Here is a 458,303-nt window from a genome sequence, read left to right on the forward strand (position 1 = left end):
CCTGCCATCGCAACCGCGCCGCCCGGCACCCGCGCACGCTGGGCACAGCGCGCCGCGCCATGCAGCCTAGCGTTTCTTGACGAATTCCGCCCGCAGGACGAGGCCCTTGATGCCCGGATATTTGCAATCGATCTCCTGCGCGTCGCCGGTCAGGCGGATGCTCTTGATCACCGTGCCCTGCTTCAGCGTCTGGCCCGCGCCCTTGACGTCCAGATCCTTGATCAGCGTGACCTGGTCCCCGTCGCTCAGCAGATTGCCGACCGCATCGCGCACCGGCGTCGTCGCATCGGCCGCCTGTTTGGCCGCCAGTTCGGAGGCCGGCATCCACTCGCCGCTGTCCTCATCATAGACATAGTCTTCATCGGCCATCGTGTGCTGTCCATTGCGCCTTATGGGAAAGTCCACGCCATGGCAGACGCAGGCGGCGGCGTGAAGGCGCTCCATTCAGCATTCCCTCCATGCTCGCGCCCGATCGCCAGAGGCGCGTCACACAAATGCTAATCTCGTTTCGGGCAGTGAACCTTTCCGTTCATCCGTGGTTACAGAACGTCAAAACCAAAAACGTGCCGTCAGTGCCCCGTGCCGTTTTGATATGGAATGCATCGGACAGGGAACATATCGATGGAAGATCTAGTAACGAACCTACCCAATCTCGTCAGCCTGACGGATGGGCAATGGACCATGGGATCGCTGATCCTGATGGTCAGCTACGGCGCGCATTTCGCCTTCATCATCTATTTTATCATGACCAGTCTGCAGCTGGCACCGCGGTACCGGGTGGTGGCGGTTCTTTCCGCCGTCGTCATGGCATCGGCGGGCATGAGCCTGTTGCGCGAATGGTCCATGTGGTCGGACACGTTTGAATTCGTCGCGGCAACCGGCCTCTGGGAGCCGGCAACGGGCGGACAGACCTTCTCCAACGCCTATCGCTATGGCAACTGGACGATCACCGTACCGCTTCTGCTGATCCAGCTTCCGATCGCGCTGGGACTGGCCCGTGGACAGCTGCACAAGCGCAGCCTGCGCATGATCGTACCGGCCTTGCTGATGATCTGGACCGGCCTGTACGGCCAGTTTGGCGAAGCCAATGATTTCGCGCAGCTCAATATCTGGGGCGTGATTTCCTCGCTGTTCTTCTTCTGGCTGATTTTCGAAGTGTGGGGCGTGGTCAAGCTCGGCAAGACCGAAACGCCGGCAGATCTGAAGCCCTGGGCAGGCAACCTGTTCTGGTACTTCCTGGTGACCTGGGGCATCTACCCCATCGCCTATGCGCTGCCCCAGCTCGGTCAGGACGGCAATGTGGTGGTTGCGCAGCAGCTGCTCTTCTCCATCGCCGATATCTCGACCAAGCTGATCTACGGCGTGATCCTGAGCCGCTTCTGCCTGCGTCGTTCCGCCATTGAAGGCTATGAGCCTGCGGTGCTGGCGCTGGATACGACGGGCGCCGGTTCGTCCATGGCCAGCCGGGTCGAGTAAGGACCGGAATGCAGATCGGCTTGCCCATGTCGATTGCGCGCGCCGTGCCCGGTGCACGGCGCGCGTCCTCTTTCCGGGGCGTTGTGCGGCTGGATATCCTGGTCGCCGGCGGGCTGGCCGTCCTGGCCTTGCTTGTTACCCATCTGGCGCCGACGGCCGTCTGGCCGCTCACCGCACTGTTGTTTCTGCTCGGTGCACCACATGGCGGCGTCATGCTGAAAAACGGCGTGGCGAGATTGCCCAGCGCCGGTTTCATTGTCTTGTATCTTGCGGTCGCCGCCATCGTGCTGGGGCTGTTTGTCGCTAGCCCTCTAGCCGGTCTGGCAGCCTTTTTCCTGCTGTCGGCCTGGCATTTTTCCCGCGCGGAGGCTGTCGCCGGGCTCGGTATTTTCGCGACTTTTGCAGCCTTCCTGCTGTCCCCCCCGCAGACCCATGCCCTGATCGTGGATATCGCAGGCGCTGGGCGGGCGACCGACCTGATGCTGCTGGCGGGCGAACTGGGTGCCGTCGCGGGATTCATCGCGGTGGCCCGGGCCCTGTGGACAAAGCCGGATGGCGATCTCCTGTTGCGGTTCGCGGCGGTGGTGATCCTGTTTGCGTTGTTGCCGCCGCTGCTGGCGATGGCGATCTATTTCTTCGCGCTGCACAGCCTGGCCGAATATCGCGCGCATGCCGGGCCGAAGCCTGAGCGCGCGGCGCTGCTGTTTCTGCCGGTCGGCGTGCCGGTGGTGATCGGCGGGGCAGCGCTGTATCTGGCGACGCTCATCGGCCTTGTGTCCGTGCCGCTGATGGCCGGGCTCGCGCTCGCGCTGGCTATCCCGCACATGCTGGATGAGGCGCTGAGGCCGCAACCGCAGGCCTGAAGGCGGTTCGCCGCCGCCATTCCTGCGCCGCGTTTTTTGACCGGCAATAAAAAACGCCGGGTGTCTCCACCCGGCCTCTTCATCATCGTAATTTGTGCGCTCAGGCGCCGGGTACGTCGGCCAAATCGACCTTCACGCCGGGGCCCATGCTGCTGCTGAGCGATACCTTACGCACATATTTGCCCTTGGCACCGGTCGGCTTGGCCTTGGCGATGGCATCCGTGAACGCATCGAAATTCTTGCGGATTTCAGCCTCGGGGAAGCTGGACTTGCCCAGCGAACCGTGGATGATACCGGCCTTTTCGACGCGGAACTGCACCTGTCCGGCCTTGGCCGCCTTGACGGCGCCCTCGACATCGGGGGTGACGGTGCCCAGCTTCGGGTTCGGCATCAGGCCCTTGGGGCCCAGCACCTTACCGAGACGTCCGACAACGCCCATCATGTCCGGCGTGGCGATCACGCGGTCATAATCGAGATTGCCGTTCTGCATGTCTTCCATCAGATCTTCGGCACCAACCTTGTCGGCACCGGCGGCGGTGGCGGCTTCGGCCTTGTCGCCACGTGCGAACACGGCAACCTTCATCTCCTTGCCGGTACCGGCGGGGAGGGACACCATGCCGCGGACCATCTGGTCTGCGTGACGCGGGTCCACGCCCAGGTTCATCGCGACTTCGATCGACTCGTCGAACTTGGCCGTGGCCAGTTCCTTCACGAGCGTGATCGCCTCATCGATGCCATAGAGCTTCTCATGGTCGATCTTGCCCTCGAGGGCCTTCTGCTTCTTGGTCTGCTTTGCCATGATCTCAGCCTTCCACCACTTCGAGGCCCATCGACGTGGCCGAGCCCGCGATGATCTTCGTTGCTGCGTCGATGTCGTTCGCGTTCAGATCCTTCATCTTCGCTTCGGCGATTTCCGCCAGCTGCGACATCTTGATCTTGCCGATGAAGCCCTTGCCCGTCGTGCCGGAACCCTTTTTCAGGTTCGCGGCCTTCTTGATCAGATAGCTGGCCGGCGGCGTCTTGGTGATGAAGGTGAAGCTGCGATCCGCATAGACCGTGATCTTGGTCGGGATCGGCATGCCCTTCTCGAGCTCCTGCGTGGCGGCGTTGAACGCCTTGCAGAATTCCATGATGTTCACGCCGCGCTGACCCAGCGCAGGGCCGATCGGCGGGGAGGGATTGGCGGCGCCCGCGGGCACCTGCAGGTTGATATAACCTGTTACTTTCTTGGCCATGATGGCCTCCTTTCATTCTACCGGGCGCGGCTGCAGAGCCTTGCCCGATCAATTAAGCGGTCCAGCAGCCGTCCGAAAACAGCCTCCCGCGCGGACCCTCCGGAGGGGAGGGGTATCGTTCCGCGCCCGAAAGCGCGGAAGAATGCTTATTTCGCCAGTTCGACCTGTTCGAAGTCCAGCTCGACCGGCGTGGCGCGGCCGAAGATGGAGACCGACACCTTGACGCGGTTCTTCTCGAAATCGAGCTCTTCCACGGTGCCGTTGAAGCTGGCGAAGGGGCCGTCGAGCACCTTGACCTGATCGCCGATCTCGTAATCGACCGAGACCTGCTTCTTGGGCGCGTTGGCGGCTTCTTCCTTGGTGTTCAGGATGCGCGCGGCCTCGGCCTCGCTGATGGGCTGCGGCTTGGTCGCGCCCAGAAATCCGGTCACCTTGGGGGTGTTCTTGACGACGTGATAGACATCGTCGGTCATCTGCAGCTTGGCCAGCACATAGCCGGGGAAGAATTTGCGCTCCGACTGGATCTTCTTGCCGCGGCGCACTTCGGTCACGGTTTCGGTGGGCACTTCCACCGATTCGACCAGCTGCGACAGGCCAAGGCGCTCGGCCTCGGCAATGATGGCGTCACGCACCTTGTTCTCGAAACCGGAATAGGCGTGGATGATGTACCAGCGTTGCATGGGGTAGGGCGTTCCTTCTGGATCAGCTTGCGAGCGAGAGCAGGAAGCCGACGATGCCGTTGAAGATGGCATCGACGCTGGTGAAGAAGATCGCCAGGATGCTGGTCATGATCAGCACCATGATGGCGGTCTGCACCGTTTCCTGACGCGTGGGCCAGACGACCTTCGCCACCTCGGTACGCACCTGGCGGAAGAATTCTCCGGGATTGGTCTTGGCCATCGTATCACTTGCCTCTCGCGGCCCCGCTCGGAGCCTCAAAAAATCGTCGCGTCTTCCGGGTAAGCGGGATGGCTCCGGGACGCTGGGTCCGGGAGCGATATAGGCCCGCATGTCGGAAGAGCCAGTCCTTTAGCGTGCAGGACAGGTCATGGCAAGAGGGCCGGCGTGGGGATTCCTGCCATATCGCAGGATCGACGCAGAAGGGGGCGATGGCAGGAGTGGAGGGACTCGAACCCACGGCATTCGGTTTTGGAGACCGACGCTCTACCAGCTGAGCTACACTCCTATAAGGCACTCATCGCTTGAACGCGCGGCTTTAGCGGCGGTGTTGCACAAGAGCAAGAGCATGCATGCACTGGCGCGCAATCGGGCGGGCGCTATATAGGCGGCCATGCCGCTCGACCTCGATCTTCTCGTCATGGCTTATGCCAATGGCGTGTTCCCCATGTCCGACGCGCGCGACGATCCGGAGACCTTCTGGATCGAGCCGGAGCGGCGCGCGATCCTGCCGCTGGAGGGGCTGCGCCTGTCCAAGTCGCTGCGCAAGACGATCCGGCAGGACCGCTTCACGGTGACCAGCGACCGCGCGTTCGCGCAGGTGATCGCCACCTGCGCCGCGGCGGCGGACGACCGGCGCGATACCTGGATCAATGACGATATCGAGCAGGCGTTCGCCGCGCTGCACCGGCGCGGCCAGGCGCATAGCGTGGAATGCTGGCTGGATGGGGAGCTGGTCGGCGGGCTGTACGGCATGGCGCTGGGCCAGGCCTTTTTCGGCGAGAGCATGTTCAGCCGCGCGAGCGATGCCTCCAAGGTGGCGCTGGCCTGGCTGGTGGCACGATTGCGCGTGGGCGGCTTCGCGCTGCTCGATTGCCAGTTCATGACCGATCATCTGGCCAGCCTGGGCGCGGTGGAGATCAGCCAGGCGGCCTATCTGTCGCTGCTGATGCGCGCGGTGCCCGGCGGGGGCAGGCCGCGCGGCGATCAGATGGTGGCCGCGTCGTCATCGGCGGGGGCCACCTCGTCTGCGGGCGCTTCCTCCACCGTCGGGGACTGGTCCGCGCTGGACCGGCTGTTGGCGCCTGCGGGCGATTCGGTGCTCACGCCGTCCAGCGCTTCCTCCTCGCCCGGGAAGCTCATCCTGCAATCCTTGATCCAGACGTCGTAAAGACCGCTTTCGACCACATTGGCCGCCGGATGGTTCTGGAACAGCCAGCCGGAAAAAATCCGCTGGAACTGGTCCGGGCCGCTCTGGCCGCTGCGCTTGGCGTTGACGAACAATTGCACGAAGGCACCGGCATCGGCGTAGGTTTCCCACGGCGCGGTCTTCTCGCAGGCGCGTAAACGGACGACCGCCTGATTGCCGATGCGCACCGATTCGCCGGGTTTCAGTTCATAATCCTGGCTCTTGCCGTTGCGCTTGTTGAGAAAGCCGAGCACCGCGACCCGTTCGGCCATCGGCGTGCCGATGCCTTCGGTCACCGGAGTCACGGCATCGTCGTCCCGCGTGGCGGTGGTCTTGCCGGTCGGCTGGGCCTCGGGCATGTCGTCGCTGCCGCTGCAACCCCCCAGCAGCGTTGCGGCGCCCAGGGTCAGGCCAAGCGCCATGGCAAATGGCCGCATCATGCGTCGCCGGGCGTCCACGCCTCATAATCGCCGGTCGCACGGGCGCGGTGGCCGCCCTTTTCCAGCGCACCGGCCGGGCGATAGGCCCCGGCGGTTCCGGTGAGATTGCCGGTCGGCTCCTTTTCCCAGATGCGCGCGGGCGGCAGATAGCTCTCCGGCTCATCATCGAACGTGCCGTGCAGCCAGCCATGCCATTCGGGCGGCACCCGGCTGGCATCATTGGCACCGTTATAGATCACCCAGCGGCGTTCGGCCCGGTCTCGCTTGCCGGGCTCGCGAAAATAGACATTGCCCTGATGGTCCTCGCCAACGCGCGTGCCATGCCGTGCATTGTAGATTGCGGTGCCGATGGTGGCGCCGTTCCACCAGGTGAAGATCTTGCCGAGAATAGACATGGCAGCCCGATTAAGCCGCAGGCGCACTGTGCGCAATGGGCAATGCCGCAAACACCGGCGTCGCGGCAAGAAATGCCGGCGCCGTCCTGCCGGCAGCGCATCGATCGGCCAGCAGCCTATCCACCGGAACGTCAGCCGTCATTGGCCGCCCAGCGCACGTTGTCGCCGGGTATGATCCCTTTTTCCGCCGCCAGCCCGCCGCGCAGTTCCAGCACGGCGATCACCGGTTCGCCGGAGGCCAGCGGCGATTCGTCATAGGGAATGGCGTTGGCGGCAATGCTCTCGATCGTGCCGTCGCGCCGGATGAACAGCAGATCGAGCGGGATGACCGTGTTCTTCATCCAGAAGCTGGCAACGCGCTCGCGCGGGAAGGGAAACAGCATGCCGCGGTCATCGTCCAGCTCGGTCCGGAACATCAGGCCGCGGGCCTGCTCTTCGGGCGTTTCGGCCAGTTCGATCGTGAAGGGCAGCGTGCCGTCTGCGGTCTCGATGCACAGGCGGGTCTGCCGTAGCCCGGCATCGGAGGAATCCAGCACGCCCCCCGCGCGGCAGGCGGCACGGCCGGCCGAGCCGGTCTCGGCAGCCGGTTGCGACGAGCAGCCCGCAAGCGCCAGCGCTGCGGCGGCAAACAGACGGTAAGCGCGGCGCATCAGTCGAGCTGCCGGTGATCCTGCCTGACGGTGATGGCCATGGGGCCTTTCTTGCCCTCGCCAATCTGGATCATCATCCGATCCTCTGGCTCGACCGGGCCGAAGCCCGCATCGCGCAATGTTTCCATATGCACGAAGACGTCATCGTCCACCGCGGGCGATTCGAGGAAGCCATAGCCGCGCACCCGGCTGAACCATTTCACCGTGGCGGGGACGAATTCCTGATCGCTGTCGATGGCATGCAGATGGCGCGGCTGCGCGCGCGCCGGGGCCTGCACCAGCTCCTCGCAATTCTCGTCGAACTGCAGCAGCGTGACGACATGGCGGCCCTTTGCGCCATCGCGATATTCGCAGGTGACCGCGCAGCCTTCGGGAAGATCGCGGCGGCCCAGCGGCTCGATGGTGGAGCAGTGGATCAGGATATCCTCGCTGCCATCTTCCGGCAGCACAAAGCCAAAGCCACGGCGCCGGTCGAACCATTTGATTTCGCCGGCAATACGACGGTTGCCAGGAGCCGAGGCCTGGAAGCCATTATCATCTTCAGGCTGCATATCCATCGATCGCTGTCCTAGCGTCATGTCGCTCAGGCTCCCTTACCCTTCACCATATGGACCCGGATCCGTTCCAAAGCATATCGGCACCCGGGGTCATAGCCCTCCATGCAACGGATTTATATAACAAAGGATAACTATCACAGATTAATCATTTCGATCAATCAATATTGGAAAATTGAAACATAATAAGGGTTTGCCGGGATTTTTGCCGCAAAGGCGGCCATACAATCCATGTCTGCCCGCATACGCTTAGCGTCATCGGGAGGGCGTGGGCCGGAACACCAGGCGAGGAAGGCCGTAAAAAGGGGCTCCGGGCCAGGCGCGCATAGTTCGGTCGGGGCGGGTCCTAATGGTCTTCCTTTTCGGGTATCTCGCCCGGCGCTGCGTCTACAAAGGCGCGTGCCAGCGCAAAATCATGGCCCGCGCGCAGGAACGCCGCCAGTTGTTTGCGGCGCATGTCGGGATCGGCCTCAACGACCGCGAACGGGCCGACACGGCGTTTCCTGGCAAATTTGCCGGCGCTTTCAAAGGCGGCGTCGCGGGCCTGCGCCTCCGCATCGGCCCGGTCCGGTTCCTCGATCCCGGCGGCATAGAGCGCCTGGCCTACGCGGCGTGCGCCATAGCCGCGTGCCGTGAGCGCGCGCGATTTTGCTTCGGCAAAGGCCTGATCGTCGACATAGCCCAGGGCATCGAAGTGTGCGACCAGGGCTTCGATCTCGGGCGATCCCTCGCCATCCCAGCCGCGCTCGCGCAATTTGCGGCCCAGATACCGCGTCAGCTTGGCGCGCGTGGTGGCGTATCGGCCCACATAATGCACCGCAAGATCCCGCAGCCGCTCCTCGTCGAGCGGTTTGGGCACGCGCCGGGGCTTGTCAGACGGATGCAAATTGTTACGCACGCCACCTTCCTGCCATATGCGGGCCGGATTTTGAACTTGTAACGCCCTCATGGTGCGGTGCATGGAAGACTTTTACACCCGCGAATGGCCGCTAGACGAGCGTGGAGGGGATGGCCGAAGCGCTTCAGGCGCAGGCCGATCAAAGGTTGAGACTTATATGAACGACTTGATTGCAACCCCGACGCGGGACGATCTGGAGCGGCGCTTTTCGGATTTCGGCACTTTGGGGGAAGCGCTCGATTATGCCGCATCCGGCCAGCGCGGCCTGAATTTTCACGATATGCGCGGCCAGCTGGCGCGCGCCTATCCCTATCGCGCCTTGCGGCAGGATGCGCTGGAAGCCGCCGGACGCATGATCCAGGCTGGCATCGGCCCCAGGGACCGTGTGGCCTTGATTGCGGAAACGGGCGCGGATTTCGCCGCGCTGTTTTTCGGCGCCATCTATGTCGGCGCCTGGCCCGTTCCCCTGCCGCTGCCCACCAGCTTCGGCGGGCGCGATCATTATGTCGATCAACTGTCGGTCCAGCTGAAAAGCTGCGATGCGAAAATCCTGCTGCATCCGGCAGAGCTGGGCGACATGGCTGGCGCTGCGGCAGAGCAATGCGGCGTGCCGGCGTCCAGCTGGGAAGATTTCTCCGCGCAGCCGAAGAGCGAAAAGCCGCTGCCGCAGGCCGATCCGGACGATATCGCCTATCTGCAATATTCCAGTGGCTCGACCAGGTTTCCGCACGGCGTGGCGGTTTCCCACCGGGCGGTGCTCAGCAATCTGGCGGCGCATAGCCATGGCATGAACGTGCAGCCGGGTGACCGCTGCGTGTCCTGGCTGCCCTGGTATCATGACATGGGGCTGGTGGGCTGCCTGCTGTCGCCAGTCGCCAATCAGGTGTCTACCGATTATCTGAAGACGGAAGATTTCGCCCGCCGCCCCCTGGCCTGGCTGGACATGATTTCGGCGGCAGACGGCACGGTGCTGAGCTATTCGCCCACCTTTGGCTATGACATCTGCGCGCGCCGGATCGGCAGCCAGTCCAAGGTGTCCGAACGGTTCGATCTGTCCGGCTGGCGCGTGGCGGGCAATGGCGCGGACATGATCCGCCCCGATGTGATGCAGGCGTTCACGGACGCGTTCGCCCCGGCGGGCTTCGACGCCAAATCCTTCCTGCCCAGCTATGGCCTGGCCGAGGCCACGCTGGCCGTATCGATCATGCCGCCGGGCGAAGGCATCGTCGTCGAGATGGTCGAGGAAACCGAACTGAGCGGTCAGGACGATGGCGGGGACCGGCCCAAGCGCTATCGCAGCATCGTCAATTGCGGCAAACCGGTGCGCGACATGACGGTGGAAATTCGCTGCGACAGCGATGAAGTGCTGCCCGAGCGCGCGATCGGCAAGGTCTGGTGCAAGGGACCGTCGGTCATGGAAGGCTATTTCCGCGATACCGAAGCAACCGAGGCCTGCATGCGGGACGGTTGGCTGGACACCGGCGACATGGGATATCTGTCTGCCGGCTATGTCTATATCGTCGGGCGCGCCAAGGACATGATCATCATCAACGGCAAGAACCACTGGCCGCAGGATATCGAATGGGCGGTGGAGCAGTTGGCCGGATTCAAGGCCGGGGACATTGCCGCCTTCGCCATCACCACGCCCGGCGGTGAGGAAACGCCCGCCGTGCTGGTGCAGTGCCGCACATCGGACGATGCCGAACGCAGCAAGCTGCGCGATGCCATCCGTGAAAAGGTGCGCGCGGTGACGGGCATGAACTGCGTGGTCGAGCTGGTGCCGCCGCGCACCTTGCCGCGCACCAGCTCGGGCAAGCTCAGCCGGGCCAAGGCGCGCAATCTCTACCTTTCCGGAGAGATTCAGCCCTATTCCATAGCCGCCTGAGTGGCAGGGCCGGGCGGAAACGTCGGCCCCTTGCTGGCAACGGCCCAGCTTTCGTTTGGCCGTTCTTGCTGCGCCGCGAAGTGGCGGCTGGTGGTATCCTTACCGAACAGTAACGAATGCTGCGGTAGATCGCAGCGGTGAGCGATCTTTCTTCCTTATCGAGCCAGCCCGACCGGGCTCCGCTACGCGTATTACTCGGGCTTTTCTCGCTCGATAATATCGACTGGGGGCATGTCCACGCCATCCAGATGCGCAGCATGCGCGCCAGTGCGTTCATCCGTCTGGTCACGGCCTTGCTGGCCGTCCTGGCCATCGATCTGCTGTTTTTCCGGACGCTGAATCCGCTTCTGCTCGCCGGCTGGTCGATCCTGCTGGCGCTGAGCCTGTCCTATTCGCACCGGAGCGTTCTGCGCGGCGACTTTATCGAGCGCAAAACCGTGAGCGTGACGGAGCTGCGGCGGATGCAGCTGCATGCCCTGCCGTCTGCGCTGCTTTGGTCGGCCGCGCTGATCTACCTGTCGCAGACCGCCGCGCTCGACGACCTTATCCTGTTTTATTCGGTGGTGCTGCTATTGCTGGTGAGCTGTGCCACGCTGGTAGCGGCGGTGCCGCTGGCCTCCATCATTCTGGTGGGCACGATCAGCATAGCGGCGACGATCGCGTTCATCCTGCAGGGTTCGGTCGCCATGGCGGCCTGCAGTGCCGGCATCGGTCTGCTGCTGACCTTTGCTGCGCTGCAATCGGCCCGGCATTATGTCAGCGCGCATCTGGCGCAGATCCATCTGAACGAGAAGAGCGAGACGGTCAGCCTGCTGCTGCGCGAATTCGAGGATAGCGGCGCGGACTGGCTTTGGCAGATCGATACCGCGCGGCGGGTCACCCGCGTGTCGCCCCGCTTTGCCTTCGCGCTTGGCAAGGACGCGTCCGACATCGACGGCATGCCGCTGCTCCAGCTGGTGTCCGGCGATGCCTGGCAAAGCGGAAACTTTCCTCCGGCGCTGCACGAACTGGCGGAAAAACTGAACCGGCGTGAGGCGTTCAGCAACATGCTGGTGCCCGTGCGCATCGGGGATCGCCAATTATGGTGGGAGCTATCCGCCTCGCCGCGTATCGGGGAGGATGGCAGTTTCATGGGTTTCCGCGGTGTCGGCTCCGATGTCACGACCGAACAGGAGAGCCAGGAGAAGATATCCCATCTGGCCCGGTTCGATACGCTTACCGGGCTGCCCAACCGTCTTCAGCTCACCGAAGCGCTGGGCCAGGCCATGGCCGAATCGGACAAATGGCGCTCGCGCTGCTGTTTTCTGATGATCGATCTGGACCGGTTCAAGGCGGTCAACGATACGCTGGGGCATCCGATGGGCGACCGGCTGCTCAGCCAGGTTTCCAAGCGGCTGCGCGGCATCATGAGCGACAATGAGCTGTGCGGGCGGCTGGGGGGCGACGAATTTGCCGTGGTGGTGAAGGATGGCAGCGACAGCGCCTATGTCGCGCAGCTGGCAGACCGGATCATCGACGCGCTGTCCCGTCCCTATGAGGTGGACCAGCACACGCTGTTCATCGGTGCCAGCGTGGGCACCGCCATCGGCCCGCGCGACGGCCACACGGTCGAGATGCTCATGCGCAGCGCGGATCTGGCGCTGTACCGGTCCAAGGATGCCGGGGGCGGGGCCCACACCTGGTATAAGCCCAGCCTGCATGCCGATGCCGAAGAACGGCGCGTCATGGAGATGGAATTGCGCAAGGCGCTGGAGCGCGGCGAGCTGCACCTGCAATATCAGCCGGTGGTCGATGCCGTCGATTATACCGTGACCGGATTCGAAGCGCTGCTGCGCTGGACGAGCGCGAAATTCGGCCCCGTCTCCCCGGGCAAATTCATTCCGCTGGCCGAGGATGCCCGGCTGATCGGGCCCATCGGCGAGTGGGTGCTGCAGCAGGCATGCCGGGATGCCGTCCAGTTTCCCGATATGGTCAAGATGGCCGTCAACGTGTCCGTCGATCAGCTGACCATGCCCAATTATCTCGACACGGTGCGCAGTGCCCTGTCGATCAGCGGGCTGCCGACCAGGCGTCTGGAACTGGAGGTTACCGAGAGCATCTTCGTGCGCGGCGGGATGGCCGAAAAGATGCTGTCCGAGATTTTGGACCTCGGCGTGAAATTGTCGCTCGATGATTTCGGCACCGGCTATTCCTCGCTCGGCTATCTGCGCAAGAGCCGCTTCGACACGATCAAGGTGGACCGCAGCTTCGTGCAGGGCGCGGCCAAGGACGTGCCGGAAAGCATCGCCATCATCCGCGCGGTGGTGGCGCTGGCCGACAGTCTGGGCATGGCCACCACCGCAGAAGGCGTGGAGACCGAGGATGAGCTGCGCATGGTGCAACGGCTCGGCTGCAAGAAAATCCAGGGATTCTACTTCGGCCGGCCGATGGATTTTGCCGATGCCAAGGCGCTCTTCAGCAGCGGCGGCAGCGGCCTGATCGACGCCGCCTGAGCGTTCCGGCCCGCCCGATCGGACATCGCGGGCCGGGCTATCGCGTTTAGAGAGCGGACCGCCGGTTCAAAGAAGCGCGTGAACCTTGTCCTGCGGCCGGCACAGGGCGGCGCCCTTGTCGGTCCGCACCAGCGGCCGCTCGACCAGCATGGGATGGGCCACCATGGCATCGAGCAGCGCGTCATCGCCGACCGCCGCGTCGGTCAACCCCAGTTCTTCCGCAGGCGAACCGCGCACGCGCAGCGCCTCACGCGGGGTCAGGCCGGCATCCTTCAGGAGCTGCTCCAGCTGATCGCGCTGCCAGCCCTCATCCAGATAGCGGACCACGCGCACGTCCACGTCCGGCCTTTCCTCCAGAATGGCGAGCGTCTTGCGCGATGTGCCGCATTTCGGATTGTGCCAGATCGTTGCGTTCATCGCGGCGCTCCCATGGAAATCGGTTGATAAAGGCGCGCGCTCAGTCCTGCAGCGCGGCCCGGTGCCTTTTGCCGTTCTCGACATAATGGGCAACGCCCAACTGCATGCCGGCCTTGGCCGCATCGGTCAGGTCCCGCACTTTCTTGGCCGGCCGGCCGACCCATAATTCGCCCGCGGCGATATGCTTGCCTTCGGGCAGCAGTGCGCCCGCACCCAGCATGGCATCGCTTTCGATCACGCAGCCATCCATCACGATGGCGCCCAGGCCGACAAACGCCCGGTCATGCAGCACGCAGCCATGCACCATGGCCATATGGCCGATCAGCACATCTTCCCCGATGATGGTGGGAAATCCGTCCGGATGCCCCGGCATCGGGCCGTCGCAATGCACCACGCTGCCGTCCTGCACATTGCTGCGCGCGCCGATGGCGATATGGCTGACATCGGCGCGCAGCACGCAATTATACCAGATGCTCGCCTCCGGCCCGATTCGGACATCGCCGATGATGCGCGTGCCGGGCGCAATGAAGGCGCTGTCGTGGATATCGGGCGTTTTGCCGTTGATCGGGATGATGGTGACGTGCGGGCGCTGCATCAGGGCCTCCATAATTGCATGAGGGGCAGGACCGAGGCGAAATCGTCGGTCCAGCGGGTGAAATCCTTGCGGCGCGCAACCGGCGACCAGTCCGGGCTGACAAAGGCCAGGGGATCGCCGTCGTTGAGCGGCCCGGTCAGCTCCGCCAGCTTGTCCGCGCTGGGGCTCATCGCGATCCAGTGGGAGGCGCGCAAGCCCTCCGCATCGGCGGCATCGTCCGGATAGTCGCTGCGTTTGGCAATCGCCCAGCCGCGGGCCTGCGCTTCGGCGGCGAGCACCGGTTCCAGATCGATAAACCGGTTGGAGATGTGGATCAGCAGCATGCCGTTCGCCGATAGCGCAGCGGCATAGGTATCGAAGGCCTGCCTGGTCAGCAGATGCACCGGAATGGCATCGGACGAAAAGGCGTCGATCGCCAGCATGTCCATGCTCGCCGGCGGCGCGTCCGCAATGGTCAGCCGCGCATCGCCGATCTTGATCGGCACGTCTGGCGCGCAGCGGTCCAGATAGCTGAAATAACCGCCGTCTCTGGACAGGCCGATCACCGTCGGGTCGATCTCGAAAAAGCGCCAGTCCTGGCCCTCCCGGCGATAGCAGCTGAGTGTACCGGTGCCGAGACCGACCACCCCGATCGAGGCATCGGCGCCATACAGCGTCGAAGCACGGTCGAACGCCAGGCCGACACCGGAAGTGGCACCATAATAGCTGATCGGGCGGGTGGGATCGTCCATCAGCTGCATGCCGTGCATGGTGGTGCCGTGGGAAAGCCAGCGCAGCCGCCCATCCTGCCCGGCATTGACGCTGTAGACGCCGAAATAGCTGCGCGTGCGCAGGTCCGCCCAGCTCAGCTGCGCATTATAGATGCCGCCATTGGCGGTCAGCAGCGCCAGAACGACCAGCAGATAGCCGATGCGCTGACCGATCACGAGCGCGCCGAGCGCGATGATGATGCCGAGCAGCAGGATGCGCTGGGTGTCCATCTCCAATTCCAGCGTGAAGCCGATATAAAGGCCCAGGGCCAGCGCGGCAAAGCCGATGGCGGTGGCGACATGGCGTAGGCCGGCTTCACCGAAGATTTCCTCCTCGCCGATGGAAAACAGCCGCCGCTGCGGAATCAGCGCCGCCGCCGCCAGGATCAGGATGGGATGCTCCCAGGTCCAGTCGAACAGCAGCGGGGCCAACAGCGCGCAGAACACGCCGCCCAGCGCGCCGCCGATCGACATCATCAGATAGAAATTGGTGAGATGCTCCGGCGCGGGGCGCAGGCGGTACATGTCGCCATGCAGCGCCACCGCGACGGTGAACAGCAGGATCAGGCTGGCGCCCAGCTGCAGCAGCACCGAATTGCCGGGTGTCATGAACGCCAGGGCCCCGCACAGCAGCAGCGCGGGCGGGGTGAGGAAGCCGATGATCCTGGCCGGACCCTGCCGGGTGGCAAAGGCCATAGTGAAGCTGAGCAGATACAGGCCGAGCGGGATGGCCCAGATCAACGGCATCGCCACCAGATCGGTGGTGAGATGCGTGGTAGTGCTCAGCATCAGGCCCGAAGGCACCGATGCCAGCACGATCCAGTGGAGCTTGCGCCGCCATGTGGGGGCGGGCGTTAGGCTGATGCCCTGCGCGTTTGCGTCAGGGGTGTGCGGCACCGTGCGGACCAGTGCCCAGCCGCAGGCCGCCGCCAGCAGCAGCAAGGCAACATATAAGGCGGACCAGAAGGTGCTCTGCGCCTGCAAGGTCAGCGCCGGTTCCACCAGCAGCGGATAGGCCAGCAACCCGGCAAAACTGCCGACATTGGATGCGGCATAGAGCGCATAGGGTTCGCCCTTTTGGCCCGACAGCGCATACCAGCGCTGCATCAGCGGGGCCTGCGCGGACACCATGAAGAACAGCGGCCCGATCGATGCAAACAGCAGCCAGGGGACCCAGATGGCGGTGCTGCCGTCGCCAGGCGGCGTAAAACCGGCCAGACCGACCGGGAGCCACAGCAGCGCCAGCGCAAACAGGCCGATATGCAGGCCGGCCTGGGTGCGTCGGCGCAGGTTGGCGATGCGGTGGGCATAGGCATAACCGGCCAGCAGCAGCGCCTGATAGACCAGCATGGCGCTGTTCCAGACGGCCGGTGCGCCGCCCAGGCGCGGCAGCGCCATGCGCGCGAGCATCGGCTGCACCAGAAACAGCAGGAAACTGCCCGTCAGAATGGTGATGATGAACAGCCAGCGCTGGCCGGTCAGCGTGGCGGGGGCGGCGGCCCCGTCGGTCATGGTGCTGGCCATCGATCAGAACGTTTCCGTATCCGCCGGGCGCAGCCGAGGCAGCGCATGCTTCACCCCATCAGCCGCGCGGCGATTGGCGCATGATAGCTCAGCACGCCGCTGGCGCCCGCCCGTTTAAAGCCGGTCAGGATTTCCATCAGCAGCGTATCGCGGTCGCCCGCGCCGCTGGCGGCCATGGCCTCGATCATCGCATATTCGCCCGACACCATATAGGCATAGACCGGCAGGTCGAACCGGTCGGCGGCCATACGCACGATATCCAGATAGGGCAGGCCGGGCTTCACCATCACGCTGTCCGCGCCCTCGGCAATATCCAGCGCGATCTCGCGCATCGCCTCGCCGCCATTGGCCGGGTCCATCTGATAGCTTTTCTTGTCGCCTTTCAGCAGGCCGGTGGAGCCCACCGCATCGCGAAACGGACCGTAGAAAGCGGAGGCATATTTGGCGGCATAGGCCATGATCTGGACATTGGCGTGGCCGTCCTGCTCCAGCGCCTCGCGGATCGCGCCGATGCGCCCGTCCATCATGTCCGACGGGGCGACGATGTCCGATCCCGCCGCCGCCTGATTGAGCGCCTGTTGCACCAGCGCATCGACGGTCGCGTCGTTTTCGACATAGCCCGCCGCATCCAGCAAGCCGTCCTGGCCGTGGCTGGTATAGGGATCGAGCGCGACATCGGTCAGCACGCCGATGGCATCGGCCACCGCATCCTTGATGGCGCGGATGCCGCTGCACATCAGATTGTCCGGATTGGCGGCTTCTTCCCCGTCGTCGCTGCGTCTGTCCGCCGGGGTGTTGGGGAACAGCGCCAGACAGGGGATGCCCAGATCGATCGCTTCCTTCGCCTTGTCGGCCAGGCCCGAGAGCGGGATGCGCGAGACGCCGGGCAGGCTGGCGACGGGCTCTTCCACGTCTCCGTTGGCGATGAACAGCGGCCAGATCAGGTCGCTGGGATGCAGGCGGTGTTCGCGCACCATCTCACGGCTCCAGCCGGTGGCGCGGCTGCGGCGCAGGCGTGTGGCGGGGTAGGAAATGGCCATGGATGCTCCCAAAGGGCAGCCGGGCTTGTCTGGCTGCACCGGCTAATGATCGATCGATTGGGACCGGCTGTAAACCGCGTTGTCTGCGCCCTCAACCCGTGACGGGATCGGCGATGGAGCGGATCAGGCGGCGCCCTGATGCTCCAGCCGGTCGATCTCGCGCATCGGTTTGTCCTCCTGGCGCGCGGTCTTCATCTGGCCGAGCGCGGCGCCGGGCTTGACCGATTTCAGGCTGCGCAGCTGCGCCTTGAAGGACGCCAGATCGCGGCCCGAAAGCTGCGCGCGCTCGGTAAACTTCACCGACAGCGGATTGATCGCGCGGCCACCGCGATACAGCTCGTAATGCAAATGCGGACCGGTCGACAGGCCCGTGGAGCCGACATAGCCGATGATCTGGCCGCGCCGCACCGTCTGACCGCTGCGCGCGGCAATGCGGCTCATATGCGCATAGCCGGACTCCAGCCCGCCGCTGTGGCGCAGCTTGACGTAATTGCCATGGCCGCCATGACGACCGGAGAAGGTCACCCGGCCATCGGCGGCGGCATAGATCGGCTCGCCATAACGGGCGCGCATGTCCAGGCCGCTATGCATGCGGGCATAGCCGAGCACGGGATGGCGGCGGCGGCCGAAGCCGGATGTGATGGCGCCATTGACCGGGCGCAGCAGCGCGCCGCGCGTCTCGCCCACACCGGACGCCTCATACCATTGGGTGCGCCCGCCGCTGGTCCAGCGCAGCATCTGCACCTTGTCCTTGCCGTCGCGCGTAATGCCGGCATAGCGCAGATCGCCTACCTCCACCTCTCCGGTTTCGGCCCGGCGATAGTCGAGGATCAGGTCGAACTCGTCCGAGGCGCGGATGGCGCCGACGCGCATCTGCTGGTCGATTACCTTCAGGAATGTCTGCACCGCTTCGGCCGGCGCGCCAGCCGCGCGGGCCGCGCGATAGAGCGATCCACCGACCGTGCCGCGCACGCGCAGCGGGGTATCGTCCACCTTGATCGGATCGCGCTTCAGCGTCAGCGCGCCGTCGATACGCTCGACCGCCAGATTGAGATCGAACCGCGCGCGAAAGGCTAGGCTTTCCAGCGGGCGCGGCTGGGTTCTGGAGGTGCGGCGGCCCAGCACCATGTCGATGCGCGTGCCGGGCTGGATGGCATCGCTGTCCATGGCGAAGCCCACCAGTTCCTCCACGCGCGCCGCATCGTCGCCGCCAACCCCGGCGCGCTTCAGGACGCGCGCGAAGCTGTCGCCGCGGCCGAGCGTGGCGGTCATCTCGATCTGCGGGCGATCCGGGCTGGCCTTGAGCGGCACCACGGCATCGGTGGCGGCCATGCGCCGCCCGGTATCGCTGCCATAGGCCAGCGGCATGATCATATAGGCGCGCGATTCCTGGAAGGCGTCGCCGCTCAGCGTTTCGGGCTGCGTGCCGTAGATCGGCTGAAAATCGGGCAGCAGCGAAAGGCTGCCGGCGATCATGGCGAGCATCGTGACAAGGCCCCGCCACCAGCGCCGCGATCCGATATCCTCGCCCAGATCGACCGCAAGATCGAACAGCGGCGGGCGGACGGTCCGTTCGCGAAACTTGTTGGCCTGGGCAGCCTGCGGCGTATCGGATGCCGCAAAGGGCAGGGCATCGCTGAGCGAGAGCGCCGCTGCACCCCCTCCGCCGACCGCAAAATCTTCGCGTTCCTTGAACAACCCCGAACCCTTTCGTGCCCCAACCCTTGAACGGCGCCATGCGCCCCGATGCCTGCACTGTTGCCGCGATTGTGCCGAGACAGGGTTAAAGTCAATTTAAGAGGCGGCGAACCGCCACGATCTTGCGCCAGGCCGTTGTGCGCAAGCGCCGGAAAGCGGGAACCTTCGCGGGCGTGGTCGATACGGCCCTGCGTTCGGCTCCGCTTGCAATTGCGCGCCGATCCGCCGATCTTGCGCGACAGCACCATGGCCGACCTTTCCTCGATCACCGCCGTCCTTGGCCCCACCAACACCGGCAAGACCCATCTGGCGGTCGAGCGGCTGACCGCGCATTCGTCCGGCATGATCGGCTTTCCGCTGCGTCTGCTGGCGCGCGAGGTGTATGACCGGGTCTGCGCGATGAAGGGCGCGAACCGGGTGGCGCTGATCACCGGCGAGGAGAAGATCGAACCGCCCGATGCGCGCTGGTATCTGTGCACCGCGGAATCCATGCCGCTCGACAAGGAGCTGGGCTTCGTGGCGCTGGATGAGGCGCAGCTGGGCGCCGATCCCGAGCGCGGGCATGTGTTTACCGATCGTCTGCTGCGCGCGCGTGGCCGCGAGGAAACGATGATCCTGGGATCGGACATGTTGCGCCCGATGATCCGGCAGCTGCTGCCGGAAGCCGAGATCGTCACCCGCCCGCGTTTTTCCACGCTGAGCTATGCCGGTGCGAAGAAGCTGTCCCGCCTGCCGCGTCGCAGCGCCATCGTCGCCTTCTCGGTGGAAGAGGTCTATGCCGTGGCCGAAATGTTGCGGCGCTTCGCGGGCGGCGCGGCGGTGGTGATGGGCGCGCTGTCCCCGTCCACCCGAAATGCGCAGGTGCGCATGTTTCAGGAAGGCGAGGTCGATTATCTGGTGGCGACGGACGCCATCGGCATGGGGCTGAATCTGGATGTGCGCCATGTCGCCTTTGCCTCGCTGCACAAATTCGACGGGCACCGGCGGCGGCGGCTGACGGTGCCGGAAATGGCGCAGATCGCCGGGCGCGCCGGGCGCCACCAGACCGACGGCACCTTCGGCGTGCTGACCGGGCAGGGCGGGGAGTTCACGCCAGAAGAGATCGAGGCGATCGAGGAGCATCGCTTCAAGCCGCTGCAGCATATGTACTGGCGCGAGAGCGAGCCGCGCTTCACCGATGTTGGCACGCTGATCGGCGATCTGGAATCGCGGCCCGCCGATCCGGTGCTGAAGCCGGCGCCGGAGGCGATCGACCTGGCGGTGCTCAAACGGCTGACCGACAGCGGCGAGGTGATGGCCCATGTCCATGGTGCCAAGGGCTTGCGGCGTCTGTGGGCTGCGGCCTCGCTGCCCGATTTCCGTCAGGTCGGGCCCGATCATCATGCCCGTTTCATCACGCGTTTGTGGCGCCATCTGGGCACCGGACGCCTGCCGCGCGCGCTGGTGGCGCAGGAAATTGCCCGGCTCGACGATATGCGCGGCGATGTCGAGGCGCTGGCGCAGAAGATCGCGGCGACGCGCACCTGGTCCTACATCGCGCATCGCCCGGACTGGGTGGAGGACCGCGCGGACATGGCCGATCGCACGCGCGCGCTGGAACAGAAACTGTCCGACGCGCTGCACGATCGGCTGCGCCAGCGTTTCGTCGACCGGCGGACCTCGGTCTTGCTCAGAAAGATGGGCAAGGATGCCTCGCTTCTGCCCGTTTCGCTTGACGAGAGTGGCAAGGTGCTGGTTGATGGCGAGGAGATCGGCACGCTCGACGGTTTCCGGTTCAAGCCGGTGGCCGACGCGCGAGCCAGCGAAAGCCGCCTGCTGTTGGCGGCCGCAGAACGACATCTCGGAGGATTGATGACGCAAAAAGCGGGCGAACTGGCCGCATCGGAAGACGCGGATTTCACGCTGGAGGCAAATGCCGCCGGCCGGCCCGCGATCATGTGGCGCGGCGGTGAGCTGGGGCTGCTGGAGCCGGGCAAGACGTTGCTGCAGCCGGTGTTCAAACCGGCCAAGGCGCTCAATGGGCTGGAAGGCGCGGATCTTTCCGCCGTCGTGGCGCGCGCCGAAAGCTGGCTCGAATCGCGGATCGAAAAGCATCTGGGCGGCGTGACCGCGCTGCTGGCGCTTTCGCAAAGCGTCCATGCGCCGCCGACGGTGCGCGCGCTGGCGATCCAGCTGGCCGAGCAGGGCGGCGTGGCCGCCCGCGCCGACGTTGCCGATGCGGTGCATGCGCTCGACAAAGATCAGCGGGCCGCCGCACGCAAGGCGGGCATCGTGTTCGGGGCGCTCGATATCTATCATCATCTGGCGCTGAAGCCCGGCGCGGCGCGCTGGCGCAGCGCGCTCGACGCGGTGATGACGGGCAAGCCCATGCCCGATCTGCCGCCCGAAAGCGCCGTGCACCTGACCGACTGGCGCTTTGCCAATGTGCGCGATTGCCGCAATGCCGGCTATCGCCGCTTCGGCACCGAACATCTGCGCATCGATCTGGTCGAGCGGCTGGCCAGAAAGGCGCATGAAGCGCGCGGACAGGCACGCGATTTCGATATCGATCTGGCGCTGCCGACATCGCTCGGGCTCAGCGAGCAGGGCTTCGACATGCTGATGCGCGACGCCGGTTTCCGCCGGATGCCCCCGGCCAAGCCCGCCGAAACCGAGACGCAGCCTGATGCTGCGCAGGAACATGCCGCGTCCGCGCCCGAGGCTCCGGCGCCCGATGCTCCAGCGCCGGAAGCGCAAGAGGAGGCGCCGGCAGCAGCCATGCCGGGTGCCGACACGCCCGAAGCAATGGCTGCCACTGCGCCGGAGGGAGCCCCTGCAAGCGAGGCGCCCACCACCGGCGAAGCCGCCGCCGCAGATGCGCCAACGGATGCGCCGGCATCAGCCGATCCCGCGCCGCAGACCGCCGCCGTCTATCCGGTGCTGCGTTATCGCTGGGTCGGCCTGCCCAAGCCCGGCCGCGATCAGCAGACGCGCAAAAGCCGCGGTGGGCCGAAGCGGTCCGACAAGGATCGCGGCCCGCGCCATGACGGCCCCAAGGGCCCGCCGCCCGCGCCCAAGCAAAAACCCGTGCAGAGCGCCCTGGCCGAACAATTGGCGGCGCTCACCGGCCGCTCCTGAATGCAGGCAGGGCAGCGGACGGATATCCGGCCCGATATCCGGATCGACAAGCTTCTCTGGTATCTGCGGCTCACCAAAAGCCGGGCCCGCGCGCGGGCCATATTGGGCCAAGGCCATGTCCGCCTCAACGGCCGCCATGTCGACCGCGTGAGTGCCTGCGTGCGGGCGGGGGATGTCATCACCTTGCCGCTGGGCGAGGCGGCGCGGGTGTTTCGCGTGCTAGCCCTGCCATCCCGGCGTGGCCCTCCGGCAGAGGCGGCAAGCTGTTATGAAGAGCTTTGACCTGTCTCAATATCCGCATTTTCCTGCCCGCGCGGATTGACTTAGAAGGCATGCGCGCCATAGCAGGCTGGAGAATCCACTGAACTGCCGGAGCCGCCGTCCATGACCTATGTCGTCACCGAAGCCTGCATCAAATGCAAATATATGGATTGCGTCGAGGTCTGCCCCGTCGACTGCTTCTATGAGGGCGAGAATATGCTGGTGATCAATCCCAGCGAATGCATCGATTGCGGCGTGTGCGAGCCGGAATGCCCCGCCGAAGCGATCCTGCCGGATACCGAGGACGGTCTGGAAAAGATGCTCGAGGTGAACACCAAGTTCAGCGCGGAATGGCCGAACATCACGGTGAGCCGCGCCGCGCCGGACGATGCCGACGCATTCAAGGGCGAAGACGACAAATATGACAAATATTTCTCGCCCGAGCCTGGCGAAGGCGACTGATCCTTCGCCCTGCTCAGGCTTTCAGGGCCGGGCAGGGCCGGTGCCCCTTGTTCAGATAGAACAGGGGCTGGAAATAATCTGTCGAAGCTGTTACATTGCGATGTGAAACGAAAGGTGCTGTCATGCGTCTATTCGTCTTGGGTCCCCGTATCACCGGGTTAGGTTCCTCCATCGAGAGCCCGTGACGCCGCCAAGGCCCGGCGCGCGCCGGGCTTTTTCCTTCCGGAAAGGTCAATGTTTATGGCGTCCAATGCGTTTCTCTTCGATGTCGGCGATTATGTGGTTTACCCCAAACATGGTGTGGGCCGGGTAATCGAACTGCAGAATGACGAGATCGCGGGCATGCAGCTGGAGCTGTACGTGCTGCGCTTTGAAAAAGAGAAGATGACGCTTCGCGTTCCGACCAACAAGGCGGAAAGCGTCGGCATGCGCAAGCTGTCGAGCGACAAGACCCTAAAGCAGGCCATGGACACGCTGACCGGCAAGCCCAAGGTGAAGCGCACCATGTGGTCGCGCCGTGCCCAGGAATATGAAGCCAAGATCAACAGCGGCGATCTGGTTTCGATCGCAGAGGTGACACGCGACTTGTTCCGCCCGGACGATCAGCCAGAGCAGAGCTATTCCGAGCGCCAGATTTTCGAAGCGGCGTCGAGCCGTCTTGCCCGCGAGCTGGCGGCCATGGAAAAGACCGACGAGCCGACCGCGCTGCAGAAGATTCTCGGCATTCTGAACGAGGCCGCGCCGCAATATTACGAACAGCCCGACGAAGCCTGAACAGGTCTGACGGAAAGATGAGGGGCGCCTGCGGGCGCCCTTTTTCGTTTCGGCAAGCGGCATGGCTGGATCGACCAGCGTATTTGCGATGCCGGGCCGATCATTGTATTGTCCGGATAACACAGCAAAAGGATGTCTCCATGCGGTATTCGGCACGGTTTTCGGTTTTGACGGTTCCTCTGGCCGCCGGTCTTCTAACGCTTTCGGGCTGCGGCTATTCGGTGTTCGACGCGGCGGAGGACGTGTCCAGCTTCACCGCCGACGGGTTGAAGAACGGACAGCCGATCGGCGAGACGCCGGTTGCGTTATCGGCGTTCGACGAGCTGGCGGTGATCGGCCCTGATGCCGTGATATTCACCACGGACGGCACGCCCAGCATCCGTGCCGCCGGGTCGCCCGATCTGCTGTCCCATCTTCGCTACAGCATGGAAGACGGCACATTGCTGATCGGCCGCGACCGGAATTTTTCCGGCGATAGCGGCAGCGCGACCATCTATGTCACCGGCGCGTCGCTCAAGGCGGTTAGCGCAGCCGGGTCCGGCGCGGTAACGGTCGACCGGATGGCAGGGCCGAGCGTCGATCTGTCGATGGCCGGCTCCGGCGGGCTCAAGGTCATGGACATGCAAACCGATCGGCTGGACGCGAGCATGGCCGGCTCCGGCAATATGCAACTGGCGGGACGCGCGGCCGCGAGCGATATTTCCATCGCCGGATCGGGCGACATCGACGGGCGGCAGCTGACCACCGACGTGGCGGATGTCTCGATTGCCGGATCGGGCGGCGTCAAGCTGCGATCGGACGGTAGGGTCGAGGCGAGCATCATGGGATCGGGCGATGTCGACGTGACGGGCTCGGCCACCTGCGAAACGAGCGCGATGGGATCGGGCAAGGCGCGCTGCGGACGTTAAACACGCGGCGGTACACGGCATGCATGGGAAAACTTTGCCCGTCACGCCAAACTGGGTCATGATGGCGGCTCGTGCCGCGGCACCAGATAGATAGGCTGTCATGACCCGTATTGTTCTGATTATTCTTTGGGCCCTCGTCGCTGCTGCACCTGCTTCGGCCAAGGAGCGCAGCTTCATTCTGGGCGGGTTCGAGCGGATTGTGGTGGAAGGCGATATCGTGGTGCATATCACCACGGGCGTATCGCCCTCCGCCGCAGCCGAAGGCACGCTGGATCAGCTGGACCGGGTGCGGCTGGTGCGCAACGGCAATATGGTAACCGCCAAGCTGCTGTCCCCGGTACGCACCAGCGGCAATGAACGCAGCGACAGCGGGCCCTTGGTCGTCAACCTCTCCACCCGCCGCCTTGCGGAGATTACGACGCGCGGCAATGGCGTGGTGACGGCAGACGCGATGGAGGATCGGACGGTCCGAATCTTCCAGAATGGCAGCGGACAGATCACCGTGGGCCGCGTCGACGCGGACATGCTGTATCTCAATCTGGTCGGCGCAGGCTCCTTGACGATCAGGGGCGGCATAGCGCGCGAAGGGCAGGCGCAACTGACCGGCGCGGTCAGATGGCGCGCGCCGGACCTGATGCTGGACCGGCTGGACCTGACCCATAGCGGGCCGGCCACAAGCGCGGTGATGGTGGACGAATTCGCCCGCATTACGAACAACGGCACCGGACAGATCGATATCGGCGGCACCGCGGACTGCGATATTCGCTCCACTGGATCGGCGCGGATCATCTGCGGCAATGGCGAGAATTTCCGCCAGCGCTGACTGTCCGGTAATTCCGGGCACTGCGCGCGATCAGTCTCCGTAGACGCGATCGGCCTGGGCGACAGCGTCGGATGCGCGGGTGGCCGAGACGATCCGCATCAAATGCTGCAGATCATGCACCTCCAAGTCGATCTCGAACGTCTGGAATGGCCCGTCCCGGCCCACCAGGCGGATATTCAGGATATTGGCCTTGTGCAGCCCGAAGATGCCGGCGACTTCGGCCATGGAGCCGGGCCGGTGCTGCAGCGTGATCCGGAGGCGCGCCGCCGCGCCTTCGCTGTCCGGCCCCCAGCGCAGATCGATCCAGTCGGCATCGGTGCCATCGGCCAGCCGCGCGCAATCGATGGCATGCACCACCACGGTCTCGCCCTTGCGGCGCAGGCCGACGATCCGGTCTCCCGGCACCGGCAGGCAACAATCGGCCAGTTCATAGGCGACGCCCGGCGTCAGTCCGCGGATCGAGATGGCCCGGTCCTGCCCCGGATAATCGCGGTCCTTCCAGTCTGCGGAATGGCCGGGGATCAGCGCCTCGGTCACGTCGCGATCGGACAGGCGGCGCATGCCGATGGCGTGCATGAGATCGTCCTCGCTGCCGATATCGAGGCGTTCCACGGCGGCCGCCAGCGCCTTTTTACCGATCTTGGTCGGCAGCCGATCTACAATCTCCTCATACATCATCTGACCGAGCTGGATCAGCTCGCTGCGTTCCTGATGGCGCACATAGCGGCGGATGGCGGCGCGGGCCTTGCCGGTGGTGACATAGCTCAGCCAGCTTGGCTGCGGCGCCTGATTGGCCGATTTCAGGATCTCCACCATGTCGCCATTGTCGATCGGCGTGCGCAGCGGGACATGGCGGCCATTGATCTTGGCGCCGACGGTGCGGTCCCCCAGATCGGTGTGGACGGCATAGGCAAAATCGATCGGCGTGGCGCCTTTGGGCAGCTGGTGCAGCGCGCCCTTGGGCGTGAACGCGAAAATGCGGTCCTGGTACATCGCCATGCGGGTATGCTCGAGCAGCTCCTCGGCATCCTGGCTCGTCTCCAGAATTTCCACCAGATCGCGGATCCAGCTGGCCTGTCCATCCGGCCGTTCGGACTGCTTGTAGCCCCAATGCGCCGCCAGACCGACTTCGCTGTCCCGGTGCATGTCCTTGCTGCGGATCTGCACTTCGACCCGCCGGTTGCGATCGAACATCAGCGTGGTGTGGATGGATTTATAGCCATTGCGCTTGGGGGTGGAGATATAATCCTTGAAGCGACCGGGCACCATCTTCCAGCGGCCATGCATCACGCCCAGCGCCTTGTAGCAATCCGCCACATTCGGCGTGACGATGCGAAAGGCGATGATGTCGGTCAGCTGCTCGAAGCTGACATGGCGCTCCTGCATCTTCTTCCAGATCGAATAGGGATGTTTCTCGCGGCCCTCCACCTCGGCCTCGATGCCCTTTTCCTCCAGCGCGAAAGCGATGGCATTGGCCACCGCGATCAGCTGGTCCCCGCCTTCTTCGCGGATTGCGGCCAGCCGGCCGGTGATGGTCTTGTAGGCGTCGGGTTCCAGCTGTTCGAAGGCGAGCAGCTGCATCTCGCGCATATATTCATACATGCCCACGCGCTCGGCCAGAGGGGCGTAGATATCCATGGTCTCGCGCGCGATGCGGCGGCGTTTGTCTTCCGAACGGATATAGTGGAGCGTGCGCATATTGTGCAGCCGGTCGGCCAGCTTGACCAGCAGCACGCGCAGATCGTCCGATATGGCGAGCAGGAACTTGCGCAGATTTTCCGCCGCCCGCTCGTCCTCGGTCTGCGCTTCGATCTTCGATAATTTGGTCACGCCATCGACCAGGCGGGCGACATCCTCGCCGAACTTCGCGCCGATTTCCTCCACCGTCGTCAGCGTGTCTTCCACCGTGTCGTGGAGCAGCGCGGTGATGATGGTGTCTTCGTCCAGTTTCAGATCGGTCATCAGACCGGCCACCTCGATCGGGTGGCTGAAATAAGGGTCGCCGCTGGCACGTTTCTGGCTGCCATGTTTGGCAACCGAAAAGACATAGGCGCGGTTCAGCCGGTCTTCGTCGACCGACGGGTGATAAGCGCGCACGCGCTCGACGAGTTCATATTGGCGCAACATCACCTACCTAGATGCGCGCGCGTCGCCGCGATGCAACAAAAAAGCGCGCGGGAGGCGGCCCCCCACGCGCTCCTTTATTCATGACCGTCGATCAGGCGCGCTTGTTGCACTTTGCCAGATCGTCCGCATCCAGCGCGTCGCCCTGCGCGGTGAACACGGTGACCGCGCCGAATTCGCGAACGAAGCTGGCGCAGACGATGGATGCGCGGCTGTTGGTCTTGGTGCCGACGCAGGACGTGCCATCGCAGCTGAACAGGGCGCCGCGCAGGATTTCCTGACGCGTTTCGACCGGCGTCGCCAGCTCGGCCGTGTAGAAGGGGCCTTGCGCTGCGGCATGAGCCTGCGGCGCTGCGATCAGGAGGAGCGAGGAGAGGCTTGCGGCGCCGAGAAGGATGGCGGCCCGACCGGTAAGCTTGGAGAGGATGTTTTGCACAGGATGGTCCTTTGCTTTGGGAGAGGATGCACCTTTTTAGGTTGCGAATCAGTACCTACCTAACTTAGTTGCAATGAGCAACCTTAATCGAGTTTTGTTTGCATTCACGCCCGGCCCCCCGTCTACTGACGGTCCATCAATGGAGCGAATATGGGAAAATTGCGCGAACCTCTTCGTGATATCGCGGAATGTGGACTGCCTGCTGCGCTGGAGGCGGTCGGTGAACGCTGGTCGTTCATGATCCTGCGCGCCTCGTTCAATGGGCTGCATCACTTCGAGGAATTTCTCACCGAGCTGGGCATTGCCCGCAACATCCTGTCCGGCAGGCTGGTCAAGCTGGTGGAGGTGGGCATCCTGCAGCGCACGCCGAGTCCGGACGACCGGCGCAAGGTCATCTATCAGCTGACCGACAAGGGGCTGGACCTGTTGCCGGCCATGATCGCCCTGCGCCAATGGGGCGAGCGCTGGGAAACCGGCGTGCCGTCCAACCCGGTGCTGTGCGACGAGCGCGACCGGCGACCGATCAATCCGATCAGTATCCGGGCGCATGACGACCGGGAGATCGACCATCACGGCCTGTGCTGGATCGACGAGGGCGAACTTAATGCGGATCGCGACCAGGATAACGAGCAGCCTGTGAAGAATCTCGGCGCTATGTGATTGAGCGGGCAGGACATTCCAACGATTAAAAGGGCGTTTTTACTCGAAACATCAGCCGGTTGCTCTGGATCCCTGGAGCAATCTCAATCGCCTCTGCCTCGACGGCCCCGCGCGCGCCGCCTGGCAATCCGAATTCCGCCTTGCCATCCTCTTCAAAGCGAAGATCTAGTGTCTGGTTAACTCGATATTTCGCCTGGTCTGCACGTACGATGATGATATCCTCGTCTTCAGGCGGGGGGCTGCTGTGAAGGTTCGTAAGATCGAAGCTCTCCATTTGCGCCAATTCCGACCGCTCCGCTGGCGGCGCCGCCGGTATATTCGCTGAAGCTGTTTGCAGCAGGAGCACCAGCGGCAAGATCACGCGGCGCGCCGTCCGCAGACATCGCCCAGCGACCGGCGCAAACATGATGGCGGCAATGGCTCCATGCGTAATCTCTCCGCCAGTCAGTGATATATAACAGCTTGGAGAACGGCCGCGCTAAATAATTTGGGGCCGCCACGGCTTGGCGCTATGGATTGCCGGGATGGCGATTGTCGAACTGTCTATCGAACCGTTCTTTTCGAACAAGAACAGGGCATTCTGGAACTTGCACAGCGCGGGCTGGGCCGGGGCGCTGATCTTTCGCGCGGGTACGGCGATTGCCAATCAGGTGTCGCTCGACAAGCTGGTGCCGCTGCTGATCTCCACCATCACCGGCTATTCGATCTCGCTGATCCTGTCGGTGGTCTATCGCATCGTGTTCGATCGGCGGCCGCTGGTCATCTGGAGCGGCGTGCTGGCCAGCCTGACGGTGGCCATCATGGTCTATGCCTTCATGGATGCCTGGGTCTTTCAGCTCACGGCGGTGACGGAACGCGGCTTTACCAGCATCCTTGCCGGATCGCTGCTGTTGCCCGGCATGACGCTCTCGGCATGGTCGGCCTTGTACTTTGCCATCAACTTCTATGTCCGCGCCGAAGAGCAGGCCGATCAGCTGTTTCGGCTGGAGGCGCAGGCCACCAGCGCTCAGCTGACCATGCTGCGCTACCAGCTCAACCCGCATTTCCTGTTCAACACGCTGAATTCGATTTCCACGCTGGTGCTTCTGAAGCAGACGGAGCCGGCCAATGCCATGCTGTCCCGCCTTTCTTCTTTCCTGCGCTTCACGCTGGTCAACGAGGCCTCCGCGCGCGTGACGGTGGCCAAGGAAATCGAAACGCTGAAACTGTATCTGGATATCGAGAAGATGCGGTTCGAGGAGCGGCTGCGTCCGGACTTCGATATCGAAGATGCCGCCTGCGATGCGCTGATCCCCTCGCTGCTGTTGCAGCCGCTTGTCGAGAACGCGATCAAATACGCCGTGACGCCCAAGGAGGAAGGGGCGGACATCCATGTGCGGGCACAGCGCATCGGGGACCATGTACGCATATCCGTGATCGATACCGGCCCTGGCCTGCAGATGGCCAAGCCGGACAAGGCGATGACATCCACCGGCGTCGGCATGGCGAACACGCGCGAGCGCCTGATGCAGGCCTATGGAACCAACCATCGTTTCGACATTTCCTCTCCGCCGGGCGGCGGATTTGAGGTGATCGTCGAGATACCCTATGAACTTCCTGTCGCGCCGGGGAGCGAGACTGGATTGACTGCCGGGGGCACACCCGAAAGCAGAGGAATGATAAACGCATGACCATCCGCACCATCGTCGTCGACGACGAGAAGCTGGCCGTACAGGGTCTCGAACTGCGGCTCGAAAAGATCGAGGATGTGGAGGTCGTGGCGACCTGCAACAATGGCCGCGAGGCTATTCGCAAGATCAAGACGCTGAAGCCCGATTTGGTGTTTCTGGACATCCAGATGCCGGGCTTCGACGGTTTTTCCGTGGTGCAGGGCGTCATGGATATCGATCCGCCCATGTTCGTGTTCGTGACGGCCTATTCGGACCATGCCGTGCGCGCTTTCGAGGCCAACGCCATCGATTATCTGATGAAGCCGGTGGAGGAAGACCGGCTGGCCGATACGATGGTGCGCATTCGCGATCGCATGAGCCAGCGCAAGCAGTCCGAGGAGGTTGAGCGGCTGCGCGAGGTGATCAACGAGGTCGCGCCGGAGGCGGCCGACAATATCGCCAATGACGAGGAGCTGCAGGCCGGGCGCTATGAGCAGCTCATCAATGTCAAAGACCGGGGACAGATCTTCCGCGTGGATGTCGACACGATCGAGCGGATCGATGCGGCGGGCGACTATATGTGCATCTATACCGCGGACAATTCCCTGATCCTGCGCGAGACCATGAAGGACCTGGAAAAGCGCCTGGACCCCCGCGTTTTCCAGCGGGTCCACCGGTCCACGATCGTCAATCTCAATCAGGTGCGGCAGGTGAAGCCGCATACCAATGGCGAATGTTTTCTGGTGCTGGGATCAGGCGCGCAGGTAAAGGTCAGCCGCAGCTATCGCGAAGTGGTGGCCCGGTTCGTCCACTGATCCGGTTGTTTCCAACGAAAGTCCGATCGTCATCGCCGTGACTGGAAGAACTGCCTGAGCAGGTCTGCGGCTTCCTCTTCGCCGATGCCGCCATAGACCTCCGGCTGGTGGTGTACGGTCGGCTGATCGAACAGCCTTGGCCCGTGCGCGACCGCGCCGCCCTTGGGGTCGGGCGCACCATAATAGAGGCGCCGGATGCGGGCATGGGCAATGGCGCCGGCGCACATCGCACAAGGCTCCAGCGTGACATACAGATCGCAACCCGTCAGCCGATCGTCGCCCGATAGCGCGGCGGCCTGCCGCAGGGCTAGGATTTCGGCATGGGCTGTTGGGTCGTGATCGCGGCGGGGGGCATTGGCACCGCGCCCGATGATGCGATCTCCACGCACGACAAGTGCGCCGACCGGAACTTCGTCCCGGTCGCGCGCTTCACAGGCGAGCACCAATGCCTCGCGCATCCAGTGGCTCGCCCTTTTCAGTGGCATCGGTCTATTCGGTCAGGACCACATAGACGGCATAGATCTGGCCAGGCAGATACAACAGGATCGTCAAGATCAGGTCGATCCAGAAGGGCTTGGAAACACCCTTGTGCACCAGCACCGCAATAGGCGGCAGCAGGATCGCCAGTATGATCAGCAGGATTTTTGCTACGGTCATCAGTTGGCTGGTTCGACGTCTACGGTGGGCACCTCAACGGTCTCTTCCGTCGTATTCACGTCCACGTCCGGCACATCCACCGTCTGCGTTTCGGTGCCGACATTCACATCGGGGGTGTCGACATCATATTCGGGAAGCTCGCCTGCGTCGGCATCGACATCCATGGTCGGCGCTTCGCCATCTTCGGTCTTGTCCACGCTGCAGGCGGCCATGGTAAGGCCAAGGGACAGGGCGGACGCCACGGTCAAGATCTTGCGCATGATGATATTCTCCATTCGTTTCGGGTTCGATCTAATCCTTCAACGGGCGCATCGGGTGCCGGTTCCTTCGCCGATGTCCTTGTCCGCTCTGCGCTATCCGATCTGGGGCGGAGAAACCGGCCCCCTGGGCCCGCTCTCAAGCTGCTGCCCGGTCGCTAAATGCATCACCAGTTGCTCATTGGACAGAGGGGCGCGATAAGCGGCAATGGTCAAAACAACATCAACCGATACCGCGCCGATCACCCGTATCCAGCAAAATGTCCTCGCGCGAAGTGAGCGGCGGCTGCTCAACTGGATCTGCCCCCGGCTGCCCATGTGGGTGACACCGGATGTCCTGACATCGATCGGCCTGGTGGGCGCGGTGATGATCTTCGCCGGTTATGCCGCCAGTCTGGACGGGCCGGAATGGCTGCTGCTCGCCATTGCCGGCTACGGCGTGCAGTGGTTCGGCGATTCGCTGGACGGCAGCATTGCGCGCTGGCGCAAGATCGAGCGACCGCGATTCGGGTATTTTATCGATCATAGCTGCGACGGCATCACCACGCTGCTGATCCTCGCAGGCATCGGGGCCAGCCCCTATGTCCGGCTGGACATCGCCTTCACGGCCATGATCGGTTACCTGCTATTGTCCATCCATGCCTATCTCTCGGTGCATGTCATGGGCGAGATGAAGCTTTCCTATCTGGCGGCCGGGCCAACCGAGCTGCGCTTCGTGCTGATTGCCATGACCATCCTCATGATGTTGCTTGGCCCGGGGGAAAACTGGCAGGGTCTGCTGTCCGGCTTCGACATGTTCGTGGGCGCTGTCGGCGCGCTGTTCATCATCCTGTTCCTCATTCAGACGGCCCGGGTGGGACGGCAGCTGGCCCATCAGGCCAATCCCTAGAATCCGCCCCGATGGGCCTTTTCATAGCGGCCATGATCATGCAGCGCCGTTGACGCGTCGCTCTACCAGCGCTAAGGCCCATCGCTTTCCACCCATAGATGATAATCGGGAACGAACGATGTCGCGCATTTGCGAATTGACTGGCAAGGGCCGCATGGTCGGCAACAATGTCAGCCACGCCAACAACAAGACCAAGCGGGTATTCCTGCCCAACCTGCATGACGTGACGCTGCTGTCCGATGCGCTGGACCGGGGCATCAAGTTCCGCGTGTCCACCGCCGGCCTGCGCTCCGTCGAGCATAATGGCGGGCTGGACAACTGGCTGATGAAGACGTCCGACAGCAAGCTGAGCGACAATGCGCGCAAGGTGAAGAAGGACATCGCGAAGAAGCTTTCCGCCGCCGCCTGATCGGGCGCGCCAACCGCTTTTTCCATCGCGACCTGTCGAAACCCCCGTTGCCTGCTGGCGCCGGGGGTTTTGTCGTGTCCGCCGTCTGGGTGGCCAGCGCGCAACGAACTGACGCAACGTTGCCCGCGCAACGAACTGGCGCAAAGTTGACAAAGTGAACACGGATCGATTGCCGGCGCGCGACCGAATATTTCCTACAGGATCAAAGAGCGCTAACGCCCGATAGGGTCAGCAAATTTCCTACATTGCAAGCCTGCACGGCGGCGCTGGCTGGCGCCGTTATCCGCCGCTCTCGCCATCCCCAAAACACGCAGCACCGGCGGCGTGCGTCAGTCTGACAGGCTCTCGAACCCCGGCGCGCCGCCGCGATCGGCACGGAGGCCGGGCAGCGCGAACTTCATCAGCAGCGTGCGCTGGAAGGCGTTGAAATTGTCATCGGAGATGATCCAGACGATATCGCGCCCATCCTCCTGCGTCACCGCCAGCCCTTCCATATTGTCCACGGCCAGGGGCGATTCGAGCCGCGCGAGTTCGGTCGCCTGCCAGACCTTGCCGGGGCGGATGTCCGCCGGATCGGCGATACCGATGGAGGCGCTGAGCCCGCTGGGAAAGGCGAGGCGGCGGTGCAGGATGACCACGCGGCCATCGGGCAACACGTCCGCGTCCGTGGCCTTGAAGCCGTCAGGCGGACGATAGCCGAAGCGAATCGGGCGCATGCCCGGTTCCGGTGCGCGCGGATAGAGCAGCGCATCATAGCTGCCGTCCGGGCCCTTGCCGCCTTCGCTCAATATCAGGAACCGGCCATCGTTCAGCCGGGCAAGCGATTCGGCACCGCTGTTCGTGGGCCAGGCTTTCATCGCCTTGGGCCGCAGGGTCAGTTCCTCCTTGGTGAAATCGGCCGAATATCGCCGCAAGGATGGGTGATTTTCGAAACTGACCCAGAATTTGCCGGTTCGCGGATCGCGCAGCGCGGCTTCCGAATCGCGCTCTTCGAATTCCGGCTCTTCCTCCTGATTGCCGCGCCAGGGCAAAGGGCGGATGAACGGGTCCACGATGCGCGCGTCCCGGCCAAGCCCGAAGCCGATCACGGTGCCCGCATCCCCGATGGCGATGAAATGCTTGTCCGGCAAAGCGATCAGGCCACTGATGCCGCCAAAGCGGTCATTCTCGCTGGTCAGCGCCCATGCGCCCAGAAAGCGCAATTGGCCTAGCTCGGTGCGTGCGGGGCTGCGCGGATCGAGCGGAAGGGCTTCGGCGGCGATCGCCTGATCGTTGTTCGGGCGATGTTGCCGTTCGCCACCGGTGGCAAAGGTGCTGAGCAGGATCAGCAGCGCGATGGCCAGCAGGGTCCAGCGGCGTTTGAATGTCAATCTGTTCATGTTCAAGGCCCTCAACATGAACCAATGATAAAAGCGCCATTCAGCGCCCGCTCAACGCCGCCCGTCCATACCAAGCTCATCGACGGGGCAAAGCAACTTCGCGTTTCGAAGCCAGCCTGCCTTGTCGCTTTCTCTATGCCGTTCGCCGCGTTTCGGCGGATGGCTGGAGGGGGAAACCCCCGCGTTGCGTAACCGGGGGTGGGGGTCGGCACGTCGAGACGTCGGCCCCCATTTCCCCGCCCGGCTGCACGCCGTTCGACTTCCCGCTTCGCCAATCTGTTGTTCCGCTTCTGCCGGATGCCGGGCGATGGCCTTGGCAAAAAGCTGATATAGGTTGGCCAAGTCTCTGCTTTCCTTGCACGACCCCCCGCCATCATGCGATTGGGAGCCTATCGGACGTTCGAACCATTCTATCGGCATTCCTTACACGTCCAGGACTATGGAGTTTCATGATCACGAGTGACGACCTGCGCGGCGAGCTGCGCGACCTTCATCGCAAAGCCGAGCCTGAAGTGCTCGCTCCCCTCGTCATGCAGGCCAAGACAGGGCCGGACGAACGGGCGCTGATCCTATCCAAGGCGCAGCGTCTGCTGGTCGATCTGCGGGCGGGCCAGTCCAAGGGCTGGGTCAATCAGTTCCTGCAGGAATATCGCCTCGGCACGGAAGAAGGCACGGCGCTGCTGTCGCTGGCCGAAGCGTTTTTGCGCGTGCCCGATGCCTATACGTCGGATCGCCTGATATCGGACAAGATGGGCGGCGCGGATTGGGGCGCACATGCCGGTGCGTCCGCCAACAAGATGGTCAACAGCGCCACCTGGGGTTTGGTGCTCGGCAAGGCCGTGGTCGGCGCATCGCCGGAGGCCAATGTGCTGCGCCGACTGGTGGCGCGCAGCGGGGAGCCGTTCGTCCGCCGCGCCGTCAGTCAGGCGATGAAGCTGATGGGCGAAGTGTTCGTCATGGGCCGCAATATCGAAGAAGCCATCGGGCGCATGAACAAGCGCGAGAATCGCGGCTTCGTCGCCAGCTTCGACATGTTGGGCGAGGCGGCGCGCACGATGGACGATGCCTATCGCTATTTCGAATCCTATCGCCACGCCGCCGATGTGGCGGGCGCTGCGGGCAATGGACACAGCATCTCGGTCAAGCTCTCCGCGCTGCATCCACGCTATGAGCCTGCACGCGCGGGCATCTGCATCCCGATCATTTCCGAGATGGTGCTCGATCTGGCGCTGCGGTGCCGCGAATCCGGCGTGGCGCTGACCGTCGATGCCGAGGAATCCGAGCGGCTGATGATCAGCCTGGACATCATTCGCGATGTCGCGCGCCATCCCTCGCTGGAAGGTTGGGACGGCTTCGGCATGGCGATTCAGGCCTATTCCAAGCGCGGCCTCGCGGTCGTGAAATGGGCCGATGCGCTCGGCGCGGAAACGGGCAGCAAGATCAACACGCGGCTGGTCAAAGGCGCCTATTGGGACACCGAGATCAAGCATACGCAGGAAATGGGCCTCAGCGATTTCCCGCTGTTCACCCGCAAGATCGCCACCGATGTCAGCTATCTGGCCTGCGCGCGCGAGATGATCCGCAGCCGCCATCTGGTGCCCGCTTTCGCCACTCATAATGCACTCACCATCGCCACGCTGCTGCACTGGACGTCCGAAGCCGGTCTGCCCAAGGACGGGTACGAATTCCAGCGCCTGCACGGCATGGGCGAGGGACTGTATGAGCGCATGGCGCGCGACGAGGGCTATCGCGTGCGCACCTATGCGCCGGTCGGCGGTCATGCCGATCTGCTGGCCTATCTCGTCCGGCGACTGCTGGAAAATGGCGCCAATACGAGCTTTGTGCATCAGTTCACCTCCAGCGACGTGAACGAGGATGAACTGCTGGCGGACCCGGTGGACAAGGTCGAGGCCGTGGGCGGCACGCGCCACCCCGGCATCGCGCTGCCGCAGGACCTGTTCATGCCCGAGCGCAAGAACAGCATCGGGCTGGATCTGGAGGACCGCGAAAATCTGCAAGGCTTGGCCGAGCGTTTGCGCAAGCCGGTCACCGTGGCGCTGCGCGGCGAGAAGGATGTCGATGAATGTATCGACACGTGCCACCGGGCGTTCCGCGACTGGTCGATGACCTCGATCGACAAGCGTGCCGCCTGTCTGGAAAAATTCGCCGATCTGATGGAGGAGCGCCGCGAAGAGCTGATGGCGGTGCTCGTCCAGGAGGCGAATAAAAACATTCCCGACGCGCTGGGCGATGTGCGCGAGGCAGTGGATTTCTGCCGCTATTATGCCGCGCAGGCGCGCGAAAAGCTGAAGCCGATCGAACTGCCGGGGCCGACGGGGGAGCAGAATATCCTGCGCATGGAGGGCCGGGGGGTATGGGCCTGCATTGCGCCGTGGAACTTCCCGCTGGCGATTTTCGTGGGGCAGGTGGCCGCCGCGCTGGTGACGGGCAACACGGTGGTGGCCAAGCCCGCCCCGCAGACGCCGCAGATCGCTGCGCTGGCCGTTCGCCTTGCCCGTGAGGCCGGTGTGCCGCGCGGCGCGCTGCAGCTGGCCGTCGGCGGCGCGGAGACCGGCGCGGCGCTGACCTATGACCGGCGCATCGCGGGCATCGCCTTCACCGGCAGCAACGCGACGTCCAAGGTCATCGCGCGCAGCCTTGTGGCCGAGGACGACCGCCCGCTGATCCCGCTGATCGCGGAAACCGGCGGCATCAACACCATGATCGTCGATTCCACCGCGCTGACCGAGCAGGTTGTGCGCGACGTGATCATTTCCGGTTTCCAATCCGCTGGCCAGCGCTGTTCGGCCATGCGGCTGCTGCTGATTCAGGAAGAGGTCTATGATCGCACGATCGAGATGCTGAAGGGCGCGATGGATGCGCTGGTGATCGGCGATCCGCATGAGCCCGATACCGATATCGGCCCGGTGATCGACGAGCCGAGCTATTACAAGCTCAACGCCTATCGCGAAGCGTGGCACAAGAATGTGATCCACAGCTGCGCGGTGCCGGGCAAGGACAAGGGGCTGTTCGTGCCGCCCACGCTGATCCATCTCGATTCGATGGACGATCTGGACAAGGAATGGTTCGGCCCGATCATCCATGTCGCCACCTGGAAGGGCGGCGAGCTGGACCGCACGGTCGATCGTGTGAACGCCAAGGGATACGGCCTGACCATGGGGATCCACAGCCGCATCCTGCGCGCCGCCGATCAGGTGGAAAAACGCGCCGAGGTCGGCAATCTCTACATCAACCGTTCGATGATCGGCGCCATCGTCGGTTCGCAACCCTTTGGCGGGGAAGGGCTTTCGGGCACCGGGCCAAAGGCTGGCGGGCCGCATTATCTCTATCGCTTCTGCGCCGAACGCACCACGAGCACGGACATGACCAGCGCGGGCGGCAACGCCACCCTGCTGAGCATGGGCGACGGCATTTGAGCGCGGCGGCATCGATCACGCTATGGGGGCGGGCCAATTCCATCAATGTCCAGAAGGTCATCTGGACGCTGGAGGAACTGGGCTGCACCTATGAACGGATCGATGCCGGCGGTGCCTTTGGCGGCACCGACACGGCCGATTTTCGCAGCATGAACCCCGGCGGGCTGGTGCCCGCCCTGCGCGATGGCGATTTCAGCCTGTTCGAATCGAACAGCATCTGCCGCTATCTGTGCGATGCCAAAGGCGGCGCGGCGTTGTTTCCCGCATCGCTGGAGGCGCGTTATGTCTGCGAAAGCTGGATGGACTGGCAGGCCAGCCTGTTCTGGCCCGCCATGCGCAGCGCGTTCATGCAGACCGTGCGCACGGCTGCGGCCGACCGGGACGAGCGTGCGATCGCAGCATCGGTTGCGCAGAGCGAGACGCTGCTGGCGGCGATGGAACGGCGGCTCAGCGACAACGCCTATCTGGGCGGCGCGGCATTCACGCTGGCGGATATTCCCGCCGCGCTGACGCTCAACCGCTGGTATCAGCTGGATATCGCCACCCGGCGGTTCGCGCAGGTGGAGGCCTATTTCGAACGGCTGCAGCAGCGCGCACCGTTCGCCAGCATCATCGCCGCGCCGCTGAGCTGACGATCGGCGCCGCGCGGGCGGCAGAGCCGGGTTGGCCCCCCTCCGTTACTCCTCAGTAGCCGCGGTCCAGATCGACCACATTCTGCATCGGCTCACCGGCCAGATATCGCTTCAGATTTTCCAGAAACAGGGCGCCGGCCCGCTGGAACATCTTCTGCGTCGATCGGCCCGACAGATGCATGCTGTGCAGCGTGTTCGGCGCGTCCCACAGCGGATGATCGGCGGGCAGCGGCTCCGGGTCGGTCACGTCGAGATAGGCCCCGGCCAGCCGCCCGCCCTTCAGCGCCGCGATCAGCGCGTCCTGATCCAAGATGTCGCCGCGCGCGATGTTGCACAGGAGCGCGCCCGTCTTCATCGCGTCGAATTCTTGCTGGCGGATCAGCTGCTCGGTTTCGCTGGTCGATGGCAGGGCGATCACCAGCCAGTCGAACTCTCCCAGCCGCGCGCGCCAGTCATCCTGACCGATCACGCCCTGATCCGGGCGCGGGCTTCGCGCAACGCCGGTCACCTCCACGCCAAAGGCGCGCAGCCGGTCGCCGATGGCCGCGCCGATCGCGCCATAACCCAGGATCAGCGCCTTGCTTTCATACAGCTCGCGATTGCCGGGGGGGCTGTCGGTCCACGCATGCCGGTCGGCCAGCCGCACCACCTCATCATAGCGCTTGGCCAGTGCGAGCATGCCGAGCACCGCATATTCGGCCACCGAAATCGTGTTGATGCCCACGCCATTGGTCAGCATCACGCCCTCCCGGATCAGTTTCTCGATCGGGAAATGATCGAGCCCGGCATAGATGGTGGAGAGCCATTTCAGATGCGCCGCGCCGTCCAGCGCGGCGCGCATCGCGGTTTTGTCGTTCATGTCCAGCCACCCGATTTCGGCGTCCTTCGCCCCGGCAACGGCCTCCTCGCGGCTGGCAAACCAGTGCACGTCCAGCCCGGCGGGCAGATGCGGTTCGATCAGCGGGCGGGCCATGGCGGGCAGGACGGCTTTGGTGATGGCGGTTTTCCTTTTTCGGCTATGCGCGGGGTCTGCGCTATGTTCGGCTACGCGAAGATTACAGGCTGAGTTTCCATTCCCACCCGAGCGGGTCGCCATCCATCAACTCGATGCCGGCATCGGTCAGTTCGTCGCGAATCCGGTCGGAGCGTTCGAAATCGCGTTCATCGCGCGCCGCCTGCCGCTCCATCATGCGCGCAAGGACCTCTTCCTCGGTCAGCTGCGCGTCTGCCGGGCGGATCCGCAGATCTTCACGGTCCAGATGCAGCAGATCGAGGCCCAGCACCTCGTCCATCTGCATCACCAGGCGATAGCGATCACCGTCGCACACGCGCTTCATGGCGATGACCTGTTCCACCGTGATCAGCGCCTTGGGCGTGTTCAGATCGTCCGACATGGCGGCCTCGAAGTCCGCTTTGGCCTGCAGGATCAGCGGATGCGATATATCGCGTTCATCCTCATGCTCCTTGAGCTTTTGTGCGCCGAGCACCAGCCGCTTCAGGCGGGTCAGCGCCGCCGCCAGATTGTCCCAGCTGAACTCCAGCTCGCTGCGATAATGCGCCTGCAGGCACATCAGCCGATAGGCGAGGGGGTGCACGCCTTTCTCGATCAGCAGCGGCAGACGCAGGAATTCTCCGCTCGATTTGCTCATCTTGCCGGTGCGGTCGATCAGGAAATTATTGTGCATCCAGATATTCGCGCCGCTGCCGCAGGCATGCCCCCCCGCCCCGCAAAACGCCTGATTCTGGGCGATCTCGTTGGGGTGGTGGATTTCGCGATGGTCGATGCCGCCGGTGTGGATATCGAAGGGCAGGCCGAGCAGCTTCTCGCTCATGACCGAGCATTCCAGATGCCAGCCCGGCGCGCCCTTGCCCCAGGGGCTGTCCCATTCCATCTGCCGTTTCTCGCCGGGCGGAGTCTTGCGCCAGATGGCGAAATCCTGCGGCTGGCGCTTGCCGTCCACGCTGTCGATCCGGCCTTCCAGATCATCGGTCTTGTGGCGGGCAAGGCTGCCATATTGATCGATGGAGGAGACATCAAAATAAAGCCCGCTGTCCAGCTCGTAACAATGCTGCGCAGCAATCGTCTCGGCAAATTCAATCATCTGCGGCACATAGTCCGTGGCGATCGACCAGTGCGCAGGCTCGCGGATATTCAGCGCGGCGATGTCCGCCCAATAGGCCTCAGTATAATGTTTCGCGATGTCCCAGATCGATTGCGTGCTGGCGGCGGCGGCCTTTTCCAGCTTGTCCTCACCGGCATCGGCATCGTCCGTCAGATGGCCGACATCGGTGATGTTGATCACATGGGTGAGGGCATAGCCCTTCAGGCTGAGCGTGCGGCCCAGCGTATCGGCAAACACATAGGCGCGCATATTGCCGATATGCGGGTAATTATACACTGTCGGCCCGCAGCTATAGACCTTGGCCTGGCCCTTGTGGACGGGATGGAAGACCTCGGTCTTGCGGGTCAGGCTGTTATAGAGCTTGAGCGGTGTGGTGTGCGGCATGGCGCCACCATTAGCCGCCAAATCCGCGCCATTCCACCGTCTCGTCCAGCGAGGCGCGCGAAACATCGAACCTGTTCACGGCATGCGCCGGATCGCGGTGGCCGATGGCCATGCCGCAAAAGAAGATATGCGCGTCGTCGATGCCGAGCAGTTCCTTCACATCCAGCCCCCATTGGGCCCAGATTTCCTGCGGGCAGCTGTCCAGCCCGGCCTCGCGCAGCAGCAGCATGATGGTCTGCAGCCACATGCCCATGTCGCTCCACTGCGGGGGCCCCATATATTTGCGCGTATAGGTAAACAGCTGCACCGGCGCGCCAAAACTGTCGAAATTGCGCATCATCTGGCCGATGCGCGCCGCCTTGTCCTCACGCGCGATCTCCAGCGCGCCGTACATGGATTCGCCCACGCCGACCCGCTCGCGCTCATGCCGGCCTTCCAGTCCCTCGGGATAGATATCATATTCGGTCTCGCCGCCCTTGGGCGCGGCGGCGACGCGGCGCTTCATCTCGGCGGTAAAATCGGCCAGCGGCTGGCCTGTGAGGACGATGGCGTTCCACGGCTGCGTATTGCCGCCCGACGGCGAGCGCCGCGCGGTTTCGAGCACCTGCTTCAGCACCGCGGGATCGACCGGCTTGTCGAGGAAATGGCGGATCGAGCGGCGGCTGGTGACGGCTTGCGTGACGTCCATCGGCTTATTCCTCCTCAAACAGCTCGGCCAGCTGCTCGATCATCGTGCCGCCCAGCTGCTCGGCATCCATGATGGTCACGGCGCGCTTGTAATAGCGGGTCACATCATGGCCGATGCCGATGGCGACGAGCTGCACAGGACTGCGCGTCTCGATCCAGTCGATCACCTTGCGCAGATGCTGTTCCAGATAGGCACCATGATTGACCGACAGTGTGCTGTCATCCACCGGCGCGCCGTCCGATATCACCATCATGATGCGGCGTTCCTCGGGCCGCGCGATCATGCGGCTGTGCGCCCAGAGCAGCGCCTCGCCGTCGATATTTTCCTTCAGCAGCCCTTCGCGCATCATCAGGCCGAGATTGCGCTTGGCCCGGCGCCACGGCTCGTCGGCTTTCTTGTAGATGATATGGCGCAGATCGTTGAGGCGGCCGGGCGAGGCCGGGCGATCGGCGTTGAGCCAATCCTCGCGCGACTGGCCGCCCTTCCAGGCGCGGGTGGTGAAGCCGAGAATCTCGGTCTTCACACCGCACCGTTCCAGCGTACGCGCCAGGATCTCGGCGCTGACGGCGGCGATGCCGATGGGTCGCCCGCGCATGGAGCCGGAATTGTCGATCAGCAGGGTGACGATGGTGTCGCGAAACTCGGTCTCGCGCTCGCTCTTGTAACTGAGCGAATGGCCGGGGCTCACGACCACGCGGGCCAGCCGCGCGGCATCCAGCAGGCCCTCTTCCTGATCGAAATCCCAGCTGCGGTTCTGCTGCGCCATCAGGCGGCGCTGCAGGCGATGGGCCAATTTGGTGACGGTGCCCTGCAGATTGGCGAGCTGCTGATCGAGGAACTGGCGCAGGCGGGTGAGCTCTTCCTCATCAACCAGATCGGCGGCCTCCACGATCTCGTCGAACCGGTCGGTCCAGACGTCATAGCCGAGATCGGGCGACTGGTCCCAGTTGGGGCGGTTGGGGCGGACGGGCTGCATGCCCTCATCGCCCATATCGCCTTCCATCATCTCGCCATCGTCGTTCATCTCGCCGTCGGTCTGCTCTTCGCTGTCCCCTTCGGCATTGTCGTCGGATTCGGCGCGCATTTCGGTCTGGCCGCTGTCGCCCTGCTGCTCGTCCTCGTCTTCCTGTTGGTCTTCGGACAGGTCGTCTTCGTCCTCGTCGCCGCCATCCTCGCCCTGATCGGGTTCGATGTCGCCCTGAGTCAGATCAAGATGTTCCAGCATGGACTGGGTGAGCGCGGCAAAAGCGCGCTGATCGTCCAGCGCCATGCCCAGCGAATCCAGATCGTCCCCGGCGCGCTCCTCGATCCAGTCCCGCACCATATCCAGCCCGGCCTGCGCCGCCTTGGGGGCAGGCTGCCCGGTCAGCCGCTCGCGCACGATCAATTGCAGCGCGGTCGACAGCGGCACATCGTCGCGCGATTTCGCGCGCGTGATGGCATCGGAGCGCAGCCGCTGCTCCAGCGCAGCGGCCAGATTGTTGCCGACGCCTTCCATGCCGCGCGATCCCAGCGCGTCGATACGGGCATTCTCCACCGCATCGAACGCTGCCGACGCCACCGCTTCGGGCGGGCGGGCGGCGGCGTGGGCGGAGGCATCGTGATGGCGCATGCGCAGCGCGAACTGATCGGCATAGCCGCGCGCCTCGGCAATCTGCTCGGGCGGCAGATCGCGCGCGGGCATGGGCAGCTTCATATGGCCGCGCGATGCAGATGGCGCATCGGCGGTCCACGCCACGTCCAGCTCGGCATCATGGGCCATGGCGCGTGCGCAGCCGGCCAGCGCGGACTTCAGATCGTCAAGGCGGGTACGGTCGGTGATAAGGCGCGCTCGCTTACTGGCCTGCCGCCACGCTTTCGGGCAGATCCTTGCCGAAGACGCGCTGATAATATTCGGCGACCAGCTGACGCTCGGCCTCATCGCATTTGTTGAGGAAGCTGAGGCGGAAGGCGAAGCCGACATCGTTGAAGATGGTGGTGTTCTGCGCCCAGCTGATCACGGTGCGCGGGCTCATCACGGTGGAGATATCGCCATTGACGAAGCCCTGCCGCGACAGGTCGGCGACCTTGATCATCTTCTGCACGGTGTCTTCCGGCGTATCGCTCACCTTGCTCAGCACCACCTTGGCTTCGGTCGCGGCGGGCAGATAGTTGAGCGTGATCACGATGTTCCAGCGGTCCATCTGGCCCTGGTTGATCTGCTGCGTGCCGTGATACAGCCCGCTGGTATCGCCCAGACCCACGGTGTTGGCGGTGGCGAACATGCGGAAATATTTGTTCGGGCGGATGACGCGGTTCTGATCCAGCAGGGTCAGCTTGCCCTCGGTCTCTAGCACGCGCTGGATCACGAACATCACGTCCGGGCGGCCGGCGTCATATTCGTCGAACACCAGCGCGGTGGGGGTCTGCAGCGCCCAGGGCAGCAAGCCTTCGCGAAATTCGGTGACCTGCTGGCCGTCCTTCAGCACAATGGCATCGCGCCCCACCAGATCGATGCGGCTGATATGCGCATCCAGATTGATGCGGATGCACGGCCAGTTGAGGCGCGCGGCCACCTGTTCGATATGGGTCGATTTGCCCGTGCCGTGATAGCCCTGCACCATCACGCGGCGGTTATAGGCAAAGCCCGCCAGGATCGCCGCGGTGGTATCCGGATCGAACACATAGCTCGGGTCCAGATCGGGCACGCGCTCGTCCGCCTCGCTGAAGGCGGGCACCTGCATGTCGAACGGAATGCCGAACAGCTCTTTCGCATCGACCATCTTGTCGGGCGCATCCATCACCGTATCGGCGCGGCTGTCGGGCTGGGAGTTTGGCAAGTCGGTCATGGAAATTCCTGGCGCGGGGGAGAGTCGAAAGAAGGAGGTAAAGGTTGAGGTTTCAGGTTGCAACGCATCAGGGCGCTGCAATGTCCGTCGCCGTTCAAAAGTCGCTGCTTGCTGCGCCGAAACAGTCGGCAAAACGCATGGCGAAATCGAGATCGCCCTCCACGCTGAGCTGGTCGGCAGCGGCCAGCATGGCCTCTTCGCCTTCCCCGAACAGCCATCCGGCCAGCACGTCCGGCGCGCCGGCGATGGAGACGCGCCACCGGTCCGGCGTGCCGCGCGCGAGGCGGATGTCCTCACCATCCTTGGTCCACGAAAAATCCTCGCCATCCAGCGTCAGGCGGATGGTGCCCTCCAGCGGCGCGGCCGCCGCGCCGTCGATCATGCTGCGCAGCGTCAGCAGCAGGGCGGTGGCGCTGAGCGGGCGGCGGTGATCATGGCCGGGCGAGCGTGCACCCCATTGGCCCATCGCGTCGAACAGCGGCAGCGCGGCGTGGCCCCAGCGTGTCAGTTCATAGACCGGCACGGAGGCGGGCGGCGGCAAGGTGGCGCGGCGCAGAACGCCCCCCGCCTCCAGCGACCCCAGCCGCTGGGTCAGCAGATTGGCGCTGATGCCGTTGATGCTGTTCTTGAGATCGCCGAAGCGGCGCGGCCCCAGCATCAGCTCGCGCATCACCGGCAGGGCCCAGCGCTGGCCGATGATATCCATCGCATGCGTGGCGGCGCAGCCTTCATCATAGCGGCGGCTGGCCGGTTTGCGGGGGGCGGTGGTTAGCTTTTCTGATGTCATGCTTAGCGGAATAGAACCGCTGCCATGCCGGCGGCAAGCCATCCGGTCCATCTTTCCGGCGTTGCACGTGCCGCGGCAGGGGCGCATGACGGGGGCGGCAGAGGAGCGGCCAATCGCTCCCGCCGTGACAGGAGAGATGCCCGATGATCCAGCTTTATGGCCACCGCTTCGCCGCCTTTGTATGGAAACCGCTGATTGCGCTGTACGAGCGATCCGTCCCGTTCGATTTTCGCATGGTCGATGCCGGCCATCCGGACAACAGCGCAGCGGTGATGGACATGGCCCCCGCCGGGCAGTTTCCGATCCTGGTCGATGGGGACCGCACCGTGCTCGAAAGCTCGTCCATCGTGGAATATCTGGATGCCGCGCAGGGGTCTGCCGGGCCGATGATCCCTGCCGATGCGCTGAAAGCCGTGGAAGCGCGGCAGATGGACGGGTTGTTCGACGATTATATTGCCGCGCCGATGCAGATCATCACCGGCGATGCCGCGCGGGACGCGGCGCAGCGCGATGCCCATGGCGTGGCGCAGGCACGGGCCAAGCTGGACAAGGCCTATCGGTGGTTCGACCAGTGGATGGCAGAGCGCGACTGGGCCGCCGCCGGGCGCTTCACCCTGGCCGATTGCGCCGCCGCGCCCGCGCTTTTCTATGCCGACTGGGCGCATCCGATAGCGGACGATTGCACCGCCTTGCGCGATTATCGCGCGCGCTTGCTGGCGCGGCCATCGGTGGCCCGCGTGGTGGATGAGGCGCGGCCCTTCCGGCATCTTTTTCCGCTCGGCGCGCCGGACCGGGACTGAGGCAGCGCAACAGCGGCGGCTCAGCTGAAGGCGGGGCTTTTCTTCAGCCGCTCATAGGCCTTGATCGCCGTCTGCAGCTTGTCCTCATGGCTGCGGTCCCCGCCATTGCGATCGGGGTGATAGCGGCGCACCAGCTCCGAATAGCGGCGGCGGATGGTCTTGCGGTCCGCGTCATGGGCAAGGCCCAGCGTCTTGAGCGCGCGCGCATCGGCATCGCTGAGCGGTGTGCCTTCCGGCGTGGCGCGCGACATGGTGCGGCGGAAGCGCGCGCCGATGGCGTCCAGCGGATCATCGAAATCCTGCCAGCGCGGCGGCGGCGATGCGCCCGCGCCCCAGGACCGCGTGCTGTAATAGCCGCCCATGGGGGACTGGGCGTGATAGATCTCGTCCGCGCCCATGCCGTCGAAAAAATCATAGCCCGCATTGAACGCGCGGACATGGTCCAGGCACAGCCAGCGCCACTGGCCCGGCCCATCGCCGCCATGGCCGCCGGGCGGCGGCGCGCGAAACTCGCCCGCCTCGTCGCAGGCCGGGTGGTCGCACAGGCGCTGGCCGTCGCCCACTCGTCCATGGAAGCGATCGCGGCGGGTACGATGGGAATTGGAAGACATGAGGTAGAGAAGCGCGGCCTTTGGGAATGCTGGGAAGCGGGCTATATAGGCAGGCATGACACAGGATTCAAAAGGGCCGGTACAGGCCGAGATCGAAACCCGCCTGAGCGCGGCCCTATCGCCCACCCATCTGGCCGTCAGCAATGACAGCGCGCAGCATCGCGGCCATGCCGGGGACGACGGATCGGGCGAAAGCCATTTTTCGGTGGTGGTGGAAAGCGCCGCATTCGAAGGCAAGACCCGCGTGGAACGGCAGCGCATGGTCAACCGCGCGCTGGGCGATCTGATGGACGAGAGGGTGCACGCCATGCAGATCAAGGCCCGCGCGCCGGGCGAATAGCCGGAACGCCCGCCGCGCCCGCCCATTCTCCTTGCATTCCCCAAGCAAAGGAGCGCGCAGCTTATGTCTTACGATCTGTGGTATTGGCCCAGCATTCAGGGGCGCGGCGAATTCGTCCGGCTCGCGCTGGAGGCTGCCGAGATTGCCTATACCGACCGTGCGCGGGAGGACGGTGCCGAGGCGCTGCTGGACGATATGGACGCGCGCACCGGCATCAAGCCCTATGCGCCGCCCTATCTGGTCGATGGCGATCTGTGCATTGCGCAGACCGCGCATATCCTCAGCTGGCTGGGCGCGAAACATGGCTTCTGCGGAGCGGACGAGCGCGAGACGCTGGGGCTGATCCAGCTGCAACTGGTCGTCACCGATATCGTGGCCGAGGCGCATGACACGCACCATCCCGTCGCGACCGGCGATTATTATGACGAGCAGAAGGATGAGGCAAAGCGCGCCGCCAAGGGCTTTCGCGATGAGCGCATGCCCAAATATTTCGATCATTTCGAAAGCGCGCTGAGCGCCAGCACCGGCCCCTTCGTCACCGGCGCATCGTGGAGCCATGTCGATACCTCGCTGTTCCAGCTTGTGCGCGGGCTGCAATATGCCTTTCCCAGGCGCATGGCCGCGCTGCTGCCCGATTATCCCAAACTTGCCGCCTGCGCCGACGCGGTCGAGGCGCTGCCCGGCATCCGCGCCTATCTCGACAGGGACCGGCGGATAGCCTTCAACGAAGACGGCATCTTCCGGCATTATCCGGAGCTTGATGAAGCATGAGCGACATGACCCTGCAGACGATCACACCGACCACCCATGATCTGGGTGACTTCAAGGTCAGGCGCACCTTGCCATCGCGGGCGCGCACCATGGTGGGGCCGTTCATTTTCGTCGATCAGTTCGGTCCCGCGCAATTCGATCTGGGCGGCGGGATGGACGTGCGGCCGCATCCGCATATCAACCTGTCGACCGTGACCTATCTGTTCGAAGGCGCGATCGATCATCGCGATTCGATCGGCACCTTTGCCACCATCCGCCCCGGCGCGGTGAACCTCATGACGGCGGGCAGCGGCATCGCGCATTCGGAGCGCTCGCCGGATGCCGAGCGGCAGCGCGCCGACGGCAGCGGAATGGGCCGCATTTCCGGCATGCAGACATGGCTCGCGCTGCCCGATGGAAAGGAAGAGCTGCCGCCCGCCTTCCAGCATGTCGGCGCGGACGATCTGCCGATGCTTCGCGATACCGGCGTGGAGGCGCGCATCATCATGGGATCGCTGTGGGGCCAGAGCGCGCCGACCACGCAGCATGCCGAGACGATCTACGCCGATATCCTGCTCGATGCCGGAGCCTGCGTACCGATCGAGGCGGCGGCAGACGAGCGCGCGGTGCTGGTGGCGCTGGGTGATGCCACGCTGGACGGCGATGCGCTGGAGCGGCACACGCTCTATGTGCTGGCGCCCGGTCAGGCCATGACGCTGAAGGCCGCCAGCGATGCGCGGGTCATGCTGCTGGGGGGCGAGGCGTTCACCACGCCGCGCCACGTCTGGTGGAATTTCGTCAGCAGCTCGCGCGATCGCATTCGGCAGGCCGGCGAGGATTGGAAATCGGGCGCATTCGATGCGGTGCCCGGCGACACCGAAGAACATATCCCGCTTCCGGATGGACAGCCCAAAACAGTCAGCTATCCTTGAGCCCAAATAGACCGACAGGAGAGTTTGATGCCCGTTAGCGTGCCCGAATATGAACTGACCCGCCACAGGCTGGCCACCGGCGTGGAGATCGACACCGTCGACGTGGGGCCGAAGGATGCGCCGGTGCTGATCTTCCTGCACGGTTTTCCCGAAAGCCACCGGACCTGGCGGCATGAGATCGAACATTTCAGGGACCGTTTCCGCTGCATCGCGCCGGATCAGCGCGGCTATTGCGGATCGTCCAAGCCGCAGGACGTGGCGAGCTATTCCGCGGACAAGCTGATCGGGGATATCTTTGCGCTGGCCGATGCCTGCGGCGTGGAGACGTTCACCGTGGTCGGCCATGATTGGGGCGGCGCGATCGCCTGGGGCGTGGCGCTGACCGGGCAGGGCAATGGCCGGGTGGAGCGGCTGGTGATCGCCAATGCGCCGCACCCCTGGCTCTATCAGCGCGCGCTGATCAACAGCCCGCAGCAACGCGAAAGCGCGCAATATATCCGCGCTTTCCGCGACACCGACAATGACGAACTGGTGCGCGAACACGGGCTGGTTGGCCTGCTCGCCAAGGCGGTGAAGTGGCAGCGCAGCGATGCCATGCCCGATGAGGAACGCGACCGGATGCTGGCCGACTGGAAGGACCGGGATGCCGCCTTCGGCATGCTCAACTGGTATCGCGCCTCGCAGATGTTCGTGCCCGCGATGGACGAGGATGCGACCATGCCCGATTTCGCCACGCGGGCGTTTCCGAAGATCACGATTCCCACGCTGGTGGTCTGGGCGCTCGACGATCTGGCGCTGCCGCCGGTCAACACCGATGGCATGGACGATCTGGTGACGGACCTGACGCTGGTGAAAATTCCCGGCAGCGGCCATTTCGTGCCGTGGGAAGCACCGGACAAGGTGATCGACGCGATGGACGGATTTCTGGGATAGCATGCCTTTCCCGGCGGGGGAGGGCGCTATCTGTCAGCCCCGCCACTCCATCCAGGCACCATAAGCGTGCGCTGTCGCCAGCAGCCTGGGGTCTTCGCCGCCGGGCCAGTAACGCGCGGTCAGCGCGTGGCCCAGCAGGCTGCGATCCGCCTCCAGCGACAGCCATGCGAGCGGACCGTCCGCCCTGCCGCTGCGCCGCTGGATTCCATCGCGCAACGGCAGGGCGTCCGCCAGTGCCGGTCCCTGCCAATCGAGAACATGTCGTCCGGTCTCGGTCGATCGGTCCAGCGCCGCCGCCAGCGCGCCCACGACAGCCGCGGTGATCGGCGCGTCGTTCGCCCGGCAATAGCTCACCTGATTGGCGAAAGCGGCCTGCGGGGTGTCTGCAGCCATCATTTCCGGGTCCTGCTTCATTGTGCTTTGATATCCCATTCTCTACATCGCGGCCATCATGGACCGTCCAATCATCTTCGCCATCCCCAAGGGCCGCATTCTCGATGAGGCGCTGCCCGTCATGAAAGCCGCCGGCATCGAGCCGGAGCCGGGCTTTTTCGACAAATCCAACCGCGCGCTGGAATTTGCCACCAATCGCGACGATGTGCGGCTGATCCGCGTGCGGGCCTTCGATGTGGCGACTTTCGTGGCGCATGGCGCGGCGCAGATCGGCATCGTCGGATCGGACGTGATCGAGGAGTTCGGCTATTCCGAGCTTTATGCGCCCGTCGATCTGGGCATCGGCCAGTGCCGACTGTCGGTGGCCGAGCCAAAGGATGCCGACCCCGCCGAGGCGCTGAGTGCACTCAGCCATGTGCGCGTCGCCACCAAATATCCGGCGCTGGCCCGCCGCTGGTTCGCCGCCAAGGGTGTGCAGGCCGAGCTGGTGAAGCTGAATGGCGCGATGGAACTGGCCCCGGCGCTCGGCCTGTCGCGGCGCATCGTCGATCTGGTGTCGACCGGCAAGACGTTGAAGGAAAACGGGCTGGTCGAAACCGAGACCATCATGGATATCTCCGCCCGCCTCATCGTCAATCGTGCGGCGTTCAAGATGATGTCCGGCACGCTGCCCGCATTGGTCGAGCGGTTCCGCGAGATTGCAGGAGCGTCCCGTGAAGCGGCTTGATGCAGGCGACCCAGGGTTCGCCGGGGCGTTTCAGTCCATCGTCACCGCGCGGCGGGAAAGCGACCCGGATGTGGCGCGCGATGTGGCCGGTTTCCTTGCGCAGGTCCGCAGCGATGGCGATGAGGCCGTGGCCGCGCTGACCCGGCGTTTCGACAAGCATGATCTGAACCAAACCGGCTGGCGGATCGACCGCGACCTATGCGACGCCGCCCTGCGCGATCTGGACCCGGACCTGCGCGGCGCGCTCGAACTCGCGGCCACGCGCATCCGCGCCTATCATGCGGCGCAGCGGCCCAAGGATAGCGAGAGCGTGGACGATGCCGGGGTGCGCCTTGGCGCGCGCTGGCTGCCGGTGGATGCTGCGGGCGTCTATGTGCCCGGTGGCCGCGCGGCCTATCCCAGCTCGGTGCTGATGAACGCCATTCCTGCCAAAGTGGCGGGTGTCGAGCGTATCGTGATGGTAACCCCCACGCCGGGGGGCGAGGTTAACCAGCTGGTGCTGGCCGCCGCCGCGCTGGCCGGCGTGGACGAGGTCTGGCGCATCGGCGGCGCGCAGGCGATTGCGGCGCTGGCCTATGGCACCGAGACGATCGCGCCAGTGGATGTCGTCACCGGGCCGGGCAATGCCTGGGTGGCCGAGGCGAAGCGGCAGCTTTACGGCGTTGTCGGCATCGATATGGTCGCCGGCCCCAGCGAAATTCTGGTTATCGCGGATGGCCAGAACGATCCGGCGATCGTCGCCGCCGATCTGCTGAGCCAGGCGGAGCATGATCCCACCAGCCAGTCGATCCTGATCACCGACAGCCCGGCCCTTGCGAGCAAGGTAGAGGATGCGGTGGAGGTGCAGGCGGCGGCGCTGGCCACGCGTACATCCGCCGAGGCAAGCTGGCGCGATCATGGCGTCATCATCACCTTGGCCGCGCTGGACGACGCGATCCCGCTCGCCAACCGGCTGGCGGCCGAACATCTGCAACTGTCCGTGGCCGATCCCGAACGCCTGTTCGCGGGCATCCGCCATGCCGGATCGGTGTTTCTTGGCCGCCATACGCCCGAAGCGGTGGGCGATTATGTCGCCGGGCCAAATCACGTCCTGCCCACCGGGCGGCGCGCGCGCTTCTCCTCGGGGCTTTCGGTGCTCGATTTCATGAAGCGCACCAGTTTCATCCAGCTGGATGAGGCCGCGCTTGGTGCCATTGGCCCGGCCGCAGTGACGCTGGCCGATGCCGAAGGTTTGCCCGCCCATGCCGAAAGCGTGCGGCGGCGGCTGGAAAAATAAGCTAAACAGCACCGCAGACCTTCGCTTTCGGTTACTTTTGAATTGGTAGAATCCATGTCCAACACCCGCTCCCAACCCCGTTCCGCCGCCCGGCTGGCCGCCGTGCAGGCCCTGTATCAGAAGGATATGGAAGGCCTCGGCATCGCGCGGCTGCTGCGGGAATTTCACGAGCACCGTCTGGGCGAAGCGATCGAGGAAGAGCCGATTGCCGAGGCCGAGCCCGATTTCTTCGACGATGTGGTGACCGGCGTCGATGCGCGGCGGGACGAGATCGACATATTGATCGGCGTGCGGCTGGCCGATGGCTGGAAGCTGGAACGGCTCGACAAGACCATGCTGCAGGTGCTGCGCTGCGGCACGTACGAGCTGCTGGCGCGGGCCGACGTGCCGACCGGGGCGATCGTGAACGAATATGTCGATGTTGCGCATGCCTTTTTCGACGAGAAGGACGCCAAGTTCGTGAACGGGCTGCTCGATGCCATCTCGAAGGATGTGCGCAAGGGCGAGTAGGCCGGTAGGCCGGGCGCGCACAATATCGCGCGCAGCGGGACTTTTTCGACAAGCCGGCTCTCAACGGTCTAAGACAGGCGCCATGTCTGCCGAAACCACCTATATCGACCTGCTCCGTTCGCTGGCGACGCATCCGGGCGCGCGCGCCTTTGCCGACGACGCGGCGCTGCTGCCCGTGGGCGGCGAAACGCTGATCCTTACGCATGATTCCATCGCGGAGGGGGTGCATGTCCGCCATGGCACCGATCCCGCCGATGTCGCGTGGAAGCTGATCGCCACCAATCTGTCCGATCTTGCCGCCAAGGGGGCGGAGCCGCTGGGCGTGCTGACCAGCCATGCGCTGGGCGCGGCGGACTGGGATGCGGGCTTTGTGGAGGGCCTGCGCGCCGTGCTCCACCGCTATGACGTGCCGTTGCTGGGCGGCGACACGATCCGCTTGCCCGCCGATGCGCCGCGCGTGTTCGGCTGCACCGCCATCGGGCGCGCGACATGCGATCCGGTGCCCGCACGGTCCGGCGCGCAGCCGGGCGATGGTTTATGGCTGATCGGCGCGATCGGCGATGCCTTTGCGGGGTTCACGCTGTTGGAAGCGGGGGACGTGCCGCATCGCAGCCTTGCCGATGCCTATCTGCGCCCCAGGCCTTTGCTGGATGAGGGCCGCGCGCTGGCGCCGCTCGTCAACGCCATGATGGACGTGAGCGACGGGGTGCTGGTCGATGCCGCCCGCATGGCCAGGGCCAGCGGCCTTTCGCTCGATATCCGGCGGGACGCGATCCCCCTGTCGCAGGCCGCCCGCGCCGCCGTCCCGGACCGGCTGGAGGAGGCGATCCGCTGGGGGGACGATTATGCGCTGCTGGCCGCCGCGCCGCCAGAGGCCAGGTTGCCGGTGCCCGCCACCTGCATTGGACGCTTCGGCGCGCCGTCAAGTAGAGGCGTGGCATTGGATGGACAGCGATTGGACGAGGCGGCAACGGGCGGGTATCTGCACTAGACCATGTCTGGCGTTTACGCCTTGTCAATTGGCCCGCTTCGGTTACTCCTATGGTCAAGTTGCCCGAAAATGAGGCGACAGTTCAGGGATTCACGAGAGGAGGTCTGAAGCCATGTCCATCACGACCATTGCGATCATTTGCGGCATTATCGCCGTACTTTACGGGTTCATTACCAGCAGGCAGGTGCTCGCCGCCCATGCCGGTAATGAGAAAATGCAGGAAATCGCCGCTGCCATCCAGACCGGGGCGCAGGCCTATCTTGGCCGTCAATACCGCACCATCGCCCTGGTTGGCGTGGTGGTTGCGATCCTGGTCTTCGTTTTTCTCGGGCTGACATCGGCCATCGGCTTTGCCATCGGTGCGATTCTGTCCGGGGTGGCAGGCTATATCGGCATGAACATTTCGGTGCGCGCCAATGTGCGCACCGCGCAGGCGGCATCGACCAGCCTGCAGAGCGGCCTGACGGTGGCTTTTCGGGCGGGCGCTGTCACTGGCATGCTGGTGGCGGGGCTGGCGCTGCTCGCGATCTCGGTGTTCTTCTGGTACCTCACCGGCCCCGCCGGTCTGCGGCCGGACAACCGCACGGTGATCGACGCGCTGGTGGCGCTGGCCTTTGGCGCCTCGCTCATTTCAATCTTCGCACGGCTGGGCGGCGGCATCTTCACCAAGGCGGCGGATGTCGGCGCGGATCTGGTCGGCAAGGTGGAGGCGGGCATTCCCGAGGATGATCCACGCAATCCCGCGACCATCGCCGACAATGTGGGCGACAATGTGGGCGATTGCGCTGGCATGGCCGCCGATCTGTTCGAGACTTACGTGGTGACCGTGGGCGCGACGATGGTGCTGTCTGCGCTGCTGGTCGACGTCGGCAATGCGGCGCTCCTCAACCTGATGAGCCTGCCGTTGCTGATCGGCGGCGTGTGTATCATCACCTCCATCATCGGCACCTATTTCGTCCGGCTCGGCACATCGCAGAACATCATGGGCGCGCTGTACAAGGGGTTTCTGGTCACCACCATTTTGTCGATCCCGGCCATCTATCTGGCGACGCAGTTCGTGTTCGGTGACATGAACACGCCGATCGGCGGCGACATGGCGACCGATGGTTTCACCACCGAAGTCAGCGCGGCCACCGTGGCGACCTTCACCGGCATGGATCTCTTCTTTTCCATGATGGTGGGACTGGCCGTCACCGGGCTGATCATCTGGATCACCGAATATTATACCGGCACGGCCTATCGCCCCGTCCGCTCGATCGCCAAGGCGTCCGAAACCGGGCATGGCACCAATGTGATCCAGGGGCTGGCGATATCGCTGGAATCGACCGCCTTGCCCACGCTGGTGATCGTGGTGGGCATCGTGATGGCCTATCAGCTGGCCGGCCTCATGGGCATCGCCTTTGCCGCCACTGCCATGCTGGCGCTGGCGGGCATGGTCGTGGCGCTGGACGCTTATGGTCCGGTGACCGACAATGCCGGCGGCATCGCCGAGATGGCCGGTCTGGAGGAGAGCGTGCGCGAGAAGACCGACGCGCTGGATGCCGTCGGCAACACCACCAAGGCGGTGACCAAGGGCTATGCCATCGGCTCGGCCGGGCTGGCCGCACTGGTGCTGTTCGGCGCGTACACCACCGATCTGGACGAGTTCTTCCCCGATCTCGACGTCGATTTTTCGCTGAGCAACCCTTATGTCATCGTCGGCCTGCTGCTGGGCGCCTTGCTGCCCTATCTGTTCGGCGCGATGGGGATGACCGCGGTGGGCAGAGCCGCCGGGGCCGTGGTCGAAGAAGTGCGCGGGCAGTTTCGTGACAATCCCGGCATCATGGCGGGAACGTCCAAACCGGATTACGGCCGCACGGTCGATCTGGTGACCAAGGCGGCGATCAAGGAGATGATCATCCCGTCGCTGCTGCCGGTGCTGGCGCCGATCGTCGTCTATTTCGTCATCACCTGGGTGGCCGGGCAGGCCAATGGCTTTGCCGCACTCGGGGCGTTGCTCCTCGGCGTGATCGTGTCCGGCCTGTTCGTCGCACTGTCGATGACGGCGGGCGGCGGCGCCTGGGACAATGCCAAGAAATATATCGAGGACGGCAACCATGGCGGCAAAGGTTCCGAGGCGCACAAGGCCGCGGTAACCGGCGACACCGTTGGCGATCCGTACAAGGACACCGCCGGGCCGGCGGTCAATCCGATGATCAAGATCACCAATATTGTCGCGCTGCTGTTGCTTGCGGCGCTCGCTGCGGGATAAGGGGGGCAAGGGCCGCCGGTTTGCGCCGGTGGCCTTAGCCAAATCTTTCCAATTATGGCCTAGGCGGCTTGCATGGAGCGCGCCGCTTGAACATGATCACCCAACCTATCGTGCCGGATGGAGCCCATAAAGCGTTCAGCGCTCAGGCTGATGCGCCGCAGGCCGAGTGCATTGGCGCATCCGCTATCGCCGAGGCATTGCTGCTGGGCTGGCAGTCGCTCGAGCAGCGTCTGCGCGAACCGAATATCTTCTGCGAAAGCCGGTTTCTGCCAGCCGCGCTCTCCCATTGCGATCCGGAGGGTCGGGCCAGACTTTTCGTGCTGTGGGCGGGTGCCCCCCGGTGCAGCCCGCTGCTCGGCCTCATGCCACTCTCGCTCGAGCGTCTCTACGGTAGCCGGCGGCTGCCGAACTGGCAGAACTGGCAGCATCCCAACGCCTTTCTGGGAAATCCACTGATCGCGCCGGGGCATGAACGGGCTTTCTGGCGCGCGCTGCTCGACATGCTCGACCGATCGGCCGGCATGGGGCTGTTCTTTCACATCGACAATCTGGCGCTGGACGGTGCCGGCGCTGAGGCCCTGCAGGCGCTGTGCCGTGAAGAGGGACGGCGCTGCGATCTCGTGCGGCGGCATGAGCGGGCCTTTCTGCGGTCCGATCTTGGCGGCGAGGCCTATTTCGAACAGGCGGTGCGCGGCAAGAAACGCAAGGAACTGCGGCGTCAGAAACGGCGGCTGGAGGATATGGGCACGCTGCGTTTCCTGCGCAGCGATGGGCGGCAGGATCTTGACGGCTGGATCGACGCCTTCCTGACATTGGAGGCATCCGGCTGGAAGGGGCAGGAACAGAGCGCGCTGGGCAGCCAGGACCGCACGCGGGCGCTGTTTTGCGACATGCTTGGCGCGATGGCCCAGGCGGGCAAGCTGGAGCTGTTGTCGCTGGAATTCGAGGGCGCGCCGATTGCCATGCTGGTGAACCTGCAATCGGGGGACGGCATCTTCAGCTTCAAGACGACGTTCGACGAGTCCTTTGCGCGCTTCTCACCCGGCGTGCTGCTGCAGATCGAAAATTATGCCATGCTGGACCGGCCGGATATCCATTGGGCCGATAGCTGTGCGGCGCCGGACCATCCGATGATCGACAGCCTCTGGACCGAACGCCGTGCGATCGGCCGCCTGTCGATCGCGATTGGCGGCCCACTGCGCCGCAAGGCGTTCGACGCGCTGCGCTGGATGGAGGATCATATGGCCAAACGGCAGGGGAGCAAGGGATGACGAAGGTTTTCGATGACGCGACGATTGCGCGCTTTGCGAATCACTATCCCGAAACCCCGCATCGGCTGGACCATCATTTGCCCGCGCACGCGCTGCTGACGCTGGAGGCGATTGCGCGCCTGGGCGAGAGCTTGCCCGCTGCCAGCGTGGAATATAATCCCGGTGACCTGCCCGTCGGCATCGATGCCGAAGCGGTGCCCGCCAATGGCCTGTCCATCGGCGAAACCATCCGCACCATCGATGTCTGCAAGAGCTGGGCCGTGCTCAAGAATATCGAACAGATGCCCGAATATCGGGCGCTGCTGCTGCAGCTTCTGGCCGAACTGCAACCGTCGATCGAGGCCAAGACCGGGCGGATGTTGCGCCCGCAGGGGTTCATTTTCGTATCCTCGCCCGGATCGATGACGCCCTATCATTTCGATCCGGAGCACAATATCCTGCTGCAATTGCGCGGCAGCAAGACGATGACGCAGTTTCCGGCGGGCGACGCGCGTTTTGCCGATCCCACCGCGCATGAAGCCTATCATTCGGGCCATCAGCGCAATCTGGCCTGGCATGATGACTTTGCCGGGGACGGACTCGCCATCGATCTGGCACCGGGGCAGGCGGTGTTCGTACCCGTGATGGCCCCGCATTTCGTGCGCAACGGGCCGGAGCCGTCGATCTCACTCTCGATCACCTGGCGCAGCGACTGGAGCTTTGCCGAGGCCGACGCCCATGGCCTGAACCGTTTGCTGCGGCGGGCCGGCCTCAAGCCCAAAGCCCCCGGCCGCTTTCCGCAAAGCAACAGCGCCAAAGCCTATGCCTTTCGCGCGCTGCGCAAGATCGGACTGGCCGGGTAGCAGGCCTGCCGTTCAACCCGCCAGCAGTCGCGGCTCCTCCACAGTCTGAGCCGCCGCCTCTTCTTCCGGCGCATCGCTGCCGCCTTTCCAGCGGGCGATCATGGTCAGCGCGATCAGCTCGATGGTCAGCAGCGCGGCGGGAAGGGCGGCGCTGCGGGCTTCCTGCATCAGCACGCTGGTGAAGATGGCGATGGTGGTGATGATGGCGGCGGCAAAGCGCTGGGCCGTGCCGACGCGGGCCCAGTCGCATTCCAGCAGAAACCAGGCGGTGATCAGCGGGCGGGCCGACAGGATCAGGAACAGCACCGTCAGCGTCTGCATGGAGAAGCGGTTGCCGTCGTTCACGCCGCCGGGCATCCATGCGGGCGCGGCATGCGGCTGCAGGCCGAAGAGGTGGACGAAAGGATAGCCGGCAAGCGCGCCGGAAAACAGAATGAGGGCGCTTGGCAGCAGGATGAAGGCCGCCACGGCATAGCGGGACAGGGTCTCGCGCCCCTCGGCATGGCGCGGCATCTCCCGCAGCGCCCTCAGGAGGCAGCGAAAGGCAAAAGCGAGCGGGTGGCCCGCCTCATCGGCCTCGCGGAAGCCTGCCAGCATGTCACGCGCCCAATCCTGCCGACTGTTGCCGAGGCAGGCGATGGCAATCACCATGAGGATCTTGGCCAGCGTATTGCTCATGCGGTGCCGCCGGCAGGGCAGGCGCGAGCGGTGCGGTGATCGGCGGGCTGCCGGCAAGCCGATGGAAAGCCTGCCGGTGTGATATGGAAACTGACCATGCGGCCATAGTGGCAGAGCCGCCGGGGCTCCGCAATCGGATCATGCGGCGGCAAGCCTCAGAACCGTTTGCGGAAATCGATCTCGATATAGCGGCCCACCGGATCGACGAATCCCGGCTGATAGCGCAGCGGCGTCACCCCGCTATCGTCGCGCACATCCTGGATCGCGCCGAACAGATTGTCGACGCGCAGGGACACACGGGTCCCCTTGAAGAAGCCGTTGTCCTTTTTCAGGACCTGTTCCAGATTGGCGAACAGGCGCAGATCGAAGGTGGCGATATCGCCGAAGAACAGATCGCTGCTGCCGGTCAGCGGATCACCGTTCACGCGCGTGGCGGACCGATAATTGCCCGCCAGACGGACCCCCATGCCCTTGTAGAACAGGCCGCTTTCCAGTTCGATCTGGTGTCGGGCCGTGCCACCGGATGCCCCCACGGCGTCGCCATCCAGCAAGTCCAGCACGGGCACGCCGGGACGGATCAGAATGTCATCCTTCAGCGTGTAGGTGTGATAGAGCGAGACGCGCCAGCGTCCCTTGCCGTCATCGCCGCCAAATGGATTGCCACCGCGGCGCCCGCGGCGGGGCTGCGGCTCGGCGGCAGGTTCGGGCGCTGCCGCCGCCTGCCCGCCATCGGAACTGTCCTGCTTCGCGGGCGCGCCGTCGCCCGGGGGCGTGGCCGCCGCCGTGCCATCGCCAGCCGGTGCGCTGCCCGTGGTCCGCCCTTCGGCGGCATCGGGACGACCGCGGTGGCGCGTATCGCCGCCGTCTGCAGCGCCATTGGCTGCGCCGCGCTCTCCGGCACCGGACGGCGCATCATTGCCGCCAAACTCGCCGCTATAGTTGATGCCCCAGCGGATGCGGTCGCTATTCACCTCGCTGAACGTCACCGGGCGCGCATCGAGTGCGATCAGACGCCCATCGGGCCCGCGCGTCACACGGTCGGCAAAGGCGGCTTCGATCGCGGGTGTGAGAAGCGGAAAGCTGTTGGTCACATCGCGCGACCGGTTGCGGTTATATTCCGCCTCGATCCGGAAATCCTCCAGGAAACCCGGCTCCCAGCCGATGTTGAATTTGATATCGCCCCGGCTCTCGGCAATCAGCGCGGGATTGCCGCCGCTGGTCCGGTCGATCAGCACCGATTGCCCGGTGGTGAAATCGAAAATCGGCACATTGGGCGTTATGATGATCGGCGATCCCAGATTGGAGATCGAGGGGGCCGCTTCCTCGCCGATATAACTGAACAGCAAACGCAGCGTCTCGGTCGGCTGCCAGGTGAAACCGCCGCCATAGCTGGTGATACCGCCGAAATCGGTGAGGTCTTTATAGCCGGCATTGGCGTTCAGCGTCAGATCGCCGATCGCGTCCAGCACCCCGTCGCGGCGGCTGGAAATGGGCAGCGAGATATTGCCGCCGATGCTGCCGGTCCCCCGGCCAAGATCGGTGGCGGTGGCGATGCCCGATCGCACGGCCAGGCCGGTGATATCCTGCCGGTTATAGCCGCCATTGACGCTGAGCCGCGCTTCACCGGCGGGCAGTGCAAAGAGTGCGCCCGATGTTTCGGCGGTCAGATCGGCGGTGCTCACAAGGCTGTCGGTCAGGTCCGGCTGAACGAAGCGCAAGTCCGCGCCGATATCGGCGGCAAAAGGATCGGCCAGGCCAGCGGCGACCAGCGCCTGCAACGCGGCGCCGTCCAGCGACCGGTCCGTCAGGACATGGCTGTCCACCTCGGAATAATTGGCGTTCACGGACCAGCGCCAGTCGTCCAGAGTGCCATTCAGTCCGGCGCTGGCCGATCCGGTCTGGGTGGTGGTCCTGCCCCGGAGCGGCTGGGGATCGGTGAACAGCCGCGTGACCGTGTCGCCCGTACCGGGAATGGTCAGGCCGAGCGACGGCAGGCCGTTCAGCGAAACACTGTCCTGCAGTTCATAGGCTCCGTTCAGCGACAGTGTGGTCTGTTCGCTCAAATTGCGGCTGTAGCTGGCGTTCAGCTTCCACTCGTCGCTCTGGCCGAGGAGGGTGCGGAACTGGCCCAGATCGGTCACCCCGGCGGGCAGCACCACATTGGCACCGACGGCAGGCTGAATGATACCGCGTTCGGCCTCCAGCAACGGGCTCTGGTGGGAATATTCCGCATCCAGGTTGAAACGGAAATCATCGCCGATGCGGGTGAGGCCCACTTCCGCTTCCTGCTTGGACCGTCCGCCGGCCCATGGCTGACCATATTCCACCTCGCCGATCACCGACGCGAAATTGTCCACCAGGATGAAGTTGAGCACGCGCTGGTCCGGCCGATAGCCATATTGCAGCGCCAGCTCTTCCGGAAAGATCTGCACACGGGCGATGGCTTCCGGCGGCAAATCGCGCAGTTCGCGGAAGCTGGAAATGCGGCGGCCGTTCAGGAGAATCACCGGTCGGCCGCCCCCACGACCACGCGCCGAACCGGCCTTGGGGCCCAGCAGATCGACCAGCTCGGTGATGGAAGACGCGCCATAGCCCGCAATCTCCTCCGGACTGATTTCTTCCAGCACGGGAATATCGGTGTCGATCTCGCCCTTCAGCCGGGTGGCGCGCACCACGATCTCGTCGCCATCATAGGCCTGTGGATCCACCGTTTCGCTGGGATCATTGTCGGCGGCGGTATCCGGAACGGCCAGATCCTGCGCCTGCGCGGCGGACCCGGCGATCAACGCCAGCGGCGCGGCCGAGGCGGCCAGCAGCGATCTGGCCAGGATGGATTTCGAATAGGAAAGGGGGAGGGTCATGATAGGAAGGCACTCTTGTTTTTCTGCGATTGCGGACATTTCCGCTTTTTGCCCCGCATGGCGTCGATCTAGCCCCTTCCAGACGCGCACGTAATGGCAATTCCTGTAACCAATTGTCGCCTGTCGGTTCTCAACCCATATTCATCGAACAGCAGTCCATCTTTCCTTTTGCTTGCAAGCGGTCTAGGGGGCGAACAATCTGTGGGGGCCACGGGTTTGAATCCCAATGCCCCGAAACCCAAGTTTGGATGAGAATGGCGAAAGAAGAACTATTGGAAATGCGCGGCCATGTCCGCGAACTCCTGCCCAACGCGATGTTCCGTGTGGAGCTGGAAAACGGTCATGAAATCCTTGGCCATACTGCAGGCAAGATGCGCAAGAACCGTATCCGCGTGCTGGTGGGCGATGAGGTGTTGGTGGAGCTGACCCCTTATGATCTCACCAAGGGCCGGATCACCTATCGCTTCAAATGAGGCTGGCATGAGTGCACCCGGCGCTGGCCCGGCGCTGGTCCTTGCCTCGTCCAGCCCGCGCCGCCGGGAATTGCTGGCACGGATCGACGTTGCGCCGGCGCGTGTGGCGTCCCCCGATATCGACGAGACACCCTTGCCGGGCGAGCTTCCGCGCGACTATGCGCTGCGGCTGGCCGAGCAGAAGGCGCGCGCGATTGTACGCGGCGAGGGCGAGTTGGTCCTTGCCGGGGATACCTGCGTGGCCCCGGGGCGGCGCATCCTGCAGCAGGCCAGCGATGCGGACATGAACCGGCGCTTCCTGGAGCTGCTTTCCGGCCGGCGGCACCGCGTCTACAGCGCGGTCAGCCTGATCGATGCCGATGGCGTGCAGCGCAGCAAATGCTCCGAAAACATCGTGAAATTCAAACCGCTGCATGCCGACGAGATTGCGGCCTATGTTGCCAGCGGAGAAGGCCTGGGCAAGGCGGGCGGCTATGCCATTCAGGGACGCGCCGAGGCGCTGATCCTGTGGATGTCCGGCAGCCATTCGGCGATCATGGGTCTGCCGCTCTATGAGACCCGGCTGCTCCTGAAACAGGCGGGCTATCCCATTGGATGAGTGGCTGTACGAGGACGGCATCGGCGAGGCGCGCGCGCTCCAGCTGGTGAACGGCGCGGTTGCGGCCATCCGGATCGAGCGGCAGGGCTGGCCGCGTGCGGGCACCGTGATCGGCACGGCGCGCCTGCGCAAGAAGCTCGGCCACCGCGCGCTGGTGGATATCGGCCATGACCGCGAAGCGCTGCTTTCTCCTATCCCGCCGGGCGCGACCGAAGGCGCCGATCTCACCGTTGAAATCACGCGCGAGGCGATGCGCGAGCGTGGACGGCCCAAGCTGCCGCTCGCCAGACCGAGCGCTGCGCCCGCATCCGCCGGGCAGGACCTGCGCGCGCGGATTGGCGAGGAAGGTGCGGTGCGGGATCTGCGCGCCGATGGGGCCGAATCGCTTGGCGATCATGGCTGGGACGATCTTCTGGAACAGGCGCGGCAAGGCCTGATTCCGTTCGACGGCGGCAGCCTGCGGATCGAGCATACGGCCGCCTTTACCTGTATCGATGTGGACGGCGATCTGCCGCCGCGTGCCCTGGCCCTCGCCGCAGCGCCGGAGGTGGCCCGCGCGATTGCGCTGTTCGATCTGCAGGGCAATATCGTGGTCGACTTCCCGACCTTGGCGGACAAGGCGGATCGCGCGGCACTGGCGGCGCTGTTCGATGACCGCTGCGGCTTTGCCTGTGAGCGGACGGCGGTCAACGGTTTCGGGCTATTGCAGATCGTGCGCCGCCGTGTACGCGCGTCGGTCAGCGAGACATTGCAGGGCCACGCCCCGGCCAGCACCGCCATCGCGCTGCTACGCCGGGGAGAACGGTCCGGCGGCCGCGGACAGCTGACGCTGCGCGCGCATCCGGCGGTCATCACATGGCTGGAACGCCATTTCCCGCTGGTCGAGGAGTTGGCGCGGCGTGTCGGCCGACCGGTGGTGATGGACCGTGAGCCAGACTTTCCCGTGCACGGGGCCGAAACGATCAACGAGGTGGAAGCATGAACGCCCCCAAGTGCCCGGCCTGTGGCAAGCCGGTGAGCAAGGATGCCGCGCCCTTCTGCAGCGCCGGCTGCAAGGACCGCGATCTGCTGAAATGGCTGGGCGACGGATATCGTATCCCCGGCCCGCCCGTGCCGCCCGAGAGCATCGGGCAGGAGTATGACGAGGATTGAGCGCGCAAAAAACTTTGCGCCCATGTTGAGGGCGAAAGGGGGCTGGACAAGCCTGCCCGCCCCCGACTATAGGCCCATCTTCCGCAGGCGGCGGAGCGTAGAGCTTCCCGCATAAGCGATGTGCCCGAGTAGCTCAGTTGGTAGAGCATACGACTGAAAATCGTAGTGTCGGTGGTTCAATTCCTCCCTCGGGCACCATTTTCTGAAAAGACAGAAAACGGCCACGCTAGGCGTCTCCTTGGGATGAGGTCTGCTGCGGTCAGTTGACCGGGCGTTTTTCCAGCTTCCGCGCCAGGGTGCGCCGGTGCATGCCCAGGCGGCGGGCGGTTTCGGATATGTTGAAATCGGTTTCGGCCAGAACCTCGTTGATCCGTTCCCACTCCATCGTCTTGATCGACGTGGGCCGCCCTTCAATCGGTGCGGCGGCATCGCCGGTCTGTTGACCGAAGGCGGCCTCGATCTCATCGGTATTGGCCGGTTTGGCGAGATAGGAGGTCGCGCCGAGCTTGATCGACTGTACAGCGGTGGCGATGCTGGCATAGCCCGTCAGCACGATGATGATCATGTCCGGGTCATACGCATGCAGCGTTTCCACGCAGCTGAGCCCGGATGCCTGCGCCAGTTTCAGATCGACGACGGCATAGCGCGGCGTGCGATCCGCCAGCACCTGGTCCACGTCCGCCGGGCTTGCGGCCAGAACGGCCTCATAGCCACGCCGTTCGAACGAGCGTTGCAATGTGCGCGCGAAAACCGCGTCATCCTCGACGATCAGCAGCAGTGGTTGGTCCGGCATCCTGTTCTCCCAAGCGAAGGGCGTCGAGCGGCAGGCGCAGCTGAACTTCGGCGCCGGCGCCGTCCGGCAAGTTGCGCGCGGCAAAGCTGCCCCCAAGCTTGCGCGCCACATTGCCTACCAGAAAAAGGCCCAGCCCGCGGCCCGGTTCCGCCTTTGCGCTATTATAGGGCTTGCCCAGACTGCTCAGCTGCGCGGCGGGAAAGCCGGGGCCATGGTCGCGCACGCGCAGGATCAGCCCGTCCTCGGCGCGCGACAGCGCCACATCGATCCGCGCGGGCGAAACCTCGGCGGCATTGTCGAGCAGATTGAAGACCGCCTGCTGCAGCACCAGATCGGACGCGATGGGCATATCCGGCCCGAAACTGTCCACATAGTGCAGATTGGCGAAGCTACGCGCCTTTGCCCAGTCCGCGACGATGCGATCGAACAGCACACGCACGGTCGTGGCGGCGGACTGCTCGCCCCGTGCATCGCCGGATGACAGGAGAATGCCGGTCACGATGCCTTTGCAGCGCTGCACTTCGGCCTGCATGTCCTCGACATCGCGCAGCAGCTCCGGATCGCTGCGGATCGCGTCGATATGCCGCCAGTCGCCCAGAATGACGGACAGCGAGGACAGCGGCGTGCCCAGCTCGTGCGCCGCGCCGGACGCCAGCATGCCGATGCGCACGATATGGTCTTCCTCGATCGCCTGCCGCCGGATGGCGTCCAGAGACGCATCCTGCGCGCGCAGATTGCTGTTGATGCGGGTGACGAACATCACCAGCAGCACAGCGACCAGCGCGAAGCACACCCAGCTGCCCTGAATATACAGGGTGAACAGATCGGTCTGGAGCTGCGGGGGCAGGGCGATCGGGTGATGAAAGACGGTCAGAAGAGCAAAGGCGAGGGTGGTTGCGCATACCAACGCCCAGCTCGACCAGCGATCGAGCAGCACCGAGCCGAGCACGACCTGCAGGAGGAACAGGGAGACGAACGGATTGGTCGCGCCGCCGCTCCAGTAAAGCTGGGCAGACAGCGCCGCGACATCGAGCAGCAGGGCGCCGAACAGCGCGCCATTGCGGATCGCACTGCCGCGGCGCACGAGCGGCAGGCTGACCAGATTGAGCAAGACTAGCCCGATGAGGACGCCCAGCATCGGTGCGAGTGGCAACAGGATACCGAAGGCGAAATGGGTCAGCAGGATGGTGGCCAGCTGCCCGGCCACCGCCAGCCAGCGCAGCTGGATCAGCTGCAGCAGGTTCTTGCGTCCGGCGCTGTCCGGCGCGTCATCGTCCAGCGACTGGAGAAGCGCCGTGCTCATGCTGCGCCACCGCCTGTCGGGCGGCGGCGGTTGCGGGTCAGATAGATGAGGGCAGCGGCGGCCATGGCGGCCAGAATATACCATGTGATGGCATAGACGAGATGATTGTTGGCAAAGTGTATTATGGTGAGCCCGCCGATCGGCTGTCCCGGCACAGGCGCGCCCGCTTCCGCATCGATGAAATAGGGCGCGATATCGCTCAGCCCGCGTTTGGCGGCGATGGCGGGCACATCGCGCGAATACCAGCGATCGGCAGCGGGATCGTTATCGCGCAGGAAGCCGCCGTCCGGTTCGCTGAGCCGCAGCAGGCCGGTCACCCGTTGCTCGCCCGTCGGTACGGGCGGGACGCGGCGCTCATTCACGAAACCGCGGTTGATGAGGATCGTCTGCCCGCTATCGGCAATCAGCGGAGAGAGCACCCAATAGCCCGAGCCGCGCGCGGTCGCGGCCTGCGTCAGGCTGGAGGCATCGGGAAGATAGCGCCCGCGGACGGTGACGCGGGTATAGGCATCGTCAGCGGAAATGGTGGCGGGCGGGGCGACCGGATCGGCATGAACCCGCGCATCGACCTGCGCGATAAGGGCTTCCTTCCAGGCCAGCCGCTGCACCTGCCAGGTGCCCAGCGCCAGCAGCGCTGCGATGACGAGCAGGCCCGCGATCAGCGCGAGCGCCGGGCCTGCACGCTTCATCACATATCGCTCATCGCCTGCATCGGCATCATGTTGGCGTTCATATGGTACGTGACCCAGAGCGATCCGCTCAGGGCGATGATGACGATCACCACCGTAAAGATCAGCGCCATGATCGACCAGCCGCCCTCGGCGCGCCGGTTCATGTGCAGAAAGAAGATCATGTGTACCACCATCTGCACGGCGGCAAACAGCATGATGATCAGCGCGGTGGCCTGGGTTGTCAGCGGGCGTGTCATCACCAGCCAGAAGGGGATGGCGGTAAGGACCACGGACAGGCCGAAGCCGATCATATAGCCCTTGCGCGATCCATGGCTTTCTTCATGCGCCAGCGCGTGATCAAGATCGTGATCGTGATCGTGCGCGCCATGGGCGGCATGTTCGGCCGGCCCGGCTTCGTGCGTGGTCGTGCTCATCGCAGCATCCCCATCAGATAGACAAAGGTGAAGACGCCAATCCAGATGACGTCGAGAAAGTGCCAGAACAGGCTGAGGCACATCAGCCGGCGCTGATTGGCGGCAATCAGGCCCTTTTGCTGCACCTGTACCATCAGCGTCACCAGCCAGATGATGCCGAAGGTGACGTGCAGGCCATGGGTGCCGACCAAAATGAAGAAGGACGACAGAAACGCGCTGCGTTGCGGCCCAGCGCCTTCCATGATCAGATGCGCGAATTCGTACATCTCGATGCCCAGAAAGGCCAAACCGAACAGGCCGGTGATGGCCAGCCAGCCCTGCGTCGCGCCCTTCTTGCCATCGGTCATCGCCAGCATGGCAAAGCCATAGGTGATCGAGGAGAACAGCAGCATCGCTGTGTTTAGCGCGACCAGCGGCAGCTCGAACAGCTCCTTCGGCCCCGGTCCGCCGGCATAGCTGGTGCCCAGCACGCCATAGGTCGCAAACAGCATAGCGAAGATCAGGCAATCGCTCATCAGGTAGAGCCAGAAGCCGAGCATGGTGCTCGATCCCTCGGGATGATGCGGCTCTTCCGGCAGCTGGAAGGTGTCGCGGTCGAAATCGACAGGTAGCTCGTTCATGCCACGGCCTCCGAGAGCAGGCGCGTTCGCCCTTCTTCCTGCGCCACGACTTCCTCCTTGGGGATGTAGAAATCCCGCTTGTAATTGAACGTATGCGCGATCGAGACGGCGATGATGCCCAGGAAGCTGAGCCCCGCAAGCCACCACAGATACCAGATCATGCCGACGCCAAAGGCCACGCTGAGCCCGGCCAGAATGATCCCGGCGGCGGTGTTGGACGGCATGTGGATGGCCGCAAAACCGTGCTCCGGACGCTTGTAGCCGCGCGCCTTCATGTCCCACCAGGCATCGCTGTCATGCACCACGGGGGTGAAGGCGAAGTTATAGTCCGGCGGGGGCGAGGAGGTGGCCCATTCCAGCGTGCGTCCATTCCATGGATCGCCCGTGGTATCGACCAGCTGCTTGCGGTCCCGCACACTGACAAAGAACTGCATCAGCATGGCCGCGATACCCAGCGCCACCAGGAAGGCACCGAAACCGGCAATCAGGAACCAGATCTGCAGGCTCGGATCGTCGAAGGTGCGCAGGCGGCGGGTGACGCCCATCAGGCCGAGCACATAGAGCGGCATGAACGCGAAGTAGAAACCCACGACCCACAGCCAGAAGGAGCGCTTGCCCCATTTGGTGTCCAGCTTGAAGCCGAACGCCTTGGGCCACCAGTAATTGATCGCCGCGAAGGCACCGAACAGCACGCCGCCGATGATGACATTGTGGAAATGCGCCACCAGGAACAGCGAGTTGTGCAGCACGAAGTCGGCTGGCGGCACGGCGAGCAGCACACCGGTCATCCCGCCCAGCGTGAAGGTGATCATGAAGGCGATCGCCCACATCATCGGCAGCTCGAAGCGCACGCGGCCGCGATACATGGTGAACAGCCAGTTGAAGATCTTGGCCCCCGTCGGGATCGAGATGATCATGGTGGTAATGCCGAAGAAGCTGTTCACGCTGGCGCCGGAGCCCATGGTGAAGAAATGGTGCAGCCAGACCAGATAGGCCAGGATGGTGATCACCAGCGTGGCGTAAACCATCGAGGTATAACCGAACAGACGCTTGCCGGAGAAGGTGGACACCACCTCGCTGAATACGCCGAACATCGGCAGGATCAGGATATAGACCTCCGGATGGCCCCAGATCCAGATGAGGTTGACGTACATCATCGGGTTGCCGCCAAGCGTGTTGGTGAAGAAGGCCGTGCCGACATAGCGATCAAGGCTGAGCAGAGCGAGCACGGCGGTCAGCACGGGGAAGGCCGCCACGATCAGAATGTTGGTGCACAGGGCGGTCCAGCAGAAGATCGGCATCTTCATCATGCGCATGCCCGGCGCGCGCATCTTGACGATGGTCGCGATCAGGTTGACGCCGGATAACAGCGTGCCGACGCCCGCTATCTGCAAGGCCCAGATATAATAGTCCACGCCGACGCCGGGACTGTAGCTGATGCCGGACAGGGGCGGCATGGCCAGCCAGCCGGTCTGTGAGAATTCCCCTACGAACAGGCTCATCATGACGATGGCCGCGCCAGCGGCGGTCATCCAGAAGCTGAAATTGTTGAGGAAGGGGAAGGACACGTCCCGCGCGCCAATCTGCAGCGGCACGACATAGTTCATCAGGCCGGTGACGATGGGCATCGCCACGAAGAAGATCATGATCACGCCATGGGCGGTAAAGATCTGGTCGTAATGATGGGCGTTCAGATAGCCTTCGGACCCGCCAAAGGCCATGGCCTGCTGCAGGCGCATCATGATGGCATCGGCAAAACCGCGCAGCAGCATGATGATGCCCAGGATCATGTACATGATGCCGATCTTCTTGTGATCGACCGTGGTGAACCATTCTTTCCAGAGATAGCCCCAGAGCTTGAAATAGGTCAGCGCCGCGATCAGCGCCGCGCCGCCCAGCGCCACGACGGCAAAGGTCGTGACCACGATCGGTTCGTGCAGCGGCAGGGCGTCCAGCGTGAACCGTCCGAAGATGGGGCTGACATTGAGCGGGGAGAGTGAGTCTGGTTGGGCCATGTTACTTGTTCCGCGTGGAAGGAATAGCGAGCGCGCCGGGGGACGGGCGGCTCCGGTTGTCGGCGTCGGCAGGGCTGCGCGGCGGTCCCTCGCCGGCATCGGCGCCGTTGAGCGGTTCTTCCGGCCTGCGCCCCATCGGCATGGACATGCCGCTTTCGTCATCCATCGATGATGGGTCGCCCCTGTCCATTTTCATCATGTCGCTCATGCAGACATCGCCCGGTTTGACACAGTGATTGACCACCAGGTCGAACAGGTTCGGTGCCACCTCGCCAAAGCGCATGACGGGCACATTCTCGGTCGGTTTTTCCAGCTTCAGATAGCTGGCACGGGTCAGCGCGCCATCGGCGGTCTGATTGCGCGCCACCCACTGATCGAACCCGGCCTGATCCATGCCGTAAAAGCGAAAACGCATGCCGGAAAAGCCGGCGCCGCTGTAATTGGAGGAGAAGCCGGCATAGTCGCCGGGCTCGTTGATCACCGCATGCAGCTGCGTTTCCATCGACGGCATGGTGTAGATCATGCCGACCAGCGTGGGGACGTAGAAGGCGTTCATCACCGAGGAGGAGGTGAGGCGGAACTTGATCGGCCGGTCCACCGGCGCGGCCAGTTCATTCACCGTGGCAAAGCCATATTCGGGATAGATGAACAGCCATTTCCAGTCGAGCGCGACCACCTGCACTTCGAGCGGCTTGACGTCGGCAGCCACCGGTTCACCCTTCGAAATCCGTTCGATCGGCCGATAGGGATCGAGCAGATGGGTGCCCGTCCAGGTCGCCGCGCCCAGGCAGATGACGATCAGCAGCGGGGCCGACCAGATCACCAGTTCCAGCATCGTGGAATGATCCCAGTCCGGATCATAAGCGGCATCCTTGTTGTCCGCGCGATATTTCCAGGCAAAGATGCCGATCAGCGCGATCACCGGGATGACGATGAGCAGCATCAGCGCCAGCGCGAACACCAGCAGATTGCGCTGCTGCTGCGCCACATCGCCCATGGGGTTGAGCACCACCATGTCGCAGCCGGACAGAAGAGCCGCCAGGCCGATGACGGGGACGAAGCGAAGCGCCGGCCGCAGCTGACGCAGGAGAGGGAAGGGTCTTGCCATGGGGCTTATCTAGCAAATTATATTGCAGTGCCACATTGGACATTTTGTCCAATGTCCAACATTTGCCGGATCGGCCATAAGGCATCCATGGACCAATGGATTCTCTTGATCGCAGGACAGGAAGAGCATGACAGCTGAGACCGGCACGGCCGTTCCGAACGATCGCCCCCTCAACGCTTCGCAGCGTGCCGAGCGGGATGCCCGCGCCATCAACACGCGTGACAGCCATGTCGCGCCAAGCGAGATCGCCATCGGCGTGATCATTGGCCGGACGTCGGAATTTTTCGATTTCTTCGTCTATGCCATCGCGTCGGTGCTGGTCTTCCCCTCGTTGATCTTCCCCTATGTCGATCCGCTGACGGGCACCTTTTATTCCTTCGCGATTTTCGCGCTGGCGTTCATCGCACGGCCCATCGGATCGCTGATCTTCCTGCGAGTCGATGAGGTTCTGGGACGTGGCACGAAATTGACCATCGCGCTGTTTCTGCTGGGCGGATCGACCGCTGCCGTGGCGTTTCTGCCGGGCTATGAAACCATCGGCGCATGGTCGGCGATCCTGCTGGCCATTTTCCGCATCGGGCAGGGCATTGCGCTGGGCGGCGCGTGGGACGGGCTGGCATCCCTGCTGGCGCTGAACGCGCCGGAAAAGAAGCGCGGCTGGTACGCGATGATCCCGCAATTGGGCGCGCCGCTGGGCCTGATCGTGGCGAGCGGGCTGTTCGCCTTCTTCCTCGTATCGCTGTCGACCGAGGATTTCCTCTCCTTCGGCTGGCGCTATCCTTTCTTCGTGGCCTTTGCGATCAACGTGGTGGCGCTGTTCGCGCGGCTGCGCATGGTGTCCACGCCCGATTATACCGCGCTGTTCGAAAGCAAGGATCTGCAGCCCTCGCGCGTTATCGATACATTGCGGAGCGACTGGCGCAGCATCGTGATCGGCGCGTTCGCCCCGCTTGCCAGCTTCGCCCTGTTCCACATGGTCACCGTGTTCCCGCTATCCTGGGTCGCGCTGTTCACGCCGGAAAAGCCGGCGCAGTTTCTGGTGATCGAGATTGTCGGCGGTATCGTCGGCCTCGTGGCCATCGTGCTGTCGGGCATGGCGGCCGATCGGTTCGGGCGCCGCTATGTCCTTGGCGTGTCGGCGGCGGGTATCGCAGCTTTCAGCGGCTTCGCACCGCAACTGCTCGATGGCGGCAATGCCGGCGAGCTGACCTTCATGATCCTGGGCTTTGCGCTACTCGGCTTCGCCTTCGGCCAGTCGTCCGGCACCGTGGCTTCCAATTTCGGCACGGCACGGCGCTACACCGCATCGGCGTTGACGTCCGATCTGGCCTGGCTGGTCGGTGCCGGTTTCGCGCCGCTGGTAGCGCTGGTGCTCGCCAGCCAGTTCGGCCTGATCGCGGCGGGCGGCTATCTGCTCTCCGGCGCACTGGCCACGCTGATCGCGCTGGGCATCAACAAGGAACTCGGTCGGCGGATGAGCTGAGGGCCGGCTCGGCGACAGCCCGGCACCTGGCGACCATCACATGATAGACGCTTGATCGGCGCGGGGCGGACCATGGGTCTGCCCCGCGCTATTTTCTATTGCAGGTGCCGCGTCTGACGGAAGCGGGCGTAGCGTTTCAGGATATCGTTGATGACCTGTTCGCTGGAAAAGCCGGTCACATCGTGCGGCTGATCGCCATCGGTGGACCGTGCGATGGCCCGGTGGTGACGGCGTGTCTTGCCGGCCGCCTGCCGTGTTTCGGCCCAGGCGAAGCTGGGCGCGCTGAAACTGCGGTTGCGAACCGTGTAGCGGAACTGATCGCCGCCCTGATGGGCGACGCTAAGGCTGATCTCGCCGTCCGAGCGCACCACCTCTGGCGATATGCCGCTTGGCGTCATCTGTTCGGCCACGGCGTCCAGCGCATCGGCGGCGGTGCCGGCGATATAAGCCTCGATCTCATCTGCCTGATAATGGCGCGTGATCGTGGCCAGCCGCTTCTGCCAGCCTGCCTTGGCATCTGCGAAGATGGAGGCGCCGGGATCGGACAGGTCCATCGGTGCGGTGATGCCTTCAGTCTGCAAGGCGCGCAGCAGGCCATAGCAAATGAAGATCAGGACCACGGCAAAGGGCAGGGCGCTGGCGATGGCGGCGGTCTGCAGCGCCTGCAGCCCTCCGGCAACCAGCAGCACGGCGGCCACGGCACCGGCGCTCACCGCCCAGAACACCCGCTGCCACACGGGCGGGTCCTGCGCCGCGCCCGAGGTGATCATGTCGATCACCAGCGCGCCGGAATCGGCGGAGGTCACGAAGAAGGTGATGATCAGCAGCGTCGCCAGCGATGAGGCGATGATCGACAGCGGGAGCTGGTCCAGCATCTCGAACAGCGCCACCGGCAGATTGTCGGACACCGTTTCCGCCAGGGGTACGGCGCCGCTCAGATCCATGTTGATCGCCGTGTTGCCGAACACCGTCATCCACAGGAAGGTGAACAGGGTGGGCACCAGCAGCACGCCGCCGACGAATTCACGGATCGTGCGACCACGGGAAATGCGGGCGATGAACATGCCGACAAAGGGTGACCAGGCGATCCACCAGCCCCAGTAGAACAGCGTCCAGTTGCCAAGCCATGGATTGGGTTCATAGGCGTACATGCGGAACGTGCGCTGCACCACGGAGCCGAGATAGGTGCCGATATTCTGCACAAAGGCCTGCAACAGGAAAATGGTGGAGCCGGACACCAGCACGAACAGCAGCAGCAGCGCTGCCAGGATGATGTTGAGCTCCGAAAGCCGCTTCACGCCCTTGTCCAGGCCCAGCACGACCGACATGGTCGCCAGCCCGGTGATGCCCGCGATCAGCAGGATCTGCACGGTCGTGTTGGAGGGCAGGTCGACCAGATAGTTCAGGCCCGCATTCACTTGCAGCACGCCCAGGCCGAGCGACGTGGCGACGCCGAACATAGTGCCGAGCACGGCAAAGATATCGATCGCATGCCCGATCGGCCCGTAAATTCGGTTACCGATCAGTGGGAAAAGGGCGGAGCGCACGGTGAGCGGCAGGCCCCGGCGGAAGGCAAAATAGGCCAGCGCCAGACCAACGATGATGTAGATGGCCCAGGCATGCAGGCCCCAATGAAAGAAGGTGAGCGTCATCGCCTCGCGCGCCGCTTCGATCGTGCGGCCATCGCCCACGGGGGGCAGCGCATAATGCTGCATCGGCTCGGCCACGCCGAAGAAGATCAGGCCGATGCCCATGCCCGCGCTGAATAGCATCGCGAACCATGACAGATAGCTGTAATCCGGTTCGCTATCATCCGGCCCCAGGCGTACATCGCCATATCGGCTGAACATCAGAAACAGCGCAAAGATCAGGAACCCGGCGACCGATGCGATATAGAACCAGCCAAAGTCGAAAATGATGAGCGCCTGCACCGCGTTGAACACCCGCTCGGCCTGCTCTGCAAACAGCGCGCCATAGAGCGCGAACGCCAGAATAAGACCGGCAGAAATGTAAAAGACGGGCGGATTGACCGACATCCGCCGCCAGCTGGGAACGGGTGTGGCTTCAGGTAGTGCGTTTTTCATGGCGCACGCCCTACCAGTTTGCCCGCAAGATCACAGGGTTTTTCCCGCAACGCTCCCCGCCCCCGCATGATTCCAGGCCCTGTTGGCAGATGATGTGGTCCGGAGGCGTGCGGCTGCGATATCTATGAAGCGCATAGCTTGCCGAGATTTTGTCCTATCGCGCCGCAATGCTGCGTGGGCATTTGAGCTTGGCAAAGCAGCGCTCGATGCAGCTTCGAAAGGCGCAGGTGACGGTGTCGAGCGGGATCGCCGCCTTTTGCGCCTGCTACCGCGATGATAGGCGTTCCGCCGTTCGGCGATCAGCGCCGCCAGCATGCCATTCTCGTTCCCAAGCGACTTCAACCGCCTGGCCTCGGGAGCCGAAGGCGTGCGCAGCACACACTTCCGGCCCGCCATAGTCAGAGTTCCAGTTGTAAAGTGGCGCCTCCGAGACACTGTACCGCCGGGCAAGGTTGGCTGTCTTCGCTCCCGCCTCGGATTTCTTCAGTGCGCCGATGATCTGCTCTTCCGTAAAGGTTGCTCTCTTCATCCTGTAAGTCCTTCCACAAGGGGCGGGCTCTAATCGAACTTGTAAGAAACTCAGGGGGGCAACGCACCGGCGTTGATGGCGGCCCATCCCAGGCTTTTGGGGCTACCGTAATATGCCGGGCGGAGACGGCGGGGGTGGAACGTAGCCTTCAGGCATGGGCGGTGGTGGCGTTGGGTTGAGGATGCTTTCCTCTGATCGGAACTCGATCTGACGACCTTTTTCGCCCGGTCCATCAAAGAGCACGGGTCGTTTGGAGAAAATCCAGATTGAACCGCGCCGCTTGCGACCCTAGACGACCGTGCGTTGGCGGTTTTTCTGTCGCCGACATTCGCATCGGTAACGGGAACACAGTGCGAGCATGTGCTGCTCTAATCTGAGGCTGTCCCTGCAACTGTAAGCGGTGAGCGAGAAGCATCCGCGGCCTTCACAAGGGGCCGCAGCCACTGGGCAATTCCGTCTGGAACGGAAAGCCTGGGAAGGTGTGCCTCCAGCGTCGACCCGTGAGCCAGGAGACCGACCGATGCGGGTCGCTCTTGCCTGGCTCATGGGATTGGCCGGGCGCGAACCCTTTCGTCTGAGCGACGATTAGCGGCTGGGGCCGCATCGGGATTGGCCCGGCTGGCGCCCCTGCGTCCGCTTGCCAGCCATCCCGGCCGTTCTCGCGGACGCCCCGGCCTTGTTGCTCGACGCCTGGGATAAAAACTGATGACCATTGTCTTGCGTAGCTTTTTGCTCGCCACCACCGCCGTACCTGGCGTCCTTTCCGCTCAAATAGCCCCCGACATCGAAACGGATTCCGATCCTGCCGATGCCCGAACCTTCGTGGTTACGGGTACCCGCTCTGCCGATCCCTTGCCCGCCGATCGCATTGGAAGTTCTGTTACGGTGCTTGATGAGACCATTCTTGAACGCCGGCAGGTGCGGCAAGTCTCGGATGTGCTGCGCGATGTGCCCGGCATCGCAGTCAGCCATGTGCCCGGCCAGACGCAGATCCGCATCAGAGGCGCGGAAGCCAACCACACGCTGGTGCTGATCGATGGGATCGAGGTGTCCGACCCCTTTGTCGGTGAGTTCGATTTCAGCGGATTGATTGCTGATGAGGCGGCGCGCATCGAAGTGCTGCGCGGGCAACAAAGCGCGATCTACGGCTCAGACGCGATCGGCGGGGTGATCCAGTACATCACGTTGACGGGCCGCGAAGCGCCCGGCATCAGCGGCCGGATCGAAGCGGGGTCCTTCGGCACGGTCAATGCCGCTGCGCGATTGGCAGGCGTGGCAGGAACCGTCGACTATGCGTTGTCGGCCACGCTCAACAGCACCGATGGAACGCCCGATGCCCGCAATGGCACACGGGATCTTGCAAACGATACCGGAGCGCTTTCGTTAAAGTCCACCTGGAGCCCGAGCGAGGCTTTCCGGCTGACGGGCGTGGCGCGCTATTCTCGCGGCGAGGTGGAGACCAACGACAGCGATAATGATCCTTCCAGCCCGACATTCGGCTATCAGATCGACACGCCCGGCAGTGAAGTCGAAAGCGAGGCCTTTTACGGTCTGCTGCGCGCAGAGCTCGGCTTGCTCGATGGTCGCTGGACCCATGCCCTGACCGGGCAGTTCGTCGATACTTCGCGCAATGGGTTCGACGCCGGCATGCGGGATTTCGGCAACAAGGGGCAGCGCCTCAAAGGCTCGTACGAAACGACCTTTCGCTTCGATACTTCAGGCCTGCAGCATCGCCTGACCGGCGCGCTCGATGTGAAACGTGACCGGTTCCGCAATACCGACCCGTCCGGGTTCGCATTTTCAGGCGAGCGCGGCATCGATAATCTTGGTTTGGTCGCACAATATGACGCATTGATTGGCGACAATGCCAGTTTCGGTGCATCCATCCGGCGGGACGACAACGACCGCTTCGCCGACACCACCACCTACCGCCTGCAAGCGAGCTACCGTTTCGACACGGGCACAAGGCTGCGCGCGGCGGCAGGGTCCGGCGTGAAAAACCCCACCTTTTACGAACTGTTCGGATATTCCGACGGGCGCTATATCGGCAATCCCGACCTGAAGCCCGAGCGGTCGGAAGGCTGGGAAGTCGGCGTGGAGCAAGACGTCGCCGACGGGGCTGCGACGCTGGGTGTGACCTATTTCGAAAGCGATCTGGAAAGCGAGATTTTCACCACTTACCCCGCGCCCACCTTCATCGCCACCTCCGCCAATCGAGACACTATGTCGACGCAGAACGGGGTCGAAGCTTTTGCGCAAATGAGGGGCGGGAAGGCCTGGAGCGTGAATGCGTCCTACACCTATCTGAATGCGCGCGAGGACGGAGTTCGGGAAATCCGCCGGCCGGAGCACATGGGCAGCGTCGCGGTCGACTGGCGTGCGCCGGCCGAGGCAGGCGGGGTGACATTGGTCGCGCGCTATAATGGCGAGACAGGCGATAATGCCTTTACCGATCCATCTTTTATCCCCGTGCGCGTGCGGTTGGATGACTATGTGCTCGTCAATCTGAATGCCGACGTGCGGCTGAATGATCATGTCGATCTGTTCGGTCGGATCGAAAATCTGGCAAATGAGGATTATGAGGACGTCTTTAGCTTCGAAACGCCCGGCCGTTCCGTCTTCATCGGTGCCCGCGCGCGGTTCTGACGGATCAGAGGCAATCCGGTTTCGGCGGGGATGGCGACCACGTTATGCGTGTGTGAAATTCTCCATTCTCGCCGAACGGATCGACATGAGCGGGCAAGCGTGCTTGCAGCTTTGCATCGAACACATCGCCAACAGCGATCTGCGACAGATCGGGGGCGACCGCGCTGACGATGCTGGTGGCGCCCGACGCATGCAGATCCGTCAGCAGCATGTCGTAATCCGCATTCCATAGCGGGAAGACCAAATCCAGATCCGCTGTGCGCGGATGGTGGGCGAACGCCTGTTCGCGCCATGCGCGAATATGCGCCAGATGGAGATCGCCGAAGCAAAGGCGTTGGCAATCGGGCACCAGATCGAGCGCGGCGGCGATTTGCTCCACATAATCGGCTCCCGGATGAAGCGGTACGCCGATCAGCGGCACATCGAGATGCGCGGCCTGTTCTACCACCACGTCGATCGCAAATTCCTGATGCGCGATGGTTCGGCTGTGCGCATCGAAGGTGGTCAGCAGAACGATATTGGCATGACCCTCACGTTGCAGGGCGCGCAAGGCCAGATAGCTGTCCTTTCCCCCGCTCCAGAACAGCAGCGTCACCGCAGCATCCGTCCGCTCGGGCGCATCCGTCAGCCATGCGGCTTGCTGTATCTTTTGGGCACGCGCCGCAAGTTTCACAGCATCATGATCGAACGGGCAATGGCGGCAACCGGCACCGCAGCACCGTTCGCGCTGTAAAAGCCCAAGGCGGGTAAACACGACATAGCCGGTATCGGGATCATTATAGGTGAAGTCCCCGCGCGCGCAGGCCGCTTCATGCAATTCCCAACAGCTCGGCTCAGGCAAGTTCAAGGAATTCCGCCACCGCATCCGACAGCATGGCCATGCTGGGCAGCAAGGCCGGGCTGGGGCGGCTGAAATGCATATGTCCGTCCAGAAACAGAACCGGGCAATCGAGCGGGACGGCATCTGCCTTTGCTCGATCTTCGTCCATGCCGCAGCAGGCGACGATGACGATGTCCGGCGCGGCCTTCGCGATCCGATCCCATTCCACCTTGAAGGATGGTTCGCCGCTTTTGCCCAGAAGGCAGGTCATGCCCAAAGCTTCGATCATGTCCGGCATCCAGTGACCGGCGACGAACGGCGGATCGAGCCAGTCGAGAAACACCACGCGAAGTTTGCTGCCCGAATGGCGGCCCCGATAGTCGGCCAGCGTTGCATCCCATTTCTCGTGAAGCTCGGCAGCAGCGTGCTCCCTTCCGATGGCATTGCCCACCTGGTCGAAACACAGCGGCACATCGGCCAAACTGTGGGGCGACAGATCGACCAGACGCGGGCTGCTCGGCAGCGACAGCACGGCTTCCTGCACATCGCCGGCGGGCACCGCACATACATCGCAAAGCGACTGGCTCACCACGACATCGGGCGCCAGCCGTTCCAGCGTGGCGATATCCAGCTCGTACAGCGGCCGGGTCGCGGTGCTGACCTGGCGGTCGATCTCTGCTGCCGATGCCTTGGTGTCGATCCAGGTGCTGGTCAGCTTGGGCAGGTGGTCCCATTCGCCCGAACAGCTGTGACTGACCCCGACAAGATCGTCTGCCGCGCCCAGCGCGACGACGATGTCAGTGGCGCTGGGCAGTAGAGAAACGATCCGCATCGAATGCTCCCGTCAACGCAATCACGCCGAATGCGGCGCCACCATATATGGCATTGGCGACTATGCCCTTCAGCAGAAATGGCAGGCCTGCGACATAGCAGGCTATCCAGCCTTCCAAAGTGTTCGGAAAGAACCCCATGGCCATCGTAGTGAGGTTGGAGATCAGGTAGAAAACGACAGCACTACCGATCGCCGCCAAGCCGACCGAAGACACGCCGATCTTGCCCAGCACAGGGCGAACCGACACCGCCGCGAGCAGGTGCCCGACATAGACGAAGCTCATCGCCAGAAGGCTGTAAAACCCGTTGACTGCATCGATGAAGAAGATGGTCGCCAATACCGGGGCGAGCATCAATTTGCGCGGCAGGAAAGCCGCCGCAACCATGCCGATCGCTCCGACGGTCGATAGGCCCATAGGGTGCGGCAGAGCATGGGATAATATGCCCGCAAGCGCGAGCATTGCGGCCAGAAGGCCGTTCTTCAAGTGGTGGTTCATGGCACCAGTTCCATAAGCCGCCAGTCCCCGGACGGTGATTGTATCAGGTTCGAGTGGCCGGTCTCCGGACTTCACGAGTTTCGATCGGCAACGCCTTCCCATCCCTGAGGACAGTGACATATTGCTGCAGATCACTCGATTACCGTTGCGAGGTCAGTACCGGATTTGCACCGGTTTCCCGTTCACCAAGCTCGATTGCGCGATTATTCGCGAATACATCATAACGCGTTCGCGGCTCGCGCCAAGAGGAATTTCTCGCTGGGCGTCGCGCTAGAGACAAGGCGACGCTGCAGCGCAATCGTGTGGTTCGTCAATATTATGTGTTCGCGCTGGAACTGGCTGTAATGGTTCCGCAAGCCTTTTTGTACGCACTTGGGCCGAACGGATATAGTCCGCCGTCGCTTGTCAGATCGCATCAAGCGGCCTGTGGGGCAGCACGGCGCGAAGCTGCCAGCGGGACGAACTTGGGCGATCGCGAGGAAAGCGATGGCTCTGCCCTGCATTGAAGAACTCGCAAAAGTAAGGTCGGATCAAAGAGCGAAGCCAGGTCCTCTTTCTCCAAGGAGTGGTCCAATTGCACTGATGCATATCGCCGCTGCGCTCTCTTTTTCGGCACCTACCGCCTCTCCGTCTTTTCCGGTCTTATGCTGTTTTTTGGACCGATCGCAGAACGACACTGTGCACGTTCGCGTTAGCGCAAGACTTCCTTTGGTTCGGAGCGTGGAATGTCAGGAACGCGAATTCTGGTCCCCGCTGCGGGATCGGCGACTTTGTTGGGTTGCACCACTGCCTCCGCCAAGCAGGCTGGAACGATTGAGGACGCCAATATCGCCGGCGATTTTTCGCAGTCGCGAGGCACATTGTCGCGCATGGAGGGGTTCGATACATCGGGCAGCGGCGATCCAGAGCCGGATCTGCGCGAGCATGAGATCGCTTTCTCAACCGATCAGGGTTTTTGGTCCGACATCATGCGTATCGGCATCGGTTTGGGCGATGAAAAATGTGCCCTGCAAGCCCACATCTGCGGCTTGTCCGATGCGGCATGGATGTTCGATGTGGCGACACTGACCAGTTCGCCAGTTTTTCACATTACGCCCGAAGGGCTGATCGTGGACGATTCCATCATGGTGGCTGGGACAGGTCTCGCGCCGTCGCCCGTTCACATAGCCGAATAATCGCGCCCGGTTCTTCGCGACCACAACAGGGCTTTAAGTGAACACCGCAGCGTCTTGCGAACGATAGAGATAAACGAAGAGGCATTTATATGAACAGGCGCAACCTAATTAAAACCGGGATCGCAGCAGCTGGTGCAGGACTGGCCTTTTCGGCGGGCGGTTTGCGAATGGCCTTCGCAAGTGCCGCTAGCCCATCCTCTGACTGGTGGAGAGGACGGGCAATCCGCTGGTTGCAAACCAATCTGCGAGAAACTGACGCAGCGATAGATCCCGTCATATTTGTCGATGAGATCGAGGCGCTTCATGTCAACACAGCGCTAGTGAATGCTGGTGGCATCACGGCCTATTATCCAACCGATATCGAGTTCGCACATGTCAGCGAGTACCTTCCGGAAGGTCGCGATCTCTTCGGCGAAATACTCACCGAAGCGCACGCGCGCGGTATTCGCGTGGTCAGTCGCTGGGACTTCAGCAAGGCTCGCCGCGAAGTTTACCAGGCTCATCCGGAATGGTTTTTCAAGATGGCGGATGGCGGACCGGCGATCCACAACGGCCTGTACCAAGTCTGCATAAACGGCGGCTGGATACAGGAGAAAGCCGTAGAGATACTTGGCGAAGGTCTCGACCGTTACGATGTGGACGGGTGTTTCTTCAACAACTTCCTCAATCCGTCGCGCGACTATGCGGGCCGGGATCTGGGTATCTGCCAGTGCGAAAACTGCCAGACCTTGTATCGTAAAGAATACGGCACGCCGGTACCGATGGAGCGGACCCCGGAATATCAGGGGTTCATGCAGGATTGCGGCCGGAGAACGTCGGAAAAGATCATCTCCCTGCTGCGCAAGAAGCGTCCCTCGGCGGCCCTTATCGGCGGCACGCCTTCACTCACCGATATTGTCTATGGAGAGTCGAGCACCGCTGTCGACAATCCCCTCCCGCTCTGGCCCTATATGGCTAGCGACAATGTGAACAAATGGCGGAATTCCTATCCGCAGGCCGAGGTGATGTGCCAGTCGATGCAATTCCTCGATTTTCCGTGGCGCTTCTCGTCCGTTCCGAGGCAGGAAATCGCGAGCCGTATCTGGCAAAGCGTGTCGCATGGCGGTTTTGCCGCGATGAGCCTGAACGGTACGATAGGCGATCTCAAGAACCGGTCAGCCGTCGAGGTGGGCGAGCCGATCTACGCGTGGCTCAAGGACCATGAAGAGCATTACCACAGTCAAGTGAACGAAGCGCGCGTCATGCTGCTCACGCCATCGCAGGGCGGGCAATCAGGCGCTGGTTTCGCTGGATCGACGGAATCCTACAGGGGCATGTTCCGGCTGCTTTCGGAGCAGCATATTCCGTTTGCCGGAATGACGCATCTGGACTGGCTTGGAACGCGGCCTTGCGACCTCATCATCACAACCGGTCCGGTGCCGCTTGCGCTGCAGGATTTCATCAGGAAAGGCGGCAATGTCATAGCCACCGGTACGATGGAACCCGAGTTCGAGATTGCACCCGTCGTGCAACGCCACGATGATCTGGACGGCGCTTATGTCACTATCCGCGACAAGGACCTGTTCGCCTCGCTGGAAGACCTCGACGTCGCAATGCTGGACGGGGAGTTCCTTGAGCTTTCCGCGACAGGCCAGGACGCCCTGACCTTCGTTCCGCCCGCGTTTTACGCGCCGCCGGAGTTTGTCGGCGCAGGCTGGGAAGATACCGGCAAGCCCGCAATGGTGATCAAACGGATCGGTCGAGGGACGATTGCATGGATCCCATGGGATATATCGGGCCTCTATCATCGCTATAGCCTGGAGAGCCACCGGGGTATCCTCCGCGATCTGATCGATCGCATGCTGCCGGGCGGAAGAGATCTGCGCACCAACGCGCACTCCATGGTGCAAATGTCTCTCATGCGGCAAAACAATCGGCACCACCTGCACATGATCAACATGTCCGGTCATTCCGGCACAGCCTATCATGAACCGCTGCCCGTCGCCGGCTTCGAAGTCGAAGTGAAAGGCAATTTCTCCAGCGCCCGAGCCTTGCGCTCCAACCAATCAATGCCTGTCTCGCGGCGCGGCGAATTTATCGTGCTCAATATACCCCGCGTTGAAGACTATGAAATCATCGAACTTACGTGACTTCGCGTCCTTTCGGAGCCATCTTGGCTCACCGATGATCGCGAGAAACGTTTGTGGCCGATAGGCTGCAGGGCTGTGCTTGGCGAACGCAGCTAAGAGTGTCCTCGCCCGATATGTCGAGGTCTAGGATCCGCCAGCATTTGCGGAACCGATGGCAGTTCTTAGGAAGATAGTACCGTAGGCGAGCGACCGGAACGGAGAGTCCAATTCCCATTCCAGCGACCCTGGACGAATGGCAGCGTACAGGTCACGCTATGCAGCCTCGAGTGATTACAATTGGGGCGCTCAGCGGACCGGCCGGAACTGGGCCGACAGTGGACTGGCGGCTCGTAGCTTTTCGATTAGTCAAAGCGGTCGAAATTTAAGTGCTAATTTTTGTGCATCGGTCGCGTTCAGATGATGGGCCTGGTTTAAGTTTGTTTCGCATGCCCCAGAGTGCCGATAGCGTGATAGTCAGGCCAAGGCCGACCCAGAAGATCGCGATAAATGGAGCGTCATTGCCAAGCGTGATGCGGGCAAAGGCCGTGGCGAGCAGCATGGCTGGGCACCCCCACACCACGCCGTGCCATGCGGCGTGCAGGGCCGGCTCCACATGGCCTTTGCGGCGGCGTTTCGCGAGCCAAATAAACATGCCCGTCGCACACACGACACTCAGCGCGGCTCCGAATACCAGATAAGCGATCTTAACGGGTAAGCCGCCGAAATTGCCGAAATGCAGTTTATAGTTGGAGGCGGCAGCCTGACGTCCGATGTCACCATCGGCGAGGCCGGCTGTGCCGCGGAAATTGCCCTCGGCATCAAATTCATAATATTCCCCGAAAATAAGGCGTCGGGAATGTTCTGCGACGACCTGGACGTGCTGGCCCGGCTGCAGCGGATCGTGCAGAATGGCATAGGTCGGAAGCACATCCGGGTAGTTCGATTGCATCTGTGACAGTGGCCCAGCCACGTCCGGCATGCCCGTGAAGCTTTTGCGGCCCGCGCGCTCTTCCCCGAAAATCGAGCTGAATACTGCCTGCGTGTCTCCATCATAATCGACCTTCGCGATGGTCCAGGCCCCGATCGAGCCGAGACCAATGGCAGCACCCGTAAAGCCGAGCGCCAGTGCAAATGGCAGCGTCCAGGTGCTCAGGCGATTGTGCCAATCGGCCAGCGCTACGCCGCTGCCACTGCGCGCCTTTAATCTGAACGCGTCACGGAAAATGCGCGGCAACGCAACCACCCCGGTCATCGCCAGCGCTATCAGCATGACGCCCAGCACACCGACCAAAGTTAGCCCCCAGATGCTCGGCAGGCTTAGCGTATAATGGAGTGCGATGAGGAAATCAGACCAGGCAATTTGCTCGGGCATGGCGATCGATCCGTCGCGATCGATGTGGACGGCGCCGCTATCCGTCGTGATTGTGGTGCGTGGTAGATCTTCGGCGGGAAGGTGGACGTAGAGATGCGTCGTTGGCGCTACGCCGGCAGCGCGTTCCTGCGTTAGCACGTTCTCGACCGCTTTTTGCACCATGCCTGGGGCAATCGACGTCATTTCAGGGGCGTTCGGCTGTTCCAACCGTTGCAGTTCGGGATACAACACAGAAACCGCGCCGGTGACGCAGACGATGTATAGCAAGGCGCTGACCACCAGTCCGATAGCCGAATGGGCGGAAAGCACCTTCTTTACCGCTGCCAAGGATGATGACGCTGCAGTTTCGCTCATGATAATCCCTATCCTAGCGCTGGAATGACACAAGCAAGGCAAGCGGCGAGAACACCGAACTGCTGCTTGCGTGACGTCAGAATGAGCAGCACAAATGTTAGGATCGCCCAGAGAACTGGCAGCAGCAACAACATCGCCGCATTGGCGTCAGCATCGCTATTGCCCGCCGTTTGAAAGAGCAATCGGACGCCGAGAGCCAAAGCTAGGGAAGCCGCCAAGGCACCAATCGTCAGGATAAGAAAGGTGGTGAGGCGTCGGCTGATATCGCGCTGCTCTACCGGCGGTGCTGTGCTGCGTGCAGCACGATATCTGACAGAAGCAGATCGGGGTGACCGCCATGCGGCAACCGCTAACAGACCAAGCGCCGTCCCGATCGGCCAAAGGCTCGTAACAGTGACGCCCCATGCTCCCGCGCTATTCGCGGCGCCGACCATGGCCAACGAGAGGGCGGCCCAACCAGCTGCGACTGGCCATTTCGGCCGGCGTCTCCATGCGCTGCGTAAGAGTAATATAGCGATGACCGCTAGGGCTGCGAAAAGTGATAGAGGCTGCGATGGCAACATCAGAAGCCCTGGGTCAGCGTAATGAACACATTGCGCACGGCGCCAAGAAAGCAGTCGCCCCGTGCCAGACAGGCAGCAGGGTAGCGCTCGTCAGTCAGGTTGGTGGCATTGACTGCAATGCTAGTTTTCTGAAAGGCAATTCTAGCAAAAGCATCGAAGGTCGTCACGTCAGGCGTGCGGACAATGTTGACCGCGCTGCGGGAGAAGTTCTCGCCAGCATAGCGCGCACCGCCGCCAAGTTCGAGCGACCAATCATTTATCGGGATCAGTTTGGAGAGCCACAGTGAGGCATTGTGTTTGGGCACATTTTCCAGCTGCTCGCCGATCTGAAAGGCAGCGCTTGCCTGCGTCAATTCTGCTTCATTGTAACTGTAGTTGGCCAGCATGGTGAAGTTGCCAGGCAGGATACGCCGTGCTTCGAACTCTACGCCGCGCGATTGCAGCTCACCTGCCTGGATCCGGTTCGTCGGATCGGCCGGGTCGTTGATCAGCCGGTTCTGTTCGGTGATGTCATAACCCGTCACGGTAACCAGCGTATAAGAGTCAGGCCGCCATTTGGCACCGATCTCAAACTGCTTGCCACGCTGCGGACGGAAGCCATTACCATCGCGGCCGAACCCGGCGACTGGCAGGAAGCTCTCGGTGTAGCTGAAGAACGGGTGGACGTTGAAAGCCAGCTCACCGATGATGCCGGCCCGCCAAGTGAAAGCATCCGTCTCCTGCTCGACACCGGTGGTGCCTAGATCATCGACCCAATCCTTTCGGCCACCAATCACGATATGCACGCGATCGCCAATGGAAATCTGATCCTGTGCGTAGATCCCGAGCTGCTCCTGGGAGGAGACACTGGCATCTCCGAGCGCCGGCGCCGGAAAACCGTTGCTGATGGTATCGGCATAAAGATCGATGGTATCGACGGCAAAACCGCTGCGCCTGGTGGTTTCATTCCATAGATAATCAACGCCTACCAACAGCTCATGGCGAATGGCTGCGCCAGTGTTGAAGTTCAAACCTAGGCCGGTATCGGCTGAAAAGACGTTGATACCACCCTGATCCGCCGCGCTGTAGCGACCAATGATACGCTGATCCGCATCTAAAAACGGATTGAACGGATTGCTGTAGTTATTGGGGTAGCGAACAACGGAATTGATGTCGCTGTCGATATATCGAACGCGCGACCGCAATGCGGCAACATCGTTGAAACGATGTTCGAGCAATGCGGTGCCTGACAGGATACGCCCGTCATAGGGATCGCCAGGCTCGCCAATGAATGTGGAGAAAGGCAGGCGGCCATTCGGGTTGGGATCGATATCCTGCGCGCTGCCCGGTTCATTATCGGAGATGACGGTATTGAGCGGCAGGAACTGTTGCACCGATCCGCCGTCATCTTCCTGGTAATTGCCAATAAGCGTGATGCTGGTATCCATCGTTGGCTGCCAGGTGATCGATGGTGCAATCAACAAACGATCATCGGTTACGAAATCAGTCTGTGTATTGGAATCGCGTAACCGACCGGTCAGGCGAACCGCAACCGTATCGCTGACGGGCCCGGTGATATCAGCCAGCACTTCCTTGCGATCGAACGATCCATAGCGCACCGACACCTCACCACCGAATGCGAATTCCGGCTTCTTCGATACCAGATTGATCAGCCCTCCGATGCTGCCCTGACCGAAAAGCACAGAGGCCGGGCCGCGCACGACTTCCACGCGGGAAAAGGCATAAGGGTCAGCAGGAATGCTGTTATAAAATCCAAATAGCTCACGCATGCCATCGCGATACTGCACCGGATTGATGGCACGAATGAACTGTGAATCCACACGGCTGTCCAGTCCATAAGCCGAGCTTTGCACCCCAGAGACATAGCGCAGGGTCTCCGCAATATTCAGCGAACCTTGGTCTAGAAAGATATCGTCCGGAATGACGCTGACAGGCTGTGGAACCTCGATCAATGGTGTGTCTGTTTTTGTGCCAGCTGTGACCGTCTCGAAATAGCCACTGACAACAATTTCATTATCGTCACGTGCGGGTGGATCGGCTTGCTCAATCTGGGCGTGCGCGATGCCGGCAGGCGCAATCATGGCAAGCGCGAGGGCAATTTTGGAAGAGGCAGACATTCGAATATCCCTGTTAGGCGTCATTATGCGAGCCCCCTTAGAGATATTGGGAAGCATTCGCAATAAGCACGTTACCTTCTTTTGCTATCATTGACCGAGTCCAGCCTAAGCCATCGTTTAGCTGCCACTTCCGCGATTTTGAACGAACGGCAGCTTTCTGGAAACCGCCGGGCCGTCTCGAATGACCAAATTATGGGGCGCAAAGCTGACATTTGCGCGCTCAATCGCCGCGCGGCTCCCTCACCGCTGAGGTTTTCCAGATTGGCGCAACCGAAGGATCTGCAGACAATCGGCAAACTAAACGCAATTCGAAATCTGGCGAGCACACCCTACCCCGAGAACTCGGGACTTAAGTCATTATAAGTTATGACGAAATCAAGTTTGGGCGAAATCAATTCGTCTACGGGTAGAGCGGGTTTGCGCCGAGCCGTAGACAACTCATCGCGGGACAAGGTTCTGAAATGGCGATTGAATTTTGCCAATCTCCACGAGTTGTCTGTGAACCATAAAGTCCGGCCTCCTCAAGCAGGCATTCGCCATTGCTCAAGCTCTAACTTCTAACTGAACCTGATGCCTGAATGCAGGTCAGGCGCGCAAAAAGCGGCTTGCTTGCGCTTCATGCTAGCGCATCCGGAAGGTAGGACCCGCGAAAATCTGGACTGCCAGCCGCTCGAGTTCTGCTGGCCTATAGTAAGGGCCCCGATGCTGCGCATCGGACCCAGCAAAGGGGGACACAACCCACGCACGCATGAATAACGGGATTCTGCCACTTTTGGGGCACGCCATTAGCATTTCCCTATAAGAGTTCATTCAGGAATGGGGGAATTCTAACGATTTTCGAGCATGCTATTGGCATCCCCGGACTCAAGGCCTTCGCGATTATCGATTGCTGGATGGCAGGAAAACGGCGGCTGCTCAGGCCCCCTATTTTCCATACTCATTCCATAAGGAACAAACTGCGCAGGCTTAAGTCATTGAAAACGTGGTGCACCCGACAGGATTCGAACCTGTGGCCTCTGCCTTCGGAGGGCAGCGCTCTATCCAGCTGAGCTACGGGTGCCTGATGGGAGCGCTTAGCAGCGTGTGGGCGGCTCGCCAAGCGGGCAATCGCTTGTGGGGTTCGCGCCGCCTATTTTGCATGGCCGGTTTGGGCGGTTATGTTTTTGCAGGGGCGGGGTTTCGCGGGAACCGGCTTTCTGTCATCCGGTTGAACAGACAGATGACATCCCAGATGAACAGGATTGCCCATGAAGACCCGCGCCGCCGTCGCCTTTGAAGCCAAGCAACCGCTCGAGATCGTCGAGCTGGATCTGGAGGGCCCGCGCGAGGGCGAGGTGCTGGTGGAGCTGATGGCCACCGGGCTGTGCCATACCGATGCCTATACGCTGTCCGGCGCCGATCCGGAGGGCAAGTTCCCCGCCGTGCTGGGTCATGAAGGCGCCGGTATCGTGCGCGAAGTGGGCGCGGGTGTGACCAGCGTGGCCAAGGACGATCACGTCATCCCGCTCTACACGCCGGAATGCCGGACCTGCGAATATTGCCTCAACCCCAAGACCAATCTGTGCCAGCGTATCCGGTCCACCCAAGGTGAGGGGCTGATGCCGGACGGCACGTCGCGGTTCAGCTACAAGGGCGAGACAATCTACCATTATATGGGCACCTCGACCTTTTCGAACTTCACGGTGCTGCCGGAAATCGCGGTGGCCAAGATCCGCGACGATGCGCCGTTCGACACCAGTTGCTATGTCGGCTGCGGCGTGACCACGGGCGTCGGCGCGGTGGTGAACACGGCCAAGGTGGAGCCGGGCAGCCGTGTGGTGGTGTTCGGTCTTGGCGGCATCGGCCTCAACGTGATCCAGGGCGCACGGATGGCCGGCGCCAAGCAGATCGTGGGCATCGACATCAATGCGGACCGCGCCGAATGGGGCGAGAAATTCGGCATGACCGATTTCCTCAACCCCAAGGACGGCGGCGATATCGTGGAGCGGATCGTGAAGCTGACCGAAGGCGGCGCGGATTACAGTTTCGAATGCATCGGCAAGACCGATGTCATGCGCCAGGCGCTGGAATGCTGCCACAAGGGCTGGGGCGAAAGCATCATTATCGGCGTGGCCGAGGCGGGCGCGGAAATCAGCACGCGGCCGTTCCAGCTGGTCACCGGGCGCAACTGGCGGGGATCGGCCTTTGGCGGCGCGCGCGGGCGCACCGATGTGCCCAAGATCGTGGACTGGTACATGAACGGGCAGATCGAGATCGACCCGATGATCACGCACAAATTCTCGCTGGACGAGATCAACAAGGGTTTCGACATGATGCACAAAGGGGAGAGCATCCGCGGCGTGGTCGTGTATTGATCCCCCATCAAGGATAAAAAGGAGCGCCGCTGACCGGCGTAATCAAGGAAGGATGATCTACTTATGTTCAGTCATGTGATGCTCGGCGCCGATGATATCGACGCCTCCAAGAAATTTTATGACGCGGTCATCGGCGCCCTGGGCGGCAAGCCCGGCATGGTCGATCCGAAGGGGCGCGTCGTCTATATGCATGGCGGCTCGATCTTCCTGCTGACCAAGCCGATCGACGGCCAGCCCGCCAGTTGCGGCAATGGCAGCACGATCGGTTTTGCCGCCGACGGCCCGGAACAGGCCGATGCGTGGCACAAGGCAGGACTGGAAGCAGGCGGCACCGCGATCGAAGATCCGCCGGGCATCCGTGAGGGCGCGGGCATGAAGCTGTATCTGGCCTATCTGCGCGATCCGGCCGGCAACAAGGTCTGCGCGATGCATCGCCTCGCCAGCTGATGATCGGCTGTCCATGAGCGACGAATGGATCCTCACCCTCAGCTGCGCTGACCGGGTGGGGATCGTTGCCGGTGTCAGCCGTTTTCTGGCGGATCATGACGGGTTCATCGTCGACAGCCAGCAATATGCCGATCTGGAGACGGACCGTTTTTTCATGCGGGTACGGTTCGTGCCGCGCGGAGAGCGGTTTCCGCCACCAGGGCGGATGCACGCGGCCTTTGCGCCCGTGGCAGCTGCGCTGGCGCTGGACTGGACGCTGACGCAGGCCCGCGACAAGCCGCGCGCTGTGGTGGCGGTTTCGCGCGGATCGCATTGTCTCGCCGATCTGCTCCACCGGCAGGCGAGCGGCGCGCTGGCGATGGATATGGCGGCGGTGGTCTCCAATCATGACAATCTGCGCGCAATGACCGAATGGCATGGGCTGCCTTTCCATCATCTGCCGGTGGATGATGCCAGCAGGCCTGCACAGGAAGCGGCGATCCTGTCTATCATGGAGGAGAGCGGCGCCGATTATCTGATATTGGCGCGCTATATGCAGGTTCTTTCGTCCGATCTGGTCGAGCGGCTGGCCGGGCGCTGCATCAATATCCATCACAGTTTTCTGCCGGGTTTCAAAGGCGCGCGGCCTTATCATCGGGCGCATGCGCGCGGCGTGAAGCTGATTGGTGCGACGGCGCATTTCGTGACGTCGGAGCTGGACGAAGGCCCGATCGTCGAACAGGCGGTGGAGCGGGTCGATCACCGGGATTCGGTGGACGACATGATCCGCATCGGGCGTGACATAGAAAGCCGGGTGCTGTCGCGCGCCGTCGATGCGGTCGGCGCGCGCCGTGTATTTTTGAATGATGGAAAGACGGTGATTTTTCGATGAGCAAGGACGGCGGCAGCATGGATACCAGTGCAATCAACAAGGCCAATGGCGGGCAGCAGGGCGTCTACAAACATGCGAGTGAAAGCACCGGTACGGACATGGTCTTCTCGGTCTTCGTGCCGCCGCATGAGGAAGGCGCGAAGCTCCCCGTGCTCTGGTACCTTTCCGGGCTCACCTGCACGCATGCGAATGTGACCGAGAAGGGCGAATATCGCGCCGCCTGCGCGGAGCAGGGCATCATCTTTATCGCGCCCGACACCAGCCCGCGCGGTGAGGATGTGCCAGATGAGGATGTCTACGACTTCGGCAAGGGCGCGGGCTTTTATGTCGATGCGACCGAGGAGCCCTGGGCCAAACATTTTCGTATGCGCAGTTATATTGAGGACGAGCTGCCCGCGCTGATTGCCAAGAATTTCCCGATGGCGGATATGCAGCGCCAATCGATCACCGGGCATTCGATGGGCGGCCATGGCGCGCTGACCATCGGTCTGCGCGGCGGCGAGCGGTTTCGCTCCGTCTCCGCCTTTTCGCCTGTCGTATCGCCGATCAACTGCCCCTGGGGTGAAAAGGCGCTGGGCAAATATCTCGGCGATGACCGTGCCGCCTGGCGCTTGCACGATGCCTGCGCGATGATTGCCGATGGCGCCCGCGTCCCGGAGCTGCTGGTGGAGCAGGGCACGGCGGATCAGTTTCTGGAAGAACAGCTGAAACCGCAATTGCTGCAGGAAGCCTGCCACAAGGCCGGGATCGACCTCACCCTCAACATGCGCGAGGGTTATGACCATAGCTATTATTTCATCTCTACCTTTTTGGGCGATCATGTCCGCTGGCATGCCGAGCGGCTGAAGAAATAAACCGCACAGGGGCTGCAATCTTGTTCGGGCACGAAGTCGTGCTTTCTAGAGCGAACGCCTAGGCGCTTCGCACGTTATACGTATAATCGACGACATTCTCAGGAGACATCCATGCGCATTATCGACCATTTCATTGCCGGCGAAAGCAGTGGCGGGGGATCACGCACATCGGATGTGTTCAATCCCAATGACGGCAGCGTGCAGGCCAAGGTCCCGTTGGGCGATGCTGCGCTGCTCGACAAAGCGGTGGCGGCGGCGCGGGCGGCGCAGCCCGAATGGGCGGCGACCAATCCGCAGCGCCGTGCGCGCGTGTTTTTCAAGTTCAAGCAACTGGTCGAGGCGGACATGGAAAACCTCGCCGAAATGCTCAGTTCCGAGCATGGCAAGGTGATCGCGGATTCGCGCGGCGATGTGCAGCGCGGGCTCGACGTGATCGAATTCTGCTGCGGCATTCCGCATGTGCTGAAGGGGGAATATACCCAAGGTGCCGGCCCCGGTATCGATGTCTATTCGATGCGCCAGCCGCTCGGCATCGGCGCGGGCATCACGCCGTTCAACTTCCCCGCGATGATCCCGATGTGGATGTTCGGCCCAGCCATCGCAGCGGGCAATGCCTTTATCCTGAAGCCCAGCGAGCGCGACCCCAGCGTGCCGCGCCGTCTGGCCGAACTGTTCCTCGAAGCCGGTGCGCCGGAAGGAATTTTGCAGGTGGTGCAGGGCGACAAGGAGATGGTCGACGCCATCCTCGATCATCCGGCGATCGGCGGGGTCAGCTTCGTCGGCAGTTCGGACATCGCGCATTATGTCTATCAGCGCGGCGTCGCGGCGGGCAAGCGCGTGCAGGCCATGGGCGGCGCGAAGAACCACGGTATCGTAATGCCGGATGCCGATCTCGATCAGGTGGTCAGCGATCTCAGCGGTGCGGCCTATGGGTCGGCCGGGGAGCGCTGCATGGCGCTGCCCGTGGTCGTGCCCGTGGGCGAGGATACCGCCGAGCGGCTCAAGGAAAAGCTGCTCCCCGCCATCGAGGCGCTGCGCGTCGGTGTCTCCACCGATGCCGAGGCGCATTACGGCCCGGTCGTGAATGCCGCGCACAAGAAGCGCGTGGAAGACTGGATCCAGAAGGGCGTGGATGAGGGCGCGGAGCTGGTCGTCGATGGGCGCGGGTTCAAGCTGCAGGGCCATGAAGAAGGCTTTTTCATCGGCCCCAGTCTGTTCGATCATGTCACGCCCGAAATGGAAAGCTACAGGGAAGAAATCTTTGGCCCCGTGTTGCAGATCGTGCGGGCCAAGAGCTTTGACGAGGCCGTCGCGCTGCCCTCCAAGCATCAGTATGGCAATGGCGTCGCTATCTTCACGCGTAACGGCCATGCCGCTCGCGAATTCGCGGCCCGCGTGAATGTCGGCATGGTCGGCATCAACGTGCCGATCCCGGTGCCGGTGGCCTATCACAGCTTCGGCGGTTGGAAGCGCTCGGCCTTTGGCGATACCAACCAGCATGGCATGGAAGGCGTGAAGTTCTGGACCAAGGTGAAAACCATCACCCAGCGTTGGCCGGATGGCACGGCAGACGCGGACAGCAAGGACGCCTTCGTCATTCCGACGATGGGCTAACCATCAGCAAAGGACAGCCAAGATGCAGATTTTTAGAACAGCCTCGATAGGTTTGGCGGGTCTTCTGCTTCTGTCCGCGTGCTCGCAGGCGGACGAGAATGCGACGGCCACGTCCGACGCCGAATCGGCCGGCGAACAGGACGGCATGAATTATGATGCTGCGTCACAGGAAAATGCTGCGGCAGCCGATGCACCGGTGGAGCAGCAGGTGCAAGATGGCGCCGTTCCCGGCGTCGCGCCAACGGCGACAGACGCAGATACCGGGGCGGGCACAGGCTCTTGATGCGTTGCGACAAGGCTGGCGGCGGTCCTGCGCGTCATGGGTGACGATGATGACGCCCCGGCGGACCGGCGCCGCCAGCGTGCGGTGCCGAGCGGTCGGCTGTCCCGGCTCGGCTCGTTCGGCAAGCTGGCAGGCGGTGTAGCCGGCGGGATGATCGGCGAAGGCGCGCGCAGACTTGCCGCTGGCGAGCGTCCTCGGATGAGCGATATGCTGCTGACCCCCGGCAATGCCAAAAAGGTGGCCGATCAGCTTGCCCATCTGCGCGGCGCGGCGATGAAGCTGGGTCAGATGATTTCCATGGACGCAGGCGACATGCTGCCGCCCGAGCTGGCCATGATCATGGCGCGGCTGCGGGATCAGGCGCAGCATATGCCGCCGGGGCAGCTCAAGACGGTGCTCGCAGACGCTTGGGGCCCGGACTGGCGGCAGCGCTTCACGCGATTCGGCCCAACGCCGGTGGCCGCCGCCTCCATCGGGCAGGTGCACCGCGCAACGACGAAAGACGGGCGCGATCTGGCGATCAAGGTGCAATATCCCGGTGTCGCCCGAAGCATCGACAGCGATGTTGACAATGTGGCGACCCTGCTGCGCGTCAGTGGCCTTGTGCCCAAATCGCTCGATCTTTCGCCGCTCCTTTCGGAAGCCAAGACGCAATTGCGCGAGGAGGCCGATTATGAGCGAGAGGGGCAGGAGCTGGAACGCTTTGCCGCGCTGCTGGCCGATGATCCGCGCTATATCGTCCCCCGGCTGGATCCCGAATTCACCACGACTGACATTCTTGCCATGACCTTTGTCGAAGGCGCGCCGATCGAGAGTATCGAAGCCGAGCCGCAGGCGGTGCGCGATACGGTGATCGGCAACCTGATCGAGCTGGTCCTGCGCGAGCTGTTCGATTTCGGCCATATGCAGACCGATCCGAACTTCGCCAATTATCGCTATCAGGCGGACGAGGGGCGGCTGGTCCTGCTCGACTTCGGGGCGTCGCGGGCCATCGAGCCGCGCGTATCGGCGGCGTATCGCACATTGCTCTCCGCCGTATTCAAAGGCGACCGGGACAAGGTGCGCGAGGCGGCGATCGATGCGGGTTTCCTCGGCCCGGCAGCGGCGGCCAAGCACCGCGCGCTGGTCGACCGGATGATCGACATCATCCTGGTCGAGATCGGCCGGCCCGACCGCTTCGACTTCGGCGACCGTGCGTTCGTATCCGTGCTGGCCGAAATGGGGCAGGACATGGCCGAGGACCGCGCCACCTGGCATCTGCCGCCCGCAGACCTGATCTTTGCCCAGCGCAAGATCAGCGGCACGGCGCTGCTCGCCGCGCGGTTGAAGGCGAAGGTCGACATCCGCGCGCTGGCGGCACCCTATCTCACCGGTTGAGGTCCGCGCCCGCCGAGGCCCAGCTTTGTTGCATTGCCGCGCGGTGCGGATTACCTGACGGTGGCTTGCCTCTTGGCCTCCAACCGAAAGCGTCATCTTGTCCAAATCCACGCCCTATCCCGTGATCGATCCCTCTCCAGACGTGCCGCGCATGGAGGCAGACGTGCTGGAGTTCTGGAAAAACGAGAAGATTTTCGAGCGGTCGGTGGACGAGCGTCCGGCCGAGATTGATGGCGAAACCAACCAGTTCGTCTTTTACGACGGCCCGCCCTTTGCCAATGGTCTGCCGCATTATGGGCATATGGCGACGGGCTATGTGAAGGATCTGGTGCCGCGTTTCCGCACGATGCAGGGGCGGCGGGTCGAGCGGCGTTTCGGCTGGGATACGCACGGGCTGCCTGCCGAGATGGCGGCGGAGAAGGAACTCGGCATTTCCGGGCGTATCGCCATCCTCGATTACGGGATGGACAAGTTCAACGATTATTGCCGCGAGTCCGTGCTGCGCTACACCAATGACTGGCAATATTATGTCGAGCGGATGGGCCGCTGGGTCGATTTCGAGAATGATTACAAGACCATGGACCCGACGTTCATGGAATCCGTGCTGTGGGCGTTCAAGACGCTCTACGACAAGGGGCTGGTCTATCGCGGCAGCCGCGTGGTGCCCTATAGCTGGGCAATGCAGACGCCGCTGTCCAATTTCGAGACGCGGCTGGATAACAGCTACCGGGAGCGGCAGGACCCGGCGCTCACCGTGCTGTTCAAGCTGAAGGAGCCGCTCAAGGATGGCAAGCCCGCGCATCTCGCCGCCTGGACCACCACGCCGTGGACATTGCCGTCCAACCTCGCGCTCGCGGTCGGCCCCAGCTTCGATTATGCGATCCTGGAGAAGGACGGCGAGCATGTCGTCGTCGCCGAGGCGCTGGTCGAGGCCTATGCCACCGAGCTGGAAGCCTATGAACAGGTCGGTAGCATCACCGGTGCGGAGCTGGCGGGCCGTTTCTACGAGCCGCTATTCCCCTTCTTTGCCGATGCCCAGAATGCGTTTCAGGTCTTCGCCGCCGATTATGTCACGCTGGAAAGCGGCACCGGCATCGTCCACACCGCGCCCGCCTTCGGTGAGGACGATATGGAGCTGGGCCGCGCCAACGGCCTGCCGCTGATCGCGCCGGTCGACGATCAGGGCAATTTCACATCCGAAGTGCCGCCCTATCAGGGCATGAACATCTTCGATGCGAACAAGGACATCATCAAGGATCTGAAGGCGGATGGCGTTGTGCTGCGGCACGAAACCTATCTGCATAATTATCCGCACTGCTGGCGCACGGACACGCCGCTGATCTACAAGGCGATCGACGCCTGGTATGTCGAGGTGACGGCGTTCAAGGACCGGATGGTCGAGCTCAACCAGGGTATCGACTGGATTCCGGGGCATGTGAAGGACGGTCTGTTCGGTAACTGGCTGGAGAATGCGCGCGACTGGAATATCAGCCGCAACCGCTTCTGGGGTTGCCCCATCCCGGTGTGGATGAGCGACGATCCGCAATATCCGCGCATCGACGTCTATGGTTCGCTGGACCAGATCGAGGCCGATTTCGGCCGTCGCCCTGCCGATCTGCACCGCCCGCATATCGACGAGTTCACCCGCCCCAATCCGGACGACCCCACCGGCAAATCCACCATGCGCCGCGTGACCGAGGTGCTGGATGTCTGGTTCGACAGCGGATCGATGCCGTTCGCGCAGCTGCATTACCCGTTCGAGAATAAGGAGCAGTTCGAGGCGAACTTCCCGGCCGATTTCATCGTGGAATATATGGCTCAGACCCGCGGCTGGTTCTACACGCTGATGGTGCTGTCCACCGCGCTGTTCGACAAGGCGCCGTTCAAGAGCGTGATCTGCCACGGCGTGGTGCTGGGCGAGGACAAGCAGAAGCTGTCCAAGCGGCTGCAGAATTATCCCGACCCGGTGGAAGTGCTGTCCGAATATGGCTCCGATGCGCTGCGCGTCTATATGCTCAGCAGCTCACTTCTTTCGGGCGGCGATCTGATCATCCATTCGGATTCGCGCGGCGTGCAGGATGCGCTGCGCCGCACGATCCTGCCGCTGTGGAACGCCACCTATTTCTTCACGCTCTACGCCAATGCCGATGGCTACAAGGCTGCGCTGCGTGCCGACAGCAAGGACGAGCATGACCGCTATATCCTGGCCAAGACGCGCGAGCTAGTGGAGACGCTGACGGCGCGGCTGGAGGCGAACGATATTCCCGGTGCATATGCGCTGATCGGGCCGTTTCTCGAGGTGTCCAACAACTGGCACATCCGCCGCAACCGCGCGCGCTTCTGGGGCGCGGAAGTCACCGACGACAAGCGCGATGCCTTCGACACGCTCTACACCATGCTGGTGACGGTGAGCCAGGCGCTCGCGCCGCTGATGCCGTTCGTGACGGAAACCATTTATCGTGGGCTGACCGGCGAGACATCGGTGCATCTGGCCAGCTGGCCAGATGTGTCCGCCTTCCCGCAGGAGGTGGATCTGATCCGCGACATGGATCTGGCGCGCGATGTGTGCGGGGCCGGGCTGTCCACGCGCGTGCGCCAGCAGATCCGCCTGCGCCAGCCGCTGCGGCAGATGACCATCGCCCATCCCGAGGTCGATCGCCTGCGGCCGTTCGCGGATACCATCGCGGACGAGCTCAATATCAAGACGCTCGCCTTCGAGACGGACCCGACATCGGTTGGCGATCTGGTGCTCAAGATCGATCCGCGCCGCATCGGCAAGCAGCTGGGGCCGAAGATGAAGGACGTCATCACCGCCTCCAAGAAGGGCGAATGGACACGGCGCGACGATGGCATCGTGGAGATTGCCGGCGTGGAAATTGGCGAGGAGGATTATGATCTGCGCGTCACGACCTCCAACGAGCAGCAGGATGCGCAGATGTTCGACGGTGGGCGCGGCACCGTAGTGCTCGATCTGGAATTGGACGACGATCTGCGGGACGAGGCGCGGGCGCGCGATTTCGTGCGCCATGTGCAGGACAGCCGAAAGGCCGCCGGGCTGGACGTGTCGGACCGTATCGTGATCCGCGCCGAGGCGGAGGGCGATCTCGCCCGCGCGCTGGAAACCCACCGCGACTATGTGCTGGGTGAGACGCTGGGCAACGCGCTCAACATCGGCGATCCGGGGGTTAGCGCCGAAGCGTTCCAGATTGACGGTGAGACCACCAGGATCAGCGTGGAGCGTGCCAGCTGACCGGCATGGGTGAAACGTCGATAACAGCCTAAAAACAAGGCCTTAAACGGGTGTCCGCCGCTGCCAAGCGGCTGGGCTTAACCTATGCTGCATTGCAACCAAAAGCGTCTGTCATGCATTGTTAGGGCACCTGGTCTGGAACGCGCATAGGCGCGAAACGGGCCGGGCCCTTCACATAGGAACGGGCCTGACATGATCGACGCGCAAGCTCCCATCAAGCCTCGGATCGGGCATATCGCCCTGATCGGCAATGCTTTGCCCCGCCGCTGCGGCCTGGCGACCTTCACCAGCGACACCGCCAATGCGGTCCGCAGCGCCTTTCCGGACATAAGGCTCGATCATTATGCGATGGATGACGGCACCGGCATCGCCTATGCGGACGACGTGCATGCCATCCCGATGCATGCGCGCGCCGCCTATGGCGAGGCCGGGCGCGCGATTGGCCGGTCTGGCGCGGACATGCTTTGGATCCAGCATGAATATGGCATCTATGGCGGGGCGGCTGGCGACTATCTGCTGGACCTGATCGATGCGGTGTCGATCCCCATCGTCACCACCTTGCACACCCTTCTGGAAAATCCGTCCGCCGACGAACGGCGCGTGCTGAACAGGCTGATCGCGCGCTCGTCCAAGCTGATCGTGATGGCCGACAAGGGGCGTACCATTTTGAAGGACATCTTCGATGTGCCGGCTGGCATGATTGAGGTGATCCCGCATGGCGTGCCGGACCGCGCCTTCGTCGACCCGGAAGAGATGAAGCCGCGTTTTGATCTTGCCGGTCGCAAGGTCATCCTCACCTTCGGTCTGCTGGCGCCGGACAAGGGCATTGAGACGATGATCTCGGCCATGCCCGCCATCGTCGCGGACCATCCCGATGCGCTCTATATCGTGCTGGGCGCGACCCACCCCAATCTGAAACGCCATGAGGGCGAAGCCTATCGCGAAAAACTGGTCGCGCTCGGGGCGTCGCTGGGCGTCTCCGCGCAGCTGCGCTTCATCGACGCCTTTGTCGATACGCCCGATCTGCTCGACTGGCTGCAGGCCGCCGATGTGTATGTGACGCCCTATCTGAAAGAGGGTCAGATCACGTCCGGCACGTTGAGCTATGCCGTCAGCATGGGCAAGCCGGTGGTCTCCACGCCCTATGTCCATGCGCGCGAGATCCTGGCCGGAGAGCATGGCCTGTTGGTGGATTTTGGCGACAGCAAGGGACTGGCGAGCGAAGTCTCGCGCCTGCTGGGCGATGAGGAGGCCAGGTTGCGCCTGGCCCATCGCGCCTATTCGCTGGGCCGGACGATGGTCTGGGAGCGGATGGCTCACCGGGCCATCGGCTTCTTCGAAGAGATTGCGCGGGCCAAACGCATCCGGCTCGTCACGCCGATGACTGCCGATTATCTTGCGCCAGACCCCGCTGCGGTTCTGCGCATGAGCGATGCCACCGGCATGCTGCAGCACGGGCTCTATTCCGTGCCGGACCGTGACCATGGCTATTGTCTGGACGACAATGCGCGCGCGCTGATCCTGATGTGCCGCCTGCCCGAAATGGATCCCGATGACCGGGCGCACTGGACCAATGTCTACGCCGCCTTTCTGCAGCATGCCTGGAATGGCGATGCCAAGCTGTTTCGCAACTTCATGGGGTTTGACCGGCGCTGGCTGGAACGCGAAGGTTCCGAAGACAGCAGCGGGCGGGGCGTCTGGGCGCTGGGCGTGGCGGCGCTGGAAGCGGCTGAACCGCGTCACCGCGAATGGGCGGCCTGGCTGTACGATCAGGCTGCGCCCTCGCTTGGCCATGTCGGCTCTCCGCGGGCGATGGCGTTCGTCATGCTGGGCGCGGCGGCCATGGCGCAGGTCAAGCGGGGGCATGATATCTCCACCGACCTGCTGAACCGCTTCGGTGACGAGCTGCTGCGGTTGCTGGAGGCTACGCGCCGGCCGGACTGGCCCTGGTTCGAAGCGATGCTGGCTTATGACAATGCGCGCCTGCCAGAGGCCCTGATCCGCGCGGGCATGGTGCTGGGGCGGCAGGATTATGTCGATTGCGGGCTGGAGACGCTGGACTGGATCCTGGCGCAGCAACATGCGCCCGAGGGCCATTTCCGCGCCATTGGTTCGGATAGCTTCGGCCGCCAGTTCCAGGCCCCGCAACGCTTCGACCAGCAACCGCTGGAAGCGCAGGCGGTGATCGACGCCTGTCTCGCCGCGCATGATGCAACCGGCCAGACGCGCTGGGCAGAGGCGGCGCATCGCGCTTATCGCTGGTTTCTGGGGGACAATGATCTGGGCCTGATGGTGGCCAGTCCGGGCGATCAGAGCTGTCATGACGGTCTGATGCCGACGGGGCTGAACCGCAACCAGGGCGCGGAATCCATTCTGGCGCTGCAGCTGTCCAGCTGCGCCATTGCGCGCCTGCCATCGGTCTCCAGCCAGCCGGAAAATGCGCAGGTGGCGTAATAGTCATTGAGATTGCGGCGCGCAGTCTCCAAGCGGGGGCCATGTTGGACACCCATAATCATCCGCTGCGCCTCTATGCCGATCCGTCGCGCGTGGTGGTCCGTCCCTTCCACCTCGCCTGGCAGGCCAAGGGCCTGTCGATGAGCCGATCCGAACGGCTGGTGTCCGAAGTGCTGGAGATGGACGAGCGCGAGGCGCAGAAGCAGCTGGCCGCCGTATTGAAGGATTTCGAGCCGCGCCATTGGCAGACGCGCCGCGTGTTCATGTCCCGCTTTGAGGAGATTGACGCCCAGATGGAAGCGCCGATGGGCGATATCGGCGACACCAAGCGGCAGCTGATCGGTGCCTATTTCTGCCACGAATACAGCTATGCCGCCGCCGCCATCATGAACCCCAGCGTGGTGCCGCATTTTGACCAGACCGGCATGCCCAAAGGGTCCATCCGGTTCATCATGTCGCTGCGCACGGTGGGCGAGGGGCATATCAGCTCCGTCGCTTTTCGCGAGGGCATCGCCACCGACGATGGCAAGCTGAAGCTTGCGCCCGAACCGCCGTTCGCCACCGCCGCCGATACGGCAACGGGCGAAGAGGAAATTCCCGAAGGTCCCGTCACCGTGCTGCGCCACCGCGACAGCACCCTGTCCGGCACCGTGATCTTTCCCATCACCGATGCGCAGCGCAATGGGCTGGAAGATCTGCGGCTGGTGCAGTTCACCCATGATGATGGCAGCATGGAGTGGTTGGGCACCTATACCGCCTATTCGGGGCGCGAGATCCAGTCCGAGCTTCTACGCACGCATGACTGGCGCGAATTTCATCTGCGCCCGATCGCCGGCGCGGCCTCGCGCAATAAAGGCATTGCCCTGTTCCCGCGCAAGATCGGCAACCGCTATATGGCAATCGGCCGGCAGGACGGGGAAAATCTGTTCCTGCTGCAATCGGACTCGCTGGAACATTGGGATGGCGGCGAAAAGCTGCTGGCCCCCAAATACCCATGGGAGTTCGTGCAGATCGGCAATTGCGGATCGCCGATCGAGCTGGACGAAGGCTGGCTGCTGCTTACCCATGGCGTGGGTGCGATGCGCAAATATTCAATCGGTGCTGTGCTGCTGGACAAGGATGATCCATCCAAGGTCATCGCACGGTCCAGCGAACCCATCCTGGCCGCAGCGGATGCGGACCGGGAGGGGTATGTGCCCAATGTGGTCTATACCTGCGGCGCAATGCGGATCGGCGATCTGCTATTCCTGCCCTATGGCATTGCCGACAGTTCGGTCGCCTTCGCCTTCGTGCCGATCACCGAGCTGCTGGCCCGCCTGAAATAGCACCCCGCGCCCGCCAATGCCTGCTTGCGGTGATACAGGCCTGCGCTACGGTGCGGGCCAAATATCACAGGGAGAGTTGTTTTGAACTATGCGCTGACCGGCGTTCTCGCCGCGCTTCTCGTTACCCCCGCCTTTGCCCAGGAATATGGGCCGACCCCGCCACTCGAACAGACCGAGGCGCCGGAAGACGAGATCATCTCCAGCGAGAACAATGATGAGGATGCCGGGCAGCTGCCGCAATCCGGCGAGACGCCTGCACCGGTCGCCACGCAGGGCGTATCGAGTGACACTGCCGCCAGCGATGATTGGGATATTTCCAGCCCGCCGGGCTTTCAGTTCAGCCAGGCCGCCATCAATGTGGACGAGGGCAGCTGGATCGATGTCGATGTGAGCCCGGATGGCGGCACCATCGCCTTTTCGCTGCTGGGCGATATCTACACCATGCCGATGGGCGGCGGCACGCCGACGCGCATATCCGAAGGCCTGGCCTGGGAAGTGCAGCCGCGCTTCTCCCCCGACGGCAGCCGCATCGCCTTTACCTCGGATAGGGGCGGTGGGGACAATATCTGGATCATGAACGCCAATGGCGCGGACAAGCGGCAGGTGACGGACGAGGATTTCCGTCTGCTCAACCAGCCCAGCTGGTCGCCCGATGGGCAATATATCGTCGCCAAGAAGCATTTCACCACGGGCCGCTCGCTCGGCACCGGTGAGATATGGCTCTATCATGTTTCGGGCGGCGGCGGCGTGCAGCTGGTCGAGCGGCCCAGCGAGCAATGGCAGAAGGAACTGGGCGAGCCGGTGTACGCGCCGGACGGCGATGCCATTTACTATACCAAGAACGTCACGTCCGGCCCGATCTTCGAATATGCGCAGGATTCGAACACCGATCTGTTCGATATCTTGCGCTACGATCTGGAAAGCGGGGAGACGACCACCGCGATCGGTGGGCTGGGCGGCTCGGTCCGTCCGCAGCCCTCGCCCGATGGCCAGCGCATCGCCTTCGTGCGGCGGGAGGATGGCAAGTCCAAGCTCTGGGTCAAGGACCTGACCTCCGGCGCGGTGCGCGAGATTTACGGCGATCTCGACCGCGACGTTCAGGAAACCTGGGCGGTGACCGGCGTCTATCCCAATATGGCCTGGACGCCCGATAGCCGTTCGATCGTCTTCTGGGCGGGCGGCAAAATCCGGCGGATCGATGCCGATGGCGGCAATGCGGCGGTGATCCCGTTCCGCGTGAACGACAGCCGCAGCGTGGCCAAGGCGCCGCATCCGGTCATCCCGGTCGGGCCGGACAGCTTCACCGCCAAGATGCCGCGTTTCGCCGAAGTCTCGCCGGATGGCCGACGCGTGGTGTTCGAGAGCCTCGGCAAGCTCTACGTCAAGGACATGGGCAGCGGTGCGCCGCGCCGCCTGACCAACGCAGACGATGCCAGCCGGGAGCTGTTCCCGAGCTGGAGCCGCGACGGATCGCGTATCGCCTATGTACGCTGGACCGACAGCGATCTCGGCACCATCCGTACTATCGCATCGGGTGGCGGCGGCGACCGCGCGGTAACCAGCCAGCCGGGTCATTATGCCCGCCCGCATTTCTCGCCGGATGGCGATATGATCGTGTTCGAAAAGCATGAAGGCGGCTATCTGACCGCGCCGGAATGGTCAGAAAATCCCGGCGTCTACACCGTCGCCACCTCGGGCGGGACGCCCAGGCTGATCAACCGGGACAGCGCGCGCGGTCAGTTCGGCACGCGCAGTGATCGCATCTTCATGATCGATCGTTCGGCGGACAAGACCGAGCTGCTGAGCACCGATCTGAACGGACAGGACAAACGCGTCCACGCCAGCGGTGATCTGATCAATGATTTCGCCGTGGCGCCGAATGGCCAATATTTGGCCTTCCGCCAGAATTACGAAGCCTTTGTCGCGCCGATCCTGCCGGGCGGGCAGAATGTTTCGCTATCGCCCGATACCAAGGCGTTGCCGGTGATCAAGGTGAGCGAAGGCGGCGCGGACTATATCCATTTCGAGGGCAATGGCGCGCGCGTCCACTGGTCCATGGGGCCGATGCTATACAGCGCGGACATGCGCAGCATCTTCCCCACCGCGCCGCTGGCGGAGGGGCAGAAGCGGCCGCCTTTCATTGCGCCCAGCAGCGGCGTGTCGCTGGCGCGCAACGTGCAGGCGGACAAGCATCAGGGCCGCGTCGCACTGGTCGGCGCGCGGATCGTGACGATGGCCGGTGACGGCGGCGGGGTGATCGAGAACGGCACCGTGCTGATCGAGGGCGATCGGATCGCCGCGATCGGACCGGCCGGCGCCGTACAGGTGCCGGCTGGCACGACGACGGTGGATGTGACGGGCAAGGTTATCGTTCCCGGTTATGTCGATGCGCATGCCCATGGTCCACAGGGCACGGACGAGCTGGTGCCGCAGCAGAACTGGTCTGCCATCCAGAATCTGGCGCTCGGCACCACCACGATCCACGACCCGTCCAGCACGGCGAGCGAGATCTTCGTGGCATCGGAAATGCAGCAGGCCGGCCAGCTGCTCGCCCCGCGCATCTTCTCGACCGGGGAGGTGGTTTACGGGGCCAAGGCCTATGGGGTTTATGCCGATATCCAGAATTACGACGATGCCCTGGCGCATGTCCGCCGCCTGAAGGCGCAAGGCGGACATTCGGTGAAGAACTACAACCAGCCCCGCCGCGAACAGCGCCAGATGGTTGTTGCCGCCAGCCGCGCGGAAAACATGCTCGTGGTGGCCGAGGGTGGCTCGCTGTTCGGCATGGACATGAACCTGGTGGCCGACGGCAACAGCACGCTGGAGCATAACATCCCGCTGGAGACCTATTATGAGGACGTGCTCCAGATGTTCAGCCAGAGCGACACCAACAATACGCCCACCCTGGTGGTGACCTATGGCGGTCTGGCCGGCGATCCCTATTGGCGGCAGGCGATGAATATCTACGAGCATCCGCTGCTCAAGGCACACACCCCGCCCGCCGAGCTGGCGGCGGCCGGCAAGCGCGTGGTCAAGGCACCGGAAGAGGCCTTTGTCGACGATGAGAGCGCACGGGAGACGAAGAAGCTGGCCGATCGCGGCGTGAAGATCGCCATCGGCGCGCATGGTCAACAGGCGGGTATCGGCACGCACTGGGAGCTGTGGAGCTTCGTGCGCGGCGGCATGACGCCGCTGGAAGCGCTGGGCGCGGGCACGATCGTCGCCGCGCAGTCGCTGGGAATGGAGCGGGACATCGGCTCGCTCGAGGTCGGCAAGCTGGCAGACCTTGTCGTGCTGCGCGCCGATCCCACCGTCGACATCCGCAATTCGGATGATATCGATTATGTCATGCTCGGCGGGCGGATGTACGATGCCGGCAGCATGAATGAAGTGGAAACGGGGCAGACAAAGCGTCTGCCCTATTATTGGGAGTAGGCGCGCCTACCCCTTTTTGGTGATCCGCAAAGACGGTGAACAGGGTGCACGTTAGAACTCTGTTTACCGTTTTTTCGTATGCCTAACGTCGTGAAATGTCTTCCAAAATACATGACCCTGCTATGCGGTGGGCAGCTGGCGCTGATCCTGTTTGGCCTGCTGGCACTCGCTTTCTGGCCCCCGCAAGAAGGCCGGCTGATCGTCGTTCCTTTGACGCGCGCCGCTGCGAGTGAGCTTCTGCCGCGCGCGCTGACCGGCCAGTCGCGTTTGATCGGTTCCGGGCCGCTGGGCGGGTCCTATATCCTATGGGGGCGCCGCGGCGCGGTGCAGGATGCGCTGCGCGGCCAGGCTTCGCTAGTGTTTGCCGCGCCGCGTTCGGGATGCGGCGCTATCCAGGCCATCGTCACATGAGCGAACTTGCCCTCCTGCGGAAGCGCGGCCTGGCCATTCTGGCGGTCATGAGCTGGCTCAGCACGGCATGGCTGCTGCTCATGGGCTGGCAGCTGCAGTCCGATAATCTGGGCATTGTGCTGTTTCTCGCCATCGGCGTGAACATCGGTCCGACGCTGATGGCGCTGACCGGGCAGCATCGCACGGCTGCGCGTCTCATATCCAGCACCCTGGCCGTGATGCATCCTGCGCTGGGCGTCTATCTGCTGATGGGCCATGGCTGGATGATCGATGCCCATATGTATTTTTTCGTCGCCCTCGCGGCGCTGACGGTCCTGTGCGACTGGCGGCCGATCGCGCTGGCGTCGGTCATGATCGCAGTGCATCATCTGCTGCTGGATTTCTATGTTCCCGAATGGGTGTTTGCCGGGTCGGGCTCTTTCATGCGGGTGATGGTCCATGTGGTGGCCGTGGTGCTGCAATTTTCGGTGCTGGGCTATGTGACGGAGCGTTTGCGCCGGCTGACCGTGCGGCAGGCGCAATCGAAGGCGCACAGCGACGAGCTCGCGCAGCAGGCGGTCGATCGGCAGGGCGAACTGCAAATGGCGATGGAGGAGCTGCGTGCCGCCCAGCAGCGCGAGCTTAACGAGCGCGCGCGGCGGTTGCGGCTGGAGCAGGATAGCGAACAGCAGCGGCAGACCGAGCGTGCCGAATTGGCCGACCGCTTTCGCGAATCCATCTCTGCCGTCGTCGATATGGTCGATCGTTCAGCGCAGGACATGCGGGCCGATGCGCTGTCATTGCGTACTGCGGCGCAACAGGCCGCCTCGCGATCCCACGAAACCTCTTCGCGCGCAGATCGCGCATCGGGCGCATCGCGCGAACTGGCCGATCGCATGAGTGAATTGTCCACCTCCATTTCCACCATAGCGACGGCGGTCGAGCAGCAGGCCTTGTTGAGCGAATCGGCCACCGATACGGCCGGAACGGCGCACGGTACGGTCCGGTGCATGCGCGACCGCGCCGAGCATATTCAGGAACTGGCCGATGTGATCGGCGGCATTGCCTCGCACACCAATCTGCTGGCGCTGAACGCCACCATCGAGGCCTCGCGCGCCGGGGAAGCCGGGCGTGGATTTGCGGTCGTGGCGGGCGAGGTAAAATTGCTGGCACGACAAGTGAAGGACGCCACCGGTTCCATCCTCGGCCTGGTCCAGTCGACAAGCGAAGGCGCCATGGCGGCAGACCGGTCGCTTTGCGATATCCGCAACGCCGTCGATGAATTGTCGAGCGCAGCCATTTCCATCAGAACCGAAGTGAGCCGGCAACGCCAGACCGGTCAGGCGATCGAGCAACATGCCAAAAGCACGGCCGACGATGCAGCGACTGTGATGGCGGACATCGCCGAGATTTTCTCGGTCGCGCGGGATACCGAGGCCTTGTCCGATCGGGTGTTCGATGCGGCTGGCAGTCTCGGCGAAACGGCACGTCAGCTTCGCGCGGCGACGGACGGCTTTATCGGCAAGCTGAAAGCTGCCTGAGCCGTCCGCCGTTGAACCGGCTGCTTAATCGGGCCGGGTCTGTCCTTCGCCCAATACCAGCGTCTTGTAGGTGGTCAGGCCTTCCAGCGCGACCGGCCCGCGGGCGTGAAGCCGCCCGGTTGCAATGCCGATTTCCGCGCCAAACCCGAATTCGCCGCCATCGGCAAACTGGGTGGAAGCGTTATGCATCACAATGGCGCTATCCACCGTCTGCAGGAATTTCTCGGCGATCACCTTGTCTTCGGTGATGATCGAATCGGTATGATGGCTGCCATGGGCCGCGATATGCGCGGTGGCACCGTCGACGCCGCCGACAAGCTTGGCGGACACGATAGGCTCCAGATATTCGGTGTCCCAATCTTCTGCCGTGGCAGCTTTCACACGGTCATCCATCTGCTCGATCTTGGCATCGCCGCGTACTTCGCAGCCCGCGTCGAGCAGGCCCTTGATCACATCCGGTGCAAAGCTCTGCGCCGCTTCATCGATCAGCAGCGTCTCCATGGAACCGCAGATACCGGTACGGCGCATCTTGGCGTTCACCGCGATGTCACGCGCCTTGTCGGGATCGGCTGCGCCGTCGACATAGACATGGCAGATGCCGTCCAGATGCGCGAGCACGGGCACGCGGGCTTCGTTCTGCACGCGAGCGACCAGGCTCTTGCCCCCGCGCGGGATGATGATGTCGATCAGGCCGGCAGCCTTCAGCATCGCGCCCACGGCGCCGCGGTCCTGCGTCGGCATCAGTTGCACCGCATCGGCGGGCAGCCCGACGCTTTCCAGACCCTCCACGATGGCGGCATGCAGCGCCTTGTTGCTGTGCACTGCTTCGGATCCACCGCGCAGGATGGCGGCATTGCCGGCCATCAGGCAGAGCAGCCCGGCATCCGCCGTCACATTCGGGCGGCTTTCATAGATGATGCCGACCACACCGAGGGGAACCCGGCGACGCTCGAACTTCAGGCCGTTGGGCTGTTCCCACTGCTTGATGATTTCGCCCACCGGATCTGGCAGGCCGGCCACGCTGTCGGCAGCGTCGGAAATCCCGGCCAGCCGGTCCGCGTTCAGCTTCAGCCGGTCGAGCATGGCGGCGGGCAGATCGCTCGCCTTTTCCATGTCCTTGGCATTGGCCGCCAATATGGCGGCGCTGTTGTCACGCATCGCCTGCGCCGCCGCGCGCACGGCTGCGGCCTTTTCCTCCGTGGTGGCGAGCGCCAGCCGGGAAGCGGCCTTGCGGGCACGTGCGCCCATGTCCTGGATCAGGTCGTCGAAATTGTCGGTCATATCAGAAGCACCAGATTGTTTTTGTCGATCAGCGCGCTGCGCGGTGCGTAGCCCAGAATAGCTTCCTGCTCTTCGGCCTGCTTGCCAGCGATCGCTTTTGCGTCATTGTCATCATAACTAATGAGCCCGCGCGCCAGAAGTTGCCCGTCCTCATCATGAATATCCACCGAGTCTCCGCGCGAGAACTCGCCTTCGACATGGGTCACGCCCTTGGTCAGCAGATTGTCCCCGCTCAGCAGATGCTTCTTGGCGCCGGCATTGACGGTGAGCGTGCCCTGCACGTCGATCTTTCCGGCAATCCACGCCTTGCGCTTGTCGACGCCGCCCTCTGCGGTGAACACGGTGCCATCGCCGGTATCGCGAAAGCGGATGACGGGATTGGGCTTCTGCCCATCGGCAATGGCGAGCTGAATGCCGCTGGCCACGGCGATGCGCGCGGCCTCCACCTTGGATCCCATGCCGCCGGTGCCGGGGCCTGTCGGTGGGCCAAGGTCCACGTCCAGATCGGCCACGCTATTCACGGTCTTAAGGAACACGGCGTCCGGATCCTTGCCCGGATCGGCCGAGAACAGCCCGGTAACGTTGCTCAGCAGCAGCACCATGTCCGCATGCGCCGCCTGCGCAACGCGGGCAGCAAGCCGGTCATTGTCACCGAAACGGATTTCGCGGGTGGTGACGCTGTCATTCTCGTTGATGATCGGCGTGACGTCGAGCGACAGCAGCCGCTCGATCGTGTCCGATGCGTTGAGATAGCGGCGGCGATCCTGCAGGTCTTCCAGCGTGACGAGGATCTGCGCGGCACGGCGACGATGGGACCGCAAAAGCTCGGAAAACAGGCCGGACAGTTCGATCTGGCCGGTCGCTGCGGAGGCCTGGCCATCGTCCAGGCTGCTTTTGCCGCCGGCAGGAAGGTCCAGAATGCGCGCACCCAAGGCCACCGCACCGGATGCCACGATGATCGATTCGATGCCATTTTCACGCCGCAGCGTTTCCAGATCGTCGATCAGGCTGGCAAGCCAGTAACGCTCGACCTCGCCTTCAGGCGATACGAGCAGCGCTGAGCCGATCTTGACGACGAGGCGTTTCACGCCTTCGAAAGGGGAGGCCATGATGTGTCCTTCTTATCGTTCGGTCTATTCTGGCACGCCCATCAGTCGATCGGCGGCCCATGCGGCAGACACATAGGGTGCGATGCCCCCGAGGTCGAGGCTAGCGACCCAGATTTTGTGCGGTGCGGCATAAGCCGCGCATATTGCGGGCGAAAAGCCTTGCCCGGCTTGACAGATGCCGGGTCCGCTGGTGGAGCCTGTCGCCATGGCGCGGCTCATCATGTTCAACAAGCCGTTCGCGGTACTGTCCCAGTTCACTGACCGGGGCAGCGAGACGAAACGACAGACCTTGTCGGACTTTGTCGATGCGCCCGGCGTCTATCCCGCAGGACGACTAGACCGGGACAGCGAAGGACTGCTGCTGCTGTGCGACGACGGGAAACTGCAGGCCCGGATTGCGGATCCGCGCTTCAAGCTGCCCAAAAGTTATCTCGTGCAGGTGGAAGGCGTGCCGGATGCGGCAGCGCTGGCCCGGTTGCGGCAGGGCGTGTCCCTCAAGGACGGCATGACGCGGCCCGCCGAGGTTGCGCAGATCGACGAACCGGCGCTGTGGCCGCGCGATCCGCCGATCCGCGTGCGCCAGAGCGTGCCGGACAGCTGGATCAGGCTGACCATCCGCGAGGGCAGGAACCGTCAGGTGCGGCGCATGACGGCGGCCGTCGGCTTTCCTACGCTGCGGCTGGTCCGCTGGTCGATCGGAGCATGGACGCTGGACGGCGTCGCCCCCGGGCAATGGATCGACGGCGATCCGAACCTCTTGCCAAAATAGACCGGTCGTCAGCCTCGCCAAGTCATCAATCTTGTAAGAGACGTGCGCCGATCAGTTTTCCTCGTCGAGCGCCAGGCATCCGGCATTGAGCAATTGCTGGATAAGCGCGACGCACTCCGCCGTGCCATGGCTGCCCGCGGACAAGGCCACGGCGCCATGCGCACAAAGCTGACGGGCCAGACTGGCGCTATCGCCGGCGCAGACGTTGGCTTCTCCGTCCACGAACAGCGTCACCATATCCGAAACCCCTTCGATGAAGGCAAATCGGCTGGCAGGGTTGCGCAGCAGCGTTCCGTGCTCGGTCACCAGGCGGCGCACCATGGCCGCGTCGACCGGCTGTTCCGGTTTCCAGTCGATGTCACTGGGCTTGGGGCTGGTGTTGAACCGGCCGAACCAGTTCGCGAAGCCCGGCTTGTCCAGCAGCGCCTGTGCCATCATCGCCTGCAGCCGATCGAGCGCGTCTGCGGTGATTTCCCCCGGATTGTCCTGCATGCGTAATGCCGGATCGGTGTAGCGGTCATCCTCCTCCAGCCGGTCGAGCAGCTCCTCGCTCCAGTCGGCAATCAGATCGGCGCGCGACGGGGCGCGAAAGCCGATGGAATAGGTCATGCAGTCATCGCTGACCGCCACACCGTCATGGGCAATCCCCGGCGGCACATAGAGCATGTCGCCAGGTGCCAGCACCCATTCCTCGGATGGTGAGAACTCGGCCAGCAGGCGCAAGTCGTCATGCGGCTCGAGCGGTGTCTGCTCATCGCATCGTCCACCGATCCGCCAGCGGCGCTGGCCCAGCCCTTGGATCAGGAACACGTCATAATGATCGAAATGCGGCCCGACGCCGCCACCGTTCACGGCGTAGCTGACCATCACATCATCGACCCGCCAGTTGGGAATGAACCGGAACGGATCGAGCAACGCGGCAACATCGGCCACATGATGATCGACGGACTGCACCAGCAGCGTCCACGGATCGGCGCCCAGTGTTGCGAACCGGTCCTCCGGCAGTGGCCCATGTTCCAGCGTCCGCTGCCCGGCGCTCTCGGACACCAGCCGCGATTCGATGACCGGTTCACAGGCGAGTCCGGCCAATTCGTCCGGTTCCAGCGGATTGCGCCACTGCGTCCACGGATTGCGGATCAGCAGCGGGCGTTTCTGCCAATAGTCGCGCAAGAAAGCTGCTCGATCGAAATTCCGGAAGGTGAACGCGCTCATGCCGGGCCTGCGGCGTCGAACAGGTCAATGAAATTGCGTGCCGCCTCGCGGTCCGCCTCCTCCTCGAACGCAATGTCGAGCGCCGGGGCCGATCCCAGCAGATATAGCAGCGACCAAAGCGCGAAGCGCTTGGCCCGGTCCTGTTCCAGGCCGAAATCCACCAGCAGCCGCTCGGTGCCTGCCGCCAAAAGATTGGGGGTAATATCCTCCATCCGGTCGGTGGCGAAATAGCGGCGAATCAGATCATCAAGGTCCATCCAACGTCGCTAGACGCAAGCGCCGCGCACGCAAACCTATGATGGAGAAGGATGGAACGGTTGCCGGACAGGCGGGCAAACCATGGTGACCCCTACGAGAATCGAACTCGTGTTTCAGCCGTGAGAGGGCCGCGTCCTAACCGCTAGACGAAGGGGCCATCGATATGGCTCATCCCGGTGGTGACTGGCCCGAGATACATCCCGCGCCGGAAAACCAACGATTTTCGGATCGCGCTGACGCTCGACCCAGAATTTCACACACGTTCAGTACGTGCATGCAGGCCGATTAATGCGGCCCGATGGCTGGGTCAAGCTCTACTGGAACGTATCAGCATCTTAGCATTTGGCCCCTGAAGTCGCGGCGACAGAACTGAGGACAGGAGAGACGAAATAGGTTCTTCTGACGATGCGAACCATAGGCATCTGATTGCAGGTATTTCACCGTTATATCTGTGCGTTTGCGAAGTAATTCAGGAGATTGGTGCGCCCTGCAGGATTCGAACCTGCGGCCTCAAGATTAGAAGTCTCGTGCTCTATCCAACTGAGCTAAGGGCGCCTGCCGCAGCGGGGACTAACCGCTTTGCGCGGGCTTTGAAAGAGCGGTAAGGGGGTTTGATGCACGACAGAGAGCCGCAAGCTGCGCCGCAGCGCTTGGATGCCGGAGCGCTGGGCCAGCGGCCCTTGCGCTATTTCGATTTCGTGATGGCTGGGTTTGTCACGATCCTGCTGTTGTCCAACGTCATCGGCGCGGCCAAGCCGACTTATGTCACCCTGTTTGGCGAGCAGATCGTCTATGGTGCCGGCATCCTGTTCTTCCCGATCGGCTATGTGATCGGCGACGTGCTGACCGAGGTCTATGGCTATGCCCGTGCGCGCCGGGTGATCTGGGCGGGGTTTGCGGCGGTGCTGTTCATGGCGTTGATGAGCTGGGTGGTGGTGTCCTTGCCACCGGCGCCCGGCTGGGATGGGCAAGAGGCCTATGAGAGGGTGTTCGGGCAGGTGCCGCGGATCGTGCTCGCCTCCGTCTGCGCGTTCTGGGCGGGGGAATTCGTCAACAGCTTCGTGATGGCCAAGATGAAGCTGTGGACCGACGGTCGGTGGCTGTGGACGCGCACCATCGGCTCCACCATTGCGGGGCAGGGGGTCGATAGCCTGATCTTTTACCCGCTCGCGTTTCTGGGGGTGTGGGAAACGCCCGTGATAATTACCGTGATGCTGTCGAACTGGCTTTTGAAGGTGGTCTGGGAGGCCTTGCTGACGCCGGCGACCTATGTCGTGATCAGCTGGCTGAAGCGCCGCGAGGGGCTGGACCTCTTTGACGAGCATACCGATTTCACGCCGTTCAGCGCGCGGGTCTGATAGCGGGAGCACGGTCAGGGCCATTTGGCGGGACCGATATTTTGCCGATTTGATATCCGTCAAAGCATTGCCGGGCGCGTCCCGGCACAACGTTTCCATCAGATCGAAGGAGACGAACGATGAGCAGATATCAACCGATCGCGGACATCGCCCGGCAGAGCGCAAGGGTCGTGCCGAACCAGCAGGAAGCGGTTGCCGCGCCACAGGCCACGCCGCAGCGCGGGCAACGCGCCTGGGAACTGCACCCCGCCATTCACATCATGTTCGCCAGCAGCTTTGGCCTGTTTCTGCTTCTCCTGGCCTCGGCGGCGGCCGATCCGGGGCTGGTGCTGCCCATGGCCATTTGCGCGGTCACGATCGGCATGTTCTTCGCGGTGCCAGCCTTCATCGGCCAGACGATCGCAAAGCCCGAGGGGCGTTTGCAAAGCTGGAAGGAATTTCTGCGCGAGCCATTCGATACGCTGACCGGTCCGCTGGGCGGCAAGGCCGTCATGGCACAAATTCTGACGCTGCCGGCGGTGATCGTGGCCTGGGCCCTGTTCGTGAATCTCTACTGGCATCTTCTCGGCCAGTGATAGCGCATGCGCTATTATAACCCCAGCATCGCCGGATCGGTAATCCTGATCCGGCGATTGCCTTCGCGCCGGATGGTGCCCTCGTCTTCCAGAGCGCCGAACTGGCGGCTGAGCGTTTCAATGGTGGTGCCGAGAAGCGCGGCCAGATCGCGCCTGTCCAGCGGCAAATCCAGCACCGGTTCCTCATCGGCGGGCGCGGCGCATTGTCCGTGCAGCGAGAGCGCGATGAAGCCGCAGAGCCGGTCCTTCACCGAACGGCGGCCGATCAGCTCCACCAATGCGCGGCTTTCTTCGAGCGCCTGCATGGTCCGTGACAGGATCTGACGCATGAGATGCGGACGGTCCGCCAGCACCTGCTCGAAAGCGGCGCGCGGAAAAACGCACAGGCGAGCGGGTGTAAGCGCCGTGGCGGTCACATCCGTCTCGGCCGAGAACAGGCGGCCGAGAAAGCCGGATGGATGGACGATCGCGAACAGCCGCTCGGTCCCGTCTTCATCGAGGCGCGAAAGCTTCAGACTGCCTTCGATCAGCGTGGCACAGGCCAGCGCGTCTTCCCCGGCATCGAACAGAGTCTGCCCGGATTGCAGCGAGACAGTGCGTCCGATGCCGGAAAGCGCGAGCCGTTCTTCAGCGGAGAGCACCGCGCACACCGCGCTGTCGCGAACGGGGCAATCGGCACAGCCCAGCGCATTGGCCGCCGCCGCGGCCCCATTCCGATCGGTGGAGTCCGGCGTCAAGCCAGGGTGCGGGCCAGGCATGCGAACAGCGCGCGCCCGTCCGTGCCGCCATGAAGTGGAACGATGGCGCGTTCCGGATGCGGCATCATGCCGAGCACATTGCCGCCTTCATTGACGATGCCGGCGATTCCGCGGACCGAGCCATTGACATTGTCGGTGTAGCGGAAGGCCACGCGCCCTTCGCCTTCCAGCCGGTCGAGCGTATCGTCATCGGCAAAATAATTGCCGTCATGATGGGCGACGGGAATGGTGATGCGGTCCCCGGCCGCATAGCCGCGCGTAAACGGCGTATCGGCATTCTCCACCGTCAGCAGCGCGTCGCGGCAGATGAAATCGATGCCGCTGTTGCGCATCAGTGCGCCGGGCAGCAGGCCAGCCTCGGTCAGGATCTGGAAGCCGTTGCACACACCGAGCACGGGCACGCCGCGTGCGGCCGCCTTGACCACCGCCTGCATGACCGGGGATCGGGCCGCCATGGCGCCCGAGCGAAGATAGTCCCCATAGGAAAAACCGCCGGGAATCGCGATCAGGTCCAGGCCGCCGGGCAGATCGGTATCGCCATGCCAGACGAACTGCGTGTCTGCCCCGCAGGCGTCGCGAACCGCCACGAACATGTCCCGATCACAATTGGATCCGGGAAACTGGACGACGGCCGCCTTCATACGGCTTCAATCCGGTAATTTTCGATCACCGTATTGGCGAGCAGCTTGCGGCACATCGCATCGATGTCGTCATCGCTGGTGCCATCGGCCAGTTCCAGCTCGATCATGCGGCCGGCGCGCACATCGTCCACGCCTTCGAAGCCGAGGCCGGTGAGCGCATGATGGATCGCCTTGCCCTGCGGATCCAGCACGCCGGGTTTCAGGGTGACGAACACGCGTGCTTTCATGGAGACGGCCTTTGGCAATGTGGGACTCAATGCTTCCCCTACAGAGGGCGGGGCCGGGGTGGCAAGAGGCGAGGGCGCTCCCGGCGATCCTTCACCCGGCTGGCGTGGGCACATGGAGCCCCGCCAGCGGGCACCAGCGCGGAAAGACAGCCGCGCCCCTCCATTTTTTCATTTGGGGAGGCGCGGCTGACCTTATTCGCTCGCCGCCGGAGCAGCGCCTTCACTGGCCAGCTTGTCGCTGACGATCCGGATTGGAAGCATCTTGGCGGGCTGCAGATAGGTCGTCACGAACGTCTGAATGTCCGCAGGCGTGACCGCTTCCACCGCGGCCAGTTGTTCGCGCACGCGGTCCAGCCGGTCGGCTTCGCTCTGGGCCTGCGCGGCCACGCCCAGCCAGAAGCCGTTTTCGCGGCGGGACTTGGCGATATTCTCGATCACCGGGGCCCGCGCCCGCAACAGCAGGTCATCGTCGATCGGTGCAGCGCGCAATTTGGCGAGCACGTCTCCGATCGCGGTCTGCGCCTCGTCCAGCCGGTCGGGCGCCAGCGTGGCGGAGACGCTGAACGTACCGTAATCGTCGAACGTGGACGACATGCTGGAGCTGACATTGGCACCGTAGGTGGCGCCCAGTTCCTCGCGCAATTTGTCGCGCATCAGGATGTCGACCGCGCGGGCGGTGACGTTGCCGATCACTTCCTGGGCGTAATCGCTATCGTCGCGCGTTTTCCAGAAATCCAGCAACATCGCCTGATCCGCCGGGCCATTGTGCATCAGCGTGCGCGGCGTCAAATCCGTTGCAAAACTCACCTGCCGCGCGGCGCTGTAATCCGGTTCGCTGCTGGCACGCTCGGGCAAGGCGCCGAAGCTGTCCGCCACCGCCTTGATGGCAGCGTCCGCATCGACATCGCCCACGATGGCGATCTCGATCGGCGCGCTGTCCACCAGCGGCTGGATCACCGCTTTGGCTTCGGAGAGGTTGCGGCTCAGCAAGGTGGCCTGATCGGGCAGGCCGAAGCGCGGATCGTCATTGGCCACGATGCGCGGCACGATCAGCCCGGCCACGCCCTGCGGCTGCCCCATGATCTGGGCCAGGAAGACCGGCACGATATTGGTCCACTGCGTATCCGCCTCGGCGCGGTAGCCGGCCTTGGTGAAATAGGCGGCGGCCAGTTTCATCTGCAGGTCCAGATCGTCTGCCGTGGTGGCGCCGCTGGATACCAGCGCATCCTCTCCAACCTGCATGCCGAGGCCGACATTTTTGCCAGCCAGGATTTCCTGCAGATCCGGCTGGCTGTGCGCTTCTAGACCGGCCGTGGTCCAGATGGTGGAAATGAACGTGTCCAGCCCGGCTTCGTCCCGCGGAAAGGCAAGGCCGCCGCCATCGACGCGCACATTATAGCGCACGCGGCCTTTCTCGAAATCCGTGGTCTTGATGTTCAGGCGCACATTGTTGGCGAAGGTCACTTCGCGAATGCCCAGATCGTCGATCATGGTGTCGGACACCACCGTGCCCGCCGTGCCCCAATCTTCATAGGCAAAGGCTGCCGCCGCGCTCTGGTCCGGCGGGCTGACCTTGGCCTGTTTGGCGGCGGTGTAGACATCCAGCACGGCCTGCTGATCGCCCGTCAGCGGCTGCTTGCTCGTGACGCGGACCAGCGGCGCGCTGCCGTCCCACAGCGCATTGAAGCGGGCGTTGACCGCCTCCAGCGTCAGGGCCGGCTTGGCGGCTTCGAACAGGCTGAGGCGATAGGCCGGGGTGGTGACGAAGCTGTCATCGTCCAGGGTGGAAAGAATGGCGTTGGCCAGGCCGGGGCTGCGGCGGGTATCGGCCTGCTGCGCGGCTGTCCTGAAATTGGTTTCCATATTGGCAAGCTGCACGTCGAGCTCCGCCTGCGTGAAGCCATATTGCCGGGCGCGGCGCAGTTCCTGTTCGGCCGTGGTCAGCGCAGGTGCCCACTCGCCATCCTTGGCGGTCAGTGCGATGCTGGTGCCCAAAGCGGCGTCGCGCAAATCATTGGCGCTCATGCCGCCGCCCACGATCACGCTGTCCGGCGCGCTGGCGATGCGCTCTATACGGCGGTTGAATGCGCCGACTGCCAGCGAATCCATCAGGCTTTTGACGCGCTCCGACGTGGTATCCGCCGGGTTGTCCCATGGGCGGAATGTGCTGATCGTCGCGGTATAGGGCACTTCCGGATCAACGAACACTTCCACCGCGGCCGCGCGGTTCAGATCGACCGTGCCGAAGTTCAGCGGCGCGCCCGCTTCGCCCACAGCCTGCCAGTCGCTGAAGCGCTGCGCGATCTCCTTCTGCATTGCGGCGACGTCAAAATCGCCGACCACCACCAGGGTGGTGTTTTCGGGGCGGTAATAGCGCTGGTACAAGCCTTTGAGCGTGGCAGCGGGGGCATTGGTGAGCACCTCTGTCGTGCCGATCGGAAGGCGGCTGGCATAGGGCGCATCGGGAGCGATGAAGCCGAGCGAATCCTTGGCATTGCGCAAGCCCACGCTGTCGCGGGCGCGCATTTCACCCATGATGACACCGCGTTCGCGGTCCACCGCGGCGGGATCGAACAGCAGATTGCCTGCCGTCTCGCGCATCAGCATCATCGCGGTGTCGATGGTTTTTTCATCGGTCTTGGGTAGATCGAGCTGATAGATGGTTTGTTCGAACCCGGTCGAGGCGTTGGTGTCGGCGCCGAAGGACAGACCGTTGCGCTCCAGAATCTGCACCATCTCGCCCTCGGGCACGTTCTTGGAACCGTTGAACGCCATATGCTCGATGAAATGAGCCAGCCCCTGCTCGGCGTCGCTTTCGGCGATCGATCCGAAATCGATATGCATGCGGATGGACGCGCTGTCTTTGGGCGTTTCATTATGCTGGATGGCGTATTTCATGCCATTGGGCAGGATGCCGTAGGTTATCGACGGATCGGGCACGATGTCGGTCTGCGCCACGCCCCAGCCGGTGGTCTGCGATGCGGTGCTGCTCTGCGCGGCAGCCGCTTGCGGTGCAGGCGCGGCGGTCTGCGCTGCCAGCGGTGCGGCGAGAAGTAGCGGCAGCAGTGCGCCGGTGCGCAGCAGGCGGGCTTTCAATGTGAATGCGTTGGTCATGTCGTGAACCTCCCCGGAAATATGATCGGGCAGGGCTATACAGCGCATCAGCTGCTTTCAAGCTGAACGCGGGACCATTCGACCAAGGGAGAACCGCAGACGACCAACTTGCTGCGCCTCTTTCGCGCGGCGCAGCAAGTCGGAAATTCCGACCGTCAGTTTTGCGTTTTCTTGCGGTGCTTTTCCATGTCGAGCACGGTGTTGCCGCCATCTTCCGGGAGCAGACCGAGACGGCGCGCGACTTCCTGATAGGCTTCCACCTCGCCGCCCAGGTCGCGGCGGAAACGGTCCTTGTCCAGCTTCTCGCCGGTCTCGATATCCCACAGGCGGCAGCCGTCCGGGCTGATCTCGTCGGCCAGGATGATGCGGCTGAAATCGCCGTCCCACAGACGCCCGAATTCCAGCTTGAAATCGACCAGCTTGATGCCGATCCCGGCGAACATGCCGCTCATGAAATCGTTCACGCGGATGGCGAGGCCGGAAATGTCACGCATTTCCTCGTCGCTCGCCCAATTGAAGCAGGCGATATGTTCCTCGGCGATCAGCGGATCGCCCAGCGCATCGTCCTTGTAGCAATATTCCAGCAAGGTGTGCGGCAACGGGGTGCCTTCCTCGATCCCGAGGCGCTTGGACAGCGATCCGGCGGCCACATTGCGCACGATCACTTCGATCGGCACGATTTCCACCTGGCGCACCAGCTGTTCGCGCATGTTGAGGCGGCGGATGAAATGGGTGGGGATGCCGATATTGCCCAGCTGCGTCATCACATGCTCGGACACGCGATTGTTGATCACGCCCTTGCCGTTGATGGTGCCCTTTTTCTGCGCATTGAACGCGGTCGCATCGTCCTTGAAATACTGGATGATCGTGCCCGGCTCCGGGCCTTCATACAGGATCTTGGCCTTGCCTTCGTAAATCTTGCGGCGACGGGACATGCACAGGGCTCCGGGTATAACGAACTGCGCCCCGGTGGCACGGCATTCGAATCCGTGCGCGGCCGAGGCGATGAGGGCGATCATAGCGCCGTTCCAACATGCACGCAATTCACCATCTCAGGCGGGCATTTCGGCGCTTGGCACTTGCGCGCAGGCGGCAATACCGTATCGGCTATAAGCTGTCCGAAGCATCTGATATAAAAACGACTTCGGCATACCGGAGAGATGAAAGTCATGAAGAGTATCAAGAAGGCGCTGCTGTCTGCCAGCGCCGCCGCCGGCCTGGCCGCTATTGCAATGCCCGCCGCCGCCCAATCGACCAGCACCACCAGCGCCAGCGAAGACAGCACCGCCGTCGATCGCGTTATCGTGTTCGGTGACAGCCTGTCCGACGGTGGATTTTTCGCGGCGACCGGCGCGCTGCCGCCCGGTGCCGGCAGCTTCACCACCAATCCCGATCCCGTCGCGCCCGAAGTGTTCGCCAGCCAGTTCGGCCTGACGCTGGACCCGGTCTATGGCAAGGGCGGCACCAACTATGCCATCGGCGGCGCGCGCGTGACGCAGCCCAATGGCATCACCATCCCCATTGCCAACCAGGTGGGTAATTTCCTGGCCACCGACAGCTTTCGCGCCGGTGACGTCGTCTACATTCAGGGCGGCGGCAATGACTATTTCGCGTTTCTGGCCGGGGGCGGCGTCAATCCGGCGATCCTGACCAGTTCGGCCGATGCGCTGGCGGCGCAGGTGGCCCGGCTGGAAGCCGCCGGCGCGCCGACCATCGTAACCATGGCCGTGCAATCGGGCGGCGCAGCCCCGCTCCAGGCCTATAATGCCCGCTTCGAATCGCAGCTTGCGGCGCAGGGCAGCAATGTGCTCTATTTCGATACGGACATGCTGTTCAACGAACTGGTCAGCCAGGCCGCATCCTTCGGGATCACCAATGTGACGGGCGTGGCCTGTACCGTACCGAGCTCGGTCGCATGTACCCGCGACACCCTGGTCAGCCCCAATGCCAACAACACCTATATTCTGGCCGATTCCGTGCATCCCGCCGGGATTTCGCAGCGCGTGCAAGGCCAGGCGATTGCCAGCCTGTTGAAGGCGCCGGAGCAGATCGGCATTCTTGCCCTGTCCCAGCAGGCCACGCTGCGCCGTCAGCGCGCATCGTTCGAGAATGAGCAGCGCAACGGCCTGGGTCAGCAGGGCATCGCCCTGTTCGGCGGCATCGGCTATGGCTATTTCGATCGTGATGGCAGCGCATCACGCATCGGCGGTAGCGAGCGGGCGATCACCGGCACGCTGGGGGCGGATATCGCCTTGGGCGATCAGCTTGGGCTCGGTATCGTCGGCGGTTATTCGGACGGCGATGGCCGGTTCGACGCGGGCCGTGGAACGTTCGATAGCGAAAGCTGGAGCGCCAGCGGCTATGCCCGTGCGGCGGTCGGTCCGGCCAAGCTGATTGCGGATGTGACCTATGGCGAAGGCGATATCGATACTGTTCGCAATGTCACGCTGGGCCCGGCGCTGCGCAGCCAGGCGGGCGCCACCGACAGCAAGATGTTCGCGGTCAGCGGCGCGGTTCGGCTGGATCTGATCAATGGTCCGCTGGTTCAGATCGGCCCGGAGGCCGGCATCGCCTATGAAGACACCGACATCGACGGCTTTACCGAAGGCAATATGTTGAGCACCCAGGCCACCTTCGGCGATCAGGAGCTGAACAGCCTGACCGGCCGCTTCGGCCTTGTTGCATCGGGCAGCATGCTTGGCGGCACGGGGTTCTTTGCCCGTGCATCCTATGTGCATGAATTCGACGATGATCCGCGCAGCTTCTCGATCACGCCTGCTGGCGCACCGGTCAGCTATTCGGGCAATCTCGGCGGTCTGGAACGCGATTACGCGTCGGTCGCCATGGGCGTGAATGGGCGTGTTGGGCCGGTAGGCTTGCGTGCCAGCGCCGGCGGTGAATTCGGCCGGGGCGATCTTGACGCGCTCAGCGCATCGGCAGGCTTATATCTGCCGTTCTAACCCTATCATGTGACGCGGCCCCGCTGTGAAAAGCGTGGGTCGTGCCACAACTCACTGTCCAGGATTTTGGCCATCGCCACGACGGCACGCACAATATCCTCATGGCTCAGATATAGCGGCGTCAGGCCGAAGCGGATGATGTCCGGTGCGCGGAAATCCCCGATGACCCCGCGGTCGATCAGTGCCTGACACAGTTCGAACGCATGGTCGAAACGGAAGCTGATATGGCTGCCGCGCGCGGCCGGCTCCAGGGGCGATACGCATGTCAGCGCTGGGCAATATTTCGCCACCAGCCGGTGGAACAGATCGAACAGCGTGACCGATTTTGCCCAGACGCTGTCCATATCGATCCCGTCGAAACTCTCCACGCCGCTTTCCAGCGCGTCCATGGAGAGCATGGGCGGCGTGCCCGCCTGCCAGCGCGCGATGCCGGGGGCAGGCTCATAGCTATCTTCGAACGCGAAGGGCCGCGCATGGCCGAACCAGCCGCGCAACGGGCTGACCAGCCGCTCCTGCAGATGCTCGGCCACGTAAAGGAAAGCGGGCGCGCCGGGGCCGCCGTTCAGATATTTATAGCCGCAACCGACGGCCAGCTCCGCGCCCGCCTGGTTCAGATGCAGCGGAACGGCGCCGACCGAATGGCTGAGATCCCAGACGATCCGCGCGCCTGCATCGGTGGCGCGCGCGGTGACGGCGGCCATGTCGAACCTTTCGGCTGTCTTGTAATGGACATGCGTCAGCAGCGCGGTGTTGGTCTCCGGCCCGAACGCGTCCAGCAGATCGGCGCGCTCCAGGACATCCAGCCTCAGATTGGGCATCACCTCCGCCGCGCCGCTCGCGATATGCAGATCGGTATGGAAATTACCGGCTTCCGACAGGATTTGCGGTCGTTTTGGAGACAGCTGTGCGGACGCGACGACCAGCTTGAAGATGTTGACCGAGACCGAGTCGGTGACCAGCACCTCATGCGGTTTCGCGCCGATCAGGCGGGCGATCTTGCGGCCGATGCGCGCCGGTGCGTCGATCCAGTCGGCATCGTTCCAGCTGCGGATCAGCCCTTCACCCCACTGGCGGGCGACCATGTCTTTCTGGCGCGCCACGGTGGCGATGGGGAGCGGCCCGAGCGAATTGCCATCGAGATAGATCAGCTTTTCCGGCAGATGAAAACGCGCCCGCATCGGTGCCAGCGGATCCTTGATGTCCAGATCGCGGGCATGGGTAAGATCTGTGGTCATTTGCGTCCCAACGCTTTTTCGATTTCTTCCACTGCCGCGGCCCAGGCGGCCGTTTCCGGCGCGATCAGCTCGACATGCCCGCTATCCGGAATGAAGCGCACATGCACATCGTCGCCTTTGGCGTGCATATCCGCCTCATATTGCGTGGCGTAATCGGTCGGGATAATCCGGTCGTTCCGCCCGTTCACCAGCAGCTGCGGCACGCCCAGCGGCGCGAGGCGTGGCACGGAGGTGTCGGCATAATGGCCGCCGCCCGAAATGGTGTCGATCACTTCGGTCCCGCAGCCGGAGCCGGGCGGCGTGGCCGCCAGTTCCAGATCGGGCAGGCCGCCCTGGCTGATGACGAGATCGGGGATGACCGGATCGGCAAGCCGCAGCGGCGAATCCACTGGCAGCTTGTCCTGCGCAGCCAGCCACAGCGCCAGATGCCCGCCCGCCGAATGGCCGATAGCAATCAGTGGCTCGATATCCAAATTCAACCTTGCGGCATGGTCGCGCAGCGATTGGGCCGCCCTGGCGACGTCCAGATACGTGCCGGGATAGCCGCCGCCGTCCCGGTCCACCCCGCGATAGTCGATATTCCAGACGGCGATGCCGCGACGGCGCAAATCGCCCGCGATCCAGTCCATCAGCGTGCGGTCTGCGATCCCGGTCTGCCAGCAACCGCCATGAATCATCAAGACGGTGGGGAAGGGGCCATCGCCTTGAGGGCGCCAGAGATCGGACAGTTGATAGATGTCCGGGCCATATCGGATCACTTGATCCGGCTGCGGATGCTCGCGCTCCGTCAGGTCGGGCCATGTCAGAAGCTCGGATGCGGCAACAGCCTGCTGCGCCGCAACGGGACATGGCACGGTGAGGCCCAATGCAGCGGCAGTGAAAAGAGGGAGGATGCGCATGCGTGCAGGTTCTAGCGGACGCGGCGGCGATGTCGATGCCGCGCAAGCTCACTCCTCGTCGCTGAGCTCCAATAGCTTGTCTTCCGCGCTTTCCACATCCTGTGCCTGCATCAGCTTGTTCACATAGGTCTCGCGCCACCAGACCACATCGGTCTCGCCAATTTCGTCCATCATGATCTTCCAGCGGCGCTTGCGCTCGTCCAGCGGCATGGTCAGCGCCTGATGGATGGCGTCAGCCATTTCCTCGTCGCTATAAGGATTGATCAGCAGCGCCTCGGTCAGCTGTTGTGCAGCTCCGGCGAAGCGGCTGAGGATCAGCACGCCGGGATCCTGCGGGTCTTGCGCCGCGACATATTCCTTGGCGACCAGATTCATGCCGTCGCGCAATGGCGTCACCAGCCCGACCTTGGCCGCGCGGTAGATGCCGCCCAGCTGATCGCGCGGATAGCCCTTGTTGACGTAGCGGATAGGCGTCCAGTCGACATGCGCGAAGCGGCCATTGATGCGCCCGGATTCGGCTTCCAGCGAGGCGCGGATTTCCTGATAGCTCTTCACCTCGCCGCGCGAGGGCGGGGCGACCTGCACCAGCACGACATGGGTGTGCATCTCCGGATGATCGGTGAGATATTTCTCGAACCCCTGAAAGCGTTCTTCCAGTCCCTTGGAATAATCCAGACGATCCACGCCGACGATCATCGCGCGGTCCTGCAGGCTGGCGCGCATCTTGGTCAGCGCCGCCTTGGCATTTTCTGAATTCACGGCATCCAGAAATTCGTCATAATCGATGCCGATGGGGCAAGCGAAGGCCTTGATCGTGCGGCTGCCGACGGTGATGTCATCGCCATCGATGGTGCCGCCCATTTCCTTTTCGCAATAATGGCGGAAGCTCTCCAGCCATTCCTCGGTCTGGAAACCCAGCACATCGTAGGCGAACAGGGATTGCACGAGCCGCTGATGATGCGGCAGCGCCACCAGCAGGCGCGTGGGCGGCCAGGGCGTGTGCAGGAAAAAGCCCATGCGGTTCTTCACGCCCTGACGGCGCAAGTCCCAGGCTAGCGGGATCAGGTGATAGTCATGCACCCAGACGGCATCGTCGCTCTCGATCAGCGGCTGCAGCGTCTCGGCGAAGCGTTTGTTGACCCGCTCATATCCGCTGCCAAAGCTGCGTACATATTCGGCCAGATCCATGCGATAATGGAACAGGGGCCACAGCGTGCGGTTGGCATAGCCATTATAATATTCGTCGACGTCCTGCTCTTCCAGATCGACCGTGGCGGTGCGCACGCCGTCATATTCGTCCAGCCCGATATGGCCGGTGAATTTGCTTGCCGTCTCGCCCGACCAGCCGAACCAGATTCCCTTATGCTCGCGCAGTGCCGCAGACAGCGCGACGGCCAACCCGCCCTGCGCGCCATCGGGGCCGGGTTTCTGCACGCGGTTGGATACGATAATCAGGCGGCTCATCTATAGTCGCTCCAGGGTTTGCTGAGCAGGACGGCGCAGTTGATGATCCCAACAAGGGAATAGGTCTGCGGATAATTGCCCCACAGCTCACCGGACACCGGGTCGATATCTTCCGATAGCAGACCGGCGGGCGTCCGGCGACCCAACATGTCTGAAAACAAGCGCTTAGCTTCTTCTTCGCGCCCGGATTTGGCCAGCGCCTCGATCAGCCAGAAGGTGCAGACGGTGAACGCAGTTTCCGGCGTGCCGAAGTCGTCCTCGCTGTCGTAACGCAACATGTGGTCGCCGCGGCGCAGCGCCTTTTCCAGCGCGCCGAGCGTGCCCTGAAAGCGCGCATCGTCTCCGGTGACGAAGCGCAGATCGACCATCTGCAGCAGGCTGGCATCGCGCATGTCGCCATCGAACGTGGCGGAAAAGGCCTGCGTGTCTTCACGCCATGCCGCGTCCTCGATGCGCTTCTTCATGGCCTCCGCGCGCGTGCGCCAATGGCTTGCGCGGTCCGGCAGGCCGAGCTCGCGCGCGGCACTGGCCAGGCGGTCGCAGGCGGCCCAGCACATCATCGCGCTATAGGTGTGCACATGTGATTTGGTGCGCAATTCCCACAGCCCGGCGTCGGGCTGGTCGTACAGCTCGAACGCACGATCGCCGACCTTTTCGAGCGATTCGAAATCCTCCACGCCGGACATGCGCATCAGCCGGTGGTCGATAAAGGCCTGCACCGAGCTGAGCACGATCTGGCCATAGGCGTCATGCTGTTTCTGGCTGTAGGCGGCGTTGCCCACGCGCACCGGGCCCATGCCGCGATAGCCGCCAAGCGCATGCGCTTCGCCCTCTTCCAGCCGCGCATTGCCGCGCACATCGTAGAGCGGCTGGACATCGCCGGTCTTGCTGCTGTCGACGATGTTGCGCAGATATTCCAGATAGCTTTCCAGCACATCAAGCGCGCCGATCCGGTTCAGCGCCTCGACCGTATAATAGGCATCGCGCACCCAGCAGTAGCGATAGTCCCAGTTGCGCCCACTATCCGCATGTTCGGGGATCGAGGTGGTCAGCGCTGCCACGATCGCGCCGGTATCCTCATGCTGGCATAGCTTGAGCGTGATCGCCGCGCGGATTACCGCTTCCTGATATTCCGGCGGGGTGGCCAGCCCGCGCACCCAGCCGCGCCATTCGCCCAGCGTATCGTCCAGCATCTTTTCCAAAGCAGGCTCGATCGCTTCGGAAAAGCTCTCATCCGGGCCCAGAAAGAAATACATGTCGCGTTCCACGCGAAAGGCATTCTCTTGCGATACCAGCCCGATCGGGGCGTTGGTGGACAGGCGCATCGGCATCGCATCGATAGCGTAGCAGATATGGTTGGAGCCATAGCTGCGGTCCACCTTGTCGATGTTCCAGCCGGATGCGGGACGCAGGCGCACGCGGATGCGCGGGCTTCCGGAGACGGCGCGCACGATCCGCACAAAGGCATTGGGCCGGTAAATCCGCCCCTTGCCGCGATAGCGCGGCGCGAAGTCGATAATGTCGATCGCGCTGCCATGATCGTCCGTCTTGCGCGTGATCAGCACCGGTGAATTGCGCAGGTAGCGCTGCGACACGCTGGTGCAGCCCTCCAGCTCTATGGCCCAGAAGCCCCCGGCCTTTTCCTCGTCATCGAACGGCGTATCGTCGATCAGCGCAGGGAACAGCGGATCGCCGTCCACGCGCGGCAGGCAGGCCCAGACAAAACGCGCCTGATCGTCCACCAGCGCGCTGGCCTGACAATTGCCGATCGGCCAGAGGTTGAGATTGCGATCCGATGCTTGGGTCATGAAGACACTCCCTGTTCCAGCCAGTGATGGACCGCAGCCACATCCTCCAGCCTGTATATGGCCGCGGTCTCGCGCTGCGGCCCGACCAGAATGCCATGTCCGCCCAGCGCGGCGACCGCTTCGAAGCCATCCTCGTCGGTCACGTCGTCGCCAAGAAAAACGGGCGTGCCACGGTCGAACGGCGGACGATCCATCAGGCCGCGGATGGCCGATCCCTTGTCATCCTGGCCCGCGCGCAGTTCGGCCATCATCTTGCCGTCCTGCAGAAACAGACCATGCTCCTGCGCCAGTGCAGCGGCGAAAGCCTTGCATTCCGCCTCCCGCGCCGGCGCACGCCGATAATGCAGGCACACGCCGAGCGGCTTGCGCTCGACCAGCAGGCCGTCATCGCGGGACGCAAAATCGTCGAGCGCGGCCCCAGCCGAGATCAACGCGTCCGGCGCGTCCGGCCGGTCGATGGTGCCGGGCTGCAAGCTGATCTCGCTGCCATGGCTGCCGGCAATCGGCGCATGGATGAGCCCGAACTGGCCGCGCAGCGTATCGACATCGCGACCGCTCACAATCGCCAGCCGCCCATCCAGCTGTTCCGTCAGCCGGTCCAGCAAGGCATGAAGCGTGCCGGCCACCTCCACCGCTTCGGGCCGGTCCGCCAGCGTGACGAGCGTGCCGTCGAAATCGAGAAACAGGCTCGCGCCGACCAGAAGGTCGCGCGGCGGGGCGGGCAGGGCAGAAGAGCTAGGCACGCCGCGCACCTTATGGCTTTTGCTGCACTGCGCAAGAGAGGTGCGCCGCCCTTTCCGTCTTTTGACCGAACCAGCGGACGGGCGCCGCGCTGCGCAGGCCATGCTGCCAGAGAGAGTCATTCGCAGCATCATAATCGCTAGTGATTATCAATAGTAAGTTGTTGATTCCATTGACTTTTTATTAGCGCGTCTGTATAAGGGTCGCATCATATGAGATGAACAGACATAAAGGATCGCGCTAATGCATTGCCAGAACTGCAAGTTTTTCCAGACGAATCAGACCGAGTGCCGCCGCTATGCACCGTCGCCGGCAGAGGGTGACAAGAAGGCGCATTGGCCCACCGTGTCGTCCGACGACTGGTGCGGCGAGTTTGTTGCAGCCGAGGGTGAGCGCAAAGCCGCCTGAGCACATCAGCAGCGGATGGCTTCAGCCAGCGATCCGCATAGGTGAGAAAAAAGGGCGGTTCCGGCCGCCCTTTTTCATGCCCGCACGAATATTTATGGCAAAATGGCTTGACCCAGTCTCTTTTGCTTATCATTCTCAATAGCACGCAAGCTGTTGAGGTTTCCATGATCGAACATTTTCGCGCCCATTGGTTTGACCGGATTGCACAAGGCAGCACGCTCGCCGATCGTTCGGCGGCCGAACTGGCGGTCAGCCCTGGCCGTGCCGAAGGCCGCATTGCGCATTGGTCGCTCTGCCGGGCGGTGGCTGCCCTGCAGCGGGGGGCCCGTCGCCCGCTCCACATCGGTGCCATCGGCGCGCCGACCACGACGCCAAGCGAGCGCGCCTTTCTCTCGGTGCTGGATGCCATGGCCAATGGAGATCAGGCGCTGGCGCAGCGCCACGCCGAATGGCTCGTCCACAAATCGGCGCTGCCAGGCCTGCTCGGTGCCATAAGCCCGTTGGCCGATATCTATCCCAAACTCGCCCGCGCCGCCTGAAGGGGTTTTGAAAGCGCTGCGGGATCAGCCGCCTCCGCTTCGCGCCAAGCTGGATCGACCAGCCATGAGGTAGTGGTGCAATTGATCGGCACGATCTCGGCCAGCCTAGAATCGAGCCGCTGCGCCGCCTCCATCCCGCCGAACCCGGCCCCCACGATCACGACCCGCTGTTTCGCCCGACCCATCGCAACCGTCCAATCCATAGCCGCCGATGCGCGAGCATATCGGTTTTTCGCAAAACCAACGATTGCACAAGCGCGCCGGAATACGTGTGAGCTACGTATGCAACGCAACCTTCATCCCCCTCGGCATTATGTAGGAAACGCGCCAAGCGCGGGTGCCCGCCGGCGCAGTTCGGTTTCAGGACTCGCGTTATGAGCGGGCTTGGGACAAGGTTAGTGTATGATTGCAGCCAAACGAATAGGGTCGTTTTTAGTAACTGGCATTCTGTGGCTTTTTCTAGGAGCGCGGCTTGTAGCGGACGGCATTGGCTACGCGACACTGCCAGACGATGCGAAAGTAGCATCGAAGGTGGGTCATCAGGTAATTTTATACGTTCTTGCAACGCCTTGGTGGGCTGCTTTTGGCGCAGCGCTTATCGCTACCATCTATCTGATTCACACGTCATGGCCTCGTACATCTTCTGGAAAATCACCTCGGAAATCAGATAGGTACTACGGATTGGGTCTGGAAGGCCTTCGTTTTGCTCGCCGAGTGGACGTTTACTTTTCAGGAAACCATTCAAGCCATGGAGAAAATGCTCGTGACCTCTTAGCCGCTGGCTATTCGCTCCGTATTTCCTACGAAAAATCGAAAATTACCACGCCTCGGTTTGGCGACGAAACTGATGTTGATACTATGCTGAATGACATGTGCTTGTTTTACGCCGCTACCGGTACGCTTCTAAAAGACGGGCACTTCAAAGAAGCAGTAGCCCATGCGCGTCACATAATTAAAGCAAAAGGTTTGTCGCCCCAATAGCCTCTAAGCATTGGATTAAAAACACCGGTGGAAAATTCACCCCGGCTGATCTTCTTCCTGACATTTGGCTCAGAGTTCATAACTCCCACGTCTGCTAGCTTCCCAACAAGCTGGGCATAGGTGATCCCCCGGCGGGATAGGTCGGCCTTCAAAAGCGCCTCGGCCTGATTGCCAGTATGTTCGGCAATTCCGCGCCTGACCCAATAACAAAGGGCTGTCCTACACGCCCCTGTTTGCGTCATAAGATCACCCGCTCTTTCACACTGTCGGTCTTCCGTTTCGCCCCGGGTGAACCGCGCATTTCACGAAGCTCACTTTCCGCTCCTGGACAGTGTGACCCGTGTGACCTTCAAGTCATCCGCGCTGCTTTCCACAGTTTTTGCTGGGCCCTGTCTGTTCCTTGAGCCAAGCGGCTGCTATCCGGTGCAGTCATGAGCGATGACACCACCCTGGATACCCCGGAGACGCCCAAGGACGAGTTCGACCAGATCGTCGATGCGCCGTTCGATGCGGCGCTGTCCGAGCGCTATCTGGTCTATGCCATGTCCACCATCACGGCGCGGTCGCTGCCCGATCTGCGTGACGGGCTGAAGCCAGTGCATCGGCGGCTGCTCTGGGCGATGCGGCTGCTGCGGCTGGACCCGAGCCAGGGTTACAAGAAATGCGCCCGCGTGGTGGGCGATGTCATCGGCAAATATCATCCGCATGGCGATCAGTCGGTCTATGACGCGATGGTGCGGCTCGCGCAGACATTCTCGCTGCGCTATCCGCTGGTCGACGGACAGGGCAATTTCGGCAATATCGATGGCGATAATGCCGCGGCCTATCGGTATACCGAGGCCAAGCTGACCAAGACGGCGATGCAGCTGATGGCCGGGCTGAACGAGAACGGCACCGATCTGCGCCCGACCTATAATGGTGAGGATGAAGAGCCCGAGGTGATGCCCGGGCTGTTCCCGAACCTGCTGGCCAATGGCGCGGCGGGAATCGCGGTCGGCATGGCCACCTCCATCCCGTCGCACAATGTCCATGAAATCCTGGATGCCGCGACGCTGCTGATCGATCAGCCCAACGCCTCGCATGACCAGCTGATGGAGATCGTGAAGGGGCCGGATTTTGCCACCGGCGGTCTTCTGGTCGATGCGCCGGCCAGCATATCGCATGCCTACAAGACGGGGCGCGGCTCCTTCCGGGTGCGCGCGCGCTACACGATCGAAAAGCTGGAACGCGGTGCCTGGCAGGCGGTGATTACCGAGATTCCCTATCAGGTGCAGAAGGGCAAGCTGATCGAGCAGATCGCGAACCTGATCGCCGACCGCAAGCTGCCGATCCTGACCGATGTGCGCGACGAGAGCGATGCGGAGATCCGCATCGTGCTGGAGCCCAAGAACCGCACGGTGGACCCCGAGCAGCTGATGAACGCGCTGTTCCGCCTGAGCGATCTGGAGAGCCGTTTCTCGCTCAACATGAACGTGCTGGACGCCGCGCACACCCCCATGGTGATGGGGCTGGGCGAGGTGCTGGAGCATTGGCTGAAGCACCAGATCGTCGTGCTGCAGCGCCGTTCGCAGCACCGGCTGGACGCCATCGATGCGCGGCTGGAACTGCTCGAAGGCTATATCATCGCCTATCTCAATCTCGACCGGGTGATCGCCATCATCCGCGCCGAGGATGAGCCAAAGCCGGTGCTGATGGAGGAATTTCAACTCACCGACAGGCAGGCCGAGGCGATCCTCAACATGCGGCTGCGCTCCCTGCGCAAGCTGGAGGAGATGGAGCTGAAGCGCGAGCGCGACAAGCTGGCTGCCGAGCGTGAGGGGCTGGTGAAGCTGCTCGAAAGCCCTGCCCGGCAGCGCACGCGGCTGAAGAAGGACATTGCCGAGCTGCGCAAGGACTATGCCGAGGATACGGCGCTCGGCGCGCGGCGCACCGGGCTGGAGGAAGCTGACGCAACCATCGAGGTGCCGCTGGAGGCCATGATCGAGCGCGAGCCGCTGACCGTGATCGTCTCCAAGCGCGGCTGGATCCGGGCGATGAAGGGCCATGGCAACGATATTTCCGGCGTAAAATACAAGGAAGGCGACGAGCTTTCGCAGAGCTTCGAGACGCAGACGACCGACAAGCTGCTGGTCGCCACGGCCAGCGGGCGTTTCTACACGCTGGGCGCGGACAAGCTGCCCGGCGCGCGCGGCTTTGGCGAGCCGATCGGATCCATGGTGGATATCGATGGCGGCAATGCGATCATCTCCGTCATGGCCGCGCGCAAGGGGGGCCGGCTGCTGCTTGCGGCGTCCGGGGGGCGCGGTTTCGTGGCGCAGATGGATGAGCTGATTGCCGAAACCCGCAAAGGCCGCCAGGTGGTCAACCCCAAAGGCAGCGCCGTCCTCAAGGTGGTGCGCGAGATCGCGGCAGAAGACGATCATGTCGCCGCCGTCGGGGACAATCGCAAGCTGGTGGTGTTCGCGCTGGCCGATATGCCCGAGATGACGCGCGGGCAGGGCGTGATGTTGCAGCGTTACAAGGATGGCGGGCTGAGCGACGCGATCACGTTCAGGCTGGAGGACGGCCTCAGCTGGACGATGGGCGGCGAGACCGGGCGCACGCGGACCGAGACGGATTTGCTGCCATGGCGTGTGGCGCGCGGCGCGGCGGGTCGGCTGCCGCCCAATGGCTTCCCGAAGGACAATCGCTTCGACTGATCATGGGCCTTGAGGGGCAGGGGCGCACCGCTCGCCTTAGAGCTGCTCCGCGACAAGAGCATCCAGCCGATCGGCCACCGGAAAATTCTCCGCCATCCAGCGGGCTTCGATCGCATGGAGTTTCCGGCCAAGTTCCGGTCCCGGTTGCAGTCCGCGGGCGATGAGGTCTGCGCCCTTCAGCGGGAAACGCGGCGGCGTCCAGTCCATCAGGGCGTCAAGCGCAGCCTCGCACCCGGCATCATCGGCATAGAGCAGCGCGGCATCGCGCGCCGCGTCCCACCCATGGGCATAGGCGGCGTGGCGCGGGATGGAGTTGTCGCGGCACAGAATGCGATCGCGCATGGCTTCCCGCTGCTTGCGGGACAATTTCAGCCGCGCGCCGATATCGGTGGCCGTTTCCACGCTGGCCGGCAGCAGCGCGAGCAGGCGGCGCAGCGCAGCGGGGTCCACGGCGTGCGCTTGTTCCCGCTCGATCAGCCGATCGAGCAGCGCCATGTCCGTTATCTCCGGCAGCACCGGCGCGAAGATACCGCCGCCGAGCATCGCGCGTACGGCGAAACGCGGATCGTCCAGCCCTAGCAGTTTGAGCAGTTCGTCGGCAATGCGTTCGCGCGACAGGCCTTTCAGGCTGCTGGCCGCCGCGTGGCAGGCGGCATAGGCTTCCCCGTCCACTTCGCTGCGCCCGAACCGCGCGAGGAAACGAAAATAGCGCAGGATGCGCAGATGATCCTCGGCAATGCGCTGCGTGGCATCGCCAATGAAACGCAGACGCTGTGCCTCCAGATCGGCCAGACCGCCGAAATAGTCGGAAATCTCGCCCGTCTGTGGATCCGCATAGAGCGCATTGATCGTGAAATCGCGCCGCGCCGCATCTTCCCGCCAGTCGTCCGAAAAGGCCACAGTGGCGCGGCGGCCGTCGGTGGAAACGTCGCGCCGCAAGGTCGTGACCTCAAACGTGCGCCCATCGGCGACGGCAGTGACCGTGCCGTGATCGATGCCGGTGGGCACCGCTTTGAGGCCCGCCGCCTTGAGCCGCCGCATCACCTCTTCGGGCCGTAACGGCGTGGCCAGATCGATATCGTGCACGGCGCGCCCCAGCAGGCTGTCGCGCACCGCGCCGCCGACGATCCTGGGCTGCATTTCGCCATCGCTCAATGCGGCAACCACGGCGATCAGGGCCGGATCGCTGCGCCACGCGGCATCGGGCAGTTTCATGCCGCTTCCCGCAGGCGCCGTGACAGATTGGCGATGATCCCGGCGGTCACGCCCCAGATGCGGCGGCCCTGCCAGTCCATATCATAATAGACGCGGCGGCTGCCTTGCCAGATGCCGCTCTTCTGTTCGACATTGCGATGATCCAGCAGCCAGGCGAGCGGCACCTCGAACCAGTCTGCCACCTCATCGGGGCAGGGAACAATGGCAAGGTCTGGCGGCACCAGCCCAATCACCGGCACGATGCGAAATCCACTCCCGGAAAGATAGGGAGAGGATGCGCCGATCACGTCCACCTGGTCGGGCGGAATGGCGAGTTCCTCCTGCGCCTCGCGCAGGGCGGCAGCGATGGAATCCTTGTCTTCCGGTTCCAGCTTGCCGCCAGGAAAGGCGACCTGCGAGGGATGGTTGCGCAACCAGTCGGGACGCTGGGTCAAAATCACGCCCGGCTCATCGCGCCTGGTGATGGGGATGAGGACGGCCGCCTCGCGATAGCCGCCGGGCGGCGGACCGAAGCTGGCCTCATCTTCATGCATCGCATCCATGGCGAGCGCGCGGGTCAGCCGGGCGGCAAGGCTCATGCCGATGGCTCCACAGTGAAAAAGCTGCCGCCGCTCCAGATGCCGGGATGATCGGGATCGGTCGCCAGCGCAAGTTCCACCAGCTCATAATAGACCGCGCGGGTCAGCCGTGCCTCCAGCCCATGCCGCACATGCAGATAGAGACGCGGCGCATCGGGGTCGCTGCCGGGCCGCAGCGCGTGGCCTGGCCCAGCCACCACGATATCGTCGGTATTCAGCCTGAAGCTGATCGACGTTTCCTCGCCGCTGCCTTCCACCCGCATCTCGACCGCCTGGAACGGCGCATCTTCCACCGCGATCCATTGTTTCTCATAGGGAACGACCAAGGCGAAACGGCCATCCTCCTCCAGTCGCAGCAGGCGCGAAAAGGCGCGGACCATCGCCGGGCGATTGATCGGCCCGCCATCATGGTACCAGCGGCCTTCCGCATCGATCCGCATCAGGCTGTCCGAAGCGGCCTGCGGGTCCCAGTCCTGCACGGGAGGAAAACCACCGCCCGCGCCCAGGCGCAGGATGTCTTCGGCGGTCAGGCTGGCAAGGTCGGGCGCGTCATAGGGCATCGCTATCAGATAGAGTGCCCGTTCCAGCTTGCCAATGCGCCGTGGTTGGATGACAAGCACAGGTGCAACCGCCTGCGTGCCATGCACGTTTAGGCCAGAACAGAATTCATCAGAGGGGCAGCGCATCATGGACGTCAATCAAACAGAGCCGGTCGGCGGGACGCAGGACGCGGCTGCCAATCCGTCCAGCGGAAAGCCCGCGTTGATCAAGCGTGATCCTTTCGGGCTTCTGGTGCTGATCCTCGGTGCCGGTGCCGGCCTGTGGGGCCTTTTGGCCTCGTTCGGTTCCGGCTGGGGGTTCTGGGATTATACGGTCGGCCTCACCTGGCTGCGTTATGCCTTTTTCCTGGCGCTCTTCACGCTGGCGCTGGGGATTGGCGTGTTCGTCTGGCGTCGTCGCAAGGGTATGCGCACCAAGATGCCGCGGCTTCTGGTCGGCATGCTGTCCGCCGCCATCTTTGCCGGATATATCGGCTATCAGGTAAGCGTCGCCAAATCGCTTCCCGCCATCCATGACATCTCGACCGATCTGGCTGATCCCCCGCAGTTCGTGGCCTTGCAACTGCGCGCCGACAATTGGGACGCCATTCCCGGCGCCGATGATGGGGACATGCAGGGGTTGTCCCCGCGCCAGCGCTGGGCCTTGCTGCATCAGGAAGCGTATCCCGATATCCGCTCCGTGCGGGTGAACATGCCCGTGGCCGATGTGATTGCCGCCGCCGACCGGCTGGCGCAGGACCGCGACTGGGATGTAGTCGCCGCCGTTCAGGCGCGCGGACGGCTGGAAGCGACCGACACGGTCAGCGCTTTCCGGTTCAAGGATGATGTCGTGCTGCGCGTGCGTCCGGCTGCCGGCGGCGAAGGGTCGATCATCGACATGCGTTCGGTCAGCCGCGTCGGGCAGAGCGATATCGGCGTGAATGCCGAACGGGTGCGCAGCTTCCTGTCTGACCTGAGCGGCACCACCACCACGGCGGCGAACCGCTAATTCCACGATGCTGCGGACTGTCAAAGGTGTCGTTCGCAGCATCGTCCTGCTCCTGCTGATCGGAGGCATAGGGCTGATCGGCTACGTCGTGGTGCGCGATCGGCCGCAGGACGTTCCCTGGACCGAGCTTGATCTGACGCAGCCGGTGGGAATGTTTACGGGCCGCAAGATTGCGGCGCTGGGGTCGGATCCTGCTAAATGCCGGGCGCTGCTGGATCGGGCGGGCGTGGAATATGCGGTGCGTTCGCCGCGTGGGGAGGGGCAGTGTCTGGCCGATGACAGCCTGATCCCCGAAGCCGGCGGCGCAACGGCCATCCGCTTCCGCCCGGCTTCCCTGGCCACCAGTTGCCCTGTCGTCACCGGTCTGGCGCTATGGGAATGGCAGGTGCTGCAGCCAGCCGCGCGCAAGCATTTCGGCGAATCCGTCGCCAGCATCGGCCATTTCGGATCCTATAGCTGCCGCCGCATGTATGGCGGATCGGACGGTCCTTGGAGCGAGCATGCCACGGCCGATGCCATCGATATTGCCAGCTTCACGCTGGAAGGCGGCAAGAAAATCAGCGTGCTCGACGACTGGAATGACGGCAATGCGCAAGAGCAGGCATTTCTGCGCGAGGTGCGCGATGGCGCCTGCGATCTGTTCGCCACGGTGCTCTCTCCGGACTATAACGCGGCCCACGCCAATCATTTTCATCTGGATCAAGCCGATCGCGGCACCACAGGATTTCGGGTCTGCCGTTAGACCGTCAGGCCTGGCGGCTGTCGCCAATCCGCTTGTCAGCCGCCCGCGCTCAAGCTAATGGAGCGCGCATGCGGGCGTGATGTAGTGGTAGCCTGTCAGCTTCCCATGCTGATCGTGCGGGTTCGATTCCCGCCGCCCGCTCCAGCCTTTTCATGAGCGATAGCGGCGGCATGCAGGCTGGTCTTTCGATCAGCTCGTCGATTTGGGCGTTAGACGCATGACCCGGCCCTGTGCGCTCTTCCCGCCATCTTCCAGCAGCCACACCGATCCGTCGGGGGCCTGTTCGACCTCGCGGATGCGCGTACCCATATCGAACCACGTCTCCTGCCGCGCTTCCTGATCGTTCACATTGATCAGCGCCAGCGACTTGCTGGAGAGGCCGCCCATCAGGATCGATCCCTGCCATTCCGGAAACAGGCTGCCGGTGTAGAAGATCATGCCCGCGGGCGAGATGACCGGGGTCCAATAGACCTTCGGCTTGGTAAAGCCGTCGTCCGCGCTGTGATCGGGGATCGGCTTGCCGTCATAATTGTCGCCATAGGATCGCACCGGCCAGCCATAATTGGCGCCGCGCTTTATCAGATTGACCTCATCTCCACCCTTGGGGCCCATTTCATGGTTCCAGAGTTGCCCATTGGGGGAAAAGGCGAGGCCCAGCGTATTGCGGTGGCCATAGGACCAAATTTGCGCGGTGGTGCCGCCTTCATCATAAAAAGGATTGTCTTCCGGCACGCTGCCATCGGGATAGAGGCGCACGATACTGCCCAGATTGTTGCTGCGGTCCTGCGCCGGGTCCTGCTTCTGCCGTTCGCCGGAGCTGATGAACATATATTTGCCGTCGGGCGAAAAGGCGATGCGATGCGAGAAATGGCCGCGCCCGGTCACCTTGGGGGCCTGCCGCCAAACGATCTGAAGATTATCCAGGCTAGGCGCCGCGCCCGTACGGTTCAGCTTGGCGCGGCCCACCACCGCCCCGCGCGTATCGCCATCGCCCGCTTCCACCCAGCTGAGATAGACCATGCCGCTCTGCGCAAAGTCGGGCGCCAGAACGACATCGCCCAGGCCGCCCTGACCGCCATAATCGACCTTAGGCGTTCCGGAAACTTGCTGCGTGCCGCCATTTTGCGTCCAGTGCAGGAGGCGTCCGTCCTTTTCGGTAATCAGCGCTTCGCCTGCGCCTAGGAAGGTCATCGCCCATGGCTCGTCCAGATCGGCCACGGTCTCCACGTCGAACGGCAGCTTGGCCACCTTGCTCATCTGCGCGGCGTTCTGCGGACCGCTGCTGCTGCTGCTACCTGCCTGCGGCGTGCCGATCGCGCTGTCCGGGTTTTCGGCGGCCATCGACTTGTCGGTGCTGCCATTGCACCCGGCGGCGAGGAGGGGCAGGGCGGCAAGGGCAAGAAGATGACGCATGGGGGGGAATCCTTGTTCGATGGACCAGTTTTTCGTCGGCTGGTGAGACGTTTACACAAATAAAGCGGTCGATCACACATTCCGTTCCCCGCCGCCGCCAGGGCTAATCCGCCGCGCCCACTGCGGAGCCGGCGGAGGAATGGACTTGCCAGCAACCGCCCCGGCATCTATATCCTCGCTCGTTCCCGACATTGCAGAGACGATCGCGGGGCCGCCTCCGAAAGGGCGCGGCGACGACCGGCTTTGCTTAGCGCCGCGGAACGACAAAATTTTTTGGAGGCCCATGCCCGATCTCGAAGCCCTGACCGCATTGATTGCCAGCGAAGCCGAAGCGCTTGGCTTCGATCTGGTGCGCGTTGCCTGGCTCGGCGGAGATGAGCGCACGCTTCAGATCATGGCTGAGCGGCCCGATACCCGCCAGCTGGGGATCGATGATTGCGCCAAGCTGTCGCGCCGTCTGTCGAACAAGTTCGACGAGATGGAAGAGGCCGGCAAGGACCCGATCGACGGCGCGTACCGGCTGGAAGTCAGCTCGCCCGGCATCGACCGTCCGCTCACCCGGCTGAAGGATTTTTCCGATTGGGCCGGTCATGAGGTGCGGGTGAATCTGACCGCCGGTGTCGATGGCCGCAAACAACTGCGCGGCGATCTGATCGGCGTGGAAGACGGCATGATCGCTATCGACGATCGCAAGTCCGGCAAGATGCTGTTCGATCCGGCCACGCTGCATTCGGCCAAGCTGATGCTGACCGATCGGTTGATCGCCGCGACGGCGCCGATGGATGCGCAGGGCGCCGATGAGGTGGAAGAAATTGCCGGGGACGACGACGCCGAGGATGGCGACGAGAATTAGGCGCTCCGGCGCACCCGCTATATAGATAGATGCAACGAAAGAAGTAGAGATACATGGCCAGCCCGATTTCCGCCAACAAGGCAGAACTGCTCGCAATCGCCAATGCGGTGGCGCAGGAGAAGATGATCGACAAGGCGATCGTCGTCGAAGCGCTCGAAGAAGCGATCCAGCGCGCTGCGCGCTCGCGCTATGGCGCCGAGAACGACATTCGTGCGAAGCTCGACATGCAGACCGGCGATCTGCAGCTGTGGCGCGTGGTCGAGGTGGTCGAGGTGGTCGAAGAGGTCGAGGATCATTTCAAGCAGGTCGATCTGAAGCAGGGTCAGAAGCTGCAGAAGGACGCCGGCGTCGGCGATTTCATCGTCGATCCGCTGCCCCCGGTCGATCTGGGACGGATCGACGCGCAGTCGGCCAAACAGGTGATCTTCCAGAAGGTCCGCGATGCCGAGCGTGAGCGTCAGTTCGAGGAATTTAAGGACCGTGCGGGTGAGATCATCACCGGCGTCGTCAAGTCCGTCGAGTTCGGCCATATCGTGGTCGATCTGGGCCGCGCCGAGGGCGTGATCCGCCGCGACCAGCAAATCCCACGCGAAATGGTGCGCACCGGCGATCGCATCCGCTCGCTGATCCTGAAGGTGCAACGCGAAAATCGCGGGCCGCAGATCCTGCTCAGCCGCGCGCATCCCGATTTCATGAAAAAGCTGTTCGCGCAGGAAGTGCCCGAAATTTACGATGGCATTATCGAGATCAAGGCCGCAGCCCGCGATCCGGGCAGCCGCGCCAAGATCGGCGTCATCAGCTATGACGGGTCGATCGATCCGGTCGGTGCCTGCGTCGGCATGAAGGGCAGCCGCGTACAGGCCGTCGTGCAGGAAATGCAGGGCGAGAAGATCGACATCATTCCCTGGAGCGAAGATACCGCCACCTTCGTGGTGAACGCGTTGCAGCCGGCTACGGTGAGCCGCGTGGTGATCGACGAGGAAGAGACCCGCATCGAAGTGGTGGTGCCGGACGATCAGCTGTCGCTCGCCATCGGTCGCCGCGGCCAGAATGTCCGCCTCGCCAGTCAGCTGACCGGCCATGGCATCGACATCATGACCGAGGAGGAAAGCTCCGAGAAGCGGCAGAAGGAATTCGCCGAGCGGACCGAACTTTTCCAGGAAGAGCTGGACGTCGACGAGACGCTGTCTCAGCTGCTGGTGGCCGAAGGCTTCAGCGAGCTGGAAGAGGTAGCCTATGTCGCGCTGGATGAAATTTCCGGCATCGAGGGCTTTGATGAAGAGCTGGCCGAAGAGCTGCAGAACCGCGCGATGGAAGCGCTGGAACGTCGCGAGGAAGCCTCCCGCACCGAACGCCGTGAATTGGGCGTGGAAGATGCGCTGGCGGAACTGCCGATCCTGACCGAGGGCATGCTGGTGACGCTGGGCAAGGCGGGCATCAAGACGCTCGACGATCTGGCCGATCTTGCCACCGATGAGCTGATTTTCAAGCCGCGCCAGGAACCGCGCCGCTCCAACAGCGACCGTCGCCGCACCGAGGTGAAGCCGGGCGTGCTGGCCTCGTACAGCCTCTCGGAAGAGCAGGGCAACGAGATCATCATGGCAGCGCGCGCACACTGGTTCGACGATGAGGACAAGGCACCGGCGGAAACGCCCGCAGCCGCAGAAGAAGGGGAGGCCGCCAATGCGGAAGCTTCCCAATGATACGCCGGATACGGATCTAGGGTCCGCATCGCAGGATCAGATCGCGTCCGGCCAGGTTGCGCCGGGCGAGACTGCCTCGGGCGATAAGAACATGATCTTGCCAGACGAGGGTGCGCCTTCGTCCGGCTCCCATGGCCATAAGGATCGCAGCAGCCCCGTGCGCCGCTGCATCCTGTCGGGGGACCGTGCACCGCAGGACATGCTGGTGCGCCTTGCGGTGTCTCCCGATGGTATGCTGGCGCCGGACGTCAATGCCAAGGCTCCGGGCCGTGGTGCCTGGATCGGCGTATCGCGCAGCGAACTGGAAGCGGCGATCGAGAAAGGCCGCATGAAGGGCGCCATTGCGCGCGCCTTCAAGACGGGCGGCGTGACCATGCCGGACAATCTGCCGGAGTGGATCGAGACGCAGCTGCGTCAGGCCACGCTGGACCGGCTCGGGCTGGAGGCGCGGGCATCCAATCTGCTGACGGGCTCTGAAAAGATTGCTGAACGGGCGCGTGGCGGCCGAGTCAATCTGCTGCTCCATACACTCGATTCGCGCCCCGACGGTCGGCGCAAGCTGGATCAGGCGCTGCGAGTCGGCACCGAGCGGGAGGGTTCGGGTGATACCGGCCTCGTCTTGCCGGTGGACCGGGACGCCCTATCTATGGCATTGGGGCGCGACAATGCGGTCCACGCCGCGATATTGGGGGAGAAGGCGGCAGCCCGCGTGCTGCACCATCTCCGCCGCTGGCTAAATTACACCGGATGCAGTAACGGTGCCGCCCCCGCTGACGGGGACGGTCAAGCTGCGACACATGAAGACGACCTTAGGAAGACTGCTGTTCGATGAGTGATGATACACAAGACAAACCAAAACTGACCCGCAAGCCGCTGACCCTCAAGAGGTCGGTCGATGCGGGGCAGGTCGAGCAGCGCTTCAGCCACGGCCGGACCCACAAGGTTGAGGTTGAGGTCAAGCGCAAGAAGCTGGTCGGCAAGCCCGGCCAGGCTGCCGTTGCGGACAAGGCCAAGGAAGAGGCACTGGCCCCACCGCCGCCGCCCGCACCTGCTCCTGCACCCGCGCCCAAGCCCGCACCGGTTGCCAAGGCACCGCCGCCGGCTCCTGCGCCGCGCGCCAGGGCGCCGATGGACAATCTTACGCGCCAGGAAATGCAGGCCAAGCTGCTGAGGGAGGCCGAAGAGGCCCGCCTGAATCAGGCCGAGGAAAGCCGCCGCCGCGAGGAAGAGGCCAAGGCCAAGGCGCTTGAGGAAGAGCGCCGCCGCGCCGAGGAAAATCGCGCGGCCGAAGAGCGTGCTGCCAATGCGCCTGCCGAGCCTGCCCCTGCGGCGGAGCCTGAAGAAGCTGCGCAGCCAGACACCGCCGCTGCGGATCAAGCCCCGGCTGCCGATGCCGGTGCGGATGCAGAGCCCGTGGCCGTTGCGCCGACTAGCGCGATGCCGCCGCCACGGCGCTTCACCCCGGTCGAGCGTCCCGAGCGCGCGCCCAAGGTGGAGAAGGAAAAGAAGCCTGCGCGCAACGCCAAGACCACGCCGCAGGACGATCGCCGTCGTTCCGGCAAACTGTCGGTCAAGACTGCGCTGAACGAAGACGATGGCGCACGTGCCCGCTCGCTCGCCGCGCTGAAGCGTGCGCGTGACAAGGAAAAGCGTGCCCAGATGTCTGGCCGCAAGCGCGAGGCGCAGCCCAAGCAGAGCCGCGAAGTCGTGGTGCCGGATGCCATCACCGTGCAGGAACTGGCCAACCGTATGGCCGAAAAGGGCGCGGATCTGGTGAAGGTCCTGTTCAACATGGACATGGCCGTCACGGTCAACCAGACGATCGATCAGGATACCGCAGAGCTGCTGGTCGAAGAGTTCGGCCACAAGATCAAGCGCGTGTCCGAAGCCGATATCGAGATCAACACCACCACGGATGTCGATCCCGAAGAGACGCAGAAGCCGCGTTCCGCCGTCGTTACGGTCATGGGCCATGTCGATCACGGCAAGACCAGCCTGCTCGACGCGATCCGCGGCACCAGTGTCACCTCCGGTGAAGCCGGCGGTATCACGCAGCATATCGGCGCCTATCAGGTGAAGACGAAGAATGGCGATCTGATCACCTTCCTCGACACGCCGGGCCATGAGGCGTTTACCGAAATGCGTGCGCGCGGCGCGAACGTTACCGATATCGTGATCCTGGTGGTCGCGGCGGATGACGGGCTGATGCCGCAGACGATCGAGGCGATCAACCACGCCAAGTCTGCCGGTGTGCCGATGATCGTGGCGATCAACAAGATCGACAAGGAAGGCGCCAAGCCGCAGAAGGTGCGCGAACGCCTGCTGGAACATGAAGTCATCGTCGAGGATATGGGCGGCGACGTGCAGGACGTGGAAGTGTCCGCACTGAAGAAGACCGGTCTGGACGAACTGCTCGAAAAGCTGGCGCTGCAGGCCGAACTCATGGAGCTGAAGGCGCGGCCGGACCGCGATGCCGAGGGTATCGTGATCGAGGCCAAGCTGGACAAGGGCCGCGGTGCGGTTGCCACCGTGCTCGTCAATCGCGGCACGCTTAAGCGCGGCGATATCTTCGTCGTCGGCGGGGAGAGCGGCAAGGTCCGCGCGCTGATCGACGATACGGGCAAGCAGGTGAAAACTGCCGGACCATCGGTGCCGGTGGAAGTCCTTGGCCTGTCCGGTGTGCCGAATGCCGGTGACATGCTCACCGTGGTCGAGAATGAGCAGCGTGCGCGCGAAGTCGCCACCTATCGTTCGGAACAGGCACGCAAGCAGCGCACCACACAGGCCCCGACATCGCTGGAGAACATGTTCTCAGCCATGGGGACCGAGGCCGCCATCGAATATCCGGTGGTGATCAAGGCCGATGTGCAGGGTACCGCCCAGGCCATCGTCCAGGCGCTCAACAAGATCTCGACCGACGATATCAAGGTGCGCGTGCTGCATCAGGGCGTCGGCGGTATCACCGAGAGCGATGTGACGCTGGCGGCGGCTTCCGGCGCGCCGATCATCGGCTTCCATGTGCGTCCGAATGCCAAGGCCCGCCAGATCGCCGAGCGCGAGAAGGTGCGGTTCAAATATTTCGACGTGATCTACGATCTGACGGACGATATCCGCAAGGAAATGGCTGGCGAGCTTGGGCCGGAAATCATCGAGACGGTGGTTGGTCGTGCCGAGGTCAAGGACGTGTTCCCTGCCGGCAAGCGCGACAAGGCGGCGGGTCTTCTCGTCACCGACGGCTTCCTCAAAAAGGGTCTGCTGTCGCGTCTTACGCGTCAGGACGTCATCGTGTCGAAAACCGTCATCGCCTCGCTGCGCCGGTTCAAGGACGATGTGGCAGAGGTTCGTGCCGGTCTGGAATGCGGCGTGTTGCTGCAGGACACCAACGACATCAAGGCGGGCGATACGCTCGAGGTGTTCGAGGTCGAGGAACGCGAGCGCACGCTATAAGGCATGCGCTACGTCGCGTTCCTCGGCAGCATCAATGTCGGCGGTAATCGGCTGAAGATGGTCGATCTGCGCGACGCGATCGAGCATGAAGGTTTCGAGGATATCGAGACCGTGGTGGCCAGCGGCAATCTGTTGTTCACGCATGATGAGCGCCCATCCGACGGCATAGCCGAAAAGATGGCGTTCATCCTGCATGACCGCTTTGGCATTCGCAGCTTTGCCGCGATCCGCAATCGCGCCGAGCTCGCGGCGGCCATTGCCGAAAATCCCTTTGGCGATGATGGCGATCCGAAAAAGGTGCACACGCTGTTTGCGAGCGAACGCTACGATCCGGAGCAGTTCGCCGCCTTCGCCGCGGATTATCCAGGGCCGGAGCGCGTGGCCGCCGGTACGCGCGCCTATCATGTCGATTTTGTGGACGGTGTCGGGGTATCGAGGCTCGCCACGCTGGTCGATCAGCGCTTCGACTTTCGCGCCACGGCTCGCAACATGAATTCAATGAGACGTATTTTGGAAAAGATGGACTGATGGCGCGCTTCAACGATTCCGGGCCCGAAGGCCGCTCCATCCGCACCTTGCGGGTGGGCGAGCAGGTGCGTCATATCCTGAGCGAGCTGTTGCAGCGCGGCGACGTGCACGACCCGCGTCTGGCGGGCCTGCCGATCTCCGTCACCGAAGTTCGCATGTCGCCAGATCTGCGCCACGCCACCGTCTTCTTCAAACCGCTGCTCGGTCAGAAAGAGGCCGAAATCGGCGCGGCGCTGAAGGAGAATGCCGGCTATCTGAAGGGCGAAGTGGCCAAGCGCGTGCGCATGAAATATGCGGCTGAACTGAAATTCCTGCCCGATGAGAGCTTCGACGAAGGCGCGCATATCGATGCGCTGCTGCGTGATCCCAAGGTGGCGCAGGATCTTGGCGAAGAACCGGACGACGCGCCGGACGTCTGATCGCCGGTTTCGCGTGCACCGCCAGCCTGCTTAGGGGGCATCGATGGCCAAGCTGTATTTCTATTATGCCAGCATGAATGCGGGCAAAAGCTCTACGCTGCTGCAGACCGCGTTCAACTATGGTGAGCGCGGCATGCGCGTGATGCTGTGGACGGCGGCGATCGACGATCGGCCCGGTTTCGGCGCGATCAGCAGTCGGATCGGCCTGTCCAGTGATGCGCACCGGTTCCTGCCCGGCACCAATCTGCATGATGCGGTTCTGCGCCAGCACGACGACGCGCCGCTCGCCTGCGTGCTGATAGACGAGGCACAGTTTTTGATCCGCGATCAGGTCTTCCAGTGCGCACGATTGGCCGACGAGCAGGATATTCCCGTGCTCTGTTACGGCCTGCGCACCGATTTTCAGGCAAAGCTGTTCCCCGGTGCCGCGGCGCTGCTCGGCATTGCCGACGCGCTGATCGAGCTGAAAGCCGTGTGCGAATGCGGGCGCAAGGCGACGATGAACCTGCGCGTCGACGCGGCGGGCAAAGCGGTGCGCGAAGGCGCGCAGACCGAAATCGGCGGCGAGGACCGCTATGTCGCATTATGCCGCCGCCATTTCATGGCGCGGCTGAACGCGGACGCATCATGACCGAACGCAAACCGCTCAATGGCTGGCTGATCCTCGACAAGCCGCTGGGGCTTGGCTCCACGCAGGGTGTGAGCGCGGTGAAACGTGCGCTGCGCGCTGGCGGCTATCCCAAATGCAAGGTTGGCCATGGCGGAACGCTCGATCCACTGGCGACCGGTGTGTTGCCGATCGCGCTGGGCGAGGCGACCAAGCTGGCCGGGCATATGCTGGACGCCAGCAAGGTCTATGATTTCACTATCGGCTTTGGCGTGGAGACCGATACGCTGGACGCAGAAGGGGTGGCGGCGGAAAGCAGCGATGCCCGGCCCACCTTGGCGGATGTGCTCGCCGTGCTGCCCCGGTTCACCGGGCCGATCGAGCAGATACCGCCCAAATATTCCGCGCTGAAGATCGATGGCAAGCGTGCCTATGATCTGGCGCGCGCCGGCGTGGCCGTGGAGATGACCATGCGCGGCGTGACCGTACACGGTCTTTCGCCTTTGCTCAGCTCCGTTTGCGAAGGGGAAGGCGCGCTGCAGGAGATCACCCTGCAGGCCCATGTCTCCAAGGGTACCTATATCCGCTCTTTGGCGAGAGACATCGCGCGGGCGCTTGATTGTTACGGCCACGTCACCATGTTAAGGAGGCTGCGCGCAGGCTCCTTTGCGCTGGATTCCGCGATTTCGCTGGACAGGCTGGCCGATCTCGGCCAAGGGGCCGCGCTTGAGGAAGTACTCTTGCCAATCGAGGCGGGGCTGGACGACATCCCGGCTCTTCCCCTCACCCCCGGAGAGGCAAAAGCGGTCCGACAGGGCCGTCTTCTATCCGGGATTGCCGCAGATGACGGTATGAAGCTGGCGCGCGACGAGAACCATGTTCTGGTCGCTCTGGTAGACATAACCGGCGGAAATCTCCGCATCATCCGTGGTTTCAACCTATGATGTTCGAAGGAAAAAATTTATGTCGATCACTGCAGAACGCAAGCAGGAAGTCATCAGCGATAATGCCCGCCAGAAGGGCGATACCGGTTCGCCGGAAGTGCAGGTCGCTATCCTGACCGATCGCATCAACAACCTGACCGACCATTTCAAGAACAACCACAAAGACAATCACTCGCGCCGCGGTCTGCTGGCGATGGTGAACAAGCGCCGCAGTCTGCTGGATTATCTCCGCAAGAAGGACGAGCAGCGTTACGCCGATCTGATCAAGAAGCTCGGTCTGCGTAAGTAAGACGACAAGACGGCTCCGCTTTGCGGGGCCGTTTTCTTTTATTCCCATCATATATCCAAGATAGGGATAGCGGCTCCCCGCAATGAGGCGGGCGGCTGCACCGGGCACATGAAAGCCCACATCCGATCCGTACCGGACCCGTACGGAAACATGAGGCCCCTTCGCGCAATCTGGCGGAAGGGTTCAGAAGGAAAATATATGTTCGATACGCAAAAAGTAGAGCTGGAATGGGGCGGCAAGACCCTCACTCTGGAAACCGGCCGCATCGCCCGTCAGGCTGATGGCGCCGTGCTCGCAACCTATGGCGATACCGTGGTGCTGTGCGCCGTGACCGCCGCAAAGAGCGTGCGCGAAGGGCAGGATTTCTTCCCGCTCACCGTTCACTATCAGGAAAAATTCTCGGCCGCCGGGCGCATTCCGGGTGGCTTCTTCAAGCGCGAAGGCCGCGCCACGGAAAAGGAGACGCTGACCAGCCGTCTCATCGACCGTCCGGTGCGCCCGCTGTTCCCCGAAGGTTTCTACAACGAAATCAACGTGATCTGCCAGGTCCTGTCCTATGATGGCGAGACCGAGCCGGATATTCTTGCGATGATCGCGGCATCGGCTGCGCTCACCATTTCCGGTCTGCCCTTCATGGGCCCGATCGGCGGCGCGCGCGTCGGCTATCAGGACGGCGAATATATCCTGAACCCCAGCCTGTCCGACATCAAGGAATCGGGCGAGCTCGACCTGGTCATCGCCGCCACCGGCGACGCCGTGATGATGGTGGAGTCCGAAGCCAAGGAACTGGACGAGGACGTCATGCTGGGCGCGGTCATGTTCGCGCACAACCACATCAAGCCGGTGATCAACGCGATCATCGATCTGGCCGAAAAGGCCGCCAAGGAGCCTTGGGAAGTCAAGAGCTCCGAGGGTAACGACGCGATCAAGGAAGAGCTGCGCGGCATCGTCGGCAATGACATTGCGGCAGCCTACAAGCTGACCGACAAGTCCGAGCGTTCGAACGCCCTCAACAATGCGCGCGACAAGGCGAAGGCGCATTTCGCCGAGGCCGATGGCCAGAAGCAGATGACCGCCGGCAAGATGGTCAAGAAGCTGGAAGCCGACATTGTGCGCGGTGCCATCCTGAAGGACGGCAGCCGTATCGATGGCCGCAAGACCACCGAGATCCGCCCGATCGAGGCGATGGTGCATTTCCTGCCCCGCGCCCACGGGTCTGCCCTGTTCACGCGCGGTGAGACGCAGGCCATCTGCACCACCACGCTGGGCACCAAGGATGCCGAGCAGATGATCGACGGTCTGGAAGGGCTCTCTTACGAGCGCTTCATGCTGCACTATAACTTCCCGCCCTATTCGGTCGGCGAAGTGGGCCGTTTCGGCTTCACCAGCCGCCGCGAGACCGGCCATGGCAAGCTGGCATGGCGTGCGCTGCACCCCGTGCTGCCCAGCATGGACGAGTTCCCTTACACCATCCGCGTCCTGTCCGACATCACGGAGAGCAATGGCTCTTCCTCGATGGCGACGGTGTGCGGTGGCTCGCTGGCCATGATGGACGCAGGCGTTCCGCTGAAGCGCCCCGTGTCCGGCATTGCCATGGGCCTCATTCTCGAGGGCGACGACTTCACCGTTCTGTCCGATATTCTGGGTGACGAGGATCACCTCGGTGACATGGACTTCAAGGTGGCCGGTACCGAGCAGGGCATCACCTCGCTCCAGATGGACATCAAGGTCGCCGGGATCACCGAAGAGATCATGAAGACCGCCCTGGCACAGGCCAAGGAAGGTCGTGCGCACATTCTGGGCAAGATGAACGAAGCGCTTGGCGGCACCCGCCAGGAACTGTCGGACTTCGCACCCCGGATCGAGACGATGCAGATCGATAAGACCAAGATCCGCGACATCATCGGCACGGGCGGCAAGGTCATCCGTGAGATCGTTGCGGAAACCGGCGCCAAGGTCGATATCGACGATGACGGCGTGATCAAGATCTCCTCCTCCGACGTGTCGCAGATCGAAGCAGCCAAGCGCTGGATCGAGGGCATCGTGGAAGAGGCCGAAGTGGGCAAGGTCTACAACGGCAAGGTCGTCAATCTGGTCGATTTCGGTGCGTTCGTGAACTTTATGGGCGGCAAGGACGGTCTGGTCCATGTGTCCGAGATCAAGAACGAGCGCGTGGAAAAGGTCTCCGACGAGCTGTCCGAAGGGCAGGAAGTCAAGGTCAAGGTGCTCGAGATCGATCAGCGCGGCAAGGTGCGCCTGTCGATGCGCGTCGTCGATCAGGAAACCGGTGAAGAGCTGGAGGACACCCGTCCGCCGCGTGAAGGCCGCAGCGAAGGTCGCGGCGATCGTGGCGATCGCAAACCGCGCGGTGACCGCGACGGTGGTGGACGTGGCGACGGCGGTGGCCGTGGTCGCGGGCGTCGCCCGCGTGGCGGCGGTGGCCGTGACGGTGACAGCGATGGTGCGAAGGGTGATGCTGCCGGCCTGCCCGATTTCATCACCAACGACTGATCCGTCTGCACAAGCAGAAATGAAAAGGGGGTGCCGGCCAGTCCGGTGCCCCTTTTTTCATGGCCGTGGCCTAAACCCGCCGGGCGAACCTGGCCCATCTTCATCGGCGATACAGGCGGCCATGCTTACGGCTTGGCGCAACGCGCTCCGCAGGCTAGGGAATGCCCATGACACGCTTCATCTTTCGTACCGGCGCCATCGCGCTTTCGGCCGTCCTGTTGGCCGGCTGTTCCACGCTCGGCATTGGCGGCGGCGGCAAGTCCGGCGCGGACACGGCCTATGTCGCACGCGATGTCGGCACGCTCTACAATGCCGCCAAGGACCGGCTGGACCGGCGGCAGTACAAGGTGGCCGCCGCGCTGTTCGATGAGGTGGAGCGCCAGCATCCCTATTCCCCCTGGGCGCGCCGTGCGCAGCTGATGAGCGCGTTCAGCTATTATATGAGCGCGGATTATCCCAAAGCGATCGAATCCTCGCAGCGCTTCCTGTCGATCCACCCCGGCAACAAGGATGCGCCCTACGCTTATTACCTCATCGGCATCAGCTATTATGAGCAGATTGCCGATGTGCGCCGCGACCAGAGCACGACCGAGCAGGCGCTGGCCGCGCTGGGTGAAGTGCAGCGCCGCTATCCGGAAACGCGCTACGCCGCCGATGCCGCGCTGAAGATCGATCTGGTGAACGACCATCTGGCCGGCAAGGAAATGGAAATCGGCCGCTTTTACGAGCGCCGCAATCAGTGGCTGGCCGCCACGCTGCGTTTCCGCGAAGTGGTCGATAAATATGAGACCACGACCCATGCGCCAGAAGCGCTGTATCGGCTGGTGGAATCCTATCTCTCGCTCGGCATCCCGCTGGAAGCCAAGAAGGCCGCCGCCGTGCTGGGGACCAATTATCCCGGCAGCAAATGGTATGAACGCGCCTATGATCTGATGCAGGACAAGGCTCCCAGCTACGTTTGATGCGGCGGCGTTCCTGGGCGCGATCTGTTCACGCTCTATTCCCCTGTGCCGCGTGAGCGGGTAGGGGAGCCTTATGCTTACCGCGTTGTCCATCCGCGATGTCGTTCTGATCGAGGCGCTCGATCTGGAGTTCGATGACGGGCTAAGTGTGCTCACTGGGGAGACCGGGGCGGGCAAGTCCATCCTGCTCGATTCGCTGGGCCTTGCTCTGGGCGCCCGCGCGGACAGCGGTCTGGTGCGACAGGGCGCGGACCGGGCCAAGGTCACCGCCAGTTTCGCCGCGCCGCCGGAGGGATCGCCGCTGGCCCGCCTGCTGCTAGACAATGAAATCGAGCATGAACCGGGCGAACCGCTGGTCATCCGCCGCACGGTGAAGGCCGATGGCGGCAGCCGCGCGCATCTGGCCGATCAGCCCTGCAGCGCGGCGCTGCTGCGCGAAGTGGGACGGCATCTCGTCGAGATCCATGGCCAGCATGACGATCGCGGCCTTCTGAACCCCGGCGGACATCGCGCGCTGCTCGATACCTTCGGGCGCTGCGACACCGCGCCGGTCGCCGCCGCGCACAAGGCCTGGGCCGCGGCCCGTACGCAGCTGGAAACCGCGCGTGACGAGCGCGACGAGGCCGAGCGGGACCGTGAATGGCTGGACCATGCCGTGGGTGAGCTGGAAGCGCTTTCGCCGGAGGCCGGCGAAGAACAGGCACTGGCCGAGGAGCGCGCCGGAATGCAGGCGGGCGAACGGATCGCCGAGGATCTGGACGCCATCCGTGCCGTGTTCGAAGGATCGGACGGCGGCCTGGCCCAATTGCGCGGCGCGGCGCGGCGCCTGGACCGCGTGGCCGAAGGGCATGAGATGCTGGCCCAGGCGCTCGAAGCGCTGGACCGCGCGGTGATCGAGGCAAGTGAAGCCGAAGAGAAGCTCAACGTCGCCGCGGAGGCGCTGTCGTTCGAGCCTGCCCGGCTGGATGCGGTGGAAACCCGGCTGTTCGAGCTGCGCGCCATCGCCCGCAAGCATCAGGTGGAGCCCGATGCGCTGCCCGAACTGCTGGAAAAGCTGGCCGCCAAGCTGGATGCGCTGGAAGGCGGCGCGGCCAGTATCGCCAAGCTGGAAGCGGCCGAGGCCAAGGCGGCGGCGCACTATGCAGAGGCGGCGGACGCGCTCACCCAGGCCCGTATGGCGTGCGGCGGGCGTCTGGACAAGTCGGTCGCCGGGGAGCTTGCGCCGCTGAAGCTGGACGCGGCGCGCTTCCAGACGATGGTGGGAGAATTGCCGCCCGAACAATGGGGGCCGCGCGGCAAGGACCATGTGGAGTTTCTGATTTCCACCAATCCAGGCGCGCCCTTTGCGCCGCTGGCCAAAATTGCATCGGGCGGTGAATTGTCGCGCTTCATTCTGGCGCTCAAGGTGGCGCTGGCCGAAGAGGGCGGGGCGGAAACCATCATATTCGACGAGATCGATCGCGGTGTGGGCGGCGCCGTCGCCAGTGCGATTGGCGAGCGCCTGTCCCGCCTGTCCCGCCGCCGCCAGCTGCTGGCCGTCACCCACAGCCCGCAGGTGGCCGCGACCGGCGCGAATCATTTCTTCATCGCCAAGTCCAGCGACGGCACCGTGACCCGCACCGGCGTGCACGAACTGGGCGCCGACGAGCGCCGTCAGGAAATCGCCCGCATGCTCTCCGGCGCGGAAGTGACCGACGAGGCAAGAGCACAGGCGGACCGTTTGCTGGAAAAGGTGTAAACCGCTTTCCGAAGCGGGTTTTCCCTGTCCTACGTCAGGCCTGATCGGCTATCCTGTGCCGATGCAGACGCACCATACCATCGCTCGCCGAACTTTACATAATGTCTTTGGACGGACCGTATTCCAAGGGGGACGTATCGCGACTGATGCGAACTTCCGCGCAATATCGTTGCGTCGGCAAAGGGAATGTCTGTGAGCGATCTGCCGGAAACCGAAGCCGATGCCGCCAATGCGCTGATGAAGCTCGCCAAGGAAATCGCGAAGCATAACCGGCTCTATCATGCCGAGGATGCGCCGGCGATTTCCGACGCCGAGTACGATCAGCTGATCGCGCGCAACAACGCCATCGAGGCGGCCTATCCGCATCTGATGCGCGACGACAGCCCGAACCGTTCGGTCGGCGCAGCGGTGGCGTCGTCTCCCTTGGCCAAGGTGCGGCATGAGCAACGGCTTTACTCGCTCGACAATGGCTTTTCCGACGAAGACATTGCGGAATTCGTCGCGCGCGTGCGCCGGTTTCTCAGCCTGTCTGAGGATGAAGCGCTTTGCCTGACCGCCGAAGACAAGATTGACGGCCTATCGCTATCGATCCGCTATGAGGATCGTAAGCTGGTTCGTGCCGCGACGCGCGGGGATGGGCAGGTGGGCGAGGATGTGACGCCCAATGCGCGCACCATTGCGGACATTCCACAGATGCTTCCCGCAGATGCGCCCGATCTGTTCGAGGTGCGCGGCGAGGTCTATATGTCCAAAGCTGCCTTTGCCGATCTGAACGCCAAACAGGAAGCGGCGGATGAGAAGATATTCGCCAATCCGCGCAACGCCGCAGCGGGATCGCTACGGCAGAAGGATGCCAGCGTAACCGAGGCGCGGCCGCTCCGCTTTCTGGCCCATGGTTGGGGAGACAACAGCGCCGTGCCGGGCGAGACGCAGACCGATGTGATGCAGGCTATCGAAAGCTGGGGCTTTCCGCTGTCCGAGCATCTGAAACGCTTCGACACGCTCGATACGCTACTGGCGCATTACCGCGCCATCGAGGCGCAACGTGCCGACATGCCTTATGATATCGACGGCGTGGTCTACAAGATCGACCGGCTGGACTGGCAGGCGCGGCTTGGCTTCGTGGCCAAGGCGCCGCGCTGGGCGATTGCGCATAAATTTCCGGCGGAAAAGGCGGAGACCACGCTGGAAGCCATCGACATTCAGGTGGGCCGCACCGGCAAGCTGACGCCGGTGGGGCGGCTGACGCCGGTGACCGTCGGCGGGGTCGTCGTGTCCAACGTGACGCTGCATAATCGCGATGAGATTGAACGACTGGGCGTGCGGCCCGGCGACCGGGTGCGCATCCAGCGAGCGGGCGACGTGATCCCCCAGGTGGTAGACAATCTGACGCGCGAGGAACCGCGCCCCGCCTTCCACTTCCCGGAAACATGCCCCGAATGCGGCTCCGAGGCGGTGGCGGAAGAAGGCGAGGTCGACGTGCGCTGCACCGGCGGGCTGATCTGCCCGGCGCAGCGTTTTCAGCGACTGGTCCATTTCGTGTCGCGGGGCGCGCTGGATATCGACGGGTTGGGCGAGAAAAGCATCGCAGAATTTCTGGAGGCCGGGCTGATCCACAGTCCCGCCGATATTTTCCGCCTGCGCAAGAAGCGTAGCGAGATTCTGGGCCGCGAAGGCTGGCAGGACAAGTCTGTGGATAACCTGTTGGCGGCGATCGAGGCCAAGCGCCGACCCGATGCCGCGCGGCTGCTGTTCGGCCTTGGCATCCGCCATGTCGGCAGCGTCACGGCGCGCGACCTGATGAAGGGATTGGGCACGCTCGAACGGCTGCCGGGAAAGGCCAAGGACGTGCAGGATTATCGCGACAGCCATCCCCGGAGTGAGGGCGAAAGCGACGGCAAGTTCCGCACAAGGATGGACGAGGCCATCAAGCGCATTTTGGAAGTGCAGACCGATGGCATCGGCGTGGCCGTGGGCTTTGCGCTCGCCGATTTCTTCCATGAGAAACACAACCGCACCGCCTGGGACGATCTGATGTCCGAAGTCGATCCCGAGCCGTTCGTGGTCGAAACGGTCGAGAGCGAAGTGGCGGGCCAGACGGTGGTGTTCACCGGAAAACTGGAAACCATGAGCAGGGATGAGGCCAAAGCGCAGGCCGAGCGGCTGGGCGCCAAGGCAGCAGGGTCGATCAGCGCCAAGACCGACCTGCTGGTGGCCGGGCCGGGCGCAGGATCGAAGCTGAAAAAGGCCGAGGAACTGGGCGTGCGCGTGGTCGACGAAGCAGGCTGGGCGGCGATCGTCGCGAAAGCGGGTTAGGCTTAGCGCTGGGTGCGCACCGCCGGAAACCAGCGCATGACGCCATCGGCCATCGGGGTCCAGACCCCCATGGTCACACCCGCCTTGCGCAGCATGCGGCCGGTCCAGCTGTTGCAGGTGTTGAATACGCTGTAGCTGCCGTGCGCGGCGTAGAATGCATCGGCGGGGCCATATCCGAAGCTGGATTGCGCGCGTCCGTCCGGGCCGATGCTGAACTGCGCGCGGATGGCTGCGGCGAGTCGGCTATATTGCTGCGGGGTGACCATGACGCGTCGGCGGTAGGGCTCCGGGCCAGGTCGGTAGAGGAAGTCGACATGCATCAGCACTTCATCCGATCCGGTTGCCGCGTTCCAGGCGATCGCAGGCGTCAGGTCGGCCCATGTCTCCGTTTCACGGTAGAAGCGCGCCTCGCCCCAGGCGATCAGCACATGCGTGCTGTAATAGCGCGGATCGCGAAGGTCCTCCGGACGCAGCAGGTCGCGCCAGTCGGCCTGCGCGTTGGCGATCGGCATGACAATGCCGGTATGTACGCCGTTGGTTTCGACCCAAATCTCGACGCCGGTGTCGGGCTGCCGCCAGCCGGCGTTGGCGGCGATCAGCGATCCCGCCAGCGCCGCGCCGAAATACAGCCCGATCGCAAGGATCAGCCATGCCATCGCCGATCGTGCGATGCGCCAGAAAGTCGATCGGCGCTCTCTTTCGTTCCCGCCACTCATCATGCTATGATCGGCGCATGAACGCAGAAAGTCACGTCTTCGAAACGCCCCCGGAGGGCGCCGCGCCCGATTGGACCATCCCGCAGGGGTGGGACGCCTATACCGCTCAGGAGCATGCCACCTGGGACAAGCTGTTCGCGCGCCAACGCGCTATGCTGCCGGGCCGCGCTTCGCAGGAGTTTCTGAAGGGGCTGGACGTCTTACAGCTGTCCAAGCCAGGTATTCCGGACTTCGCCGAACTCAACGAACGGCTGATGGCGGCGACGGGCTGGCAAGTCGTGGCGGTGCCGGGGCTGGTACCGGACGATGTGTTCTTCGATCATTTGGCCAATCGGCGTTTCGTGTCCGGCAATTTCATCCGTCGCCCGGACCAGCTCGATTATCTGCAGGAGCCGGATATCTTTCACGATGTGTTCGGCCATGTGCCGATGCTCGCGGACAAGACGTTCGGCGATTATATGGCGGCCTATGGGCGTGGCGGCAAACGGGCGCTGAAGCTTGGCGCGCTCGAAAAGCTGGCGCGGCTCTACTGGTACACGGTTGAATTCGGGCTGGTGCAGGAGGCCGAGGGCCTGCGCATCTATGGCGCGGGAATCGTCTCCAGCTATGGCGAAAGCGAATTCGCGCTGGACAGCGACAGCCCCAATCGTATCGGCTTCGATCTGGAGCGGGTGATGCGGACCAAATACCGGATCGACGATTATCAGCAGAATTATTTCGTGATCGACAGTTTCGAAGGCCTGCTCAACATCACCGAGCAAACCGATTTTGCGCCGATTTACGAACGTTTGGCGGACAAACCGGATATCGAGGTGGCCGAGTTGATCGACGGTGACGATGTTCTGAACCGCGGCACGCAGAGTTATGTGCTGGCAAAGGAAGCCGAAACGGCCAAAGACGCCTGATCTACCATTCCCCTGTACCAACGGGGGCTGGCAGGCTGCGGCGCAATTTGCGGCGGTGCCCATGGCGGACGCGCTTGCGCAACACCAAAGTGGGCCAGTTCTCCCGGTCCCGCCGTTCGACCAGGCGATAGCCTTCGCGGCGATAGGCGGCGGCCACGCCAGCGGCCTGTTGGCGCATCAGGCCAGCCAGGATCAGCGTGCCGCCATCCTTCTGGATGGCCGCCAGATCGGGCGCCAGCGCAATCAGCGGGCCGGCCAGAATATTGGCCACCAGCAGATCATATGGCGCGCGCCGGCGGATGAGCGGATGGTCCGTGCCGGGCGCGGTTACCAACGCCAGCGCGCACGACGTTCGACCGGTCGCGATGCCGTTCATGGCGGCAAATTCCCCGGCCAGTTCGACGGCGACGGGATCGATGTCGCTCGCCACCAGACCCGCTTTCGGCCATAGGCGCTGCGCGGCAAAAGACAGCAGGCCGGTGCCGGTGCCGATATCGGCGATGTTCGAGAACCGGTTTCCGGCGGACTTCAGCGCGTCGAGCGCGGACAGGCATCCATAGGTCGTGGGATGATGGCCAGTGCCGAAGGCGCGGCTCGCATCCACCTGCAAATCGATCAAATTCTGATTTTCAGACGGTCGTTCTCCGCTGAGCCGGATATAGAAACGCCCAACGGTAAAGGGGTCGAGGCCGGACTGGCTGGCGGTGACCCAGTCTTCGTCATCCAGTTGTTCGATGATGGCTTCGCTGTGCGCCGCGCTGGGCACCAGAACGCGCAGGGCGTCGGCCGTCCCGGCATCGGGCCGCTCTTCGAAATAAGCCTCGATCAGCCAGGTGCCGCTGTCTTCGCCTTCTTCTCGCGCGACGAGTGCGGGCATAGGGTCCAGCTCCACAAAAGCGGAGATATCGCCTTCCAGTCGGTCGGCCTCGGCACGGGTGCAGGGCAGGGTGAGTTTGAAACTGGGCATCTGCGTCAGCGCACGAAGCTGGCGCCGTTCGCGTCGATGACAGCGCCGGTCATCGAAGGCGGCGCGTCGAGCGCACAGAATTTGACGATGTCGGCAATTTCGCTGGTCTCGGCCACGCGGCCAAGCGGGATGTCTTTCAACAGTTCCGGCCCACCGCGGCTGGCCAGATAGTCGTCCGCCATGCCGGTCATCGTAAAGCCGGGGCAGACCGCGAAAGCCAAAATACCGTCGCTGCCATAGCCGCGGGCGATCGATTTTGTCATGGCGACCATGCCGGCCTTGGACGCAGCATAGTGCCAATGGGCCGGGCTGTCGCCGCGATAGGCGGCGCGGCTGGCAACATTGACAATGCGTCCGGGCCGCCCGGTTTCCTGCCAGTGGCGCACTGCCAGTCGGCAGAGTTCTGCGGAAGCGGTAAGATTGATCCGCATCGTCTCTTCCCAGGAGTCCAGCCAGGCAATGTCCGAACCGTCCAGCGGATTGGCCTGAAAGATGCCGGCATTGTTGACGAGCACATCTACCCGGCCGTCGAGCCTTTCCATCGCCTGTGCCCAAAGATCCGAAGCGGCCCCTGGCATGGCGAAATCTGCGCCTACCAGATTGCCTTTTGCGCGACTGGCGTGCCCGATGACACGGCCGGCGCCCGCTTCAAGCGCTTCATGAATGGATTTGCCGATGCCGCGACTGGCACCGGTCAAGAGGATATGGGGCTGATTCGTCATGGCCCCGGTCTTAGGACCAGGATCCCCAGCTCGAAAGGGGGCAGGGGGTAAATTGTGCCGCGATTACGCGGGATGCTTGCCTCAGCCGACGGCGAAGCGACCGGCAAATCCTTCGGCTGCCTGGCCAAGTTCGGACAATTGACTGTCCATTTCGCTGAACACACTGGTTACCCGGTCGAGTTCACTGCTCACATTCTCGCTGTCATGCCGAATGGCGGCAACCGTGTTCGACATGGAGTCGGCTGCCAGAGCCGTTTCATCGACCGCGCTGGTAATCATGGTGACGGTCTGGGCCTGCGATTGCATGGCTAGGCGAATGCGCTCCGCAGTGGTGCGGACCTCATCCACGGTCGACCGGATGGAACCGTTCATCTCCACGGTGCGGCTTGTGGCCGTCTGAATCGCGGTAATCTTCTGGTCGATTTCATCGGTTGCCTTGGCGGTCTGGTTGGCCAGGCTTTTCACTTCCTGCGCCACCACCGCGAAACCGCGACCAGCCTCACCGGCCCGTGCGGCCTCGATCGTTGCGTTAAGCGCCAACAGATTGGTTTGCCCGGCGATGTCGCGAATAAGGCCCAGAATGGATTCGATCGACCGCGTATGCTCGGACAGGGCCTCGCTTACTTTGACCGCTTCGGCGGATTGTTCTGAGGCGCGGCGGGTCACCACGACGGACGTTTCCACTTCCACGCGGGCTTCCTCGATCGCGCGAATCAGGCCTGCGGCGGTCTGTGCAGCCTCACGCATGGCGATCGCGCTCTGTTCGGACGCGGCGGCAACCTCCGACGATTTGCTCAGCATTCCATGGGCAGACTGTTTGGCGATTTTGGCCGTGTCCACCATGGTCTTGCTGCGTTCGTTGGCGCGCATGACCACGGTTTCAATCTGCTCGCGAAACTGCGCCAGATCATGGGCGCGTTTCTTGGAATTTTTCGTTTCGGCAGCTTCCTGAATAAAGGCCAGCGTGAATTCGAGCTCCAACGTGCTCATGCGCTGCAAGGTCCCGGCTGCGGCTGCGAAGCGCGCTATATCGTCGCTGCAATTCTCTCTAAAGAGGCTGAGAACCCGGTTATGCGCTTCGGCTAGGCCGGACACCAGCCGCGTCGCTGCAATACCACTCTCTACAGTTTCGCAAGCGCTGCTGCGGACATAGGATACCCAGTCACCGGAGAAAGGCCGAGCATATTTCAGCCGGACATGTTCGAGAGAACGAGAAAATAGTTTGTCGCGGTGACCTTGGCTCAGGGCCTGAAAAATGGGGTTGTCGCGCCCATATTCTAGCCAGAATGCCGAGGCGATTTCGCGCTCCTGGCCCTCCAAGGCTTCGGCTATGTCTCTGGACGTTTCGACGGTTTCCGCGTTCAGGCTCAACCGCTTAAGCCGTTCGTGCATCTCCAGCTCGAGGTCACCCATCCTGCTGCTGCCAAGTCCGTCGTTCATCGGACGCTTCCCCTAAAGTGATTCCGCCGCAGTGCGCGTGGTTTCGCTTTGCCGCTCATAGCCGGGAATTGGTAAACGCTTCGTTAGCACAACCTGCGCCCAGCCTTGTTGCATCGGCGCGCGGTTCGGCTAGAAGACATACCAAATCCACTGTTTCTCCCGAAGGACCCATTATGGCCGGAGCCGATCGTCCGCTCTCTCCGCATCTGCAGATCTGGAAATGGGGGCCGGCCATGGCCGCTTCCATTGCCCACCGCGCTACCGGCACGATCCTGGCGCTGGTCGGCATTCCCGTGTTGGTCTGGTGGCTGCTGGCCGCCGCAGCAGGCGCAGAATCCTATGGCACGTTCCGCACATGGGTGATCGATGCGGGCGAAGCTGGCGGCCTCGCCGTGCTAACCACCATCCTGTTCAAACTTGCGGCCATCGTGGTCGCGTGGTCCTTTTTTCAGCATATGCTGTCAGGCCTTCGCCATCTGGTGCTGGATATGGGCGCTGGCTATGAACTCAAAGCGAATCGCACGGTCGCACTGTTGACCTTTGTCGGATCGATCATTTTGACCCTGCTGCTCGTGGCCTTTGTCGCGATGCGCGGGCTGGGGAGCTAAGGCCATGGGTAACGGAACACAGATCGGCCGCGTTCGCGGCCTCGGCTCGGCCAAGGAAGGTGCGCATCACTGGATCGCCCAGCGCCTGACCGCCATCGGCAATCTGCTGCTGATGCTCTGGTTCATCGGATCGCTGCTGGTGATGCCGGATTTGAGCTATGCCAGTGTCAGCCAGTGGCTGTCTTCGCCGCTGGCAGCGGTGCCCATGATCCTGCTGCTGGTAAGCACTTGCTGGCACCTTCGCCTAGGCCTGCAGGTATTTATTGAGGATTATGTTCACGAGGCGAGTGGAAAATTGCCTTTGCTCATCCTACTTAATTTCTACGCGATCGGCGCTGCCGCTCTTGGCACGTTCGCCGTTCTGAAACTCGCCTTTACCGGAGCTGCTGCATAATGGCCCCCCCTTCCGCCAGCAAGACCAACGGATCGACCCAACCTGCCTATCAAATCATAGACCACATGTACGATGCCGTGGTGGTCGGCGCAGGCGGGTCTGGCCTGCGTGCCACCATGGGCAGTGCCGAAGCCGGCCTGCGCACGGCGTGCATCAGCAAGGTTTTCCCCACGCGCTCGCACACGGTGGCGGCGCAAGGCGGTATTGCTGCCAGCCTGGGCAATATGGGTCCGGATCACTGGACCTGGCATATGTACGATACCGTAAAGGGATCGGACTGGCTGGGCGATCAGGACGCGATCGAATATCTGGCGCGCGAAGCGCCTGCCGCCGTGTACGAGCTGGAACATGCCGGCGTGCCGTTCAGCCGTACGGAAGAGGGCAAGATCTATCAGCGCCCGTTCGGCGGCCATATGCAGAATATGGGTGCCGGACCGCCGGTGCAGCGCACGTGCGCCGCGGCTGACCGTACTGGTCACGCGATGCTGCATGCGCTCTATCAGCAGTCGCTGAAATATGACGCAGACTTCTTCATCGAATATTTCGCGATCGATCTGATCATGGAAGATGGCGAATGCCGCGGCGTTATCGCGCTGTGCATGGAGGACGGATCGATTCATCGTTTCCGCAGCCATGCCGTTGTGCTGGCGACGGGCGGCTGCGGGCGCGTGTTCCACAGCGCCACGAGCGCCCATACCTGCACCGGCGACGGTGGCGGCATGGTGATGCGCGCCGGCCTGCCATTGCAGGACATGGAATTCGTGCAGTTCCACCCCACCGGCATTTACGGCGCGGGCGTGCTGATCACCGAAGGCGCACGCGGTGAGGGCGGTTACCTCACCAATTCCGAGGGCGAGCGTTTCATGGAGCGCTATGCGCCCAGCGCCAAGGATCTGGCATCGCGCGACGTGGTGTCCCGGTCCATGGCGGCGGAAATCCGCGAAGGCCGCGGCGTGGGCAAGGAAGGCGATCATTGCTTTTTGCATCTGGACCATATCGATCCCGCCATCTTGGCCGAACGCCTGCCCGGAATTACCGAAACCGGCAAGATTTTCGCCGGTGTCGATCTGACCAAGCAGCCGCTGCCGGTGGTGCCGACGGTCCATTACAATATGGGCGGCATCCCGACCAATTATCATGGCGAGGTCATCAACCCGACTGCAGACAATCCGGACGCGATCGTGCCCGGCCTCTATGCGGCGGGCGAAGCGGGCTGCGTGTCCGTGCACGGTGCGAACCGTCTCGGCTCCAACAGCCTGATCGATCTGGTGGTGTTCGGCCGCGCAATCGGCAAACGGCTCGCGGCGACGATCGAGTTGGGCAAGGCGCACAAGCCGTTGCCCAAGGGCTCGGAAGAGTTCTCGCTGGAACGGCTGGACCATTTCCGTCACGCCAAGGGCGGCTCGCCGACGGCTGACATCCGGTTGAACATGCAGAAGACGATGCAGAAGCATTGCGCCGTGTTCCGCGATACCGCGACCTTGGCCGAAGGTCTCGACCAGATGCAGACGGTCAATGCGCGCATGCAGGACATTCATGTGTCCGATCGCTCGCTCATCTGGAACACCGACCTTGTCGAGACCATGGAGCTCGACAATCTGATGGCGCAGGCGATGGTGACGATTTCCAGCGCGGTCAATCGCAAGGAAAGCCGTGGCGCGCACAGCCATGAGGATTTCCCTGATCGCAACGACGCCGAGTGGATGAAGCACACGGTCAGCTGGTATGACGGTTGGGGCGGCAAGCCCTCTACCGGTACCACCAATGACTCGATCAAGCTGGACTATCGTCCGGTACATCAGTTCACGTTGACCGATGAGATCGACTATATCGAACCAAAGAAGCGGGTGTACTGATCGCCCGCATTACAATGCAAAAGGGCTGCCGATCTGGCAGCCCTTTTTGTTTATAGGCCGTTCATTCGCCGAACGCCGCCGCTGATGGCAGATCCAGCGTGAACGCAAGACGTCAGGCGGCCATCATCTCTTCGGAAGTGAACGCATCCGCAGCAATGGTCAGGCTGCGTTTGCGGGCATCGTGGTCGAAGATCGAGCTGGTCAGGATCAATTCGTCGGCATTGGTGCGCTTTACGAAGGCCCGCATTTTCTCGCCAACCTGATCACGCGTGCCGATGGCAGTGGCGGACAGCACGCCGTCCAGCATCTGCCGCGCCTGCGGCGGCAAACTGTCACGATAGCTTGGGACTGGCGGCGGCAATGGTCCCGGATTGCCGGTGCGCAGCGCGACGAAGCTTTGCTGCATCGAGCTGGCGAGCAGTTCCGCCTCCTCTTCGCTATCCGCAGCAAAGACATTATAGGCGCACATCGCATAAGGCTCCGCCAGCACGGCGGACGGCTCGAACCGCTCTCGGTAGATCGCCAGCGCGTCGTCCAAAGCGGCGGGCGCGAAATGGCTCGCAAAGGCATAAGGCAGGCCGAGCATTGCGGCGAGCTGCGCGCCGAACAGGCTGGAGCCGAGAATATAGAGCGGCACGTTCGCGCCTGCGCCCGGCGTGGCGCGGATACCGGTCCGGCTGTCATCGGCAAAATAGCTTTGCAGCTCCACCACATCGCGTGGGAAGGCATTGGGATCGCTGTCCAGATTGCGGCGCATCGCGGCGGCCACGCGCTGGTCGGAGCCCGGCGCGCGGCCCAGCCCCAGATCAATTCGGCCGGGAAACAGCGCATCGAGCGTGCCGAATTGTTCGGCGATCACGATCGGCGCATGATTGGGCAGCATGATGCCGCCAGCACCGACGCGAATCGTGCTGGTGGCCCCGGCCACATGGGCCAGCACGATGCTGGTCGCCGCGCTGGCAATGCCTTCCATACCGTGATGTTCGGCGGTCCAGTATCGGTAAAAGCCCAGGCTTTCGGCATGCCGTGCCAGATCGGCTGCATTGGCCAGCGATTGGGATACGGAGCCGCCCTGGGTGACGGGGACGAGATCGAGCAGGGATAATTTGGTCATGGATGGAATGTGTGGGCGGGCGGGATCGAATGCAAATGGTCGCCACACGGAAATCTAATGACAGCGGCCGCGGAACCGCCCCTTTGGCGCGCCGTTGCGCCTGCCATGACCGATGCCCATCATTATCCCTTACTCGCCAATCCCCATGTCCGTCTGACCGGCAGTGTCGACCAGAACATGTACAGCCAATTCCGCTCCGCCCTGGAAAATGCACCGCGCGATGGAAGTATCGTGATTGCGCTGACGACTTTGGGCGGCGATCCCGAGGTTGCACGCACCATGGGCGACGATGTGCGCATGCTGCGCGAATATGACGGGCGTGAATTATTGTTCCTCGGTCGGCAGGCGGTCTATTCCGCAGGCGCAACCTTCATGAGCTATTTCCCGCGCGAACATCGCTTCCTGACACGCCAGACCCGCCTGATGATCCACGAGCGACAGATGAACGCCAGCGTCAACCTGAGCGGCCCGCTGCGCATGTGCATTGCGCAGCTCAAGGCGAAGCTGCACGAGATCGAACATAGCATCGAGATCGAGGAAGAGGGGTTCCGCGCCTTGGCCGAGCAATCACGCGTGTCTTTCGAGGATATCCGCGAAAAGGCGCCAGAGAACTGGTATATCGAAGCGCAGGAAGCCAAGAAACTGGGCCTTGTTCTCGATATCGTCTGACAGAGAAGCTCCTGCGGTTCGTCGACGGTGGTGCACAGTTCACCGCTAATTCATGTTGATGCAGCGACGAACCGTTCTCCTGCATCGATGAATTGAAGGAGAGTGCTCATGACGACCATCCGATCGCCAGGCCGCAAGCTTGGGATTACCATTCTGGTCGCGGTCCTGCTCGCGATCCCTCTGCTGGCAATCTACGCGTTGGTCTATGACCGGCAGGACCAGTCTGAAACTGCCCGCGCATCCGTCGCGCAGGGATGGGGCGGAAAGCAGCTGCTGGCCGGTCCTGTGCTGGTCATCCCCTTTACCGAGGCCTCCACCGAAACGGTGACCGAGAACGGCCAGCCGCGCACGCGGACGATCGAGTCCCGTCAGCTGCTGTATCTTTCGCCGACCAGGCAGACGTTGAAGACCGCGATCGACCCGGAGCGGCGGCAGATTTCCATCTATGAATCGGTGGTCTATCGCGCGGTCAATCAGGGTACGGCAAGATTTGCCATTCCGGAGGATCTGAACCGTTACGGCGTGGATCGCACGAAGCTGGATTTCAGCCGCGCCGAACTGCGTTTCGGCGTCAGCGATGCCCGCGGGCTGCAGCCGGATGCGCGCATCAGCGCCAACGGTCAGAAACTGGCGGCGGAGCCGGGCAAGGGTCTGCTCGCTACCGGCGGCTCGGGCTTCTTCGCCTTCGTCGATTGGCAGGGGGAGGGCGCACTGGACGTCTCCTATAGCTATTCGCTCAACGGCAGCGGCGGCCTGTCTTTCGTGCCGCGCGGCGGGGAGAGTGAGTGGAGCATCACCTCACCCTGGCCGCATCCCAGTTTCGCGGGCAATTTTCTGCCCGCCACCCATGATATAAATGCCGATGGCTTTACCGCCCGCTATGCCATCAGCAATCTGGCGCTGGGCCAGGCGATGGCCGGACGCGACGATTTCGGCGCGCCCGATACCGCCAGTGGCGCGCGCAGGGGCGGTGCGGGGATGTCCGGCACGCCGGTGGCCGCCGGTGTGACGCAGACAGCCAGCATCAATCTGGTCGAGCCGGTAGACTTGTACAGTCAGGTCAACCGCGCGGTGAAATATGGCTTCCTCTTTATCGGCTTCACCTTTCTGGCATTTCTGATGTTCGATCTGGTGGGCGGTGCCGCAGTGGCGGCGGCGGAGTATCTGCTGGTCGGTTCCGGTCTGATTTTGTTCTTCGTGCTGCTGCTGGCTTTTGCCGAAGTGGTTGGGTTCGCGCTGGCCTACCTCGTGGCGGGCGGGGCCATCACCGGGCTGCTGACGGCTTATTCCGCCGCTGTGCTCGGCAGCTGGAAACGCGCACAGATGATCGCAGCTCTGCTCGCCGGGCTCTATGCCGTGCTGTATGTGCTGCTCAGCCTCGAGGCGCTGTCCTTGCTGATCGGATCGGTGCTGCTGTTCGTGGCGCTCGCCGCGGTCATGTGGGCGACCCGCCGGATCGACTGGTCCGGTTTGCGCACGCAGCAGGAATCCGTCGCGGAGTAGATACACGACAGCCCCTCCTCTTCGCAGGAGGGGCTTGTCTAGTCGGGCCGTCGCCAGCGCAGTTGATCGCGCCCCAGATCGGTCACGGATGTCACGCCCATCAGGCGCATGTCCCGCTCGATCTCGTCATGCAGTTTGCCGAGAATCCGCTCGACGCCGGGCTGGCCCGCCGCAGCGAGTGCATAGAGATAGAGCCGGCCGCCGGAGCAGGCATTCGCGCCCGCGGCGATGGCTTTCAGCGCATGGGTGCCGCGCTTCACGCCGCCATCGCAGATAATCTCTATCTGCCCGCCGACGGCATCGGCAATCTCGGCAATCTGATCGAACGGGGCGCGGCTGCCGTCCAGCTGCCGTCCACCATGGTTGGAAATCATGATGGCGTCCGCGCCGATGGCCACCGCCCGTTTGGCGTCTTCCACCGACATGATGCCCTTCAGGCAGAAGGTGCCGCCCCATTCGGCCCGGATGCGTTCGGCCGTGGTCCAGTCCATCGACCGGTCCAGCATGGTGTTGAAATAATCGGCGACCGAAACCGCAACATTGCTGCCCGCATCGACATGCGTGTCCAGGTTGGGCAGATGGAATTTCTCGCGGAACAGATAGTTCAGCGTCCAGCCCGGATGGGCGGCAAAGCTGACAGCGCTAGCCGGCGTCAGCCGGGGCGGGCTGGTGAAGCCGGTGCGCAGGCACCGCTCCCGGTTGCCGCCGACAATGGTATCCACCGTCAGCGCCAGCGCATCGAACCTGGCCGCCTTGCAGCGTTCGATCATGGATCGGTTCAGTCCGTGATCCTTGTGGATATAGAGTTGAAACAGCTTGGGTGTGGAGACCAGCGCGCCGACCTCCTCGATGCTGACAGTGGCCAGCGAGCTGATACCGAACCAGGTACCGAACTTTTCTGCGGCCCGCGCCACCGCCCGCTCGCCCTGCCAGTGGAACAGGCGCTGCAAGGCGGTGGGAGACAGGAACAGCGGCATCGCGATCTTGCGGCCCATCAGGGTGATGGACATGTCGATATCTTCCACCCCTCCCAGCACATTGGGGATCAAATCGGCATCCTGGAAAGCCTGCGTGTTGCGGCCCTTGGTCGTCTCATCATCCGCCGCGCCATCGATATAATGGAAGACGGGGGCGGGGAGGCGGCGCCTGGCGAGCGCGCGGAAATCCTCGACATTATGGCAATCGGTCAGCTTCATGGCTGCCGCGATAGCAGGAGCGGCGCATCTGTCACAACAGCCCGGCGCTCAGAGCGATTGCGCCGCGAATGTGTCGCACTGCTTGGGATCGCCGCTCTGCATGCCGCGCTGCAGCCAGCGCATGCGCTGCTCGCTGGTGCCATGGGTAAACATGCTTTCGACCGGGCGTTTGCCGGCCTCGCGCATCAGCGTATCGTCGCCAATGGCGTGGGCGGCGGTCATGCCCTCTTCCACATCGCCAGGCTCCAGACGGTCTCGATTCTGACCGGCCCAGACGCCGGCATAGCAATCGGCCTGCAGCTCCATGCGCACCTGTAGCTGATTGCCCTCTTCCTGGCTCACGCGTGCCTGACGCTGGCGCACGTCATCGGCAATTCCGGTAAGCTTCTGGATGTGGTGGCCGACTTCGTGCGCGATGACATAGGCCTGCGCAAAATCGCCGCCGGCACCCATCTGCTGCTCCATCTGATTGAAGAAGCTGGTGTCCAGATAAATGCCCTGGTCCGTCGGGCAATAGAAGGGGCCCATGGCCGCCTGCGCCGCGCCGCACCCGGATTGATTGTTTTGATCGTAGAAATACAGCTTGGCCGGTTTGTAACCGGGCAATAGCTGGGCCCATGTCTGCTCGGTCGATGCCAGCACCCGGCCAGAAAACAGTTCTGCCTGCGTATCATAGGTCTCTGCCGAACCACCCGTGGCGGGCCGGCCCGGTCCATCGCCGCCAGACAGGCCGAGGCCGCCGCCGCCGGAAAAAATAAAGAAGCCAATGATGGCGATGATGACAATCGTGCCGCAGCCGAGCTTGCGCCCCATCAGCAGCGGCAACAGTCCGAGCAGCCCTCCAAGGCCGCCTCCGCCTCCGCCGCCCCCACGGCCAAGATCCTGGGCGTTGCTGCTGGGGTCCAAATCATCGAGACGCATGACATTTTCCTGAACACAAGGGGGAGGTGCGGACGCTAGCAGATTGTTTCGCGATGGGAACCATCGCCGGTTGCCACCGGTTCCTGCGATAGAGCATATAAAGGCAAATCATGGCAGATATAGAAGCAGAACCCCAGCGCGGCCCAAGCGGCTCCGGGCCACGCGACGGCTTGCCCTTGCCCGATCAGGTGGTGCTGTTGCTGCAAGGCGGCGGTGCGCTTGGCAGCTATCAGGCCGGCGTGTTTGAAGCGATCAACGATCATGCGATACCGCTGACCTGCATCGCGGGCATCTCCATCGGCGCCGTCAATGCCGCGCTGATCGCGGGCAACCCTCCCGAGAAACGGATCGAGGCATTGCGCACCTTCTGGGAAATGGTGTCTGGCGGCATGCCTGCATTTATTTTGCCGGACGAGAACCGGCTGCGCGAAGGCGCCCATCTGGCTGCTGCAGCGACGGTGGCGAGTTTTGGCGTGCCGGGCTTCTTCGTTCCGCACTGGACTATGCCGAATTGGGCGCCCGCAGGCAGTGAGGCCGCCATCAGCTATTATGACAGCGCGCCATTGGCCAAAACGCTCAACGAGCTGGTCGACTGGGATTTGCTGAACGACGGTCCGATGCGGGTTGCGGTTGGCGCGGTGGATATCGAAACGGGCAATTTCCAATATTTCGATACGCGCAGCGCCATCAATCCCACCCGCATCGACGCGCGCCATATCATGGCCTCCGGCGCGCTGCCGCCAGGCCTGCCGCCGGTCGAGATCGACGGGCGTCATTATTGGGACGGCGGTCTCGTGTCTAACACGCCGCTGGGCTATATTCTCGATACGCAAGGGGAAGGGGATACCCTCATCTTCCAGATCGATCTGTTTCCGGCGCGTGGGAAATTGCCGCGCCGCATGACGGATGTGTGGAGCCGCGAGAAAGATATTCGCTTCTCCAGTCGCACCCGCTCCGTCACCGACCAGTATTTGCGGCTGCGCAAGGACCATGAGGCGATGCGCACGCTGATCGACCGCCTGCCCAGCGATATGCGCGACGAACCGGAGATAAAGGCCCTGCGTGAGCGGGTGGCCGAAAGCGCGGTGAACGTGGTGCAACTGGTCTATCGCACCCGCGCCTGGGAAACTGGCGCCAAGGATTTCGAATTTTCCCGCTCGACGATGCTGGACCATTGGCATCAAGGCAATGAGGCGCTGTGCCGCACCATCGACGAGGGCGACATTCTTGCGCGCAACATCGCCGATGGAAAAACCGCCGCGTTCGATGTGGCGGTGGATGCCAACGGCAACGGCAACGGCAACGGCAACGGTGCCGCCGAATAACAGGCCTGACCAATCACTTCAGAAGAAAGGATATCTCCCATGTTCCTCCAAGGCAAAACTGCTCTCATCACCGGTTCCACCAGCGGCATCGGCTTGGCCTATGCCAAGGCCATGGCTGCCGAAGGAGCGAACATCGTCATCAACGGCTTTGGTGATGCCGATGAGATCGAGGCGGAACGCAAGGCGCTGGAAGTCCTGAACGGCGCCAGGGCGGTCTATTCCGATGCGGATTTGACCAAGCCGAAAAAGATCGAGGACATGATGAAGATGGCTGCCGATGAATTTGGCGGGATCGACATTCTGGTCAACAATGCCGGTACGCAGCATGTCGATCCGGTCGAAGATTTTCCGCCGGAGAAATGGGACCTTATTCTGGCGTTGAACCTCACATCGTCCTTTCACACGGTGCGGCATGCGGTGCCTTATATGAAAGAAAAGAAATGGGGCCGCATCATCGGCACGGCCTCGGCCCATTCCAAGGCGGCTTCGCCATTCAAGACGGCCTATGTAACCGCCAAGCATGGGCTGGCCGGCTTTACCAAGACCATCGCACTGGAACTGGCCGAGCATGGCATCACCGCCAATTGCATCAGCCCCGGCTATGTCTGGACGCCGTTGGTGGAAAACCAGATCCCCGACACCATGAAGGCGCGCAACATGTCGCGCGAGGATGTGATCAACAAGGTGATGCTGGATGGCCAGCCGACCAAGGAATTCGTCACGCCCGAACAGGTGGCTGCGATCGGCGTCTTCCTGTGCCGCGATGAGGCTGCACAGGTGACCGGCGCCAACTGGTCCGTCGACGGCGGCTGGACGGCAGAGTGATCTCACGCTTTCCCAGGCAAGACCTTCCAACTTTCTAAACGAGATCAAACATGATATAGAGCAGTTATCATACAGTAATCTTGGGGGGTGTAATGAAACTGCTTAAAGTGGGAGTCGTCGGACTGGGGTCCTTGGCTTTGTGTAGTTGCAGCTTTTCAAATGCCATTTATGGCCCGCCACGGGTTGTAATGGGAGGAAAATTTACCAGTTCACAATGCACTGATCCAACTAACTCCAGGGAAATCCTTGCAAGTCAGCAGAAAACTATGCGGGGGCCTCATGATAATGTTAATATTTCTAGATCAAATTCTTATTTACCCCAGTACGACTATGCGGATCTCACGGCGGAATTCAAAAAGCAAGCGTGCCTGTCGATGAGTCACCCAAGGGATCGTGATCTATCAGACGCAATGCTAGAATCAGGTTTTACGCTAGTAAAAAGTCGATGCATGGACTTTTTTGCAGAGAAAAGCGGATCTCAAAATGCTACCGGTATTTCACGCTCACTTATTGCACCAATTATAACGATTCTGACCGGTTTGGTTGCGCTACGTGATTTCCAATCATCAAGCAAGCAGCAGGACTTTCTAGAGATAATATCTCTTGGAGGAACTGCGACCATAGCTGGATTAGATATTTATGAGGAGCATTTTTTATTTGGTGCCGATAATATCAATTCCGTAAGATTATTGGTAAATAGCACATTGAGTGCGCATAGAAATGACGTACGGGCGCGTGAGCCAAGTAACTTTTACGAGGCAACGCGTCATTTAATGGATCATCAAATGTACTGCACCCCAGCGTCTATTTTGCAACTTACGCAGGATGCTATTGCAAGCAGCACCATCAAGCCGACCAACCCAGCCATAATCAATCCGAAGAACTTGGTGGCTAGAGCTCAATTGCTTGGTGCTACGAGCAGCGAAAAGCTGGATGATGGAGACGTTGCCGCCTTGTATTGGCTGGCGAAGTATGATCCGTCACCGAAGGCTCTATCCGTTATTGATGCTGTTTCTCCTTATGTATCTGGGAAGTATATCAAAAACTCAGAAGACGGTTTTGTAGAAATTATGAGTCCTGATCATCGCGACAAACTTAACGCGATATTTGATCGATTTGAGCCCTTCACTGTTCAATCACTGGATAAGGACATCAAAAAAGCCGATGCAGCAATTGAACAGAATAGCGCTAACGTCGGTGATATTGACGAAAACGGAAAACCGTTGTTAGATATACCTGTATTTAAGATTAAATCGCAAAACAGCCAGTCTGATGAAACTAGTTTGCTAGAAGTGAATGGTGCTTTTTAGATTTGTGCGTGGCAGATTAAAAAACATCTATTGGTTGCTACCAAGATTTATGGCGCTTTGTGTATATGCTGCGACTTAACCCTGCCTTATTCATTCCATTCAACCAATCGAATTTATCACTCGGTCTGACTGAATTTTATCGCTTCGCTCGATTAAAGCGCCGCGATATGTTACTATAAGGAAGACGTGATAGACTTAGGAGAAGCGCGATGGACATGAAGACTGGTGAAATGAGTGGCGGTTGCCCCATGGGTGGCGACGGCGGCGTGCGCGGCCTGCTTGGGCGGCAGAGCCGGGACTGGTGGCCGGACGCGCTTCCCCTCGACATTCTGACGCAGGGGGGCATGACATCCGATCCGATGGGAGAGGATTTCGATTATGTCGAAGCCTTCAAGAAGCTCGACTATCAGGCACTCAAGCAGGATCTTACTGCGCTAATGACCGACAGCCAGCCCTGGTGGCCGGCCGATTATGGTCACTATGGCCCATTCTTCATCCGCATGGCATGGCACGCCGCTGGCACCTATCGCACGGCCGATGGCCGCGGTGGGTCCAACAGCGGTCAGCAGCGTTTTGCGCCGCTCAATAGCTGGCCGGACAATGCCAATCTGGACAAGGCCCGTCGCCTGCTTTGGCCGATCAAGCAGAAATACGGCAAGCATATCAGCTGGGCCGATCTGCTGATCCTGACGGGTAATGTGGCTATTGAATCCATGGGTGGCCCGGTGTTCGGCTTTGGTGGCGGCCGCGCCGACGTGTTCGAGCCCGAGCGCGACGTCTACTGGGGCACCGAAGAAAATTGGGTGGAAGGCGAGGAAACCCGCATCCAGCCCGATCAGGAAATGGCGCTGGAAAACCCGCTTGCGGCGATTCAGATGGGCCTTATCTACGTCAATCCGGAAGGCCCCGGTGGCAATCCCGATCCATTGCAGTCCGCCCGCGACATGCGTGAGACGTTCAGCCGCATGGCCATGAATGACGAGGAAACTGTTGCACTGACAGCCGGTGGCCATACCTTTGGCAAGTGCCATGGCGCTGGCGATGCCAGCCTGATCGGTGCGGAGCCGGAAGGCGCGGACATCGCGTTCCAGGGTCTTGGCTGGACCAGCGGCTATGAGAGCGGCGTTGGCGAACATGCCATTACGTCAGGTCTCGAAGGCAGCTGGACCAACACGCCGAAGACCTGGTCGGAGAACTATTTCCGCCTGCTGCTGGATTATGATTACGAAATCGTGACCAGCCCGGCGGGTGCCAAGCAGTGGCAGCCGATCGACCAGAAGGAAGAAGACATGGCGCCAGCCGCGCATGACGCTTCCAAAAAGGTGCCGACCATGATGACCACGCCGGACATGGCGCTGAAAATGGACCCGGCCTATCTGGAAATTTCCAAGCGTTTCCGCGACGATCATGAAGCGTTCAAGGATGCCTTTGCCCGCGCATGGTTCAAGCTTACGCACCGCGATATGGGTCCCAAAGCCCGTTATTATGGACCGGAAATTCCAGGCGAAGACCTGATCTGGCAGGATCCCATTCCGGCTGGCAACATGCCTTCCGACAGCGATGTGTCCAGCTTCAAGTCGGCCATATTGGATAGCGGCCTGTCCGTGTCCGATCTGGTGAAGGCGGCATGGGCTTCGGCATCCACCTATCGCAAATCTGACCATCGCGGCGGTGCCAATGGTGCGCGTGTGCGTCTGGCTCCGCAAAAGGACTGGGCGGTCAACGACCCGCAGGATTTGTCCAGCACGCTGTCGAAGATCGATGAACTGCGCGGCAGTCTTTCGATGGCCGATGCCATCGTGCTGGCCGGTACGGCGGCGGTTGAGAAGGCGGCGAAGGATGCCGGCTTCAACATTTCGGTACCGTTCACCGGGGGCCGCGGCGATGCGACCGACGAGATGACCGATGCCGAAAGCTTTGAGCCACTGGAGCCCAAGGCCGATGGTTTCCGCAATTATCTGTCGACCAAGCATTCGGTGAAGACCGAGGAAATGCTGGTGGATCGTGCGCAGCTTCTCGGTCTTTCCATTCCGGAAATGACGGTTCTGGTTGGCGGTCTGCGTGTTCTGGGTGCCAATCAGGGTAACAGCAAGCATGGCGTGCTGACCGACAAGGTTGGCCAGTTGACCAACGACTATTTCCTGAACCTGCTGGACAACCGTCTGGCTTGGAAGGTGGTAGACGAGAGCGGCGATGAGGAATTCATCGGAACCGACCGCAACAGTGACGAGCAGCTCTGGACGGCCACCCGGACCGATCTTATCTTCGGCTCCAACTCGCAGCTTCGCGCCGTGGCCGAAGTCTATGCCGAGAAGGGGAATGAAGAGAAGTTCGTGAAGGATTTCGTGAAGGCATGGACCAAGGTGATGAATGCCGATCGTTTCGATCTCGATCGCGGCACCGACTGAGCGACTGTCGTTCTGACAATGTGAAAAGCCCGCCAGAGCGATCTGGCGGGTTTTTTTTATGCGCAAAGTCCGCTGTCCTAATTGGATCTGATTGGGGAAATGCGCCCCCATGCGTCGGAACCGCCCGATTGATGCCTGCTGTCACCTCGTCGAATGCGACCCATGCCGGAGGCGGATGTGACGCGCGCCGTATCGCGACCTTTGCGACTTTCCACGAGCTGCCTATGCTTGCCAGGCAAAAACGGGAGAATCAGATCATGCGCCTCAAAACCCTCGCCCTGCTCGGTGCCGCCATTGCGACCTTGGCCCCAATGTCTGCATCCGCCGATCCGCTGCACGATTCCATTCAGGCCGAAATGCCCAAGCTGATGGCGCTGTATCGCGATCTGCATGCCCATCCTGAACTGAGCGGCTACGAAACCGAAACGGCAGCCAAGCTTGCCAGGATGGCGCGCGATCTGGGCTATGATGTGACCGAGGGAGTGGGCAAGACCGGTGTGGTGGCCGTGATGGAGAACGGCCCGGGTCCCGTGCTGCTGATCCGTGCCGATATGGACGGCCTGCCGGTGGAGGAACAGACCGGGCTGTCCTTCGCCTCCGATGTTGTCGCCACCACCGATGACGGCATCACCAGTCCGGTGATGCATGCCTGCGGCCATGATACGCACATGGCAGGATGGGTTGGCGCGGCAACGGCGCTGGCCGGCATGAAAGACCAATGGTCCGGCACGCTGGTGACGATCTTGCAGCCGGCGGAAGAGCGCGGCATGGGCGCAAAATGGATGCTGGAAGATGGGCTGTACGATCGCTTTCCCAAGCCCACCCACGCCATCGCCTTTCATGACACCGCCAGCGCGCCGGCGGGTGTGGTTGGCTATACGCCGGGGTTCGCGCTTGCCAATGTGGACAGCGTGGATGTGGTGGTGAAGGGCGTGGGTGGCCATGGCGCTTATCCGCACACCACCAAGGATCCGATCGTGCTGGCGTCCAAGATCGTCACATCGTTGCAGACACTCGTCAGCCGGGAGCTGGATCCGCAGACGCCGGCGGTGGTGACCGTCGGCAGCTTTCGCGCCGGTGCCAAGCACAATATCATTCCCAATGAGGCAACGCTGCTGCTGACGGTGCGCAGTTACTCCGACGAAACCCGTGCGAAGCTTCTGGACGGGATCAAGCGCGTGGCGGAAGGCGAGGCGATGGCGAGCGGTTTTCCGCAGGATCATATGCCGGTGGTTACCGTGAAAGATGAATTCACGCCCTCGGTCTACAACACGCCAGAATTCACCAGCCAAATGGCGGCGTTGTTCACGGAGCGATTTGGCGAGAAGCGTGTGATCGAGGCGACACCGGTGATGGGCGGCGAGGATTTCAGCCGTTACTGGCGTGCGGACAAGGACATCGAAAGCATGATCTTCTGGGTCGGCGGCGTACCGACCGAGGATTGGGCGGCGGCGCAGGCTGGGGACAAGGACCTGCCCTCTCTGCACAGCCCGTTCTGGGCACCGGACGCCGAGGCGGTGGTCGGCACCGGGGCCGAGGCGCTGAGCGCGGCGGCGCTCTCTATCCTGGCCAAATAGGCCGGTCGTTTAACGCAGGACGCGCTGATCGACCGGCGGCCCGATGTCGGACGGGCGGCCTTGCGATGGCGGCGGTATGCGATAGCGCGGCGCGGTCGGCTGCGGCGGCGGCGGAGTGTAGCTGGGCTGTGAAGCCGGAGGCGGCATGACCGGCTGCGGCATCACCCCCGCCTGGGCCATCGGGCCTGATTGAGGCATGGGGACATCGAAACCGGTCGGGGCGCCGGTTATACCGGTCGGCGCGGTAAGATTGCCGCTGGATGGCATGGTAAAATCCGTCGGCATGGTGGCGGTCATCGCGACAACCGGCATCGTGTCGGCAGGCGGCGTCTCCGGAGCGGCTGCGATCTCCGGAGCCGGCGGCGTGCCGGGCGCAGCGGCTTCGCCCAGAGAAGGCAGGACAAATGCAAGGAACATGGCGATGCCAAGTACAGTGAGCATGAGCTTCAGATTGCGATCCATATCCACGCGGGATTAAGGCGGGACTGCGAAAAATCGGTTAATTTCCTGACGTTAATCGGTTGATGAAGACAGCATGGAACGTTTCACATGCGGAACTTTTTAGCAATCCGCGTGTTCCGTTGCCGAATTAGGCAAAAAGGGTATTGATGATGACAACCGAAGAGCGCCGCACAGAAAACTTTGCCGACGGATCCACCCATACCACCACCATCATTGAGCGCGACGTGCCCGAACGGCGCAGCGGCGGCGGTAGTGGCATATTGATTGGCGCTCTGCTGCTCATCGCGCTGATCGTCGGCGGTTATTTCGTTATGCAGGCTGTGAACAGCAACAATGCCAAGAATGACGCGATCGGCGCTGCTGCACAGGATGTTGGCGATGCGGCCAAGGACGTTGGCGATGCGGCGCAGGATGCTGCGAATAAGCTGGGTAACTGAGCCAATATCGGGCGGGGCAGGGTGCCCCGCATCGCCGCCTAGCCGCCAAGTGTAAAGTTAACCGACATTTTACGCGGATATGCTATAGGCTGCCGACCATCAGAAAGGTCGGCCTCCGCCAGTGATCAGGCTCTTCAAACATTATGTGCCGCACGCGGTGCTGTTTCTCGGGATCATCGATTTCGTGCTGCTCATGGTGGCCGCCGAAATCGGCTGGGTTCTGCGCGCGCAGCAGATCGACATGGAGCTGGGCTTCATTGGCGAGCGTATGCCATCGCTGCTCACTTTCGCCCTGGCCCTGGAAACCGCAGCGGTGGCCGTTGGAGCTTATAGCCCGCAGGCGTTGCAATCTGTTCGTTTTGCCACCGCACGCTGGCTGGTGGCGGTATCGCTTGGCATCATCCTTCTGGCGATATTGGCCTTTGCCCTTCCCGGCGTGACCTTGTGGCGATCGATCTCGCTCTATGCGATGATCATTTCCTTCATCCTGATATTTGCCGATCGGGTGCTCCTGAGCAGTCTGATCGGCGGCGAAGCCTTCAAGCGCCGGTTGATCGTGCTGGGCGCCGGCAAGCGGGCGGACAGAATTCGGGTGATCGAAGAACGTCCGGGCAGCGGTTTCACCGTCGTCAGCTTCATCGCGATGAGTGAGGGCGAGCAGATGGTGGAAGAAGCCATCGCGCGCGGGGCGATCAACAATTTGAAGAAGTTCGTTATCCGGATGAACGCCAGCGAAGTCGTGCTCGCGCTTGAAGAACGGCGCAATGCCCTGCCGCTGGAAGATCTGCTGCGGATCAAGACGACGGGTGTCCATGTCAATGACATGTCGACTTTCCTGGAACGCGAAACCGGGCGGGTCGACCTCGATAGCGTCAATCCCAGCTGGCTGATATTCTCAGACGGTTTTTCGTCCGGCCGCCGCTTGTCGACCATCGCCAAGCGCATATTCGATGTGATCGTAAGCCTGCTCCTGCTGGTGCTGACGGGGCCGATCATTCTTCTATTTGCCGGGATCATCAAGCTGGAAAGCAAGGGCCCTGCCTTTTTCCGCCAAACCCGTGTCGGCCTGTTTGGCGAGCCTTTCGAGATTTTGAAACTACGCTCGATGCGCACCGATGCCGAGGCCGGTGGCAAGGCGATCTGGGCGAGCGAGAACGATCCGCGGATCACACGGGTAGGCCGTCTAATCCGCAAGATCCGGGTCGATGAGCTTCCACAAACTTGGAGCGTCCTGAAGGGCGAGATGAGCTTTGTCGGCCCACGTCCGGAACGGCCCGAGTTTGTGGCCGAGCTGGAACAGGAAATGCCCTATTACGCGGAGCGGCACATGGTCAAACCGGGCATAACCGGCTGGGCGCAGATCAATTATCCATATGGCGCCAGCGTGGAAGACGCCCGGCAGAAGCTGGAATATGATCTCTATTATGCCAAGAATTACACCCCCTTCCTGGATCTGCTGATTCTGCTCCAGACCCTGCGCGTCGTGCTGTGGCCGGCGGGGGCGCGTTGACTGGGCTGGCCTTCTGGGGCGGGGTCATTGCCGCATGCGCGTTCATTTCGCTGGCCGTCTGGCAACTGAGCCGCAGCAAATTGCGCCGCCTGCCGGATCGGGCGATGGTGGGCGCGCTCATCCTGACGGCGCTCTGGTGCATGGCCACGGCACTGGCCGCGCCCGGCACGGCAATGACAGCGCTGACCGAGACGCTTCGCAACGCCGGCTGGCTCTATTTTCTCTACGCCATCATGCGCCGCACAGGCGGCGGACCCGTTACCATGGGCGCACTGATGGGGGTGCTGCTCTACGTTCTGATCGGCACGCTGGCGGCTGCCTATTTCTCGGGCGGGAACGACATGCTGCTGATCGCGTCTCTGCGGATGCTGTTCGCTGCCGGAGCTTTGGTGCTGGTCCAAAATATCTATCATCTATCGCAGGCCAGGAGCCAGGGCAGCATGGCGCTCGCGCTCACCACGCTGGCGGCCATCTGGACCTATGATCTTGGTCTGTATCTTCTCGCCATACTTCCGGACGTCAGCACTGACATGCTGTGGGACAGTCGCGCGCTGATCATCGCGCTGCTTGTTCCGGCCATGGGGATCGCGTTGCTGGATAGTGCGCGCTGGCGATTCGCGCTGTCCCATCAGGCGGCGTTCCAGTTCACAGCTTTCGGCGTGCTCGCGCTATATGTGGGGGCCGTGGTACTGCTGGGATCGATGGCGCATCGCGGAGCGGCTCCGCTGGCACTCGGCTTTGTTGCCCTGTCCTCTGTGGCCGCATTTCTCGTCATTCCGTCGCATCGGTTGCGCGCGAGGCTGAAGCGATTTGTTGCGCAGCATTTCTTTCAGCATCGCTATGATTATCGCACGGAGTGGATGCGCTTTGCCGACACGGTGGGGCTGCCCGATGGCGGGCAGGACAATCATGGCAGGGGCGAGCTGGACATTGGTGCGCGGATCGTTCGGGCAATCGCAAACATCGTCGATGCGCCGGAGGCCGTGCTGTTACAACGGGGCGCGGGCGATCAGTTTCGACCGACGGCGGAATGGAATTGGGGCGATATCGGTTCGCTGTCGCTGCCGGGCGATCTGCTGCGGCAATTGGAAGAAGCGCAATCCATTCTGGATGGAGATGCCTTCCGCACAGAGGCTGCGGGGCAGGATTTCCAGTCGGCCCAGGGGGCTCTGCCCTTATCGCGCATGTTCGCCGCGGTGCCACTGGTCCACGGCGGGCACCTGATTGCCATCGTGCTGCTGGGCCATCCCGCCGTGGCACGGCCGCTGGACTGGGAGGATATCGACATCCTTCGCGCGGCAGGGCGCCAGGCGGCAAGCTATCTGGCCGCGGCAGAAAGCCAGCAACGCCTGACCGAAGCCCGTCAGTTTGACGAATTCAACCGGCGCTTTGCCTTTGCCCTGCACGATATCAAGAATGTGGCGAGCCAATTGTCGCTGCTGGCCCACAATGCCGAACGACATGCCGACAATGCGCATTTCCGCAAGGACATGATCGCCACGCTTCAGGGGGCCACGGCCAAGATGCAGGCACTTCTAGCGCGGCTCGATGGGCGTGAACTGGCCGAACCGGGGCCGCCGCGTCCGGTCCTCTTGCGCGATGTGGTGACAAAGCTGGTGGCAGCGGTCGCTTTGGGTGATCGGCTGAAACTGGCGGACCTGCCGTCGGATTTGGCGGTCGCGGCTGATCCGGAGACGCTCCACACCATCCTGTCCCATCTTTTGCAGAACGCCGTGGAGGCGAGTGCGGCGGATGCGCCAATTCATCTGCGCGCCATGGCGCAGGGCGGACGGGCCGTCATTGCGATGGAAGACGAAGGATGCGGGATGGACGCCGAATTCGTGCGCAGCGCCTTGTTTCGCCCATTTCAGTCCACCAAGCCAAACGGTCTCGGCATCGGCGTGTATGAGGCACGCATATTGGCCCGCGCGATGGGCGGGGACGTCAGGGCGGACAGCTTGGTAGGCAGCGGTTCCGTTTTCACCATCGAGCTGCCACTTGCCGCGCAGCTGGCCGACGCGGCGTTCCGCGATGGACCCGACGCTGAACGGGCCGCGGCATGATGCGTGCGACCAAGCCCAAATTGCTGGTTATCGAGGATGATGAAGGCTTGCAGCGCCAGCTGAAATGGGCGTTCGAGGAATGGGAGGTGCTGTGCGCCGGTAATCGGTCCGAAGCCGTTGCGCTTTTGCGTTCGGATGAGCCGCAGGTCGCAACGCTGGACCTGGGCCTGCCGCCTGATCCCGATGGCGTGAGCGAAGGCTTGGCGACGCTCTCCGAAATGCTGCACCTGAAACCCGATCTGAAAGTGATCGTGGCATCCGGTCATGGCGAGCGATCGAGCGCGCAGCGCGCCATCGCCGGCGGTGCATGGGATTTTTATCAGAAGCCGATCGATATTGACGAGTTGCAGCTCATCGTGCGGCGCGCCTTCCATGTTCGCAATCTCGAGGATGAAAACCGGCGGCTGAATGCGGCTGGAACGCAGCGCGCGGGTCCGTTCGCCGGATTGATCAGCAGTGCGCCGGAAATGGGCAAGACGCTCCAGATGCTGGAGCGTGTGGCCCCCACGCAAATTTCGGTCATGCTGCGCGGCGCCAGTGGCACGGGCAAGGAGCTGCTCGCCAAAGGGCTTCATGCGGCGAGCGACCGGGCCAATGGACCGTTCATTGCCATCAACTGTGCCGCCATTCCCGAAACGCTGCTGGAAGCAGAGCTGTTCGGGCATGAGAAAGGGGCTTTCACCGGCGCGATCCGCACGGTGGAAGGCAAGATCGAGCTGGCCGCCGGCGGCACGCTGTTCCTCGATGAGGTAGGCGATATCCCCCTGCCGCTTCAGGTCAAATTGCTGCGGTTCGTGCAGGAACGTGTGATCGAGCGGGTCGGCGGGCGTAAGCCGATCCCGGTGGATGTCCGGATCGTCACAGCCACGCACCGCGATCTGAAAGCGATGATTGCAGAGGAAAGCTTCCGCGAGGATCTATATTACCGGCTCGCGGAAATCGAAGTGCCAATCCCGCCGCTGGCCGAGCGAACAGGCGATGCCGCGCTGCTGGCCAGACATTTTCTGGCACGCTTTTCCAGCGAGCTTAACAGCCGTGTTTCGGCATTGGGCCCTGATGCACTTGCGGCGCTGGAAACCCATGACTGGCCCGGCAATGTGCGGGAGCTGGAAAACCGCATGAAGCGCGCCGTCATCATGGCCAACGGCAAGCATATCCTTGCCAGCGATCTGGATCTGGAGGGCCCCGAGCAGGGGTGCGAGGATCAGCCGATCAATTTGCGCACCGTTCGCGAACTGGCCGACCGCAAGGCCATTCGCCGCGCCATCGCGCAGACGGGGGGCAATATTTCCAGCGCCTCCAAATTGCTCGGGATCAGCCGGCCCACGCTTTACGATCTGTTGAAGCAATATGATCTTGGCAGCTGAGTGCACCGCGCGGACACGCGGAATCAGGAGGGCTGCGCCGCTTGTATTCTTCGCACTGCTGTTGCTGGTGCTGGGCGGCCTGCCGCTGGGCGCGCAGAGCCGCCAATCGCCGGCGCTGCCAGCGTTTGAACGGGCTGAAGCGTTCGCGTTCGACCAGGATCATCGTGCCGCACGGGTGGAGCTTCTGAACGCCATTGCGAACGATCCGAACTGGGCGCCGGCACATATTGCGCTGGCGATCACCAGTTTACGGCTGTTTGATTCGCTCACCGCCGAAGAAGAGTTGCGCAAGGCGGTCCAGTTGGGAGCGGCGCCCTCTCAGGTCCGGCATCTTCTGGGAGAATCTCTCTGGCTGCAAGGGCGCTACGATGAGGCGCTGGCGCAGCTGAAATCGGACGATATCGTGCCGGAACATCGTGCCTATGCCGCGCGCATCGCGGCGCGCGTCTATCTCGATCAGGGAGATTTTTCGGCCGCTGGCGCCGCATTCGACCGGGCTATTGCCGCGGGTGGTGATGACGCGCCGCTATGGACGGATATCGGGCGGTTCCGGCTGGTGGCCGGCAATCTGGCCGGCGCGGTTCAGGCCGCAGACCGTGCGATCGCTATCGATCCCGGCGATGTGCGCGCGCTGGAATTCCGCGGTCGGCTGATCCGCACCCAATTCGGGCTTCGCGCAGCATTGCCATGGTTCGAGCTGGCTCTGGCCCAATCTGGGGACGATGTTCCGCTGCTGATCGAATATGGATCGACGCTCGGTGATTTGGGCAGGCACAGCGACATGCTGAAGGTGGCCAGAAAGATCGTGGCGTTGGAGCCTGGCAATCCGCGCGGCTATTTCATGCAGGCGGTGATCGCTGCGCGCGCGCATCGCTTTGCACTTGCCAAGCGCTTCATCATTTTGACCGACGCCAAGATGCAGGATGTGCCCGCGATGATGCTGCTGAGCGGCGCCGTGGAGTTCGGGCTGGGGAATGACCGGACGTCCGCAGGCCACTGGGCGCGGCTGGCGGAGCGGCAACCGATGAATGCGCAGGCCGCGATGCTGGCTGCGCGGGCGCTGTACCGGGCCGGGGACCCCGGTGCTGCAGCCGATGCCATGGCCCGGCACGGTATCGATCCGTCGAACAGCTACGCCAATATGGTCATGGCGCGGGCATTGGAAGCGCAGGGGGAGCAGGGGCAGGCCGCGCAATATCTGAACCGCGCGCAGACACCCGGTCAGGACACACTCGCGCCAGTCTACGCTGGCGGAGATGGTCCGGCGGGATCGGTACGCAAGATGCTGGCAGGCGGCGATTTGGATAGAGCATTGGCCACGGCCCGATCGCTGCAGGGCGCCAATGGCGGGGTGCCCGATGCGTCCCTTCTGCTCGGCGACGTGCTGGCGCAAGCCGGCGACCGCGCCGCTGCCCTGAAGGCCTATCGACAAGCGGGCGCGCTGGATTCCTCGCCCGAGCTTGTGGCGCGACTGGCTGCGCAATATCGGGCATTAGGGGATGCGGAGGGGGAGCGTGCGCTGTTGGAGCGCTTCCTGCGGTCCAATCCGTCCGATCTGCAGGCGCGCCGGTTTTTGGCCGACCTAGACGCCGCCAACGGCCGCCCGCAGGCTGCGGCGAACCTGTATCGCGATCTGCTGGCGGTACTGGGGCCGAATGACGCCAGTTTGCAGATCGCCTATGCCCAAGCGTTGTTGGCGCTGGACCGACCGGACGATGCGCTGGGCCATGCGCGGATGGCCTATCACGTGCAGCCCGGCAATCCGCTGGTGGTCAATATCTATGGATATATCGCGCTGGAAGCAGGTGCGACGGAGGAAGCCCGCCAGATCTTGGAAAAAGCGGTCGCGCTGCTACCGGGCAACGCGCTTGCAAAACAAAATCTGCTGAAAGCCAGGAAGGCGCTGCGCGATCAGGGCTGATCGGGTTCAGGCCTTTTCCCGTTCCAGCAGGTCCGGCAAACGGATATCGAGCAGGGCCATCTGCTCACGCACCGGCGGCCAGGTTTCCCGCATGAACCGCGCTCGCTCCAGCTGACGCAGCTTGGCGGATGCGCCTTTGGCGACGAACAGTCCAATGCCGCGCTTCACCTCGATCAGATCCTGGTCCTGAAAGGTCTGGTAGGCTTTGGCCACCGTCAGCGGGTTCGCGCCTTGATCCGCAGCAAAGCTGCGTACCGAGGGCAGGGCGTCGCCGTCCGCATAGCTTCCATCGAGGATGGCCGCAGCGATGATGTCACGTAAGCGGAGATAGACGGGTTTTTGCGGTTCTGCCATATGTGCATGGGTGCCATAATACAGTGGGGCAGGTCAAGTAATCCAATCCGGAAAGTGAGGCCTAACCGTCCCAGCGCTGGATGATGCGATCGAAGTCCGGCCGTTCCCGTTCTTCCATGGCGCCGGCATGTGATCCGATAAACATGAGGCCGGCAATTCGTCCACTGGCAGAACAGAAGGTGCGTCGGACAGTGGGATCGGTGCTTGCCCATCCGGTGATCCATCCGCTGACATAGCCGGAAGCATTGGCGGCATGGCACAGATTCATGCCCGCTGCGCCGCAGCTCAGCTCCTGCTCCCAAAGGGGAATTTTTGGACTGTCTACCGGCTCGAAGCTGATGATGATCATGGCAGCGTCATAATCTGCCATCTGGCAGGCCGCATCGACTGATGCCGTCCGCGCGTCTGGATTTGCGGTGAGAAACGCGCGCTCCAACAACGCCTTGAACGCCGCACGGCGGTCATCCGGAATGATGGTAAAGCGCCACGGTGCCAGTTTCCCGTGGTCGGGCGATCGTGCCGCAATTCGTGCAAAGCCGCGCAATTCGTCGGCACCCGGCCTGGTACCACCCATTTCGCGTGGCTTGGCCGAGCGGCGGGTCTCCAGATAGCGGAGCGGCGAGGAGAGATCGTTAAAGGTCATGGAGCCAAGGTGACGACACGATCCGACTTCGGCAACAATCTTCTTCACAGCCGCAATTTTTACGTTAGGTTGCCCGCCCATAGGACCCGCCAGAAGCGCGGGCGGAAATGACTTTTCAGAGGGGTGTAGCGTGGGCTTTAAAGCTGTTGGTCTATGGAATGAAGGCGATTGGATCGCTGCGTGCGGCTCGGTCGCGCTGATCTTCTTCCTCGTATTGGGGGCCTATGCCGTCACCCAGCCGAAGAAGGAATTCGCCGGCCATCCCAAGGGCCTCTACATCCTTTTCTTCGCCGAAATGTGGGAGCGTTTTTCCTATTACGGCATGCGCGCGCTGCTGACGCTCTATCTCGTCAAGCACTGGCTTTATTCCGATGGGGACGCGAACTTCATCTATGGTGCCTACACCTCGCTGGTATATATTACGCCGGTGCTCGGCGGCTGGCTGGCGGACCGGTATCTCGGTCAGCGCAAGGCGGTGCTGTTCGGCGCGGTTTTGCTCACTATCGGCCATTTCTGTATGGCTTTCGAGGGTGATGGCACGGGTTATGCCAATGACCCTGCGCTCAACATCTTCTGGCTGGCGCTGGCGTTCATCATCGTCGGCTCGGGTTTCCTGAAGGCCAATATCTCGGTCATCGTGGGGCAGCTTTATCCCCGCACGGATATCCGCCGCGATGGCGCCTACACCATCTTCTACATGGGCATTAACGTTGGCGCGGCGGTCGGCACGATCATTGCCGGCTATCTCGGTGAGACGCTGGGCTGGGCCTATGGCTTCGGCGCGGCGGGTATCGGCATGCTGCTGGGCCTGGTCGTCTTCGTGATCGGCAAGCCGCTGCTGCTCGGCCAGGGCGAACCGCCGGTGCCGGCCAAGCTGAAAAGCTCGGTCATGGGCATGAAGCTGGAATGGTTTCTCTACATCCTCGGTTTCGTCGGCGTGGCGATCATATGGGCGCTGATCCAGTATCAGTCCGTGGTCGGCTGGCTGATGCTGGTCTCCGGTGCGCTGCTGCTTCTCTACGTGCTCAAAGAAGCGTTCAAGCTGGACAAGGATGCGCGCGACCGTGTGTTCGCCATGATCTTCCTCATCCTGCTGCAACCGGTCTTCTGGGGCCTGTTCGAGCAGGCTGGTGGATCGATCAATCTGTTCACCGATCGCTTTGTCGACCGGGCTGGCGTGCCGACATCACTGTTCCAGTCGATCAACCCGATTTACATCATCCTGATGGGGCCAATCTTCGGCGCGCTCTGGCCGTTCCTGGCGAAGAAGGGCTGGGAGCCGTCCACGCCTGCCAAAATGGGTCTGGGCATCGTGCAGATGGGCTTTGCTTTCGTGGTGCTGGTCTGGGGCGCGAACTCGATCAGCGCGGCGGCGATGGTGCCGGTGCTGTTCATCTTCCTGTTCTACTTCTTCTCGACCACCGGTGAGCTTTGCCTCAGCCCGGTCGGCCTGTCGGCGATGAACCGTCTGTCGGTGAGCCATATGGCGAGCCTGATGATGGCCGGCTGGTTCTTCGGCACGGCGGGCGGCAATTTCGTCGCCGGTCTGCTCGGCTCGATCATGGGCGAGGGCGGTGAAGGTGGTGCGATGACGCGTGAAGGCGCGCTCGGCGTGTACTGGTCGATCGGCCTGCTCGCGATCGGCATCGGCGTGTTCGTCATGCTTGTCTCGCCGCTGGTCAAGAAACTGATGCATCTCGATACGCTGCGCGACGATGACGTCGGCGACGATCTGGAAGGGCAGCGCGAGGCGGGCGAACCGCAGGCTGCCGGCATCCACCCCACCACGCGCGGTTGAGGACGATATGAAAAGCACCACGGGAATAGCGGCAGCTCTGCTGATCGCGCTGGGCGGATGCGCCAATACGGGCGGATCGACGGCCAGCGCATCCAGCAAGGCGGACAAGCAACCGACGGCACTGGCCGCCGGGGAGGCGCCCTTTGCCTCCACCTACCGCGCCTATCCCTCGACACCCACCGTCGTGCGCAATGTCGTGATCTATGATGGCGAAGGCGCGCGGATCGACAATGGCTCGGTGGTGATGAGCGGCGGCGAGATTTTGGCGGTGGGAGACGGCAATCTGGCAGCGCCCGCGGGCGCTATCGAGATTGACGGTACCGGCAAGTTCGTGACGCCCGGCATTATCGATGTGCACAGCCATCTGGGCGTCTATCCCAGCCCCGGCGTGCAGGCGCACTCGGACGGCAATGAAGCGACCGACCCAACGACGCCGGATGTATGGGCCGAACATAGCGTCTGGCCGCAGGACCCCGGCTTCAGCCGCGCCATGGCCAATGGCGGCATCACATCGCTTCAGATCCTGCCCGGGTCGGCCAATCTGATGGGCGGGCGTTCGGTGACGCTGAAAAATGTCTATTCGCGCACCGTACAGGGCATGAAATTCCCCGGCGCGCCTTATGGCTTCAAGATGGCCTGCGGCGAGAATCCCAAGCGCGTCTATGGCGGGCGCGGGCGCAAACCCTCCACCCGCATGGGCAATTTTGCCGTCAACCGGCAGACCTGGGCCGATGCGCGCGCCTATCGCGACAACAAGGACCATAAATATGATCTGGGCAATGAGACGCTGTCCGGCGTGCTCGACGGCAAGATCCTGGTTCACAATCACTGTTACCGCGCCGACGAAATGGCGCAGGTGATCGATATGGCCAAGGAGGCCGGATACAAGATCACTGCCTTCCACCACGCTGTGGAAAGTTACAAGATCGGCGATCTGCTGCGGGAGAATGATATCTGCTCGGCGATCTGGGCAGACTGGTGGGGCTTCAAGATGGAAGCCTATGACGCGATCCCGGAAAATGCGGCGATCCTGCAGAATACGGGCGCTTGCGTCATCATTCATTCCGATGACGAGAACGGCATCCAGCGGCTCAACCAGGAAGCGGCCAAGGCCCTGGCCGATGGACGGCGCATGGGCATTCAGATCAGCGATGCACAAGCCATCCGCTGGCTGACCTACAACGCCGCCAAGGCGCTGGGTATTGAAGACAAGACCGGCAGCCTGAAGCCCGGCAAGATGGCGGATGTCGTGTTGTGGAACGGCGATCCGCTCAGCGTCTATTCGCGCCCCGAAAAGGTGTGGGTGGACGGCGCTCTGCTATACGATGCCGACGATCCGGCGCGCCGGGCGGTGAGCGATTTCGAACTGGGCCAGCCCGGTGCGGGAGATGTGAAATGAGTGCTCCGACGACATCTCTGCGCGCAGCGCTGCTTGCCGGTCTCGCGATCGCGGCCGCTCCGCTGGCTGCGCAGACCTATGCTATCACCGGCGCGAAACTGATTACCGGAGACGGTAGCGCACCTATCGAAAATGGCACCATCGTCATTCAGAACGGCAAGGTGGTTGCCGCTGGCTCCAGCGTCGCCGTGCCTGCCGGCGCGGAACGGATCGATGCAGGCGGCAAATATGTGACGCCTGGCATTTTCGCCGGTTTCAGCCGTGTCGGCCTGGTCGAAGTCGATGCCGTTTCGGGCACGAACGACACGCAGGCCAATAGCTCGCCGTTCAACGCGTCGATCGACGTGGCGCCTGCCATCAATCCGACAGACACCGCCTTTTCCGTCAGCCGGGCCGCTGGCGTCACCCGCGCCGTGGTGTCGCCCGATGCGGCAACGAGCATTTTTGCCGGACAGGGCGCCTTGGTCGATCTGGGCGAGGATTTCGATGCGGTCACCATCCCGCGCGCGTTCCAGTTTGCCGAAATGGGCGAGCGCGGTGCGCGGGAAGCGGGCGGCAGCCGCGCTGCGGCACATACGCTGTTCCGCAATGCGCTGCGCGAAGCCCGCGATTTTGGTAACCGCGCCAATGTGCGCGGCGGCGGCGCAGCCCAAAGCGAAGGACAGCGTCTGAGCGACGTCTCGCCCGATCTGCGGATGCTGGAAAGCAATGCTGATCGTCCGCAGGATGTGCTGCTGACCCGTTTCGACGCGGCGGCGCTGGTGCCCGTCGTTCAGGGGCAACAGCGGCTGTTGGTGCATGTGGAAAGCGCCAACGACATTCTACGCACGCTCGATCTCAAGAAGGAATTTCCGAATCTGCGCCTCGTGCTCGTCGGCGCGAGTGAAGGCTGGCGCGTGGCGAACCGTATTGCCGCTTCCGGCGTGCCGGTCATCGCATCGGCACTCAATGATCTCCCGGCCTCGTTCGAGCAGCTGGCGGCCACGCAATCCAACATCGGGCGCATGCGCGATGCGGGCGTAAAGGTCGCCATCGGCATGATCGATGACAATGATGCGCATCAGCTGCGCTATGCATCGCAATATGCCGGCAATCTGGTGGGCTTGCAAAAGGTGCCGGGTGCCACGGGTCTGACCTGGGACGAGGCGTTTGCCGCCATCAGCGGCGATGTCGCCGATATCATGGGCGTGGGCGATCGCTACGGCCATTTGCGGGTCGGCGCGGCGGGTGATGTCGTGCTCTGGTCCGGCGATCCGCTGGAACTCAGCAGCACGCCCGAGCGCGTGTGGATCGACGGCGTCGAGCAGTCGCTCGACAACCGGCAGGCGCGGCTGCGCGAGCGTTATCGCACCCCGCAAGAAGGCGTGCTGCCCAAGGCCTACGAACGCTAGCGTGCGGCAAGCGGCGAGACAGGAGAGCAGGCCCGCATGACCATGCTCCTGATTGCCGCCATCGCCTTCGTCGGAAGCCATTTTCTGATGAGCCACCCGCTGCGCGCATCCATGGTGCGTCTTTTTGGCGAAGGCGGTTTCATGTCCGTCTATTCGGCCATATCCGCCGCGACCCTTTTCTGGATGATCACGGCCTATAAAGCCGTTCCTTATGCGATAGGGGCGTGGGATCCAGGCGATGGCCTATGGGCGCTGGCCACGGTGCTGATGTGGCTCGCATCGGTGCTGTTTGCCGGGTCGCTGATCGGCAACCCCGCCTTGCCTGGCATGCAGGCGACCAAGGCCAGCGACCGGCCCGCACGCGGCGTTTTCGCCATCACGCGGCATCCGATGATGTGGGGCTTTGCGCTTTGGGGCGTGGTCCATATTCTGATAGCGCCACGGCCCGCCAATTTTGCTTTATGCGGCGCGATCATCATTCTCGCGCTGGTGGGTGCGGCCTTGCAGGACCGCAAGAAGAAGCGCCTGATGGGCGCAGACTGGAAACGCTGGGTTTCTCGCACAAGCTATTGGCCCTTCGCACGCGGCTTTGCGATGCCGGGCGCGGTTGCCCTGACGGGCGGCACGGCGCTTTGGATCATCGCCATGTATGGCCACCGCTGGTTCGGCGTGCTGGGCGCGGGTGTATTCCGGTGGATAGGGTAAACATTCGGAACGGATGTATGTTTGTACAAATTAGACATATTTCGCTGCGATCACCTCCACGACGATGCCACGAGTAGCCTTGGCGCGAAGATTTACCGCCTGACCATGCTCATCGCCCGGTCGCCATAGCGCGGGCCAGCCGTACCACCGACCGGGGCCGCGTCGTCGAGTTGCTGCAGATCTTCGCCAGTCAATGCAAGGTCCGCTGCCGCCATGGAGTCTTCCAATGTGGCGCGGCGTTTGCTGCCGGGGATGGGGACGATGAAATCGCCCTGATGCAGTAGCCAGGCCAGCGCCACCTGCGCGGCGGAGCGCTTGTGGCGCGCGGCCACCGCTTCCACCACGCTGACCAGCTCCAGATTCTTCGCAAAATTGGCCCCCTGATAGCGCGGATCATTCCGGCGATAATCGCCTTCCGGCAGATCGTCGAAGCTCTTGATCTGGCCGGTCAGAAAACCGCGGCCCAGCGGGCTGTAGGGCACGAAACCGATGCCCAGATCCTGCACCAGCGGCAAAATCTCTTCCTCGATCGTGCGTTCCCACAGTGAATATTCGCTCTGCAGGGCCGTAATCGGATGGGTGGCGTGGGCACGGCGAATGCTGTCCGCGCTCGCCTCCGAAAGGCCAAGAAAGCGAACTTTGCCTTCCTCGACCAGCCGCGCCATGGCACCGACCGTGTCCTCGATCGGCACATCCGGATCGACGCGATGCTGATAATAAAGATCGATCACGTCGATACCGAGACGTTTCAGGCAACCCTCTGCCGCGGCGCGGACATTCTCCGGCCGACTGTCGGTGCCTTTCGCCTCACCATCCTGAATGGCGAAACCGAATTTGGTGGCGATCACCAGCCGGTCGCGCCGTCCGCGAATGGCCTCGCCCAGCAGTTCTTCGTTCTTATAGGGACCATAGACCTCGGCGGTGTCGAAAAAGGTCACGCCAAGTTCGATCGCGCGGTCAATGGTCGCGAAGCTCTCTTTGCGGTCGGCGGTGCCATACATCGCGCTGCCAATGCCCGCCATCGGCATGCAGCCGAGGCCGAGTGTCGATACCGTGAGGGTGTTTCCGAGCGTACGCGTCTTCATGCCAAATCTTCTTTCCTGCGGGCGAGATATCCGGAAATCTCTCGCTTTATTTCCGGTGCGAACAGGTACAACGCAAGAATGTTGGGAAGGGCCATCAGAATGAAGGCACTATCGACCAGCTTGACCACTTGCCCAAGGTCCAGCACCGCGCCGACCGGCAAGCCGAGTATATAGACGGCCTTATAGATGCGCCGTGCCAGATCGCTCGGCCCGAAGAGATAGGCCCAGGCCTGCTCGCCATAGAAGCCCCAGGCACATAGCGTGGAATAGCCGAACAGAAAGACGGCCACCGCCAACATATAGACGGCCCATGGGGAGACCGTGCGGAAGGCGGCCACGGTCACTTCGATTCCCTCCAGATTTCCGGCATAGGTTCCGGCCACGACCATGGCAAGGGCCCCCAGTGAACAGATCACGACGGTATCGATAAACGGTTCGATCAGCGCCACGAGCCCTTCGGACGCCGGTTCCTTCGTGCGCGCCTGGCTGTGGGCTATCACCGCGCTGCCAATGCCGGCTTCGGACGAATAGACCGCGCGGCGCATGCCGATCACGAATGCACCGATCGCGCCGCCAGCCGCTGCCTCGCCGGTAAAGGCATCGCGCACGATGAGGGCCAGCGCTTCTGGAATGCGATCATAGCCGATCGCCAGAATGGCAAATATGCCCAGCAGATAGACCGCGCCCATGGCCGGCACCACGAAGGAGGTGACGCGGCTGAGCCAGCCCACCCCGCCGATGACCACGAGCCCGACGATGACCGACATGGCGATGCCGTAAGTCCAGGCGTTCTGGTCAGTCTGCGCGAAACCGAACACATCGGCCACGGCAACGTAGCTCTGGTTGACCTGGATCAGCGGCAATGCACCAAGCAGCGCGCAAGCGGCATAGACCCCGCCCATGATCAGACCGGTCTTGGCCCAGCCGCGGCCTTTCAAGCCGTTCTTCATCGAATACATCGGCCCGCCGCGAACGGTGCCGTCGGCATCCACTTCACGGTAGCGCAAACCCAATGTCACTTCCGCGCATTTCAGCGTCATTGCAAACCAGCCGATGCAGAACATCCAGAATACCGCGCCAGGCCCGCCAACCGTCAGCGCGATGGCGACACCGGCGATATTGCCAAGCCCCACGGTTGCCGAGAGGGCGGTGGTCAGCGCGGAAAACTGGCTGATCTGGCCAGGCTCGTCCGACTGGGACAAACGGGAGCGTATAATCGAAAATCCGGTGCCGAGATGCCGGACATTCACGAAACCGAGATAGGCCGTGAAGAAGATCATCGGGACGGCCAGCCACAGAACGACCACCTCGATCGCGATGCCGAACAGGCTGATCTGGGTAAAAACGAGAGTGGAAAGCCCGTCGATAAGATTGTTGACGAAGGCGAGCATAGATCATTTTCCCAACTGGATAGCTCGCCCTAGAGGCGCTAGGAGATTTGGCCAAGCCTGCACATTTCACGACCATTGCGAGGAAAGTATCGATGTCCATCAGCTATTTCGGGACGGACGGGATCCGCGGACGATCGAACAGCGCGCCGATGACACCGGAAATCGCGATGAAGGTGGGGCAGGCGGCCGGCAAGCATTTCCTGCGCGGTGATCACAAGCACCGCGTCGTCATCGGCAAGGACACACGCCTGTCCGGTTATATGATGGAAAATGCGCTGGTCGCAGGATTTACCAGCGTGGGAATGGACGTGATACAGTTCGGCCCGATCCCTACACCGGCAGTGGCCATGCTGACCTCTTCCATGCGCGCGGACCTTGGGGTCATGATTTCCGCCAGCCACAATCCTTATGAAGACAATGGTATCAAGCTGTTCGGCCCCGACGGCTTCAAACTTTCCGACCGGGACGAAAAGGCGATCGAAGCCCTGCTGACCGGTGGCAATATCGATCTGGCCGATGCGCCCGATATCGGGCGCGCGCGGCGTGTGGAAGATGCGCGTGGCCGCTATATCCACGCGGTCAAGGGATCGCTGCCCGAAGATGTCCGGCTCGACGGCCTGCATATCGTGATCGATTGCGCCAATGGTGCGGCCTATCAGGTGGCGCCATCCGCATTCTGGGAGCTTGGTGCCAAGGTTACCACCATTGGCGTGGAGCCCAACGGGCGCAACATCAACGAGGCGTGCGGATCGACGCATATCGAAGCGTTGCAGGACACGGTTGTCGCCTGCGGGGCGGACATCGGCATTGCGTTGGACGGCGATGCGGACCGATTGATTGTGGTCGATGAAAAGGGACGGCAGGTCGATGGCGACCAGATCATGGCACTGATCGGGCGCAGCTGGAGCCGCAGCGGCCTGCTGCGCGGCGACGGCATCGTCGCCACGGTGATGAGCAATCTGGGGCTCGAACGCTTTTTGAAAAGCGAAGGGTTGGATCTGTTGCGCGCCAAGGTGGGCGACCGCCACGTGCTGGAACTGATGCGACAGCGCGGCATGAATGTGGGTGGTGAGCAGTCGGGCCATATGATCATGCTGGATCATGCCACGACGGGAGACGGCACCATCGCCGCGCTGCAGGTTCTGGCGGAGCTGGTGGCGCATCAGAAGCCCGCCAGCGAGCTGCTGCATCTGTTCGAGCCCGTACCGCAGCTTCTGAAAAATGTGCGCTATGTCGGCGGCTCGCCGCTGGAGGACGCGAACGTGAAGGCCTGTATTGCCGATGCGGAAGGTGAGTTGAATGGCCAGGGGCGGCTCGTCATCCGCAAATCCGGCACCGAGCCGTTGATCCGCGTGATGGCGGAAGGCGATGATGAGGGGCAGGTGAAAGCCGTGGTCGATCGCATTTGCGACGCGGTGCAGGCGGCGGCGTGAGCCAAAACGCGCGCATTCTGATTATCGCCGGATCGGACAGTTCCGGCGGCGCGGGCATTCAGGCCGATATCAAGACGGTGACCGTGCTTGGCGGGCACGCCATGACCGCGATCACGGCGGTAACCGCGCAGAATTCCGGCGGCGTCTCCGCGATCCACCCCATTCCCACGCAGATGGTGCTCGATCAGGTTTCGGCCTGCGTCAACGATATCGGTGTGGATGCAGTCAAGATCGGCATGATCGGCAGCGCGGATACGGCGCATGCGCTGGCCGAGTATCTTGGCGCAAACATATCCGTACCGATCGTGCTCGATCCGGTTATGGTCGCCACAAGCGGTGCCGTGCTGGCCGATGACGATGTGGTTGCCGCTTTCGCAAGGCTGATGGATGTGGCCACGCTCACCACGCCGAACATTCCCGAACTGGACGCGCTGGGCGGTGAAGAGGCGGTTCTGCGGCACGCCACGGCTTTGCTGGTCAAGGGCGGGCATGCCGCCGGACCAACCATAACGGACCGTTTGCTGTCACAAGATGGCGAGACGATCTGGACCGACGATCGCATCGATACCCGCCACGCCCATGGCACGGGCTGTACGCTGGGCAGTGCCATCGCGCTGGGTCTGGGGGAGGGCATGGCGATGGAGCAGGCCATCACGCGCGCGCGCATGTTCGTGCGCATCGCGCTGCACGCGGCGCCGGACTATGTGGCCCGGAACGGACCCATGGGATTCCAGGATGTCCGTCTCGACGCTCCTGCTTTGGGGCCGGCACTCAATCAGATCACACTCGGTTGCACGGACTATGCGCGCTCCTGCGCATTCTACCGCCAGTTGGGATTGCGGCAGATTGTCGATGCGCCGCCACGCTATGCCCGGTTCGAGACGGCGGGCGGCGCGACCTTTTCCCTGCACCAGACCGATCGGGTGCAGGCAGCCGATACGATGGTATATTTCGAATGCCTCGATCTCGATGCTCTGATCCAGCCTCTGTGCGATGCTGGCGTCCTGTTCGATGAACCGGCAACCGATCGCAGCTGGGGCTGGCGTGAGGCGCGCCTGCGCGATCCCGATGGGCATCGCTTGTGCCTGTATTTTGCAGGGGAGATGCGGCGCTATCCGCCCTGGCGCATGGCATCATGATCGCGGGGGTGGATGAGGCCGGGCGCGGGCCGCTGGCCGGGCCGGTGGTTGCCGCTGCCGTAGTGCTGCGCGGCAAGGATATTCGCGGCCTGACCGATAGCAAAGTGCTGAAGGCCGCGCGGCGTGCGGTGCTGGCCCGGCGTATCCGGGAACGGTGCCATTGGGGTATTGGCCTGGCCTCGCCGGAGGAAATCGACGCGCTCAATATTTTCCAGGCCACGATGCTGGCCATGGCGCGCGCGGTGCAAGCGTTGTGCGACGATTTTGACTGCGATCCGTCAGAAGTGCTGATCGACGGCAATCTCACGCCTGTAGGGCGCCGTCCGGAATGGCGCTGGCCAGCCCGCGCGATCGTGAAAGGTGATTTGAAGGAACGCTGCATCTCTGCGGCGTCCATCATCGCAAAGGAGCATCGCGACGCCCTGATGCAAGAGGCGGCGCGCGATTATCCGCATTATGCCTGGGAGCGGAACAAGGGCTATGGCACGGCCGATCATCTGGCCGCCCTGCGCGAATATGGGCCGTGCCCGTTGCATCGGCGCAGCTTTGCCCCGGTCGCGCAGCTGACGCTGATCTGATCGGGCGTTAACCAAAGTCGTTTATTTTTGTGCTCGAGTCCTTTGCGCCACACCCCAAAATATGGCGACTCGACTTATCCACAGGCCCCACATGTCGTGGGGGACTCGCTTCGTTCTCGATGCGTTAACCATCGTTTAGCGCTTCCAGTGCAGGATCAAGCCGCTTGACCTGCAGGCCGGGTGGACTCACCCTGATGGCCGATCTCGAAAGGGGAAGGGAGACTTATGGGGGCCATCGAGGCACTGACGACCATTGCGCCGCGCGTGCGTGAGAAGACTGCGCCGCGGGCCAAGGCAAAGGCGCCGGTTTCGCCGCCTGCGGATCTGCCGCTAAGCCAGATTTTGCGGCAGGACTGTATCACGGCCATGCGCGCATTGCCCGATGCCTGCATAGACATGATCTTTGCCGATCCGCCCTATAATCTCCAGCTGGGCGGCGATCTCCACCGGCCTGACGGCAGCCATGTCGATGCCGTGACGGACGATTGGGACAAGTTCGATACCTTTGCCGCCTATGATGCCTTTACCCGCGCCTGGCTGGCCGAGGCGCGGCGCATCCTGAAGCCGTCGGGATCGCTCTGGGTGATCGGAAGCTATCACAATATCTTCCGCGTGGGCGCGGCGGTGCAGGATCTGGGCTACTGGATCCTGAACGACATCGTGTGGCGCAAATCCAATCCCATGCCCAATTTCCGTGGCACGCGGTTTACCAATGCGCACGAAACGCTCATTTGGGCCGCGCATTCGGAGAAGGCCAAATATACCTTCAACTATCGCGCCATGAAGACCCTGAACGATGAGCTGCAGATGCGGTCCGACTGGACGTTCCCGATCTGCGGCGGGCAGGAGCGACTGAAGAAGGATGGCCACAAGGCGCATCCCACGCAAAAGCCTGAGGCGCTGCTCTATCGCCTGCTGCTGGCCACCACCAATCCCGGCGACATCGTGCTCGATCCCTTTTTCGGCACCGGCACTACGGGCGCCGTCGCCAAGCGGCTGGGGCGGCAGTGGATCGGTATCGAGCGGGAGGATGGCTATTGCGAGGTGGCGCAGGAGCGGATCGATGCCGCGCTGCCGCTCGATGAAAGCGCGCTGAAAACCATGCAGAGCCCGCGCAACCAGCCCAAGGTGCCGTTCGGCACGCTGGTGGAAACCGGCTATCTGAAGGCCGGGGTGCGGCTCTGGTGCAAGAAACGCAAATTGACTGCCACCGTTCGCGCGGATGGGTCGCTGGAAAGCGGCGGCGCGACCGCGAGCCTGCACAAAATGGGCGCGACACTGCAAAATGCGCCGAGTTGCAATGGCTGGACTTTTTGGCATTTCGAAGGGGATGATGGCGCTTTGCAGCCGGTCGATGCGCTACGGCAGACATATCTTCTGGCGACGGAGGCATAACGTCGCTCGCCTGCAACAAGCGAAGGAGGCGGAACACGCATGACCCTTTATATCCGCCCCGTTTCCTTCGTTGAAAGTCCGCAGCGCCATGACGGCCGGACCGAGCGGTTGGCGGGCACCATGCTGTGGTTCGCGCAGGTTGAGTGGATCCAGGATGGGACCCGCCGCCTGATCGACACGGCGGCGGTGCCGGCGGCCATCGACGCGCTGACTGCAGACGAGAAAAACCGCGCCGCCGCGATCTGGCGGAATCTAACCAGGCCGCGCGCCGCGCTGACTTTGGGCGAGCGTGTGCTACGCCTCGACCAGCCGCACATCATGGGCATCCTTAACATCACGCCGGACAGCTTCTCGGATGGGGGGCGGTTCGTCGATGATGCCGAAGCGGCAGCCGCTGCGGGTGTGGACATGGCGCGCGATGGCGTTTCCCTTGTGGACGTTGGCGGCGAATCCACGCGGCCCGGCGCACCGGTGGTCTGGGAAGGCGATGAGATTGCGCGCATCCAGCCGGTCATCGAGCGCCTGGCCCGGTCGGGCACACCGGTATCGATCGATAGCCGCAAAGCCGCCGTGATGGAGGCTGCGCTGGCCGCTGGCGCGCATATGATCAACGATATTTCCGCGTTGCTGCACGATCCGAACGCGCTGGAAGTCGCCAGGGCGCATGACGTGCCGATCTGCATCATGCATGCGCCCAGCCAAGGGGCCGATCCGCATGAAGGCGGGGCCTATGGCGATGCCGCGCTGGAGGTGTATGACTGGCTGGAGGCGCGCGTGGAGACGCTGATCAAGGCCGGTATCGAGCGGAGCCGCCTGATCATCGATCCCGGCCTTGGCTTTGGCAAGTCGGTGGCGGAAAATGCCGCCATTCTCAACAATCTTACGCTCTACCACGGTCTGGGCTGCCCGATCCTTGTCGGGGCGAGCCGCAAACGCATGATTGGTGCTCTGTCCAATGAAGCGCCTGCGGACAAACGCCTTGGCGGATCACTCTATCTGGCGGTGAAGGCGATAGAGGCGGGCGCGCAGATCGTGCGCGTTCATGATGTGCCGGAAACGGTGCAGGCCGCGCGCATATGGCGCGGCCTGCGCGATGCCGCGCTTACTGCGCGGGCGTAGCCACAAAGGCGGCGACAATATCCAGATCGACCTTGTCGCTGACCATCGGGATGGCATAGCCAATGCCAAATTCGCTCCGCAGGATGGAGCCGGTGGCGTGGAAGCCGATCTGCTTCTTGCCGCCCATGGTCTCAGGCATCGTCCCGGCACCGTAAAAGCTCACATCGAGCGCGACGGGCTTGGTGATGCCGTTCAGGGTCAGATTGCCGAGTACGACCGCATCTTTTCCATCGGGCACCACGGAGGTGGACACGAACCGCGCACTGGAAGGGTCCGCGCCGAAGAAATCGGGGTCACCACCATCCTTGCCAGGACGAAGCAGATGATCGGTCAGTCCGGCGCTGGCCGTGGTGACCTTTGAAACAGGGATGGTCATGTCGACGGAGGCATTGGCAAGATCGGCAGGGTCTAGCGTCAACGTGCCGCTGACATCGCCAAACAGGCCGGAATAGGGCGTGATCCCGAAATGATCGACGGTCCATGCGACCAGCGTATGGGCAGGATCGGCTTCATAAGTGCCGCCAGTCACTTTGGACATGTCGGCTGTGCCGGGCGGGGTGGTGGGCGCCTGCGCCGCGACGGCGACGGTGGAGAACAGGGCGAGGGCGGCGGCGTGGACGATTTTCATGGGTTTATGGCTCCGGGTGAATGTATCGGCGGCTCTGCCATAGAAGGGCTGGTGCGCCCAGCGGTTCCGGATGGACGCCGAGTTGCACCCGGACAGCCCACGCGCCAGGTCAACCCGACCGGTTGCCATAATCGATGCGGATACGGACCCAGGTGCCATATTTATTCTCGCCGCCCAGCCGGGGCGGGCGCACGCGGAACTGCCAGGCCGCGGCCAGCACCGCCCGGTTGATGTTGGAGCCCGGCGTCTCGTCGAGCGCGACACAGCTGTCCACCCGGAATTCCGCCACCGTGCGGCACGCGACCAAGCCCCAGCCGGGGCCTTGCGCGGTGGACAGATAGCCGCGCATCTCCTGCTCGGTCGGCTCGCGATACCAGGCCGCGGCATAAAGCGGTTCGCCATTGGGCGCCGTCCCGACGCGCGCGGTATCGCTGGACCGTGCCGATCCCACCGGCCCCATCATCGGCTTGCCCGCGGCAGGCTTGGCCGGGCGGGCGGGCATCTTGCTGAGATCCGCCGCTGCCATCTGGTTCGGCGTCATCGGAATGAGCGCGGGCGGCTTGGTCACCTGCACATCCGGCGGCGGGACGCGGTCTGGGCGCGGCGTATCCGGCTTTTGCGCCTGAACCGGCTCCGGGTCGCTCGGCACTGGATCGGGTGGGGTGGGGGCCGTCTCTCCCGGCGCCTCCGCCGCAAATTCCGGCGGCGCTTCGGCTGGCTGCGGGGCGGGCGGCGCGTCGATGTTGAGAACGGTCGTGGTTTCCGCCACGCGCTTGGGTTCGATGATGCGCGGGCCAAAGGTCAGCAGGACAAGGACGAGCAGTGCTTCAAGCGCGAGAGTGAGCGCAATGCCCGCCGCACGATGACCCAGCGCACCGCGCAGACGTTCCCGCAGCGTCAGCGCAGGCTCCGGCGCGGATAATCCTGAAAAAGTTTGAATCTGCGGCAAAAAATCTCGGTCTCGGACAACTGCCCCGTTGGTGCACCGATAAGGCCGCGCGCCCCGCTAGACAAGCGGCGAGCGCATATCCCGCCTAACTTGTCGTTCAGGCAGCGTTGTCGATGCCAAGGTCGTTCAGCTTGCGATACAGCGTGGACCGGCCGATGCCCAGGCGCCGCGCCACTTCCGTCATGCGGCCACTATAATGACCGATCGCCAGCCGGATCACGTCCGCCTCGATGGCTTCCAGCGGGCGCAAATTGCCGTCGGGTTCATACAAGGTCACGCCAATGCCATCGGCGTGCTGACGGATGACTTCGGTCGAAGGCCCGGCCTGATGCACCGCCTCTGCTATGCGCGGGAATTCGGCTGCGGTGAGCGCATCGCCATCGCACAGCACGGCCGCCCGGAAGAGCACGTCCTGCAGCTGGCGCACATTGCCCGGCCAGTCATAGACCCGCAGCAGCGCCAGCGCTTCATCGGTGATGCCCAGGCTGCGCAAACCGGGTTGCGCGGCCAGGCGGGTCAGCAGATGGCGGGCCAGGGCGCTGATATCGCCGGTGCGTTCCCGCAGCGGCGGTATCGAGAGCTGGACGATGTTGATGCGGTAAAACAGGTCTTCGCGAAAGGCACCACTGGTGAGCTTGGGGGCCAGCGGTTCGTCGGCGGCGGTAATCAGCCGCACGTCCAGCTTGAAGCTGTTGGGGCTGCCGAGCGGCTGAATTTCGCCATCGGTCACCAGCCGGGCCAGGCGCACCTGTGTGGAGCTGGGCATCTGGTCGATTTCGTCGATGAAGATGGTGCCGCCGTCGGCCTGCTGCAAAAGCCCCACGCGGCGATCGAACGCCCCCGTAAAGGCGTTTTTCTCATGCCCGAAGAGGATCGAATCCAGCAGATTTTCCGCCATGGATCCACAGGCGATCTTGAGCAGCGGCTGCCGTGCGCGGGGCGACGCGGCATGGATGGCATCGGCCAGCGTTTCCTTGCCGACGCCGCCCTCGCCCTCGATGAACACCGGCACCTTGCTACGCGCAGCCTTGGCCGCAATGGCCAGAGCCGTGCGGAAGGCCGGGGCCGCGCCGATAATTTCCTCGAACGCCAGTTCCTGGCCCAGTTTTTCGGTCAGCGGTTGCAGCTCGCCGATATTGTTGGTGAGATCGACCGCCTGATCCAGCGCGGTCATCAAACGTTCGGGCGTGACGGGTTTGCTGAGATAATCGGTTGCCCCGGCGCGCATGGCGGACACGGCGCCGTCGGTCGATCCGAAACTGGTGAGCAGCAGGATCGGCAGAGCGGGGCGGCGGGATTTCAGCTCGGCAATCAGGTCTGCGCTGTCCGATCCGGGTGCCCATTGATCGATCAGCACGGCATCCAGCATCATGCCGTCCTGCGTGCCAAGCGTGGCAATCGCCATTTCCGAATCTCGGGCGTAAATGGTGCGCCATCCGGCGCGCGAAGCAATGGCGGAGACCAGACGGCACTGCGCCGGCTCGTCATCCACCAGCATCAGCAGGCGAATGCGCTGCTCAGCCACCATGGCTTCGGTAATCTGTTGTTCCACGCCCATAAGATGCGTTGGTAAGCCCAATCGGTAAAAGGGCGATTAAGCACATGAGCTCTATATCGCCGCGCGTGACGCTTGAGCGAAAGCCAAGTTGCCGATACGGAGTATGAAACAACCCGTAGATCGAGGATCACTATGGCAGGCGGTAGCGAACATCCCACCCCGGATATCAACAAGGCATCGGAAACATATTCGCGTTTTCTGGGCATGACGAAGGTGACGATGATCATCGTCGCCATTGTGGTGGCCGTCGTCGTCGTGCTGATCAGTTAGAGCGCGATCATGGCCTTTACCATTTCCGTGCTGAAGGAAACTGCGGCGGGCGAGCATCGCGTCGCGGCGGTTCCTGAAACCGTCAAGAAGTTCGCCGCGCTGGGCGCGCAGGTTATGGTGGAGCGCGGTGCAGGCGCGCATGCGCTGGTCAGCGATGAGGCGTATCGCGATGCGGGCGCCGAAATCGTCGATCGCGAAGCGGCCATCGCCAAGGCCGATCTTCTGCTGGCCATCCAGGGGCCGGACGCGGGCGATCTTGCCGGTGCACGCGATGGTGCCATGTTGGCCGCATCGCTGGATCCGTTCGGCAAGCGGGATCGGATCGATGGCTATGCCGCTGCCGGAATCGATGCGCTGGCGATGGAGTTCATGCCGCGGATCACTCGCGCGCAATCGATGGATATCCTGTCCTCGCAGTCCAATCTGAATGGCTACAAGGCGGTGCTGGACGCGGCACATCATTATGGACGGGCGTTTCCGATGATGATGACGGCGGCGGGCACGGTGTCTGCAGCGCGCGTCTTTGTTATGGGCGTGGGCGTTGCCGGATTGCAGGCCATCGCCACGGCCAAACGCCTTGGCGCGCAGGTGAGTGCCACGGACGTGCGGTCGGCCACCAAGGAGCAGATCAAGTCCCTCGGTGCCAAGCCGATCTTCGTCGAGACCGTGGAAGGTATCGAGGGCGAAGGTTCGGGCGGTTATGCAACCGAAATGTCCGAAGACTATAAGAAGGCGCAGGCCGATCTGGTATCGGACCATATCGCCAAGCAGGATATCGTGATCACCACCGCGCTGATACCGGGCCGCGCCGCGCCGCGTCTGATCAGTGATGCGCAGATCGCCAGCATGCGTCCGGGCAGCGTCATCGTCGATCTGGCGGCAGAGCAGGGCGGCAATGTCGAAGGTGCAGTGGCTGGAGAAGCGGTCGAAAAGCACCAGGTGACTATATTGGGCGCCAAGGACATGGCGTCATCGATGGCCGCGGACAGTTCGGCCTTGTTCTCCCGCAACCTGTATAATTTCGTCAACGCTTTCTGGACCGACGGAAGCGATACGCCGATCTTTCCGGATGATGATGAAATCGTGCAAGGGGTGCGCGTCACCAAGGATGGCAAAGTTGTGAGTGAGCGATTGCTCGCGTCCTGACATAAAATATAATGACAGTGATAAATGCTGATCGCTGAGCCACCGGACGGTGGCCCGCAAGCGCAAAGCAATACTGAGTCCTTTTTAGTCTACGTATCGCACTGATGATCGATCCGCTTCCGAAATTATATATTTCGAGCGAAGCCGATTGCTCCTGATAGCCGTATCCTTTTGTGAGGTTGGGGCAAAAAAAGTTCAGGAGAACTAAGATGACGAACAAGATTTTATTGGCAGCAGCCGCTGTTTCCGCACTCGCGCTTGGCGGTTGCCAGAATATGGGCTTGGATGATGGCATGGCGAATACAGCGTCTGCCGGTGCCAGCTCCACGGTCATGGTTGGCGGCGCGGCGATGTATCCGACGCGCAACATCATCGAAAACGCCGTGAACAGCAATGTGCACACCACGCTTGTGGCTGCCGTGAAGGCCGCTGGCCTTGTCGATACGCTGTCCGGCCCAGGTCCGTTCACCGTGTTTGCGCCAACCAACAGCGCCTTCGACGCGCTGCCGGCTGGTACCGTCGACACATTGCTGATGCCCGCCAACAAGGCGAAGCTGCAGAAGGTGCTCACCTATCATGTTGTGCCCGGTCGCATCACGGCGGCCGATATCATGAGCAAGATCCGTGCGGGCGGCGGCGTGGCGACCTATACCACGGTTGCCGGTGAGCCACTGACGTTCCGTATGCAGGGCAATGCCGTCGTGGCAACCGGGGCAGGCGGCGGCACCGCCACGGTAACGCAGGCGGATGTGATGCAGTCCAACGGCGTCATTCATGTCGTGAACGGGGTCGTCCTGCCCGGCATGTAATAAACGCAAAATAACGCCCATGGCGTGACCAATGAAATGAAAAGCACCCGGATCGTGAGGTTCGGGTGTTTTTCGTGCCTCGACAGAACGGCCCGGCTTTGCAACAAGGCAGCACAGTTAAAGGCATCAGCGGGGCAGGCCATGGATTTTATCTCAATCCTATCGATATTCATCATGGCGTGTTTCGTCGGATATTATGTTGTCTGGTCGGTCACGCCGGCGCTGCACACACCGCTGATGGCGGTCACCAATGCCATCTCCTCGGTCATCATCGTGGGCGCGCTGATCGCCAGTGCGGCAGCTGCCGTCCCCGGCGCCAAATGGCTGGGCCTGGCCGCAGTGGTTCTGGCCAGCATCAATATCTTCGGCGGCTTCGCGGTGACCGAGCGCATGCTCGCCATGTACAAGAAGAAGGAGCGTAAATAATGCTCCAGCTTCTTACCGCTTCCGCTGCTGCCCACGGCCCGGTGAACCCCTGGGTGGCCTTGGCCTATCTCGTGGCCGGCGTATTTTTCATCCTCGCATTGCGTGGCCTGAGCTCTCCGGTCAGCGCGCGGGCGGGCAACCGCTATGGCATGGCCGGCATGGCCATCGCCGTGATCACCACCCTGGTCACCCATCTCAATGCCGACATATGGGAAATCGCCATCGCCATCGCGATCGGTGCGGTCATCGGGCTCGTCACGGCCCGCCGTATCGCCATGACCGCCATGCCGCAGCTGGTGGCCGCCTTCCACAGCCTGGTGGGCCTCGCCGCCGTTCTGGTGGCGGGCGCTGCGTTCCTCAATCCGGATAGCTTCGGTATTTTGGGCGCGGACGGCACGATCCTTGGTGTCAGCCGGATCGAAATGGCGCTGGGCGCGGCGATCGGCGCGATCACCTTCTCCGGATCGGTCATCGCCTTCCTGAAGTTGAACGGCAACATGTCGGGGTCTCCGATCCTGCTGCCCGGTCGTCACATCATCAATCTCGGCGTGCTGATCTCCATTTTGGTGCTGGCCGGGCTCTACACCGCAGCGCCTGGCATGGGCGCCGGCGACGGCTATTATTTCCCGGTCATCGTGCTTCTGGCCTTTGCCATCGGGTTCCTGCTGATCGTGCCGATCGGCGGCGCGGACATGCCCGTCGTGGTTTCGATGCTCAACAGCTATTCCGGCTGGGCCGCCGCCGCCATGGGCTTCACCCTTGGCAATACGGCCATGATCATCACGGGCGCGCTCGTCGGCAGTTCCGGCGCAATCCTGAGCTATATCATGTGCCGCGCCATGAACCGCAGCTTCATCAGCGTGATCGCCGGTGGCTTCGGGGCGGAGAGCGGTGGAGACAGCGGCGGCGGTGAGAAGATCGATCGCCCCTGGAAGCGCGGGAGCGCCGACGATGCGGCGTTCCTCATGAAGCAGGCGGAAACGGTTATCATCGTGCCGGGCTATGGCATGGCGGTGGCGCAGGCCCAGCATGCCCTGCGTGAAATGACGGACATCCTGAAGGAAGAAGGCGTCTCGGTAAAATTCGCGATCCATCCGGTGGCGGGTCGCATGCCCGGGCATATGAACGTGCTGCTGGCCGAAGCGAATGTGCCCTATGACGATGTGTTCGAACTGGAGGACATCAACAGCGAATTCTCCCAGGCCGATGTCGCTTTCGTCATCGGTGCCAACGATGTGACCAACCCGGCGGCCAAGACGGACAAGAGCTCGCCGATCTACGGCATGCCGATTCTGGACGTGGAAAATGCCAAGACGGTGTTGTTCATCAAGCGCTCGATGGGCGGCGTGGGCTATGCGGGGGTGGACAATGAGGTATTCTACCGCGACAACACGATGATGTTGCTCTCCGACGCAAAGAAAATGTGCGAGGAGATCGTCAAGGCGCTCGGCTGAATGGCCGAGTGCCCCGAGGGTTAGGAATACATGCGTAAAATCGGTCTCATCGGTGGGATGAGCTGGGTTTCGACCGAGCTCTATTATCGCCGAATCAATAGCAAGGTACAGGCGGCACAGGGGCATAATTTTTCTGCGCCGCTCGCCATCGAGAGCCTTGATTTCAATGGCCTCATCCGCACCAGCGACATGGCTGACTGGCGCGAGGCTGCGGATATTCTGAGCGATGCCGCCAAACGGCTGGAGCAGAGCGGCGCAACGGCAATCATGATTTGCGCCAACAGCATGCACAAGGTGTATGACGAGGTGGTGGCGGCCGTATCGGTTCCGGTTATCCACATTGCCGATGCCGTGGGCCGCAAGATGAAGGCAGAAGGCGTGTCCAGCGCCGCGCTGATCGGCACGCGCAATGTCATGACCGAGCCATGGTATCGTCAGCGCCTGATCGAACATGGCGTGTCGCTACTCCCGCCGGATATGGACCGGGTCGATGAGATCGACCGGATAATCTATGAAGAGCTGATGAAAGGCATGGTGCGCCGGGATGCCGAGCGAACCCTGAAGACGTTCATCACCAATATCGACAAGACGGGCGTAAAGGCCGTGGTGTTGGGCTGTACCGAGCTGAATCTGGTCGTGGACGTGAAAGCCAACATCCTGCCTATTTTCGACAGCACCATGATCCATGCGGATGCGGGCGTCGACTGGATATTGGGGTCGTAAAAAGCCCGCACGCACAAAAAACCGCCCCGGCCAGTGTGGCGCGGGGCGGTCTTGAACGGCTTAAGCTGACCTGATCAGCCAGCCTTGGTCCATATCTGTGTCTTGCAGAACGGACCGATGCACCCTTTCACTTCCATGACGCCCGACGACTTGCGCTGAAGAAGCGAACGGTACGTTTTGCCAGCCTTGGGATCGTAAATCTCTCCACGCCACTCATCGCCATCTTCCTTGAAGCTGGTGAGAACGGGAAGGCCCATAAGTTTCCGGCTGCGCTTGGACTTATCGGGATTCTTGGTGTCTTTCTGATCCACGCCCTGCGACGGCGTCTTCAGAAATTTGACGATCTTGCCGCACAGGCTCTGCCCGCAGGGCGCGATCTCGACCACTGCGGCCTTGTCTTCCGTGATCCAGCGGCCCGTGACGGGCTGGGCGGCGAATGCCGGGGCTGCAGTCGCAACCAGCGCCGCCGCAGCGACAATCTTCGTCATCTTCATTATGGTACTCCAGGCTGTTTCACCGATTGATAGCGGCTTGTCGATGACCTGCAACTGAACATTGGCGCAAAGCGACCTGTGCGGAGGGAACGTGGCCGGAATAATTGGCGGCTACATGTTGAAGGCGTCGGAGATCGAACAGGCGGCCGGACCTAGAATAACGATGAACAGAACCGGCAGAATGAACAGGATCAGCGGCACCGTCATGATAGCGGGTAGACGCGCTGCCTTTTCCTCTGCCCGCATCATCCGCTCATTGCGAAATTCGGCAGAGAGCACGCGCAGGGCGGAGGCCAACGGCGTACCATATTTCTCGGTCTGGATCATCGTGGTCACCACGCCTTTCAGCGCGTCCAGCTCCACCCGCTTTGCCAGATTCTCGAACGCCTGACGGCGCTCGTTGAGAAAGCCCAGTTCGATGGCGGTCAACGCGAATTCGTCGCCAAGTTCCGGATAGCCGCGGCCAAGCTCGCGGGCGACACGGCCAAAGGCTGCATCGACGGTAAGGCCGGCCTCCGCGCAGATGACCAGCAGGTCGAGCGCATCCGGCAAACCCTTGCGAATGGCGTCAGAGCGTTTTGTGATCGCATTTTTCAGATAGATATCGGGCGCTTTGTAACTGCCCAGCAGCGCAAAGGCAAACACGCCAAAACGCTTGAACGCGCTCCAGTCTCCCAGCCAGCCAAATCCATAGATCGCCAGCGCTGCGCCGCCGCCTATGACAATCGGCAGAACCATTCTGGCGAAAATCACCGCGACTGCCAGTTCCTTGGACCGGAACCCGGCCTTCACCAGCTTGACCTGTGCTTCCTTGAGCTGGCTGTCCTGCAGCACCTGAAGCCGCGACAGAATGACCCGCATCCGATCGGTGGTATCGCTCGTTTTCACCAAGGACGCGCGTTTCTTGGCGGTCGATGCGGTGATGCCGGCCTTCAGCTGTTCGCGGCGATCGTTGAGCGCTTTGACGCGCTTGGCCATCGGGTCGCTGACGGTCACGGCGGCATAGATGGCGAGGCACACCGCCAAAACGGCAACGGCTGCCAATATGGTTGCGACGTTGAAGACATCGAAGCCAAGAAGTGTGGGGCCAGTGCTTTGCATGATCAGGCGTTCCTTAAATCTCGAAGCTGACCATTTTGGACATGATGAACGCGCCGATCGACATCCAAACAAGGCCCACCAGGCCGGCCACGATCAGCCGATCCTCGTAGAAAAACCCGCTCAGGTAATCGGGGTTCATCCAGTACACCAAGGTGAACACGAAGAATGGCAGCGATCCGACAATATAGGCCGATGCTTTGGATTCGGAGCTCATGGCACGGATCTTCAGCTTCATCTGCGCACGTTTGCGCAGCACATCTGCCAAATTGCCGAGCGTTTCCGCCAGATTGCCACCGGTCTCGCGCTGGATCGACAGGGTAATCACGAAGAACTGAAATTCCGCCGTACCGAGCCTGTTCGCAACTTCCTGCAGCGCGTCTTCCATATTGTGGCCGATACGCATCTTCTCGGTCACCAGCTTAAATTCCTCGCCCACCGGGCCCGGGATTTCCTTGGCAATGACGGTAAGCGTTTCCCCGATGGGCAGTCCGGATTTCAGACCACGCACCAACAGTTCCAGCGCCTCTGGAAACCGGGCGACGAACTTGGCGAGGCGGCGCTTGATCATCTGACCGATAATGAAATGGGGCAGGCCCAGACCGACGAAGGCAGCGACCAAAAGGCTGAGCATTAGCGGCGTGCCACGCGTTGCCAAAATCAGAAATGTTCCCAGCCCAAGGCCGCCGCAGATCAGCAGATAGCGTTTGAGCGGGATGTTCTTGCCGGTCTGTTGCAGGCGCAAGATGAGTTTGTCGATCCGTCCGCCGGCACGGCCGGATCTCGGCCTGTATTGCGATGCCACCGCCTTGCGCATCTGCTTTTCCATCTGCGCTTCGGTGGAATCGCTATGGCGCAGCTTCACCGCCGACAGGCGACGCGACGAAGCTTTGGAAAGGTTCGGCCCCGCAAATGCGGCAACGATCATGCCCGACATGAGCACGATCATTGCGATCAGCATCAACATTTGCGTCGTCATAAATCAGCAGCCTTTTGCGCGTGCGAAAAGTCTCAGGCCTTCTGCTTGCTTGGCAACAGCGAGGAGAAGGAGAAGCCCGACTTGGATTTGGCAGGGGCAGCCCCGTCGGCGCCATCGCCGGTCATCACTTCCTCCGCCTGATCGAGAACAAGGTTTGCGATGTCCTTAATGGCGGATGACACCTTGCTGGACCGCACCGCCTCGACAATCGGCTTGCCGAGCTTCGAAGCCTGCGCCGCTGCCTTGGGATCGGCCGGCACCACCACGTCGATCTTGCCTTCCACCGACGCTTCGAAATCCTTTTTGCTGATTTCCAGGCCGGACCCGTGAACCCTGTTGGCGACAAGAAGAATGCGGCTTTGCGGTGCATTGGACTTGATCCAGGCGAGCAACCTGATGGTATCGCGCGCCGCCGCGAGGGTCAGTTCCGTCACGATGACGACGACCTGGATGTCATGGATGAGCCCGGGATAGTTGATCAGCATGTTGCGCGGCAGATCGATCACGGTGGCTTCGAACGCGTTGCGGAACTCTTCCTGCAACTGATAAAAGGCCGTGCCATCGGTCATGAGCGGGTTGCTGATCGGGGCTTCTGCGGAGAGCAGAGACAGCTTTTCATTCGCCTTGATCATGGCCCGCTCGAGGAAGAGTCCGTCGATGCGGCTGGGATTGTCGATCGCGTCGGTCAAGCCGCGGCCGGGCTCGAGGTCGAGCGACAGCGCCCCGGTGCCGAAGTGCACGTCAAGGTCGAGCATGGCGGTCAGGCGGCCGATCCGGTCGCTCAATATCCAGGCAATCGACGTGGCGATGGTGGTTGCGCCCACGCCGCCGCGCGTGCCGATAACGGCGGTGGACACGTGGCTTTGCGTGCCGCCGGCTTCATCGGCTTTCGGCGTGTTCATCATGGCCTGCGCCTGGGCGATCGAATCGCGCAGGGCATCCGGTCCGAATGGTTTGAGCAGATAATCGTGCAAACCGCTCAGCATCAGATCGCGGTACAGGCGCACATCATTGATCTGACCAATGGCGATCACCATGGTTCCTGGCTCGCAGACTTCCGCGAGAGCGTTGATATCGTTGAGCGGATCGCCGGACTCCGACAGGTCCACCAGCAGGATATTGGGGCTGGCGGATACAGAGAGCGACTGGATCGCGTTGCGAAGCCCGCCGCGACTGACCTTTTCCGGGGCCCATCCCATCGTTTCGCAGACCGAGCGGGCGACATCGAAAGTATTGTCGTCACAGACAAAAGCGCTGAACGGATCGCGTCCGCTGGCGCCGCCTTTCCAGGGTGCGTTCATTGATTGTCTCCACCGTTGCGCCATGCTTCGACCGGGCGCACCGCTCTGCGGCTGTCGCCGCCATGATCGTCCTGACCGCGCACGAGATCTTCCGGATCTGCGATCATGGCCGCCAAGTTGCTGTTGGTCGCGCAACCATAATTGGTGTGATTGCCGCCCGTGTAGTTGGCTTCGCTTTTCTTGCTCCAGTCCGGGCAGGACGGCACGCTGGCGCTCGATCGGCTCAGCACGACGCGAACCGTACCTGGAATCACCGGGTTTGCGGTGACCGGCGCGGTATCGACGACCTGCGCGTCGTAATTCTGGACGACGCTGGAGACGGAAGCGCGCGTGGACGCATCGGCATAGCCCGGTCCGAAGTCGATCGATACGCGGTCCCCATATCCGGCATCGAGCGCCGCCATCCATTCGGAAAGGCGCTGCCGCTCGGTTGCCGGAACGCCGCCGCCACTGGTGTCGAGATCGATCGCATAATTTGTGCGTGTCACCACCGGCTGATGCACGGAATACATCGTGCGGTTGACGTGGGATCCAGTGCATCCGGCCAGCGAAAGACCCATGGCTGCGATCAGAAATTTTGCGGAGATATGCATGTTGAAAACGCCTTTCTGCCTGTCCCGGATCATTCGAAGCTGAAGCCGGGGCCGGACGCGCCGCCGTCGGAACGGGCAGGCGCGGTTGGGCCGGATTGGTCAGCTGCCGGTGAAGACGGTGCAATGGTGGGCTTGGGCCGCGTTCCGCCGCTCACGCCATCGCTCTGCTGATTGAGCAGCAGGCGCTGCGCATCATTGGGGCTCTGATAGCCATCCGTCGGCAAAACGATCTCATGATCGGACACCGGCTCGACGAGATAGGGCGTGACGATAATCATCAGCTCGGTTTCGTTGCGACGCCAGCCATTGGATTTGAACAGATTGCCCAGAATGGGAATGTCCGCCGCTCCCGGAAATTTATCAACCGAGCTGGAGGAGCTATTGCTCAGCAGGCCAGCAATCATGAAACTCTGACCAGATCCCAGTTCCACGGTGGTTTCCGCACGCCGGGTGGTGATGGCCGGAATTTCCGTACCGCCGATGCGCACGGCGCCTTGGGTGGAAATATCCGACACTTCCGGTCGCACGCGAAGCGAGATGCGGCCGTTCGCCAGCACCGTGGGCGTATATTGCAGTTGCACACCGTAATTGCGGAATTCGATGGTGGTTGCCCCAAGGCCGTTGGCAATGGGTATGGGAAATTCGCCGCCGGCCAGAAATTCTGCGGTCTCACCGGACACGGTTGTTAAATTCGGTTCTGCCAGGGTGGAGATGAGGCCAGCGGATTCCGAAAGATCCAGGGCGGCGGCAACGTCCAGACCGAAAAGCCGTCCGGCTGCCTGCAACACATTTGTTCCGCTGGGAATATTGAAGTCGAAGCTGCTGCCGCCAGTGATGAACTGGCCCGTTGCCGGGTTGAATGGCAAGCTGATGCTGCCTGCGGGCAATCCGAACAGGGAAGAGGCATCGAGCTTTGGCAGGCTGCTCGTCTGGATCGTATTTCCGATCGAAACGAAATCGTTATTGCGCGATACGCCGAACTGAAATCCGCCGCTTGTGTCCCGCGTGGCCAGATTGCCGTTGATTTCCTTCGCCAGCGAGCGGCTGACCTCGGCAATGCGCACACGCAGATTGACCTGCAGAGGTGTTTTCGTGCGGATGCGGCTGACCACCTGATTGCCTTCTCCGACGAAAGCCTGAAGCAGCCGCTCGGCCTCGGCAGCGTCTTCCGGATTGGCGACGGTGCCGGTCAACAAGGTGACGCCGTTCAGGCTGTTGGTCTGAAGATCCGCTTCCGGCATGGCCAGCTGCAGCATTTGATCGATCGTCTCGATATTACGGCCGGTACGAATGACGGCGCTGTATACCGTTTTGCCCGCCGCATTGGTGGCATAGAATGTCGTTTCGCCCGGACCCTTGGCATAGACGTAGATCTGGCGGGGGGAGGTGACCTGCACATCGGCTATCGCGGGATCGGCCACAAACACGTCCGTGATGGACGAGGGCAGATTGATCTGTTCTCCGCGACCGATGGAAATGGTGACCATGCGGCTTGGCCGGTCGGACTGCTGCGCGGCCGCTGGAGCAGGACTGACGACGGCCGGTATGGCAATCGCTGAAGCGACGAGCGCCATCATGGCTGCGCCGGGCGGCATTCGAAAAAGCGTCTTCATCTGCTTATCTCCCACCGAATGACACGGTCGTGGAATTGTTGCCGCGTGCGACGTTGACGACGGGGCCCTTGGCCGCTTCTTCGGCCTTCTGCTCCATCTGCGTCTTTTCCGGCGCGGTCTGCGGTGGAATGCTGCGGCGTTGGAAGCGGGAGACGTCTCCGCCCGTCGAAAAGCTGGATTTCCCGTCGGTCGGACGCTGGGCCATGCTGCGCAGGATCCGCTCTTCCTCTTCCGGATCGGCATTGGCTGGCACCTTGATGGCGCCGGATGCAATGGCTTCTTCCAGATCGGACGAACTGTCCGAAAGCGAGCGCAGGGACAGGCTGATGGTGCCAATGGTCTGCGCCACCGTGATCTTCTCGGCAATGCGCGGCGTGGTCTCCAGCGTGACCAGCTGATAGCCGGTCGCCACGGTGTTGCCGGCCTCGTCAACGGCGGGGGTCGTCCGCTGGTCGGTCGCCAGAACGCGCAGGTTGCGGATGATGGTTTCGGAAACCTTGAGCGGCCGGTTGGTCGAATTCTCGATGGCGACGCCCTGAACATCCTGGGTCAGCACCAGATCCACCCGGTCACCTGGGAACACGAAGCCGGCAACACCGGTCAGGCCGGAGACGGGGATGGTGACGGCACGCATGCCAGGCCCCAAAGCGGCGGCCAGAAAGCCGCGATCGCCCGGCGCAACGAGCGAGCCCTGCGTGATCGGTTCGCCAGCGGTGATCGCATGGCGCACAACGGTGCCGGGCAACTTCGTGATATCGATACCGCCCGCTGCGCCTTCGACCAGATAGGCGTCCGAAATCATCTCGGCGGGCCAGGGCTGGTAGCGAAAGGAATCTGCGGTGACGATAGTGCCCACCGGCATGGCGCGCGTGGCCACGAGCACTTTCGGCCCGACAGGCTGAGCCGCCGCTTGCGTTTCCGGCGCGGGCGACCCGACCAGAAGGCTACGCGCCATAAATGCCGCGATGGCTGCGACGAATAACGCGCCGAAGAGCAAAATCAGTTTTCTTCTGTCCATGACGCCGACAATCTCCCTGAGGCCCCCCGTGGTCAGCCTTCACTCATCTAGCAAAGTGGTTAAAATATCGTTCACCGCATATGATCAGACCGGAGACGGCGATGGCTACACCATAGGGAACACGCACTTTTCCGGGCCGGCGGCGCTGACGGTGCTCGAACCAGAATATGCCGGTAACGGCCACGCCGATCAGCGTGGCGTAGAGCAGCATGCGCGTCGTGGTGACCCAATCGAACCAGAGGGCGAGCGCCGTGAACAGCTTCACGTCCCCGCCGCCCATCACCCGCATGTAGAAAAACAGCGAGAACAGCAGGAAGACGAAGGCCGCAGCGATCAGATGTACCACCATGTCCGGCCAGAGCGGCTCGCCCGTGGCAATCCACCAGAGCGGTGCCCCCAGCGCAATCGGCAGGACGATCTTGTTATAGATCTTCCGGTCGCGAATATCGGTAACGATGGTCACCAGCAGCGCGATTGCCAATGCGGCGAGCAGCCCGTAAGCGAAATAGTCTCCTGTCATCCTCGTCGGATTAACCAGAACTGCTTGCCAAATGGTAACCATAGACCGCCGAACCATTCCCGAGGCCGCGACCGAAAGCCGCTGGCAGACCGCTGACGGAACGCGCGTTCGCCGCATTGACTGGCATGCCGAACCCTATCGCGGCTCGATGCTGTTCATGCCGGGGCGGGGCGATATCTACGAAAAATATCTCGAGACGCTGCACGGCTTCTGGAATGACGGCTGGAACGTCACCGCCTGCGATTGGCGCGGTCAGGGCGGATCGGGGCGGTTCAGCGATCAGCCCAATGTGGGGCATGTCGATGATTTTGGCACATGGATTGCCGATCTGGCCTTCTTCTGGAGTCAGTGGAAAGCGCGCACGCCTGGCCCGCATGTTCTGATCGGCCACAGCATGGGCGGGCATCTTGTGCTGCGCGCACTGGCGGAAAAGGGGGTCGATCCCGATGCCGTTATTCTGAGCGCGCCGATGCTGGGCATCCGGGCAGGCGGCGTTCCGGCCTGGCTAGGCCATGCCTATGCCAGGCTGATGATCTGGCTGGGCGATCCGGCACGCCCGGCATGGAAGGTGAGCGAGAAACCGGGGGCGGCAGAGGCCACGCGCCATCTTTTGCTGACGCACGACAGGGCGCGTTACGAGGATGAGCCGGGCTGGTGGGACTTGCGGCCTGAATTGAAAATGGGCCCGGCCAGCTGGGGCTGGGTAGAGCGGGCCGTGGATTCGACGCGGCGGCTGGAAAAGCCGGGCGTATTGGAAGCCATCGACACGCCGCTGCTGATCCTAGCCACGACGGCGGATCAGCTGGTCGATACCAAACGCATCCAGCGTGATGCAAAACGCCTTCCCGATGCCGAGCTTGTGCTGTTCGGCGAGGAAGCGGCCCATGAGCTGCTGCGTGAAGCCGATCCTGTGCGCGACCAAGTGCTTGCGGCGATGGAGGACTTCCTGGAGCGGCGGCTGGTGTGAGCTGCTTCGACGTCGCGATTATTGGCGCCGGGATGGCGGGTGCGAGCCTGGCCGCCGCGCTTGCCCCGCATCGCAGCGTGCTGCTGCTGGAGGCCGAAGATCGGCCCGGCTACCACAGCACCGGACGGTCCGCCGCCTTCTGGACGGAAAGCTATGGCGGGCCGGGCGTGCAGCCGCTCACCAGCGCGTCCTACGATCGACTGTCCGATGGCGGATATCTGACACCCCGGGGCGCCCTGCATCTGGCGGAAGGTGCGGACACGGCGCTGGCCGACAGGTTTCTGCAGACATTTGCCGAAAGCGGCATCGCACTGGATCGCATCGGACGGCAAGGGATCGAGGCGCTGGTGCCGCGAATCCGTGATGGCTGGACGGATGGGGTCTGGGAGGCGAGCTGTCAGGATATCGATGTTGCTGCCTTGCATGCGGACTATCTCTCGACCGCGCGTGCCAATAATGTGGCGCTGCGTTGCCGCGCCGGTTTGCAGCGCGCGCATTTTCGCGCCGGCTGCTGGACGATAGAGACGAAGGCCGGATCGTTCGAGGCCGCGCTTCTGGTGAATGCCGCCGGGGCCTGGGCAGACAGGGTTGCCGAAGCCTGCCAGGTCCGCCCGCTCGCCATCCAGCCGCTCCGTCGCACAATCGCGCAATTGCGCATCGACCCGCCCACCACCGCCGCCCTTCCGCTCATCCTTGGCCTCGATGGCAGTTTTTATTGCAAGCCGGATGCGGGGGGACGGCTCTGGCTCAGCCCGCACGATGAGACGCCGACCGTGCCCGGCGACGCCGCGCCGGAGGAAGTGGATGTGGCGCGGGCGATCGCACGGTTGCAGGATGTGGTCGATTGGCGGGTCGAGGTGGTGGAGCATCGCTGGGCCGGGCTCCGCAGTTTCGCCCCGGATCGGCTGCCGGTGATTGGCCCGGCCAGCGATCATGATCGGTTCTTCTGGTTTGCCGGGCAGGGCGGCTTCGGCATCCAGACGGCTCCGGCGGCTGCCGATCTGGCGGCGCGGTATATTCTGGGGGAGGCCGGGCCGGAGCTTGGCAGACAGATCGAGCCTGCGGCCTATGCGCCTGCCCGGTTCGACTGAGGTAGCCGTTCAGTCGATAGCGTCATAGTCTGGCTTGGGGGGGCCTGCCGCTTCATCGGCAGCATCGCTGGCCAGACGGTCGGCGCGTTCATTCTCCGCATGCCCGGCATGGCCTTTAACCCATACCCACTCCACCTGATGCCGATTGCAGGCATCGAGCAGCGCGCGCCATAGATCCTCGTTCCGCACCGGTTTCTTCTGGCTGTTTTTCCAGCCGTTTTTTTGCCAGCCGATCACCCAGCGCGTGATGCCGTCCAGCACATATTTGCTGTCGGTGGTCACAACGACGTTGCACGGCTCCACCAGCACATTCAGCGCCTCGATCGCCGCGGTCAATTCCATGCGGTTGTTCGTGGTGTCCGCTTCTCCGCCGGACAGTTCTTTTTCATTGCCCTTGAAGCGCAGCACAGCGCCCCATCCGCCGGGGCCGGGATTGCCCTTGCAGGCGCCGTCGGTGAATATCTCAACCGTTTTCATGGCGAAGGCCCTTTACTCTATGAAACCGCAAAAACGTTCTCATATGCGCCGTCCATGATCATCCGGTAAAAGTCCAGCCGTCGCAAGAAGGCCATGGGGTCCTTGCGCGTCACCATCGCATCGGCTGGCGTGGCGATCCAGTCATAGGCGCGGGTCAACAGAAAGCGCAGACATGCGCCGCGCGCCAGCATCGGCAGGGCAGCGATTTCGGCATCCGACAGCCCAAAGGATTCGCGATAGCCGCAGATGAGAGCGCGCGAAACTTCGGCATCGAAGCCTGTGCCATCGGGCGCAAAGCACCAGGCGGCATGGGTCACGGCCAGATCATAGGCGCGGATATCATGGCAGGCAAAATAGAAGTCGATGATGCCGGTGACCGCGCCGTCCAGCATCAGCACATTGTCCGGAAACAAATCGGCGTGGATCGGGGCGTGCGGAAGCGTTTCGGGCCACTGCGCATCCGCCAGCGCCAGTTCCTCGTCGATCCGCACCGCCAAGCCATCGTTAATCGCTTCGAGATCGGCCCTGTCGCACCGTTCCGCCAGAGCCCGCCATCCGGCGCGGTCCAGGCTGTTCGCGCGCGTGCCTTTGAAACTGGCCCAGGCCGCATGCATATGTCCCAGTGCGGTGCCCACGGCATGGGCCTGCTGCGCGGTGGGCCTGTCTGGCGAGATGCCGTTGAGAAATGCGATGAGGCAGGCGGGGCGCCCGGCGACCGTCTGCACGGTCTGGCCACTCGTATCCGCGATGAAGGCGGGGACCGGCAGACCGGCATTGGCAAGATGCCCGACAAGATCGATGAAGAAGGGCAGGTCGCTCACATCGACCCGGTTTTCGTACAGCGTGAGAATGAATTGGCCACGACTGGTCTCGACCAGGAAATTGCTGTTTTCCACGCCCTCGGCAATGCCCTTGCAGGCGCGCGGCGTGCCGACATCATAGCGCGCAAGCAGCGCCGAGAGGTCGGCTGGCGAAACCTGCGTGTAGACCGCCATGTGTTCAGACCGCTTCGAGACTGCGCGGCAGCTTGAAGATCATCCGTTCCTTGGCGCTTTCGATGATCTCCTCATGAACATCGAACCAGTCGGACAGCTTGTTGACCACCTCACGCACCAAGAGCTCTGGCGCGGAGGCCCCCGCTGTAAGCCCCAAGGTGCCGACGCCCTCGAACCAGGCGAGCTCCACATCGCTGCCACGTTGCACCAGCTTGGCATTGGTGCCTTCCCGTTCCGACACTTCCACCAGTCGCAAGGAATTGGAGCTGTTGGGCGCGCCGATCACCAGCATCAGATCACATGACGCCGCGATCGATTTGACCGCCGCCTGACGGTTCGACGTCGCGTAGCAGATGTCTTCGCCCCGTGGCCCCACGATGTCTGGGAAACGGCGTTCCAGAACGGTAATGATCGCCTTGGTATCGTCCACCGAAAGGGTGGTCTGCGTCAGAAAGGCCAGATTGCCGGGATCGTCCACGGTCAGCGCTTCGGCATCCGCCTCGGTTTCCACCAGGGTCATGGTGCCTTCGGGAACCTGGCCGAACGTGCCGATCACTTCAGGATGCCCGCGATGGCCAATGAAAATGATGTGCCGGCCGGCCTCCACCTGCCGTTCGGCCTGACGATGGACCTTGGACACCAGCGGGCAGGTCGCATCGATATAATCGAGCCCGCGTTCGGCGGCCTTGTGCGGAACCGCCTTGGGCACGCCATGCGCGGAAAAGACCACCGGCACGCCGTTCGGCACGTCGTCCACGGTTTCCACGAAGATCGCGCCTTTGTCTTTCAGCGCATCGACGACATATTTGTTGTGCACGATTTCATGCCGGACATAGACCGGTGCCCCATAGATTTCGAGCGCGCGCTCGACGATGGTGATAGCGCGGTCCACGCCGGCGCAGAAGCCGCGCGGCGCCGCGACAAGCACCTGAAGAGGGCGGCGGTCCGTGGTTGAAGGCATGGCTGGCGTCCTCGTTCATTCGTGAAGTGCTAGCGGCAATCGGCCAGCACGGTTGCACCCCATATATTGGCGAGATAAGGGATCGTGAACCCCGGAACGGCGCGAATCCTTGTACGCGCCGCCATGAAAGGATCGATCCTTGAAGAAATCCCTGCTTGCCGCCGCCGGTTTTGCCCTTGCGCTGACCGGCTGCTCGTCCGAGGGCGAACTCGATCTTTCCAGCGGCGTAGGCGTGAATGTTGTTCGTTCTGGCTGCCCGATTGTGGGCGTGCCGGAAGGGCTGGGCGATATCACCACCTTCCGCAGCGCCGCCTCGCAGAATTTTTCGGATCTGGACGTCGTTGCCGATATTACCAATGTGCGCGGCAGCTGCAATGAGAGCGGTGCGCAGATCTACAGTCAGGTCGAATATGACGTGCAGGCCCGCCGTTATGATACGCGCGCAGCCCGGCAGGTCACCTTGCCGACCTTTTCGGTCGTGACGCAGGGGGGCAGCGCGGTGGTCGCCAAGCGCGTCGGCCAGATCACGATCAACTTCGCGGCAGGGCAGGAACGCGCTTCCACCCGCGCGACCGCGACGGCCTATGTCGATGCGGCGGCGGCCACCATTCCGGACGATATCCGGGAGCGGATCACTCGCACGCGCAAGGCAGGCGATGCCGACGCCGCGCTCGATCCGCTGGCGCAGCCCGATGTGCGCGCTGCCATAGCCCGCGCCACCTTCGAGCATCTGGTGGGTTTTCAGCTGACCGAAGATCAGCTGCGCTACAACGTTACGCGCTGACGGCGTTCGGCACTGTTGAGGCTTGGGCATGAAAGTCTGGTCAACCGGCGGGCGTAGCGCGCTGCTGCTGTTTGCGCTTGTCTGGTTCAGCTGCGCCTATTTCGGCTCCTGGGCGCTAAACCCGAACAACGCGACCCGCATGTTCGCCGCGATCTCGCTGGTCGAAGAAGGCGATGCCACGATCGACCAGTTTCAGGATCTGTCGATCGATCAGGCGCGGTTCGGCGACCATTTCTATACCGACAAGGCGCCCGGCATGACCATCATGGCGATGCCCGCCATTTGGATTGCCAACCAGCTGACCGGCGAACAATCGATCTATTTCGCCCCCACGCTGCAAGACCGTGGCTTTGTGCACTATATGACCGCGCGGACCTGGCTCGCTGCGGCGATGTCGTCTGCGCTGCTGGTGGCGCTGGGGGCTGTGGCGCTGTTCTGGATCGGTCTGTCGCTGACGGGCAAATCGGGCGCAGCCATGTTCGGGGCGCTGGCCTATGTGTTCGCTACCCCCAATTGGGGCTGGGCGACTACGGTCATCGGGCATGCGGCGGTCGGCGCGCTCCTGATGATCGCGCTGGCGGGGCTGCGCTATATTGCCGTGTCGGGCGAGCGGCAGGATCGCCGGTCGCTGTTCGTTGCGGCGGCGCTGTCCGCCTTCGCGCTGGGCTGGGCGCTGGTCGTGGAGCATCAGGCGGTGTTCGGGGTGTTGGCGCTGCTTCTGTACGGGCTGTGCGTCACGCGGACCTTGTCCACGGCGCTGCGGCTGCGTCTGCTGGCCATCGGTGTGGTTGCGGGCGTCATCGCGCTCGCGCCGCTGGTCATCTACAATCAGATAGCCTTCGGCACGGTGTTCCGCGTCGGGTATGAAGGCGTCGTCGGGTTCGAGGGCATGGAGCAGGGTTTCATGGGCCTGACCTATCCCAAATCTGCCGTGCTGTGGGAAATCATCTTCGGCGAGCGGCGCGGAATTCTGTGGCTTTCGCCCTTGCTGGTGCTCGCCCCGGTCGGCTTTTTCTGGATGGTGCGCCGGGCCGACATGAAGGCGATGGGCTGGCTCTGCGTGGCCGGTACGCTGGTCTTTTTCCTGCTCAACGCGGCCTATGTCTACTGGACGGGCGGCAACAGCACCGGTCCGCGCCATGCCATGCCAGCGGTCGGCTTTCTCGGTATCGGCCTGGCCGGTTTCTGGGCCGTGGCGCGGGCGTGGTACTGGAAGCTGGCTGCCGCGGTCCTGTTCGCGCTGAGCGCCGTCATCGGGCTGATGACCGCTTCTGCAAATATCTTCGCATATGAGGGCGAAACCCATACGCTGCGGACCGAGATTCTCGGCGCATTTCTGGAAGGCCGCGTCCGTGCGCTGCCGATGGAATGGCTGGGCTGGTCCTGGCAGGCCGCCATCCTGCTCTATCTTGCCATCGCCAGCATGTTTGCCGCGCTGATCTGGCTTTCGCTGCGCGGGGATGCCAAGGCGGGTAGCTGATTTTATGATTGAGATGACCCGATGACGATCTACCAGACCTATGCCAGCCATGTGAACGCCGCGCTCGATACGCTGGTGGCGGACGGCGTGCTGCCGCCCGATCTCCCGCGCGACAAGGTGGCGGTCGAACCGCCGCGCGATACGACGCATGGCGATCTGGCCTGCAACGCGGCCATGGTGCTGGCCAAGCCTGCTGGTGTGAAGCCCCGCGATCTGGCGGAGAAGATTGCCGAGCGGCTGCGCGCCGTCGACAGCATCGACACCGTCGACATCGCCGGCCCGGGCTTCCTCAATCTGCGGCTGGATGACGGCGTGTGGCGGGAGGAACTGCGCGAGATTGCCGCGCAGGGCGCCGATTACGGCCGCTCGGACAGCGGAAAGGGCGTGTCGGTCAATATTGAATATGTCTCCGCCAACCCCACAGGGCCGATGCATATGGGCCATTGCCGCGGCGCGGTGGTGGGCGATGCGCTGGCCAATGTGCTGCAATTCGCCGGGCATGAGGTGACCCGCGAATATTATATCAACGATGCGGGCGGGCAGGTCGATACCCTCGCCCGGTCGGTGCATCTGCGCTACCGCGAAGCGCTTGGCGAAGATGTCGGGACGATCCCCGAGGGGCTGTATCCCGGCGATTATCTGCTGGCCACCGGCGCGCGGCTGGCTGAGGAATTAGGCGATCGCTATGTCAGGGCGCCGGAAAGCGAATGGCTGGTGCTGTTCCGTGAGGAGGCCGTGGCCGACATGATGGCCATGATCCGCGCCGACCTCGCTTTGCTTGGCATCCATCACGACGTTTTCTCGTCTGAAGCCGCGCTGCACAAGGGCGGGAAGGCCGAAGCCGCCGAGGCCGATCTGCGCGCGCGCGATCTGGTCTATGACGGCGTGCTCGAACAGCCCAAGGGCAAGACCATCGAGGACTGGGAGCCGGTTGAGCTGCCGCTGTTCCGCTCGACCCAGTTCGGGGACGACCAGGACCGTCCGATCAAGAAATCAAATGGCAGCTGGACCTATTTCGGAGCAGACCTGGCCTATCATTACCAGAAAGCCCAGGGGTCCGACGCACTGATCGATATCTGGGGCGCGGACCATGCCGGCACGGTCAAGCGCATCAAGGCCGCGGTCGCGGCACTTACCGAGGGCAAGACCGCGTTCGACGTGAAGCTGGTGCAGATGGTCAAGCTGCTGCGCGGCGGCGAGCCGGTGAAGATGTCCAAACGCTCGGGCAGCTTCGTGACGCTGGCCGAGGTGGTGGAAGAGGTCGGCAAGGATGTCGTGCGTTTCACCATGCTCACCCGCAAGGCCGATGCGCAGATGGAGTTCGACTTCGTCCAGGTGGTCGAGGCGTCCAAGGACAATCCGGTCTTCTACGTGCAATATGCCCATGCCCGCATCCAGTCGACGCTCCGCAAGGCGCTGGCCGAGATGGAGGTGTCGCCGTCCGATGCGCGGCTCGATCTGCTGGGCGCGGAAGAGAATGAGCTGATCCGCATGGCCGCGCAGTTCCCGCGCATTGTGGAATCGGCGGCGTCCGCGCGTGAGCCGCATCGTATCGCCTTCTATCTTGGCGATCTGGCGGCGGCCTTCCATGCCTTCTGGAATCTTGGCAATGACCGGCCGGACAAGCGCATCATTATGACACAGGATGCCGAGACGACGGCGGCGAGGCTTTATCTTGCCGCACAAATCGGGCAAATTATTCGCAATGGACTGGCATTGATGGGTGTGGACGCCGCCGACAGCATGTGACGGGCCGCCACGCCCACAGAACGGGGCCCATATAAGGGGGATAGATGCGATGAGCGACGAAGCACGGCAGGATCTGGACCTGGGCGAAGACGATAGCCTTCCATGGCTGGAAACCGCCGACGATTATGAACAGTCCGACGGTCCGGCCGCCGGAAAAGTGATCGGCCTGGTCGTGGCTGCACTGGTGCTGCTGGCGCTAGTGGTGGGCGGCATCTACCTGTTCCAGAACCGCCAGGGTGAAGCGGGCGGCAATGGCGAGCTGATCGCCGCGCAAGAAGGCGATTACAAGGTCGCTCCCGAAGACCCGCAGGGCAAGCAGTTCGAAGGCGAAGGCGATGCTGCTTTCGCCGCGAGCGAAGGCAAGTCGCGTGAAAGCAACGCGGTGCCCGGCAAGGCTAAGAGCGAGGCGGCGGCGTCCAGCGACAAGGCCAAGGCGGCGTCGTCCGCGCAGGTCGGCGGCGCTGACAAGGCTGCGGCCACCAGCGGGGTATCGGTGCAGCTTGCTGCGTTGGGCAGCGAAGCGGCGGCCGAGCAGCAGTGGAGCAGGCTTGCGGCGCAGTTCGAATATCTGAAAGACATGCGGCATCGTATCGTCGCGGCGCAGGTCGAGGGGCGCAGCGTCTATCGTCTGAGTGCGATCTCCTCCAACCGGGCCGCGGCCGACGCCTTGTGCAGTCGGATTAAGAGTGATGGGGGGAACTGCCTCATCACCGGCTGACGTTCGATCGCGGGGATCTGGCTTGCCCAGCCTTATGGCCAAATGCCATCAGCGGTTCGACCATTATTCCCGTTTTACCGCGACCCGTTTCAGCCGCTTGTAACTGCCGGTTTCGTACTTCCAAAAATGTTGCCGGATGGGTTCGCTTCCATAATGTTCGAACGTATACAGTTCGGATCGCGGGCGCAGCCATGCTTTTTGCGACCAATCTTCTTGATCCGGACTGAAAATGACGGAACGGTTATCGGCGCCGGGCAGTTGGCCCTGTTTGCAAAAATTCCAAGGAGCTTGCGATGGAAGGCATGGCATCATGTCTGGCCGCGATAATGTTTATCGCCACACCCGTATCCGCCGCCGCGCAGGAACTCGAGGCCCCGGCGGGTGACGCCCGTCCGCCCGAGGTGACGCTGATCGAACAGCCCGCCCCCGCAACCGACCGTGTCGTCGTGAGCGCGGGGATCACCGGGGTTGGCCAATATATATCGCGCGGCGTGGTGTTTTCGACCGCGCCGAGCGTGCAGCCCTATGTTTCGCTGAGGATCAAATTGCCCGAACTGACCGGCGGTGTTGTGACCGACGCCAGCGTCTTCGTGGGCACGTGGAACAGCATTCAGAACGGCGCGCCGGGGCTGAACCAGCGCAATGACGGGCCGATTCCGGGATGGTACGAATCCGACGTTTATGCCGGTGCGGCGGTGGAGCTGGACAATCGGTGGACCGTTTCGGCCGCCTATTACCGCTATATTTCCCCCGCCAATTCCTTCGCCGGCTATAATGACTTCGAGATAATCGTCGGTTTCGACGACAGCGACCTGTGGGACGATGTCCTTCCGCTCGCCAATTTTACGCTGTCTCCGGCGCTGCGCGTGGTGCAGGAAGCCGGGCAGCCGCTGCGCGACGACGCGCTCTATATCCAGCCGTCGATAACGCCCAGTTTCAATATCGGGCGGGACCAGTCCGTGCTTGTCGCCATCCCGATCTCTGCGGGATTTTCCGACAGCTTCTACCGCGGCGTGCGCGGCGGAACGAAGGATTTCGGGTTCCTGCGGACAGGCCTCAGCTTGTCGACCAAGCCGATCGAGGGAGCGGACTGGTTATCGATCAATGGCGGGTTCGACCTGTGGCTGTTGAACGACCGGGTGGCGAACGGGTTGGACAGCACGGAGGTCGTTGGCAGACTTGGGTTGAGCGTAAGCCTGTAGAGATGCCGCATGCGCAGGGGGCGGCACAGTCTGGTGGCTGCGCGCGATTGGCGCAGCTTTTTCCCCAATAGTCCACAGGGTTTTCCACCACCGGCTTGTCCGCGACTCGACAGCGGTCTAAGCTTTTGGCTTCTTTGAAGCGCGTTTGGACCGACCCACGATGATTGCTGCCATTTTCGGACTGTCCGGGCTGGACATCTCGGCTGAAGAGCGCGATTTCTTTCGCGAGGCGGAGCCTGCCGGCTATATTCTGTTTGGGCGCAACCTCGCCGACAAGGCGCAGGTCCGGACGTTGACTGACAGCCTCCGCGCGCTGCATGGTCGTGATGATCTGCCGATCATGATCGATCAGGAGGGCGGGCGCGTGCAGCGGATGAAGCCGCCGGTGTGGCCGGCCTTTCCCGCCGGCCAGCGCTTTGCCGATCTTTACGCCATCTCGCCGATCTCCGCGATGCAGGCCGCGCGGCTCAACGCTGCGGCGCTGGGCGTTTCACTGGCCGAGGCCGGTATTTCCATCGACTGTCTGCCGCTGCTCGATGTGCGCCAGCCCGGCGCCCATGACGTGATCGGGGATCGCGCGCTGGGCGCGGAGCCGATGCAGGTGGCCGCGCTGGGCCGTGCGGTGCTGGACGGTCTGGGAGACGCCGGGGTCGGCGGTATCGTGAAGCATATTCCAGGTCATGGCCGCGCGTCGGTGGACAGTCACAAATCGCTGCCCGTGGTAGATGCTGGCTTGGAGGAGCTGGAGCAGGATATCGCGCCTTTCCGAGCACTGGCCCACGCCCCGATGGCCATGACGGCACACATCGTCTTCACCGCCTGGGATGCCGAGCGACCGGCCACATTGTCGCCCATTGTGATCGAGGACGTCATTCGTGGTCAGATCGGGTTCGATGGTCTGCTGTTCAGCGACGATCTGGACATGGAAGCATTGGACGGCAGCGTGCCGGATCGGGCCGAGGCGGCGATCAAGGCGGGGTGCGATATCGCGCTCAACTGCTGGGCGAAGATGGACGATATGCAAGGCATTGCGCAGCGGCTCGGGCCGATCGGCCCGGACGCACGCCGCCGCCTAGAAGGTGCCTCTGCCACGCTTACCATGGCAGCCGGCTGCGCCCCTCTGGAAGAGCTGATCGCCCGGCGGGATGCGCTTCTGGCCCTGGCGTGACGGGGGCTGGTGCCCACGGCTTTGATGGCCCGCCACCGCGGGAGCGTGAACCCGAGCAGCTGACCCTGGACCTCGATGGCTGGGAAGGGCCGCTTGATCTTCTATTGTCGCTGGCAAGGGGGCAGAAGGTCGATCTGCGGCAGATTTCGATTCTCGATCTGGCGAAGCAATATCTGGATTATGTCGACAGCGCGCGTTCGCTCAAGCTGGAACTGGCGGCGGATTATCTGGTGATGGCCGCCTGGCTCGCCTTCCTGAAATCGGCGCTGCTGCTGCCCAAGGAAGAACAGGCCGATCCGTCGCCGGAGGAACTGGCGCTGCGGCTGCAATTGCGGCTGGAGCGGTTGAACGCGATGCGCGATGCTGGTGCACGGTTGATGGCGCGTGACCGGGATGGGCGCGATGTCTTTGCGCGCGGCGATCCCGAAGGGCTGCGCGTGGTGGCCGACCGGCAGTGGGATTGTGATTATTTCACGCTGATCAATGCCTATGGGCAACTGCGCGCGCGCACCACGCCCCGTCTGCATGTGGTCAAGCGGCGCGCGGTCGTTACGCTGGAGGAGGCGATCGACCGGCTGTCGCGCATGATCGCGCAGGCGGTGGACTGGACGCGGATCGAGCATTTTCTGGCGAAGTCCGAGCTGCCTGAGCTGCGCAAATCGTCGCTGGCATCCGGTTTCGTCGCCGCGTTGGAATTGGCACGGCAGGGGCATGTGCTGTTGGAGCAGGAAGATATCTATGCACCGCTGATGCTGAAAGCCCGGCGATGAGCGACGCCGTGCCCCATGCTGCCGATGGTAACCCGGTGGACGACAGTGTCCGTGCCGTCGAAGCAACACTCTTCGCAGCAGAAGAGGCGATGACGGCGGATCAGATTCGTGCGCATGTGGGGGAGGCGGTGGATGTCGCCGGCGCCTTGGCTGCGCTGGAGACGCATTATGCCGGACGCGGGATCGAGCTGGTTCGGCGCGGGCGGCACTGGCGATTTCAGACCGCGCCGGACCTGGGGCGCCTATTGCGGCGGGAGCGCACCCAGCTGCGGCGGCTCAGCCGCGCCGGCGTGGAGACGCTGGCGATCATCGCCTATCATGAGCCGGTCAGCCGCGCAGAGATCGAGGCCATTCGCGGGGTTCAGATCAGCAAGGGCACGCTGGATGTGCTGATGGAGGCCGGCTGGGTGCGCCCCGCCGGGCGGCGCGAGGTGCCCGGACGTCCGCTGATTTACGCCACCACGCCCGATTTCCTGGTGCATTTCGGCCTGCAGAGCCGCCGCGACCTGCCGGGGATCGCGGAGCTGAAAGCCGCCGGTCTGCTCGACCCGGTCGACGACGCCTTCGATGCGCTGGATCCCGACGAGGACGAGGATGCGGACGATGTGCCCGATGCGCACAATTCGGGCGCGGGCAGCCATGATCTGCTGGAAAGCGACAACGAGAGCGGCTAGATGGGTGGGATACACCCAACCGGAGTACCCCTTCATGCAACCGAGTATCTGGCAGCTTCTCATTGTCGCCGCACTGGTGCTGATCCTGTTCGGCCGTGGCCGCATTTCCGAAATGATGGGTGATGTCGGCAAGGGCATCAAGAGCTTCAAAAAGGGCATTACCGACGAAGATCATGATCGTGCGCGGGACAAGGAAACACCCGCCGAACCGCCTCGCCGGATCGAAGGAACGCCCCCGCCGGTCGATGCGACGCGCGAGAGCGAACGCGACCGGGATCATCTCGCCAACTGATCGGCCGGACCGGCAGGCATTCCATGTTCGACCTCGGCATATCCGAGATGGCGGTGATCGCCGTGATTGCGGTGGTGGCCATTGGCCCCAAGCAGTTGCCGGAAGCGATGATGACCGCCGGGCGCTGGGTCGCGCGCATTCGCGGCGTGATGCGGCAGGTGCGTGAAGGCTTTGACGATATGGTGCGCGAAGCCGAACTGAAAGACATGGAAAAGAAATGGGCCGATGAGAATGCCCGGATCATGCGCGAACATCCGGAAGGCGCGCTGACCAGCGACGATCTTGCCGCGGCCGAAGCGCAGATGCGGCCACTGCCGCCGCCGCCGGCTGCCGCTGCCGATCCAGCGGACCGGGACCCCCCACCAGCCGATCATGCGGCCGCCGCTCCGGCCGATCATGGCCTGGCGGACGACACCAAAGATGCCCCCACGCCGTGACGAATGATATCGACGACAGCAAGGCGCCCCTGCTCGATCACCTCATCGAGCTGCGCGGACGGCTGATCAAATGCCTGCTGGCGCTGGTTGTGGCCTTTTGCATCGGCGCCTATTTTGCCGATGATATTTTCGGGATGCTGGTGCGGCCGCTCACCGATGCGTTTCCGCCGGGGCAGGGGCGGCTGATCTATACCAAGCTGTACGAAGCCTTTTTCGTCGAGATCAAGGTGGCGGTCTTCACCGCGTTTCTGCTCGCCTTTCCCGTGATCGCGACGCAGCTGTGGCGTTTTGTCGCGCCCGGCCTGTATAACAATGAAAAGCAGGCGTTTCTGCCGTTCCTGTTCGCGTCCCCCATCTTGTTTGCGGCAGGCGCGTCGCTCGCTTATTTCCTGGTGATGCCGCTCGCTTTCACCTTTTTCCTTGGATATTCCGGGATGACGGGCGGGCTGGATGTGGAAGCCTTGCCGGCCGTCGGCGAGTATCTGGATCTCGTCATGCGCTTTGTGCTGGCCTTTGGCGTGGCATTTCAGCTGCCAATCCTGCTGCTTCTGCTGCACCGCGCCGGGATCGTGACGCGCGAACAGCTGGTCGGTTTCCGGCGCTATATGCTGGTCATCGCCTTTCTGGTGGCGGCCATATTAACGCCGCCGGACATCATTTCGCAGTTCATGCTCGGCGTGCCGCTGGTGCTGCTTTATGAAAGCTCGCTCATTCTCATGGCGTTGACGGACCGGAAAAAGGCAAAGCAAAAGGCGACCGAATAGATTCGATCGCCTCCCTGAATGCGCCGACAAATCGGCGCCTATATTTGGATGCTGCGCTGCGATCAGTTGATCGCGTCTTCGCCCGCACGGCCAACGGATTCAATGTCTTCACCGGCACCCTTAACGGTGTTGCAGGCAGACATCAGGAAGGTGGCGGCGACAAGCCCGGCCAATACTACTTTGCGCATGGTAATCCTCCAGAATGCAGATAAAAATGAGGCCCGGATGGCTGGGTTGGGAGGAGCACATCCGGGCCTTAACTCAGAACAGCGGCAAAGGGGGGGAGGGAGTTCCGCTGCTCTGCCATGAAGAACGGGCCTTTGAAAAAAGGGTTCCTCGACGCCGGTTTTTTTCGAAAAAAAATTATAAATCACTGAAAATAAAGGTGGAATATTGGGTCTGATGTCCAAAGGCATTCGCCCGCCACGCGATCAATGCCGGTTGTCGCCGCCCCGGCCAGTTCCTAATATGGCTGGATGACCAACACTCCACCCTCGCTTGCGCTTATCGGCAACACTCCTCTTGTGAAACTGGAGGGTCCAAGCCGTGAGGCGGGTTGCGACATTTTCGGCAAATGCGAATTCACCAATCCCGGCGCATCGGTCAAGGATCGCGCGGCGCTCTATATCGTGCGCGATGCCGAGGAGCGCGGCGTGCTCAAGCCCGGCGGCACCATTGTCGAAGGCACGGCGGGCAACACCGGTATAGGCCTGGCGCTGGTCGCCAATGCGCTTGGCTATCGCACGGTGATCGTGATGCCGGAAACGCAGAGCAAGGAGAAGATGGACACCTTGCTCGCGCTGGGTGCAGAATTGATCACCGTGCCGGCTGCGCCCTTTTCCAATCCCGCCCACTTCGTCCACACCTCCCGCCGGATCGCCGAGGAAACCGAAAATGCGGTGTGGGCGAACCAGTTCGATAATATCGCCAATCGCCGCGCGCATATCGAAACCACAGCGGAGGAAATCTGGACGCAGATGGATGGCCGTGTGGACGGTTTCACCTGCGCGGCGGGCACCGGTGGCACCATCGCCGGCGTCGGCATGGGGCTGAAGGAAAAGAGCGAGGATGTGGTTATCGCGCTCACCGATCCGCATGGCGCGGCGCTATATGAGTATTTTGCGCATGGCGAATTGCGCTCGGAAGGCAATTCCATTGCGGAAGGAATCGGGCAGGGGCGGATCACGGCCAATCTGGAAGGCGCGCCCATCGACACGCAGTTTCGCATTTCCGATGAGGAAGGCCTGGAGTGGGTCCGCCGGCTGCTGGCGGAAGAAGGCCTCTGCCTTGGCTTGTCCGCCGGCATCAATGTCGCGGGCGCGGTGGCGCTGGGCAAGCAGCTTGGCCCCGGCAAGCGCATTGCGACCATCCTGTGCGACACCGGATTTCGCTATCTTTCCACCTTGTATAATCCGGACTGGATGCGCGCCAAAAATCTGCCGCCGATGCCTTGGCAGGACCGGAAGGGTGACAGCGCATGACCTTGCGCCGCGAAAATATGCAGCGACTGCAGATCGGCGGTTTTGGCCTGATCGCGGTGATGCTGCTCGTCGGGCTGGCCAGCATCGCCAATGACCGGGCCAGCAACGAAGTGCCGGTAACGCAGGAAATTGCCGACCCCGGCATCGTTGCGTCGCAGGAAGAGGGGGCAGCCGAAACGGCCAAGGAGCCGCTTGCAGAACTTGGGGCGGTGCCAGCGCCTGAAGAGACGCCGATCGCAAAGACGCAATAACAGCATGATGCTCTCCGGCTTTGCCCGCTCGCTTGCCATGGCGACGCTGCTGTGGTGGCCATTAAGCGGATGCAGCAGCGATGGGGCGGCGGAGAAACCGGCGCTTCTGCTGATGACCAGCCTGCCGCTGCAATATGGCGAAGCCAGCCTGGAAGAGCGGCTGGACGGGCAGGGCGGCGCGCCCTTGCCGGCCTTTGAGCGCCTGGCGGATCGGTACAATATCCGTTCGCTCGATACGCTCAATGAGCTGGACGACGCAAAGCGCGGCGTCCTGTTGCTTGCGCAGCCGCGCGCCTTGTCTCCGCCGGAACTGGTCGCGCTGGACGAATGGCTGCGGGCAGGCGGAAAGGCGTTGATCCTGGCCGATCCGGCGCTGACCTGGCCAAGCGACTATCCGCTGGGCGATGCGCGCCGCCCGCTGTTCACTTCCCTGCTTTCCCCGCTGTTCACCCATTGGGGCATCGAGCTTGTCCTGCCGATGGATGAGGCAAGGGAAACCGTGGAACGGACCGTCGATGGGCTGACCCTGGAGACGTCCACGCCGGGCGCATTCCTGTCCTTGCCGGATGGCGGCACGCCGGCCGCCGATTGCGATGTCGGGCCGCAGCCGTCTTTCATGGCGATCTGCACGGTCGGCCAGGGACAGGCGATGCTTCTTGCGGATGCGGACCTGTTGCAGGCACGGTGGTGGCAAGGCGGCGCGCCGTTGAACCTGACCGGGGATCGCCGCGAGAATATGATGCTCATCGAACGGCTCATCGATCGCCTGTCGGCGTAAAACGCGTCCGCTGGCGGTGGCGCGCATCGCCCGCGATTCTGCGTCATCCGATGGCAGGCCTGGCCCGGCAAACGCCATCACCAAGAACAAAGAAAGAACTTAAGATGTATCAGCTATTTAGAGGCTTTGGCTAAGGCAGCGGAAAGCCTCGAATTTCTGGTTGAGCCCCACGCTTTTCCTAAAAATCCCTTGTTGACCCATGAAATCCCATGCTAAGCCCATGGTCAATCGGGGTGTCAGCTTTGCCATCGCAAAGACCGACGCTGGAGCCGTGCGGTTCCGGCGCGGGACGCGTTTGCCCTGAGAGGGAAGGGGTTCGAAAAGTCGGTGGATGGGGGCTTCGTATATGGCGGTTCTGGCCTGTCGACGATCGACGGGAAGGGCCGCTGCACGATTCCGTCCGATCTGCGATCGACGGTCGAGGCGTCCAGCAACGGCAATGTTGTGTGCCTTGCGCGCCACCCTGATCTGCCCTGCCTGATGGGCTTTGGCACTACCGAGCGAGACGCCCTGGTCACCGATTTGAAGAAGCAGTGGGAATATGCCCAGCAACGTGGAGAGAATTTCGATCGTCAGGCGGCCGGTGGGCCGCTTGCGTCGTCGCTCACCGTCATCGGGTTCGAAGCCAGTGGCCGGTTCGTGGTCCCGCCGATGCTGCGGTTCTTCGGCAAGCTGGAAGAGCAGGCCTTTTTCCACGGCAACATCACCAATTTTTACATCTGGAACCCGTCCATCCTGCTGGCGCAGGAAACGGGCTTTGAAATGCAGAAGGAAATCGCGGAATATTTTCTCGCCGAGGCCGAAAGGAAGCGCAAATGAGCGTTGACCAGCCTCCGCATATTCCCGTCCTTCTCGAAGAGGTCGTCCACGCCGCCGCCATCACCCCTGGTGCGCATATCGTGGACGGCACTTTCGGCGCCGGCGGCTATTCATCCGCCTTCCTGGCCCAGGGGGCGAACGTCTATGCGTTCGATCGCGACCCCTCGGCAATCGCGCAGGGCGCCGGACTCGCGGGCGGGAGCAAGGGGCGTCTACGCCTCTTCCCCGCCCGCTTCTCAGACATGGCATCGGTGCTGGAAGCCGACGGCATAGCGGCGGTCGACGCCGTTGTGCTCGATATCGGCGTCAGCTCGATGCAGCTCGATGAAGCCGCGCGCGGTTTCTCCTTCCGCAGTGACGGGCCGCTGGACATGCGCATGGGCCAGGACGGCCCCAGCGCCGCCGACTTTCTGAACGAGGCCGATGAGGAAGAGATCGCCAACGTCATCTATCTCTATGGGGAAGAGCGCAAATCGCGCCGCATCGCGCGCGCCATCGTCGCGGCCCGTCCGCTGACCCGCACTGGGGAGCTGGCACAGGTCGTGCGCAAGGCGCTGGGCCATCGTGACGGGGCACCCAAGGATCCGGCCACGCGCACCTTTCAGGCGATCCGCATCCATATCAATGCCGAGCTGGACGAACTGCGCGATGGGCTGGCCGCGGCCGAGCGCCTGCTGCGTCCCGGCGGCCGGCTGGTGGTGGTCAGCTTCCACAGTCTGGAAGACCGCATCGTGAAGCAGTTCCTGCGCACCCGCAGCGGGCAGGGCGCATCGGGATCGCGCCATTTGCCGATGCAGGAAGATGTCACGCGGCCGAGTTTCGCCAAGCCGTCCAAGGCCATTCGCGCAGGCGAGGTCGAGCTGGCGCGCAACCCGCGCGCGCGCTCCGCCGTGCTGCGCTGGGCCGAGCGCACGGATGCTGCGCCATGGCAGGAGCAGGCGGCATGAGCATGGGCTTCAAACGACTGCAGGGACTGGGCTGGGTCGCGCTGGTGTTCCTGGTCGCGATCTCGCTCTATCCGCTGTCGCTCAATGTCGGCGCGATGCACGCCCGGTTGGTCAAGGTCGACCGGCAGATCGTGCAGACGCGCAAGGAAATCAGCTATCTGCAAGCCGAAATCCGTGCCCGCGCCAGTCTCGATCAGCTCGAGAAATGGAACGATCTGCTGTATGGATATGACGCACCGCAAGCCGCGCAATATCTGAGCGGTGAGCGTGCGCTGGCCGATCTGCACGGGGGCGAGCTTGGTCCGCAGACGCCGGTTCTGGTCTCGGCAGCCTATGGATTGAACGCGATGCCGATCGGGACGATCGGCAATGGCGGGCGCGTCGCCGGCGCCGCGGATACCGGCCCGGCGGCTGCCCGTCCGGAAGCTGCCGCCACGGCAACGCCCGCCAAAGCCAAAGCGGAGACCAGGACAGCAAGCGCCGCGCCGTCGCCGGAGCCGATTGCGCCCGTCGCCGTGCGCGAACAGCGCGTGGCGCAGCTGGAATCCAGCCTCCTCGGCGCGTCCACCCTGCGCGATATCCAGGCGCGCGCCAATGCCGAGCGCGCCAAGCAATGAACACCATCGCCGCCATGCCCGGCCGCAGGCCGATCACCGCCTATAGCGGCAGCGTGGGCACGGCCACCTATCAGCGCCTGATGATCCTGGCGCTGATCTTCGTGGCGGCGGTCCTGCTGATCATCCTGCGCCTCACCAGTTTTGCGCTGTTCGAGGAGCAGAAGAGCTTTCGCAGCCTGTCGACCACCTATGTGCCCGAACGCGGCGACATCGTGGACCGGCGCGGCGTGCCGCTCGCGCGCACCATTGCCGCCTATGCCATATGGATGAAGCCGGACGATATTCGCGGCGACAGAAAGCAGTTGGCCGCCGATCTGGAGCGAATTTTCCCCGATGAACCGGCGGGTGTCTTTTACGCCAAGCTTACCGCCGGAAAGCCGACCTATCTGCGCCGCCGCGCCTTGCCACGCGAGGTGAGCGAAGTGCATGCGCTGGGAGAAATCGGCATCGAATTCCCGCGCGAGCCGGAACGGCTTTATCCGGAATATGATCTGGCTGCGCATGTCATCGGCTTTACCGATATGGGCGGCACCGGCCGCATGGGCATGGAGCGCGTGCTGGAATCGCGCCTGACCGATCCGGCCAAGCGTGCGCAGCCCGTTGCGCTGTCGATCGACAGCCGCGTGCAGGGCGCGCTGCGCAATGAACTGTCCAAGGCCATGGCGTCCACCCACGCCATCGGCGCGGCGGGCGTGGTGCTGGACGCCAATACGGGCGAGATCGTTGCGCTCAGCTCTCTGCCCAGCTTCAACCCCAACAAGCTGGATGCCGAAGGCGTGCGCAATCAGGCCAATGGCGTGACGCAGAGCGTGTACGAGCTGGGTTCCACCTTCAAGCCGATCACCGTGGCCGCCGCGCTAGATGCAGGAACGGTGCGCGATTTGTCGCGCCGGTACGATGCCACCGCGCCGCTGAAGATCGCGGGCTTCCGCATCCATGACGATCATCCCATGGGCCGCTGGATCAATGTGCCCGAGGCACTGGTCAACAGCTCCAATATCGTCACCGCTCGCATCGCCGACGATCTGGGGCAGGAGCGGATGGAAAAGATGCTGCGCACGCTGCGCTTCGATCAGCGTCCCGAAATCGAGATTGCCGAAAAAGGACTGCCGATCTGGCCGCGCGACTGGGGCCGGCTGACCACCATGACCGTTGGCTATGGCCATGGCATCGCCGTGACGCCCTTGCATCTGGCGACCGCATATGCGGCGCTCGTCAATGGTGGCATCTATCGGCCCAGCACGCTGCTCAAGGTGCAGCCGGATCAGGCCCCCGCCGGCCGCCGCGTATTCAGCGCAGCCACCAGCGCACGCATGCGCCAGCTGCTGCGCATGATCGTGCTGGACGGCACCGGGCGGAATGCCGATGCCGAGGGTTACCGGATCGGCGGCAAGACCGGATCGGCGGAAAAGCCTTCGGCGGGCGGATATTCCAAAAGTTCGCTCGTCTCCACCTTCGCCGCCGCCTTCCCGATGGACAATCCGAAATATGTCGTCGTGGTCACGCTGGACGAACCGCAGGGCACAGCGGCCACGTCGTTTCAGCGTACCGCCGGCTGGGTCGCCGCGCCGATCGTGAAGCGCCTGGTGCCGCGCATCGGGCCGATGCTCGGTGTGCTGCCGGATACGCGCCGCGATGTCGATGTGAGCGAGCTCATGCCGCTGCTGTGGCGTTCTGGCGGAGGTCATTGATGCGGCTGGGCGATGTCCTGCCCGATCTGGCCGAGGAAGCGGCCCGGCAGCCGATCACGGGCTTTGCCATCGACCATCGCAAGGTGGCCCCGGGCAATGTCTTCGGCGCCTTTCAGGGCGCGACGTTCAACGCCGAGGATGTCATTCCCCAGGCCGTGGCGGCGGGGGCCATCGCCATTGTCGCGCGGCCTTCGGTCACCGTCGACGGCGCGCCACTGATTGCGGACGCCGCCCCGCGCCGCCGCTTTGCCCGGATAGCGGCACAATATTACCGGCCTTTCCCCGGCAACACGGTGGCGGTGACGGGCACCAATGGCAAAACCTCCACGGTGGAACTGACGCGGCAATTATGGCGCATGGCCGGGCATAGCGCAGCCTCCATCGGTACGCTGGGCATTACGACCGGATCGGAGAACAGCCGCACCGGCCTGACCACGCCCGATATCGTGACCTTTCTGTCCAATATGGCGGGGCTGGCGCGCGAGGGCGTGAGCCATGCCGCGTTCGAGGCCTCCAGCCATGGGCTGGACCAGTATCGCAGTGAAGGCCTGCCAATCCGCGCCGCCGCCTTCACCAATCTCAGCCGCGATCATCTTGACTATCACGGCACGATGGATGCCTATTTCGATACCAAGATGCGGCTGTTCGACGAGGTGTTGGACGAAAACGGCACCGCCGTCATCTGGGCGGACGATGCGTGGTCGGACAAGGTGTTCGATCGCGTGGCGCACCGCTCGCTGCGCCGCATCACCGTCGGTCGGCGCGGCGAAGGGCTAAGGCTGATCAGCCAGACGCCGACCCAGCTCGGCCAGATGCTGGAAGTGGAGGTGCAGGGCCGCCAAAGCCGCATCAATCTTCCGTTGATCGGGGCTTATCAGGCCAATAATGCGCTCACCGCTGCTGCGCTGGTGATCGCCACGGGCGGGCGATGGCCGGATGTGGCCGGGCATATGGCGCGGCTTCAGCCGGTGCGCGGGCGGCTCGAACGCGCGGTCATCAGCCGCTCCGGTGCGCCGGTCTATGTCGATTATGCGCACACGCCCGATGGTCTGAAAGCCGCCTGCGATGCGCTGCGCGATCATGCGCGCGGCCGTCTCATCACGCTGTTCGGCGCAGGCGGGGATCGCGATACGGGCAAGCGCGCGGCCATGGGCACGGTCGCCACCGATCTGTCCGATGTGGTGATCGTGACCGACGACAATCCGCGCAGCGAAGATCCCGCGGCGATCCGGCGCGCGGTGCTGGAAGGCGCGCCGGGCGCCACCGAAATAGCGGACCGGGCCGAAGCGATTGCCGCCGCCATTGCCATGGCCAGGCCGGACGATATCGTGCTGCTGGCAGGCAAGGGGCATGAGCAGGGACAGATTGTGGGCGATCAGACATTGCCGTTCGACGATGTGGATGTAGCGCGAAAGGCGGCGGCCTGATGGCACTATGGACAGGGCAGGACATTGCCGCAGCGACCGGCGGCACATTGCACGGATCGTTCGACGCTGACGGCGTTGCGTTCGATTCGCGCGAAGTTGGGCCCGGCGATCTGTTCGTCGCCCTGTCCGGCGAAACCACCGATGGGCATCGCTTTATCGATGGCGCGGTAGCGCAGGGCGCGGCCGGCATATTGACCGAACGCCCGGTCGACCATCCCCATGTGCAGGTGCCGGATACCGCCGAGGCGCTGCGCGCGCTGGCGCGGGCATCGCGTGCGCGCAGCAGCGCCAGAATTATCGGCGTGACCGGATCGGCCGGCAAGACCGGCACCAAGGAAATGCTGTTCGAGGCGCTGGACCGCTCTTCAATGGGCGGCGCGCATCGCTCGCTCAAAAGTTACAACAACCATGTCGGCGTCCCGCTCAGCCTTGCCAGGATGCCGCGCGAGACCAAGTTCGGCATATTCGAAATGGGCATGAACCATGCCGGCGAACTGGCCGATCTGACGCAGCTGGTGCGGCCCGATGTCGCCATCGTCACCACCATCGCGCCCGCCCATGTCGAATTCTTCCCCGATGAAGCGGCCATCGCCCGCGCCAAGGCGGAAATTTTCGAAGGACTGGTGGATGGCGGCACCGCCGTTATTCCGCGCGACAGCCCGCATTATGATCTGCTGCGCGATGCGGCGTCGAAGAGTGGGGCGCGGATCGTCAGCTTCGGATTTCACGAAGACGCGGATGTGCAGGCTGTGGAGATGATCGATCGGCCGCCGGGATCGCAAGTGACCGCCGAACTTGGCGAAATCACCCTGAGTTACCGGATCGCGCAGCCGGGACGGCACATCGTGGCCAATTCGCTCGCTGTTCTGGCCGCGGTCGATGCGGTGGGCGGCGATCTGGCGGCGGCGGGTCTCGCGCTGGCGGAGCTGCCCGGTCTGCCGGGGCGCGGCCAGCGCCATGTGCTGCCGCATGCCGGCGGCGAGCTGCTGCTGATCGATGAAAGCTATAACGCCAATCCCGCCTCGATGCGTGCCGCGATCGCCGGGCTGGCCGATCTGCGCAGCCGGCGCACGATTGCCGTGCTCGGGGCCATGAAAGAGCTGGGCGAGAAATCGGCCGGCTATCATGCCGATATCGCGCCGCTTCTGGCGCAGGCGGATGTGGATGAGACCATATTTGTCGGCCCCGAATTTGAAAATCTGGTGGAAAAGCTGGCCGGTGGACTTGAGGGACCGGCGCGCTTCGCCCATTGCGGAACGGCTTCGGAAGCGATCACGCTTCTACGCGCACGGATCAAGGGCGGCGAAGCGGTGCTGGTGAAGGGCTCCAATTCCGTGGGACTGTCCAGGCTGGTGAGCGCTTTCGTCGACGGAGACAGCTGAATGTTATATCTGCTCGCCGAATGGTTTAATTTCGAAGGACCGTTCAATCTTTTGCGCTATCAGAGCGTGCGCTCCGGTGCCGCTGTGGCCACGGCGCTGTTTCTGGGGCTGTTGATCGGCCCGCGCTTCATCCTGATGCTGCGCATGAAGCAGGGCAAGGGCCAGCCGATCCGGCTGGACGGCCCACAGACGCATCTTGCCAAGGTGGGCACGCCGACGATGGGCGGCCTTCTGATCCTGATTTCGCTGGCCGTGGCCGTGCTGTTGTGGATGGACCTGCGCAATATCTATGTCTGGGCCTGTCTGTTCGTCACCTTCGGCTTTGCCATCATCGGTTTCCTGGACGATTACGACAAGGTCACCAAGTCCAGCCACAAGGGCGTGCCCGGCCGGGTCCGCCTGATCGCCGAATTCGCCGTGGCCGGCGTGGCGGCATGGCTGATCACCGATCAGAACGGCACGCAGCTCTATCTGCCGTTCCTGAGCGGCGTGTCGATAGATCTCGGCTGGTTCTACATCCTGTTCGCCATGTTCGTGATCGTCGGCGCCGGCAATGCGGTGAACCTCACCGACGGTCTGGACGGCTTGGCGACGATGCCGGTGGTGATCGCGTCGGTAACCTTTTTCATCATCGTCTATCTGGTCGGCAACGCGATCTATGCCAATTATCTCGGCATTCCGCATGTCAGCGGCGCGGGCGAGCTGACCATATTGTGCGGCGCGATGATCGGCGCGGGCCTAGCGTTTCTCTGGTACAATGCGCCGCCTGCCGCGGTGTTCATGGGGGATACCGGCAGCCTGGCGCTTGGCGGCGCGCTCGGTGCCATTGCGGTCTCGACCCATCATGAGCTGGTGCTCGGCGTGGTCGGCGGCCTGTTCGTGATCGAGGCGCTGTCGGTCATCATCCAGGTGTTCTTTTTCAAGCGCACGGGCAAGCGCGTCTTCAAAATGGCCCCAATCCATCATCATTTCGAGCAGCTGGGCTGGTCTGAGCCGACGGTGGTGATCCGCTTCTGGATCATCAGCCTCGTGCTCGCTCTGGCCGGCCTGTCCACGCTGAAGCTCAGATGATCATCAGCCCTGCCTTTGCCGACAAGCATTATGCGCTGCTGGGGCTGGCGCGGTCCGGCCTGGCTGCGCTCGATGCGCTGGTCGCCAGCGGCGCGAAGGTCACCGCCTGGGACGGCCAGCCCGACCAGCGGGCGCTGGCGCAGGACAAGGCCGTGATCGCCGACCTGCTGGAGGCGGACATGACCGCGTTCGATGCCATTGTGGTGTCGCCCGGCGTGCCGCTCAACAGTAACCCGATCGCCGCGCGGGCACGGGCGGCGGGTGTGCCGGTGATCGGTGATATCGAGCTGTTTGCGCAGGCCCGTGCCAGCCTGCCGCCGCACAAGCTGGTCGGCATCACCGGCACCAATGGCAAATCGACCACGACGGCGCTGATCGACCATATCCTGCGCACCGCAGGGCGGGCCAGCCTGATGGGCGGCAATATCGGCCTGCCGATCATGTCCCGCACGCCGCTGGAACCCAATGATCTGGGCCCGGCGGTCTATGTGCTGGAACTGTCGAGCTATCAGATCGATCTGACGCAGAGCCTGGACTGCGATGTCGCGGTGCTGCTCAACATCACGCCGGACCATCTCGATCGCTATGACGGATTCGAGGCCTATGCCGCGTCCAAGGGGCGGCTCTTTTCGATGCAGAGCAAGCAGCATGAGGCCGTGATCGGGATCGCCGATACGCCAAGTGCGCTGATCGCCCGCCAACTCGACCGGCCCTCGCGTCACATCACCAAGATCGCCCCGGGCGTGTGCATGGACCAGTCCCGCTGGCCATCGCTGCAGGGGCCGCATAATGCACAGAACGCGCTGGCGGCCATCGCCGCGTGCGAGGCGCTGGGCGTGCCGAACGAGGCGATCGACCGGGGGCTGGAAAGCTTTGGCGGCCTGCCGCACCGGATGGAACGGCTCGGCCAATTCGGCGGCGTGCACTTCGTCAATGACAGCAAGGCCACCAATCCCGCCTCGACCGCTCCGGCATTGGCCGCGTTCGACCGGATCCGCTGGATCGTCGGCGGCCTGCCAAAGGACGATAATCTGGACGAATGCGCACCCAATTTCGCCAATGTGGTGAAGGCCTATACCATCGGCGATGCCGGGCCGGCCTTCGCCCGCCTGCTGGCAGGCCATATGGAGGTGGATGAAAGCGAGATGCTGGCCACCGCCGTGCGCCGCGCCGTGCGCGATGCCCAGCCGGGCGATACCGTGCTGCTCTCGCCCGCCTGCGCCAGCTTCGACCAGTTCCGCGATTTCGAGGCGCGGGGCGCGTGCTTCCGGGAGGCGGTTTCGATCTATGCGGGGGGCGATCATGGCTGAGCATGGACCCAAGCAACTGGCCGGAGTCATCGCGGCGCGGGGGCGTGCGACCATGGAAAGCCGCCTCGGGCGCGCCGATCGCTCGCCCATCGGCGTGTGGTTCTGGGAGCTGGACCGGGTGCTGCTCGGCCTGATCGTGGCGCTCATCGCCATCGGTTTGCTCGCCGTCGCCGCTGCCTCGCCGGCCACCGCGCAGCGTTTGTCGACCAGTTCGCAGACGCTCGATCCGCTCTATTTCTTCTATCGTCAGCTGATGTGGGTGGCGGTGTCCGTGCCGTGCATGCTGCTGGTATCGATGCTGCCCAAGGATGAGGCGCGCCGCTTTGCCATCCTCGCCTTCGGTCTGTTTCTGGCGCTGCTGATCCTGGTGCCGGTGTTCGGATCTGAAGTGAACGGTGCCCGGCGCTGGATCGGGCCGGGCTTTGCCAATGTGCAGCCGAGCGAGTTTCTGAAGCCATTTTTCGCCGTCACCATGGCCTGGATCCTCAGCTGGAAATCGCGCGAGCACAGCATTCCGGTGATACCGCTGACGCTGGGGATCACCGGTTTCATCGCGCTGCTGCTGATGAACCAGCCCGATCTGGGCCAGACGATCATCTTCTGTGGCATCTGGTTCACGCTGATGCTGGTCGGCGGCATGTCGGTGCGCCTGCTGGCAGCGCTGGTAATCGGCGGCATCGTGCTGCTGGTGGCGGCCTATGCCTTTTATCCGGTGGCGACCCAGCGGATCGACACCTGGCTGTTCGGCGGTGAGACGAACGATCAGATCATGCTGGCCTATCGCACCATCACCTCTGGCGGTCTGGTCGGCGTGGGGCCGGGTCTCGGCACCGAGAAATTCCATCTGCCCGAGGCGCATACCGATTATATCTTCTCGGTGATTGGCGAAGAGTTCGGCATTCTGCCGTGCATCGTCATCGCGCTTACCTTTCTGGCGGTGATCATCCGCGTGCTGGTGCGCCTGCTGGACGAGGAAGACCGGTTCGTGATCCTGGCCGCAACTGGGCTGGTGGCGCAGTTCGGCGGGCAGGCGCTGGTCAACATGGCGGTGAACCTGCAGCTCTTCCCGTCCAAGGGCATGACGCTGCCGTTTATCAGCTATGGCGGATCGTCCCTGATCGCCATCGGCGTGGGCATGGGGCTGCTGCTGGCTTTCACGAAGCGAAACCCGTATCTTGACCGCTCCCGCTATATGATGAAGGGCGCAAGCGGATGAGCGTACAGAAACATTTCGTCCTGGCGGCCGGTGGCACCGGCGGTCACATGGTCCCGGCCCATGCTTTGGCGCGCGAGCTGGAACAGCGCGGGCACCGCGTTGCGCTGATCACCGATGCACGCGGCGCCAAGATTCCCGGCATTTTCGATGGTGCCGAGGTTCATGTGCTGCCCGCAGGCCGGCTGACCAAAAACCCGATGAGCTGGCCCGGCGCGCTGAAGGCGATCTGGAAGGGCCGCGCCATGGCCCGCCAGCTCTATTCCACCTTCCGCCCGACCAGCGTGGTCGGCTTCGGCGGCTATCCTGCATTCCCCGCATTATTGGGCGCCTTTGCGAACGATATCCCAACGGTCATTCATGAACAGAATGCCGTGCTCGGCCGCGTCAACCGGCTCGTCGCGCGCAAGGTGAACGCCATCGCCACCAGCTATCCGGATATCAAACGGCTTGCCGATAGCCGCAAGGACAAGGTGGAACTGGTTGGCAATCCGGTGCGCGAGCAGGTGCTGGCCATCCGCGAAGAGCCCTATCCGCCACTGTTCGAGGACGGCATTTTCCGCGTGCTGGTGACGGGCGGCAGCCAGGGCGCCACCATATTGTCCGATGTCGTTCCGCAGGCGCTGGCCATGCTGCCGCCCACGCTGCGCCGCCGGCTGCAGGTAACGCAGCAGTGCCGCGTGGAGGATATCGATCAGGTGCGCGCGATCTATGCCGAGAATGATATTCCGGCGGAGCTCGCCACCTATTTGCCCGATCTGCCGGAGCGGCTGGGTTGGGCGCATCTGGTGATCGGCCGTGCCGGTGCATCGACCATTGCCGAGCTGACGGCGGCCGGACGGCCCGCCATTCTGGTGCCGCTGCCGATCGCGACCGACGATCATCAAAGCTATAATGTGCGCGAAATGGTGGAGGCGGGCGGCGCGCGCTCCATCCCGCAGCCGCGTTTCACGCCCAAGGAAGTGGCCAAGCAGATCCAGAAGATGGCGCTGAAACCCGGCAGCCTGGAAAATGCCGCCAGGGCTGCACGCAGCTGCGGCCGGCCCAAGGCGGTGCAGGAACTGGCCAATCTGGTGGAAAGCTTTGGCGGCGCTCCATTGGTGGAGCCGATGAAGGTGCAGCAACCCGCACCGGCGCGCGGACAGGTCGCTGGCCCCGCTTTTGCACGGAATGTGAGCTGATGCGCGAAGTCCCCAAGGATATCGGCACGGTCCACTTCGTCGGCATCGGCGGCATCGGGATGTCCGGCATTGCCGAGGTGATGTTCGATCTGGGCTACAAGGTGCAAGGATCGGACATAGCCGAGGGCGGCACGGTCAAGCGGCTGCGCTCGCTGGGTATCGAGATCGCCATCGGGCATGCGCCGGAAAATGTTGCCGAGGCTTCGGTCGTGGTCACGTCCACCGCGGTCAAGCGCGACAATCCGGAGGTTCGCGCCGCGCTGGACGCGCGTATCCCGGTCGTCCGCCGCGCGGAGATGCTGGCCGAGCTGATGCGCCTGAAATATTGCGTCGCAGTGGCCGGCACGCATGGCAAGACCACCACGACCTCGCTGGTCGCCTGCCTGCTCGATGCAGGCGGGGTCGATCCCACGGTAATCAATGGCGGCATCATCAATCGCTATGGCTCCAACGCGCGTATCGGTTCGGGCGACTGGATGGTGGTGGAGGCCGATGAGAGCGACGGCAGTTTCCTGCGGCTCGACGGCACCTATTCTATCGTCACCAATATCGATCCCGAGCATCTGGATCATTATGGCGATTTCGACACCATCAAGGCCGCTTTCGTAGAATTTATCGAGAACGTCCCCTTTTATGGCGCGGCGATCCTGTGCGTGGACCATGACGAGGTGCAGGCGCTTTTGCCCAAAATCCGCGATCGGCGCACGGTGACCTACGGATTCAGCGCGCAGGCCGATATTCGCGGTGAGAATGTGCGGCCCTATCCCGGCGGCAATCTGTTCGATGTGGCGGTACACGGCCGCGACGGGAGCGTTCGCACGATCGCCGATATCGATTTGCCCATGGCCGGGCGGCACAATGTGCAGAACGCGCTGGCCGCCATTGCCGTCGCCATCCAGATGGAGCTGCCGGACGGCGCCATCGCCAGCGGGTTCGAGCAGTTCGGCGGCGTGCGGCGGCGGTTCACCAAGGTCGGCACCATCGAAATGGACGGCGGCGATGCGATCGTGATCGACGATTACGGCCATCATCCGGTGGAAATCCGCGCCGTGCTGAATGCCGCGCGTGAAGGCGCGCAGGGGCGGGTCATCGCGGTCATGCAGCCGCACCGCTACACCCGGTTGCGCGATCATATGGAAGCGTTTCAGAGCAGCTTCAACGATGCCGATGCCGTCCTGATCACGCCGGTCTATGCGGCCAATGAAAGCCCGATCGACGGTATCGACAGCGCCGCGCTGGTCGCTGGCGCGCGCGATCGCGGGCATCGCGACGTGCAGCTGGTGGAGGATGAAACGCAGCTCGCCGCCAGGCTGGTGACCATGGTGCAGCCGGGCGACATGATCGTCTGTCTCGGTGCGGGCGATATCACCATATGGGCATCCGAACTGGCCGCCGCGATCACCGATCGGCTGGGGCGTGACCATGTTTGAGATGCTGGAATGGGGCGCAGAGATGCAGAAGGCGATCCGTCAGGCCCAGCTTGACCAGATGGAAGCTGCGGGCGACGCTATCGAGGCGTTGCAACAGCAGGCTGCCGAGCGCGCCAAGGCGCAGCGCGGCCTTTGGCGCAGCTGGATGCAGTTCTGGGGCGGCAAGCCATGAGTGCTGCCCCCATGCCTGCCCTGAAAGGGTCGCTGACCGAAAAGGGCAGTCTGGCCGATTTTATCTGGTTCCGCACCGGCGGACCGGCCGACTGGCTGGCGCGGCCCGCCAGCGTGGACGACCTGTCGGGCTTTCTGGCCGATCTGGACCCGGCTGTGCCGGTGATGCCGGTGGGCGTCGGTTCCAACCTTATCGTGCGCGATGGCGGCGTGCCCGGCGTGGTCGTGCGGTTGCCCAAGGCGATGGGCAAGGTGACGATCGAAGGCGAGCGGCGCGTACGCGCCGGCGCGGCGGCCATGGGCATCACCGTGGCGAGCGCCGCGCGCGATGCGGGCATTGCGGGCCTCGAATTTCTGCGCGGCATTCCAGGCACGGCGGGCGGCGCGGTGCGCATGAATGCGGGCGCCTATGGCCGCGAATGTGCCGATGTTCTGATCGAGGCGACGGTCGTGCTGCGCGATGGCACGGTGGAAACATGGTCCGCCGAGCGCTTTGAATTTACCTATCGCCACAGCGCGCTGCCCGCGGGTGCGATCGTGGTGGAGGCGCTGTTCGAGGGCATGCCAGGCGATCCCGCCACTATCGGTGCGGAAATGGACCGGATTGCCGACGAGCGTGAGGCATCGCAGCCGCTGCGCAGCCGCACCGGAGGCTCCACCTTCAAGAACCCGCCGGGTGAAAAGGCCTGGGCGCTGGTCGACAAGGCAGGGTGCCGCGGCCTCATGATCGGTGATGCGCAGGTGAGCGAGAAGCACACCAATTTCCTGCTCAACATCGGCAATGCGACCAGCGCCGACATCGAAGCGCTTGGCGAAGAGGTCCGCCGCCGCGTGCAGACCGACAGCGGGATCGCGCTGGAATGGGAAATCCAGCGCGTGGGGAGAAAAGCGTGACCGATATACTTCACGTTGCGGTGCTGATGGGCGGCTGGTCCGCCGAGCGCGAGGTGTCGCTCATGTCCGGCACGGGCGTGGCCGATGCGCTGGAATCGCGCGGGCACAAGGTGACGCGGATCGACATGGACCGCAATGTCGCCGCCGTGATTGCGGGTGTGCGGCCCGATGTCGTGTTCAACGCGCTGCACGGCACGCCGGGCGAGGACGGGCGCGTGCAGGGCATGCTCGATCTGATGCAAATTCCGTATACGCATAGCGGCATGACGACGTCGGTCATCGCTATCGACAAGCAACTGACCAAGAACGAACTGCTGCCGCACGGCATTCCCATGCCCGAAGGCCGGATTGTCGAGAGCGAAAGCTTGTACGACGCCGATCCCCTGCCGCGCCCCTATGTGCTGAAACCCGTGAACGAGGGCAGCTCGGTCGGCGTGGCGATCGTGCGGGAGGACGGCAATTACGGCCAGCCCATCGGGCGCGATGTGGCGGGGCCGTGGCAGGAATTCGACTCCCTGCTCGCCGAGCCTTTCATCAAAGGCCGCGAATTGACGACGGCGGTGGTCGGCGGGGAGGCGCTGATGGTGACCGAACTGGTCATCGCCACGGGCTTCTACGATTATGACGCCAAATATACCGACGGCGTGACACAGCATATCTGCCCGGCGGACATTCCGGCCGGGATCGCGGACTATTGCAAGGAACTGGCGCTGCGCGCGCATCACGCGCTGGGCTGCAAGGGGCCGTCCCGTTCCGATTTTCGCTGGGACGACGAGCTTGGCCGGGACGGACTGTTCCTGCTTGAGGTGAACACCCAGCCCGGCATGACGCCGCTCAGCCTGGTGCCCGAACAGGCGAAAGCGGCGGGCATGGACTATGCCGAGCTGGTGGAGCGCATCGTGCGCGAGGCGCTGGCATGAGCAGGGGCGCGCCCACCACCAGCATCAAGCGCGGGGCCAAGCCGGTCAAGGCGCGCAAGCGGCAGACCGGTGCGCGCAAGGTGAAGCAGGTGTCCGTTCTCGACAGGCTCCTGAAAGCCCTGCCGTTCACCGAAGCGCAGATGCAACGCGCGCTCACCTACGCCATCGTCGCTGTGGCCGGCGTTGGCCTGATCGTGACGGCGAACCTGACCGGCGTGACCGCCGAGGCGCATGCCCAATATGCGCATCTGGCCGCCAAGGCCGGGTTCGAGGTCAAGAATGTGGAAGTCAGCGGCATCAAGCGCGTGGACGAGTTCAAGGTCTATGATCTCGTTCTGGCGCAGAAGGACCGGGCAATGCCACTGGTCGATGTCGGGCAGATCCGGCAGGATCTGCTGCAATATGGCTGGATCAAGGAGGCGCGGGTGTCGCGCCGCCTGCCCGATACCCTGGTTGTGGACATTACGGAGCGGCAACCGGCGGCGGTGTGGCAGCAGGGGGACCAGCTCGCGCTGATCGATGCGGACGGGCATGTGCTGGAACAGATCAGCGCCGAACATCGGCCCAATCTGCCGCTGCTGGTGGGGCCGGATGCGAATTTGAAAGCAGTGGCGCTGGCCAGCCTGCTGTCCGCGGCGCCGGCCTTGAAACCGCGCGTGGCCGGGGCGGAATGGATCGGCAACCGGCGCTGGAACCTGCAGTTCAAGACCGGCGAGACCCTGGCGCTGCCCGAAGGGCGCGAGGTGTCCGCCGAGGCGCTGGTAAAGTTCGCGAAGATGGACGGGGTCAACCATCTGCTGGGCCACCGCTATATCTATTTCGATTTCCGCGATCCGACCAAGGGCTATCTGCGCCCGCGTCCGGAAGCCGTGCCGTCCGCCGAGAGCGCGAGCAACGATGCCGGCTCCGGCGTTGCGCCAGGAGAGGAAGGCTGATGGCCGCGCCCAAAGTGGAGCGGCTGATTACCGCGCTGGATATCGGATCTTCCAAGATATCCGCTCTGATCGCGGGTGTGACCGAGGACGGTAAGCTGACCGTCCTGGGGACCGGACAGCGCGAAAGCCGCGGCGTGAAGCGCGGCTATGTTACAGATGTGCAGGCCGCCGAACTGGCCGTGCGCACCGCCGTTGAGCAGGCCGAGCGCATGGCCGGCCTCAACATCGACCGGGTGCATGTCGCCTTCAGCGCGGGCGGGCTGACCAGCCGCGTGACCACGATGGAAGTCGATCTGTCCGGCCACCGGGTGGGGCAGGAGCATATCGATTATCTGCTGGACAGCGGGCGGCAGGGCATCGATCCGGAGGGCAAGCTGATCCTGCACGCGCAGCCCGCCTTATATACACTGGACGGGGTAGAGGGCATCCGCAATCCCAAGGGGCTGCACGCCGATCAGCTGAGTGTGGATATCCATGTTTTGCTGGGCGATCCGGCGCCGGTGCGCAACATCGACATGACCGTGCGCGCTGCGCATCTCGAGGTGGACGCCGTCGTCGCCGCGCCGATTGCAGCGGGCATGGCCTGCCTGACCGAGGAAGAACGCGAGCTGGGCGTAGCGCTGGTGGAATTCGGCGCATCGGTGACCAATGTTGCGCTGTTCGCGGGCGGCATGCTGGTCGATCTGTGCACCATTCCCTTCGGCGCTGCGGACATCACCGACGATATCGCCAGTGCGTTTGGTATCCGCCGCATGCAGGCCGAGCGGATGAAATGCTTCCACGGCTCCGCGCTGACCAATCCGCGTGACAATCACGACGTGATCGAGGTGGAGCGCGGCGCGGTGTCTTCCGAGGAGGAAGGGGCCGAGGGCGGGCGCATCACCCGCGCTGCCCTCAACAGCGTGATCCGTCAGCGGCTCGACCATATTATCGGCGAAATTCGCAGCGCGCTGAAGGAGCTTGGTTTTTCCGGGCCCGTGGGCCGACAGGTGGTGCTGACGGGCGGCGGCGCGGAGATGAAGGGGCTGGCCGCTTATGCGCAGTCCGCGCTTGGCCGCACGGTGCGGATCGGCAAGCCGGCCGGGCTGGCAGGCCTGCCGGAAGCGCATGCCGGCCCGGCGTTCGGCACGCTTGCGGGGCTGGTGCTCTATGCCAAGGATGAGCCGCTGGACCTGCGCTCGCTCAGCGTGGTGGCGCAGGATACGCATCGCTATGCCGCGCCCGGCCTGGTCAAACGCTTCATGCATGCCTTCCGCACCAATTTTTAGTCTTGGGATGGGCGCGGTGCGTCAATAAAGGGATGCGACAAGGCTGCATTTGTGCCAAGTGGGGACAATATCAGCACGCACTACCAGTACAAGGCCGGGATGGCCTAGGGGAACATAGCGATGAGTATCAATATCGGACCGCCCTCTGTGGATGAATTGAAGCCAAAGATTGCCGTCATCGGCGTCGGCGGGGCGGGCGGCAACGCCATTGCCAATATGATCGCGGCCAATGTCGAGGGCGTGGATTTCATCGTCGCCAATACCGATGCGCAGTCGCTCAACAGCTCGGTGGCCGAACATCGCATCCAGCTTGGCCCCGATATCACCCAGGGTCTGGGTGCCGGATCGCGCCCCGAAGTGGGCCGTGCGGCGGCGGAAGAAACGCTCGATCAGGTCAAGGCGGCGCTGGAAGGCGCGCATATGTGCTTCATCGCGGCGGGCATGGGCGGTGGCACCGGCACCGGCGCTGCGCCCGTGATCGCGCAGGCCGCGCGGGAAATGAACATCCTGACCGTGGGCGTGGTGACCAAGCCCTTCACGTTCGAAGGCACGCGCCGCATGCGCTCCGCCGATTCCGGCATCGATGAGCTGCAGAAGAATGTCGATACGCTGATCGTGATTCCGAACCAGAACCTGTTCCTGGTCGCCAATCCCAACACCACCTTCAAGGAAGCCTTCCTGCTGGCCGACGAAGTGCTGCAGCAGGGCGTGCGCGGCATCACCGATCTGATGGTGATGCCCGGCCTGATCAATCTCGATTTCGCCGATGTCCGCTCCGTCATGCATGAAATGGGCAAGGCGATGATGGGCACGGGCGAGGCCGAAGGCGACGGTCGCGCGCTCGAGGCGGCCGAAAAGGCCATTGCCAACCCGCTGCTGGACGGTGTGTCGATGAAGGGGGCCAAGGGCGTCATCGTGTCGATCACCGGTGGTGAAGACATGCGCCTGATGGAAGTGGACGAGGCCGCCAATCATATCCGCGAGCTGGTCGATCCCGATGCGAACATCATCTGGGGTTCGGCCTTCAACGAAAATCTCGACGGCAAGATTCGTGTGTCCGTGGTCGCCACCGGCATCGATACCGATGGCACATCGGAAGACAGCGCGCCGCCGAGTCGCAGCTTTGCCTTCCCCGGTTCGCGCCCGGCCGCCAAGGCCGAGCCCGAACAGGCACCGGAGCCGGAGATGCCAGAAACGCCGCGCGCATCTGCACCGGCTGTGTCCGACGAGCAGGATGAGCCGGAGGCGCCCAAGAGCGCGCCAGCCGCGCCGGCACGGCCCGCCCCGGCAGCGCCCGAGCGGGAAGAGGCATCTGCGCCCCGCGTCCCGCGTTTCGGCCAGAAGGAAGCCCCGGCTGCATCCGCCACGGCGGATGAGGACGACACGCTGGAACTCAGCGGCGGCATCAGGCCCGAAGCGCAGGAGAAGGCGGCAGAAGAGAAGCCGTTTCTGAAGCCGGGCAGCGCAAAAGCGTCCGACGCGCCTTCCAAGCCGGCCCCGCGCATCGCCAGCGGCGGCGGTACCTTGTTCGAGCGTATGTCCAATCTGTCGCGTGGGCTCGGCAAGGATGAGGCCGATACGGCGGCGGACGAGGATGATGGCGATCCGCTCAACATCCCGCGTTTTCTGGGTCGTCAGAACAACCAGCGCTGATCGATCCGCATGGCAAATCTCTGGGGGGACCGATTCACCCGGTCCTCCTGTCGTTTTACCGCCTGCGACCGGCCTCATGAATTGCCAGCGGCCTGCAAACGCGCGATATAGCATATCATGAAATACTGGATCTCCGCTGCGCTCCTGATTGCCGCCTTGCCGGTTCCCGCCATGGCGCAGGACTATGGCAGCGACCAGGCGGCGGCCACCGAACTGCGAAACGCGATCCAGCGGCTGGCACGCCGCCCCACCGACAGCGATGCCCTGCTGGATGCCGGCAATGCGGCGCTGATGCTGCGCGATTATGATAGCGCGCTGGGTTTCTTCACCCGCGCCGAGGCGCTGCAGCCATCCAGTGGACGCGTGAAAGCGGGCCTGGCCAGTGCGCAATTGTACAGTGAAAACCCGGTCGAGGCGCTGCGCCTGTTCGATGAGGCGGTACGGCTGGGCATCAGCGAGCGATCCATCGCCGCAGACCGGGGGCTGGCCTATGATCTGGTCGGCAATAATTTTCTGGCGCAGGCACAATATGCGCTGGGTTCGTCCGCCGTTTCGACGGAGGAGTTGATTATTCGCCAGGCCGTCTCCTTCGGGCTTGCCGGCGATCAGAAACGCGCGGATGCCTTGCTGAACCCGCTCCTGACGCAGAACAAGCCCGGCGCGTGGCGCGCGCGGGCGTTCATTCTGGCCGGCAATGGCGATGTGGCGGAGGCGGTGCGCATCGTGCGCGGCTTCCTCGATGCGCGTTCCACATCGGCCATGCAGTCCTATCTCGAACGGATGAGCGCCTTGACCAAGGCGCAGCAGGCCGCCGTAATCCATTATGGCCATTTCCCAGCCGAGCAGCAGGTCGGGCGTGATAGCGACGCGGTGCGCGCCATCGCATCGCGCGGCCCGACACCGAGGGCAGGCACCCGTGGGCAGGATCGCGGGCTTATTCCATCCGGTGAGCCGCTTGGCCGCCGGACGCGTGCGAGCGCGGATCGCAGTGCGGGCGGGGCAAGCCGCGCGGCGAGCGAGCGGCAGACCCGGGCGTCGCGGCGTGCCGAAGCCAAGGCCCGCGCCGCAGCGCGCAACCAGCCAGCCGCGTCCGTTGCGCAGGGGCCCCAACCAAGTGCGGCTGCGCCAACCCCAACCCCAACGCCGACGGCATCGGCGCCGGTGCAGGTGGCGCAGGCGGAATTGCCCGCTGTCTCTGCTCCGGTGGCGCAAACCATGGTGGCGGGCACGGGCCTGCCGGATGACGCGGCGGTCGCATCCGTGCCGAATAGCGCAGCGAAGCGGATCGCCGCGGCGGATCCGGCACGGCCCGGCTTTGAGACGCTCGCACCATCGTCCGCTTCGGCGGCTCCAGAATCTCGGACAGCCGGGCTGCAGAATGAGGATCGACCGGCAGCAGACGCCGCCGTTCGGCCCACCGTCGTGGCCTCGATAGCCGACAGCGTCAGCAGCGCGCCGATGGTCGGACCCTCGGCCGATCTGGCCGCCACATCCGCTGCTGGCACCGATGGCGCTGCTGGCACCGCAGCCGCCGGGATGTCCAACGAGCCGGTGCCCAGCCTGGGTGCGATCGTGCGGTCGATCGATATTCCGCCGCAGGAGCAACAGGCCAATGTCTTCGCCGTCGATCTCGAGCGGCTAGAGCAGTATAAGAACGCCAAGCCGCTGGGCCCGGTCTCCGGCAAGGCTGCCGCATCGCCCTTTGCGCAAAAGCCGATGCCGAGCGGGGCGAAGCCACTGGGCGATGATGCGGTGAAGGCCGCTCCGGCCACGAAAAAGGCCGTGAAACCGGCGGCAAAACCGGACGCCAAACCCGCCGCCGATCCGCAGCCTGCGCGCAATTGGGTGCAGATCGCCACCGGCGGCAGCGATCTGATGAAGAATGAATATCGCCGCCTGTCTCGCGGCAAGACGGAGCTGTTCAAGGGCCGGAAGGGCTGGACGTCGCCGTTCAAGTCCAGCGCCCGTCTGCTGGTGGGGCCGTTCGACAGCATCGCGGCGGCGCGCGACTGGCTGGGCGATTTCGAAGAAGCGGGCGGGCAGGGGTTCGCCTGGAACAGCGACGACGGCACGGTCGTCACGCCGCTGCCCTGATCGCATGAGCCATGCCCCATTTGCCAGTGATCCGGCGCACAGCCGGGGGCGGCTGCATGCCGAGGAGGGCGGGCTCATGCGCGGCCCGCGCGATGTATTCCAGCGGGACCGGGACCGGATCATCCACTCCATCGCGTTCCGCCGTCTGCGCCACAAGACGCAGGTGTTCATCTCGCCCGATGGCGATCATTATCGCGTCCGCCTGACCCATAGCCTCGAAGTCGCCCAGATCGGCCGCACGATCGCGCGGGCGCTGGGGCTGAACGAGGATCTGACCGAAGCGCTGTGCTTGGCGCACGATATCGGCCATCCGCCCTTCGGCCATGCCGGGGAGGACGCGTTGGAGGAGGCGCTGTGCGCCCATGGCGGGTTCGATCATAATGCCCACACCATTCGCGTGCTGGCCGTCCTTGAATCGCCCTATCCGCGCTGGAACGGCCTCAATCTCAGCTGGGAATTGCTGGAAGGGCTGGCCAAGCATAACGGGCCGGTGGCCGATCCGCCCTGGGCCCTGGCGCAGATCAATGCCCGCTTCGATCTCGAACTGCCCCGCTGGGCATCGCTGGAAGCGCAGGTGGCCGCGATTGCCGACGACATCGCTTATGACAATCATGATATCGACGATGGGCTGCGCGCCGGCATCCTCACGATGGACCAGCTGCTCACGCTGCCGTTCATCGCCGAGCGCTGGGAGAATATTCGTAGCGAATTTTCCGATGTCGCGCCGGATCGGCTGGTGGCCGAACTGGTACGCCAGCAGATCGGCGCCATGGTGAACGACGTGATCGATCAGACGCGGGCCAATATCGCCGCTAGCGCAATTGCTGGCATCGCCGATGTGCGCGGCGCAGATCGGGCCATGGTCGCCTTTTCGCCGGAGATGCGGGAGCGGGAGCGCATGCTGAAGCGCTTCATGTACGCCAATGTCTATCATCATCCGGTACAGGTCGATGCGGCAGACGGCGCGCGGGTGATCGTGGCCGATCTGTTTGCGGCCTATCGCGATCGTCCAGCGCTGATGACCGGCGCCTGGCGCGCGGCGCTGCCGGACGAGGAGCCGGCACGCAGCCGGCACATTGCGGACTATCTGGCGGGCATGACCGATCGCTTTGCCGAAACGCAGCATGCGCAGATTTTTGGAGGCAAGGCGGCGGCGCGCGATTGACTCTGGCTCCGGCCTGCGTCAATTCAGTCGGCGCTGCCGCTTAAAGCGGGCGTCGATACGGGAGAGCATCGGGCTACCGCCCGGTCACCGAAGGAGCAACCGCCCCGGAATCTCTCAGGTCAGTCGGACCGTATCGAGGCATCAGGCACTCTGGAAAGCGGATGGCGCGTTTTGGCGCGCGATCCCACCGAAGGGGTAAGCGGGATGGGCCGAATGGCTGACCGCGAAAGCTCTCAGGTTCCCTGACAGAGGGGGCAGGCGATGAAACGGGAGCCTTTCCGTTGCGTCTGCAATTGACCCCCTGCCCATGAAGGAGCCGATGCGATGAGCGAAGATATGCCGGACCAGGACGAAGCGCAGCCAATCGAAACGCAGACGCTGCCGCTCGATGCGTGGCATCGCGCGCATGGTGGCCGGATGGTGCCTTTCGCGGGGTATCATATGCCGGTGCAGTTTGAAGGCATCATGGCCGAGCATCTGTGGACGCGTGAGCGCGCCGGCCTGTTCGACGTCAGCCATATGGGGCAGGTGCTGCTCACCGGCGCGGATGTGGCTGGGCCGCTGGAACAGCTGTTGCCGGGCGATCTGCACGGATTGAAGACCGATCGCATGCGCTATTCGTTGCTGCTGGCGGAAGATGGCGGCATTCTGGACGATCTGATGATCACGCGGCTGGCATCCACCGCGCCCTTCGGCATGGAAGATGAGGGGGGCGAGGCCTTTTACATGGTCGTCAACGGTGCCGTGAAATATGAGGATATTTCCTTCCTTCGCGAACATTTGCCGGACGAAGTGACGATCAACCATCTGGAAGATCATGCGCTGCTCGCCTTGCAGGGGCCGGGCGCGGGCGATGCGCTCGCGCAGCTGCTGAGCGGCACCGATGCGCTCTATTTCATGCAGGCCGGTGGTTTCGATTGGGACGGCGTGCCGCTGTGGATCAGCCGGTCCGGCTATACCGGTGAGGATGGTTTCGAGATCAGCCTGCCCGCGGCCGATGCCGAGCGTTTTGCAACCGCGCTGGTGGCGCTGGACGCGGTGAAGCCGGTGGGGCTTGGGGCGCGCGATTCGCTGCGGCTCGAGGCCGGGTTGCCGCTTTACGGGCATGACCTGACCGAACAGACCACGCCGATGGCAGGCGGTCTGGGCTTTGCCCTGTCCAAGCGGCGGCGCGAGGAAGGCGGCTTTCACGGTCATGAGCGCGTGCTCGGCGAACATCGCGATGGCCCGGTGACCCAGCGGGTCGGCCTGTTGATCGATGGACGCCAGCCCGTGCGCGAAGGCGCCGAGGTGGTGGACGAAGGCGGCCAGGCGATCGGCCGGATCACCAGCGGCGGCCATGCGCCCAGCCTGGGCCAGCCCATCGCGATGGCGACCGTGCCGGCGGCCTTCGCGGCCATCGGCCATCGCATCCACATCAGACAGCGCGGCAAAGATTTTACCGGCACCGTTGCGGCAATGCCATTTGTCCAGCAACGCTATCGCCGAGCATCGAAAGGGAGCTGAAATGAAACGCTATTTTACCGAAGACCATGAATGGATCGCCGTCGAAGGCGATGAAGGCACCGTCGGCATCACCGATTATGCGCAGGAACAGCTGGGCGATGTGGTGTTCGTGGAAGTGCCGGACAGCGGCGCGATGCTGAAAAAAGGCAATGATGCCGCCGTGGTCGAATCGGTAAAGGCCGCGTCCGACGTATATGCGCCGGTCAGCTGCGAAGTGCTGGAAGGCAATGACGCGCTGGGCGACGAGCCGGGCTTGGTCAATTCCGATCCCGAAGGCGAGGGCTGGTTTTTCAAGCTGCGGCTGGAAGACAAGGACGAGCTGGCCGAGCTGATGGATGAGGCCGCGTACAAGGAATATGTCGCAAGCCTTTGAACTTTAATCGCCTCCCGTGACGGGGCGGCAGGAGCAATACCCCCATGCGTTATCTCCCACAGACCGACGACAGCCGGCAGGCCATGCTGGAACGGATCGGCGTATCCTCGATCGACGATCTGTTCGTGGACGTGCCGGAGGAGGCACGGCTGGACGGGCCGATCCATGATCTGCCGATGCATGCCAGCGAGATGGCGGTGGAGCGGCATATGTCGCGCCTCGCCGCGCAGAACATGGCGGCGGGCGGCGTGCCCTTCTTTCTTGGGGCAGGCGCCTATCGCCATCATGTGCCCGCCAGCGTGGATCATCTGATCCAGCGCGGCGAGTTTCTGACGGCCTATACGCCCTATCAGCCGGAAATCGCGCAGGGCACGCTGCAGGTGTTGTTCGAGTTCCAGACCCAGGTTGCCCGGCTGCTGGGCACCGATGTCGCCAATGCCAGCATGTATGACGGATCGACCGCCTGCTGGGAGGCGATCACCATGGCGCGGCGCGTGACCAAGCGGGCCAAGGCGCTGATCAGCAGCGGCGTGCATCCGCACTACGTCTCGGTCTGCAAGACCATGGCGCGCTTCACCAAGGACGTGATCGATTATACCGCGCCCGAACTGACCGATGGCACCGACTGGGCCGCGCTGGCGGACAAGGTGGACGGCGATACCAACTGCGTGATCGTGCAATATCCCGATATTCTGGGCCGCATCGACGACATGACGGCGCTGGCCAAAAAATGCGCCGAGCACAAGGCGTTGCTGATCGCGGTGGTGACCGAGCCGGTGGCGATGGGCGCGGTGCGCTCTCCCGGCCAGATGGGCGCGGACATCGTGGTGGGCGAGGGGCAGTCGCTAGGCGTCGGCCTGCAGTTTGGCGGGCCCTATGTCGGGCTGTTCGGCTGCAAGCAGAAATATGTGCGCCAGATGCCGGGGCGTCTGTGCGGCGAGACGGTGGACGCGGACGGCAAGCGCGGGTTCGTGCTCACCCTTTCCACGCGCGAACAGCATATCCGCCGCGAAAAGGCGACGAGCAACATCTGCACCAATAGCGGTCTGTGCGCTCTGGCCTTTTCGATCCACATGACGCTGCTGGGCGAAAAGGGCATCCGCCAGATTGCTGCGATCAATCATGAGAAGGCGGTGATCTGCGCCAACCGTTTGGCCAAAATCGACGGTGTGCGAGTGGTGAACGACCTGTTTTTCAACGAGTTCACCATCGAACTTCCGGTCGATTCGCGCGATCTTGTGCGCGATCTGGCGGAGCAGAACATTCTCGCCGGCGTGTCGCTCAGCCGCCTGTACGCCGACGAGCCGGGCCTCTCCAAAGGCCTGCTGATCGCCGTCACCGAGATGGTGGAGCATGAGGATATCGAGGCGCTGGCGACCGCGCTTGAAGGAGCATTGGCATGAGCATGAACAAGCAGGGCCGCCAGACCCAGCCGCATGAAGGCGGCGCAAGCGATCCCCACCCCACCACCACCGGCAACCGCGCGCTGATGCTGGAAGAACCGCTGATCTTCGAGATCGGTGACAGCGAGCGTACCGGGGTGGACTGGCCCGCCGATTGCTGGGGCGAATCGCGCCTGGGCGATCTGGCGCGGCTGGAGCGGATCGATCTGCCCGGCCTGTCGGAGCCGGAAACCATCCGCCATTATACCCGGCTCAGCCGCCAGAATTACGGGATCGACCTGGGGCTGTTCCCGCTCGGCAGCTGCACCATGAAGCATAATCCACGGCTGAACGAGAAGATGGCGCGGCTGCCCGGCTTTGCCGATATCCACCCGCTGCAGCCGGTCGCCAGCGTGCAAGGCGCGCTCGGCGTGATTCATGAGCTGGCCCACTGGCTCAAGACGCTGACCGGCATGCCCGCCGTGGCCATGAGCCCCAAGGCCGGGGCGCATGGCGAGCTGTGCGGCATCCTGGCGATCCGCGCGGCGCTGGAAAAGCGCGGCGATGCGCGGCAGGTGGTGCTGGTGCCCGAAAGCGCGCACGGCACCAACCCCGCCACCGCCGCCTTTGCCGGCTATGCGGTCGAGGATATTCCGGCGACCAGCGAAGGTCGCGTCGATTTCGACGCGCTGCAGAAGCGGCTCGGCCCCGATGTGGCGGGCGTGATGATCACCAATCCCAACACCTGCGGCCTGTTCGAGCGGGACATGAAACGCATTTCCGATGCGGTGCATGAAGCAGGTGGTTTCGTCTATTGCGACGGCGCGAATTTCAACGCCATTGTCGGGCGCGTGCGGCCGGGCGATCTGGGCATCGATGCGATGCACCTCAATCTGCACAAGACCTTTTCCACGCCCCATGGCGGCGGCGGTCCCGGCTCCGGCCCGGTGGTGTTTTCCGAAGCGCTGGCCCCGTTCGCGCCGCTACCCTTCGTGGAAAAGACCGGCGAGGGCAGCTTCCGGCTGGTCGAGGAAGAAACCGCCGAGGACCATCATGGCGACAGCTTCGGCCGGATGACCGCGTTTCATGGGCAGATGGGCATGTTCACCCGTGCGCTCACCTATATCATGAGCCACGGCGCGGACGGGCTGCGGCAGGTGAGCGAGGATGCCGTGCTCAACGCCAATTATATCCTGCGCTCGATGGAAGATTTGCTCGAAGCGCCCTTCGCGCCCAGCGGCCCGTGCATGCATGAGGCGCTGTTCAGCGACAAGGGCGTGGCCGACGGCTTTTCCACCGTCGACATTGCCAAGGGCCTGATCGACGAGGGTTTCCACCCGATGACCATGTATTTCCCGCTGGTGGTGCATGGCGCGATGCTGGTCGAGCCGACCGAGACCGAGAGCAAGGCGGATATAGACCAGTTCATCGCCGCGTTCCGATCGGTGGTGGAGCGGGCCAAGGCGGGTGACGAAAGTCTGCACGGCGCGCCCTATCATGCGCCCCGCAGCCGGCTGGACGAGACCGCGGCCGCGCGCAAACCCATGCTGGTCTATCAGGAACCGGCGCAGGCCGAGGCGGCGGAATAAGGCCGATGGGCTGGGATACGGTTTTTTCGATCACCAATATCCTGGCCCTGGGCGGCTGGTTGCTGCTGATATTCGCGCCGCGAAAGCCGCTCGTTTTTTCGGCCATCACCTATGTCGGCGTCGGCCTATTGTGCCTGATCTATGTGATCGGCTTTGCCGGGCTACTGGCAGGGTTCATCGATGGTGGTGGTCCATCGCCGCCGCTGACCGACTATAGCGTTGCGGGCCTGCAGGCCGCCATGTTCGCCAATCCCGGCGGCACGGTGATTGGCTGGACGCATTATCTTGCCTTCGATCTGTTCATCGGCATGTGGATTGCGCGCGATGCGGACGCCAAGGGCTTTTCGCGCATCTGGCAGGCACCCGTCCTGTTTCTGACTTTCATGGCAGGTCCGCTTGGTCTGCTGATCTGGCTGACGCTGCGCGAGCCCGCCGCCCGCCGCGCCCAGCCGCGCAGCAAGGCATGAGCGACGGCCCCGCGCCATGGACGCCGGAGGCCATTTCGCCGGATGGAACGCCGCCGGAACCGGGCGAGGCACAAGCCAAGCTCCACGCGCCGGCCACGCTGCGCAATCGTGCCGCCATCGCCGATATATTGCGGCTATGGTTGCCCGATCGCGGCACGGTGCTGGAAGTCGCCAGCGGATCGGGCGAGCATATCGTCTATTTCGCCAGCAGCTTTCCGGCGCTGCGCTGGCAGCCGAGCGATGCCGATAGCGATGCCCAGCGCTCGATTGCGGCGTGGACCGGGGAGGCCCATCTGTCCAATGTCGAGCCGCCCGTCGCGCTCGATGCAGCAGCGCCCGATTGGGATGTGGTGCTGGCCGATGCGGTGCTTTGCATCAACATGGTGCATATCAGCCCCTGGGCGGCGACCGAGGGGCTGTTCGCCGGTGCCGCTGGCCTGTTGCCGTCTGGCGCGCCGCTGATCCTCTACGGGCCGTTCATCGACCCCGCTGTGCCGACAAGCCAAAGCAATCTGGCGTTCGATGCGTCGCTGAAGGGCCGGAACCGGGATTGGGGGCTGCGCAGCCTGACAGACATGGCCCAGCTGGCCGATCGGAACGGCTTTCACATGGCCGATCGGCAGGTGATGCCTGCCAACAATCTGATGCTGCGTTTCGTGCGCGGTGATGCCGCGCGCTAACGGCAAGGGGGCGGGCAGGGGGCCTGTCCTACACCGATCCTTGGCCATATGGTCCACGCATGGTTCGGTGGCATATCTGGCAGACCCGCCCGCTCATTTCATCGCTGATACAAAACGGTTCGACCGAATTGCGCGCAAACGGGGTGTGCCGAGTGCGAACTTCCAGCCCGGCCTTGGCGCGCTTAACGGACCGGTGGACGAATCGCCGCGGCGCGTCTGGACAGGCGGTGCTCGCGGAAAACGATATACAGCCCGCTGGCGATAATCACCGGCGCGCCGACATAAGTCGCCGTCGCGGGCAGATCGCCGAACAGCCAGAAGCCGTAGAGCGCGGACCAGATGAGCGAGCTATAGTCCATCGGCAGCACCACGGCGACGGGGGCCAGCCGCAGCGCGCCCGTCAGGCAGAACTGCCCGATCGCGCCCAGCAGACCGATCGCTGCGATGATGCCCCATGTCGCCGGATCGTGCATCTGCCCGACAAAGGCCATGGCAATGGCGAGCGGCAGCATGGAAGTGAGGCTGAACCAGAAGACGATGGTGAGCGTCGCCTCGGACTTGCCCAGTTCGCGCACCTGGATGGTGACCGCCGCCGTCATCAGCGCGCCGATCACGCCCACGATCACGCCCATGGTCGGCAAATCGCCGCCACCCGGCTGCACCACGATCAGGACGCCGATGAAGCCGACGATCACCGCGCCCCAGCGATGCCAGCCGGTCGGTTCTTTCAAGATCAGCGCGGCGAGCACCGTGGTCAGGATCGGCACCGCGAAGAAGATCGTCGTGGCCTCGGCCAGCGGCAGCAGTGTCATGGTCCAGAAGTTCAGCGTCATCGCGCTGATACCCAGCAGCATGCGCAGCCCATGACCAAAGGGCCGGTAACTTTTGAGGCTGCTCCATTTGCCGCTGCGTGCCAGCAGCAGGGCGATGACGGGCAGGGCGGCCAGTTGCCGGTAGAACACGCTCTCGAGAATATGGACGCCGCGCGTCTGCGCCAGCTTTACCAGCGCCAGCATGAGCGAGATCGCGGCCATCGACAGCAGGCGCAGCAGCGCGCCGGGCAGCGCGCGCTGCTCCAGACCGCCGCTGGATGCGGGCGCGATAGTGGGGGCGGCAGGATCCATCATGCGGCCCTAGCTGCACCTAGCGCGCGATCAAGCCTTGAAACCGCACGTGGTTGCCGCATCTGCATAAGCCATGGATGTATTGCTATGGAATCCCTGGGTCCCGGTGGCCATAGGCGCGCTGGCCGTGCTGCTGGTCTCCGTCATCGGCGATCATCGCCAGCGCAAGCGGCGCAACCTGGATCGGCCAGGCTTCATGCCATGGCCATTTCTCACCGTCATGGGCGGCATCATTTTTCTGTTCTCGACCGCGCTGGCCATCCAGCTGGGCTGAGGCAAGGCTTAGAGGCAGGCTTCCAGATAGGGCTGGTCAAACCCGAACTGCTTGGCCTTTTCAAGCGTGTAGGGCCGCAGGCCGGAGCTGGCATATTCGCCCATGATGTTGCCGTCGGTGTCCTCGTCCAGATAGTTGAACTTGAACAGATCCTGGGTCACGATGACATCGCCCTCCATGCCGATCACTTCCGTGATCTGTGTGGTCCGGCGCGAGCCGTCACGCAGGCGTTTGACCTGGACCACCAGATCGATCGATTCGGCGATCTGACGGCTGATGGCTTCCTTGGGTATCTTGATGTCGCCCATCAGGATCATGTTTTCCATGCGGGCCAGGCATTCGCGCGGGCTGTTGGCGTGGAGCGTACACATGGACCCGTCATGGCCGGTGTTCATCGCGGCCAGCAGATCGAAACATTCCGCGCCACGGATTTCGCCCAGGATGATCCTGTCGGGCCGCATGCGCAGGGCGTTCTTCACCAGATCGCCGATGGTGATCGCGCCATCGCCTTCCAAATTGGGTGGGCGGGTTTCCAGCGGCAGCCAGTGCGGTTGCTGCAGGCGAAGCTCGGCAGCATCCTCGATCGTCAGAACGCGCTCGCCAGGATCGATCATCTTGGACATGGCGTTGAGCATGGTTGTCTTACCGGAACCGGTACCGCCCGAGATGATGACATTCATCCGGCTTGCGCCGGCGATTTTGAGCGCCGTGCACATCTTCTCGTTCATCGAGCCAAAGCCCTTGAGCATGTCGAGCGTGATCGGCTTTTCGGAGAATTTACGGATGGACATCGCCGTGCCGCGCAGGCTCAGCGGCGGCACGATCACATTGACACGCGATCCGTCCTTCAATCGGGCATCGGCCAGCGGTGTGGTCTGGTCGACGCGCCGGCCAACCTGGTTCACGATGCGCTGCGCGATCTGGAACAGATGCTCTTCGTCGCGAAACTGGGTCGGGGCGAGCATCAGCTTGCCCTTTTTTTCGATATAGGTCTGGTAGGGCCCGTTCACCATGATGTCCGAGACGTCCGGATCGGCCAGCAGCTCTTCCAGCGGGCCGAAGCCCAGCAGCTCGTCGACGAGCACCTTTTCCAGCGCGAACTGCTCCCGCCGGTTGAGCGTGAGTTTCAGTTCGGCGAGCACCTCCATGATGATCGGCCGGAATTCCTCCGTCAGCTCTTCCTTGTTGAGCGTGGAGGCCGCTTCCGGATCGACACGCTCCAGCAGGCGCGGGAGCACCTGCTCCTTGATCTTGTGTACGGAGGCCTCGAACCCCTCGCTACGGACGCCGGTTTCGTTGACGCTATTGGCCCGCTCGCTGAGCCGGTTCATGGCATCGCTGGGTGCAGAGGGCGGCGCATTCGGTACGTCCAGCGTGTCGATCGGCGGGAACTGTTCCCCGCCGGGCGGCGGCGGATTGGCCGTTTTCGCGTCATGTTTGACTGGCGACGTGCCGCCCGTCATCGGGCGTGCCACGCCAAAGCTTGGCCGACCGCCGCCGGAATTGTTTCGTTTGCCGAAAGCGCTCATCGATCAAGACCCGGTTGGTGCATCATGAGTGGCAGGGGCTATCGCAAAAGGGTGAACAAATCGGAAAGCATGATGGCTGCAATGGTTCGGCGCGGGTAGGGACGCTGCATGGCTCCATCATCTTCATCGCTGCTGCCGGACGACCATCGCAAGGGCATGCTTCTGGCGCTTTGTGGCTTTGCCATGCTCTCCGCAGGGGATGGCATCATCAAGTCCATCGCCGGGGAGTGGCCGGGTACTGCCGTGGCGGCGCTGCGCTACAGTTTCGGCGCTGTCGGGCTGGCGACCTTTCTGCTGCTCAAGGAAGGCCCGGCGGGGTTCCGCCTTCCGATGTGGCGAACGCAGCTGGCGCGCGGCTTTTTCGTTGCGCTCGCCACGCTATGTTTCTTTTCGGCCATTTTTCTGATGCCGCTGGCGGAAGCCACCGCCATTCAGTTCACCAGCCCGATGCTGACCGGAATCCTGTCGGCGATCCTCCTCAAGGAACGGGCGTCGCGACGGATATGGATTGCCACGCTACTGGCCTTTGCGGGCGTGCTGGTGGTGCTTCGCCCGAATGTCGCGCTGCTCGGCTGGGCGGCCCTCCTCCCGCTTGCCGCCGCCCTTGGCATGGCCTTTCTGATGATATTCAATCGCGCGGTCTCCGACGCAGGATCCGGCCTCCTGATGCAGGTCCTTGTCGCCAGCATCGCCGCGCCTATTCTCATTATTGCCGCAGCCATCGGTCATCTCAGCGGGTTCGAACCTCTGCACATCGACTGGCCACATTGGAGCGTCATCGCACGATGTGCCTTAGTGGCCATCACCGCCAGCAGCGCCCACTGGGTCGTCTACACCGCCACCACCCGCGCCTCGGCCGCCACGATAGCGCCGATGGTCTATGTGCAACTGATCGTGGCCCTGTCGATCGGCATGTTCTTCTACGGGGATTTTCCGGATCTCGTATCGATTGGCGGGTCAGTGCTGATCGTGGCCGCCGGCTTGTGGTTGTGGCGGCAGCGGCAAGTAGACCCCGGAAACAAGGTAATCGATGTCAAGGGTGCGCCCGATTAGCTAGCTACTTTCTTACCAATTGAATAATTAGTAGGGGACTTAGCAAGGTCACGGCGTACATTGATTCTATATCGTCGGTCAGGGCGCCCATGTTCGCCAACGATGACGTAATCGCGAGCAATTGCGTCATCGAGAAGCTTTCGGTTAGTTTTGTCAACCAGAGGCGTGAAGGCGGCACTGGCTGTCAGAACAACTCCCGGCCTGGCCGCTATGAGACGACGCATTTCCGCATGGGTATCTACACCTACCGCATTCCGTTCTGTTGCGTCAGTCAGATGGAAAGGAAACATCATACGCCAGGGTGCGTGGGCACCTGTCTCTAGATACAGTATCATTGGGGCATCATCAATATACAGGGTCGCGCCCGAGTTTGTATACAGCTCAACCTGGTCCGCCATTTGGCGAACCATCGCGCGGTTCTCCACCTTCGGCATGATTCTGAGATGCGCCACAAAAAGTGCCCAACCAATTAACGCCACGAATATGACAGGCCCGGTATATTTGCGATCGAACAGTTTGGGTAGGATAATGCAGATCGGCACGAGTAGGGGAAGTGCGTAATGATCAAAAAAATTACCGATCATAGCGAAACCGACGAGTGCTGAAACCAGCCAGCCGGTCAAAAAGTCTTTGAAGTTTTTACTCTCGTTTGATTTGGTCATAAAAAGCAGAGCGACCGGGAGTACCACGAGTAGCGGGATGCAGATAAAAGAAAGAGTGCGAAGATTTGCTTGAACAGCGACGTCTGGTTGAGATAACCGGTCAAATATGGATATAAAGTTGGCATACACAAATATGTCGAAGCCACCAATCGCAGCGAAGTAAGCGAGGGCTAGGACGGTTGGCATTAGTGCTATCCCTACCATGAGGCTGGCGCGCAGCGTAAGCATTCGAAAGCTCGTACCTAATTTGCGTTCATGCCATAACAGTAGCAGGCCGAAGAATATGCCCTCGGCAACCGACGTGTATTTGAGTTGCAAGATAATTCCGCAAATAGTCATTGAACCGACACCCCAACGGTGCCGAAGTCTTGCAGATGGACTTTCGAGCGATTTCAACACCATGAGGCCAGCGATTGCAGTCAGGCAGTTATAGAAAACCGGTGATTGCCCGCCAGCACCGCCCAACGCTGACAGCCAAGCAGCATACACGACTGCAGCTGCTAAAGCCGCTAAATCATGCGAATATCGACGACTTATTAAAAATATAGACCAGCAGGTTGCGAGCACGAAGCATGCAGCAACAATCTGATATTCGGTATAGCCAGTGCCGCCGAGCAGCCGAATTCCAGCAAAGAGCAAGAACAAGCCGATGGGTTTGCGATCCCAGATGTCTATATAGGGAAGCTGTCCGTGAAGCATACGATCGCCAACCAGCAAATAAAACTGCTCGTCGACATGAATTTCAGGGTAGCCGATATAGGGCGCCCTGAGAAGAATGACGAAGCCCGTCAATGCCAAGGCCAGTTTAATGTCGGTCGACAGGACTGACCTGCCAAACGTTACTGTCGACATCGTGCGGGCACGCGTTAGATCCATACTTGGATCGCGCCTATGGTGCCGTAGCGCGGGAATATGACGAGCATAGCAATGCGTCTCCGAAGTTTGGAGAGTGTAATGACCGGCTATGCTTAAATTTGGGTTAGGATTGTGCGAGCCATGAATGCCCCACGAATGGCGGTGACTATCTTACTCGCCAGCCTTCTCCGCCAGCACCGTCAGGCCCTTGTCGTTGACCTCGGCAAAGCCGCCTTCGATGCGGATGGTTTCCGGCGCGGCGCCATCGGCTTTGTAGATCGAGAGGTTGCCGTCGCGTACGGTCGACATGAAGGGTGCGTGGCCTTCCAATACGCCGAAGTCGCCCTCTGCGCCGGGGACGACGACCATGTGCACCTCTTCGGACCGCACGAGCTTCTCTGGGGTGACGAGTTCGAAGTGGAGCTTGCTTGCCATGTCATATGTCCGAATTTGCGGGGCTGGTTGGTGGGCTGATATCGTCATGGCCACCACCGTCCAAGTGAAAAAGCAGGATCGTGCAGATCATCCCGCCTATAAAAAATCCGCCCATCCAGAGCACATCCGACCAGAGATCGCGATATCGAACGGTCTGATTGGCGGCAAACTGCATTAGAGCGATCGCAGCAATCGACACGGCGAACGGGGGAAGAAGACCGCGCTTGCCGCGAAGCATCAGGACGTGGCAGCTAAAGTTTACTACCACAAAGGGAAGGGCGATCGCATAAAGCCACCATCCGGTGCTGGGCTGATCGAAGACGGCTGCACCGAGATCGGTAAAAGCCGCGTCGAACAAGCGCCACTGGTCGACCCGATAATGATGAATTTCGATCGCCGAGATCAGGAGAAAATCGGCAATCCCGATCCATAACAGGCGCCTGAGCCATAGCGCGGCGCGCGCATCGTGATGAGATGAGCGCGCCGCCATGGATCCTTACGCTTCTTCAGCGAGCTTCTTGCCCTTTTCGATCGCCTCGTCGATCCCGCCAACCATGTAGAAGGCGCTTTCGGGAAGGTGATCATATTCGCCTTCGACCACCGCCTTGAAGCTCTTGATGGTGTCTTCCAGCTGCACGAACTTGCCGGGGATGTTGGTGAACACCTCGGCCACGTGGAATGGCTGCGACAGGAAGCGCTGGATCTTGCGGGCACGCGCCACGGTCAGCTTATCTTCCTCGGAAAGCTCGTCCATGCCGAGAATGGCGATGATGTCCTGCAGCGACTTGTACTTCTGCAGAGTCTCCTGAACCGCACGCGCCGTGTCATAATGTTCCTGACCGACCACGCGGGGCTCCAGAACGCGGCTGGTCGAATCCAGCGGATCGACCGCGGGATAAATGCCAAGCTCGGAAATCGCGCGGTTGAGGTTGGTGGTCGCGTCCAGATGGGCAAAGGACGTTGCCGGCGCAGGGTCCGTCAAATCGTCGGCAGGCACGTAGACGGCCTGGATCGATGTGATCGAGCCCTTGTTGGTCGACGTGATACGCTCCTGCAGCTGGCCCATGTCCGTCGCGAGTGTCGGCTGATAGCCCACAGCCGAGGGGATACGGCCGAGAAGTGCGGATACTTCTGCACCGGCCTGCGTGAAGCGGAAGATGTTGTCCACGAAGAAGAGGACGTCCTGATTCTCCTGATCGCGGAAATATTCGGCGATCGTCAGGCCGGACAGTGCCACACGGGCGCGGGCGCCCGGCGGTTCGTTCATCTGGCCATAAACCAGCGCCACTTTCGAGCCCTCGGAAATGGCCTCGCCAGCTTCGTTCTTGGCAATAACGCCCGCATCCAGGAACTCGTGATAAAGATCGTTGCCTTCACGGGTACGCTCACCCACGCCCGCGAACACCGAGGTGCCGCCATGGCCCTTGGCGATGTTGTTGATCAGCTCCTGGATCAGCACGGTCTTGCCGACGCCTGCGCCGCCGAACAGGCCGATCTTGCCGCCCTTCGCGTACGGCGCGAGCAGATCGATCACCTTGATGCCGGTGACGAGAATTTCCGATTCCGTCGACTGGTCGACGAACAGCGGAGCTTCGGCGTGAATGGGGTTCGTCTGGGTTGCGCCGATCGGGCCGCGCTCGTCGATCGGTTCGCCGATGACGTTCATGATACGGCCGAGCGTTGCGGGACCTACCGGCATACGGATCTGCGCGCCGGTGTCGGTGACGTTCTGACCGCGGGTCAGGCCGTCGGTGCCGTCCATGGCGATGCAGCGCACGGTGTTCTCACCGAGATGCTGCGCCACTTCGAGCACGAGGCGCTTGCCGTTATTGTCGGTTTCCAGCGCGTTCAGGATGGACGGCAGCGCACTGTCGAACTGTACGTCGACAACGGCGCCGATAACCTGGCTGATGCGACCGACATTGTTGGTCGTGGCGGGTTTTTCCTGGATCTGGGTAGCCATGATCTGTCCTATCTACCTGGCGTTACAGCGCTTCTGCGCCGGAGATGATTTCAACGAGTTCGGTGGTGATCGCGGCCTGACGGCTGCGGTTATACTGGACGGTGAGATCGCCGATAAGCTCACCGGCATTGCGCGTGGCATTGTCCATCGCGGTCATCGATGCGCCCTGTTCCGACGCCATATTTTCCAGCAAGGCGCCGAAAATCTGCGTGGTCAGGTTGCGCGGCAGCAAGTCTTCCAGGATCCCGGCCTCATCGGGTTCATATTCCACCGAAGCCGGCGGTGCGTCACCGGCGGCAGCCGTGGAAAGAGAGGCGGTCTGGTCGATCTTCACCGGGATGATCTGCTGACGGGTCGGTTCCTGCGTCAGCGCGGATTTGAACGTGGAATAGAACAGATGCGCGACATCGAACTTGCCGGCTTCCAGCATGTCGGTGAGGTCATGCGCGATGGCGCGTGCCTCATCGAAACCGGGGGACTTGATGTCGGTCGTGTCGAAATATTTCTCGGTCTGACCGGGGTGGAAGCGATTGATAATGCTCCGCCCCTTGCGCCCGGCCAGATAGAACAGGACGGTCTTGCCCTCGCTCTCCAGCTGGCGGGCAAAGCTGCGCGCTTCCTTCACGATATTGGCGTTGAACGCGCCGGCCAGGCCGCGGTCCGATGTCAGGACCACCAGCATCTGGACCTGATCCTTGCCGGTGCCGGCAAGCAGCTTGGGTGACTTGTCGGTGCGCGTGACCCGCGACGCAAGCGAGGACACCACGGCTTCCATGCGCTGCGCATAGGGCCGGGCCGCTTCGGCAGCGGCCTGCGCCTTGCGCAGCTTTGCCGCGGCGACCATTTGCTTGGCCTTGGTGATCTTCTGGGTCGATTTGACCGAGGAGATCCGCCCTTTCAGTTCTTTAAGAGTGGCCATTACGTCCTACCATTCCGTGCGCGGCTGCCGGGGGCTTCGATGACGGAACCGGTTGTCCGACATCGAGGCCCCATGTCGATCTTCTTAGGAGAAGGACTTGCCGAAAGCTTCCAGCGCGTCCTTCAGCTTCGCCTTCGTCGCATCGCCAAGATCCTTGGTCGAGCGGATTTCGTCCAGCACGTCCTGATGCTCGGCGCGCATGAAGCGCAGCATGGAGTTCTCATAATAGGATACCTGATCCACGGCCACGCTATCGATATAGCCATTAGTGCCCGCAAAGATCACGGCGGTCTGCTCTTCGAACGGCAGCGGGCTGAACTGCGGCTGCTTGAGCAGCTGCGTCAGGCGTGCACCGCGATTGAGCAATTTCTGCGTCGAGGCATCGAGGTCCGAGCCGAACTGCGCAAAGGCTTCCATTTCGCGATACTGGGCAAGCTCCAGCTTGATCGAGCCGGACACCTTCTTCATCGCCTTGGTCTGCGCAGCGCCGCCGACGCGGCTCACCGACAGGCCGACATTGATGGCCGGACGGATGCCCTGATAGAATAGTTCGGTTTCCAGGAAGATCTGGCCGTCGGTGATCGAGATCACGTTGGTCGGGATATAGGCGGACACGTCGCCAGCCTGAGTCTCGATGATCGGCAGGGCGGTCAGCGAACCGGAGCCATTGTCCTCGTTCATCTTGGCCGCACGCTCGAGCAAACGAGAGTGAAGATAGAACACATCGCCCGGATAGGCTTCACGGCCCGGAGGGCGACGAAGGAGCAGCGACATCTGGCGATAGGCCACGGCCTGCTTGGACAGATCGTCATAGACGATCACGGCATGCATGCCATTGTCGCGGAAATATTCGCCCATCGTCACACCGGTATAGGGCGCGAGATACTGCAGCGGCGCGGGCTCGGAAGCGGTCGCGGCGACGACGATGGAATATTCCATCGCGCCATTTTCCTCGAGGCTCTTGACGATCTGCGCGACCGTCGAGCGCTTCTGACCGATGGCGACATAGATGCAGTAGAGCTTCTTGCTCTCGTCATCACCGGCGTTGTTGGTCTTCTGATTGATGAAGGTATCGATCGCCACGGCGGATTTGCCGGTCTGACGATCGCCGATGATCAGCTCGCGCTGGCCACGGCCAACGGGGACGAGCGCGTCAATGGCCTTCAGGCCGGTCTGCACAGGCTCATGCACGGACTTGCGCGGGATGATGCCCGGCGCCTTCTGCTCCACGCGCATGCGCTTTTCGGCCACGATCGGGCCCTTGCCGTCGATCGGATTGCCGAGGCCGTCCACAACGCGGCCGAGCAGGCCCTTGCCGACCGGCACGTCCACGATGGTACCGGTCCGCTTGACCTGATCGCCTTCCTTGATGTTCGTGTCGGCCCCGAAGATCACGACGCCCACATTGTCGGCTTCAAGGTTCAGGGCCATGCCCTGGATGCCGCCCGGAAATTCCACCATTTCGCCGGCCTGCACCTGGTCGAGACCATGTACGCGGGCGATGCCGTCACCGACCGACAGCACGGTGCCGACTTCGGTGACTTCGGCTTCATTGCCAAAATTGGCGATCTGGTCCTTGATGACCTTCGAGATTTCTGCGGCGCGGATGTCCATGAGTTTAGCCTTCAGCCTTTCATCGCACTGGCGAGCGTGTTGAGACGGGTACGGATGCTGTTGTCGATCAGACGGCTGCCGATCTTGACGACCAGCCCGCCGAGAATCGACGGATCGATACGGGATTGAATATTGACGTCACGGCCGACGCGGGTGCGCAGCTGCTTGCGCAGGGCCTCCATCTGCTCGTCCGAGAGGCTGTGCGCACTGACAACCTCGGCGGTTACTTCACCGCGATGGGCGGCGGTCAGCTTGTCGAAATCGCGCGCAACGGCCCCGATCTGGGACAGCCGGCGATTTTCGGAAAGAACGCCGAGGAAATTGCGCGTCAGCGGATCGACACCCAGATGGTCCGCCACGGCGAGCACGGTGCGCTCCGCCTGATGGCGCGACAGCTCGGGGCTGGTCGTGACGGTCTTGAATTCCGGCACCTCGATAAGGGCCTGGCGCAATTTGGCGAGCGACTGCTCCACTGCCTCAAGCTGGCTGCGATCACGCGCCAGCTCGAACAATGCGGTCGCATAGCGTCCGGCAAGGCTGGCCGAAATGCCGCTGGATGTCTCCACGCGAGAATTTTCCTTCCGTTGCAAGAATTTCCGTGGAGGCCCACACAGGCCACCAGGGATCGGGCCAGGGAGCCGACCTTGGCAATCTAGCCGGGCGGTTAGCACCCGATTTTGCCCATTGCAAGGGCAGGGAGGCATATCACGGGGTGACGCAGGGGCATGGACGCGTTCGCCCGGTTCGGTCGCAAGTTTCGGGATGCGCCGGGCGCTGCCCGCCGGCACATTGGCCAGCATGACGCGAGATGATTCGATCCTTGACGACGAAGCCGCATGGGAAGCGGTGCAACGGCGTGACCCGGAGTTCGATGGGCGTTTCGTGACCGGCGTGCACTCGACCGGCATTTATTGCCGGCCGAGCTGCGGCGCTAAGACGCCCGCGCGCAAGAATGTGCGGTTCTATCGAGATGGTGCAGCGGCGCGCGAAGCCGGCCTGCGCCCGTGCAAGCGCTGCACGCCGGACGATGTGGCGCGCGACAGGCAAGCCGTGGCGCTGGTGCTACCCCGGCTGAAGGCGGCGGGAGCGCCGATTGCTCTGGCGGATCTGGCCAGCGGGGTTGGCTATTCGCCCGGCCATTTTCAGCGGATATTCAAACGGCAGGTCGGGCTGTCTCCAGCAGCCTATGGCCGGGCGCTGCGCATGCAGCGTGTCGATGGCGCGCTCGACGGGACGGATAGCGTGACCGGCGCGCTTTATGCGGCGGGGTTCCAGTCCTCTTCGCGCTTTTACGAACAGGCGGAAGGAAGAATGGGCATGGCACCATCGGTATGGAATGACGGCGGCAAGGGCGCGACCTTATATTGGGCGGTGGTGGGGACCAGTCTGGGCGATATGCTGGTCGCCGCGAGTGAGAAGGGCGTTTGCCGCCTCTCCTTCGACGAAGGGGTGGAAGATTTGCGGCGGCGCTTTCCCAAGGCGGACCTCGTCGAGGGCGGCGCGCCGTTCAACTGTTTGCTGCAGCAGGTCATCGATGCGGTCGAGATGCCCGGCGCGGCCTATGCGCATATCCCGCTGGATGTGCGTGGAACGGCGTTTCAGGAGGCCTGCTGGAAAGCCTTGCGCGCCATTCCGCCAGGCGAAACCCGCAGCTATGCAGATATCGCCACGGCGGCGGGCAATGCCAAGGCGGTGCGCGCGGCCGGCGCGGCCAACGCGCGCAATCATGTGGCCGTGCTTATCCCGTGTCACCGCGTCATCCGCAGCGACGGCAGCCTTGGCGGCTATGCCTATGGGCTGGAGATCAAGCGCAGGTTGCTGAAAAAAGAGCGCGGCTAGCTGTCCGGGCGCGCATCCTCCTTGCTGCAATCATAGACCAGCAATTCGTTCGGCTGCGCGGGCAGAACGGCATCGATGGCGCTTTGCATCGCCGCGAGCCTTTGCTGCGCGTCCGGCCCGGCATCGCAGCTCGGCACGTCGAACTGTTGCCGGACAGAGCGCGCCCGCTCCATCGCATCCATCCCCAAAAGATAGCGGGCGACACGATATTCGCCTGCGGCCGGATCGTAACTGTTGCGGGAAACCGTGCTGTCCTGGTTGGGCACGAAGATGCGCGTATAGGCGCTGCCATCGCGGCCATATTGCGTGCGCCCGTTGACGCAGCCGCCCTCCTCATAGCGAAAAGGGATTTCGCTCTCGCCGGACACCGTCACGCGGCTGCGCGCGGCATCGAGGCGGCAGACGAGTGGCCCCGTCAGCTTGGCGGCTTGCCCACTGTCTTGCGGTGCGCTGATCTTGGGCAGCTCTACCCGATCGTCGATATCCGCCATCGAAGGCCGGGCGAAATATACCAGCACAGCGCCCAGTAGCAGCCCTGCGCCTGCCACGCCGCCTGCGATGGCCGGATATTTCTGCCCGCGGGTGAAGAACAGCCCCGCTGCGCCTGCGCCGATCACCGACAGGGCCAGCAAAAGCCCGGCGAGCGCCATGCCATCTTCACGATCGGCGATCACGCCCAGCTCCGCCTTGCGACGCGCCGCCGCCTCGGCCGATGCGCGCATGGCCGCGGCCTGACGTTCTTCCTGGTCGATCCGCGCCCGGGCCTCGGACTGCCGTTGTTGTTCGGCAGCGGTCAGATCGGCGACCGATCGGCACGGCGCGGCGCTGGTGCGAAGTTTGACGCCCGCCTTGCGCAGAAAACCGGTGATCTCGCGGGCCGATACGGCGAAGAAGAATTCCGCATCATTGCCGTCGGAAATCGAGCCAAAGCTGTTGAGACCGATCACCCGCCCGCAGGCATCCACCAGCGGTCCGCCGCTATTGCCCGCTCCGAGCGGGGCGGTGTGCAATATGGTGTCGAACTGCCGGGCCGAGCGCCCACCGGAAATCGATCCGCGCGTTTTAACGGGGGATTGTGGCCGGATAATATCCTCGACCTGCAGACCCTGCGCCCGGTCCACGGTGCTGGGATAGCCGATCGCCACCACATCCATGCCGTCGCTGGCGGGGCCGGTATAGATGGTGTCCGGCGTCACCCGTGCGCCATCGGCAAGCCGGAGCAAGGCAAGATCGTTGGACGGGCTGTACGCGATGATCTGCGCGCCGTAGCTCTTGGCGCCTTCGGATGGGACCACACCGATCATGATCGAGCGATCGCCGCGCGCCGGTTCCACCACATGGGCATTGGTCAGGATGACATCGGGGGCGATCGCCACGCCCGATCCATGGCCGACATAGAAGACCTGGCTGCCGTCCTGCGCCACCAGTACGACGCGCACGACCCCGCGGCTGGCTGCCGCGATATCGCCCGGATCGGCGCTGGCCGCCGATGGCAGGGTCAGCGCGCCGCATAGAAGCGAAAGCAAAACCAACAGATATCGCGTCAATTCAAGGCTCCTTATCGATGTCCTGCCAGTCGTGGCTCGCTGTAGGCAGCTGCCCGCTCCGGCTCAAGCGCAGCAGCGCCTACATGAAGCTGTAGGGATCGACATCCACGGTCACGCGCACGCCGCGCGGCCAGTCGAGCTTGCCGAGCCAGCCACGCAGCGCATCCTGCAGGGGGGCGGACCGGCGGGCATGGACGAGCAGGCGCTGGCGATAGCGACCGCGCAGCATGGCGAGCGGGGCCGGGGCGGGGCCATAGACGATGGCGTCCGCCATTTCCGGCGCGCTGGCCTTGATGATGCGGGCAGTCTCCGCGGCTTCGCTCTGGTCTTCGGACGATATGATGATGGCCGCCAGCCTTCCGAAGGGAGGGGCGCCCGCATGGCGGCGCGCCTCCGTTTCAGCATCGTAGAAAGCATCGCGTTCGCCTGCGACCAGTGCCTCGATTACCGCGTGGCCGGGGCTGCGTGTCTGAACGATGACCTGCCCCGGTTTTTCCGCCCGGCCGGCGCGGCCCGCGACCTGGGCGATCTGCTGGAAGGTGCGTTCGGCGGCGCGCAGGTCCCCGCCTTCCAGTCCAAGATCGGCGTCGATGACGCCGACCAGCGTCAGATTGGGGAAATGATAGCCCTTGGTCACCAGCTGCGTGCCGACGATGATGTCTATCGCGCCGGCTTCCACGCGGGAGACGAACTCGGCGGCATGGGCCGGGTTGGAGATGGTATCCGATGTGGCGACCACGCTGCGTGCCTCGGGGAAGAGCGCCTGCACCTCTTCGCAGATCCGCTCCACGCCGGGGCCACAGGCCACGAGGCTGTCCGCCTCTCCGCATTCGGGGCATTTTTCCGGCAGTTTTTCCAGATGCCCGCAATGGTGGCAGGCCAAACGCCGGGTCAGGCGATGTTCCACCATCCAGCTGGTGCAATTGGGGCATTGAATCCGGTGCCCGCAATGACGGCACAGCGTGAGCGGGGCATAGCCGCGTCGGTTGAGAAACAGCAGCGATTGCTCGCCCCGTTCCAGCCGTTCCTCGATCGCACGCACCAATGTCGGCGCGATCCAGCGGCCGCGTTCCGGCGGGTCCTGCAACAGATCGAGCGACTGGATGTCGGGCATCTGGGCCTTGCCGAAGCGCGAGGGGATGACGAGCTGCTCATAGCGCCCGATCTCCGCCATGTGGCGCGATTCCAGCGCGGGTGTGGCCGATGCCAGAATGACCGGCAGGCTTTCCATCAGGCCGCGCATCACCGCCACATCGCGGGCATGATAGCGCACGCCATCCTCCTGCTTGAAACTGGTCTCATGCGCTTCATCCACGATGATGCAGCCCAGATTGGCATAGGGCAGGAAGAGCGCGGACCGCGCACCGACCACGACTTGCGCGCTGCCATCGGCCACGCCGCGCCAGGTCCGGCGGCGCTGGGTGGAGCGCATGGAACTGTGCCACAAGGCAGGCTCCATCCCGAACCGCGCCTTGAACCGCTTGAGGAAGGCCTGGGTGAGGGCGATTTCCGGTAGCAATACCAGCACCTGCCGGCCGCGCCGCAACGCTTCGGCCACCGCCTCGAAATACACCTCGGTCTTGCCGGACCCGGTGACGCCGTCGAGCAGAATGGGCGAAAAGGCTTCGGCCTCGACAGCCGCGCGCAGGCGTGTGGCGGCTGTGGCCTGCTCTGCGGTCAGATCGACCGGTTGATGCTCCGGATCGAGCGGGATGAACGGCGCGTCTCCGCTCACTTCCACCGCTTCGAACGATCCGGCCTTGATCAGGCCGCGGATCACCGCGTCGGTCACACCGGCCTTGGCCGCCAGTTCGCGCACGAGACCCTGCTCCCCGTCCAGCTTTTCCAGCGCCAGTTCGCGCTGGGCGGTCATGCGGGGCGGGGCGGTGCCGGTATGGCGATATTCGATGATGGTTCCGCCGGGCCCGAGCGCGGACGAACTGGGCAATATCATGCGCATCACGGCGGCCAGCGGGGCCAGATAATAGTCCGCGGTCCATTCCGCCAGGCGGCGCAGTTCCGGGCGGATCGGAGGCGTGTCGACCACGGCCAGGATATTGCGCAGGCGGTTGTCGCCCACCTCCTCGACCTGGAACTTCTCTTCTTCCCAGACCACGCCCATCAGCTTGCGCGGACCCAGCGGCACTTCGACGATCGAGCCATGCTGAGCGGTCATGCCGTGGGGCACGCGGTAATCGAGCGGACCGACGGCGGCGGTGCGCAGCAGAACGCGGGCGCGGTTCATGCGCGCGATTTCCGGCGCGCTGCGGGTGCGCTCAAGCCGGCGAGCTGCGCCGGAAGTTCGCAAGAGTCGCTATACGGTCCCGATAGATTTCGGCCTTCAAAAGAAAGGCGGTCAATCGATGCGGAGAATGGGTGGTGTGATGGGTGATAGGCCACGCGCTGCATATAGGCCGCGCGGCCCGCATAGGACAGGGCTGTCCCGAAAATTCGTTACGGAACCGTACGGCAAGCGGGGTGTTTCAGGCCTGTTACGCAATTACAGACCGACCGGAGTAATCTGATGATCACCATGAAAAAAGCTCTTCTTCCCGCTGCTGTGCTGATGGCCATGCCGCTTGCTGGCTGCGCCGATAATTACCTTGCCGAAGGCGCGGGCGCCGGTGGCCTGCTGGGCGCAGGCGTTGCCGCCGCCACGGGCGGCGATCTTGCCACAGGTGCCGCCGTTGGTGCCGCTGCCGGCGCTGCTGCCGGCTATTTCATCGATAAGAATGATGGCTGCGATGGCTATGACAGCCGTGGTCGTCTGGACGATGATTGCTATGGCACGCGCGGCTATCCGGCGCGTCGCCCCTACTGATCGGGCGATCATTTGATCGAAAAGAAGGGCGTGCCGTGCGATCGGCGCGCCCTTCTTTTTTGGGTAGTTCAGCGAAGCCGGGAGGGCCGCGGCGTTATTGAGGCCGAAACGGCAACACCCCGTCATATTGCGCTAGCGGTGGCGCGCCGGGCACCTTGGCGCCTGCGCGCAGCAGAAAGATATGCCGCACGATCTCAGCCTGCTGCTCCAGCCCGTACTGCTCCAGCCGCCAGCCCGGCTTCAGGCTATAATCATAACGGCAAAAGGGGTGGCGCTTCAGCGGCAGGAAGATGCCCTTCTGATACTGCCAGACATGCGTCATTTCATGGATGAACAGGCCCTGCCGGTGCAGCGGGCTTTCACAGAAATCGCCGCAGAACAGATCGTCCTTCGGATGGAACCAGAGATGCCCATCGGGCGCCATGGTGACCCGTTTCGGCTGAAACGGAAACCATTTGCGGTGGTGCACGCGCACCCGTGCATAGTCGATCGCATGGCCGAAGATGCCGGCGCACATGGCTTGCTCCCCCGATGTCAGGGGGCGGCCGGATGGATGGGCACCGAACAAGATGTCAGTCGGTCTGTGCCGGCGCGTCGGACGGCATGGCCGTGGTCGGTACGGAGCTGGGGGCCGGCGTTCCGATCAGCGCCGCCCTGTTCGCGTTGCCCATTTTCATATTCCCCATATCGCCATCATCGGCAGCGCCGCCCATCGGCTGGATCGGCGCGGTGACAGCAATTCGCTCGCCATTGCCGAAAACAAAAACGAGGTCGATCTCGTTCAGTCGGCGTGCGGGCAGGTTGATCCCATACAGCATCACATGCTTGCCGCCGGGGCCGAAGCTGACATCTTCCTTCGCCGGCACCGCCACGCGCAGAAGCGGCTCCATGCGGCTGACATTCGTCTGCGGATCGCGCACGGTTTCATGCATCGCCACGCGCACGGCGGACGGGCTCAGCACATCTTCCAGCGTGGTCGGTTCCGGCCCGCCCTGAATGGTGAAGTAGAGCGCGGAGGGATTGCTCTCCACCGGATTGAGTTTCACCACCGCCTCGTTCACCGCCAGCACCGGGCCCTGACCGCAGGAAGCCAGGCCGATCGCGGCGGCCAAAGGCAGCAACGGAGCGAAAAAATATCGAGAGGTCATGGAATTCCCTTAGGGTTTGCAAGCTTTTCCGCGGGCGACGGTGGAACTGCAGCCTAATCCTCCGCCCGTCTTGTGCCAAGCAAATTGGCACCTATATCGCGTTCCAGAGCAGATTGGTTCGATGCCGTAACGGGTCGGGCCAGCTTCCTACCACTGTCGAATATTTCGAGGGACAAAGATGGCAAAAGTAATCGGTATTGATCTGGGCACGACGAATAGCTGCGTTGCTGTTATGGACGGCGGCAAGCCCAAGGTTATCGAAAACGCGGAAGGCGCGCGGACCACGCCGTCGATCGTGGCGTTCGCAAAGGACAATGAGCGCCTTGTCGGCCAGCCGGCCAAGCGCCAGGCGGTCACCAATCCGGACAAGACCCTGTTCGCAATCAAGCGGCTCATCGGCCGCCGGTTCGACGATCCGACCACGAAGAAGGACATCGAGCTCGTTCCTTATAACATCGTCAAGGGCCAGAATGGCGACGCATGGGTTGAAGCGAGCGGCGAAAAATACAGCCCTTCCCAGATTTCCGCCTTCATCCTGCAGAAGATGAAGGAAACCGCCGAGAGCTATCTTGGCGAAACCGTGACGCAGGCCGTGATCACCGTGCCGGCCTATTTCAACGATGCCCAGCGTCAGGCAACCAAGGACGCCGGCAAGATCGCGGGTCTGGAAGTGCTGCGCATCATCAACGAGCCGACGGCGGCTGCGCTGGCCTATGGCCTCGACAAGGAAGAGAACAAGACCATTGCGGTCTATGACCTTGGTGGCGGTACGTTCGATATCTCCATCCTGGAAGTCGGCGATGGCGTGTTCGAGGTGAAATCCACCAATGGCGACACCTTCCTCGGCGGTGAGGATTTCGACTCCAAGGTGGTCGAATATCTCGCGGACGAGTTCAAAAAGGCCGAAGGCATCGATCTGAAGGGCGACAAGCTGGCCCTGCAGCGTCTGAAGGAAGCCGCTGAAAAGGCGAAGATCGAGCTGTCCAGCGCGCAGACCACGGAAGTGAATCTGCCCTTCATCACCGCAGACCAGAACGGTCCGAAGCATCTGGTGAAGACGATCACCCGCGCCGATCTGGAAAAGATGGTCGATGCGCTGATCCAGCGCACGCTGGAGCCTTGCAAGAAGGCGCTCAAGGATGCCGGCCTCGACAAGGGCGGGATCGATGAGATCGTGATGGTCGGCGGCATGACGCGCATGCCCAAGGTGCGCAAGGTGGTCGAGGATTTCTTCGGTAAGGAAAGCCACACCGGCGTGAACCCCGATGAAGTCGTTGCCATGGGCGCGGCCATTCAGGCAGGCGTTCTGCAGGGCGACGTCAAGGACGTGCTGCTGCTGGATGTGACGCCGCTGAGCCTCGGCATCGAGACGCTGGGCGGGGTGTTCACTCGCATGATCGATCGCAACACGACGATCCCGACCAAGAAGAGCCAAGTCTATTCCACCGCCGATGACAATCAGAACGCGGTCACGATCCGGGTCTTCCAGGGCGAGCGTGAGATGGCCGCCGACAACAAGATGCTCGGCAATTTCGATCTGGTCGGCATCCCGCCGGCCCCGCGCGGCGTGCCGCAGATCGAGGTGACGTTCGATATCGATGCCAACGGCATCGTGAACGTGTCGGCCAAGGACAAGGGCACCGGCAAGGAGCAGCAGATCAAGATCCAGGCATCGGGTGGTCTGTCCGATGCGGATATCGATCAGATGGTGCAGGACGCCGAGAAGTTTGCCGAGGAAGACAAGGAACGCCGTGCCGGCGCCGAGGCGAAGAACAACGCCGAGAGCCTTGTGCACTCGACCGAACAACAGCTCAGCGAGCATGGCGACAAGATCGACGCCGGTCTGAAGACCGAAATCGAGACCGCTCTGGCCGAGACCAAGACGGCGATCGAAGGCGGCGATGCGGAAGCGATGAAGACCAAGTCCGAAGCGCTGGCGCAGGTTGCGATGAAGATGGGTCAGGCGATCTACGAGAAGCAGCAGGCCGAGGGCGGTGACGCCGATGCGGGCGCTGCGACCGGCGATGCGGCTGGCGGAGACGACGATGTGGTCGACGCCGAGTTCTCCGAGGTCGATGAAGACACCAAGGGCTGAGCCCACATCGCATGACGACACATCGTAGCTCCGGGCCTTTCTGGGTAGGGATCTCCTCTGCGGGACCTGCCCAGGCGGGGTCGGAGCTACGACATTTTGAATATACGAGAAGGGTTGGGGCCGCTTTATGACCACCGCCGTCAATTATTACGAACAGCTCGGCGTCTCGAAGACCGCCGACGGCGCGACCATCAAGTCCGCCTATCGCAAGCTTGCCATGCAGCATCATCCGGATCGCAATCCCGGCGATGCCTCGGCCGAAGCACGGTTCAAGGCCTGCGGCGAAGCCTATGAATGCCTGAAAGACCCGCAGAAGCGCGCGGCTTACGACCAATATGGTCATGAGGCCTATACCAATGCCGCGCAGGGCGGCGGTGGCCGCGGCGGGGCCGGTGCGCAGGGCTTCGGCGATTTTGCCGATATCTTCGAAAGCATGTTCGGTGATGCCTTTGGCGGCGGCGGCAGCGCCCGCCGGCGCGGGCCGAGCCGCGGCGCGGATTTGCGCTACGATATCGAGATTACGCTGGAAGATGCCTATCATGGCAAGGACAGCGAGATCGAAATCGAGGTGTCCGAACATTGCGACGATTGCTCCGGCACCGGCGCGCAGCCGGGAACCGAGATGCGCGGCTGCCAGATGTGCAACGGGCACGGCAAGGTGCGCGCGCAGCAGGGTTTCTTCGTGGTCGAGCGGACCTGCCCGACCTGTCAGGGCCGGGGTCAGGTGATCGAAACGCCGTGCCGCAGCTGCCGTGGTGAGGGCCGGGTGGACAAGGCCAAGACGCTCGATGTCAGCATTCCGCCGGGTGTCGACAATGGCACGCGCATTCGCCTGTCCGGCAAGGGCGAGGCGGGGCCGAATGGCGCGGCGCATGGCGATCTATATATTTTCGTGCATGTGCGTGAACATGCGCTGTTCCAGCGTGAGGGCACCACCCTGTTTGCCCGCGTGCCGGTGAGCTTCACTACCGCGGCGCTGGGCGGGTCCATCGACCTACCGGGGCTGGATGGCGAAGAGCACAGCATTCGCATCCCCGATGGCATCCAGTCCGGCAAGCAACTGCGCAAGCGCGGCGCCGGCATGCCCGTGCTGCAGGGGCGCGGGCATGGCGATCTGGTGGTGGAGATCGCCGTCGAGACGCCGACCAAGCTGTCTTCCCGGCAGAAAGAAATCTTGCGCGAATTCCGCGAGACCGAGACCGGTGACGAATGCCCTGAAGCCCAGGGTTTCTTTGGCAAGATCAAGACGATGTTCGCAGAATAGGGCAGAGCGCATATTTGCCCCGGTAGGGGGCGGGCATGGGCTCAGCCGATCGCGGCGACTTCTTCTCTAAGGGTACGGATGAGCGGCTGGACGCGTTTCAGCCGCTCTTCTTCCTCATCCAGCACGGCGGTAAAGGCGCGCTTCTTGAACGCCACGATGTCCTCCGGCGGCGGCTGTTGGCCTGACGGCAGGGAAGAGAGCATGATGTCGATCATCCGCTCGGCACTGTCCAGCCGCCCCCACAGATAGTCATTCTCGCGATAGGCGCGGCTGAAAAATGCCCCGAACAGATTGAATTCGATGCCTTTCAGCTTGGCGACCGTGCCGCCCGTGCGCAGCGTGCGCGCATCGTCCGGGGCGATCCGGTCCACCTTGATCGGGTCGAACTCGCCCACACCCTCGCCCTCCAGCAAGGGCAGCGTGGCGATATCGAGCAGCGGAAAGCCGAGATAGGCGAGCAGCATGCTGCGCTGCGCCTCGGGCGGCAGTTTCTCGAACCCGCGGATCAGCAGAGTCTCGGCCTCGCCGTCCACCGCCATCAGGCCGCGCCGCTTGGCCATCTCGTCGAGCAGCTTGCCCGGTTCCTCCACCGCCAGCTGCGCGACTTGGGCAAAATCATCCCCGAGAAAATCGCCGGTTTCACGCTCCAGGTATAGCGCCAGGGCATCGAAGATGGCCGTTTCCATCGCGTCCAGTGCATCGCGGCCGGCCAGATCACGCATCTCCAGCTCATCGCTGAAATGTCGCGCCAGATAGCGGATGCGGCGGATGCGGAAGCGCAGATCATGCGCGCGGAAAAAGGCGATCGCCGCCGGATTGGCGTTGAGCTTTTTGGCATCTGCCATCTGCCCGAGGCCCTGGCCGTCAAGATAGCGGCTGAGCGTGCGCCGCACTTCGGAGAAGAAGTTCAGCTCCATGTCCGGACAGGCGCGCCGCAGCGTGGCGACAATATCATCGATAATGCCGTTGAGTTTCAGATAGCCATAGGCCGCATAGCTATAGCCGGCGGCATCGGCGGCCTGCTGCTGCGCGCGGTCCCGCCAGCTGGCCAGGCGGCGGGGCGTGGGGCGCGACAGGAAAAAGGTGCGCTCGAACATCGCCTGCACGGTGCGTTCGGTATCGGCGCGCAGGCTGCGGGTGATTTCGCGCATCCGTTCGATGCGTTCGGACCGGCGCTCGATCGCTTCCAGACTGTCGCGGATCGGCTGTTCGCGCGGGATGCTGGAGCTGGCACCGAGGATGGTGGTGAACCAGCCGGGCACGCCGATGCGCTGGGCCTCCTTCTCCTCGTTTCGCACTTCGCCATTCAGATACACATCGGGGATCGGATCGATATAGACGAAGCGACGGTCCACCTCGCGCCGTGCCGGGCGGTTGCGCAATGCGCTCGCCGCCTGCGAAAAAGGGGCGTTGGCCAGCACCGATCCGTCGATCAGCGGCGTATCCTCCGCCCGGCCCGCCGCGAACTGTTTGGGCAGGATGCGCTCCAGAAACGCGTCACGCCGATCCCACTCGATCCCACGTTCGGCCAGCACATCGTCCAGCTCGCGGACGGTGAACGGCGGGAAGGCACCGGGGAAACTGGCCGTGGCCCGCGCGGCGAAAATCAGTTCTGCCGATGGCCCCAGCGAGTGCTCCCGGTCCTTGCGCGTGTCGAAGGAGATGGTCAGACGATGCTCGGTCTCCGTCACCTGATCGGGACTGTTGATCTTCAGTCTTTCACGATGCCCGTAGAAATCGGTCATCGTGACAAACAGATCGAGCGGTTGGCGTGCCGGCAGCAGCCGCGGACCCACGGGGCCCGCATTCATCGCCTCGCACGCATCGAACAGCAGCCGGGTGAACTCATGGCCACCAAAAGGCGGCGCAAACCAGCGTGCGCGCACGAAGCGGGACAGTTTGCCCGATATCTCCTCGCGCGCTTCGGCAGACACCGTCTTCTCGATCGCCACCGCTTTTTTGCGCAGCAGCGCCCAGGCGACGGGTTCCGCCCAGATCTTGCTGAACCGGTTTACGGGCCGTGCATCCTCGGACAACAGCTTGTCGACATCCGCCACTTCCAGCCACATGTCGGTCAGCGGGTCGAGCGAGCGCCCGGTGACGATGGCCTCGGCAAAGAAGATGCCGTTGATGCCGCCCGCGCTGGAGCCGGCCACGATATCGCTGACCACCCGCAGCCGCAGCTCAGCCTTGTCTTCTATCCAGTGCAGCAGATCGAGATACACCTGCTCGGTGCCCGGGGCCTCCTTCTCGCCATCGGCATGGGCGCGGCTGGCGCGCAGCAACCGCCAGACCTCTTTCAATGTGCCATGCATGTAGATCGCCAGGCTGACTCCGCCATAGCAGATCATGGCCAGCCGAAGTTCCTTTTCCCGCATGGGTTAAGGCTTAGGCAAAGGCGGCGGGAGGGGCAAGCGTGCGGGGGCGGTATGCGCATCGCACGAAGTTGAAGGGAGACGCTATCCTATGTGCCGTGCTCCCCAAAAGGACTGGCGTTCTCTATCCGTTCTCGCTATCTCAAAGCGATGGCCAAACCGAAAAAACGCTATGTCTGCCAGGCCTGTGGGTCGGTATCCCCGCGCTGGCAGGGGCAATGCGGCGATTGCAAGGAATGGAACAGCCTGGTCGAGGATGCGGGCGAAACCGTGTTCGCGCAAAAGCATGATCTGCAGCGCGGGGGCCGCTCGATCGATCTGTCTCCACTCGATAGCGAAGTGCCATTGCCGCCGCGCCGGTCCACCGGCATTGCCGAGTTCGATCTGGCGCTGGGCGGCGGGATCGTGGCGGGATCGGCCATCCTTCTGGGCGGCGATCCGGGCATCGGCAAGTCCACGCTGCTGCTGCAGGCGGCGGCCAAGCTGGCGCATGAGGGGCTGTCGGTCGTCTATATTTCGGGTGAGGAAGCGTCCGATCAGGTGCGGCTGAGGGCGCGCAGGCTGGGGCTCGGCAAGGCGCCGGTGCAGCTCGCGTCGGCCACATCCGTGCGCGATATTCTGACGACCTTGGGGGAGGGCGAGCCCCCCGCGCTGCTCATCATCGATTCGATCCAGACCATGCATTCGGATCTGATCGAAGGCGCGCCGGGCACCGTCAGCCAGGTCCGCGCCAGCGCGCAGGAGCTGATCCGCTTTGCCAAATTGCGCGGTACGGCGATGTTTCTGGTCGGCCATGTCACGAAGGACGGCAATATCGCCGGGCCGCGCGTGCTCGAGCATATGGTCGATTGCGTGCTGAGCTTCGAGGGCGAGCGCAGCCATCAATATCGCATCCTACGCGCGATCAAGAACCGCTTCGGCGGCACCGACGAGATCGGTGTGTTCGCGATGGAAGAGGAAGGGTTGAGCGAGGTCAGTAATCCGTCTGCGCTGTTTCTGACGGACCGCAGCGAGGCGCTGACCGGGGCCACGGTATTTCCGGCGCTGGAGGGCACGCGGCCCGTTCTGGTGGAGATCCAGGCGCTGACGGTGCGGCTGTCCAGCGGGGCCACGCCGCGCCGCTCGGTCGTCGGCTGGGACAGTGGGCGGCTGGCGATGATCCTGGCGGTGCTGGAGGCGCGCTGCGGCCTGAGTTTCTCCACGGCGGAAGTCTATCTGAACATTGCGGGCGGCTATCGCATTTCCGATCCGGCGGCCGATCTGGCGGTGGCGGCGGCGCTGGTTTCGGCGCTGTCCGAGCGGCCTTTGCCGGGCGGTGCGGTGCTGTTCGGCGAAGTATCGCTGTCCGGCGAAATCCGCCCCGTCGCGCATGGTGCGCTGCGGCTGCGCGAGGCCAAGAAGCTGGGCTTCGATGAAGCGATGGTGCCGTCTTCTCTCAAGGAGAAGGGCGACGGGCTGAAGCTCACCAGCTTCGCCACGCTCGGCAAGCTGGTGGAGCATATGCTGGGCGGGGCGGACTGACGCGCTTTGAAATTTGCGCGCGCATTGTCGCGCGCCCGCTTCCCCCACAGGCAAAACTCCCCTAATCGGCTGCGCATGACGGCCTTCGATATCATTGTTCTGGCGCTGCTCGGCGGCGGCGCGGTCATGGGCTTCATGCGCGGCTTCGTGCAGGAGGTGCTGTCGCTGATCGCTTGGGTGCTGATCGTCTTTGCCGTGCGCTTTGGCCATGCGCCGTTGACCGAATTTCTGATCGAGCCGATCGGCACGCGGGCGGGGGCCGCCACGCTGGCCTTTGTGGCGATTGTGATCGTGATCTATGCGGGCGGGAAGGCGATATCCCGGTCCATCGGATCGCGGATGCGCAAATCGGTTCTGGGCCCGGTGGACCGTGTGTTGGGCTTCGGCTTCGGCGCGGTGAAGGGCCTGATTCTCGCCGCGCTGCTGTTCCTTTTCCTGCTGTTCCTGTTCGAGACCATGATGGGCGAGGGCGCGGCGCGGCCGGAATGGCTGACCGATTCGCGCACCTATCCGCTGATGAACGCAACCGGCGAGGCTCTCAGCGAATTTCTGCCAAGGCCCGATGAATCCGCCGATGCCGAGGAGTCTGCCGCATGAGCGCGGCCACGCTGTACAACCGCGATATTCTGCGGCTCGCGGCCTCGCTGGAGCATGGCGCCGCCTTGCCGCCGCCCGCCGGGTATGCGGAGCGGCGGTCCGCCACCTGCGGCAGCCGGGTAACCCTGTGGGTGCGCCGGGCCGGGGACGCACGGATCGCCGATATCAGTGCAGACATTGCCTCCTGCGCTCTGGGCCAGGCATCCGCCGCCATCCTGCTGCGCGAAGCCGTGGGATTGTCAGAAGAAACTGTTGGCGCGGCGCGCGATCGCATGACGGACTATCTGCGAGGTATCGATAACGTGCCTCCGTTCGACGATGCCGCGTTATTCGGTCCGGCACGGGAATATCCCGCGCGGTATCCCGCTATTCTGCTGCCTTATGATACGCTGCTTGCCGCGCTGGCAGACGAGCGCGCATCTGTATCCTCCGGTGAAAGGACCGCCCCGTGAACGAGGTGCATGTCGCAGCCGATGCCATGCTCAACGGCGTCTTCCTGCTGGGCGCGGCCTTGATCTTTGTGCTGCTGTTCCGGCGTCTCGGGCTAGGCGCGGTGCTGGGCTATCTGGTCGGCGGCATGTTGATCGGCCCGCAGATGCTGGGCCTGGTGGGCGATGCGGATCTGATCCTGAGCTTTGCCGAAATCGGCATCATCCTGCTGCTGTTCCTCGTCGGGCTGGAGCTGTCGCCCAGCCGTCTGTGGCGGATGCGGCGCGATATCTTTGCACTTGGATCGGCGCAGGTCATCATGTGCGGCCTGTCGCTGTTTGCACTGATCCTATGGATCATGGGGTTCACCTGGCAGGCGGCGCTGGTCATCGGTCTGCCGCTGGGCCTCAGTTCCACCGCGCAGGTGCTGCCGCTGCTGCAATCCAAGGGCCGCCTGAAGACCGAATTCGGGCAAAAGAGCTTTTCCATCCTGCTGTTTCAGGATTTATCGATCGTGCCGCTGCTGACCATCGTGGCGGCCCTGTCGCGTGCACCAGTCGAAGCTGGCACACCGCAGGGGTTTCAGCTGGTTATCAATGCGGTCATCGGCATCGCCATCCTGATCGCGGCGGGCAAATTCGTGCTGAACCCGGTGCTCGCGCTGGTCGGGCGCGTGTCGGAGCGTGAGCTGTTCGTGGTCGCGGGGCTGTTCGCGGTCTGCGCCAGCGCCGCGCTGATGGAATATCTGGGCCTTTCGCCCGCGCTCGGTGCGTTCATCGCCGGCGTCATGCTGGCCGAATCGCCTTATCGGCATGAGCTGGAGGCCGATGTGGATCCGTTCCGCTCGATCCTTCTGGGGCTGTTCTTTCTGGCGGTGGGCATGATGCTGGACCTGTCCGTGGTGGCGGCCAATCCGTTGCTGATCATCGGCCTGGCGGCGCTGCTGGTCACGGTGAAGGCGGGCATCATCTACATTCTTGCGCGCCTGTTCGGGCTTGGCAATTCGCCGGCGTTCATCATGGCGCTGCTGCTGAGCCAGGGCGGCGAATTCGGCTTCGTGCTGTTCAGCGAGGCCGAACGCGCCTTGCTGATCGAACCGGCCGCATCCAGTCTGTTCGGCGCGGTGATCACGCTGTCGATGGCAACCACGCCGTTCCTGATGATCCTGGCGGGCAAGGTCGCGACCAAGCGCACCCGCAGCGAGGCTGAATTGGATGATCCAGAAGCCTCGCCCGTAACCTCGGTCATCGTCGTGGGCCATGGCCGTTTTGGCCAGACCGCCGCGCAGATCATCCAGGCATCCGGGCGCGATGTGACGATCATCGATATCAAGCCGGATCAGATCGATTTGTCCGGCGAGTTCGGACGTAAAATTTTCTATGGGGATGGCACGCGGGTGGATCTGTTGCGCCGGGCCGGCGCGGCGGAGGCCAGCGCCATCCTGTTCTGCATGGATGACCGGGCACTGGACGCCGATGCGCTGGTGCCGATCCAGGAAACCTTCCCCAAGACCAAGCTGTTCGTGCGTGCCTATGACCGGCGCCAGTCGCTGGCGCTGCAGCCGGCCCGCGGGGTCAAGATCCGGCGCGAGGTGCTGGAAAGCTCGATCTGCCTGGCGCGCGATGCGCTGGAATCGCTGGACTGCGATGCGGACAAGATCGACCGTGTGGTGGAGGAATATCGACGGCGGGATCTGGAGCGAATGCGCATGCAACGCGAATCCGGCGATCTTCATGCCGGATCGCATATGAGCTTTGGCGGCGAGGATTCAGCCCATTTCGATCCGCGAAAGGTGCAGGGCTAGGCCAGGGTCACGCACAGGCCGAACGAGGCCGCGTTCAGCGCGCCCGCTCTGCGTCCAGAAACCGGGCTACATCGTTCAGGTCGACATTCTTGGCGAGCCATGTCTGCCCGATGCCGCGTGCCAGCAGGAAGGGCAGGGTGCCGCCAGCCATCTTCTTGTCGTGGCGCATATGGTCGACCAGCGTCGCACCATCGGTGTCGCTGTCCGCCTCCAGCAGCGTGACCGGCAGCGCGCTGGCGGACAGCAGCGCGGCGGCGCGCTGCGCATCCTCTGCCGGGCACTCCCCACGGTGGACCGAATAGCGAAAAGCCAGCGCCATGCCGGCGGCGACTGCTTCTCCGTGCAGCAGCCGTTTGGAAAAACCGGTCTCGGCTTCCAGGGCGTGCCCGAATGTATGCCCGAGGTTCAATAACGCCCGCACGCCGGTCGTCTCGCGCTCGTCCTCGGCCACGATCCGGGCCTTGGCGCGCACGGCTTTCTCGATGGCTGTCTGACGAATGGCGAGATCGCCGGCAAAGAAAGCGGCGCGGTTGTCCTCGCACCAGGCAAAGAAGTCTGCATCGTCGATCAGGCCATATTTGACGACTTCCGCCCAGCCGGCGCGCAGTTCTCGCGCAGGGAGGGTGGCCAGTACCTTGGGGTCGATTAGCACGAAGGCGGGCTGGTGGAATGCGCCGACCAGATTCTTGCCCGCACCGGTGTTGATCGCAGTCTTGCCGCCCACGCTGCTATCGACCTGCGCCAGCAAGCTGGTGGGGAGCTGCACGAAATTGCAGCCGCGCTTGGCGATGGCGGCGGCAAATCCGGTCAGATCGCCGACCACGCCGCCGCCCAGCGCCAGAATATGATCGCCGCGCTCCACGCCGCGATCGAGCAGCCAGTCGAGCAGCCGTTCCAGCCAGGTCCAACTCTTGGCGCCTTCGCCCTGCGGCACGGTAAACAGATCGAGCGTGATATCGCAGGCGGCCAGACCCTGTTTCAGCGGTTCCAGCCAATGCGCGGCCACGCCCTCATCGGTCACGCCGATCAGTCGGCCAGCGCGGGCATAGCCTGCCAGATGCGTGCCGATATCATCGAATGCGCCGGGCGCGATCAGGATGTCATAGGGCGCGCCCGCCAGATCGACCGAGACCCGGGTCATGCCGCGATCGCCTGCAAAACGGCGCCGACCGTGCGGTCATGGGGCGCGTTTTCGCTCTGCACATGATGATCGGCCTGCGCATAGAAATCGCGCCTTTTTGCCATGAGCTCGGTCAGCACCTGCGCAGGATCCCGCCCCTGCAGCAAGGGCCGGGTGCCACGGCGGCCGACCCGCTCCACCAGAGTCTCGATGGGGGCATCGAGCCAGATCGAGACGCCCCGCGCCAGGATGAGCGCGCGGGTCTCATCATCGCAAAAGGCCCCGCCGCCGGTGGCAATGACGATCCGGTCGCGCTCCATCAGCCGTGCGATCACGCGCCGTTCCCCATCGCGAAAATAGGGCTCGCCATAGCTTTCGAAAATTTCCGTCACGCTCATATTGGCTGCCAGTTCTATTTCCTCGTCCGCATCCGCGAAATCATAATGCAGCCGCGTGGCCAGCCGCCGCCCAATCGTGGATTTGCCCACGCCCATCATGCCGACGAGCACGATGGGCTGATGGGGGCGCGGCACCGGTCTTGCGGTTGCAGGGGCATCATTCGAAAGCATTGCAGCCCCGGCTATAGATCGGCTAGGCGCTGGGCAAAGCTTTTTGGGATGATCATGCAATATAGAAGCAGACGTGAGCGCGCCGCAGGCCGCATGAAACTGGTCGCCATTCTGGCCGTGGCCGCCGTAATCGGGCTTCTGGCCTGGTTCTGGTCCATGGGCGGCGAACAGCCGGTGACGATGATGAACGAGCCTGTCACCACCGCGCAGCAAGACGGCTGACGATGCGCAGGGCGGCAAAATGGACGGCGCTGGCCGCTGCGACCAGTCTTGGTGCCGTTGCGCTATCGACCATGCCGGCCCTGGGGCAGCAGCAAGAGGGCCCGGAATCGCTGCTTCCGCCCGGTTTCGGCAGCCCTCCGCCGCCACCCGCACCGGCCCCGCCGCCGCCGCCTTCCGGCGCATCGACCCCGCGCGCCAATCCCGGCTCCGCGCCCGCCGCGACCACACCGTTGACGCCGCCGCCCCCGCCATCATCGACGCCATCGGCGGCGCCCCCGGCACCGTCTCCGGCCCCGCCGCCGGAAGAGGACGTGCTGGATCCCGACGATTTCCAGATCAAATACGACATTCCGCCGGAACAGCGCCGGTCGCTCGATCAGATCGGCTTTCTGAGTGAGCGGGAAGGTGGATTGCCCGTGGATGCCTATGGCCGCACGGGCGGCGCATTTCTGAACGGTCTGGTGCGGCGCACGCGCGGGCCGCTCATATCGCGCTGGGGCACGATCATGGCCCGGCGCGCGCTGGTCAGCCGAACGCTGACGCCGGAGAATGTGAACGGTGCAGACTGGGCCGCAGCCCGTGCCTGGCTGCTGCTGCGAATGGGGGAGACGGTTGGCGCGCGCACGCTGGTGCAGCAGATCGATGCCGCCGACTATACCAACCGACTATATGAAGTGGCCATGCCGGTGTTCATGGCGTCCGCCGATCCGGCCGGACTATGTTCGGTGGCCGATGCAGCCACGCAGGCGCTGAAGAGCAATGAGTGGCGCACCGCCCGTGCGATCTGCGCGGGTCTATCCGGGGAACAGGGCCGGGCAAGCGCGCTGCTGACCGAGACGCGGCGGCGCGGTTGGGCCAGCGGGGTGGATTATCTGCTCGCCCAGAAAATCATCGGCGCCGGCTTCAACGGTCGCCGCGCCGTGACCATCGAATGGGATGACGTGCAGGGGCTCAACGCCTGGCGCTATGGACTGGCCGTGGCCACGGGCGTGGAGCCGCCCAGCAACCTGTACAATGGCTATGGGCGGCAGGTGAGCGGCTGGCGCGTGCTGTCTGCCGCGCTGCCTGTGCCATCGCGCATTCAGGCCGCCGACGGGGCTGCCGCGCTCGGCACGATCAGCAACGCGGCGATGGTCGATCTCTATGCGCAGGCTTATGGCGATGATGATGTCGGGGACGATATCGCGGCGCGTGTATCGCTTCTGGAAACCGCCTATGCCGGGCGCAACCAGTCGCGCCGAATGGGCGCCCTGCGCGACATCTGGGCGCGCGGAGACGATGACGCCGCCTATTCCATGCTGGTGCTCACCGCGCGCGCCGCCGCGCTGATCCGCCCCGCCGAAGACCTGAACGACGATGCGAGCAATCTGATTGCCGCGATGCTGACCGCCGGGCTCGATACGCAGGCCGATAGCTGGGGGACGATCGTTGACGAAGGAAGCCTCGGCTGGGCGCTGCTGGCCGTTGGTTCTCCGCGAAGCCGGTCATTCGATGCCGGCACGATCGAGGGATTTGCGGACGCGTCCGGGCGGCAGAAGGGCCGTCTGCTGGCTGCCGGTCTGGCCGGGCTGCAGCGGCTGTCTGCCGATGAGCGCAGCGATATCGAAGAACGGCTGGGTTTCAGCCTGAGCCCGCAAAATGTCTGGACGCGCGCCATCGATGGCGCGGCGCGGCGCGGTGAGCAGGGGACGGTATCCTTGCTGGCGGCGGCTGGATTGCAGGGTTCCGGCTGGTCCGCCATGCCCGCGGCGCAGCTCTTTCATATCGTGAGCGCATTGCGGCAGGTGGGCATGGAGGCCGAGGCGCGCATGATTGCCGCCGAAGCCGTCACGCGTGGCTGAAGCACCGGTCAGCGAAGTTACCGAACAGCGCGATCGCGCGGCGATCGATGCCTTTTTGTCGATGTGCGCTGCCGAACGCGGCCTCGCCGCCAACAGCATCGCCGCCTATCGCACCGATCTGATGCAGGCATCCGAGCTGTTGGCTGGCAGGCTGACGGTGGCCGACAGCGAATTGCTGGGCACGCTGGCGGCAGAATGGCGCGCATTGGCCGCATCGAGCGTTGCGCGCAAATGTTCGGCCCTGCGCCATTTCTACGGCTTCCTGCTGGACGAGAATCTGCGGGAGGATGATCCCTCGCCCGCCTTGCCCAAGCCCGGCCTGCAGCGGCCTTTGCCCAAAATACTCGAAAAGCAGGACGTCGACCGGCTGTTCACGCAGGCCGAGCAGGCCACTGAAATGGAGGGCGCGCCGCCCACAGCCCTGCGCGATCTGGCGCTGCTCGAATTGCTGTACGGCTCCGGTATGCGCGCCACCGAACTGGTTTCGCTGCCGCGCAATGCGCTTCGCAGCGACCAGCCCTTTCTGATCTTGAAGGGCAAGGGTGGCAAGGAGCGGCTGGTGCCTTTGTCCGATCGTGCACGGCTGGTGGCGGCGCGGTGGCGCAATCTGGTCGATAGCGATCAGCCCTGGCTGTTCCCGTCGCGCACGGGCCATATCTCGCGCATTCGCCTTTTCCAGATCGTGCGCGCGCTGGCCGGAAAGGCGGGGATCGATCCGGCGCGCGTAAGCCCGCATGTGCTGCGCCATGCCTTTGCCACGCATTTGCTCGCGGGCGGCGCGGACCTGAGGGCCCTGCAAACCATGCTGGGGCATGCGGATATCGCGACGACGCAGATCTACACCCATGTCGAATCCAGCCATCTCGTGGCGCTGGTGAACGAACGCCACCCCTTGGCACGGCGCGCGGGACAGACTAACCGCCAGCCATGACGAGCTATCTTGAATTCGAAAAACCCATTGCGGAACTGGAATCGCGCATCGCCGATTTGCGAGAGACGGCGAATGGTGAAATCAATATCGATGCCGAAGTCGCCAAGCTTCAGGACAAGGTCGATAGGCAAATCCGCGCGGTCTATGGCAAGCTGACCCCGTGGCAGAAGACGATGGTCGCGCGTCATCCAGAGCGCCCCCATTTCAAGCATTATGTCGCCGGACTGTTCGATGAGTTCGTGCCGTTGGCCGGTGACCGGGCCTTTGGCGACGATCAGGCGATCCTGGGCGGATTTGCCCGCAAGGGCGATACGCGGCTGATGGTGATCGGGCATGAAAAAGGGGACGATACCCAGTCCCGCCTGAAGCATAATTTCGGCATGGGTAAACCGGAAGGGTATCGCAAGGCGATCCGCCTGATGGACCTGGCCGATCGATTCGGCCTGCCGGTGGTGACCCTGATCGATACCGCGGGCGCTTTCCCGGGCATTCAGGCCGAGGAACGGGGCCAGGCGGAAGCGATTGCACGGTCGACCGAACATTGCCTCGCGCTCGGCGTGCCACTGGTGGCCATGGTGCTGGGCGAAGGCGGATCGGGCGGCGCGGTGGCGCTCGCTGCGGCGGACAGGGTGTTGATGATGGAGCATGCCGTCTATTCAGTCATCTCGCCGGAAGGCTGCGCCTCGATCCTGTGGCGGACGGGCGACAAGGCGGACGAAGCGGCTGCGGCGATGCGGATCACCGCGTCCGATCTGAAATCGCTGGGTGTGGTCGATCAGGTGATCGAGGAGCCGCTGGGCGGCGCGCACCGCGATCATGCCGGCACTATCGCCAATATCGGCGAGGCACTGTTCTCGTCACTCGGCGCGTTGGACGGGATTGCGCCAGCCGATCTGCGTACCCGGCGGCAGGACAAATATCTGCGTATCGGCGTGGTCTGACCATATCCCGCCACGCTTCCGGCCTTGCCAGAGCGATAGAAGAGTCGAGCGAGCTGGTCTGCTACGACAGGCGCAACCTGTTACGGTTAGGGAACGTTTTTGCGTGCCATGCCGTTTCCTCCTCATAAAATCAGAGGAGGAATAACGATGCGTTTCTATCGTGGAATTTTGGCGAGCGGCGTGGCCGCGCTTTCCCTTACGGCTTGCACCAGCACCGGCTATAGCGATCCGATCACGGCTGGCGATCCGGTCTCGGTCCAGCCGGTGACCCCGCAGGCGCGGCAGCAAGGGCAGCAGGCATATAGCGAAATCGTCCCGCAATTTGGCGGTTTGTATACCCAGGGCAATGAAGCTGGCTATGTCACCAATGTCGGCCGCAAGATTGCCGTGCAGTCTGGCCTTGCCGGCAGCGAAAGCGCGTTCACGATCTCGCTGCTCAATTCGCCGGTCAACAACGCCTTCGCCACCCCGGGTGGTTATGTGTACATCACGCGGCAACTTGTGGCGCTTGCCAATGACGAGGCCGAAATGGCTGGCGTGCTTGGCCATGAAGTAGGCCATGTCGCTGCCGATCATGCCGGCGATCGTCAAAAGGCTTCCTCCCGCGCCGGTCTGGCCGGAATCCTGGGCCAGGTCGTCGGCGGCCTGTTGGGCGATAGTGGCCTGCTCGGCTCCCTTGGTGGTGCGATCCAGAATTACGCGCCGGCTGTGGCGCAGCTTTATACATTGAGCTATTCGCGCGGGCAGGAGGAACAGGCGGACGATCTTGGCATCCGTTACCTCTCGCAGGCTGGCTATGATCCCACGGCGCTGTCCGACATGCTGGGGTCTCTGGCTGCGCAGACGGTGATTGATCAGCGTGCAGCGGGGCAAGATGCCCGCTCGGTACCGGAATGGGCCAGCACCCACCCCGATCCGGCACGCCGCGTCGTGCGCGCGCAGCAGATCGCGCAGACCTATGCACCGGGCGGTCTGCGCAACCGGGCGCAGCATCTCGCGACCATCGACGGTCTGCTATACGGGGACGATCCGAAACAGGGTGTGATCGAGGGGCAAAACTTCCTGCACCCTGATCTGCGGCTGCAGTTCTCGGTGCCGCAGGGCTATGGCATGAGCAACAGTGCCAGCGCGGTATCGATCCAGGGCCAGAACGGTCAGGCGCAGTTCACGACCGCTCCATTCAGTGGCGATCTGTCCAATTATATCACCAGCGCACTGCAGAAGATCGCCGGGAATACGCAGCTGCAGGCCGGTCAGGTGCAACGCACCACGGTAAACGGTATTCCCGCCGCTTATCAGGTGGCGCGTGCCAATACGCAAAATGGGCAGGTGGATGTAACCGTGTTCGCGTACCAGTTCTCGGGCACGCAGGCGTATCATTTCGTCACGATCACGCCGGTCGGCAGCAATGCCTTTGCGCCGATGTTCCAGAGCATGTCACGCCTCAGCGCGCAGGATGCCGCCAGGATCACGCCGCGTCGTATCGACATCGTGACGGCGCAGAGCGGCGATACTGTAACCAGCCTCGCACGGCGCATGGCCTATAGCAATTTGCAGGCGGAACGCTTCATGGCCCTGAACGGCATGACCGGAAACACGGCGCTCCAGGCGGGGCAGCAGTATAAGATTGTAGTCAGGTAACTGCACAGCGCGCAAAAAAGGCGGCGGCACATCGTGCCGCCGCCTCTTCACGCAAACTAACGTCGCGACTATTACGTCGTAGGCGCCTTCGCCGTGAGCGAGTTGTTCACGGTGTTGAACGTGTTGTTCAGGTTGGTGCCCAGCGACGTCATCGCGGTGATGGCTGCTACGGCGATGAGCGCTGCGATCAGGCCATATTCAATGGCCGTCGCGCCCTCTTCATTCTTGATAAGCTTCTTGAAATTCTTCACGTCTGATCTCCTTGCGTCTGCTCTGAAAGCTCCCCGTCAAACCGGATATGCATGTGGTCCAACGCTTCTAATGTTGGCAGAAAAGCGATAATTTTTTCTTAAGAGGGCTGGGCCTTTCCGGTGGCGGCCACAATGTCCGTGGAAACGCCGTTCCAAATGCCGATGGTGGTATCGCTCATGGCCGCCATACTGGCGATCATGGCGATGACGACCAGAGACGCAATCAACCCATATTCGACGGCGGTCGCACCGTCCTCTTCACGGGTCAGTCGATCGATCAGCGTTTTCATGAACGTTTCTGCCTGGCCAGGAGTTTTGAACGCCCAAAGCCTCGCAAATTAACATGAAGAAGGAATTAAATCTGACTGCGGAACAGAGCAAAAAAACCGTCGCACTGTTGGTGGTCGCCGGCGCGCTGATTGACGCCGACGGAAACATCCTGCTGCAACAACGCCCGGCTGGCAGCGACCATGCCGGGCTGTGGGAATTCCCCGGCGGAAAGGTTGAGGCAGGCGAAACGGCAGCACAGGCCCTAGGCCGCGAACTTTGCGAGGAGATCGGCATAAAAATAGACCCGGCTGCCATATCGGAGCTGGGATTCGCCGACGAACCGCTTGGTCCGCGCAATCTGATTTTGCTTCTCTACGCATGCCGTCGGTGGGCGGGAACGCCCGCGCCGCTACAGGCCGGAGCGCAACTGAGCTGGTGTGCGCCGAAATCATTGTTGGATCTGCCGATGCCGCCGGCAGATCGCAAATTGCGCGGCGTGCTACTCCGCTTTCTTGCCACCACCGCCTAGCGCGTCGGCCAGCGAGACCGTAGCGCTTCCGCGCCGTGCCGGTTTCGCTTGATCGGGACTTGGCGCCCAACCGCTCAGCGCAATAATGTCCAGTTGTTCGGACGCCTTGCCGTCCGGTTCGCAGGCGGCGTTCCAATAATCCAGAAGCCGCGCGATCCCCGCCTTTCCTGGCACAGTCCGCGGGCCGGACAGCGCATTTCCAATACCCGCCTCCCGGATGTCCTGGACCAACCGCATGGGGTCGGCATAGCGCAAGGTAAGGCGATCGCCGTCTGCCACGGGCATGGTAAATCCTGCCCGGGCCAGCAGATCGCCAGCAGACCGCACGTCGATCTGCGGATGAATATGCGCGCCCGTCCGCGCTCCATCGGCGGCAATCATGCACCTTTTCAGCAAAGAAAGGCTGCCCGCACCGAACATCGAGCCAAGAAAAAGGCCGTCCGGACGTAATATGCGACGGAACTGGATAAAGGCCCCGGGCAGGTCGTTCACGCTGTCCAGGGTGCCAGCCGAAATAATCAGATCGAACGAGCCCGGTTCGAACGGGAGCCGATCTTCTTCGCACAAAATATCGCCCGGTTCCGCCTCCCGCTCGCTCAGCGCGGCGACCGTTATTGTCGCCTCTGCCGCAAGCGATAGCAGCGCGCGATAGCGCGCGACCGGCCCGATGAGCAGGATGTCCGTAAAGCCCCGCGACACCGCCGAAAGACGATCCCCCAGATCCTCCGCCATCCAACGCAGAAAGAACGAATCCTGCCCAGCCGATCTGGCACGCAGAGCGCGGCGACGCGCGCGGTCAAAGGGCTGCGGAACATCGGCCATGGCGTCTCTTGCCGGATCGCGGCGCGTGGGACAAGGTGCGGTTCATGGCAAGCTGGAACCCAGTGCTGCGATATGCGGTCGATTTCGCCTTGCCACCGCGCTGCCCGGGATGCGGCTGCGTGCAGGATCGGTCGGACGCTTTTTGCCTGTCCTGCTGGCATCAGATGCGCTTTCTGTCGGCGCCCTGGTGCCATTGTTGCGGCCTGCCGTTCGAACATGAGGTTCCTGGAGAGCCTTTATGCGGTGCCTGTCTGGCCGCGCCCCCACGGTTCGACCTGCTGCGCAGCGCGGTGGCCTATGGCGGTCTCTCCACCGAACTCGTGCTGAAACTGAAATATTCGCGCGCGCTCGGCACGGCCCGCATGATGGCGGGGCATATGGCGCGCCTGCTACCGGACATGCCGGACGATGCGCTTCTGACCCCGGTTCCGCTTCACTGGACCCGGCTGTTTGGCCGTACCTACAATCAGTCAGTTCTGATCGGTCAGGCGCTGGCCAGCCGACTGGACAGGCCGTTCCATCCCGCGCTTCTTACGCGCTGCAAGCGCACGCCGCCGCTGCGTGCCATGGGGGCCAAGGCGCGTGCCCGCGCAGTACAGGGCGCTTTCGCCATGACCGATCGGCAGAAAGCTCTGGCAGCGGGCAGGGCAATCATTCTGGTCGATGACGTGCATACCAGCGGCGCAACCACGAGTGCATGCGCGTCATTGTTGAAACGTAACGGCGCGCGGTGGGTTGGTGTGGTGACCTGGGCAAGAGTGCTATAGACAGCACGCATTATCAGCCCAAAACGCCACAATCAGATGCAGGAAATCGTCCATGAAAAAAGTTGAAATCTACACAAAATTCACCTGCGGTTTCTGCCACCGCGCCAAGTCGCTCTTGAGCGGCAAGGGCGTGACCTTTGACGAATATGACATCACCATGGGCGGCCCCAAGCGCGAGGAGATGCTGGAAAGGTCCGGCGGTGGCAGCACGGTGCCGCAGATTTTCATCGGCGGGGAGCATATCGGCGGGAGCGACGATCTCGCTGCGCTCGAGCGTGCCGGTAAGCTGGACGCCATGCTGGCCGACTGATGCGCCTAGCCCTGTTTCAGATGACCAGCGGCATCTGCGCCGCCGATAATGCTGCAGCCATTGCCGATGCGATGCAGGAAGCGAAAGATGGGGGCGCCCATGCTCTTCTGACCCCGGAGATGGCGTTGGTGCTCGATCGTGACCGCGCGCGCGCGGACGTGCGGCGAGAACAGGAGTATCCAGAAGTCGCCATGTTGCAGGAACAGGCGAAGAAAACCGGCTTGTGGCTGCACCTCGGACTGCCCGTTGCCCATGGAGACAAGCGGCGCAACCGCACGCTGGTGATCAATCCCGAAGGAACGGTGGTTGCTCGCTATGACAAGATTCATCTGTTTGACGTCGATCTCGCCAGCGGTGAAAGCTGGCGCGAATCCAATGTCTATGAGGGCGGCAGCGAGACGATCGTCGTTGCGATGGACGACCTTCAGGCCGGCCTCTCGATCTGCTATGATATACGGTTTCCGGCGCTCTACCGTGCCTTGGCAGAAGGCGGCGCCGATGTGCTGACGATCCCGGCTGCGTTCACCGTCCCCACCGGCCGCGCCCATTGGCACATTCTGGCCCGCGCCCGCGCTATCGAGACCGGTTGTTTCGTGGCCGCCTGCGCGCAATTCGGCGAGCATGAAGACGGGCGAGAAACCTATGGCCACAGTTTGGTGGTCGATCCATGGGGTCATATACTGCTCGATATGCAAGGGCAGGGCGGTGTCGGCTTTGCCGATATCGACCCGAAAGCCATTGATCGCGCCCGCGGCCAGGTGCCGGCACTGCATAATGCCAGACCCATTGCGGCCGCCAAGGCATGCCACGCACCGCACGCCAATTGACCCCCCGCCACCCCGCCCGTAAAAGCACCACGGCGCGCCCGTAGCTCAGTCGGATAGAGCATCAGATTCCTAATCTGGGGGCCACAGGTTCGAATCCTGTCGGGCGCACCATTCCCATTCGATGCTGGGCATGAGTTTCGATGGCTTGCTGTCCGCACGCCCGACCGCGCGTTCCAATGAGTTTGTGGAGCCGCTGATCCGGATGAGGTCTTTGCCAGCATCGGCGGTTGCAGCACCGCAAGATAGCCGCCTTATATCAACCAACCAGACGAGGCCGTTGCTCCGCTGATCTACGAAGTCATCCGTGCCAAATGGCCTGACTACGGCCAGCAACGCTTGGTTCATCAGCGCTCCAATGGATTGAACCTTGTCGGGTGACAGCAGCGCGCGACTTTTGCAGTGGTAAGGAGAGGACGACGGATTCCAAGCAACAGGGGACGTCGGAATTGGCAAACCTACCAGATTTACATGTACACGATCTTCCTGTTGCATCGCAGCATAGTGTTGGTTAGTCTCCTTACCAATCGGATTCGCCCAATGTGGGGCGAAAACCTGATCCGATAAACACCGAAATTTGTAGGCAACGATGCCGCTCGACCGATCCACTTTGGATCATACGTCGTAGCGGTTTTTTTGCGTGCGCTTCGCCTATGCGATCGGAGATTGGCAATGCAATCCAAGAGGCACAGTTCAGCGATGTCGGAAACCCCCGCAATGGGGCTGGCATAGTGGGCACGGAGATTATGATCCTGCCGGGCACGGTCTGGCTCGTGGGCGCTGGGCCGGGCGATCCGGACTTGTTAACCCGAAAGGCCGCGGGGCTCATCGCGGCTGCAGATATCGTCTTCCACGATGCGCTGGTCGGACGCGCGGTGCTCGAACTGATTTCAGCGGATGCCGATCGCGTTTCGGTTGGGAAGCGTTCGGGCCGCCATTCACAGGACCAGCGGACGATCGGCCGACTGGTCACGGACGCCGCCCGCGCCGGCAAGCGCGTGGTGAGACTCAAAGGAGGCGATCCTTCGATTTTCGGACGCGCGAGCGAAGAGATCGATGCGTGCCATTCCGCCGGTATTCCGGTGCGGATCTGCCCCGGTGTCACCGCTGCCAGCGCGGCCGCGGCCGATTTGGGGGTTTCGCTGACCCTGCGCGGTCTGGCGCGGCGCCTGACCTTCGTTACGGCGCATGTCAAAAGCGGCAGCGTGCCCGAAGTCGACTGGGCGGGGCTGGCAGATCCGCAGGCAACCCTTGCTGTCTACATGGGTAAAGCGGCGGCGCCCCATGTCTCGGCCGGACTGATCGCCGCGGGCCTGTCGCCCGATACGCCTGTCGCCCTGGTCGAGAATGCCAGCCTTCCCGGCAGGCTCGGTCTAATCACCCGCCTGGACTTGCTGCCATTGGCGGCAAAATCGGCCTTTCGCGCCGGACCGGCGGTCATCTTGATTGGCGAAGCCTTGCGCAAGGCCGCCTCAACCCATGCAGTCATGCCGTGCGAGATGTCTTATGCAGGAGAGTAACCAAGCCATCGCTGATGATCGATCGTTCATTCGCGCTGCCGAACTCTGGTTGCCGGAGGGCGAAACGCTCAAACCGGGCGGCGGACATTATGGCAATGCCGGAGGCTTCGCCGATGTGACTGCGCGAACAGCATTCGCAAAGGGCGAAGGATTGCCCGGCAAAGCCTGGGAACAAAGGCGAGCCCTGGTCCTCGACCGGTTCAACGGATCCTGTTTCATTCGCCACGAGGCCGCGGAGACCGCCGGGCTGACCTGCGCCGTGGCTTTGCCGATCTTCGCCGACCAGGTCCTCAAAGCCATTCTGGTGGTATTTTGCGGCGGTGATGCTGATCATGTCGGGGCGATCGAGGTCTGGGAAGAGCGGGACGGTCTGCTCCACCTCGATGATGGCTATTACGGGGCTTCCACGGACTTCGCGCAGGCATCGAAGGACGTGACGTTCGCCCGGGGGCAGGGCCTGCCCGGGGGCGTCTGGTCGGCCAGGACGCCGATCCTGATGCGCGACATCGGCGCATCGCAGGGGTTCGTTCGCAGCGACAGCGCAGGAAGGACGGGACTCAAGACAGGATTGGGCATTCCCCTGCCATCGCCTGATGGCAAGGTCAGGGTGGCGACGTTCCTTTCTGCACCGAACACGCCGCTCGCCAGCCGATTCGAGATTTGGGATGCGCGCGAAGAGCGTGTGGGCTCGCAGCGCCGCGCGGTGCGCATCGATGGTATTTGCGAGCGCGAAGGCCCCCTCTGGCCGAAGCTTAACCCGCCGATCGACATCCTTGGCGTCCATCCGTGGCAGGGGCCGATCGGCCAGGTGCTGGGTACCGGCCTGCCGCATGTCGTGGGCAATGGGGTCGCCTTGCCGGCAGGCTATCGCAGCATGGTCGCCGTCCCGATCTATCGCGGCGAAACCCTCGCCTTCATCACCGCCTGGTATCTGTAAAGGAGCGCAGCAATGCAAAAGCTGGTCGTCATCGGCGCGGGCATGGCCTCGGGACGGGTTCTGGAACACCTGTTCGAAGCCGAAGCGCCTTACGAAGTCACGCTGTTCAACGCCGAACCGCGGGGAAATTACAACCGCATCATGCTCTCACCGGTATTGTCGGGCGAGAAGAGTTTTGCGGAAATCGTCACGCATGGCGATGCGTGGTACGATGAACATGCCGTCACCTGCCGCTTCGGAGAAAAGGTGACCGCCATCGACCGGGCCCGCAAGGTTGTCGTCGGCGAAAACGGTGCGGTGCCTTATGACAAGCTGCTGATTGCGACCGGCTCTGCTCCCTTCATCATTCCGCTTCCCGGCCATGACCTGCCTGGCGTCGTCGCCTATCGCGACCTCGAAGACACCAATGCCATGATCGAGGCGTCTGCAAAGCCCGGTTCCAGAGCGGTGGTGATCGGTGGCGGCTTGCTGGGGCTGGAGGCCGCGGCGGGGCTGCGACTGCGCGGAATGGACGTCACGGTGCTGCACCTGATGGGCCATCTGATGGAACGTCAGCTCGACGAAGCCGCCGGATACCTGCTGAAGCAAGACCTGGAAAAGCGCGGCATCGATGTGATGCTGAACGCAAGCACCAAGGCTATTGAGGGCGATGGCAAGGTCGAGCGCGTCGTCCTTGAAGATGGCACGGTGCTTGAAGCGGACATCGTCTGCATGGCGGTCGGCATCCGTCCTGCCGGACAGATCGGGGCGGACGCCGGGCTGGAATGCGGCAAGGCGATCAAGGTCGACGCGCATATGCGCACCTCCGACCCGGATATTTTCGCGGTCGGCGAATGTGTCGAGTTCGACGGAAATCTCTTCGGCCTCGTCGCCCCGCTTTACGACCAGGCAAGGGTGGTGGCCAAGACGCTGCGCGGTGAGGACGATGTCTTCACCATGCGCGAATTGTCGACCAAACTGAAAGTGACCGGGTGCGACCTGTTCAGCGCCGGCGATTTTGCGCAAGGCGAAGGGCGCGAGGACATCGTGTTCCGCGATCCGGCGCGCGGTATCTACAAGCGACTGGTGATCGAGGATGACCGGCTGGTCGGCGCCGTGCTGTATGGCGACACCGCGGACGGGAACTGGTTCTTCGGGTTGATCAAGGACGAGACATGTATCGAGGAGATGCGCGATACGCTGATCTATGGTCCTGCATTCCAGGGGGGTGGCGCTGCCGGCCAGGACCCTCTGGCAGCCGTTGCAGCATTGCCGCCTGAGGCGGAGATCTGCGGCTGCAACGGCATATGCAAGAACCAGATCGTCGATGCCATTGGCGCCGGGGCGAACACGCTTGAAACGCTGCGGGCGCAGACCAAGGCTTCTGCCTCCTGCGGCACCTGCACGGGGCTGGTCGAGCAATTGCTGGCCGTCACCCTGGGCGACAGTTTCGAAACCGGCGGCGCGAAGCCCGTCTGCGGCTGCACGGAGTTGACGCATGAGGACGTGCGGCGCCTGATCAAGGCGCGGGCTCTTCGCTCGCAAACCGCCGTCTGGCAGGAGCTGGGCTGGCTTACGGTGAACGGCTGCCCCAGCTGCCGTCCGGCGATCAATTTCTACCTGCTGGCCGAATGGCCGCTCGACTATCAGGACGATGCCCAGTCGCGCTTCGTCAACGAGCGCAACCATGCCAACATCCAGAAGGATGGCACATATTCGGTCATGCCGCGCATGTGGGGCGGCATGACCTCGGCGGACGAATTGCTCGCCATCGCAACGGCCGCCAAGAAATATGATGCCGCCGTCAAGGTGACGGGCGGCCAGCGGATCGACCTTCTGGGTATCGAGAAAGATGATCTGCCCGCAATCTGGGCCGATCTCAACGCTGCCGGAATGGTTTCCGGCCACGCCTATTCCAAGGGCTTGCGCACGGTGAAGACCTGTGTCGGTACCGACTGGTGCCGGTTTGGCACGCAGGATTCCACCGGGCTCGGCATCAAGCTGGAAAAGAAGCTGTGGGGCTCCTGGACGCCGCACAAGGTCAAGATGGGCGTATCGGGCTGTCCACGCAATTGCGCGGAGGCAACCTGCAAGGATGTCGGTGTCATCTGCGTGGACTCCGGCTATCAGATTGGTGTCGCGGGCGCCGCGGGCATGGATTTGCGCGAGACCAAGAGACTCGTCGATGTGGCGACGGAGGACGAGGTCATCGAATGGACCACCGCCTTCGTCCAGCTGTATCGCGAAAACGCCAAATATCTCGATCGCCCCTATAAATGGGTCGACAAGGTCGGCCTGGACTGGGTGAAGGACGTCCTGTCCGACCCAGCCGAACGCGCCGCACTGAACGAACGCTTCGAGATATCCCAGTCGGTGTACCGCAAGGACCCGTGGGCCGAGCGCGCGACCGAGCCGGAAGCCAGGAAATTCCAACCTCTTGCCGATCTGACCATGGAGCCTGCCGAATGACCTGGACCGATGTGGGAGCGTTGTCGGATATCCCGCTGCGCGGTGCACGCACGGTGAAGACCGCCAGTGGCTGCGTGGCCATCTTCAGGACCGGGGAGGAGGAATTATTCGCCACCTCCGCCATCTGCGCGCACAAGCGCGGTCCGCTGGCGGAGGGAATGGTGCATGGGCGCAAGGTCACCTGCCCCTTGCACAGCTGGACCTATTCGCTCGAGACCGGGGAGGCGCAGGGCGCCGACAAAGGCTCCATCGCGACCTATCCGGTAAAATATGAGGAAGGTCGCGTGTTGCTGAAACTCGGCGCGCTAGCCGAACAAGCGGCTGCCTGATGGTCGCTGGCGAGGCGAACGACATACGATCGACCTGCCCCTATTGCGGGGTCGGCTGCGGCGTGCTGCTCAAGCCGGACGGTGATGGCGGGCTTTCGGTCAGAGGCGATCCGGACCATCCGAACAACCGCGGGCGCCTGTGTTCCAAAGGCGCGGCACTCGGTGAGACGGTCGGCCTCTCCGAGCGGCAGCTGACCCCGCAGATCGGCGGCCGGAACGCCGAGTGGGACGAGGCGCTTGATCTTGTGGCGGCGCGTTTCATGGACGTGCGCGCCGAGCATGGGCCCGATGCCACCGCATTCTACGTGTCCGGCCAATTGCTCACCGAAGATTATTACGTCGCCAACAAGCTGATGAAGGGCTTCATCGGCAGCGCGAATATCGACACCAACTCCCGCCTGTGCATGGCGTCGTCCGTGGCCGGGCACAAGCGGGCGTTCGGCACCGACACCGTGCCGGGGATCTACGAAGATCTGGAACAGGCGGATCTCGTGGTTCTCGTCGGGTCCAACCTCGCCTGGTGTCATCCTGTGCTCTATCAGCGGATCGCGGCGGCCCGCGAAGCGCGGCCGGAGATGAAGCTCGTCGTCATCGATCCCCGCCGCACGGCCACCAGCGATGGCGCCGATCTGCATCTGCAGCTTGCGATCGGCAGCGATGTGGCGCTGTTCAATGGCCTGCTGGCCGAGATCGCGCGGCAGGGCGCTGCCGATGAGGCCTATGTCGCTGCGCATACCCGGGGTTTCGAGGCAGCGCTTGCGGCTGCCATGGCCGACGACCCCGCCATGACCGGACTTTCCGAAAAAGATATGTCGGCTTTCTTCGACTTGTGGATCGGCAACGAAAAGACGGTCACGCTCTTTAGCCAGGGCGTCAACCAGTCCTCGGCCGGCACCGACAAGGTCAATGCGATCATCAACTGCCATCTTGCGACCGGCCGGATCGGGCGGCCGGGCATGGGGCCGTTTTCCATCACCGGACAACCCAATGCCATGGGTGGCCGCGAAGTCGGCGGACTGGCCAACACGCTCGCCTGTCACCTGGAACTGACCGATCCGGCGCATCGGAAAGCGGTTGCCGATTTCTGGAAAACGCCAACCGTCCCACAGGAGGAGGGGCTGAAAGCGGTCGATATGTTCGATGCCGTGGCGGACGGCCGGATAAAGGCCTTATGGATTGTCCACTCCAATCCCGCCGTCACGATGCCCGATGCCGACCGGGTGCGCCGCGCGATTGCCGCATGCCCGTTCGTCGTCGTTTCCGACATCAGCTTGCGCACCGATACGGCGCGGCTGGCCGACGTGTTCCTGCCGGCAACGGCATGGGCGGAAAAATCCGGCACGGTCACCAATTCGGACCGCACGATCAGTCGTCAGCGCGCCGTGCTGCCCGTGCCCGGCAGCGCGCGGCCCGACTGGAAAATCATGGCCGAAGTGGGCCAGCGCATGGGCTGGCAAGACGCTTTCGACTGGGAGACGCCGGCGGAGATTTTCGATGAGCATGCGCGGCTCTCCGCCATTGCAGGCGAGGCGGGTCTCGATTTCGACATTTCGGCCATGGCCGGCATGGATGCCGCAGCTTATGACCGGATGCTGCCCACGCGCTGGCCGCAGCGGCGTGCCGGGGCCATCGATCGATTTTTTGCCGACGGGAAGTTCTTTCACGCCGACGGGCGCGGCCGGATCGTGCCTGTCTCCTATCGCCCGCCCGCCGCCGTTCCGTCGCGCGAGCGGCCGTTTCAGCTCAACACGGGGCGTTTGCGCGATCAATGGCACACGATGACCCGCACTGCGCTTTCGCCAAGGCTGTCCGCACATTTGCCAGAACCGTTCGTCGATATGCATCCGGACGATGCCACGCAGCTCGGACTTAAACCGGCCGATCTGGTGCGGTTGTCGAACGATTGCGGGACCGCGATCCTGCGCCTGCGCAAGAATGACGACGTCCAGCCCGGAACGCTGTTCGCGCCGATGCACTGGACTGGCGAGAATGCGCCAGCCTCGCGCATTGATGCGCTGGTCGCTTCGGTGACGGACCCGATGTCCGGGCAACCGGAAAGCAAGGCGTCGGTGGTTAGGGCCGAACGGTTCGATGCACGCTGGCACGGCTTTGCGATCGCGCAGGATCGATTTACGCCCCAATGCGACTATTGGGCACTGGCCCGCACCGGCCAGGGCTATCGCGCGGAACTGGCCGGAAGCGCTCGGCCGGACGATTTCGAACGCTGGGCACGCAATCTGTTCGGCCTTCCCAATGCCGCTGCGCAGGTGATGCAGGATGCCGCGCGCGGATCCTTCCGTATAGCCTTTCTGAAAGACGACCTGTTGCTCGCAGCGCTCTATATCGCGCGCAAGCCGATCGCGTTGATGCGGGACTTTCTGACCGGACTTCCGGGAAGCGAGGCGAACTGGGCGCTGGCGGGCCAGTCGCGCGCGGACATGCCCGATCCTGGTCCCATCGTCTGTTCCTGCTTCTCGACCGGTCGCAATACGATCGGCCGCGCCATCGAGGCAGAAGGTCTGTGCACGGTGGAAGCCATCGGCGCGGCGACATCGGCGGGAACGAATTGCGGATCGTGCAAGGCCGAACTCGCACAGATCCTGCGGCGCTTCGCCTCAGCCGAGCCGGTTGATTAGGACCACGGCCATAACCAGTGCGATAAGGGTGGCGATGAGGGCCCAGTTGCGCCACATCTCCTTGGATCCGCGTTCGATGAGGGGGACGAATTCGGTCGATAGCGGCGCGTTCGTTTCCGCCTTTTTCAGATCGGCGATGAATTCCGACATGGCCTGCTGACGCTGGGAGGGCTGCGGGTAAAGGGCCTTGGCCAAGGCCCGCCCCGCGAGCGGGGACAGATCCGGACGTGCGCGCGCGAACGCGCCGCGCATCCGATCCGGGTTTGGCGCTTGTGCCATGTCCCGGCTTTCCCGGTCGAACGGCAATGTGCCGGTCAGCATTTCCCAGGCAATGACCGCTATCGAGAAGAGATCGGACAGATTTTCCGCCTGTTTCCCGGCGAGCAATTCGGGCGCGATATAGTTCAGCGATCCTTCGGGCCATTCCTCGATGGCAGCAGAGCGCAAGTCCGCAAATCCCGTGACCTGCGCCGATCCGAAGTCGATGATTTTTGCGCTACTGTCATCGCCGATGATGATATTTTCAGGTTTGAGATCGCGATGGACGATATCCATCCGGTGAAAGACCCGGGCGGCCGACACGATGGATGCAAGAATCGGTATGATCTCGACCAGCGAAGGATCGGGATGTGCCGCCATCCATTGCCGCAAGGTTCGCCCTTCGACATGTTCCGCCACGAAATAGAGGAAGCGTGTATCCTCCGCCGGTAGGATATGCATGATCTGGCGGTTCTGGATGCGACGCCCGATCCACTGTTCCAGCGTAAAGCCTTCCAGATACCGAAGATCTTCTGCGAAATTCGCGGAGGGCGCCTTGAGCACGAACGTGCCATCGCGATCCGCTCGTTCCACGCGGTAGAGGTGGCTGCGGGGCGAGCTGTGCAAAACCTCGGTCACGCACCATCCGTCCAGCCGGTTGCCCTCACGCAGCACCGGCGGAATGGCGCGGCGTGTCAACCGCCCGTGCGCTTCGGCCAGTGTTTCCGAAGGGAGGCTTTCGATCCGCATGATCAAACAGGAATTATTGTCGCGGCTTCCGGCCTGAAAAGCCTTGTCGCACAGGAGTTTGGAAACCTCTTCCAGGTCTTTGCGGCTGTCCAGGGATGCCTCGCCCAAAAACTGCTCGATCGCGGCGGGTGCGAGTGCGCCGTGAACGCCGTCACTGGTGAGCAGGAAGACATCGCCCGTTTGCATCGGTTCCTGCCGATAGTCGACCCGAATGTCCGCCTCGATCCCAAGCGCCCGAGTCAGAACATCGCCTTGGCCGAGATAGGGCGCGCTGTGATCATCGGTCAGCACGGTCAGCCTGCCATTACGCAGACGATGGCAGCGGGTGTCCCCGACATGCACGATATGCGCCGTCGTCGCTCTTGCGACGATAGCGGTGAAGGTTGTCGCAAAGCCTTGGCTCTCGGCAATGGCGGAACGATTTTGCGAATGAAACCAGCTGTTGAGCGAGGCGAGCAATCGCGCCGCGCAATTCTGGATCGTCCAGCTTTCAGGCGCGTCGTAAAAATCACGGGTGAATTGCATGACCGCCATCTGTGCGGCGCGATCGGCATTCTGGGCCGATGAAAGCCCGTCGGCGATACAAGCGACGACCCCTTTCAGATGACGCTGATACGCATCCTCGGGAACGCGCCCGGCAATCGCATCGTCATTTCGCGGCTTGGTTCCGGCATTGCTGTAGCCGCCAATGACGGCACATAGCGACTGCGAAGGGAGCTGCTCGGGCGTTACCGGGCGGTCAGGGCCCGATATGGCGGCTTCCCTCCGCAAATCGCGTTCGTTGCATGAGATGGGTTCAGGCAATCTGTTGCTCGCTCGGCCCGCGTCCGACCTGGATCATCGTCACGGTTCCATCCTCGTCAATCTCGGCAATCTCGCCCGTCGGTTCTTCCAGCAGCAGCAGGGCGATAAAACCCACTATCGCGGTGCCGGCGATCACGAAGAAGAAAGTGGATGCATCCACCACCGAGAATATGATGAGATAGATGACCGCGCCGACATTGCCATAGGCCCCCGTCATGCCGGCGATCTGGCCGGTGAGCGAGCGTTTGATAAGCGGCACGACGGCGAACACCGCGCCTTCGCCAGCCTGCACGAAGAAGGAGCAGGCCATCGCGGCAACCACCGCCAGCCATACCGGCCAGGTGGAATCGATGATGCCCATCAGCGCATAGCCGACCGCCAGTCCGCCGGTCAGGATCAAAAGCACGGTCTTTCTGCCGAACCGATCGGACAGCAGGCCTCCGCCAGGCCGCGACATCAGGTTCATGAACGCATAGGCCGATGCGACCATCCCAGCCAGAACGGCCGAAAGGCCAAAGGTTTCGGCAAAGAACAAGGGCAACATGGAAACCACGGCAAGTTCCGATCCGAAGGTCGCGAAATACAGGATATTGAGGATTGCCACCTGTTTGAACTTATATTGCTGAAACTCGGGTACCGGCGTCGTGAAAAGGCTGCGATTGGCGCGGATAGCCAGAAACGCATCATAGGCATAGAGCAATGCCAGCCCAAGATAGACCGACAGCGTGGTCCCTTCGCTGAAGATGTCGACGTTTTTCAGGCGCCAGGCAAGCGCACCCAGTGCAAGATAGAGCGGCACCTTCATGACCAGCAGCAACCAGAGGTCACCCGTCGACGTCACTTCCATGGCCGTCGAATTGCGCGGTTTGAAATATTTGGAGCCCTCGGGCACGTCGCGCACGCTGGCATAATAGATAAAACCGTAGATCAGCGCCATGGCCCCGGTCAGCCCGATTGCCCAGCGCCAGCCATCGTCGCCGCCGAACCACAGGGCGATGGTGGGCAGTGTAAAGGCTGCGGCTGCGGAACCGAAATTCCCCCAGCCGCCATAGACGCCTTCTGCGGTCCCCAGTTCATTGGCGGGAAACCACTCCGAAACCATTCGGATGCCGATGACGAAGCCCGCGCCGATAAAGCCCAAGGCGAAGCGCGCGAGCGCGAGCTGCGTGAAACTGTCCGCCATCGCAAAGGCGAAACATGGTATCGCCGAACTGACAAGCAGCGCGGAATAGACCCGCCGCGGTCCGTAAAGATCGGTCAGCATCCCGATGACGATGCGCGCCGGAATGGTGAGGGCGACATTGAGGATCAGCAATGTCGTTACCTGGTCCTTCGTCAAATCCAGGCTTTCCTGGATCGCCTGCAGCATTGGCGCCAGATTGAACCAGACGAGAAAGGTCAGGAAAAACGCGAACCACGTAAAATGCAATGTCCGCATTTTTCCTGAAAATGAAAACAGGTTGAACGATGTCGACATGGAATTGCCCTCCAATTTCAGAATGAGACTTCGGCCTGGAGCCAGAATTTTTCGGTATCGACCGCAAAGGCGTCCGCTGAGTAATTCGCGTATTTCGCCAGGACAGCGACCGCCGCCACCTTGAAGCCCAGCGAGGCATCCCATTCGGTGCCATAGTTCACGCCGCCAAAATCGCTGTCGAACCGATGATAGGTGACAGCGGCTTTCAGCCCCTCCACCGGCAGCGCCTCGCCGAAATTATAGGATGCGGTCGCATTGTAATCGCGCACTCCACCGGCCGGCGTGACGAGGAAAATGTCGGCCCAGCCCTGAAAGGCGTGTAAGGTTGCCATGGGAGTCTGAAAGGCGGCGATACCGTTGTCGCTACCCAGCTCTTCATAACCGGTCGTCACGCCGAACCCCGCCACATTGGCGCTCAGCCGAAGACCGATAAATCCGGCGGTGTATTTGACCGGATTCGATCCATAATCCGATTGGGTGGCGAAACTGGCCTCGGCAAGAATCGGTAAGCCGGGCAGAGGCACTTTCACGGCCGCCTGCAGTCCGTAAGTCTGGCTGGAAAAGGCGTCACGCGCATCATAGTCGATGAGATAGGTGAACAGTCCCGCATCCACGCCGGCAATATCCGCATCCGCGATGAGGAAGACGAAGTCACCGTCCAGATGTTCGTTCGGGCTTTCGCTACCGAAAATGGTGCGTTGGTTGATCGCATAAGTTGCGTCCAGGGAGACTGGCCCTACTTTCGCCAGGCCGCGGACGGCATCGAAGGTCTGCTCGTTCTGCCTCCATCCGACATTGCCGACGAAACGGGAATTGCCATGGATGATGCGCTGACGCCCGATCACAGCCCCTGTTCCTTCGCGCATGACGGAAAGCTGCAGGCGATTGAGTTCCAGTGTCTCGGGGTCCGGAACCACCGGGAAGGGTTCGATCCCATTGGACGGGATCGTGTCATTATAATCATCGATCAACGCAAGCGTGCCTTCGGCCTCCGCAAGAAAGGACACAATGTCGGCCTTCGCTTCGAAACCGGCCCGAAGGCGCGCCGTGAGCGCTTCTGCGTTTGACAGTGTTTCGCCCTGATCGACCGTTTCGAGGCGTATGCGCGCGTCCAATATCGGATCGAGCGTGACGCCATCGGCTACTTCGATCGGGCCGAGCGGACCGGTTTGTGCCATCGCGGGGGCCCCCAACGCAGTCAGCGCGCTGGTCAGGCCCAAGGTTATTCGTTTCACCGACTTTTCTCCCGATTGTCTCAGTTCGGCAAGTCTCTCCCTCTTTCCCCGCCCCGGCTTCGCCGCCAGAAACGCACGCAAAAAAACCGCCACGACGAGTGATCCAAACTGGATCTGTCGGGCGGCATCATTGCCACGCATTGTCAGGGTTTTGCGCCGGGGTTGAGAATCAACCCATCCTTGGGTTCACCCCGGTGCAATCAGATTGTTACGCAATTCTGTGTTGCGATGCAACAGACGGTTAGAAAATTTGCGAAATGCCGCAATGAAACATGCGCATTTACGTTTGAGCCGCGATATACGCCTGCAACCTGTCCGGGTCGAAAATCCGCCCATCGAAAAAGCTGTCGGCCGTCAAAGTGATCTCACCTTGCTGCGCGCCCACAGCAAGCGGGCCGCGAAGGCTGCCTTCAACCTTGGAACTGGCACCGGGCAGGAGGTCGCCTGTTCCCGCCAGCGCACGGCGATAGATGTCAGGCCGGAATACGGCTGCGGCTCGCGCCGCATCGGCCGGGTGGTATGACAAGCCTTCCCAGCGCACGAGTTGCGAATAGAGCCACATCGCCTGGCTGATCCATGGGAAGTTCGCAGCCTCATTATACTGGAACATGAAGTCGGGATAGAACAACGGTTCGGTGCCCAAGGCCAGGACCATCTGATCCGCGATGGCCCGACCTATGATGTCGGCGGACCCGTCGAGATAGTCCGGGCGCGCCAGAATGGCGGCGGCTTCCTGCCGGTTGTCCGGATCGACGAACCACTTGCCGGCTTGCCGCATGGCACGGACAAGCCGCTCACTCGCGCCCTGGCGATCGGCAAGATGGCTTTGCTTGAAAGCCAGAACCTTGTCGACACCGCGGCGCCAAATCTGGGCGGTGGCCAAGACGATCCGCCCCACTCCGCGATCGACCGCCACCGAATTCCAAGGTTCGCCCACGCAGGTACCGTCGATTTCCCCCGATGCCAGCGCGTCGGCGCTGAATGGCGGCGCCACCGTCACGATTTCGATATCCTCGTCCGGCCGAATGCCACATCCTGCAAGCCAGTATCGGAGCATGTAATTATGCGAGGAATGGCGGTGGACCACCCCGAAACGCAGCCGTCGACCGGCCGCTGCGCGCGCTCGCGCTTCCTCTGCCAGCGCTGCTCCAACCGCTACGGGATCGGCCAGGATGGCCTGTGGCCAGACGGCATCGGCAAGGTCCGTTCGCAAGGTAATGGCATTGCCGTTCAAACCCAGTACGAAGGGTGCGGAAAGGGGCTGTGCAGGGCGCCCCCGGCCAAGGCTGGTCGCAATCGCCAGCGGGGCGAGGAGATGCGCCGCATCGGTATGGCCGTAAAGCAGGCGGTCGAGAACGGTCGCCCAGGTCACATCGCGGGTCAGCCGCAAGTCGAGCCCCTCCGCCTCAGCGAAGCCGAGCTCTCGCGCCAGAATGGGGAGGCACGCATCCACCAGCGGCAGGAATCCGATTGTCAGTCGTTCGCTCATCGCATTCCGTTCATCAGTTCATGCGCCGTCACGACCGCTTCGGCAATGGCCGCGATGCGCCGGTTGGAATCCATCGCCTTGCGGCGCAATTCCGCATAGGCTTCCGGTTCGGACCATCGTCGTTCGTTCATCAAGATACGTTTCGCCCGGTCGATTGTTTCGCGCTCATGAAGCTGTCCGCGGGCCTCGGCCAGTTCCTGTTCCAGCCTGGCGAACGCCTGGAAACGCCGAACCGCAAGATCGAGCAGAGGGCGAATACGCGGCGCGGACAGGCCGGCCACCACATAGGCGGAAACACCGGCGTCGATAGAGGCAGCGATCGCCTCGTCGTCACTCTCGTCGACGAACATCGCGATAGGGCGCGCCAAGGCCCGGCTGACTGCGAAATACTCCTCCAGAACATCGCGGGCCGGGTTTCCAAGATCGATGAGCACGATGTCGGGTTCGATTTCGGCAATGCGCGCGATCAGGGCGGACCGTTCCGAAAGGATGAAAATCTCAGCGTCGCCGAACGCCCGCAGCCCGTCTTCGATGATCGTGGCGCGTGCCCGGCTCTCATCGATAACGACGATCTTCATAGACTGATTGTGCAGCGCAACATGCCTCCGTGCAAGAGGGTTTGCCGAAAATAGACCCGCTGCCGCAATCGGCTCCAGGCGCGTTCTCGCGGAGCGGACGGCCTGGACGATGACCGACCGAAGGGATGTCCTGTATTTTTGCCGGACGATGCAAAGCGGAAGGGCCATGCAGGACAATGCCGCCGAGCTTCGCGAGAAGTTGCGCAAGCTGGCCAACCGGCGTCGCCGGGAGGGCGTTCTGATCAACCGCAAGAAGACCCAGCGCATTTATCAGAAGGAAGGACTGGCGGTCAGGCGGCGACGCATCCACAAGCGTGCCGTCTGGACCAAGGCGCCAGCGCCGGTCCTGGCTATATCGAGCCAACGCTGGAGCCTGGGCGCTTTGACAAGCTCCGGAGAGCATTTTGCGCGACGAGATAGCATCAGGGCGCCGCTTCCGCGTGCTTAATGTGGTGGATGACGTGACGAAGAAGTGCCTGGCATGGTGCGGAGAGGCGGGAGTGGAGTGGCATTACATTGCGCCGGATTAGCCGATGTAGAACGGCTCCTGCGAGAGGTCGCGTCGCCACCCTTCGAGGCAATTCATCAAGCGGTTTCGACTTCCCGCAGAGCCAAGCTGATGGAACCGGTCATGCCGTTCAAGATCGCAGCCTCGCAAGTTGCGGCCGCCGCGTTGTTTGGGATGAGGGCCATGCTGGACGGACGGGCGCGCGAGGTCGTGGACCTGCTTCGGAACAAGGTCTTGCGGTGAGGCACCCTCTTGCTAATCTGGTTTGCGAGCTGATGCGGCCTTTGCCGGGACTTTGAGAACGAAAGTGATGCAGAATGCGAGACGCACCGCTTGTCGCCAGGCCTCTCGTGCCGTCGCTTGTCTATCGAAGGCGCGGTAGTGCGAGAGCAGATGACGCCAATCAAACTCACGTTCCTCGCTAAGTTGGGATCGAGGACTTGAGAAAGTTGGGAATCCTTGCCGGCATGGGGCTTGTACTGATGGCTGCAGACGCGGCGCATGCTTCGTCAGCGCTGCAGCAAAGCTTTCTCCAGCCGATGGGGCCGGTGGCCGGCGAGCAGTTATCGCACCTGCTGCGGGTGATCGCGATCACGATGGTGGTGATCCTGCCAGTGCTTGTGGGCGTACCTTTTATCCTGTGGCGCTATCGCTATGCGAAACCGAAGGGCGACTACGCGCCGGAATGGGAATTTTCGAAAAAGCTCGAATGGGCGCTTTGGGGCGTGCCGGTTCTGGTGGTCGCCGTGCTGGCCAGCTGGCTATGGTATTCGACAGATAAACTTGATCCCTATGAGCCTCTGGGTCCCGATCCACTGCAGGTGCAGGCCATCGGGCTCGATTGGAAATGGATCTTCATCTACCCTGAAGAAGGCATCGCCACGGTGAATGAACTGGCCGTTCCCGTCGGGCGACCGGTGGAACTTACGCTGACGACGGACACCGTGATGCAGAGCCTGCTGATCTCTTCGCTCACCGGTCAGATCTACGCCATGCCGGGTATGACGACGAAGCTGAATTTCTCCGCAATTCGCATCGGCGATGCGGAAGGAGAGAACACACAGTTCAACGGTACTGGTTTTGGCCGGCAGAAATTCATCGTGCGCGCGCTGGAACCGGCCGACTATGCCGCCTGGACGGCAAGCGGAGCAAGCGGAGCGACCCTGGACGAGCCGACTTATGCGATCCTGCGCCGACAGTCCGTCCTGGCCGACGCCCGCCGCGATCTGGGGATGGAAAGGAACGCCATACCGATCATGATGACGCTGGGGCAGGATGGCGTTTTCGATCGGATCGTCGCCAAATATCATCAGCGCGCCAAAGGTACCGCTGGTGAACCCTGGGGCGGAACGGGACTGCCCGAAAGCGGTACGAACGAGGCCGCACAATGAGCTTGGACACCAGCCCGGTCTTCGGCAATCTGGACTGGAACGTCACGCCATATACCGATCTGCTGCGCGAGGTGAACAGCAGCACGATCGTGGGCGCTGGTGCGGCCAGCATGCTGGTGCTGGGCGCAATCGCCGGGGTGGGCTTGCTGACCTATAGGCGCTGGTGGGGGCCGCTTTACCGAAACTGGCTGACCTCGCCGGACGCGAAAAAGATCGGCATCATGTATATTGCGCTGGCGCTCATCATGATGGCGCGCGGAATTATAGAAGGCTTCGTGATGCGCGCGCATCAGGCGACCGCGCTGGGCACGCTGACGCAGGAGGAAAGCGGCCTGGTCGCGCCCGATCATTTCGCGCAATTGTTCAGCACGCACGGGACGATCATGATTTTCTTCGTGGCCATGCCCTTGCTCATCGGCCTCATCAACTTTGTGCTGCCGCAGCAACTGGGCGCCCGCGACATGGCGTTTCCGGTGCTTAATCAGGTAAGCCTCGGCCTCACCGCGGCGGGCGCTGCGCTGGTGATGATTTCGCTGCTGATCGGAAAGTTCGGCACCGGGGGCTGGACCATGTATCCGCCCTATACCGGGATCGACTTCAGCCCCGGCGAGGGCGTGGATTACTGGTTATGGGCCATCCTGATTTCAGGGGTCGGCTCAACGCTTACAGGCATGAACTTTGCCGTCACCATCTTCAAGGAACGCGCGCCGGGGATGCATTTCATGCGCATGCCGCTATTCTGCTGGACCGGCCTGTGCGTCGCCATCATGCTGATCTACGCCATGCCCGCCCTGACCGTGTCGAGCACGATGCTGGTGCTGGATCGATATCTGGATTTCCATTTCTTCACCAATGATGCCGGCGGCAACATGATGAATTATGCCAACATCTTCTGGATGTTCGGCCACCCGGAAGTCTACATCCTCATCCTGCCGGCCTTCGGCGTGTTCTCCGAGATCAGCTCCACCTTTTCGGGCAAGCGCCTCTACGGTTACACCTCGCTGGTGATCGCCAGCATGAGCATTGCGGTCATCAGCTTCACCGTCTGGCTGCACCATTTTTTCACGATGGGGCAAAGCGCCGGCGTCAACATCGCCTTCGGCATTGCGACCATGATCATTGGTGTGCCCACGGGCGTGAAAATCTACGACTGGATGGCAACCATGTGGCGCGGCCGCGTGCGGATTACCGCGCCCATCGTCTATCTGACCGGCTTCTTCCTGTTGTTCGTGATCGGCGGTTTGTCAGGCATCATCCTCGCCAACCCCTCGATCGACTATCAGGTGCATAATTCGACCTTCCTGGTCGCGCATTTCCACAATGTGATCATTCCCGGCGTGCTGTACGGCATGCTGGCGGGCATCCATTACTGGTTCCCCAAGGCCTTCGGCTTTCGCCTCAGCGAAAAGTGGGGGCGGATCACGGCAATCCTGTTCGTGGGTGGGTTCATCTTCACTTTCATGCCCCTTTACGTGCTGGGCCTGATGGGCATGCCGCGCCGTTCGCCCACCTTTCAGAACCCCGATTTCATGCCGTGGATGTATGTTGCCGTGCTCGGCGCGGCGCTGATGTTGTGCGCGCTTGCCAGCCTCGCCTGGACATTCTGGACCAGCTATCGCAACCGCCGCGCGCTCGCGGTGCCCGGTGGAGACCCGTGGAATGGATCGACGCTGGAATGGTCCACACCCGCACCGGTGCCGGAGTGGACCTTTCCACATATCCCGCACGTACAGGCGCGGAGCGACTGGGGCGAGATGAAGCGAGCCGGCGATCCGTGGAAGGCGCCGGAAGAATATTGCGACATCGAGATGCCGGCCAGCACCGCGCACGGACTGCTGATCGCGGGTGCCAGTTTTGGCCTCGGCTTCGCGATGGTATGGCATGTCTGGTGGCTGGCGGTGCTCAGCTTCCTTGCAATTCCGGCGCTGTTGGCGCTGCGCGGCATGCGGGTGATAGAGCCCAGAATTATCCCGGCAGCGCAGGTGGAGGAAGCCGACAGGCGCTTCCGCCAGCAAGTTGCCAACCTCGCCCCCGTCACGCGGGCTGAGGAAGAGACGGAGCGCAATCGCGGCGTGCCCGACATTTCGGAGTTTGCCGGATGAGCGAGACAAACCTCTATCCCGGCCTCAATCTGGGCGGCGGCCATGGCGAAGCGCACGAACAGGCCGAAAGCACGGTCTTCGGCTTCTGGGTGTTCCTGATGAGCGACCTCATCATCTTCGGCATCCTGTTTGCATCCTATGCCTCCTACCTCGATCCTATCGGCATGGCCGGCGGGCCGGGACCGCAGGATCTGTTCGATATGAAGAGCGTGGCAATCCAGACGGCGTTCCTCTTGGTCGGCGGCACGGCCTATGCGGGCGTATCGCTGGCGGTGAAATATGAAACAGGCCGCGCCAAGGTAATCGGCTGGCTGCTGGTCTGCGCCACCCTGGGCACGGGCTTCCTGTTCTTCGAGGTGAAGGACTTCATCGACCAGGCGGGCAAGGGCGGGCTGCCGCAGGCCAGCGGCTGGCTCAGTTCCTATTGGGCGCTCGTGGGTCTGCACGGCATCCACGTGCTATCCGGAATCATCTGGATAGGGGCCATGGCCGCACAGATTCTCCGGCGCGGGCTGGACGATGTGGTGAAGGTTCGCTTGTCGATGCTCGGCGTGTTCTGGCATTTTCTCGATCTGATCTGGGTTGGCATATTCTCCTTCGTCTTTCTGGTGCCCCTCCTATGACCAAGCCCAATACGGGAGAGCTTGATGCCGAGGACGGCGCCCGCGAAGAGATCAGGCGCTATGCGGTCGGCTTCTTCGCCAGCCTGCTGCTAACCGGCGGTGCGTTTGCCGCCGTGCTGTCGGCATTGCCCACCAGTTGGAAAGTGGTGCTCGTGTGCATGGCGGCACTGTTGCAGATCGTCACGCATCTGCGCAATTTCCTGCATCTCAGCTTTTCAGGCCAGCAATCGCGCGAAGACTTGCTGCTGGTCCTGTTCTCCGTCTGCCTGTTGGCAATCATGGCGGGCGGCACCTGGTACATCATGTCCGATCTTGGCGGGCGGATGCATCAGAGTGATGAAACAGGCATGGCCGCACATGCGATGCCCGATCCCTGATGAAGCCGGGGGTTTTGATCACCCGAAGGCAGGCCGTTTTTCTCCTGAACTTCGTGGCCGGCTGGATCGACGGGGTCGGTTTCCTCGCTCTCGTCGGATCGGTGCAGGCGTTCCCGTCCTTCATGAGCGGTAATTCCACGAAGATCGTGACCGATGCGGTGTCGGGCAAATTCGGGCTTGCCGCCGCAATCGGCGGCGTCGTGCTCGCGTTCATCCTGGGCACGATTGTCGCCCGTCTGCTGAACGATGGGTCCAAGCGCCGCGAAACCGCTGCGCTTGTGGCTGTTGCGTTGGGGATGTGGTCGGCTTCTGCAGGAGCAAGTGCGGGCTGGAGCAAAGATATGCTTCTGGTAGCTCTCGCCTTCACCATGGGCATGATCAACCGATCCTTGCAGGGGCGCAACGGCTACACGGTGCACACTTTCCTCAGCGGAGCCGTGGTGACGATAGGGTCCGACATTGCCGATGCGATTTCCGGGCGCGGGGCGTGGAGGCAGGCGCTCGTGCCGCTAAGCATCTGGGGCGCGATCCTGGCGGGTGCAGCGCTTGGCGCCGTGGTAGTGCTGAATATCGGCTTGATCGGTGCGCTCATCGCCCCGGCACTGGTGGTAACGGGGCTTGCTCTCGCCAATGGTCTCAGCTGGCTGCAACCGGCTGCGGACGCGCAGGATGGCCACCCCCAGGCGATCGACATGCATGGTTGAGTGTGTCGCCGAACTTGGGTCGACATGCATCGTTCGAGAAGTTCAGATCCGCTCAAAGCCACGCGCCAATCTATCGCGATAACCATTACTGCCGTTCGCATCGACAGGTTGGAAGGCCGGACCGACGACGAGCTCAAGCTCATGCTCGGCACCAACCAGGACTGCGTTGTCGAAGTGCTCGGCGTTCCGGAGCGTGACTGCTACCAGATCGTGCACGAGCAAAAGAAGGGCCGGATGGTCTTCCTCGACACCGGCATGAGTTTCGAACGCAGCGTCGGCGTGGTTGCCATCCAGTCCTCCACCAATCCCCGCACGCATGTCGAGAAGATAAAGGTCTTCGAGTAGCTGTCGGACAGGCTGGGAGAGATATGCGGGCTGGACCCGATGGACCTGTTCATATCCGTATTCACTAATCGCGACCAAGATTGGAGCGTCGCCGGTGGCGAAGCGCAATATGTCACTGGTAAGCTGCCCTGACGGATTGGAAGAAGTGCGCCAGCGCTTTCCGGCAAGGACGCTAGCCTACATCTCTTCTTTGAGCCCGGACCGGATAAGCCACCAGTTCGGGAAATAGGCCGTGGCGAAACCGGCCAGCATCGCGATCTGCATGGCGGCCCAGAAGACTGGACTGCCCGCATCGACGGTCCCGCCGAAGACAGCGGGAAACAGCACGAAATGCGCGAGGCCCATGAAACCGTACATGCCGACTTGCCAGCTGGTGAGGGACAGCACGTCCGCCTTAATCGCGGCCTTGATGCCCTCGCTGACGGACAGATCGCGCATGGGCGCGATGGCGAAATACTGGAATACGATGCCGATCAGCAGGGCAAAGACGTAATCCATCGTCCACTGCGCGAAGATCTCCGTGCTGAAGATCGTCCCCAGGCCGAACAGCGCTAGGACGCCGGGCAGATAATGCGCCGCGTTTTCGCAAAGGAGGTCGGCCAGCGAGCACCCAGCGCCGCAATGCAGCGTGCCCTTGGCCACCTTGGCCGCGAAGGGCGCTTCGCCCGCATCCGGTCCGGCGTAGCGGTTGTAAAACAAGATCAGCAGCGGGCCGGCGAACAGCGCACATAGCGGCCAGACGAAGCGCATCACCGCCATCTTCGGCGGGTTCCGCTTCATCTGCCACGCCAAATAAAGGGCGCAGGCCAGCCCAAGCAGTAGCATGCCTATGGATGCCAGTTGCACCCATTGCGGAATCACCATGTCGCCGCCCACTTTGCTCAGGCCGGCTCGACCCTGACCGGTACGGACTTGGACGCTGGTGTCTTGGAAATCTCGTCATGATGCGTGATCGGCACCAGCACGTTGCACTCCGGATAATAGCCCGCGATCGTGCCGCGCGGAAGCTTGTATGCAATCAGCTTCAGCCCGCTCAGTTTCCGCTCCACATCATCGCCGTCGTAATCGGTGACCAAGCGAACGGTATCGCCGTCGTGCAGGCCCGCGTCGGCAATGTCATCCGGGTTCATCAGCACGACATCGCGCGTGCCCTCAATACCGCGAAAGCGATCGGAATAGCCGTAGATCGTGGTGTTGAACTGGTCGTTCGACCGCATCGTCAGCAGGCGATAACGGCCCGGCTTGTCGGCAAAGCCCAGCGATGTGAGCTGGGGCGGTGTCGTGATGACCGCCTTGCCACTGTCGGTTTTCCACACACGCTCGGCAGCGGGATTGCCGCGCCAGAAGCCACCGGCCTGGAACATGCGCTTGTTGAAATCGTGGAAGTCATCCGGATAAGTCGCCTCGATCAGGTCACGCACCAGCGCGTAATCGGCGGTCCATTCGTCCCATTTCATCTTGGGATTGGGGTCAAGTGTGGCCTTGGCAATGCCGGTCACGATCGCCAGCTCGCTCTTCAGATGCTCAGAGGCGGGCGGACGATGCCCGACCGATCCATTGATCATGGAGAAGCTGTCTTCGCTAGTCACGGCCTGGTTGCCGCTGGCCTGCTCGTCGAGTTCGGACCGGCCGAGGCAAGGCAGGATATAGGCAGATTTGCCCGGATAGAGATGGCTGCGGTTGAGCTTGGTGGACACCATCACGACGATGTCCTGCTCGGCCCAGCCATCTTCCATCCGCTTCTGATCGGGCACCGCGCGCACCAGATTGCCGCCAAGCGAGATAAAGCCCCGCACTTTGCCTTCTATCAGGCCCTGTACCGCGTCGACCACGTGCATGCCGTCCTTGGTCGGCGGATCGAAATCAAATAGCTCTTTGAGCTTGTCGAGCGGGACCAAGTGCGCTTTTTCGGCAATCCCCACCGTGCGCTGGCCCTGCACATTTGAGTGACCGCGCACCGGGCAGCAGCCAGTGCCCGGGCGGCCGATATTGCCCTTGAGCAGCAGCAGGTTGACCAGCATCGCGATATTGAGCGCGCCGTGCGTGTGCTGGGTAAAGCCCATGCCATATACGCCGATCACCTTCTCCGCATCGATATAGACCTGCGCCGCGTCCCGTAGCGCAGCCTCGGTCAGGCCACTGGCTTTTTCGATATCAGGCCATTGCGCATCGCGGCAGCAGGCGATGAAGTCCTCGAACCCGGTGGTATGCTGCTTGATGAATGCGTGGTCTATAACCTCGCGCGTCCCGGCTTCCTGCGCTTTGTCGTCGGTTTCCACCACCACCTTGCACAGCCCCAAAATCGCGGCGACATCGCCGCCCGATTGCACCTGATGGTACTGATCGGAAATAATCGTTTCCTTGCCGGTCATCATCGCCAGCGGATTTTGCGGATCGACGAAGGATACCAGGCCCTGCTCGATCACCGGATTGAAGGTCACGATCTTGCCGCCGCGATCCTTCAGGTCCTTGAGATTATGCAGGAAGCGCGGGCTGTTGGTGCCTGGGTTCTGCCCGAAATAGAAATAGCAGTCCGTCTCCGCCAGGTCGTCGAACGTTACGGTGCCGACCGGCGAGCCGATGACCTTCGTAAGACCCACCGAGGTGGTTTCGTGGCACATGTTGCTGCTCTGCGGCAGGTTATTGTTGCCATAGGCGCGGGCCAAAAGGGCGTAGAGGTAGCTCGCTTCCAGGCCCGCATGACCCGACGCGTAGAAAACAACGTCCTCCCGCGGCAATTCGCGCAAGGTCGCGCCGATTTCGGCAAAGGCATCGTCCCAGGCAATCGGGACGTAACGGTCCGACGGCGCGTCATATTTCATCGGATGCGTCAGCCGGCCCGATTTTTCCAGCTCGTGATCGGACCATTCGCGAAGCTGGCTGACGGTATGGCCGTCTTCGCCGAAAAATTCCGGCGTGCATCGATCCTTCGTCAGCTCCCACAAAGTCGCTTTCGCCCCGTTCTCGCAGAATTCAAACGCAGCATAATTTGCGGGCTTGGGCCACGCGCAGGACATGCACATGACGCCCTTGGGCTTGTTCAGCCGCCGCAAGCTGTCGAGCGCACCCGGCGATGCCCAGGTCTCACCATAGATGCTGGCGATACCCTTCATCGAACCCCAGCCGCCGGCAGGGCCGGGCGAATGAGGAAGGTCGTCGGTATTTTTCTCGGTTTCGTCGGCCATCATGCACTCTCGACAGTTATTTTTCGGGAAACGCATTTCCTCACCAAGCTTTCCAGACTCCATGAGGTTTTCATAAATAATGTGCCCCATTTCTCGGCTTGGCAACGGTCTGACGGTTCAGCACTGAGCATTGGTGGCCGTGCCGGCTGATGGTTGAACCGAAATGCCCCCGGCGGGCAAACGCGAAGCCAAGTGCATGGCCAAATCAGTTTGCCCAGTCCCTTGCAAGACTGCAGACCCGATACTGCGGTGAAGCTCTTTGCGCAGGACGCCTGCTTTGCACGAAACTGGCGTGCCAAGCTTGCCTCAGCCGGGTGTCGATCAGTTTTGCGCCAAAATTGTCCAAGGGCAGAAAGAACGATTCATTGCGCCGCTGCGCACGCTTTCAGGCGTCCATCCTATTCCGGGCAATCTGGCAGACTTCCTTCTCGCTGGCATGCCTGCCGTTCCATTGGTGTCGTCTATCTAGCCCGGGTTGTGGCCGCAGGGTTTTAGATGACATTTATGCAAGGCTAAGCAGTCAGCCTAAGCAGATCCCGCCAAAGATGGTCCGCTTTTCTAGATCAGGTTCTCGGCATAGGCTCACAGAGCTTCGGATCGGTCAGCCTAACTATATGCATAACAGGCGGACCGCTTAGTCACTTGGCATCCTGTTAACTTGAAGAATTAACCATCAATCGCCCCGGTATAGGTGCGTTTGGGGTGGGACTTGGGCATCAAAAACCTGTAAAGTTTACCGACAGTAGAAACAGCTATTAATTTTGTGTTAACATACATCATGCCGATTCGCCGCTTATGTTCGCTTGGATCGACAGCCAACCTGTTTGGGATGCGATCATGGTTGGATCGGTTGAAGCGACATGTGCTGCCGGAGCACAGGGCGATAGGTGGCAAATTATATTAGTAATTGCATCATCGTGCATAACGCTGAGAAAACAGGGAAATTATCATGAAGAAATTGCATAAATCCATTTTTGCCTTCACGGCTATTGCCGCTTTGAACGCTGCTGCCCCCGCTGCGGCGGCAAGCTTGGTCGGCGATACAGTGTCCTGCTCACAGACCGGCAGTGGCTCTTCTTTCACCTGCTCGCCATCGACCGCAGTTGTCGGCAGCGGCACCGAGTTCTCTGCTGGCGGCGGCACCTTCATGACGTTTGACTTCGGCGCGAACGATTTGCTGATCAACATGCTGAACACCGGCTCGCTGGGCGCGACGATCATCGAGTTTTCGAACCTTTCGAACGCTTTTACGTCTTACAGCTTTGGCGGCTCGACGATCGGCGGATTTGATGCCAGCGATGTGTCCCTGACCAACGGCGTTCTACGTCTGAATTTCATCGGCACGAATTTCAACGCTGGCGATACGGCCAATCTTAGCGTCAGCGCCGCGGCCGCCGTTCCCGAGCCGTCTACGTGGCTCATGATGCTTTTCGGCTTCGGCTTGGTTGGTTACGGCATGCGTTCGGCCAAGCGTCGTTCGGATGAGAAGTTCGAAACCAAGATCAAGAACATCACTTACGGCGTCGCCTGACGCTATAGGATAGCGATACATAAAAAAAGGGCCGCGCCGTCAAAGCGCGGCCCTTTTTCTTTGGCTTGCCAGGCTGTTTTTGCTGAGAGCTTGTCATGATACATGGACGCGCTGGGTCGCTCCAGACGACGCTCTATCAGGGGCCGCTTGTTTGGATATATCGATTGCCTTGGCCTGTCATGTCACGCGCGCTGTCGCTCGATTTTAAATGAAAACCCCCCACTGATTTGAAAGGCCGACATATTCATGTCGAGGGCACCTTTATTTTCTACCGTTGCGCGTGCTTCGGTTTTCGGCGGGCCGTTCGTTGTGGTGTAACGGATGCCGGTAACCTATGCTTTGTACTTTGCAATTGCTGCTATGGTCTCAGAAATGGCCGTTCGGAACTTCGTTACTGCGGCCATTACTGTCACGAGTAATGAATGGTGGAAAAATCGGCACTAGCGACTATCGATCTGGGGGTCCTGGCGGCGTGACCCTTTGGAGATGAGCCTTTCTAGCTATATGACGACGTCCTCTCGCCCTGATGAATTGATCGCGCGCATCTATGAGGTGGCGGCCGATCCCGGCCGGTTGCTCGAGCTTCGTTCGGTGCTTGAGCGGATGAGCGATGATGAACTGAACAGCCATGGAGATCCTTGGCTGGCGTTTCATTTTGAACGCGCCGAAGCCATTTTGCCGGACGACGTCGAATTTTCCGGGGTTCGGGCAGAATATGCCGCGCCGGGCTCTTTCACATTGGGGCCGTTTCTGGATGTAATCGAGGTCAGCTCGCCGGAAACTCTGCTCAGGGAAGGGGAGCCTTTACCGGACTGGATCTGGCTGCCGCATCGCGACCGGCAGGACAAGGCGTTGCTCAAGGCGGTATTCTCCGGCGCGCATGCCCACGGCATTCTGCAAATGTTCACGCATCCGGAAGCCGTCCGGCCGACGCCGCATTTTGCCCGGCGCGCGGCAGATGCGAGCCACCTGATCGTGCAGGAAATTCCAATCCGTTGGGAGAAGCAGAGCGCGACCGCGTTCGCGCGCGATTTTTCGCTCACCCAGGCGGAACAGGCCCTGTTGCATGAGATCATCGAGCGATCGGATCTGCGACAACTGGCCGCAGAGCGTGGCACGTCGCTCGGCACGGTCCGCAACCAGTTGAAAAGATTGCTGGCAAAGCTCGAAATCGGATCGCAGGGCGAACTGATTGCCCTTTATGGCGGTTACCGTGATGTGTGCAGCCTCTATGCCGTGGCAGAGGAGACTGAGCAGAGCGAAGACGAAGCGCGTTGCGTGCAGATCGACCATTTGCAGGTGCAGGTTCATTTTTATGGACCGAAAAACGGCGCGCCGGTACTGTATTTTCATCCTCTTTTTGGCGGTCCATTCCTTCCGGACTCTATGGTCCGCTGCTGTCACGAAAAGGGCATAAGGCTTATCGTCCCCTGGCGACCCTATTGCGGGCGTGACGCCGACGAGGGCAAAGGCATCGAGATGGTGCGCGGCTTTGTCGAGCGCGCGGCGCAAATATTGGAACAGCTTGCCATCACAGATGCGGCGGTGCTCACCGCTTCCGGAGGCACACCCTTTGCACTGGCCTTTGCCCAGCGCTTTCCTGAACGGTGCACACAGCTGGTGATCGCGGGGCCGACGGTGCCAATCTCAACATCAGCGGAATTGCGCATGCTTGGCCTGGGGCATCGTCTTCCCCTGCAACTGGCCAGATTGCTTCCGGCGGCCATGCGTATGTATGTGCGGGCGGTGCTGGGCAAGCTCGCCAAGGGCCTTGATGGCCCGTATCTAGAGCACTTCTTTGCCGACTCCGCACCGGATCGTGCCTTCATTGCTGTCGCAAAGAACCGTGATTTTTTGAGCAAGTCCATGCGGGCTATATTCGACCAGGGGCCGCGCTGCGGCATGGAGGAATTGATGCTCAATGCCAGCGATTGGTCGGAACTTGCGGTGGGCGTGGACTGTCCGGTCACCATTCTGACCGGTACGCAGGATCGTCTCGCTCCGCCAGAAATGGTGCATTCGTTCGCCACACGTCATGGCTTCACCATTGCACCGCCGCAGCCGGATGCCGGCAGTTTCCTGATCTTTCAGCATCCCGGCGCGGTCATGGAGATGCTAGGCGGCTTTATTACTCGACAACGGAGCAACTAGATCGAGGGACAGCTGACGGACATTGGGTCGAACCTCCGCGATGCGAGACGGGTCAATAGAGGCATCACGGAGGCTCGATAGAGCCGCTTACTGTCGACCGACAGGACCGCGACGATAGGTAAAGGCGAGCGCACTTTGGCCGGTCGCCTCATTATAATGCTGGCAGTAGAAATCCGTCCCCGCCTTGTCGGTATGTAGCTCCGGCATGTTGAAGGTAATCATCTCTCGGCCGCGCGAACCGAGCAGCTTGTCATACGCCGCCGAGCGATCGGCATTGCTGCCGCTGGCAGTCGGCTCATAGCCTGCGCTGTTGCCGGTCATGAGCATCACGTCCTTGCCGGTGTAGTTGTTTTCCCGTGGCCGTGTGTCGCGGGCCAGTTGCTCCTTGCCGTCGAAGGACATGCATTGCAGTTCGTAACTGCCACGTCCGTTATACGCGGTCTTGTCGACCTCTACATACAACACGTCGCCCACACCCAGGCCCGTGAAGGTGCAGCCATCGACCGGCTGGACCGGTTCCCGCTCGATCAGACCGGTGCGGTCTTCGGTGCTCAGGCCGCTGGTAACGGTATATGTTCCGGCCTGCGCGATAAAGGCGTTGCCAAGCTTGAGGTTGGCGCATTTGGTCATCGCGGCATATTTGGCGGGCGCAGAGGGGGCGCGGCCGGCATAGTCTCCGCGTCCGGCGGCGCGAGGGCGCCGCTGCCCGGCATATTGCATGACGCCCGAGCGGTTCGACGAGGATGATCCTAAAGCATCAGGCAATGTGCCGGAAGCGGCGCCATCGGTGACGGTTTCCACGACATTTTCGACCGTTTCCGCCGTATCCTTGATCTCCTTGGCCTTTTTCTTGAGTTCTTTGGCCTTTTTACGCAGCATGTCGAACTGGTCCGTTTCGGCGGCGGCTGCAGCGTTCGCAGGTATGGACGGCATCGCGGTGGCCAGAGCGGCACCGGACGCGGCGATCAGCAGATATTTCATGGTAACGACCCCTTGTTTGAAGTGATCGTGCTTTTGCGCCGCGCCATACTCCTGGTGAATGTCCCAAATGGTACATGCCGGAGTGACTGGGCTTTTTTCAGACCGCGCCCAAGGCGATCAGCGCGCCCCAACCGATCAGGAACGCCAGCGTCACCCAAGTGAGCAGGGCGCCGCCAGCGCGGGGGATGTTGGAGGTGGGCTTGTCCATGCCGATCGGATGCGCAATCCGTGCTGCGACGAATAGCGCGCCGGTGATGACCAGCACGAGATGCGCGCCGCCGGACAGCTCGATCAGGGCCATCAGGATCAGGACGAAAGGGGCGTATTCCACCAGATTGGCATGTGCGCGCATGCGGCCGGCCAGCAATTCCTCGCCTCCGTCACCGATCAAAATGTCGGCCTTGAGGCGGATCCGCACGATGCGGAAGGCAATCCACAGATTGATCAGACCAAGCGCCGCGGCTGTGGCGAGTGTGACGGGAAGCAGGATCATCGTCATATTCTTGTTCCTTCGGTCGCTATATCAGACACGCGCCTTGGCATGCCTATCCGGGCGGCAGCGTGGGCAGAACGCCGCCTATTCCTGCGACGTTGCGACCGGCGTGTCGCTGTGCGGCGCTTCGAAGGTGGACCAGTCGCTCTGTTCGCTCGGTGCGGGCGGCGTTCCGGCCGGGCCGGCCTTGGCACGATCCTGCCGGAGGCGGTGCAGATGAACCTTGGCGATCATGTTCGCGGCGATCGGCGCGGTGATGAACAGAAAGAGTGAGATCAGCAGCTCATGCGCAGACCATTGGCCCTTGTAGAACTGATAATAGAGCACCGATCCCACCAGCAGCGCGCCCAGGCCCAGCGTGGTCGCCTTGGCCGGGCCGTGAAGGCGCTCCATCAGCGTGGGCAGGCGCACCATGCCCCAGCTGCCGATCAGCGCCAGCAGCGATCCCAGCACGATCATCGCGCTCGTGGCGATTTCGGCGATCAGGCCAAGCTCCATCATTCGACGATGTCTCCGCGCAGGATGAATTTGCAATAGGCCACCGTGCCGACGAAGCCGACCATGGCCAGCAAGAGGGCCGCCTCGAAATAGATGTCGTTCGCGTCCGCAATGCCGATCAGCACGATCACGGCGATGGCGTTGATCACCATGGTGTCGAGCGCCACGATACGGTCGGCAACTTCCGGTCCGCGCAGCAGACGCCACAGATTGAGCAGCAGCGCGAGCGTGAGACAGGCAAGCCCGAAGATGACGGTATAGCCGATCATGCGAATATCTTCTGCAAGCGGGCCTCGTAACGCGCCTTGATCTTGGCGATCTCGGCCTCGGGATCGGCCACGTCGAGCGCGTGGACCAACAGGAAACAACCACAGGCCGAGACATCGGCCGACACCGTGCCCGGCGTCAGGCTGATGGTGCCGGCAAAGACGGTGACCGCTTCGGGTGTTTCGAGGTTCATGGGAATGACCAGCCAGGCGGGGTGCAAATCCCTGTTGCGCTTGAACAGGATGATCCACGCCACCTCGAAATTCGCAACGATGATGTCCCACAGCACAAGGACGATATAGCGCAGCCCCTTGCCATAATGCACGTCCGGCCGGCCGGGCCAGAAAGGCGCGGTGAAGATCGGCAGGAGCACGCCCACGATCACGCCCATGAACAGCGCGCCAACGCTCAGGCTGTTGGCCAAGAGCAGCCAGATGGCGACGAGCAGGACCGACAGGCCGGGATGGGGGATCAGGCGGCGCATCTCAACCTTTCTCCAGCACGGCGCGCACGGTGGCGCCACTGTTCATGATCTGCCCTGCGGCATCCTGCATGAAGGCGGTTGCCGGGCCAGCAGCTGCGGAGAGGGCAACCAGCAAGAGCAGGGCGATCACCGGTGCAACCATGTCGGTGCGGGCGACCAGCGGCAGCGATGGTCCATCCCCGGCCGGCTCGCTCTTCCAGAAGATGGCGCTGCCGGTACGGGCAAATCCGATCACGCCGATCAAGGTCGTGGCCAATATGGCCGTCCAGCCCCACGCCCAGCCATCGATATCCGCCACCGATTGCAGGATCATCAGCTTGCCGATGAAGCCCGACAGCGGCGGCAGTCCGGCGGTGGCAATGGTAGCAGCCATGAACAGAAGCGCGGCCAGCTGGCGGTGCGCGAAGACGGGTCCGGGGCTTGCGTGATCGACATGACTGCCGCGCCTGCGCGCCACCACATCGGCCACCAAAAAGAGCGCGGCGCCGGACAAGGTGGAATGCACGAGATAATAGAGCGCCGCCGTGATGCTATCGACCTGCCAGGCGGATACCGCGATCATCAGCGTGCCGGTGGAGCCGATAATGGCATAGGCCGCCTGCTCCGACAGGCTGCGCGCGACGAAGACTCCGGCAAAGCCCACAATGGCCGTCAGGATCGCGATCGGCATCAGATAGGGGGCAGGGGCCCAGGCCGCCGCGCCCGCATCGTCGCCGAAAATCAGCGGCACCACGCGGATCATCGCATAGACGCCTACTTTGGTCATGATGGCGAACAGCGCGGCCACCGCAGGCGTGGTTACGGCATAGGTGCGCGGCAACCAGAGATGCAGCGGCACCAGCGCCGCCTTGATGGCGAACACGGTGGCCAGCAGCAGCGCCGCCACGCGCAGCAGACCCTGATCATCCGGCCCGATCGCTGCGACCTGCAGGCCCATATCGGCCATGTTGAGCGTACCCGTCAGCGCGTAGAGCAGCCCCAGCGCGATGAGGAACAGCGACGATCCGACGATATTGACGATGACATATTGGATGCCCGCCTTCAGCCGCGCCGGACCCTGGCCGTGGAGCATCAGGCCATAGGACGCGATCAGCAGAACTTCGAAAAACACGAACAGATTGAACAGATCGCCCGTCAGAAATGCGCCGTTCAGGCCCAGCATCTGGAACTGGAAAAGCGGATGGAAATGCCAGCCGTCACGGTCCGTGCGGGTGAGCACGGCGTGCAGCATGGCGATCAGCGACAGGCTTGCCGCCAGGGTCAGCATGATGGCCGACAGCCGGTCGACCACCAGCACGATACCGAACGGCGCCGCCCATTCGCCAATGGCATAGGTGCGGATGGTGCCATCCATGCTCAGGACCAGAAGCGTCAGCGCAGCCACCAGCATGGCCGAGCAGGACAGCAGCGATATGCCGACCCCGACGCGCCGCCGACGCCGCATCATCAGCAGCGCCAAGGGCGCGGCGATGGCCGGTATCACCACCGGGGCAATGGCCAGATGCGTAGCGACACTCATCGCGGCTCGTCCGCATCGCTGGTTTCGACATCCGCATTGCGCACGGCGTTTTCGCACGGATCACCGTCTACCTGATCGCTGCCGGATTCCAGAAAGCTGCGCAGGGACAGGATAACGGCAAAGGCCGTCATGCCAAAGGTGATGACGATGGCCGTGAGCACCAGCGCCTGCGGCAAAGGATCGGTATATTCTGCCACGTCCTTGGACCAGATGGGCGCACGATCGACCACCAGCCTGCCGGACGCGAACAGAAACAGATTGACCGCATAGGAGAACAAGGTGAGCCCCAGCACGACCTGAAAGGTCCGCGCACGCAGCGCGAGATAGATACCGCCGGCCACCAGAACGCCAATGGCACTGGCGACGAGAAATTCGAGGGTCATGCGCCATTCTCCGCGCTGCTGGCTCTGGACCGTGCGGCATGGGCGCGCGCGGCGCGCTGCGAAATATGGCTGAGCTGCGCCAATGTCTGCATCACCGCGCCAAAGACCACCGCGAAGACGCCGAGATCGAACAGCAATGCGGTGGCCAGTTCCAGTTCGCCGACGAGAGGGAGCGTGAAATAGCCGAAGGCGCTGGTCAGGAAATTCGCGCCGAACAGCAGTGATCCAAGGCCGGTCGCTATCGCCAGCAGCACGCCGGCGGCGATCAGAAAATGCTCGCCGATCCGGCGCCGCGAATCGGTCCAGTCGAAGCCGGAGGCGAGATATTGCACCATGAACGCAATCGCCACCACGAGCGCGGCAACGAACCCGCCGCCCGGCTCATTATGGCCGCGCAGGAAGATGAAGAGGCCTGCCGCCAGCACCAGCGGCAGAAGAATGCGCGTGGCCATGACGAACATGACAGGGTGGCTTTCCGGCGAATGGGGCATGTCTTCCTGCCAGGTCCGCAAACGCTCGCCCGCCGTGCCGCGCGATGTGGTGTCGAGCAGCGCGTAGATCGCCAGCCCGGCAATGCCCAGAACGATGATTTCCCCCATGGTATCGAAGGCGCGGAAATCGACCAGGATCACATTCACGACATTTTTGCCGCCGCCACCGGAATAGCTGTTGGCCAAATGGAAGCTGGAGATGGTCTGGCCGGGATCGCGCGTCAGCATGGCCCAGGATGCGCCGCCGATGCCGAGCCCGCCCAGGATCGCCAGCATGCCGTCACGCCAGCGCCGCGATGGGCGGGACAGGACCGGCGGTGTTTTGGGCAACAGATTGAGCGCAAGCAGCAAGAGCAGGATCGTCACCACCTCCACGGCGATTTGCGTGAGCGCCAGATCGGGGGCGGACAGATGGATGAAGCCCAGCGTGATGATGAGGCCGATCACGCTGATATAGATGAGCACGCGGAAACGCTGCCGCTCGTTCAGCAGCACGGCGATGGTGGCGGCGATCAGCAGCAGCCACGCAAAGATGGCAACCGGGGATGCCGGCAGGCCTTCCCGCGTACCGGTCAGGCTGCCGCCGCCGATCCACGCCCCTTCGGCCATGACCAGCGCGACCACGGCAAAGGTGGCGAACAGCATGCGTTGCAGCGACGGCCTGTGGACCAGCATGATGGCCTTGCGGACCGCGGCGTCCATCATGCCGAGGCCGCGCTCGAACAGATGCTTGGCATCCAGATGGCGCACGCCTTCATACAGGCGCAGCAGGGTGCCATGCCGCCAGAGCATGAGCACGCCCGCTGCAACGGCGATGATGCTCATCACCAGCGCGGTGTTGACGCCGTGCCACAGGGCCAGCTCAACCTCGGGCACGGCGCGCCCGATGACGGCAGAGGATACGGCAGTCACGAGCGGCGCTGCGATCAACATGGGTGCGAGCCCCAGAAGCACCGCCAGAACTGCCAGAAACGCAGGCGAAATCCACATGCCGGCCGCCGGATCATGCGCCTTGGCCTGTGGTTCGGGATCGCGCGGGCGACCGAAAAACAGCTGCCATGCATAGCGCAGCGAATAGCCGGCAGACAGGGCCGCAGCGACGGTGGCAACCACCGGCACCAGCCAGGGGAGGCCGAAAAGCGAGATTTCCAGCGTTTCGTACAGCATCATTTCTTTCGAAATGAAGCCGCCAAGCGGCGGAATACCGGCCATGGCACCCGCGGCAATGGTGGCGATGAGGGCGGTGACCGGCATGGCCTTGGCCAGCCCGCCCAGCCGGCGGATATCGCGGGTGCCGGTTTCATGGTCCACGATGCCGGCGGTCATGAACAAAGCGGCCTTGAACGCGGCATGGTTCAGGATGTGCAGCACCGCGGCAACCGCCGCCATCTCGATGGAGAAGCCGAGCAGCATCACCAGCAGCCCCAGCTGGCTGATCGTGGAATAGGCCAGAATGCCTTTCAGATCGTGCCGGAACAGCGCGGCCCATGCACCGAACAGCATGGTGAACAGCCCGACGCTGGTGACGATACCGGTGTAGAGTTCGGTCCCCGCAAGCACCGGCCACAGGCGCGCAAGCAGAAACACGCCGGCTTTCACCATGGTGGCGGAATGCAGATAGGCGCTCACCGGCGTGGGCGCGGCCATGGCGTGCGGCAGCCAGAAATGGAACGGGAACTGCGCGGATTTGGTAAAGCAACCGATCAGGATCAGGATCAGGATCACCGGGTAAAGCGGTGACGCGCGGACGATGTCTCCGCTCTGCAGGATCGTCATCAGATCGAACGAGCCGGCGACGATGCCCAGCATCAGCATGCCCGCGATCAGCACCAGTCCGCCGCCGCCGGTGATGGCCAGCGCCATGCGTGCGCCCTGCCGCGCATCGGCGCGATGCCGCCAGAAACCGATGAGCAGGAAGGAGGAGAGGCTGGTCAGCTCCCAGAAGGTGAGCAGCAGGAGGATATTGCCACTGATGACAATGCCCACCATCGCCCCCTGGAACAGCATGAGGCTGGCGAAGAAGCGGCCCGTTGCCTCGCCGTCTGCCAGATAGAAATGCCCGAAAATGACCACCAGCAGGCCGATGCCGAAGATCAACCCGGCGAACATCAGCCCCAGCGGATCGATCATCAGCGAAAAGTCGAGGCCGATCGCCGGCACCCATGGGGCGGATACCGACAGGATGTCGCCGCCGATGACCGGCCCGGCGACGGACAGGATCAAGGCAAGGCCGATCGCGCTGCCAGCAGCGGCGAGGCCGGAATGCACCCATCGCTGCGCGCCACCGAAGGCAGCGATCAGTAGCGCCGCGACGAACGGCAGGACGACAAGCGTGGAGAGGGTTGCAGGGACGGCCATGGGCTGACTGCGATATTCCTTCTTGGCGGTAACCTTTTTGCAGCACGTCGCAGCGCGCTTGCCCATCGTCCTAGACGGAGGGATGCGGCGCAGACAACCGAAACCGTTCATTTGCGGGGCAGGACGGCGCAACTTGTCAGAATATTAGGCAAAATCCTGCACCATTTGGCGGGCTCGTTCATCCAAGAGGGGCAACATCGCGCGGCGGCATGCCACATTGCCGTCAACATACGGCGCTAGCGCGCTCGCAATACAGCCAGCCGCCGCAGCGGCGGCGTTTTCTGATTGGGTCTGCAACGCCATGATTGCTCGGTCTTTTTTCCGTTTCACGCTGTTCGGCGCGCTGGCGGCAACGCTCTACCTCGCGCTCACGCCCGGCCCGGCAGGGGCAATAGTCGAAAGCGGTGCGCTGCGGCACATGATGGCGTTTCTTGTGCTGCCATGGCTTGCCATGGCAGCCTATCCGCAGCTTTCGGCCTGGTTTGTATTGTTTTTGATGTCGGTCTTCGGTGGCCTGATCGAACTGGGACAGCTGGGCATGAATGTCGGCCGGCATGGCTCTTGGTTGGACTGGCTGCTCGATACCGGCACAGCCGCCGCTGCCATCGTGATCGCTCTGGCATGGCGCCGCCTTTCTCGGCGCAAGACGGAGACGCAGGACGATTTTCCGCCAACCTGATCCGCCACGGGCTTTCCGGAGTTTAACGGTGCCGTTCATGGCGCATACGGGAATCATTCGCTAAGGTGATAGCTATGACACAGAAATTACATAATTTTATCCGGCCCACGATCTTTGCCCGGCGGTTCCATATCGCTAAACGCGGCCTCATCGGTCTTGCTGCCGCCAGCATGGCGATGACAAGCGGTCCCGGTGCCGTCGCTGCCACGACGGCGCAGGGCCTACAGGGCACCTGGCTGATGGAAAACCGCAAGGCCGAGGTAAAGGTCTATCCATGTGGCGATGCGCTCTGCGGAAAAGTCAGCCGTATCCTGAAATATCCAAGCGATGGCGCGCGGACTGATATTCACAATGGCAACAAGGCCCTGCGCAATCGCCCGCTGGTCGGCCTGCCGGTGTTGCTGGATTTCACACCGGACAAGGACGCGATGAAGGGGGAGGTGTATGACCCCAAATCCGGCCGGACCTACCGCGCCACCATCACGCAGGACAATCCGAACAAGCTGAACATAAAGGCCTGCCTGCTGATCATCTGCAAGTCCCAGCAGTGGACCCGGATACGCTGACTACGCGGCTGCCGGCAATTGACATGACGGCAGCCATCGCCGGGTAGAAAATGCTCGGCAGATTTGGGGAGTTGGTGTAGCCGTGCCGCATGCGCGGCGCTGCTTTTCCAACCAAGATGGATCGCTATATCGCGCGTCTGCTGGTCAAGCCGCTGACGGTGGTTCTGGTGCTCAGCGCGCTGATCTTGCTGCTCGACAAGCTTCGGCGCCTGCTGGATTTCGTGGTGAATGCCGGCGGATCGCCGCGCGTCGTGTTCAGCATGCTGGCCAATATCGTGCCCACCTATCTCTCGTTCGGCGTGGTCGTGGGCTCGATGCTCAGCATCGTTCTGACGTTCCGCAAACTGGCGACGACGAGCGAGCTCGATGTGCTGCGCGCCTGCGGCGTCAGCTATGCCAGGCTGCTGATCGTGCCGCTGTGTTTTGCCGTGACGCTATGCGCCGTCAATTTTGCCCTGATCGGCTTTGTGCAGCCGCATGCGCGCTATGCCTATAAGGAAATCGCGTTCGATCTGCAGTCTGGCGCGCTCGGCATCTCGATCAAGAAGGGTGAATTCAACCGGATGGGCAAACAGTCCACCTTGTGGATCGGCAATATCGACGGCAACCGGCTGGACAATGTGTTCATCCGCATGGCGGGGCGAAAGCATCCGGTCACCATCAGCGCGGCCGAAGCGCGCATTCTTGCGGCGCCGGATGGCAAGGCGCTGCTGTTCCGGCTGCGCCGCGGTGTGCTGATCGAAGAGCAGCAGGATCTATCCAGTCCGCGGGTCCTGACGTTCGACAGCTATGATCTGCGCGTGGCCATGCCCAGCATCGGTCGGATGCTCGAACGCGGCGGCGATGCCGATGAAATGACGGTCGCGGAACTCGCCCGCATTGCGCAGGGAGATCGGTCCGTCGGCGCGGATCATAGCGTGACGCCAAGGGTGGCCGCGGCCAATCTGCATTTCCGGCTGGTGCAAGTGGCCACCTTGCTGGTTTTGCCCTTTCTGGGGTTGGCCCTGGCGGTTCCCCCCAAGCGCACGACATCGCCGGTCGGGATATTCGTCAGCATCATCGTGCTGGTGCTCTGGTACAAGCTCAACCAGTTCACGCTGGCGCAGGCTGCGGCCGGGGCGATCCCGCCTTTTTGGGGCCAATGGATGCCCTTTGCGCTTTTTGCCGGGGCCAGCGGCTGGTTCTACTACAGCTTTTCCCACGGGATCGGGGGCCGTCCGCTCGGCATGCTGGAAACAGCCTGGAGCAAACTGGTCAGGATCTGGCGGCGCAAGCTCAGGCCGGCCTGAAGGGGCGGTCGTTTCCGTCGCCACCGGGCTTTGCCGCTGCTGTTAGCGCACGGACGGCGATGAGATCGTCCTGCGTGTCGACATCCACCGCCGCCAGGCCGAACGCACTTTCCACCACGGCGGCTTCGACATCGGCGAGCTTCCCCAGATGGGCGACTGCACGGTGCATGGTCAGCTTGCCGCGCAGATAGAAGATCAACGGGCCAAGGCCGAGCCGCCGCACGATGCGCCAGGGCTTTTTCCGGTCCGCTTCCACCATCTGCCAAAGTTCCAGCGCGGCGGCACTGCGCGGACTGTTCAGATAAAACAGGTTGCAGCCGGACCAGGCTCCATCGGCAAACCGCAAATAGGTGCGGCGACTGCCGGGCAATGCTTCCTCGATCCGCTCCCGCCGGGCCAGAAGGGCCGCCACATCTGCCGAGCGCGGCACGTCGGCCACGAAGCGTGTAATCCATTCCGCTTGCAGCAACCCGTGATCCGACGTGGTCACCAGGAGCGGTGCGCCCAGTTGCTCGAAGGCGACCGCCACACTTCTGCTCGGTCCAGCCTGCGCCGCGATGACGGTCAGGCCCAGCGTGACAGCCAGATCTGCGACGGGGCCGGGCTGGGTCGATACGGCAATCCGGTCGAACCCCGCCTGGCGCAAGGCACCGGCAACCCGCGCCAGCATCGGCATGCCGTCGATCTCGATCAGCGCCTTGTGCGATACCCCGGCGGAGACGGCCAGCGGGTCCGAACCCGGGCGCGATCCGGCCAGGATCAGGGCCTGAGGCATGGCAGATATTTCATTCTGTCAGAGTGGGCCATTCCGTCAGCTCCGGCCGCTGCGCCAGACCCGCCACAGAACACCGGGCGCCGCGAGCACGGGGTGCTTTTCGCGCCATGGTGTCAGGGCCACCGGCACGCCGGTATGTCGCTCGATCTTCCAGGCACCGTAGCGCGCGGCACCTTCGAATGTGAAACTGGCGCGCAGCAAGCGGGCGATATTGAGCGGCTTGCCAGCCAGCCAGTGCAGCCGCCAGGCGGTTTTCAGCCTGAGGCTGTCCGTGGAGGTCAGCATCGGCTCCAGCATGCCGCCGGCCTGCTGGAAAGGCACCGTGCCACCATCCCAGGCGAGCGGAAGCAGGCGCTCATAATAATCCGGATTGTTCTCGACGATCTGGGCATGGCGATTATTGCGTTCCACGCGCAGCTCTGCGGTGTAGGTCGCCTTGAATAGTGCCTGCCAATAATCGGCGGCACGGCCGCTTTCCGGCCCCAGCGCCGCGGCATAGCGACCGGCAGTGGACGCCGCCTGGGCGATGGCGGCGATGGTCCGGCGTTCGGCATGCGCATTTCTGGTCCAGATCAGCGCAGAAGGCTGGGTGAAGCGCGCCCAGATGGTGGTGTCGATGGTCTTGTCGGCCGCCGCGCGCGTGAACGTCGCCAGTCGCATCGTCGCGATCTTGGCCCGCAGCCGCATGCCGTCATGATCGAACTCGCGATAGCTGACCGTGGGCCAGATACCGCGTTCGCGCGGGCCGGAAGTGAGGATGTAGAAATCCAGCACCCCGTCGAGCGACCCGGTGCGCAGATTGGATCCGTAGAACAGAACGGCCTCGGCATCGGCATTGCGGGCGATCTCTTCTGCGATGGCACGCACCGCCGGCTGAACCGGCGCGGCCAGTTTCCCGGCCAGAAATGTCTGGATATTCACGGAATGATGAACCGCAAGGCGGTGGCCTCGCGCACGGTGAATGCTCCGGCAGGAAAGGTCTCGCCATCCAGCACGAAGCTGGTTTCGATATCGAGCTTCAGACTGCACGCATCGACCCGGTGATAACCGGCATCGTCCAGCTTCTGCGCCTGCGATCCGGACAGCAGCGGCAGAAAAGTGGCCGCCAGCCGCCGTGGAGGTGCGTCGATCAGCAAGGTCTTCAGGCCGGCGCGCGGCATACCGAAGGGTTTGAGGCCGATCGGCAGGCGTTCCAATGTGGACGCCAGCAGCAGATAGCGGTTGGCGCTGCCGTCCGGCGTGGTGCCGTGCATGCGATCGGCCCCGTCGCCATAGTGGATATCCATGCGGCTGCCCCGCCGCCAGGACGATCTGCCGCTGCCGAACAGCGTCTGGCCGATACCCCAGATCAGGGCCAGGCCAACCGCGATCCCGTCGAACGCGCCGGCCCGGTGCGTTTTCTGGGCCAGGTCGGTCGCGCTGACAAAGGAGCCTACACCCATGATGAACCCGCGCACGGGCACGCCGTCCGCTCCGGCAGGAACGATTTCCAGTGGGCGGCGGACTGCAATGCCCCCCGCCTGGGCGGCTGCCAGGCCATCTTCGAGGCTCCAGTTGCTCGGCACGCCGAGGTCGCCCGCCAGGGCGTTGGTCTTGCCGGTAGGCAACAGCATGACATCGGGCCAGTCCGTGCCCCAGATATCCCCGGCACAGGTCAGCACATCGCGCACCGTACCGTCGCCGCCGTCAATCGCCAGAATGTCGATCTTTCGATCGGCAAACATCAGCAGCACGTCCTTCAATTCGGATCGTGTCTTCGGCGCGCGGGCGATAATGTCGGACGGCACGCGGGACAGCGCCGTGCGCCCCTGATTGCGGTGGCTGCGTGGATTGACGATCAGGCCAAGCCGCTTCACGCCAGCGCGGCGGCTGCTGCTGCGCGTCTCACGCATGGACACAGCCTCTCTTTCGCCCCGTCCATGGTTCGGACGAGGCGGTTGATAGGCCTCCCGTTCCAGGCCGAAATCGTAGATGCTGTCGTTCATTACGGCCCATATTGCTTCAAATGCCGCCTTTCTCAACATCGTGCGCAGCTGCGTCACGATATTTCTTGGCCGCTGTGATATTGGAGAACCGGTCGAGAATAGCTTTTGCGCCGCGCTTGGCCGCAGATTCGCCTGTCCTGCTGAACGTGTGGGAAAACCGCGCGGCCTGCTCTTTACGGTATCGGTCCGGTTCCGCAAAGGCCCGTTCCAGCGCTTCGGGCAAGGCTTCGAGGCGGCTGACGACGTCGCCAAGCTGCCAATGCGCGAAATTGGGATCGGCCTGCCACGCGATCCCTTCCGGATTGAGAAAGATGGCGGGGCGGGGCTGTGCGATCCACTCATAGATCTGGCTGCTCGCATCGCCCAGATACAGATCGGCGGCCTGCGTATAGCTCATGTCGATCGAACGTTCGCTGCCGGGATCGATCAGGATGTTCGGCGCGCCGCCATGGTCCGGAAGCGCGCCCGGAAGACGCATGCGGCGATGTTCGACAGACGCGTGCATCCGGCGTTGGTACAGCATGACATGCGGAGCGACGATCAGATTGTAGCGGCCATCTTCGGCAAACCACCGGATGATATCGCGGCCCCAGTCATACCAGGAGGACAGCAGCGGATCGAAATGGGGGTTGTACAGGACGGTCGGGCGCACATCGGCAAACAGGCCGGGGGGCATAGTTCGTCCTGGCTTATCGAACGCAACGGTGTCGAACTTCGGATAGCCAATCACGGCATGATTGTCCTGGGTGACGAGCCCTTCGGCCAGCATCCGGTCGCGCACCTTGTCGCCCGACAGCAGGACAAGGTCGAACTGGCGGGTTTCAGGACGGAAGCCGATCGAGCGGTCGCCGGCGCCGTGGGGAATCCATACGAGCTTGAGCGATGTCAGCCCGAACCGATCGCGCAGCATGAGGGATGTCGTCTCGGGCACCACCAGAACGTCGAGCTGGGCAAAGGCGGACAGATTTTCCCGCAGAACGGCGATCCGGCGGAAAGGCGCTATCCAGCGCAGCGCCGCATCCAGCAAGCGTGCCGTCCTGCCAATGGAAAGACGCTCGAAGTGCACGGCGGCGGCAGCCTGCGCGCCGATGATGGCACGCACCTCTGTTTCCTGCGCCGCGCTGGAGGTCAGCACCGTAACCTCGGCGCGTGCATCCGGGACGAGCGCGCCGATGATCGGCGCGCTGTGGCGCACCTGATGCAGCGCATCATGATTGAAAAGAAAGCCGATCTTCATCGGTGCAAAAATGCGTCCACCGCGTCCGCTGCGCGCTGCGCAATACCCGGTGCGCGATTGCCGAGCGAGGCGGCCGCCATGCTTTCCTGTCTGTCACGATAGAGATGATGGCGTGCCGGTGCCGCGCGGATGGCGTCCATCAGCTGCGCCGGATCATCCACCACATCACCCAGATGCCAGTGGGCAAAGCTTGGATCGTCTTTCCAGTCGATACCGTGTGCATTCAGGAAAACGCAGGGGCGCGGTCTGGTCAGGAATTCGTAAACCTGGCTGCTGACATCGCCCACATAGATGTCCGCCGCCGCCGTGTAGCTCGTATCGACCGAGCGATCGGAACCGGGATCGACCAGAATGTTCGGGCCGCTGCGGGCACGCCAACGGGCGCGCAGTTTCTCGCTGCGGCGGCGGAACAGCTTCACATGCGGGGCGACGAGCAAATTGAGCGATGGGTCCTGCGCAAAGCCCGCCAGCATCGGTTCGATGAAGCGATGCCATGAGGTAAGCCTGGGTTCCTTGTGCGCGTTATAGAGCACCACCGGCTTTTCCCCGGCAAAGTCGAGCGGGGTCTGATCGGCCAAGCGCTCGCCCGTTTCCAGCTTCACCGAGCCGGTGAGCGCATAGTCGCCCTTGCGTACCAGGCCCTCGCGCAGCATCCGCTGCTCGGTCTTGGCACCGGCCAGCAGGACGAAATCGAACGTCGCGATCCGCGCGATGAAGCCGCGCGCCCGGTCGCCAAAACCATGCGGGGCATAGATCAGCCGCGGCCTGTCTGCCCCCAGCCGGCGCAGTGCGGCCACGCTGTTCTCCACGGCGAAAACGGCGTCACACCTGTTCAGTTCGGCCACATTGTCGCGCATCGTCAGATCCTTGAACATGCCGAGGATGCGGATGCGCTGCAGGGTACGGGTGAGCAGGCTGCGGCGCAGGCGATGTTCCGGAACAGACGGCGCGCCATAGGCAGCGCGGATGCGTTCGAGGTGATGGGGCGTGTCCGGATCATTATACAGGTTGACCACCTCCCAGCCTGGGCGGGACGCCAGTTCGAGCGCAATCGCCCCGCCATGATAGCATTGATAGGCTTCTGCGATATAGAGGAAGGCGATTCGCATGCCGCGTTCCATAGCGCCTGAGACGTGTGAGCCAAATTTAGAAGGCCGGATTTGCACGGTCACCATTTGAAAAGCCAACGCAAAAGGTATGCCGTGACTCCCAGCCCATTTCGCCGTGCCCTGCGCAATGTGGGATGGCTGCTTGCTGGCAAGGGCGTGGGTGCGGTGCTCAGCCTCATTTATCTCGGGCTGGCCACGCGCAGCCTTGGGCTCGATGGATTTGGCCAGTTCACGCTGATCCTCAGCACGGGCCAGGCGGTCGCAGGCTTTGTGACCTTTCAGTCTTGGCAGATCATTATCCGTTACGGTGTGGCGCTGCTGCAGGATGGCCGCATGGACGCCTTGGGGCGGCTCGCCCGGTTTACCATCCTGCTCGATCTTGCCGCCGCGCTGATTGGCTGCGTCATCGCGCTGGTCGCTATACTGCTGCTCTCGGCGCATCTCGGATGGTCGCCGCAACTGGAGCGGCGTGCATGGCTGTTCTGTGCCATTCTGCTGCTCTCCACCCGCTCGACGGCGGTGGGTATCCTGAGACTGCACGACAAGTTCAATGTGGGCGCCGCCGCAGACGCAGTCACCCCGATCACCCGGTTCATCGGCGCTGTGATCGCCACGGTCAGCGGCGCCACCGTGACCGGCTTTCTGATCGCATGGGCCGTGGCCGAAATTGCCACCGTGATCGCCTATTGGATCGCCGCCTATCGCACAGACCGTTCCTTTATCGGGCCATGGCGCGCTATTCGGACCGTGCCCGCCGATCATCCCGGTCTCACCCCGTTTGCGCTGACGGTGAACATCAATGCCACGCTGAACAATGGCAGCAAGCAGCTGCTGATCGTTCTGCTCGGCGTGGTGGCGGGCCCGGCCGCCGCGGGCGCATATCGGCTCGCATTCCAGCTTAGCCAGGCATTGGCGCGGCTGGCGGACATGTTTTCCCGCGCCGTCTTTCCCGAATTTACCCGCACCAGTGCCGATCCGTCGCCGGACGCGTTCAGGACATTATATCGGCAGGCCGCCCGCTTCACCCTCATCTCCGGTGCCATCATCTGCATTCTGGCGCCGATCGTCAGCAAACCGGTCTTGTCGCTGGTGGGCGGAAGCGAATTTGCCGATGCCTATGTCATACTGGTGCTGCTGAGCATTGCCACCGCGTTCGAGGTGATGGGCACGGGTTTTGAGCCGGTGCTGCTCGGCATTGGGCGCACGCGCACCATCATGGGCATCCGGATTGTCGCCACGATACTCCTGTTCGGCACGGCGGCGGTCACGCTGACGGCCTATGGCGGCATCGGCGCTGCGGCATCGACGCTGCTGGCGTCGGCGGCGGCGCTGGCGGGTTTCATGCTCTATGCCCACCGCGCCGTGCAGGAGAGCAGCACCGCCGCAGCACGGCTTTAAGCAGCGCTACGTAAGGCGCCGGACATGAAAAAGGCGCCGACCGTAGGGTCGACGCCTTTTCTCGAACAGTCGGGGCTGCGCGAATTACATCTGCGCATCCGCGTCATTTGTCGCATCCTCGACGGCGTCGCCCGCTTCGTCGGCACTGTCTTCAACGGCATCGCCCATGTCGGATGCGCTGCTTTCCATGCTTTCGCCCATCTCACCGACGCTGTCCTGCAGATCATTGCCCATGGCATTGGCTTCTGCCGTCGCTTCCTCGTCGGTGCCGCTTTGCGCGCAGGCGGCGAGGGCGGGCAGGGCGGCGATGAGCGAACCGGCTGCCATGGTCTTCAAGAATGTTTTCATGTGGTGCTTTCCTACTCTTAATATCAGCGCGCCGGTTGTAGCCGGCTGACGCGCCATTTCAAGAAGAGCGCGGACATCGAGCCGGCTGACCCTCGTGAGGGATGATGCATCAACGCTCGCTACCATTGGCTTTGCCCCACTGGCGTGCAACCGTATAGCCCAGATAGCCGGTGCCGAAGAGCGCGTAGAGCGGTTCGGGCAAGGCGGCGAGATAGCCGGTCATGCCCTGCGCAATGGCACTGGCCGTTGCCGGGCGGATGGCGGCAATCAGGCCCATCGGGATGGACCATAGAAAAAGCGCATACATGACATAGAGAAAACTGGGCCGCGCCCGGCTGGTCCAGGGGTCCCCGGACTGGGCTTCGGCAATGATCGCGGACAGGCGTGCGCGCACAGCGTCCAGCTCCCGATCATTGTCGAGCCGAAGCAGTTCCAGCTTGGCCTTGTCCCTGGCCCCCTGGTCCGGGATGATTTTATCGAGCAGCCCCGTGATAGGGCCAATGAGTGAACCGATAGGTGGCATAACTTTCTCCTCGCTAGAAGGATGAAATAACCGATATGGTGTTATGTAGGACAGGGATTTATCCAAAGGCGTAGCCTTTGGCGCCAGTGTGCACTTGCAGCCGGTTTAGCGCATGAACAGCAGTGGCTTTACCTTCACGTCAACGGAAAGGAGACGCCCGCTGCAAATGACCTAAAACAAAAGGGCCGCGAACTGGAACAGCAGCAGGAAGCCTGCGGCGCGCAGCTGTTCGCGCAGCGGCAGGAATTCACGTACGGCTTGCACGAAATCGGCCGTTATTACGCCGATTATGTCGATCTGATGGCCCATTGGGACGAGGTGCTGCCGGGCAGGGTGCTGCGCGTTCAGCATGAGGATGCGCTGGACGATCTGGAAGGCCAGACCCGCCGGATGCTGCACTATATCGGTCTGGAATTCGAAGAAGCCTGCCTCAACTTCCACACCACCAGCCACGCCGTTCGCACCGCCAGCAGCGAACAGGTGCGCCAACCCATCAACCAAAAGGGCAAAGACGCCTGGAACCCCTATGAGCCATGGCTCGGCAACCTGAAAGAAGCACTGGCGACAAGTGCGACCTGAGGCTGAAGGGCGACGGAGCTTCTGTTACGGTCGCCATCGGCCGTTCAGGCTGTTGGTCGCCCTAAGTAAACAGCATCCATAGCGCCATCGCCACCATCATTACATTTTCGGTTAATGAAACGAAGCCCAGCGGCACGTTGGAGCTGCCGCCCACGCAGGCGCATTTCAATTCCCGCTTTTGCACATAGACTGCGTAGAATACGGAAATGGCGCCAATGGTGCCAATGAACAGCGCCACCGGGATCGATATCCAGCCGAGCACGCGGCCCAGCATCAATATGCCCGCCAGCGCCTCGGCAAAGGGATAGATGCTGGCATAGGGCACCCAGCGCTGCGCTAGCAGATCATAACCCAGGAACATGGTGGCAAAGCCGCGCACATCCTGCAGCTTCTGGATCGCCAGCACACACATGGAGATGGCGATGAACATCTCGCCCGCCCGCACCGTAAGCAGCGCGCCGGTCATCGACCAGCTGAGCGTCAGCGCCATCAGCGCCGCGACCGCGAAGATCGCGATCACCGGCTTGTAGCTGGTGGCATCGGGGTCCGGCACAGACTTGCCCAGATGGCGGCGCAGATCGTCATTCCCGCCGATCCGCTGCCCATCGATAAAGGTCTGCGGCGTGGTTTTCACGTCATGCTTGGCCTTGAACGCGTCGGTCTGCTCGCGCGTCGTCAGCCAGTGATCATCGACGGTATAGCCCTGGCTTTCCAGCAGATGTTTCGATCGCAAACCGTAGGGACAGACATGCTTGTCCATGACCATGCGATAGAGGGTGGCGGTTTTCTTGCTCATCGTTTGTCTCCAGATCGTGTGGGCGGCCGGTTCAGTCCCTGGCGTTCAATTTGCCCTCAAAAGCGGGCACCGGACGGGCAGCGACCTCGGCTGCGGTGGTGACCTTGCCGTTCTGCTTGATGTCGTTCAGCAGCCACTTCATTTCCTTGATCTCCTTGCGCTGCGCCCGGATGATACCGTCGGCCAGTTCGCGCACGCGCGGATCGTCGATACCGGCGCGCTCGCTCGTCATGATCGCGATCGAATGATGCGGGATCATAGCGGACATATAATCGCTGTCGTCGATGGTGACCTGACTGCGCATCAGGAACAGGCCAAGCAGGAAAACGAACACGGCGACGGCCAATATGATGATGTTCTTGGCTTTATCGCGATACATGGACCACATGAAAGCCAGCATGACGGCAGCCATCACGCCGCCCATCATGAACATCATCCAGAAGCGCGTCTCGCTCCACATGACATGGTCCAGCTGATAGGTGTTGAGATACATCAGGCCGAGCATGATCACCGTCGACGTGCCAACCATGGCCATAAAGCGAGGATAACTGGCCCCCTGCTTCATGCTTTCCTGCGCGCTTCCATTCATCGATCCGGCTTCCTTCATCATCGTTTCACTTTCTCGAACAGATCCACCAGTTCGCTGAATTTCGCCTGCTGATCGGCCATGTCGCCTGATGCGATCGCTTCGGCCACGCAGTGCCCGGCATGATCTTTCAGCACCTGGCTTTCCACCTTGGCCAAAGCGGACTTCACCGCCTGGATCTGATGCAGGATATCGATACAGTAGCGATCATCCTCGATCATCTGCGCCACACCGCGCACCTGCCCCTCTATCCGGCGCAACCGGTTGATGCTGGACTTGTGATCGGCGGCCATCGCATTGCACCTTGTAATACCTGCTAGGGGTATCCAGATGGGCCTGATATAAAGGAGTTTCAAGTGCCATGCCGATGATCGTCTCGCGTCGAAATCTGCTGGGCGGCGCCGCTTTGGGTGGCGCCGCTCTGGCCGCGCCGGCTTGGGCGCGTGGCAGCAATCTGGCGAGCGGCGGCATGCTGCGTGCGGGCTTCGACGAGGTCAGCGGGTCGGTCATCGATCTCAGTATCGGCAAGGGCCACCGCTTGGTGCAGGGCCGTGCTGGCCACGGCATTGCCGTGAATGGCAGCGTGCCCGGCCCGCTGGTGCGCCTGACCGAAGGGCAGGCGGTCAAGATCAACGTGACCAACCATCTGAACGAGGACAGTTCGATCCATTGGCACGGAATCCTGGTGCCGTTTCAATATGACGGCGTGCCCGGCATCAGCTTTCCCGGCATCAAGCCCGGCGAAACCTTCACCTATGATCTGCCACCGATCCGCCAGACCGGCACCTATTGGTGGCACAGCCATTCCGGCCTGCAGGAACAGTCCGGCCATTATGGGCCGATCGTGGTCGATCCCAAGGGCGCCGATCCGGTGGCGGCAGAGCGCGACTATGTGTTGTTGCTGAGCGAATTTACCCCGCGCCATCCGCACGAGATTATGGCCAAGCTGAAAAAGGGTGAGGGCTATTTCAACTATCAGCAGACCACGGCCACCGACGATTATGATCTGAGCGGCGATCAGCGCCGGATGTGGGCGCGCATGCGCATGATGGCGACGGACATATTGGACGTGACCGGGGCCACCTATACCTATCTGGCGAATGGCCATGGCCCGAAGGAAGGCATGGAATATGCCTTTGCGCCGGGAGAGCGGGTGCGGCTGCGCGTCATCAACGGGTCGGCGATGACCTTTTTCAACCTGCGCATCCCCGGTCTGCCGATGACGGTGGTGGCCGCCGACGGACAGAATGTGCGGCCCGTGGAGGTGGACGAGCTGCAGATTGGCGTGGCCGAGACCTATGACGTGCTGGTGGAGCCCGGCGCGCTGGCCGCCTACACCATCGTGGCGGAGTCCATGGACCGGTCCGGCATGGCGGTCGCCACGCTTGCTGCCATCCCCGGCGCGAGAGCGGCGGTGCCCGCTCTGCGCGATCCGCCGCTGCTGACCATGGCCGATATGGGCATGAACCATGGCGGCGGCACGGAAGGGACGGCCGAGATGCAGGGCATGGACCATGGCGCGATGAGCCATGGCGCCGCGCCCTCGGGCAAGGACCATATGGCCGCTATGCCCGGCATGGATCACTCAGGCCTGGATCACTCCGGCATGGATCACGCCAAGATGGATCACCGAACGATGAGCCCGCCATCCGCCGGTTCAGGAAAAATGGCAGGCATGGATGATATGGCCGGGATGGATATGTCCGGCATGAAGATGCGCGACACCGCGCTGCTGCCGCCGGACGTCAAGGTTGGGCCCGGCATCGACATGGTGTCGATGAACCCGGTCGACCGGATGGGTGATCCGGGCATCGGGCTGGACAAGATGGATCACCGCATTCTCAATTATCGCCAGCTGGCCGCGCTTGCCCCCAATCCGGATCGCCGCACCCCCACGCGCTTCATGGAGATCCATCTGACCGGCAATATGGAGCGCTACATGTGGTCCTTTGATGGCAAGAAGTTCACCGCCGTCAGCGACGATCCAATCCGCTTCGCCTATGATGAGCGGGTGCGGGTGAAGCTGGTCAACGACACCATGATGGCCCACCCGATCCATCTGCACGGTCATTTCTTTGAGCTGGTGAACGGGGCGGACGCTGCGCATCAGCCGCTCAAGCATACTGTCATCGTGCAGCCCGGCGGCAGCGCCCAGTTCGATCTGACGGCCAACGAACCGGGCGACTGGGCCTTCCACTGCCATCTGCTCTATCACATGCATGCGGGCATGTTTCAGACCGTCAGCGTCGCCGCGCCGGGAGCGGCGGCATGAAGGCGCTCATCGCCCTGCTTCTGATCGGCAGCGCAACGCCTGCGTTTGCACAGCATAGCGGACATCAGATGGAGCCGGGCATGGTGATGCACACCGCCAAGCCAACATCGAAGCCAGCACAAAAACCGGTAGCCAAACCCGCGCCGAAGCCTGCCGCCAAGCCGAGCGCCAAACCAGCCGCCAAGCCTGCAACGGCCAAGACCAGCGCCGAGGCATCTTCACTCAAGCGACCGCTGGTGGTCAAAGACTCAGTTGCAGCCGCTCCAGGCGCGGCGTCTCCTGATGCCATGACCAGTATGGATGGCATGGAGGGTATGGACCACTCGACCATGGACCATTCTGCGATGGATCATTCTGCCATGAAAAATGGTAGCGTGAAGGAAGGCCAGATGGACCATGGAGCGATGGATCATGGCTCCATGGATATGGGTTCGGGCCCGATGGACCATGCTGCAATGGGCCACGCGGTGACCGCCGCCCCAAACGTCGAATCGCCACCACCTGCTGCCGCTGGCAATGGCCCCGCGCGTGCGGCGGACGCCATATGGGGCGCGGACGCCATGGCTGCGTCGCGTGCAAAGCTGGCCGCAACCCATGGCGGCCAGCAGATTTTATGGTTCATGGCCGACCGGGCCGAATATCGCGCGCGTGACGGCCGCGATGGCTATGTCTGGGATCTGCAGGGCAGCTATGGTGGCGATCTCGATAAAGTCTTTTTCAAGAGCGAAGGCGAGGGCAGTTTCGGCGAGCGGATCGAACGGGCCGAGGTTCAGGCCCTGTGGAGCCACGCCATCGCGCCGTTCTTCGATCTGCAAACCGGCATCCGGCAGGATTTCGCACCGCGCGATCGCACTTATGCCGTGATCGGTGTGCAGGGCCTCGCGCCCTATCGTTTCGAAGTCGATAGCGCGCTGTTTCTGTCCGATCGAGGCGATCTGACAGCGCGGCTGGAAGCAGAGCTGGACCAGCGGATTACCCAGCGCCTAATCCTGCAGCCGCGTGTAGAGGTGAACCTGTCTGCTCAGGATGTGCCCGAACTCGGCATCGGCGCAGGGCTGGACCGCGTGGAGGCAGGGCTTCGCCTAAGGTACGAAATCGCCCGCGAATTTGCGCCCTACATCGGCATGGAACAGGAGTGGAAAAGCGGACGCAGCGCCCGCTATGCCCGCAACGATGGCGAGGATCCGTCCGTCACCAGCTACGTAATCGGTATCCGCGCCTGGTTCTGATGAGGTTCGCGTGCGGCGCCTGCTGGCTGGCGTGGACGCAAGCCTGCCGGGTAGCTTGAGCACCAAGAAAGCCTTTGCGTTCGCCGCGATACGATAGCTATTTTACTGCCTGCTATCCTGCGGGACCGGCTGGGCGAGGGGCGATCAAGCTTCCTCCTGATTTGAGAGGCGAAACATGCTTGTTCCTAGACGGTCTGACTTGCGATCCATCATGCTGCGATCTGGCGCGGCGGGGGCCGCGCTTGCCCTTGGCTTTGCCGGCCAGGTGATGGCTCAGCCGCAGAGCGAAAAGCCGAACATGCAGACAGCGGCAGTTGCGCCGAGCGCGTCGCCTGCGCAGACCATCTTGTTTGTCGGCAACAGCTTTACCTTTGGTGCCCTATCACCGGTGTGGAAATATCGCGCCGCAACCGTCACCGATTTGAATGGGGAAGGGGTGGGCGGCATGCCCGCTCTATTCAAATTGTTCACCGAAGAGCTCGGTCTGCATTATGACGTCTATCTGGAAACAGCGCCGGGACGCTCCCTGGGGTGGCATTGGGCCAACAAGCGCAATGTGCTCGACCGAAACTGGGACCATGTCGTGCTGCAAGATTATAGTACCTTGGGCCCGGACAAGCCGGGCGACCCTGCGCAGCTTGTCGATTACAGCGCGCGCTTCGGTGCCATGTTTCAAAAGCAAAATCCGAAGGTGGATATCAGCCTGAACGCCACATGGTCCCGGCCAGATCTGACCTATCGGCCGGATCGTCCCTGGAGCGGTCAATCCATCTATCAGATGGCTCTCGATATCCGTCGTGGATACGATGTTGCGCAGCGCGCCAATCGCGCCGTTGCACGGGTCAACCCGGTTGGCGAGAGCTTCAATTGCGCCATCGCCGCTGGAATTGCCGATCCCAACCCCTATGACGGGGTCTCTTATGGCCAGGCCGATTTATGGGCGTTCGATCATTATCATGCCAGCGCGGCCGGCTATTATCTGGAAGCGCTGGTGGTACTCGGTTCGGTCACCGGGCGTGATCCGCGCGAGCTGGGTCGCGCTGAGCAAGCGGCTGCCGAACTGGGTCTGTCACCGGACCTCGCCGAAGACCTGCAGCGTACGGCATGGCGTCAACTTCAAGGCGAAGCATGCGCGCCGGACGCCCGCACCGACAGCTGATGCCCGTCCTTCACTGATCGGTCCGCCCCGGAGCATTTGTCCGGGGCGCAACCGGCAAGTCGCTTCTATTGCGGCATGAGCATAAAGCTGCCCGACAGACCGTCCGCTTCGGCCGATGGCGCTATCCATATCCGGAACAGGCCGGGCTCGACGGTGCGTTGCATATCCTGCCCAATGAACAACAGGTCGGACCGTGTCAGCTGGAAGAGCACATCGCGACTTTCGCCGGGCTTGAGCGCAATCTTGCGATAGGCCTTCAATTCGCGCACCGGCTGCGTGATGCTGGCGGCGGCATCATGAATGTAGAGCTGCACCACCTCTTCGGCGGCGCGCGCGCCCCGATTGCTGATGGTGGCGCGTAGATTCAGCGCGCCGTCCCATGGCAACCGGTCACTCTCGATGTGCAGATCCACATAATCGATGTCGCCATAGGTCAGGCCATGGCCGAAAGGATAAAGCGCGCTGTTGGGATATTTGCGGTAATGTGCCTTATATTCGGTCAAAGGCCCATCGGGATTGGGGCGACCGGTCGATTTATGGGCATAATAATAGGGCGCCTGGCCGGTGGCATAGGGAAAGCTGACGGGTAGCCGGGCTGACGGACTTTCCGCCCCGAACAGAATGTCCGCGCTGGCATGGCCGCTTTCCGATCCCAGAAACCAGCTGACAAGGATTGCCGGGGCATCACGCACAGCGCCTTGCAGCGCCAGAGCCCGACCGTTCTTCAGCAAAATGATGATCGGCGTGCCCGTGGCTGCAACCGCCTCCGCCAACGCCTGCTGCGATTCCGGCACTGTGATGCTGGTACGCGACTGTGCTTCTCCGGACATGTTGGTGCTTTCGCCAATGGCCAGGATCACCACGTCGGCGGCTTTCGCGGCCGCCACCGCGGCCTCGATGCCGCCGGGCAGGGGGGCGTCAATGTCACTACCCAGCGTAACGGTGACGGCGCTCTCGTCTTTGACGGCAGCGCGAACCCCGGTCGCCAAGTCGACGGCATCGGCATCTGTCCCATATACATTCCACGGCCCTACGAGATCATGTTGGCCGCTGGCGAAGGGGCCGATCAACGCGATTTTCTTGCCCGTGCGTGGCAGCGGCAGCAGATCTCCATCATTTTTCAGCATCACGATGGACCGGCGGCCAGCCTCGCGGGCCAGCTCCAACATTGCCGGCGTACGGATGCGGCTCGCCTCGCGTTTCGGATCGATCCGGCGGAACGGATCGTCGAACAGGCCGAGCTTGTGCTTGATCATGAGCACGCGGCGTACAGCCTCATCCAGGCGCGCCATCGGCACCTCGCCCGCCGCAACCAGGGATGGCAAATGCGCTATATAGTATCCGCTCTGCATGCTCATGTCGCAGCCCGCCATGAAAGCAAGCTTGGTCGCCTCACGTGCATCGGAAGCAAAGCCATGCGCGATCAGTTCTTCATCGCCCGTATAGTCCGAGACGACGAACCCGTTGAACTGCCATTCCTTGTGGAGGACATCGTCGAGCAGCCACGAGTTGGCGGTGGCCGGAACACCGGATAGCTCATTGAAGGAGGCCATCACGCTCAGCGCGCCCGCATCCAGCGCGGCTTCGAACGGTGGAAAATAGACGTCCCGCAGGCTGCGTTCGGAAATGTCGACCGTGTTGTAATCGAGCCCCCCCTCGGCCGCGCCATAGGCTGCAAAATGTTTTGCGCAGGCGAGGACATGGCGTTGATCGGTCAAATCGGCGCCCTGGAAGCCCTTTACACGCGCTGCTGCCATATCGCAGCCCAGCAGCACATCCTCACCCGAACCTTCCACGCCGCGGCCCCAGCGAGCGTCGCGGGCAATGTCCACCATGGGGGCAAAGGTCCAGTCGATGCCGGCCGCACTGGCCTCGATTGCCGCAGCGCGCGCCGTACGCCTCGCAAGTTCCGGTTCGAAACTGGCCGCTTCCCCGAGTGGAACAGGAAAAACGGTGCGCATTCCGTGAATGACGTCGGCGGCAAAGATCAGGGGAATTTTGAGCCGCGAATCGCGCATGACCGCTATCTGCATCTGACGTGCCATTTCGGCGCCATTGCCATTGAACACGCCGGTGAGCCGACCTTGACGTGCCTGCTCCAGCTGCTCCGAAAAGCTCGCGCCGTTGCCAGCCGGGTTTAGCGTGGTGGCCGCTCCGCCCGACCAGGCGGCCGCCATCAAGGTCAGCTGACCGGCTTTTTCCTCGGTCGTCATCATCTGGAGTAGCCGTTCCAGGCGGTCCGGCAATACGGCAGAAGCTTGCGAAACCGTCTGCGCCATCGCGCGCCAGGGGCTCGCGAGCCAGGCTGTTGTTGCTGCGGCGCCCATCATCAGCGCGCGCCGCGATACCGTGAAATCCTGCATAACCCTGTCTCTCCGCACCATCGATGTCGTCTATCCGTATTGACGACAGTTCGCATCTATTGATCACGCTGACGTTCTGATGTAACCGGTTACATAGAGTCAAGTGACTCGGCGTTCGGTGAACGTCGCCTGGACACGCAAGAGGTCGGGTGTGGGATGAGGAACGAGGCAGTCATGTCAAATGCGACGATCCGCGATGTTGCGCGCGAGGCCGGTGTCTCCGTGGCTTCCGTGTCGCGCGTGATGAACGGTCGTGACAATGTCAGCGCAGCATTGCGTCTGAAGGTTGGCCAAGTGGCCAAGGCGCTGGGCTATGCCCCGCACATCGGCGCACGCAATCTGTCTATGGCGCGGACCCACGCGATCGGCATCCTGCTCCCGGATATTCATGGCGAATTTTTCTCCGAATTGGTGCGCGGTATGGACCGCGAAGCGTCCGAACTGGGGTTCCAGTTGCTCCTTTCCAATATTCACGAGGAGCCGGCGAGTGCCGTCAAATCCCTGAGCACGATGCGCGGGCGGGTGGACGGTCTGGTGCTGATGGCGCCGCATGTCTCCACCGACCTGTTGTTTGAGCATCTGCCTGCGGGCCTGCCTGTCATGCTGGTCAATTGTGCGCAGCATGACCGGACCCATGCCCGTATCTGCATCGACAATCGCTCGGCGGCTTCGATGATGGTCGATCACTTGGCCGACAGCGGCCACCGGGAGATCGTGTTCATTTGCGGTCCGCATGACAATCAGGAGGCGGCCGCCCGGCTCGATGGCTATCGCGCTGCCATGGAGGATCGCCGGCTGACACCCTGTATGGTCGACGGCAATTTCTTCGAGGATAGCGGCGCTGCGGCAGCCGAGCGTCTGATTGCGCAAGGCCGGCTTCCGGACGCGTTGTTCGCCGCCAATGACATGATGGCAATCGGCGCCATGACAGCGCTGCGTCAGGCCGGCCTGTCGGTGCCCGGCGACATCGCCGTGGCCGGGTTCGACGACATTCCGCTCGCACGCCTTATCACGCCCGCGTTGACCACGGTCAGTGTGGATATTGCGGCGCTTGGCGCGCGTGCACTCACGAGATTGTCCGCCCTGATCGATGGCGCGGACGACCGGCAGTTGGAGTCGGTAGCGGCCCATCTGGTCATCAGGGAAACAAGCGGCGGAGCGGCTTTGCACGCTCTGTCATCACGGTCGGACCTGCCGACAACAGGGTGAAGGGGTAACATATGACTATTCGTTTCAAGGCAACGCGCCCGGCGCGCGCACGATTGACCCGCATGGCGGCGCTGCTGGCTACGGCTTCGACAGCCGTCCTGCTCAGCGCTCCGGCTTATGCGCAGGAATCCGCTTCGCTGCGCGGTACGATCACGGCGCCAGCGGACAATGCGCCAGTGCAGGTCACCGCGATCGACGTGAACACCGGCTATCGTCGCACGTCGGAGGTAGCATCGGACGGCAGCTACTCCTTCGCTTCCTTGCGTCCGGCCTATTACCGGCTGGAAATCGCGCTGACCAACGGCACGCGCAGCACCGACAGTTTCCAGCTGACCGTGGGTCAGAATGCTGCGCTCGATCTGGATCTAACAAACACCGCGAGCGTGGGCACGGCCGAGCCTGTTACACCGCTGCCCGGCGCACCGGCGGGCCAGGCGGCGGCCGACCAGGGCGTCGCGACCGGCAATGAGATCGTGGTGACGGCGAACCGTATCGTCTCGCTGCAGGGCGGTGAAGTGGGCACCGACGTCAGCCAGCGGCTGATCGAGCAGTTGCCGCAGAACAACCGTAACTTCCTGGCCTTCGCCGATCTCGCACCGGGCGTGCAGTTCATCGAGGGCGCCACATCTGGCCAGTCGCGCATTCAGGGCGGGGCGCAGGACAGCCGCACGGTCAACGTCTTCATCGACGGTGTCAGTCAGAAGGACTTCGTCCTGAAGAACGGCATTACCGGGCAGGACAGTTCGGAAGGCAACCCGTTCCCGCAGCTCGCAGTCGGCGAATATCGCGTGATCAGCTCCAACTATCAGGCGGAGTTCGATCAGGTGAGTTCCGTCGCGATCACCGCGGTCACCAAGTCCGGTACCAATGAATTCCATGGTGAAGGATTCTTCGATTACACCGACCAGAATCTGCGCCAGAAGTTTCCCACGGAAATCTTCAACAAGCAGGACAAGGTGCAGACCAAAACGATGCAGTTCGGCGGCGCCCTTGGCGGCCCGATCGTCAAGGATCTGATGCACTTCTTCGTCAGCTACGAAGGCAAGCGCATCCAGCGCCCGGTCGAAGTGTTTCCCGGTGGCGGCATTCTGCCCTCCGCCCTGCCGCAGCAATATCAGGACGGCTTCGGCCTGTTCAATTCGGAGTTCGACGAGAACCTCTATTTCGGCAAGATCGACCTTGTTCCCACGACCAGCGATCTGTTCGAGGTCACCGCAAAATATCGCGATGAGACCGGCCGCAGCGGAGGCGGCGGCGTTGCGGTTCAGGAAACACAGACGCTTACCGAAGTGGACGAACTGCGCTTGCTCGGTCGCTGGCAGCACACGGCAGACAACTGGATCAACGATCTGCGCGTCAGCTATGCGGACGTCTCCTGGTCGCCGCAGCCGCAGAACTTCGAAATCGGGCAGGTTTTCCGCGCAACCGTTCAGGGCACGTCGAACACCGGGGCCACCACCTTCAACCAGTTCGATCTGCTGCGTATCGGCGGGGGCACGAACTTTCAGGACAAGGGCCAGAAGGGCACCACGGTTCAGAACGATTTTACCTATACCGGCTTCGACAACCATACTTTCAAGGTCGGTTTCAAGACAGCTTGGGTGAAGCTGAACACATTGCAGCAGAACTTCTTCAATCCGCTTTATACCTACGACGTCAATCTGTTCAGCCAGACGGGTTTCAATGACCAGATTCCGTACCGCGTTCAGTTCGGTGCGTCGTCGGGGCCGGGCAATTCGGTGGTGGAATCGGACAACTTCCAGCTCGGCCTCTACGCGCAGGACGAATGGCAGGTCACTTCGCGCCTCACGCTGTTCCTCGGCCTGCGCTGGGATTATGAGCGGACTCCGGCGTTCCTGGATTTCGTGACGCCGCAGGAAAATATCGATGCCGTTTCATTAGGGAACTATCCGAACCTTCAGAACGCCAATTACAATATCAACGATTACATCACGGATGGCACGCAGCGCAAAGCGTTCGCCGGCGCGTTCCAGCCGCGTTTGGGCTTCGATTGGCAGTTCGACGATGCGGGGCGTTTCACCCTGTTCGGGGGGTATGGCCGCTCTTACGATCGCAACCAGTTCGACTTCTTACAGCAGGAAATCAGCGTGGGTTCGTTCCAGGTGCGCACGTTCAATTTTCAGGGCAACAACTCCATCCCGAATGCGAATTGCAATCCCAGCATTACCTGCATTCCGTTCAATCCGATCTATCTGACGCCCGAAGGCCGTCAGCAACTCGCGAACAGCTCTCCGGGCGGGGGTCGCGAACTGCGCTTCATTAATAATGATCTGAAAGTGCCTTACGCCGATCAGTTCAGCCTGGGCGTGCGCGGGCGGTTCCAGGGCTTCAATCTGGAAGTCGGTTACAACCATGTCGAGAGCAGGGACGGCTTTGCTTATCTGCTCGGCAACCGGCGTACGGACGGTTCGTTCTTCTTCGACAATCCGAACAGCACCACCGATACGCCGTCGTCGCCCTTCGGCTTCGCACCTCCCGGCTATGGATCGATCCTGCTTGGCACCAACGGCCTGGAGACCACATCGGACTCCGGCTATGTGAAGTTCACCAAGCGCTACACGCTGGTTTCTCCCTGGAGCCTGGACGCGACCTACACCTACACCGACGCGACCGAAAACCGGTCATTCGGCGAAACCTTCTCGCTCGATTTCCCGTCGATCGACGATTATCCAGTGCTTCGTTCGTCCGGCGTGCCGCGGCATCGCATCGTGATGGCGGGCAGCGTGGACGTGCCGATCGGCGTGACGCTCTCGGGCAAGTTCACCTATCAGTCGCCTATTTATATCAAGAACCTGCTCGGTTTTGCCGTACCGTTCGAGCGGCGATTGATCGGCACCGAAGTCGAGCCGAACGGCGATCGTTGGGGCCGCCGCCAGTTCGACTTTGCAGTGACCAAATATATCAGCCTGCCGTTCCTGTACGATGGCGCGAAAGTGCGGCTGCGCGCGGACGTGATCAATGCGTTCAACGATCGCAACTACAGCAGTTTCAACGGAAGTCCTGGGGACAACACCCGTATTCCAACGTCACCTACCGTCTTCGGTGAGCGCGTCGGTTACGGCGTCAGCAGCCCGCCGCGCACGCTGAAAGTGTCGGCTGGTTTCAGCTTCTGATCGGATCGAAAAGCCGGGCGCTTTGGTGCCGCCCGGCCTTTCGAATGTTACAAATAAACGAGGTGTTTCTATGATCGACCGGCGCACGCTTCTTGGAACCGGCGGTGTGGCGTTGGCAGGTCTGCTAGGCGGCTGCGCACCAATGGCAGGCATCGGCGCACCGCCCGTCGGCAGCGCGGACCTGATCGATGATATTCAGGAACGCACCTTCCGCTTTTTCTGGGAGACGACCGATCCGACGACCGGCCTGGCACCGGATCGCTGGCCGACGCCAAGCTTCGCATCGATCGCCGCGGTCGGCTTTGCACTCACTTCCTATCCCATCGGAGTGATCCATGGCTGGATCAGCCGTGCGCAGGCGCGCGAGCGGACGCTGGCGACGCTCACCTTCTTCGCCAACGCGCCGATGGGCGACGCACCAAGCGGCACCAGTGGCTATAAGGGCTTCTTCTACCACTTCCTCGACATGAAGACCGGCCACCGCTTCCGGAACAGCGAGCTTTCGACCATCGACACCACCTTATTGCTGGGCGGCGTGCTATTCGCGGCGCAGTGGTTCGACGGCGACCATCCGGAAGAGGCCCGCATCCGTGCGCTCGCCGAACAGATTTACGGCGCGGTCGAATGGACCGCGTTCACGCCGAACGATCCGGTCGTGACGATGGGCTGGCGACCAGAAAGCGGCTTCATCCCGAGCGACTGGAACCGCTATAACGAAAGCCTGCTGCTTTATGTCCTGGCGCTGGGATCGCCCACGCATCCGCTGCCGCCGGAGACCTGGGACCGCTGGACCAGCGCGTTCGAGGCGAACTGGACCACTGAGCACGGCCAGCCGCATATCCAATTTCCGCCCTTGTTCGGCCATCAGTACAGCCATGTCTGGGTGGACTTCAGAGGCATCCAGGACAGCTTCATGCGCGCCAAGGGCATCGATTATTTCGAGAACAGCCGCCGCGCCACGCTGGCGCAGCAGCGCTACGCAATCGAAAATCCGGAAGGATGGAGCGGATACGGACAGGACATCTGGGGCCTTACCGCCTGCGACGGGCCGGGTCATTTCACGCTGGACGTGAACGGGCGCGAGCGAGAGTTTCGCGGCTATTCTGCACGCGGGCCATACGAACGCGATGACGGCACCATCGCACCGACGGCGGCCCTCGGCTCGATCGCATTCGCACCGGAAATCGTGAAGCCGGCGGCAGCGGCCATGATCGCGCGTTATGGATCGTCCATCTATCAGCGCTACGGCTTTCTCGACAGCTTCAACCCGACATTGGCGGGCGTAGACGCGCCGATCTCCAAAGGGCGCATCGTGCCGGGTGTCGGCTGGGTGGACGATGATTATCTCGGGATCGATCAGGGCCCGATTGTCTGCATGATCGAAAATGAGCGCAGTGGCATGATCTGGGATGTGATGCGCCAGTCGCCCCATATCCGCCGCGGTCTGACACGCGCCGGGTTCAGCGGAGGCTGGATCGCATGAAGCTCGCGCCGCTGCTGCTGGCCGCCACCATGCTGGCCGGTGCGACGGCGCCAGCCCAGCCTCCATCCGCGCCTCAACTGCTCGATAGTTTCGACACTCTCACGCCTTGGCAGGCTGCAGCGTCCGACGGCGTGACATCCGTCATAAGCCAGGTTGCCGGAGTAGAGGGCCACGCCATGGTGCTCGACTATGATTTCGGCGCGGTTGCGGGGTATGCCTACGCCTATCGCGCATTGCCCATCGATTTTCCGGACAATTTTGCGCTGGCTCTCAAACTGCGCGGGCAGGGTGGCAGCAATAATCTGCAGATCAAGTTCGTCGATGAGAGCGGCCAGAATGTCTGGTGGTATCAGCGCAAGGATTTCACCCCCACCGCAGACTGGCAGACATTGCATATCCGCGCGCGTGATATCAGTTTTGCCTGGGGGCCAACTGCCGACAAAGCGCTGCCGTCTACAGCAAGGATGGAAGTGGTGATCGTGCGCGGGCGCGATGGCGGGCAGGGCAGGATTGAAATGGACGATCTGGTCCTGACGCCGAAGGCTCCGGTGGCGCCGCCAGCTGCACCCAGCGCAAGTGCACCCGAGGTGCTGGATGGGGACGCTGCTACGCGATGGCGGGGTAAAGGGGGTGATCAGCTGTTGATCGATCTGGGCGGGCAAAGACTGCTGGGCGGCGTTCAGTTGCAATGGGCGCCCGGTGAAGGCGCGTCTGACTACAATGTGCAGCTGTCGGACGATGGAAAAAGCTGGCGCGAGGGCTATCGTGCGACAGGCGGAGATGGCGGTCGCGATCCCGTTCCGCTCCCCGACAGCGAAGCGGCATTTTTGCGTCTGACATTGCCGGAAGGCGCGCCGCACGCAGCCTTGAGCGAGCTTTCGGTAGAACCGGCCAATTGGGCACCAGATCTGAACGGGTTCATCGCCTCACTGGCCGCCACCGCGCCAAGAGGCATCTTCCCGCGCGGCTTTACCGAACAGCCTTATTGGACCGTTGTAGGCACGGATGGCGGGGGAAATAGCGCGCTTATCGATGAAGATGGGGCGATCGAGCCGGCCAAGGGCAGCTTTTCCATTGTCCCTTATGTGTTGGCGGACGGCAAACTGTTCACCTGGGCCGATGTCGAGACGTCGCAATCACTGGCCAAGGGCTATTTGCCGATCCCTGCGGTGCGCTGGCAGGGGCCGGGCTGGCATCTGGAAACGCAATTGGTGGCAGATGAAACGGACGACCGTCTGCTGGCGCGTTGGCGACTGGTCAACGACAGCGATCGTCCCCAGACGCTCCAGCTGCTCCTTGGGGTCCGACCATTTCAGGTCAATCCGCCAGCCCAGTTTCTTAGCCAGCAGGGCGGTGTGAGCCCGATTGCTGCGATAGAATGGAACCAGGATCAGCTGATGGTAATGCCGGCGCAGCAGACAAGAGGCAGCGTTCCGCCACCGCTGCGCCTTGTTCCGCTGGTGCAGCCGGGCGATGTGCACATGGCGCCCTTCGACCGGGGCGCGCTGATGGAGCCTGGCGACTTGGCCAATGCTACCAGCGTGAAGGACCCGCACGACCTCGCCTCGGCCACACTACGCTGGTCAGCGCGGCTTGGACCGGGCGAGGAAATCGATATCCCCATGGCCATTCCCCATGGGGCTGCGCAGGCCCCAAAGGATTTTGGCGCCTTCGTTCAAGCAGGGGCCCAGACGTTGGCGATCTGGGCGAGCAAGCTGGATAAATTGTCCCTGCATGTGCCGGAGGCCAAGAATATGGTGGCGGACACGTTGCGGACTGCGCTGGCGCATGTGCTGATCAGTCGGGACGGTCCCCAGCTCAAGCCGGGTACCCGTTCCTACAACCGCAGCTGGATCCGTGATGGCGCGATGATGTCTGACAGCCTGCTGCGAATGGGTGTCGTTGCGCCTGCTCGCGAATTTGCCGATTGGTACGGCGGCAAGCTCTTCGACAACGGCAAAGTACCTTGCTGCGTCGATTATCGCGGTCCGGACCCGGTCCCAGAAAATGATGCGCAGGGGGAATATATCCATCTTCTGGTGCAGCTCTATCGTTACGATCATGACCGCGCCAAATTGGCCAGCGATTGGCCCCGCATCGCATCGGCCCTCAGCTATATGGAAATGCAGCGCCAGTCCGAACGAACTGCCGAGAATCTGATCGGCGACAAACGCGTGCGATATGGCCTGATGCCGCCGTCGATCAGTCATGAGGGCTATAGCGCCGCCCCGCAATATAGCCTGTGGGATGATTTCTGGGCGCTTACGGGCTATAAGGATGCCGCCTTTGCCGCCGAACAACTGGGCCTGCACGAAGCGAAGCAGATTGCTGCGCAGCGCGACGAGTTTGCGCAGGACATCCAGAATGCCATCCGGGCGGCGACCGAGCGCTTTGACATTGATTATATCCCCGGCGCGACAAGCCTCGGCGATTTCGACGCCACATCCACCACCATAGCGCTCGATCCGGCTGGCGAGCTGGAGGCTCTGGATCCGGCGCTTCTGGCCAGAACTTTCGATATGCAGTGGAAGCGCGTAATGTCGCGCCGCGACCCTGATACAGCGTGGAGCGACTATACTCCTTATGAGCTGCGCAATGTGTCCGCCTTCATCCGCCTTGGCCGGCGCGATGAGGCCAATGCGTTGCTGGACTATTACATGGCCGATCGACGGCCCGCCGCCTGGAATGGCTGGGCCGAAGTGGTGGGCCGTAATCCGCGGGAAATCCGCTTCATCGGCGACATGCCACATGCGTGGGTTGCATCGGATTTCATCCGAGCCGCGCTGGATATGTTCGCTTATGAGCGCGGTAGCGATCGCGCGATCATCCTGGGAGGCGGATTGACGCGCGACTGGCTGGAGCCGGGCGGCATGGCGGTGTCCGGTATCGACAGCAGCAGCGGGACCATCGACCTGGCAATGCGTTTGGACAAGGGAAAGTTGTTGGCGACCATTGCTGGCAGCGCCAACCCTGAAGCCGGATTTGTCCTGCGATGGCCACTGGATGGCGAGCCGGGCCGAACCTTGGTGGATGGCAAGCCCGCACGGTGGTCGGATGGTGGTCTTTCCATCAAGCCCACAGGCAAGCCAATCCGCATCTCCGCTGACATCAAGCAATCTTCGGAGACACCATGATGCGACATGCTTGGTCGCTGCACCTGCTGCTCGCCATTCTGGCCTTCTTCTCGCTCGCCCAGCCGGCACAGGCGGCCATCTGCAGCATTGGAGAGTCCGGACAGACGGTCAGCGTGCCGATCAGCGATAGCGGAAGGTCCATGCTGGTGCATGTGCCTGCTGGCTATGACGGAAACCGCCCCTTGCCCTTGCTGTTTCTCCTCCACGGCAGCACCGCAACCGGGGCCACGATGCTGCGCGAGTCCGGCTTGACCGCTACGTCGGATCGGCATGGTTTTCTGCTGGCCGCACCTGATGGCGGCATCCCGGAAGGGGAGGGCTTTGTCTGGAATATTCCCGGCGTCCCGACCGTAACCGGCGCGATTCCCGGACCGTCCGACGCTGATGATGTGCTGTTCATCAAGGCGGCCATGGACCGGCTGGTGGCGCAGGGCTGCGTCGATCCTGCGCGGATCTACGCGACCGGCCTGTCGGGTGGCGGACGCATGGCGTCCTGGCTTGGCTGTGTGGCATCGGACCGGCTGGCAGCTATCGCACCGGTCGTTGGGCTGCGTGCCGGCCGGCAGTCGATGAGCAATCCGGATCAGCCCGATCCGGACAGTTGCAAACCCGATCACAGCATGCCGATTCTCGCCTTTGCCGGCGCCATGGACCGCACCAATCCCATAAACGGTGGGGCTGGCGCACGCTGGGGCTATGGCATGCATGCTGCCGAACAGCGCTGGGCGGCTCTGAACAGATGCAAGCAGGCACCCACTACCAGCTGGATCGCACCGCGCATCTATGAAGAATATTATGGCGGCTGCGCCAATGGCGCGGAGGTCAAGGCGCGTGTGACGACCGACGCCGGTCACAGCTGGGTGGCCGACAATGAAGCGCTCTGGCAATTTTTGTCCCGGCACCGGCGCGAACCACTCCGGAAGTGACGCCGGGTGCTAACCGCTTTCGGTAAGCACGTCGGTGAAGAACCGCGCAGCTGTTACGTCTCAGGCAAGGCTGCGTCCCGTTAAGCTCGTGTGATCCGTCTGGCGCCGGAAGATGCGTTGAGTATCAGTGCTTGAGTTAGGCGGTTCTAATGCGCGGAATCGAGAGCTTCGAGCGGAATTCGATAGGCCGACGCTGGTAGCGTGGTTCATCTCCTTCCTTCGAATCATCAATCCCTGTAGATTTCCTGTAAATTCATCTGACGCGTCAAGCGCCTGGGAAAGCTATAGGCAAAACGTTTCGATAAAGTCATAGCATGGAAGTAGATTGCTTCAAGTTGGCAATAATTGAAAAGGTCAACGTTACGGCTATAAATATCTACCGGCTGCAACGCTGTAAATTGCGCACCATTCTTCCGGAAAAAACTCTCTCAGGTCTGCGCCAGCGCAAAGTCCAATGCCGAGCAGATTGCGGCAACTTGGGCATCATTGCATATTTGCGATGTGGCGCGCTCGCTGTCTGGGTACACCTCGGTGGTCGTGGTGAAGCGTGCGCCGGTTACGGAACTGCACATGGCATATGTGTCCTGCGGATAGCGGATCACGCCATGTGAGACGACGGGCGATCCGATGATCTTCCCATTCTCGTCCGCCGGCGCGATGTGCGTGGCGTGCTCCACGCCCGCAATAATCGCCTGCTGGAAATCAGGTTGTGGATTATCGGTGTCGTCGACCAGATAGAAACCATCGGGCACGGAGCCGGGGACAAATTCCTCACCGTCGCGCGCGGCCAATGCGGGCCGGAACTCGCTTTCATCGCTATCCGTGGTCTCATGCAGGTCGATATGCATCAGGAACGAACCGGGCTGCGCGGCCACCATCTTCATCAGCGCGGTACATTCTGTTGCAGGGCTGTCCTGATGGAAGCTGCGATTGGGATCGATGGCGTTGTAATTCCAGCGATTGATCCGTTCATAGGCCCATGGGCTGATGCACGGCGCCACCAGCAGATTTGCCTTTCCGGCATAATCGGCCGCACGGGTTTCAAGGAATTGCAGAACGCCCATGACGCCGCTGGTTTCATATCCATGCACGCCGCCGGTGATGAGCGCGGTTGGCAGTGCAGCGTCCGGGCTGCCGTTGCGCAGGGCATAGAGGTCGAAATGTTCGCCATCATAGTCAAGCTGACCATAAGCGAATGTCTCGAAGCGCCCGGAGAGGTCTTTGATACGGGGCACAATATCGTCGGCATAACTGCGCTGCCGAGACTGGCTTGCGCGCCATTGTTCCAGCTCGGCCTCGCCCCAGGCTTTGCCGGGCGTGCCGATGGGATAGAATCGGGGGCTTGTCATATCGCTCTCACTGTCTGGTCCTGGGCCGACTGCCATGTCAGCCAATCTGGATATCTGGCAGGCTTCTGATGGTCCACAAAGCCACTGATGCGGCCGTGCCTTGCCGGCATGCGACATTCAGTTTCGCTATCAGCCTGATCGGAATTGCACAGCAATTCAAGAGCCAGCGACGGGCCTTGTCGCGCAATCATCGCCTTCTCCCTTTGCCGTGGGAGGTGCGGCTCTTTGCGTGTCGTCATGATAAACCACAGCGGCGCAGCGGAAATGGGCACATGAAGGGCGGAGCCACCAGGGCGCAGTTCGTTGGCATGCACGCTGGCCGCCTATATGCTTTGGTAAAATGCGGGGCACGATGTAATGTCGCATTCCGCAACAAGCGCCTTTTCGAAATCGACCTGCAATAAAGGAAATGCCCAGTGCTGTTCGACGGATTAGATCCCTTGGTCCTGGCAAGGATTCAATTCGGCTTCACGGTCAGTTTTCACTTTATTTTTCCTTCCTTTTCAATCGGTTTGGCCAGCTTTCTGGCGGTGCTGGAAGGATTGTGGCTGCGCACGGGCAAGCCTCTTTATCACGATCTGTTCAAATACTGGCTCAAGATATTTGCGATCGCTTTTGCCATGGGCGTCGTCTCCGGCATCGTGATGAGTTACCAGTTCGGCACCAACTGGGCCGTTTTTTCGGATAAAGCCGGGCCCGTGGTCGGCCCGCTGATGGCCTATGAAGTGCTCACGGCCTTCTTTCTGGAGGCGGGCTTTCTTGGCGTGATGCTGTTCGGGATGGAACGGATCGGTCGCAAGCTGCATTTCTTCGCCACGCTGATGGTGGCGCTGGGCACGTTCATTTCCGCATTCTGGATCTTGTCGGTCAACAGCTGGATGCAGACGCCCACGGGGTTCGAAATGGCGGCAAACGGCCAGTTCATGCCGGGCGATAGCTGGCTGGCGATCATCTTCAATCCAAGCTTTCCCTATCGCCTCGTCCACACGGTTCTGGCCGCCTACATCACCACCGCCTTCGTGGTGGGCGGCGTTGGCGCATGGCACCTGCTGAAAGATCGCACCAATCCGCACGCCCGCAAGATGTTTTCCATGGCCATGTGGATGGCTGCCCTGGTGGTGCCAGCGCAGATCGTCATGGGCGATGCGCACGGACTGAATACGCTGGAACATCAGCCGCAGAAGATCATGGCGATGGAAGGCCATTTCGAAAGCCACCCCGACGGGGCCCCGCTGATCCTGTTCGGCATACCGAACAGTGCCGAAAAGCGGGTGGATTATGCCATCGAGATACCCAAGGCGTCATCGTTGATCCTGAAGCATTCGCTCGATGCGCCCATGGCCGGTCTGGACACGATTCCGGACGATCAGGAGCCGCCCGTCGGCATCGTGTTCTGGTCTTTCCGCATCATGGTTGCTCTGGGTTTTGCCATGCTTGGCATAGGGTTATGGAGCCTGCTGGCCCGGTTTCGCGGCAAATTATATGATTGGCAGTGGCTGCACAGAGCCGCCTTGCTGTTGTCCCCGGCCGGGTTCGTGGCCGTTATCGCCGGCTGGATAACGACCGAAGTCGGGCGGCAACCTTATGTGGTCTATAATATGTTGAGAACCGCCGATGCCGCCAGCCCGCTCGCCGCGCCGGCGGTGGCGACCTCGCTGATTGCCTTCATCGTCATCTACTTCGTCGTGTTTGGCGCTGGCATCGCCTATATTTTCAAGCTGATGCGCAAATCTCCTCAAATGGACGAGGTGGGCGTCAAGCGGGGCGATCAGGGGCCGATCAGAACGTCCGGTATCACCCCCGGGCTCACCCAGAATCCCACGAACGACGCCGATGGTTATACCATCGCCAATCCGGACGAGCCGCACGATGGAGACCGGTCATGAACGTCAATGTCGATCTGACGACCGTCTGGGCCTTTATCATCGCCTTTGCCGTGTTTGCCTATGTCGTGATGGACGGTTTCGATCTGGGCATCGGCATCCTGTTCCCGGCGTTCAAGGCCGGGCCGGACCGTGACCGAGCGATGAACTCCATCGCGCCGGTCTGGGATGGCAATGAAACCTGGCTGGTGCTTGGCGGGGGCGGCCTGTTTGCGGCCTTCCCACTGGCCTATGCCGTCATATTGCCCGCTACCTATCCCCTGATCATAGCAATGCTGCTGGGTCTTGTGTTCCGGGGCGTGGCATTTGAATATCGGTGGCGCGATCCGGGACATCGCCGCTGGTGGGACGCCGCCTTCACCGGTGGATCGATCATCGCCGCGATGGCGCAGGGAATGACGCTGGGGGCGCTGCTGCAAGGCGTCACCGTGGTTGACCGTGCTTATGCCGGCAGCTGGTTCGACTGGCTTACCCCATATACGCTGCTCACTGGGTTGGGCACGGTAGCCGGCTATGCGCTGCTTGGATCGACCTGGCTCGTCTGGAAGCTGGACGGGGCGGGGCAGGCGCTCGCGCGGTCGCTCGGCAAGGGAGCCGCCTGGGCGACGATCCTGCTGATGGGGTCGGTCAGCCTGTACAATCTGTTGCTCAACCCGGAATATGCCGACCGGTGGCTAACCGCGCCGGAATTATATTTTGCCGCGCCGGTGCCGATCGCAACGGGCATCGTGGCGCTCCTGCTGCTTCGCGCGCTGTCGACCGAGCGGCACAGCAAGCCGTTCTGGCTGGCGCTCGGCATGTTCTTCTTCGGCATGGCCGGTCTGGGAGTCACGATCTGGCCCAATGTCGTGCCGCCGGCGCTTACCATCTGGGATGCCGCCGCACCCGAACGTAGCCAGATATTCATGCTCGTCGGGGTCGCCATCACCATGCCATTGATCATCGGCTACACCGCCTGGACCTACTGGGTCTTCCGCGGCAAAGTGGGGCATGAGGGGTACCATTGAGCGCGCTGCCGCCGGAAACGCCGCGTCCTTTATGGCAAAGGCTTGCCTGGCTGGCAGCGATATGGGCCGGCAGTATCGCTGTCCTGGGGATTGTCGCCTGGCTCCTGCGTAGCTGGCTGTTGCCCTGATCACGCCATGGCGACGCGCGTCGTCGGTCCGTTAAAAACCGAACCGCTCACGCTGGGTTATCGTTGGCTAGCTGCCGAATTGCGTCGGTCGTGAAGAACAGCAAGGCAGGACTCGGCAGCTGGATTGGCACACCGGGCAAGCGGGGCTCATCCTAGCGCCAGGTTGTTGCGGGCCACATGGTCGGCAATCGCGCCGGCGGTGGTCCACCAGATGCGCGGATCGTCCATCTCGCGAAGCCTTGTCAGCACGCGGTCCAGATGCAGGGCGCGGTGGGCCTGGCCCATCACATAAGGGTGCAGCGCAATGCCAAGCACCAGCGGACGCCGCTCGCATTCGCTCAGCAGCTGCATGACCGCATCCTCGATCATGCCCGCAAAAGTGGCCGCCTCCTGATTGCGGGCGATGATCGCGGGGATATCGTTGATTTCCTGGGAATAGGGGATCGACAGGATGTCCGTTCCGCTGCGCGTGGCCATGCGCGTCGGCTGATCGTCATGCGCCCAGTCGAGGACATAGCGAAAGCCTGCTTCCTGCAGGAGATCGGGCGTCTGGTGGCTTTCCGATATCCATGGGCCGAGCCAGCCGGCCGGGCGAACGCCGAGTTGGTCAAAATGATCCAGCGTCCGCGCAATCATGGCGCGTTCGGCATCCTCGGTCATGTGCCCCTGCGCCTCGGCATTGGTCTGGCCGTGCGCGGCGATCTCGTCGCCCCGGTCCCGGCAGGCCCGCGCAAGATCCGGACATGTCATGATTGCAGCGCTGTTGAGCAGCGCGGTGGTCTTCAGCTCCAGACGGTCGAACAGCTCCATGAAGCGCCACGCGCCGACGCGGTTGCCATAATCGCGCCAGGCCTAGTTCATCACGTCCGGCTCGGTCTGGGACGGTGCGAGCGTGGCCCCAAGACCTTCGCCGAAGGAAAAGACCTCATGATTGACGCCGATATAAATCGCCAGGCGGCGACCGTCTGGCCAAGAATAATCGGGACGATCGACGATCGGGCGGTAATCATAGCGCTTGTGGTGGGAGAGGTCGGTTATCTAGTAAATCCTTCGCTCAGCCCGCGCCAAAGGCCATCGGGGCGGCCCAAGAGATCAGGAACGCCAGCGTCGGTCACCTCAGCAGTGGCCGCAGCGCGGGGAAGATTGGATCTGCTTATGCGCGAGCCAACTGGGCCGAATTGGCGTGGGACAGAATTCCGGCCGAACATCCCTCGGGATATCCGGCCGGAACAGGCGTTTTTCAAAATGTCATATCGCGCATCAGGACGGCATTGGCGCGTCGCGCTTATGGCCCTTCACGTCATAACGATCGAGCAGCATGACCTTGGTCCAGACCTTTACGAAGTCCTTCACGAAGCGCTCATGGCCATCGCTGGCGGCATAGACATCCGCAATGGACCGCAGCTGCGCATTGGACCCGAAGACCAGATCGTTCCGCGTCGCCGTGAACTTCGTCTCGCCGCTCTCGCGGTTTTTGAGCGCGAAGCTCTGCGCCTTTTCGTCGGTCTTCTCCCAGACCAGATCGACATCGGTCAGGTTCCGGAAAAAGTCGTTGGTCAGCACGCCCACCTTGTCGGTAAACACGCCATGCTCAGAGCCGTCATAATTGCAGCCCAGCACGCGCAGACCACCGGTCAGCGCCGTCCACTCCGGCGCCGTCAGCTGCATGAGATTGGCCTTGTCCAGGAAGAATTCCTCTGGCGCCACGCCCAGGCTGACGGAGGCATAATCGTCAGAGATGAAGTTGCGGAAACCATCGACGACCGGCTTCAGCCACTCAAAGCTTTCCTCATCGGTCAGATCCTGGGTGGTATCGACACGGCCCGGCGCGAACGGCACCGTCACATCGACACCGGCATCCTTGGCTGCCTTCTCGACCGCCGCGCTGCCGCCCAGCACGATCAGATCAGCCAGTGAGGTGGTGCTGCCACCCTTGCTGTTATGATCGTTCATGATGCCGCGCAGCTTCTCGATCACCGCAACCGTGCGCTGATTGACCGTCCAGTCCTTTTGCGGGGCCAAGGCAAGGCGGGCACCATTGGCACCGCCACGCTTGTCGCTGTCACGATAGGTCACGGCCGCAGAGAAGGCCGTGAAAGCAAGGTCGGAGACGGACAGGCCGCTGCCGAGGATGGCCTGCTTGAGCGCGGCGACATCGCCATCGCTGATGGGCGTGCCGTCCAACTCCGGGATTGGATCCTGCCACAGCAGATCGTCCTCGATCGTCACTTCCGGGCCGAGATAGCGTTCCTTCGGACCCATGTCGCGGTGCGTCAGCTTGTACCATGCCTTGGAAAAGGCCTGGGTGAAGGCGTCGAAATCGTTCAGGAATTTCTCGCAAACCTTGCGATATTCCGGATCGACCTTCAGGGCGATATCGCTGGTCATCATCATCAGGTCGTTCATCTGACCCTCGATATGCGCGTCCGGCGTCTTGGGCGCGTTCGGGTCGATTGGCGTCCACTGGAGCGCGCCGGCAGGGCTGCGCGTCTGCTCCCATTCGAACTTGAACAGATTTTCCAGATAGCTGTTGTCCCACTGCGTCGGATTGGGCGTCCAGCTGCCTTCGATGCCGTTGGTCATCGTATCTTCGGCATTGCCCTTGCCGCGCGGATTGTGCCAGCCAAGGCCCATCGCCTCCATCGGGGCAACTTCCGGGCATGCGCCAATCTGGTCCGGCGGGGTCATGCCGTGGCTTTTGCCAAAGGCATGGCCGCCAGCGATCAGCGCGACCGTTTCCTCATTGTTCATGGCCATGCGCGTGAAGGTGATGCGAATGTCGCGGGCGGAGGCCATGGCATCGCCATCGCCATTGGGCCCTTCGGGATTGACGTAGATCAGCGCCTGATGGGAGGCGGCGAGGGGGTTTTCTAGGTCATAATCGGCGTCGCCATTTTCGCCGCGCCAGCGCTTGTCGCGCGTAACCATGCTGGAATAATCCTTGTCGTCCGCCTTGGCCGTCTCGGGATCCCAGATTTCCGGGCCCCAATAGGTGGCGTTGTCGGCTTCCCACGCATCGAGGCGACCGCCGCCGAAGCCATAGGTCGGCAGACCCATGATCTCGAGCGAGACATTGCCCGTCAGCGCGATCAGATCGGCCCAGGACAAGGCGCTGCCATATTTCTGCTTGATCGGCTGCAGCAGGCGGCGCGATTTGTCCGTATTGCCATTATCCCACCAGCTGCTGATGGGGGCAAAGCGCTGCATCGCCGTGCCCGCGCCGCCGCGCCCGTCGGCGATGCGGTAGGTACCGGCCGAGTGCCAGGCCATGCGGATCATTTGCGGGCCATAATTGCCATAATCGGACGGCCACCAGGCCACGGACGAATTCAGGAAGGACTTGATGTCGTTCTTCAGCTCGGCGAAATCGATCTTGTTGAAGGCCTCGGCATAATCGAAGTCGGGCCCCATCGGATCGGCGGCCAGGCCGTTCTGGTGCAGCAGCTCCACCCGCAAACGGTCCGGATACCAGTTTTCCAGCGTGGGCGGCGTGCCGAGCGCACCGCCGACACGGTCTCCGCCAAACGGGCATTTGCCTTCCATCACAAAGGTTTCGGTATCGGTCTTGTCGTCGGCTTTGTTGAGGGGAGTCATCTCGTTCACAGGGCAGGTCCTTCGGTCTTGCTGGGTCGGGCAGTTTAATTGGGCAGCGGGGCATTCAGAATGCCGGTCGCTCGTCTCCACCGGACTATTCGGTGTCGCAGAATTTTCTGGCGTGACGAAGCGGTGGAGCAGGGCTGCCATCTAGGTGCCAACAAACTGTGCGATCATAGGGCAAAGCGCTCCAATGAAGCTTCCGGTTCCCACAGCTCGTCCCAAAAATGCGGGGGGAGTTCACCCCAGGGGCAGCGACTGGACGAAGCTTATGATGAAAAAGGCAACCGCCACGCCAATCATGATGTGGCGAGGCCTTACCGTATGGCAGCCAGCGCGCTGCCTTCGCTGCCAGCAGCAATGGCACAGATTTGCGGTTGTAGATTAGGGAGGATCGGGGTCTCGTCGTAGTGACGAAGGAACGGGGATGAGGCCGAAGCCTTCAAGCCCCAAAGCTACTGCCGAGAAGGTGGTGAGCCGACAGTCATGCGCGAAGCGCATAACGATATCCGCCGAGCGACCCGTCGGCAGATCTTCGCGCAAGACAAGATCAGGAACCTGCTGGAAGGCCTGCGTGGCGATGACGAAATTGCGCAATATCCGGCCAAGCGGCGCTTGCCAGCCTACATCAACTTAGCGGGTCAAGTGTAATGCAGAATACTAGCTTTGCGTTATTAGCACAGACGGCGGACGCAGGACTAGAATTTAGTTCTTCCTAGCAGCTTATTTACTAAGCGACTAAGCGAAGGAAGTATCTTTTGAAATTCCGATTTCCTGGTATTTTGGTTGCCAAAGACCCGGTCGCCATAGCCTGGATCTCTTGGCCTGTTTGAAAGATGCGCCATTACTCCATTCCTTGGTAAGCGAGAGCGATGCGGTGTCATGTTACGGATCGCCAGTGAACGTTATAGTCAATGCATCGGTATAATGACCGGCGGCCAGCATATCTGTTGCTGGGGGAACTATAATTTCGATGGTTGCAGACTGGCTGCCCCCCGGGGCCATCAAATCGAGCGGCTGAGATCGCGGATAGTCCAGCGGTATTTCAAAGCCATTCATTCTAACATCATATGGCACTCCAGGGGCGTTGAACTGATGTGCCAGCAGGCCCCGATTAAGCGACGCAAAACTCACCCCGATGGATGCGTTGCTTCTCAGGTCGAAGTCGATCGAACGTTGCGGAGCGGTGCTCAGATCGCCGAGGTCCAGTGTCAATTCGCGCTGCCCGCCGGCGAATTCGTCGGAGCGAATTTCGAGTATGGATGCCACCGTAGCAATGAGTGCTATCGGTTGTTCGGCAACCAGTTCGGGCCCCTCGTCCCCCGTGGTAAAAAGCCGCAACAGGATACGTCCGCTGTAATTACCTCCGCGGACAAATTGACCCGGAAGTATGGTGAAAAACAATGTAATCGGCTGAGCCGCAGTTACCGGTCCAAATCGCCCGCCGAGCTGATTGGCAAGAGAGCCAAGAAAGTCCCGGCTAACCAATGTTGGGCCATTGGTGTCCTGCAATAGATCCCAATATAGTTTTTCGCCGGCATTGGTCAGGACATTTTCACCGCGAGGCGACATTGGCGTCGCAACAATATAATAATCGCAAGCAGCTCCACTATGCCGAACCTCGAGCGAAACAGGCTCGAAATTCTGTTCGTGGCTGGTGACTTCGTAGCCTCGTCCGTAGAGGCCGCGCCATTCTATGCTGGTATCTCCCGATAATTCCAGCTGGCAAGAACCGGCGGGCGGCGCCAGCATGTCCATCTGGGCCAGAGCCATGTCGATGGGCGCACAGGTGGCCAGGACGGCAAGCGCAGCGGTTACATAGTGTCGGGCATTCACAAGCCGTCCTCCTCCTTAGCTATGGCGGTGCCTTTACTGTCCAGTGCGAGGGGCTGCTCGAGTTTAAAGATACCGCTGAAATCTGCGGGGACATCGATGTCCAGATTATGGATCTTCCCCTCAACATCCAATGTGATCCGATAGCGCTTTCCTGCCTCGGCTCCCTCGATAAGAAACCGCCCGGCGGAATTGGTGAAGATCTGCGTAGGTTCGCTCTCTTTCGACGGCGCAACCGGCTCCGATGTTCCAACGGCATAAGCAATTGGAACGCCGTCGGAACCTACGATGTTGCCCACGATAGTGACATTTCGCTCGTCTCCTACGGGCAAGAGATAGCCAGATCGGTAGCCGGGCCGGATAGAAAAAACCTGGCCGCCAATGGAGATGCCACTCGGTGCGTCCGGGGCGTCGACTTGGAGTGACCGATTGAGATAAGCAGGTAGCTGCGGGACGACTGCGGGCCCGAAGGTGCCGCTATAGGCGGAGTATTGGGTTTGGTTCGATCCAAACCCTGTCCTCGGCTCGACAGCGATCTGATATTGGTCTGCGCCAGCCCGGGGGGCTATGATTGCGAAAGCATTGCGCACGGGCCGCGATATACCGAATTGCCCGTCCGCCATCACGAGCGCGGTGCCGAACGTCATTTCGGTTCTGAGGTCCCGTCGATCTGAATTGCTGAAGTAATTGTCCGCACGTTGAGCGACGCTAGCCTCGAAGCGGTTGCCGACATAAGTGGCCTGCATCAGCTGGCGATCCGATCCTTCCCGCCGCTCTGCACTCGCGCGGAAGCCGAAAGCGCCTACGCCAACTGGCGCGAAACGATTATATTCCAAACGAGCGGCATTGTCCTCGCTCGTCAAACTGCCATTGAGCGAGCCTTGGCCAAATGGGATGGACAGAGCGGCTTGCAGAACGACACCTTTCCGATCGTTCGTATCGCGATATTCCAGCCCTGCGGAAACCGATCCGAAACGAAACTGGCGGGTGTAGTTGGCGCCAACAAACCAGCTTTCGCCCAATCCGTCGCGTAAGCTTTCATACCCCCCGAACAGTTGTGCACTGGCATTTGGCCCGACGTTCTGGCCGGCGCGAAAGCGGGCCTGTTTAGCGATGAAATTTCCAGAGAATAGCTGGTCGAGGGTCCGGTAATCTCGGCCCGTCAAATTGATCAGTCCATCGATCGATCTGTTGCGTGTGCGATCCGAGTCCCGCCAGCGATATTGCAATGTTAATTGGCTGCTATCTAGACCGGGATTACTAATATCGGTCGCAGCATTAACGCCGAATGTTCCGACCGGTGAGGCCCAGACCGCATCCGCCCCAAGCTGATAGTAGTCGCTATTGCTCTGCCAGCTTAAACCCCCGGTGAGGGTATTGGTGAAGCCATAGCGTGCATAGCCGATAATGTTGTGATCCGAAGTATCATAGCGGCGGTATCCGTTCTCGTCGCGGTAGGGAAATCCCACATTAGCTGCAAAATCTAACAAGCCTTGCTGCAAAAGGTCGAGATCGTAGAACGCCGGGAACGATACGATACTGACGCGGCCGCTGGCACTGGTAATGCGCAGTTCGATATTGTTGGCTGCTGACGGAACAAGAGGAAAATCGCGCAGGCTGAACCTTCCTGAAGGAAGGTCGAACGTCCTGGAAGCTATGCCATTTATCAGCACCTCAACACGGGACGGTTCGTCTAGTTCGAACAATTGGTCGGGAACCGGCCGAACATTGCGATAAGGATCGATCCCAAAGTTGCGATAGGCGGCAAATCCGGCAATGCGCGGCGCGGCTTGGTAGGGTCGCCGGCCAATCGACAGATCTCCTGCCTCCGTTCTGATCAGACTGTCCATCAGATCGTAGGTCAGTCTGACATCACCCCGTGACCAGCGACGGTCCCTTCGCTCATCATATCTGATGTCCGCCTCGAGGACGACCCCCTTCACATTCAGTGCAAGGTCGAAGTCTGCTACCAGCCGATCGAACCCCTTATCCAGACGGGCGCTATCTTCGACAAATGCAATTCCTGCTCGGCCCGAAAGATAGGCCGAGACATCAGCCTGCTGCACGAACTCGATGTCGCCACGTCGGCCAAGGGCTCTGAGGTTCAAATTGCGGATGCCACGCGCTTCAAGTGGAATGTCGATAATCAAAGCCAAATTGTTGGCGTCGAATTCGACCTCAAGGCCAACCTCAGTCAATTCGCTGAACGTTACCTGCGTGCGCCGCCCAAGATTTTCCAGCGCAATGCGCGTGTCTTCAATCGTCAAAGGCGCCAGCACGTTCGATACGAATTCGGGATCCACCGAACCGTCCCGGTCTGGACTGTCTGGCCTTATATTGGTTTGGCCCACATTGATGCCGTCTATCAGCACCGGGTATATGTCCGCGGCAGGAGCAGGTCTGTCGCGGCCGAAAACATCGCGATATATTTCATCGACCGTACGGTCGTCGGATGTTTGAGCAGACGGCTCGCCCAGCGATTGCGGCGACGCGATAGACGGAGTTTCATCTTCTGATGGTCCGTCTTGTTGCCCCTGCAATGCAAAAACCGGTGAATGATGAGCCGCCGCTGCTGGCAAGATTGCCAGCAAGAATAGCCTTGCTTGCTTTTTCACGATTGCCGCCCACGGCTACTTCATCACCAGATAGCGTGTTCGCAATTCCGCGGTAATAGGGCCGACGGCCATGCCCTCGGGCCACGGAATTTGAACAGTTCGATGAGAGCCGACCAAAGTCACCAGTTGTTTCAACTGTCCTAGCTGTTCTCCCTCCAATGTGACTGGCTCACCGCCCCCAGATGGGGTGACCACTACAGCAGGGGTGTCCAGCGATGCCCGACGCGTCCCGTCGTTCAGCACTTCGAGTTCGAGCATCTGAGTGCCGTCTGCAGCTAGAACTGGCTCAGCTCGAGTGATCCTCGCACTGGGTGCGGCATCATTCGGTGTCACGTATAACGCGGCTTCATATCGATAGTTAACCGAGACATTGGCGGTAAAGTCGTTGCGCTTCTCGCTCATCAGTTTGATCGGAAGCTGGTCGGAGACGAGCCGGAATGCAAGTTCGCGGACCGGGTTGGGGTCGCCGATCCATCGCACCCTTACGGCCTGGCTGGTCCCGGGTGGTATGACCAACTGGGGTGGAGAAATAATGATATCATTGTCTTCCGGAACACGATTTTCGCTTCCGTCGGGATTCTGCGCCCGTTGATAGGCGCGAAGCTCGATCGCGATCGGTTCGGCATGGCTGTTGGTAATGATCACCGATTGTGTAGAGCCAGGCCCTGACGGCGACAACTGCATCACGATTGGCTGCAGGTCGTAGGCGAGCGAAGGCTCGCTTACTAAGCAGCACGCAGTGGCAGTAACTGCGAATAAAATGTCTCGAACTTTTAACATCGTGCCCCCTGAGTCAAAATGTTCGAGGGGCCGGGAAGTCTATTCGAGCCCCCGGCCCCAAGTTTTGGTTTTAGGAAGCGGTTCAGATCCCGGTAGCGGCCAAGGTAATCGTCAGCGTGTCGTTATAGGTGCCCGCGACGGCATATTCGGCCAAGCTGTCGAAGCTGAGGTCGAGATTGCCGGTACGCGCGCCGCCATTGAGCAGGATATTGGTCCAGTCGGTATTCGTTGCGATGGGCTGCGGAGTGCCCTGTGCCGCGACCGAGTTAACGGTGGCGAAGCCGCCGAAGGTTGCTTCGATATCGTAATCGATATTCACCGCGCCGCCGCTTTCCTGATGCTCCATTCCGCCGTTAAGGGACGAAAGCGTCACCTCATATGGCGAGTTGCAGGAATAGGCGACGACCAGGAAGCCCTGATTGCCAGTTTCCAGCATATTGACATTGGCAGTGGTCGACCCTTCAGGCACCAGCTCGCAATTGCTGGTTACAGACCCTTCGAGGTTGATCACGTAAGATTCGGAGTCCCCTGCAAATGCTGGCGCAGCAAAAAGTGCTGCCATGGCCGAAGCGGTTGCGATTTTCGTAAACATTTTCATCGATATTCTCCTTGGTTTTAGGTTGTTGTCGATGAGAGATTCGGCTCCGCTCGCTAGAGACCGGTTCGAGTGCCAGAGAAGAGTGAGTCGGACGTTCTCTGGTGTTTGCCCCCTGTCGAAATGACGCGCCTCGCAGCATCCCTCGCCGACAACTATAGGCGTTGCCGCAAACTTGAACGGATACGGAAAGGTATCGCCAGCCTTCGATATCGGCGGTGTGGAACATCTCTTACGGGCTAGTTGGCAACGAAAGAAGGTAAACGGCCGATGCTATCATGTTAGCGAGCGCCACGAATATGCCTTGTTGGTGTCAACTAGGATATATGTTTTAACTTTATAGCAACTTTCGTATCGAAAGTTGCCCTGAGGCGAGTCGCACATGCATTTAAGATGAAGAGGTCATAGCTAGCTGTCCTGATGATAGACCTCATCGCGCGCCAACTTTGCACTGCAATTATCGCGTGATTTTCACGATTCCGACGACAAGCTGTGGTGCTGGGGCCGACTATATCCATGCCCCGTTTCGCCGATGCGATTTTGAGCAGATTGAACTAACCCATTTTAACAAGTAGGTTATGTGCTGCTGGTTTCAATCAGGCTGCGCACGAACGGCCTGAGTGGCAGTGGATATGGGAAAGGGCATGCGTGATTCTAGCAGCAGTTGAGGCGCGTCAGGGGCGTAGCAGAAACTGCGTGTAATCAGATTTGGGGCGACTTTATGGAATTACGTCGAGGAGACTTGTTCGAACATTTTGGTGGCCGCAACCATGAGTCGGTTGTGATCTGCGTGGCGGTCGTTTGCCAAGAAAGTTTCATGAGGGAAGCAATTAGCGAGGGGCTGAAGGAAACCGATCAAATAACAGTAGTCGAGGCGGATCATCTCCGCTCTCTTTTGGAGGAGGATAAAGACTGTAAGGCTGTTCTCTATATTGAGCCGCCTAAAGACGATCCGGGATTGGCGGACTCAATCCTTTTAATGGAAAGCATGACCGATCATAATTGGATCGTTATGAGCCGCAGCCCGGACAGTCCTGTTTTGAAGCGGCTCTTCCAATTGGATGTCAATTTATCGGTCATACCATTTGACGTGTCAAAATGTGATCTATCCCATATCGTCAGACTGGCTTCCAACAGTCGACGTGTATTCGTGGACCATGACTGTCAGTCTGTCTCGTCATCCGAAGTTAACCGTATTGAGGATGCAGAGCTGACCGATCATCAAACCGGTTTGCTCGAGCTGATCTCCGAAGGTTATACCAACAAAGAAATCGCTCTTATTGAAAGCTGCGCAGAAAGCACGATCAAGATGAGGGTGCGCTCGCTTCTGACGAAACTGGATGTAAAAAACCGAACTCATGCTGCAGTGATCGCGGCAAGAGCCGGCCTTCGCGTGACGCCAAGACGCCAATCGGAACAAATGTCGCGCTAATATGTGCTTTTTATCGAACATGCTTGCCCACTAAGTGATCAACGGCTTTTGAAGGACTGCTCGTTGGCAATCGCCCTATCTCAATCACGTCTTCGCCCGTCCGAAAGGAAGACGGTGACCGAATCCGCGTGACGCTATTTTTGCTGCGCCAGCGCTTCGAACGATCGCGCTTCCTGGAAAGCCGGTTCGTGCTCAAACGATTGATACCGCGACAGGGTACCACGGAAGGGTTTCCCGCGGTTTTGTTTTGCAGAGAAATCCTAAGTCTTTCAGATACTTAGTTGGTATCAAAAAACTGGCTGGGGCGGCAGGATTCGAACCTGCGCATGCCGATACCAAAAACCGGTGCCTTACCGCTTGGCTACGCCCCAGCAGGCGAGTTTGCGTCTTGGGGGTCTATATACGGATAGACGCGCCGGAGGGAAGGGGGTGAAATCAGCTTTCGCCAAGCCTTTTCACCCAACCATGTGCGTCATTGCTCTCGCCGCGCTGAATGCGCTCCAATGTCTGGTGCAATTTTACCGTAGTGGGGCCCGCCTTGGCGCCATCGCCCACGGTGAAGGTGCCTTTTTCCGATTTGACCGTGCCGACCGGGGTGACGACGGCGGCGGTGCCGCAGGCAAAGGTTTCGGTGCAGCGGCCGCTCTGCGCGTCTTCCATCCACTGGGCAAAGGCATAGGGCTCCTCGCGCACTTCGTGGCCGGCATCGCGTGCCAGCTGGATCAGCGAATCGCGGGTGATGCCTTCCAGGATGGTGTCGGTGAGCGGGGGCGTGACCAGGCTGCCGTCCTCCATGACGAAGAACAGGTTCATGCCGCCCAGTTCCTCGATATATTCATGCGTCGCCGCGTCGAGAAAACAGACCTGATCGCAACCGTTGGACAGGGCCTGTCCATGGGGCAGCAGACTGGCGGCATAATTGCCGCCGCATTTGGCCGCACCCGTGCCGCCCGGCCCGGCCCGGTTGTAATCATGCGATACCCAGAGCGAGATCGGCGCTGCGCCGCCCTTGAAATAGGCCCCCACGGAGCTGGCGATGACGACGAAAAGATATTCCTTTGCCGGGCGAACACCCAGAAATACCTCGCTGGCAAACATGAAGGGGCGCAGATAGAGCGCAGCGCCTTCGCCGGGCGGAATCCAGTCGGCATCGGTTTCCACCAGCAGCTCGATCGCCTCGAGGAACAGTTCGTCGGGCAGTTCGGGCATGGCCAAACGCCGCGCCGAGGAGCGGAAGCGAGCGGCATTGCGATCCGGGCGGAACAGCGCCGATCCGCCCTCTTCGATGCGATAGGCCTTCATGCCTTCGAAAATTTCCTGCGCATAATGCAGCACGGCGGTGGCCGGATCCATTTCGATGGGCTTGCGTGCGCTCACTTTGCCATCGTGCCAGCCGGCATCCTCGCTCCAGCGCATCGTCACCATATGATCGGTGAACAGCTGCCCGAAACCGGGGTTCTCCAGCAGGGTCGCGCGCTCGCTGGCGGCAACGGGCGTGGGATGACGTTCGACGGCGAAGGACGATGTGTTGCTCATGGCGGCAGGCTTTAGCGTGGCCCGCTGCCTATTTCCACCAATCGATGCGCCAAGTTGGTTGGAATCTTGCGCGGGAGGGTGCAATCTGCCCGATCATCGCGTTTTGCCAAGGTTCTGAGGATCAAGATTGATGGTCGACCGGTCCAGCAGCCGTTTCCCCGCCGCCTCGCCCATGTTCCTGCGCGAGGAAGAGGTGCGGCGCGGGCTGGAGCTGATGCATTTCGCCCATGCCGCGCTGACCATCGCGAGCGATGACGCGCTGGCCAAGGCGGGGCTCGGCCATGCCCATGCGCGGTGCCTCTATTTTATCGCGCGCGATCCGGGGCTGAGCGTGAAGGCGCTGCTGGGCTTTCTCGGCATCACCAAACAGTCGCTCGGCCGGGTGGTGGCGGACCTGAGCCGCGATGAACTGATCGTCGTGAAGGAAGGGCGCAATGATCGGCGCCAGCGTCTGCTTTCGCTGACCGAAAAGGGCCGGGACGTGGAATGGCGCCTGTTCGATCCGATGCGTGCCCGCATGGCCAGGGCCTATGCCGCAGCCGGGCAGGAGGCGGTGACCGGCTTCTGGCAGGTGCTGGAAGGGTTGCTGGAGCCGGGCGACCGCCGTCTGGTGGAGGGGCTTGCGCGCGTCAGGCGCGAACGCGTCTGACGAAAGGGGGCCTGACTACAGGTGGGTTCGACAGCAGGAGACTTGACGGCAGGGGGCTTGACGGCGGGGGTCTGGCCGGGCCAACCCACACGCCATGAGTGACATATTGCACCGCCTAGAAATGACCGTCATCGAACGCCGCGAAGGCGATCCGGACAGCAGCTATGTGGCGCGTCTGCGGGCAAAGGGACGCGGCAAGCTGGCACAGAAGCTTGGCGAGGAAGCGGTGGAAACCGTGATTGCGGCGGTATCGGGCGATCGGGATGCGCTGATATCGGAATCGGCCGATCTGCTGTTCCATCATCTGATGCTGCTGGCCGATTGCGGCGTGCGTCTGGAGGATGTGGAACGCGAGCTGCAACGGCGCGAGGGCCTGTCCGGTCTGGCCGAAAAAGCGGCGCGCCCGGATTGAACACCCGCCATTTTGATGCGGACAACGCAATTTCATCTGGATAACGCAAGGAGACGAGCATGACCGTCGATGCCACTTCCGCCTATGACGACCAGAACATCTTCGCCAAGATCCTGCGCGGCGAAATTCCGTGCGATACGATCTATGAAGACGATCATGCGCTGGCCTTCCGCGATATCAACCCGCAGGCCCCCATTCATGTGCTGGTGATCCCCAAGGGTGCCTTTGTCAGCTGGGACGATTTTTCGGCCAAAGCGGACGATGCCACTATAGCCGGGTTCATCCGGGCGGTGGGAGAGGTCGGTCGCATGCTTGGGCTGGTGGAGCCGGGCTACCGCCTGCTCGCCAATATCGGCCATGATGCCCATCAGGAAGTGGCGCATCTGCATGTTCACCTGTTCGGCGGCGCAAAGCTCGGGCCGATGCTCGCGCGCTAAGCCTGGCCGGTTTCAGGGCAATGGCCTCGCCAGTCCGTTTGTCTTTTGCGATCAGCCGCATATAAGCGCCTGCTTATCCGAATAAACGAGAGGGTCCACAGATGGCAGCAGCCGGCGCAACCGCAACCGAAGGCTGGTCTTCGCGATGGGGCTTCATTCTGGCGGCAACCGGATCGGCCGTGGGGCTGGGCAATCTCTGGCGCTTCCCCTCGCAGGCTGGTGAGAATGGCGGCGGTGCGTTCGTTATTTTCTACATCATCTGTGTGGTGCTGATCGGTCTGCCGGTGCTGCTGTCGGAAACGCTGATCGGCCGGCATGGCAAGGGCGATGCGATCGAGAGCACCAAGGTGGTCGCGCGCGACAGCGGCGCGTCCACCGCATGGTCCGCGCTGGCCGGTATCGGCATGCTCGGCGCGTTCCTGATCCTGACCTTCTACAGCGTGATCGCGGGCTGGGTGCTCTATTATATCGGCCTGTTTGCAGGCGATGTGGTCAGCAGCGTACAGAATGGCGCGGTGCTGGGCGGGGCGTTTCAGGGCCAGTCGCTGGAACAGATCCAGGACCATCTGCCGGCCCTGTTCGCCAACAATCCGCTGATGCTGGGCATGCACGCGCTGTTCATGGCGATCACCGTCTATGTCGTCGCGCGCGGGGTGCACGGCGGGATCGAGAAGATCGCGGTCTATCTCATGCCCACCTTTTTCCTGCTGCTGATCGGCATCACCATCTATTCGCTGGCCACCGGGGCGGCTGGCGAAGCGCTGGGCTTTCTGTTCGCGTTCGATCCGGCGCGTCTTCTGAAGCCCGATGTGATGCTGGCCGCGCTGGGGCAGGCCTTCTTCTCGCTCTCGCTCGGCTCGGCCATGATGATCACCTATGGCGCCTATGCCGATCGCAAGACGAACCTGGCCAGCACGTCCACCATCATCGCGGCGGCCGATACGTCGGTGGCAATCATCGCCGGCCTCGCCATCTTCCCGATCGTGTTTGCCGCCGGGCTGGCGGTGGATAGCGGCCCCACGCTGATGTTCCAGACGCTGCCTGCCAGCTTCCAGACCATGCCCGCGGGATCGTTCATCGGCTTTCTGTTCTTCCTGATGGTGTTCTTCGCCGCGCTGACCAGCTCGGTGGCGTTGCTGGAGGCGCCGACGGCCTGGGTGATGAAGCGGTTCAATCTGGCGCGCGGCGTGGCCACGGTGCTGCTGGGCGGGATCGCCTTTGCCATCGGCATCCTGTCGGCGCTGTCGTTCAATCTGCTGGCCGACTGGCACCCGCTCAACTTCAGCATTTTCGAAGGGCAGAATTTCTTCGATATTACGGACACGCTGACCGGCAAGATCCTGCTCCCGCTGTCGGCGCTGTTGGTGGCGGTCTTCGTCGGCTGGATCGCGGACAAGCGGCTGACCGACCATGAAAACGGCATCAGCGGCGGCTTGCACCAGACATGGCGCTTTCTGGTGGCCTGGCTCTGTCCGCTCGCCGTCGGTGCGATCCTGGTCTACGGTCTGCTCGGTTGATCCCGCTGGCCGGGCAAGGGCAGGGGCAGCGTTAGAGCTGCACCTGCCGCGTGTGGCGCGGACGGGTGAACAACTTGCCCTTTTCGGACCAGATCAGGAGCATGAGCGCCGCGCTGCCGCACAGCAGGAAGCCGGTCACCAGCGGGATGACCGTGCCGTCGAAGGACTGACCGATCACCACGCCCAGACCGGCGGCGCACAGCATTCGGCAGCTGTTCTGGAAGCTTGAGGCCGCGCCCGCCATATGGCCGAAGGGCTCCATCGCGATCGACGAGAAATTGGCACCGATAAAGCCGCACATGCTCATGGTGAGGGCGTGCAGGATCAGGAACGCCGCCAGACTTTCTCCGCCCTGTGCGACGACCAGATGAATGGCGGACAGCGCAATGAAGGCGATCAGGGCGCTGTGGCTCACCCGCCGCGCGCCGAAGCGCATGACAATGCGGCTGTTGAAGAAGCTGGCGAGCGCCATCGCCCCGGCCACCCCGGCAAAGGCATAAGGGAAGATGTCGGCCGCGCCGAACACCTCGAAAAAGACCTGCTGCGCGCTGTTGATGAAGCCAAACAGCGCGCCAAAGGCGATGCCCGATCCAAACATATAGCCCAGCGCCTGGCGATGCGTGATCACCTTGCTCCACACCTCGATGATGGAGGAGGCCTTGATCGGGATGACATTGTCCGGGTTGAGCGTTTCCGGCAGGCGTTTGTACACCCAGAACCCCACGCCCGCGCCCATGAGCGCCAGGAGAACGAAGATCATGTGCCATCCGGCAAAAGCAAGCACGGCGGAGCCAAGCGTGGGGGCAATCACCGGCACGCCCATGAAGACGATAAATACAAAGCTCATCAGCTGCGCCATGGCATCGCCTGAATAACGATCGCGCACGATGGAGCCGACCAGCACGGAAAAGGCACCCGCGGCCAAGCCCTGTGCCAGCCGAAGGCCGACCAACGTGCCGAATGTGCCGCTGAAAATGGAGAGCACCGACAGCATGGTGTATACCCCCACGGCGCCCAGCAGCACCGGTCGCCGCCCGAACCGGTCGCTGAGCGGGCCGTAGAACACCGCGCCCAGCCCGGTGCCGATCAGATAGGCGCTGACAATCCACTGCCGTGCATTGGGATCGCTCAGGCCGTAATCGCGGGAAATGAAGCCTAACGCGGGCAGCATGGCATCGATGGCCAAAGCATTCATCGCCATGAGCGACGCCATCATGCCGACAAATTCCTTGGGGCCAAGCGCGAATTCTTTCACGCCGCGGGTGAGGGTGGCTTCATTTTGCATTGCAGCAATATGCGTTCGATCGAACGACAATGCTATGCCGAAGGGCGCAACTTTTCTCCTGTCGCCCGAAACATTGGCTTGCGCTGTCAATATGATGCCCATCCGCTATATCGGATATCGCCTTCTATGACCGACGACGCGCCGCCCCTTCGCAAGATTATCCATGTCGATATGGACGCGTTTTTCGCCAGCGTGGAGCAGCGGGATTTTCCGGAACTACGCGGCAAGCCCGTGGCCGTCGGTGGATCGTCGCAGCGCGGCGTGGTGGCCGCAGCGAGCTATGAGGCGCGGGTGTTCGGCGTGCGATCGGCCATGCCGTCCGTTACCGCGGCGCGGCGGTGCCCGGACTTGATCTTCGTGAAATCGCGATTTGACGTGTATCGGGAAGTGAGCGGGCAGATCCGCGAAATTTTCAGCCGCTATACCGATGCGATCGAGCCGTTGTCGCTGGATGAAGCCTATCTGGATGTGACCGAGGACAAGCTGGGCATCGGCTCGGCAGTCCGCATCGCCAAGGCCATTCGCGCGGCGATCAAGGCGGAAACCGGGCTGACCGCCAGTGCGGGGGTGAGTTACAACAAGTTCATCGCAAAGCTGGCGAGCGACCAGAACAAGCCCGACGGCATGTGCGTGATCCTGCCCGATCAGGGCCCCGCCTTCGTCGCGTCGCTACCCGTCAAACGCTTCCATGGGGTGGGGCCGAAGACAAACGAGAAGATGGCGCGGCTCGGTATCCAGACCGGCGCAGACCTGCGCGAAAAGGATGTCGCCTGGCTGGGCGCGCATTTCGGCAGCTGGGCGGAAGGGCTGCACCGTATGGCGCGCGGGATCGATTACCGCCCGGTGCGATCGAGCCGGATCCGCAAGTCGCTGGGCGGAGAGCGAACCTATTCCGAGGATAAATGGACGGAGACGGACTTGCGCGAGGCGCTGGACGGGATCGTCGAGATCGTCTGGGACCGCATTGCCGAGCGGCAGGTGCGCGGACGCACGGTGACGCTGAAGGTCAAATTCGCCGATTTCCGCCAGATCACGCGAGCGCACTCGCTGGACCGGGCGGTGACCGGGCGGGAAGAGTTTTCCGCCATCGGCCATCATCTGCTCGATACGGTCATGCCCGTGGAAAATGGCGTGCGCCTGCTCGGCCTCACACTGGGATCGCTGGAGCGGGACGGGGAAGCAGAAGAGACCGAACAGCCCCGTCAGACCGCATTTTCATTCGACTGAAGAGGCCACGCGCGCGGCGCGCGCCATATGCTTTATTCCTGCGGCGCGATCAGCCGATCGATGCTGTAGATCACGCCATTGCTCGTCTCGATCGGCGCACCGACGATCATTGCGGCCTGATCGCCGCTGCCGATGGCCACGCGCTCGCCCTGTTTGCTGAACGCCAGCATCCCTTGCGCAACATTGGCCAGCTCGGCGGTGCCGCCGGCTCCGTCGATCGCGGACATCAGGTCTTCCTGTGTGACCACCCCCGGCGCGATGTGATAGCGAAGAAGGGCGATCAGCTCCGGCCGCCCCTCATCGTTGTTCAGGCGCGCAAGGGTGTCCGCATCGACGGCCTTGAATGCCTCGTCGGTCGGAACGAACAGGGTGTAGGGTGCCGGTCCGTTCAGAGCCTTTTCCAGCCCCGCCTGTTTCAGCATGGCTGCCGCGGTCGAAAGCTCGCGCACCCCGTCCAGCGTCGCGATCAGGCTCTCCCGTTCGCCGGGATTTTCGCTGACGTTTGCCGCCTTTTCTGCGGCGCTGTCATCACAGGCACCCAATGCCAGAAGAACGGGAAGCGACATCAATGCCGCAAATTTGCCGATGGTCATGTGTTGGAGTTCCCGTTCACGTCAGCAGCTGAATGGCGGCCTGGACCAGCCTGGTCGTCGGATCGACCTGATACACATAGCCGTCGCTATATCGATACAAGGACTGCGCATCGTCACGGTACTGATCGCGATAGCCATAGGGCACATTATACATGTCGTAACCCGATGGGATGCGCTGGCCGACGGTAAAGTCATTGCCCGTCAGCAACCCGGCGATGGACGTGATGGTGTTGGACTGCGGATTGACCCCGAACAGCGTATTGTCGGCATAGCGATAATTGTCCGCACCGCCGCCATAATAGCTGTTGTAATAATCGGGCACCGCATCGGCGGCATATTGCTGCGGCCAGCTATTGCCCTGGAACAGCGCGCCGCCCACCAGCGGCAGGAAAGCCGTGATCAGATTGTTGCTGCCGCCCGTGCGATAGGCGTAGCCATCCGAATAGGCATAATCATCATTACGATAGCGCGGAGACCATCCAAGATAGTGATAATAGGGCCGCCGCTGGCTCAGCTGTCGATCGTAACGGGCAATTTTCTTCGCCTGGCCGGGTGGCAGACAGCCGTTATTCTTCGCGGCCAAGCCGGGGGGACAGCCGGTGATCAGGCCATAGTCGTCATCGCGCTGGGGGCGAAAGCGCAGACGGCCGTCCTGACTGAGGTCGAACAGACGCCGCTCGGCGGTTCGGTCCCCCGCCACGAAGCGCCTCGCCGTGTCGACTACATCGATGCGGTTGCCGTTCCGATTGCGCTCGATGCGGTCACGATTGCCATTGCCCTGCACAACCTGTCGGGCATCATCGATATTGCCACGAATATCTTTTCGTGCGCGGTCGATTTGCCGCTCGATCTGCTGCGCGTTCTGCTTGGCGGCCTTTTCGATGGGCTTGTTTTTTCCTTTTTGGTCCCCGCGCTTGCCGCTGTTGCCGGGGGAAAGGTCGATTTTGCCTATGGCTGCATTGCCGCCGGCATTGCCTTTCCCGTTGCCATTGCCATTGCCCTTACCGTTTCCATTGCCATTCTGGGCTGCAGCAGGCGCCACAGACAGCATGGCGAGCGAAGCGGCTATCAACATGATCTTACGCATCACGCATCTCCTTATTAAGCAACCGAAACAAGGTGCGCGCAGCTAAGTTCCCGAACGAGCGGCCATGCCTGGTCGTGAAGATGAATCGTCGCGGCCGGTCAGACGTCCAGATTGGCCACATCCAGGGCATTGTCCTGAATGAACTCGCGGCGCGGTTCGACGACGTCGCCCATCAGCTTGGTGAAGATCTCGTCGGCCACATCGGCCTGCTCGATCTCGACCTGCAGAAGCGCACGATTTTCCGGGTCCAGCGTGGTTTCCCACAGCTGCTCGGCGTTCATCTCACCCAGACCCTTGTAGCGTTGCACGGCCAAGCCCTTCTTGCCGATGCCGAGCACGGCGTCGAGCAGCTCGCTGGGCCGGGTGACGCGGGTGCCGGCGGCCCCGCCATCGTCCGCTCGTCCGGGCACGCGGTTGGGCGTGTTTTCCTGATCGGGGGCGTCCTCATCGCTGGCCAGCACATCGTCCGGCTCCGCCTGTTCGGCTTCCTGATCGGCGGCCTTCTGGCTGATCAGACGGCTGGCGGCGGCATAGCTTTCGCGCTCCTCGCTCGCCAGCTTGTGCAGTTTGCGCGCTTCGGCGGAACCCAGGAACGCCGCATCGATGCGGTGATGGTCGGTCACGCCGCGCCACAGCCGCTCGAAACGATAGCCGCCTTCTTCACCGACATGGGCGGACCAGCGGCCCTCCTCATCGGCGGCATCCATCCAGCGCGCCGCTTCGTTCGCGGCGGCCTGCCGCTGCTCGGGGGTGAGGGCAGGGTCCAGCGCCTGTGCCAGCGCCAGCGCCTCGACGATCGCGGGATCATAGCGGCGCGGGATATAGGCCATCAGGCTGCGCATGCGGCGGGCATGCTCGACCAGCTGCCGCAAATCGGGCCCGGCGCGCTGGCCGCCCTCCGTCTCCAGCACCATGGAGCCAAGCCCCGTATCGATCAGATAGGCATCGAGCGCGTTGTTATCCTTCAGATAGACCTCGCTCTTGCCACGGCCCACTTTGTAGAGCGGCGGCTGCGCGATGTAGAGATGCCCGCGCTCGATGATCTCCGGCATCTGCCGGTAGAAGAAGGTGAGCAGCAGGGTGCGGATATGCGCGCCGTCGACATCGGCGTCGGTCATGATCACGACCTTGTGATAGCGCAGCTTTTCGACGTTGAAATCCTCGCGCCCGATGCCGGTGCCCATGGCCTGGATCAGCGTGCCGACTTCCTTGCTGGAGAGCATGCGATCGAACCGCGCGCGCTCCACGTTCAGGATCTTGCCCTTCAGCGGCAGGATCGCCTGATAATGCCGGTCACGGCCCTGCTTGGCGGAGCCGCCGGCGCTGTCACCCTCGACCAGAAACAGTTCGGACTTGGCGGGATCGCGTTCCTGACAGTCGGCCAGCTTGCCGGGCAAGGAGGCGATGTCCATCACGCCCTTGCGCCGCGTCAGCTCGCGCGCCTTCTTGGCGGCTTCGCGCGCGGCGGCGGCGTCGATCACCTTTTGCACGACGGCCTTGGCGTAGTCCGGATTTTCCTCGCACCATTCGCTCATCCGATCGGCCATCAGGCTTTCCAGCGGCTGGCGCACTTCGGAGCTGACCAGCTTGTCCTTGGTCTGCGACCCAAACTTGGGATCGGCCAGCTTGACCGACACGATGGCGGTAAGGCCCTCGCGCATGTCGTCGCCCGTCAGCTTCACCTTTTCCTTCTTCATTGCGCCCGATTTCTCGGCGTAATTGTTCAGCGTGCGGGTCAGCGCGGCGCGGAAGGCCGCCAGATGCGTACCGCCATCGCGCTGCGGGATGTTGTTGGTGAAGGTCAGGACGTTTTCATAATAGCTGTCATTCCATTCCAGCGCGACTTCGATGCCGATGCCGTCCCGTTCGGAACTGATCGAGATCGGATCGGGCAGCAACGGGGTCTTGTTGCGGTCCAGATATTTTACGAACGCACCGATGCCGCCCTCATAATAAAGCTCGCGCTCGGCAGGCTCTTCATGCCGGCAATCGCGGATGACGATGCGCACGCCGGAGTTCAGAAACGCCAGCTCGCGATAGCGATGTTCCAGCTTGTCGAAATCGAACTCGGTCACATTCTTGAACGTGTCGGCCGACGGCGAGAAGGTGACGCGCGTGCCGCTATACGGTTCGCCGCCGCGATCGGGCGAGGGGCCGCGATCTTCCAGCGGGGAGACGGCATTGCCATGCTCGAAGCGCATCCAATGTTCCCGGCCGTCGCGCCAGATGGTCAGTTCCAGCCATTCGCTGAGCGCATTGACCACAGAGACGCCCACGCCGTGCAGGCCGCCGGACACCTTGTAGGCATTGTCGTCGTTCGTATTCTCGAACTTGCCGCCCGCATGCAGCTGAGTCATGATGACCTCGGCCGCAGAGACGCCTTCGCCCTTGTGCATGTCCACCGGAATGCCGCGGCCATTGTCTTCAACGGAAACGGAGCCGTCGGCGTTCAGCTCGATCAGCACCTTGTCGCAATGCCCGGCCAGCGCCTCGTCGATCGCATTGTCGGACACCTCGAACACCATATGGTGCAGGCCCGATCCATCGTCCGTATCGCCGATATACATGCCGGGGCGCTTGCGCACGGCGTCCAGGCCCTTGAGGACCTTGATACTGTCTGCGCCATAGGCGTTCTGGTTGGGACCGGCGGGCGGGGTGTTTTCGGCTGTTTCGCTCATGAAACGGATATAGGCGGAAAATGCGCACTTTGGAAGGCGAACCCCCCTTCCATCCACAGCTAATCGGTGCTCAACTCGGCAAGACCACGCTTCTGGGAGAGTCCGCATGAAATATTCGCTGCTTGCCACCGTCGCCGCCGCCACTCTGGCGGGCTTTGCCGCCGCTCCCGCCGCCGCGCAGACACCCACCGGCATGATGGGCGATCTGCGCCCCGATCAGCAGGATTTCCGCGGCCTTTACCAAGAGCTGGTAGAGACGAACACAACCGTCACCAATGGCAGCTGCACGCAGGCCGCCGAGCAGCTGGCCACGCGCCTGAAGGCGGCTGGCATGGATGCGGCCAACCTCACCGTCTTCACCACGCCCGAGCATCCCAAAGACGGCGGGCTGGTCGCCATCTATCCCGGCACCGATGCCGCGATGGAGCCGATGCTGCTGCTCGGCCATATCGATGTGGTGGAGGCCAAGCGCGAGGACTGGGTGCGCGATCCGTTCAAGCTGATCGAGGAAAATGGCTATTTCTACGCGCGCGGCGTGGCCGACGACAAGGCGATGTCGGCCATCTGGGCGGACACGCTCATTCGTTTTGCCAAGGCGGATTACAAGCCGAAGCGCACGGTGAAAATGGCGCTGACCTGCGGCGAGGAGACCGATACCGCATTCAATGGTGCGCAATATCTGGCGAATGAGAAGCGCGATCTGATCGATGCGGCCTTTGCGCTGAATGAGGGCGGTGGCGGACGGACCGACGGCCAGGGCCATCTGATGGTGCAGACCATTCAGGTGGGCGAGAAAATCTATCAGGATTTCAAGCTGGTCGCGACCAATCCGGGTGGCCACAGCTCGCAGCCGGTGCCGAAAAATGCAATCTATGAGATGGCGGCGGCGCTGGAAAAGGTGGGAGCCTATGAATTCCCGGCCGAGTTCAATGACACCACGCGCGCCTTTTTCCAGAAGTCCGGCGCGATGCGGCAGGATGAGACCGGCGCGGCGATGACCGCGCTGGTGGCGAATATTGACGATGCCGATGCGATGGCGATCGTGAACAGGGATAAATCGCTGCACTCCATGCTGCGCACAACCTGCGTCGCCACGATGATCGACGGCGGCCATGCGGTGAACGCGCTGCCGCAGCAGGTGGAGGCCAATGTGAACTGCCGCATCTTCCCCGGCCATACCCCTGCCGAGATCCAGACGGAGCTGACCAAGGCGATCGGCGATCCCGGTATCACGATCACGATGGCGCGAGAGGACAAGCCGCTCGCCAGCTCGCCCCCGCTCGATCCCAAGCTGATCGGGCCGATGGAAACGCTGGCGGCAAAATATTTCCCCGGCGTGCCCGTGATCCCGGCCATGTCCACGGGCGCGACGGATGGACTCTATATGTCCGCCGTCGGCATTCCCACCTATGGCGTGCCGAGCATCTGGGGCGATCCGGACGGCAATGGCGTGCATGGTCTGAACGAGCGGGTGGAGGTGAAGGCGGTCTACACCGCGCGCGACTATCTTTATGATCTGGTCAAGGATCTGGCGGGCTGATTGGATGACCACGCAGGAAGACATTTCCACCAGGCTGGAAGCCGAATATGGCAGCTGGCCCGCCATCCTGAGCGACTGGGCTGCTGTCCAGCCGGATGCCGACATGCTGATCGACGCGAATCGCCGGATCAGCTGGGGTGAGGGGATGGCGACCATCGACCGCATCGCCGCACGGCTGCAGGCCGACGGGCTGGTGCGCGGGCAGGCGGTGGCCATCCTCGGCACCAGCAGTGTGGATTATGCGCTGGTCTATCTCGCCGCGATCCAGGCGGGGGGATGCGCTGCGCCCCTCACCACCTCCGCCGCGCCCAGGCAGCTGGCGGCGATGATGGTCGATAGCGGTGCATCGCATCTGTTCATCGACACAGCCAAGCGCGCCGAGCTGGCTGAGAGCGGCGTCACGCTACCGCCGCTCAATATGGTGATGCTGGACAGGGCCGAGGGCGATGCGCCAGCGCTGGCCGACTGGATGGCGGAGGAGGGCGCGCGGCCCGAGCCGGTGTCTCCGCATGTCGGCGATCCGTTCAACATCATCTATTCCAGCGGCACCACCGGCACGCCCAAGGGCATCGTGCATGCGCATCTCATGCGCTGGCGGCAGGCGGCGGGCGGGTTCAAATCCATCTATGCGCCCGACAGCCGCACGCTTTGCAGCACGCCGCTTTATTCCAACACCACCTTTGCGGTGTTCCTGCCGACCATGTTGTGGGGCGGCGCGGCCTATATCATGGGCAAGTTCGATGCCGAGCGCTGGCTCGAGATTGCCGAGGCCGAGCATATCACCCACACCATGCTGGTGCCGGTGCAGTATCAGCGGCTGCTCGCCGCGCCTTCCTTCGACGATCATGATCTGTCCGCCATGCAGTATAAATTTTGCACCAGCGCCCCTTTTTCCGCGGCGCTGAAGGAGGAGGCGTTGCGCCGCTTCCCCGGCAGCCTGACCGAAATCTACGGCATGACCGAGGGCGGCGTGGTCTGCATGCTGCACGCCCATAAATTTCCGGACAAGCTGCACACGGTCGGCCAGCCGCTTCCCGGCCATGAGCTGATCGTGGTGGATGAGGACGGCAAACGCCTGCCCGCCGGCGCGAAGGGAGAGATGGTGGGCCGATCGCCAACCATGATGACCGGCTATCGCAACCGCCCTGATGCCACCAGCGCGATGGAATGGCGCGATGCCGATGGCAATTTGTGGCTCAAGACTGGCGATATCGGCGTGATCGATGAGGATGGTTTCGTCCAGATCGTCGGCCGCGCCAAGGACATGATTATTTCGGGCGGCTTCAACATCTATCCTGCCGATCTGGAAGATGCGCTGATGACCGTGGACGGCGTCGACGATGCCGCCGTGGTGGGCGTCCCGTCCGAACAGTGGGGCGAGACGCCAGTGGGTTTTGTCACGCTGACGCCCGGCACGCGCCTTGAAGCTGATGCGATCATGGCATCGGTGAATGCCGATCTGGGCAAGACGCAACGCCTGTCGGTGGTGCATGTTCTGGACGAGATGCCACGCAGCCATATTGGCAAGCTTCTGAAAACGGATCTACGCGTCCTGGCCGCGCAGCGGGCGGCATGACGACGCGCCAGGATCAGGTCTCTGCTCGCGCTTTCAACTTGCTCAAGGCGCGCTCCAGATCTTCCCGCCGATAGGGCTTGGCAACGATAGGCGTCCCGGGGAATTTCTCCGCAATGCTGCTGTTTTCGCCATAGCCGGTGGTGAAAATGAACGGCTTGCCAGCCTTCATCAGCCGCTCGGCCACCGGCAGGCTGTTTTCATTGCCAAGATTGATGTCGAGCAGCGCGAGCTCGACATCTTCCTCATCGAGCTTGCGAAACGCTTCGCCGACGCTGCCGACGACCATGACGCCATTTGCACCCAGCGCCTTGAGCATTTCTTCGGCATCCAGCGCGATGATCAGATTGTCTTCGACGATCAGCGTACAGCCCAGATCGCGCTTCGTGCTGGCCGCTACCTCCGGTTCCGGTTCCGGCTCGGCTTTGCTGTCGTCATGTTCGATGCGCTGGATGCAATTGGCAGGCACCATATATTCCGCGACAAGGCCGGTCAGTTCGAACCGCACATCGGCTTGCCCGCCCAGTTCATAGGGGATGGACCGCTCGATAATGGTTGAACCGAAGCCGCGCCGTGTGGGTGCCCGTACGGGCGGACCGCCGCTTTCCCGCCAGTGTAGATCGATCGACGCATCTTCGCGTTCCGCCACATCGATATCGATCCGGCCCGAACTGTCCGAAAGCGCGCCATATTTGACCGAATTGGTCAGCAGCTCATGGATCACCAGCGCGATCGCCGTGAAGGAATCCGGCTTCAGATAGGCGTCCGGACCGCGAACCTTGATGCGCGATCCGAATTCCTCGGCATAAGCCTGGCATTCATTGCCGATCAGTTCCCTGAGCGAGGCCGGAGCCCAATGCTGCCGCGTGATCTGGTCGTGCGCGCGGGCAAGCGCGTGAATACGGCTGCCGACGACCTCCGCGAAATCTTCCACATTGTCCGATCCGGCATGGCTTTGCTGCACCAGGCCGCGGATGAGGTTCAGGATATTGCGGACGCGGTGGTTGAGTTCCGCGATCAGCAGTTCCTGCTTCTCACTGTCACGCGCGCGGGCTTGGGCGTTGCGATCCGCAATGCGCAGCACAAGCTCCACCAAGGTGGTGCGGAAGGCTTCGGCCGCCCGCAGTTCCGCGTCGTTCCAGGACCGCGATTCGCCGCGCACTTCCTCGGTCCAGGCCTCAAAACTCTTGCGCGGATGCAGGCGATCGCCAAACTGGTCGGAAACCACGGCCTTTTGCGGATTGCCGGCCCAGTCGACATTCTTGGCCACCTCCGCGCGGAACAATACCACAAAGTCGCCCGGCGCACGCGACAGCGGGATCGACAGCAGACCAGCGGCGCGCTGCGCATAATCCTGCGCCGCGTCATGCTCAGCTACGATCGATTTGGTCGCGAACACCCTGTGGGGTGCCTTTTCATCCAGGAACGGCAACAGCGCGCGGAATTCATTTTCGTTCGGCGTATCGCCATAGGAAACGAAGCGCCCCTTGATCCAGCCGACAGCGCCGTCATGCGGGATGACATCGGCAATTTCCTTGATGATGAAATCCAGCTGGGAGGCCAAATCATCGCTATCGGCCAGCTTGGGCAGCAGCCGGTCGCGCATGGCGTCGGCCCGGATCATCTCGTCCCGCAGCAGATCCGCCTCGCGCTGGTCCAGCGTAAAGGCGAACAGTTCGCCGAACAGTTCGGCGGCGGTGCGAATGGGGTAGGGCAGCACACGCGGCGCCTCGTTATGGCAGGCGAACAGCCCCCACAGCTTGCCGCGTTTCAGGATGGACACCGACATCGACGCACCGATCCCCATATTCTTCAGATATTCGATATGAATGGGAGAGACGGCGCGCAGCGTGCTCATGGAAAGATCGAGCGGTTCGGCATCGCCGCCCGCCATGATCGGTGCGGTCGGATCGTTCACGTCGCTGATGATGCGCAGCAGGTTGCGGGTGTAGAGCTCACGGGCCTGTTTGGGAATATCGCTGGCCGGAAAGCGCAGCGACAGGAAGCCTTCCATGCCGCTCTTCACGCTTTCGGCAAACACCTCGCCCGATCCATCTTCACTGAAGCGATAGACCATCACGCGGTCGAATCCCGTCAGCGCGCGCAGCTGGCGCGCCGCCTCCGTGCACAGGCCTTTCATGTCCTCACGTGTCTGCACGCGGGCAATCATCGGCCGGACATAGCTTTGATGGTCGCGGATTTTCTCGCCGATCGGCTCGAATTCCATCACGAAATGGTCGCCCGCCAGATGCAGCGCGGCATCGAACAGGCGTCCATCCTCGAACAGGTCCAGCCCGAACATGCGCTCGACCATGTCCGCCATGGAAAGCGACTGCAGGCGGGAGCGGATATCGTGCACTGCGGATGGTGCCAGCAATTCGGTGATCGGCGTGCCGATCATCTCGGCTGCCGGAAGGCCCAGAATGTCCGCGCTATTGTCCGAAGCATAACGCACCATCCATTGGCGGCCGACCGCGATCAGACATCCAAAGGACTGCACGCGTCCGGGCACATGAATGGGCTCCCGGTCGCAATTGGTCAGGTCGACAACGTTATCCCTGCGATCGATGGTCATGCCGGCACGCCCGCCAGCACATGATCCAGCGCCTGTTCGAAGGCGGCAAAAGTGGCCGCGGCGCCCTTTTCGATGGCGCGCCGTTCTTCATCATCCGGCCCAAGCGCGTCGAGCTGCGCCACGAGTGTGCGCCAGTGCGCCTCATGGCTGCGGTCGGCCAGATAATGGTCACTGCGCCCGGCGTCCGGCGCTTCCTTGCCCCAATAATCGCCGCGCTGGATCAGCCTGTTGCCGAGGCGCGATCCGAGCAGGATATAGGCAATGCCCAGCGGATGCTGCGGTCTGGCCAGAGCGGGCGGCACGAAATCGTCCTGCGCCAAGCCAAGCGCTGCGGCGTCTTTTTCCAGCAAGGCGCTCAAATGCGTGTCGGCGACAAGCGGACAGTCGGCAAGCTGCGCTTCTGCGGCGCGCGCGGCCAGGCGATGCGCCTGAATGAACCGCGCATAATCGCCCCGATCGGCAAGATCGAGCTTGCCGAATGCGGCATCGATGCTGTCGTGCAAAGCAGCCGTATTCCGGCGAAGATCAAAACGCATACAGTCTTCTAGATAATGGACGGGGGCGAAACAACTGCTCCATGTCAACTTTGCCTAAGCTGAACGGAACCGTCGCGTTGCTGGACTATCGGCGTCCAACCGCATAATCGCGCGGCATGACGATCCATCCTTCCGATTCCATCCTTATTGTCGATTTCGGCAGCCAGGTTACCCAGCTCATCGCCCGCCGCGTGCGCGAGGCCGGGGTCTATTCCGAAATTGCGCCCTTCAACGCTGCGCAAGAGGCGTTCGAACGGATGAAGCCCGCCGGCATCATCCTGTCGGGCAGCCCGGCCTCCGTCCCGGACGATGGCAGCCCGCGCGCGCCGCAATGCCTGTTCGACAGCGGCCTGCCGATCCTGGGCATCTGCTATGGCCAGCAGGTGATGAGCGAACAGCTGGGCGGCACGGTTGCGCCGGGCGGCGCGGATGGGGAGCGCAGTGGCGAATTCGGCCGCGCCTTCATCACCGTGTCCGAACCCTGCGTGCTGTTCGAAGGATTATGGGAGGTCGGCGAACGGCATCAGGTGTGGATGAGCCATGGCGACAAGGTGACCGAATTTGCGCCGGGCTTTCGCATCGTCGCGACCACCGAGGGCGCGCCCTTCGCGCTGATCGCCAATGACGCGCGCCGCTATTATGGCACGCAGTTCCACCCCGAGGTGGTGCACACGCCGGACGGCGCCAAGCTGATTGCCAATTTCGTGCGCCATGTCTGCGGGCTGGCGGGCGACTGGACCATGGCCGAATTCCGCGCCACCAAGATCGCCGACATCCGCGCGCAGGTGGGCGATGGCAAGGTCATCTGCGGCCTTAGCGGCGGCGTCGACAGCGCGGTGGCTGCCGTGCTGATCCATGAGGCGATCGGCGACCAGCTGACCTGCGTATTCGTGGACCACGGCCTGCTGCGCACCAAGGAGCGCGAACAGGTGGAGACCCTGTTCCGCGACAGCTACAATATCCCGCTGGTGGTGGTGGACGCCGAGGCCATGTTCCTGGACGGGCTGGCCGGAGAGACCGACCCGGAGAAGAAGCGCAAATTCATCGGCAAGACCTTCATCGACGTGTTCGAGGCGGAGGCCAGGAAGATCGGCGGCGCGGATTTTCTGGCGCAGGGCACGCTATATCCCGACGTGATCGAATCGGTATCCTTCACCGGCGGTCCCTCGGTCACGATCAAATCCCACCATAATGTCGGCGGCCTGCCCGAACGCATGAACATGCAGCTGGTCGAGCCCTTGCGCGAACTGTTCAAGGACGAGGTCCGCGACCTGGGCCGGGAGCTTGGCTTGCCGGACGCCTTTGTGGGCCGCCATCCATTCCCCGGCCCCGGCCTCGCCATCCGCATTCCGGGCGAAGTGACCAAGGAGCGCTGCGACATCCTGCGCAAGGCGGACGCCATCTATCTCGAGGAAATCCGCAAGGCCGGGCTGTACGATGCGATCTGGCAGGCCTTTGCCGTGCTGCTGCCGGTCAAGACCGTCGGCGTGATGGGCGATCACCGCACCTATGACAATGTCTGCGGCTTGCGCGCCGTCACGAGCACCGACGGCATGACCGCCGATGTATATCCTTTCGATGGCGCCTTTCTGAGCGCGGTCGCGACCCGGATCGTGAATGAGGTGAATGGCATCAACCGCGTGGTGTATGACTATACGTCGAAGCCGCCGGGCACGATCGAATGGGAGTGATCCGGCGGCATGCGATCATTTGTGGGATGATGGCGGCCGAATCACTCGGCACCGCGAGGGGCCGCCGCGCATTGGGCTGATATGCAACTCGCTCTCGGCTCCGATCCGCGCACCGATAGTCTGCGCCGCACCCAAATGGTGCTGATAGAGCGGTTCGGACGCATCGAGCGGCAGCATGCCAAGCGGTACGATCCGGTCTGGACGCTGGTGCAGGGCGTGATCGGTGCACGCAGCAGGACCGAGATTTCCGACGCCGCGACCGACCGGCTGCTGGCGCGCTTTGGCAGCTGGGAGCAGGTCGCCGAGGCACCGGTGGCGGAGCTGACGGCGGAGCTGGCCACGCAAACTTTCCCCGAACAATCCGCCACACGGCTCAAGGCCTGCCTGCAGAGCATCATGGCCGAGCGCGGCGAGGTGGATCTGCGGCATCTGTCCAATTTGCCGACCATCGCTGCCATGCTATGGCTGGAAACGCTGCCCGGTGTGGCGCGCAAGATCAGCGCGGGCATCATGAACACATCGCATTTCGCGCGCCGCGTGGTGGTGATCGACAGCCATCACCGCCGCATCGTGCAGCGCATGGGGCTGGTGCCGCCAAAGGCGGACACAGCGCGCGCCTATGATGCACTCATGCCGATCATGCCGGATGAATGGGACGCGCCGGAGATCGACCAGCATCATCTGCTCATGAAGAAGCTGGGTCAGACGCTGTGCCGCCCGTCCAGCATGGCCTGTGCGGAATGTCCGGTGCGCGCCGATTGCCAGACAGGAGCGCAAGAATGCTGAACGACACCGACGTCGAGACCATATTCGAACGGCTGCGCGATGCCATGCCGGGGCGCACGGCGGACGCCAAGGGGCCGAAGGACCAGCCCAGCCCGTTCCGCAGCTGTATCGGCTGCATGCTCTCCGCACAGTCGCTCGATCGCAATACCGCGGCGGCGACCACCGCGCTGTTTAAGCTGGCCACCACGCCGGAGGCGATGCTGGCGCTCGACGATGCGACCATAGCCGCCGCGATCAAGCCGTGCGGGCTGTATAATATGAAGGCGCGCAACATTCGCAAATTCTGCGAAACGTTGATCGGCGAACATGGCGGGGTGGTGCCGGACACGCGCGAAGGCCTGCTGAAAATGCCCGGCATCGGCCGCAAATGCGCCGATATCGTGATGAGCTTCACCTTCGATGCCGACGTGATCGCGGTCGACACCCATGTCCACCGCGTCTGCAACCGCATCGGCCTGACCGATGCCAAGACCGCAGACAAGACCGCCGAGCAGCTGGTCGACCGCGCACCGGACTGGGCCCACCGCGATGGCCATTTCTGGCTCATCCAGTTCGGCAAACGCATCTGCGTGGCGCGCAGTCCGAAATGCGATATCTGCCCTGTGTCCGATCTGTGCGAATGCTATGCGGCGCAGCAGACTGAAAAGGATCTCGATGAATGACAGTCACCGTTTACGGCATTCCCAATTGCGACACGATCAAAAAGGCACGCAAATGGCTGGAGGGGCATGATGTCGCCTATGCATTTCACGATTATAAGAAAGCCGGGATCGACGAGCCGCAGCTGACGCGATGGATCGAGGCAGTCGGCTGGGAGCCGCTGCTGAACAAGCGCGGCACCACCTATCGCAAGCTGTCCGATGACGACAAGGCGGATATCGACGCGGCCAAGGCGGCGCGGCTAATGGCGGCGAATCCGTCGATGATCAAACGCCCGGTGGTCGAAGGGGCGGGGGATCTGATCGTGGGTTTCGATGAACAGGTTTACGCGGACCGCCTAACCTGAGATCGGCGCTATGGCCGCTGTCCTACACGGGATGCATTGCGCTAGGCCACCGGCCATGCCCGCCTGTCGGTTCCTTCACTCCCCATCTGCACATGGAGGCCGTTGCGGGATGTGTTTTTCCAGAAGACGTATCGGGACCATCGTGAACTTATTCAGCTTCAGGGCCCAAATATGAACGGCCGGCCATGAACGGCACGGTGCTGGCGATCCTGCTCGGCCTATGTTCCGCGGTCACTTTGGCGGCGGCCAATTACAGCGTGAAGGCGGGCAGCGACATATTGGCCAGCCGTGCCATATTGCAGGGCAGTGCCTCTGTGCTGATGTTGCCGGTGGTGCTGTTTCTCGTGCCCGCACCGACGCCCGCTTTATGGGGCGCCCTGGCGATCACGGTGCCGGTGCATTTTCTCTACCAGCTGGCCCTGATCGGCGCGCTGAAGCATGGCGATCTCAGCCTGGTGTTCCCGATCATGCGCGGCGGCGCACCGATGCTGACGGGGATCAGCGCCTTTCTGCTGCTGGGCGAGCGTTTGTCCGGCCTGGAGATGACGGGGCTTGCCGTGGCGACTGGGGCGGTAATCCTGTTTGCCTTGCCGCCGCGCGGCGTAAGGCTGGCGGCGCATCCGGATCGGCGGGCGCTGGGGCTGGCCTTGCTGACGGCCAGCGGCATCGCGCTGTATAATGTCACCGATGCGCGCGGCGTCCGGCTGGCGGGCAATCCTTTCAGCTTCATCGCCTGGCTGTTTTTGTTCGATTGTGTGGGCATATTGGCGCTGACACTGGTGCGGCGGCGCGGGCAATTGATGGAGGCGGTTCGGCTGCGCTGGCGCTATGGTGTGGCGGGCGGTGTCTTGTCGGTCCTGAGCTATGGCGCGGCGCTTTATGCCTTTACGCTGATGGAGACGGCCAAGGTCTCCGCGCTGCGCGAAACATCGGTGCTGTTCGGCGCGTTGCTGGGCGCGGTGCTGCTGAAGGAAGGCTTGGGGCCGCGCCGGATCATGGCCGCGCTGGTTCTGGTGGCGGGGCTGGCGCTCATGCAGCTGGGGTGAAGCGGAGCGAATGGGGCAGGGCGGCGTTGTCTGCGCCAAGAGACCGGAACAAAGGAACGATGTGATGAAGGCTATTTGGAAAGACCAGATCCTGGCGCAGAGCGACGATACCGTGATGGTGGAAGGCAATCACTATTTTCCGGCAGACAGCCTGGATATGCGCTATTTCAAGGATAGCGACACCACCAGCGTCTGCCCGTGGAAGGGCACCGCATCCTACAAGTCCGTCATGGTCGACGGGGCAATCAACAAGGACGCGGCCTGGTATTATCCCACGCCGAAGGAGGCCGCGTCCGAGATCGCCGGCCATTATGCCTTCTGGAAAGATGTTGAGGTAAGCGCTTGAAATGGAATGCCCGCGGCCTTGCGCTGTTCGCGCCCTTGCTGCTCGGCGCGTGCGCGACGACGGATGTCGCCACCCCCATGACGGCGCGCGCAATGCCTGATTTTGCCATCATCGCCCATCGCGGCGCCAGCGGAGAGCGCCCGGAACATACGCTGGCGGCCTATCAGCTGGCGATCGATCAGGGCGCGGATTTCATCGAGCCCGATCTGGTGCTGACGAAGGACGGCGTTCTGGTGGCGCGGCACGAAAACGAGATTTCGGACACCACCGATGTTTCGCGGCACCCGGAATTCGCCGACCGCAAGACCAGCAAGACGATCGACGGAGTTCGCACCACCGGTTGGTTTACCGAAGATTTCACGCTGGCCGAATTGAAGACCTTGCGGGCAAAGGAACGCTTGCCCCGGCTGCGGCCGGCCAATGCGCGCTATGACGGCCAGTTTGCCATTCCGACGTTCGACGAGATTATTGCCCTGGCCAAGGCCGGTGGAGAGAAGCGCGGACGTGTGGTGGGGGTCTATCCGGAAACCAAGCATCCCGGCTATTTCGCGTCGATCGAACTGCCCCATGAGGCGCCTTTGCTGGCGGCGCTGGAGGCGGCGGGCTGGAACAATGCGCAGGCGCCCGTGTTCGTGCAAAGCTTCGAGGTCGGCAATCTCAAGGCGCTGGATGCGGCCAGCGACGTGCGGCTCGTTCAGCTGATGCAGGAAGAAGGCGGCCCGGCGGATATGCCGGATATCCGCTATCGCAATATGCTCACCGCTGGCGGACTGCGCGCCATTGCCAGCTATGCCGATGCCATTGGCCCGCAAAAATCGCTGGTGATCCCGATCGCCGAAAATGGACAGCTTGAAGAGCCGACGGCGCTGGTCGGCTGGGCGCATGATGCGGGATTGCTGGTCCATCCATGGACATTCCGCGCGGAGAATTACTTCCTGCCTGGCGATCTGCGGCAAGGCGACTCACCGGCCGATCATGGCAATCTAGCGGCGGAAATAAGCGCGTTCATCGCCGCCGGCATCGATGGGCTGTTCAGCGATCAGCCGGGACTGGCGGCGCAAGCGCTGGGCAAGCAACCGCCGTCCGACGAAGAAAAAGCGGACTAGGCTATTCGGCTTCGTTCCGTTTCTCGCGCGCCCCATCGGTCGTTCCCGTGGCGCGCTCGATCGCTTCGGTTCGCAATCCCTTCTCGATAATATTGTTGGTTTCGCGCACGTCCTCACGCTCGATATTTTCCGGCTCTTCGTTCAGCCGGTCGCCCAGTTTGGGCACCAGGCAAATCTTGCCCAGGATCGGAAGATGATCGGAGCCCACGGTGTCGAGCACCTTCAGGCTGTCGATCGAGAATTCTTCGGTGAAATAGATTTGGTCGAGCGGCCAGCGAAAGGCGGGCAGCTTGGCCGGGAAGGTGGCATAGAAGCCCCGGCCGATGCGCGGATCGAGATAGGTCCCGATGCGCTTGAACAGCTCCGACGTGTCGGACCAGGCGACATCGTTGAAATCGCCCATCGCCAGCACCGGCAACCTGGATTGCGCGGCAAGTTTCGCCCCAATGGCGATTTCCGCATCGCGTTCCTGCGTATCGGTGCCAGCCTGCGGAGGACGCGGATGAAGGCCCATATAGCCGAAGGAACGGCCCGATGGCGTGCGCATGCGGGCGAATATGGACGGGATATCGTTCTCCACCAGATAATGGACGGACAACTCATCGGTCTTGAGGCGGCTCATGAACACAAGGCCATATTTGTTCGAGATCGGCACCTCGCGAACATGCGGATAGCGCGCAGTGACGGCCTTCAGCGCATCGACCCAGCGCTGGTCCGTTTCCAGCAGCATGACCATGTCGGGATCGGTCCGCTCCAACAGTGCGATGGTCTGTCCATAGTCGCGATTGTCCTGGAGCACATTGAGCGACAGCGCGGTAAAGCAGTGCTGGGCGGACAGTTCGGCATCGGCTTCGATGAACTCCACCTCGGGCTTGGCCAGAAGCGTGTAGCGATGGATGCGATAACCCTGCCAAAGGGTCACGGCCAGAAGAACGCCTGCAATCACCCAGCGGCGGCGGCGGCGCAAGCTGACGGCGGCAATGATGGTGGAGATGCCGGCCAAGGTGAAGATCGCAAGGCGCGGATAATCCCACAGACGGACCCACCACTGGTTCGACGTCGTGAAGCTGGCCAATGTGACCAGAACCAGGAATATGGTGATGGCCACCAACAGCCAGAAGCCAATTTTGCGCAACATGAAAGAACTCCGCAGCCGCCCGGTACAATGGACAAACAAGGTCGTTACGGGATCAATACGCAAAGGCCAACCCTGCCGCTTGCCGCGCGGCGGCGCGGGCGCTAATCGGCCTATCCATGACCGATACAGCCGCCGCGCCAGCGATTACGCCCCAGATTGTCGCCGAACATGGGTTCAGCGAGGATGAATATGCCAATGTGCTGAAGGCGCTTGGGCGGGAACCCAATATGGTCGAGCTGGGCATCTTTTCGGTCATGTGGTCGGAGCATTGCAGCTACAAAAGCTCGCGGCTTCATCTCAAGAAATTGCCGACCGAGGGGCCGCAGGTCATTTGCGGGCCGGGCGAGAATGCCGGCGTGATCGATATTGGCGATGGGCAGGCGGCCATCTTCAAGATGGAGAGCCACAACCATCCCAGTTATATCGAGCCTTATCAGGGCGCGGCGACGGGCGTTGGCGGCATATTGCGCGACGTGTTCACCATGGGCGCGCGGCCGGTCGCGAACCTCAACGCGCTGCGCTTCGGCTCGCCCGATCACCGCAGGATGAAGCATCTGGTCAAAGGCGTGGTGGCCGGCATCGGCGGCTATGGAAACTGCGTTGGCGTGCCGACGGTGGGCGGCGAAACCAATTTCCATCCGGCGTATGACGGCAACATTCTGGTCAACGCCATGACCGTCGGTGTCGCCGATCAGGACAAGATATTCTATTCCGCCGCCAGCGGCGTGGGCAATTCCATCGTCTATGTCGGTGCCAAGACTGGCCGGGACGGTATCCATGGCGCGACCATGGCAAGCACGGAATTTGCCGAAGACTCGGAAGAAAAGCGCCCGACCGTGCAGGTTGGCGATCCCTTCACCGAAAAGCTGCTGATCGAAGCCTGTCTGGAGCTGATGGCCACCGACGCGATCGTCGCGATCCAGGATATGGGCGCCGCCGGGCTGACCAGCTCCAGCGTGGAGATGGCCTCCAATGGCGGCGTCGGCATAAGGCTGAACATGGACGCCGTGCCGCAGCGCGAGACCGGCATGAGCGCCTATGAGATGATGCTGTCGGAAAGCCAGGAGCGCATGCTCATGGTACTCAAGCCCGGCCGGGAAGCAGAGGCGGAAGCCATTTTCCGCAAGTGGGAACTGGACTTCGCGGTGATCGGCGAGGTGACCGATACAGGCCGCATGGTGCTCGATCATCATGGCAAGACGGTTTGCGACATTCCGCTCGGTCCGCTCGCCGACGACGCGCCGCTTTACGATCGCCCGCATGTGCCGACGCAGCCGCCCGAAGAGCTGCACAATGTGCCGATGAGCAAAGATATTGGCGCGGATTTGCTGACCTTGATGGCCTGTCCGGATCTCGCCTCGCGCCGCTGGATCTGGCAGCAATATGACAGCCAGGTGGGCGGAGATACCGCGCAGCGATCGGGCGGAGACGCCGCGGTCGTCCGCGTGCACGGCACTGGCAAGGCGCTGGCGATGACGACCGATTGCACGCCGCGCTATTGCTTTGCTGATCCGGAAGAGGGCGGCAAGCAGGCGATCGCCGAAGCGCATCGCAATCTATGTGCGGTGGGTGCCAGGCCTCTGGCGGTCACCAACTGCCTGAACTTCGGCAGCCCGCAAAACCCCAAGATCATGGGGCAGATCGTGGGCTGTCTGAAAGGCATGAGCGACGCCTGCATCGCGCTCGACATGCCGATCGTGAGCGGCAATGTGAGCCTCTATAATGAAAGCAAGGCGACCGGGGGCGGATCCGCGATTTTGCCGACCCCGGCCATCGGGGCGGTCGGCCTGCTCGACAATATCGAACATATGGCCACGATCGCGTTCAAGGAAGCTGGCGAGGCGATCTTCATGATCGGCTATGGCGCTGGGCATGTCGGGCAATCGCTATGGCTGCGCGAATGCCATGGCCGGGAAGAGGGGCCGCCGCCGAAGGTCGATCTGGACGTGGAATTGCGCCATGGCGCATTCGTCCGCGCGCTGGTTGCCGCAGGCAAGGTGAGCGCTGTTCACGATATTGCGGACGGCGGCGCGTTGGTCGCGCTGACCGAGATGGCGCTGGCCGGCGGGATCGGCGCGCGCCTCGATATGCCGCAGCTCGACAATCCCGGCGCGGCGCTCTTCGGTGAGGACCAGGGCCGCTATCTGATCACCACGAGCGACGCGGCCACGATCACGCAGATGGCCGAAGAAGCCGGCATTTTCCTGTTGGCGCTCGGCACCACCGGCGGGGAAACTGTTGGCGGCACCGGCTTCGACGTCGCGCTCGAAACGCTGAAGGATGCGAACGAGCGGTTCTTCCGCGACTGGATGGATAGCTGAAGAAAACCGCCAGCAGTAATGGTTCAGGCGGGGCTTGCCAGCAGATCATAGGGGTCGCGTTCTTCGCTGCGGAAGACGCGGTGCGCTTCCTCGTAAAAGCGAGGCCGGGGAATAAGACGGCGGGTGCGCGCGGAATCCAGTGGCTCGCGCAATAGATCGGTTACCGATTGCTCGCTGATACGCGGACAGGCGCGGCCGATCTTGCGCGCCTCGTTGATCGCCTTGAAAACCGGGGCCTTGGTCCGCGTCTGCTTCTTGATGTTCAAACCGGCCATGTACGCGATGAACAGATTCGCCGGGGCCGGGTTCTGGCCGTAGGTGAAGGCCAGGACGCATGCCTCGCCCAAGGCATCGCGGCCATAGCCTGTCAGGATATGGAGCATGTCGTGGGTGTCGCGGTTGCGGTTGGCATACCATTCCAGCAAGTCATGGTAGCGATGCCCGCCGGTGAAACGGTCATGTTCGGCAACCAGTCCGGCGGCGGACAGCTGCTCGCGCTCCATGAAATCGCAATAAGCGTGGGCCACGCTGCCAGCAGGGCAGGTGCGTAGCATGGCATGGTCATCAAGCAGATCGGGCAGATGTGGCTCTGCGGCACGGATCTTCTGTCCCTCGGCGGACAGGACGAACCGCTCGGCCTCAGCCCGGAAATGGCGGCGTGGCAAGGCTTCGAAAATGTGGAAGACCTGGCTGGTATCTTCCTTGTCTTTGATCAGATTGCGAAAATGTCGCAGCGCCTTGAACGGTCGGAAGCGCGGTTTCTTGCGGCCTGGATGAACCATTGGCTGCGCAGTGGACGGCAAGATCGCGGACGGTGTTGACATCATCTCCACGGCGACAAGATGGTCTCTACTGACATTCATGACAATAGGAAACTGACCCGGCGGCCGCGCCAGCTCGGCGGGTCCATCGGCCCGCTGAATTTCCTAGACGCTGTCCCTCAGGCTTATTAGCGGTCTTGGGATGGGCATGGGCGGCAAAGACAATTCAGCATCGGCCGTGACCAGGGGCAGCGCGATGGATACGCGGCTGGTGGCGCTGGATGCCCTGCGCGGTATTGCGGTCATGGGCATCCTGACCATGAACATCATTGCCTTCGCGCTGCCGGAAAATGCCTATATCGCACCCGGTCTGGCCGGGACCGGTGCGGCAACATCGGGCGATACCGCAAGCTGGCTCACCGCCTTTGTCCTGTTTGACGGCAAAATGCGCGGCCTCTTCTCGCTGCTCTTTGGCGCCAGCCTTTATCTGATCGCCCAACGTGCGGATCGCGGCGATGGCAATGCCGCGTCTGTGCATTATAATCGGATGGTCTGGCTGGGCTTGTTCGGTGCGCTGCATTTCTTCCTGATCTGGTGGGGGGACATCCTGTTTCTATACGCCGTGATCGGCTGCCTCGCCTTCATGATGAAAGACGCAGAAACAAAAACTCTGATCGTGACGGCCCTTGCGGTGTATGCGATCGGCATGGCCTTGATGTGCCTATCTCTGGCCGCGCTGTTCAAGATCGAGGCGGCGGCGCAGGCCCCGGATGCTAGCGCTGCCAGTATCGAGAAATTACGCAGCTTTCTGGCCGGTTTCTCGGACGCGGCGGCGCAGCAGGAAATAGCGGTGTATCGCAGCGACTATTGGCAAATCCTGCACTATCGGCTCGGTCTGTATTGGCGCCCGCTCAGCATGCTGATGCAGTCGGGAACGGAGACTTTCCCGCTTATGCTTCTAGGCATGGCTGGCCTGCGCAGCGGCTTTATTGCGGGACAATGGGCAAGCCGGCGCTATTGGCAGGTGGTCGCTTACCTGCTGCTGCCTGGTCTGCTGCTCTATGCCGTGCTGGGCTATTTAGCGTGGCGTTCTGATTTCGATCCGATCCTATCGCTCAATATCGTGGCGGGGTGGAGCATGCTGCCGCGTCTGATGACGACTCTTGGCTATGCCGCGCTGTTCCTGATCCTGATCCGCGCGCTCGCCGGCACCAGCTTGCTGGACCAATTGGCAGCGGCGGGGCGGGCAGCATTTACCAATTATCTTGGCACCAGTATCCTGATGACCAGCATTTTCTATGGCTATGGACTGGACCTGTTTGCGCGTGTTTCACGGCCCACGTTGTGGCTGTTCGTGCTGGGGGCGTGGGTCCTGATGCTGGCCTGGTCGAAGCCCTGGCTGGACCGGTTCCATTATGGACCGCTGGAATGGCTCTGGCGCAGCCTGGCGCGCCGCGCGCTGCAACCTATGCGCAGGAAAACAGCAACAATTCAGACCTGACCGAACCGCTGGCTGTTGCCGAAGGTTCGCTGTCCGAAGGCGCGGCGCGGCATGGTGGCGACCTGTGGGCTGTCCTCTTTCAGAGTTGCCAGCGTGCGTTCGAACAGGGCGCGCAAGCTGCCGATATCGGCCAGCAGATCGTCCGGGCTGGTCCGCGCTTCGATGCAGTGGCGCGCGACTGTTTCGATATGTTCGGCAGCTTCCATCAGCTTGATCGCGCCGAATTGCGACGATTCGCCCTTGAGCGTGTGGGCCGGAATCACCATCCCCGTCGCGCAGCGGTCGCGCATGGCATTCTCGATCGCAGCGACCGATTTGGTGCCGTCCTCTTCGAAATAGCCCAATATTCTGAGGAAGTTATCGCCAAGCTGCGCGCGTGCAGCCCGGAGCGACGACCAGTTAACCAGATTATCCGCTTGCGTCATGATCCTGCTCGGCCCCCGCTTCCATCATGATCCAGATACGTCAGAGGGGTAAATAGACCGCTAATAATCCCCGTAGACCATCAATCGTCATAGGGATTCTTGGTAGCGCGCAAGGTGAGACGCACCGGGACGGCGCCGAAATCCAGATCGCGGCGGATGCCATTCAGCAGATAGCGTTCATAGCTTGTCGGCAGTTGATCGACACGCGTGCCGAAGATGATGAAGCCCGGCGGCCGGCTTTTGGCCTGGGTGATATAGCGCAGCTTGATCCGCATGCCGCCCGGGGCAGGCGGCGGGTTGAGGGTCACGGCATGTTCGAACCAGCGGTTGAGTGCGGCGGTCGAAACGCGTCGGCTCCATGCGTCGCGTGCGTTGAAGGCCGCCGTCAGCATCTGATCGGTGCCCTTGCCGGTGATGGCCGATACCGCGATCAGCGGCACGCCTTTCAGCTGTGCCAGCCCTTCGTCCAGGGCGGCGCGGATGCCGTTGAACAGCCCGCTGGCGTCTTCGGCCACATCCCATTTGTTGATCGCGATGACCAGCGCGCGGCCTTCCTGGATCACATGATCGGCAATCTTCAGATCCTGCAGTTCCAGCCCCTTGGTCGCATCCAGCAGCAGCACCACAACCTCGGCAAAGTCGATCGCACGGCGGGCATCGGCGACGGAGAGGCGCTCTAGCTTTTCCTTCACCTTGGCCTTTTTGCGCATGCCGGCGGTGTCGATCAGGCGAACCTCGCGGTCCTCGCCGGGACCGGTGGTCCAGACCCAGTCGATCTCGATACTGTCCCGCGTGATGCCCGCTTCCGGGCCGGTGATCAGGCGGTTCTCGCCCAGCAGCTTGTTGATCAGCGTGCTCTTGCCCGCATTGGGGCGGCCGACGATGGCGAGCTTCAGGATGCGGTCGGCATCCTCGTCGATCTCCTCTTCCTCTCCGGCATCGAAGGCGTCGATCACAGGCGCAAGCGCGCCGAACAGATCGGACAAGCCCTCGCCATGCTCGGCGCTGATCGCGATGGGTTCGCCCAGCCCCAGGCTATAGCTTTCCATGATGCCGCTATCGGCCTGATTGCCCTCCGCTTTGTTGATGACGAGGATGACCGGATGGCCCGAGGCGCGCAGCCAGCGGGCGATTTCCTCGTCCAGCGGGGTGACGCCCACGCGCCCGTCGAGAAGGAACAGCGACACAGTGGAGCCGGCCACGGCGGCTTCGGTCTGCATGCGCATGCGGCCGGGCAGGGTCTGCTCGTCATGATCCTCATATCCGGCGGTATCGACCACGCGGAAGCTGAGATCGAGCAGCTCGGCATCGCCTTCGCGCCGGTCACGCGTGACGCCGGGTCGGTCGTCGACCAGCGCGAGACGCTTGCCCACCAGCCGGTTGAACAAAGTGGACTTGCCGACATTGGGACGGCCGACGATGGCGACGGTGGGCAGCAAGACAGGGATCCGATATCTGAAGGGGAGGCGCAATAAGTTGCGCAAAGTTGACAAAGTGAACGCGCAGCGCGTTCAAAACCGGGTACTATTATTTCCTACACGGGCAGGGGCCACGGTGCCAATCGTCCACCGCGCGGCACAACATAGGCGAATTGTGCGATATAGGGAAGGCGTTTGGAATTTGGCCGTCGCAGTGGGCCAATACCGTGCAATGGGCGATGGAGTGCGAAGCAACGCCATCCCAGGCTGGCCCGTTTGCTATAGATGTCGAACCCAGGTTTTCGGCAGTTTCTGGGGATTTTTATCAAGTTTCGCATTTGGGGCATTGCGCGATTTCGTATATATCTGGACCTGGGTGGTTAGCCGACGGTTTGCTTTCGGATGCTTGGGCGGCTGGAGGACCTTGGACGGCAATCGGGTAGTACTGACCGTAAGGTCGACTACGTTGAGCATCCATATTTTGAATGGGGGGCGCTCCGCCCAGGATAGTCGAGCGTTCCTCCAAATGGCCGCGTTGTCGGCTACCGGGCTGACGCTGACAGGCTGCAAGGAGAAGAGCGGAACCATGAATATGTTGTGGCAGCAGTGGCAGGACGACTGGCAATGGATGCAAGGAACCGTCGAACGACGTGGTTGGAACCTGTCTCCTGTCGCGATTTCTGCTCCAGCGAGCGAGGCCGCGCTGCGCCGCCTCGACGCTGCGGCGGCAATGCCCATGCCCGACCAGCTTCGCGAGGTGCTGTCGAGCTGTGCCAGCAGCGTGAGGTTCGGATGGGACGTGCCTTCGCATCTCTACCCAATGGAGCAGCGCAACTTTCCGACCAGCAGCTTCAATCGCGGCTTTGTCTGGGATCTCGACCAGATCGAGAACCACGCGATCCCGAACTTCCAGGCCATGAAGCAGGGTCTGGCCGAGGTGGACGAGAGTGAAGCGCCTAACACGCCGGAAATGTGGGAACGGCAGTTTCCGGTGTTCTGGCTGATCAATGGCGACATCCTGACGATCGACATGCGCCGGGATGACGGTCCGCATCCCGTCCGCTACTTCAGCCACGAGCTGGAGATGCTCCATGGCCAGGCACTCGCGCCCGACTTCCTGACATTTGTCTCCGAGATGGCACGGCTTGGCCAGGCGGGTACCGAATGGGCCTCGTGGATGCTTTTCGGCGAATGGGACGAGGACCGCTACTATCTGCGTGCCGACAGTCCTGGCGGGCATGAGTGGCGGCGATGGCTGGAGAGCGATCCGGCCTTGGTGGTGGAGCCTGACGAGCCGCCACCGGTGGTCCTTGGCGAAACCGCAGCCGAACAAGCGCTTCTGATGGCAGCGCAACGCGGCGACACGGCTGCGGCGACAACCGCCTTGGCCGGCGGCGCCCGTCCCGATGCAGTCTGGAACCCCGGCTGGATACAGTGCAGGCCAACATCCAACGACGAGTTCGCCACGGCTGTGACCTTTGCCGTCCGTCGCAACGACACAAGCCTTGTCGAGCGGCTTTGGAGCCATGGCGCCTCGCTCGACACACGGCACCTGGCCGTTGCAGAGGCTGTGTCCCGCGCGTCGGTTGAGACCCTTCGCTGGCTCTGCCGCAAGGGCGCGCGCGTCAATGGCTGGAAGAATGAGCGCTACTGGCCCATCCACCTCCTGATGACCCAGCGCCAGCGCTTCGTAGCCGCGAGTCCCGAGGAACTCGAACTGCGGCTCAGAGAAGATTATGGCTTGGACAGCGATGAGATGGAGGCCCTCATGCGAGAGACGTTGGAGCCCCTGTTTCAGCGGGACGTCAAAGCCTTCATCACGCCGCAGGACTATCTGGCCATGCTCGAAACTCTGCTGGCGAACGGTGCTGCGCCGGACGCACCATGGGACAATGGCATGACCATGCTGATGTGGAGCGGGCCAGAGACTGCCCGCATCCTGCTACGGTACGGCGCCGACCCAAATTATCTTGCCCCGGGCGGATCGACTCCGCTCCATTTCACGAGTTCAGCCGCCGTCGCCCGTGTCCTCGTCGAAGCTGGGGCAGACGTGAACGCGCTTGCGTCCCCAAATGGGCGAAGGAGTCAAACCGATCCGGTCTATACGCCCTTGCAGGCTTCGCTGATGCTGGGTGATCTGCGGGGCACCGAACTGGCCAAGACGCTTCTGGAGCTTGGTGCAGATCCCTCAAAGCGCGATGGAGACGGCTATTCGACGCTTGGCTATGCGACCAGTGTCCAGGCGTTCGAGCTGATGAGGCCCTACGCTCTCGATCCGCAGGAGCGCATGCCGGACGGCGGCACACTCCTGCACCGCCTCTACCAACAGCGCGGTGCGATCCGCGCAACGTTCCCGGAAGAGGTGGCGATGCTCGACCTTCTCCTGGCCGAAGGCCTCGATATCAACGCACAGAACGATATCGGGCGGACAATCCTTCACATGGCCGCGCCGGACGTCTTCGACGCCGCCTCGCTTGAAATTCTTCTCGACCGTGGTGCAGATCGAAACCTGAGAGATGCGAACGGCAAACGGGCCATCGATCTGATCCCTCGCTCCAGGAAAGACCTCCGAAGCGTTCTGGCATCGGCAAGATGAGGCGTTCGCAATTCATGCCGCATCGTCGATCCGCGCGGACGGCTCTCGGACCCAAGCGACTGGGGTGTTCATGGCTGCAAAAAGCCGTCTGCTGCCAGGCCGGGTTTGGCGTATCGCTTAACATTTCGGCTGTGCATCGCACCGGCACTTCTTAGAGCAAAAAGCGCATAAGCCACCGCGATACAAGTACTCTTAGTGAGCGAGCGGGTCTGCACCATGGCGAAAGGCAGTGCTGGGCCAACCAGTATTTGGTGTGGCACGGCATGGGAGATCACGCCAAGCTTGCCATGGGCTATTTGGATATATGGGGCAGCTGCCATCATGCACCGCCCCTTATCCAATTGTTTCACCGATAGGCGGAGATGCGGCCGCCGTCGTCGAGGATGTAGAGCGTCTGGCTGGCCACGATGGGGGCCACCGACACCGCTTCCTTCACCTCGAACAATTGCGCCGTGGTGCCGCTTTGCGGATCGACCGACCAGATGCCGCCGCGCGTATTGGCCACGATCAGGCGGCCACCGGCCAGCACCGGGCCCTTCCAGTCGATCGGGTCCTTTTTCTTCTCTTCGTTGCGATATTCCGGCAGCTGCGCGACCCAGCGGATCTTGCCGGTGGTGCGCGCCACGGCGAGCAGCTTGGCATCGTCGGTCAGCACGAACACCCAGTCGCCCGCCACCACGGGGGTGGCGATGCCGGCGATGTTGATTTCCCAGATGCGCTGGCCGCTGATCAGCTCATAGGCCGCCATGCGGCCACCCTGGCCGATGGCATAGACGCGGCCACGGTCGATCACCGGATCGGCATCGATATCGGTGAGCGAGGATACCGAGGTGGAGATGCTGGTGCGCGACAGGGCATCGGTCCACAGATCCTGCCCGTTTTCATAGCGATAGGCCGCCAGTTCGCCGGTGGAATAGCCAGCGATCACGGTGCCCTGCGCCGCTGCCGGTGCGGCCACGCCGAAAATGCCGGCCTGCCCGATGGTGCCGGACTTGTTCCAGTTGGTCTTGCCCGTCGCCGGATCGATCGCGAATATCTGATTGTCCTGCGACATCACGTAGATATTGTTGTTCGAAATGGTGGGCGATCCACGCAGGGGGCCGGCGGGGCGCACGCGCCAACGCTCGGCACCGGTGGCGGCATCCAGCGCCACGACATCGCCCAGGCCATCGGTGGCATAGACGCTGTTGCCGTCTGCGGCCACGCCGCCGCCGAACAGGATAGCGCTGTTTTCACCAGACTGCCGCAGCGGCTGCGACCAGATCTTGTCACCGGTCGCCGCATCGAAGGCATACACCACCGCGTCGGTATCGTCGACGAACAGGCGGCCATTGGAGACCACCGGCGCTGCGGCGAGGCGGGCACGGTTGCTGGAACCCTTGATCGACGCGGTCCAGGCCAAGCCAAGATCGGTGCCGAGCGCCAGCTGCCCAAGATTCTTGGCGGCATTGCCACCGGGCTGGGCCCATTCGCTGTTGGCAACCGGTGCGGGCAGGACCACCGGCACGGTGGCCAGTGCAGGATCGACCACGGCGTCGCTTTCCGCGCCCAGGATCGCCACGCGATTGCCCAGCGTGGGTGTTTTCTTTTCCTCGCCGCCGCCAAACAGGCCGCAACCGGTGAGCGCGAGCAGCGCCGAGGCGCACAGCAGCTTGTGGGGGAGGCGGGTCATGAATCGGTTCCTTCGTTCGCGGCAGACGCGTTCGGGGCTGCTGCACCAGCAGGACTTTCATCATCCTGAACGGCATCCACGCCATAGACCCCGGCAAGCTGCCGGGTGCGCTGACGCAGGGATTCGGGCAACGTCTTGTCCTTGGACAGCGCACCGAACAGCGCGCCGGCCAGGTCTTCGCGGCCCATCTTCACATAAGCGAGCGCGGTCATCTCTCCAGCCGGGCCGAACCAGCTATTGCCTTCCACGGCCAGCGGCTTGAGCCGCTCGACCACCTGTTCCGGCTTGATGGCATCGAACTGCAGCGAGGTCTGCCGGACCAGCGCGAGATCGCGGAACGCCTGCGGCAGGCTGTCGTCCTGTATAACCTTGTCATAGCCCTTGATGGCGTCTGCCGTCTTGTTCTGCCGCAGGGCGATATTGGCCTGCGTCATCAGCGCGGCGGCGCGGTATCCGTCATTGGAATTCTGCGCCAGATCGGTCAGGATCGGGTCTGCGGTCGCCGCATCGCTGGCCGCTGCGGCATCCATGGCCGTCACATAACGCTCGGCAATCTTGCCGTCTGCCGCGGCCTGCTGATTGTGCCAGATGATATATCCGCCGAACGCGGCCAGGCCGAGGACGATCAGGCCAAGGATCCACCAGCCATAGCGTTTGCCGAAGGCTTCCATGTCGGAACGGCGAACGGCATCGTCCACCTCGCGCATGAAAACGTCGTCGCTCTTGTCGCCAGAGGTCTTGTCAGTAGTTTTCGATGGGGTCAGCGCCACGCAGGCTCTCCGCTCTCAGAATGATCGGAGCACGCCTTAGCGATGCAGCCGGTAGGGTGACAAGGAGGGATTGCGGTGCGCACGGGCACCGCCGGTGCGCGCGCCATCGCTTTTTGCGGCCGTTCAGCTCTTGGGCTTGTAGATTTCGTCGGCCGAAGGAAATGCGCGCGAACGCACGTCGGCGGCATAGCGCTCTACCGCTTCGGTCATGGTTTCGGCCATATTGCCATAGCGTTTCACGAAGCGCGGGGTGCGCTCGAACAGGCCGAGCATGTCTTCGGTCACCAGCACCTGGCCATCGCAGCGGGCCGACGCGCCGATGCCGATCACCGGCACATCGAGCGTGCCGACGATGGTGTCGGCCAGCGTTTCGACCACGCCTTCCACCACCACGGCAAAGGCACCGGCCTGCGCCACCGCCTCGGCATCGCCGACGATCTTGTCATATTCCGCGCCAGACCGGCCGCGCGCGCCATAACCGCCCAGCGTGTTCACCGCCTGCGGCGTCAGGCCGACATGGCCCATCACGGGAATGCCACGCTCTGACAGAAAGCGGACGGTGTCGGCCATGGCCGCGCCGCCTTCCAGCTTCACCGCTGCGGCGCCGGTATCGGCCAGGATGCGGCTGGCGCTTTCGAACGCATGGACGGGCGACGCCTCGTAACTGCCGAACGGCATGTCGACGACGACGGCGGCGTGATAGCTGCCGCGTGAGACGGCGGCGCCATGCGCGCACATCATGTCGAGCGATACGGGCAGGGTGGAGGGCAGGCCATAGATCACCTGGCCGAGCGAATCGCCCACCAGCAGGATATCGCAATGCGGATCGAGCAGCTGGGCGGTGCGCACGGTATAGGCCGTCAGCATCACCAGCGGCTCGGCCTCAGGATCGCCCTTGCGCGCCTTGATCGCCGGGATGGTGACCCGCTTCATGGGCTTGGGCGTGGGGGTGGCGCGGCTGGTGGCGCTATCGACGGTATAGGTGGTGGACATGGGACGGGCTTGTAACGATGCGCAGGCGCGCTGACCAGCTACTGGAAGAGCTTGCGGCCAAAAGGCCGGCGCCGCCTGCCGCGCCCGGCCCATGCGGCCAGAAGCGCGATCAGGCTGAACACCACGATCATGGTGATGGCAAAGACGGTCACGTCGCTGCCTTCCGGCCCGAACCAGTTGATCAGCTGCAGCGCCAGCAGCACCCCGGCCAGAATATAGACGCGCAGATGCGACGGCTGCCGGAAGGGCGGGCGGGTGGTGCGGATATAATAGAAAAAGGCCGCAGAGATGAGCGCGAGCTCCACCAGGATGGCGATGGCGGGATGGTCCCACAGGCCAAAACCCAGCTTGTCGGAGCCTCCGGCCAGCGTCAGATCCGCCGGATGGACGATCAGATCGACAAACCAGTGCGACAGCACGACCAGGGCCGCCAGAATTGCTGCGCGGATTTTGCGGTAATAGATGAACACCGGCACCGCAAAGACGATGGCGGCAACCGCCGTTCCCAGCAGGCTGTGGCTGAACGGCATGTCATACAGATCCAGCGGCACCAGACGGTCGCTGCCCGACAGGAACCGCATATGTTCCGATCCGGTCAGCAGAAAGACGGCAAACAGATAGTCGACAAACTGGGCCGCAACAAACAGCAGTCCGAGGTCCGGCGATTTTCGTTGCGAGGCGACCAGAAGCGCCGGCGCGAAATGTCCAATAAAAATGCTGCAATCCCTCGACCAATTTGGCGCAGCATAAATCGACTGTCGAAGGCGCGGCTGTCAAGGCGTGCAGCATGGGCTCGGCGGCTTGGGAGACCCATTCAGCGTATAAACGCTCTTATGGACCGGGAACCGAACGTGAAAAGGGCGCCCGCAGCGGGGCGCCCTCATCCATTCGGCTAACAGCTGTGGTTGATCAGCTGGACTTGCAGGTCTGCATGTCCTTGCCCGGCAGGGTGACCTGAATGTTCTGGCCGGTGCCCATCAGCGCATATCCGTCGCCGCCAGTCAGCGTCGGCGTATCGGTTTCGGCTTCGGCGGTCTGCGGAGTCATCCCGGCTTCGGGCGTGGCCGTCGCATCGGCCTGCGGGGCGTTGAGAATGGTGGACGTGCCGTTCTGTTCGGTCCGCAGACCGGCGCGGCGGCCGCCCTCGTAGAAATCGACATAGATTACGGAGCTGTCGGCGCAGCGATAGACGCCGCTGTCGACGATGGCTGGCGGCAGGGTGATCGGCTCGGCATCGGCCGCAGCCTGCGTGGCGGCATCGTCGGTCGTTTCTGCGGTGTCGTTGTTGCAGCCGGCCAGGGCCAGTAACGCGATCGGTGCCAGGGAGAAGAGGGTCTTGCGCATGATAGCTCCAATTTTGGTTTGCGCGCTGCTCAATGGATTGGCGGTGCCGCAGTTCCAAGGATAAAATCACCCAAGCCCCATGATTTTGCGATCGGCATCCCAATCGGCCAGCTGCGCCTGGTGACAGAACCGGCGCAGCGTCTTGACCCGGCCAGCGCCCACGGCCATGCATCGGCCCATGACCGACCAAGCGCCGCCCGCCGCGAACACCGCGCCTGCAGACCAGGCTTCCCCGACCGATCAGCTCAGCTTTGAGGAGTCGCTCAAGCGGCTGGAGGATATCGTCAACCAGCTGGAGCGCGGCGATGTGCCGCTCGACAAGTCGATCGATCTCTATGCCGAAGGTGACCGGTTGCGCGCGCAGTGCCAGAAACGGCTCGACGCGGCCCGCGCCAAGATCGACCAGATTCGCGTGCGTGCGGATGGCACGGCGGATGGCACCCGCCCGTTCGACGATTGATCGGGCACACCGCATCATGACCGCCAACGCCACCAGCCTGACCACCGCCTTCGAGCGCATGACCGCCGAGGTCGATGCGCTGTTCGATATTCTGCTGGCATCGCCCGCCGACACGCGCGCGCGGCTATATGATGCCATGCGCCATGCTGCGGTGGGCGGCGGAAAGCGCCTGCGCCCGCTGCTGCTGGTGTCCGTTGCCGAAATGCTGGGCGTGGACCGGGCCGCCGCCGTGCGCGCGGGCGGCGCGGTGGAAGCGATCCATGTCTATTCGCTGATTCACGACGATCTGCCGGCGATGGACGATGACGATCTGCGCCGCGGCAAACCCACCGTGCACAAGGCGTTCGACGAGGCGACCGCCGTGCTGGCGGGCGACAGTCTGCACGCGCTCGCGTTCGAGATACTGGCCGACGAACAGGTGCACAGCGATCCGGCCATCCGCATGGAACTGGTCCGCATCCTTGCCGAAGCCAGCGGCCCGAGCGGCATGGCGGGCGGCCAGATGATGGATCTGGAGGCGGACAAGGGCGGTTATGACCTGCCCACCGTCACGCGGTTGCAGCAGCTCAAGACCGGCGCGCTGATCGGCGCATCGGTGGAGATGGGCGCCGTGCTGGGCCGGGCATCGGACGATATGCATGTCGCGCTGCGCGGTTATGCCCGCGACATCGGCCTGGCCTTCCAGATCGCCGACGATCTGATCGATGTGGAAGGGGACGAGGAAAAGGCCGGCAAGGCGCTGCGCAAGGATGGCGAACAGGGCAAGGAAACCTTCGTCTCGCTGCTCGGTATCGATCGTGCGCGCGAGCAGGCGCATATCCTGTCCGAACAGGCCGTGCGGCATCTGCGCAGCTTTGGCGCGGAAGCCGATATTCTGCGTGCGCTGGCACGCTTCACGGTCGAACGCGATCGATAGGGCGAAAGGGGCCAAGCCATGACACGCGTAGGAATTTATCCCGGAACATTCGATCCGATCACCCTGGGCCATATGGACATCATCCGCCGGGGCGCAAAGCTTGTCGACAAGCTGGTGATCGGGGTGACCACAAACCCGTCCAAGAACCCGATGTTCGACGTCGATGAACGGCTCGCCATGGTCCGGCGCGAAGTGGCCGATATCGACAGCGCGGAGATCGAGGTGGTCAGCTTCGGCAATCTGCTGATGCATTTTGCCGAGCAGGTGGGCGCGTCCGTTATCGTGCGCGGCCTGCGGGCGGTGGCCGATTTCGAATATGAGTATCAGATGGCCGGTATGAACCAGCAGCTGAACGATTCGATCGAGACGATCTTTCTGATGGCCGACGTGTCGCTGCAGCCCATCGCATCCCGGCTGGTGAAGGAAATCGCCATATTCGAGGGCGATATTTCCAAATTCGTGACGCCTGCAGTGTGCGCGGAAGTCGTGGCGCGGGTGGCCAGAAACAAGGCATGACCGATTGGCCATGCCGGGCGGCTGCGGCATGGCATACTCTAATCGTCACGCCGGCCTTGTTCATGGCCTCTTCGTTCATGACGCCTTCGTTCATGACAGGGCCAGCCGCATTCGCTAGGGCGCTGACACTGGACAGATCACAGGACCGTGACCCGATGCGTATAGCCAAGTTTTTTGCCTTTCTTGCCGCACTCATGCTGGGTGCTGCCGCCTATGCGCAGTCGACCGGACCGGTCGACGCTGCGGTGCCGGACCCCGATCTGAGCAATGTGCTCTATCTCGATCTGTCGACCGGCGGGCGCGTGACCATCCGGATGTATCCCACGGTGGCCCCCAATCATGTCGAGCGGATCAAGACGCTGGCGCGGCAGGGCTTTTACGACGGGGTGATATTCCACCGCGTGATCGAAGGCTTCATGGCGCAGACCGGCGATCCGACGGGCACCGGCACCGGCGGATCCGATCTGCCCGATCTGGTGCAGGAATTCAGCAAGCTGCCCCATCTGCGTGGCACGCTCGCCATGGCGCGGGCCCAGAGCGAGGACAGCGCGAACAGCCAGTTCTTCATCGTCTTCCAGCCCAATTTCAAACTGGATGGCAAATATACCGTGGTGGGCCGCGTCACCTCCGGCATGGAATTTGTGGACGCCATCGCGCGGGGCGAGCCACCGGCGAATCCCGACGTCGTGCTGCAGGCCTCGCTCGGCGATGCGCCCAAGCCGGAGCCCGATTACGCTGCCGCTCGTGCCCGCCTGAACGCCGCCAATCCGGCCGCGCAGCCTGCCGTGACCACGGACGAGCTGAACGCCCCGATCCGCCAGTAAACCCGCATCCAGACGGGGGGCAGTGCGATGCGTGTAGACCTGTTCGATTTCGATCTGCCGCCTGAGCGTATCGCGTTGCGGCCGGCCAGCCCGCGCGATGCCGCGCGGCTGCTGACGGTCGATGCGCTGGGCATGGCCGACCGGACGATGCGCGATCTGCCCGGCCTGCTGCGCGCTGGCGATGTGCTGGTGTTCAACGATACGCGGGTGATCCCGGCCCAGCTGGAGGGCATGCGGGGCGAGGCGCGGATCGGCGCAACGCTGCACAAGCGGATGGACCTGCGCCGCTGGCAGGCCTTTGTCCGCAATGCCAAGCGCCTGCGCGTCGGCGAACGCGTGGATTTCGGCCAGGATGTGACGGCAATCGCCGAGGACCGGCTGGACGATGGCAGTTTCGTGCTGGCTTTCGAGGGCGAGGAACCGGTGGAAACGCTGATCGAGCGTGCCGGGCGCATGCCGCTGCCGCCCTATATCGCCGCCAAACGTCCGACGGATGCGCGCGATGCGGACGATTATCAGACCATGTTCGCGAAGGAAAAGGGCGCGGTGGCCGCACCGACGGCAGCGCTGCACTTTACGCCGGGGCTGATGGCCGCGCTGGAGCAGGCCGGTATCGCCACCGAGACTCTTACGCTGCATGTCGGCGCTGGCACCTTCTTGCCTGTAAAGGTGGACGATACCGACGCGCACCGGATGCATAGCGAATGGGGCCGGATCGACGCGGCGACGGCGGAGCGGCTGAATGCCGTGCGGGCAAAAGGCGGGCGGCTGATCTCGGTCGGCACCACCGTGCTGCGCCTGCTGGAAAGTGCGAGCCGCGAGGATGGCCGCATCCAGCCGTTCGAGGGCGATACCGCCATCTTCATCACGCCGGGCTATCGCTTCCGGGCAATCGATGGCCTGATGACCAATTTCCATTTGCCCAAATCCACGCTGTTCATGCTGGTCAGCGCGCTGATGGGGCGGGAACGGATGCAGGCGGCCTATGCCCATGCCATAGCCGAGGACTACCGCTTCTACAGCTATGGCGATGCGAGCCTGCTGCTGCCGTAAACAATCGAGCGCGATGTCCTAGCATATCGCGCCCCGGCATCGTTAAAAGCCGGATCCATGAGCGATTCGCATGCCCATCACGGCCATAGCCACGGTCCCGGCGGGCACAGCCATGCCCCGGCCGATTTCGGACGCGCCTTTGCCATCGGCACCGTGCTCAATCTCGCATTCGTGGCGGTGGAGGGCGCGGCGGGGTTCATCACCGGATCGGTCGCGTTGCTGGCCGATGCCGGGCATAATCTGTCGGACGTCCTTGGCCTGCTGATTGCCTGGGGCGGGGCGGAGCTGGCCAAGCGTCCGGCCTCCGAACGGTTCACCTATGGCCTACGCGGTTCCTCCATCCTCGCGGCGATCGCCAATGGCGTGATCCTGATGGTGGCCGTCGGGGCCATTTCGCTGGAAGCGGTTCAGCGCTTTTCCGATCCGCCGCCCGTGCCCGGCGTCACCGTCATGATCGTGGCGGGTATCGGCATCCTCATCAACGGCGCCACCGCCATGCTGTTCGCGCGCGGACGCAAGGGCGATGTGAATATTCGCGGGGCCTATCTGCACATGGCCGCCGATGCCGCCGTGTCCGCCGGTGTGGTGATTGCCGGCGCGCTGATCCTGTTTACCGGCGCGCGCTGGATCGATCCGGTGGTCAGCCTGCTGATCGTGGTCGTGATCCTGTGGAGCACATGGGGTTTGCTGAAGGAATCGGTGGCCATGGCGCTGGGCGCCGTGCCGCGCGCGATCGACCCCGGCGCGGTGCGGGGGCTGCTGGCCGGTCAGGACGGCGTGGCCCGCGTGCATGATCTGCACATCTGGCCCATGAGCACCACCGAAGTGGCGCTGACCGCGCATCTGGTGATGCCGGGCGGCCATCCCGGCGACGAATTCCTACTGAAGATGCAGCGGCTGCTCGATCATGATCACGGCATTGCGCATGTGACCCTGCAGATCGAGATCAACGACGATGTGCCCTGCCTGCTGCATGACGAGCATTGCGCCTGAGCCGGCCCTAGTCGCGGCAGACCCGAAATGGCAGCTGCGCCTGACCAGCCTGTTGCGAGCCGACTTCGAGCGCCAGCGCCAGTACCGCGGCCAGATTCCGTGCGGGCAGGGGTTCCAGCTGCTCCAGCAGACGATCGGTAACCGAACAGGCCTGCGCATCCATCTCGAAGGCGATCTTTCCGGCCAGGGCGGGGGCCAGCACCATCTTGGCAAAGGCATCTCCGCTGCTGCCCGGAGCCAGCGGCAGATTGGCCAGCTCGGTCACCACCGTGCGGGCCGTGGGCCAGGCCTTGTCCGCCCCCGCCTGCCACTCTTGCGAAAGGCGCTGCGCATTGACGGTAAGATAAGCATTGGTGCCAAGACTAGGCGCACATTTGCGGGCCATCTCGGTGGCCAGCGAGGGCATGACATAGGCGGTCACGGCCTCATTCTGCGCAGGCGTGATGCAGGGCTTTGGCTGGGCAGCCTGCGCGCTCGCGGCGGCGGGCAAAGCGAACATGGCAGCGCCAAGGGCAAGGCGGGAGAACATGGGGGCTGATCTTTCAGGCTGACGACGTTGCGCGGCCTGTAGGCGATGCCGACTGTCCCATGAATGAATGGCCTATAGCCGTGAATCGCGTCGTGAGGTGAGCGCGCCGCCAAGACTGGCGCAGGTGCCACGCGGCACGAACAGCCAGGCATCGCTCTGCCGGTCCAGACGCGCGGTGCCCGGCCCCTTGGCGCCGCCATGATTGGCCTGCGCCTTGGCAATGCCATAGCATTTCTCCTTCGGCGCCGGGCTGGGCATCGGCACGGGCCTGTCCGGCGTTTCCATCGAATAGCTGGTCGGCACCGGGCTGGGCGGTGCTTCGCGCGCGTTATCACAGGCCGAGAGGGCGCACAGCGCAAGCGCCACTGCGCCGGCACGTCGGACCGCTTGTGCTCCTGCCATTTGCAAATCCCCCGTGGCGCTCTAGAGGCAGAGCCATGCCTCCACGTTTCGAATTCCACCTTTCCGCAACCGATGGCAAGGCGCGTACCGGCGAAATCCGCATGCGCCGGGGCACCATCGCCACCCCGGCGTTCATGCCGGTGGGCACCGCGGCCACGGTCAAAGCCATGAAACCGGCCGATGTGCGCGCGACCGGGGCGGATATCATCCTCGGCAACACCTATCATCTGATGCTGCGGCCTGGCGCGGAACGGATCGACCGGCTGGGCGGGCTGCACGGCTTCATGGGCTGGGACCGCCCGATCCTGACCGACAGCGGCGGCTATCAGGTCATGAGCCTGTCCGAGCTGCGCAAGATTACCGAGGAGGGGGTCAGCTTCAAGAGCCATCTCGACGGATCGAAGCATATGCTCTCGCCCGAACGGTCGATGGAGATCCAGGCGCTGCTCGGCTCCGATATCGTGATGGCGTTCGACGAATGCCCGCGCGCCGACCAGCCGCGCCCGGTGATCGAAGCCTCGATGGAAATGAGCATGCGCTGGGCGCGGCGATCGCGCGAGGCTTTCGATACAGGAAAAACGGCGGATATCAGCGCGCTGTTCGGCATACAGCAGGGCGCGCTGGACGAGGAGCTGCGCGGCCGGTCCGCCGAAGCGCTCCGGGCCATCGGGTTCGATGGATATGCCATTGGCGGCCTGGCGGTGGGCGAGGGGCAGGAGGCGATGTTCGCCACGCTGGATTTTGCGCCCGACATGCTGCCCGCCGATCGCCCGCGCTATCTGATGGGCGTCGGCAAGCCGGACGATCTGGTCGGCGCGGTGGAGCGCGGCGTGGATATGTTCGATTGCGTGCTGCCCACGCGCTCGGGCCGGAACGGACAGGCGTTTACCTGGGCCGGGCCGATCAATATCCGCAACGCCAAATTCGCCGAGGACACCGGCCCGCTGGACGCGCGCTGCGGCTGCCCGGTATGCACCGGCTGGTCGCGCGCCTATGTCCACCATCTTATCCGCGCTGGCGAGATGTTGGGGGCCATGCTGATGACCGAACATAATCTGCACTTCTATCAGCAGCTTATGGCCGCTATGCGAGAGGCCATTGCGACCGGCGGTTTTGCCAGTTTTGCCACCGAATTCCGCGCCAATTATGTGAAAGTGTCCGTCTGATGCCATCCGGTCTCGCCGCCCTGCTCGACGATGTTGCGGGTATCGCCAAACTCGCTGCCGCCTCGGTCGACGATGTCGGCGTTGCCGCAGGCAAGGCGGGCACCAAGGCCGCCGGTCTGGTGATCGACGATACGGCGGTGACGCCCAAATATGTCGTTGGCCTGAGCCCGCAGCGCGAGCTGCCCATCATCTGGAAGATCGCCAAGGGATCGCTGTTCAACAAGCTGGTGATCCTGGTGCCGGTCGCCATGCTGCTGAGCGCGTTTCTGCCCTGGGCGTTGACCCCGATCCTGATGCTGGGCGGCACCTATCTGTGCTTCGAGGGCGCAGAAAAGATCATCCACCGGCTGTTCCACGCCGACGACAAGGTGGAAAAGGTGGTCGCCACGCTCAATTCCACCGAGCTGGAGAAGCAGAAGGTCAAGGGCGCGGTGCGCACCGACATGATCCTTTCGGCGGAAATCGTGGCGATTTCGCTTGGCGAGATAACCGATCAGGCGCTCGTCACGCAGGCGATCACGCTGATCGCCGTCTCCATTGCCATCACGGCGGGCGTCTATGGCGCGGTGGGGCTGCTGGTAAAGCTGGACGATATCGGCCTGCATCTGGCCAAGGATGAGGGCGCACTGGCCGGATTTGGCCGCGGTCTGGTCAAGGTGATGCCCGGCGTGCTGAGCGCCATCACGGTCATCGGCACGGCGGCCATGCTGTGGGTGGGTGGCGGCATCATCGTGCATGGTCTGGAAGAGTTCGGACTGGAGGCGATACCGCATCTGATCCATGGGCTGAGCCATGGCGCAGAGGAACGCGCTGGCGGCCTGATCGGCTGGATCGTCGAAGCCGGGCTGTTCGGCGTCATCGGGATGATCCTGGGCGCCATCGTGGTCGGCATCCATATGGCCTGGGTCAGGATGCGCGGCGGGCATTGAGGGCGCTTCGGTCCATTACCTGCGCGGCAGCCGTTCGCCACGCGCCCTTCGGCTGCGCACGGCACGCACGCTCCGGCGCGGGGTGCGCGATACATCGGGATTTGCCTTCTAGTCGCTGACGGCACGGGCTAGGCTATGGCCCATGCCCAGCCATCCCGATTTTGCCGATGCCCTGAACCGCGCGTGCGCCCACAGCCCGTTCCTCGAACGACTGATCGAGACACGCCCGAAAATAGAGGCGGCGCTGCGTACCGGCGATCCGGACGCCGCACTCGCTCTGGCGCGCGCACAGGGGGCGGCCTGCGCGGATATATCCGAGGCTTTGCGGGTCGAACGGGGCGGCGTTGCGCTGACCGTGGCCATCGCCGATCTGGCGGGTGCATGGGATCTCTCGCAGGTCACCCGCACGCTGTCCGACTTTGCGGACCGTGCCTGTTCGCGCGCCGTGGAGGCAGCGATCACCGAACGCTGCCCGGACGCCGCGCCGCAGGGCTTTGCCATCGTGGCGCTGGGCAAACATGGCGGGCGGGAGCTGAACTACAGCTCCGATATCGATCCGATTTTTCTGTATGACCGGGAAACCTTGCCGACGAAAGAGGGCGAGGAACCGGCCAAGGCGGCCGTTCGCATCGGGCGGCGCGTCCTTGAACTGCTGCAGGACCTGACGGTGCATGGCTATGTCTTTCGCGTCGATCTGCGGCTGCGCCCCACGCCCGAAGTAAGCCCCATCGCGCTGCCGATTGCAGGCGCGATTTCCCATTATGAAAGCTCCGCCATGGCGTGGGAGCAGGCGGCCTTCATCCGCGCGCGGGCGGCGGCGGGCGATATCGCGCTGGGGCAGCGCTTCCTCGATGCCATTCGCCCGTTCATCTGGCGGCGCTCGCTGGATTTCGGCCAGATCCGCAATATCGACACCATGCGGCGTTCGATCCGCGATCATTATTCCGCCGGTCAGGCGATCGGGCCGGGCTATGACTGCAAGCGGGGGCGGGGCGGCATCCGGGAATGCGAGTTCTTCGTGCAGGCACAGCAGCTGATCCATGGCGGGCGGGACGAAGCGCTGCGCAGCGCCGACACGCGCACCGCGCTCTCGGCGCTGGTGGCCGCGGGCCATGTGCCGGAAGAAGACGGCGCGGCGATCGGCGCGGCCTATGTCGCGCTGCGCACGGCCGAACATCGGCTGCAGATGCTGCACGACCGGCAGACCCATGAAATTCCCAAACAGGCTGGCGAGCGGGATGCGGCCGCGCGCCTGCAGGGCCTGGCGGACGGCGGTGCGTTTATCGACTGGATCAAACCCCATACTGCGCGCGTCGATAGCATTTACAGCGCCTTTGCCAGTTGGGAGGAGCCGCAGGTTCCCACGCTGCCGCTCGATGACGACCAGCTGGACGAGACGCTCGAATCGCTGGGTCTGGCGGCACCTATCGGCGTGGCCCGGCTGGTGCGGCGGTGGCGCAGCGGCAAGTTGCGCGCGATCCGCAGCGAACGGGCGCGCGAAGGGTTCGAGGCGGTGCTGCCCAGCCTGCTGACGACCATCGCGGCGGCCCCCGATCCGTCCCGCGCGCTGGCGCGGCTCGATTCGATGTTCGAACGCCTGCCCAGCGCGATCAATTTTTTCGATCTGCTGCTGGCACGTCCGGCGCTGATCGCGCTGCTGGGCGATCTGCTCAGCCTGACCCCCGTTCTGGCCGATCAGCTGGCGCGGCGCGCGGATCTGATCGATCGCCTGCTGGAGCCGGATGCGCGCAGCCTGCCCGGATCGGTCGAGACCCTGATCGACACATTGCGACCGCCCGCATCGCTCGATTATGAACGCGTTCTCGATTATGTGCGCGCCGAAGTGGGGGAGGTGCGGTTCCTGCTGGGCGCCCAGCTGATCGACGGCAGCGCCGATCCGCTCGCCATTGCCGGAGGCTATGCACGGCTGGCCGAAGCCGCCTGCCGGTTGCTGGCAGATGCCGCAGTGGCGGAGTTCGAGCGGACCCATGGCAAGGTGCCGGGCGTCGAACTTGCCATTCTGGCGCTCGGACGCCTTGGCGGGCGGCAGCTGACCCATGCCTCCGATCTCGATCTGATTTTTCTGTTCGTGCCCAGCCAGCCTGGCGATGTGGGGGATCGCTCCGATGGGCGGCGGGTGCTGGGGGCCACCGACTATTTCAATCGGCTGTCGCAGCGGGTGATCGCCGCGCTGTCCGTGCCGACGGCGACGGGCGCGCTTTATGAAGTCGATACGCGGCTGCGACCCTCCGGCGCGCAGGGGCCACCCTGCGTATCGCTGGCGCAATTTGCCCGCTATCAGCGCGAGGACGCCTGGACCTGGGAGCATATGGCGCTCACCCGGGCCCGCCCGATCTATGGCAGCACGGCGGCGCGCGAGGCGCTGCAGTCCGTGCTGGGCGATGTGCTGCACCATCCGGCAGGGCCAGGTCTGGCAGACGATGTGCGCAGCATGCGCAGCGAGATTGCCGTCCACAAGCAGCCCAGCGGTCCACTCGACGTCAAGCGCTTGCCCGGCGGCCTGATCGATGCCGAATTCCTGCTGCATTTCCATCAGCTGTACAGCAAGGCCGGTTTCAGGCCGGAACTGGCAGAAGCGGCCGATGCGCTGGCGACGGCGGGTCTGCTGGACCCTGACGTGGCCGATGCGCTGCGCTTTCTGACGCGGCTCCTCGTGCTCGTACGATTGGTGGCGCCCGATTGCGCGGAGCCGCCGCCGCCCGCCCGCGCCTTGATGGCCCGCAGCCTTGAGCTTGATGGCTGGGATGCCGTAATGGACCGGCTTGCACAGGCACGCGCCAGCATCACCGCTGCGTGGGAAAAGGCGCTTGGCCCGCGCGGCGAGATAAAAGCGAAGGAATAACCACATGGTCGAAATGCTGCCCGAACTTACCCTCACCAATGATCAGGCAGAGCTTGCGCCGCTCGCCGCTTATGCCGGCAAACCGCTGGTGCTGTTTTTCTTCCCGCGCGCGAGCACGCCGGGCTGTACCAAGGAAAGCATCGCCTTTTCCGAAATGCTGGATGCCTTCGGCGCGGCGGACACGGCGGTGGCGGGCGTGTCCAAGGACAGCCCGAAAAAGCTGTCCAATTTCCGCGAGAAACAGGGGCTGACGGTCGATCTGCTGTCCGATGCCGAGACCGATCTTTCGGAGCAGCTGGGCGTGTGGAAAGAGAAGCAGATGTACGGCAAGACGTTCATGGGGCTCGAGCGCAGCACCTTCCTGTTCGATGCGTCCGGCAAGCTGGCGCGCGAATGGCGCAAGGTGAAGGTCGCCGGCCATGCCGAAGAGGTGCTGGAGGCCGCGCGGACGCTCTGATGTCTGGGGACGGGATGTCTGAGGCAGGGGTGTCTGGAGACGGGATGTCGCGCGACCGGCGCAGCATAGCGCAGGCCTGCGCGCATGTTCTGGCGCAGGCGCAGCCGCGCGCCAAGCTGATGGCGGCGCGTCAGGCGGCGCGCGCGTGGCGGCTCGGGCAGCTGGATCATCGCTTCGATCGGCCGATGCCGCATGCGCCGGGCCGACCGGACGAACCGGCCCTTCTGCCGCCCAACCGGATGCCCCGCCGCGGCAAGGCCGGATCGCAGCGCGGGCGCATCGCGCTGTTGCATGCTCTGGCGCATATCGAATTTGCCGCGATAGATCTGGCGTTCGACATGGCCGGTCGCTTCGGACAGCGGTTTCCGCGCGCATTTGTCGATGACTGGATGAAGGTGGGGGCAGACGAAGCCATGCATTTCGCCTTGCTCGATCGCCGGTTGCGACAGCTGGGCAGCTATTATGGCGCCTTGCCCGCGCATGATGGACTGTGGGAAGCGGCCGAAGAAACCGCGCATAGCGCGATGGCGCGGCTTGCCGTGGTTCCAATGGTTTTGGAAGCGCGCGGATTGGACGTTACGCCGCAGATGGTGGAAAGGTTCCGCAGCGCCGGCGATCTTGCGTCCGCAAAAATCATGCAGCGCATTTACCATGATGAAATCGCGCATGTCGGATTCGGGTCGAAATGGTTCGCATGGGGATTCGACCATGACCGAAATTCCGATGAACGGACGAACGCCGAAACCGCGGAATCGCCCGCAAATCTTTGGGTTTCGTTAATTAATCGGCATTTTCGTGGAACTTTAAAACCACCGTTCAACGACTCAGCGCGTCATGAGGCCGGTCTGACGCTAGATTTCTACGGCGCTGTTGCGTCCGGGAACCAAACTGGGCTTTAACCTTCATCGAGGGACGGGCGGATCGCGCCGCTCGCAAAGGAACATGGGTAGAGGCCTAGCGCCTCTTTCCAGGAAAAAGGGTAAGGTCTTCTATGCAGCTTCATCTCACGGCCACCGGCCGCGCAGCATCGTTCGCACTGGCAGCACTGATGGTATCCGTGCCCGCCCACGCCAACAGCAGCGCATCCGATGCCTTTCAAATTGATGATCAGCTGGAAGGTTCCGAAAAAATTATCACGCCGCTGGGTGAGGCCGATGCCAATTTCAAGCAGCTGTTCAATGTATGGAGCGGCCGCGATACCGCTGGTAAGCCGCAGCTTGAAGTATCCATCCCCTCTATTCAGCCCGTCAACGAATATCGTCTGACCAGCTATTTCGGTTATCGTACCGATCCTTTCAAAGGCCGCCGCGGCAATCACAAGGGCATCGATATGGCTGCGCCCACGGGCACGCCGATCTATGCGACGGCCGATGGCCTGGTGGAGCGTGCCGGCTGGGCCAATGGCTATGGCAACTATATCGAAATCGAGCATGGCAATCAGGTCGAGACGCGTTACGGCCACATGTCCCGTCTGAATGTCGAGCCCTATCAGCGCGTGAAGAAGGGCGATCTGATCGGCTATGTCGGCTCGACCGGCCGTTCAACCGGTGCCCATCTGCACTATGAAGTGCGTATTGCGGGTGAGCCCGTCGATCCGTTGTCCTTCATGAATCAGACGAACGGTGCTTTACTTGCCAATGAGAGCAATGCTACAGATGCTATAGGCGGTCCGAACGACTAACCCCGTTCCCGTCTGCAAGTCACCTTTGGGAGAGGGTGTAAAGACTCGGGGCGTGTAAGGCCAAGGCCTTGCCGCCCCTTTTTATTGGCCTATCTCTTTATCATGACCCAAGCATCCATCACCTTGTTGCCCGCCGCTGCCGCCCGTGTGGCGGCCATCGCTGAAAAACAGGGCGTGCCGGCCATCCTGCGCCTGTCGGTGGAGGGCGGGGGATGTTCCGGCTTTCAGTATAAATTCGGCCTGGCCGATGACGTTGCGCCCGATGACACCATTGCGGAAGAGCAGGGCGTCAAGCTGGCGGTGGATTCCGTCAGTCTCGATCTGGTGCGCGGCAGTGCGGTCAATTTCGTCGAATCGCTTGGCGGCAAGCATTTCGAAGTGACCAACCCCAATGCGCAATCGGGCTGCGGCTGCGGGACCAGTTTCTCCGTCTAACCGACGCAGCGTGGGCGCATCGACTTGCGCGCTGCAGGCTGACAGATGCGCCTTGACGCGCTAGGGCTGCGTCCATGCTTATTGCCAGTTTCAACATCAATGGCGTGAAAGCACGCCTGCCCCGGCTGATCGAATGGCTGGAGGAGCGGAAGCCGGACATTGTCTGCCTGCAGGAACTCAAAAGCGCCGATGACGGCGTGCCGGTCGATGCGTTCGAGAAGGCCGGCTATGGCGCCCTCATCCATGGCCAGAAAGGCTTCAACGGCGTCGCCATTCTGGGCAAAGGCACGCAGCCCGCAGAGGTCCGCCGCGGTCTGGAGGGCGATCCTGAGGATGAGCAGTCCCGCTATCTGGAGGCGGATGTGCACGGCCTTCGCGTGGCCAGCATCTATCTGCCGAACGGCAATCCGCGGCCCGGCCCGAAATTCGATTACAAATTGCGCTGGATGGAGCGCCTTCGCGCCCGCGCCACGCAAATCTGGGCGGAGGAGGTGCCTGCCGTGCTGGCCGGCGATTATAACGTCATTCCCAAAGACCGCGATACCTTTTCGGTGCGGGCCATGGCGGACGATGCCTTGATGCAGCCGGAATCCCGCGCGGCCTATCGCCGGCTTCTGGCGGATGGCTGGACCGACGCGCTGGAAACGCACTATCCGGCCGGCGGCGTGTGGACCTTCTGGGACTATCAGCGCGGGGCCTGGCAGCAGGACCATGGATTTCGGATCGATCATCTCCTCCTGTCCCCGGAAACGGCGGACCGGCTGGAGGCCAGCGGCGTGGACAAGGACTATCGCGGGCGGGAAAAGGCCAGCGATCATGCGCCAACCTGGGTGCAATTGCGCGCTGCCGAAGCCTGAGCATCGCCGAAAAGCCTTGCAGACAGGGCAGGGTCCGCGCACGGGCGCAGCCGCCCTATTGCCGCGAAAGACAGGACCATGGCTTCGACATTCAAGATCGCATTGGCGCTGGCTGTGTGCTCTCTCGCCAGCCCGGCGCTGGCGCAAGACGATGGCCCTCGTTTCTGCCCCAACCGGCCTGGTCTGGGTAGCAGCACCTGCACCACCGAAGCCGGGCGTCTAGGCGCGGAGCTGGGCGTGGCCGACTGGACCCTGAACAAGACGGACAGCGGGCGCAGCGACAGTGTGGCGATTGGCGACAGCTTCCTGCGCTATGGGCTCGACGACCGTACCGAACTGCAGATCGGCTTTGTCGCTTACACCCATGTCTATGATCGTATCGGCGCTTCGGTGGTGAAGGACGGCGGATTTTCCGATGTCCGTCTCGGCCTGCGTCGCAATCTGATCGGCAATGATGGCGGCGATATCGCGCTCGCTATCGAACCCTATGTCACGCTGCCGGCCGGCCAGAGCGCCGTATCGGACGGCGACTGGAGTGCCGGCCTGATCGTGCCATCAAGCTTTTCGCTCGGCGGGGACCTCAGCCTTGGTGCGACGGCCATTGTCGCAGCAGCCGTCGATAAGGATGGCGATGGGCGTCATTTTTCCGCCACCCAATATCTCGGCTTGAGCCATCCCTTGTCGCCGGAGATCGGCCTGACCGGCGAAGTCGGCCTGCGCTATGATGACGATCCGGCGGGCGATGTCTGGGCGCCGGTCGCATCGGCCAGCCTGAGCTGGACCCCGCGCGATCTGTGGCAGTTCGATATCGGCACGGTCATCGGCCTGGACGGCGACAGCGACGATGCGGAATTCTATATCGGCCTGTCCACCCTGTTCTAGGCGCGGTCAGAGCGGCTTTTCATATAGCGTATAGCAGCGGTTGATCTGGCTATCGAGCGCATCCGCAATCGCGATCATTCCTTCATTGTCATCGAGGATCCAGCCGATTTCCCCTCGTGTCGCACCATAATGGGCCACCGAGGCGCGGCGGATATATTCGATCATCATGAAGGCCAGCTGGCTCGCCAGGCGGCTGCCCTGATGCTCCTTGAGCACGCCCATCAACGGCACGCGCATGGTGCGCACGCGCGGATTGCGCAGCCAGAGCAGCAATTTGGCCCATCCGAACGGCCATAACGATCCCTTCAGGCTCTTCAGCGGCTCATTGAGGTCGGGCAGGGTCATCATGAATGCGACCGGGCGTCCCTCCAGCTCGGCAATGCGAATCAGATCTTCGCGCACGATCGGTTTCAGCTTCTTGCCGGCATAGGCGATCTCACGGTCGGTCAGCGGCACGAAGCCCCAATTGTCGGACCACGCATCGTTCAGGATCGACAGAATAATCGCCGCCTCCTCGTCGAATTTGGCTTTGTCGACTTTGCGCACGGTGATGCGGCTGTTGCGCTCGCCGGACTGGATGATACGGTTGATGAGCGGCGGAAAATCCTGGCAGATATTCAGATCCCAGGTGCTTAGTTGCTTGGCCGGCTTGTACCCCGCCGCTTCGATCCAGCGCTCATAGGCCGCCTTGTGATGTCCCATCATCACCGTGGGGCTGTGGTCATGGCCCTTGGTCAGCAGGCCCGGCTCGTCCCAGACGGAAAGCGAGAGCGGCCCGAGCACGCGGGTCATACGCTCGGCGCGCAGCCATTGCTCCGCTTCCGCCATCAGGGCATCGCCCACGCTCTGGTTGCTGGCTTCGAACATGCCGAAATTGCCGGTGCCGGGGCCCATGCCCTGCTGCGCTGGCTGGGCAAGCGCAAGCTCATCGATATGGGCGGAGATCCGGCCCACGACGCTGCCATGTTCGCACGCGAGAAACAGCTGCATCCGGGCATGATCGAAGAACGGGTTCTTCTTGCGGTTCAGCAGTTCGCGCATATCGCTGCGCAGCGGCGGCACCCAGTGCGGATCGTCTGCGTAGAGCCGATAGGGCAATTCGATGAAATCGGCTTCGTCGCGGCTATTGGCGACGGGATAGATGTGAATATCGGTCATGCAAATCGCTCCTGCCTGCGCAACAGCACAGGCAGGCGCTTACGGCAAGATCGCAAGATCAGGCGTCCGTCTTTTCCTTCGAACGGCGGCGCGGGTGGCCGGACGCGATGCCGCCGGACAGCTCCTTCACCCAGGGATAATCCTTCGCCACGTCTTCATCATAGCCAAGGTTGAACACCGTCGCGCTGCGCTTGGGGATATCCTTGCGATGATAATAGGTGCGGAAAATCTTGTCCCAGCCATAATTGGTGATGCCGTAATTGCCGCTTTCATGGTGAAAGTGATGCTCCAGATGGCGCTGCTTCATATAGCCGATGAGCTTGCTCTTCGGCTTGAACGCCAGATGCTGCATGCAGTGGACGAACTCGTAATAGCAGGTCGTCAGCAGGCCAGTGGCAAACGCTGCCGCCGCGCCGCCCACGCCGCCGATCAGATAACCGATCGGCAAGGTGGCCACCGCAATGGTGGGCAGGGTGGTGTGCAGCGCACCGAACAGCACCTCCAGATGGTTGGGGTCCTGGTGGTGATCGTAATGAATGCGCTTCCAGGTCTTGGCGAAAACCTTGCGCTTGTACATCCACTGGCCGTGCAGCACGAACCGGTGCAGCATATACCAGACGAACGGATAAACCACGATCCCTGCGACCACGGCGCCTGCAGTGGCAAGCGGGGTTGCCGGATAAAAGGCATAGAGCGCGACCGCCGCTGCCGTCAGCACCAGATAGGATATGATCGTGTAATGCTGGAAATAGGCCACCACCAGATCACGGAAACTCATCCGATCCAGATAGTGCGATCGATTCCAGAAATTGCTCGATGCTGTTTCAACGCTGGCCATGCCTTGAGTCCCTAAGATGTCCGTCTGCTAATGATCTGCCTGATGGCAGGCCGATCGCCCGCCGTTACAGGCGGGCGTATGATATGGCACAGATTTACGGCGGCTTTACGACGCGGCGCCCTGTGCCGAGACATAATTATGTCGCGATTGGGCGCTGGCAAATCAAGGGATGCCGCCGAGGGGGCGCTCTATTCCTCGGAACGGATCAGCACTGTCTCGCCCAGCAGGAGGAACAGGAAGAACGGCGCCCACGCCGCCACGAACGGATCATAAGCCCCGAGATTGCCCATCGCGAGCGAGAAATTGTCGGCCACGAAATAGGTGAAACCGAGCGCCATGCCGATCACCACGCGGATGAAGGTCTTGCCCGCCCGGGCCAGGCCAAAGCCTGCGATAGAGCCGAGCAGCGGCATGAGGATGGAGGCGAGGGGGCCGGACAGCTTGTGCCACATCGCCGCTTCTGCGCCCGCGGTCGGCCGGCCGGCAGCGCGCTGATCGGCAATGGCGGATCGCAGTTCGGAAAAGCCCAGCGCATCGGGATCGAGCGAGGAGATGGTGAAGCTGGTTGGCTGGACCCCAAGGCCGAAACGCACCGTTGATGGGGGCGTGGTCGTGGCACTGGCCACGCTGAATGTCGTGGCGTCATCCAGCGTCCATCCATTGTCGATCCAGCGCGCGGTTTTGCCCTGAATAACCGTGGAAAGGCCGCCATTGGACCGATCGTTCACCCGCACATTCTTCAGGATCATCGAGGGGCCGCTGCCGATGACCAGTTCGGCATGGATCAGATCGTCCCCATCCAGCAGCCAGACATTGCTGCGGATATCGCTGTCGCGCGGAATTTCGCCATAATCGACGGCCTGCCAGGCGCTCAGCTTGGCACTGGTTGGTGCCAGGACGGTTTCGTTGAACAGAAAGGTCAGCGCCGCGATGCCGCAGGCGGCCAGAACCAGCGGAGCAAGGATCTGGTGCGCGGACAGCCCCGCGGCCTTCATCGACACGATTTCGCTGTTCTGGTTCAGCGTGGCAAGCATGATGAGCGTGCCGAGCAGCACCGAAAAAGGCAGGAACTGCGCCACCACCTGCGGCGTGCGCCAGCCGATATAGGTCATGATTTCGGCCGACCCATTGCCGGGCGGCGCCAGAATGTCGCTCGTCTGGCGCAGCAGGTCCAGGCTCATCAGGATGATGACGAGCATCGCCAGCACCGCCAGACTGCGCGTCAGAAAGCCTTTGACCATGTACAGCGCCATGGTGCGGGACGGGAAGAAAGCGAACTGGTTCATGTTCCGGCCTCCATCGCAACAGAGCGGCGCCTTTTGAAGCGCAATCGTCGCCCGATCCACTTGGCGGCTTTGTCCGCCCGTTTCTCGATGGCGCCGATGGGTTGCCCCCCTGGCACATAAGCGAGGACATAATACATCCACAGCACCAGTGCGGTGAACCCGGCAAAGGGCAGCCAGAGCGAAACATAGGGGCTGGCCCGGCCCAGCGCCGCCACGCCTTCGCCGAATTCATTCACCTTGTGATAGGTCACGATCATGATGATGGCGAACACCACGCCCATGGCCGATGTCGATCGTTTCGGCGGCACGCCGAGCGAAAGGCCCAGCAGCGGTATGATCAGCATGGTGGCCAGCTCCACCATGCGGAAGTGAAAATTGGCAAAGGCGGCGTTGCGTTGCTTGATGCTGAAGGCTTGATTGCTGGCGACGCTGAGCAGTTCGAACAGCGTGTTCTCTTCATCCTCTGCGCCGCCGCGCATGCGAAACTGCTTCATGGTCGGCACATCGATGGGCAGATCCTGCAGCGCAAAGGTAAGCACCCGTGGCGTCGCGAATTTGGGCGACTCCTGCACGGCGCTGCCGTTGCGCAGGCGCAGCAGCATGAGGTTGGGATCGTCCGTGCTCAGGAATTGCGCGCTCTGGGCGGTGGCGGTGTAATGTTCGCCATCATCCGTGCCGACATCCACAAAGATGCCGGACAAATCGGTGCCACCGTCCCGGCTCCGCTCGACCCGCAGCGTGATATGATCGCCCAGCTTGTTGAATTGCCCCACCTTGATCGAGGCGCCGAGCGCTCCGGAGCGCAGATCGAACTGCAATTGTTCGTAATAATAAGCGGCATAGGGCTGCAGATAGCCGACGATGGCGATGTTGATGGCAATCAGCCCGAAAGCGTAGAGATAGGGCACCCGCAGCAACCGCCAGTAGCTGAACCCCACCGCGCGCATCACGTCCAGCTCCGATGTGGTGGCCAGTCCGCGAAAGGCGAGCAAGATGCCCAGCAGCAACGCCAGGGGAATGGCGATGGCGAAATATTCGGGCATCAGATTGGCCAGCAGACGGAACACCACCGTCACCGGCCCGCCCTCCGTCGCCACGAAATCGAACAGGCGCAGCATTTGATCCAGCATCAGCAGCATCGCGGCGATCACCAGCGTGGTAATCAGCGGAATCGCGATCCGGCGCGCGATGTACAGGTCGTTTGCGGTGAGCAGTTTCAAGCCGAGATTGCCCGCTGTCCAATATCATGTCGCAAGGCGCCTTGGCGAAAGGCGACATGCCGGCGGTTGCCATATGTCATTCCGGCCAGCGATATAGGTCGCCAGCCAAAATGACCATGTCTTTTATGCCGCCGTCACGATGCTGCGGGCCTCGCAGGCATCAGATGATGCCGGTGGCTTTTCCGGCGCGTTCGAACATGCCCAATATCTCGTCGACCTGTTCGCTCGTATGCTCGGCACATAGCGAGCAGCGCAGCAGCGTCATATTGGCCGGCGTGGCCGGGGGCCGTGCAAGATTGACGTAGAGACCTTCGTTCAGCAGCGATTCCCACATCTTCGCGCCGCCTTCCAGATCCGGCATGATGACGGCGATAATCGCGCTTTGCGGCTCATCCGTGCCAATGGTGAAGCCCAGCGCCTTGAGGCCGGCGTGCAGCTTGCGCGAATTTTCCCAGAGATGCGCGCGCTTCTCGCTGCCGTGCATCAGCTTGCGGATCGACGTGGCGGCCGTGGCCACCACGCTGGGCGGCAGCGACGCGGTGAACACATAGGGGCGGCAGACCAGGCGCATCACCTCGAACTTGGGATGGTTGGATACGCAGAAGCCCCCGACGGTGCCGACCGATTTGCTGAACGTGCCGATGATGAAATCGACGTCATCCATCACGCCCTGTTCCTCGGCCACACCGCGGCCATGTTCTCCGATAAAGCCCATGGAATGCGCTTCGTCCACCAGCACCATGGCGCCCGCTTCCTTGGAAATGCGCACCATTTCCTTGAGCGGCGCGACATCGCCCAGCATGGAATAAACGCCTTCCAGGATCACCAGCTTGCCGGCCTCTTCCGGCAGGCGCTTCAGCCGCTTTTCCAGCGCTTCGATATCGTTATGGCGAAAGGGCACGATCTGGGCATTGCCCATGGCGCAGCCATCGTAGATCGAGGCGTGGCTGTCGATATCCAGCAGCACATAATCGTCCTTGCCGGCGATGGTGCTGATAATTCCCAGATTGGCCTGGTATCCGGTCGAGAAGACCATGGCGTGATCGAAGCCGTAAAATTCCTTCAGGGCATCTTCGCATTCGCGGTGCCCCTGATAGGTGCCGTTGAGCACGCGACTGCCGGTGGTGCCGGTGCCGAAATCGTCCAGCGCCTTCTTGCCCGCCGCGATCACGTCCGGATCGAAGGTCATGCCCATATAATTATAGGTGCCGAGCAGGATCGTCTCCTTGCCGTTCACCACCGCCACGGTGGGCGACTTCACCTCTTCCATCACCAGCGAAAAGGGATCGCGCTGGCCGGTGGAAAGCAGCGTTTCGCGCTGTTGGATCAGCGCATCGAATTTGGAGAAAAGATCGGTCATCGGCGTGCGCTCAGCCCCGCAATTTGGTGACGGCATCAACCAGCTGCCCGACGGTTTCGATTTCCGCCTGCATGTTCATGGTGATGATGATGTCGAACCGGTCCTCGATCGCCGCGACGAAATCCATGACGGTCAGACTGTCCCATTCCAGATCTTTCTGGAAGCTGGTCTCACGGGTCACCTCCACGCCCTTGGCATTGAAGGGCTCGATCTCTTCCTTGATTTCGGCGAACAGGGGATCGGATGCGTGATCGGTCATGCGACTATGGCCTTTGTGAAATAGCGACTGTGCGGACTTGGCAAGCGATTGCGGCATGGTCAAGGCAGCGCGCTAGAGCCATCCCTCGCTGCGATACCAATCGGCCGTTTCCGCCAGCCCCTCGCGCGTGTCGATCTGCGGCGTCCACAGGGCGCGCGGCGGACGCTTGCCGGTATCGACGGTCCAGTCCGGATGGGCGAAATAGCGGGCACGGTCGGGTGTCAGCTTGGCCCCGGACCGGCGCACGAGCCGGTCGATATAGCCGCCCGCCAGCAGGAGCGGCGCGGGGACGGAAAAGGTCTCGATGCTCCGGCCGACGGCCTTGCCGATGGCGCGGGCGAAGCTGCGATGGCTCCAGCCGCCGTCCACGCCGTCATCGGCCTCATATATGTCGCCGATGCACTGTTCCCCCGCCGGGATCAGCGCGACCAGTAAGCGCGCCAGATCGTCGACATGGATAGCGGAAAAGCGGCCCCGTGGCGGCAGAAAGACAAGCCCGCGCCTGGCCATCTTGAACAGCTCCAGCATTTCGCCGTCTCCCGGACCATAAACCGCAGGCGGCCGCACCGCCGTCCAGTCGAGCATCGAGGTCGCGACCAGCCGCTCGCCCGCCAGCTTGGTCTCTCCGTAAATGGAGAGCTGCGGACGGCGCGCGGCGAGCGACGACACATGGACAAACCGTTTGACGCCGCAGGCTTTGGCGGCGGCGATCATGTTCAGGACGGCATCGACATTGCCAGCCTCGAACCCGGCGCGGTTCGGGGCATTGGTTGCGCCTGCGATATGCAGCACCGCGTCCGCGCCGTCGCACATCGCCTCGAGCGCGGCGTGATCGGACAGCGCTCCGCGCACCCAGGTCACGCCATCGCGCGGCGGTTGCTCGCGGCGCGTCAATGCCTGCACGGCATAGCCCTGCGCCAGCGCCGCCGACAGCGTAGCCCCACCCACGAAGCCGGTTGCCCCGGTCATCGCGATCCTCTTGCCGGATCCTGCCATCATGTCAGCGCAGCGGGGACCAATCGATCACATCGCCTTCGCTGTCCAGCTCGTCCACGGCGCGCTTGCGCTCGATCGAGCTGCGGGCGGGCAGATGCTCCAGGACCTGATCGAGCAGGGCGCTCATGCCATCGCCGGTTGCCGCGGAAATGGTCAGCAGGGTGATGCCTTCGTCCCGCAATCCCCTGGCCACGTCTGCCATCAGTTCCTCGCCCAGCAGATCGCCCTTGTTCAGGGCCACCAGCTCGGGCTTTTCGGACAGGCCGGAGCCGTAATTGTCCAGCTCGGTGCGCACGGTGTGATAGGCCTCCAGCGGATTGTCGCCGGTGGCGTCGATCAGATGGATAAGCAGACGGCACCGTTCGATATGGCCCAGAAACCGGTCGCCGATACCCGCGCCTTCCGCCGCGCCTTCGATGAGGCCGGGAATATCGGCCAGCACGAATTCGCGCGACTTGTGCCGCACCACGCCGAGCTGCGGAATGATGGTGGTGAAGGGATAGGCCCCCACCTTGGCGTTGGTGCCGGTCACCTGATTGATGAACGTGGATTTGCCTGCATTGGGCAGGCCGACGAGGCCGACATCAGCGAGCAGTTTCAGCCGCAGCCAGACATCGCGTTCCTCGGCGGGCCAGCCCATGCCATGCTGACGCGGCGCGCGGTTGGTGCTGCTTTTATAGCTGGCATTGCCGCGCCCGCCATCGCCACCGCGCAGCAGCAGCACTTCCTGCCCCTCTTCGGTCAGATCGGCCAGCAGGGTGCGGTCTTCGTCATCGGCGAGCACCTGGGTGCCGATCGGCACGTCGATATACAGATCCTTGCCGCCTGCGCCCGTGCGGTCGCGCCCCATGCCGCCAAAGCCGCGCTGCGCCTTGAAATGCTGGTTGTAGCGGAAATCGATGAGCGTGTTGAGGCCGGGCACGGCGCGGAAGATGATATCGCCGCCCTTGCCGCCATTGCCGCCATCGGGGCCGCCATATTCGACATATTTTTCGCGGCGAAAGCTCACCGCACCGGGGCCGCCGGCGCCGGATTTCAGATGGATTTTGGCTTGATCGAGAAAATGCATGGGCCAGCCGTTAAAGCAGGTGAGGGGCGATAGCCAGTTTTCATCCGTTCGGCGCGTCCATATTGACCCCGAATTAGCCTTTGCAGCCCGCATTGGCGTCCGTTATATCCGCTTTTCTGGTGCGGGGCCGTAGCTCAGTTGGGAGAGCGCGTCGTTCGCAATGACGAGGTCAGCGGTTCGATCCCGCTCGGCTCCACCAGCTTTCACCCGTTCTTGTTCCCGCCCAATCGGCGTGCACAGCGATCATCCGGTCGGTTCATCCGAAGACGCGCGCCATTCTTCCACGCGATCGGAGAGGCGGATTGCCGCCATTTCGCGCGCGCGTTCGCGGGGCAAGCCCAAAGCGGTCGCAAGGGGGCCGCCCATCAGCGCGTCGCCCAGCGCCATGAGCACGAGGGTCAGCGTCGTTTCCTGCAGTTCGTCGCCGATCTGGGACGACAGATTGAGCTGATCGACCAGATCGTGAATCGATTCGACAATCGGATCGAGCGCGTCCTCATTGCCGGAGGACAGCATCCATGCGGCCAGGGCGCCGCCGCCCTCCCGGTCGAACGCATCGAACGTCAGGTCCACGATATCGCGGGCCGTTGCCTCGCCGGCGCGGGTCTTGAGCACGGTGACCGCAATCGTCTCGCAGATCGCGCGCGCATGAAAGGTGGCGAGTGCCCGCTGCAGACCGGAGGCAGACCCGAAATGGTGCAGCAGATTGGCATGCGTGCGGCCAATGCGCGCGGCCACAGCCTTCAGCGTGACCGCCTGCGGCCCGGCATCGAGCAGCAGTTCGCGGGCGGCCTCCAGCGCGGCCAGGCGGCTCTCCGCCGGGCTAAGCCGGCGCCTGGATGAGGATAGACTTATGGGCATTGATGTTCCGTATGTCCTTTGCCGCTCTTATGGCGGCAGTGATCGTCCATGTAACGGATTTTTGACGACGCTGCGTACCGGTGGGCCGATGCGACCAGGCCGGTAATGGGGGCGGCAGATTGTTTTGCCAATGGTCGCCCATGCGATGCAGGCGGCGCCCCGCGATAACCGGTGCGACCAAGCCTTGGCATTAGGCCATTGCCCATCCTAAACCGTTCAACATGCTCAATATTGGATATATTAAAGACATAAATTAACTATGCACCTTAGCCATTTTTGAGTGCCCTTGGTCCAAGTCTAGTACCATTATTTCTCGGGGGGACTTGGATATGAAAGATGGCACAGACAATCATCCGCCAATACATGCGCAGAGACTGCGCTATGATCTGAAAGCCAAGTCGACCAAATACTGGCTTGATGGAGATGCGATTACCACATCGTTCTTCAATTCCCTGTCGGTAGCGTTCCCGCTGGGAGAAGCCTTCTTTATCCACAGCATTCGCCCGTGGCAGACGCGGATAAAGGGCCAATTACGGACAGATATTGCCAAATTCATCCGTCAGGAGACGGATCATTGCAGGGAGCATGGCGCCTTTAATTGCGGTATAGAAGCCGGCGGCTATGACACCGTCCGCCTGAAGCAGCGGACGAAGCAGGTCTTGGCCCGCATGCAGAACGAAAGCGAATTGACCAAGCTCACCTATAGCATGTGTTGCGAGCATCTTACCGCGATTCTAAGCGCGGCGATTTTGCGCGACGAGCGCCTGTTCGCGCGCAGCGACGCTACGGTGGCCCGGCTTTGGTTGTGGCACAGCGTCGAGGAAGTCGAGCACAAGGCCGTCTGTTTCGACACATGGTTGTTTGCGACGCAGCATTGGTCGCCGGCGCGCCGCTGGTTGACCCGGTCGTTCGCTCTGGCAATGATAACCGCCGGGTTCGTGAAAAACCGTTTCCTGGGACAGCTGGATTTGCTGCGGCAGGACGGCTGGACGTTCCGCCAGGCGTTTCCAGCGCTCGTCAAGACGGCCTTTCGCAAGGGCAGCCTTGGCCGCTCGGTCGTCAAGGATTGGCTGGCCTTTTTGCGGCCAGGCTTCCATCCTTGGCAGATCGATGACCGGGCGCTCGTCGCGCATTGTCAGGCCATGCTCTCCCGGCCGCTCGAACCGGTTGGCGATGTCAGCGAGAAACCGGCGACGACGCCCAAGCGGGTTTTTAGCGCCGCCTGAGCGCCGTCAGGCCGCCGCCTTGTCCATCAAGCATCGCGCAGGCATATGGTCTTCATCGGCCATGTCCTGCTCATCGGCATGCCAGCGATAATGGCGGGCCGGTGCCCGCGACTGCCGGGCTTCGCTCCAGCGCTGTTCGATCCGGCCGGTCTCGCGGAAACCGATGTTCCGCAGCACAGCGCCCGAAGCAGGATTGTCGACGAAATGGGTGGCGGTAAGCTGATCATGTCCCAGCGCGCGGGCCATCGCGACAAGGGCCTTGCCGGCTTCGGACGCATAGCCGCGGTTCCAGCTGTCGCTGCGGATCCAGTAGCCCAACATGACACCATGGTCCTTGTCGTCCAGCGCGCAGGTGCCGAGCAGGCGGGGCCGCGCTGCCAAACGATCGAAAATCAGCAGATGTGGCAGCGGGTCATCGCCGGCGGTGGCGCAATAATCGGCGGCATCTTCCGGACGGTAGGGCCAAGGCAATTGCGCCAGATTGCGCACGATCCGCTCTTCATTGGCGGCATCGAAAACCTGCTGAGCATCTTCCGGCCATGGCGGCCGCAGCATCAGCCTTGGGGTAATGGCAAACATATCGTTTCTCCCGTAACCGCCTTGGCGAAACGCTCCTTAACCCCGTGTGATGACAGGACCATGAAGCCGCTCGAGCGGTTATTGCAAAGGGAGAGGGGGTAAGTCGGGCCATTTGCCCAACAAAAAAGGGAGCCGGGGCGGGCCCGTCTCCCTTTTTGAAAAGTGAAGCTCCGTCTTGGAGCTTCCGGGCCATCCCTTCGGGACAGCCTCTGAAACTGTCCGCTTATTCTGCCGCTTCGGCGGCCATGTCTACCGACACATATTTGCGGCCAAGCTTGCCGCCATGGAATCGGACTCGGCCCTCGACGAGCGAGAACAGCGTGTGGTCCTTGCCAAGGCCAACATTGGCGCCGGGATAAATCTTCGTGCCACGCTGACGCATGATGATGTTGCCGCCGATGACCTGCTCACCGCCGAACTTCTTTACACCAAGACGCTTACCGGCTGAGTCGCGACCGTTGCGCGAAGAGCCGCCTGCTTTTTTATGTGCCATGGCTGATTACCCTTCTTTTTCTTCGTTCTTGGCGTCGTTCTTCGACGGCGCCTGCTTGGTCACGCTCTCGGCCTTGCCTTTGCCTTCGGCGGTCACCTTCTTGGGGCTCGCCTTGTCAGCAGCAGCCTTTGCAGGCTTGGCATCCGACTGATCGTCGCTTTTCGCAGCGGCAGCCTTTTTGGGCGCAGCCTTTTCATCGCCGATCGACAGGATTTCCAGCAACGTCACATTCTGACGGTGGCCCTGCTTGCGGCGGTAATTATGCCGACGACGCTTCTTGAAAACGATGACCTTGTCGGTCTTGTCCTGCGCAATGATGCGCGCGCCAACGGTGAGCTTAGCAACGTCCTTCATGTCGGCGCCTTCGCCGGCCAGCAGAACATCATCCAGCGTCACGCTGTCGCCGGCTTCACCGGCCAGCTTTTCGACGGCTATTTTATCTCCGGCGGCGACGCGATATTGCTTGCCGCCCGTGCGCACGATCGCGAACATGGGCTATACTCGGTTATGGTCTAAAAATTGCGGCCAGCACGAAAAACGAAAAGGCACGAAGCCACCGGCCTCGCGCTGGAAGAGCGTCAGCTACGTGGAGGCAGCATGCTTGTCAACGCTTTTCCGGGTCACATCCGCAGATCCACCGCCACTTGCCGCCTTGCAGAGGCCGCCCTAGAGAATATGCCATGAAATCGCTGGCCTGTCTCGCTCTGCCGTTCCTGCTTGCCGGGTGCCTGCAGGGTTCCGATAATTTCCCCTCGCTCGCCCCGCGCGCCTATGAGGTCACGCAGGCCCGGGCGGCCGATCGGCCGCAGGGCGAAGCGCTGCCGCCGCCACCCACAGCGCAGCTTTCACCCTTGTCCTATGCGCAGCGACAGGCGGCGGACACGGCGCTGGCGACGCATGAACGGGCCGAGGCTGCATTTCGGGCCGCGCTGCCCGCAGTGCGCAGCAATGTCGGCGCGGCAAGTGGGGGTGCGCCCGGCACGGAAGGCTGGGTGGTGGCGCAGCAGGCGCTGTCCCGGCTCGATATCGAGCGGTCCGGCAGCGTCAGCGCCTTGGCCGACATCGACGCTGTGCTGGCTGCGCGGCTCGCGCAGGAACAGGATGGCGCTGCCGGCAATGGCGCCGCAGCCCTTGCCGAAACGCGGCAGGAGATTGCGGCGGCCGTGGCAGACCAGTCTGCCATCATCGCTGGATTAGCGGCGCGTCTGCGTTGATTCGGGGCGCTTGAGCGCGGGCACCGCTTCCGAGGCGTCTTCCGGGGTAATGCCCGGTGGCGGCACGGCGGACAGCTTTTCCTCCCGCCGGGCGACACGCCCCGCGCGCTGCACGGCATCCACCAGCCGCGGATAGACGCCGCAGCGGCACAGATTGGGCAGGGCGGCCTCCACCTCTTCGCGTGTGGGATTGCCGGTCTTGCCGAGCAACACGGCAGCGGCCATCACCATCCCCGGCGTGCAGAAGCCGCATTGCACCGCGCCGGTGGCGGCGAACGCCTGCTGCACCGGATGGCTGCGATCGCGCGAAAGACCCTCGATGGTGGTGACGAATCGCCCCTCGATCTCGGCGATGGTGACCAGACAACTGCGGATCGCCTCGCCATCGATATCGACCATACAGGCCCCGCAATCGCCGCTGCCGCAGCCATATTTGGTGCCGGTGAGGTTGGATGCCTCCCGCAGCGCCCAAAGCAGCGGCGTGTCCGGATCCATGCGATACTGGACCGGCCGGTCGTTGACGGTGAACTTGGTCATGCTTGCAGCGTCTGTACGCCTTCTTCCTGCCTAGTCGCGCCAGCTCTTGTCGATCTTGTCCACCTTGCGCACCATGGCGGCGAAGTCGGCAGCGCCTGGGCCGCCGGGAAGCTGCGTCTGGTGCAGATCGCGCTGATGGACCTTCACCACCTCCTCGCTGATGCCGATGGGCTTGCCCATGGACATGGTGGCCAGCTGGATCTCGCAGGCGCGCTGCAGCGCCCAATGGGTGATGAACACCTCCGGCAGCGTGCGGCCCAAGATCACGGGGCCGTGATTTTTCAGCATCATGATGCGCTTGTCGCCCAGATTTTCACGCAGGCGCACACCCTCTTCCTCGCGCACGGTCACGCCCTCGAAATCATGATAGGCGATCTGGCCGATGAAATTGCAGGCGTAGAAATTGACCGGCTGCAGCCCGCCTTCCAAGGCGCTGACCGCCATGGTGGCGGTGGTGTGGGTATGCGCAATGGCGTGGGCCCAGTCGAGCTCCCGGTGGAACATGGAATGCTGGACGAAACCGGCCTTGTTCACGGGATAGGGATTATCGTCCAGCTTGTTGCCGTCGATATCGATCTTGACCAGGTTGGACGCCTTGATCTCGCTGAACAGAAGGCCGAACGGATTGATGAGGAAGGCATTGGCCTCGCCCGGCACCTTGACGGTGATGTGGTTGTAGATCGATTCGGACCACCCCATCATGTCGAAGATACGGTAGCATGCGGCCAGTTGCTGACGGACTTCCCATTCCTCCTCACTCATGTTTGCGCTGTCAGGGCGGGTGTCTAGGGCAGTGGCCATCGGAACGTCCTCTCATGCGTTGTGCTTTGAAACCGGTTTAGCGGACTTATGGGATCTATGCCAGCGCCGCTGGGCGCGGGGACGATGACTATATATGTCGCTCGCCGGCACCGGGCCATGCGTCCCTGCGGTGAAATCATGGGCAAGAGCTGCTTTCTTTTGCCCGAATTTGCCCGCCCTGCTGGCGAAAGCGGGTGCAAAACTGTGGTGGTCCACTGGCAAAAGGGCTTGCCTTCTGCTATCAAGGCTGTAACAGCCCGCAGGATTTCGCCGCCCGTGAGGTGCGGCTTTTTTGTTTTTGGCATCTTTCAGGCCCATGCCGCGTTGGCGTCATGGCAAACCGATTTAGATACGGAGTGACGGACTTTTTATGCAGATCATCGTTCGCGATAACAATGTCGACCAGGCGCTGCGTGCGCTGAAGAAGAAGCTGCAGCGCGAGGGTGTGTATCGCGAAATGAAGCTTCGTCGCCATTATGAAAAGCCGTCGGAAAAGCGCGCCCGTGAAAAGGCTGCTGCCGTCCGCCGCGCGCGGAAGATGGAGCGCAAGCGCATGGAGCGTGACGGTTAAGCCGATCACGTCTTTTCGAATTTGACGAGGGCGCCTGTGGGCGCCCTTTTCATATCCGCTTTGCTGCCCTATTCGGCAGTATCGAAATTTCCTTTGTTATGAGGCCGTCTTCATGTCCGTAACCGCCGTACCATTGCACCCTGTGAAAAAGGGTACGCTCACCGTCTTCTGGATTGGCATCGCCGTCCTGGTCGCCGTCGCCGCGCTGTTAGTCTGGCTGGGCTCCGGCACGTCCTTTGCGCAGGGCGATGAACTGGCCGGTGGCACGCGGATCGAAACGATCGCGCAAGGCGAGGGCGTCAGCCCTGCGGCGGATGATTTCGTGCTGGTGAATTATACCGGCAAGCTGAAAGACGGCACCGTGTTCGATCAGGGCGAACGGGCGCCGCTGCAGGTTGATGGCGTGATCCCCGGTTTCTCGGCAGGGTTGCAGCAGATGAAGATGGGCGGCAAATATGTCCTGCATATCCCGGCAGACCAGGCCTATGGCGCCGAAGAGAAGAGCGATCCGCAAACTGGCGAGGTGGTGATCCCCGCCAATAGCGATCTTGTGTTCGACGTGGAACTGGTCGACTTCAAATCGAAGGCGGAAGTCATGCAGATGCAGCAGCAGATGATGATGCAGCAGATGATGCAAGAGGGCGGTCAGCCCGGCGCTGCGCCCCAGCCTGGCCAGTAAGCCAGCTTCTCCAGCACGTGATTTTTCCAGGTATTCCGCCGCTCCGGCTTTGGCTGGAGCGGTGGTCGAATTTATATCATGCGCGGTCAGCTTTTGTCGCGAATGGCCCGCATGCGCTGGCCCACCGCCTCGATCGGGTGCGCTGCGGCCCGTGCGCGTGATGCCGTGAGCGTGGGATAGCCCTTGCGCGCATCGGCCACCAGTTTCCGCACGAAGCTGCCGTCCTGCACTTCGCCCAAAATGCGCTTCATTTCGGCCCGGGCGGCCTCGGTCACGATGCGGCCTGATCCTTGTGCCGCGCCGAATTCTGCGGTGTTGCTGATCGCCTCGCGCATGCCGGCGATGCCGCGCTCATACACCAGATCGCCCAGCAGCTTCACTTCGGTCAGACATTCGAAATAGGCGATTTCCGGGGCGAAGCCAGCTTCCACCAGCGTATCGAATCCCGCCTCGATCAGTTCGGGAATCACGCCCCACAGAACGCCCTGTTCATTGAACAGATCGGCCTCGGTTTCCTGTTGAAAGCTGGATTCCAATATGCCCGCGCGGCCGCAACCGATGGCTCCGGCGTAGGCCAGCGCGGTGGCGCGCGCGGTGCCGCTGGCATCCTGCGCCACCGCAATAAGACCCAGAATACCGCGTCCGGTGGCATATTCCGCGCGCAGGGCCTTGCCCGGCCCCTTGGGCGCGACAAGAATGATGTCGAGATCGGGCGCCGGAGCGATCAGCTTGTAATGGATGGTGAGGCCGTGCGCGAAACCGATGGTCGCGCCCTTGCGCACGGCTGCGGCAAGGGTGCCGTTCCATAGATCCGCCTGCACCTCATCGGGCACCAGCAACATCACGATATCGCCGGCAGCAGCGGCGTCGGCCATTGGCTGCGGATCGAACCCGTCATCGCGGGCCAGCGCTTCACGGGAGGATCCGGGACGCAGCCCGATGTGCACGGTGATGCCGCTGTCGCGCAAATTCAGGGCCTGCGCGCGCCCCTGATTGCCATAACCGATGATGGCGACAGCTTTGCCGTGCATCGCGGCCAGATCGATGTCGGCGTCCGATAGGATGGGATTGGTCATGGCATGGGCTTTCGCAGGGAGGAGGGGGGCATTCAACTACGGCGTGTGAGCGCATCCAGCGCATCCGCTGGATCGCCTGTCCAGCGCGGCCAGTCCGCCGGGGGCTGATTGCGGAACCAGGTATATTGGCGCTTGGCATAGCGGCGCGTGGCGCGCTGCCCGGCGGCCACAGTCTCCGCCCGGTCCATCTCGCCGCGCAGCATGGCCGCAATGTCCGCCACGCCGATGGCGCGCATGACGGGCAGCGCCGGGTCGAGATCGCGCGCCAGCAGCGCGGCGACTTCTTCCACCGCGCCGCCGTCCATCATCCGTTCGAACCGTGTATCGCAACGGATATAAAGCCATTCGCGCTCGGGCAGGAGGATCAGCGGGCGCAGCGCCACCTTGTGACCGATGCCGCCATGCTTTTGCGCGCGCCATTCCAGCGCGCCGCGCCCGGTGGCGCGGATAATCTCCAGGGCGCGCTGGACTCTCGTGGTGTCGGCGGCGTTCAACGTCCGCGCCATGCCCGGGTCTTCGTTCTGCAACGCGGCAAAAGCCTCCGCGACGGGCATGGCGCGCACCGCAGCGCGTACCACGGGGTCGATCGACGGGATCGGCGCTATCCCGTCCAAAAGCGTACGCAGATACAGGCCGGTCCCGCCCACCAGAATAGGCAGCCGGTCGGTTGCCCAGGCCGCCTCGATTTCGGCCACCGCGTCTGCCGCCCAGCGCGCGGCAGAGCAGTTTTCGGCGCCATCCAGATAACCGAACAGCCGGTGCAGGATATCGCCGCGCTCATCATCCGTCGGCTGGGCGCTGAGCACGGGCAGATCGCGATAGACCTGCGCACTGTCGGCGTTGATGATGATCGATGGCGCGCGCCGTGCCTGGGCAATCGACAGCGCCGTCTTGCCGCTGGCCGTCGGACCTGCGATCAGCGCCAGCGGCCTTTTGTCATCAGGAGAATCCATGTCCATCGCCACGCTGATAGCAGCCGAAACGCTTTTGCGGGATGATATCGATGCCGCTGCCGACCGCTTGCGCGATGCCGGCCTGTCGGTCACCGATTGGGCCTGGATCGATGAGGGGCGCGCGGCGGACATTACCGCCGATGCTTCCGTATCGGCCATCCGCATGGCCCTCGCGCCGCTGGAGGAACATGTCGATATCGTGGTGCAGCCGGGTACGGATCGCCGCAAGATGCTCCTCGTGTCCGATATGGACAGCACCATGATCACCGTGGAATGCATTGACGAGCTGGCCGATTATGCCGGGCTGAAGGCCGAAATCAGCGCCGTGACCGAGCGTGCGATGCGCGGCGAGCTGGACTTTGTCGAAGCGCTGCGGGGGCGGGTGAAGCTGCTGGAGGGTCTGGAGGCTTCGGCCATCGCGCGCTGCCGCGAAGAGCGCGTGCGCATGATGCCGGGCGCGCAGCAGCTGGTGCGCACGATGAAGGGCTGGGGGGCGCACTGCCTGCTCGTCTCCGGCGGCTTCCACCATTTTGCCGACCCGGTGGCCGGCGAGATCGGTTTCGACCGCGCGGTCGCAAACCAGCTTGAGGTAATAGCGGACCGTTTGAGCGGTGCGGTGACCGGTCCGATCGTCGATTCGGCGCTGAAGGCGACGCTGCTGCACCGGAGTGCGGCGGATCACGCCTTGCCCGCCGCGCAGACGCTGGCGGTGGGCGATGGTGCCAATGACATCATGATGATCGAGGCCGCCGGACTGGGCATTGCCTATCATGCCAAGCCGAAAACAGCGGCTGCCGCCGACGCGGCGATCCGTCACGGAGATCTCAGCGCGCTGCTTTACGCGCAAGGCGTGCCGCGGGCGCAGTGGTGGTCTGCGGAATGAGCGCGCTCTGCGGTTTCGGCCGGTTCGGACCGATGCTTATTTTTTAAGGCTGAAACAGCCGTTGCCGGCGCGTTTCACGGCGGCGCAGGCGCGATCAGCGGCGGCTTTGCTGGCAAAGGGGCCGATCTGAAGGCGCGTCACCCGCCCGGCATCGACCAGATAGGGCTGTGCCTGCGCCACGGCCGGAATGGTCTTGCCCAGATTGTCATATTGCGCCTTGGCCCGCGCCTCGGTGCTGAACGCACCGATCTGTGCGCGCCATGGACCGGTGGCGGCAGGGCGCGCCGCTGCGGGCGCTGCCGCCTGAACGGCAACGGCTGCCGCAGGGGCGGAGGGACGCAGCGGGGCGGACGGCGTATAACCGGGAATATCGATGCCCTCGCTTATCTGCTGGATGCTTGCGCTGTCGCTGGACGCTGCCGGCATGGTGGACGGCTGGGCCGCGGCCATCGCGGGCGAAGCATTTGCCACCGGGGCCTCGGTGGGCCGATTCTGCGGGAAGCTGTCTGCCGATGCCATGGCGCCCACGGTTCCGCCCGTGCCGGGGGTGAACGTGGTGCCGGCGGTCTGTGACGGCGGAAGATCGACGGGGCGGGCCACCGGCTGTGGCTGGGCCGTGGCGGCAGGGAAGGCGGTGTCGTTGCTCGCCATCGCGCTGTCGGCTTCCATCGCATTGGCCATGGCCAGCGCTTCGCGTTTCTGCGGCTCGGATATATAATTGTCCATTTGGGCCAGGCTGCGCTGCGCCGCAGGAATGCCGGCGGCGGACGCGCGGCTCATCAGCGCATAACCGCGCACCCAGTCCTTCTCGACCAGCTTGCCGTTGAAATAGGCCGTGCCCAGAACATATTGCGCGCGCGGTTCCCCCCGCTGCGCCGCCTGTTCGACATAAGGCAGGGCCGCAGCGCGCTGCCCGGTCTGGAACAGGGTCAGTCCATATTCGTCTGCGGCCTTGCGATGAATGATGCCGCCTTCGCGCGGGGTGGATGCCTTGCGGAACCAGTCCAGCGCGATATCCAGATTGGCCGGAACACCGCGTCCAAGGCGATAGGCTTGACCAAGGTTGAACTGCGCATCGGCATCGCCAGCAAGCGCCGGTTCCCGCCATTCGCCAACCGCCGTTTCATAATCCCCCGCGGCCCACGCATCCACGCCCGCCTTTACATCGGCCTGGGCCGGCGCGGCGATCGCCAGCGGTGCGGCAACGACCATGGCGGCAAGAGCGAGAAAACGATGCGACATAAAAGCTACTCCATTGGACGATGGCGCCATGGCACGGGACCGCTCAATAATTGGTAAATATTGCCAGAGCTTAGCTTAACCAAGAATTTGGGAAATAGCCATATCGCCAGCTTGAACGCGGCCTGCAGCAGCTTGGAGCGGCGCGGCCGTACGTTAACCGGATTTTAGCTGTGTTCTGCCATTTCTTTTGCCGGAATATTGGCGAAGGGGAATATCGTTGCGGGTTCTGGCACTGGCATCTCAGAAAGGCGGATCGGGCAAGACCACCCTGTCCGGCCATCTGGCGGTTCAGGCCCAGCTGGCCGGAGCCGGCCCGGTGGTGCTGATCGATATCGATCCACAAGGTTCTCTGGCCGACTGGTGGAATGAGCGGGAATCCGACTTTCCCGCCTTTGCGCAGACGACAGTGGCGCGGCTGGCCAATGATCTTGCCATTCTTCGCGAACAAGGCTTCAAGCTGGCGGTGATCGATACGCCGCCGGCCATTACCATGGCGATCCAGAGCGTGATCTCCGTGGCCGAACTCATTCTTGTCCCGACACGTCCAAGCCCGCATGATCTGCGCGCAGTCGGCGCCACTGTGGATCTGTGCGAGCGCGCAGGAAAGCCGCTCATCTTTGTGGTCAATGGCGCCACGCCCAAGGCGAAGATCACATCGGAAGCCGCCGTGGCGCTGTCGCAGCATGGCACGGTGGCCCCCATCACCCTGCATCATCGCACGGATTTTGCCGCCTCGATGATTGATGGCCGAACGGTCATGGAAGTGGACCCCGCCGGACGCAGCGCCGCCGAAGTTGGCCAGATGTGGGACTATATCTCCGATCGCCTCGAAAAGAATTTCCGTCGTACCGTCTTCGCTGCGCCAAGCGCGCTGAAACAGCACATGCCCGCCGCACGGCCCATGGGCGGTTTCGGCCGCCGCATAGTCGGCAGCTGAGGGGGCAGGCATGAGCGATCTGAAACCTATTGCCTCGCTGTCGTCGAGTTTGCTGGCCCGCAAGGGCGCAGCCCGCCCCGCGATGCGCCGTCCAGCGCCCAGCCACCGGCCATCGGGTCTGGAGCAAGACGACCTGGGCTGGAATGACATGGGCTATGATGTCGATCCCGATCCGGATGCACAGGACGAACGCGGGGCGTTTCGCCAGAACCCCCTGATGGGGGCCATTCCCCACAGCGATCCGGAACAGAGCGCAAGGATTCGGGAGGTGAAGGAGCGTCTCAACATCGCATCTCTGCCGACGGACGACGCGCTTGAGCGGGCGGCGTCCGACGCTGAGGCCCCGATGGATGTGCCGCAAAGCACCGACAATATGGCGCAAGCCGAAGCTGCGAACGATCGTGACGTGATAGCGCCGCAGACCGAAGCGCTGAACGGAGCTGACGTTCTGGCGGACGACAGCGCGCTCGCCGAGGAGACACTGGCCGAAGAGACCATGGCCGAGCCGACGTTGGCCGACACGCCAGCGCAGCCACTTCTGGCCAGCAAGCCAAGGACCAAACCGAAGCCCTCGGTGCCACAGGCAACGCAAGGCAAGCCACGCGTAGCGGCGCAGAACAAGGCCGCCTTCACCTTGCGCCTCGACCCGGACCGTCATCTCAAGCTGCGCCTGGCCTGCGCCGTGCGCAACGTCAGCGCGCAGAAGCTGGTGACGGCAGCGCTGGACGAGATGCTGGCAGGCATGCCCGAACTGAACGAACTCACCCGCCATGTGCCCGCGCGCAGCGCAGAGCCGTCATCGTGAAAGCGGCGACCGTGAAACCGAGACAGGATCTCCCCATGACAAGCAGTATCTTCATCCGATTGGCCACGACCGGCGCGCTGTTCGCGCTGACGACCGTGGGCTGCTCGACCGTATCGCCGGGACAGCTCAACGCCGCGTCGGACGCGCCGCGCCCCGCCAAATCGGCGGTCAAGGCGCAGGCGAAGGCGCTGAAGGCGCTCGATAACGGCCAGCATGACGAGGCGATCGGCTATGCCGAAGCGGCGGTGCTGACCGATCCCGGCAACCCGCAACTGCGCGCGCTGCTTGGTCAGGCCTACCTGTCGGCCGGCCGCTTCTCCTCCGCCAGTGCCAGCTTCGATGAAGCGATGCTGCTGGGCAACCGCAACGCGCGGGCCGTGATCGGCCTGGCGCTGGCTGACATCGCGCAGGGGCAGGTGGGGGCCGCGCGGCAGCTGCTCGACGCCAACCAGACCGATTTGCCGGTGGCCGATTACGGGCTGGCGATGGCCCTGGCCGGCGATACCAAGCGCGCCGTGGATGTGCTGACCAACGCGATCCGGTCCGACATGGCGGCGGTGAAGACGCGCCAGAACCTCGCCTTGGCCTATGCCCTCGACGGGCGCTGGCGCGAGGCGCGCATCATGGCGGCGCAGGACCTCGCGCCCGAGGAGGTGGACACTCGCATCGCCAGCTGGGCGCAGATGGCGCGCCCCGGTGCCTATGAGACGCGGGTGGCCAGCCTGCTTGGCGTGGTGCCGGTGTCCGACGTCGGCCGGCCGATGGGCATCGCGCTGGACGACAGCCAGCCGCAGGTGGAGATGGTGGCGTCCGTCGCCATTCCCCATCGCGACGGGCCGCTCCCGGCGGTCGGTCCCGCGCCGCAGGCCGGTGGCAAGGCGGTGTTCGCCGCTGCCGCCGAACCCGATGTGGCCGTGGCGCCCGAACCGCTTGCCCCGGCAGCTGTGCCAGCCGCGCCGATCATCAAGGCCCCGGCCTCTTCCGCCAAGGCGACCCCGCTCAAGATGGCGTCCGCCAGCAGCGCCCCATCCGCGCCCAAGCGCAGCGCAGGCGCCGCGCAGGGCACGCATGTCGTGCAGCTTGGCGCATTCTCCTCCCCCGAGAACGCGGCACGGGGGTGGTCGGTGTACCAGAAGCGCCATGCCGCGCTGAAGAATTACAGCAGCGCCAGCGCCCGGATCACGGTCAAGGGCCGCACGCTCTATCGGCTGGCGGCGATGGGCTTTGATGATGCGGGCAGTGCCAGCGCGCTATGTTCCAGCCTGAAATCCGAAGGCGGGACGTGTATCGTGCGCAACATGCGCGCCGGTGGCCAGGTACAATATGCCGCTGGCACGATGACGGGCCGGGTGCTCGCCTCGCGCTGAAGGTCGCCCGGTCCGCACCCCTATTTGATCACCACGCCGCCCTTGATCAGGTGGCGTACGCGGCCCTGAACCGGCAGCCCGTCGAACGGCGTATTGCCGGCCTGCGCTGCCATGCGCGAGGAATCGACCTGCCACGGCGCGTCCGGCGCGATCAGGATCAGGTCCGCCTCGCAGCCCGGCGCAATGCGGCCCGCTTCCACGCCCAGAATGCGCGCGGGATTGCCGCTGAGCAGTTCGAACAGCCGCCCCATGCTGACATGCCCGTCGCGCACCAGCCCCAGCGCCATCGCCAACAGCGTCTCCGCGCCCGCCATCCCCGGCGCGGCGTCGGCAAAGGGCAGGCGCTTGTCTTCCGGCCCGCGCGGATCATGGCCGGAGGAAATGACGTCGACCGTGCCGTCCGCCACCGCCGCGATGCAGGCCAGCCGGTCCTCCTCGGCACGCAGCGGCGGAGACAGCCGCGCAAAGGTGCGGAAACCGGTCACCGCGATGTCCGACAGGAACAGATGCGCCGGGGTGATGCCGCAGCTGATGCGCAGCCCGCGCGCCTTGGCATCGCGGATCAGATCGAACCCGCGCGCCGTCGTCACCTGGCGGAAATGGACATGCGCGCCGCTTTCTTCCGCCAGCATCAGATCGCGCGCGATCGATAGCGCTTCGGCCATCGCCGGGGCTTGCGGCAGGCCCAGCCTGGTCGCCGTCTCGCCGCCGGTGGCCACGGCATGGCCGGTCAGCCCGCCGTCTTCGCTATGCACGAACAGCGGCAGATCGAGCGCGGCGGCATAGCCCATCACGCGCAGCATCACGCCGCTATCGGCAATCCAGCCGCGCCCGGTCGCCACACCGCGCGCGCCCGCGTCCTTCATCAGCGCCAGCTCGGCCAGCTCGCTGCCCGCCAGCCCCTTGGTCGCCGCGCCCAGCGGATGCACCCAGAAGTCCGGCTTGCCCGATCGGGTGGCGGAGCGCACCGCGCCGGGATCGTCCAGCGGCGGCGTGCGATCGGGCATCAGCGCCGCGCGGGTAATGCCGCCAAAATGAAAGGCGGGCTTGTCGGTGGCGAAGACACCCAGATCCACGATGCCCGGCGCGGCGATGAGCCCCTTGCCGTCGAACGTCTGCGCGCCTTGCGGGGCGTCCTCCACGAAGCGCCCGTCCGCGATATACAGTGTCTGCGCTGCCGGGTCGGCCGCGCCGGGGTGCAGCACATGGCTGCCGGTGATGATGAGGCTCATGCCCAGCCCTCCATGCCGCGCGACCGGCGGGTGAGAATATCGAGGCAGGCCATGCGCACCGCCACGCCCATCTCCACCTGCTCGACAATGGCGGAGCGTTTGGGATCGTCGGCGATGGTCGAGCTGATTTCCACGCCCCGGTTCATCGGGCCGGGGTGCATCACCAGCGCGTCAGGCGCGGCAAGCGAGAGCCGCCGTTCGTCGAGCCCGTAGAGATAGGCATATTCGCGTGGGGAGGGGATGAATGGCCCGGCCATCCGCTCATTCTGAAGACGCAGCATCATGACCACGTCCGCGCCGTCCAGCGCGGCATCGAAATCGGTATAGCCGGTCACGTTGAGCGCATCGAGCCCCGGCGGCAGCAGAGCGGGCGGCCCGGCCACGCGCACCTCGGCGCCCAGCGTGCCAAGGCAGATCATGTTGGAGCGGGCGACGCGGCTGTGCAGCACATCACCGCAGATGGTGATGCGCAGGCCGGAGATATCCCCCTTGCGCCGCCGGATGGTGAGCGCATCGAGCAGCGCCTGCGTGGGATGCTCATGGCTGCCATCGCCAGCGTTGAGCACCGGGCAATCGACCTTGTCCGCGATCAGCTGCACCGCGCCGCTGCTGGCATGGCGGATCACGATGGCATCGGCGCGCATCGCGTTGAGCGTAACCGCGGTGTCGATTAGCGTCTCGCCCTTCTTCACGCTCGATTGCGCGGCGTGCATGTTGACCACGTCCGCGCCCAGCCGCTTGCCGGCAATCTCGAAGCTCAGCAGCGTGCGCGTGCTGTTCTCGAAAAAGGCGTTAATCAGGGTAAGGCCGGCCAGCCGGTCGTCATGCTTGGAGGCCTGCCGGTTCATGGCCACCCACTGCTCCGCCTCATCCAGCACGAACAGGATTTCCCACGGCTGCAGCCCGGCAATGCCGAGCAGATTGGCATGCGGGAAGGCGGCGCTGCCTTGCGGATAGCGGCTGGCGGTGTCTGATGCTGTCATTAAAGGCAGGTTCCTAATGGCCGGGGCGCGGGGCGGCAAGCCATGCCAGCTTCACTTGGTTCACACAGGTCACACTGTCCAGAGGCGCAAATTCCAGCGCATGGCTGCATGCTGAAAACTGGCAGGTCGGGCAGGGCGGTGCGCGCGGGCATAGCCGGGTCTTAACCGATATGAAGGGCTGTAGGACAGCCCGAACATCCCCCCGTCGCTCCTGCGCAGGCAGGAGCCCATCCCGCGCTCGTGGGATCGGGGACGATCGTATCTCAGCACCCCGGCGCGATTGTCGGTTCGTGCAGATCGATGGGTGTTGCGATGGATCGATAGCCGGGATGGGCCCCTGCCTGCGCAGGGGCGACGCAGAATTTGCGATCCCGCTCTGTCCTGTCCATCGCAGACCAAGCCCCACCGCATACCGTCGCTCCTGCGCAGGCAGGAGCCTATCCCGCGCTCGTGGGATGGGAGACGGTGGTATCTCAGCACCCCCGCGCGATTGTCGGTCCATAAAGATCGACGGCTGTTGCAATCAATCAGGTATCAATAGGGCAGCAGGTCGGACCAGTCGGGATTGGCCTTGCTGATGAGATCGGTCTTCCAGCGGCGCTTCCATTTCTTCATCGCCTTCTCGCGGGCGATCGCTTCGGCGATGGTCGGATATTCTTCGGCATAGACCAGATGGTGCAGGCCGTGGTCGCGGCAATGGATCGATCCGGTGCCGGACTTATGCTGGTGCACGCGCGCAGGGAGATTGGCCGTGACGCCGATATAGGTCGTGCCGAACGGCTTGTTCGCCATAATATACACCCAGCCCCCGCGCATGAGCAGATGATGGCTGGCGCGGGTGAAAAGGCAAGGGTGAAAGCGGGACCGCGATGGCCGCGATCTTGGTGTGCGCCGGTCCAAATCCGTTGCGCGCTAGCGACAGTCGGGATGGGCCCCTGCCTGCGCAGGGGCGACGCAGATTTTGCCGTTCCGCTCTGTCCTGCCGATCACGGACCAATGCCCACCGCACATCGTCGCTCCTGCGAAGGCAGGAGCCCATCCCGCGTTGGTGGAATCAGGAACGATGGTTTCTCGGCACCGCGGCACGATCGTCGGTTCCTGCAGATCGACGGTTGTTGCGATGGATCGATAGGCGGGATGGGCCCCTGCCTGCGCAGGGGCGACGCAGATTTTGCGGAAGGCTAGTCGCGCACCAGCGCGTCGATCGCCCCTTGCAGGATATAGGCGGCGGCGGCGCTGTCGATCCGTTCGGCGCGTTTGCCGCGGCTGACATCCTGTTCGATCATCGCGCGCTCCACCGCCTGCGTGCTCCAGCGCTCATCCCAGAGCAGGATCGGCAGCGCCAGATCGGCAATATTGCGGGCGAAGGCGCGCGTGGACTGACAGCGCGGCCCCTCGGTCCCGTCCAGATTGCGGGGCAGGCCGAGCACGATGCCGCGCGCATCGCGGCTTTCGATGGCCAGGCGCAGCTCCTCCCGGTCGGCCAGGAACTTGCGGCGCTTGATGGTTTTGGCCGGGGTGGCAAAGGTCCACTGCGCATCGCAAAAGGCGGTGCCGATGGTCTTGGTGCCCAGATCCAGGCCGATCAGCGCGCCGCCCTGCGGCAACAGCGCGCGCAACCCTGCGGCGGTTTCCACCATGTCCATCAGCGCGCCTCGAACGCGTCCAGCCGCCGTGCGACATCGGCGCGGACATTGGCCCAGAACAGCGGATAATCGTACACATGATAATTGTTGCCCGGCAGCACATAGGAGCCAAGGCTGGGCGGATCACCGATCAGCAGGAAGCCCTTCTCATCGCAGCGCGCGGGCACGGAGGCGGGCACCAGCTCGGCATCGCTCAAGTCGTCATTGGGCACCAGCGTGCCCAGATTGGCCTCGATCGGGGCCTCGTCATCGGCCTGGCCGGTCAGCGGATTGGTGCACACCATGGTGGTGCCGCTGCGGCTCTGGCCGTCGAAACCGGTGGTGGCGGCATACGCCTTTTCGATAAAGCCGACATCGGCAGGCTCGGCATAGCTGAGCCAGCTCAGCACGCAGCCGGGCTGATCGGCGGTCTCGCATTGCGGCAGGCCGAGCGCCGGCAGATCGGTCGTCTCGCTGATCGGCCAGCCGACGACATAGGCCGCCACGATCCGCTTGGCGAGCGGCTTGCCGGCGATGCGGTCCTTCATCAAATGGGTCAGGTGCAGCGAGCCTTGGCTATGGCCGGCCAGGATGATCGGCTGATCCGGCCCGATGCCGTCCAGAAAGGCATCGAACGCCTGCAGCACGTCTTGATAGGCCGCATCGATCGCCTTTTGCCCTTCCGGCTTGTCGGTGATGAAGGCGCCGAACGCGGCCTGCCGATAGCGCGGGGCCCAGACGTCGCCCGCCGCGTTGAAGGCGGACGCCATCCCGCGCAGGAACACACCCGCCCGGTTCTGCGATTCCACATCGTCCAGCGGGGCGTTCCAGTAATCCTTGGCCAGATAGCTGGTGGGGTGGATGAAAAATACCGCCGCATCGCCCTTGCCCATGGGCTGCATGCCCGGCGGCAGCCAGTTGACCACCGATGTCCGGCGGCCGGGCCGGGCGAACCACATGGCCGGATCGTCATAGACGTTTTCCGCCAGCTTTTCCTGCTCCACAAAGGCCACGTCCGGCACGCTGGTATATTGCAGAATTCGGTCTGCATAGCGCGACCACAGGATGCCCGCGGCCAGGATGAGCGCGATGCAGATGGCGATGAAATAGAGGAATTTTCTGGCCAAGTCGGTCTTTCCGCAATCTCTGGTTGCAGGCCACATAAAGGCTGTAGCGCGAAAGTCATCCCCGCTAGCATCGCCGGATGAATAGCGGTTGAAGATCGCGCGCGCATCGCTTGTCCTCTTGATGGCGGGCGGGGCCGGTGTTAGCGGCAGGGCCATGTCAGTCGATACCCAAACCGTCCTGAAGATCGCCCGCCTTGCGCGGATCGCGATCAGCGAAGACGAAGCCCGGGCGCTGGAGCCCGAACTCAACAACATCCTCGGCTTTGTCGAGCAGCTGGGCGAGGTCGATACCAGCGGCGTCGAGCCGATGACCGCGGTCATCCCCAACACGCTGCGTCTGCGCGAGGATGCCGTGACCGACGGCAACAAGCGCGCCGAGGTGCTGGCCAATGCGCCGGTAAGCGAAGAAGGCTTTTTCGGCGTGCCGAAGGTGATCGAATAATGACCGAATTTACCGATATGGGCGTGGCCGCCATCCGCGACGGCGTGCGCGATGGCGATTTCAAGGCGGTCGAAGTGGCCGAGGCGTTCAATGCGCGGGTGGAGAAGGCCGGAGCGCTGAACGCGTTTCTGGTCACCACGCCGGAGCGCGCGATCAACGCCGCCGAAACGGTGGACAAGGCGCGCGCCGATGGCGGCCAGCTCGGCAGCATGGCGGGCGTGCCGATCGGCATGAAAGACCTGTTCTGCACCGACGGAGTGGAGACCACCGCGGCCAGCGACATCCTGAAGGGCTTTCATCCCCCATATGAATCCACCGTTTCGGGCAAGCTGTGGGAAGCGGGCGCGGGCATGCTGGGCAAGCTCAATCTCGATCAGTTCGCGATGGGGTCGTCGAACGAAACCAGCGCGTTCGGCAATGTAGTGTCTCCATGGCGGCGCAATGACGGCGGCGACGCGAAGCTTTCCCCCGGCGGCAGCTCGGGCGGCAGTTCGGCGGCGGTGGCCGCACGGCTGTGCCCGGCGGCGACCGGCACCGATACCGGCGGATCGATCCGCCAGCCCGCCGCATTCACCGGCATCACCGGCGTGAAGCCCACCTATGGCCGCTGCTCGCGCTATGGCGTGGTGGCGTTCGCCAGCTCGCTCGACCAGGCGGGGCCGATGGCGCGCGACGTGCGCGACTGTGCGATCATGCTGGGCGCCATGGCCGGGTTCGATCCCAGGGATTCCACCTCGCTGAACGCGCCGGTGCCCGATTGGGACGCGGCTTTGTCTGGCGATCTCAAGGGCTTGCGCGTCGGCATTCCCAGGGAATATCGGGTCGACGGCATGGACGGCGAGATCGACGGGCTGTGGCAGGAAGGCGCGCAGCGGCTGAAAGATGCCGGCGCGACCATCGTCGATGTTTCGCTGCCGCACACCAAATATGCGCTGCCGGCCTATTATATCGTGGCCCCGGCGGAGGCCTCCTCCAATCTCGCGCGCTATGACGGCGTGCGTTATGGTCTGCGCGATCTGCCGGAGGGCGCGGACCTGCAGGAAATGTACGCCGCCACCCGCGCCGCTGGCTTCGGTGCCGAGGTGAAGCGCCGCATCATGATCGGCACCTATGTGCTGAGCGCAGGCTTTTACGACGCCTATTATACGCAGGCGAGCAAGGTGCGCACGCTGATCAGCCGCGATTTCCAGACCGCCTGGGCGGACTGCGACGTTATCCTGGCCCCCACCGCGCCGAGCGCCGCCTTCGGGCTGGGCGAGATGGTGGGCGATCCGCTGACCATGTATCTGAACGACGTCTTCT

422 protein-coding genes, 9 tRNA genes, 5 pseudogenes and 3 riboswitches (1 of these 439 running past the window's edge) are annotated in these 458,303 nt (G+C 62.7%); of the genes and pseudogenes, 244 read left to right on the plus strand and 192 right to left on the minus strand.

The window, feature by feature from the left end:
• Positions 1–66 precede the first annotated feature (66 nt).
• Positions 67–369, minus strand: a complete 303-nt coding sequence (locus tag G410_RS0101155; RefSeq protein ID WP_028970912.1) for an alkylphosphonate utilization protein — start codon at positions 367–369, stop codon at positions 67–69.
• A gap of 252 nt (positions 370–621) precedes the next feature.
• On the opposite strand from G410_RS0101155, the gene G410_RS15135 reads away from it, so the two are divergent.
• Both G410_RS15135 and G410_RS0101170 read left to right on the plus strand, forming a co-directional pair.
• Complete coding sequence (locus tag G410_RS15135) at positions 622–1,476, plus strand: bacteriorhodopsin (protein ID WP_245559276.1); 855 nt, start codon at positions 622–624, stop codon at positions 1,474–1,476.
• An 8-nt stretch (positions 1,477–1,484) separates the two neighbouring features.
• A complete protein-coding gene (locus G410_RS0101170; protein WP_022671828.1) occupies positions 1,485–2,339 on the plus strand; it encodes a Brp/Blh family beta-carotene 15,15'-dioxygenase in 855 nt (284 codons plus the stop codon).
• A gap of 100 nt (positions 2,340–2,439) precedes the next feature.
• On the opposite strand, the gene rplA is transcribed toward G410_RS0101170, so the two are convergent.
• From rplA to G410_RS0101195, 5 genes are all read right to left on the minus strand, one after another.
• Positions 2,440–3,138: a 50S ribosomal protein L1 gene (rplA, locus tag G410_RS0101175; protein WP_022671829.1), complete on the minus strand. Its 699-nt coding sequence runs from the start codon at positions 3,136–3,138 to the stop codon at positions 2,440–2,442.
• A gap of 4 nt (positions 3,139–3,142) precedes the next feature.
• On the minus strand, positions 3,143–3,574 hold the full coding sequence (rplK, locus tag G410_RS0101180; RefSeq protein WP_022671830.1) for a 50S ribosomal protein L11: 432 nt from the start codon (positions 3,572–3,574) through the stop codon (positions 3,143–3,145).
• Between the two features lie 146 nt (positions 3,575–3,720).
• Entirely contained in the window at positions 3,721–4,254 is a 534-nt protein-coding gene (gene nusG / locus G410_RS0101185; protein WP_022671831.1) for a transcription termination/antitermination protein NusG, read from the minus strand.
• Positions 4,255–4,276: 22 nt separating this feature from the next.
• Positions 4,277–4,474 carry a preprotein translocase subunit SecE gene (gene secE / locus G410_RS0101190; protein WP_022671832.1) on the minus strand — a complete coding sequence of 66 codons (198 nt, stop codon included), beginning with the start codon at positions 4,472–4,474 and terminating at the stop codon, positions 4,277–4,279.
• 210 nt (positions 4,475–4,684) lie between these two features.
• A tRNA-Trp gene (locus tag G410_RS0101195) sits at positions 4,685–4,760 on the minus strand.
• 105 nt (positions 4,761–4,865) lie between these two features.
• On the opposite strand from G410_RS0101195, the gene aat reads away from it, so the two are divergent.
• Positions 4,866–5,642 (plus strand): leucyl/phenylalanyl-tRNA--protein transferase, encoded by a 777-nt coding sequence (aat, locus tag G410_RS0101200; protein WP_022671833.1) that lies wholly within the window; start codon positions 4,866–4,868, stop codon positions 5,640–5,642.
• 35 nt (positions 5,643–5,677) lie between these two features.
• Here the strand turns inward: aat and G410_RS18420 are convergent.
• The 5 genes and pseudogenes from G410_RS18420 to G410_RS0101225 form a co-directional block, all read right to left on the minus strand.
• A pseudogene (locus G410_RS18420) lies at positions 5,678–6,100 on the minus strand (DUF2155 domain-containing protein); the annotation flags it as partial.
• A complete protein-coding gene (locus tag G410_RS0101210; protein ID WP_022671835.1) occupies positions 6,097–6,495 on the minus strand; it encodes an NADH:ubiquinone oxidoreductase subunit NDUFA12 in 399 nt (132 codons plus the stop codon). The gene G410_RS0101210 and the pseudogene G410_RS18420, both read right to left, overlap by 4 nt.
• Before the next feature lie 131 nt (positions 6,496–6,626).
• A complete protein-coding gene (locus tag G410_RS0101215; protein ID WP_022671836.1) occupies positions 6,627–7,145 on the minus strand; it encodes a DUF192 domain-containing protein in 519 nt (172 codons plus the stop codon).
• The gene (locus G410_RS15140) at positions 7,145–7,702 is read right to left on the minus strand and encodes a cold shock domain-containing protein (protein ID WP_022671837.1); all 558 of its coding nucleotides are present in this window, start codon (positions 7,700–7,702) and stop codon (positions 7,145–7,147) included. The genes G410_RS0101215 and G410_RS15140 overlap by 1 nt, the downstream gene beginning before the upstream one ends.
• Before the next feature lie 343 nt (positions 7,703–8,045).
• Positions 8,046–8,597, minus strand: a complete 552-nt coding sequence (locus G410_RS0101225) for a regulatory protein RecX (protein WP_245559277.1) — start codon at positions 8,595–8,597, stop codon at positions 8,046–8,048.
• A 157-nt stretch (positions 8,598–8,754) separates the two neighbouring features.
• On the opposite strand from G410_RS0101225, the gene G410_RS0101230 reads away from it, so the two are divergent.
• Both G410_RS0101230 and G410_RS0101235 read left to right on the plus strand, forming a co-directional pair.
• Entirely contained in the window at positions 8,755–10,482 is a 1,728-nt protein-coding gene (locus tag G410_RS0101230) for a fatty acyl-AMP ligase (RefSeq protein WP_022671839.1), read from the plus strand.
• 137 nt (positions 10,483–10,619) lie between these two features.
• Positions 10,620–12,974 carry a putative bifunctional diguanylate cyclase/phosphodiesterase gene (locus G410_RS0101235; protein ID WP_022671840.1) on the plus strand — a complete coding sequence of 785 codons (2,355 nt, stop codon included), beginning with the start codon at positions 10,620–10,622 and terminating at the stop codon, positions 12,972–12,974.
• A 66-nt stretch (positions 12,975–13,040) separates the two neighbouring features.
• On the opposite strand, the gene arsC is transcribed toward G410_RS0101235, so the two are convergent.
• From arsC to G410_RS0101260, 5 genes are all read right to left on the minus strand, one after another.
• Complete coding sequence (gene arsC / locus G410_RS0101240) at positions 13,041–13,391, minus strand: arsenate reductase (glutaredoxin) (protein WP_022671841.1); 351 nt, start codon at positions 13,389–13,391, stop codon at positions 13,041–13,043.
• 40 nt (positions 13,392–13,431) lie between these two features.
• Positions 13,432–13,986: a gamma carbonic anhydrase family protein gene (locus G410_RS0101245; RefSeq protein WP_028970913.1), complete on the minus strand. Its 555-nt coding sequence runs from the start codon at positions 13,984–13,986 to the stop codon at positions 13,432–13,434.
• The gene (locus tag G410_RS0101250; protein ID WP_022671843.1) at positions 13,986–16,259 is read right to left on the minus strand and encodes a class I SAM-dependent methyltransferase; all 2,274 of its coding nucleotides are present in this window, start codon (positions 16,257–16,259) and stop codon (positions 13,986–13,988) included. The genes G410_RS0101245 and G410_RS0101250 overlap by 1 nt, the downstream gene beginning before the upstream one ends.
• A gap of 50 nt (positions 16,260–16,309) precedes the next feature.
• Complete coding sequence (hemB, locus tag G410_RS0101255; RefSeq protein ID WP_022671844.1) at positions 16,310–17,299, minus strand: porphobilinogen synthase; 990 nt, start codon at positions 17,297–17,299, stop codon at positions 16,310–16,312.
• A gap of 123 nt (positions 17,300–17,422) precedes the next feature.
• Positions 17,423–18,997, minus strand: coding sequence for a M23 family metallopeptidase (locus G410_RS0101260; RefSeq protein ID WP_022671845.1), 1,575 nt, complete (start codon positions 18,995–18,997; stop codon positions 17,423–17,425).
• A gap of 246 nt (positions 18,998–19,243) precedes the next feature.
• Here G410_RS0101260 and G410_RS15145 point away from each other — a divergent pair, with 246 nt between their 5' ends.
• The 6 genes from G410_RS15145 to G410_RS0101290 all read left to right on the plus strand — a co-directional run bounded on the left by G410_RS15145 (position 19,244) and on the right by G410_RS0101290 (position 25,342).
• Positions 19,244–22,114, plus strand: coding sequence for a helicase-related protein (locus G410_RS15145; RefSeq protein WP_084488918.1), 2,871 nt, complete (start codon positions 19,244–19,246; stop codon positions 22,112–22,114).
• Positions 22,115–22,396 carry an RNA-binding S4 domain-containing protein gene (locus G410_RS0101270; protein ID WP_022671847.1) on the plus strand — a complete coding sequence of 94 codons (282 nt, stop codon included), beginning with the start codon at positions 22,115–22,117 and terminating at the stop codon, positions 22,394–22,396.
• Between the two features lie 102 nt (positions 22,397–22,498).
• Positions 22,499–22,837, plus strand: coding sequence for a ferredoxin FdxA (gene fdxA, locus G410_RS0101275; protein ID WP_022671848.1), 339 nt, complete (start codon positions 22,499–22,501; stop codon positions 22,835–22,837).
• A 240-nt stretch (positions 22,838–23,077) separates the two neighbouring features.
• On the plus strand, positions 23,078–23,611 hold the full coding sequence (locus G410_RS0101280; protein ID WP_028970916.1) for a CarD family transcriptional regulator: 534 nt from the start codon (positions 23,078–23,080) through the stop codon (positions 23,609–23,611).
• 140 nt (positions 23,612–23,751) lie between these two features.
• The gene (locus G410_RS15150; protein ID WP_051137165.1) at positions 23,752–24,519 is read left to right on the plus strand and encodes a head GIN domain-containing protein; all 768 of its coding nucleotides are present in this window, start codon (positions 23,752–23,754) and stop codon (positions 24,517–24,519) included.
• 100 nt (positions 24,520–24,619) lie between these two features.
• Positions 24,620–25,342, plus strand: a complete 723-nt coding sequence (locus tag G410_RS0101290; RefSeq protein WP_022671850.1) for a GIN domain-containing protein — start codon at positions 24,620–24,622, stop codon at positions 25,340–25,342.
• A 30-nt stretch (positions 25,343–25,372) separates the two neighbouring features.
• Here the strand turns inward: G410_RS0101290 and G410_RS0101295 are convergent, their stop codons facing one another.
• Together G410_RS0101295 and G410_RS0101300 are read right to left on the minus strand one after the other, a co-directional pair.
• The gene (locus G410_RS0101295) at positions 25,373–27,469 is read right to left on the minus strand and encodes a RelA/SpoT family protein (RefSeq protein WP_022671851.1); all 2,097 of its coding nucleotides are present in this window, start codon (positions 27,467–27,469) and stop codon (positions 25,373–25,375) included.
• Positions 27,470–27,560: 91 nt separating this feature from the next.
• Positions 27,561–27,902, minus strand: coding sequence for a CC_3452 family protein (locus G410_RS0101300; RefSeq protein WP_022671852.1), 342 nt, complete (start codon positions 27,900–27,902; stop codon positions 27,561–27,563).
• A gap of 150 nt (positions 27,903–28,052) precedes the next feature.
• Here G410_RS0101300 and G410_RS0101305 point away from each other — a divergent pair, with 150 nt between their 5' ends.
• Positions 28,053–28,562, plus strand: coding sequence for a winged helix-turn-helix transcriptional regulator (locus G410_RS0101305; protein WP_022671853.1), 510 nt, complete (start codon positions 28,053–28,055; stop codon positions 28,560–28,562).
• 25 nt (positions 28,563–28,587) lie between these two features.
• On the opposite strand, the gene G410_RS0101310 is transcribed toward G410_RS0101305, so the two are convergent.
• Positions 28,588–28,968, minus strand: a complete 381-nt coding sequence (locus tag G410_RS0101310; RefSeq protein WP_022671854.1) for a hypothetical protein — start codon at positions 28,966–28,968, stop codon at positions 28,588–28,590.
• Positions 28,969–29,086: 118 nt separating this feature from the next.
• Between G410_RS0101310 and G410_RS15155 the strand changes: the two genes are divergently transcribed.
• Together G410_RS15155 and G410_RS0101320 are read left to right on the plus strand one after the other, a co-directional pair.
• Positions 29,087–30,232: a sensor histidine kinase gene (locus G410_RS15155; RefSeq protein WP_084488920.1), complete on the plus strand. Its 1,146-nt coding sequence runs from the start codon at positions 29,087–29,089 to the stop codon at positions 30,230–30,232.
• Positions 30,229–31,026: a LytR/AlgR family response regulator transcription factor gene (locus G410_RS0101320; RefSeq protein WP_022671856.1), complete on the plus strand. Its 798-nt coding sequence runs from the start codon at positions 30,229–30,231 to the stop codon at positions 31,024–31,026. Before G410_RS15155 ends, G410_RS0101320 begins: the two co-directional genes overlap by 4 nt.
• 29 nt (positions 31,027–31,055) lie before the next feature.
• Here the strand turns inward: G410_RS0101320 and tadA are convergent, their stop codons facing one another.
• The 3 genes from tadA to G410_RS0101335 are packed head-to-tail and all read right to left on the minus strand — an operon-like array spanning position 31,056 to position 31,943.
• Complete coding sequence (tadA, locus tag G410_RS0101325) at positions 31,056–31,484, minus strand: tRNA adenosine(34) deaminase TadA (RefSeq protein ID WP_022671857.1); 429 nt, start codon at positions 31,482–31,484, stop codon at positions 31,056–31,058.
• A gap of 31 nt (positions 31,485–31,515) precedes the next feature.
• The gene (locus G410_RS17230) at positions 31,516–31,683 is read right to left on the minus strand and encodes a YqaE/Pmp3 family membrane protein (RefSeq protein WP_022671858.1); all 168 of its coding nucleotides are present in this window, start codon (positions 31,681–31,683) and stop codon (positions 31,516–31,518) included.
• Positions 31,683–31,943, minus strand: coding sequence for a hypothetical protein (locus G410_RS0101335; RefSeq protein ID WP_051137187.1), 261 nt, complete (start codon positions 31,941–31,943; stop codon positions 31,683–31,685). The genes G410_RS17230 and G410_RS0101335 overlap by 1 nt, the downstream gene beginning before the upstream one ends.
• Positions 31,944–32,148: 205 nt before the next feature.
• On the opposite strand from G410_RS0101335, the gene G410_RS0101340 reads away from it, so the two are divergent.
• Positions 32,149–32,829: a CDP-alcohol phosphatidyltransferase family protein gene (locus tag G410_RS0101340; RefSeq protein WP_022671860.1), complete on the plus strand. Its 681-nt coding sequence runs from the start codon at positions 32,149–32,151 to the stop codon at positions 32,827–32,829.
• A 118-nt stretch (positions 32,830–32,947) separates the two neighbouring features.
• Positions 32,948–33,238, plus strand: a complete 291-nt coding sequence (rpmB, locus tag G410_RS0101345; RefSeq protein WP_022671861.1) for a 50S ribosomal protein L28 — start codon at positions 32,948–32,950, stop codon at positions 33,236–33,238.
• A 329-nt stretch (positions 33,239–33,567) separates the two neighbouring features.
• Here the strand turns inward: rpmB and G410_RS15160 are convergent, their stop codons facing one another.
• Positions 33,568–34,617: an esterase-like activity of phytase family protein gene (locus G410_RS15160; protein ID WP_022671862.1), complete on the minus strand. Its 1,050-nt coding sequence runs from the start codon at positions 34,615–34,617 to the stop codon at positions 33,568–33,570.
• A gap of 449 nt (positions 34,618–35,066) precedes the next feature.
• Between G410_RS15160 and G410_RS0101355 the strand changes: the two genes are divergently transcribed.
• Positions 35,067–38,054, plus strand: coding sequence for an L-glutamate gamma-semialdehyde dehydrogenase (locus G410_RS0101355; protein WP_022671863.1), 2,988 nt, complete (start codon positions 35,067–35,069; stop codon positions 38,052–38,054).
• Positions 38,051–38,686: a glutathione S-transferase family protein gene (locus G410_RS18105; protein WP_022671864.1), complete on the plus strand. Its 636-nt coding sequence runs from the start codon at positions 38,051–38,053 to the stop codon at positions 38,684–38,686. The genes G410_RS0101355 and G410_RS18105 overlap by 4 nt, the downstream gene beginning before the upstream one ends.
• Positions 38,687–38,738: 52 nt before the next feature.
• Here the strand turns inward: G410_RS18105 and G410_RS0101365 are convergent, their stop codons facing one another.
• The 6 genes from G410_RS0101365 to G410_RS0101390 all read right to left on the minus strand — a co-directional run bounded on the left by G410_RS0101365 (position 38,739) and on the right by G410_RS0101390 (position 45,496).
• Positions 38,739–39,659, minus strand: a complete 921-nt coding sequence (locus G410_RS0101365) for a D-2-hydroxyacid dehydrogenase (RefSeq protein WP_022671865.1) — start codon at positions 39,657–39,659, stop codon at positions 38,739–38,741.
• Positions 39,660–39,741: 82 nt separating this feature from the next.
• Positions 39,742–41,193 (minus strand): cysteine--tRNA ligase, encoded by a 1,452-nt coding sequence (gene cysS / locus G410_RS0101370; RefSeq protein WP_022671867.1) that lies wholly within the window; start codon positions 41,191–41,193, stop codon positions 39,742–39,744.
• 10 nt (positions 41,194–41,203) lie between these two features.
• Positions 41,204–41,881 carry a nitroreductase gene (locus G410_RS0101375; RefSeq protein ID WP_022671868.1) on the minus strand — a complete coding sequence of 226 codons (678 nt, stop codon included), beginning with the start codon at positions 41,879–41,881 and terminating at the stop codon, positions 41,204–41,206.
• 4 nt (positions 41,882–41,885) lie between these two features.
• The gene (cobT, locus tag G410_RS0101380) at positions 41,886–43,703 is read right to left on the minus strand and encodes a cobaltochelatase subunit CobT (protein ID WP_028970920.1); all 1,818 of its coding nucleotides are present in this window, start codon (positions 43,701–43,703) and stop codon (positions 41,886–41,888) included.
• A 13-nt stretch (positions 43,704–43,716) separates the two neighbouring features.
• Positions 43,717–44,709: a cobaltochelatase subunit CobS gene (cobS, locus tag G410_RS0101385; protein ID WP_022671870.1), complete on the minus strand. Its 993-nt coding sequence runs from the start codon at positions 44,707–44,709 to the stop codon at positions 43,717–43,719.
• 94 nt (positions 44,710–44,803) lie between these two features.
• Complete coding sequence (locus tag G410_RS0101390; RefSeq protein WP_028970921.1) at positions 44,804–45,496, minus strand: winged helix-turn-helix transcriptional regulator; 693 nt, start codon at positions 45,494–45,496, stop codon at positions 44,804–44,806.
• A 143-nt stretch (positions 45,497–45,639) separates the two neighbouring features.
• Here G410_RS0101390 and G410_RS0101395 point away from each other — a divergent pair, with 143 nt between their 5' ends.
• On the plus strand, positions 45,640–46,296 hold the full coding sequence (locus G410_RS0101395) for a glutathione S-transferase family protein (RefSeq protein ID WP_022671872.1): 657 nt from the start codon (positions 45,640–45,642) through the stop codon (positions 46,294–46,296).
• A gap of 20 nt (positions 46,297–46,316) precedes the next feature.
• Here G410_RS0101395 and G410_RS0101400 read toward each other — a convergent pair whose 3' ends face one another.
• Positions 46,317–46,907 (minus strand): J domain-containing protein, encoded by a 591-nt coding sequence (locus G410_RS0101400; RefSeq protein ID WP_028970923.1) that lies wholly within the window; start codon positions 46,905–46,907, stop codon positions 46,317–46,319.
• Positions 46,908–46,962: 55 nt separating this feature from the next.
• Between G410_RS0101400 and G410_RS0101405 the strand changes: the two genes are divergently transcribed.
• The 4 genes from G410_RS0101405 to G410_RS0101420 all read left to right on the plus strand — a co-directional run bounded on the left by G410_RS0101405 (position 46,963) and on the right by G410_RS0101420 (position 49,862).
• Positions 46,963–47,247: a BolA family protein gene (locus tag G410_RS0101405; protein WP_022671874.1), complete on the plus strand. Its 285-nt coding sequence runs from the start codon at positions 46,963–46,965 to the stop codon at positions 47,245–47,247.
• A 63-nt stretch (positions 47,248–47,310) separates the two neighbouring features.
• Positions 47,311–48,018 (plus strand): glutathione S-transferase, encoded by a 708-nt coding sequence (locus tag G410_RS0101410; RefSeq protein WP_022671875.1) that lies wholly within the window; start codon positions 47,311–47,313, stop codon positions 48,016–48,018.
• Positions 48,015–48,929 (plus strand): pirin family protein, encoded by a 915-nt coding sequence (locus G410_RS0101415; RefSeq protein WP_022671876.1) that lies wholly within the window; start codon positions 48,015–48,017, stop codon positions 48,927–48,929. Before G410_RS0101410 ends, G410_RS0101415 begins: the two co-directional genes overlap by 4 nt.
• Before the next feature lie 27 nt (positions 48,930–48,956).
• Positions 48,957–49,862 (plus strand): alpha/beta fold hydrolase, encoded by a 906-nt coding sequence (locus tag G410_RS0101420; protein ID WP_022671877.1) that lies wholly within the window; start codon positions 48,957–48,959, stop codon positions 49,860–49,862.
• A 33-nt stretch (positions 49,863–49,895) separates the two neighbouring features.
• Here G410_RS0101420 and G410_RS0101425 read toward each other — a convergent pair whose 3' ends face one another.
• Positions 49,896–50,276: a DUF2332 family protein gene (locus G410_RS0101425; protein ID WP_022671878.1), complete on the minus strand. Its 381-nt coding sequence runs from the start codon at positions 50,274–50,276 to the stop codon at positions 49,896–49,898.
• Between the two features lie 37 nt (positions 50,277–50,313).
• On the opposite strand from G410_RS0101425, the gene hisG reads away from it, so the two are divergent.
• The 7 genes from hisG (at position 50,314) to G410_RS0101460 (ending at position 58,123) form a co-directional block, all read left to right on the plus strand.
• Positions 50,314–50,982: an ATP phosphoribosyltransferase gene (gene hisG, locus G410_RS0101430; RefSeq protein ID WP_022671879.1), complete on the plus strand. Its 669-nt coding sequence runs from the start codon at positions 50,314–50,316 to the stop codon at positions 50,980–50,982.
• Entirely contained in the window at positions 50,969–52,258 is a 1,290-nt protein-coding gene (gene hisD, locus G410_RS0101435) for a histidinol dehydrogenase (protein ID WP_022671880.1), read from the plus strand. The genes hisG and hisD overlap by 14 nt, the downstream gene beginning before the upstream one ends.
• A 54-nt stretch (positions 52,259–52,312) precedes the next feature.
• On the plus strand, positions 52,313–52,768 hold the full coding sequence (gene nusB / locus G410_RS0101440) for a transcription antitermination factor NusB (protein ID WP_022671881.1): 456 nt from the start codon (positions 52,313–52,315) through the stop codon (positions 52,766–52,768).
• Positions 52,769–52,850: 82 nt separating this feature from the next.
• Positions 52,851–53,759 (plus strand): thiamine-phosphate kinase, encoded by a 909-nt coding sequence (gene thiL / locus G410_RS0101445; protein WP_022671882.1) that lies wholly within the window; start codon positions 52,851–52,853, stop codon positions 53,757–53,759.
• Positions 53,760–53,871: 112 nt separating this feature from the next.
• A complete protein-coding gene (locus G410_RS0101450; protein WP_022671883.1) occupies positions 53,872–56,010 on the plus strand; it encodes a sodium-translocating pyrophosphatase in 2,139 nt (712 codons plus the stop codon).
• 92 nt (positions 56,011–56,102) lie between these two features.
• Positions 56,103–57,281, plus strand: a complete 1,179-nt coding sequence (locus tag G410_RS15165; protein ID WP_022671884.1) for a GNAT family N-acetyltransferase — start codon at positions 56,103–56,105, stop codon at positions 57,279–57,281.
• Complete coding sequence (locus G410_RS0101460) at positions 57,278–58,123, plus strand: cupin domain-containing protein (RefSeq protein ID WP_022671885.1); 846 nt, start codon at positions 57,278–57,280, stop codon at positions 58,121–58,123. Before G410_RS15165 ends, G410_RS0101460 begins: the two co-directional genes overlap by 4 nt.
• Positions 58,124–58,135: 12 nt before the next feature.
• On the opposite strand, the gene G410_RS0101465 is transcribed toward G410_RS0101460, so the two are convergent.
• Entirely contained in the window at positions 58,136–58,801 is a 666-nt protein-coding gene (locus tag G410_RS0101465) for a hypothetical protein (protein WP_022671886.1), read from the minus strand.
• Between the two features lie 155 nt (positions 58,802–58,956).
• Positions 58,957–61,662 carry a TonB-dependent receptor gene (locus G410_RS0101470; protein ID WP_022671887.1) on the minus strand — a complete coding sequence of 902 codons (2,706 nt, stop codon included), beginning with the start codon at positions 61,660–61,662 and terminating at the stop codon, positions 58,957–58,959.
• 254 nt (positions 61,663–61,916) lie between these two features.
• On the opposite strand from G410_RS0101470, the gene infA reads away from it, so the two are divergent.
• From infA to G410_RS0101495, 5 genes are all read left to right on the plus strand, one after another.
• The gene (gene infA / locus G410_RS0101475) at positions 61,917–62,135 is read left to right on the plus strand and encodes a translation initiation factor IF-1 (RefSeq protein ID WP_022671888.1); all 219 of its coding nucleotides are present in this window, start codon (positions 61,917–61,919) and stop codon (positions 62,133–62,135) included.
• 7 nt (positions 62,136–62,142) lie between these two features.
• Positions 62,143–62,733, plus strand: coding sequence for a Maf family protein (locus G410_RS0101480; protein ID WP_022671889.1), 591 nt, complete (start codon positions 62,143–62,145; stop codon positions 62,731–62,733).
• Positions 62,726–63,715 (plus strand): ribonuclease E/G, encoded by a 990-nt coding sequence (locus G410_RS15170; RefSeq protein ID WP_022671890.1) that lies wholly within the window; start codon positions 62,726–62,728, stop codon positions 63,713–63,715. Before G410_RS0101480 ends, G410_RS15170 begins: the two co-directional genes overlap by 8 nt.
• Positions 63,712–63,885, plus strand: a complete 174-nt coding sequence (locus G410_RS17590; protein ID WP_022671891.1) for a DNA gyrase inhibitor YacG — start codon at positions 63,712–63,714, stop codon at positions 63,883–63,885. The genes G410_RS15170 and G410_RS17590 overlap by 4 nt, the downstream gene beginning before the upstream one ends.
• Before the next feature lie 122 nt (positions 63,886–64,007).
• Positions 64,008–64,083 (plus strand) — tRNA-Phe (locus tag G410_RS0101495).
• Between the two features lie 61 nt (positions 64,084–64,144).
• On the opposite strand, the gene G410_RS0101500 is transcribed toward G410_RS0101495, so the two are convergent.
• The 7 genes from G410_RS0101500 to cyoA are packed head-to-tail and all read right to left on the minus strand — an operon-like array spanning position 64,145 to position 70,829.
• Positions 64,145–64,678 (minus strand): response regulator transcription factor, encoded by a 534-nt coding sequence (locus G410_RS0101500; protein WP_022671892.1) that lies wholly within the window; start codon positions 64,676–64,678, stop codon positions 64,145–64,147.
• The gene (locus G410_RS0101505; RefSeq protein WP_022671893.1) at positions 64,641–65,981 is read right to left on the minus strand and encodes an ATP-binding protein; all 1,341 of its coding nucleotides are present in this window, start codon (positions 65,979–65,981) and stop codon (positions 64,641–64,643) included. The genes G410_RS0101500 and G410_RS0101505 overlap by 38 nt, the downstream gene beginning before the upstream one ends.
• Positions 65,978–66,670 (minus strand): SURF1 family protein, encoded by a 693-nt coding sequence (locus G410_RS0101510; protein WP_022671894.1) that lies wholly within the window; start codon positions 66,668–66,670, stop codon positions 65,978–65,980. Before G410_RS0101510 ends, G410_RS0101505 begins: the two co-directional genes overlap by 4 nt.
• Complete coding sequence (gene cyoD / locus G410_RS0101515; RefSeq protein WP_022671895.1) at positions 66,670–67,086, minus strand: cytochrome o ubiquinol oxidase subunit IV; 417 nt, start codon at positions 67,084–67,086, stop codon at positions 66,670–66,672. The genes G410_RS0101510 and cyoD overlap by 1 nt, the downstream gene beginning before the upstream one ends.
• A complete protein-coding gene (gene cyoC, locus G410_RS0101520; RefSeq protein WP_022671896.1) occupies positions 67,083–67,706 on the minus strand; it encodes a cytochrome o ubiquinol oxidase subunit III in 624 nt (207 codons plus the stop codon). The genes cyoD and cyoC overlap by 4 nt, the downstream gene beginning before the upstream one ends.
• The gene (cyoB, locus tag G410_RS0101525; RefSeq protein ID WP_022671897.1) at positions 67,703–69,721 is read right to left on the minus strand and encodes a cytochrome o ubiquinol oxidase subunit I; all 2,019 of its coding nucleotides are present in this window, start codon (positions 69,719–69,721) and stop codon (positions 67,703–67,705) included. Before cyoB ends, cyoC begins: the two co-directional genes overlap by 4 nt.
• 1 nt (position 69,722) lies before the next feature.
• A complete protein-coding gene (gene cyoA / locus G410_RS15175) occupies positions 69,723–70,829 on the minus strand; it encodes a ubiquinol oxidase subunit II (RefSeq protein ID WP_022671898.1) in 1,107 nt (368 codons plus the stop codon).
• Between the two features lie 127 nt (positions 70,830–70,956).
• On the opposite strand from cyoA, the gene G410_RS0101535 reads away from it, so the two are divergent.
• On the plus strand, positions 70,957–72,312 hold the full coding sequence (locus tag G410_RS0101535; RefSeq protein WP_022671899.1) for an MFS transporter: 1,356 nt from the start codon (positions 70,957–70,959) through the stop codon (positions 72,310–72,312).
• 95 nt (positions 72,313–72,407) lie between these two features.
• Here the strand turns inward: G410_RS0101535 and G410_RS0101540 are convergent, their stop codons facing one another.
• Positions 72,408–74,396 carry a BCCT family transporter gene (locus tag G410_RS0101540; RefSeq protein ID WP_245559279.1) on the minus strand — a complete coding sequence of 663 codons (1,989 nt, stop codon included), beginning with the start codon at positions 74,394–74,396 and terminating at the stop codon, positions 72,408–72,410.
• Between the two features lie 291 nt (positions 74,397–74,687).
• A pseudogene (locus G410_RS17870) lies at positions 74,688–74,925 on the minus strand (transposase); the annotation flags it as partial.
• A 317-nt stretch (positions 74,926–75,242) separates the two neighbouring features.
• Positions 75,243–75,461: riboswitch (cobalamin riboswitch) on the plus strand.
• Between the two features lie 169 nt (positions 75,462–75,630).
• Here G410_RS17870 and G410_RS0101545 point away from each other — a divergent pair.
• Positions 75,631–77,571, plus strand: a complete 1,941-nt coding sequence (locus tag G410_RS0101545) for a TonB-dependent receptor plug domain-containing protein (RefSeq protein WP_022671901.1) — start codon at positions 75,631–75,633, stop codon at positions 77,569–77,571.
• A gap of 4 nt (positions 77,572–77,575) precedes the next feature.
• Here the strand turns inward: G410_RS0101545 and G410_RS17235 are convergent, their stop codons facing one another.
• Genes G410_RS17235 through G410_RS0101560 form a run of 3 tightly spaced genes read right to left on the minus strand, consistent with a single transcriptional unit; the run spans position 77,576 to position 79,719 of the window.
• Positions 77,576–78,418: a Dph6-related ATP pyrophosphatase gene (locus tag G410_RS17235; protein ID WP_156851817.1), complete on the minus strand. Its 843-nt coding sequence runs from the start codon at positions 78,416–78,418 to the stop codon at positions 77,576–77,578.
• On the minus strand, positions 78,405–79,223 hold the full coding sequence (locus tag G410_RS15185; protein ID WP_022671903.1) for an ABC transporter substrate-binding protein: 819 nt from the start codon (positions 79,221–79,223) through the stop codon (positions 78,405–78,407). The genes G410_RS17235 and G410_RS15185 overlap by 14 nt, the downstream gene beginning before the upstream one ends.
• Positions 79,189–79,719, minus strand: a complete 531-nt coding sequence (locus tag G410_RS0101560; RefSeq protein WP_156851818.1) for a DUF6580 family putative transport protein — start codon at positions 79,717–79,719, stop codon at positions 79,189–79,191. Before G410_RS0101560 ends, G410_RS15185 begins: the two co-directional genes overlap by 35 nt.
• Before the next feature lie 38 nt (positions 79,720–79,757).
• A riboswitch (cobalamin riboswitch) is annotated at positions 79,758–79,942 on the minus strand.
• Between the two features lie 502 nt (positions 79,943–80,444).
• Here G410_RS0101560 and G410_RS0101565 point away from each other — a divergent pair.
• Together G410_RS0101565 and G410_RS0101570 are read left to right on the plus strand one after the other, a co-directional pair.
• On the plus strand, positions 80,445–80,894 hold the full coding sequence (locus G410_RS0101565; protein WP_156851819.1) for a hypothetical protein: 450 nt from the start codon (positions 80,445–80,447) through the stop codon (positions 80,892–80,894).
• A gap of 89 nt (positions 80,895–80,983) precedes the next feature.
• Positions 80,984–83,023, plus strand: coding sequence for an alpha-amylase family protein (locus G410_RS0101570; RefSeq protein WP_084488858.1), 2,040 nt, complete (start codon positions 80,984–80,986; stop codon positions 83,021–83,023).
• A 361-nt stretch (positions 83,024–83,384) separates the two neighbouring features.
• Here G410_RS0101570 and G410_RS15190 read toward each other — a convergent pair whose 3' ends face one another.
• The 4 genes from G410_RS15190 to G410_RS0101590 form a co-directional block, all read right to left on the minus strand.
• Positions 83,385–84,728, minus strand: a complete 1,344-nt coding sequence (locus tag G410_RS15190) for a PepSY-associated TM helix domain-containing protein (RefSeq protein ID WP_084488860.1) — start codon at positions 84,726–84,728, stop codon at positions 83,385–83,387.
• Positions 84,729–84,736: 8 nt separating this feature from the next.
• On the minus strand, positions 84,737–85,168 hold the full coding sequence (locus G410_RS0101580; RefSeq protein ID WP_156851820.1) for a hypothetical protein: 432 nt from the start codon (positions 85,166–85,168) through the stop codon (positions 84,737–84,739).
• A gap of 122 nt (positions 85,169–85,290) precedes the next feature.
• On the minus strand, positions 85,291–87,408 hold the full coding sequence (locus G410_RS0101585; RefSeq protein WP_022671909.1) for a TonB-dependent siderophore receptor: 2,118 nt from the start codon (positions 87,406–87,408) through the stop codon (positions 85,291–85,293).
• A 983-nt stretch (positions 87,409–88,391) separates the two neighbouring features.
• Positions 88,392–88,468, minus strand: a tRNA-Arg gene (locus tag G410_RS0101590).
• A gap of 187 nt (positions 88,469–88,655) precedes the next feature.
• Between G410_RS0101590 and G410_RS0101595 the strand changes: the two genes are divergently transcribed.
• From G410_RS0101595 to G410_RS0101655, 13 genes are all read left to right on the plus strand, one after another.
• A complete protein-coding gene (locus G410_RS0101595; RefSeq protein WP_022671910.1) occupies positions 88,656–89,762 on the plus strand; it encodes an S-(hydroxymethyl)glutathione dehydrogenase/class III alcohol dehydrogenase in 1,107 nt (368 codons plus the stop codon).
• Between the two features lie 63 nt (positions 89,763–89,825).
• Positions 89,826–90,209: a VOC family protein gene (locus tag G410_RS0101600; protein ID WP_022671911.1), complete on the plus strand. Its 384-nt coding sequence runs from the start codon at positions 89,826–89,828 to the stop codon at positions 90,207–90,209.
• 13 nt (positions 90,210–90,222) lie between these two features.
• Positions 90,223–91,080 (plus strand): formyltetrahydrofolate deformylase, encoded by an 858-nt coding sequence (gene purU / locus G410_RS0101605; RefSeq protein ID WP_022671912.1) that lies wholly within the window; start codon positions 90,223–90,225, stop codon positions 91,078–91,080.
• Between the two features lie 17 nt (positions 91,081–91,097).
• Positions 91,098–91,934: an S-formylglutathione hydrolase gene (fghA, locus tag G410_RS0101610; RefSeq protein WP_028970929.1), complete on the plus strand. Its 837-nt coding sequence runs from the start codon at positions 91,098–91,100 to the stop codon at positions 91,932–91,934.
• A 111-nt stretch (positions 91,935–92,045) separates the two neighbouring features.
• Positions 92,046–93,548, plus strand: a complete 1,503-nt coding sequence (locus tag G410_RS0101615) for a CoA-acylating methylmalonate-semialdehyde dehydrogenase (protein ID WP_022671914.1) — start codon at positions 92,046–92,048, stop codon at positions 93,546–93,548.
• 22 nt (positions 93,549–93,570) lie between these two features.
• Entirely contained in the window at positions 93,571–93,831 is a 261-nt protein-coding gene (locus G410_RS0101620; protein ID WP_156851821.1) for a hypothetical protein, read from the plus strand.
• Positions 93,832–93,867: 36 nt separating this feature from the next.
• Entirely contained in the window at positions 93,868–95,208 is a 1,341-nt protein-coding gene (locus tag G410_RS0101625) for an ABC1 kinase family protein (RefSeq protein ID WP_022671916.1), read from the plus strand.
• A gap of 97 nt (positions 95,209–95,305) precedes the next feature.
• Positions 95,306–98,458, plus strand: a complete 3,153-nt coding sequence (gene ileS, locus G410_RS0101630) for an isoleucine--tRNA ligase (protein ID WP_022671917.1) — start codon at positions 95,306–95,308, stop codon at positions 98,456–98,458.
• A 192-nt stretch (positions 98,459–98,650) separates the two neighbouring features.
• Positions 98,651–100,912 carry a glycosyltransferase family 4 protein gene (locus G410_RS0101635; protein WP_022671918.1) on the plus strand — a complete coding sequence of 754 codons (2,262 nt, stop codon included), beginning with the start codon at positions 98,651–98,653 and terminating at the stop codon, positions 100,910–100,912.
• 41 nt (positions 100,913–100,953) lie between these two features.
• The gene (locus G410_RS0101640; protein ID WP_022671919.1) at positions 100,954–102,237 is read left to right on the plus strand and encodes a glycoside hydrolase family 130 protein; all 1,284 of its coding nucleotides are present in this window, start codon (positions 100,954–100,956) and stop codon (positions 102,235–102,237) included.
• 81 nt (positions 102,238–102,318) lie between these two features.
• On the plus strand, positions 102,319–105,672 hold the full coding sequence (locus G410_RS0101645; RefSeq protein ID WP_022671920.1) for an amidohydrolase family protein: 3,354 nt from the start codon (positions 102,319–102,321) through the stop codon (positions 105,670–105,672).
• Positions 105,673–105,783: 111 nt separating this feature from the next.
• Entirely contained in the window at positions 105,784–106,083 is a 300-nt protein-coding gene (locus tag G410_RS15195; protein WP_022671921.1) for a hypothetical protein, read from the plus strand.
• Positions 106,080–107,603 (plus strand): methyl-accepting chemotaxis protein, encoded by a 1,524-nt coding sequence (locus G410_RS0101655; RefSeq protein WP_022671922.1) that lies wholly within the window; start codon positions 106,080–106,082, stop codon positions 107,601–107,603. Before G410_RS15195 ends, G410_RS0101655 begins: the two co-directional genes overlap by 4 nt.
• A gap of 24 nt (positions 107,604–107,627) precedes the next feature.
• Here the strand turns inward: G410_RS0101655 and G410_RS0101660 are convergent, their stop codons facing one another.
• Positions 107,628–108,884 (minus strand): glutamate-5-semialdehyde dehydrogenase, encoded by a 1,257-nt coding sequence (locus G410_RS0101660; protein ID WP_022671923.1) that lies wholly within the window; start codon positions 108,882–108,884, stop codon positions 107,628–107,630.
• A complete protein-coding gene (proB, locus tag G410_RS0101665; protein WP_022671924.1) occupies positions 108,881–109,993 on the minus strand; it encodes a glutamate 5-kinase in 1,113 nt (370 codons plus the stop codon). Before proB ends, G410_RS0101660 begins: the two co-directional genes overlap by 4 nt.
• A gap of 205 nt (positions 109,994–110,198) precedes the next feature.
• Between proB and G410_RS0101670 the strand changes: the two genes are divergently transcribed.
• Positions 110,199–110,762 (plus strand): pseudouridine synthase, encoded by a 564-nt coding sequence (locus tag G410_RS0101670; RefSeq protein WP_028970932.1) that lies wholly within the window; start codon positions 110,199–110,201, stop codon positions 110,760–110,762.
• Positions 110,763–110,813: 51 nt separating this feature from the next.
• Here G410_RS0101670 and G410_RS0101675 read toward each other — a convergent pair whose 3' ends face one another.
• The 4 genes from G410_RS0101675 to G410_RS0101690 all read right to left on the minus strand — a co-directional run bounded on the left by G410_RS0101675 (position 110,814) and on the right by G410_RS0101690 (position 112,787).
• The gene (locus G410_RS0101675) at positions 110,814–111,974 is read right to left on the minus strand and encodes a cupin domain-containing protein (RefSeq protein ID WP_022671926.1); all 1,161 of its coding nucleotides are present in this window, start codon (positions 111,972–111,974) and stop codon (positions 110,814–110,816) included.
• Positions 111,971–112,231: a hypothetical protein gene (locus G410_RS0101680; RefSeq protein ID WP_022671927.1), complete on the minus strand. Its 261-nt coding sequence runs from the start codon at positions 112,229–112,231 to the stop codon at positions 111,971–111,973. The genes G410_RS0101675 and G410_RS0101680 overlap by 4 nt, the downstream gene beginning before the upstream one ends.
• A gap of 83 nt (positions 112,232–112,314) precedes the next feature.
• Positions 112,315–112,389 (minus strand) — tRNA-Glu (locus tag G410_RS0101685).
• Positions 112,390–112,710: 321 nt separating this feature from the next.
• Positions 112,711–112,787 (minus strand) — tRNA-Arg (locus G410_RS0101690).
• Between the two features lie 59 nt (positions 112,788–112,846).
• Here G410_RS0101690 and G410_RS0101695 point away from each other — a divergent pair.
• Entirely contained in the window at positions 112,847–113,590 is a 744-nt protein-coding gene (locus G410_RS0101695) for a queuosine precursor transporter (protein ID WP_033317225.1), read from the plus strand.
• Between the two features lie 119 nt (positions 113,591–113,709).
• Entirely contained in the window at positions 113,710–114,165 is a 456-nt protein-coding gene (locus tag G410_RS0101700) for a hypothetical protein (RefSeq protein WP_022671929.1), read from the plus strand.
• 14 nt (positions 114,166–114,179) lie between these two features.
• Here the strand turns inward: G410_RS0101700 and G410_RS0101705 are convergent, their stop codons facing one another.
• The 5 genes from G410_RS0101705 to purC all read right to left on the minus strand — a co-directional run bounded on the left by G410_RS0101705 (position 114,180) and on the right by purC (position 119,840).
• On the minus strand, positions 114,180–114,923 hold the full coding sequence (locus G410_RS0101705) for a Crp/Fnr family transcriptional regulator (protein ID WP_084488864.1): 744 nt from the start codon (positions 114,921–114,923) through the stop codon (positions 114,180–114,182).
• Positions 114,899–115,564 carry a phosphoribosylformylglycinamidine synthase subunit PurQ gene (purQ, locus tag G410_RS0101710; protein ID WP_022671931.1) on the minus strand — a complete coding sequence of 222 codons (666 nt, stop codon included), beginning with the start codon at positions 115,562–115,564 and terminating at the stop codon, positions 114,899–114,901. The genes G410_RS0101705 and purQ overlap by 25 nt, the downstream gene beginning before the upstream one ends.
• Complete coding sequence (gene purS, locus G410_RS0101715) at positions 115,561–115,791, minus strand: phosphoribosylformylglycinamidine synthase subunit PurS (protein ID WP_022671932.1); 231 nt, start codon at positions 115,789–115,791, stop codon at positions 115,561–115,563. The genes purQ and purS overlap by 4 nt, the downstream gene beginning before the upstream one ends.
• A 192-nt stretch (positions 115,792–115,983) precedes the next feature.
• A complete protein-coding gene (locus G410_RS15200) occupies positions 115,984–118,905 on the minus strand; it encodes a M16 family metallopeptidase (protein ID WP_022671933.1) in 2,922 nt (973 codons plus the stop codon).
• 155 nt (positions 118,906–119,060) lie between these two features.
• Complete coding sequence (gene purC, locus G410_RS0101725; protein ID WP_028970934.1) at positions 119,061–119,840, minus strand: phosphoribosylaminoimidazolesuccinocarboxamide synthase; 780 nt, start codon at positions 119,838–119,840, stop codon at positions 119,061–119,063.
• A gap of 234 nt (positions 119,841–120,074) precedes the next feature.
• Here purC and G410_RS0101730 point away from each other — a divergent pair, with 234 nt between their 5' ends.
• Positions 120,075–121,865 carry an autotransporter domain-containing protein gene (locus tag G410_RS0101730; RefSeq protein WP_022671935.1) on the plus strand — a complete coding sequence of 597 codons (1,791 nt, stop codon included), beginning with the start codon at positions 120,075–120,077 and terminating at the stop codon, positions 121,863–121,865.
• Positions 121,866–121,870: 5 nt separating this feature from the next.
• Here G410_RS0101730 and kynU read toward each other — a convergent pair whose 3' ends face one another.
• The 5 genes from kynU to otsB are packed head-to-tail and all read right to left on the minus strand — an operon-like array spanning position 121,871 to position 128,014.
• The gene (kynU, locus tag G410_RS0101735; RefSeq protein ID WP_022671936.1) at positions 121,871–123,100 is read right to left on the minus strand and encodes a kynureninase; all 1,230 of its coding nucleotides are present in this window, start codon (positions 123,098–123,100) and stop codon (positions 121,871–121,873) included.
• A complete protein-coding gene (locus tag G410_RS0101740; RefSeq protein WP_084488868.1) occupies positions 123,097–123,999 on the minus strand; it encodes an alpha/beta hydrolase in 903 nt (300 codons plus the stop codon). Before G410_RS0101740 ends, kynU begins: the two co-directional genes overlap by 4 nt.
• A 48-nt stretch (positions 124,000–124,047) precedes the next feature.
• Positions 124,048–125,463, minus strand: a complete 1,416-nt coding sequence (otsA, locus tag G410_RS0101745; RefSeq protein WP_022671938.1) for an alpha,alpha-trehalose-phosphate synthase (UDP-forming) — start codon at positions 125,461–125,463, stop codon at positions 124,048–124,050.
• On the minus strand, positions 125,460–127,271 hold the full coding sequence (locus G410_RS0101750; protein ID WP_022671939.1) for a glycoside hydrolase family 15 protein: 1,812 nt from the start codon (positions 127,269–127,271) through the stop codon (positions 125,460–125,462). The genes otsA and G410_RS0101750 overlap by 4 nt, the downstream gene beginning before the upstream one ends.
• Positions 127,268–128,014 (minus strand): trehalose-phosphatase, encoded by a 747-nt coding sequence (otsB, locus tag G410_RS0101755; RefSeq protein WP_028970936.1) that lies wholly within the window; start codon positions 128,012–128,014, stop codon positions 127,268–127,270. Before otsB ends, G410_RS0101750 begins: the two co-directional genes overlap by 4 nt.
• Before the next feature lie 241 nt (positions 128,015–128,255).
• Here otsB and G410_RS17875 point away from each other — a divergent pair, with 241 nt between their 5' ends.
• The 3 genes from G410_RS17875 to G410_RS17880 all read left to right on the plus strand — a co-directional run bounded on the left by G410_RS17875 (position 128,256) and on the right by G410_RS17880 (position 129,940).
• Positions 128,256–128,420 carry a hypothetical protein gene (locus G410_RS17875; RefSeq protein WP_022671941.1) on the plus strand — a complete coding sequence of 55 codons (165 nt, stop codon included), beginning with the start codon at positions 128,256–128,258 and terminating at the stop codon, positions 128,418–128,420.
• Positions 128,421–128,584: 164 nt separating this feature from the next.
• Positions 128,585–128,959 carry a hypothetical protein gene (locus tag G410_RS0101765; protein ID WP_156851822.1) on the plus strand — a complete coding sequence of 125 codons (375 nt, stop codon included), beginning with the start codon at positions 128,585–128,587 and terminating at the stop codon, positions 128,957–128,959.
• 402 nt (positions 128,960–129,361) lie between these two features.
• Positions 129,362–129,940 carry a hypothetical protein gene (locus G410_RS17880; protein ID WP_156851823.1) on the plus strand — a complete coding sequence of 193 codons (579 nt, stop codon included), beginning with the start codon at positions 129,362–129,364 and terminating at the stop codon, positions 129,938–129,940.
• Here the strand turns inward: G410_RS17880 and G410_RS18430 are convergent.
• A complete protein-coding gene (locus G410_RS18430; protein WP_425411239.1) occupies positions 129,904–130,182 on the minus strand; it encodes a DUF6471 domain-containing protein in 279 nt (92 codons plus the stop codon). The genes G410_RS17880 and G410_RS18430 overlap by 37 nt on opposite strands.
• 189 nt (positions 130,183–130,371) lie before the next feature.
• Here G410_RS18430 and parC point away from each other — a divergent pair, with 189 nt between their 5' ends.
• Positions 130,372–132,639 (plus strand): DNA topoisomerase IV subunit A, encoded by a 2,268-nt coding sequence (gene parC, locus G410_RS0101780; protein WP_022671944.1) that lies wholly within the window; start codon positions 130,372–130,374, stop codon positions 132,637–132,639.
• 36 nt (positions 132,640–132,675) lie between these two features.
• Here parC and G410_RS0101785 read toward each other — a convergent pair whose 3' ends face one another.
• The 3 genes from G410_RS0101785 to G410_RS0101795 are packed head-to-tail and all read right to left on the minus strand — an operon-like array spanning position 132,676 to position 134,992.
• Positions 132,676–133,854 carry a CCA tRNA nucleotidyltransferase gene (locus tag G410_RS0101785; protein WP_022671945.1) on the minus strand — a complete coding sequence of 393 codons (1,179 nt, stop codon included), beginning with the start codon at positions 133,852–133,854 and terminating at the stop codon, positions 132,676–132,678.
• Positions 133,851–134,432, minus strand: a complete 582-nt coding sequence (locus G410_RS0101790) for a CoA pyrophosphatase (protein ID WP_022671946.1) — start codon at positions 134,430–134,432, stop codon at positions 133,851–133,853. Before G410_RS0101790 ends, G410_RS0101785 begins: the two co-directional genes overlap by 4 nt.
• The gene (locus G410_RS0101795) at positions 134,429–134,992 is read right to left on the minus strand and encodes a DUF1285 domain-containing protein (RefSeq protein WP_028970938.1); all 564 of its coding nucleotides are present in this window, start codon (positions 134,990–134,992) and stop codon (positions 134,429–134,431) included. Before G410_RS0101795 ends, G410_RS0101790 begins: the two co-directional genes overlap by 4 nt.
• A 127-nt stretch (positions 134,993–135,119) precedes the next feature.
• On the opposite strand from G410_RS0101795, the gene G410_RS17240 reads away from it, so the two are divergent.
• The 3 genes from G410_RS17240 to G410_RS0101810 all read left to right on the plus strand — a co-directional run bounded on the left by G410_RS17240 (position 135,120) and on the right by G410_RS0101810 (position 136,866).
• Positions 135,120–135,980, plus strand: coding sequence for a DUF1499 domain-containing protein (locus tag G410_RS17240; RefSeq protein WP_022671948.1), 861 nt, complete (start codon positions 135,120–135,122; stop codon positions 135,978–135,980).
• A gap of 10 nt (positions 135,981–135,990) precedes the next feature.
• Entirely contained in the window at positions 135,991–136,722 is a 732-nt protein-coding gene (locus tag G410_RS0101805) for an extensin-like domain-containing protein (protein ID WP_028970939.1), read from the plus strand.
• Positions 136,723–136,792: 70 nt separating this feature from the next.
• Positions 136,793–136,866, plus strand: a tRNA-Gly gene (locus G410_RS0101810).
• A 45-nt stretch (positions 136,867–136,911) separates the two neighbouring features.
• Here the strand turns inward: G410_RS0101810 and G410_RS0101815 are convergent.
• Complete coding sequence (locus G410_RS0101815) at positions 136,912–138,135, minus strand: PQQ-dependent sugar dehydrogenase (protein ID WP_022671950.1); 1,224 nt, start codon at positions 138,133–138,135, stop codon at positions 136,912–136,914.
• Positions 138,136–138,418: 283 nt separating this feature from the next.
• Here G410_RS0101815 and rimP point away from each other — a divergent pair, with 283 nt between their 5' ends.
• From rimP to ligA, 13 genes are all read left to right on the plus strand, one after another.
• Positions 138,419–138,988 (plus strand): ribosome maturation protein RimP, encoded by a 570-nt coding sequence (gene rimP / locus G410_RS0101820; protein ID WP_022671951.1) that lies wholly within the window; start codon positions 138,419–138,421, stop codon positions 138,986–138,988.
• Positions 138,989–139,041: 53 nt separating this feature from the next.
• Entirely contained in the window at positions 139,042–140,691 is a 1,650-nt protein-coding gene (gene nusA / locus G410_RS0101825; RefSeq protein WP_022671952.1) for a transcription termination factor NusA, read from the plus strand.
• 91 nt (positions 140,692–140,782) lie between these two features.
• Positions 140,783–141,523 carry a DUF448 domain-containing protein gene (locus G410_RS15215; RefSeq protein WP_084488924.1) on the plus strand — a complete coding sequence of 247 codons (741 nt, stop codon included), beginning with the start codon at positions 140,783–140,785 and terminating at the stop codon, positions 141,521–141,523.
• Positions 141,520–144,138, plus strand: coding sequence for a translation initiation factor IF-2 (gene infB, locus G410_RS0101835; protein WP_022671954.1), 2,619 nt, complete (start codon positions 141,520–141,522; stop codon positions 144,136–144,138). The genes G410_RS15215 and infB overlap by 4 nt, the downstream gene beginning before the upstream one ends.
• 3 nt (positions 144,139–144,141) lie before the next feature.
• Positions 144,142–144,666 carry a DUF1697 domain-containing protein gene (locus tag G410_RS0101840; RefSeq protein WP_022671955.1) on the plus strand — a complete coding sequence of 175 codons (525 nt, stop codon included), beginning with the start codon at positions 144,142–144,144 and terminating at the stop codon, positions 144,664–144,666.
• A complete protein-coding gene (gene rbfA, locus G410_RS0101845; RefSeq protein WP_022671956.1) occupies positions 144,666–145,085 on the plus strand; it encodes a 30S ribosome-binding factor RbfA in 420 nt (139 codons plus the stop codon). The genes G410_RS0101840 and rbfA overlap by 1 nt, the downstream gene beginning before the upstream one ends.
• 43 nt (positions 145,086–145,128) lie before the next feature.
• On the plus strand, positions 145,129–145,716 hold the full coding sequence (locus G410_RS0101850) for a thymidine kinase (RefSeq protein WP_022671957.1): 588 nt from the start codon (positions 145,129–145,131) through the stop codon (positions 145,714–145,716).
• Positions 145,713–146,636, plus strand: a complete 924-nt coding sequence (gene truB / locus G410_RS0101855; protein WP_028970941.1) for a tRNA pseudouridine(55) synthase TruB — start codon at positions 145,713–145,715, stop codon at positions 146,634–146,636. Before G410_RS0101850 ends, truB begins: the two co-directional genes overlap by 4 nt.
• Before the next feature lie 19 nt (positions 146,637–146,655).
• On the plus strand, positions 146,656–146,925 hold the full coding sequence (gene rpsO, locus G410_RS0101860; RefSeq protein WP_022671959.1) for a 30S ribosomal protein S15: 270 nt from the start codon (positions 146,656–146,658) through the stop codon (positions 146,923–146,925).
• Positions 146,926–147,123: 198 nt separating this feature from the next.
• The gene (gene pnp, locus G410_RS0101865; protein ID WP_022671960.1) at positions 147,124–149,436 is read left to right on the plus strand and encodes a polyribonucleotide nucleotidyltransferase; all 2,313 of its coding nucleotides are present in this window, start codon (positions 147,124–147,126) and stop codon (positions 149,434–149,436) included.
• A gap of 167 nt (positions 149,437–149,603) precedes the next feature.
• Positions 149,604–150,398 carry an outer membrane protein assembly factor BamD gene (locus G410_RS0101870; RefSeq protein ID WP_022671961.1) on the plus strand — a complete coding sequence of 265 codons (795 nt, stop codon included), beginning with the start codon at positions 149,604–149,606 and terminating at the stop codon, positions 150,396–150,398.
• A gap of 73 nt (positions 150,399–150,471) precedes the next feature.
• Positions 150,472–152,136: a DNA repair protein RecN gene (gene recN, locus G410_RS0101875; RefSeq protein WP_022671962.1), complete on the plus strand. Its 1,665-nt coding sequence runs from the start codon at positions 150,472–150,474 to the stop codon at positions 152,134–152,136.
• 186 nt (positions 152,137–152,322) lie between these two features.
• Positions 152,323–154,452 carry an NAD-dependent DNA ligase LigA gene (gene ligA / locus G410_RS0101880; RefSeq protein WP_022671963.1) on the plus strand — a complete coding sequence of 710 codons (2,130 nt, stop codon included), beginning with the start codon at positions 152,323–152,325 and terminating at the stop codon, positions 154,450–154,452.
• A gap of 2 nt (positions 154,453–154,454) precedes the next feature.
• Here the strand turns inward: ligA and G410_RS0101885 are convergent, their stop codons facing one another.
• Positions 154,455–155,108: a TIGR02117 family protein gene (locus tag G410_RS0101885; protein ID WP_022671964.1), complete on the minus strand. Its 654-nt coding sequence runs from the start codon at positions 155,106–155,108 to the stop codon at positions 154,455–154,457.
• A gap of 77 nt (positions 155,109–155,185) precedes the next feature.
• Between G410_RS0101885 and phhA the strand changes: the two genes are divergently transcribed.
• Positions 155,186–156,073: a phenylalanine 4-monooxygenase gene (gene phhA, locus G410_RS0101890; protein WP_022671965.1), complete on the plus strand. Its 888-nt coding sequence runs from the start codon at positions 155,186–155,188 to the stop codon at positions 156,071–156,073.
• 1 nt (position 156,074) lies between these two features.
• Here phhA and G410_RS0101895 read toward each other — a convergent pair whose 3' ends face one another.
• The 3 genes from G410_RS0101895 to G410_RS17600 form a co-directional block, all read right to left on the minus strand.
• Positions 156,075–157,040: a 50S ribosomal protein L11 methyltransferase gene (locus G410_RS0101895; protein ID WP_022671966.1), complete on the minus strand. Its 966-nt coding sequence runs from the start codon at positions 157,038–157,040 to the stop codon at positions 156,075–156,077.
• Between the two features lie 5 nt (positions 157,041–157,045).
• On the minus strand, positions 157,046–157,762 hold the full coding sequence (locus tag G410_RS0101900; RefSeq protein ID WP_022671967.1) for an SDR family NAD(P)-dependent oxidoreductase: 717 nt from the start codon (positions 157,760–157,762) through the stop codon (positions 157,046–157,048).
• An 81-nt stretch (positions 157,763–157,843) separates the two neighbouring features.
• A complete protein-coding gene (locus G410_RS17600) occupies positions 157,844–159,202 on the minus strand; it encodes a methyl-accepting chemotaxis protein (RefSeq protein ID WP_084488876.1) in 1,359 nt (452 codons plus the stop codon).
• Positions 159,203–159,375: 173 nt separating this feature from the next.
• Between G410_RS17600 and sdhC the strand changes: the two genes are divergently transcribed.
• The 3 genes from sdhC to sdhA are packed head-to-tail and all read left to right on the plus strand — an operon-like array spanning position 159,376 to position 162,060.
• Positions 159,376–159,810: a succinate dehydrogenase, cytochrome b556 subunit gene (gene sdhC, locus G410_RS0101910; protein WP_022671969.1), complete on the plus strand. Its 435-nt coding sequence runs from the start codon at positions 159,376–159,378 to the stop codon at positions 159,808–159,810.
• 4 nt (positions 159,811–159,814) lie between these two features.
• On the plus strand, positions 159,815–160,204 hold the full coding sequence (gene sdhD / locus G410_RS0101915) for a succinate dehydrogenase, hydrophobic membrane anchor protein (RefSeq protein WP_022671970.1): 390 nt from the start codon (positions 159,815–159,817) through the stop codon (positions 160,202–160,204).
• On the plus strand, positions 160,204–162,060 hold the full coding sequence (sdhA, locus tag G410_RS0101920) for a succinate dehydrogenase flavoprotein subunit (protein WP_022671971.1): 1,857 nt from the start codon (positions 160,204–160,206) through the stop codon (positions 162,058–162,060). The genes sdhD and sdhA overlap by 1 nt, the downstream gene beginning before the upstream one ends.
• Before the next feature lie 112 nt (positions 162,061–162,172).
• Here the strand turns inward: sdhA and G410_RS0101925 are convergent, their stop codons facing one another.
• Positions 162,173–163,174 (minus strand): LLM class flavin-dependent oxidoreductase, encoded by a 1,002-nt coding sequence (locus G410_RS0101925; RefSeq protein ID WP_022671972.1) that lies wholly within the window; start codon positions 163,172–163,174, stop codon positions 162,173–162,175.
• A gap of 105 nt (positions 163,175–163,279) precedes the next feature.
• Between G410_RS0101925 and G410_RS0101930 the strand changes: the two genes are divergently transcribed.
• Positions 163,280–163,843, plus strand: a complete 564-nt coding sequence (locus tag G410_RS0101930; protein ID WP_028970946.1) for an ATP-dependent Clp protease proteolytic subunit — start codon at positions 163,280–163,282, stop codon at positions 163,841–163,843.
• 108 nt (positions 163,844–163,951) lie between these two features.
• Positions 163,952–165,346: a cell envelope integrity protein CreD gene (gene creD, locus G410_RS0101935; RefSeq protein ID WP_022671974.1), complete on the plus strand. Its 1,395-nt coding sequence runs from the start codon at positions 163,952–163,954 to the stop codon at positions 165,344–165,346.
• A gap of 38 nt (positions 165,347–165,384) precedes the next feature.
• Here the strand turns inward: creD and G410_RS0101940 are convergent, their stop codons facing one another.
• Both G410_RS0101940 and ypfJ read right to left on the minus strand, forming a co-directional pair.
• Positions 165,385–166,542 (minus strand): alpha-hydroxy acid oxidase, encoded by a 1,158-nt coding sequence (locus tag G410_RS0101940; RefSeq protein WP_022671975.1) that lies wholly within the window; start codon positions 166,540–166,542, stop codon positions 165,385–165,387.
• Between the two features lie 48 nt (positions 166,543–166,590).
• The gene (gene ypfJ, locus G410_RS0101945; RefSeq protein WP_022671976.1) at positions 166,591–167,463 is read right to left on the minus strand and encodes a KPN_02809 family neutral zinc metallopeptidase; all 873 of its coding nucleotides are present in this window, start codon (positions 167,461–167,463) and stop codon (positions 166,591–166,593) included.
• A 110-nt stretch (positions 167,464–167,573) separates the two neighbouring features.
• Here ypfJ and G410_RS15225 point away from each other — a divergent pair, with 110 nt between their 5' ends.
• The 5 genes from G410_RS15225 (at position 167,574) to G410_RS0101970 (ending at position 174,908) form a co-directional block, all read left to right on the plus strand.
• The gene (locus G410_RS15225) at positions 167,574–168,788 is read left to right on the plus strand and encodes a DUF3734 domain-containing protein (protein WP_022671977.1); all 1,215 of its coding nucleotides are present in this window, start codon (positions 167,574–167,576) and stop codon (positions 168,786–168,788) included.
• Between the two features lie 39 nt (positions 168,789–168,827).
• The gene (locus G410_RS0101955; protein ID WP_022671978.1) at positions 168,828–169,613 is read left to right on the plus strand and encodes a 3-hydroxybutyrate dehydrogenase; all 786 of its coding nucleotides are present in this window, start codon (positions 168,828–168,830) and stop codon (positions 169,611–169,613) included.
• A 92-nt stretch (positions 169,614–169,705) separates the two neighbouring features.
• On the plus strand, positions 169,706–170,923 hold the full coding sequence (locus tag G410_RS17885) for a hypothetical protein (RefSeq protein ID WP_156851825.1): 1,218 nt from the start codon (positions 169,706–169,708) through the stop codon (positions 170,921–170,923).
• A 209-nt stretch (positions 170,924–171,132) separates the two neighbouring features.
• On the plus strand, positions 171,133–173,331 hold the full coding sequence (gene katG / locus G410_RS0101965) for a catalase/peroxidase HPI (RefSeq protein ID WP_022671980.1): 2,199 nt from the start codon (positions 171,133–171,135) through the stop codon (positions 173,329–173,331).
• Between the two features lie 257 nt (positions 173,332–173,588).
• Positions 173,589–174,908 (plus strand): amidohydrolase, encoded by a 1,320-nt coding sequence (locus G410_RS0101970; protein ID WP_028970947.1) that lies wholly within the window; start codon positions 173,589–173,591, stop codon positions 174,906–174,908.
• 9 nt (positions 174,909–174,917) lie between these two features.
• On the opposite strand, the gene G410_RS0101975 is transcribed toward G410_RS0101970, so the two are convergent.
• On the minus strand, positions 174,918–175,370 hold the full coding sequence (locus tag G410_RS0101975) for a hypothetical protein (protein ID WP_156851826.1): 453 nt from the start codon (positions 175,368–175,370) through the stop codon (positions 174,918–174,920).
• A 149-nt stretch (positions 175,371–175,519) separates the two neighbouring features.
• Between G410_RS0101975 and G410_RS0101980 the strand changes: the two genes are divergently transcribed.
• From G410_RS0101980 to G410_RS0102000, 5 genes are all read left to right on the plus strand, one after another.
• Positions 175,520–175,807 (plus strand): hypothetical protein, encoded by a 288-nt coding sequence (locus tag G410_RS0101980; protein ID WP_028970948.1) that lies wholly within the window; start codon positions 175,520–175,522, stop codon positions 175,805–175,807.
• 121 nt (positions 175,808–175,928) lie between these two features.
• Positions 175,929–177,317 (plus strand): TIGR03013 family XrtA/PEP-CTERM system glycosyltransferase, encoded by a 1,389-nt coding sequence (locus G410_RS0101985; RefSeq protein WP_022671984.1) that lies wholly within the window; start codon positions 175,929–175,931, stop codon positions 177,315–177,317.
• Positions 177,314–179,380: an XrtA/PEP-CTERM system histidine kinase PrsK gene (gene prsK / locus G410_RS0101990; RefSeq protein WP_028970949.1), complete on the plus strand. Its 2,067-nt coding sequence runs from the start codon at positions 177,314–177,316 to the stop codon at positions 179,378–179,380. Before G410_RS0101985 ends, prsK begins: the two co-directional genes overlap by 4 nt.
• A complete protein-coding gene (gene prsR / locus G410_RS0101995; RefSeq protein ID WP_028970950.1) occupies positions 179,380–180,747 on the plus strand; it encodes a PEP-CTERM-box response regulator transcription factor in 1,368 nt (455 codons plus the stop codon). Before prsK ends, prsR begins: the two co-directional genes overlap by 1 nt.
• Positions 180,731–182,668: a tetratricopeptide repeat protein gene (locus G410_RS0102000; RefSeq protein ID WP_084488878.1), complete on the plus strand. Its 1,938-nt coding sequence runs from the start codon at positions 180,731–180,733 to the stop codon at positions 182,666–182,668. Before prsR ends, G410_RS0102000 begins: the two co-directional genes overlap by 17 nt.
• Before the next feature lie 6 nt (positions 182,669–182,674).
• Here the strand turns inward: G410_RS0102000 and G410_RS15230 are convergent, their stop codons facing one another.
• Positions 182,675–183,022 carry a GntR family transcriptional regulator gene (locus tag G410_RS15230; protein WP_022671988.1) on the minus strand — a complete coding sequence of 116 codons (348 nt, stop codon included), beginning with the start codon at positions 183,020–183,022 and terminating at the stop codon, positions 182,675–182,677.
• 61 nt (positions 183,023–183,083) lie between these two features.
• Entirely contained in the window at positions 183,084–183,746 is a 663-nt protein-coding gene (locus G410_RS0102010) for a nitroreductase family protein (RefSeq protein ID WP_245559280.1), read from the minus strand.
• 49 nt (positions 183,747–183,795) lie between these two features.
• Between G410_RS0102010 and G410_RS0102015 the strand changes: the two genes are divergently transcribed.
• From G410_RS0102015 to G410_RS0102030, 4 genes are read left to right on the plus strand one after another with little or no spacing between them, the layout of a single operon-like run.
• Positions 183,796–185,463, plus strand: a complete 1,668-nt coding sequence (locus G410_RS0102015; protein WP_022671990.1) for a peptide MFS transporter — start codon at positions 183,796–183,798, stop codon at positions 185,461–185,463.
• A gap of 7 nt (positions 185,464–185,470) precedes the next feature.
• The gene (locus G410_RS0102020) at positions 185,471–186,862 is read left to right on the plus strand and encodes an amidohydrolase (RefSeq protein WP_022671991.1); all 1,392 of its coding nucleotides are present in this window, start codon (positions 185,471–185,473) and stop codon (positions 186,860–186,862) included.
• Complete coding sequence (locus G410_RS0102025; RefSeq protein ID WP_022671992.1) at positions 186,859–188,253, plus strand: amidohydrolase family protein; 1,395 nt, start codon at positions 186,859–186,861, stop codon at positions 188,251–188,253. Before G410_RS0102020 ends, G410_RS0102025 begins: the two co-directional genes overlap by 4 nt.
• 36 nt (positions 188,254–188,289) lie before the next feature.
• Positions 188,290–188,958 (plus strand): NnrU family protein, encoded by a 669-nt coding sequence (locus G410_RS0102030; protein ID WP_022671993.1) that lies wholly within the window; start codon positions 188,290–188,292, stop codon positions 188,956–188,958.
• A 92-nt stretch (positions 188,959–189,050) separates the two neighbouring features.
• Here the strand turns inward: G410_RS0102030 and G410_RS0102035 are convergent, their stop codons facing one another.
• Positions 189,051–190,043: an aldo/keto reductase gene (locus G410_RS0102035; protein WP_022671994.1), complete on the minus strand. Its 993-nt coding sequence runs from the start codon at positions 190,041–190,043 to the stop codon at positions 189,051–189,053.
• Positions 190,040–191,434, minus strand: a complete 1,395-nt coding sequence (locus G410_RS0102040; protein ID WP_022671995.1) for an alanine/glycine:cation symporter family protein — start codon at positions 191,432–191,434, stop codon at positions 190,040–190,042. Before G410_RS0102040 ends, G410_RS0102035 begins: the two co-directional genes overlap by 4 nt.
• A gap of 92 nt (positions 191,435–191,526) precedes the next feature.
• Here G410_RS0102040 and glmM point away from each other — a divergent pair, with 92 nt between their 5' ends.
• The 5 genes from glmM (at position 191,527) to folP (ending at position 197,098) form a co-directional block, all read left to right on the plus strand.
• Positions 191,527–192,867 (plus strand): phosphoglucosamine mutase, encoded by a 1,341-nt coding sequence (gene glmM / locus G410_RS0102045; protein ID WP_022671996.1) that lies wholly within the window; start codon positions 191,527–191,529, stop codon positions 192,865–192,867.
• Positions 192,864–194,006, plus strand: coding sequence for a bifunctional hydroxymethylpyrimidine kinase/phosphomethylpyrimidine kinase (locus tag G410_RS0102050; RefSeq protein WP_028970952.1), 1,143 nt, complete (start codon positions 192,864–192,866; stop codon positions 194,004–194,006). Before glmM ends, G410_RS0102050 begins: the two co-directional genes overlap by 4 nt.
• Positions 194,003–194,584 (plus strand): ribonuclease HII, encoded by a 582-nt coding sequence (locus G410_RS0102055; RefSeq protein WP_022671998.1) that lies wholly within the window; start codon positions 194,003–194,005, stop codon positions 194,582–194,584. Before G410_RS0102050 ends, G410_RS0102055 begins: the two co-directional genes overlap by 4 nt.
• A gap of 225 nt (positions 194,585–194,809) precedes the next feature.
• On the plus strand, positions 194,810–195,979 hold the full coding sequence (locus G410_RS0102060) for a site-specific DNA-methyltransferase (protein ID WP_022671999.1): 1,170 nt from the start codon (positions 194,810–194,812) through the stop codon (positions 195,977–195,979).
• A 39-nt stretch (positions 195,980–196,018) separates the two neighbouring features.
• Positions 196,019–197,098, plus strand: a complete 1,080-nt coding sequence (gene folP / locus G410_RS0102065; RefSeq protein WP_022672000.1) for a dihydropteroate synthase — start codon at positions 196,019–196,021, stop codon at positions 197,096–197,098.
• Here the strand turns inward: folP and G410_RS15235 are convergent.
• The 3 genes from G410_RS15235 to G410_RS0102080 all read right to left on the minus strand — a co-directional run bounded on the left by G410_RS15235 (position 197,082) and on the right by G410_RS0102080 (position 200,200).
• On the minus strand, positions 197,082–197,726 hold the full coding sequence (locus tag G410_RS15235; protein ID WP_022672001.1) for a YceI family protein: 645 nt from the start codon (positions 197,724–197,726) through the stop codon (positions 197,082–197,084). The genes folP and G410_RS15235 overlap by 17 nt on opposite strands.
• A gap of 109 nt (positions 197,727–197,835) precedes the next feature.
• Positions 197,836–198,675 (minus strand): hypothetical protein, encoded by an 840-nt coding sequence (locus tag G410_RS0102075; RefSeq protein WP_022672002.1) that lies wholly within the window; start codon positions 198,673–198,675, stop codon positions 197,836–197,838.
• 97 nt (positions 198,676–198,772) lie between these two features.
• The gene (locus G410_RS0102080) at positions 198,773–200,200 is read right to left on the minus strand and encodes a sigma-54-dependent transcriptional regulator (protein WP_028970956.1); all 1,428 of its coding nucleotides are present in this window, start codon (positions 200,198–200,200) and stop codon (positions 198,773–198,775) included.
• A 165-nt stretch (positions 200,201–200,365) separates the two neighbouring features.
• Here G410_RS0102080 and G410_RS17890 point away from each other — a divergent pair, with 165 nt between their 5' ends.
• The 6 genes from G410_RS17890 (at position 200,366) to G410_RS0102110 (ending at position 205,061) form a co-directional block, all read left to right on the plus strand.
• Positions 200,366–200,503: a hypothetical protein gene (locus tag G410_RS17890; protein WP_022672004.1), complete on the plus strand. Its 138-nt coding sequence runs from the start codon at positions 200,366–200,368 to the stop codon at positions 200,501–200,503.
• A 9-nt stretch (positions 200,504–200,512) separates the two neighbouring features.
• Positions 200,513–201,649, plus strand: a complete 1,137-nt coding sequence (locus G410_RS0102090; RefSeq protein WP_022672005.1) for a Re/Si-specific NAD(P)(+) transhydrogenase subunit alpha — start codon at positions 200,513–200,515, stop codon at positions 201,647–201,649.
• A gap of 209 nt (positions 201,650–201,858) precedes the next feature.
• The gene (locus tag G410_RS0102095; RefSeq protein ID WP_022672006.1) at positions 201,859–202,458 is read left to right on the plus strand and encodes a fasciclin domain-containing protein; all 600 of its coding nucleotides are present in this window, start codon (positions 201,859–201,861) and stop codon (positions 202,456–202,458) included.
• A 141-nt stretch (positions 202,459–202,599) separates the two neighbouring features.
• Positions 202,600–202,884 carry an NAD(P) transhydrogenase subunit alpha part 2 gene (locus G410_RS0102100; RefSeq protein WP_022672007.1) on the plus strand — a complete coding sequence of 95 codons (285 nt, stop codon included), beginning with the start codon at positions 202,600–202,602 and terminating at the stop codon, positions 202,882–202,884.
• Positions 202,884–204,338: an NAD(P)(+) transhydrogenase (Re/Si-specific) subunit beta gene (locus G410_RS0102105; RefSeq protein WP_022672008.1), complete on the plus strand. Its 1,455-nt coding sequence runs from the start codon at positions 202,884–202,886 to the stop codon at positions 204,336–204,338. Before G410_RS0102100 ends, G410_RS0102105 begins: the two co-directional genes overlap by 1 nt.
• Before the next feature lie 30 nt (positions 204,339–204,368).
• A complete protein-coding gene (locus tag G410_RS0102110; protein ID WP_028970958.1) occupies positions 204,369–205,061 on the plus strand; it encodes an aspartate/glutamate racemase family protein in 693 nt (230 codons plus the stop codon).
• A 74-nt stretch (positions 205,062–205,135) separates the two neighbouring features.
• On the opposite strand, the gene G410_RS0102115 is transcribed toward G410_RS0102110, so the two are convergent.
• From G410_RS0102115 to G410_RS0102150, 8 genes are all read right to left on the minus strand, one after another.
• Positions 205,136–205,555, minus strand: coding sequence for a DUF2147 domain-containing protein (locus G410_RS0102115; protein ID WP_022672010.1), 420 nt, complete (start codon positions 205,553–205,555; stop codon positions 205,136–205,138).
• Between the two features lie 111 nt (positions 205,556–205,666).
• Positions 205,667–206,656, minus strand: a complete 990-nt coding sequence (locus tag G410_RS0102120) for a type II secretion system F family protein (protein WP_022672011.1) — start codon at positions 206,654–206,656, stop codon at positions 205,667–205,669.
• Positions 206,657–206,669: 13 nt separating this feature from the next.
• Positions 206,670–207,632, minus strand: a complete 963-nt coding sequence (locus G410_RS0102125) for a type II secretion system F family protein (RefSeq protein WP_022672012.1) — start codon at positions 207,630–207,632, stop codon at positions 206,670–206,672.
• Between the two features lie 32 nt (positions 207,633–207,664).
• Positions 207,665–208,933: a CpaE/TadZ family protein gene (locus G410_RS0102130; RefSeq protein WP_022672013.1), complete on the minus strand. Its 1,269-nt coding sequence runs from the start codon at positions 208,931–208,933 to the stop codon at positions 207,665–207,667.
• Complete coding sequence (locus G410_RS15240) at positions 208,930–209,526, minus strand: CpaD family pilus assembly protein (RefSeq protein ID WP_051137190.1); 597 nt, start codon at positions 209,524–209,526, stop codon at positions 208,930–208,932. The genes G410_RS0102130 and G410_RS15240 overlap by 4 nt, the downstream gene beginning before the upstream one ends.
• A gap of 29 nt (positions 209,527–209,555) precedes the next feature.
• The gene (locus G410_RS0102140) at positions 209,556–211,139 is read right to left on the minus strand and encodes a type II and III secretion system protein family protein (RefSeq protein WP_022672015.1); all 1,584 of its coding nucleotides are present in this window, start codon (positions 211,137–211,139) and stop codon (positions 209,556–209,558) included.
• A 4-nt stretch (positions 211,140–211,143) separates the two neighbouring features.
• A complete protein-coding gene (gene cpaB, locus G410_RS0102145) occupies positions 211,144–212,157 on the minus strand; it encodes a Flp pilus assembly protein CpaB (RefSeq protein WP_022672016.1) in 1,014 nt (337 codons plus the stop codon).
• 43 nt (positions 212,158–212,200) lie between these two features.
• On the minus strand, positions 212,201–212,677 hold the full coding sequence (locus tag G410_RS0102150; RefSeq protein WP_022672017.1) for an A24 family peptidase: 477 nt from the start codon (positions 212,675–212,677) through the stop codon (positions 212,201–212,203).
• A 31-nt stretch (positions 212,678–212,708) separates the two neighbouring features.
• On the opposite strand from G410_RS0102150, the gene G410_RS0102155 reads away from it, so the two are divergent.
• Positions 212,709–213,644 carry an alpha/beta fold hydrolase gene (locus G410_RS0102155; RefSeq protein WP_022672018.1) on the plus strand — a complete coding sequence of 312 codons (936 nt, stop codon included), beginning with the start codon at positions 212,709–212,711 and terminating at the stop codon, positions 213,642–213,644.
• Positions 213,641–214,735: an NAD(P)/FAD-dependent oxidoreductase gene (locus G410_RS0102160; RefSeq protein ID WP_022672019.1), complete on the plus strand. Its 1,095-nt coding sequence runs from the start codon at positions 213,641–213,643 to the stop codon at positions 214,733–214,735. The genes G410_RS0102155 and G410_RS0102160 overlap by 4 nt, the downstream gene beginning before the upstream one ends.
• A 9-nt stretch (positions 214,736–214,744) precedes the next feature.
• Here G410_RS0102160 and rnhA read toward each other — a convergent pair whose 3' ends face one another.
• Genes rnhA through ispH form a run of 3 tightly spaced genes read right to left on the minus strand, consistent with a single transcriptional unit; the run spans position 214,745 to position 217,168 of the window.
• The gene (rnhA, locus tag G410_RS0102165; RefSeq protein WP_022672020.1) at positions 214,745–215,212 is read right to left on the minus strand and encodes a ribonuclease HI; all 468 of its coding nucleotides are present in this window, start codon (positions 215,210–215,212) and stop codon (positions 214,745–214,747) included.
• A gap of 17 nt (positions 215,213–215,229) precedes the next feature.
• A complete protein-coding gene (gene thrB, locus G410_RS0102170) occupies positions 215,230–216,207 on the minus strand; it encodes a homoserine kinase (RefSeq protein WP_022672021.1) in 978 nt (325 codons plus the stop codon).
• 4 nt (positions 216,208–216,211) lie between these two features.
• Positions 216,212–217,168, minus strand: coding sequence for a 4-hydroxy-3-methylbut-2-enyl diphosphate reductase (ispH, locus tag G410_RS0102175; protein WP_022672022.1), 957 nt, complete (start codon positions 217,166–217,168; stop codon positions 216,212–216,214).
• A 139-nt stretch (positions 217,169–217,307) separates the two neighbouring features.
• On the opposite strand from ispH, the gene G410_RS0102180 reads away from it, so the two are divergent.
• From G410_RS0102180 to tatC, 11 genes are all read left to right on the plus strand, one after another.
• Positions 217,308–217,952, plus strand: coding sequence for a hypothetical protein (locus G410_RS0102180; RefSeq protein WP_022672023.1), 645 nt, complete (start codon positions 217,308–217,310; stop codon positions 217,950–217,952).
• Positions 217,953–217,980: 28 nt separating this feature from the next.
• Positions 217,981–219,432: a hypothetical protein gene (locus G410_RS0102185; RefSeq protein WP_022672024.1), complete on the plus strand. Its 1,452-nt coding sequence runs from the start codon at positions 217,981–217,983 to the stop codon at positions 219,430–219,432.
• A 21-nt stretch (positions 219,433–219,453) separates the two neighbouring features.
• Entirely contained in the window at positions 219,454–221,181 is a 1,728-nt protein-coding gene (gene argS / locus G410_RS0102190; protein WP_022672025.1) for an arginine--tRNA ligase, read from the plus strand.
• 49 nt (positions 221,182–221,230) lie between these two features.
• Positions 221,231–221,899 carry an SPOR domain-containing protein gene (locus G410_RS0102195; RefSeq protein WP_022672026.1) on the plus strand — a complete coding sequence of 223 codons (669 nt, stop codon included), beginning with the start codon at positions 221,231–221,233 and terminating at the stop codon, positions 221,897–221,899.
• A 326-nt stretch (positions 221,900–222,225) separates the two neighbouring features.
• Positions 222,226–223,101, plus strand: a complete 876-nt coding sequence (locus G410_RS0102205; protein WP_028970961.1) for a TorF family putative porin — start codon at positions 222,226–222,228, stop codon at positions 223,099–223,101.
• 160 nt (positions 223,102–223,261) lie between these two features.
• Positions 223,262–224,269 carry a beta-N-acetylhexosaminidase gene (nagZ, locus tag G410_RS0102210; protein WP_022672028.1) on the plus strand — a complete coding sequence of 336 codons (1,008 nt, stop codon included), beginning with the start codon at positions 223,262–223,264 and terminating at the stop codon, positions 224,267–224,269.
• Positions 224,266–225,039: a segregation and condensation protein A gene (locus G410_RS0102215; RefSeq protein WP_022672029.1), complete on the plus strand. Its 774-nt coding sequence runs from the start codon at positions 224,266–224,268 to the stop codon at positions 225,037–225,039. Before nagZ ends, G410_RS0102215 begins: the two co-directional genes overlap by 4 nt.
• On the plus strand, positions 225,036–225,713 hold the full coding sequence (gene scpB / locus G410_RS15245; RefSeq protein WP_022672030.1) for an SMC-Scp complex subunit ScpB: 678 nt from the start codon (positions 225,036–225,038) through the stop codon (positions 225,711–225,713). Before G410_RS0102215 ends, scpB begins: the two co-directional genes overlap by 4 nt.
• A 34-nt stretch (positions 225,714–225,747) precedes the next feature.
• On the plus strand, positions 225,748–226,005 hold the full coding sequence (locus tag G410_RS0102225; RefSeq protein ID WP_028970962.1) for a twin-arginine translocase TatA/TatE family subunit: 258 nt from the start codon (positions 225,748–225,750) through the stop codon (positions 226,003–226,005).
• 23 nt (positions 226,006–226,028) lie between these two features.
• Positions 226,029–226,442: a Sec-independent protein translocase protein TatB gene (gene tatB / locus G410_RS15250; protein WP_022672032.1), complete on the plus strand. Its 414-nt coding sequence runs from the start codon at positions 226,029–226,031 to the stop codon at positions 226,440–226,442.
• Positions 226,439–227,206: a twin-arginine translocase subunit TatC gene (tatC, locus tag G410_RS0102235; protein ID WP_022672033.1), complete on the plus strand. Its 768-nt coding sequence runs from the start codon at positions 226,439–226,441 to the stop codon at positions 227,204–227,206. The genes tatB and tatC overlap by 4 nt, the downstream gene beginning before the upstream one ends.
• Positions 227,207–227,268: 62 nt before the next feature.
• On the opposite strand, the gene G410_RS17605 is transcribed toward tatC, so the two are convergent.
• Positions 227,269–227,394 (minus strand): entericidin A/B family lipoprotein, encoded by a 126-nt coding sequence (locus tag G410_RS17605; RefSeq protein ID WP_022672034.1) that lies wholly within the window; start codon positions 227,392–227,394, stop codon positions 227,269–227,271.
• A 288-nt stretch (positions 227,395–227,682) separates the two neighbouring features.
• On the opposite strand from G410_RS17605, the gene G410_RS0102245 reads away from it, so the two are divergent.
• From G410_RS0102245 to G410_RS0102385, 28 genes are all read left to right on the plus strand, one after another.
• Positions 227,683–228,687 carry a cysteine synthase A gene (locus tag G410_RS0102245; RefSeq protein ID WP_022672035.1) on the plus strand — a complete coding sequence of 335 codons (1,005 nt, stop codon included), beginning with the start codon at positions 227,683–227,685 and terminating at the stop codon, positions 228,685–228,687.
• Complete coding sequence (locus G410_RS15255; RefSeq protein ID WP_022672036.1) at positions 228,684–228,938, plus strand: hypothetical protein; 255 nt, start codon at positions 228,684–228,686, stop codon at positions 228,936–228,938. The genes G410_RS0102245 and G410_RS15255 overlap by 4 nt, the downstream gene beginning before the upstream one ends.
• 4 nt (positions 228,939–228,942) lie before the next feature.
• Positions 228,943–229,716: a Gldg family protein gene (locus G410_RS15260; RefSeq protein ID WP_022672037.1), complete on the plus strand. Its 774-nt coding sequence runs from the start codon at positions 228,943–228,945 to the stop codon at positions 229,714–229,716.
• A gap of 327 nt (positions 229,717–230,043) precedes the next feature.
• Positions 230,044–230,535: a division/cell wall cluster transcriptional repressor MraZ gene (locus tag G410_RS0102265; protein ID WP_022672039.1), complete on the plus strand. Its 492-nt coding sequence runs from the start codon at positions 230,044–230,046 to the stop codon at positions 230,533–230,535.
• A complete protein-coding gene (gene rsmH, locus G410_RS0102270) occupies positions 230,532–231,482 on the plus strand; it encodes a 16S rRNA (cytosine(1402)-N(4))-methyltransferase RsmH (protein ID WP_022672040.1) in 951 nt (316 codons plus the stop codon). The genes G410_RS0102265 and rsmH overlap by 4 nt, the downstream gene beginning before the upstream one ends.
• The gene (locus tag G410_RS0102275; protein ID WP_022672041.1) at positions 231,479–232,099 is read left to right on the plus strand and encodes a hypothetical protein; all 621 of its coding nucleotides are present in this window, start codon (positions 231,479–231,481) and stop codon (positions 232,097–232,099) included. Before rsmH ends, G410_RS0102275 begins: the two co-directional genes overlap by 4 nt.
• On the plus strand, positions 232,096–233,790 hold the full coding sequence (locus G410_RS15265; RefSeq protein ID WP_022672042.1) for a peptidoglycan D,D-transpeptidase FtsI family protein: 1,695 nt from the start codon (positions 232,096–232,098) through the stop codon (positions 233,788–233,790). Before G410_RS0102275 ends, G410_RS15265 begins: the two co-directional genes overlap by 4 nt.
• On the plus strand, positions 233,790–235,217 hold the full coding sequence (locus G410_RS0102285) for a UDP-N-acetylmuramoyl-L-alanyl-D-glutamate--2,6-diaminopimelate ligase (protein ID WP_022672043.1): 1,428 nt from the start codon (positions 233,790–233,792) through the stop codon (positions 235,215–235,217). Before G410_RS15265 ends, G410_RS0102285 begins: the two co-directional genes overlap by 1 nt.
• Positions 235,214–236,599 (plus strand): UDP-N-acetylmuramoyl-tripeptide--D-alanyl-D-alanine ligase, encoded by a 1,386-nt coding sequence (locus G410_RS0102290; RefSeq protein ID WP_156851827.1) that lies wholly within the window; start codon positions 235,214–235,216, stop codon positions 236,597–236,599. The genes G410_RS0102285 and G410_RS0102290 overlap by 4 nt, the downstream gene beginning before the upstream one ends.
• Positions 236,600–237,670 (plus strand): phospho-N-acetylmuramoyl-pentapeptide-transferase, encoded by a 1,071-nt coding sequence (gene mraY, locus G410_RS0102295; protein WP_022672045.1) that lies wholly within the window; start codon positions 236,600–236,602, stop codon positions 237,668–237,670. It abuts the gene before it with no gap.
• Positions 237,667–238,980 carry a UDP-N-acetylmuramoyl-L-alanine--D-glutamate ligase gene (gene murD / locus G410_RS0102300; RefSeq protein ID WP_022672046.1) on the plus strand — a complete coding sequence of 438 codons (1,314 nt, stop codon included), beginning with the start codon at positions 237,667–237,669 and terminating at the stop codon, positions 238,978–238,980. Before mraY ends, murD begins: the two co-directional genes overlap by 4 nt.
• On the plus strand, positions 238,973–240,196 hold the full coding sequence (locus G410_RS0102305) for an FtsW/RodA/SpoVE family cell cycle protein (protein WP_022672047.1): 1,224 nt from the start codon (positions 238,973–238,975) through the stop codon (positions 240,194–240,196). The genes murD and G410_RS0102305 overlap by 8 nt, the downstream gene beginning before the upstream one ends.
• Positions 240,193–241,374: an undecaprenyldiphospho-muramoylpentapeptide beta-N-acetylglucosaminyltransferase gene (gene murG, locus G410_RS0102310; protein ID WP_022672048.1), complete on the plus strand. Its 1,182-nt coding sequence runs from the start codon at positions 240,193–240,195 to the stop codon at positions 241,372–241,374. Before G410_RS0102305 ends, murG begins: the two co-directional genes overlap by 4 nt.
• Complete coding sequence (gene murC / locus G410_RS0102315; protein ID WP_022672049.1) at positions 241,374–242,804, plus strand: UDP-N-acetylmuramate--L-alanine ligase; 1,431 nt, start codon at positions 241,374–241,376, stop codon at positions 242,802–242,804. Before murG ends, murC begins: the two co-directional genes overlap by 1 nt.
• Positions 242,791–242,976 carry a hypothetical protein gene (locus G410_RS0102320; protein ID WP_162604060.1) on the plus strand — a complete coding sequence of 62 codons (186 nt, stop codon included), beginning with the start codon at positions 242,791–242,793 and terminating at the stop codon, positions 242,974–242,976. The genes murC and G410_RS0102320 overlap by 14 nt, the downstream gene beginning before the upstream one ends.
• Positions 242,973–243,869: a UDP-N-acetylmuramate dehydrogenase gene (gene murB, locus G410_RS0102325; protein WP_028970965.1), complete on the plus strand. Its 897-nt coding sequence runs from the start codon at positions 242,973–242,975 to the stop codon at positions 243,867–243,869. The genes G410_RS0102320 and murB overlap by 4 nt, the downstream gene beginning before the upstream one ends.
• Positions 243,836–244,789 (plus strand): D-alanine--D-alanine ligase, encoded by a 954-nt coding sequence (locus tag G410_RS0102330; RefSeq protein ID WP_051137168.1) that lies wholly within the window; start codon positions 243,836–243,838, stop codon positions 244,787–244,789. The genes murB and G410_RS0102330 overlap by 34 nt, the downstream gene beginning before the upstream one ends.
• Positions 244,786–245,724, plus strand: a complete 939-nt coding sequence (locus tag G410_RS0102335) for a cell division protein FtsQ/DivIB (protein ID WP_022672053.1) — start codon at positions 244,786–244,788, stop codon at positions 245,722–245,724. The genes G410_RS0102330 and G410_RS0102335 overlap by 4 nt, the downstream gene beginning before the upstream one ends.
• Positions 245,724–246,992, plus strand: a complete 1,269-nt coding sequence (ftsA, locus tag G410_RS0102340) for a cell division protein FtsA (protein ID WP_022672054.1) — start codon at positions 245,724–245,726, stop codon at positions 246,990–246,992. The genes G410_RS0102335 and ftsA overlap by 1 nt, the downstream gene beginning before the upstream one ends.
• 120 nt (positions 246,993–247,112) lie before the next feature.
• Positions 247,113–248,645, plus strand: a complete 1,533-nt coding sequence (gene ftsZ, locus G410_RS0102345; RefSeq protein ID WP_022672055.1) for a cell division protein FtsZ — start codon at positions 247,113–247,115, stop codon at positions 248,643–248,645.
• Between the two features lie 117 nt (positions 248,646–248,762).
• Positions 248,763–250,739, plus strand: coding sequence for a tetratricopeptide repeat protein (locus G410_RS0102350; protein ID WP_022672056.1), 1,977 nt, complete (start codon positions 248,763–248,765; stop codon positions 250,737–250,739).
• Positions 250,740–250,743: 4 nt separating this feature from the next.
• Complete coding sequence (locus G410_RS0102355) at positions 250,744–251,904, plus strand: deoxyguanosinetriphosphate triphosphohydrolase (protein WP_022672057.1); 1,161 nt, start codon at positions 250,744–250,746, stop codon at positions 251,902–251,904.
• 48 nt (positions 251,905–251,952) lie between these two features.
• Positions 251,953–252,045: riboswitch (glycine riboswitch) on the plus strand.
• Between the two features lie 183 nt (positions 252,046–252,228).
• Positions 252,229–253,410: a glycine cleavage system aminomethyltransferase GcvT gene (gene gcvT / locus G410_RS0102360; protein WP_022672058.1), complete on the plus strand. Its 1,182-nt coding sequence runs from the start codon at positions 252,229–252,231 to the stop codon at positions 253,408–253,410.
• Position 253,411: 1 nt separating this feature from the next.
• The gene (gcvH, locus tag G410_RS0102365; RefSeq protein WP_022672059.1) at positions 253,412–253,783 is read left to right on the plus strand and encodes a glycine cleavage system protein GcvH; all 372 of its coding nucleotides are present in this window, start codon (positions 253,412–253,414) and stop codon (positions 253,781–253,783) included.
• 44 nt (positions 253,784–253,827) lie between these two features.
• On the plus strand, positions 253,828–255,186 hold the full coding sequence (gcvPA, locus tag G410_RS0102370; RefSeq protein WP_022672060.1) for an aminomethyl-transferring glycine dehydrogenase subunit GcvPA: 1,359 nt from the start codon (positions 253,828–253,830) through the stop codon (positions 255,184–255,186).
• Positions 255,183–256,754, plus strand: a complete 1,572-nt coding sequence (gcvPB, locus tag G410_RS0102375; RefSeq protein WP_022672061.1) for an aminomethyl-transferring glycine dehydrogenase subunit GcvPB — start codon at positions 255,183–255,185, stop codon at positions 256,752–256,754. Before gcvPA ends, gcvPB begins: the two co-directional genes overlap by 4 nt.
• A gap of 5 nt (positions 256,755–256,759) precedes the next feature.
• On the plus strand, positions 256,760–257,221 hold the full coding sequence (locus G410_RS0102380; protein ID WP_022672062.1) for an ABA4-like family protein: 462 nt from the start codon (positions 256,760–256,762) through the stop codon (positions 257,219–257,221).
• A complete protein-coding gene (locus tag G410_RS0102385; RefSeq protein ID WP_022672063.1) occupies positions 257,218–257,901 on the plus strand; it encodes a DUF938 domain-containing protein in 684 nt (227 codons plus the stop codon). The genes G410_RS0102380 and G410_RS0102385 overlap by 4 nt, the downstream gene beginning before the upstream one ends.
• Positions 257,902–258,083: 182 nt before the next feature.
• Here G410_RS0102385 and G410_RS0102390 read toward each other — a convergent pair whose 3' ends face one another.
• Entirely contained in the window at positions 258,084–259,028 is a 945-nt protein-coding gene (locus G410_RS0102390) for a DMT family transporter (RefSeq protein WP_022672064.1), read from the minus strand.
• Positions 259,029–259,098: 70 nt separating this feature from the next.
• Here G410_RS0102390 and G410_RS0102395 point away from each other — a divergent pair, with 70 nt between their 5' ends.
• Positions 259,099–259,299 (plus strand): hypothetical protein, encoded by a 201-nt coding sequence (locus tag G410_RS0102395; RefSeq protein ID WP_022672065.1) that lies wholly within the window; start codon positions 259,099–259,101, stop codon positions 259,297–259,299.
• A gap of 8 nt (positions 259,300–259,307) precedes the next feature.
• Here the strand turns inward: G410_RS0102395 and G410_RS0102400 are convergent, their stop codons facing one another.
• A complete protein-coding gene (locus G410_RS0102400; protein WP_022672066.1) occupies positions 259,308–260,828 on the minus strand; it encodes a TadA family conjugal transfer-associated ATPase in 1,521 nt (506 codons plus the stop codon).
• Between the two features lie 108 nt (positions 260,829–260,936).
• On the opposite strand from G410_RS0102400, the gene G410_RS15270 reads away from it, so the two are divergent.
• On the plus strand, positions 260,937–261,881 hold the full coding sequence (locus G410_RS15270; RefSeq protein ID WP_022672067.1) for a DMT family transporter: 945 nt from the start codon (positions 260,937–260,939) through the stop codon (positions 261,879–261,881).
• Here the strand turns inward: G410_RS15270 and G410_RS15275 are convergent.
• The 7 genes from G410_RS15275 to G410_RS0102440 form a co-directional block, all read right to left on the minus strand.
• The gene (locus G410_RS15275) at positions 261,878–263,419 is read right to left on the minus strand and encodes a glycosyltransferase family 39 protein (protein ID WP_022672068.1); all 1,542 of its coding nucleotides are present in this window, start codon (positions 263,417–263,419) and stop codon (positions 261,878–261,880) included. The genes G410_RS15270 and G410_RS15275 overlap by 4 nt on opposite strands.
• A 150-nt stretch (positions 263,420–263,569) precedes the next feature.
• Positions 263,570–263,833, minus strand: coding sequence for an ATP synthase F1 subunit epsilon (locus G410_RS0102415; protein WP_022672069.1), 264 nt, complete (start codon positions 263,831–263,833; stop codon positions 263,570–263,572).
• Between the two features lies 1 nt (position 263,834).
• Positions 263,835–264,323: a hypothetical protein gene (locus G410_RS15280; RefSeq protein ID WP_022672070.1), complete on the minus strand. Its 489-nt coding sequence runs from the start codon at positions 264,321–264,323 to the stop codon at positions 263,835–263,837.
• 6 nt (positions 264,324–264,329) lie between these two features.
• Positions 264,330–265,796: a F0F1 ATP synthase subunit beta gene (atpD, locus tag G410_RS0102425; protein ID WP_022672071.1), complete on the minus strand. Its 1,467-nt coding sequence runs from the start codon at positions 265,794–265,796 to the stop codon at positions 264,330–264,332.
• 22 nt (positions 265,797–265,818) lie between these two features.
• A complete protein-coding gene (locus G410_RS0102430; RefSeq protein WP_022672072.1) occupies positions 265,819–266,715 on the minus strand; it encodes a F0F1 ATP synthase subunit gamma in 897 nt (298 codons plus the stop codon).
• 84 nt (positions 266,716–266,799) lie between these two features.
• Complete coding sequence (atpA, locus tag G410_RS0102435) at positions 266,800–268,329, minus strand: F0F1 ATP synthase subunit alpha (protein ID WP_022672073.1); 1,530 nt, start codon at positions 268,327–268,329, stop codon at positions 266,800–266,802.
• Positions 268,330–268,340: 11 nt separating this feature from the next.
• Entirely contained in the window at positions 268,341–268,895 is a 555-nt protein-coding gene (locus tag G410_RS0102440) for a F0F1 ATP synthase subunit delta (protein ID WP_022672074.1), read from the minus strand.
• A gap of 232 nt (positions 268,896–269,127) precedes the next feature.
• Here G410_RS0102440 and G410_RS0102445 point away from each other — a divergent pair, with 232 nt between their 5' ends.
• Complete coding sequence (locus G410_RS0102445; protein WP_028970970.1) at positions 269,128–270,168, plus strand: bifunctional transcriptional activator/DNA repair enzyme AdaA; 1,041 nt, start codon at positions 269,128–269,130, stop codon at positions 270,166–270,168.
• Here G410_RS0102445 and G410_RS0102450 read toward each other — a convergent pair.
• Positions 270,165–271,715 carry a S1C family serine protease gene (locus tag G410_RS0102450; RefSeq protein ID WP_022672076.1) on the minus strand — a complete coding sequence of 517 codons (1,551 nt, stop codon included), beginning with the start codon at positions 271,713–271,715 and terminating at the stop codon, positions 270,165–270,167. The genes G410_RS0102445 and G410_RS0102450 overlap by 4 nt on opposite strands.
• A gap of 79 nt (positions 271,716–271,794) precedes the next feature.
• Positions 271,795–273,960, minus strand: coding sequence for a primosomal protein N' (locus tag G410_RS0102455; protein WP_022672077.1), 2,166 nt, complete (start codon positions 273,958–273,960; stop codon positions 271,795–271,797).
• 279 nt (positions 273,961–274,239) lie between these two features.
• On the opposite strand from G410_RS0102455, the gene G410_RS0102460 reads away from it, so the two are divergent.
• Complete coding sequence (locus G410_RS0102460) at positions 274,240–274,536, plus strand: glycine zipper domain-containing protein (RefSeq protein WP_022672078.1); 297 nt, start codon at positions 274,240–274,242, stop codon at positions 274,534–274,536.
• Positions 274,537–274,630: 94 nt separating this feature from the next.
• Here G410_RS0102460 and G410_RS0102465 read toward each other — a convergent pair whose 3' ends face one another.
• Together G410_RS0102465 and G410_RS15285 are read right to left on the minus strand one after the other, a co-directional pair.
• Positions 274,631–275,053, minus strand: a complete 423-nt coding sequence (locus G410_RS0102465) for a hypothetical protein (RefSeq protein ID WP_051137169.1) — start codon at positions 275,051–275,053, stop codon at positions 274,631–274,633.
• A 55-nt stretch (positions 275,054–275,108) separates the two neighbouring features.
• Complete coding sequence (locus G410_RS15285; RefSeq protein ID WP_022672080.1) at positions 275,109–275,684, minus strand: copper chaperone PCu(A)C; 576 nt, start codon at positions 275,682–275,684, stop codon at positions 275,109–275,111.
• A gap of 178 nt (positions 275,685–275,862) precedes the next feature.
• Here G410_RS15285 and dnaK point away from each other — a divergent pair, with 178 nt between their 5' ends.
• Together dnaK and dnaJ are read left to right on the plus strand one after the other, a co-directional pair.
• Positions 275,863–277,779, plus strand: coding sequence for a molecular chaperone DnaK (gene dnaK, locus G410_RS0102475; protein ID WP_022672081.1), 1,917 nt, complete (start codon positions 275,863–275,865; stop codon positions 277,777–277,779).
• Positions 277,780–277,906: 127 nt separating this feature from the next.
• Positions 277,907–279,043, plus strand: a complete 1,137-nt coding sequence (gene dnaJ, locus G410_RS0102480; RefSeq protein WP_022672082.1) for a molecular chaperone DnaJ — start codon at positions 277,907–277,909, stop codon at positions 279,041–279,043.
• 41 nt (positions 279,044–279,084) lie between these two features.
• Here dnaJ and G410_RS0102485 read toward each other — a convergent pair whose 3' ends face one another.
• A complete protein-coding gene (locus G410_RS0102485) occupies positions 279,085–281,421 on the minus strand; it encodes a patatin-like protein (protein ID WP_022672083.1) in 2,337 nt (778 codons plus the stop codon).
• Positions 281,422–281,568: 147 nt separating this feature from the next.
• Here G410_RS0102485 and radA point away from each other — a divergent pair, with 147 nt between their 5' ends.
• From radA to G410_RS15295, 4 genes are all read left to right on the plus strand, one after another.
• Entirely contained in the window at positions 281,569–282,939 is a 1,371-nt protein-coding gene (gene radA, locus G410_RS0102490) for a DNA repair protein RadA (RefSeq protein WP_022672084.1), read from the plus strand.
• A 75-nt stretch (positions 282,940–283,014) separates the two neighbouring features.
• Entirely contained in the window at positions 283,015–283,536 is a 522-nt protein-coding gene (locus G410_RS0102495) for a CvpA family protein (RefSeq protein WP_022672085.1), read from the plus strand.
• Positions 283,533–283,988 carry an iron-sulfur cluster assembly scaffold protein gene (locus tag G410_RS15290; RefSeq protein ID WP_022672086.1) on the plus strand — a complete coding sequence of 152 codons (456 nt, stop codon included), beginning with the start codon at positions 283,533–283,535 and terminating at the stop codon, positions 283,986–283,988. The genes G410_RS0102495 and G410_RS15290 overlap by 4 nt, the downstream gene beginning before the upstream one ends.
• Before the next feature lie 26 nt (positions 283,989–284,014).
• Positions 284,015–285,769, plus strand: coding sequence for a monovalent cation:proton antiporter-2 (CPA2) family protein (locus G410_RS15295; RefSeq protein WP_084488931.1), 1,755 nt, complete (start codon positions 284,015–284,017; stop codon positions 285,767–285,769).
• A 34-nt stretch (positions 285,770–285,803) separates the two neighbouring features.
• On the opposite strand, the gene aroB is transcribed toward G410_RS15295, so the two are convergent.
• Together aroB and G410_RS0102515 are read right to left on the minus strand one after the other, a co-directional pair.
• Positions 285,804–286,910 (minus strand): 3-dehydroquinate synthase, encoded by a 1,107-nt coding sequence (aroB, locus tag G410_RS0102510; RefSeq protein ID WP_022672088.1) that lies wholly within the window; start codon positions 286,908–286,910, stop codon positions 285,804–285,806.
• Complete coding sequence (locus G410_RS0102515) at positions 286,907–287,458, minus strand: shikimate kinase (RefSeq protein ID WP_022672089.1); 552 nt, start codon at positions 287,456–287,458, stop codon at positions 286,907–286,909. The genes aroB and G410_RS0102515 overlap by 4 nt, the downstream gene beginning before the upstream one ends.
• Before the next feature lie 93 nt (positions 287,459–287,551).
• Between G410_RS0102515 and G410_RS18365 the strand changes: the two genes are divergently transcribed.
• From G410_RS18365 to G410_RS0102540, 5 genes are all read left to right on the plus strand, one after another.
• Positions 287,552–287,680, plus strand: a complete 129-nt coding sequence (locus G410_RS18365) for a hypothetical protein (protein WP_281163327.1) — start codon at positions 287,552–287,554, stop codon at positions 287,678–287,680.
• Between the two features lie 2 nt (positions 287,681–287,682).
• Positions 287,683–289,521, plus strand: coding sequence for a hypothetical protein (locus tag G410_RS0102525; RefSeq protein WP_022672091.1), 1,839 nt, complete (start codon positions 287,683–287,685; stop codon positions 289,519–289,521).
• Between the two features lie 61 nt (positions 289,522–289,582).
• Positions 289,583–290,452: a tyrosine recombinase gene (locus tag G410_RS0102530; RefSeq protein ID WP_051137193.1), complete on the plus strand. Its 870-nt coding sequence runs from the start codon at positions 289,583–289,585 to the stop codon at positions 290,450–290,452.
• Complete coding sequence (locus tag G410_RS0102535; protein ID WP_022672093.1) at positions 290,449–291,393, plus strand: acetyl-CoA carboxylase carboxyltransferase subunit alpha; 945 nt, start codon at positions 290,449–290,451, stop codon at positions 291,391–291,393. The genes G410_RS0102530 and G410_RS0102535 overlap by 4 nt, the downstream gene beginning before the upstream one ends.
• Positions 291,394–291,540: 147 nt before the next feature.
• Entirely contained in the window at positions 291,541–293,034 is a 1,494-nt protein-coding gene (locus G410_RS0102540) for a M48 family metalloprotease (RefSeq protein WP_022672094.1), read from the plus strand.
• A gap of 71 nt (positions 293,035–293,105) precedes the next feature.
• On the opposite strand, the gene G410_RS0102545 is transcribed toward G410_RS0102540, so the two are convergent.
• Entirely contained in the window at positions 293,106–293,285 is a 180-nt protein-coding gene (locus G410_RS0102545; protein ID WP_022672095.1) for a Flp family type IVb pilin, read from the minus strand.
• Between the two features lie 98 nt (positions 293,286–293,383).
• Positions 293,384–293,575, minus strand: a complete 192-nt coding sequence (locus G410_RS0102550; RefSeq protein ID WP_022672096.1) for a Flp family type IVb pilin — start codon at positions 293,573–293,575, stop codon at positions 293,384–293,386.
• A 53-nt stretch (positions 293,576–293,628) separates the two neighbouring features.
• Between G410_RS0102550 and G410_RS0102555 the strand changes: the two genes are divergently transcribed.
• The gene (locus G410_RS0102555; protein WP_022672097.1) at positions 293,629–294,084 is read left to right on the plus strand and encodes a (deoxy)nucleoside triphosphate pyrophosphohydrolase; all 456 of its coding nucleotides are present in this window, start codon (positions 293,629–293,631) and stop codon (positions 294,082–294,084) included.
• On the opposite strand, the gene G410_RS0102560 is transcribed toward G410_RS0102555, so the two are convergent.
• A complete protein-coding gene (locus G410_RS0102560) occupies positions 294,055–294,906 on the minus strand; it encodes a methyltransferase domain-containing protein (RefSeq protein WP_022672098.1) in 852 nt (283 codons plus the stop codon). The two genes, G410_RS0102555 and G410_RS0102560, sit on opposite strands and share 30 nt — an antisense overlap.
• A 44-nt stretch (positions 294,907–294,950) precedes the next feature.
• Here G410_RS0102560 and G410_RS0102565 point away from each other — a divergent pair, with 44 nt between their 5' ends.
• The 9 genes from G410_RS0102565 to G410_RS0102605 all read left to right on the plus strand — a co-directional run bounded on the left by G410_RS0102565 (position 294,951) and on the right by G410_RS0102605 (position 304,677).
• A complete protein-coding gene (locus G410_RS0102565; protein ID WP_028970977.1) occupies positions 294,951–295,673 on the plus strand; it encodes a ComF family protein in 723 nt (240 codons plus the stop codon).
• A gap of 52 nt (positions 295,674–295,725) precedes the next feature.
• Positions 295,726–295,983 carry a glutaredoxin 3 gene (grxC, locus tag G410_RS0102570; protein WP_022672100.1) on the plus strand — a complete coding sequence of 86 codons (258 nt, stop codon included), beginning with the start codon at positions 295,726–295,728 and terminating at the stop codon, positions 295,981–295,983.
• Entirely contained in the window at positions 295,983–296,810 is an 828-nt protein-coding gene (locus G410_RS0102575; protein WP_022672101.1) for a carbon-nitrogen hydrolase family protein, read from the plus strand. Before grxC ends, G410_RS0102575 begins: the two co-directional genes overlap by 1 nt.
• 34 nt (positions 296,811–296,844) lie before the next feature.
• Positions 296,845–296,921, plus strand: a tRNA-Arg gene (locus G410_RS0102580).
• 632 nt (positions 296,922–297,553) lie between these two features.
• Positions 297,554–298,327, plus strand: a complete 774-nt coding sequence (gene cobA / locus G410_RS15300; protein ID WP_022672102.1) for a uroporphyrinogen-III C-methyltransferase — start codon at positions 297,554–297,556, stop codon at positions 298,325–298,327.
• A 151-nt stretch (positions 298,328–298,478) separates the two neighbouring features.
• Positions 298,479–299,264, plus strand: coding sequence for a hypothetical protein (locus tag G410_RS0102590; protein WP_211214983.1), 786 nt, complete (start codon positions 298,479–298,481; stop codon positions 299,262–299,264).
• A 12-nt stretch (positions 299,265–299,276) separates the two neighbouring features.
• Positions 299,277–301,712 (plus strand): nitrite reductase large subunit NirB, encoded by a 2,436-nt coding sequence (nirB, locus tag G410_RS0102595; protein WP_022672104.1) that lies wholly within the window; start codon positions 299,277–299,279, stop codon positions 301,710–301,712.
• Positions 301,709–302,041 carry a nitrite reductase small subunit NirD gene (gene nirD / locus G410_RS0102600; RefSeq protein WP_022672105.1) on the plus strand — a complete coding sequence of 111 codons (333 nt, stop codon included), beginning with the start codon at positions 301,709–301,711 and terminating at the stop codon, positions 302,039–302,041. The genes nirB and nirD overlap by 4 nt, the downstream gene beginning before the upstream one ends.
• Positions 302,041–304,677 (plus strand): nitrate reductase, encoded by a 2,637-nt coding sequence (locus G410_RS0102605; RefSeq protein WP_022672106.1) that lies wholly within the window; start codon positions 302,041–302,043, stop codon positions 304,675–304,677. The genes nirD and G410_RS0102605 overlap by 1 nt, the downstream gene beginning before the upstream one ends.
• Here the strand turns inward: G410_RS0102605 and G410_RS0102610 are convergent.
• The 5 genes from G410_RS0102610 to G410_RS0102630 form a co-directional block, all read right to left on the minus strand.
• Entirely contained in the window at positions 304,657–306,456 is a 1,800-nt protein-coding gene (locus tag G410_RS0102610) for a bifunctional protein-serine/threonine kinase/phosphatase (protein WP_028970978.1), read from the minus strand. The two genes, G410_RS0102605 and G410_RS0102610, sit on opposite strands and share 21 nt — an antisense overlap.
• 25 nt (positions 306,457–306,481) lie before the next feature.
• On the minus strand, positions 306,482–307,918 hold the full coding sequence (locus G410_RS0102615) for a NarK family nitrate/nitrite MFS transporter (RefSeq protein WP_211214984.1): 1,437 nt from the start codon (positions 307,916–307,918) through the stop codon (positions 306,482–306,484).
• Positions 307,919–307,983: 65 nt separating this feature from the next.
• Positions 307,984–309,201, minus strand: coding sequence for a hypothetical protein (locus tag G410_RS0102620; protein WP_028970979.1), 1,218 nt, complete (start codon positions 309,199–309,201; stop codon positions 307,984–307,986).
• A 280-nt stretch (positions 309,202–309,481) separates the two neighbouring features.
• Positions 309,482–310,690, minus strand: coding sequence for a CmpA/NrtA family ABC transporter substrate-binding protein (locus tag G410_RS0102625; protein ID WP_022672110.1), 1,209 nt, complete (start codon positions 310,688–310,690; stop codon positions 309,482–309,484).
• Positions 310,687–311,268: an ANTAR domain-containing response regulator gene (locus G410_RS0102630; RefSeq protein WP_022672111.1), complete on the minus strand. Its 582-nt coding sequence runs from the start codon at positions 311,266–311,268 to the stop codon at positions 310,687–310,689. The genes G410_RS0102625 and G410_RS0102630 overlap by 4 nt, the downstream gene beginning before the upstream one ends.
• 85 nt (positions 311,269–311,353) lie before the next feature.
• Between G410_RS0102630 and G410_RS0102635 the strand changes: the two are divergent.
• The 7 genes and pseudogenes from G410_RS0102635 to G410_RS17105 all read left to right on the plus strand — a co-directional run.
• Positions 311,354–311,792: pseudogene (locus tag G410_RS0102635) on the plus strand (hypothetical protein); the annotation flags it as partial.
• A 451-nt stretch (positions 311,793–312,243) separates the two neighbouring features.
• Entirely contained in the window at positions 312,244–313,167 is a 924-nt protein-coding gene (locus tag G410_RS15305; RefSeq protein ID WP_051137170.1) for a cytochrome c oxidase subunit II, read from the plus strand.
• Positions 313,164–315,269: a cbb3-type cytochrome c oxidase subunit I gene (locus G410_RS15310; protein WP_022672115.1), complete on the plus strand. Its 2,106-nt coding sequence runs from the start codon at positions 313,164–313,166 to the stop codon at positions 315,267–315,269. Before G410_RS15305 ends, G410_RS15310 begins: the two co-directional genes overlap by 4 nt.
• Entirely contained in the window at positions 315,266–315,892 is a 627-nt protein-coding gene (locus G410_RS0102655) for a cytochrome c oxidase subunit 3 (protein ID WP_022672116.1), read from the plus strand. Before G410_RS15310 ends, G410_RS0102655 begins: the two co-directional genes overlap by 4 nt.
• Entirely contained in the window at positions 315,889–316,269 is a 381-nt protein-coding gene (locus tag G410_RS15315) for a cytochrome o ubiquinol oxidase subunit IV (RefSeq protein ID WP_022672117.1), read from the plus strand. Before G410_RS0102655 ends, G410_RS15315 begins: the two co-directional genes overlap by 4 nt.
• A 14-nt stretch (positions 316,270–316,283) precedes the next feature.
• The gene (locus G410_RS0102665) at positions 316,284–316,973 is read left to right on the plus strand and encodes a DUF1275 family protein (protein ID WP_162604062.1); all 690 of its coding nucleotides are present in this window, start codon (positions 316,284–316,286) and stop codon (positions 316,971–316,973) included.
• A 24-nt stretch (positions 316,974–316,997) separates the two neighbouring features.
• Complete coding sequence (locus tag G410_RS17105) at positions 316,998–317,318, plus strand: tautomerase family protein (RefSeq protein ID WP_211214985.1); 321 nt, start codon at positions 316,998–317,000, stop codon at positions 317,316–317,318.
• A 177-nt stretch (positions 317,319–317,495) separates the two neighbouring features.
• Here the strand turns inward: G410_RS17105 and G410_RS0102675 are convergent, their stop codons facing one another.
• Both G410_RS0102675 and G410_RS0102680 read right to left on the minus strand, forming a co-directional pair.
• Positions 317,496–318,098 carry a DUF4396 domain-containing protein gene (locus G410_RS0102675; protein WP_245559282.1) on the minus strand — a complete coding sequence of 201 codons (603 nt, stop codon included), beginning with the start codon at positions 318,096–318,098 and terminating at the stop codon, positions 317,496–317,498.
• A 101-nt stretch (positions 318,099–318,199) separates the two neighbouring features.
• The gene (locus G410_RS0102680) at positions 318,200–320,503 is read right to left on the minus strand and encodes an FdhF/YdeP family oxidoreductase (protein ID WP_028970981.1); all 2,304 of its coding nucleotides are present in this window, start codon (positions 320,501–320,503) and stop codon (positions 318,200–318,202) included.
• Between the two features lie 949 nt (positions 320,504–321,452).
• Here G410_RS0102680 and G410_RS17250 point away from each other — a divergent pair.
• Together G410_RS17250 and G410_RS0102690 are read left to right on the plus strand one after the other, a co-directional pair.
• Positions 321,453–322,034, plus strand: a complete 582-nt coding sequence (locus tag G410_RS17250; RefSeq protein WP_022672121.1) for a PEPxxWA-CTERM sorting domain-containing protein — start codon at positions 321,453–321,455, stop codon at positions 322,032–322,034.
• A 486-nt stretch (positions 322,035–322,520) separates the two neighbouring features.
• The gene (locus G410_RS0102690; RefSeq protein ID WP_156851829.1) at positions 322,521–324,185 is read left to right on the plus strand and encodes a bifunctional helix-turn-helix transcriptional regulator/alpha/beta hydrolase; all 1,665 of its coding nucleotides are present in this window, start codon (positions 322,521–322,523) and stop codon (positions 324,183–324,185) included.
• A gap of 87 nt (positions 324,186–324,272) precedes the next feature.
• On the opposite strand, the gene G410_RS0102695 is transcribed toward G410_RS0102690, so the two are convergent.
• The 9 genes from G410_RS0102695 to G410_RS17895 form a co-directional block, all read right to left on the minus strand.
• The gene (locus G410_RS0102695; RefSeq protein ID WP_022672123.1) at positions 324,273–325,166 is read right to left on the minus strand and encodes a hypothetical protein; all 894 of its coding nucleotides are present in this window, start codon (positions 325,164–325,166) and stop codon (positions 324,273–324,275) included.
• 97 nt (positions 325,167–325,263) lie between these two features.
• Positions 325,264–325,665 (minus strand): MAPEG family protein, encoded by a 402-nt coding sequence (locus G410_RS0102700; RefSeq protein WP_022672124.1) that lies wholly within the window; start codon positions 325,663–325,665, stop codon positions 325,264–325,266.
• Positions 325,666–325,743: 78 nt separating this feature from the next.
• Complete coding sequence (locus tag G410_RS0102705; protein ID WP_245559283.1) at positions 325,744–326,160, minus strand: Na+/H+ antiporter subunit G; 417 nt, start codon at positions 326,158–326,160, stop codon at positions 325,744–325,746.
• Positions 326,157–326,426: a K+/H+ antiporter subunit F gene (locus G410_RS0102710; protein WP_022672126.1), complete on the minus strand. Its 270-nt coding sequence runs from the start codon at positions 326,424–326,426 to the stop codon at positions 326,157–326,159. Before G410_RS0102710 ends, G410_RS0102705 begins: the two co-directional genes overlap by 4 nt.
• Positions 326,423–326,908, minus strand: a complete 486-nt coding sequence (locus G410_RS0102715) for a Na+/H+ antiporter subunit E (RefSeq protein ID WP_022672127.1) — start codon at positions 326,906–326,908, stop codon at positions 326,423–326,425. The genes G410_RS0102710 and G410_RS0102715 overlap by 4 nt, the downstream gene beginning before the upstream one ends.
• A 1-nt stretch (position 326,909) precedes the next feature.
• On the minus strand, positions 326,910–328,427 hold the full coding sequence (locus G410_RS0102720; protein WP_022672128.1) for a monovalent cation/H+ antiporter subunit D: 1,518 nt from the start codon (positions 328,425–328,427) through the stop codon (positions 326,910–326,912).
• Complete coding sequence (locus G410_RS15330) at positions 328,424–328,810, minus strand: Na+/H+ antiporter subunit C (protein ID WP_022672129.1); 387 nt, start codon at positions 328,808–328,810, stop codon at positions 328,424–328,426. The genes G410_RS0102720 and G410_RS15330 overlap by 4 nt, the downstream gene beginning before the upstream one ends.
• Complete coding sequence (locus tag G410_RS15335) at positions 328,807–331,659, minus strand: monovalent cation/H+ antiporter subunit A (RefSeq protein ID WP_051137194.1); 2,853 nt, start codon at positions 331,657–331,659, stop codon at positions 328,807–328,809. The genes G410_RS15330 and G410_RS15335 overlap by 4 nt, the downstream gene beginning before the upstream one ends.
• A gap of 144 nt (positions 331,660–331,803) precedes the next feature.
• Positions 331,804–331,962: a hypothetical protein gene (locus G410_RS17895; RefSeq protein WP_022672131.1), complete on the minus strand. Its 159-nt coding sequence runs from the start codon at positions 331,960–331,962 to the stop codon at positions 331,804–331,806.
• On the opposite strand from G410_RS17895, the gene G410_RS15340 reads away from it, so the two are divergent.
• The 3 genes from G410_RS15340 (at position 331,961) to G410_RS0102750 (ending at position 334,193) form a co-directional block, all read left to right on the plus strand.
• A complete protein-coding gene (locus tag G410_RS15340) occupies positions 331,961–332,338 on the plus strand; it encodes a VanZ family protein (protein ID WP_022672132.1) in 378 nt (125 codons plus the stop codon). The genes G410_RS17895 and G410_RS15340 overlap by 2 nt on opposite strands.
• A 74-nt stretch (positions 332,339–332,412) precedes the next feature.
• A complete protein-coding gene (locus G410_RS0102745; protein WP_022672133.1) occupies positions 332,413–332,904 on the plus strand; it encodes a DUF2147 domain-containing protein in 492 nt (163 codons plus the stop codon).
• A gap of 89 nt (positions 332,905–332,993) precedes the next feature.
• The gene (locus G410_RS0102750) at positions 332,994–334,193 is read left to right on the plus strand and encodes an LptF/LptG family permease (protein ID WP_022672134.1); all 1,200 of its coding nucleotides are present in this window, start codon (positions 332,994–332,996) and stop codon (positions 334,191–334,193) included.
• On the opposite strand, the gene G410_RS15345 is transcribed toward G410_RS0102750, so the two are convergent.
• From G410_RS15345 to G410_RS0102775, 5 genes are read right to left on the minus strand one after another with little or no spacing between them, the layout of a single operon-like run.
• Positions 334,180–334,968, minus strand: a complete 789-nt coding sequence (locus G410_RS15345; protein ID WP_022672135.1) for a nucleotidyltransferase family protein — start codon at positions 334,966–334,968, stop codon at positions 334,180–334,182. The genes G410_RS0102750 and G410_RS15345 overlap by 14 nt on opposite strands.
• Before the next feature lie 36 nt (positions 334,969–335,004).
• The gene (locus G410_RS0102760) at positions 335,005–335,889 is read right to left on the minus strand and encodes a hypothetical protein (protein ID WP_022672136.1); all 885 of its coding nucleotides are present in this window, start codon (positions 335,887–335,889) and stop codon (positions 335,005–335,007) included.
• On the minus strand, positions 335,886–336,953 hold the full coding sequence (locus G410_RS0102765; RefSeq protein WP_022672137.1) for a diacylglycerol/lipid kinase family protein: 1,068 nt from the start codon (positions 336,951–336,953) through the stop codon (positions 335,886–335,888). The genes G410_RS0102760 and G410_RS0102765 overlap by 4 nt, the downstream gene beginning before the upstream one ends.
• A 16-nt stretch (positions 336,954–336,969) precedes the next feature.
• Entirely contained in the window at positions 336,970–338,190 is a 1,221-nt protein-coding gene (locus G410_RS15350; RefSeq protein ID WP_022672138.1) for a hypothetical protein, read from the minus strand.
• Positions 338,187–339,299: a hypothetical protein gene (locus G410_RS0102775; protein WP_028970984.1), complete on the minus strand. Its 1,113-nt coding sequence runs from the start codon at positions 339,297–339,299 to the stop codon at positions 338,187–338,189. The genes G410_RS15350 and G410_RS0102775 overlap by 4 nt, the downstream gene beginning before the upstream one ends.
• Before the next feature lie 93 nt (positions 339,300–339,392).
• On the opposite strand from G410_RS0102775, the gene G410_RS15355 reads away from it, so the two are divergent.
• Positions 339,393–340,697, plus strand: a complete 1,305-nt coding sequence (locus G410_RS15355; RefSeq protein WP_033317227.1) for a lipopolysaccharide biosynthesis protein — start codon at positions 339,393–339,395, stop codon at positions 340,695–340,697.
• An 84-nt stretch (positions 340,698–340,781) separates the two neighbouring features.
• Here G410_RS15355 and G410_RS15360 read toward each other — a convergent pair whose 3' ends face one another.
• Complete coding sequence (locus G410_RS15360; RefSeq protein WP_022672141.1) at positions 340,782–341,045, minus strand: hypothetical protein; 264 nt, start codon at positions 341,043–341,045, stop codon at positions 340,782–340,784.
• 109 nt (positions 341,046–341,154) lie between these two features.
• The gene (locus G410_RS0102790) at positions 341,155–341,568 is read right to left on the minus strand and encodes a holin family protein (protein WP_022672142.1); all 414 of its coding nucleotides are present in this window, start codon (positions 341,566–341,568) and stop codon (positions 341,155–341,157) included.
• A 222-nt stretch (positions 341,569–341,790) separates the two neighbouring features.
• Here G410_RS0102790 and G410_RS17610 point away from each other — a divergent pair.
• Positions 341,791–342,147: pseudogene (locus G410_RS17610) on the plus strand (sulfotransferase family protein); the annotation flags it as partial.
• Between the two features lie 61 nt (positions 342,148–342,208).
• Here G410_RS17610 and G410_RS0102805 read toward each other — a convergent pair.
• The 3 genes from G410_RS0102805 to G410_RS0102815 form a co-directional block, all read right to left on the minus strand.
• The gene (locus G410_RS0102805) at positions 342,209–342,943 is read right to left on the minus strand and encodes a MauE/DoxX family redox-associated membrane protein (RefSeq protein ID WP_022672145.1); all 735 of its coding nucleotides are present in this window, start codon (positions 342,941–342,943) and stop codon (positions 342,209–342,211) included.
• A gap of 31 nt (positions 342,944–342,974) precedes the next feature.
• Entirely contained in the window at positions 342,975–343,472 is a 498-nt protein-coding gene (locus tag G410_RS0102810) for a DUF305 domain-containing protein (protein ID WP_211214992.1), read from the minus strand.
• A gap of 77 nt (positions 343,473–343,549) precedes the next feature.
• Positions 343,550–343,822 carry a metal-sensitive transcriptional regulator gene (locus tag G410_RS0102815; protein WP_022672147.1) on the minus strand — a complete coding sequence of 91 codons (273 nt, stop codon included), beginning with the start codon at positions 343,820–343,822 and terminating at the stop codon, positions 343,550–343,552.
• A 68-nt stretch (positions 343,823–343,890) separates the two neighbouring features.
• On the opposite strand from G410_RS0102815, the gene G410_RS0102820 reads away from it, so the two are divergent.
• The 3 genes from G410_RS0102820 to G410_RS15365 all read left to right on the plus strand — a co-directional run bounded on the left by G410_RS0102820 (position 343,891) and on the right by G410_RS15365 (position 348,189).
• Positions 343,891–345,801, plus strand: coding sequence for a copper resistance system multicopper oxidase (locus G410_RS0102820; protein WP_022672148.1), 1,911 nt, complete (start codon positions 343,891–343,893; stop codon positions 345,799–345,801).
• Positions 345,798–347,030, plus strand: coding sequence for a copper resistance protein B (locus G410_RS0102825; protein ID WP_022672149.1), 1,233 nt, complete (start codon positions 345,798–345,800; stop codon positions 347,028–347,030). Before G410_RS0102820 ends, G410_RS0102825 begins: the two co-directional genes overlap by 4 nt.
• A 211-nt stretch (positions 347,031–347,241) precedes the next feature.
• Complete coding sequence (locus tag G410_RS15365) at positions 347,242–348,189, plus strand: hypothetical protein (protein WP_051137171.1); 948 nt, start codon at positions 347,242–347,244, stop codon at positions 348,187–348,189.
• Positions 348,190–348,254: 65 nt separating this feature from the next.
• On the opposite strand, the gene bglX is transcribed toward G410_RS15365, so the two are convergent.
• On the minus strand, positions 348,255–350,552 hold the full coding sequence (gene bglX, locus G410_RS0102835; RefSeq protein ID WP_022672151.1) for a beta-glucosidase BglX: 2,298 nt from the start codon (positions 350,550–350,552) through the stop codon (positions 348,255–348,257).
• A gap of 174 nt (positions 350,553–350,726) precedes the next feature.
• On the opposite strand from bglX, the gene G410_RS15370 reads away from it, so the two are divergent.
• From G410_RS15370 to G410_RS0102860, 5 genes are all read left to right on the plus strand, one after another.
• Entirely contained in the window at positions 350,727–351,761 is a 1,035-nt protein-coding gene (locus G410_RS15370; protein ID WP_022672152.1) for a LacI family DNA-binding transcriptional regulator, read from the plus strand.
• Between the two features lie 11 nt (positions 351,762–351,772).
• Complete coding sequence (locus G410_RS0102845; RefSeq protein WP_051137172.1) at positions 351,773–354,895, plus strand: TonB-dependent receptor; 3,123 nt, start codon at positions 351,773–351,775, stop codon at positions 354,893–354,895.
• 70 nt (positions 354,896–354,965) lie between these two features.
• On the plus strand, positions 354,966–356,378 hold the full coding sequence (locus tag G410_RS0102850; RefSeq protein ID WP_028970988.1) for a glucoamylase family protein: 1,413 nt from the start codon (positions 354,966–354,968) through the stop codon (positions 356,376–356,378).
• The gene (locus G410_RS0102855) at positions 356,375–359,512 is read left to right on the plus strand and encodes a discoidin domain-containing protein (RefSeq protein WP_022672155.1); all 3,138 of its coding nucleotides are present in this window, start codon (positions 356,375–356,377) and stop codon (positions 359,510–359,512) included. Before G410_RS0102850 ends, G410_RS0102855 begins: the two co-directional genes overlap by 4 nt.
• A complete protein-coding gene (locus tag G410_RS0102860) occupies positions 359,509–360,438 on the plus strand; it encodes a CE1 family esterase (protein ID WP_022672156.1) in 930 nt (309 codons plus the stop codon). Before G410_RS0102855 ends, G410_RS0102860 begins: the two co-directional genes overlap by 4 nt.
• 428 nt (positions 360,439–360,866) lie before the next feature.
• Here G410_RS0102860 and G410_RS0102865 read toward each other — a convergent pair whose 3' ends face one another.
• Positions 360,867–361,787, minus strand: a complete 921-nt coding sequence (locus G410_RS0102865; protein ID WP_022672157.1) for a M14 family metallopeptidase — start codon at positions 361,785–361,787, stop codon at positions 360,867–360,869.
• A gap of 419 nt (positions 361,788–362,206) precedes the next feature.
• Here G410_RS0102865 and G410_RS15375 point away from each other — a divergent pair, with 419 nt between their 5' ends.
• Genes G410_RS15375 through G410_RS17615 form a run of 3 tightly spaced genes read left to right on the plus strand, consistent with a single transcriptional unit; the run spans position 362,207 to position 364,805 of the window.
• Positions 362,207–363,673: a cytochrome ubiquinol oxidase subunit I gene (locus tag G410_RS15375; protein ID WP_051137196.1), complete on the plus strand. Its 1,467-nt coding sequence runs from the start codon at positions 362,207–362,209 to the stop codon at positions 363,671–363,673.
• Positions 363,670–364,677, plus strand: coding sequence for a cytochrome d ubiquinol oxidase subunit II (cydB, locus tag G410_RS0102880; RefSeq protein WP_022672160.1), 1,008 nt, complete (start codon positions 363,670–363,672; stop codon positions 364,675–364,677). The genes G410_RS15375 and cydB overlap by 4 nt, the downstream gene beginning before the upstream one ends.
• Positions 364,674–364,805, plus strand: a complete 132-nt coding sequence (locus G410_RS17615; RefSeq protein ID WP_425411240.1) for a DUF2474 domain-containing protein — start codon at positions 364,674–364,676, stop codon at positions 364,803–364,805. Before cydB ends, G410_RS17615 begins: the two co-directional genes overlap by 4 nt.
• A gap of 147 nt (positions 364,806–364,952) precedes the next feature.
• Here G410_RS17615 and G410_RS17110 read toward each other — a convergent pair.
• Positions 364,953–365,636, minus strand: a pseudogene (locus G410_RS17110) (polysaccharide deacetylase family protein); the annotation flags it as partial.
• Positions 365,637–366,065: 429 nt separating this feature from the next.
• Complete coding sequence (katG, locus tag G410_RS0102890) at positions 366,066–368,399, minus strand: catalase/peroxidase HPI (RefSeq protein WP_022672161.1); 2,334 nt, start codon at positions 368,397–368,399, stop codon at positions 366,066–366,068.
• Between the two features lie 486 nt (positions 368,400–368,885).
• Between katG (G410_RS0102890) and G410_RS17900 the strand changes: the two genes are divergently transcribed.
• Positions 368,886–369,050: a hypothetical protein gene (locus G410_RS17900; RefSeq protein ID WP_022672162.1), complete on the plus strand. Its 165-nt coding sequence runs from the start codon at positions 368,886–368,888 to the stop codon at positions 369,048–369,050.
• Positions 369,051–369,284: 234 nt separating this feature from the next.
• On the opposite strand, the gene G410_RS0102900 is transcribed toward G410_RS17900, so the two are convergent.
• The 4 genes from G410_RS0102900 to G410_RS0102915 all read right to left on the minus strand — a co-directional run bounded on the left by G410_RS0102900 (position 369,285) and on the right by G410_RS0102915 (position 374,138).
• Complete coding sequence (locus G410_RS0102900; protein WP_022672163.1) at positions 369,285–370,235, minus strand: hypothetical protein; 951 nt, start codon at positions 370,233–370,235, stop codon at positions 369,285–369,287.
• Complete coding sequence (locus tag G410_RS0102905; RefSeq protein ID WP_156851830.1) at positions 370,232–372,847, minus strand: fimbria/pilus outer membrane usher protein; 2,616 nt, start codon at positions 372,845–372,847, stop codon at positions 370,232–370,234. Before G410_RS0102905 ends, G410_RS0102900 begins: the two co-directional genes overlap by 4 nt.
• Positions 372,848–372,862: 15 nt before the next feature.
• Positions 372,863–373,492 (minus strand): fimbria/pilus periplasmic chaperone, encoded by a 630-nt coding sequence (locus tag G410_RS0102910; RefSeq protein WP_162604063.1) that lies wholly within the window; start codon positions 373,490–373,492, stop codon positions 372,863–372,865.
• Positions 373,493–373,709: 217 nt separating this feature from the next.
• Positions 373,710–374,138: a hypothetical protein gene (locus tag G410_RS0102915; RefSeq protein ID WP_211214986.1), complete on the minus strand. Its 429-nt coding sequence runs from the start codon at positions 374,136–374,138 to the stop codon at positions 373,710–373,712.
• Between the two features lie 805 nt (positions 374,139–374,943).
• Here G410_RS0102915 and G410_RS0102920 point away from each other — a divergent pair.
• Positions 374,944–375,654, plus strand: coding sequence for a helix-turn-helix domain-containing protein (locus G410_RS0102920; protein WP_022672167.1), 711 nt, complete (start codon positions 374,944–374,946; stop codon positions 375,652–375,654).
• A gap of 296 nt (positions 375,655–375,950) precedes the next feature.
• On the opposite strand, the gene G410_RS0102925 is transcribed toward G410_RS0102920, so the two are convergent.
• Positions 375,951–376,025, minus strand: a tRNA-Gln gene (locus tag G410_RS0102925).
• Between the two features lie 64 nt (positions 376,026–376,089).
• Positions 376,090–377,190 carry a branched-chain amino acid aminotransferase gene (locus G410_RS0102930; RefSeq protein WP_022672168.1) on the minus strand — a complete coding sequence of 367 codons (1,101 nt, stop codon included), beginning with the start codon at positions 377,188–377,190 and terminating at the stop codon, positions 376,090–376,092.
• Positions 377,191–377,320: 130 nt separating this feature from the next.
• Here G410_RS0102930 and G410_RS0102935 point away from each other — a divergent pair, with 130 nt between their 5' ends.
• The 4 genes from G410_RS0102935 (at position 377,321) to G410_RS0102950 (ending at position 380,205) form a co-directional block, all read left to right on the plus strand.
• Positions 377,321–377,839 carry a MarR family winged helix-turn-helix transcriptional regulator gene (locus tag G410_RS0102935; RefSeq protein WP_022672169.1) on the plus strand — a complete coding sequence of 173 codons (519 nt, stop codon included), beginning with the start codon at positions 377,321–377,323 and terminating at the stop codon, positions 377,837–377,839.
• A gap of 94 nt (positions 377,840–377,933) precedes the next feature.
• Positions 377,934–378,251 carry a phosphoribosyl-ATP diphosphatase gene (locus G410_RS0102940; protein WP_022672170.1) on the plus strand — a complete coding sequence of 106 codons (318 nt, stop codon included), beginning with the start codon at positions 377,934–377,936 and terminating at the stop codon, positions 378,249–378,251.
• A gap of 59 nt (positions 378,252–378,310) precedes the next feature.
• Entirely contained in the window at positions 378,311–378,688 is a 378-nt protein-coding gene (locus G410_RS0102945) for a histidine triad nucleotide-binding protein (RefSeq protein ID WP_022672171.1), read from the plus strand.
• A gap of 101 nt (positions 378,689–378,789) precedes the next feature.
• The gene (locus G410_RS0102950; RefSeq protein WP_022672172.1) at positions 378,790–380,205 is read left to right on the plus strand and encodes a sodium-dependent transporter; all 1,416 of its coding nucleotides are present in this window, start codon (positions 378,790–378,792) and stop codon (positions 380,203–380,205) included.
• A 31-nt stretch (positions 380,206–380,236) separates the two neighbouring features.
• On the opposite strand, the gene G410_RS0102955 is transcribed toward G410_RS0102950, so the two are convergent.
• Positions 380,237–381,490 carry a multidrug effflux MFS transporter gene (locus G410_RS0102955; protein ID WP_022672173.1) on the minus strand — a complete coding sequence of 418 codons (1,254 nt, stop codon included), beginning with the start codon at positions 381,488–381,490 and terminating at the stop codon, positions 380,237–380,239.
• Between the two features lie 126 nt (positions 381,491–381,616).
• Between G410_RS0102955 and dinB the strand changes: the two genes are divergently transcribed.
• Complete coding sequence (gene dinB / locus G410_RS0102960; protein WP_022672174.1) at positions 381,617–382,717, plus strand: DNA polymerase IV; 1,101 nt, start codon at positions 381,617–381,619, stop codon at positions 382,715–382,717.
• Positions 382,718–382,749: 32 nt separating this feature from the next.
• Here dinB and G410_RS15385 read toward each other — a convergent pair whose 3' ends face one another.
• The 3 genes from G410_RS15385 to gyrB form a co-directional block, all read right to left on the minus strand.
• Positions 382,750–383,310: a fasciclin domain-containing protein gene (locus tag G410_RS15385; protein WP_022672175.1), complete on the minus strand. Its 561-nt coding sequence runs from the start codon at positions 383,308–383,310 to the stop codon at positions 382,750–382,752.
• Positions 383,311–383,326: 16 nt separating this feature from the next.
• The gene (locus G410_RS0102970; RefSeq protein WP_022672176.1) at positions 383,327–384,397 is read right to left on the minus strand and encodes a hypothetical protein; all 1,071 of its coding nucleotides are present in this window, start codon (positions 384,395–384,397) and stop codon (positions 383,327–383,329) included.
• A 98-nt stretch (positions 384,398–384,495) separates the two neighbouring features.
• Positions 384,496–387,075, minus strand: coding sequence for a DNA topoisomerase (ATP-hydrolyzing) subunit B (gene gyrB / locus G410_RS0102975; RefSeq protein WP_022672177.1), 2,580 nt, complete (start codon positions 387,073–387,075; stop codon positions 384,496–384,498).
• A 106-nt stretch (positions 387,076–387,181) separates the two neighbouring features.
• Between gyrB and G410_RS0102980 the strand changes: the two genes are divergently transcribed.
• Positions 387,182–388,615, plus strand: coding sequence for a M20/M25/M40 family metallo-hydrolase (locus tag G410_RS0102980; protein WP_022672178.1), 1,434 nt, complete (start codon positions 387,182–387,184; stop codon positions 388,613–388,615).
• A gap of 4 nt (positions 388,616–388,619) precedes the next feature.
• Positions 388,620–390,191: a class I adenylate-forming enzyme family protein gene (locus G410_RS0102985; protein WP_022672179.1), complete on the plus strand. Its 1,572-nt coding sequence runs from the start codon at positions 388,620–388,622 to the stop codon at positions 390,189–390,191.
• A gap of 13 nt (positions 390,192–390,204) precedes the next feature.
• On the opposite strand, the gene G410_RS0102990 is transcribed toward G410_RS0102985, so the two are convergent.
• Positions 390,205–392,763 (minus strand): HWE histidine kinase domain-containing protein, encoded by a 2,559-nt coding sequence (locus G410_RS0102990; protein ID WP_022672180.1) that lies wholly within the window; start codon positions 392,761–392,763, stop codon positions 390,205–390,207.
• On the minus strand, positions 392,760–393,299 hold the full coding sequence (locus tag G410_RS17255; RefSeq protein ID WP_022672181.1) for a biliverdin-producing heme oxygenase: 540 nt from the start codon (positions 393,297–393,299) through the stop codon (positions 392,760–392,762). The genes G410_RS0102990 and G410_RS17255 overlap by 4 nt, the downstream gene beginning before the upstream one ends.
• A 116-nt stretch (positions 393,300–393,415) precedes the next feature.
• Here G410_RS17255 and guaA point away from each other — a divergent pair, with 116 nt between their 5' ends.
• The 7 genes from guaA (at position 393,416) to G410_RS0103030 (ending at position 399,280) form a co-directional block, all read left to right on the plus strand.
• Positions 393,416–394,990: a glutamine-hydrolyzing GMP synthase gene (gene guaA / locus G410_RS0103000; protein ID WP_022672182.1), complete on the plus strand. Its 1,575-nt coding sequence runs from the start codon at positions 393,416–393,418 to the stop codon at positions 394,988–394,990.
• Positions 394,991–395,071: 81 nt separating this feature from the next.
• The gene (locus G410_RS0103005) at positions 395,072–395,776 is read left to right on the plus strand and encodes an endonuclease III domain-containing protein (protein ID WP_022672183.1); all 705 of its coding nucleotides are present in this window, start codon (positions 395,072–395,074) and stop codon (positions 395,774–395,776) included.
• On the plus strand, positions 395,770–396,438 hold the full coding sequence (locus G410_RS0103010) for an endonuclease III domain-containing protein (RefSeq protein WP_022672184.1): 669 nt from the start codon (positions 395,770–395,772) through the stop codon (positions 396,436–396,438). The genes G410_RS0103005 and G410_RS0103010 overlap by 7 nt, the downstream gene beginning before the upstream one ends.
• Positions 396,435–396,782 (plus strand): ArsC family reductase, encoded by a 348-nt coding sequence (locus tag G410_RS0103015; RefSeq protein ID WP_022672185.1) that lies wholly within the window; start codon positions 396,435–396,437, stop codon positions 396,780–396,782. Before G410_RS0103010 ends, G410_RS0103015 begins: the two co-directional genes overlap by 4 nt.
• Positions 396,783–396,967: 185 nt before the next feature.
• A complete protein-coding gene (locus tag G410_RS0103020; protein ID WP_022672186.1) occupies positions 396,968–397,828 on the plus strand; it encodes a DMT family transporter in 861 nt (286 codons plus the stop codon).
• A gap of 64 nt (positions 397,829–397,892) precedes the next feature.
• On the plus strand, positions 397,893–398,174 hold the full coding sequence (locus G410_RS0103025; RefSeq protein WP_022672187.1) for a DUF427 domain-containing protein: 282 nt from the start codon (positions 397,893–397,895) through the stop codon (positions 398,172–398,174).
• 77 nt (positions 398,175–398,251) lie between these two features.
• Positions 398,252–399,280, plus strand: a complete 1,029-nt coding sequence (locus G410_RS0103030; protein ID WP_051137197.1) for a glycerophosphodiester phosphodiesterase — start codon at positions 398,252–398,254, stop codon at positions 399,278–399,280.
• Position 399,281: 1 nt separating this feature from the next.
• Here the strand turns inward: G410_RS0103030 and G410_RS0103035 are convergent, their stop codons facing one another.
• Positions 399,282–400,418: an endonuclease/exonuclease/phosphatase family protein gene (locus tag G410_RS0103035; RefSeq protein ID WP_022672189.1), complete on the minus strand. Its 1,137-nt coding sequence runs from the start codon at positions 400,416–400,418 to the stop codon at positions 399,282–399,284.
• A gap of 116 nt (positions 400,419–400,534) precedes the next feature.
• Between G410_RS0103035 and purL the strand changes: the two genes are divergently transcribed.
• The gene (gene purL, locus G410_RS0103040; RefSeq protein ID WP_022672190.1) at positions 400,535–402,739 is read left to right on the plus strand and encodes a phosphoribosylformylglycinamidine synthase subunit PurL; all 2,205 of its coding nucleotides are present in this window, start codon (positions 400,535–400,537) and stop codon (positions 402,737–402,739) included.
• A gap of 23 nt (positions 402,740–402,762) precedes the next feature.
• Here purL and G410_RS0103045 read toward each other — a convergent pair whose 3' ends face one another.
• Positions 402,763–403,404 (minus strand): ubiquinone biosynthesis protein COQ4, encoded by a 642-nt coding sequence (locus G410_RS0103045; protein WP_245559293.1) that lies wholly within the window; start codon positions 403,402–403,404, stop codon positions 402,763–402,765.
• Between G410_RS0103045 and G410_RS18250 the strand changes: the two genes are divergently transcribed.
• Positions 403,297–403,560 carry a hypothetical protein gene (locus G410_RS18250; RefSeq protein ID WP_245559294.1) on the plus strand — a complete coding sequence of 88 codons (264 nt, stop codon included), beginning with the start codon at positions 403,297–403,299 and terminating at the stop codon, positions 403,558–403,560. The two genes, G410_RS0103045 and G410_RS18250, sit on opposite strands and share 108 nt — an antisense overlap.
• Positions 403,561–403,738: 178 nt before the next feature.
• Complete coding sequence (locus G410_RS0103050) at positions 403,739–405,001, plus strand: DUF418 domain-containing protein (RefSeq protein ID WP_028970995.1); 1,263 nt, start codon at positions 403,739–403,741, stop codon at positions 404,999–405,001.
• Here the strand turns inward: G410_RS0103050 and G410_RS0103055 are convergent.
• Together G410_RS0103055 and der are read right to left on the minus strand one after the other, a co-directional pair.
• Complete coding sequence (locus G410_RS0103055) at positions 404,992–405,426, minus strand: Hpt domain-containing protein (protein ID WP_022672193.1); 435 nt, start codon at positions 405,424–405,426, stop codon at positions 404,992–404,994. The genes G410_RS0103050 and G410_RS0103055 overlap by 10 nt on opposite strands.
• Before the next feature lie 80 nt (positions 405,427–405,506).
• Entirely contained in the window at positions 405,507–406,865 is a 1,359-nt protein-coding gene (gene der / locus G410_RS0103060; protein ID WP_022672194.1) for a ribosome biogenesis GTPase Der, read from the minus strand.
• A gap of 445 nt (positions 406,866–407,310) precedes the next feature.
• Here der and G410_RS0103065 point away from each other — a divergent pair, with 445 nt between their 5' ends.
• Entirely contained in the window at positions 407,311–409,440 is a 2,130-nt protein-coding gene (locus G410_RS0103065; protein ID WP_022672195.1) for an ankyrin repeat domain-containing protein, read from the plus strand.
• 68 nt (positions 409,441–409,508) lie between these two features.
• Here G410_RS0103065 and G410_RS17905 read toward each other — a convergent pair whose 3' ends face one another.
• From G410_RS17905 to G410_RS0103090, 6 genes are all read right to left on the minus strand, one after another.
• Positions 409,509–409,763, minus strand: a complete 255-nt coding sequence (locus G410_RS17905) for a hypothetical protein (protein ID WP_156851831.1) — start codon at positions 409,761–409,763, stop codon at positions 409,509–409,511.
• Between the two features lie 23 nt (positions 409,764–409,786).
• On the minus strand, positions 409,787–411,112 hold the full coding sequence (locus G410_RS0103070) for an outer membrane protein assembly factor BamB family protein (RefSeq protein WP_022672196.1): 1,326 nt from the start codon (positions 411,110–411,112) through the stop codon (positions 409,787–409,789).
• Complete coding sequence (locus tag G410_RS15395) at positions 411,109–411,882, minus strand: tetratricopeptide repeat protein (RefSeq protein WP_022672197.1); 774 nt, start codon at positions 411,880–411,882, stop codon at positions 411,109–411,111. Before G410_RS15395 ends, G410_RS0103070 begins: the two co-directional genes overlap by 4 nt.
• A gap of 123 nt (positions 411,883–412,005) precedes the next feature.
• Entirely contained in the window at positions 412,006–412,875 is an 870-nt protein-coding gene (gene panB / locus G410_RS0103080; protein ID WP_022672198.1) for a 3-methyl-2-oxobutanoate hydroxymethyltransferase, read from the minus strand.
• A gap of 38 nt (positions 412,876–412,913) precedes the next feature.
• Positions 412,914–413,456 carry a hypothetical protein gene (locus tag G410_RS0103085; RefSeq protein WP_022672199.1) on the minus strand — a complete coding sequence of 181 codons (543 nt, stop codon included), beginning with the start codon at positions 413,454–413,456 and terminating at the stop codon, positions 412,914–412,916.
• Positions 413,457–413,784: 328 nt separating this feature from the next.
• Positions 413,785–414,219, minus strand: a complete 435-nt coding sequence (locus tag G410_RS0103090; RefSeq protein WP_022672200.1) for a hypothetical protein — start codon at positions 414,217–414,219, stop codon at positions 413,785–413,787.
• A gap of 178 nt (positions 414,220–414,397) precedes the next feature.
• On the opposite strand from G410_RS0103090, the gene G410_RS0103100 reads away from it, so the two are divergent.
• The 6 genes from G410_RS0103100 (at position 414,398) to G410_RS15405 (ending at position 418,981) form a co-directional block, all read left to right on the plus strand.
• Positions 414,398–414,679 (plus strand): exodeoxyribonuclease VII small subunit, encoded by a 282-nt coding sequence (locus G410_RS0103100; RefSeq protein WP_028970998.1) that lies wholly within the window; start codon positions 414,398–414,400, stop codon positions 414,677–414,679.
• Between the two features lie 16 nt (positions 414,680–414,695).
• Positions 414,696–415,595 carry a polyprenyl synthetase family protein gene (locus G410_RS0103105; protein WP_022672203.1) on the plus strand — a complete coding sequence of 300 codons (900 nt, stop codon included), beginning with the start codon at positions 414,696–414,698 and terminating at the stop codon, positions 415,593–415,595.
• Between the two features lie 18 nt (positions 415,596–415,613).
• Positions 415,614–416,111 (plus strand): pantetheine-phosphate adenylyltransferase, encoded by a 498-nt coding sequence (gene coaD / locus G410_RS0103110; RefSeq protein ID WP_022672204.1) that lies wholly within the window; start codon positions 415,614–415,616, stop codon positions 416,109–416,111.
• Between the two features lie 155 nt (positions 416,112–416,266).
• The gene (locus tag G410_RS15400) at positions 416,267–416,935 is read left to right on the plus strand and encodes a peptidylprolyl isomerase (protein WP_022672205.1); all 669 of its coding nucleotides are present in this window, start codon (positions 416,267–416,269) and stop codon (positions 416,933–416,935) included.
• Positions 416,936–416,962: 27 nt separating this feature from the next.
• On the plus strand, positions 416,963–417,988 hold the full coding sequence (queA, locus tag G410_RS0103120) for a tRNA preQ1(34) S-adenosylmethionine ribosyltransferase-isomerase QueA (protein ID WP_022672206.1): 1,026 nt from the start codon (positions 416,963–416,965) through the stop codon (positions 417,986–417,988).
• A gap of 57 nt (positions 417,989–418,045) precedes the next feature.
• Positions 418,046–418,981, plus strand: coding sequence for a cation diffusion facilitator family transporter (locus G410_RS15405; protein WP_022672207.1), 936 nt, complete (start codon positions 418,046–418,048; stop codon positions 418,979–418,981).
• Positions 418,982–418,988: 7 nt separating this feature from the next.
• Here G410_RS15405 and G410_RS0103140 read toward each other — a convergent pair whose 3' ends face one another.
• The gene (locus G410_RS0103140) at positions 418,989–419,510 is read right to left on the minus strand and encodes a hypothetical protein (protein WP_028971001.1); all 522 of its coding nucleotides are present in this window, start codon (positions 419,508–419,510) and stop codon (positions 418,989–418,991) included.
• Positions 419,511–419,582: 72 nt separating this feature from the next.
• On the minus strand, positions 419,583–419,912 hold the full coding sequence (gene bufA1 / locus G410_RS15410; RefSeq protein WP_084488888.1) for a BufA1 family periplasmic bufferin-type metallophore: 330 nt from the start codon (positions 419,910–419,912) through the stop codon (positions 419,583–419,585).
• Between the two features lie 35 nt (positions 419,913–419,947).
• On the opposite strand from bufA1, the gene tgt reads away from it, so the two are divergent.
• The 9 genes from tgt (at position 419,948) to G410_RS0103190 (ending at position 429,182) form a co-directional block, all read left to right on the plus strand.
• Complete coding sequence (tgt, locus tag G410_RS0103150) at positions 419,948–421,078, plus strand: tRNA guanosine(34) transglycosylase Tgt (protein WP_022672210.1); 1,131 nt, start codon at positions 419,948–419,950, stop codon at positions 421,076–421,078.
• Entirely contained in the window at positions 421,078–422,007 is a 930-nt protein-coding gene (locus tag G410_RS0103155; RefSeq protein WP_022672211.1) for a DUF808 domain-containing protein, read from the plus strand. The genes tgt and G410_RS0103155 overlap by 1 nt, the downstream gene beginning before the upstream one ends.
• 142 nt (positions 422,008–422,149) lie before the next feature.
• Positions 422,150–424,870, plus strand: a complete 2,721-nt coding sequence (gene glnE, locus G410_RS15415) for a bifunctional [glutamate--ammonia ligase]-adenylyl-L-tyrosine phosphorylase/[glutamate--ammonia-ligase] adenylyltransferase (RefSeq protein WP_022672212.1) — start codon at positions 422,150–422,152, stop codon at positions 424,868–424,870.
• A gap of 4 nt (positions 424,871–424,874) precedes the next feature.
• Entirely contained in the window at positions 424,875–425,327 is a 453-nt protein-coding gene (locus tag G410_RS0103165) for a peroxiredoxin (RefSeq protein ID WP_022672213.1), read from the plus strand.
• A gap of 44 nt (positions 425,328–425,371) precedes the next feature.
• Positions 425,372–426,226 carry a ferritin-like domain-containing protein gene (locus tag G410_RS0103170; RefSeq protein ID WP_022672214.1) on the plus strand — a complete coding sequence of 285 codons (855 nt, stop codon included), beginning with the start codon at positions 425,372–425,374 and terminating at the stop codon, positions 426,224–426,226.
• A gap of 92 nt (positions 426,227–426,318) precedes the next feature.
• Entirely contained in the window at positions 426,319–427,008 is a 690-nt protein-coding gene (locus tag G410_RS0103175; RefSeq protein ID WP_022672215.1) for a M23 family metallopeptidase, read from the plus strand.
• A gap of 102 nt (positions 427,009–427,110) precedes the next feature.
• Complete coding sequence (locus G410_RS0103180; protein ID WP_028971003.1) at positions 427,111–427,443, plus strand: HesB/IscA family protein; 333 nt, start codon at positions 427,111–427,113, stop codon at positions 427,441–427,443.
• Between the two features lie 74 nt (positions 427,444–427,517).
• Positions 427,518–428,300, plus strand: coding sequence for an exodeoxyribonuclease III (gene xth, locus G410_RS0103185; RefSeq protein ID WP_022672217.1), 783 nt, complete (start codon positions 427,518–427,520; stop codon positions 428,298–428,300).
• A 78-nt stretch (positions 428,301–428,378) separates the two neighbouring features.
• Complete coding sequence (locus tag G410_RS0103190) at positions 428,379–429,182, plus strand: transporter (protein ID WP_022672218.1); 804 nt, start codon at positions 428,379–428,381, stop codon at positions 429,180–429,182.
• Between the two features lie 6 nt (positions 429,183–429,188).
• Here G410_RS0103190 and G410_RS0103195 read toward each other — a convergent pair whose 3' ends face one another.
• The 8 genes from G410_RS0103195 to obgE all read right to left on the minus strand — a co-directional run bounded on the left by G410_RS0103195 (position 429,189) and on the right by obgE (position 437,368).
• Positions 429,189–430,340, minus strand: coding sequence for a hypothetical protein (locus G410_RS0103195; RefSeq protein WP_022672219.1), 1,152 nt, complete (start codon positions 430,338–430,340; stop codon positions 429,189–429,191).
• Between the two features lie 58 nt (positions 430,341–430,398).
• The gene (locus G410_RS0103200) at positions 430,399–431,178 is read right to left on the minus strand and encodes a sterol desaturase family protein (RefSeq protein ID WP_022672220.1); all 780 of its coding nucleotides are present in this window, start codon (positions 431,176–431,178) and stop codon (positions 430,399–430,401) included.
• Between the two features lie 188 nt (positions 431,179–431,366).
• Positions 431,367–432,464: an LPS export ABC transporter permease LptG gene (lptG, locus tag G410_RS0103205; protein ID WP_022672221.1), complete on the minus strand. Its 1,098-nt coding sequence runs from the start codon at positions 432,462–432,464 to the stop codon at positions 431,367–431,369.
• Complete coding sequence (locus G410_RS0103210) at positions 432,461–433,684, minus strand: LptF/LptG family permease (RefSeq protein WP_022672222.1); 1,224 nt, start codon at positions 433,682–433,684, stop codon at positions 432,461–432,463. Before G410_RS0103210 ends, lptG begins: the two co-directional genes overlap by 4 nt.
• Positions 433,685–433,844: 160 nt before the next feature.
• The gene (gene spt, locus G410_RS0103215) at positions 433,845–435,044 is read right to left on the minus strand and encodes a serine palmitoyltransferase (RefSeq protein WP_022672223.1); all 1,200 of its coding nucleotides are present in this window, start codon (positions 435,042–435,044) and stop codon (positions 433,845–433,847) included.
• A 10-nt stretch (positions 435,045–435,054) separates the two neighbouring features.
• Positions 435,055–435,303, minus strand: coding sequence for an acyl carrier protein (locus G410_RS0103220; RefSeq protein ID WP_022672224.1), 249 nt, complete (start codon positions 435,301–435,303; stop codon positions 435,055–435,057).
• A 72-nt stretch (positions 435,304–435,375) separates the two neighbouring features.
• Positions 435,376–436,272, minus strand: a complete 897-nt coding sequence (locus G410_RS0103225) for an NAD-dependent epimerase/dehydratase family protein (protein WP_028971005.1) — start codon at positions 436,270–436,272, stop codon at positions 435,376–435,378.
• A gap of 31 nt (positions 436,273–436,303) precedes the next feature.
• Entirely contained in the window at positions 436,304–437,368 is a 1,065-nt protein-coding gene (gene obgE, locus G410_RS0103230) for a GTPase ObgE (protein WP_022672226.1), read from the minus strand.
• Between the two features lie 123 nt (positions 437,369–437,491).
• Here obgE and G410_RS0103235 point away from each other — a divergent pair.
• Positions 437,492–437,567, plus strand: a tRNA-Ala gene (locus G410_RS0103235).
• A 44-nt stretch (positions 437,568–437,611) separates the two neighbouring features.
• Here the strand turns inward: G410_RS0103235 and G410_RS0103240 are convergent.
• Positions 437,612–438,229: a TetR/AcrR family transcriptional regulator gene (locus tag G410_RS0103240; RefSeq protein ID WP_022672227.1), complete on the minus strand. Its 618-nt coding sequence runs from the start codon at positions 438,227–438,229 to the stop codon at positions 437,612–437,614.
• A gap of 329 nt (positions 438,230–438,558) precedes the next feature.
• Here G410_RS0103240 and G410_RS15420 point away from each other — a divergent pair, with 329 nt between their 5' ends.
• Complete coding sequence (locus G410_RS15420) at positions 438,559–439,455, plus strand: metal-dependent hydrolase (RefSeq protein ID WP_022672228.1); 897 nt, start codon at positions 438,559–438,561, stop codon at positions 439,453–439,455.
• Between the two features lie 6 nt (positions 439,456–439,461).
• Here the strand turns inward: G410_RS15420 and G410_RS15425 are convergent, their stop codons facing one another.
• The 3 genes from G410_RS15425 to rplU all read right to left on the minus strand — a co-directional run bounded on the left by G410_RS15425 (position 439,462) and on the right by rplU (position 441,019).
• Entirely contained in the window at positions 439,462–440,034 is a 573-nt protein-coding gene (locus G410_RS15425; protein WP_022672229.1) for a GNAT family N-acetyltransferase, read from the minus strand.
• A gap of 223 nt (positions 440,035–440,257) precedes the next feature.
• Positions 440,258–440,527, minus strand: coding sequence for a 50S ribosomal protein L27 (rpmA, locus tag G410_RS0103255; protein WP_022672230.1), 270 nt, complete (start codon positions 440,525–440,527; stop codon positions 440,258–440,260).
• A gap of 6 nt (positions 440,528–440,533) precedes the next feature.
• A complete protein-coding gene (gene rplU / locus G410_RS0103260) occupies positions 440,534–441,019 on the minus strand; it encodes a 50S ribosomal protein L21 (RefSeq protein ID WP_022672231.1) in 486 nt (161 codons plus the stop codon).
• 188 nt (positions 441,020–441,207) lie between these two features.
• Between rplU and G410_RS15430 the strand changes: the two genes are divergently transcribed.
• Positions 441,208–441,741 carry a hypothetical protein gene (locus G410_RS15430; RefSeq protein ID WP_022672232.1) on the plus strand — a complete coding sequence of 178 codons (534 nt, stop codon included), beginning with the start codon at positions 441,208–441,210 and terminating at the stop codon, positions 441,739–441,741.
• Here the strand turns inward: G410_RS15430 and G410_RS0103270 are convergent.
• On the minus strand, positions 441,721–442,278 hold the full coding sequence (locus G410_RS0103270) for a (2Fe-2S)-binding protein (RefSeq protein ID WP_022672233.1): 558 nt from the start codon (positions 442,276–442,278) through the stop codon (positions 441,721–441,723). The two genes, G410_RS15430 and G410_RS0103270, sit on opposite strands and share 21 nt — an antisense overlap.
• A 30-nt stretch (positions 442,279–442,308) precedes the next feature.
• Positions 442,309–443,079, minus strand: a complete 771-nt coding sequence (locus G410_RS0103275) for a class II aldolase/adducin family protein (RefSeq protein WP_022672234.1) — start codon at positions 443,077–443,079, stop codon at positions 442,309–442,311.
• A gap of 370 nt (positions 443,080–443,449) precedes the next feature.
• On the opposite strand from G410_RS0103275, the gene rpsU reads away from it, so the two are divergent.
• Together rpsU and G410_RS0103285 are read left to right on the plus strand one after the other, a co-directional pair.
• Positions 443,450–443,650: a 30S ribosomal protein S21 gene (gene rpsU, locus G410_RS0103280; RefSeq protein WP_022672235.1), complete on the plus strand. Its 201-nt coding sequence runs from the start codon at positions 443,450–443,452 to the stop codon at positions 443,648–443,650.
• Positions 443,651–443,762: 112 nt separating this feature from the next.
• Entirely contained in the window at positions 443,763–444,329 is a 567-nt protein-coding gene (locus G410_RS0103285; protein ID WP_022672236.1) for an FKBP-type peptidyl-prolyl cis-trans isomerase, read from the plus strand.
• Between the two features lie 86 nt (positions 444,330–444,415).
• On the opposite strand, the gene ilvC is transcribed toward G410_RS0103285, so the two are convergent.
• Positions 444,416–445,405, minus strand: coding sequence for a ketol-acid reductoisomerase (gene ilvC / locus G410_RS0103290; protein WP_022672237.1), 990 nt, complete (start codon positions 445,403–445,405; stop codon positions 444,416–444,418).
• Between the two features lie 32 nt (positions 445,406–445,437).
• Complete coding sequence (gene miaA, locus G410_RS15435) at positions 445,438–446,358, minus strand: tRNA (adenosine(37)-N6)-dimethylallyltransferase MiaA (protein ID WP_022672238.1); 921 nt, start codon at positions 446,356–446,358, stop codon at positions 445,438–445,440.
• Between miaA and serB the strand changes: the two genes are divergently transcribed.
• Entirely contained in the window at positions 446,357–447,241 is an 885-nt protein-coding gene (gene serB / locus G410_RS0103300; RefSeq protein ID WP_022672239.1) for a phosphoserine phosphatase SerB, read from the plus strand. The two genes, miaA and serB, sit on opposite strands and share 2 nt — an antisense overlap.
• Positions 447,242–447,277: 36 nt before the next feature.
• Here the strand turns inward: serB and G410_RS0103305 are convergent, their stop codons facing one another.
• Entirely contained in the window at positions 447,278–448,483 is a 1,206-nt protein-coding gene (locus G410_RS0103305) for an SPOR domain-containing protein (protein ID WP_022672240.1), read from the minus strand.
• A 217-nt stretch (positions 448,484–448,700) separates the two neighbouring features.
• Between G410_RS0103305 and G410_RS0103310 the strand changes: the two genes are divergently transcribed.
• From G410_RS0103310 to G410_RS15450, 3 genes are read left to right on the plus strand one after another with little or no spacing between them, the layout of a single operon-like run.
• Positions 448,701–449,420, plus strand: coding sequence for a ParA family protein (locus G410_RS0103310; RefSeq protein WP_022672241.1), 720 nt, complete (start codon positions 448,701–448,703; stop codon positions 449,418–449,420).
• Between the two features lie 10 nt (positions 449,421–449,430).
• Complete coding sequence (locus tag G410_RS17260) at positions 449,431–450,225, plus strand: hypothetical protein (protein WP_022672242.1); 795 nt, start codon at positions 449,431–449,433, stop codon at positions 450,223–450,225.
• Positions 450,226–450,260: 35 nt separating this feature from the next.
• Positions 450,261–451,592 (plus strand): SPOR domain-containing protein, encoded by a 1,332-nt coding sequence (locus G410_RS15450; RefSeq protein ID WP_022672243.1) that lies wholly within the window; start codon positions 450,261–450,263, stop codon positions 451,590–451,592.
• 20 nt (positions 451,593–451,612) lie between these two features.
• Here the strand turns inward: G410_RS15450 and G410_RS15455 are convergent, their stop codons facing one another.
• The 5 genes from G410_RS15455 to G410_RS0103350 form a co-directional block, all read right to left on the minus strand.
• Positions 451,613–452,824, minus strand: a complete 1,212-nt coding sequence (locus tag G410_RS15455; protein WP_022672244.1) for a dihydroorotase — start codon at positions 452,822–452,824, stop codon at positions 451,613–451,615.
• Positions 452,821–453,807 (minus strand): aspartate carbamoyltransferase catalytic subunit, encoded by a 987-nt coding sequence (locus tag G410_RS0103335; protein WP_022672245.1) that lies wholly within the window; start codon positions 453,805–453,807, stop codon positions 452,821–452,823. Before G410_RS0103335 ends, G410_RS15455 begins: the two co-directional genes overlap by 4 nt.
• 534 nt (positions 453,808–454,341) lie before the next feature.
• The gene (locus G410_RS0103340; RefSeq protein ID WP_022672246.1) at positions 454,342–454,623 is read right to left on the minus strand and encodes a GIY-YIG nuclease family protein; all 282 of its coding nucleotides are present in this window, start codon (positions 454,621–454,623) and stop codon (positions 454,342–454,344) included.
• A gap of 365 nt (positions 454,624–454,988) precedes the next feature.
• A complete protein-coding gene (gene ruvX / locus G410_RS0103345) occupies positions 454,989–455,447 on the minus strand; it encodes a Holliday junction resolvase RuvX (RefSeq protein WP_028971007.1) in 459 nt (152 codons plus the stop codon).
• 5 nt (positions 455,448–455,452) lie between these two features.
• The gene (locus G410_RS0103350) at positions 455,453–456,559 is read right to left on the minus strand and encodes a DUF3089 domain-containing protein (RefSeq protein WP_022672248.1); all 1,107 of its coding nucleotides are present in this window, start codon (positions 456,557–456,559) and stop codon (positions 455,453–455,455) included.
• Between the two features lie 154 nt (positions 456,560–456,713).
• On the opposite strand from G410_RS0103350, the gene gatC reads away from it, so the two are divergent.
• On the plus strand, positions 456,714–457,001 hold the full coding sequence (gene gatC / locus G410_RS0103355; protein WP_028971008.1) for an Asp-tRNA(Asn)/Glu-tRNA(Gln) amidotransferase subunit GatC: 288 nt from the start codon (positions 456,714–456,716) through the stop codon (positions 456,999–457,001).
• On the plus strand, positions 457,001–458,303 hold the 5' portion of the coding sequence (gene gatA, locus G410_RS0103360; protein WP_022672250.1) for an Asp-tRNA(Asn)/Glu-tRNA(Gln) amidotransferase subunit GatA. 185 nt of this gene lie beyond the right edge of the window; 1,303 of the gene's 1,488 nt are visible here — the first part of the coding sequence; it begins with the start codon at positions 457,001–457,003; the stop codon falls past the right edge of the window. Before gatC ends, gatA begins: the two co-directional genes overlap by 1 nt.

The sequence above is a fragment of the Novosphingopyxis baekryungensis DSM 16222 genome, assembly GCF_000420305.1.
GTDB lineage: Bacteria > Pseudomonadota > Alphaproteobacteria > Sphingomonadales > Sphingomonadaceae > Novosphingopyxis > Novosphingopyxis baekryungensis.

Excerpts from the sequence above, each read along its gene's own strand:
- G410_RS0101785 (WP_022671945.1), bottom strand. The coding sequence starts at position 133,854 with ATGAAACTGCCCGATGCCGCGTGGCGCAGCGATCCGGCCCTGATCGCC.
- G410_RS15135 (WP_245559276.1), top strand. The coding sequence starts at position 622 with ATGGAAGATCTAGTAACGAACCTACCCAATCTCGTCAGCCTGACGGAT.
- G410_RS0103180 (WP_028971003.1), top strand. The coding sequence starts at position 427,111 with ATGACCCAAGCATCCATCACCTTGTTGCCCGCCGCTGCCGCCCGTGTG.
- G410_RS15255 (WP_022672036.1), top strand. The coding sequence starts at position 228,684 with ATGACCTTGCGCCGCGAAAATATGCAGCGACTGCAGATCGGCGGTTTT.
- G410_RS0101955 (WP_022671978.1), top strand. The coding sequence starts at position 168,828 with ATGTTCCTCCAAGGCAAAACTGCTCTCATCACCGGTTCCACCAGCGGC.
- sdhD (WP_022671970.1), top strand. The coding sequence starts at position 159,815 with ATGGGTAACGGAACACAGATCGGCCGCGTTCGCGGCCTCGGCTCGGCC.
- G410_RS0102630 (WP_022672111.1), bottom strand. The coding sequence starts at position 311,268 with ATGAAGATCGTCGTTATCGATGAGAGCCGGGCACGCGCCACGATCATC.
- rpsO (WP_022671959.1), top strand. The coding sequence starts at position 146,656 with ATGTCGATCACTGCAGAACGCAAGCAGGAAGTCATCAGCGATAATGCC.
- dnaJ (WP_022672082.1), top strand. The coding sequence starts at position 277,907 with ATGACCACCGCCGTCAATTATTACGAACAGCTCGGCGTCTCGAAGACC.
- G410_RS0102810 (WP_211214992.1), bottom strand. The coding sequence starts at position 343,472 with ATGGTTGGCACGTCGACGGTGATCATGCTCGGCCTGATGTATCTCAAC.
- panB (WP_022672198.1), bottom strand. The coding sequence starts at position 412,875 with ATGTCCACCACCTATACCGTCGATAGCGCCACCAGCCGCGCCACCCCC.
- G410_RS0102550 (WP_022672096.1), bottom strand. The coding sequence starts at position 293,575 with ATGAAAACGCTGATCGATCGACTGACCCGTGAAGAGGACGGTGCGACC.
- rplA (WP_022671829.1), bottom strand. The coding sequence starts at position 3,138 with ATGGCAAAGCAGACCAAGAAGCAGAAGGCCCTCGAGGGCAAGATCGAC.
- coaD (WP_022672204.1), top strand. The coding sequence starts at position 415,614 with ATGACACGCGTAGGAATTTATCCCGGAACATTCGATCCGATCACCCTG.
- G410_RS0102115 (WP_022672010.1), bottom strand. The coding sequence starts at position 205,555 with ATGAAGATGACGAAGATTGTCGCTGCGGCGGCGCTGGTTGCGACTGCA.
- G410_RS0102030 (WP_022671993.1), top strand. The coding sequence starts at position 188,290 with ATGACCATGCTCCTGATTGCCGCCATCGCCTTCGTCGGAAGCCATTTT.
- G410_RS0102395 (WP_022672065.1), top strand. The coding sequence starts at position 259,099 with ATGGATGTATTGCTATGGAATCCCTGGGTCCCGGTGGCCATAGGCGCG.
- murB (WP_028970965.1), top strand. The coding sequence starts at position 242,973 with ATGAGTGCTGCCCCCATGCCTGCCCTGAAAGGGTCGCTGACCGAAAAG.
- G410_RS15190 (WP_084488860.1), bottom strand. The coding sequence starts at position 84,728 with ATGAGCGAAACTGCAGCGTCATCATCCTTGGCAGCGGTAAAGAAGGTG.
- G410_RS15150 (WP_051137165.1), top strand. The coding sequence starts at position 23,752 with ATGCGGTATTCGGCACGGTTTTCGGTTTTGACGGTTCCTCTGGCCGCC.
- G410_RS0102455 (WP_022672077.1), bottom strand. The coding sequence starts at position 273,960 with ATGAACCGCGCCCGCGTTCTGCTGCGCACCGCCGCCGTCGGTCCGCTC.
- G410_RS0101250 (WP_022671843.1), bottom strand. The coding sequence starts at position 16,259 with ATGGCCAGCACCATGACCGACGGGGCCGCCGCCCCCGCCACGCTGACC.
- G410_RS0102155 (WP_022672018.1), top strand. The coding sequence starts at position 212,709 with ATGGTAACCATAGACCGCCGAACCATTCCCGAGGCCGCGACCGAAAGC.
- katG (WP_022672161.1), bottom strand. The coding sequence starts at position 368,399 with ATGACTCCCCTCAACAAAGCCGACGACAAGACCGATACCGAAACCTTT.
- rnhA (WP_022672020.1), bottom strand. The coding sequence starts at position 215,212 with ATGAAAACGGTTGAGATATTCACCGACGGCGCCTGCAAGGGCAATCCC.
- G410_RS15360 (WP_022672141.1), bottom strand. The coding sequence starts at position 341,045 with ATGAAAACATTCTTGAAGACCATGGCAGCCGGTTCGCTCATCGCCGCC.
- G410_RS0101305 (WP_022671853.1), top strand. The coding sequence starts at position 28,053 with ATGGGAAAATTGCGCGAACCTCTTCGTGATATCGCGGAATGTGGACTG.
- G410_RS0101765 (WP_156851822.1), top strand. The coding sequence starts at position 128,585 with ATGATCGAACATTTTCGCGCCCATTGGTTTGACCGGATTGCACAAGGC.
- glmM (WP_022671996.1), top strand. The coding sequence starts at position 191,527 with ATGTCCATCAGCTATTTCGGGACGGACGGGATCCGCGGACGATCGAAC.
- G410_RS0101310 (WP_022671854.1), bottom strand. The coding sequence starts at position 28,968 with ATGTTTGCGCCGGTCGCTGGGCGATGTCTGCGGACGGCGCGCCGCGTG.
- G410_RS0101850 (WP_022671957.1), top strand. The coding sequence starts at position 145,129 with ATGGCCAAGCTGTATTTCTATTATGCCAGCATGAATGCGGGCAAAAGC.
- ftsZ (WP_022672055.1), top strand. The coding sequence starts at position 247,113 with ATGAGTATCAATATCGGACCGCCCTCTGTGGATGAATTGAAGCCAAAG.
- bglX (WP_022672151.1), bottom strand. The coding sequence starts at position 350,552 with ATGCAGGATTTCACGGTATCGCGGCGCGCGCTGATGATGGGCGCCGCA.
- G410_RS15405 (WP_022672207.1), top strand. The coding sequence starts at position 418,046 with ATGAGCGATTCGCATGCCCATCACGGCCATAGCCACGGTCCCGGCGGG.
- G410_RS0102195 (WP_022672026.1), top strand. The coding sequence starts at position 221,231 with ATGAGCGACGAAGCACGGCAGGATCTGGACCTGGGCGAAGACGATAGC.
- purS (WP_022671932.1), bottom strand. The coding sequence starts at position 115,791 with ATGAAAGCACGCGTGTTCGTCACCCTGAAACCCGGCGTGCTGGATCCG.
- parC (WP_022671944.1), top strand. The coding sequence starts at position 130,372 with ATGAGCGATGACACCACCCTGGATACCCCGGAGACGCCCAAGGACGAG.
- G410_RS0102855 (WP_022672155.1), top strand. The coding sequence starts at position 356,375 with ATGAAGCTCGCGCCGCTGCTGCTGGCCGCCACCATGCTGGCCGGTGCG.
- cobS (WP_022671870.1), bottom strand. The coding sequence starts at position 44,709 with ATGACCGACTTGCCAAACTCCCAGCCCGACAGCCGCGCCGATACGGTG.
- G410_RS0101460 (WP_022671885.1), top strand. The coding sequence starts at position 57,278 with ATGACGAAGGTTTTCGATGACGCGACGATTGCGCGCTTTGCGAATCAC.
- scpB (WP_022672030.1), top strand. The coding sequence starts at position 225,036 with ATGAGCGACGCCGTGCCCCATGCTGCCGATGGTAACCCGGTGGACGAC.
- G410_RS0102675 (WP_245559282.1), bottom strand. The coding sequence starts at position 318,098 with ATGAAGCGGAACCCGCCGAAGATGGCGGTGATGCGCTTCGTCTGGCCG.
- tgt (WP_022672210.1), top strand. The coding sequence starts at position 419,948 with ATGCCTCCACGTTTCGAATTCCACCTTTCCGCAACCGATGGCAAGGCG.
- G410_RS0101815 (WP_022671950.1), bottom strand. The coding sequence starts at position 138,135 with ATGCGTCATCTTCTTGCCCTTGCCGCCCTGCCCCTCCTCGCCGCCGGG.
- G410_RS0102350 (WP_022672056.1), top strand. The coding sequence starts at position 248,763 with ATGAAATACTGGATCTCCGCTGCGCTCCTGATTGCCGCCTTGCCGGTT.
- G410_RS0102860 (WP_022672156.1), top strand. The coding sequence starts at position 359,509 with ATGATGCGACATGCTTGGTCGCTGCACCTGCTGCTCGCCATTCTGGCC.
- G410_RS0103220 (WP_022672224.1), bottom strand. The coding sequence starts at position 435,303 with ATGACCGATCACGCATCCGATCCCCTGTTCGCCGAAATCAAGGAAGAG.
- G410_RS0101680 (WP_022671927.1), bottom strand. The coding sequence starts at position 112,231 with ATGGACCTTGATGATCTGATTCGCCGCTATTTCGCCACCGACCGGATG.
- G410_RS0102980 (WP_022672178.1), top strand. The coding sequence starts at position 387,182 with ATGAAATATTCGCTGCTTGCCACCGTCGCCGCCGCCACTCTGGCGGGC.
- G410_RS15225 (WP_022671977.1), top strand. The coding sequence starts at position 167,574 with ATGGCAGATATAGAAGCAGAACCCCAGCGCGGCCCAAGCGGCTCCGGG.
- G410_RS0102695 (WP_022672123.1), bottom strand. The coding sequence starts at position 325,166 with ATGAAATATCTGCTGATCGCCGCGTCCGGTGCCGCTCTGGCCACCGCG.
- G410_RS0101170 (WP_022671828.1), top strand. The coding sequence starts at position 1,485 with ATGCAGATCGGCTTGCCCATGTCGATTGCGCGCGCCGTGCCCGGTGCA.
- nusB (WP_022671881.1), top strand. The coding sequence starts at position 52,313 with ATGTCCAACACCCGCTCCCAACCCCGTTCCGCCGCCCGGCTGGCCGCC.
- prsR (WP_028970950.1), top strand. The coding sequence starts at position 179,380 with ATGCGTGCGACCAAGCCCAAATTGCTGGTTATCGAGGATGATGAAGGC.
- G410_RS0102335 (WP_022672053.1), top strand. The coding sequence starts at position 244,786 with ATGAGCAGGGGCGCGCCCACCACCAGCATCAAGCGCGGGGCCAAGCCG.
- G410_RS0102140 (WP_022672015.1), bottom strand. The coding sequence starts at position 211,139 with ATGAAGACGCTTTTTCGAATGCCGCCCGGCGCAGCCATGATGGCGCTC.
- purL (WP_022672190.1), top strand. The coding sequence starts at position 400,535 with ATGACCGATACAGCCGCCGCGCCAGCGATTACGCCCCAGATTGTCGCC.
- G410_RS0102055 (WP_022671998.1), top strand. The coding sequence starts at position 194,003 with ATGATCGCGGGGGTGGATGAGGCCGGGCGCGGGCCGCTGGCCGGGCCG.
- G410_RS0101750 (WP_022671939.1), bottom strand. The coding sequence starts at position 127,271 with ATGACCCAAGCATCGGATCGCAATCTCAACCTCTGGCCGATCGGCAAT.
- G410_RS15140 (WP_022671837.1), bottom strand. The coding sequence starts at position 7,702 with ATGGATATGCAGCCTGAAGATGATAATGGCTTCCAGGCCTCGGCTCCT.
- G410_RS0102715 (WP_022672127.1), bottom strand. The coding sequence starts at position 326,908 with ATGCGCCGCCTGATCCCCCATCCCGGCCTGTCGGTCCTGCTCGTCGCC.
- cobA (WP_022672102.1), top strand. The coding sequence starts at position 297,554 with ATGATCCTGCCGGGCACGGTCTGGCTCGTGGGCGCTGGGCCGGGCGAT.
- G410_RS0101695 (WP_033317225.1), top strand. The coding sequence starts at position 112,847 with ATGCACGACAGAGAGCCGCAAGCTGCGCCGCAGCGCTTGGATGCCGGA.
- G410_RS0102605 (WP_022672106.1), top strand. The coding sequence starts at position 302,041 with ATGGTCGCTGGCGAGGCGAACGACATACGATCGACCTGCCCCTATTGC.
- infA (WP_022671888.1), top strand. The coding sequence starts at position 61,917 with ATGGCGAAAGAAGAACTATTGGAAATGCGCGGCCATGTCCGCGAACTC.
- G410_RS0101790 (WP_022671946.1), bottom strand. The coding sequence starts at position 134,432 with ATGAGCCTTGCCGCCCGGCTGACCCGCGCGCTCGCCATGGATGCGATG.
- nusG (WP_022671831.1), bottom strand. The coding sequence starts at position 4,254 with ATGCAACGCTGGTACATCATCCACGCCTATTCCGGTTTCGAGAACAAG.
- G410_RS0102945 (WP_022672171.1), top strand. The coding sequence starts at position 378,311 with ATGACCGTCGATGCCACTTCCGCCTATGACGACCAGAACATCTTCGCC.
- G410_RS0101635 (WP_022671918.1), top strand. The coding sequence starts at position 98,651 with ATGATCGACGCGCAAGCTCCCATCAAGCCTCGGATCGGGCATATCGCC.
- sdhC (WP_022671969.1), top strand. The coding sequence starts at position 159,376 with ATGGCCGGAGCCGATCGTCCGCTCTCTCCGCATCTGCAGATCTGGAAA.
- G410_RS0103005 (WP_022672183.1), top strand. The coding sequence starts at position 395,072 with ATGCAACTCGCTCTCGGCTCCGATCCGCGCACCGATAGTCTGCGCCGC.
- G410_RS0101700 (WP_022671929.1), top strand. The coding sequence starts at position 113,710 with ATGAGCAGATATCAACCGATCGCGGACATCGCCCGGCAGAGCGCAAGG.
- G410_RS0102575 (WP_022672101.1), top strand. The coding sequence starts at position 295,983 with ATGCGCCTAGCCCTGTTTCAGATGACCAGCGGCATCTGCGCCGCCGAT.
- G410_RS0102845 (WP_051137172.1), top strand. The coding sequence starts at position 351,773 with ATGACTATTCGTTTCAAGGCAACGCGCCCGGCGCGCGCACGATTGACC.
- G410_RS0102245 (WP_022672035.1), top strand. The coding sequence starts at position 227,683 with ATGACCAACACTCCACCCTCGCTTGCGCTTATCGGCAACACTCCTCTT.
- G410_RS0101620 (WP_156851821.1), top strand. The coding sequence starts at position 93,571 with ATGCAGATTTTTAGAACAGCCTCGATAGGTTTGGCGGGTCTTCTGCTT.
- G410_RS0103105 (WP_022672203.1), top strand. The coding sequence starts at position 414,696 with ATGACCGCCAACGCCACCAGCCTGACCACCGCCTTCGAGCGCATGACC.
- G410_RS0102330 (WP_051137168.1), top strand. The coding sequence starts at position 243,836 with ATGGGAAATCCAGCGCGTGGGGAGAAAAGCGTGACCGATATACTTCAC.
- cydB (WP_022672160.1), top strand. The coding sequence starts at position 363,670 with ATGAACGTCAATGTCGATCTGACGACCGTCTGGGCCTTTATCATCGCC.
- G410_RS0102385 (WP_022672063.1), top strand. The coding sequence starts at position 257,218 with ATGAGCGACGGCCCCGCGCCATGGACGCCGGAGGCCATTTCGCCGGAT.
- guaA (WP_022672182.1), top strand. The coding sequence starts at position 393,416 with ATGACGATCCATCCTTCCGATTCCATCCTTATTGTCGATTTCGGCAGC.
- kynU (WP_022671936.1), bottom strand. The coding sequence starts at position 123,100 with ATGACCACAGATCTTACCCATGCCCGCGATCTGGACATCAAGGATCCG.
- G410_RS0102060 (WP_022671999.1), top strand. The coding sequence starts at position 194,810 with ATGGGGGCCATCGAGGCACTGACGACCATTGCGCCGCGCGTGCGTGAG.
- G410_RS0101925 (WP_022671972.1), bottom strand. The coding sequence starts at position 163,174 with ATGACCAAATTATCCCTGCTCGATCTCGTCCCCGTCACCCAGGGCGGC.
- glnE (WP_022672212.1), top strand. The coding sequence starts at position 422,150 with ATGCCCAGCCATCCCGATTTTGCCGATGCCCTGAACCGCGCGTGCGCC.
- murD (WP_022672046.1), top strand. The coding sequence starts at position 237,667 with ATGATCATCAGCCCTGCCTTTGCCGACAAGCATTATGCGCTGCTGGGG.
- G410_RS17895 (WP_022672131.1), bottom strand. The coding sequence starts at position 331,962 with ATGGCGTTGCAGACCCAATCAGAAAACGCCGCCGCTGCGGCGGCTGGC.
- G410_RS0102150 (WP_022672017.1), bottom strand. The coding sequence starts at position 212,677 with ATGACAGGAGACTATTTCGCTTACGGGCTGCTCGCCGCATTGGCAATC.
- G410_RS0102095 (WP_022672006.1), top strand. The coding sequence starts at position 201,859 with ATGACGAACAAGATTTTATTGGCAGCAGCCGCTGTTTCCGCACTCGCG.
- G410_RS0103070 (WP_022672196.1), bottom strand. The coding sequence starts at position 411,112 with ATGACCCGCCTCCCCCACAAGCTGCTGTGCGCCTCGGCGCTGCTCGCG.
- G410_RS0103175 (WP_022672215.1), top strand. The coding sequence starts at position 426,319 with ATGCAGCTTCATCTCACGGCCACCGGCCGCGCAGCATCGTTCGCACTG.
- thrB (WP_022672021.1), bottom strand. The coding sequence starts at position 216,207 with ATGGCGGTCTACACGCAGGTTTCGCCAGCCGACCTCTCGGCGCTGCTT.
- G410_RS0101425 (WP_022671878.1), bottom strand. The coding sequence starts at position 50,276 with ATGAAGCAGGACCCGGAAATGATGGCTGCAGACACCCCGCAGGCCGCT.
- G410_RS0103035 (WP_022672189.1), bottom strand. The coding sequence starts at position 400,418 with ATGTTGCGCAAAATTGGCTTCTGGCTGTTGGTGGCCATCACCATATTC.
- G410_RS15315 (WP_022672117.1), top strand. The coding sequence starts at position 315,889 with ATGACCAAGCCCAATACGGGAGAGCTTGATGCCGAGGACGGCGCCCGC.
- otsA (WP_022671938.1), bottom strand. The coding sequence starts at position 125,463 with ATGAGCCGCCTGATTATCGTATCCAACCGCGTGCAGAAACCCGGCCCC.
- G410_RS0102565 (WP_028970977.1), top strand. The coding sequence starts at position 294,951 with ATGGCAAGCTGGAACCCAGTGCTGCGATATGCGGTCGATTTCGCCTTG.
- G410_RS0102130 (WP_022672013.1), bottom strand. The coding sequence starts at position 208,933 with ATGAACGCACCCTGGAAAGGCGGCGCCAGCGGACGCGATCCGTTCAGC.
- mraY (WP_022672045.1), top strand. The coding sequence starts at position 236,600 with ATGTTATATCTGCTCGCCGAATGGTTTAATTTCGAAGGACCGTTCAAT.
- G410_RS0102530 (WP_051137193.1), top strand. The coding sequence starts at position 289,583 with ATGTGCGCTGCCGAACGCGGCCTCGCCGCCAACAGCATCGCCGCCTAT.
- G410_RS0103055 (WP_022672193.1), bottom strand. The coding sequence starts at position 405,426 with ATGACGCAAGCGGATAATCTGGTTAACTGGTCGTCGCTCCGGGCTGCA.
- G410_RS0103305 (WP_022672240.1), bottom strand. The coding sequence starts at position 448,483 with ATGTCGCATCGTTTTCTCGCTCTTGCCGCCATGGTCGTTGCCGCACCG.
- G410_RS0101675 (WP_022671926.1), bottom strand. The coding sequence starts at position 111,974 with ATGAGCGCGTTCACCTTCCGGAATTTCGATCGAGCAGCTTTCTTGCGC.
- ilvC (WP_022672237.1), bottom strand. The coding sequence starts at position 445,405 with ATGACCAATCCCATCCTATCGGACGCCGACATCGATCTGGCCGCGATG.
- G410_RS15420 (WP_022672228.1), top strand. The coding sequence starts at position 438,559 with ATGAAAGATGGCACAGACAATCATCCGCCAATACATGCGCAGAGACTG.
- G410_RS0102090 (WP_022672005.1), top strand. The coding sequence starts at position 200,513 with ATGGCCTTTACCATTTCCGTGCTGAAGGAAACTGCGGCGGGCGAGCAT.
- G410_RS0102955 (WP_022672173.1), bottom strand. The coding sequence starts at position 381,490 with ATGCAAAATGAAGCCACCCTCACCCGCGGCGTGAAAGAATTCGCGCTT.
- G410_RS17240 (WP_022671948.1), top strand. The coding sequence starts at position 135,120 with ATGGACGTCAATCAAACAGAGCCGGTCGGCGGGACGCAGGACGCGGCT.
- rplK (WP_022671830.1), bottom strand. The coding sequence starts at position 3,574 with ATGGCCAAGAAAGTAACAGGTTATATCAACCTGCAGGTGCCCGCGGGC.
- G410_RS0102625 (WP_022672110.1), bottom strand. The coding sequence starts at position 310,690 with ATGAGCGAACGACTGACAATCGGATTCCTGCCGCTGGTGGATGCGTGC.
- G410_RS0101840 (WP_022671955.1), top strand. The coding sequence starts at position 144,142 with ATGCGCTACGTCGCGTTCCTCGGCAGCATCAATGTCGGCGGTAATCGG.
- G410_RS0102865 (WP_022672157.1), bottom strand. The coding sequence starts at position 361,787 with ATGACAAGCCCCCGATTCTATCCCATCGGCACGCCCGGCAAAGCCTGG.
- phhA (WP_022671965.1), top strand. The coding sequence starts at position 155,186 with ATGAACGCAGAAAGTCACGTCTTCGAAACGCCCCCGGAGGGCGCCGCG.
- G410_RS0101655 (WP_022671922.1), top strand. The coding sequence starts at position 106,080 with ATGAGCGAACTTGCCCTCCTGCGGAAGCGCGGCCTGGCCATTCTGGCG.
- rpsU (WP_022672235.1), top strand. The coding sequence starts at position 443,450 with ATGCAGATCATCGTTCGCGATAACAATGTCGACCAGGCGCTGCGTGCG.
- hisG (WP_022671879.1), top strand. The coding sequence starts at position 50,314 with ATGGACCGTCCAATCATCTTCGCCATCCCCAAGGGCCGCATTCTCGAT.
- nusA (WP_022671952.1), top strand. The coding sequence starts at position 139,042 with ATGGCCAGCCCGATTTCCGCCAACAAGGCAGAACTGCTCGCAATCGCC.
- G410_RS0102035 (WP_022671994.1), bottom strand. The coding sequence starts at position 190,043 with ATGAAGACGCGTACGCTCGGAAACACCCTCACGGTATCGACACTCGGC.
- recN (WP_022671962.1), top strand. The coding sequence starts at position 150,472 with ATGCTTACCGCGTTGTCCATCCGCGATGTCGTTCTGATCGAGGCGCTC.
- G410_RS15425 (WP_022672229.1), bottom strand. The coding sequence starts at position 440,034 with ATGTTTGCCATTACCCCAAGGCTGATGCTGCGGCCGCCATGGCCGGAA.
- G410_RS15265 (WP_022672042.1), top strand. The coding sequence starts at position 232,096 with ATGAACACCATCGCCGCCATGCCCGGCCGCAGGCCGATCACCGCCTAT.
- G410_RS0102745 (WP_022672133.1), top strand. The coding sequence starts at position 332,413 with ATGACACAGAAATTACATAATTTTATCCGGCCCACGATCTTTGCCCGG.
- spt (WP_022672223.1), bottom strand. The coding sequence starts at position 435,044 with ATGACCGATCTTTTCTCCAAATTCGATGCGCTGATCCAACAGCGCGAA.
- G410_RS0101625 (WP_022671916.1), top strand. The coding sequence starts at position 93,868 with ATGGGTGACGATGATGACGCCCCGGCGGACCGGCGCCGCCAGCGTGCG.
- G410_RS0101505 (WP_022671893.1), bottom strand. The coding sequence starts at position 65,981 with ATGAGCACGGCGCTTCTCCAGTCGCTGGACGATGACGCGCCGGACAGC.
- gcvPB (WP_022672061.1), top strand. The coding sequence starts at position 255,183 with ATGAGCATGAACAAGCAGGGCCGCCAGACCCAGCCGCATGAAGGCGGC.
- thiL (WP_022671882.1), top strand. The coding sequence starts at position 52,851 with ATGTCTGCCGAAACCACCTATATCGACCTGCTCCGTTCGCTGGCGACG.
- G410_RS18430 (WP_425411239.1), bottom strand. The coding sequence starts at position 130,182 with ATGACGCAAACAGGGGCGTGTAGGACAGCCCTTTGTTATTGGGTCAGG.
- G410_RS0101885 (WP_022671964.1), bottom strand. The coding sequence starts at position 155,108 with ATGGCATGGCTGATCCTTGCGATCGGGCTGTATTTCGGCGCGGCGCTG.
- G410_RS15370 (WP_022672152.1), top strand. The coding sequence starts at position 350,727 with ATGTCAAATGCGACGATCCGCGATGTTGCGCGCGAGGCCGGTGTCTCC.
- G410_RS0102555 (WP_022672097.1), top strand. The coding sequence starts at position 293,629 with ATGAAGAAGGAATTAAATCTGACTGCGGAACAGAGCAAAAAAACCGTC.
- purU (WP_022671912.1), top strand. The coding sequence starts at position 90,223 with ATGAGCGACGAATGGATCCTCACCCTCAGCTGCGCTGACCGGGTGGGG.
- G410_RS0101895 (WP_022671966.1), bottom strand. The coding sequence starts at position 157,040 with ATGCCCAGTTTCAAACTCACCCTGCCCTGCACCCGTGCCGAGGCCGAC.
- G410_RS0102540 (WP_022672094.1), top strand. The coding sequence starts at position 291,541 with ATGCGTTTCTATCGTGGAATTTTGGCGAGCGGCGTGGCCGCGCTTTCC.
- G410_RS17605 (WP_022672034.1), bottom strand. The coding sequence starts at position 227,394 with ATGCGCAAAGTAGTATTGGCCGGGCTTGTCGCCGCCACCTTCCTGATG.
- G410_RS0101155 (WP_028970912.1), bottom strand. The coding sequence starts at position 369 with ATGGCCGATGAAGACTATGTCTATGATGAGGACAGCGGCGAGTGGATG.
- G410_RS18365 (WP_281163327.1), top strand. The coding sequence starts at position 287,552 with ATGAAACTGGTCGCCATTCTGGCCGTGGCCGCCGTAATCGGGCTTCTG.
- rpmB (WP_022671861.1), top strand. The coding sequence starts at position 32,948 with ATGTCGCGCATTTGCGAATTGACTGGCAAGGGCCGCATGGTCGGCAAC.
- G410_RS0103270 (WP_022672233.1), bottom strand. The coding sequence starts at position 442,278 with ATGACCAAGTTCACCGTCAACGACCGGCCGGTCCAGTATCGCATGGAT.
- G410_RS0101395 (WP_022671872.1), top strand. The coding sequence starts at position 45,640 with ATGATCCAGCTTTATGGCCACCGCTTCGCCGCCTTTGTATGGAAACCG.
- dnaK (WP_022672081.1), top strand. The coding sequence starts at position 275,863 with ATGGCAAAAGTAATCGGTATTGATCTGGGCACGACGAATAGCTGCGTT.
- G410_RS0101585 (WP_022671909.1), bottom strand. The coding sequence starts at position 87,408 with ATGTCTGCCTCTTCCAAAATTGCCCTCGCGCTTGCCATGATTGCGCCT.
- G410_RS0101540 (WP_245559279.1), bottom strand. The coding sequence starts at position 74,396 with ATGAAAAACGCACTACCTGAAGCCACACCCGTTCCCAGCTGGCGGCGG.
- G410_RS0102935 (WP_022672169.1), top strand. The coding sequence starts at position 377,321 with ATGGTCGACCGGTCCAGCAGCCGTTTCCCCGCCGCCTCGCCCATGTTC.
- G410_RS0101405 (WP_022671874.1), top strand. The coding sequence starts at position 46,963 with ATGACACAGGATTCAAAAGGGCCGGTACAGGCCGAGATCGAAACCCGC.
- G410_RS0102025 (WP_022671992.1), top strand. The coding sequence starts at position 186,859 with ATGAGTGCTCCGACGACATCTCTGCGCGCAGCGCTGCTTGCCGGTCTC.
- G410_RS0102225 (WP_028970962.1), top strand. The coding sequence starts at position 225,748 with ATGCAACCGAGTATCTGGCAGCTTCTCATTGTCGCCGCACTGGTGCTG.
- gatC (WP_028971008.1), top strand. The coding sequence starts at position 456,714 with ATGTCAGTCGATACCCAAACCGTCCTGAAGATCGCCCGCCTTGCGCGG.
- G410_RS17255 (WP_022672181.1), bottom strand. The coding sequence starts at position 393,299 with ATGCGTTTTGATCTTCGCCGGAATACGGCTGCTTTGCACGACAGCATC.
- G410_RS0101615 (WP_022671914.1), top strand. The coding sequence starts at position 92,046 with ATGCGCATTATCGACCATTTCATTGCCGGCGAAAGCAGTGGCGGGGGA.
- G410_RS0101730 (WP_022671935.1), top strand. The coding sequence starts at position 120,075 with ATGAAGAGTATCAAGAAGGCGCTGCTGTCTGCCAGCGCCGCCGCCGGC.
- G410_RS15340 (WP_022672132.1), top strand. The coding sequence starts at position 331,961 with ATGATTGCTCGGTCTTTTTTCCGTTTCACGCTGTTCGGCGCGCTGGCG.
- aat (WP_022671833.1), top strand. The coding sequence starts at position 4,866 with ATGCCGCTCGACCTCGATCTTCTCGTCATGGCTTATGCCAATGGCGTG.
- G410_RS0102275 (WP_022672041.1), top strand. The coding sequence starts at position 231,479 with ATGAGCATGGGCTTCAAACGACTGCAGGGACTGGGCTGGGTCGCGCTG.
- cysS (WP_022671867.1), bottom strand. The coding sequence starts at position 41,193 with ATGCCGCACACCACACCGCTCAAGCTCTATAACAGCCTGACCCGCAAG.
- pnp (WP_022671960.1), top strand. The coding sequence starts at position 147,124 with ATGTTCGATACGCAAAAAGTAGAGCTGGAATGGGGCGGCAAGACCCTC.
- G410_RS0102805 (WP_022672145.1), bottom strand. The coding sequence starts at position 342,943 with ATGAGCAAGAAAACCGCCACCCTCTATCGCATGGTCATGGACAAGCAT.
- G410_RS15195 (WP_022671921.1), top strand. The coding sequence starts at position 105,784 with ATGACCCTGCTATGCGGTGGGCAGCTGGCGCTGATCCTGTTTGGCCTG.
- G410_RS0101565 (WP_156851819.1), top strand. The coding sequence starts at position 80,445 with ATGTCAGGAACGCGAATTCTGGTCCCCGCTGCGGGATCGGCGACTTTG.
- G410_RS17590 (WP_022671891.1), top strand. The coding sequence starts at position 63,712 with ATGAACGCCCCCAAGTGCCCGGCCTGTGGCAAGCCGGTGAGCAAGGAT.
- radA (WP_022672084.1), top strand. The coding sequence starts at position 281,569 with ATGGCCAAACCGAAAAAACGCTATGTCTGCCAGGCCTGTGGGTCGGTA.
- G410_RS0102400 (WP_022672066.1), bottom strand. The coding sequence starts at position 260,828 with ATGAGCGCTTTCGGCAAACGAAACAATTCCGGCGGCGGTCGGCCAAGC.
- G410_RS0103285 (WP_022672236.1), top strand. The coding sequence starts at position 443,763 with ATGTCCGTAACCGCCGTACCATTGCACCCTGTGAAAAAGGGTACGCTC.
- G410_RS0101510 (WP_022671894.1), bottom strand. The coding sequence starts at position 66,670 with ATGAAGCGTGCAGGCCCGGCGCTCGCGCTGATCGCGGGCCTGCTCGTC.
- hemB (WP_022671844.1), bottom strand. The coding sequence starts at position 17,299 with ATGGCCATTTCCTACCCCGCCACACGCCTGCGCCGCAGCCGCGCCACC.
- G410_RS15285 (WP_022672080.1), bottom strand. The coding sequence starts at position 275,684 with ATGACCTCTCGATATTTTTTCGCTCCGTTGCTGCCTTTGGCCGCCGCG.
- G410_RS0103085 (WP_022672199.1), bottom strand. The coding sequence starts at position 413,456 with ATGCGGTTCCTGTCGGGCAGCGACCGTCTGGTGCCGCTGGATCTGTAT.
- G410_RS0102850 (WP_028970988.1), top strand. The coding sequence starts at position 354,966 with ATGATCGACCGGCGCACGCTTCTTGGAACCGGCGGTGTGGCGTTGGCA.
- G410_RS0101295 (WP_022671851.1), bottom strand. The coding sequence starts at position 27,469 with ATGTTGCGCCAATATGAACTCGTCGAGCGCGTGCGCGCTTATCACCCG.
- G410_RS0102205 (WP_028970961.1), top strand. The coding sequence starts at position 222,226 with ATGTTTATCGCCACACCCGTATCCGCCGCCGCGCAGGAACTCGAGGCC.
- G410_RS0101270 (WP_022671847.1), top strand. The coding sequence starts at position 22,115 with ATGCAGGCAGGGCAGCGGACGGATATCCGGCCCGATATCCGGATCGAC.
- G410_RS17905 (WP_156851831.1), bottom strand. The coding sequence starts at position 409,763 with ATGATGGCAGCTGCCCCATATATCCAAATAGCCCATGGCAAGCTTGGC.
- rplU (WP_022672231.1), bottom strand. The coding sequence starts at position 441,019 with ATGTTCGCGATCGTGCGCACGGGCGGCAAGCAATATCGCGTCGCCGCC.
- G410_RS0103090 (WP_022672200.1), bottom strand. The coding sequence starts at position 414,219 with ATGCGCAAGACCCTCTTCTCCCTGGCACCGATCGCGTTACTGGCCCTG.
- ypfJ (WP_022671976.1), bottom strand. The coding sequence starts at position 167,463 with ATGCGTCTCGATGATTTGGACCCCAGCAGCAACGCCCAGGATCTTGGC.
- G410_RS0101560 (WP_156851818.1), bottom strand. The coding sequence starts at position 79,719 with ATGAACCACCACTTGAAGAACGGCCTTCTGGCCGCAATGCTCGCGCTT.
- G410_RS0102100 (WP_022672007.1), top strand. The coding sequence starts at position 202,600 with ATGGATTTTATCTCAATCCTATCGATATTCATCATGGCGTGTTTCGTC.
- G410_RS0102495 (WP_022672085.1), top strand. The coding sequence starts at position 283,015 with ATGACGGCCTTCGATATCATTGTTCTGGCGCTGCTCGGCGGCGGCGCG.
- G410_RS0101335 (WP_051137187.1), bottom strand. The coding sequence starts at position 31,943 with ATGCGCAAGATCTTGACCGTGGCGTCCGCCCTGTCCCTTGGCCTTACC.
- lptG (WP_022672221.1), bottom strand. The coding sequence starts at position 432,464 with ATGAACCAGTTCGCTTTCTTCCCGTCCCGCACCATGGCGCTGTACATG.
- ligA (WP_022671963.1), top strand. The coding sequence starts at position 152,323 with ATGTCTGTGAGCGATCTGCCGGAAACCGAAGCCGATGCCGCCAATGCG.
- G410_RS17900 (WP_022672162.1), top strand. The coding sequence starts at position 368,886 with ATGCGCGAAGCGCATAACGATATCCGCCGAGCGACCCGTCGGCAGATC.
- G410_RS15235 (WP_022672001.1), bottom strand. The coding sequence starts at position 197,726 with ATGAAAATCGTCCACGCCGCCGCCCTCGCCCTGTTCTCCACCGTCGCC.
- G410_RS0101465 (WP_022671886.1), bottom strand. The coding sequence starts at position 58,801 with ATGAGCAATACGCTGGCCAAGATCCTCATGGTGATTGCCATCGCCTGC.
- G410_RS0102700 (WP_022672124.1), bottom strand. The coding sequence starts at position 325,665 with ATGACGATGATCCTGCTTCCCGTCACACTCGCCACAGCCGCGGCGCTT.
- creD (WP_022671974.1), top strand. The coding sequence starts at position 163,952 with ATGACGACCATCCGATCGCCAGGCCGCAAGCTTGGGATTACCATTCTG.
- G410_RS0102120 (WP_022672011.1), bottom strand. The coding sequence starts at position 206,656 with ATGCAAAGCACTGGCCCCACACTTCTTGGCTTCGATGTCTTCAACGTC.
- G410_RS17600 (WP_084488876.1), bottom strand. The coding sequence starts at position 159,202 with ATGAACGACGGACTTGGCAGCAGCAGGATGGGTGACCTCGAGCTGGAG.
- G410_RS0101570 (WP_084488858.1), top strand. The coding sequence starts at position 80,984 with ATGAACAGGCGCAACCTAATTAAAACCGGGATCGCAGCAGCTGGTGCA.
- G410_RS0101640 (WP_022671919.1), top strand. The coding sequence starts at position 100,954 with ATGTTGGACACCCATAATCATCCGCTGCGCCTCTATGCCGATCCGTCG.
- G410_RS0101420 (WP_022671877.1), top strand. The coding sequence starts at position 48,957 with ATGCCCGTTAGCGTGCCCGAATATGAACTGACCCGCCACAGGCTGGCC.
- G410_RS15365 (WP_051137171.1), top strand. The coding sequence starts at position 347,242 with ATGCTGCGATCTGGCGCGGCGGGGGCCGCGCTTGCCCTTGGCTTTGCC.
- G410_RS15400 (WP_022672205.1), top strand. The coding sequence starts at position 416,267 with ATGCGTATAGCCAAGTTTTTTGCCTTTCTTGCCGCACTCATGCTGGGT.
- G410_RS0103020 (WP_022672186.1), top strand. The coding sequence starts at position 396,968 with ATGAACGGCACGGTGCTGGCGATCCTGCTCGGCCTATGTTCCGCGGTC.
- G410_RS0101290 (WP_022671850.1), top strand. The coding sequence starts at position 24,620 with ATGACCCGTATTGTTCTGATTATTCTTTGGGCCCTCGTCGCTGCTGCA.
- ftsA (WP_022672054.1), top strand. The coding sequence starts at position 245,724 with ATGGCCGCGCCCAAAGTGGAGCGGCTGATTACCGCGCTGGATATCGGA.
- G410_RS0101595 (WP_022671910.1), top strand. The coding sequence starts at position 88,656 with ATGAAGACCCGCGCCGCCGTCGCCTTTGAAGCCAAGCAACCGCTCGAG.
- G410_RS15350 (WP_022672138.1), bottom strand. The coding sequence starts at position 338,190 with ATGAAGATCGGCTTTCTTTTCAATCATGATGCGCTGCATCAGGTGCGC.
- purC (WP_028970934.1), bottom strand. The coding sequence starts at position 119,840 with ATGTCCCGTCGCCGCAAGATTTACGAAGGCAAGGCCAAGATCCTGTAT.
- gyrB (WP_022672177.1), bottom strand. The coding sequence starts at position 387,075 with ATGAGCGAAACAGCCGAAAACACCCCGCCCGCCGGTCCCAACCAGAAC.
- G410_RS0102525 (WP_022672091.1), top strand. The coding sequence starts at position 287,683 with ATGCGCAGGGCGGCAAAATGGACGGCGCTGGCCGCTGCGACCAGTCTT.
- G410_RS17260 (WP_022672242.1), top strand. The coding sequence starts at position 449,431 with ATGAGCGATCTGAAACCTATTGCCTCGCTGTCGTCGAGTTTGCTGGCC.
- G410_RS0101450 (WP_022671883.1), top strand. The coding sequence starts at position 53,872 with ATGTCCATCACGACCATTGCGATCATTTGCGGCATTATCGCCGTACTT.
- G410_RS0103030 (WP_051137197.1), top strand. The coding sequence starts at position 398,252 with ATGACGGCGCGCGCAATGCCTGATTTTGCCATCATCGCCCATCGCGGC.
- G410_RS15185 (WP_022671903.1), bottom strand. The coding sequence starts at position 79,223 with ATGCGGATCGTTTCTCTACTGCCCAGCGCCACTGACATCGTCGTCGCG.
- miaA (WP_022672238.1), bottom strand. The coding sequence starts at position 446,358 with ATGGATTCTCCTGATGACAAAAGGCCGCTGGCGCTGATCGCAGGTCCG.
- G410_RS0101230 (WP_022671839.1), top strand. The coding sequence starts at position 8,755 with ATGAACGACTTGATTGCAACCCCGACGCGGGACGATCTGGAGCGGCGC.
- G410_RS0102430 (WP_022672072.1), bottom strand. The coding sequence starts at position 266,715 with ATGGCCACTCTTAAAGAACTGAAAGGGCGGATCTCCTCGGTCAAATCG.
- G410_RS0102305 (WP_022672047.1), top strand. The coding sequence starts at position 238,973 with ATGGCTGAGCATGGACCCAAGCAACTGGCCGGAGTCATCGCGGCGCGG.
- G410_RS0102790 (WP_022672142.1), bottom strand. The coding sequence starts at position 341,568 with ATGCCACCTATCGGTTCACTCATTGGCCCTATCACGGGGCTGCTCGAT.
- serB (WP_022672239.1), top strand. The coding sequence starts at position 446,357 with ATGTCCATCGCCACGCTGATAGCAGCCGAAACGCTTTTGCGGGATGAT.
- G410_RS17875 (WP_022671941.1), top strand. The coding sequence starts at position 128,256 with ATGCATTGCCAGAACTGCAAGTTTTTCCAGACGAATCAGACCGAGTGC.
- dinB (WP_022672174.1), top strand. The coding sequence starts at position 381,617 with ATGACCGACGACGCGCCGCCCCTTCGCAAGATTATCCATGTCGATATG.
- G410_RS0102110 (WP_028970958.1), top strand. The coding sequence starts at position 204,369 with ATGCGTAAAATCGGTCTCATCGGTGGGATGAGCTGGGTTTCGACCGAG.
- proB (WP_022671924.1), bottom strand. The coding sequence starts at position 109,993 with ATGGCCTCCCCTTTCGAAGGCGTGAAACGCCTCGTCGTCAAGATCGGC.
- G410_RS0102355 (WP_022672057.1), top strand. The coding sequence starts at position 250,744 with ATGAGCCATGCCCCATTTGCCAGTGATCCGGCGCACAGCCGGGGGCGG.
- G410_RS0101795 (WP_028970938.1), bottom strand. The coding sequence starts at position 134,992 with ATGCCCTATGACGCGCCCGACCTTGCCAGCCTGACCGCCGAAGACATC.
- rpmA (WP_022672230.1), bottom strand. The coding sequence starts at position 440,527 with ATGGCACATAAAAAAGCAGGCGGCTCTTCGCGCAACGGTCGCGACTCA.
- G410_RS0101740 (WP_084488868.1), bottom strand. The coding sequence starts at position 123,999 with ATGCGCATCCTCCCTCTTTTCACTGCCGCTGCATTGGGCCTCACCGTG.
- G410_RS0102940 (WP_022672170.1), top strand. The coding sequence starts at position 377,934 with ATGAGTGACATATTGCACCGCCTAGAAATGACCGTCATCGAACGCCGC.
- fghA (WP_028970929.1), top strand. The coding sequence starts at position 91,098 with ATGGATACCAGTGCAATCAACAAGGCCAATGGCGGGCAGCAGGGCGTC.
- G410_RS17890 (WP_022672004.1), top strand. The coding sequence starts at position 200,366 with ATGGCAGGCGGTAGCGAACATCCCACCCCGGATATCAACAAGGCATCG.
- sdhA (WP_022671971.1), top strand. The coding sequence starts at position 160,204 with ATGGCCCCCCCTTCCGCCAGCAAGACCAACGGATCGACCCAACCTGCC.
- G410_RS0103195 (WP_022672219.1), bottom strand. The coding sequence starts at position 430,340 with ATGACCGATATTCACATCTATCCCGTCGCCAATAGCCGCGACGAAGCC.
- ruvX (WP_028971007.1), bottom strand. The coding sequence starts at position 455,447 with ATGGTGGAAACCGCCGCAGGGTTGCGCGCGCTGTTGCCGCAGGGCGGC.
- G410_RS15160 (WP_022671862.1), bottom strand. The coding sequence starts at position 34,617 with ATGAACAGATTGACATTCAAACGCCGCTGGACCCTGCTGGCCATCGCG.
- rimP (WP_022671951.1), top strand. The coding sequence starts at position 138,419 with ATGCCCGATCTCGAAGCCCTGACCGCATTGATTGCCAGCGAAGCCGAA.
- G410_RS0102460 (WP_022672078.1), top strand. The coding sequence starts at position 274,240 with ATGATCACCATGAAAAAAGCTCTTCTTCCCGCTGCTGTGCTGATGGCC.
- G410_RS0101320 (WP_022671856.1), top strand. The coding sequence starts at position 30,229 with ATGACCATCCGCACCATCGTCGTCGACGACGAGAAGCTGGCCGTACAG.
- G410_RS0101400 (WP_028970923.1), bottom strand. The coding sequence starts at position 46,907 with ATGTCTTCCAATTCCCATCGTACCCGCCGCGATCGCTTCCATGGACGA.
- rbfA (WP_022671956.1), top strand. The coding sequence starts at position 144,666 with ATGGCGCGCTTCAACGATTCCGGGCCCGAAGGCCGCTCCATCCGCACC.
- G410_RS17880 (WP_156851823.1), top strand. The coding sequence starts at position 129,362 with ATGATTGCAGCCAAACGAATAGGGTCGTTTTTAGTAACTGGCATTCTG.
- G410_RS0103240 (WP_022672227.1), bottom strand. The coding sequence starts at position 438,229 with ATGCCCATAAGTCTATCCTCATCCAGGCGCCGGCTTAGCCCGGCGGAG.
- G410_RS15295 (WP_084488931.1), top strand. The coding sequence starts at position 284,015 with ATGCTCAACGGCGTCTTCCTGCTGGGCGCGGCCTTGATCTTTGTGCTG.
- G410_RS0102445 (WP_028970970.1), top strand. The coding sequence starts at position 269,128 with ATGACGCGAGATGATTCGATCCTTGACGACGAAGCCGCATGGGAAGCG.
- G410_RS17885 (WP_156851825.1), top strand. The coding sequence starts at position 169,706 with ATGAAACTGCTTAAAGTGGGAGTCGTCGGACTGGGGTCCTTGGCTTTG.
- G410_RS0101940 (WP_022671975.1), bottom strand. The coding sequence starts at position 166,542 with ATGAAGCTGACCGATTGCCATAATGTCGAGGATTTCCGCGCGCTCGCC.
- G410_RS0101245 (WP_028970913.1), bottom strand. The coding sequence starts at position 13,986 with ATGCAGCGCCCGCACGTCACCATCATCCCGATCAACGGCAAAACGCCC.
- ispH (WP_022672022.1), bottom strand. The coding sequence starts at position 217,168 with ATGCCTTCAACCACGGACCGCCGCCCTCTTCAGGTGCTTGTCGCGGCG.
- G410_RS0101355 (WP_022671863.1), top strand. The coding sequence starts at position 35,067 with ATGATCACGAGTGACGACCTGCGCGGCGAGCTGCGCGACCTTCATCGC.
- G410_RS0101980 (WP_028970948.1), top strand. The coding sequence starts at position 175,520 with ATGACAACCGAAGAGCGCCGCACAGAAAACTTTGCCGACGGATCCACC.
- G410_RS0102825 (WP_022672149.1), top strand. The coding sequence starts at position 345,798 with ATGAAGGCGCTCATCGCCCTGCTTCTGATCGGCAGCGCAACGCCTGCG.
- G410_RS17250 (WP_022672121.1), top strand. The coding sequence starts at position 321,453 with ATGAAGAAATTGCATAAATCCATTTTTGCCTTCACGGCTATTGCCGCT.
- G410_RS0102985 (WP_022672179.1), top strand. The coding sequence starts at position 388,620 with ATGACCACGCAGGAAGACATTTCCACCAGGCTGGAAGCCGAATATGGC.
- G410_RS0101415 (WP_022671876.1), top strand. The coding sequence starts at position 48,015 with ATGAGCGACATGACCCTGCAGACGATCACACCGACCACCCATGATCTG.
- G410_RS0101365 (WP_022671865.1), bottom strand. The coding sequence starts at position 39,659 with ATGGCCCGCCCGCTGATCGAACCGCATCTGCCCGCCGGGCTGGACGTG.
- G410_RS0101375 (WP_022671868.1), bottom strand. The coding sequence starts at position 41,881 with ATGGACGTCACGCAAGCCGTCACCAGCCGCCGCTCGATCCGCCATTTC.
- atpD (WP_022672071.1), bottom strand. The coding sequence starts at position 265,796 with ATGGCTACCCAGATCCAGGAAAAACCCGCCACGACCAACAATGTCGGT.
- G410_RS0102010 (WP_245559280.1), bottom strand. The coding sequence starts at position 183,746 with ATGGGCGGGCAACCTAACGTAAAAATTGCGGCTGTGAAGAAGATTGTT.
- G410_RS0102535 (WP_022672093.1), top strand. The coding sequence starts at position 290,449 with ATGACGAGCTATCTTGAATTCGAAAAACCCATTGCGGAACTGGAATCG.
- G410_RS0102185 (WP_022672024.1), top strand. The coding sequence starts at position 217,981 with ATGAAAGTCTGGTCAACCGGCGGGCGTAGCGCGCTGCTGCTGTTTGCG.
- nagZ (WP_022672028.1), top strand. The coding sequence starts at position 223,262 with ATGATTGCTGCCATTTTCGGACTGTCCGGGCTGGACATCTCGGCTGAA.
- gcvT (WP_022672058.1), top strand. The coding sequence starts at position 252,229 with ATGAGCGAAGATATGCCGGACCAGGACGAAGCGCAGCCAATCGAAACG.
- G410_RS15455 (WP_022672244.1), bottom strand. The coding sequence starts at position 452,824 with ATGAGCCTCATCATCACCGGCAGCCATGTGCTGCACCCCGGCGCGGCC.
- cyoB (WP_022671897.1), bottom strand. The coding sequence starts at position 69,721 with ATGGCCCAACCAGACTCACTCTCCCCGCTCAATGTCAGCCCCATCTTC.
- secE (WP_022671832.1), bottom strand. The coding sequence starts at position 4,474 with ATGGCCAAGACCAATCCCGGAGAATTCTTCCGCCAGGTGCGTACCGAG.
- truB (WP_028970941.1), top strand. The coding sequence starts at position 145,713 with ATGACCGAACGCAAACCGCTCAATGGCTGGCTGATCCTCGACAAGCCG.
- G410_RS0102775 (WP_028970984.1), bottom strand. The coding sequence starts at position 339,299 with ATGCGAATCGCCTTCCTCTATATCGCAGAAGCCTATCAATGCTATCAT.
- G410_RS0101670 (WP_028970932.1), top strand. The coding sequence starts at position 110,199 with ATGGCGCGGCTCATCATGTTCAACAAGCCGTTCGCGGTACTGTCCCAG.
- G410_RS0102680 (WP_028970981.1), bottom strand. The coding sequence starts at position 320,503 with ATGGCCGACGAAACCGAGAAAAATACCGACGACCTTCCTCATTCGCCC.
- G410_RS0103225 (WP_028971005.1), bottom strand. The coding sequence starts at position 436,272 with ATGACCGGGGCAACCGGCTTCGTGGGTGGGGCTACGCTGTCGGCGGCG.
- G410_RS0101900 (WP_022671967.1), bottom strand. The coding sequence starts at position 157,762 with ATGACGAATCAGCCCCATATCCTCTTGACCGGTGCCAGTCGCGGCATC.
- G410_RS0102990 (WP_022672180.1), bottom strand. The coding sequence starts at position 392,763 with ATGACCATCGATCGCAGGGATAACGTTGTCGACCTGACCAATTGCGAC.
- G410_RS0102465 (WP_051137169.1), bottom strand. The coding sequence starts at position 275,053 with ATGTGCGCCGGCATCTTCGGCCATGCGATCGACTATGCACGGGTGCGC.
- G410_RS0102105 (WP_022672008.1), top strand. The coding sequence starts at position 202,884 with ATGCTCCAGCTTCTTACCGCTTCCGCTGCTGCCCACGGCCCGGTGAAC.
- cyoA (WP_022671898.1), bottom strand. The coding sequence starts at position 70,829 with ATGGCAAGACCCTTCCCTCTCCTGCGTCAGCTGCGGCCGGCGCTTCGC.
- G410_RS0103025 (WP_022672187.1), top strand. The coding sequence starts at position 397,893 with ATGAAGGCTATTTGGAAAGACCAGATCCTGGCGCAGAGCGACGATACC.
- G410_RS15430 (WP_022672232.1), top strand. The coding sequence starts at position 441,208 with ATGAAATCGCTGGCCTGTCTCGCTCTGCCGTTCCTGCTTGCCGGGTGC.
- G410_RS15290 (WP_022672086.1), top strand. The coding sequence starts at position 283,533 with ATGAGCGCGGCCACGCTGTACAACCGCGATATTCTGCGGCTCGCGGCC.
- G410_RS0102285 (WP_022672043.1), top strand. The coding sequence starts at position 233,790 with ATGCGGCTGGGCGATGTCCTGCCCGATCTGGCCGAGGAAGCGGCCCGG.
- G410_RS17105 (WP_211214985.1), top strand. The coding sequence starts at position 316,998 with ATGCATCGTTCGAGAAGTTCAGATCCGCTCAAAGCCACGCGCCAATCT.
- purQ (WP_022671931.1), bottom strand. The coding sequence starts at position 115,564 with ATGAAGGCGGCCGTCGTCCAGTTTCCCGGATCCAATTGTGATCGGGAC.
- G410_RS0102820 (WP_022672148.1), top strand. The coding sequence starts at position 343,891 with ATGCCGATGATCGTCTCGCGTCGAAATCTGCTGGGCGGCGCCGCTTTG.
- G410_RS0102485 (WP_022672083.1), bottom strand. The coding sequence starts at position 281,421 with ATGCGGGAAAAGGAACTTCGGCTGGCCATGATCTGCTATGGCGGAGTC.
- G410_RS0103140 (WP_028971001.1), bottom strand. The coding sequence starts at position 419,510 with ATGTTCTCCCGCCTTGCCCTTGGCGCTGCCATGTTCGCTTTGCCCGCC.
- G410_RS0101535 (WP_022671899.1), top strand. The coding sequence starts at position 70,957 with ATGACAGCTGAGACCGGCACGGCCGTTCCGAACGATCGCCCCCTCAAC.
- G410_RS0102125 (WP_022672012.1), bottom strand. The coding sequence starts at position 207,632 with ATGACGACGCAAATGTTGATGCTGATCGCAATGATCGTGCTCATGTCG.
- G410_RS0102930 (WP_022672168.1), bottom strand. The coding sequence starts at position 377,190 with ATGAGCAACACATCGTCCTTCGCCGTCGAACGTCATCCCACGCCCGTT.
- atpA (WP_022672073.1), bottom strand. The coding sequence starts at position 268,329 with ATGGACATCCGCGCCGCAGAAATCTCGAAGGTCATCAAGGACCAGATC.
- G410_RS0103155 (WP_022672211.1), top strand. The coding sequence starts at position 421,078 with ATGCCATCCGGTCTCGCCGCCCTGCTCGACGATGTTGCGGGTATCGCC.
- G410_RS0103010 (WP_022672184.1), top strand. The coding sequence starts at position 395,770 with ATGCTGAACGACACCGACGTCGAGACCATATTCGAACGGCTGCGCGAT.
- arsC (WP_022671841.1), bottom strand. The coding sequence starts at position 13,391 with ATGAACGCAACGATCTGGCACAATCCGAAATGCGGCACATCGCGCAAG.
- obgE (WP_022672226.1), bottom strand. The coding sequence starts at position 437,368 with ATGCATTTTCTCGATCAAGCCAAAATCCATCTGAAATCCGGCGCCGGC.
- G410_RS15230 (WP_022671988.1), bottom strand. The coding sequence starts at position 183,022 with ATGGCAGAACCGCAAAAACCCGTCTATCTCCGCTTACGTGACATCATC.
- cyoD (WP_022671895.1), bottom strand. The coding sequence starts at position 67,086 with ATGAGCACGACCACGCACGAAGCCGGGCCGGCCGAACATGCCGCCCAT.
- grxC (WP_022672100.1), top strand. The coding sequence starts at position 295,726 with ATGAAAAAAGTTGAAATCTACACAAAATTCACCTGCGGTTTCTGCCAC.
- G410_RS0101970 (WP_028970947.1), top strand. The coding sequence starts at position 173,589 with ATGCGCCTCAAAACCCTCGCCCTGCTCGGTGCCGCCATTGCGACCTTG.
- G410_RS0102815 (WP_022672147.1), bottom strand. The coding sequence starts at position 343,822 with ATGGCCGCCGATCACAAGTCCAGCATCAACCGGTTGCGCCGGATAGAG.
- G410_RS0101500 (WP_022671892.1), bottom strand. The coding sequence starts at position 64,678 with ATGCCGGACCAACCACTGCTGCTGATCGTCGAGGATGACGCGGTTTTC.
- gcvPA (WP_022672060.1), top strand. The coding sequence starts at position 253,828 with ATGCGTTATCTCCCACAGACCGACGACAGCCGGCAGGCCATGCTGGAA.
- G410_RS15305 (WP_051137170.1), top strand. The coding sequence starts at position 312,244 with ATGGGGCTTGTACTGATGGCTGCAGACGCGGCGCATGCTTCGTCAGCG.
- G410_RS15335 (WP_051137194.1), bottom strand. The coding sequence starts at position 331,659 with ATGGCCGTCCCTGCAACCCTCTCCACGCTTGTCGTCCTGCCGTTCGTC.
- G410_RS0103170 (WP_022672214.1), top strand. The coding sequence starts at position 425,372 with ATGTCGCGCGACCGGCGCAGCATAGCGCAGGCCTGCGCGCATGTTCTG.
- G410_RS0102765 (WP_022672137.1), bottom strand. The coding sequence starts at position 336,953 with ATGAACGACAGCATCTACGATTTCGGCCTGGAACGGGAGGCCTATCAA.
- G410_RS0102415 (WP_022672069.1), bottom strand. The coding sequence starts at position 263,833 with ATGGCAAGCAAGCTCCACTTCGAACTCGTCACCCCAGAGAAGCTCGTG.
- G410_RS0101470 (WP_022671887.1), bottom strand. The coding sequence starts at position 61,662 with ATGACCCTCCCCCTTTCCTATTCGAAATCCATCCTGGCCAGATCGCTG.
- G410_RS0102970 (WP_022672176.1), bottom strand. The coding sequence starts at position 384,397 with ATGCGTAAGATCATGTTGATAGCCGCTTCGCTCGCCATGCTGTCTGTG.
- G410_RS15275 (WP_022672068.1), bottom strand. The coding sequence starts at position 263,419 with ATGGATCTAACGCGTGCCCGCACGATGTCGACAGTAACGTTTGGCAGG.
- G410_RS0101215 (WP_022671836.1), bottom strand. The coding sequence starts at position 7,145 with ATGCGCCGCGCTTACCGTCTGTTTGCCGCCGCAGCGCTGGCGCTTGCG.
- G410_RS0101975 (WP_156851826.1), bottom strand. The coding sequence starts at position 175,370 with ATGGATCGCAATCTGAAGCTCATGCTCACTGTACTTGGCATCGCCATG.
- G410_RS0101705 (WP_084488864.1), bottom strand. The coding sequence starts at position 114,923 with ATGCCTGGCCCGCACCCTGGCTTGACGCCGGACTCCACCGATCGGAAT.
- G410_RS0102000 (WP_084488878.1), top strand. The coding sequence starts at position 180,731 with ATGATCTTGGCAGCTGAGTGCACCGCGCGGACACGCGGAATCAGGAGG.
- G410_RS0103190 (WP_022672218.1), top strand. The coding sequence starts at position 428,379 with ATGGCTTCGACATTCAAGATCGCATTGGCGCTGGCTGTGTGCTCTCTC.
- G410_RS0101410 (WP_022671875.1), top strand. The coding sequence starts at position 47,311 with ATGTCTTACGATCTGTGGTATTGGCCCAGCATTCAGGGGCGCGGCGAA.
- G410_RS0103340 (WP_022672246.1), bottom strand. The coding sequence starts at position 454,623 with ATGCGCGGGGGCTGGGTGTATATTATGGCGAACAAGCCGTTCGGCACG.
- G410_RS0101600 (WP_022671911.1), top strand. The coding sequence starts at position 89,826 with ATGTTCAGTCATGTGATGCTCGGCGCCGATGATATCGACGCCTCCAAG.
- cyoC (WP_022671896.1), bottom strand. The coding sequence starts at position 67,706 with ATGAACGAGCTACCTGTCGATTTCGACCGCGACACCTTCCAGCTGCCG.
- katG (WP_022671980.1), top strand. The coding sequence starts at position 171,133 with ATGGACATGAAGACTGGTGAAATGAGTGGCGGTTGCCCCATGGGTGGC.
- G410_RS15165 (WP_022671884.1), top strand. The coding sequence starts at position 56,103 with ATGATCACCCAACCTATCGTGCCGGATGGAGCCCATAAAGCGTTCAGC.
- tadA (WP_022671857.1), bottom strand. The coding sequence starts at position 31,484 with ATGCGCGAGGCATTGGTGCTCGCCTGTGAAGCGCGCGACCGGGACGAA.
- G410_RS0103335 (WP_022672245.1), bottom strand. The coding sequence starts at position 453,807 with ATGACAGCATCAGACACCGCCAGCCGCTATCCGCAAGGCAGCGCCGCC.
- G410_RS0101340 (WP_022671860.1), top strand. The coding sequence starts at position 32,149 with ATGGTCAAAACAACATCAACCGATACCGCGCCGATCACCCGTATCCAG.
- G410_RS0102040 (WP_022671995.1), bottom strand. The coding sequence starts at position 191,434 with ATGCTCGCCTTCGTCAACAATCTTATCGACGGGCTTTCCACTCTCGTT.
- G410_RS0102750 (WP_022672134.1), top strand. The coding sequence starts at position 332,994 with ATGCGCGGCGCTGCTTTTCCAACCAAGATGGATCGCTATATCGCGCGT.
- queA (WP_022672206.1), top strand. The coding sequence starts at position 416,963 with ATGCGTGTAGACCTGTTCGATTTCGATCTGCCGCCTGAGCGTATCGCG.
- G410_RS0102950 (WP_022672172.1), top strand. The coding sequence starts at position 378,790 with ATGGCAGCAGCCGGCGCAACCGCAACCGAAGGCTGGTCTTCGCGATGG.
- G410_RS15260 (WP_022672037.1), top strand. The coding sequence starts at position 228,943 with ATGATGCTCTCCGGCTTTGCCCGCTCGCTTGCCATGGCGACGCTGCTG.
- murG (WP_022672048.1), top strand. The coding sequence starts at position 240,193 with ATGAGCGTACAGAAACATTTCGTCCTGGCGGCCGGTGGCACCGGCGGT.
- gcvH (WP_022672059.1), top strand. The coding sequence starts at position 253,412 with ATGAAACGCTATTTTACCGAAGACCATGAATGGATCGCCGTCGAAGGC.
- G410_RS0102920 (WP_022672167.1), top strand. The coding sequence starts at position 374,944 with ATGGAATTACGTCGAGGAGACTTGTTCGAACATTTTGGTGGCCGCAAC.
- G410_RS0101390 (WP_028970921.1), bottom strand. The coding sequence starts at position 45,496 with ATGACATCAGAAAAGCTAACCACCGCCCCCCGCAAACCGGCCAGCCGC.
- G410_RS15280 (WP_022672070.1), bottom strand. The coding sequence starts at position 264,323 with ATGGCGGCGCGCTCATCTCATCACGATGCGCGCGCCGCGCTATGGCTC.
- G410_RS15345 (WP_022672135.1), bottom strand. The coding sequence starts at position 334,968 with ATGCCTCAGGCCCTGATCCTGGCCGGATCGCGCCCGGGTTCGGACCCG.
- nirD (WP_022672105.1), top strand. The coding sequence starts at position 301,709 with ATGACCTGGACCGATGTGGGAGCGTTGTCGGATATCCCGCTGCGCGGT.
- G410_RS15330 (WP_022672129.1), bottom strand. The coding sequence starts at position 328,810 with ATGACCCTCGAATTTCTCGTCGCCAGTGCCATTGGCGTTCTGGTGGCC.
- G410_RS0101660 (WP_022671923.1), bottom strand. The coding sequence starts at position 108,884 with ATGACCGACAATTTCGACGACCTGATCCAGGACATGGGCGCACGTGCC.
- G410_RS15240 (WP_051137190.1), bottom strand. The coding sequence starts at position 209,526 with ATGCATATCTCCGCAAAATTTCTGATCGCAGCCATGGGTCTTTCGCTG.
- G410_RS0103200 (WP_022672220.1), bottom strand. The coding sequence starts at position 431,178 with ATGGCCAGCGTTGAAACAGCATCGAGCAATTTCTGGAATCGATCGCAC.
- argS (WP_022672025.1), top strand. The coding sequence starts at position 219,454 with ATGACGATCTACCAGACCTATGCCAGCCATGTGAACGCCGCGCTCGAT.
- G410_RS15270 (WP_022672067.1), top strand. The coding sequence starts at position 260,937 with ATGGCTCCATCATCTTCATCGCTGCTGCCGGACGACCATCGCAAGGGC.
- G410_RS0102710 (WP_022672126.1), bottom strand. The coding sequence starts at position 326,426 with ATGATCGGCTATACCGTCATCTTCGGGCTTGCCTGTCTCACGCTCGCG.
- G410_RS0103275 (WP_022672234.1), bottom strand. The coding sequence starts at position 443,079 with ATGGCCACTGCCCTAGACACCCGCCCTGACAGCGCAAACATGAGTGAG.
- G410_RS0101930 (WP_028970946.1), top strand. The coding sequence starts at position 163,280 with ATGACCGATGCCCATCATTATCCCTTACTCGCCAATCCCCATGTCCGT.
- aroB (WP_022672088.1), bottom strand. The coding sequence starts at position 286,910 with ATGACCCGGGTCTCGGTCGATCTGGCGGGCGCGCCCTATGACATCCTG.
- fdxA (WP_022671848.1), top strand. The coding sequence starts at position 22,499 with ATGACCTATGTCGTCACCGAAGCCTGCATCAAATGCAAATATATGGAT.
- tatB (WP_022672032.1), top strand. The coding sequence starts at position 226,029 with ATGTTCGACCTCGGCATATCCGAGATGGCGGTGATCGCCGTGATTGCG.
- G410_RS0102380 (WP_022672062.1), top strand. The coding sequence starts at position 256,760 with ATGGGCTGGGATACGGTTTTTTCGATCACCAATATCCTGGCCCTGGGC.
- G410_RS0102705 (WP_245559283.1), bottom strand. The coding sequence starts at position 326,160 with ATGATGGAGCTTGGCCTGATCGCCGAAATCGCCACGAGCGCGATGATC.
- bufA1 (WP_084488888.1), bottom strand. The coding sequence starts at position 419,912 with ATGGCAGGAGCACAAGCGGTCCGACGTGCCGGCGCAGTGGCGCTTGCG.
- G410_RS15145 (WP_084488918.1), top strand. The coding sequence starts at position 19,244 with ATGGCCGACCTTTCCTCGATCACCGCCGTCCTTGGCCCCACCAACACC.
- infB (WP_022671954.1), top strand. The coding sequence starts at position 141,520 with ATGAGTGATGATACACAAGACAAACCAAAACTGACCCGCAAGCCGCTG.
- G410_RS0102690 (WP_156851829.1), top strand. The coding sequence starts at position 322,521 with ATGAGCCTTTCTAGCTATATGACGACGTCCTCTCGCCCTGATGAATTG.
- nirB (WP_022672104.1), top strand. The coding sequence starts at position 299,277 with ATGCAAAAGCTGGTCGTCATCGGCGCGGGCATGGCCTCGGGACGGGTT.
- folP (WP_022672000.1), top strand. The coding sequence starts at position 196,019 with ATGACCCTTTATATCCGCCCCGTTTCCTTCGTTGAAAGTCCGCAGCGC.
- G410_RS0101480 (WP_022671889.1), top strand. The coding sequence starts at position 62,143 with ATGAGTGCACCCGGCGCTGGCCCGGCGCTGGTCCTTGCCTCGTCCAGC.
- G410_RS0101545 (WP_022671901.1), top strand. The coding sequence starts at position 75,631 with ATGACCATTGTCTTGCGTAGCTTTTTGCTCGCCACCACCGCCGTACCT.
- G410_RS18250 (WP_245559294.1), top strand. The coding sequence starts at position 403,297 with ATGGTCATCAAGCAGATCGGGCAGATGTGGCTCTGCGGCACGGATCTT.
- G410_RS0102390 (WP_022672064.1), bottom strand. The coding sequence starts at position 259,028 with ATGATGGATCCTGCCGCCCCCACTATCGCGCCCGCATCCAGCGGCGGT.
- G410_RS15200 (WP_022671933.1), bottom strand. The coding sequence starts at position 118,905 with ATGACCAACGCATTCACATTGAAAGCCCGCCTGCTGCGCACCGGCGCA.
- G410_RS0103100 (WP_028970998.1), top strand. The coding sequence starts at position 414,398 with ATGACCGACCAAGCGCCGCCCGCCGCGAACACCGCGCCTGCAGACCAG.
- G410_RS0102515 (WP_022672089.1), bottom strand. The coding sequence starts at position 287,458 with ATGCTTTCGAATGATGCCCCTGCAACCGCAAGACCGGTGCCGCGCCCC.
- G410_RS15385 (WP_022672175.1), bottom strand. The coding sequence starts at position 383,310 with ATGACCATCGGCAAATTTGCGGCATTGATGTCGCTTCCCGTTCTTCTG.
- G410_RS0102655 (WP_022672116.1), top strand. The coding sequence starts at position 315,266 with ATGAGCGAGACAAACCTCTATCCCGGCCTCAATCTGGGCGGCGGCCAT.
- G410_RS17230 (WP_022671858.1), bottom strand. The coding sequence starts at position 31,683 with ATGACCGTAGCAAAAATCCTGCTGATCATACTGGCGATCCTGCTGCCG.
- G410_RS0101210 (WP_022671835.1), bottom strand. The coding sequence starts at position 6,495 with ATGTCTATTCTCGGCAAGATCTTCACCTGGTGGAACGGCGCCACCATC.
- G410_RS15215 (WP_084488924.1), top strand. The coding sequence starts at position 140,783 with ATGATCTTGCCAGACGAGGGTGCGCCTTCGTCCGGCTCCCATGGCCAT.
- murC (WP_022672049.1), top strand. The coding sequence starts at position 241,374 with ATGCGCGAAGTCCCCAAGGATATCGGCACGGTCCACTTCGTCGGCATC.
- xth (WP_022672217.1), top strand. The coding sequence starts at position 427,518 with ATGCTTATTGCCAGTTTCAACATCAATGGCGTGAAAGCACGCCTGCCC.
- G410_RS0103165 (WP_022672213.1), top strand. The coding sequence starts at position 424,875 with ATGGTCGAAATGCTGCCCGAACTTACCCTCACCAATGATCAGGCAGAG.
- G410_RS0102560 (WP_022672098.1), bottom strand. The coding sequence starts at position 294,906 with ATGGCCGATGTTCCGCAGCCCTTTGACCGCGCGCGTCGCCGCGCTCTG.
- G410_RS15450 (WP_022672243.1), top strand. The coding sequence starts at position 450,261 with ATGACAAGCAGTATCTTCATCCGATTGGCCACGACCGGCGCGCTGTTC.
- cpaB (WP_022672016.1), bottom strand. The coding sequence starts at position 212,157 with ATGGACAGAAGAAAACTGATTTTGCTCTTCGGCGCGTTATTCGTCGCA.
- G410_RS0102720 (WP_022672128.1), bottom strand. The coding sequence starts at position 328,427 with ATGAGTGTCGCTACGCATCTGGCCATTGCCCCGGTGGTGATACCGGCC.
- G410_RS0103015 (WP_022672185.1), top strand. The coding sequence starts at position 396,435 with ATGACAGTCACCGTTTACGGCATTCCCAATTGCGACACGATCAAAAAG.
- rsmH (WP_022672040.1), top strand. The coding sequence starts at position 230,532 with ATGAGCGTTGACCAGCCTCCGCATATTCCCGTCCTTCTCGAAGAGGTC.
- G410_RS15310 (WP_022672115.1), top strand. The coding sequence starts at position 313,164 with ATGAGCTTGGACACCAGCCCGGTCTTCGGCAATCTGGACTGGAACGTC.
- G410_RS0101280 (WP_028970916.1), top strand. The coding sequence starts at position 23,078 with ATGGCGTCCAATGCGTTTCTCTTCGATGTCGGCGATTATGTGGTTTAC.
- G410_RS0102020 (WP_022671991.1), top strand. The coding sequence starts at position 185,471 with ATGAAAAGCACCACGGGAATAGCGGCAGCTCTGCTGATCGCGCTGGGC.
- G410_RS0101870 (WP_022671961.1), top strand. The coding sequence starts at position 149,604 with ATGACACGCTTCATCTTTCGTACCGGCGCCATCGCGCTTTCGGCCGTC.
- G410_RS15155 (WP_084488920.1), top strand. The coding sequence starts at position 29,087 with ATGGCGATTGTCGAACTGTCTATCGAACCGTTCTTTTCGAACAAGAAC.